Origin of the sequence: Amycolatopsis roodepoortensis, from assembly GCF_014873915.1 — a bacterium.
GTDB lineage: Bacteria > Actinomycetota > Actinomycetes > Mycobacteriales > Pseudonocardiaceae > Amycolatopsis > Amycolatopsis roodepoortensis.
This window is the reverse complement of the sequence record NZ_JADBEJ010000001.1, coordinates 789,562-1,250,934: the sequence shown is the minus strand read 5'-3', so window position 1 is coordinate 1,250,934 and position 461,373 is coordinate 789,562. Positions and strand designations below refer to the sequence as shown.

403 protein-coding genes, 3 rRNA genes, 2 pseudogenes and 1 riboswitch (2 of these 409 cut by a window edge) are annotated in these 461,373 nt (G+C 68.6%); of the genes and pseudogenes, 174 read left to right on the top strand and 234 right to left on the bottom strand.

Annotation, left to right across the window (positions count from 1 at the left end):
* On the bottom strand, positions 1-1,804 hold the 5' portion of the coding sequence (locus H4W30_RS05850; protein WP_192741837.1) for a type I polyketide synthase. Its footprint begins 4,484 nt before the window's first position; only the first 1,804 of its 6,288 coding nucleotides appear in the window; its start codon is at positions 1,802-1,804; the stop codon falls past the left edge of the window.
* A gap of 302 nt (positions 1,805-2,106) precedes the next feature.
* On the opposite strand from H4W30_RS05850, the gene H4W30_RS05845 reads away from it, so the two are divergent.
* Entirely contained in the window at positions 2,107-2,907 is an 801-nt protein-coding gene (locus H4W30_RS05845) for an SDR family oxidoreductase (protein ID WP_192741836.1), read from the top strand.
* Positions 2,908-2,909: 2 nt separating this feature from the next.
* Positions 2,910-3,875 carry an aldo/keto reductase gene (locus tag H4W30_RS05840; protein WP_192741835.1) on the top strand — a complete coding sequence of 322 codons (966 nt, stop codon included), beginning with the start codon at positions 2,910-2,912 and terminating at the stop codon, positions 3,873-3,875.
* Between the two features lie 307 nt (positions 3,876-4,182).
* On the opposite strand, the gene H4W30_RS05835 is transcribed toward H4W30_RS05840, so the two are convergent.
* Positions 4,183-6,759, bottom strand: a complete 2,577-nt coding sequence (locus tag H4W30_RS05835; RefSeq protein WP_192742447.1) for a glycoside hydrolase family 3 protein — start codon at positions 6,757-6,759, stop codon at positions 4,183-4,185.
* A 167-nt stretch (positions 6,760-6,926) separates the two neighbouring features.
* A complete protein-coding gene (locus H4W30_RS05830) occupies positions 6,927-7,142 on the bottom strand; it encodes a hypothetical protein (protein ID WP_192741834.1) in 216 nt (71 codons plus the stop codon).
* Positions 7,143-7,283: 141 nt separating this feature from the next.
* Here H4W30_RS05830 and H4W30_RS05825 point away from each other — a divergent pair, with 141 nt between their 5' ends.
* The gene (locus tag H4W30_RS05825) at positions 7,284-8,090 is read left to right on the top strand and encodes an NmrA family NAD(P)-binding protein (protein WP_192741833.1); all 807 of its coding nucleotides are present in this window, start codon (positions 7,284-7,286) and stop codon (positions 8,088-8,090) included.
* Here H4W30_RS05825 and H4W30_RS05820 read toward each other — a convergent pair.
* Positions 8,080-9,030, bottom strand: coding sequence for an Lrp/AsnC family transcriptional regulator (locus tag H4W30_RS05820; RefSeq protein WP_192741832.1), 951 nt, complete (start codon positions 9,028-9,030; stop codon positions 8,080-8,082). The two genes, H4W30_RS05825 and H4W30_RS05820, sit on opposite strands and share 11 nt — an antisense overlap.
* Positions 9,031-9,097: 67 nt before the next feature.
* On the opposite strand from H4W30_RS05820, the gene H4W30_RS05815 reads away from it, so the two are divergent.
* Positions 9,098-10,393, top strand: coding sequence for an MFS transporter (locus tag H4W30_RS05815; RefSeq protein ID WP_192741831.1), 1,296 nt, complete (start codon positions 9,098-9,100; stop codon positions 10,391-10,393).
* Here H4W30_RS05815 and H4W30_RS05810 read toward each other — a convergent pair.
* Positions 10,374-10,850 (bottom strand): RrF2 family transcriptional regulator, encoded by a 477-nt coding sequence (locus tag H4W30_RS05810; protein ID WP_192742446.1) that lies wholly within the window; start codon positions 10,848-10,850, stop codon positions 10,374-10,376. The two genes, H4W30_RS05815 and H4W30_RS05810, sit on opposite strands and share 20 nt — an antisense overlap.
* Before the next feature lie 114 nt (positions 10,851-10,964).
* On the opposite strand from H4W30_RS05810, the gene H4W30_RS05805 reads away from it, so the two are divergent.
* On the top strand, positions 10,965-11,696 hold the full coding sequence (locus H4W30_RS05805; protein ID WP_192741830.1) for an SDR family oxidoreductase: 732 nt from the start codon (positions 10,965-10,967) through the stop codon (positions 11,694-11,696).
* 70 nt (positions 11,697-11,766) lie between these two features.
* On the opposite strand, the gene glpD is transcribed toward H4W30_RS05805, so the two are convergent.
* Genes glpD through H4W30_RS05790 form a run of 3 tightly spaced genes read right to left on the bottom strand, consistent with a single transcriptional unit; the run spans position 11,767 to position 15,835 of the window.
* Positions 11,767-13,479, bottom strand: a complete 1,713-nt coding sequence (glpD, locus tag H4W30_RS05800; RefSeq protein WP_192741829.1) for a glycerol-3-phosphate dehydrogenase — start codon at positions 13,477-13,479, stop codon at positions 11,767-11,769.
* 5 nt (positions 13,480-13,484) lie between these two features.
* On the bottom strand, positions 13,485-15,002 hold the full coding sequence (gene glpK / locus H4W30_RS05795; protein WP_192741828.1) for a glycerol kinase GlpK: 1,518 nt from the start codon (positions 15,000-15,002) through the stop codon (positions 13,485-13,487).
* 11 nt (positions 15,003-15,013) lie between these two features.
* On the bottom strand, positions 15,014-15,835 hold the full coding sequence (locus H4W30_RS05790; RefSeq protein WP_063274356.1) for an MIP/aquaporin family protein: 822 nt from the start codon (positions 15,833-15,835) through the stop codon (positions 15,014-15,016).
* A 151-nt stretch (positions 15,836-15,986) separates the two neighbouring features.
* Here H4W30_RS05790 and H4W30_RS05785 point away from each other — a divergent pair, with 151 nt between their 5' ends.
* From H4W30_RS05785 to H4W30_RS05770, 4 genes are all read left to right on the top strand, one after another.
* Positions 15,987-16,754, top strand: a complete 768-nt coding sequence (locus H4W30_RS05785) for an IclR family transcriptional regulator (protein WP_007033228.1) — start codon at positions 15,987-15,989, stop codon at positions 16,752-16,754.
* 13 nt (positions 16,755-16,767) lie between these two features.
* A complete protein-coding gene (gene glpK, locus H4W30_RS05780; RefSeq protein WP_192741827.1) occupies positions 16,768-18,720 on the top strand; it encodes a glycerol kinase GlpK in 1,953 nt (650 codons plus the stop codon).
* Between the two features lie 159 nt (positions 18,721-18,879).
* Positions 18,880-19,149, top strand: coding sequence for a hypothetical protein (locus H4W30_RS05775; protein ID WP_192741826.1), 270 nt, complete (start codon positions 18,880-18,882; stop codon positions 19,147-19,149).
* A gap of 325 nt (positions 19,150-19,474) precedes the next feature.
* Positions 19,475-20,278, top strand: coding sequence for a serine hydrolase (locus tag H4W30_RS05770; protein WP_192741825.1), 804 nt, complete (start codon positions 19,475-19,477; stop codon positions 20,276-20,278).
* Here the strand turns inward: H4W30_RS05770 and H4W30_RS05765 are convergent.
* Positions 20,235-20,870: a helix-turn-helix domain-containing protein gene (locus H4W30_RS05765; protein ID WP_192741824.1), complete on the bottom strand. Its 636-nt coding sequence runs from the start codon at positions 20,868-20,870 to the stop codon at positions 20,235-20,237. The genes H4W30_RS05770 and H4W30_RS05765 overlap by 44 nt on opposite strands.
* Before the next feature lie 342 nt (positions 20,871-21,212).
* Here H4W30_RS05765 and H4W30_RS05760 point away from each other — a divergent pair, with 342 nt between their 5' ends.
* The 4 genes from H4W30_RS05760 to H4W30_RS05745 all read left to right on the top strand — a co-directional run bounded on the left by H4W30_RS05760 (position 21,213) and on the right by H4W30_RS05745 (position 24,383).
* The gene (locus H4W30_RS05760; protein ID WP_192741823.1) at positions 21,213-22,076 is read left to right on the top strand and encodes an alkaline phosphatase family protein; all 864 of its coding nucleotides are present in this window, start codon (positions 21,213-21,215) and stop codon (positions 22,074-22,076) included.
* Between the two features lie 245 nt (positions 22,077-22,321).
* Positions 22,322-23,311 carry a TolB family protein gene (locus tag H4W30_RS05755; protein ID WP_192741822.1) on the top strand — a complete coding sequence of 330 codons (990 nt, stop codon included), beginning with the start codon at positions 22,322-22,324 and terminating at the stop codon, positions 23,309-23,311.
* 10 nt (positions 23,312-23,321) lie between these two features.
* Positions 23,322-23,870: a cysteine hydrolase family protein gene (locus tag H4W30_RS05750; RefSeq protein WP_192741821.1), complete on the top strand. Its 549-nt coding sequence runs from the start codon at positions 23,322-23,324 to the stop codon at positions 23,868-23,870.
* A 12-nt stretch (positions 23,871-23,882) separates the two neighbouring features.
* Positions 23,883-24,383: a VanZ family protein gene (locus tag H4W30_RS05745; protein WP_192741820.1), complete on the top strand. Its 501-nt coding sequence runs from the start codon at positions 23,883-23,885 to the stop codon at positions 24,381-24,383.
* Here H4W30_RS05745 and H4W30_RS05740 read toward each other — a convergent pair.
* The 4 genes from H4W30_RS05740 to H4W30_RS05725 form a co-directional block, all read right to left on the bottom strand.
* Positions 24,347-26,038: a flavin monoamine oxidase family protein gene (locus tag H4W30_RS05740; protein WP_192741819.1), complete on the bottom strand. Its 1,692-nt coding sequence runs from the start codon at positions 26,036-26,038 to the stop codon at positions 24,347-24,349. The two genes, H4W30_RS05745 and H4W30_RS05740, sit on opposite strands and share 37 nt — an antisense overlap.
* The gene (locus H4W30_RS05735; RefSeq protein WP_192741818.1) at positions 26,035-26,790 is read right to left on the bottom strand and encodes a carbon-nitrogen hydrolase family protein; all 756 of its coding nucleotides are present in this window, start codon (positions 26,788-26,790) and stop codon (positions 26,035-26,037) included. Before H4W30_RS05735 ends, H4W30_RS05740 begins: the two co-directional genes overlap by 4 nt.
* A gap of 118 nt (positions 26,791-26,908) precedes the next feature.
* Positions 26,909-28,945 (bottom strand): acyltransferase family protein, encoded by a 2,037-nt coding sequence (locus H4W30_RS05730; protein ID WP_192741817.1) that lies wholly within the window; start codon positions 28,943-28,945, stop codon positions 26,909-26,911.
* 263 nt (positions 28,946-29,208) lie between these two features.
* Positions 29,209-29,772, bottom strand: a complete 564-nt coding sequence (locus tag H4W30_RS05725) for a DinB family protein (RefSeq protein ID WP_192741816.1) — start codon at positions 29,770-29,772, stop codon at positions 29,209-29,211.
* A 92-nt stretch (positions 29,773-29,864) separates the two neighbouring features.
* Here H4W30_RS05725 and H4W30_RS05720 point away from each other — a divergent pair, with 92 nt between their 5' ends.
* Positions 29,865-30,812 carry a helix-turn-helix transcriptional regulator gene (locus H4W30_RS05720; RefSeq protein WP_192741815.1) on the top strand — a complete coding sequence of 316 codons (948 nt, stop codon included), beginning with the start codon at positions 29,865-29,867 and terminating at the stop codon, positions 30,810-30,812.
* A gap of 129 nt (positions 30,813-30,941) precedes the next feature.
* Here H4W30_RS05720 and H4W30_RS05715 read toward each other — a convergent pair whose 3' ends face one another.
* Positions 30,942-32,759 carry a flavin-containing monooxygenase gene (locus H4W30_RS05715; protein ID WP_192741814.1) on the bottom strand — a complete coding sequence of 606 codons (1,818 nt, stop codon included), beginning with the start codon at positions 32,757-32,759 and terminating at the stop codon, positions 30,942-30,944.
* 158 nt (positions 32,760-32,917) lie between these two features.
* On the opposite strand from H4W30_RS05715, the gene H4W30_RS05710 reads away from it, so the two are divergent.
* Positions 32,918-34,120 (top strand): sigma-54-dependent transcriptional regulator family protein, encoded by a 1,203-nt coding sequence (locus H4W30_RS05710; RefSeq protein WP_192741813.1) that lies wholly within the window; start codon positions 32,918-32,920, stop codon positions 34,118-34,120.
* A gap of 44 nt (positions 34,121-34,164) precedes the next feature.
* Positions 34,165-35,412, top strand: coding sequence for a cation:proton antiporter (locus H4W30_RS05705; RefSeq protein ID WP_225948783.1), 1,248 nt, complete (start codon positions 34,165-34,167; stop codon positions 35,410-35,412).
* 192 nt (positions 35,413-35,604) lie between these two features.
* Here H4W30_RS05705 and H4W30_RS05700 read toward each other — a convergent pair whose 3' ends face one another.
* Together H4W30_RS05700 and H4W30_RS05695 are read right to left on the bottom strand one after the other, a co-directional pair.
* Complete coding sequence (locus H4W30_RS05700; protein ID WP_192741811.1) at positions 35,605-36,114, bottom strand: SRPBCC family protein; 510 nt, start codon at positions 36,112-36,114, stop codon at positions 35,605-35,607.
* A 96-nt stretch (positions 36,115-36,210) separates the two neighbouring features.
* Positions 36,211-36,846, bottom strand: coding sequence for a DUF4230 domain-containing protein (locus H4W30_RS05695; protein ID WP_192742445.1), 636 nt, complete (start codon positions 36,844-36,846; stop codon positions 36,211-36,213).
* A gap of 111 nt (positions 36,847-36,957) precedes the next feature.
* On the opposite strand from H4W30_RS05695, the gene mptB reads away from it, so the two are divergent.
* A complete protein-coding gene (gene mptB, locus H4W30_RS05690) occupies positions 36,958-38,397 on the top strand; it encodes a polyprenol phosphomannose-dependent alpha 1,6 mannosyltransferase MptB (protein ID WP_192741810.1) in 1,440 nt (479 codons plus the stop codon).
* Here the strand turns inward: mptB and H4W30_RS05685 are convergent.
* Positions 38,301-38,846: an SRPBCC family protein gene (locus H4W30_RS05685; RefSeq protein ID WP_225948782.1), complete on the bottom strand. Its 546-nt coding sequence runs from the start codon at positions 38,844-38,846 to the stop codon at positions 38,301-38,303. The two genes, mptB and H4W30_RS05685, sit on opposite strands and share 97 nt — an antisense overlap.
* A 59-nt stretch (positions 38,847-38,905) precedes the next feature.
* On the opposite strand from H4W30_RS05685, the gene H4W30_RS05680 reads away from it, so the two are divergent.
* Complete coding sequence (locus H4W30_RS05680; protein ID WP_192741809.1) at positions 38,906-39,487, top strand: TetR/AcrR family transcriptional regulator; 582 nt, start codon at positions 38,906-38,908, stop codon at positions 39,485-39,487.
* A gap of 2 nt (positions 39,488-39,489) precedes the next feature.
* On the opposite strand, the gene H4W30_RS05675 is transcribed toward H4W30_RS05680, so the two are convergent.
* The gene (locus H4W30_RS05675; RefSeq protein WP_192741808.1) at positions 39,490-40,392 is read right to left on the bottom strand and encodes a LysR family transcriptional regulator; all 903 of its coding nucleotides are present in this window, start codon (positions 40,390-40,392) and stop codon (positions 39,490-39,492) included.
* An 82-nt stretch (positions 40,393-40,474) separates the two neighbouring features.
* Between H4W30_RS05675 and H4W30_RS05670 the strand changes: the two genes are divergently transcribed.
* Entirely contained in the window at positions 40,475-41,686 is a 1,212-nt protein-coding gene (locus H4W30_RS05670) for an MFS transporter (protein ID WP_192741807.1), read from the top strand.
* A 79-nt stretch (positions 41,687-41,765) separates the two neighbouring features.
* A riboswitch (guanidine-III (ykkC-III) riboswitch) is annotated at positions 41,766-41,834 on the top strand.
* Between the two features lie 11 nt (positions 41,835-41,845).
* Complete coding sequence (locus H4W30_RS05665) at positions 41,846-42,160, top strand: DMT family transporter (protein ID WP_225948781.1); 315 nt, start codon at positions 41,846-41,848, stop codon at positions 42,158-42,160.
* 215 nt (positions 42,161-42,375) lie between these two features.
* On the opposite strand, the gene H4W30_RS05660 is transcribed toward H4W30_RS05665, so the two are convergent.
* Positions 42,376-43,701: an alpha-lytic protease prodomain-containing protein gene (locus H4W30_RS05660; RefSeq protein ID WP_192741805.1), complete on the bottom strand. Its 1,326-nt coding sequence runs from the start codon at positions 43,699-43,701 to the stop codon at positions 42,376-42,378.
* A 133-nt stretch (positions 43,702-43,834) separates the two neighbouring features.
* On the bottom strand, positions 43,835-44,818 hold the full coding sequence (locus H4W30_RS05655) for a LysR family transcriptional regulator (protein ID WP_034316722.1): 984 nt from the start codon (positions 44,816-44,818) through the stop codon (positions 43,835-43,837).
* 161 nt (positions 44,819-44,979) lie between these two features.
* Here H4W30_RS05655 and H4W30_RS43590 point away from each other — a divergent pair, with 161 nt between their 5' ends.
* Both H4W30_RS43590 and H4W30_RS05645 read left to right on the top strand, forming a co-directional pair.
* Positions 44,980-46,290, top strand: coding sequence for a hypothetical protein (locus H4W30_RS43590; protein ID WP_225948780.1), 1,311 nt, complete (start codon positions 44,980-44,982; stop codon positions 46,288-46,290).
* An 83-nt stretch (positions 46,291-46,373) separates the two neighbouring features.
* On the top strand, positions 46,374-46,688 hold the full coding sequence (locus tag H4W30_RS05645; protein ID WP_192741804.1) for a hypothetical protein: 315 nt from the start codon (positions 46,374-46,376) through the stop codon (positions 46,686-46,688).
* A 112-nt stretch (positions 46,689-46,800) separates the two neighbouring features.
* Here the strand turns inward: H4W30_RS05645 and H4W30_RS05640 are convergent, their stop codons facing one another.
* From H4W30_RS05640 to H4W30_RS05625, 4 genes are all read right to left on the bottom strand, one after another.
* Complete coding sequence (locus H4W30_RS05640) at positions 46,801-47,988, bottom strand: cation:proton antiporter (RefSeq protein ID WP_192741803.1); 1,188 nt, start codon at positions 47,986-47,988, stop codon at positions 46,801-46,803.
* A gap of 91 nt (positions 47,989-48,079) precedes the next feature.
* Complete coding sequence (gene secD / locus H4W30_RS05635; protein ID WP_192741802.1) at positions 48,080-50,350, bottom strand: protein translocase subunit SecD; 2,271 nt, start codon at positions 50,348-50,350, stop codon at positions 48,080-48,082.
* A gap of 55 nt (positions 50,351-50,405) precedes the next feature.
* Entirely contained in the window at positions 50,406-50,792 is a 387-nt protein-coding gene (locus H4W30_RS05630; RefSeq protein WP_225948779.1) for a hypothetical protein, read from the bottom strand.
* Between the two features lie 31 nt (positions 50,793-50,823).
* A complete protein-coding gene (locus H4W30_RS05625) occupies positions 50,824-51,399 on the bottom strand; it encodes a TetR/AcrR family transcriptional regulator (RefSeq protein WP_192742443.1) in 576 nt (191 codons plus the stop codon).
* Positions 51,400-51,480: 81 nt separating this feature from the next.
* On the opposite strand from H4W30_RS05625, the gene H4W30_RS05620 reads away from it, so the two are divergent.
* Positions 51,481-51,810, top strand: coding sequence for a rhodanese-like domain-containing protein (locus H4W30_RS05620; RefSeq protein WP_125682618.1), 330 nt, complete (start codon positions 51,481-51,483; stop codon positions 51,808-51,810).
* On the opposite strand, the gene H4W30_RS05615 is transcribed toward H4W30_RS05620, so the two are convergent.
* Positions 51,801-52,451 (bottom strand): maleylpyruvate isomerase family mycothiol-dependent enzyme, encoded by a 651-nt coding sequence (locus H4W30_RS05615; protein WP_192741801.1) that lies wholly within the window; start codon positions 52,449-52,451, stop codon positions 51,801-51,803. The two genes, H4W30_RS05620 and H4W30_RS05615, sit on opposite strands and share 10 nt — an antisense overlap.
* Positions 52,452-52,557: 106 nt before the next feature.
* Between H4W30_RS05615 and H4W30_RS05610 the strand changes: the two genes are divergently transcribed.
* Complete coding sequence (locus H4W30_RS05610; RefSeq protein ID WP_192741800.1) at positions 52,558-52,971, top strand: RidA family protein; 414 nt, start codon at positions 52,558-52,560, stop codon at positions 52,969-52,971.
* A gap of 113 nt (positions 52,972-53,084) precedes the next feature.
* Here the strand turns inward: H4W30_RS05610 and H4W30_RS05605 are convergent, their stop codons facing one another.
* Entirely contained in the window at positions 53,085-59,465 is a 6,381-nt protein-coding gene (locus H4W30_RS05605; RefSeq protein WP_192741799.1) for a DUF7927 domain-containing protein, read from the bottom strand.
* 238 nt (positions 59,466-59,703) lie between these two features.
* On the opposite strand from H4W30_RS05605, the gene H4W30_RS05600 reads away from it, so the two are divergent.
* Positions 59,704-60,630, top strand: coding sequence for a hypothetical protein (locus tag H4W30_RS05600; protein WP_192741798.1), 927 nt, complete (start codon positions 59,704-59,706; stop codon positions 60,628-60,630).
* On the opposite strand, the gene H4W30_RS05595 is transcribed toward H4W30_RS05600, so the two are convergent.
* The 7 genes from H4W30_RS05595 to H4W30_RS44105 all read right to left on the bottom strand — a co-directional run bounded on the left by H4W30_RS05595 (position 60,605) and on the right by H4W30_RS44105 (position 72,766).
* Positions 60,605-61,471 carry an alpha/beta fold hydrolase gene (locus tag H4W30_RS05595; protein ID WP_192741797.1) on the bottom strand — a complete coding sequence of 289 codons (867 nt, stop codon included), beginning with the start codon at positions 61,469-61,471 and terminating at the stop codon, positions 60,605-60,607. The genes H4W30_RS05600 and H4W30_RS05595 overlap by 26 nt on opposite strands.
* Positions 61,468-63,183 carry an ABC transporter ATP-binding protein gene (locus H4W30_RS05590; RefSeq protein WP_192741796.1) on the bottom strand — a complete coding sequence of 572 codons (1,716 nt, stop codon included), beginning with the start codon at positions 63,181-63,183 and terminating at the stop codon, positions 61,468-61,470. Before H4W30_RS05590 ends, H4W30_RS05595 begins: the two co-directional genes overlap by 4 nt.
* Positions 63,180-65,702 carry an ABC transporter ATP-binding protein/permease gene (locus H4W30_RS05585; RefSeq protein ID WP_192741795.1) on the bottom strand — a complete coding sequence of 841 codons (2,523 nt, stop codon included), beginning with the start codon at positions 65,700-65,702 and terminating at the stop codon, positions 63,180-63,182. The genes H4W30_RS05590 and H4W30_RS05585 overlap by 4 nt, the downstream gene beginning before the upstream one ends.
* A complete protein-coding gene (locus tag H4W30_RS05580; protein ID WP_192741794.1) occupies positions 65,702-66,400 on the bottom strand; it encodes a TetR/AcrR family transcriptional regulator in 699 nt (232 codons plus the stop codon). The genes H4W30_RS05585 and H4W30_RS05580 overlap by 1 nt, the downstream gene beginning before the upstream one ends.
* A 364-nt stretch (positions 66,401-66,764) precedes the next feature.
* Positions 66,765-68,303 (bottom strand): S8 family serine peptidase, encoded by a 1,539-nt coding sequence (locus H4W30_RS05575; RefSeq protein WP_192741793.1) that lies wholly within the window; start codon positions 68,301-68,303, stop codon positions 66,765-66,767.
* A gap of 27 nt (positions 68,304-68,330) precedes the next feature.
* Positions 68,331-69,788 carry a trypsin-like serine protease gene (locus H4W30_RS05570; protein ID WP_192741792.1) on the bottom strand — a complete coding sequence of 486 codons (1,458 nt, stop codon included), beginning with the start codon at positions 69,786-69,788 and terminating at the stop codon, positions 68,331-68,333.
* Positions 69,789-69,949: 161 nt separating this feature from the next.
* The gene (locus H4W30_RS44105) at positions 69,950-72,766 is read right to left on the bottom strand and encodes an ATP-binding protein (RefSeq protein ID WP_264082805.1); all 2,817 of its coding nucleotides are present in this window, start codon (positions 72,764-72,766) and stop codon (positions 69,950-69,952) included.
* A 386-nt stretch (positions 72,767-73,152) separates the two neighbouring features.
* Between H4W30_RS44105 and H4W30_RS05560 the strand changes: the two genes are divergently transcribed.
* Both H4W30_RS05560 and H4W30_RS05555 read left to right on the top strand, forming a co-directional pair.
* On the top strand, positions 73,153-73,743 hold the full coding sequence (locus H4W30_RS05560) for a papain-like cysteine protease family protein (protein WP_126734369.1): 591 nt from the start codon (positions 73,153-73,155) through the stop codon (positions 73,741-73,743).
* A gap of 4 nt (positions 73,744-73,747) precedes the next feature.
* Positions 73,748-74,500, top strand: coding sequence for a hypothetical protein (locus H4W30_RS05555; RefSeq protein WP_192741791.1), 753 nt, complete (start codon positions 73,748-73,750; stop codon positions 74,498-74,500).
* 38 nt (positions 74,501-74,538) lie between these two features.
* On the opposite strand, the gene H4W30_RS05550 is transcribed toward H4W30_RS05555, so the two are convergent.
* Genes H4W30_RS05550 through H4W30_RS05540 form a run of 3 tightly spaced genes read right to left on the bottom strand, consistent with a single transcriptional unit; the run spans position 74,539 to position 77,797 of the window.
* Positions 74,539-76,020, bottom strand: coding sequence for a flavin-containing monooxygenase (locus H4W30_RS05550; protein WP_192741790.1), 1,482 nt, complete (start codon positions 76,018-76,020; stop codon positions 74,539-74,541).
* Positions 76,017-76,865 carry an SDR family oxidoreductase gene (locus H4W30_RS05545; RefSeq protein ID WP_192741789.1) on the bottom strand — a complete coding sequence of 283 codons (849 nt, stop codon included), beginning with the start codon at positions 76,863-76,865 and terminating at the stop codon, positions 76,017-76,019. Before H4W30_RS05545 ends, H4W30_RS05550 begins: the two co-directional genes overlap by 4 nt.
* Positions 76,862-77,797, bottom strand: a complete 936-nt coding sequence (locus H4W30_RS05540) for a patatin-like phospholipase family protein (protein ID WP_225948778.1) — start codon at positions 77,795-77,797, stop codon at positions 76,862-76,864. Before H4W30_RS05540 ends, H4W30_RS05545 begins: the two co-directional genes overlap by 4 nt.
* Before the next feature lie 48 nt (positions 77,798-77,845).
* Here H4W30_RS05540 and H4W30_RS05535 point away from each other — a divergent pair, with 48 nt between their 5' ends.
* Positions 77,846-78,478 (top strand): TetR/AcrR family transcriptional regulator, encoded by a 633-nt coding sequence (locus H4W30_RS05535; RefSeq protein ID WP_192741788.1) that lies wholly within the window; start codon positions 77,846-77,848, stop codon positions 78,476-78,478.
* On the opposite strand, the gene H4W30_RS05530 is transcribed toward H4W30_RS05535, so the two are convergent.
* Genes H4W30_RS05530 through H4W30_RS05515 form a run of 4 tightly spaced genes read right to left on the bottom strand, consistent with a single transcriptional unit; the run spans position 78,472 to position 82,362 of the window.
* Positions 78,472-79,275, bottom strand: a complete 804-nt coding sequence (locus H4W30_RS05530; RefSeq protein ID WP_192741787.1) for an HpcH/HpaI aldolase/citrate lyase family protein — start codon at positions 79,273-79,275, stop codon at positions 78,472-78,474. The genes H4W30_RS05535 and H4W30_RS05530 overlap by 7 nt on opposite strands.
* Positions 79,272-80,045: a mesaconyl-C4 CoA hydratase gene (locus tag H4W30_RS05525; protein WP_192741786.1), complete on the bottom strand. Its 774-nt coding sequence runs from the start codon at positions 80,043-80,045 to the stop codon at positions 79,272-79,274. The genes H4W30_RS05530 and H4W30_RS05525 overlap by 4 nt, the downstream gene beginning before the upstream one ends.
* Positions 80,042-81,196 (bottom strand): CaiB/BaiF CoA transferase family protein, encoded by a 1,155-nt coding sequence (locus tag H4W30_RS05520; RefSeq protein WP_192741785.1) that lies wholly within the window; start codon positions 81,194-81,196, stop codon positions 80,042-80,044. The genes H4W30_RS05525 and H4W30_RS05520 overlap by 4 nt, the downstream gene beginning before the upstream one ends.
* 17 nt (positions 81,197-81,213) lie before the next feature.
* Positions 81,214-82,362 carry an acyl-CoA dehydrogenase family protein gene (locus H4W30_RS05515; protein WP_192741784.1) on the bottom strand — a complete coding sequence of 383 codons (1,149 nt, stop codon included), beginning with the start codon at positions 82,360-82,362 and terminating at the stop codon, positions 81,214-81,216.
* A gap of 86 nt (positions 82,363-82,448) precedes the next feature.
* Here H4W30_RS05515 and H4W30_RS05510 point away from each other — a divergent pair, with 86 nt between their 5' ends.
* From H4W30_RS05510 to H4W30_RS05500, 3 genes are all read left to right on the top strand, one after another.
* On the top strand, positions 82,449-83,396 hold the full coding sequence (locus H4W30_RS05510) for a LysR family transcriptional regulator (RefSeq protein WP_192741783.1): 948 nt from the start codon (positions 82,449-82,451) through the stop codon (positions 83,394-83,396).
* Complete coding sequence (locus tag H4W30_RS05505) at positions 83,393-84,169, top strand: alpha/beta fold hydrolase (protein WP_192741782.1); 777 nt, start codon at positions 83,393-83,395, stop codon at positions 84,167-84,169. The genes H4W30_RS05510 and H4W30_RS05505 overlap by 4 nt, the downstream gene beginning before the upstream one ends.
* A gap of 64 nt (positions 84,170-84,233) precedes the next feature.
* On the top strand, positions 84,234-85,577 hold the full coding sequence (locus tag H4W30_RS05500) for an MFS transporter (RefSeq protein ID WP_192741781.1): 1,344 nt from the start codon (positions 84,234-84,236) through the stop codon (positions 85,575-85,577).
* Between the two features lie 1,370 nt (positions 85,578-86,947).
* Here H4W30_RS05500 and H4W30_RS05495 read toward each other — a convergent pair.
* On the bottom strand, positions 86,948-88,180 hold the full coding sequence (locus H4W30_RS05495; RefSeq protein ID WP_318780532.1) for an HNH endonuclease signature motif containing protein: 1,233 nt from the start codon (positions 88,178-88,180) through the stop codon (positions 86,948-86,950).
* A 56-nt stretch (positions 88,181-88,236) separates the two neighbouring features.
* Positions 88,237-89,289, bottom strand: coding sequence for an FAD-dependent oxidoreductase (locus tag H4W30_RS05490; protein WP_192741780.1), 1,053 nt, complete (start codon positions 89,287-89,289; stop codon positions 88,237-88,239).
* Between the two features lie 81 nt (positions 89,290-89,370).
* On the opposite strand from H4W30_RS05490, the gene H4W30_RS05485 reads away from it, so the two are divergent.
* On the top strand, positions 89,371-89,934 hold the full coding sequence (locus H4W30_RS05485; RefSeq protein ID WP_192741779.1) for a TetR/AcrR family transcriptional regulator: 564 nt from the start codon (positions 89,371-89,373) through the stop codon (positions 89,932-89,934).
* On the opposite strand, the gene H4W30_RS05480 is transcribed toward H4W30_RS05485, so the two are convergent.
* The 6 genes from H4W30_RS05480 to H4W30_RS05455 all read right to left on the bottom strand — a co-directional run bounded on the left by H4W30_RS05480 (position 89,931) and on the right by H4W30_RS05455 (position 95,585).
* Complete coding sequence (locus tag H4W30_RS05480; protein ID WP_192741778.1) at positions 89,931-90,932, bottom strand: TerC/Alx family metal homeostasis membrane protein; 1,002 nt, start codon at positions 90,930-90,932, stop codon at positions 89,931-89,933. The genes H4W30_RS05485 and H4W30_RS05480 overlap by 4 nt on opposite strands.
* Before the next feature lie 39 nt (positions 90,933-90,971).
* Positions 90,972-91,886 (bottom strand): LysR family transcriptional regulator, encoded by a 915-nt coding sequence (locus H4W30_RS05475; RefSeq protein ID WP_192741777.1) that lies wholly within the window; start codon positions 91,884-91,886, stop codon positions 90,972-90,974.
* Entirely contained in the window at positions 91,883-93,064 is a 1,182-nt protein-coding gene (locus tag H4W30_RS05470) for a glycine C-acetyltransferase (RefSeq protein ID WP_126737633.1), read from the bottom strand. Before H4W30_RS05470 ends, H4W30_RS05475 begins: the two co-directional genes overlap by 4 nt.
* Positions 93,064-94,095 carry an L-threonine 3-dehydrogenase gene (gene tdh / locus H4W30_RS05465; protein ID WP_192741776.1) on the bottom strand — a complete coding sequence of 344 codons (1,032 nt, stop codon included), beginning with the start codon at positions 94,093-94,095 and terminating at the stop codon, positions 93,064-93,066. Before tdh ends, H4W30_RS05470 begins: the two co-directional genes overlap by 1 nt.
* Positions 94,096-94,165: 70 nt before the next feature.
* Positions 94,166-94,846, bottom strand: a complete 681-nt coding sequence (locus H4W30_RS05460; protein WP_192741775.1) for a GNAT family N-acetyltransferase — start codon at positions 94,844-94,846, stop codon at positions 94,166-94,168.
* A 55-nt stretch (positions 94,847-94,901) separates the two neighbouring features.
* Entirely contained in the window at positions 94,902-95,585 is a 684-nt protein-coding gene (locus H4W30_RS05455; protein ID WP_192741774.1) for a TetR/AcrR family transcriptional regulator, read from the bottom strand.
* Between the two features lie 66 nt (positions 95,586-95,651).
* On the opposite strand from H4W30_RS05455, the gene H4W30_RS05450 reads away from it, so the two are divergent.
* Entirely contained in the window at positions 95,652-96,410 is a 759-nt protein-coding gene (locus H4W30_RS05450; protein ID WP_192741773.1) for a sigma-70 family RNA polymerase sigma factor, read from the top strand.
* A 4-nt stretch (positions 96,411-96,414) separates the two neighbouring features.
* On the opposite strand, the gene H4W30_RS05445 is transcribed toward H4W30_RS05450, so the two are convergent.
* Positions 96,415-98,151 (bottom strand): ABC transporter ATP-binding protein, encoded by a 1,737-nt coding sequence (locus tag H4W30_RS05445; RefSeq protein ID WP_225948777.1) that lies wholly within the window; start codon positions 98,149-98,151, stop codon positions 96,415-96,417.
* A gap of 74 nt (positions 98,152-98,225) precedes the next feature.
* Here H4W30_RS05445 and H4W30_RS05440 point away from each other — a divergent pair, with 74 nt between their 5' ends.
* Together H4W30_RS05440 and H4W30_RS05435 are read left to right on the top strand one after the other, a co-directional pair.
* A complete protein-coding gene (locus H4W30_RS05440; protein ID WP_192741772.1) occupies positions 98,226-98,795 on the top strand; it encodes a TetR/AcrR family transcriptional regulator in 570 nt (189 codons plus the stop codon).
* Between the two features lie 52 nt (positions 98,796-98,847).
* Positions 98,848-99,717: a CPBP family intramembrane glutamic endopeptidase gene (locus tag H4W30_RS05435; protein ID WP_192741771.1), complete on the top strand. Its 870-nt coding sequence runs from the start codon at positions 98,848-98,850 to the stop codon at positions 99,715-99,717.
* A 109-nt stretch (positions 99,718-99,826) separates the two neighbouring features.
* On the opposite strand, the gene H4W30_RS05430 is transcribed toward H4W30_RS05435, so the two are convergent.
* The gene (locus H4W30_RS05430; RefSeq protein WP_192741770.1) at positions 99,827-100,876 is read right to left on the bottom strand and encodes an NAD(P)-dependent alcohol dehydrogenase; all 1,050 of its coding nucleotides are present in this window, start codon (positions 100,874-100,876) and stop codon (positions 99,827-99,829) included.
* A gap of 88 nt (positions 100,877-100,964) precedes the next feature.
* On the opposite strand from H4W30_RS05430, the gene H4W30_RS05425 reads away from it, so the two are divergent.
* Positions 100,965-101,567: a TetR/AcrR family transcriptional regulator gene (locus H4W30_RS05425; RefSeq protein WP_192741769.1), complete on the top strand. Its 603-nt coding sequence runs from the start codon at positions 100,965-100,967 to the stop codon at positions 101,565-101,567.
* 89 nt (positions 101,568-101,656) lie between these two features.
* Positions 101,657-103,012, top strand: coding sequence for an MFS transporter (locus tag H4W30_RS05420; RefSeq protein WP_192741768.1), 1,356 nt, complete (start codon positions 101,657-101,659; stop codon positions 103,010-103,012).
* Positions 103,013-103,018: 6 nt separating this feature from the next.
* On the opposite strand, the gene H4W30_RS05415 is transcribed toward H4W30_RS05420, so the two are convergent.
* From H4W30_RS05415 to H4W30_RS05380, 8 genes are all read right to left on the bottom strand, one after another.
* Positions 103,019-103,480: an ATP-binding protein gene (locus H4W30_RS05415; protein WP_192741767.1), complete on the bottom strand. Its 462-nt coding sequence runs from the start codon at positions 103,478-103,480 to the stop codon at positions 103,019-103,021.
* 90 nt (positions 103,481-103,570) lie between these two features.
* A complete protein-coding gene (locus tag H4W30_RS05410; protein WP_192741766.1) occupies positions 103,571-104,182 on the bottom strand; it encodes a TetR/AcrR family transcriptional regulator in 612 nt (203 codons plus the stop codon).
* Positions 104,182-105,015, bottom strand: coding sequence for a class I SAM-dependent methyltransferase (locus H4W30_RS05405; protein ID WP_192741765.1), 834 nt, complete (start codon positions 105,013-105,015; stop codon positions 104,182-104,184). Before H4W30_RS05405 ends, H4W30_RS05410 begins: the two co-directional genes overlap by 1 nt.
* A 72-nt stretch (positions 105,016-105,087) precedes the next feature.
* Positions 105,088-107,340, bottom strand: a complete 2,253-nt coding sequence (locus tag H4W30_RS05400; protein ID WP_192741764.1) for a heavy metal translocating P-type ATPase — start codon at positions 107,338-107,340, stop codon at positions 105,088-105,090.
* Positions 107,340-108,248, bottom strand: coding sequence for a hypothetical protein (locus tag H4W30_RS05395; RefSeq protein WP_192741763.1), 909 nt, complete (start codon positions 108,246-108,248; stop codon positions 107,340-107,342). The genes H4W30_RS05400 and H4W30_RS05395 overlap by 1 nt, the downstream gene beginning before the upstream one ends.
* 44 nt (positions 108,249-108,292) lie before the next feature.
* On the bottom strand, positions 108,293-108,499 hold the full coding sequence (locus H4W30_RS05390) for a heavy-metal-associated domain-containing protein (RefSeq protein WP_192741762.1): 207 nt from the start codon (positions 108,497-108,499) through the stop codon (positions 108,293-108,295).
* Positions 108,500-108,750: 251 nt separating this feature from the next.
* Complete coding sequence (locus H4W30_RS05385) at positions 108,751-110,811, bottom strand: YhgE/Pip domain-containing protein (protein ID WP_192741761.1); 2,061 nt, start codon at positions 110,809-110,811, stop codon at positions 108,751-108,753.
* Positions 110,811-113,504 (bottom strand): MMPL family transporter, encoded by a 2,694-nt coding sequence (locus H4W30_RS05380; protein ID WP_192741760.1) that lies wholly within the window; start codon positions 113,502-113,504, stop codon positions 110,811-110,813. Before H4W30_RS05380 ends, H4W30_RS05385 begins: the two co-directional genes overlap by 1 nt.
* A gap of 116 nt (positions 113,505-113,620) precedes the next feature.
* Between H4W30_RS05380 and H4W30_RS05375 the strand changes: the two genes are divergently transcribed.
* Entirely contained in the window at positions 113,621-114,274 is a 654-nt protein-coding gene (locus H4W30_RS05375; protein ID WP_192741759.1) for a TetR/AcrR family transcriptional regulator, read from the top strand.
* Positions 114,275-114,361: 87 nt separating this feature from the next.
* Positions 114,362-114,802 (top strand): hypothetical protein, encoded by a 441-nt coding sequence (locus tag H4W30_RS05370; RefSeq protein WP_192741758.1) that lies wholly within the window; start codon positions 114,362-114,364, stop codon positions 114,800-114,802.
* On the opposite strand, the gene H4W30_RS05365 is transcribed toward H4W30_RS05370, so the two are convergent.
* From H4W30_RS05365 to H4W30_RS05350, 4 genes are all read right to left on the bottom strand, one after another.
* Complete coding sequence (locus tag H4W30_RS05365; RefSeq protein ID WP_192741757.1) at positions 114,774-117,677, bottom strand: AfsR/SARP family transcriptional regulator; 2,904 nt, start codon at positions 117,675-117,677, stop codon at positions 114,774-114,776. The two genes, H4W30_RS05370 and H4W30_RS05365, sit on opposite strands and share 29 nt — an antisense overlap.
* On the bottom strand, positions 117,677-118,339 hold the full coding sequence (locus H4W30_RS05360; protein WP_192741756.1) for a response regulator: 663 nt from the start codon (positions 118,337-118,339) through the stop codon (positions 117,677-117,679). The genes H4W30_RS05365 and H4W30_RS05360 overlap by 1 nt, the downstream gene beginning before the upstream one ends.
* The gene (locus H4W30_RS05355) at positions 118,336-119,502 is read right to left on the bottom strand and encodes a sensor histidine kinase (RefSeq protein WP_192741755.1); all 1,167 of its coding nucleotides are present in this window, start codon (positions 119,500-119,502) and stop codon (positions 118,336-118,338) included. Before H4W30_RS05355 ends, H4W30_RS05360 begins: the two co-directional genes overlap by 4 nt.
* A 120-nt stretch (positions 119,503-119,622) precedes the next feature.
* The gene (locus tag H4W30_RS05350; protein WP_192741754.1) at positions 119,623-119,994 is read right to left on the bottom strand and encodes an MmcQ/YjbR family DNA-binding protein; all 372 of its coding nucleotides are present in this window, start codon (positions 119,992-119,994) and stop codon (positions 119,623-119,625) included.
* A gap of 113 nt (positions 119,995-120,107) precedes the next feature.
* On the opposite strand from H4W30_RS05350, the gene H4W30_RS05345 reads away from it, so the two are divergent.
* Genes H4W30_RS05345 through H4W30_RS05335 form a run of 3 tightly spaced genes read left to right on the top strand, consistent with a single transcriptional unit; the run spans position 120,108 to position 124,026 of the window.
* A complete protein-coding gene (locus H4W30_RS05345; RefSeq protein WP_192741753.1) occupies positions 120,108-121,316 on the top strand; it encodes an SGNH/GDSL hydrolase family protein in 1,209 nt (402 codons plus the stop codon).
* Between the two features lie 38 nt (positions 121,317-121,354).
* Positions 121,355-122,737: an FAD-binding oxidoreductase gene (locus H4W30_RS05340; protein WP_192741752.1), complete on the top strand. Its 1,383-nt coding sequence runs from the start codon at positions 121,355-121,357 to the stop codon at positions 122,735-122,737.
* A gap of 26 nt (positions 122,738-122,763) precedes the next feature.
* Positions 122,764-124,026: a class I SAM-dependent methyltransferase gene (locus H4W30_RS05335; protein ID WP_192741751.1), complete on the top strand. Its 1,263-nt coding sequence runs from the start codon at positions 122,764-122,766 to the stop codon at positions 124,024-124,026.
* 5 nt (positions 124,027-124,031) lie between these two features.
* Here the strand turns inward: H4W30_RS05335 and H4W30_RS05330 are convergent, their stop codons facing one another.
* A complete protein-coding gene (locus H4W30_RS05330; protein WP_192741750.1) occupies positions 124,032-125,639 on the bottom strand; it encodes a thiamine pyrophosphate-binding protein in 1,608 nt (535 codons plus the stop codon).
* The gene (locus H4W30_RS05325; RefSeq protein ID WP_192741749.1) at positions 125,636-126,412 is read right to left on the bottom strand and encodes a cyclase family protein; all 777 of its coding nucleotides are present in this window, start codon (positions 126,410-126,412) and stop codon (positions 125,636-125,638) included. Before H4W30_RS05325 ends, H4W30_RS05330 begins: the two co-directional genes overlap by 4 nt.
* Before the next feature lie 98 nt (positions 126,413-126,510).
* Here H4W30_RS05325 and H4W30_RS05320 point away from each other — a divergent pair, with 98 nt between their 5' ends.
* From H4W30_RS05320 to H4W30_RS05310, 3 genes are all read left to right on the top strand, one after another.
* Positions 126,511-126,987 (top strand): GNAT family N-acetyltransferase, encoded by a 477-nt coding sequence (locus tag H4W30_RS05320; protein ID WP_192741748.1) that lies wholly within the window; start codon positions 126,511-126,513, stop codon positions 126,985-126,987.
* A 430-nt stretch (positions 126,988-127,417) separates the two neighbouring features.
* The gene (locus H4W30_RS05315) at positions 127,418-127,735 is read left to right on the top strand and encodes a hypothetical protein (protein WP_225948775.1); all 318 of its coding nucleotides are present in this window, start codon (positions 127,418-127,420) and stop codon (positions 127,733-127,735) included.
* 139 nt (positions 127,736-127,874) lie between these two features.
* Positions 127,875-129,119, top strand: a complete 1,245-nt coding sequence (locus tag H4W30_RS05310; RefSeq protein WP_192741747.1) for an HNH endonuclease signature motif containing protein — start codon at positions 127,875-127,877, stop codon at positions 129,117-129,119.
* 52 nt (positions 129,120-129,171) lie between these two features.
* Here the strand turns inward: H4W30_RS05310 and H4W30_RS05305 are convergent, their stop codons facing one another.
* From H4W30_RS05305 to H4W30_RS05295, 3 genes are all read right to left on the bottom strand, one after another.
* A complete protein-coding gene (locus tag H4W30_RS05305; protein ID WP_192741746.1) occupies positions 129,172-129,342 on the bottom strand; it encodes a hypothetical protein in 171 nt (56 codons plus the stop codon).
* Positions 129,343-129,463: 121 nt separating this feature from the next.
* The gene (locus tag H4W30_RS05300) at positions 129,464-130,327 is read right to left on the bottom strand and encodes a sigma-70 family RNA polymerase sigma factor (RefSeq protein WP_192741745.1); all 864 of its coding nucleotides are present in this window, start codon (positions 130,325-130,327) and stop codon (positions 129,464-129,466) included.
* 9 nt (positions 130,328-130,336) lie between these two features.
* Positions 130,337-131,251: a glycoside hydrolase family 16 protein gene (locus tag H4W30_RS05295; protein ID WP_192741744.1), complete on the bottom strand. Its 915-nt coding sequence runs from the start codon at positions 131,249-131,251 to the stop codon at positions 130,337-130,339.
* A gap of 122 nt (positions 131,252-131,373) precedes the next feature.
* On the opposite strand from H4W30_RS05295, the gene H4W30_RS05290 reads away from it, so the two are divergent.
* Genes H4W30_RS05290 through H4W30_RS05280 form a run of 3 tightly spaced genes read left to right on the top strand, consistent with a single transcriptional unit; the run spans position 131,374 to position 135,819 of the window.
* Positions 131,374-132,084 carry a GntR family transcriptional regulator gene (locus H4W30_RS05290; RefSeq protein WP_192741743.1) on the top strand — a complete coding sequence of 237 codons (711 nt, stop codon included), beginning with the start codon at positions 131,374-131,376 and terminating at the stop codon, positions 132,082-132,084.
* A 52-nt stretch (positions 132,085-132,136) separates the two neighbouring features.
* Entirely contained in the window at positions 132,137-135,532 is a 3,396-nt protein-coding gene (locus H4W30_RS05285; protein WP_192741742.1) for a TM0106 family RecB-like putative nuclease, read from the top strand.
* The gene (locus tag H4W30_RS05280; protein WP_125684924.1) at positions 135,529-135,819 is read left to right on the top strand and encodes a hypothetical protein; all 291 of its coding nucleotides are present in this window, start codon (positions 135,529-135,531) and stop codon (positions 135,817-135,819) included. The genes H4W30_RS05285 and H4W30_RS05280 overlap by 4 nt, the downstream gene beginning before the upstream one ends.
* A gap of 1 nt (position 135,820) precedes the next feature.
* On the opposite strand, the gene H4W30_RS05275 is transcribed toward H4W30_RS05280, so the two are convergent.
* Positions 135,821-138,904 carry a BTAD domain-containing putative transcriptional regulator gene (locus H4W30_RS05275; protein WP_192741741.1) on the bottom strand — a complete coding sequence of 1,028 codons (3,084 nt, stop codon included), beginning with the start codon at positions 138,902-138,904 and terminating at the stop codon, positions 135,821-135,823.
* 118 nt (positions 138,905-139,022) lie between these two features.
* Between H4W30_RS05275 and H4W30_RS05270 the strand changes: the two genes are divergently transcribed.
* The 5 genes from H4W30_RS05270 (at position 139,023) to H4W30_RS05250 (ending at position 142,864) form a co-directional block, all read left to right on the top strand.
* Complete coding sequence (locus H4W30_RS05270; protein WP_192741740.1) at positions 139,023-139,892, top strand: alpha/beta fold hydrolase; 870 nt, start codon at positions 139,023-139,025, stop codon at positions 139,890-139,892.
* A gap of 48 nt (positions 139,893-139,940) precedes the next feature.
* Positions 139,941-140,561 carry a hypothetical protein gene (locus tag H4W30_RS05265; RefSeq protein WP_192741739.1) on the top strand — a complete coding sequence of 207 codons (621 nt, stop codon included), beginning with the start codon at positions 139,941-139,943 and terminating at the stop codon, positions 140,559-140,561.
* 98 nt (positions 140,562-140,659) lie between these two features.
* Positions 140,660-141,163, top strand: coding sequence for a hypothetical protein (locus H4W30_RS05260; RefSeq protein WP_126736798.1), 504 nt, complete (start codon positions 140,660-140,662; stop codon positions 141,161-141,163).
* Between the two features lie 136 nt (positions 141,164-141,299).
* Positions 141,300-141,989 carry a sigma-70 family RNA polymerase sigma factor gene (locus H4W30_RS05255; RefSeq protein WP_192741738.1) on the top strand — a complete coding sequence of 230 codons (690 nt, stop codon included), beginning with the start codon at positions 141,300-141,302 and terminating at the stop codon, positions 141,987-141,989.
* Between the two features lie 95 nt (positions 141,990-142,084).
* The gene (locus H4W30_RS05250; protein WP_192741737.1) at positions 142,085-142,864 is read left to right on the top strand and encodes an SH3 domain-containing protein; all 780 of its coding nucleotides are present in this window, start codon (positions 142,085-142,087) and stop codon (positions 142,862-142,864) included.
* On the opposite strand, the gene H4W30_RS05245 is transcribed toward H4W30_RS05250, so the two are convergent.
* On the bottom strand, positions 142,854-143,375 hold the full coding sequence (locus H4W30_RS05245; RefSeq protein ID WP_192741736.1) for a hypothetical protein: 522 nt from the start codon (positions 143,373-143,375) through the stop codon (positions 142,854-142,856). The two genes, H4W30_RS05250 and H4W30_RS05245, sit on opposite strands and share 11 nt — an antisense overlap.
* A 37-nt stretch (positions 143,376-143,412) precedes the next feature.
* On the opposite strand from H4W30_RS05245, the gene H4W30_RS05240 reads away from it, so the two are divergent.
* Positions 143,413-143,850 carry a MarR family winged helix-turn-helix transcriptional regulator gene (locus H4W30_RS05240; RefSeq protein WP_192741735.1) on the top strand — a complete coding sequence of 146 codons (438 nt, stop codon included), beginning with the start codon at positions 143,413-143,415 and terminating at the stop codon, positions 143,848-143,850.
* A gap of 60 nt (positions 143,851-143,910) precedes the next feature.
* Positions 143,911-145,083: a PucR family transcriptional regulator gene (locus H4W30_RS05235; RefSeq protein WP_192741734.1), complete on the top strand. Its 1,173-nt coding sequence runs from the start codon at positions 143,911-143,913 to the stop codon at positions 145,081-145,083.
* On the opposite strand, the gene H4W30_RS05230 is transcribed toward H4W30_RS05235, so the two are convergent.
* Positions 145,080-145,463 (bottom strand): hypothetical protein, encoded by a 384-nt coding sequence (locus tag H4W30_RS05230; protein ID WP_192741733.1) that lies wholly within the window; start codon positions 145,461-145,463, stop codon positions 145,080-145,082. The two genes, H4W30_RS05235 and H4W30_RS05230, sit on opposite strands and share 4 nt — an antisense overlap.
* A 224-nt stretch (positions 145,464-145,687) precedes the next feature.
* Here H4W30_RS05230 and H4W30_RS05225 point away from each other — a divergent pair, with 224 nt between their 5' ends.
* Positions 145,688-146,722 carry a DUF3068 domain-containing protein gene (locus H4W30_RS05225; RefSeq protein WP_192741732.1) on the top strand — a complete coding sequence of 345 codons (1,035 nt, stop codon included), beginning with the start codon at positions 145,688-145,690 and terminating at the stop codon, positions 146,720-146,722.
* Here H4W30_RS05225 and H4W30_RS05220 read toward each other — a convergent pair.
* Positions 146,716-147,414, bottom strand: coding sequence for a class I SAM-dependent methyltransferase (locus H4W30_RS05220; protein WP_192741731.1), 699 nt, complete (start codon positions 147,412-147,414; stop codon positions 146,716-146,718). The genes H4W30_RS05225 and H4W30_RS05220 overlap by 7 nt on opposite strands.
* A 163-nt stretch (positions 147,415-147,577) precedes the next feature.
* Here H4W30_RS05220 and H4W30_RS05215 point away from each other — a divergent pair, with 163 nt between their 5' ends.
* Complete coding sequence (locus H4W30_RS05215; RefSeq protein ID WP_192742438.1) at positions 147,578-148,810, top strand: glycosyltransferase family 4 protein; 1,233 nt, start codon at positions 147,578-147,580, stop codon at positions 148,808-148,810.
* 925 nt (positions 148,811-149,735) lie between these two features.
* On the opposite strand, the gene H4W30_RS05205 is transcribed toward H4W30_RS05215, so the two are convergent.
* Positions 149,736-149,915 (bottom strand): DUF2613 domain-containing protein, encoded by a 180-nt coding sequence (locus H4W30_RS05205; RefSeq protein ID WP_126736791.1) that lies wholly within the window; start codon positions 149,913-149,915, stop codon positions 149,736-149,738.
* Positions 149,916-149,918: 3 nt separating this feature from the next.
* Entirely contained in the window at positions 149,919-151,610 is a 1,692-nt protein-coding gene (locus tag H4W30_RS05200) for a hypothetical protein (RefSeq protein ID WP_192741730.1), read from the bottom strand.
* 69 nt (positions 151,611-151,679) lie between these two features.
* Between H4W30_RS05200 and H4W30_RS05195 the strand changes: the two genes are divergently transcribed.
* Complete coding sequence (locus tag H4W30_RS05195) at positions 151,680-152,879, top strand: lipopolysaccharide biosynthesis protein (protein ID WP_192741729.1); 1,200 nt, start codon at positions 151,680-151,682, stop codon at positions 152,877-152,879.
* A 7-nt stretch (positions 152,880-152,886) separates the two neighbouring features.
* On the opposite strand, the gene H4W30_RS05190 is transcribed toward H4W30_RS05195, so the two are convergent.
* Together H4W30_RS05190 and H4W30_RS05185 are read right to left on the bottom strand one after the other, a co-directional pair.
* Positions 152,887-153,792 (bottom strand): hypothetical protein, encoded by a 906-nt coding sequence (locus tag H4W30_RS05190; RefSeq protein ID WP_192741728.1) that lies wholly within the window; start codon positions 153,790-153,792, stop codon positions 152,887-152,889.
* 149 nt (positions 153,793-153,941) lie between these two features.
* Positions 153,942-157,871, bottom strand: coding sequence for an alpha-(1->3)-arabinofuranosyltransferase (locus H4W30_RS05185; RefSeq protein WP_192741727.1), 3,930 nt, complete (start codon positions 157,869-157,871; stop codon positions 153,942-153,944).
* 40 nt (positions 157,872-157,911) lie between these two features.
* Here H4W30_RS05185 and H4W30_RS05180 point away from each other — a divergent pair, with 40 nt between their 5' ends.
* Positions 157,912-158,616 carry a class I SAM-dependent methyltransferase gene (locus tag H4W30_RS05180; protein ID WP_192741726.1) on the top strand — a complete coding sequence of 235 codons (705 nt, stop codon included), beginning with the start codon at positions 157,912-157,914 and terminating at the stop codon, positions 158,614-158,616.
* Here the strand turns inward: H4W30_RS05180 and H4W30_RS05175 are convergent.
* The 4 genes from H4W30_RS05175 to H4W30_RS05160 all read right to left on the bottom strand — a co-directional run bounded on the left by H4W30_RS05175 (position 158,610) and on the right by H4W30_RS05160 (position 165,146).
* Complete coding sequence (locus H4W30_RS05175; protein WP_192741725.1) at positions 158,610-160,355, bottom strand: hypothetical protein; 1,746 nt, start codon at positions 160,353-160,355, stop codon at positions 158,610-158,612. The genes H4W30_RS05180 and H4W30_RS05175 overlap by 7 nt on opposite strands.
* Before the next feature lie 8 nt (positions 160,356-160,363).
* A complete protein-coding gene (locus H4W30_RS05170) occupies positions 160,364-161,941 on the bottom strand; it encodes a substrate-binding and VWA domain-containing protein (protein WP_225948771.1) in 1,578 nt (525 codons plus the stop codon).
* A 211-nt stretch (positions 161,942-162,152) separates the two neighbouring features.
* Positions 162,153-164,267: an EAL domain-containing protein gene (locus H4W30_RS05165; protein WP_192741724.1), complete on the bottom strand. Its 2,115-nt coding sequence runs from the start codon at positions 164,265-164,267 to the stop codon at positions 162,153-162,155.
* Positions 164,268-164,657: 390 nt separating this feature from the next.
* Positions 164,658-165,146, bottom strand: a complete 489-nt coding sequence (locus tag H4W30_RS05160) for a DUF4440 domain-containing protein (protein WP_192741723.1) — start codon at positions 165,144-165,146, stop codon at positions 164,658-164,660.
* A gap of 123 nt (positions 165,147-165,269) precedes the next feature.
* Here H4W30_RS05160 and H4W30_RS05155 point away from each other — a divergent pair, with 123 nt between their 5' ends.
* Positions 165,270-167,975 (top strand): AfsR/SARP family transcriptional regulator, encoded by a 2,706-nt coding sequence (locus H4W30_RS05155; protein ID WP_192741722.1) that lies wholly within the window; start codon positions 165,270-165,272, stop codon positions 167,973-167,975.
* Here H4W30_RS05155 and H4W30_RS05150 read toward each other — a convergent pair.
* The 8 genes from H4W30_RS05150 to H4W30_RS05115 all read right to left on the bottom strand — a co-directional run bounded on the left by H4W30_RS05150 (position 167,968) and on the right by H4W30_RS05115 (position 179,117).
* Positions 167,968-168,765: an alpha/beta fold hydrolase gene (locus H4W30_RS05150; protein ID WP_192741721.1), complete on the bottom strand. Its 798-nt coding sequence runs from the start codon at positions 168,763-168,765 to the stop codon at positions 167,968-167,970. The two genes, H4W30_RS05155 and H4W30_RS05150, sit on opposite strands and share 8 nt — an antisense overlap.
* Positions 168,766-168,835: 70 nt before the next feature.
* Positions 168,836-169,984, bottom strand: a complete 1,149-nt coding sequence (locus tag H4W30_RS05145) for an epoxide hydrolase family protein (protein ID WP_192741720.1) — start codon at positions 169,982-169,984, stop codon at positions 168,836-168,838.
* A gap of 300 nt (positions 169,985-170,284) precedes the next feature.
* The gene (locus H4W30_RS05140) at positions 170,285-172,627 is read right to left on the bottom strand and encodes a polysaccharide lyase family 8 super-sandwich domain-containing protein (RefSeq protein WP_192741719.1); all 2,343 of its coding nucleotides are present in this window, start codon (positions 172,625-172,627) and stop codon (positions 170,285-170,287) included.
* A 105-nt stretch (positions 172,628-172,732) separates the two neighbouring features.
* Positions 172,733-174,193 carry an aldehyde dehydrogenase (NADP(+)) gene (locus H4W30_RS05135; protein ID WP_192741718.1) on the bottom strand — a complete coding sequence of 487 codons (1,461 nt, stop codon included), beginning with the start codon at positions 174,191-174,193 and terminating at the stop codon, positions 172,733-172,735.
* A 12-nt stretch (positions 174,194-174,205) separates the two neighbouring features.
* Complete coding sequence (locus H4W30_RS05130) at positions 174,206-175,351, bottom strand: hypothetical protein (protein WP_192741717.1); 1,146 nt, start codon at positions 175,349-175,351, stop codon at positions 174,206-174,208.
* A 4-nt stretch (positions 175,352-175,355) separates the two neighbouring features.
* The gene (locus H4W30_RS05125; RefSeq protein ID WP_192741716.1) at positions 175,356-176,612 is read right to left on the bottom strand and encodes a glucarate dehydratase family protein; all 1,257 of its coding nucleotides are present in this window, start codon (positions 176,610-176,612) and stop codon (positions 175,356-175,358) included.
* Positions 176,613-176,614: 2 nt separating this feature from the next.
* Entirely contained in the window at positions 176,615-177,559 is a 945-nt protein-coding gene (locus H4W30_RS05120; RefSeq protein ID WP_192741715.1) for a 5-dehydro-4-deoxyglucarate dehydratase, read from the bottom strand.
* 46 nt (positions 177,560-177,605) lie between these two features.
* Positions 177,606-179,117, bottom strand: coding sequence for a sodium:solute symporter family protein (locus H4W30_RS05115; protein WP_192741714.1), 1,512 nt, complete (start codon positions 179,115-179,117; stop codon positions 177,606-177,608).
* A 154-nt stretch (positions 179,118-179,271) separates the two neighbouring features.
* Between H4W30_RS05115 and H4W30_RS05110 the strand changes: the two genes are divergently transcribed.
* Both H4W30_RS05110 and H4W30_RS05105 read left to right on the top strand, forming a co-directional pair.
* Positions 179,272-180,084: an IclR family transcriptional regulator gene (locus tag H4W30_RS05110; RefSeq protein WP_192741713.1), complete on the top strand. Its 813-nt coding sequence runs from the start codon at positions 179,272-179,274 to the stop codon at positions 180,082-180,084.
* Between the two features lie 35 nt (positions 180,085-180,119).
* Positions 180,120-180,944, top strand: a complete 825-nt coding sequence (locus tag H4W30_RS05105; protein ID WP_192741712.1) for an NAD-dependent epimerase/dehydratase family protein — start codon at positions 180,120-180,122, stop codon at positions 180,942-180,944.
* Positions 180,945-181,023: 79 nt separating this feature from the next.
* Here the strand turns inward: H4W30_RS05105 and H4W30_RS05100 are convergent, their stop codons facing one another.
* Positions 181,024-181,512, bottom strand: coding sequence for an HIT family protein (locus H4W30_RS05100; protein ID WP_192741711.1), 489 nt, complete (start codon positions 181,510-181,512; stop codon positions 181,024-181,026).
* A gap of 127 nt (positions 181,513-181,639) precedes the next feature.
* On the opposite strand from H4W30_RS05100, the gene H4W30_RS05095 reads away from it, so the two are divergent.
* The 4 genes from H4W30_RS05095 (at position 181,640) to H4W30_RS05080 (ending at position 184,839) form a co-directional block, all read left to right on the top strand.
* Positions 181,640-182,101: a hypothetical protein gene (locus H4W30_RS05095; RefSeq protein ID WP_192741710.1), complete on the top strand. Its 462-nt coding sequence runs from the start codon at positions 181,640-181,642 to the stop codon at positions 182,099-182,101.
* A gap of 9 nt (positions 182,102-182,110) precedes the next feature.
* The gene (locus tag H4W30_RS05090) at positions 182,111-182,731 is read left to right on the top strand and encodes an AAA family ATPase (protein WP_192741709.1); all 621 of its coding nucleotides are present in this window, start codon (positions 182,111-182,113) and stop codon (positions 182,729-182,731) included.
* A gap of 106 nt (positions 182,732-182,837) precedes the next feature.
* The gene (locus H4W30_RS05085; RefSeq protein ID WP_192741708.1) at positions 182,838-184,286 is read left to right on the top strand and encodes an amidase; all 1,449 of its coding nucleotides are present in this window, start codon (positions 182,838-182,840) and stop codon (positions 184,284-184,286) included.
* A gap of 10 nt (positions 184,287-184,296) precedes the next feature.
* Positions 184,297-184,839 (top strand): GNAT family N-acetyltransferase, encoded by a 543-nt coding sequence (locus H4W30_RS05080; protein WP_192741707.1) that lies wholly within the window; start codon positions 184,297-184,299, stop codon positions 184,837-184,839.
* 252 nt (positions 184,840-185,091) lie between these two features.
* Here H4W30_RS05080 and H4W30_RS05075 read toward each other — a convergent pair whose 3' ends face one another.
* The 10 genes from H4W30_RS05075 to H4W30_RS05030 form a co-directional block, all read right to left on the bottom strand.
* A complete protein-coding gene (locus H4W30_RS05075) occupies positions 185,092-186,075 on the bottom strand; it encodes a peptidylprolyl isomerase (RefSeq protein ID WP_192741706.1) in 984 nt (327 codons plus the stop codon).
* 60 nt (positions 186,076-186,135) lie between these two features.
* Positions 186,136-188,424, bottom strand: coding sequence for a glycosyl hydrolase family 95 catalytic domain-containing protein (locus tag H4W30_RS05070; RefSeq protein ID WP_192741705.1), 2,289 nt, complete (start codon positions 188,422-188,424; stop codon positions 186,136-186,138).
* A gap of 2 nt (positions 188,425-188,426) precedes the next feature.
* Positions 188,427-190,706: a glycosyl hydrolase family 95 catalytic domain-containing protein gene (locus tag H4W30_RS05065; protein ID WP_192741704.1), complete on the bottom strand. Its 2,280-nt coding sequence runs from the start codon at positions 190,704-190,706 to the stop codon at positions 188,427-188,429.
* Between the two features lie 128 nt (positions 190,707-190,834).
* Entirely contained in the window at positions 190,835-191,620 is a 786-nt protein-coding gene (locus H4W30_RS05060; RefSeq protein WP_192741703.1) for a tyrosine-type recombinase/integrase, read from the bottom strand.
* Between the two features lie 119 nt (positions 191,621-191,739).
* Positions 191,740-193,152 (bottom strand): M1 family metallopeptidase, encoded by a 1,413-nt coding sequence (locus H4W30_RS05055; RefSeq protein WP_192741702.1) that lies wholly within the window; start codon positions 193,150-193,152, stop codon positions 191,740-191,742.
* A 20-nt stretch (positions 193,153-193,172) separates the two neighbouring features.
* Positions 193,173-197,075 carry a Pls/PosA family non-ribosomal peptide synthetase gene (locus H4W30_RS05050; RefSeq protein ID WP_192741701.1) on the bottom strand — a complete coding sequence of 1,301 codons (3,903 nt, stop codon included), beginning with the start codon at positions 197,073-197,075 and terminating at the stop codon, positions 193,173-193,175.
* A 247-nt stretch (positions 197,076-197,322) separates the two neighbouring features.
* The gene (gene der / locus H4W30_RS05045) at positions 197,323-198,792 is read right to left on the bottom strand and encodes a ribosome biogenesis GTPase Der (RefSeq protein ID WP_037348153.1); all 1,470 of its coding nucleotides are present in this window, start codon (positions 198,790-198,792) and stop codon (positions 197,323-197,325) included.
* Positions 198,793-198,796: 4 nt separating this feature from the next.
* The gene (locus tag H4W30_RS05040; protein ID WP_192741700.1) at positions 198,797-199,465 is read right to left on the bottom strand and encodes a lysophospholipid acyltransferase family protein; all 669 of its coding nucleotides are present in this window, start codon (positions 199,463-199,465) and stop codon (positions 198,797-198,799) included.
* Entirely contained in the window at positions 199,462-200,166 is a 705-nt protein-coding gene (cmk, locus tag H4W30_RS05035) for a (d)CMP kinase (RefSeq protein ID WP_192742436.1), read from the bottom strand. Before cmk ends, H4W30_RS05040 begins: the two co-directional genes overlap by 4 nt.
* A 92-nt stretch (positions 200,167-200,258) precedes the next feature.
* Positions 200,259-200,837 (bottom strand): TetR/AcrR family transcriptional regulator, encoded by a 579-nt coding sequence (locus H4W30_RS05030; RefSeq protein WP_192741699.1) that lies wholly within the window; start codon positions 200,835-200,837, stop codon positions 200,259-200,261.
* Positions 200,838-200,928: 91 nt separating this feature from the next.
* Between H4W30_RS05030 and H4W30_RS05025 the strand changes: the two genes are divergently transcribed.
* Genes H4W30_RS05025 through H4W30_RS05015 form a run of 3 tightly spaced genes read left to right on the top strand, consistent with a single transcriptional unit; the run spans position 200,929 to position 203,022 of the window.
* On the top strand, positions 200,929-201,321 hold the full coding sequence (locus H4W30_RS05025) for a DUF4267 domain-containing protein (RefSeq protein ID WP_192741698.1): 393 nt from the start codon (positions 200,929-200,931) through the stop codon (positions 201,319-201,321).
* Positions 201,322-201,336: 15 nt separating this feature from the next.
* Complete coding sequence (locus tag H4W30_RS05020; RefSeq protein ID WP_192741697.1) at positions 201,337-201,819, top strand: cation:proton antiporter regulatory subunit; 483 nt, start codon at positions 201,337-201,339, stop codon at positions 201,817-201,819.
* Positions 201,820-201,825: 6 nt separating this feature from the next.
* Complete coding sequence (locus H4W30_RS05015; RefSeq protein ID WP_192741696.1) at positions 201,826-203,022, top strand: cation:proton antiporter; 1,197 nt, start codon at positions 201,826-201,828, stop codon at positions 203,020-203,022.
* Positions 203,023-203,077: 55 nt separating this feature from the next.
* Here H4W30_RS05015 and H4W30_RS05010 read toward each other — a convergent pair whose 3' ends face one another.
* From H4W30_RS05010 to xerD, 7 genes are all read right to left on the bottom strand, one after another.
* Positions 203,078-204,952 carry a Xaa-Pro dipeptidyl-peptidase gene (locus H4W30_RS05010; protein ID WP_192742435.1) on the bottom strand — a complete coding sequence of 625 codons (1,875 nt, stop codon included), beginning with the start codon at positions 204,950-204,952 and terminating at the stop codon, positions 203,078-203,080.
* Between the two features lie 97 nt (positions 204,953-205,049).
* Positions 205,050-205,802, bottom strand: coding sequence for a pseudouridine synthase (locus H4W30_RS05005; RefSeq protein WP_007035528.1), 753 nt, complete (start codon positions 205,800-205,802; stop codon positions 205,050-205,052).
* A complete protein-coding gene (gene scpB / locus H4W30_RS05000) occupies positions 205,792-206,496 on the bottom strand; it encodes an SMC-Scp complex subunit ScpB (RefSeq protein WP_192741695.1) in 705 nt (234 codons plus the stop codon). Before scpB ends, H4W30_RS05005 begins: the two co-directional genes overlap by 11 nt.
* Positions 206,493-207,428, bottom strand: coding sequence for a segregation and condensation protein A (locus H4W30_RS04995; protein ID WP_192741694.1), 936 nt, complete (start codon positions 207,426-207,428; stop codon positions 206,493-206,495). Before H4W30_RS04995 ends, scpB begins: the two co-directional genes overlap by 4 nt.
* Positions 207,428-207,841, bottom strand: a complete 414-nt coding sequence (locus H4W30_RS04990; RefSeq protein WP_192741693.1) for a cobyrinic acid a,c-diamide synthase — start codon at positions 207,839-207,841, stop codon at positions 207,428-207,430. Before H4W30_RS04990 ends, H4W30_RS04995 begins: the two co-directional genes overlap by 1 nt.
* Complete coding sequence (locus tag H4W30_RS04985) at positions 207,838-208,854, bottom strand: ParA family protein (protein WP_126736754.1); 1,017 nt, start codon at positions 208,852-208,854, stop codon at positions 207,838-207,840. Before H4W30_RS04985 ends, H4W30_RS04990 begins: the two co-directional genes overlap by 4 nt.
* 92 nt (positions 208,855-208,946) lie before the next feature.
* Positions 208,947-209,849 carry a site-specific tyrosine recombinase XerD gene (xerD, locus tag H4W30_RS04980; RefSeq protein WP_192742434.1) on the bottom strand — a complete coding sequence of 301 codons (903 nt, stop codon included), beginning with the start codon at positions 209,847-209,849 and terminating at the stop codon, positions 208,947-208,949.
* 117 nt (positions 209,850-209,966) lie between these two features.
* Here xerD and H4W30_RS04975 point away from each other — a divergent pair, with 117 nt between their 5' ends.
* Positions 209,967-210,452, top strand: a complete 486-nt coding sequence (locus H4W30_RS04975) for a DUF1707 domain-containing protein (protein ID WP_192741692.1) — start codon at positions 209,967-209,969, stop codon at positions 210,450-210,452.
* A gap of 305 nt (positions 210,453-210,757) precedes the next feature.
* On the opposite strand, the gene H4W30_RS04970 is transcribed toward H4W30_RS04975, so the two are convergent.
* A complete protein-coding gene (locus H4W30_RS04970; protein WP_192741691.1) occupies positions 210,758-211,384 on the bottom strand; it encodes an NUDIX domain-containing protein in 627 nt (208 codons plus the stop codon).
* Positions 211,381-213,081, bottom strand: a complete 1,701-nt coding sequence (locus H4W30_RS04965; protein WP_126736751.1) for a CTP synthase — start codon at positions 213,079-213,081, stop codon at positions 211,381-211,383. The genes H4W30_RS04970 and H4W30_RS04965 overlap by 4 nt, the downstream gene beginning before the upstream one ends.
* An 88-nt stretch (positions 213,082-213,169) precedes the next feature.
* On the opposite strand from H4W30_RS04965, the gene aroA reads away from it, so the two are divergent.
* Positions 213,170-214,459, top strand: coding sequence for a 3-phosphoshikimate 1-carboxyvinyltransferase (gene aroA, locus H4W30_RS04960; protein ID WP_192741690.1), 1,290 nt, complete (start codon positions 213,170-213,172; stop codon positions 214,457-214,459).
* 25 nt (positions 214,460-214,484) lie between these two features.
* Here aroA and H4W30_RS04955 read toward each other — a convergent pair whose 3' ends face one another.
* Complete coding sequence (locus H4W30_RS04955) at positions 214,485-215,444, bottom strand: phosphotransferase (RefSeq protein WP_192741689.1); 960 nt, start codon at positions 215,442-215,444, stop codon at positions 214,485-214,487.
* Between the two features lie 23 nt (positions 215,445-215,467).
* Positions 215,468-216,145 (bottom strand): GntR family transcriptional regulator, encoded by a 678-nt coding sequence (locus H4W30_RS04950; protein ID WP_192741688.1) that lies wholly within the window; start codon positions 216,143-216,145, stop codon positions 215,468-215,470.
* 148 nt (positions 216,146-216,293) lie between these two features.
* Between H4W30_RS04950 and H4W30_RS04945 the strand changes: the two genes are divergently transcribed.
* Both H4W30_RS04945 and H4W30_RS04940 read left to right on the top strand, forming a co-directional pair.
* A complete protein-coding gene (locus tag H4W30_RS04945) occupies positions 216,294-217,736 on the top strand; it encodes an NCS1 family nucleobase:cation symporter-1 (protein ID WP_192741687.1) in 1,443 nt (480 codons plus the stop codon).
* A complete protein-coding gene (locus tag H4W30_RS04940) occupies positions 217,736-218,446 on the top strand; it encodes an aspartate/glutamate racemase family protein (RefSeq protein ID WP_192741686.1) in 711 nt (236 codons plus the stop codon). The genes H4W30_RS04945 and H4W30_RS04940 overlap by 1 nt, the downstream gene beginning before the upstream one ends.
* A 63-nt stretch (positions 218,447-218,509) precedes the next feature.
* Here the strand turns inward: H4W30_RS04940 and H4W30_RS04935 are convergent, their stop codons facing one another.
* From H4W30_RS04935 to H4W30_RS04875, 13 genes are all read right to left on the bottom strand, one after another.
* A complete protein-coding gene (locus H4W30_RS04935; protein WP_192741685.1) occupies positions 218,510-219,457 on the bottom strand; it encodes a copper transporter in 948 nt (315 codons plus the stop codon).
* Positions 219,454-220,638, bottom strand: a complete 1,185-nt coding sequence (steA, locus tag H4W30_RS04930) for a putative cytokinetic ring protein SteA (protein WP_126736744.1) — start codon at positions 220,636-220,638, stop codon at positions 219,454-219,456. The genes H4W30_RS04935 and steA overlap by 4 nt, the downstream gene beginning before the upstream one ends.
* Before the next feature lie 193 nt (positions 220,639-220,831).
* The gene (gene recN / locus H4W30_RS04925) at positions 220,832-222,628 is read right to left on the bottom strand and encodes a DNA repair protein RecN (protein WP_192741684.1); all 1,797 of its coding nucleotides are present in this window, start codon (positions 222,626-222,628) and stop codon (positions 220,832-220,834) included.
* A 104-nt stretch (positions 222,629-222,732) separates the two neighbouring features.
* Positions 222,733-223,644, bottom strand: coding sequence for an NAD kinase (locus H4W30_RS04920; protein ID WP_072026471.1), 912 nt, complete (start codon positions 223,642-223,644; stop codon positions 222,733-222,735).
* Complete coding sequence (locus tag H4W30_RS04915; RefSeq protein ID WP_192741683.1) at positions 223,641-224,456, bottom strand: TlyA family RNA methyltransferase; 816 nt, start codon at positions 224,454-224,456, stop codon at positions 223,641-223,643. Before H4W30_RS04915 ends, H4W30_RS04920 begins: the two co-directional genes overlap by 4 nt.
* A 4-nt stretch (positions 224,457-224,460) precedes the next feature.
* Entirely contained in the window at positions 224,461-224,703 is a 243-nt protein-coding gene (locus H4W30_RS04910) for a hypothetical protein (RefSeq protein ID WP_225949220.1), read from the bottom strand.
* A 22-nt stretch (positions 224,704-224,725) separates the two neighbouring features.
* Positions 224,726-225,715, bottom strand: coding sequence for an HAD-IIA family hydrolase (locus H4W30_RS04905; protein WP_192741682.1), 990 nt, complete (start codon positions 225,713-225,715; stop codon positions 224,726-224,728).
* Positions 225,708-227,642 carry a hypothetical protein gene (locus tag H4W30_RS04900; protein ID WP_192741681.1) on the bottom strand — a complete coding sequence of 645 codons (1,935 nt, stop codon included), beginning with the start codon at positions 227,640-227,642 and terminating at the stop codon, positions 225,708-225,710. Before H4W30_RS04900 ends, H4W30_RS04905 begins: the two co-directional genes overlap by 8 nt.
* 163 nt (positions 227,643-227,805) lie before the next feature.
* A 5S ribosomal RNA gene (gene rrf / locus H4W30_RS04895) occupies positions 227,806-227,922 on the bottom strand.
* Positions 227,923-228,003: 81 nt separating this feature from the next.
* Positions 228,004-231,139: ribosomal RNA gene (locus H4W30_RS04890) — 23S ribosomal RNA — on the bottom strand.
* 323 nt (positions 231,140-231,462) lie between these two features.
* A 16S ribosomal RNA gene (locus tag H4W30_RS04885) occupies positions 231,463-232,979 on the bottom strand.
* The 16S, 23S and 5S rRNA genes sit together here, the layout of an rRNA operon.
* A gap of 351 nt (positions 232,980-233,330) precedes the next feature.
* Entirely contained in the window at positions 233,331-234,605 is a 1,275-nt protein-coding gene (gene tyrS / locus H4W30_RS04880; protein WP_192741680.1) for a tyrosine--tRNA ligase, read from the bottom strand.
* Between the two features lie 32 nt (positions 234,606-234,637).
* On the bottom strand, positions 234,638-235,273 hold the full coding sequence (locus H4W30_RS04875) for a DNA-3-methyladenine glycosylase (RefSeq protein ID WP_192742432.1): 636 nt from the start codon (positions 235,271-235,273) through the stop codon (positions 234,638-234,640).
* Between the two features lie 121 nt (positions 235,274-235,394).
* Between H4W30_RS04875 and H4W30_RS04870 the strand changes: the two genes are divergently transcribed.
* Genes H4W30_RS04870 through H4W30_RS04860 form a run of 3 tightly spaced genes read left to right on the top strand, consistent with a single transcriptional unit; the run spans position 235,395 to position 237,276 of the window.
* Positions 235,395-235,970, top strand: coding sequence for an SRPBCC family protein (locus tag H4W30_RS04870; protein WP_192741679.1), 576 nt, complete (start codon positions 235,395-235,397; stop codon positions 235,968-235,970).
* A complete protein-coding gene (locus tag H4W30_RS04865; RefSeq protein ID WP_192741678.1) occupies positions 235,967-236,638 on the top strand; it encodes a DUF4166 domain-containing protein in 672 nt (223 codons plus the stop codon). Before H4W30_RS04870 ends, H4W30_RS04865 begins: the two co-directional genes overlap by 4 nt.
* Positions 236,638-237,276: a TetR/AcrR family transcriptional regulator gene (locus H4W30_RS04860; RefSeq protein WP_192741677.1), complete on the top strand. Its 639-nt coding sequence runs from the start codon at positions 236,638-236,640 to the stop codon at positions 237,274-237,276. The genes H4W30_RS04865 and H4W30_RS04860 overlap by 1 nt, the downstream gene beginning before the upstream one ends.
* A gap of 60 nt (positions 237,277-237,336) precedes the next feature.
* Here the strand turns inward: H4W30_RS04860 and argH are convergent, their stop codons facing one another.
* From argH to argC, 8 genes are read right to left on the bottom strand one after another with little or no spacing between them, the layout of a single operon-like run.
* Positions 237,337-238,752, bottom strand: coding sequence for an argininosuccinate lyase (argH, locus tag H4W30_RS04855; protein ID WP_192741676.1), 1,416 nt, complete (start codon positions 238,750-238,752; stop codon positions 237,337-237,339).
* Positions 238,753-238,779: 27 nt separating this feature from the next.
* On the bottom strand, positions 238,780-239,133 hold the full coding sequence (locus H4W30_RS04850) for an adenine nucleotide alpha hydrolase family protein (protein ID WP_192741675.1): 354 nt from the start codon (positions 239,131-239,133) through the stop codon (positions 238,780-238,782).
* Positions 239,123-239,644, bottom strand: coding sequence for an arginine repressor (locus tag H4W30_RS04845; RefSeq protein ID WP_034321647.1), 522 nt, complete (start codon positions 239,642-239,644; stop codon positions 239,123-239,125). The genes H4W30_RS04850 and H4W30_RS04845 overlap by 11 nt, the downstream gene beginning before the upstream one ends.
* The gene (argF, locus tag H4W30_RS04840; RefSeq protein ID WP_192741674.1) at positions 239,641-240,570 is read right to left on the bottom strand and encodes an ornithine carbamoyltransferase; all 930 of its coding nucleotides are present in this window, start codon (positions 240,568-240,570) and stop codon (positions 239,641-239,643) included. Before argF ends, H4W30_RS04845 begins: the two co-directional genes overlap by 4 nt.
* 16 nt (positions 240,571-240,586) lie before the next feature.
* Positions 240,587-241,780: an acetylornithine transaminase gene (locus H4W30_RS04835; RefSeq protein ID WP_192741673.1), complete on the bottom strand. Its 1,194-nt coding sequence runs from the start codon at positions 241,778-241,780 to the stop codon at positions 240,587-240,589.
* Positions 241,777-242,697 carry an acetylglutamate kinase gene (argB, locus tag H4W30_RS04830; protein WP_034321637.1) on the bottom strand — a complete coding sequence of 307 codons (921 nt, stop codon included), beginning with the start codon at positions 242,695-242,697 and terminating at the stop codon, positions 241,777-241,779. The genes H4W30_RS04835 and argB overlap by 4 nt, the downstream gene beginning before the upstream one ends.
* Positions 242,694-243,854, bottom strand: coding sequence for a bifunctional glutamate N-acetyltransferase/amino-acid acetyltransferase ArgJ (gene argJ / locus H4W30_RS04825; protein WP_192741672.1), 1,161 nt, complete (start codon positions 243,852-243,854; stop codon positions 242,694-242,696). Before argJ ends, argB begins: the two co-directional genes overlap by 4 nt.
* On the bottom strand, positions 243,851-244,879 hold the full coding sequence (argC, locus tag H4W30_RS04820) for an N-acetyl-gamma-glutamyl-phosphate reductase (RefSeq protein WP_192741671.1): 1,029 nt from the start codon (positions 244,877-244,879) through the stop codon (positions 243,851-243,853). Before argC ends, argJ begins: the two co-directional genes overlap by 4 nt.
* Before the next feature lie 90 nt (positions 244,880-244,969).
* On the opposite strand from argC, the gene H4W30_RS04815 reads away from it, so the two are divergent.
* Entirely contained in the window at positions 244,970-245,935 is a 966-nt protein-coding gene (locus H4W30_RS04815) for a helix-turn-helix transcriptional regulator (RefSeq protein WP_192741670.1), read from the top strand.
* 43 nt (positions 245,936-245,978) lie between these two features.
* Here H4W30_RS04815 and H4W30_RS04810 read toward each other — a convergent pair whose 3' ends face one another.
* Positions 245,979-246,473, bottom strand: a complete 495-nt coding sequence (locus tag H4W30_RS04810; RefSeq protein ID WP_126734045.1) for a helix-turn-helix domain containing protein — start codon at positions 246,471-246,473, stop codon at positions 245,979-245,981.
* A 215-nt stretch (positions 246,474-246,688) separates the two neighbouring features.
* On the opposite strand from H4W30_RS04810, the gene H4W30_RS04805 reads away from it, so the two are divergent.
* The gene (locus H4W30_RS04805; protein WP_192741669.1) at positions 246,689-247,138 is read left to right on the top strand and encodes a DUF6294 family protein; all 450 of its coding nucleotides are present in this window, start codon (positions 246,689-246,691) and stop codon (positions 247,136-247,138) included.
* Positions 247,139-247,222: 84 nt separating this feature from the next.
* Positions 247,223-248,380: an IS30 family transposase gene (locus H4W30_RS04800; protein ID WP_404799861.1), complete on the top strand. Its 1,158-nt coding sequence runs from the start codon at positions 247,223-247,225 to the stop codon at positions 248,378-248,380.
* A gap of 322 nt (positions 248,381-248,702) precedes the next feature.
* Here H4W30_RS04800 and H4W30_RS04795 read toward each other — a convergent pair whose 3' ends face one another.
* The gene (locus H4W30_RS04795) at positions 248,703-250,289 is read right to left on the bottom strand and encodes an alpha/beta hydrolase (protein WP_192741667.1); all 1,587 of its coding nucleotides are present in this window, start codon (positions 250,287-250,289) and stop codon (positions 248,703-248,705) included.
* 185 nt (positions 250,290-250,474) lie between these two features.
* Between H4W30_RS04795 and H4W30_RS04790 the strand changes: the two genes are divergently transcribed.
* Positions 250,475-251,167 (top strand): DNA alkylation repair protein, encoded by a 693-nt coding sequence (locus tag H4W30_RS04790; RefSeq protein WP_192741666.1) that lies wholly within the window; start codon positions 250,475-250,477, stop codon positions 251,165-251,167.
* On the opposite strand, the gene H4W30_RS04785 is transcribed toward H4W30_RS04790, so the two are convergent.
* The 7 genes from H4W30_RS04785 to infC all read right to left on the bottom strand — a co-directional run bounded on the left by H4W30_RS04785 (position 251,148) and on the right by infC (position 260,602).
* On the bottom strand, positions 251,148-254,534 hold the full coding sequence (locus H4W30_RS04785) for a tetratricopeptide repeat protein (protein WP_192741665.1): 3,387 nt from the start codon (positions 254,532-254,534) through the stop codon (positions 251,148-251,150). The two genes, H4W30_RS04790 and H4W30_RS04785, sit on opposite strands and share 20 nt — an antisense overlap.
* A gap of 87 nt (positions 254,535-254,621) precedes the next feature.
* Positions 254,622-257,189, bottom strand: coding sequence for a phenylalanine--tRNA ligase subunit beta (gene pheT, locus H4W30_RS04780; protein ID WP_192741664.1), 2,568 nt, complete (start codon positions 257,187-257,189; stop codon positions 254,622-254,624).
* Positions 257,190-258,254: a phenylalanine--tRNA ligase subunit alpha gene (gene pheS / locus H4W30_RS04775; protein ID WP_126734051.1), complete on the bottom strand. Its 1,065-nt coding sequence runs from the start codon at positions 258,252-258,254 to the stop codon at positions 257,190-257,192.
* Between the two features lie 236 nt (positions 258,255-258,490).
* The gene (locus tag H4W30_RS04770; protein ID WP_264082822.1) at positions 258,491-259,324 is read right to left on the bottom strand and encodes a TrmH family RNA methyltransferase; all 834 of its coding nucleotides are present in this window, start codon (positions 259,322-259,324) and stop codon (positions 258,491-258,493) included.
* On the bottom strand, positions 259,321-259,698 hold the full coding sequence (gene rplT / locus H4W30_RS04765) for a 50S ribosomal protein L20 (RefSeq protein WP_005163284.1): 378 nt from the start codon (positions 259,696-259,698) through the stop codon (positions 259,321-259,323). Before rplT ends, H4W30_RS04770 begins: the two co-directional genes overlap by 4 nt.
* A 63-nt stretch (positions 259,699-259,761) precedes the next feature.
* Complete coding sequence (gene rpmI / locus H4W30_RS04760) at positions 259,762-259,956, bottom strand: 50S ribosomal protein L35 (protein ID WP_007028043.1); 195 nt, start codon at positions 259,954-259,956, stop codon at positions 259,762-259,764.
* A 70-nt stretch (positions 259,957-260,026) separates the two neighbouring features.
* Entirely contained in the window at positions 260,027-260,602 is a 576-nt protein-coding gene (gene infC, locus H4W30_RS04755) for a translation initiation factor IF-3 (protein WP_063273553.1), read from the bottom strand.
* A 268-nt stretch (positions 260,603-260,870) separates the two neighbouring features.
* On the opposite strand from infC, the gene H4W30_RS04750 reads away from it, so the two are divergent.
* The 3 genes from H4W30_RS04750 to H4W30_RS04740 all read left to right on the top strand — a co-directional run bounded on the left by H4W30_RS04750 (position 260,871) and on the right by H4W30_RS04740 (position 262,964).
* The gene (locus H4W30_RS04750; protein ID WP_005163289.1) at positions 260,871-261,230 is read left to right on the top strand and encodes a DUF1844 domain-containing protein; all 360 of its coding nucleotides are present in this window, start codon (positions 260,871-260,873) and stop codon (positions 261,228-261,230) included.
* Positions 261,231-261,324: 94 nt separating this feature from the next.
* Positions 261,325-261,972, top strand: coding sequence for a GntR family transcriptional regulator (locus H4W30_RS04745; RefSeq protein WP_192741663.1), 648 nt, complete (start codon positions 261,325-261,327; stop codon positions 261,970-261,972).
* Positions 261,969-262,964, top strand: a complete 996-nt coding sequence (locus H4W30_RS04740; RefSeq protein ID WP_192741662.1) for a 1-aminocyclopropane-1-carboxylate deaminase — start codon at positions 261,969-261,971, stop codon at positions 262,962-262,964. Before H4W30_RS04745 ends, H4W30_RS04740 begins: the two co-directional genes overlap by 4 nt.
* 56 nt (positions 262,965-263,020) lie before the next feature.
* Here H4W30_RS04740 and H4W30_RS04735 read toward each other — a convergent pair whose 3' ends face one another.
* The 3 genes from H4W30_RS04735 to H4W30_RS04725 are packed head-to-tail and all read right to left on the bottom strand — an operon-like array spanning position 263,021 to position 265,103.
* Positions 263,021-263,404 carry a RidA family protein gene (locus H4W30_RS04735; RefSeq protein ID WP_063271836.1) on the bottom strand — a complete coding sequence of 128 codons (384 nt, stop codon included), beginning with the start codon at positions 263,402-263,404 and terminating at the stop codon, positions 263,021-263,023.
* Entirely contained in the window at positions 263,401-264,165 is a 765-nt protein-coding gene (locus H4W30_RS04730; RefSeq protein WP_192741661.1) for an IclR family transcriptional regulator, read from the bottom strand. Before H4W30_RS04730 ends, H4W30_RS04735 begins: the two co-directional genes overlap by 4 nt.
* Entirely contained in the window at positions 264,162-265,103 is a 942-nt protein-coding gene (locus H4W30_RS04725) for a sugar kinase (RefSeq protein WP_378233859.1), read from the bottom strand. The genes H4W30_RS04730 and H4W30_RS04725 overlap by 4 nt, the downstream gene beginning before the upstream one ends.
* Before the next feature lie 150 nt (positions 265,104-265,253).
* Between H4W30_RS04725 and H4W30_RS04720 the strand changes: the two genes are divergently transcribed.
* The 9 genes from H4W30_RS04720 (at position 265,254) to H4W30_RS04680 (ending at position 276,058) form a co-directional block, all read left to right on the top strand.
* Complete coding sequence (locus H4W30_RS04720) at positions 265,254-266,558, top strand: amino acid deaminase (protein ID WP_192741659.1); 1,305 nt, start codon at positions 265,254-265,256, stop codon at positions 266,556-266,558.
* 33 nt (positions 266,559-266,591) lie between these two features.
* Positions 266,592-268,187 carry an N-acyl-D-amino-acid deacylase family protein gene (locus tag H4W30_RS04715; RefSeq protein ID WP_192741658.1) on the top strand — a complete coding sequence of 532 codons (1,596 nt, stop codon included), beginning with the start codon at positions 266,592-266,594 and terminating at the stop codon, positions 268,185-268,187.
* On the top strand, positions 268,184-269,572 hold the full coding sequence (locus H4W30_RS04710; protein WP_192741657.1) for a GntP family permease: 1,389 nt from the start codon (positions 268,184-268,186) through the stop codon (positions 269,570-269,572). The genes H4W30_RS04715 and H4W30_RS04710 overlap by 4 nt, the downstream gene beginning before the upstream one ends.
* Positions 269,573-269,599: 27 nt before the next feature.
* The gene (locus H4W30_RS04705; protein WP_192741656.1) at positions 269,600-270,730 is read left to right on the top strand and encodes a lactonase family protein; all 1,131 of its coding nucleotides are present in this window, start codon (positions 269,600-269,602) and stop codon (positions 270,728-270,730) included.
* A gap of 11 nt (positions 270,731-270,741) precedes the next feature.
* Positions 270,742-272,025 carry an extracellular solute-binding protein gene (locus tag H4W30_RS04700; RefSeq protein WP_192741655.1) on the top strand — a complete coding sequence of 428 codons (1,284 nt, stop codon included), beginning with the start codon at positions 270,742-270,744 and terminating at the stop codon, positions 272,023-272,025.
* The gene (locus tag H4W30_RS04695; protein WP_034321570.1) at positions 272,026-272,985 is read left to right on the top strand and encodes a carbohydrate ABC transporter permease; all 960 of its coding nucleotides are present in this window, start codon (positions 272,026-272,028) and stop codon (positions 272,983-272,985) included.
* Entirely contained in the window at positions 272,976-273,842 is an 867-nt protein-coding gene (locus H4W30_RS04690; protein ID WP_126734061.1) for a carbohydrate ABC transporter permease, read from the top strand. The genes H4W30_RS04695 and H4W30_RS04690 overlap by 10 nt, the downstream gene beginning before the upstream one ends.
* Before the next feature lies 1 nt (position 273,843).
* Positions 273,844-275,256, top strand: coding sequence for a beta-N-acetylhexosaminidase (locus H4W30_RS04685; protein ID WP_192741654.1), 1,413 nt, complete (start codon positions 273,844-273,846; stop codon positions 275,254-275,256).
* 229 nt (positions 275,257-275,485) lie between these two features.
* A complete protein-coding gene (locus H4W30_RS04680) occupies positions 275,486-276,058 on the top strand; it encodes a hypothetical protein (RefSeq protein WP_192741653.1) in 573 nt (190 codons plus the stop codon).
* Here the strand turns inward: H4W30_RS04680 and H4W30_RS04675 are convergent, their stop codons facing one another.
* Complete coding sequence (locus H4W30_RS04675; RefSeq protein ID WP_192741652.1) at positions 276,059-276,601, bottom strand: hypothetical protein; 543 nt, start codon at positions 276,599-276,601, stop codon at positions 276,059-276,061. It lies immediately after the preceding gene.
* Positions 276,598-277,674, bottom strand: a complete 1,077-nt coding sequence (locus H4W30_RS04670) for a DUF5005 domain-containing protein (protein WP_192741651.1) — start codon at positions 277,672-277,674, stop codon at positions 276,598-276,600. The genes H4W30_RS04675 and H4W30_RS04670 overlap by 4 nt, the downstream gene beginning before the upstream one ends.
* A 67-nt stretch (positions 277,675-277,741) precedes the next feature.
* On the opposite strand from H4W30_RS04670, the gene H4W30_RS04665 reads away from it, so the two are divergent.
* Complete coding sequence (locus H4W30_RS04665; RefSeq protein WP_192741650.1) at positions 277,742-278,992, top strand: choice-of-anchor Q domain-containing protein; 1,251 nt, start codon at positions 277,742-277,744, stop codon at positions 278,990-278,992.
* Positions 278,993-279,207: 215 nt separating this feature from the next.
* Here the strand turns inward: H4W30_RS04665 and H4W30_RS04660 are convergent, their stop codons facing one another.
* The 5 genes from H4W30_RS04660 to H4W30_RS04640 all read right to left on the bottom strand — a co-directional run bounded on the left by H4W30_RS04660 (position 279,208) and on the right by H4W30_RS04640 (position 283,550).
* Positions 279,208-279,756 (bottom strand): snapalysin family zinc-dependent metalloprotease, encoded by a 549-nt coding sequence (locus H4W30_RS04660; RefSeq protein ID WP_126734066.1) that lies wholly within the window; start codon positions 279,754-279,756, stop codon positions 279,208-279,210.
* A gap of 153 nt (positions 279,757-279,909) precedes the next feature.
* On the bottom strand, positions 279,910-280,860 hold the full coding sequence (locus tag H4W30_RS04655; protein ID WP_192741649.1) for an NADPH:quinone oxidoreductase family protein: 951 nt from the start codon (positions 280,858-280,860) through the stop codon (positions 279,910-279,912).
* Between the two features lie 18 nt (positions 280,861-280,878).
* Positions 280,879-281,244, bottom strand: a complete 366-nt coding sequence (locus H4W30_RS04650) for a MerR family transcriptional regulator (protein ID WP_192741648.1) — start codon at positions 281,242-281,244, stop codon at positions 280,879-280,881.
* A 36-nt stretch (positions 281,245-281,280) separates the two neighbouring features.
* A complete protein-coding gene (locus H4W30_RS04645; RefSeq protein ID WP_192741647.1) occupies positions 281,281-281,949 on the bottom strand; it encodes a response regulator in 669 nt (222 codons plus the stop codon).
* Positions 281,946-283,550: an ATP-binding protein gene (locus H4W30_RS04640; protein ID WP_192741646.1), complete on the bottom strand. Its 1,605-nt coding sequence runs from the start codon at positions 283,548-283,550 to the stop codon at positions 281,946-281,948. Before H4W30_RS04640 ends, H4W30_RS04645 begins: the two co-directional genes overlap by 4 nt.
* Positions 283,551-283,755: 205 nt before the next feature.
* Here H4W30_RS04640 and H4W30_RS04635 point away from each other — a divergent pair, with 205 nt between their 5' ends.
* Both H4W30_RS04635 and H4W30_RS04630 read left to right on the top strand, forming a co-directional pair.
* On the top strand, positions 283,756-285,075 hold the full coding sequence (locus H4W30_RS04635) for a cation:dicarboxylate symporter family transporter (protein WP_192742430.1): 1,320 nt from the start codon (positions 283,756-283,758) through the stop codon (positions 285,073-285,075).
* 83 nt (positions 285,076-285,158) lie between these two features.
* The gene (locus H4W30_RS04630; protein ID WP_192741645.1) at positions 285,159-285,740 is read left to right on the top strand and encodes a DUF6000 family protein; all 582 of its coding nucleotides are present in this window, start codon (positions 285,159-285,161) and stop codon (positions 285,738-285,740) included.
* On the opposite strand, the gene H4W30_RS04625 is transcribed toward H4W30_RS04630, so the two are convergent.
* A complete protein-coding gene (locus H4W30_RS04625) occupies positions 285,730-286,131 on the bottom strand; it encodes a winged helix-turn-helix transcriptional regulator (RefSeq protein WP_126734071.1) in 402 nt (133 codons plus the stop codon). The genes H4W30_RS04630 and H4W30_RS04625 overlap by 11 nt on opposite strands.
* A gap of 99 nt (positions 286,132-286,230) precedes the next feature.
* Between H4W30_RS04625 and H4W30_RS04620 the strand changes: the two genes are divergently transcribed.
* The gene (locus H4W30_RS04620) at positions 286,231-287,634 is read left to right on the top strand and encodes an MFS transporter (protein WP_192741644.1); all 1,404 of its coding nucleotides are present in this window, start codon (positions 286,231-286,233) and stop codon (positions 287,632-287,634) included.
* Here the strand turns inward: H4W30_RS04620 and H4W30_RS04615 are convergent.
* The 4 genes from H4W30_RS04615 to H4W30_RS04600 are packed head-to-tail and all read right to left on the bottom strand — an operon-like array spanning position 287,613 to position 290,055.
* Complete coding sequence (locus H4W30_RS04615; protein WP_225948768.1) at positions 287,613-288,317, bottom strand: carbon-nitrogen hydrolase family protein; 705 nt, start codon at positions 288,315-288,317, stop codon at positions 287,613-287,615. The two genes, H4W30_RS04620 and H4W30_RS04615, sit on opposite strands and share 22 nt — an antisense overlap.
* A 9-nt stretch (positions 288,318-288,326) precedes the next feature.
* The gene (locus tag H4W30_RS04610) at positions 288,327-288,800 is read right to left on the bottom strand and encodes an SRPBCC family protein (RefSeq protein WP_192741643.1); all 474 of its coding nucleotides are present in this window, start codon (positions 288,798-288,800) and stop codon (positions 288,327-288,329) included.
* Positions 288,797-289,507 carry an anti-sigma factor family protein gene (locus tag H4W30_RS04605; protein ID WP_192741642.1) on the bottom strand — a complete coding sequence of 237 codons (711 nt, stop codon included), beginning with the start codon at positions 289,505-289,507 and terminating at the stop codon, positions 288,797-288,799. The genes H4W30_RS04610 and H4W30_RS04605 overlap by 4 nt, the downstream gene beginning before the upstream one ends.
* Positions 289,504-290,055, bottom strand: a complete 552-nt coding sequence (locus H4W30_RS04600) for a sigma-70 family RNA polymerase sigma factor (protein WP_167373663.1) — start codon at positions 290,053-290,055, stop codon at positions 289,504-289,506. Before H4W30_RS04600 ends, H4W30_RS04605 begins: the two co-directional genes overlap by 4 nt.
* Before the next feature lie 260 nt (positions 290,056-290,315).
* Here H4W30_RS04600 and H4W30_RS04595 point away from each other — a divergent pair, with 260 nt between their 5' ends.
* Entirely contained in the window at positions 290,316-290,954 is a 639-nt protein-coding gene (locus H4W30_RS04595) for a fibronectin type III domain-containing protein (RefSeq protein WP_192741641.1), read from the top strand.
* 25 nt (positions 290,955-290,979) lie between these two features.
* Here H4W30_RS04595 and uvrA read toward each other — a convergent pair whose 3' ends face one another.
* A complete protein-coding gene (uvrA, locus tag H4W30_RS04590; protein WP_192741640.1) occupies positions 290,980-293,835 on the bottom strand; it encodes an excinuclease ABC subunit UvrA in 2,856 nt (951 codons plus the stop codon).
* A 77-nt stretch (positions 293,836-293,912) separates the two neighbouring features.
* Entirely contained in the window at positions 293,913-295,136 is a 1,224-nt protein-coding gene (locus H4W30_RS04585) for an acyltransferase family protein (protein ID WP_192741639.1), read from the bottom strand.
* A gap of 107 nt (positions 295,137-295,243) precedes the next feature.
* Between H4W30_RS04585 and H4W30_RS04580 the strand changes: the two genes are divergently transcribed.
* From H4W30_RS04580 to H4W30_RS04560, 5 genes are all read left to right on the top strand, one after another.
* Positions 295,244-295,921 carry an MBL fold metallo-hydrolase gene (locus tag H4W30_RS04580; protein ID WP_192741638.1) on the top strand — a complete coding sequence of 226 codons (678 nt, stop codon included), beginning with the start codon at positions 295,244-295,246 and terminating at the stop codon, positions 295,919-295,921.
* 99 nt (positions 295,922-296,020) lie between these two features.
* Positions 296,021-296,449, top strand: a complete 429-nt coding sequence (locus H4W30_RS04575; protein ID WP_192741637.1) for a hypothetical protein — start codon at positions 296,021-296,023, stop codon at positions 296,447-296,449.
* Positions 296,446-297,090 (top strand): helix-turn-helix domain-containing protein, encoded by a 645-nt coding sequence (locus H4W30_RS04570; protein WP_192741636.1) that lies wholly within the window; start codon positions 296,446-296,448, stop codon positions 297,088-297,090. Before H4W30_RS04575 ends, H4W30_RS04570 begins: the two co-directional genes overlap by 4 nt.
* Positions 297,087-297,872, top strand: a complete 786-nt coding sequence (locus H4W30_RS04565) for a DUF2637 domain-containing protein (protein ID WP_192741635.1) — start codon at positions 297,087-297,089, stop codon at positions 297,870-297,872. Before H4W30_RS04570 ends, H4W30_RS04565 begins: the two co-directional genes overlap by 4 nt.
* Positions 297,869-300,010, top strand: a complete 2,142-nt coding sequence (locus tag H4W30_RS04560) for a cell division protein FtsK (RefSeq protein WP_192741634.1) — start codon at positions 297,869-297,871, stop codon at positions 300,008-300,010. The genes H4W30_RS04565 and H4W30_RS04560 overlap by 4 nt, the downstream gene beginning before the upstream one ends.
* Before the next feature lie 725 nt (positions 300,011-300,735).
* On the opposite strand, the gene H4W30_RS04555 is transcribed toward H4W30_RS04560, so the two are convergent.
* On the bottom strand, positions 300,736-301,656 hold the full coding sequence (locus tag H4W30_RS04555) for a DUF4365 domain-containing protein (protein ID WP_192741633.1): 921 nt from the start codon (positions 301,654-301,656) through the stop codon (positions 300,736-300,738).
* A 427-nt stretch (positions 301,657-302,083) separates the two neighbouring features.
* Here H4W30_RS04555 and H4W30_RS04550 point away from each other — a divergent pair, with 427 nt between their 5' ends.
* Positions 302,084-302,917, top strand: coding sequence for an abortive infection family protein (locus H4W30_RS04550; RefSeq protein WP_318780531.1), 834 nt, complete (start codon positions 302,084-302,086; stop codon positions 302,915-302,917).
* A 55-nt stretch (positions 302,918-302,972) separates the two neighbouring features.
* Here H4W30_RS04550 and fxlM read toward each other — a convergent pair whose 3' ends face one another.
* The 8 genes from fxlM to H4W30_RS04510 all read right to left on the bottom strand — a co-directional run bounded on the left by fxlM (position 302,973) and on the right by H4W30_RS04510 (position 310,525).
* Entirely contained in the window at positions 302,973-304,202 is a 1,230-nt protein-coding gene (gene fxlM, locus H4W30_RS04545) for a methyltransferase, FxLD system (RefSeq protein ID WP_192741632.1), read from the bottom strand.
* 70 nt (positions 304,203-304,272) lie between these two features.
* Entirely contained in the window at positions 304,273-305,460 is a 1,188-nt protein-coding gene (locus H4W30_RS04540) for a lanthionine synthetase C family protein (RefSeq protein ID WP_192741631.1), read from the bottom strand.
* Entirely contained in the window at positions 305,457-308,528 is a 3,072-nt protein-coding gene (locus H4W30_RS04535; protein WP_192741630.1) for a lantibiotic dehydratase, read from the bottom strand. The genes H4W30_RS04540 and H4W30_RS04535 overlap by 4 nt, the downstream gene beginning before the upstream one ends.
* 73 nt (positions 308,529-308,601) lie before the next feature.
* Entirely contained in the window at positions 308,602-308,757 is a 156-nt protein-coding gene (locus H4W30_RS04530) for an FxLD family lanthipeptide (RefSeq protein ID WP_192741629.1), read from the bottom strand.
* 189 nt (positions 308,758-308,946) lie between these two features.
* Positions 308,947-309,219, bottom strand: a complete 273-nt coding sequence (locus H4W30_RS04525) for a hypothetical protein (RefSeq protein WP_192741628.1) — start codon at positions 309,217-309,219, stop codon at positions 308,947-308,949.
* 11 nt (positions 309,220-309,230) lie between these two features.
* Complete coding sequence (locus tag H4W30_RS04520) at positions 309,231-309,536, bottom strand: hypothetical protein (RefSeq protein WP_192741627.1); 306 nt, start codon at positions 309,534-309,536, stop codon at positions 309,231-309,233.
* A 3-nt stretch (positions 309,537-309,539) separates the two neighbouring features.
* Complete coding sequence (locus H4W30_RS04515) at positions 309,540-310,088, bottom strand: DUF4254 domain-containing protein (protein ID WP_192741626.1); 549 nt, start codon at positions 310,086-310,088, stop codon at positions 309,540-309,542.
* Positions 310,085-310,525: an ACP S-malonyltransferase gene (locus H4W30_RS04510; RefSeq protein WP_192741625.1), complete on the bottom strand. Its 441-nt coding sequence runs from the start codon at positions 310,523-310,525 to the stop codon at positions 310,085-310,087. The genes H4W30_RS04515 and H4W30_RS04510 overlap by 4 nt, the downstream gene beginning before the upstream one ends.
* Positions 310,526-310,863: 338 nt before the next feature.
* On the opposite strand from H4W30_RS04510, the gene H4W30_RS04505 reads away from it, so the two are divergent.
* From H4W30_RS04505 to H4W30_RS04490, 4 genes are all read left to right on the top strand, one after another.
* Positions 310,864-311,679, top strand: a complete 816-nt coding sequence (locus H4W30_RS04505; RefSeq protein ID WP_192741624.1) for a helix-turn-helix domain-containing protein — start codon at positions 310,864-310,866, stop codon at positions 311,677-311,679.
* A gap of 5 nt (positions 311,680-311,684) precedes the next feature.
* Positions 311,685-311,906: a DUF397 domain-containing protein gene (locus H4W30_RS04500; RefSeq protein ID WP_192741623.1), complete on the top strand. Its 222-nt coding sequence runs from the start codon at positions 311,685-311,687 to the stop codon at positions 311,904-311,906.
* A gap of 741 nt (positions 311,907-312,647) precedes the next feature.
* Positions 312,648-315,830 carry a DEAD/DEAH box helicase gene (locus tag H4W30_RS04495; RefSeq protein ID WP_192741622.1) on the top strand — a complete coding sequence of 1,061 codons (3,183 nt, stop codon included), beginning with the start codon at positions 312,648-312,650 and terminating at the stop codon, positions 315,828-315,830.
* Positions 315,831-316,275: 445 nt separating this feature from the next.
* Positions 316,276-319,437, top strand: a complete 3,162-nt coding sequence (locus H4W30_RS04490) for an NACHT domain-containing protein (protein ID WP_192741621.1) — start codon at positions 316,276-316,278, stop codon at positions 319,435-319,437.
* A 152-nt stretch (positions 319,438-319,589) separates the two neighbouring features.
* Here the strand turns inward: H4W30_RS04490 and H4W30_RS04485 are convergent, their stop codons facing one another.
* The 6 genes from H4W30_RS04485 to H4W30_RS04460 form a co-directional block, all read right to left on the bottom strand.
* A complete protein-coding gene (locus H4W30_RS04485; protein WP_192741620.1) occupies positions 319,590-321,134 on the bottom strand; it encodes a relaxase/mobilization nuclease domain-containing protein in 1,545 nt (514 codons plus the stop codon).
* Positions 321,131-321,535, bottom strand: coding sequence for a MobC family plasmid mobilization relaxosome protein (locus tag H4W30_RS04480; RefSeq protein ID WP_192741619.1), 405 nt, complete (start codon positions 321,533-321,535; stop codon positions 321,131-321,133). The genes H4W30_RS04485 and H4W30_RS04480 overlap by 4 nt, the downstream gene beginning before the upstream one ends.
* Positions 321,536-321,781: 246 nt before the next feature.
* Positions 321,782-323,014, bottom strand: a complete 1,233-nt coding sequence (locus H4W30_RS04475; protein ID WP_192741618.1) for an AAA family ATPase — start codon at positions 323,012-323,014, stop codon at positions 321,782-321,784.
* 220 nt (positions 323,015-323,234) lie between these two features.
* Positions 323,235-323,495, bottom strand: coding sequence for a helix-turn-helix domain-containing protein (locus H4W30_RS44695; RefSeq protein WP_192741617.1), 261 nt, complete (start codon positions 323,493-323,495; stop codon positions 323,235-323,237).
* Positions 323,471-324,208 (bottom strand): hypothetical protein, encoded by a 738-nt coding sequence (locus tag H4W30_RS04465; protein WP_192741616.1) that lies wholly within the window; start codon positions 324,206-324,208, stop codon positions 323,471-323,473. Before H4W30_RS04465 ends, H4W30_RS44695 begins: the two co-directional genes overlap by 25 nt.
* A 58-nt stretch (positions 324,209-324,266) precedes the next feature.
* Positions 324,267-325,742, bottom strand: a complete 1,476-nt coding sequence (locus H4W30_RS04460) for a recombinase family protein (protein ID WP_192741615.1) — start codon at positions 325,740-325,742, stop codon at positions 324,267-324,269.
* Positions 325,743-325,777: 35 nt separating this feature from the next.
* On the opposite strand from H4W30_RS04460, the pseudogene H4W30_RS43570 reads away from it, so the two are divergent.
* Positions 325,778-325,969, top strand: a pseudogene (locus tag H4W30_RS43570) (MBL fold metallo-hydrolase); the annotation flags it as partial.
* A gap of 557 nt (positions 325,970-326,526) precedes the next feature.
* On the opposite strand, the gene H4W30_RS04455 reads toward H4W30_RS43570, so the two are convergent.
* Positions 326,527-329,067: a tetratricopeptide repeat protein gene (locus tag H4W30_RS04455; protein WP_192741614.1), complete on the bottom strand. Its 2,541-nt coding sequence runs from the start codon at positions 329,065-329,067 to the stop codon at positions 326,527-326,529.
* A 169-nt stretch (positions 329,068-329,236) separates the two neighbouring features.
* Here H4W30_RS04455 and H4W30_RS04450 point away from each other — a divergent pair.
* Positions 329,237-329,428 (top strand): annotated as a pseudogene (locus tag H4W30_RS04450) (MBL fold metallo-hydrolase); the annotation flags it as partial.
* 207 nt (positions 329,429-329,635) lie between these two features.
* Here the strand turns inward: H4W30_RS04450 and H4W30_RS04445 are convergent.
* From H4W30_RS04445 to H4W30_RS04430, 4 genes are read right to left on the bottom strand one after another with little or no spacing between them, the layout of a single operon-like run.
* Complete coding sequence (locus H4W30_RS04445; protein ID WP_192742427.1) at positions 329,636-330,016, bottom strand: type II toxin-antitoxin system VapC family toxin; 381 nt, start codon at positions 330,014-330,016, stop codon at positions 329,636-329,638.
* A gap of 16 nt (positions 330,017-330,032) precedes the next feature.
* Complete coding sequence (locus H4W30_RS04440) at positions 330,033-330,311, bottom strand: type II toxin-antitoxin system Phd/YefM family antitoxin (protein ID WP_125682333.1); 279 nt, start codon at positions 330,309-330,311, stop codon at positions 330,033-330,035.
* Positions 330,312-330,339: 28 nt separating this feature from the next.
* Entirely contained in the window at positions 330,340-330,690 is a 351-nt protein-coding gene (locus tag H4W30_RS04435; RefSeq protein WP_192741613.1) for a hypothetical protein, read from the bottom strand.
* 12 nt (positions 330,691-330,702) lie between these two features.
* Positions 330,703-331,248, bottom strand: a complete 546-nt coding sequence (locus tag H4W30_RS04430) for a hypothetical protein (RefSeq protein ID WP_225948764.1) — start codon at positions 331,246-331,248, stop codon at positions 330,703-330,705.
* A 125-nt stretch (positions 331,249-331,373) separates the two neighbouring features.
* Between H4W30_RS04430 and H4W30_RS04425 the strand changes: the two genes are divergently transcribed.
* The 7 genes from H4W30_RS04425 to H4W30_RS04395 all read left to right on the top strand — a co-directional run bounded on the left by H4W30_RS04425 (position 331,374) and on the right by H4W30_RS04395 (position 339,510).
* Positions 331,374-332,393, top strand: coding sequence for a DUF6734 family protein (locus H4W30_RS04425; protein WP_192741612.1), 1,020 nt, complete (start codon positions 331,374-331,376; stop codon positions 332,391-332,393).
* 76 nt (positions 332,394-332,469) lie between these two features.
* Positions 332,470-332,955, top strand: a complete 486-nt coding sequence (locus H4W30_RS04420) for an AMIN-like domain-containing (lipo)protein (RefSeq protein WP_192741611.1) — start codon at positions 332,470-332,472, stop codon at positions 332,953-332,955.
* Positions 332,956-333,145: 190 nt separating this feature from the next.
* Positions 333,146-333,871: a HEAT repeat domain-containing protein gene (locus tag H4W30_RS04415; protein ID WP_192741610.1), complete on the top strand. Its 726-nt coding sequence runs from the start codon at positions 333,146-333,148 to the stop codon at positions 333,869-333,871.
* Between the two features lie 36 nt (positions 333,872-333,907).
* Positions 333,908-334,594, top strand: a complete 687-nt coding sequence (locus H4W30_RS04410; RefSeq protein ID WP_126734084.1) for a hypothetical protein — start codon at positions 333,908-333,910, stop codon at positions 334,592-334,594.
* A 167-nt stretch (positions 334,595-334,761) separates the two neighbouring features.
* Positions 334,762-337,668: a discoidin domain-containing protein gene (locus tag H4W30_RS04405; protein WP_192741609.1), complete on the top strand. Its 2,907-nt coding sequence runs from the start codon at positions 334,762-334,764 to the stop codon at positions 337,666-337,668.
* 46 nt (positions 337,669-337,714) lie between these two features.
* Positions 337,715-338,518, top strand: coding sequence for a MerR family transcriptional regulator (locus tag H4W30_RS04400; RefSeq protein WP_192741608.1), 804 nt, complete (start codon positions 337,715-337,717; stop codon positions 338,516-338,518).
* Positions 338,515-339,510, top strand: a complete 996-nt coding sequence (locus H4W30_RS04395; RefSeq protein ID WP_192741607.1) for a BtrH N-terminal domain-containing protein — start codon at positions 338,515-338,517, stop codon at positions 339,508-339,510. The genes H4W30_RS04400 and H4W30_RS04395 overlap by 4 nt, the downstream gene beginning before the upstream one ends.
* On the opposite strand, the gene H4W30_RS04390 is transcribed toward H4W30_RS04395, so the two are convergent.
* Together H4W30_RS04390 and H4W30_RS04385 are read right to left on the bottom strand one after the other, a co-directional pair.
* Complete coding sequence (locus H4W30_RS04390) at positions 339,492-340,289, bottom strand: DUF1684 domain-containing protein (RefSeq protein WP_192741606.1); 798 nt, start codon at positions 340,287-340,289, stop codon at positions 339,492-339,494. The genes H4W30_RS04395 and H4W30_RS04390 overlap by 19 nt on opposite strands.
* Positions 340,290-340,370: 81 nt before the next feature.
* A complete protein-coding gene (locus tag H4W30_RS04385) occupies positions 340,371-340,682 on the bottom strand; it encodes an antibiotic biosynthesis monooxygenase family protein (protein WP_192741605.1) in 312 nt (103 codons plus the stop codon).
* Positions 340,683-340,909: 227 nt separating this feature from the next.
* On the opposite strand from H4W30_RS04385, the gene H4W30_RS04380 reads away from it, so the two are divergent.
* The 11 genes from H4W30_RS04380 to H4W30_RS04330 all read left to right on the top strand — a co-directional run bounded on the left by H4W30_RS04380 (position 340,910) and on the right by H4W30_RS04330 (position 353,088).
* The gene (locus tag H4W30_RS04380; protein ID WP_192741604.1) at positions 340,910-342,163 is read left to right on the top strand and encodes an HNH endonuclease signature motif containing protein; all 1,254 of its coding nucleotides are present in this window, start codon (positions 340,910-340,912) and stop codon (positions 342,161-342,163) included.
* A 184-nt stretch (positions 342,164-342,347) separates the two neighbouring features.
* Positions 342,348-342,977: a hypothetical protein gene (locus tag H4W30_RS04375; protein ID WP_225948763.1), complete on the top strand. Its 630-nt coding sequence runs from the start codon at positions 342,348-342,350 to the stop codon at positions 342,975-342,977.
* Positions 342,978-343,101: 124 nt separating this feature from the next.
* On the top strand, positions 343,102-345,276 hold the full coding sequence (locus H4W30_RS04370; RefSeq protein WP_318780529.1) for a UvrD-helicase domain-containing protein: 2,175 nt from the start codon (positions 343,102-343,104) through the stop codon (positions 345,274-345,276).
* A gap of 15 nt (positions 345,277-345,291) precedes the next feature.
* Entirely contained in the window at positions 345,292-345,495 is a 204-nt protein-coding gene (locus H4W30_RS04365; RefSeq protein ID WP_192741603.1) for a helix-hairpin-helix domain-containing protein, read from the top strand.
* A 76-nt stretch (positions 345,496-345,571) separates the two neighbouring features.
* Positions 345,572-345,949, top strand: a complete 378-nt coding sequence (locus tag H4W30_RS04360; RefSeq protein WP_192741602.1) for a DUF1801 domain-containing protein — start codon at positions 345,572-345,574, stop codon at positions 345,947-345,949.
* Between the two features lie 19 nt (positions 345,950-345,968).
* Positions 345,969-346,355: a YchJ family protein gene (locus H4W30_RS04355; RefSeq protein WP_192742424.1), complete on the top strand. Its 387-nt coding sequence runs from the start codon at positions 345,969-345,971 to the stop codon at positions 346,353-346,355.
* A 124-nt stretch (positions 346,356-346,479) separates the two neighbouring features.
* Positions 346,480-349,551 (top strand): glycosyl hydrolase 2 galactose-binding domain-containing protein, encoded by a 3,072-nt coding sequence (locus H4W30_RS04350; protein WP_192741601.1) that lies wholly within the window; start codon positions 346,480-346,482, stop codon positions 349,549-349,551.
* Positions 349,552-349,668: 117 nt separating this feature from the next.
* Positions 349,669-350,073 (top strand): helix-turn-helix transcriptional regulator, encoded by a 405-nt coding sequence (locus H4W30_RS04345; protein WP_198941864.1) that lies wholly within the window; start codon positions 349,669-349,671, stop codon positions 350,071-350,073.
* A 5-nt stretch (positions 350,074-350,078) separates the two neighbouring features.
* On the top strand, positions 350,079-350,474 hold the full coding sequence (locus tag H4W30_RS04340; protein WP_192741599.1) for a VOC family protein: 396 nt from the start codon (positions 350,079-350,081) through the stop codon (positions 350,472-350,474).
* Positions 350,475-350,514: 40 nt separating this feature from the next.
* Positions 350,515-352,383 carry a Na+/H+ antiporter gene (locus H4W30_RS04335; protein WP_225949031.1) on the top strand — a complete coding sequence of 623 codons (1,869 nt, stop codon included), beginning with the start codon at positions 350,515-350,517 and terminating at the stop codon, positions 352,381-352,383.
* An 18-nt stretch (positions 352,384-352,401) separates the two neighbouring features.
* Complete coding sequence (locus H4W30_RS04330; protein WP_192741597.1) at positions 352,402-353,088, top strand: histidine phosphatase family protein; 687 nt, start codon at positions 352,402-352,404, stop codon at positions 353,086-353,088.
* On the opposite strand, the gene H4W30_RS04325 is transcribed toward H4W30_RS04330, so the two are convergent.
* The 3 genes from H4W30_RS04325 to H4W30_RS04315 form a co-directional block, all read right to left on the bottom strand.
* On the bottom strand, positions 353,051-353,818 hold the full coding sequence (locus tag H4W30_RS04325) for an ABC transporter permease (protein WP_192741596.1): 768 nt from the start codon (positions 353,816-353,818) through the stop codon (positions 353,051-353,053). The genes H4W30_RS04330 and H4W30_RS04325 overlap by 38 nt on opposite strands.
* Positions 353,819-353,839: 21 nt before the next feature.
* Complete coding sequence (locus tag H4W30_RS04320) at positions 353,840-354,334, bottom strand: MmpS family transport accessory protein (RefSeq protein ID WP_192741595.1); 495 nt, start codon at positions 354,332-354,334, stop codon at positions 353,840-353,842.
* Positions 354,335-354,533: 199 nt separating this feature from the next.
* Entirely contained in the window at positions 354,534-354,938 is a 405-nt protein-coding gene (locus H4W30_RS04315) for an NUDIX hydrolase (protein ID WP_192741594.1), read from the bottom strand.
* 30 nt (positions 354,939-354,968) lie between these two features.
* On the opposite strand from H4W30_RS04315, the gene H4W30_RS04310 reads away from it, so the two are divergent.
* A complete protein-coding gene (locus tag H4W30_RS04310) occupies positions 354,969-355,655 on the top strand; it encodes a helix-turn-helix domain-containing protein (protein ID WP_225948762.1) in 687 nt (228 codons plus the stop codon).
* On the opposite strand, the gene H4W30_RS04305 is transcribed toward H4W30_RS04310, so the two are convergent.
* On the bottom strand, positions 355,586-357,109 hold the full coding sequence (locus H4W30_RS04305; protein WP_192741593.1) for an FGGY-family carbohydrate kinase: 1,524 nt from the start codon (positions 357,107-357,109) through the stop codon (positions 355,586-355,588). The genes H4W30_RS04310 and H4W30_RS04305 overlap by 70 nt on opposite strands.
* A gap of 114 nt (positions 357,110-357,223) precedes the next feature.
* Between H4W30_RS04305 and H4W30_RS04300 the strand changes: the two genes are divergently transcribed.
* The 4 genes from H4W30_RS04300 (at position 357,224) to H4W30_RS04285 (ending at position 361,086) form a co-directional block, all read left to right on the top strand.
* Positions 357,224-358,204, top strand: coding sequence for a LacI family DNA-binding transcriptional regulator (locus H4W30_RS04300; RefSeq protein ID WP_126734099.1), 981 nt, complete (start codon positions 357,224-357,226; stop codon positions 358,202-358,204).
* 337 nt (positions 358,205-358,541) lie between these two features.
* On the top strand, positions 358,542-359,123 hold the full coding sequence (locus H4W30_RS04295) for a DNA-binding protein (protein WP_192741592.1): 582 nt from the start codon (positions 358,542-358,544) through the stop codon (positions 359,121-359,123).
* A gap of 96 nt (positions 359,124-359,219) precedes the next feature.
* Entirely contained in the window at positions 359,220-359,876 is a 657-nt protein-coding gene (locus H4W30_RS04290) for an RES family NAD+ phosphorylase (protein ID WP_007028108.1), read from the top strand.
* Between the two features lie 181 nt (positions 359,877-360,057).
* Positions 360,058-361,086, top strand: coding sequence for an IS30 family transposase (locus H4W30_RS04285; RefSeq protein WP_225949027.1), 1,029 nt, complete (start codon positions 360,058-360,060; stop codon positions 361,084-361,086).
* A 391-nt stretch (positions 361,087-361,477) separates the two neighbouring features.
* Here the strand turns inward: H4W30_RS04285 and H4W30_RS04280 are convergent, their stop codons facing one another.
* Both H4W30_RS04280 and H4W30_RS04275 read right to left on the bottom strand, forming a co-directional pair.
* Positions 361,478-363,439, bottom strand: coding sequence for a S9 family peptidase (locus H4W30_RS04280; RefSeq protein ID WP_192741590.1), 1,962 nt, complete (start codon positions 363,437-363,439; stop codon positions 361,478-361,480).
* A 30-nt stretch (positions 363,440-363,469) separates the two neighbouring features.
* Complete coding sequence (locus H4W30_RS04275; RefSeq protein ID WP_192741589.1) at positions 363,470-364,444, bottom strand: TerC family protein; 975 nt, start codon at positions 364,442-364,444, stop codon at positions 363,470-363,472.
* Positions 364,445-364,762: 318 nt separating this feature from the next.
* Here H4W30_RS04275 and H4W30_RS04270 point away from each other — a divergent pair, with 318 nt between their 5' ends.
* From H4W30_RS04270 to H4W30_RS04250, 5 genes are all read left to right on the top strand, one after another.
* The gene (locus tag H4W30_RS04270; RefSeq protein ID WP_192741588.1) at positions 364,763-367,672 is read left to right on the top strand and encodes an alpha/beta fold hydrolase; all 2,910 of its coding nucleotides are present in this window, start codon (positions 364,763-364,765) and stop codon (positions 367,670-367,672) included.
* Positions 367,665-368,624 (top strand): ABC transporter permease, encoded by a 960-nt coding sequence (locus H4W30_RS04265; RefSeq protein ID WP_192741587.1) that lies wholly within the window; start codon positions 367,665-367,667, stop codon positions 368,622-368,624. The genes H4W30_RS04270 and H4W30_RS04265 overlap by 8 nt, the downstream gene beginning before the upstream one ends.
* Before the next feature lie 257 nt (positions 368,625-368,881).
* Positions 368,882-369,304 carry a hypothetical protein gene (locus H4W30_RS04260; RefSeq protein ID WP_192741586.1) on the top strand — a complete coding sequence of 141 codons (423 nt, stop codon included), beginning with the start codon at positions 368,882-368,884 and terminating at the stop codon, positions 369,302-369,304.
* Between the two features lie 42 nt (positions 369,305-369,346).
* Positions 369,347-370,123, top strand: a complete 777-nt coding sequence (locus tag H4W30_RS04255) for an enoyl-CoA hydratase/isomerase family protein (protein WP_192741585.1) — start codon at positions 369,347-369,349, stop codon at positions 370,121-370,123.
* Between the two features lie 69 nt (positions 370,124-370,192).
* Positions 370,193-371,602 (top strand): S28 family serine protease, encoded by a 1,410-nt coding sequence (locus H4W30_RS04250; RefSeq protein ID WP_192741584.1) that lies wholly within the window; start codon positions 370,193-370,195, stop codon positions 371,600-371,602.
* 271 nt (positions 371,603-371,873) lie between these two features.
* On the opposite strand, the gene uvrB is transcribed toward H4W30_RS04250, so the two are convergent.
* Positions 371,874-374,030 carry an excinuclease ABC subunit UvrB gene (uvrB, locus tag H4W30_RS04245; RefSeq protein ID WP_318780527.1) on the bottom strand — a complete coding sequence of 719 codons (2,157 nt, stop codon included), beginning with the start codon at positions 374,028-374,030 and terminating at the stop codon, positions 371,874-371,876.
* A 51-nt stretch (positions 374,031-374,081) separates the two neighbouring features.
* Positions 374,082-375,344 (bottom strand): DUF5685 family protein, encoded by a 1,263-nt coding sequence (locus H4W30_RS04240; protein WP_192741583.1) that lies wholly within the window; start codon positions 375,342-375,344, stop codon positions 374,082-374,084.
* Between the two features lie 142 nt (positions 375,345-375,486).
* On the opposite strand from H4W30_RS04240, the gene H4W30_RS04235 reads away from it, so the two are divergent.
* The 5 genes from H4W30_RS04235 to H4W30_RS04215 all read left to right on the top strand — a co-directional run bounded on the left by H4W30_RS04235 (position 375,487) and on the right by H4W30_RS04215 (position 381,162).
* Entirely contained in the window at positions 375,487-376,002 is a 516-nt protein-coding gene (locus H4W30_RS04235) for a DUF402 domain-containing protein (protein ID WP_192741582.1), read from the top strand.
* 144 nt (positions 376,003-376,146) lie between these two features.
* Entirely contained in the window at positions 376,147-377,673 is a 1,527-nt protein-coding gene (locus H4W30_RS04230) for an ArnT family glycosyltransferase (protein WP_225948760.1), read from the top strand.
* 89 nt (positions 377,674-377,762) lie between these two features.
* Positions 377,763-379,283 (top strand): ArnT family glycosyltransferase, encoded by a 1,521-nt coding sequence (locus tag H4W30_RS04225; RefSeq protein ID WP_192741580.1) that lies wholly within the window; start codon positions 377,763-377,765, stop codon positions 379,281-379,283.
* Positions 379,280-380,539, top strand: coding sequence for a sensor histidine kinase (locus H4W30_RS04220; RefSeq protein ID WP_192741579.1), 1,260 nt, complete (start codon positions 379,280-379,282; stop codon positions 380,537-380,539). The genes H4W30_RS04225 and H4W30_RS04220 overlap by 4 nt, the downstream gene beginning before the upstream one ends.
* Complete coding sequence (locus H4W30_RS04215) at positions 380,536-381,162, top strand: response regulator (protein WP_192741578.1); 627 nt, start codon at positions 380,536-380,538, stop codon at positions 381,160-381,162. Before H4W30_RS04220 ends, H4W30_RS04215 begins: the two co-directional genes overlap by 4 nt.
* Positions 381,163-381,165: 3 nt before the next feature.
* On the opposite strand, the gene coaE is transcribed toward H4W30_RS04215, so the two are convergent.
* Positions 381,166-382,350 carry a dephospho-CoA kinase gene (gene coaE, locus H4W30_RS04210; protein WP_192741577.1) on the bottom strand — a complete coding sequence of 395 codons (1,185 nt, stop codon included), beginning with the start codon at positions 382,348-382,350 and terminating at the stop codon, positions 381,166-381,168.
* 197 nt (positions 382,351-382,547) lie between these two features.
* Here coaE and H4W30_RS04205 point away from each other — a divergent pair, with 197 nt between their 5' ends.
* Positions 382,548-382,781: a hypothetical protein gene (locus H4W30_RS04205; protein ID WP_192741576.1), complete on the top strand. Its 234-nt coding sequence runs from the start codon at positions 382,548-382,550 to the stop codon at positions 382,779-382,781.
* A gap of 275 nt (positions 382,782-383,056) precedes the next feature.
* On the opposite strand, the gene rpsA is transcribed toward H4W30_RS04205, so the two are convergent.
* On the bottom strand, positions 383,057-384,556 hold the full coding sequence (rpsA, locus tag H4W30_RS04200; protein WP_192741575.1) for a 30S ribosomal protein S1: 1,500 nt from the start codon (positions 384,554-384,556) through the stop codon (positions 383,057-383,059).
* A gap of 302 nt (positions 384,557-384,858) precedes the next feature.
* Here rpsA and H4W30_RS04195 point away from each other — a divergent pair, with 302 nt between their 5' ends.
* From H4W30_RS04195 to H4W30_RS04170, 6 genes are all read left to right on the top strand, one after another.
* A complete protein-coding gene (locus tag H4W30_RS04195) occupies positions 384,859-385,710 on the top strand; it encodes a class I SAM-dependent methyltransferase (RefSeq protein ID WP_192741574.1) in 852 nt (283 codons plus the stop codon).
* Positions 385,707-386,609, top strand: coding sequence for a GNAT family N-acetyltransferase (locus H4W30_RS04190; RefSeq protein ID WP_192741573.1), 903 nt, complete (start codon positions 385,707-385,709; stop codon positions 386,607-386,609). The genes H4W30_RS04195 and H4W30_RS04190 overlap by 4 nt, the downstream gene beginning before the upstream one ends.
* Positions 386,610-386,629: 20 nt before the next feature.
* Positions 386,630-387,559, top strand: coding sequence for a GNAT family N-acetyltransferase (locus H4W30_RS04185; protein ID WP_192741572.1), 930 nt, complete (start codon positions 386,630-386,632; stop codon positions 387,557-387,559).
* A 137-nt stretch (positions 387,560-387,696) separates the two neighbouring features.
* Positions 387,697-388,386 (top strand): ATP-binding cassette domain-containing protein, encoded by a 690-nt coding sequence (locus H4W30_RS04180; RefSeq protein WP_192741571.1) that lies wholly within the window; start codon positions 387,697-387,699, stop codon positions 388,384-388,386.
* A complete protein-coding gene (locus H4W30_RS04175; RefSeq protein WP_192741570.1) occupies positions 388,383-390,278 on the top strand; it encodes a YhgE/Pip domain-containing protein in 1,896 nt (631 codons plus the stop codon). The genes H4W30_RS04180 and H4W30_RS04175 overlap by 4 nt, the downstream gene beginning before the upstream one ends.
* Positions 390,275-390,853 (top strand): TetR/AcrR family transcriptional regulator, encoded by a 579-nt coding sequence (locus H4W30_RS04170; protein WP_034315955.1) that lies wholly within the window; start codon positions 390,275-390,277, stop codon positions 390,851-390,853. Before H4W30_RS04175 ends, H4W30_RS04170 begins: the two co-directional genes overlap by 4 nt.
* A 49-nt stretch (positions 390,854-390,902) precedes the next feature.
* Here H4W30_RS04170 and H4W30_RS04165 read toward each other — a convergent pair whose 3' ends face one another.
* The 7 genes from H4W30_RS04165 to polA all read right to left on the bottom strand — a co-directional run bounded on the left by H4W30_RS04165 (position 390,903) and on the right by polA (position 401,683).
* Positions 390,903-391,229 (bottom strand): CU044_2847 family protein, encoded by a 327-nt coding sequence (locus tag H4W30_RS04165; RefSeq protein ID WP_192741569.1) that lies wholly within the window; start codon positions 391,227-391,229, stop codon positions 390,903-390,905.
* Between the two features lie 9 nt (positions 391,230-391,238).
* Positions 391,239-392,528, bottom strand: a complete 1,290-nt coding sequence (locus tag H4W30_RS04160) for an ABC transporter substrate-binding protein (RefSeq protein ID WP_192741568.1) — start codon at positions 392,526-392,528, stop codon at positions 391,239-391,241.
* Positions 392,525-393,613, bottom strand: coding sequence for a hypothetical protein (locus tag H4W30_RS04155; protein ID WP_192741567.1), 1,089 nt, complete (start codon positions 393,611-393,613; stop codon positions 392,525-392,527). The genes H4W30_RS04160 and H4W30_RS04155 overlap by 4 nt, the downstream gene beginning before the upstream one ends.
* Complete coding sequence (locus H4W30_RS04150) at positions 393,610-395,022, bottom strand: VWA domain-containing protein (protein ID WP_192741566.1); 1,413 nt, start codon at positions 395,020-395,022, stop codon at positions 393,610-393,612. Before H4W30_RS04150 ends, H4W30_RS04155 begins: the two co-directional genes overlap by 4 nt.
* Positions 395,023-395,032: 10 nt before the next feature.
* Positions 395,033-397,276, bottom strand: coding sequence for a serine/threonine-protein kinase (locus H4W30_RS04145; RefSeq protein ID WP_192741565.1), 2,244 nt, complete (start codon positions 397,274-397,276; stop codon positions 395,033-395,035).
* Entirely contained in the window at positions 397,273-398,877 is a 1,605-nt protein-coding gene (locus H4W30_RS04140; protein WP_318780526.1) for a S1 family peptidase, read from the bottom strand. The genes H4W30_RS04145 and H4W30_RS04140 overlap by 4 nt, the downstream gene beginning before the upstream one ends.
* Positions 398,878-398,941: 64 nt before the next feature.
* On the bottom strand, positions 398,942-401,683 hold the full coding sequence (gene polA / locus H4W30_RS04135) for a DNA polymerase I (protein ID WP_192741564.1): 2,742 nt from the start codon (positions 401,681-401,683) through the stop codon (positions 398,942-398,944).
* 62 nt (positions 401,684-401,745) lie between these two features.
* On the opposite strand from polA, the gene H4W30_RS04130 reads away from it, so the two are divergent.
* The gene (locus H4W30_RS04130; protein ID WP_093933444.1) at positions 401,746-402,174 is read left to right on the top strand and encodes a PaaI family thioesterase; all 429 of its coding nucleotides are present in this window, start codon (positions 401,746-401,748) and stop codon (positions 402,172-402,174) included.
* 75 nt (positions 402,175-402,249) lie between these two features.
* On the top strand, positions 402,250-403,218 hold the full coding sequence (locus H4W30_RS04125) for a LysR family transcriptional regulator (protein ID WP_192741563.1): 969 nt from the start codon (positions 402,250-402,252) through the stop codon (positions 403,216-403,218).
* On the opposite strand, the gene H4W30_RS04120 is transcribed toward H4W30_RS04125, so the two are convergent.
* The gene (locus H4W30_RS04120) at positions 403,184-403,996 is read right to left on the bottom strand and encodes an alpha/beta hydrolase family protein (protein ID WP_192741562.1); all 813 of its coding nucleotides are present in this window, start codon (positions 403,994-403,996) and stop codon (positions 403,184-403,186) included. The genes H4W30_RS04125 and H4W30_RS04120 overlap by 35 nt on opposite strands.
* Before the next feature lie 437 nt (positions 403,997-404,433).
* Between H4W30_RS04120 and H4W30_RS04115 the strand changes: the two genes are divergently transcribed.
* The 5 genes from H4W30_RS04115 (at position 404,434) to H4W30_RS04095 (ending at position 409,283) form a co-directional block, all read left to right on the top strand.
* Positions 404,434-405,588: a branched-chain amino acid ABC transporter substrate-binding protein gene (locus H4W30_RS04115; protein ID WP_192741561.1), complete on the top strand. Its 1,155-nt coding sequence runs from the start codon at positions 404,434-404,436 to the stop codon at positions 405,586-405,588.
* A 114-nt stretch (positions 405,589-405,702) separates the two neighbouring features.
* Entirely contained in the window at positions 405,703-406,674 is a 972-nt protein-coding gene (locus tag H4W30_RS04110; protein ID WP_192741560.1) for a branched-chain amino acid ABC transporter permease, read from the top strand.
* Positions 406,671-407,810: a branched-chain amino acid ABC transporter permease gene (locus H4W30_RS04105; RefSeq protein WP_192741559.1), complete on the top strand. Its 1,140-nt coding sequence runs from the start codon at positions 406,671-406,673 to the stop codon at positions 407,808-407,810. Before H4W30_RS04110 ends, H4W30_RS04105 begins: the two co-directional genes overlap by 4 nt.
* Positions 407,807-408,580 (top strand): ABC transporter ATP-binding protein, encoded by a 774-nt coding sequence (locus tag H4W30_RS04100; RefSeq protein WP_192741558.1) that lies wholly within the window; start codon positions 407,807-407,809, stop codon positions 408,578-408,580. Before H4W30_RS04105 ends, H4W30_RS04100 begins: the two co-directional genes overlap by 4 nt.
* Positions 408,570-409,283: an ABC transporter ATP-binding protein gene (locus H4W30_RS04095; protein ID WP_192741557.1), complete on the top strand. Its 714-nt coding sequence runs from the start codon at positions 408,570-408,572 to the stop codon at positions 409,281-409,283. Before H4W30_RS04100 ends, H4W30_RS04095 begins: the two co-directional genes overlap by 11 nt.
* A gap of 136 nt (positions 409,284-409,419) precedes the next feature.
* Here the strand turns inward: H4W30_RS04095 and H4W30_RS04090 are convergent, their stop codons facing one another.
* Positions 409,420-409,956, bottom strand: a complete 537-nt coding sequence (locus H4W30_RS04090) for a hypothetical protein (protein WP_318780525.1) — start codon at positions 409,954-409,956, stop codon at positions 409,420-409,422.
* A 67-nt stretch (positions 409,957-410,023) separates the two neighbouring features.
* On the opposite strand from H4W30_RS04090, the gene H4W30_RS04085 reads away from it, so the two are divergent.
* Complete coding sequence (locus H4W30_RS04085; protein ID WP_192741556.1) at positions 410,024-410,560, top strand: hypothetical protein; 537 nt, start codon at positions 410,024-410,026, stop codon at positions 410,558-410,560.
* Here the strand turns inward: H4W30_RS04085 and H4W30_RS04080 are convergent, their stop codons facing one another.
* The gene (locus tag H4W30_RS04080) at positions 410,561-411,043 is read right to left on the bottom strand and encodes a MarR family winged helix-turn-helix transcriptional regulator (protein WP_192741555.1); all 483 of its coding nucleotides are present in this window, start codon (positions 411,041-411,043) and stop codon (positions 410,561-410,563) included. It abuts the gene before it with no gap.
* A gap of 82 nt (positions 411,044-411,125) precedes the next feature.
* On the opposite strand from H4W30_RS04080, the gene H4W30_RS04075 reads away from it, so the two are divergent.
* The gene (locus tag H4W30_RS04075; RefSeq protein ID WP_192741554.1) at positions 411,126-411,767 is read left to right on the top strand and encodes an FMN-dependent NADH-azoreductase; all 642 of its coding nucleotides are present in this window, start codon (positions 411,126-411,128) and stop codon (positions 411,765-411,767) included.
* A gap of 49 nt (positions 411,768-411,816) precedes the next feature.
* On the opposite strand, the gene H4W30_RS43565 is transcribed toward H4W30_RS04075, so the two are convergent.
* The 11 genes from H4W30_RS43565 to H4W30_RS04025 form a co-directional block, all read right to left on the bottom strand.
* The gene (locus H4W30_RS43565; RefSeq protein ID WP_225948759.1) at positions 411,817-412,755 is read right to left on the bottom strand and encodes an NEW3 domain-containing protein; all 939 of its coding nucleotides are present in this window, start codon (positions 412,753-412,755) and stop codon (positions 411,817-411,819) included.
* Complete coding sequence (locus tag H4W30_RS04070) at positions 412,752-414,950, bottom strand: glycoside hydrolase family 31 protein (RefSeq protein ID WP_225948758.1); 2,199 nt, start codon at positions 414,948-414,950, stop codon at positions 412,752-412,754. Before H4W30_RS04070 ends, H4W30_RS43565 begins: the two co-directional genes overlap by 4 nt.
* Before the next feature lie 526 nt (positions 414,951-415,476).
* Positions 415,477-416,262 carry a DeoR/GlpR family DNA-binding transcription regulator gene (locus tag H4W30_RS04065; RefSeq protein WP_034316006.1) on the bottom strand — a complete coding sequence of 262 codons (786 nt, stop codon included), beginning with the start codon at positions 416,260-416,262 and terminating at the stop codon, positions 415,477-415,479.
* 126 nt (positions 416,263-416,388) lie between these two features.
* Positions 416,389-418,245, bottom strand: a complete 1,857-nt coding sequence (locus tag H4W30_RS04060) for a DUF5107 domain-containing protein (protein WP_192741553.1) — start codon at positions 418,243-418,245, stop codon at positions 416,389-416,391.
* Positions 418,242-419,309 (bottom strand): ABC transporter ATP-binding protein, encoded by a 1,068-nt coding sequence (locus H4W30_RS04055; protein ID WP_192741552.1) that lies wholly within the window; start codon positions 419,307-419,309, stop codon positions 418,242-418,244. The genes H4W30_RS04060 and H4W30_RS04055 overlap by 4 nt, the downstream gene beginning before the upstream one ends.
* A gap of 6 nt (positions 419,310-419,315) precedes the next feature.
* Positions 419,316-420,245 carry a carbohydrate ABC transporter permease gene (locus H4W30_RS04050; protein ID WP_192741551.1) on the bottom strand — a complete coding sequence of 310 codons (930 nt, stop codon included), beginning with the start codon at positions 420,243-420,245 and terminating at the stop codon, positions 419,316-419,318.
* Between the two features lie 10 nt (positions 420,246-420,255).
* A complete protein-coding gene (locus H4W30_RS04045) occupies positions 420,256-421,203 on the bottom strand; it encodes a carbohydrate ABC transporter permease (protein ID WP_192741550.1) in 948 nt (315 codons plus the stop codon).
* Positions 421,203-422,603: an ABC transporter substrate-binding protein gene (locus tag H4W30_RS04040; protein WP_192741549.1), complete on the bottom strand. Its 1,401-nt coding sequence runs from the start codon at positions 422,601-422,603 to the stop codon at positions 421,203-421,205. The genes H4W30_RS04045 and H4W30_RS04040 overlap by 1 nt, the downstream gene beginning before the upstream one ends.
* Before the next feature lie 81 nt (positions 422,604-422,684).
* Positions 422,685-423,566 (bottom strand): class II fructose-bisphosphate aldolase, encoded by an 882-nt coding sequence (locus H4W30_RS04035; protein WP_192741548.1) that lies wholly within the window; start codon positions 423,564-423,566, stop codon positions 422,685-422,687.
* A 10-nt stretch (positions 423,567-423,576) separates the two neighbouring features.
* Positions 423,577-424,467: a 1-phosphofructokinase family hexose kinase gene (locus H4W30_RS04030; RefSeq protein ID WP_192741547.1), complete on the bottom strand. Its 891-nt coding sequence runs from the start codon at positions 424,465-424,467 to the stop codon at positions 423,577-423,579.
* Between the two features lie 7 nt (positions 424,468-424,474).
* On the bottom strand, positions 424,475-425,356 hold the full coding sequence (locus H4W30_RS04025) for an SIS domain-containing protein (RefSeq protein WP_192741546.1): 882 nt from the start codon (positions 425,354-425,356) through the stop codon (positions 424,475-424,477).
* 93 nt (positions 425,357-425,449) lie between these two features.
* On the opposite strand from H4W30_RS04025, the gene H4W30_RS04020 reads away from it, so the two are divergent.
* The 4 genes from H4W30_RS04020 (at position 425,450) to H4W30_RS04005 (ending at position 428,959) form a co-directional block, all read left to right on the top strand.
* A complete protein-coding gene (locus tag H4W30_RS04020) occupies positions 425,450-426,346 on the top strand; it encodes a cobalamin-binding protein (protein ID WP_225948757.1) in 897 nt (298 codons plus the stop codon).
* Positions 426,347-426,424: 78 nt separating this feature from the next.
* The gene (locus tag H4W30_RS04015) at positions 426,425-426,898 is read left to right on the top strand and encodes a carboxymuconolactone decarboxylase family protein (protein WP_126734146.1); all 474 of its coding nucleotides are present in this window, start codon (positions 426,425-426,427) and stop codon (positions 426,896-426,898) included.
* A gap of 100 nt (positions 426,899-426,998) precedes the next feature.
* The gene (locus tag H4W30_RS04010) at positions 426,999-427,451 is read left to right on the top strand and encodes a MoaF C-terminal domain-containing protein (protein ID WP_192741545.1); all 453 of its coding nucleotides are present in this window, start codon (positions 426,999-427,001) and stop codon (positions 427,449-427,451) included.
* A gap of 224 nt (positions 427,452-427,675) precedes the next feature.
* Positions 427,676-428,959, top strand: coding sequence for an APC family permease (locus tag H4W30_RS04005; RefSeq protein WP_192741544.1), 1,284 nt, complete (start codon positions 427,676-427,678; stop codon positions 428,957-428,959).
* On the opposite strand, the gene H4W30_RS04000 is transcribed toward H4W30_RS04005, so the two are convergent.
* The 4 genes from H4W30_RS04000 to H4W30_RS03985 form a co-directional block, all read right to left on the bottom strand.
* Complete coding sequence (locus H4W30_RS04000) at positions 428,923-429,729, bottom strand: tryptophan synthase subunit alpha (RefSeq protein WP_192741543.1); 807 nt, start codon at positions 429,727-429,729, stop codon at positions 428,923-428,925. The genes H4W30_RS04005 and H4W30_RS04000 overlap by 37 nt on opposite strands.
* Positions 429,726-430,559: a prenyltransferase/squalene oxidase repeat-containing protein gene (locus H4W30_RS03995; protein ID WP_192741542.1), complete on the bottom strand. Its 834-nt coding sequence runs from the start codon at positions 430,557-430,559 to the stop codon at positions 429,726-429,728. Before H4W30_RS03995 ends, H4W30_RS04000 begins: the two co-directional genes overlap by 4 nt.
* 20 nt (positions 430,560-430,579) lie before the next feature.
* Positions 430,580-431,746, bottom strand: coding sequence for a hypothetical protein (locus H4W30_RS03990; protein ID WP_192741541.1), 1,167 nt, complete (start codon positions 431,744-431,746; stop codon positions 430,580-430,582).
* A gap of 167 nt (positions 431,747-431,913) precedes the next feature.
* On the bottom strand, positions 431,914-432,870 hold the full coding sequence (locus tag H4W30_RS03985; RefSeq protein WP_192741540.1) for an AraC family transcriptional regulator: 957 nt from the start codon (positions 432,868-432,870) through the stop codon (positions 431,914-431,916).
* 307 nt (positions 432,871-433,177) lie between these two features.
* Here H4W30_RS03985 and H4W30_RS03980 point away from each other — a divergent pair, with 307 nt between their 5' ends.
* Positions 433,178-434,623 carry an APC family permease gene (locus tag H4W30_RS03980; RefSeq protein WP_192741539.1) on the top strand — a complete coding sequence of 482 codons (1,446 nt, stop codon included), beginning with the start codon at positions 433,178-433,180 and terminating at the stop codon, positions 434,621-434,623.
* Here H4W30_RS03980 and H4W30_RS03975 read toward each other — a convergent pair.
* The gene (locus H4W30_RS03975; RefSeq protein ID WP_192741538.1) at positions 434,603-435,352 is read right to left on the bottom strand and encodes a GntR family transcriptional regulator; all 750 of its coding nucleotides are present in this window, start codon (positions 435,350-435,352) and stop codon (positions 434,603-434,605) included. The genes H4W30_RS03980 and H4W30_RS03975 overlap by 21 nt on opposite strands.
* Before the next feature lie 109 nt (positions 435,353-435,461).
* Between H4W30_RS03975 and H4W30_RS03970 the strand changes: the two genes are divergently transcribed.
* Entirely contained in the window at positions 435,462-436,331 is an 870-nt protein-coding gene (locus H4W30_RS03970) for a Cgl0159 family (beta/alpha)8-fold protein (protein ID WP_192741537.1), read from the top strand.
* A gap of 20 nt (positions 436,332-436,351) precedes the next feature.
* Positions 436,352-437,836 carry a CoA-acylating methylmalonate-semialdehyde dehydrogenase gene (locus tag H4W30_RS03965; RefSeq protein WP_192741536.1) on the top strand — a complete coding sequence of 495 codons (1,485 nt, stop codon included), beginning with the start codon at positions 436,352-436,354 and terminating at the stop codon, positions 437,834-437,836.
* 57 nt (positions 437,837-437,893) lie between these two features.
* On the opposite strand, the gene H4W30_RS03960 is transcribed toward H4W30_RS03965, so the two are convergent.
* The gene (locus H4W30_RS03960) at positions 437,894-439,282 is read right to left on the bottom strand and encodes an amino acid permease (RefSeq protein ID WP_126734155.1); all 1,389 of its coding nucleotides are present in this window, start codon (positions 439,280-439,282) and stop codon (positions 437,894-437,896) included.
* A 170-nt stretch (positions 439,283-439,452) separates the two neighbouring features.
* Between H4W30_RS03960 and H4W30_RS03955 the strand changes: the two genes are divergently transcribed.
* The 4 genes from H4W30_RS03955 to H4W30_RS03940 are packed head-to-tail and all read left to right on the top strand — an operon-like array spanning position 439,453 to position 441,407.
* The gene (locus H4W30_RS03955) at positions 439,453-440,358 is read left to right on the top strand and encodes a glutaminase (RefSeq protein WP_192741535.1); all 906 of its coding nucleotides are present in this window, start codon (positions 439,453-439,455) and stop codon (positions 440,356-440,358) included.
* Positions 440,359-440,395: 37 nt separating this feature from the next.
* On the top strand, positions 440,396-440,878 hold the full coding sequence (locus tag H4W30_RS03950; protein ID WP_192741534.1) for an MSMEG_6728 family protein: 483 nt from the start codon (positions 440,396-440,398) through the stop codon (positions 440,876-440,878).
* Positions 440,875-441,084 (top strand): hypervirulence associated TUDOR domain-containing protein, encoded by a 210-nt coding sequence (locus H4W30_RS03945; RefSeq protein ID WP_192741533.1) that lies wholly within the window; start codon positions 440,875-440,877, stop codon positions 441,082-441,084. The genes H4W30_RS03950 and H4W30_RS03945 overlap by 4 nt, the downstream gene beginning before the upstream one ends.
* Positions 441,081-441,407: a DUF3140 domain-containing protein gene (locus tag H4W30_RS03940; RefSeq protein WP_192741532.1), complete on the top strand. Its 327-nt coding sequence runs from the start codon at positions 441,081-441,083 to the stop codon at positions 441,405-441,407. The genes H4W30_RS03945 and H4W30_RS03940 overlap by 4 nt, the downstream gene beginning before the upstream one ends.
* Before the next feature lies 1 nt (position 441,408).
* On the opposite strand, the gene H4W30_RS03935 is transcribed toward H4W30_RS03940, so the two are convergent.
* The 4 genes from H4W30_RS03935 to H4W30_RS03920 form a co-directional block, all read right to left on the bottom strand.
* On the bottom strand, positions 441,409-441,825 hold the full coding sequence (locus H4W30_RS03935) for a hypothetical protein (protein ID WP_192741531.1): 417 nt from the start codon (positions 441,823-441,825) through the stop codon (positions 441,409-441,411).
* Positions 441,826-441,853: 28 nt separating this feature from the next.
* Positions 441,854-442,282 carry a winged helix-turn-helix transcriptional regulator gene (locus H4W30_RS03930; protein WP_225948756.1) on the bottom strand — a complete coding sequence of 143 codons (429 nt, stop codon included), beginning with the start codon at positions 442,280-442,282 and terminating at the stop codon, positions 441,854-441,856.
* Between the two features lie 9 nt (positions 442,283-442,291).
* The gene (locus H4W30_RS03925; protein WP_192741530.1) at positions 442,292-443,185 is read right to left on the bottom strand and encodes an MBL fold metallo-hydrolase; all 894 of its coding nucleotides are present in this window, start codon (positions 443,183-443,185) and stop codon (positions 442,292-442,294) included.
* Positions 443,186-443,276: 91 nt separating this feature from the next.
* Entirely contained in the window at positions 443,277-444,137 is an 861-nt protein-coding gene (locus H4W30_RS03920; RefSeq protein WP_192741529.1) for a LysR family transcriptional regulator, read from the bottom strand.
* Positions 444,138-444,219: 82 nt separating this feature from the next.
* On the opposite strand from H4W30_RS03920, the gene H4W30_RS03915 reads away from it, so the two are divergent.
* Positions 444,220-445,113: an MBL fold metallo-hydrolase gene (locus tag H4W30_RS03915; RefSeq protein ID WP_192741528.1), complete on the top strand. Its 894-nt coding sequence runs from the start codon at positions 444,220-444,222 to the stop codon at positions 445,111-445,113.
* A 134-nt stretch (positions 445,114-445,247) separates the two neighbouring features.
* Here the strand turns inward: H4W30_RS03915 and H4W30_RS03910 are convergent, their stop codons facing one another.
* Genes H4W30_RS03910 through H4W30_RS03900 form a run of 3 tightly spaced genes read right to left on the bottom strand, consistent with a single transcriptional unit; the run spans position 445,248 to position 448,760 of the window.
* Positions 445,248-446,021: a hypothetical protein gene (locus tag H4W30_RS03910; protein ID WP_192741527.1), complete on the bottom strand. Its 774-nt coding sequence runs from the start codon at positions 446,019-446,021 to the stop codon at positions 445,248-445,250.
* The gene (locus tag H4W30_RS03905; protein WP_192741526.1) at positions 446,008-447,543 is read right to left on the bottom strand and encodes a vWA domain-containing protein; all 1,536 of its coding nucleotides are present in this window, start codon (positions 447,541-447,543) and stop codon (positions 446,008-446,010) included. The genes H4W30_RS03910 and H4W30_RS03905 overlap by 14 nt, the downstream gene beginning before the upstream one ends.
* Positions 447,540-448,760, bottom strand: a complete 1,221-nt coding sequence (locus H4W30_RS03900) for a hypothetical protein (RefSeq protein WP_192741525.1) — start codon at positions 448,758-448,760, stop codon at positions 447,540-447,542. Before H4W30_RS03900 ends, H4W30_RS03905 begins: the two co-directional genes overlap by 4 nt.
* Before the next feature lie 171 nt (positions 448,761-448,931).
* Between H4W30_RS03900 and H4W30_RS03895 the strand changes: the two genes are divergently transcribed.
* A complete protein-coding gene (locus tag H4W30_RS03895) occupies positions 448,932-450,587 on the top strand; it encodes a glutamate--tRNA ligase (protein ID WP_192741524.1) in 1,656 nt (551 codons plus the stop codon).
* Between the two features lie 103 nt (positions 450,588-450,690).
* On the opposite strand, the gene H4W30_RS03890 is transcribed toward H4W30_RS03895, so the two are convergent.
* Both H4W30_RS03890 and H4W30_RS03885 read right to left on the bottom strand, forming a co-directional pair.
* Positions 450,691-451,404 carry a hypothetical protein gene (locus tag H4W30_RS03890; protein ID WP_192741523.1) on the bottom strand — a complete coding sequence of 238 codons (714 nt, stop codon included), beginning with the start codon at positions 451,402-451,404 and terminating at the stop codon, positions 450,691-450,693.
* A 15-nt stretch (positions 451,405-451,419) separates the two neighbouring features.
* Complete coding sequence (locus H4W30_RS03885; protein ID WP_192741522.1) at positions 451,420-452,241, bottom strand: hypothetical protein; 822 nt, start codon at positions 452,239-452,241, stop codon at positions 451,420-451,422.
* Between the two features lie 245 nt (positions 452,242-452,486).
* On the opposite strand from H4W30_RS03885, the gene H4W30_RS03880 reads away from it, so the two are divergent.
* Positions 452,487-452,711, top strand: a complete 225-nt coding sequence (locus H4W30_RS03880) for a hypothetical protein (RefSeq protein WP_192741521.1) — start codon at positions 452,487-452,489, stop codon at positions 452,709-452,711.
* A 4-nt stretch (positions 452,712-452,715) separates the two neighbouring features.
* On the opposite strand, the gene H4W30_RS03875 is transcribed toward H4W30_RS03880, so the two are convergent.
* From H4W30_RS03875 to H4W30_RS03860, 4 genes are all read right to left on the bottom strand, one after another.
* A complete protein-coding gene (locus H4W30_RS03875) occupies positions 452,716-452,949 on the bottom strand; it encodes a hypothetical protein (RefSeq protein WP_192741520.1) in 234 nt (77 codons plus the stop codon).
* A 146-nt stretch (positions 452,950-453,095) separates the two neighbouring features.
* The gene (locus H4W30_RS03870) at positions 453,096-453,392 is read right to left on the bottom strand and encodes a hypothetical protein (protein WP_192741519.1); all 297 of its coding nucleotides are present in this window, start codon (positions 453,390-453,392) and stop codon (positions 453,096-453,098) included.
* Positions 453,393-453,506: 114 nt separating this feature from the next.
* The gene (locus H4W30_RS03865) at positions 453,507-454,085 is read right to left on the bottom strand and encodes a hypothetical protein (protein ID WP_192742417.1); all 579 of its coding nucleotides are present in this window, start codon (positions 454,083-454,085) and stop codon (positions 453,507-453,509) included.
* 78 nt (positions 454,086-454,163) lie between these two features.
* On the bottom strand, positions 454,164-454,826 hold the full coding sequence (locus H4W30_RS03860) for a TetR/AcrR family transcriptional regulator (RefSeq protein WP_225948754.1): 663 nt from the start codon (positions 454,824-454,826) through the stop codon (positions 454,164-454,166).
* A gap of 72 nt (positions 454,827-454,898) precedes the next feature.
* Here H4W30_RS03860 and H4W30_RS03855 point away from each other — a divergent pair, with 72 nt between their 5' ends.
* Together H4W30_RS03855 and H4W30_RS03850 are read left to right on the top strand one after the other, a co-directional pair.
* Positions 454,899-455,465 carry an SRPBCC family protein gene (locus H4W30_RS03855; protein WP_192741518.1) on the top strand — a complete coding sequence of 189 codons (567 nt, stop codon included), beginning with the start codon at positions 454,899-454,901 and terminating at the stop codon, positions 455,463-455,465.
* A 26-nt stretch (positions 455,466-455,491) separates the two neighbouring features.
* Complete coding sequence (locus H4W30_RS03850) at positions 455,492-455,848, top strand: hypothetical protein (protein ID WP_192741517.1); 357 nt, start codon at positions 455,492-455,494, stop codon at positions 455,846-455,848.
* Here the strand turns inward: H4W30_RS03850 and H4W30_RS03845 are convergent.
* The 6 genes in view from H4W30_RS03845 to H4W30_RS03820 are tightly spaced (at most 14 nt apart) and all read right to left on the bottom strand, a layout consistent with a single transcriptional unit that may run on beyond the window.
* Entirely contained in the window at positions 455,781-456,650 is an 870-nt protein-coding gene (locus H4W30_RS03845) for an ECF transporter S component (protein WP_192742415.1), read from the bottom strand. The genes H4W30_RS03850 and H4W30_RS03845 overlap by 68 nt on opposite strands.
* 5 nt (positions 456,651-456,655) lie before the next feature.
* Positions 456,656-458,251, bottom strand: coding sequence for an ABC transporter ATP-binding protein (locus H4W30_RS03840; RefSeq protein ID WP_192741516.1), 1,596 nt, complete (start codon positions 458,249-458,251; stop codon positions 456,656-456,658).
* A complete protein-coding gene (locus H4W30_RS03835) occupies positions 458,248-459,360 on the bottom strand; it encodes an energy-coupling factor transporter transmembrane component T (protein ID WP_192741515.1) in 1,113 nt (370 codons plus the stop codon). The genes H4W30_RS03840 and H4W30_RS03835 overlap by 4 nt, the downstream gene beginning before the upstream one ends.
* On the bottom strand, positions 459,360-460,262 hold the full coding sequence (locus H4W30_RS03830; protein WP_318780524.1) for an ABC transporter substrate-binding protein: 903 nt from the start codon (positions 460,260-460,262) through the stop codon (positions 459,360-459,362). Before H4W30_RS03830 ends, H4W30_RS03835 begins: the two co-directional genes overlap by 1 nt.
* A 14-nt stretch (positions 460,263-460,276) precedes the next feature.
* Positions 460,277-460,855, bottom strand: coding sequence for a flagellar hook-length control protein FliK (locus tag H4W30_RS03825; protein WP_192741513.1), 579 nt, complete (start codon positions 460,853-460,855; stop codon positions 460,277-460,279).
* Positions 460,852-461,373, bottom strand: the end of a protein-coding gene (locus H4W30_RS03820) for a hypothetical protein (protein WP_192741512.1). It continues 1,923 nt past the right edge of the window; only the last 522 of its 2,445 coding nucleotides appear in the window; its start codon lies off the right edge, out of view — the gene reads right to left on this strand; its stop codon occupies positions 460,852-460,854. The genes H4W30_RS03825 and H4W30_RS03820 overlap by 4 nt, the downstream gene beginning before the upstream one ends.

Genomic DNA, 461,373 nt, shown 5'->3' with positions numbered 1-461,373 from the left:
CGCGCAGGACGTTGGACCAGAAGGCCGGGAGGTCGGGTGCCCCCGGGAACACACAGGCCATCCCGACGATCGCGATGTCACCGTCCACAACGGACTCTTCGACGGGACCGCGGGCGGCGAGCAGTTCCGCCGCGCTTTCGGTGACTTCCCGGTGCAGGGTCGCGATATCGGTGCGGTCCTCGCGCAGGACCGTCACCTGACCCGCCATGTACATCCCCTCGGCGAGCTGGCCGAGGGTGTCGACCTCGACGAGCGCGTCGCCATCTCGCCGGATGCCCTTGCTCGCGATCCGCAGCCGTCCGGTGTTCAGCTCCTCCAGCCGCTGCCAGGCCTCCTGCGGCGGGACGCCGTCCGCGCGGAGCCCGGCCTTCAGCGCGGCGAACTCGTCGGTATAGGGGCTGGGCAGGCAGCGGGTCAGGTGGCCGGGCGCGGTCTCCAGGGTGACCGTGGATCCGGCGTCGAGCACGCGGTCCTGGAAGGTCCCGGTGATGGCTCCGTGGGTCACGGCCTCTTCGGTGAACAGGTACGCGGTGCCCATCAGGACGCCGATGCCCGTGAGCGGCTCCGCCATCGCCGAGACCATCGCGGCGGACCGGGCGTCGTGGATTCCGCCCGCGAACAGGATCTCGACGTCATCGGCGCCGCGTTCGCGCAGGACGTCCAGCTGCTGCTCCCACAGCACGAAGCTCGACCGCGGGCCGATGTGCCCACCGCATTCGGCACCCTCGAAGACGAACCGGCGGATCCCGGCGTCGAGGAACTGCCGCAGCAGGATCGGCGACGGCACGTGGAGGAAGGTCGCGATGCCGTCGGCCTCCAGCGCCTTGGCCTGCGCCGGTTTCCCGCCCGCGATCAGCACGCAGCGCGGGCGGGCCGCCCGGATCGCCGCGAGCTGTTCGACGCGCAAGTCCTCCGGGACGAACCCGAGGATGCCCGCTCCCCAAGGTCGGTCGCCGAGGGCTTCGGCGGTGCGGCCGAGCAGCTCGGCGGTCTTGGCGCCGTTCGCGGTGGCGACCGCGACGAACGGGAAGCCGTCGTTCGCGGCCACGGCGGCGGCGAACCCGGGCTGGTCGCTCACCCGCGTCATCGGGCCCTGCACGACCGGCAGCCGGGTCCCCAACGTGCGGCACAGCCGTTCGCCTTGGTCCGCGGGGATCGCCGCCGGCACCGCGAGCGACCGCACGACCGAGCGGACAGCGCTTTCCGCGTCCTCGAAGCGATTCTCGAGCATCGCGCTGAGTCCGTCGTCGGCCCTGGCCAGCTCGACGCGGTCCGCGTCGGGCACGTCGGCCTCCGGGAACAGGCCGAGCCCGTCGAGCACCACACCCGCCGCGCCGCCGGCGATCGCGGCCACCGCCGTCCTCGGCCCGATGCCCCCGTACGCCCACACCGGGACGCCCTCACCGAACCGCTCCAGCAACCGCTGCAGCAGGACGAACGTGGTGAGATCCGAACCGCCCGCTTCGGCTCCCTTCGCCACCAGACCGGAGGCGCCGGCGTCGAGCATCCGGACGGCCTGCTCGACGCCGGTCACCTCGGCCAGCACGGGGAGGCAGGCCCTGCCCCGCCAGACCGCCCCCTCGGCCAGCAGCACGAGCCCCGCGCCGCTTTCCCGCACCTCTTCGTCCCGCACGTGGCGGCCCGCGGGGATCCGGACGCCGAACGGGAACCCTCCGTCCACTATGGACCCGATCGGCACGATCCCGAGACCGCCGCCCCTGGCGACGGCCGCCGCCAGCCCCGGATCGGGCCGTCCGAGCGGATTGACGCCGAGTACCCGCGTGCGCGCCGTCGCATGACTCACCGGCGGACCTCCTGTTCGGCTGGGCTGGTCGAACCTCGCCGGGTTCGGCGATCTTTCAGCGGGATTCCCAAGAAATAACCTACTTGCCGCAGAGAGCGCAATAGTCTCGCGCGAAAACTCGGAAAACAAGGGAACGCGTGCTAAAGTCCGGCGCCGGAAACAAATATGTCGACACCTGTGGAACATGGCTCCGACCTGCACTTTTATCATCCGCGTCGCATATTTCGACAAGGCGTTGCTCACCGGCGTAACAAAACAGAAGAATTGTCACCGAAAGCAGAATCGATAACCATGGAGCGCATGTGGAAGTAACAGGACGAGTCGTCGTGCTGACCGGCGCGGCACACGGTATCGGCGCGGCCATGGCCAGGCGGTTCGCCGCCGAGGGCGCCGCCGGGGTGGTCGTCTCCGATCTCGACCTCGAGGGCGCGGAGAAGGTGGTCGCCGAGATCACCGCCGCGGGCGGCGCCGCGATCGCGCGCCACGCCGACGCGTCGTCCAAAGAGGACTTGAAGACGCTGGTGACCGACGCCCGCTCGACGTTCGGCGTGGTGGACCTCTTCTGTTCCAACGCCGGTGCCGCGTTCGGGACCGGCGTGCACGCCGCGGACGAGCAGTGGACGCGGTCGTGGGCGATCAACGTCATGCAGCACGTGCACGCCGCGCAGGTCGCTCTCCCCGCGATGCTGAGCCGGGGCCACGGATATCTGCTGATCACGGCGTCGGGCGCGGGTCTGCTGGGCACCCCGGGTGACGCGCCGTATTCGGTGACCAAACACGCGGCCGTCGGGCTCGCCGAATGGCTGGCCATCACCTACCGTCCGCGCGGGGTGCGGGTCAGCGCGCTGTGCCCGCTCGGTGTGCGGACGGCGCTGCTGGAGCCCGGTATCGCGGCCGGTCATCCCGCCGCGCTCGCGATCGCCGCCGCCGCGCCCCTGCTGGAACCCGAGGACGTCGCGGAGTCCGTCGTGCACGGGCTGGCGTCGGAGGAGTTCCTGATCCTGCCGCACGAATCGGTACGGGAGACCTACGCCCGCAAGGCGGCCGGTCTCGACGAATGGATCGACCGCACCATCCTCGAAACCGGCACTCGGAAGAGGTGACCATGGAGTACCGCAGGCTCGGCGCGAGCGGCTTGTCCGTCAGTGAGATCTCCTACGGCAACTGGCTCACCCACCAGGACGGCGCGGAATGCGTGCAGGCCGCGCTCGACGCGGGCATCACGACCTTCCACACCGCCGCGGCCTGGGACGGCGGCGCCGCCGAAGAGAACCTCGCCGCGGCGCTGAGCCACGCCCGCCGCGACGATCTCGTCCTGTGCACGGGCGCCTTTTGGCCGGAAGGCCCGGGTGTCAACGACGCCGGCCTCAGCCGCAAACACCTGGTCACGTCGCTGCACGGCTCGCTCCGGCGGCTCCGCACCGACTACATCGACGTCTACCAGCTGCTGCGGTTCGACTACCGCACTCCGCTGGAGGAGACGTTCCTCGCGCTTTCGGATCTGGTGCGGCAGGGGAAGATCCTCTACGCGGGCACCGCGGAATGGACGGCGGAGCAACTGCTGGAGGCGCGGCCGATCGCCGAGCGGCACGGCGTCCCGCTCATCGCGAACCAGCCGCACTACTCGATGCTGTGGCGGGTCGCCGAGGCCCAGGTGATGCCGGTGTGCGAACGCTCGGGGATCGGGCAGTTCGCGTCCGTCCCCCTCGCACAGGGCGTGCTGACCGGCAAGTACCGGCCGGGCGAGATCCCGCCGGGCTCACGGGGCGCCAAGGCGATCGAAACGCGGCCGCTGCTCCTGCCGGACCTCCTCGAACGCGTCGGCATGCTGCGCGGCGTCGCCGACGAGGCCGGGCTGACCATGGCTCAGCTGGCGCTCGCGTGGACGTTGCAGCACAACACCGTCGCCTCCGTGGTGACCGGCGCGAGCACCGCCGCCCAGGTGACCGAGAACGCGAAGGCGGCGGGCGTGGTGCTGGACCTCGACGCGCTGACGCGGATCGATCACCTGCTGGGCAGTTTCGTGCAGACGGATCCGCGGCTGACCTGGTCGCCGCCCGCGACCACCTGACGCGGGCGGTGCGAACTCGCGTGATCAGACGGACGACACGCGTGATTGGCTGGACGACACGCGTGATCGGACGGACGACACGGTGCGCGGCCGAGCCCACGCGCGTGTCGTCCGTCTGGACACGCGTGTCGTCCGTCGGATCACGTGTGTCGTCCGTCCAGTCACGCCGAACCGCCGCTCGATGTCCCCGTGGGCACACACCCCGGCCGACCGCTCCCCGAAGACGCGAAAGCCACTTTCGCAACCTTGAAGGTCGCGAAAGTGGCTCTCGCGTCATGCCGGGCCAGCGACGACCCCGGCGTCGAGGTCAGCTCAGACTCGAGCAAGGCCTCGCATCAGGGTCCTGTGCTCCCTTGGGCACCCACCGCACGTTCGCGAACGACGCGGAGAACTTCGCGTCCGTGTAGACCAGGAACGGCGTGTTGACGTTCTCCAGGTCGAGCCCGTTGGCGAAGCACGACACCGGGATCTTCACCGTCGACTTCGGCGCTCCCGCCAGATCGGTGAACAGCTTGGTCGCGTTCACCTCGGAGAAGCACGGGTAGACGCAGTGCATGCTGATCACCGTCCGGCCGGCGGGCGCCTCGTGCACGATCATGTCGAACTCCAGCGCCGCGTCGGCGTTGAGGTAGCCCCGCAGATCGTTGGTACCGGCCGGGTTCTGGAAGTAGAGCTGCGCCGGCCCGGTGCCGGTCCAGGTCGACTTGAGCCCGTCCTGCTGCACGTTGACGTCCGACTGAACGACGCTGATCTCGGCGTGCGAGGCGGCGCCGTCGGGACCGATCTCGGTACCGCCCCAGTTCTCGGCCGAGCCGATGAAACCCTTGTACGGCGCGACATCGGTGCGGTTGAACACTTCGAGATCCTCGGTCGCCGTGCCGCCGCCACCGGTCGAGCCGCACGTCACGGGCCCGGCCGTCTCGTCCAGCTGGCCGATGGTGACGCGCTGGCCGGTCTTGAGGCCGTAGCCGAGTTTGAACAGCGGGTCGTAGTCTGCCGAACCCGCGTTCAGCGGCGTCTGACACGCGCTCTTCGGCCACGAGTACGGCAGCGTGCCCTTGAAGCCACCCTTGAGCAGGACGTCGGCGACACCGCCGCCTTCGGTACCGGGCAGCCACGCCGCGACGAACGCGTCGGAGCGGTTGAGCTCCTTGTTCATGTACAGCGGGCGGCCGCCGACGTAGACGGTGACGACGGGAGCGCCCTTGCCGCGGACCTTGTCCAGGACGGCCAGATCCTCGGGGTAGAGCTTCGAAGCCTCCAGCGTCTTGCGGGTCAGGTCGCCGACGCCTTCCGCGTACGGGGTCTCACCGATGACGGCGATGACGGCGTCGTAGCCCTTCGGATCCGTGTCGCCCTTCTCGTCGAAGGTGACGTTGACGTCACCGAGCTGCTGCTTGAGCCCGGCGAGGATCGAGGTCGCATTGGGGAAATCGGCGTTGGTGTTGCCGGTCCCCTGCCAGCTCAGCGTCCAGCCACCGGTCTGGTTCTGGATGCTGTCCGCGCTCTTGCCGACCACGAGGACCTTCGACTTCGGCTTCAGCGGCAGCACGTTGCCGTTGTTCTTCAGCAAAGTCTGCGACGAACGGACGGCGTCGCGCGCCAGCCAGGTCTCCTTCAGCGCCTCGTCGGAGTTGGCGTAGGACCGGTCCGACGGCTTCTGCGCCTCGTACAGTCCCGAACGCAGCTTGACGCGCAGGATCCGGGTCACCGCGTCGTCGATCCGCGAAAGCGGGATCCGGCCGTCCTCGACCTGGGCCACGGTGTTGGCGATGAACGCCTTCCAGTCGTTCGGCACCATCACGATGTCGATGCCGGCGTTGATCGCCTGCGGGCAGGAAGCGTTGGTGCAGCCGGGAACCTGGCCGATACCGTTCCAGTCGGACACGACGAGGCCGTCGAAGCCCATCTTGCCCTTGAGGATCTGGTTCAGCGCCTTGTCGCTGCCGTGCAGCTTGCCCTCGTCGATACCGAGTTCGGCGTTGGTCCAGCTGTTGAACGACACCATCACGGTCTGGGAACCCGCCGCGAGCGCGCCGTAGTAGCCCTGCCCGTGGACGTTGATCATCTCGGCTTCGGACGCCGGGTTGACGCCCTGGTCCTGGCCCTTGAGGGTGCCGCCGTCCCCGATGAAGTGCTTGGCGGTGCCGATCACGCCGTTGTAGCCGATGCGTTTGGTCGAGCCGTCCTGGAGACCGTTGATCGCCTCGTAACCGTAGGCCCGGGTGATCCGCGGGTCCTCGGAGAACCCTTCGTAGGTGCGGCCCCAGCGGTCGTCCTTCACGACGGCCAGCGTCGGCGCGAAGGCCCAGTCCTGGCCGGTGGCGCGGATCTGCCGGGCCGTCGCCGCGGAGACGTCGCGCACCAGGCACGGATCGTGCGCCGCGCCGAGACCGATGTTGTGCGGGAAGACGGTGGCGCCGTACACGTTGTTGTTGCCGTGCACGGCGTCGATACCCCAGATCACCGGGATCTTCGTCCGGCTGCCCTTCGCGGCGTCCCAGTAGGCGTCCGCGAGCTTCAGCCAGTCCTGCTGGGAGGCGTGCTTGTCCTTGTTCGGCCACGAACCGCCGCCGTTGAGGACCGAGCCGATCGAGTACTGCCGGACCTCGTCGGGGGTGATCGCCGCGATCTCGGGCTGCGTCATCTGCCCGACCTTCTCCTCCAGGGTCATCCCTTCGAGGATCCGGGCGATCCGCTTCTCGTCCCCGCCCTTGCCCTTGAACCGGCTTTCGACCTTCGGCCAGTCGGCGAGCGTCGGCAGGCTCTTCTCGATCCGGGCACAGCCGTCCCGGTCGAACGCGGGCTTCCCGATCACCGGTTGTTCGGCGGCGACGGCGGCGGGCGTGGCGACCACGGCCCCGCCGAGCAGCGTGAGACTCATCAAGGCGATCAGCGGACTTCGGCGCGCACGGGCACGTCTTGCCATGGTCTGGTCCATTCTGCGGAAGGCGGGGACCGGCCGATCCTCACCGGACCCGGCGGCCGCGTCAAGGGTTTCCGGCCGGTACGGCGAGTGTTAATTTTTGCCATGAACTAAGACTCGGCGAGTCACCCGGCCACGCGCCGCCGGTTCCGCCGCTTGGCGGTATACGGCAGCGCGAACAGGTAGAGACCGCTGAACATCAGCAGGAAGAGCGGCGGCAGTGGGGTGTAGAGCACCCATTCGGCCGGGTCGCCCGACGCGACGACCACGAAGCACACGACGACGGTGGCGACGAAGACGAGCGACGTCCACCGGTGGAACGTCCGGATCCGCTTGCTCACGGGAACCTCCTGGAGTCGTTTTGCCTGTGGCGAAGACGCTAGGGATCCCGTGCACCTCGACGCTTCTCGATTCCTGATCGGTCCGCTTGACCTCCACATTACTTGAGCTTTTAACGTCACGGGAAACGAAGGGAATCACTCATGACCGTCTTGGTAACCGGCGCCACCGGGAACACCGGCCGCCACGTCGTCACCGAACTCGTCCGCCGCGGGGAACGCGTCCGGGCACTCAGCAGGAACCCCGCCGCGGCGCGGCTTCCGGCAGGCGTCGAACTCGTGGAAGGCACGCACACCGCGCCGGAAACGCTGAACGACGCCCTCGACGGCGTCACCCGGCTGCACATCACCGTGACGGCGGGGCTCGCCGACGTCGGCGCCGACCTGGTCAAACGTGCCGTGGACGCGGGTGTCCGGCGCATGACCGTCGTCTGGGGCGGCTACGTCGGGCCGACGGAACAGGCCATGGCCGAATCCGGCGTCGAGTGGACGCGGCTGGAGCCGCAGGAGTTCATGTCCAACGCCCTGACCTGGGTCGACTCCGTCCGCACCGACGGCGTGGTCCGTGAGCCGTTCGACCTCCCGAGCGCGGTCGTGCACGAGGGCGACATCGGCGCCGTCGCCGCCACCGCGCTCGTGGAGGACGGGCATTCGGGCAAGGTCTACAACCTCACCGGCCCGGAAGCGCTGACCACGAGCGAACGGATCGCGATCCTCGGCTCCGGCGTCGGCCGTGACATCGCGCTGGAGCGGATCACGCGGCAGCAGGCGATCGACCGGCTGCTGGCCGAAGGCGTCTCGGTCGCGGACGCCGAGTACGTCGTCGGCTGGCACAGCGATCCGCCGGTGGAGGCGCGCACCGTCGTCGACACGATCGAGAAGGTGACCGGACGCCCTGCCCGCACCTTCGCGCAGTGGGTCGCCGAGCACGCCGACCGGTTCAAGGCGTGAGCGGTCCGACCGCCTTCACGATCTCCAGCACCGGCGCGGTGTGCACCGTGTGGATCGCACGCAGCGCGCCGAGCCGGTGCGTGAGGTAGTGGTGTAGCGCGGCGGGATCCGGGCATAGCGCCTGCGCGGCCAGGTTGGTGGGCCCGGTGGTGGCGACGACGACGGCGAGCTCCTCGTGAGTGGCCAGCGTCGTCGCCACCTCGTCGAGATCGGCCGGCGCGACGGCCATCCACAGGAACGCCTGCGTGGTCACGCCGTACAGGGCCGCGCTGATCTCGACGTCGAAGAAGAGCGCGCCCCGGGCGCGGAGATCCGCCAGACGGCGAGCCGCGGTCGCCGGGGCCGGCCCCGCCGCCGCGGCGAGATCCGCGATGCTCGCCCGCCCGTCGTGCCGGAGTGCGGCGATCAGCGCGTGGTCCGCCGCCGTCAGAGGGCTGTCGCCGGCGACGGATTCCGCCGGCCGCAACGCCTCCTGCTGATCCTCCGTCAGCGCGGCGACCCGTCCGCGCCACGCCGTCGGGCCGCCGAGGTAGGTGTGCAGGATGAAATGCGCGGACACCGCCGTGACGCTCGCGGTGCGCGGGATGTCGTGCAGCAGCATGGCGCTCTGCTCGTGTCGCGGTGTGTGCGCGATCGTCACGATCTCCGTGCCACCCGAGGTGAGCTTGACCCAGGACGTGTCCGGCCGCTTCGCCAGCGAACGGGCGAGCGTCCGCGCGGTGGCCGGCTGCGCGCTGAGCCGCACCAGCCACTGCGTCAGACCCGTCCGGTCGGGATCGGGCAGGCCGACGACACGCAATCCGGATTCGGCGCGGAGCCGCTGGTAGCGCCGGGCGACGGTCTGGGTCGAGACACCGAGCACCGCCCCGATCCGGCTGAACGGCGCACGCGCGTCGATCTGCAGGGCGTGGATCAAAGCGCGGTCGATGTCGTCGAGCATGGAATATTTCGTCCATCCGATCCGGGATTCATGGAACAGACGTCATCTTCACCGCACGATCTCGATCATGCAACTGACGAAGACCCGATCGGTTCCGCTCGCCACGCTGCTCGCGGCGGAGGCGATGAACGTGCTGGACGCCACGATCACCCAGGTCGCCGGTCCGGCGATCCACGCGGATCTCGGCGGCCCCGCCTCCGCCATCCAATGGTTCGGCGCCGCGTACACCCTCCCTTTCGCGGTACTCCTGATCACCGGCGGAAGGCTCGGCGACCTGCTGGGCCGCCGACGCGTGTTCCTGTCCGGCGTCGCCGTGTTCGCCCTGGCCTCGTTGTGCTGCGCGCTCGCACCGGGCACCGGCGCGCTGACCGGCGCGCGAGCCGTGCAGGGCATGGCGGCGGCACTGGTGATCCCGCAGACCTTCGGCTTGATCAAGGTCCTGTTCTCCGGCCCGGCACTGTCGGCCGCGCTGGGCTGGAACGGGCCGGTGGTCGGCCTGTCCGCCGTGAGCGGGCCGCTGCTGGGCGCCCTGCTGACGGACCTGGTCTCGTGGCGGGCGGCGTTCCTGGTGAACGTGCCGATCTCGATCGTGGTGCTCGTGGCCGGAAGGCTGCTGCCGGAAGACCGCGCCGGACATCCGGTCCGGCTGGACGTGCCCGGCACCTTGCTCGCCTCGCTCGGCATCGGGCTTCTGGTGTACCCGCTGATCGACCGGTGGAGCTGGAGTCTCTTCGCCACCGGCGCCGCCGTGCTGGTCCTGTTCGGATTCCACCAGCGGAACCGGCGTCATCCCCTGGTAGAGCCGAGCTTGTTCGCACACCGCGGTTTCCCCGCGGCGCTGGCGGCGTCGACGCTGTTCTTCGCCGTGATGAACGGGATGATGCTCGTGGTGGTCCTGCACCAGCAGCTCGACAAGGGTCTCGGCGTGCTCGCGTCCGGGCTGACGCTGCTGCCGTGGTCGGGCGGGCTGGCGGTTTCTTCTTGGGTGGCGGGCAAATGGCTCGTGCCCCGGTACGGATCGCGTGTCGCCTTCGCCGGCCTGGCACTGTTGCTCGCGGGAATTCTGCTGGCCATGACCGGTCCGCTGCCGCTCGCGCTCGGGATCGGCGGACTCGGCCTGGGACTGTTCACGGTGCCGTTCTTCACCGCGGCGCTGTCCGTCGTCCGTCCACATGAGACCGGATCGGCGGCGGGGCTGCTGAACGCGGTGCAGCAGGTGGGCGCGACGCTGGGCATCGCGGTGCTCGGCACCGTCTTCCTGCACGGTCATTCCGTGGTGCGGGCGTTCTCGCTCGCGGCGGCAGTGGTGGTGGCGACCATGGTCGCGACCGCGCTGATGCCCGCTACCCCTCGGCGGCCTTGAACCACGCGCCGATCCCGGCGAGCGCGCCCGGACCGTAGTCGCCCCGGACGTCGTCGGCCAGATCCGCGATGGAGACCGCGCGCAACGCCGCCCGCCACTGGACTTCGGCGTTCGCCATCGCGCGGCTGATGGCGCACGGCGCGGTGCACGCCTCGGACGGCGTCGCCATCGGGCCGCGCTGCCGGATCTCGGTGCAGACGAAGGCTGGGCCAGGGCCGTCGATGGCCTCGACGACGTCGAGCACGGTGATCTCCGAAGGCGGCCGGGTGAGGGCGTATCCCCCGGCCTTCCCCTGCACCGACCGGATGAGGCCGGCCCGGGAAAGCGCCTGGAGCTGCTTCGCGAGGTAACTCGGCGAGACGTCGTGCAGCTGCGCCAGGCGCGCGGCGGGCGCGGGTTCGTCGACCGAGGTCAGCACGACACAGCAGTGCAGTGCCCACTCGACCCCACCGGACATCTTCACCCGGATGACTCTAACCCGCCTCTTGACTCGGACACAATGTATCCGAGTATTATCTCGGACATGAGTTGTCCGGGTTAACCGGACGACACCGGCGAAGGGCACTGGGTCATGAAATTCGCGATCATCGGCGGGACCGGGCTGATCGGTTCGCAGGTCGTGCGCAATCTGAATGAGGCAGGGCACGAGGCCGTGCCGCATTCGCCGTCCACCGGGGTCGACCTGCTCACCGGCCAGGGGCTGGACTCCGCACTCGACGGCGCCGACGTGGTCGTCAACCTCACGAACTCGCCGACCTTCGACGACGCCTCCCCCGCGTTCTTCCGGACGTCGATGGACAACCTCGTGGCGGCCGCGAAGAAAGCGGGCACCGGGCACTTCGTGATCCTGTCGATCGTCGGCGTCGACCAGGTGCCCGATCTCGACTACTACCGGGCGAAGACGCTGCAGGAGGACATCCTCAAGGAGAGCGGCGTCCCCTACTCGATCGTCCGCGCCACCCAGTTCATGGAATTCGTCGGCGCGGTCCTGTCCTGGACCTCCGACGAGACCGCGGTCCGCCTGCCCACCACCCCGATCCAGCCGATCGCCGCGGCGGACGTCGCCGCCGCCGTTTCCGAGGTGTCGGCGGGGAAGCCGCTGAACGGAACCCTCGACGTCGGCGGCCCGGACGTCTACCCGCTGGACGAGCTGGGCAGGATCACGTTGTCCGCCAAGGGAGACACGCGTCCGGTGACCGTCGACGAGACGGCGGGCATGTTCGCCGCCGTCAAGGGCGACGTCCTCACCACGAAGGACGGCGCCCGCATCGCCGGGACCAGCTACCTCGACTGGCTCAAGTAACGGCACAGCGCGTGAAGGCCCCCTTCCCTCGGCTCAGTCGAGGGGAAGGGGGCCTTCACGCGCTTCGGAATCAGCTCGGCAACAGCGCCGGAGCAGCGAGACGGCTGGCGTTCGCCGCTTCGTCGTCCGGCTGGGCCTGCGCGGAACGCTCCGCCTCGACCCGCGCGAGGTAATTGGCGACCTCGCGCTCCTGCTTGTGCGAGTCCCAGCCCAGCAGCGGCGCCATCAGCTCCGCCACCACCGGCGCCGCCGTCACCCCGCGATCCCGCTCCTCGATGGAGATCCGGGTGCGCCGCGTCAGGACGTCCTCGAGGTGCAGTGCGCCTTCGTGCGAGACCGCGTAGACGACCTCCGCCTTCAGGTACTCCGCCGTCCCCGGGATCGCTTCGCCCAGTTCAGGACGTTCCGAGATCGACTCCAGGATGTCCTCGATCGCGGTGCCGTAGCGCTGGAGCAGGTGCTCGATGCGCGCGATGGGCAACCCCGTGCGCTGCACGAGCGAATGCCGCGCACCCCACATCTCGTGGTAACCCGTCGCACCGACGATCGGCAGCCGCTCGGTCCACGAAGACGGCGCAGGACGGCCGAGGTCCTCCACCGCGACGTCGACGGCGTCGGCGGCCATCACCCGGTACGTCGTGTACTTGCCGCCGGCCACGATCACCAGGCCCGGCACCGGATGCGCCACGGCGTGCTCCCGCGAGAGCTTCGTCGTCGACGTCGCCTTCGCGGCCAGCAGCGGCCGAAGCCCCGCGTACACGCCTTCGATGTCGTCGGCGGTGATCGGCGTGCGCAGGACCGCGTTGAGGTGATCGAGCACGTAGTCGACATCCGCCTGGCTGGCCGCCGGGTGCTCGCGGTCGAGGTCCCATTCGGTGTCGGTGGTGCCGACGATCCAGTGCCGCCCCCACGGGATGACGAACAGGACGCTCTTCTCGGTCCGCAGGATCAGCCCGGTGTCCAGGTCGATCTTCTCGCGCGGCACCACCAGGTGGATGCCCTTCGAGGCGCGCACGGTGAACGGCGCGGGGATGCCCGCCGCCTCGGCCATGTCGTCGCTCCAGACGCCGGTGGCCGCGACGACCGTCTTCGCCCGGACCTCGATCTCCGCACCGCTCTCGCGGTCGACGACCTTGGCTCCGACGACGCGTTCGCCGTCGCGGATCAACGACGTCACGCGGGCACGGGTGAGGACGGAGGCGCCCTGTTCGGCCGCGGTCCGCGCGATGGTCATCGTGTGGCGTGCGTCGTCGACCTGCGCGTCGTAGTACTGGATGGCGCCGATCAGGGCGTCGTCCGCGAGGCCGGGAGCGACCTTGCCCGCGCCGCGCTTGGACAGGTGCCGGTGCCGCGGCAGGGCCCGCGCGCCGCCGAGGGTGTCGTAGAGCGTGACACCCGCGCCGATGTAGCCGCGTTCCCAGACCCGGTGCTTGAGCGGCACGAGGAACTTCACCGGCCGCACCAGATGCGGCGCCAGCGTCTGCAGCAGCAGGCTCCGCTCCTTCAGCGCCTCACGGACCAGCTTGAAGTCCAGGTTCTCCAGGTAACGCAGGCCGCCGTGGATCAGTTTGGACGATCGGCTGGACGTACCCGCGGCGAAGTCACGGGCCTCGACGAGCGCGACGGAGAGCCCGCGCGACGCCGCGTCGAGCGCGACGCCGGCACCGGTCACTCCCCCGCCGACGACCAGCACGTCGATCTCCTCGCGAGCGAGCTTGCGCAGCGTCTCGGCACGGTAGACCGGGGAAAGCGGTACGGGTGTCACTCTGTTCCTCCTGTTCATCGGGCTCACTCGACCTCGACCCAGTCGAGCGTGCGGCCGACGGCCTTCTGCCAGCCCGCGTAGCCCTCGGCGCGCTGTTCGTCCGTCCACGACGGCTCCCAGCGCTTGTCCTCGTTCCAGTTCTGTTCCAGCTCGTCGGTGCTCTTCCAGAACCCGACGGCGAGCCCGGCCGCGTAGGCGGCGCCGAGGGCGGTGGTCTCCGCGACGACCGGCTTCGACACCGGCACGCCGAGGATGTCCGCCTGGAGCTGCATGCAGAGTTCGTTCGCCGTCACGCCACCGTCCACACGCAACACGTCGAGCGTGACGCCCGAGTCGTTCTGCATGGCCTCGACGACGTCGCGGGTCTGGTAGCAGATCGCTTCGAGCGTCGCCCGCGCCAGATGCGCGTTGGTGGTGGCGCGGGTGAGGCCGACGATCGCCCCACGCGCGTCGGATCGCCAGTACGGCGCGAAAAGCCCGGAGAACGCGGGGACGAAGTAGACGCCGCCGTTGTCCTCGACCTGGCGCGCGAGGCTCTCGCTCTGGGACGCGCCGCTGATGATGCCCAGCTGATCGCGCAGCCACTGGACGGCGGAACCCGTGACGGCGATCGAACCTTCCAGCGCGTACACCGGCTTCTCGTCGCCGAACTGGTAGGCCAGCGTCGTGAGCAGGCCGTGCTTCGAGCGCACGACCTCGTGCCCGGTGTTGAGCAGCAGGAAGTTGCCGGTGCCGTAGGTGTTCTTGGCCTCGCCGGGACGGAAACACACCTGCCCGACGGTCGCCGCCTGCTGGTCGCCGAGCACGCCGGTGATGGCGACCTCGCCGCCGAGCGGGCCGTCCGCACGGGTGACACCGAAGCGGCCGTTGTTCGAAGACGGCGCGATCGACGGCAGCATCTGCTTGGGGACGCCGAAGAACGACAGCAGTTCGTCGTCCCACTCCAGCGTTTCCAGGTCCATGAGCATGGTGCGCGACGCGTTGGTCGGGTCCGTCACGTGGACGCCGCCGTCGGGGCCGCCGGTGAGGTTCCAGATGAGCCAGGTGTCTGTGGTGCCGAAGAGCGCGTCACCCGTTTCGGCGTCTTCGCGGACGCCGTCGACGTTCTCCAGGATCCACTGCAGCTTGCCGCCGGAGAAGTAGGTGGCGGGCGGCAGCCCGGCCTTCCGCCGGATGACGTCGCCCTTGCCCTCGCGCTCCAGCGCCGACGCGATCCGGTCGGTGCGGGTGTCCTGCCACACGATGGCGTTGCAGTAGGGCCGCCCGGTGCGACGGTTCCACACGACGGTGGTCTCACGCTGGTTGGTGATGCCGAGCGACGCGAGGTCGGCGGCGGTCAGCTTCGCCTTGTTGAGCGCGGTGGCGATGACCGAACGGGTCCGCTCCCAGATCTCGGTGGCGTCGTGTTCGACCCAGCCCGGCTTGGGAAGGATCTGCTCGTGTTCGAGCTGGTGGCGGGCGATCTCGTTGCCGCCGTGGTCGAAGATCATGAAGCGCGTGCTGGTGGTGCCCTGGTCGACGGCGCCGATGTAGTCAGACATGGTTTCGCTCCTTAGGAAACGCGCTCGATGTCCTTGGCGGGCAAGGCTTCCGGCGCCGGTTCGGCGGGCAGGTAACGCTCGATGAAGAACTTGTAGATCGCCCCGCCGATCACCGCGCCGATGACCGGCGCCACGATCGGGATCCACCAGTACGGATAGCCGTATTGGTCGGTGAACGCGGTGTCGTAACCGGTGAGCCAGGACATCAGCCGCGGGCCGAAGTCGCGGGCGGGGTTGATCGCGTAGCCGGCGTTGGTGCCCCAGGCCATGCCGATCGCGACCACCAGGAAGCCGACGACGACCGGGGCGAGGTTCGCGGCGGGCGCGGTGTTGCGGAGGTCGGTGATGGCGAAGATCACCAGCGCGAGGATCGCGGTACCGATGATCTGGTCACGGAAGGCGCCCCAGTCACCCACCGGCAGGGTTCCGTTACCCGGAAGGGTGGAGAACACGCCCTGGGTCTTGATCGTCAGGCCGGGGTCGGCGGCGTTGAGCACCTCGGTGTAGTTCCAGCGCACCAGCAGCGCACCCAGGAACGCGCCGGCGGTCTGCGCCAGGGCGTACGGGGCGACCTTGCGCCATGAGAAGCCCTTGAACACCGCGAGCGCCACGGTGACGGCGGGGTTCAGGTGGGCGCCGCTGATCCGTGAAGCCACGTAGATACCGAGCGTGACACCGATGCCCCAGGCCCACGCGATGCTGTCGTGGTCCCCGATGCCCGCGGCGACGACTTGAGCCACTACCCCGCAGCCGAACAGGATGAGGATCATCGTCCCGACGAACTCCGCCGCCAGTTCGCCCGCCAGTCCGCGAGCCTTGAGGTTTCGCACCATTGCTTCCTCCACAAAGGACACCGTTGCCCTGTTGAGGCCGAAGTTAAGTTCGCGGAAACGCGGGGTCAACGGACGCCGGTCGGCATTGTCGAACGGTCGAAGACGATGTTCGACATTGTCGAATCAGGGCCGGTCGGGCTACGGTTGAGCCGTGCCCGGTCCGATCCAGTCCATCGAGCGCGCCGCCGCGATCCTGCGGTTGCTGGCGCGCGGTTCGGGGCGTCTGGGGGTCGGCGAGATCGCCGATTCCCTCGAACTCGCCAAAGGAACTGCGCACGGGATCCTGCGCACCCTGCAAGGGGTCGGCTTTGTCGAACAAGACCGCGACACCGGGAAATACCAACTGGGCGCGGCGCTGCTGCACCTCGGCACGAGCTATCTCGACGTCAACGAGCTCCGGTCACGCGCTATCAACTGGGCCGACGCGCTGGCCGCTCGCAGCGGTGAAGCCGTCCGGATCGGCGCGCCGCTGGAAGGCCGGGTCCTGGTGGTGCACCACGTTTTCCGCCCCGACGACAGCCTGCAGACCCTCGACGTCGGGACGCTTCTGCCGTTGCACGCGACCGCCCTCGGGAAAGTGCTTCTGGCCTACGACACCGGTCTCGTGGCATCGTTGCGCACCGGCGAGCCGGAGGCCTACACCCGCCGGACCCTGGTCACCCAGACCGCGATCAAACGCGCCTGCGGCAAGGTGCGCGAGGCGGGCTGGGCGAGCGAGAACGGCGAGATGATCACCGGTGAGGCCGGGATAGCGGCGCCGATCCGCGGCCACGGCGGCATCGTGGTCGGCGCGATCGGGGTGTCCGGCGCGACGGAACGGATCTGTGAAGCCGACGGCAGCCCGATCCCGCGGCTGCTCGGCCACGTGCGCGACGCGGCACGGGCGGTCTCCCGCGATCTCGGCGCGTCCCGATGGTGATGGAGGTGCTCGCGTGGTCCAGCGCTACGTGATGTCGATCGACCAGGGCACCACCTCGACGCGGTGCATCCTGTTCGACGCGCGCGGCAGGCTGGTGTCGGTCGCGCAGCGCGAACACCAGCAGCACTTCCCGCGGCCGGGGTGGGTCGAGCACGACGCGACTGAGATCTGGCGCAACGTCGGCCGGATCGTGCCGCAGGCGCTGGCCGACGCCGGCGTCGAAGCCGCTCAAGTGGTCGGGCTCGGCATCGCGAACCAGCGCGAGACGACGGTGCTGTGGGACCGGCACACCGGCAACCCGGTCGGGCGCGCGATCGTCTGGCAGGACACCCGCACCGACGCGATGCTCGAACAACTCGCCCGCGAGCCGGGCGCGGACCGCGTGCGGCGGCTGTGCGGGCTGCCGCTGGCGACGTACTTCTCCGCTCCCCGGATCCGCTGGATGCTGGAAAGGACTCCTGGCCTGCGGGAACGCGCCGAGCGCGGTGACGTGCTGTTCGGGACGGTCGAGAGCTGGCTGATCTGGAACCTGACCGGCGGACCCGAGGGCGGCGTCCACATCACCGACGTCACCAATGCCTCGCGCACCATGCTGATGAACCTGCGGACGCTGTCTTGGGACGACGAACTGCTGGAGTTCTTCGACGTCCCGCGCGCGATGCTGCCGGAGATCCGCCCGTCGACCGAGGTGTACGGGACGACGTCGCGTGTGGTGCCGGGGATCCGGATCGCGGCTGCGCTCGGTGACCAGCAGGCGGCGCTGTTCGGCCAGACCTGCTTCGCGCCCGGCGAGGCGAAGTGCACGTATGGCACGGGCAGCTTCCTGCTGCTCAACACCGGCCCGACCCCCGTGCTCTCGACCCACGGCATGCTGACCACCGTGGGGTTCAAGATCGGCGACGAGCCCGCCGTCTACGCCCTCGAAGGGTCGATCGCCGTCACCGGGTCGCTGGTGCAGTGGTTCCGCGACGGGCTCGAACTGATCGGCAGCGCGCCCGAGATCGAGACGCTGGCGCGGACGGTCGAGGACAACGGCGGCTGCTACATCGTGCCCGCCTTCTCGGGCCTGTTCGCGCCGCACTGGCACAGCGAGGCACGCGGTGTCATCGCCGGGCTGACGTCGTACATCACCAAGGGGCACCTCGCCCGCGCGGTGCTGGAGGCGACCGGCTGGCAGACGCGCGAGGTCGTCGACGCGATGAACGCCGACTCGGGGCTCGCGCTCTCGACGCTCAAGGTGGACGGCGGGATGACCGCCGACAACCTGCTGATGCAGTTCGTCGCCGACGTCCTCGACGTGCCAGTGGTGCGGCCGATGGTCGCCGAGACGGTTTCGCTGGGCGCGGCGTACGCGGCCGGGTTGTCGGTCGGATACTGGCCGGATCTGGAGGGTCTGCGCCGGAACTGGCACCGTGCCGGGCAGTGGCTGCCGACGATGGACCCCGCCCGCCGCGACAGTGAGTACTCGCACTGGCGCCAAGCCGTGGAGCTGACGTTCGGCTGGATGCGTCCGGGCCCGACCGCCGCTCCCCCGGGCTCCGACCTGGTCGAGGTCGTCCTCGCCGACCACCGCCGGATCGAACAGCTGTTCCGGGACCTCCGCAACGACGAGGCCGACCGTCCGGCGCTGATCGCGGAGCTCTCGGCGGCACTGGTCGCCCACGCCACCGCGACCGAACGGATCGTCCGTCCCGAGGCGAGCGACCGCGGGCTCGCGGACGAACTCCTGGCCGTGCTGGAATCCGCCGATCCCGAGAAAGCGTTGGCGGTACTGGAGAATTCGGTGGACGCGCATATCCGCGCGGAGGAACGCGGGTTGCTCAACGAACTGCGGCGCACGCTGTCCACTTCGGACCGGACGGGCCTCGGCCGGGCGTTCGTGGCCGAGCGGCAGCGGCAGCTGGACCTCGACTGCGGCTCCGCCGCGCACGTCCGCGAGCAGGGTTCCCGGCTACGCCTCTCGTGACGTGCTAGCCTGTCGCCGTGCGCCGCTTTTCCCGACTCGTAGTCGAGCGCGCCGGCTGAACCAGGTCGCCGGCGCGCAGTCCGGCGACCCCTCGATACGGGGCATCTCCCGGGACCTGGCCCTCCATGGCCTGTACGTTTCCCGCCCTTGGAGTCCACGATGTCCGCTGTTTCGTTCCAGATCCCCGCACCCCGCTCGTCCATGCTGGTCCGCCGCCGGATCGCGACGTACTTCGTCGGTGGCGTCGAGCAGATCCCCGGCCTGGTCGAGTCGCTCGGCTGCCTGGTCCACGACCTCTCCGTCGACGTCCGCGACGGCGTCCGCGAAAGCACCATGACCTGCGCCGTCCTGATCGACACCGATGAGGTCGAGCCGCTGCTGGAGAGGCTGCGGGGACTGTCGTCGGTCGTCTCCTCGGAACTGGTCTGACCCGAAACTCGCAACTCGCGTGATCAGAGGCGTAACTCGCGTGATTGAAGGCGTATCTCACGAGTTACGCCTCTGATCACGCGAGTTACGCCTCCAAGCACGCGAGTTCCGCGGCTACACCGTGGTCGATCGGATCGTGCGGCGTTCCTGTTCGGGCACATCCACCGGACGAATGGTCCGCATCGGTCGATCGGCCGATGCGGACGCCCGTTTTCCCGGCCGATCCGCCGAAGCGAGAAAGCGCTTTCGATGTATGGGCTCGCCGTTACAGAGTCATGACATGAACGAGACGGAGCCACGATGATCGGCTCTGAACATCGGCGGCATGCTCGACCAACGCACCACACCCATCGCGATGCCGCGCACGCGGCGCCCACGCCTTCGCGCGACGATCCTGATCGCTTTCCTGGTGATCGCCGCGGTCCTCGGCTACGTGCTGTTCCGCGTCGGCACCGGAGATGCTCCGGCAGCGGAAAGACGCGACGCCACCGTGGTCTTCGACCGCACCTCGGGCGAGCAGGTGATCGGCGTCGGGGGCGCGGAACGATTCCGCACCGCGTCGGTCGTGAAACTGTTCATCGCGCTGGACGCCGTGACCCGCAAGGCGAGCAGGACCGACGAATCCCAGATCCATCGGATGCTGGCGAAAAGCGACGACGCCGTCGCCAACACGCTCTGGACCAGGAACGGCGGGCCTGCGATAGTCACCAGGACGGCGGCCGTTGTGGGACTGAAGAACACCACCCCGCCCGCCGATCCGGGTCGCTGGGGCGACACACTGTCCACAGCGGACGACGTCGCCGCGGTGTACCGGCATGTCCTCGGCCTGCCGAAGGCCAAACGAAACGTGGTGCTCGAACCGCTCCGGAGGGCGACACGCACCGCCACGGACGGGTTCGACCAGCATTTCGGCATTCCGTCGGCCTTCCCCGGCCGGCCGTGGGCCGTGAAACAGGGCTGGGCGGCCGGACGAGGCTCGGTGGACGCGCACACGACCGGGCTCGTCGGTGATGGCGACCGCTACATCGTCGTCATGCTGTCCGCTTTCGCCGACGGCACGAGCCTCGACGTGGCGACGGCGGCGGTCACCTCGTCGGCCGTGGCACTGGCTCCCCGTCTGCGAAACTGACTTCGGCCGCGTTCTCCACGGTCGTTCTGAAAGCGCTTACCAGAAGCTCGGCGAAACAGGCCATCGGAGCTTCCGACACACCGCCGACCTGGGCTTTGAGCGCGGCCAGCTGTTCGCCCGCCAGCGGCGCGACCCGGTCCATGAACTGTCCGAGGAACCGCAGGGCCGCGGCGGGCGGCACCCCGGCTCCGGCGAGCTCCGCCACCGCGCGCGAGACCGACGGACGCACGACCGCCGGCGCCCCCGCGTCGTCCCGCCCGAGCACGCCGTGCCGCTCCAGGCAGCGGACGACGGCGGGCTGGTCACGGGCGATGTCGGCCATCGCCGCGTCCAGCCCGTCGGCGCGGTCCACTGTGGCCGTTCCGAGCATCGCGGCGATGGACACCAGGTTGAAGCCCTGTTTCTGCAGCATCGTGATCCGCCGGAGGCGCCGCAGGTGGGTCGGCCCGTAGTAGGCGGTCCTGCCGTGCCGCACCGGCGGGGCGAGCAGGCCCCTGGTCTGATGGGCCCGGATATTGCGCGCCGACATGCCGACGATCGTGGAGAGTTCTTCGATCGTGTATCCGGCCGGTCTCGGCGAAAAGGGCTTCACGCCGACCAGCTTAACAATGGTCGGATGAGTGCACCATGAAGTGGCGGCAATGGCGCCACCACTGTCAACCGGCTGAATCAGCGAGTTGGCATAAGTTGATCGGTTCGCGCGTCAGGACACAAGACGCGCGCCGGTTTACATGGTTTCGTGCCAAGTAATGCCGGTTTTGGGGCGTTCCACACCCGCCGACTGCTCCAGTCAGGCGATCTTGATGGGCCGCGGACTGCCCTGCCGTTTAAATGCACCTGAGACATCTGATGTCTCGACTCTGTCGACGCCTGCGGAGCGCCGCTGAACCCGACGGCCGGTCGTCAAAGTTTCAACTTGTTTCAGGAGGTTTCAATGTTCTGGAAACGGATCGCGGTCGCGGCCGTTGCCGCGACCGGGCTGGCCACGGCGCTGGTGGTGTCCCATCAGGACACTCCCGCCGTCGCGGTGGAGCCCGCCGCGGCGGCGGTGCCCAAGTTCGACCACATCGTTCTGGTGATGTTCGAAAACAAGGACTACAAGGAGATCAGCGGCAGTTCGAAGGCGCCCTACTTCAACCAGCTCGCCGCGCAGGGGGCCAAGTTCACCAAGGCGTACGGGACGACGCACCCGAGCCAGCCGAACTACATCGCCCAGTTCGCGGGCTCGACGCACGGGGTCGACAGCAACAAATGCCAGGATCTCGGGAACAAGGAGAATCTCGCTTCCCAGCTGGCGGGAATCGGCAAGAAGTTCGTCGGCTATGCCGAAAGCATGCCTTCCGACGGCTACACCGGCTGCACGAAGGGAAAATACGCGCGCAAGCACAACAGCTGGGTCAGCTTCAGCAATGTGCCGTCGTCGGCGAACAAACGGTTCTCGGCGTTCCCGAGCGACTTCACCAAGCTGCCGGACGTCGCTTTCGTGACCCCGGACCTGTGCAGCGACATGCACGACTGCCCGGTCGACACCGGTGACAAATGGCTGAAGAAGAACCTCGACGCCTACGCCCAGTGGGCCAAGACGCACAACAGCCTGCTGATCGTCAATTTCGACGAAGACAGCGGGACGTCGGTGAACCAGATCTTCACCACGTTCGTCGGTGCCAACGTGAAGCCGGGCAGCTACAGCGAATCGATCAACCACTACTCGATCCTCCGCACGATCGAGGCGGCGTTCGGCCTGCCGGGCATCGGCAACGCGGCGAACAAGCCTCCGATCACGAACGTCTGGCGGTGACCGGGTGAGCCCCGTGGGCGTGTCCACTGTGGACACGCCCACGGGGGCCTTGTGGGGCGCGGAAAGCTCCCGCCCCGAGACCCGGCGACGGTGTCGCGAAAGCCACTTTCGGGACGTCTGATGTCCCGAAAGTGGCTTTCGCGACACGCCTCGACCATGGGGCACGTCGCGAACTCGTCAGCGTCGTACCCGGACTCGCCTCACCCCACATCAGTTCTTCGGCTCCCTCGCAGGAAGGCACGACCGTGAACACCCGCACCCGCGTCCTGATCGCCGTGTCCGGAACCCTCGCGCTGGCCGCGGCCGCCGTGCTCTACGTCGGGGCGGCGGGCGCGCGCAACCAAGGCGCCGCCTCGGCGGGTACCAGCGACGCAGTCACCCTCGACGGCGGGCGGTTACTCTTCCGCAGCACCGCCGACGCCGATCGCGGGCACGTCTCCAGTGTCAGCGCGGCCGACCCAGGCGGGGCACGGGCGGTGTCGACGGTGTCCTGCAGCCGGGTCCACGCGGCGGGCGGCACCGCGATCTGCCTGCGGCCGGAGACCGGGCTGACCACCTACCAGCTGGCCGTGCTCGACCGCCGTCTCGCGGTGACGCAGGAGATACCGCTGGTCGGGGTGCCCAACCGGGCGCGGGTCTCGGCCGACGGGCAACGGCTGGCGTGGACGGTCTTCGTCACCGGCGACTCCTACAACGGCGGCCGGTTCTCCACCCGCGCCGGCACCCTCGACCTCACCACCGGCGACGTCGAGGGCACACTGGAGGACTTCGCCGTGACCGTGGACGGCAAGCCGTACCAGGCGGCCGACGTCAACTTCTGGGGCGTCACCTTCACCCGGCAGCCGGGCCGGTTCTACGCCACCATGTCCACCGGCTCCCACCGGTATCTCGTCGAAGGCGACTCGAAGGCCCGCACCGTGCGGACGGTGCGGGACAACGTCGAATGCCCGTCCCTCTCCCCCGACGAGACCCGCATCGCCTACAAGTCCGCCATCGACGGCGACCCCGCGAAGGGCTGGCGGGTCTCGGTGCTCGACCTCGCGGGCGGCACGGTGACCCCGCTGGCCGAGACCCGGAGCGTCGACGACCAGTCGGCCTGGCTCGACGACCGCACCGTCGCCTACGCCCTTCCCCGCACGCAAGGACACTCCGACGTCTGGGCCGTCCCCGCCGATGGGACCGGCACGCCCCGGCTGCTCATCCCGGAGGCGGAGTCGCCCGCCGCGCTGCCCTAGGCTGCGGCGTATGAGGGCCGCGCTGCTGATCGTCGACATGCAGGAAATGCTCGTCCCCCTGGTCTGGCGCGGCGAGGAGCTGGCGGCCCGGATCGCCGGTCTCGCCCGGCGGGCCCGTGAGAACGGCGTCCCGGTGATCGCGCTGCGGCAGATCGGCGCTCCCGGCACCGACTTCGATCCCGCGTCGCCGGGCACCCGGGTCAGCGCGCTGCTCGGTCTCGAACCGATCGACCTGGTGGTCGACAAGACGGCGACCGACTCCTTCTACCGCACCGGGCTGGCCGGGCTCCTGGCCGACCGGGGCGTCGACACGGTGGTGCTGACCGGGCTGGCCACCGACTACTGCGTCGACGCGACCGCCCGGTCCGCGCAGAGCCACGGGCTGGACGTCGTGCTGGTCGCCGACGGCCACGCGCCGTCCGCCGACGGCGACCCCACCACGGGCCTGACGGCCGAACAGGTCATCGCCCGGCACAACCTGCTCCTGAGCACAGCGATCCATCCCGGCGGACGGGTGCGCGTGGTGCCGTCGGCGAAGGTCGGGTTCAGCGGCTCGTAGGATCGGCTCGCCATGATCACGAACTTCCTGCTCGACCACTCCGCCCTCGTGCCGGTGGCGATCCTGCTGGTCGCGCTCGTCTGCGCCGCCTTGGGCTATCTGTTCGCGGACAGGCGCCGGATCCTGTGGACCCTCACCGGCGTATCCCTGGTGCCGGTCTTCGCGCTGACCCTGGTGCCGACCGTGCACACGATCGACGAGGTCGTCTGCACGGCGCAGTTCTTCCTGCCCACGCTCGGCTCGGTGGAACTCCTGGCCAACATCGCGCTGTTCCTGCCCCCGGTGTACTTCGCCGCGCTCGCGTCCCGGCGGCCGTTGACGATGCTCGCGGCGGGTTCGGCGCTGTCCGCCGTGATCGAGGCGTTGCAGGCGTTCGTCCCCGCCATCGGCCGCGCCTGCGACACCGGCGACTGGCTGATGAACACCATCGGTGCTCTCCTCGCGACAGGCATGGCGTGGCTGGTGGGCCGCCGCGCTCAGTCGGGCAGTTCGACGGGCGCGATCTCGTCGTAGACGTCACCCGGTCCCGGGTTCGCCGGGTCGGTCTCGCCGCCGAAGTGATGCAGGACGCCCCACACCGCGTTGAGCGCCGTCTGGACCGCGCCTTCGGCCCAGCCCGCCGTCCACGAGACGTCGTCGCCCGCCAGGAACAGACCGCGGTGGCGCTCCTGAAGCCGGTCCTGTTTGAAGTGGGTGAACAGCCGGTGCTGGTAGCGGTAGTGGCCGGGCAGGTTGGCCTTGAACGCGCCCATGAAATGCGGTTCGGCCTCCCACGACACGGTCACCGGGTCGCCGATGATGTGCCGCCGGACGTCGACGCCCGGATAGATCTCCTTCAGTGACTGCAGCATCACCTCGACCCGCTCGGAGACCGAGAGCGGCAGCCACTTCAGCGAATCGTCGGCCCAGGTGTAGGACAGGCAGATCACCGCGGGCGCGTCCGGATCGTCGCCGAGCAGGTACGTGCCGCGCGGCATCCGGTCGGTGAGCGTCATGCTCATCGTGTCGCGGCCGGTCGCCGGGTCCTTGTCCAGCCAGAAGGGCCGGTCGACCGGGACGAAGACCTTCGAGGACTCCATGTAGTGCGTGCGCTCGATCGCCGTCCAGTGGTCGATCGGGAACAGCGCCTCGTCGCAGGCGATCTTCGACAGCAGCATCCAGCTCTGTGCGGTGAACACCGCCGCCGGATAGGTGCGGATGCGGCCTTCGGTGTCGGTCACGGTGATGTTGTTCGGCGCGGTGCGGTGCAGCCTGGCGACACCCGGGTTCGGGCTTCCGCCGTGGAGCGAGCTCAAACTCGTTCCGGCGGGCCAGAACGCGATGTCCTCGGGCGCGTGTTCCCACAGCCGCAACGGAAGCTGCCTGCTGCCGCCGACGATGCTGCGGTGCTCGTCGTCGGCGCCGGTGTAGACCACCCGCAGGATCTCCAGGATCGAGTTCGGGAAGTCGGTGTCCCAGCCGCCGGTGCCGAAGCCGACCTGCCCGAAGATCTCGCGGTCGCGGAACGAGGCGAACGCGGGCGAGTCGCAGAGGAAACCGTAGAAGGTCTGGTTGTCCAGCTTCGGCACGAGTTCGTTCCACAGCCGCTTGATCGTCTTCACGTCGCGGTCGCGGATCGCCTTCTGCATCTCGGTGAACGCGGCCTGCTCGGACAGCGTGCTGTCCCAGGCGGCCGCGACCTTGCCGAAGACGGCGGGGAGTTCGTCCGCGGTGCGCGCGTAGTGGCTCTCCCCCTTGAGGTCGACGACGGTGCTCGGCGTCCCCTCCGCCAGCGGGTTCGGGAACGGCGTGGTCTCCAGGCCGACCTTGTCGATGTAGTGGAAGAGCGCGGTCGACGACGGCGGGAAGCGCATCGCGCCCATCTCCGCGACGACGTCGTCCGGGCAGCCGGGGAAGTTCACCGTGCGCAGGCGGCCGCCGATCTCGGCGATCTCGTACACGACCGGGCGCAGGCCGAGTTTCATCAGCTCGTACGCGGTGACGATGCCGGAGAGGCCACCGCCGATCACCGCCACCTCGGTGCCGTGGCGTTCCGCGGGGAGCGAGCCGAGCCCGGCCGGGTGGGCGAGGAAATCGTCGTAAGCGAAGGGGAAATCGGGGCCGAACATGGTGATCGGGCGGCCCGCCGGTTCGTCGTGGTGGATCGCGGTCGGGAGGGCGGAGGTCATGCGGGAAGTCCTCGGTACAGCTCGGGCCGTCGGTCGGCGAGGTGGGTGTTCTCCAGACGCGACGCGACGAGCGCGTCACGGGTGACTTCGGCGCTGATCAGCTCCGGGCCGTCGCCCGCGCGGGCGAGCACTTCGCCGGTCGAGGCGGCGACGCAGGATCGGCCGCAGTAGGTCAGCTCCTGTTCGGTGTCGCACCGGTTCGCGTAGGCGACGAACAGCTGGCTCTCGTAGGCGCGGGCGGGTACCAGCGTGTCGGCGACCAGTTCGTACGGGCTCATCAGCGCGGTCGGCACCACGAGCAGTTCGGTCCCCGCCAGCGCGTGCGCGCGCACCAGCTCGGGGAACTCGACGTCGTAGCAGATCAGGAGGCCGACGCGGAGACCGCCGAGCTCGGCCTGCACGATCGCCTCGGTGCCCGGCTCGAACCGGTCACGGTCGATGTCGCCGAACAGATGCGTCTTGCGGTAGTTCGCCAGCCGCTGCCCGGCGGGGCCGATCAGCTGGACGCTGTTGTACACCTTGCCGTCGTCCGACTCGGGGTACCCATAGGCCAGCGCGACGCCGGTTTCTCTTGCCAGTACCGACATCCGCGCCGCTGTCGGACCGTCGGCCGGTTCGGCGAGCTCGTGGGAACGGGCGCCGATGTGGTAGCCGGTGGTGATCATCTCGGCGGCGATCACGAGATCGGCGCCCGACGCCGCGACGGCGGACGGCAGCTCGGCGTACGAGCCCTGATGGACGGCGACCTTCATGGTGACGACGATATCCGCCGCTCCAATGCGCCGATAAGGGCTGATCGTTGCGTTGAATATTGGCAAACCATCGAATCAGTGCAGTATTCCGCAATTCAGCGGCGATCTGTTGTCTGGATCACCCTCCCGGCGGTGGTTCCTCCGCGTGATCGTCCGCCCAGCCGAGGGCCTCGGTGATCGCCTTCTCCGCGATCGCCGACATCGTCGCCATGTAGGTACCGCTGACGTGGTTGTCGTCGAGGTAGACGAGCACGTTGCCGATCACCGGCGGGCAGACCTCGGCCGTGCAGAAGTAGTCGCTGAAGTCGAGGAAGCGCACGTTCGACGGCAGATCCGGCAATGCCTCGTACGGCGGCTCCGCCGCATAAAGGTCGTAGCGCGGGGTCGCGCATTCGGGCGCCTCCGCGCCACGGCTCTCGACACACGCCGACGGCGACTGACCGAAGCGCGGGTTGTCCCGCACCGCCACCACGGGGATGCCCGCTTCGTCGACCTTGCGCCACTGGGCGATGTAGCCGGCGGGAACCCGTTCCTCGACGCCGACCTTCACGTCCCTGGTGCCGATCGTCATCACCGCGTCGGGCCGGGTCGTGACGATCTCGTCCACGACGGCGGAGTTCCAGTCGATGCAGGCCTGGTCGCCCGGCACGGCGTCGGAGTCGGTGGAGAACGGGCAGCCGCCGCGGAGGATCGCCGTGACCTCCCAGTTCTTCTTCTCGGCGATCGGGAGCAGGGCGCCGAGGAACTGCCCGGCGTGGGAGTCGCCGGCGACCACGATCCGGCGGGCGGGATGCCCGGAGGTCTGCGACGTGCAGACCTCGAGGTCGGCGTTGCGCGGGGAGGGACCGCAGCGCCCCGGGTCGATCCCTGCCCAGTCTTCGGACACCGCGACGAACGACGGGACGAGTGCGGCGTCGTCGGCACCCCAGTAAGTGAATCCTTCGGTGTGCGCGAGCGCGCCGGGATGGTCGGGATCGTCCACCGCGATCGCATAACTCTCCGCCTGGCTCACACTCACCCACTGCCAAGCGCCCGTCGCGGCGAGCACGGCCGCTAACGTCGCGACACCGAAACGGTAGGCGCCCCAACGGTTCCGCGTTCCGATCGCGGAAACGCGGACCGGTTTTTCGACCAGGTGATGGGTGAGAACGGCGAGAACGAACGACAGCGCGATGATCACCGCGCCGCCGCGCAGGCCCACTTCCTCGCGGTCACGGGCGACGAGGTAGAACACCAGGACCGGCCAGTGCCAGAGGTAGAGCGCGTAGCTCAGGTCGCCCAGGTACTTCAGCGGGCGGCTGCTGAGGAACCGGTCGGCGCCGCCCTTGAACGCGGTGTCGCCCGCGAGGATCACCAGCGCGGCGGAAAGTGTCGGCCAGAGCGCGAGGTACCCGGGGAAGACCGTGCCGACCTGGAGCACCAGACCGCAGGAGACGAGCCCGGCGACCCCGGCCCAGCCGAACACGACGCGCGCCGGGCGGGGCACCGGAACCCGGTCGAGCACCAGCGCGAGCAGACCCCCGAGCGCGAATTCCCAAACCCGCGTCAGCGAATCGAAGTACGCCAGCGGCTGGTCGACCGCGGTCAGCCACACCGAATACGCCAGCGAAGCCGCGAACACCGTGCCGAGTACGCCGAGAAGCATCGGCCGGACGTTGCGACGTGTCCGCCTGGCGACCAGCAGCACTAGGCCGACCAGCAGCGGCCAGACCACGTAGAACTGCCCTTGGATCGACAACGACCAGAAGTGCTGTACGACGCTCGCCGAATCGTGCTGCGCGAAGTAGTCGGCGGAATCCGCCGCCAGCCGCCAGTTCTCCACGTAGAGCGCGGAGGCGACGACCTCCTTGATCGTCTGGAACCAGCGGTTCTGCGGCAGCAGCAGCATGCTCACCGCGACGACGAGCAGCAGCACGGTGAGCGCGGCCGGGAACAGCCGCTTGATCATCCGGCCCCACATCGGCCGGTACTCGATCCTCCCGCGCGCCGCCGCGCGGTAGAGCTGGCCGGTGACGAGGAAGCCGGAGATCAGGAAGAACGCGTCGACGCCGCCGGAGATCCGGCCGAGCCAGACGTGGTAGACGACCACGAGAACGCAAGCGAGGGCCCGCAGTCCCTGGATTTCCGGGCGGAACCGCCGCTCCGTCTCCCGCACACGACCACCACCAAGATCACCCGCCACCGACGGGCGGGGACCCTACGGCAGGAAGCTGTGAGGGAGCTATGCCCCCTCGTGAGTGGCTTGCTTCATGCACTGGGGGTGAGGGGTGTGTGGAAATAGAGACGTTGAACGTCCCTATTTCCACACACCCCGTCGTGACCGGCCCAGTCACGCGGGACTGTGTGGATTTCTGGTCATCCAACGCCCCGAAATCCACACAGTCGCGCCGTTCTCCGGCGGAGAGCGCGCACGAACGGTCAGGTCGACTTCTGGCCGTCGATGCTCTCCCGCAGGATGTCGGCGTGGCCGGCGTGCTGAGCGGTCTCGGCGATGACGTGCGTCAGCACGCGGCGCACGCTGCGCACCGCGCCCGGCGGGTTCCAGGGCGCGTCCGGCAGCGGGTGCGTCGCGGAGAGGTCCGGAATCGACGAGACGATCTCCTTCGTCCGCGCGGCCACCTGCTCGTAGCGCGCGAGGATCCCCGCGAGCGTGTCGCCGGGCAGCATCCTGAAGTTGTTCTGGTGGTCGATCGCCCACTGCGGGAACTCGCGCGCGGTCCCGGCGCCGAGGTCCGCCCAGGTGACGCCTTCCGGCAGGTCGTAGGTCATCGCGGACGGGCCGTCGACCGCGAACCGCAGCCACATCTCCTCGATCGAGGCGACGTGTTTGATCAGGCCGCCGAGGCTCAGTTCGCTGACCGTCGGATGCCCGTCGAGCTGCTCGTCGGTGAGCCCCTGGACGGTGGTGGTCAGCGCGGCGCGGACGGTGTCGAGGGCTTCGAGCAGGTCGGCGCGCTCGGCGTCGAGGATGGTGGCGGTCATCGGGCCCTCCGGGTTGTCGTTTTCTGGCACAAGACGACTCTCGCAGGGGTAGAGGACAGGTTGTGGCCTCTACTGGAGGCATCATGGAAAACATGCCGAAGACCTCCGCGCGCCTGCTGTCGATGCTCTCGTTGCTGCAGGCCCGCCGCGACTGGCCGGGGGCGCTGCTGGCCGAGCGGCTGGACATCAGCCCGCGCACCGTCCGGCGCGACGTCGACAGGCTGCGCGAACTCGGCTACCCCATCGCGACCATCAAGGGCCCCGACGGCGGATACCGGCTCGACGCCGGGTCCGAACTGCCGCCGCTGCTGTTCGACGACGATCAGGCGGTCGCGCTGGCCGTCGCGCTCCAGATCGCCACCACCAGCGGCGCGGGGATCGAGGAAGCGGCGATGCGGGCGCTGCACACCGTCCGGCAGGTGATGCCCTCCCGGCTGCGGCGCCGGATCGACACCCTGCGGGTCACCGCCGTCGAATCTCCCGCGAGCCGGTCGGAACCCCGGGTCGACGGCGACGTCCTGCTCGCGCTCGGCGCGGCCGTGCACGCCCGCGAGGTCCTGCGGTTCGACTACGCGGACGCGCCGCGGCGGGCGGAACCGCATCACCTGGTCACCTGGCACGGCCGCTGGTATCTCGTCGCCTGGGATCTCGATCGCGCGGACTGGCGCACCTTCCGGGCCGACCGGATCTCGCCGCGTACCCCTACCGGCCCACGGTTCACGCCGCGTGACCTGCCGGCTCCCGACGTCGCCACGTTCGTCGCGAGCCGCTTCCGTGGTTCGTCCGAGACCGGCGAATGGCCGTGCCGCGGCGAAGTCGTTCTCGACCTCCCCGCGGCGACCGTGTCCCACTACGTCCGCGATGGTGTCGTGGAAGAACTCGGCCCCGATCGGTGTCGGCTGGTGCTGGGCTCGTGGTCGTGGGCCGGACTCGCGGCGAGTATCGGCCGGTTCGACGCCGACATCGAGGTCGTCGGGCCTCCCGAACTCAAGGAAGCCTTCGCGCTGCTGGCCCGCCGTTACGCGAAGGCCGCCCGCTGAACACGGGTACGACGCCGGGAACCGCCCAGGGTCTGGAGGCGGTGCCCGACGCCGTCGACCGCCCGTGGTCCGGGGGCGGCGCCCTCCGGTGCCGGCCCGCCCGGGGTCCGGCACCGAAGCCTTAGGTCATCACGACTTGTGGTGCACCTCCTGGAGCCCGTACACCGGCGTCGGGATGCCCTCGTAGCGCGCTTTCAGTTGCAGCGCCAGGTAAAGCGAGTAGTGCCGCGACTGGTGCAGGTTCCCGCCGTGGAACCAAAGGCCTTCCTGCCGCGTGGGTTTCCACATGTTGCGCTGCTCCCCCTCCCACGGGCCCGGGTCCTTCGTCGTCCCGGAGCCGAGGCCCCAGCATTTGCCGACGAGGTCCGCCGTCTCCTGCCCGACCAGGTCGGCGACCCAGCCGTTCATCGAGCCATAGCCGGTCGCGTAGACGACGAGGTCCGCCTTGAGTTCCGTGCCGTCGGACAGCACGACCGCGTCCCGCGTCAGATGATCGACCTGCCCGTGGGCGAGCTTGATCTTCCCGTCGGCGACCAGTTCCGACGCGCCGACGTCGATGTAGTAGCCGGAGCCGCGGCGCAGATACTTCAGGAACAGACCGGATCCGTCGTCGCCCCAGTCGTGCTGGAACCCGGCCGCTTCCAGCCGCGCGTAGAAGTCCTTGTCCCGCTCGCGGATCGCGTCGTACACCGGGATCTGGAACTGCGGCATGATCCGGTACGGGATCGACGCGAAGATCATGTCCGCCTTGTCGGTGGTGATCCCCGACCGCACCGCGCGTTCCGAGTACAGGTCGCCCAATCCCAGCTCCATCAGCGAATCCGACTTCACCACGTGGGTGGAGGACCGCTGCACCATGGTGACGTCCGCACCGTGCTCCCAGAGTGCCGCGCAGATGTCGTGCGCGGAGTTGTTGGAGCCGACCACGACAGCCTTCTTGCCCGCGTAGGAATCCGGGCCGGGGTGCTGGGACGAATGGTGCTGATCGCCTTCGAAAACGTCCATTCCGGGGAACGACGGGAGATTCGGCTTGCCCGACATCCCGGTCGCGAACACGACGTGCCGTGGCGTGAGCACGAGCTCCTCGCCCTCCCGGACCACGGTCACCAGCCACTGCTGCTGTTCTTCGTCCCAGGACGCCGAGGTGACCTCGGTGCTGGTCCAGTACGGCACCTCCATGAGCCGCGTGTACATCTCGAGCCAGTCGGCGATCTTGTCCTTGGGCGCGAACACCGGCCAGTTCTCCGGGAACGGCAGGTAAGGCAGGTGGTCGTACCAGACCGGGTCGTGCAGGCAGAGGTTCTTGTACCGCTTGCGCCACGAATCACCCGGCCGCTCGTTGCGTTCCAGGACCAGCGTGGGTACGTCGAGCTGCCGCAGCCTGGCACCGAGCGCGATCCCGCCCTGCCCGCCGCCGATGACGACGACGTACGGCTGCTGCTCGTAGCCGAGCCGGGTCTGTTCCTCCTCGCGCTTCTCGGCCCACGACTTCCGGCCGCGCACGACGCCGTGCTCGACGCCCTTCGGCCGCTGCTCGTTGCGACGTTCCTCGAAACCTTTGAGCTCGCGCAGACTGGTCAGCAACGTCCAGGCGCCTTCGTCCTTCAGCCTCAAGTGGCCCTTCGCGCGCCCGGTCGCGGTTTCGAACTCGAGCCACGCCTCGGTCACGCCGTCGGCCTCGGTCGGCGTCTCGGTCGTACGGAACCCGGACGGATCGATCCGGTCGAGACACGCGCCGAGCATGCCGGCCACCTCGTCGCGGCCTTCGACCGTCTTGATCGTCCAGGTGAAGGCGACCAGGTCACGCCAGTAACTGTCGACGGCGAAAAGCGCCGCGGCGGCGTCGGCATCGCGGGCGGCGAGTGCCGATTCGAACCGGCTCAACCAGGCGTCCACCCGGGCCTGCGGCGAGCCCGTCGCCTCGATCCGGTCCACCGTCTGTGTCATGGCCACTCCTGAACTTCGGCGTTCGGCTGTTACCCCGATCACACGCCCCGGGCGGGTACCGGGGCAAAGGTTGCAGCGTGTTGCACCTCCGGCTCCTTGGCGCGCCTCGGCGGGCGGTCCTATGCTGGTCAGTCGACGCGATGGTGCGGAGGTGGCCTGTGAGCGTGCACAGCTCGGTCCCGCCCGGCGCCGACCTGCCGATGCACGCCAGGGACCTGATCCGCATGCACGAAGCCGTGATCGGCGGCGGCCGTCCGCGGGTCCGGCCGCGGCCGCTGGTGTCGCGGTCGTGGTCACGAATGCTGAGCCTCGGGCTCGCCGCCGACGGGGTGAACACGCGGGATTCGGTGCCGTTCGACGAGGTCGCCCGCCGTCGCCGCGCCTCCCCGCTGCGGCTGGTTGTCGAGGACCTCGGACAGGTGGTCGGCGCGACGGCCGACACCGCGAACATGCTGCTGGTGGTGACCGACGCGGAGGGGATCATCCTCTGGCGGGTGGGCTCGTCCGCCGTGCGGCGCCGGGCCGACACCTTGGGCTTCACCGAAGGCGCCGTCTGGACCGAGACCAGGGTCGGCACCAACGCGATCGGCACCGCGCTCGCCGAGGCCGCGCCCGTGGAACTGCTCGCGGGCGAACATTTCGAACAGGGTCAGCATCCCTGGTACTGCACCGCCTCGCCGGTGCACGATCCGCGCACCGGTGAACTGCTCGGCGTGATCGACGTCAGCGGTCCCGCGCTGACCCTGCACCCGGCGATCGGCGCGCTGGTGGAGACCGGGCGGCGCCTGGTCGAATCCGAACTCTGGCGGCACCATCAGCAGGGTCTCGACCGGCTGCGCCGCACCGCGGAACCGGTGGTCACCGGCGTGGGCGGCCCGGTACTGCTGGTGGATGACGACGGCTGGGTGGCCCACTCCGCCGGGGTCGCTTCCGGCGCGCGGATCGCGGCGCCCGCGGAAGGACAGATCCTCGCCGTGCCGGGACTCGGCGCCTGCCTGCCCGAACGGCTGACCGAAGGCTGGCTCGTCCGCCCCGCCGACACCACGCGCCGCGTCCGGCTGGATCTCGAACTCGGCCACGCGCCGATGCTGCGGATGGCGTCGGGCGACGTCGGCTGGGTCCGCACGGTGACCCCGCGGCACGCGGAGATCCTGGTGCACCTCAACACGGCCGGCTCGTCCGGCCTTTCGGCCGAGGCGCTCAGCCGGGCGCTCTACGGCGACGCCGAACACCTCGTCACCGTCCGCGCCGAGGTCTCCCGGCTGCGTCGGCTGCTCGGGGCCATTGTGGACACGCGGCCGTACCGGCTGGCCGCGGGTGTCGCCCTGACGGTCCACAAAGGACTTGAAGTGGGCGGCTGAGCCCCGCCCGGTTGGCGGAGGAGCAGCCCGGGTACTCCGGGCGAATGGAGATCTTGCTCGCCGGGGCAGGCGTTCTGGCGTTGTGTGCCGCCGTGCTGCCGAACCTGCTGCACGAACGCGCGCTTTCGATGCCGTTGGTCCTGCTGGTGGGCGGGCTCGTCTTCGGGCTGCTCCCGTTCGGACACCCCTACGGCCAGGGCGTACTCGACCCGCGGTCGCATGTGGGCGCCGTCGAAGTGATCACCGAACTCGGCGTGCTGGTGTCGCTGGTCGGCGCGGGACTGAAATCCGACCGGTTGTTCGGCTGGCGGTCGTGGAACTCGACCTGGCGGCTGCTGGCGATCACCCTGCCGCTGTCGGTCTGCGCGGTCGCCCTGCTCGGCTGGTGGGCGCTCGCCCTGTCCCCCGCCGCCGCGCTGCTGCTGGGGGCCGTGCTGTCGCCGACCGACCCGGTGCTGGCGAGCGACGTCCAGGTTCCCGCGCCGCATACCGACGACGGCCGGGGCTCGGACAACGAGATCCGGTTCACGCTGACCTCGGAAGCCGGGCTCAACGACGGCCTGGCGATGCCGTTCGTGCTGCTGGCCCTCGTCTGGGCCGGGACCGCGAGCACGTCGCCGGTCCCCTGGCTGCTGACGGAGGTCGTCGTCCCGCTCGCGGTCGCCGTACTGGTCGGCCTCGTCTGTGGCCGGTTGCTGTCGTGGCTGATGTTCCGGGTGCGGCACGAAAGACTGCGTCTTGGCGAATACTCCGACGGGCTGGTGGTGCTGGCCATCGCGTTCCTGCCCTTCGCGCTCTGCGAATGGCTGGGCGGCATCGGCTTCGTCGCGGTGTTCACCGCGGCCGCGACCATCCGCGCCAGCGAGCGATCGCACGAGTACCACGGGGTGCTGCACGAATTCGGCGATCAGCTGGAACGGCTCTTCGTCGCGCTGGCCTTGCTCGGCCTCGGCGTCGCGATGGGCGACGGGTTACTGGACGGGCTGAAACTCGCCGAAGTCCTGGTGGCGGTCGCCGCGGTGGGCATCGTCCGCCCGTTGTTCGGCGGTCTGGCCCTGCTCGGCGGTACCACCACCCGCCCGGCGGCGACGGCGATCGCGTTCTTCGGTATCCGCGGGATCGGCAGTCTCTACTACCTCTCCTACGCGCTGGGGCACGGCGATTTCCCCATGGCCGACTCACTGTGGCGGATCACGGCGCTGACGATCGCGGTCTCGGTGCTCGTGCACGGCCTGCTCTCCGGCCCGGTGATGCGCAAACTGGAGAACCGGGGGATGCAGAACTTCGAGTGAGCGGCCCCACCGGTACCGACTGGCTCCTGGCCACGCCCGACGTCGCGAAAGTGGCTTTCGCAACCTGCGACCGAGAGCGGGCCGGGTCTCGTGACCGATCGGACGGCACGCGTGATCCGACGGACGACACGCGTGACTGGACGGACGGCACGCGTGATCCGACGGACGACACGACCACGGCCGGGAGAGCCGCTAGCGGTGCCACTCCCGGCCTTCGAGCCGGGCCTTCACCCGCTCCAACGTGGCGGCGATGTTCGCCCGGTTGGTCCCGGCCCGGTCCGGCTCGCCGGTGATGAGGATCGCGATCGGGACGAACCAACGCGGCACGAGCAACCAGTTCGCCACGGCGAGGCGGGTGCCGTCGCCCTCGGGGGTGATTTCGTACTCCCATCGGGAAATCGGCACGAAGAACGGCGTGCGGACCCGGTAGGCAAACCGGCGGCCGGGTTCGGCCTCGACGATCTCGGCGTGGGTCACCCAGCGCCGCCACCCGTTGCGGTTGCTCCCGGAGAACCAGTTCCCGACGCGTGCCTCGGTCGCGCCGCGGATCCAGCGTGCCTCGCAGAGTTCTTCGGTGCATTCCGCCATTGAGACCGGATCGCTGACGAGCCGGTACACGTGCTCCGGGGACGTGTCGATCACGACCTCCCCGGTGGCGATCGGTTCGCTGTAGGTCAGGCTGTCCCTCGGCTTCGTCACCATCGCGCCTCCCAGTCGACTTCGCCAGCCCACCAGCACGAGCCCGCCTGGTCAAGACCGGCGGGGTGAGCACCGCACGGACGCGGAATCCGGGCGCGGTCAGGTGGCCGGTTCCCCCGGGAAGGTGACCTGGAAGCCCAGCCCCCGCAGCAGCTGGGTGAGCATCGCCCTGGTGTTGGCCTTGGCGCGTTCGAGCAGGCCGGAGTGCTGCGCGGCCTCACCGATGCGTTTCTCCGCGGCGAGATAGAACGGCCGCTGGTCCTGCACGGACACCAATGCGCCGAGCCGGTCGATCAGGCCTCGCTCCTGACCGAAGACGTAGCTGCGTTCGTTGTCCAAGTTGGGTTTCGCCAGCTTCGGTTCGGGCAGGCGCACCTCGACCGTTCGCCGGTCTTCGGACACGGTCAGCGAATTCTCCACCAGCGGGCCGAAATCGACGTACGCGTCGACAGAGCCCGCCGCGACGAACAAGGTGCGCTCCCCTGCGATGCTCGCGGGCACCCACTGGACGTCCTTCTCGATGTCGACGACGACCTGGTAGTCACCGACCGCCGCGTGGTACTGGCTCAGATCCCGGACCGCCTGGAGCACCGCGGGCTGCGAACGGTCCACAGTGGACGTTCCGAACGGGTCGAGCTTCGGCAGCAGCCCGGTGATCTGCAGTGCCGCCGCGACGATCAGGAGCCCGACCAGTGCGAACGCCCCGAGCCGCACCCAGCGCTTCTTCACGCGCACCACCGCCTTTCCACGGCGTGGAGTACCCGGCGGACGCGGCCCCGAAGCGTCCGGGCCGGTTTACCGTGCGATCGGCCGAACCGGATTTCGCACTTGGAGTAGTTTGGCCGCATGCAGAACGTCTTGCCCGCGCCGGAGAAGACCGGGCTGAACATCTCGGCGTTGCACTGGGCGGGTTTCCTCGGAATCGCCGTACTGGTGCTGGTCACGTCCGGGATCGGCCTCCCTTCGGTGCTGGTGGTGGCGCTGGGTGTCGCCGGGATGGCCACCCTCGTGCTCTCCTGGCTCGGTATCGGGCGGCTCGCCGCCGGGCTGCCGGAGCGGCGGCTGTACTGGATCGCGGTGTCGTGGTGCGCGCCGCTGCTGGTCGCGCGCCCGCTGTTCAGCGGTGACATCAACAGCTATCTGGCACAGGGCCTGATCGCGGCCAAGGGGTTCGACACCTACGTCGTGGGGCCCGCCGAGGCGCTCGGCGCCGATTCGCCGGTGACGATGGCGGTCAGTCACTACTGGCGGGACACGCCCGCGCCCTATGGTCCCGCCTTCGTCGCGCTGGCCCGCACGATCGCCCAGGTCGCGGGAGACGCCTTCGTGCCGACGGTGCTGCTGCACCGGTTGCTCGGCCTGATCGGGATCGTGCTCATGGCGTGGGCACTCCCCCGGCTCGCCCGCCGCGTCGGGGTATCGCCATCGATCGCGCTGTGGCTGGCCCTGCTCAACCCGCTCGTGCTGTGGCACGTCGTGGCGGGCGTGCACAACGACGGCCTCATGGTCGGGCTGATGGTCGCCGGGCTGGAACTCGTCCTCATGGGCGCGGCGAAGACCGGCGCGGCCCGGCCCGCACTGATCGCGGCCGGCGTGATCGCGGTGAGCGCGGCCGCGAACATCAAGATCGTGGCCGTCGCCGGTCTGCTGTTCGTCGGCGTCGGCCTGTTCCGCCGCGCGACGCCCGCCGGCCGGGTGGCGGTCGCGCTCGGGCTGCCCGCCGGTTTCGCCGCCGTCACCGCGGCGATCTCGCTCGGCAGCGGACTCGGCTTCGGCTGGGTGCGCGTGCTGTCCGGCGTTTCCGGCCAGGTCCACAGCTGGATGGCCCCCACCAACGAACTCGGTTTCCTCGTCGGCGGGATCGGCAAGATCTTCGGGGCCGACCTGACCGACAGCGCGATCGAGGTGTTCTCGCTGATCGGCGCGATCCTCGGTCTCGCCGTGGGCGCCAGGCTGTTGTGGCTCACGTATCGCGAGAAGCTACACCCCCTCTACGGCGCGGGCTTGACCTTCGCCGCGATGCTGGTCCTCGGGCCGGTCGTCCAGCCCTGGTATCTCTTGTGGACGGTCGCCCTGCTGGCCGTGAGCCTGACGACCGACCGCGGGCGCTGGATCCTCGCCGTCGTCAGCGCCGTGTTCGGGGTGCTGCTCCCGCCCGCGAACGGCGGCGCCGTGTCGTTGGCGCTGGGCTACCTGATCGCCGTCGTGCTCATCGGCGGCACCTTGTTCCTGCTCAAGCGAAAGGGCCTCCTGCCGGAGATCAGGCTCCGCAAGAGCCGGACATAAGGGCTCCATCGCGCGGGCTTCCCGACCGTGCCGGTGAGCTCACGCTCGGCACGGTCGAGGCAGTCTTCCAGCAGCGCGTCGTGCATCGGCCGCCACAGCAGCGGGTAGGTGAACCATGCCGGGTGCCGAAGCCGCAGCACCATGAGGTGCGCGAGTTCGGTCTCCCCGGTTTCCGTCGTGCGCAGGGTGAATTCGTGGAACCCGTCGAAGCCGCGGGGCGCGGTGAACCTGAACCGCACGGACCTTCCCGGCTCGTAGGACTCCACGTGATACCGCACCGGCCCGTGCCCACCGTCGGCGCCGACCCCGAGCGGCCGGTCGAACCGCAACGCCGGCCATTCCTCGACGGGCCAGAGCCGGTCTCCGTCCGTGGACAGAGTATCGATCAGCCCGCCGGCACGCTCCGGTGCCACGTCGATGATCCGATGATGCCTGTTCCACACGCGCATCGCGCCTCCCAGTTCTAGAGACCTTCCCCTAAAACCATAGTAGAGGATAGTCTCTGAAAATGGGACGGCCACCGCGGCACACCGCCGACGACTTCCTCGACGCCGCCGTGCGGATCTTCGCCACCGAAGGGGCCGCCGGGGTGACCATGTCGGCCGTCGCCCGCGAGGTCGGCGCGCCGAGCGGGTCGATCTACCACCGTTTCCCCGGTCGCCCGGCGCTGCTCGCCGCCGTCTGGCTCCGCACGGTGACCCGCTTCCAGCAGGGATACCTCGAAGCACTCGAACAGGAACCCGTCACCGAAGCCGCCGTCGAGGCGGCCGCGCAGGTCGTCCGCTGGTGCCGCGCCAATCCCGCCGAAGGGAAGCTGCTCTACGGCGGCGCCAGCGCGCTCGGCGTCGACGACTGGAGCGCCGAAGACCGCGCCCGCGTGGACGCCGCCAACCAGCGCCTCGACGCGGCGATCACCAAGGTCCTACGGCGGCTTCGCCCGCTGACCGGCCGGAACACTGATGAGCTGATGCTGGCCCTCGTCGACCTCCCGTACGCGGCGGTGCGGCGGCATCTCGACCGCGGCGAGGCACCCCCGCCGCGCACCGTCGACCTGGTGGCCAGGACCACGCGCACGCTGCTGACGGGCTGACCTCAGGCTCGGCTGGGCATCACGAGGGAGAACTCCCCGCCGTCGACCAGGTCCAGCAGCAGCCGGGCGGCCCGGCTCGGCGGCCGCTCTCCCCGGGTGGCGATGGTCAGCGGCCAGGTGAGGGCAGGCTCGTCGAGCGGTATCGTCCGGACCCCCGCGAGCAGCTTGAGATCGGGCACGACGGCGACGCCGAGCCCCGTCGCGACGTAGGACGGCACGGCACGCAGGTCGGCGACCTCGACGATGACCCGCCGCGGCGCTCCGAGCGCCTCGAAAGCACGGTCCAGGGCCACCCGGTTGCCGAAGCCGCGGGGATTGTCCACGAACGACTCGCCCGCGAGATCCGCCAAGGTCAACGCCCTCCGTCCGCTCAGCCGATGGCCGTCAGGCAGCAGGGCGACGAACGGCGCCGAACCGAGCAGTTTGGTGTCGAGCCCGGCGAGATCGGATTCGGGCAGGCCGAGGAGGGCGACGTCGAGCCTGCCCTGACGCAGGTCCTCGGCCAGCCCGGTCGACCCGGTGATCGACACCGAAACATGCAGGTCGACCAGCGGATAGCGGCGGTGGAACGCGCCGAGCAGATCGGGCAGGTCGAGATCGCCGACGCTGGTCAGGGTGCCGATGCGAAGGCTGCCCCGCAGGCCGGCGGAGGCATCGGTGACCACCTCGCGCGCCCTGTCGAAGGCTTCCAACGCGGCCTTGGCCTCGGGCAGGAACACCTTCCCCGCCGGGGAGAGTTCGACCCTTCGCGTGGACCGATCGAACAGCTTGACCCCCAGTTCGCCTTCGAGGGCCTGGATCGTCGCCGAGACGGTGGACTGCACCGCGTACAACCGCTGGGCGGCGCGAGTGAAGCTGAGCTCCTCGGCGACGGCGACGAAGCATTCGAGCTGTCGGGTTTCCACAGCTCCGATTATCGCATTCGTCGATAACTGTGACCAGGATTGTTCGTTGGACGTGGATGATCCGGAGATTCACAGTGGAGACATGCTGAACAGCGTCGCCCTTCCCCGTCCCGCGTTCCGGCGGATCAGCCACGGTCGCGGTTTCTGGGTCATCGCGGCGGCCTACGCCGCCTCACTCGCCTTTTCCACCGTCCCCACCCCGCTCTACGTCCTCTACCAGCAGCGCGATGGCTTCCCGACCTACGTCGTGACCATCGTCTTCGCGGCGTATGCCGTCGGCGTGATGGGCAGCCTGTATCTCGCCGGCCACGTCAGCGACTGGCTGGGACGGCGGCGGGTGATCCTCGCCGCGACCTTGACCCAGGCGCTTTCCGCGACGCTTTTCCTGGCGTGGCCGGATGTTCCCGGCCTGATCCTGGCCAGACTCGTCGGCGGCGCGGGCATCGGCGCACTGACCGCGACCGCCACCGCGCACTTGTCCGAACTCCGCGCCGTCGCCCGGCCCCGGGAGGACCATGGCCGCGCGGGACTGATCGCGACCGTCGTCAACATGGGCGGCCTGGCGCTCGGACCGCTGTTCGGTGGCGTGTTCGCGAGCTATTCCGCCGAGCCGCTCACCACCCCGTTCGTGTTCTTCCTGGTCCTGCTGCTCGCCGCGGCCATCGCCGTCGCGCTCGTGCCGGAAACCGTGGAGCGCGCCGAAGAACGGCCCGCCTATCGGCCGCAGCGCGTCTCATTGCCGTCGAGCGCGCGGCCCGCCTTCTTCGGCGCGGCGATCGGCGCCTTCGCGGCGTTCGCGATCACGGGCCTGTTCATGGCGCTGACGCCGACACTGCTGGCGCAAGGCATGCATGAGAGCTCACGGATGCTGGCCGGTCTCGCGTCGTTCTCCGTGTTCCTCGCGGCGGCCGGGGCACAGGTGCTTTTCGCCGGTCTGGCCAGGAAAACCCAGCTGCGGCTGGGCCTCGGCCTGATGGTGAGCGGGCTGGTGGCGCTGCCGATCGCGGTGACGACGTCGCAACTGTGGCTCTTCGTAGCGGGCGGGATCGTGGCGGGTGCCGGCGTCGGGCTGGGCTTCCGCGCCTCGGTGGCCACCGTCGCCGCCCTCGCCGAACCGCCGGTGCGCGGCGAGGTCCTCGCCGCCCTGTTCCTGGCGGCTTACGCCGGGCTGGTCCTGCCGATCCTGCTCGTCGGGATCGCACTGATCTGGTTGCCGAGTGCGTGGGCGCTGATCGGATTCTCGGTGCTGGAACTGGGTTTGCTGGCGTGGTCGGCCCCCAAGGTGCTGACCTGACCGTCCACAATGGCGCGCCCGGGTGGTGACCCTCGTCAAACCGGCGGGCGATCCACGCGGGCGATGTGCCATCCTGGTGACGGAACCTCCTCAACGAGGTCCCCGGACGAGTGGGTGCCGTACCCGGCCAGCGACAAGACGGCGCTCTGGGAGCGCGTCATGTCGTGGCTTGTCCTGATCGTTTCGGGTGTACTGGAAGCCGTGTGGGCCACCGCCCTCGGCAAATCCGAAGGCCTGTCCCGGCCGATACCGTCGGTGATCTTCGGCGTGACGCTGGTCGCCAGCATGGTGGGTCTCGCGTACGCGATGAAGGATCTCCCTGTCGGCACCGCCTACGCGGTCTGGGTCGGCATCGGGGCTTCGCTCACCGTCGCGTACGGCATGTGGTCGGGTGCGGAAACCGTTTCGGTGGCCCGGATCCTGCTGATCGTGGGGATCGTGGCCTGCGTCGTGGGCCTGAAAGTCCTGCACTGACGCGTAACTCGCGTGATCAGACGCGTAACTCACGTGTTTGAAGGCGTAACTCACGTGTGCGGCGTCTGATCACGCGAGTTACGCCTTCAATCACGCGAGTTGCGCGTCCCGTCACGCGAGTTGCGCCGTGAAGAGGGACCGCCCCCGACGCACGGACGACGTCGGGGGCGGTCGGTCCGGGCGCACCCCTGCGTGTGGCCCGGACGGCTAGGCGGTCAGGCGCGCGCCCAAAGCGCTGGGACGTTCGGCGGCTCCCAACCTGCCTGTGCTGTGTGGCCCTGCAGGGCCCGATACGTGGCACCGCCGTAGGTCACCGTCGCGCTGACGGCGTAGGTGGTGCCCGCCGCCCAGGTTCCGCCGGGCGGGTTGTTCGACGTCGTGGTGGTCGGCGTCGTGCTGGAGGGCGGGTTCGAACCCGAGGTCACCAGGCGCAGGTTGTAGACGCTCAGGATCTCCGAGAGCGGCTGGAAGTAGAACGTGCCGCCCGAGCTGCAGTTGCCGGAGCCACCGGAGGTGACGCCCTGTGCCTGGTCGCCCGCGAGCCACGAACCACCGGAGTCGCCCGGCTCGGCGCAGGCGCTGGTCCGGGTGAGACCGGAAACGGTGCCCTGCGGGTAATTCACCGACGCGTTCTTCTGCTGGATGGTGCCGCAGCGCCAGCCCGTCGTGGAACCGGAACGGCAGACCGACGCACCGACCGCGGCCTCCTGCGAACCCGCCACCGGCACGGTGCCCGGGTAGCGGTTCACCAGCGGACGCGGCGTGTTGCCCGCGTCCACGCGGACCCACCCGTAGTCGTTGCCGGGGAAGCTGGAGCCCGCGACGCTCCCGCTCGGGTTCGACGTCCGCGTCCCCGTGGTGCCGCAGTGTCCCGCGGTCACGAAGCCGCCCTCGACCGAGAAACCGATCGAGCACCGGCCCGAACCGAAGGTGTAGGCGTTGCCGCCGATGACGTCGATCAGCGGGACCGGGCTTTCGGCGCTGGTCTCGACCCGCACCGCGTCGGCGCTCACGCCCGCCGCGGTCGCCCACGACTTCGCAGCCGCCTCGCCACCGGCGTTGGCGAGCACCACGACGGAGTTCGTGGTGGCGTCGACGTACCAGCCGGGCACGGTCTTCGGCGCACTGGTTCCCTTGGTGTCCAACGACAACTTCGCCGCGTCGAGCTGCGCGGCGCTCCGCGCGACCGTCTTCGGGGTCGCGCCGGCCGCACGGACGACACCCTCCAGCGCCGCGTCGGTGACCGCGACGGTCAACGTGCTCCCGGCCGCGTCGAGCCAGGATCCGGCGTAGGACGAGCCGAGCCGGGACTTGAGGTCGCTGTCGGCGCTAGCGGCCTTCTGCTCGACGGCGAGGCGCGTCCTTGCCTGATCCGGGCTGATCTTCAGGTCACGCGCCAAGGCGGCGACGATCTCCGACTGGACCTGGTCGGCGGCCGACACGTGCTGGCCCGCGCTGGCGCTCGGCGTCAGCGCGATGGCCGTGACCAGGCCCGCGCCGGTCAGGGCCGCCGCGGCGGCCGCTACGATCTTTCGGTTCATTTCAGGCGTTTCCTCACCGCGTTCCGGAAGAAGATCTCGTTCCAGACCGTACGAGGCACCTGTCATGAATGGTACATACCATTTAGGTCATATCCACCCAGTGGACTGGACCTTTCGACCACTTCCGCGCAGGTCAGCGCATTCCCGCGTCCGTGTAGTCCACGCCGTACCCCGGGTTCAACTCCAGGTACTTCGAGTAGGTCGGCCGCCGGTCGATCAGCTCGCCGTAGACGGCGCGGGACAGGGCGATCATCTCCGCGGCGAAGGGCCCCATCTCCCCTCGCTCCGACCAGCCGACGAGATTCCGCCAGCTCAGCGGATTCCCCGCGATCGGGACCGCGACGATACCGGGGATCTCGTGGAACAACGGCTGGCACAGCACAACCGCGTGTCCCGATTCGACCATCTCGATGCAGGTCAGCACGTCGGTTTCGTACAACGAACGCGGCGTGAACCCCGATCTCGCGCAGGCGGAGGCGAAACAGTCGCCGAAACAGCCGTCACCCGGCGTCGCGCACCACCGTTCGTTCGCGAGCGCGCCGAGTTCGACCTCGGGCCGCTGCGCGCGCTCGTCCCGCGCCGACATCAGCACGAACACCGGATGATGCGCGAGCGTCCGCCAGCGGAGGCCGGGCTCCGGCGGTGGCGCGGCGTCACCGCAGACGCCGACGAAGGCGAAGTCCAGCGCGCCCTCGGCGGTCATGTCCGCGAGTTTGTTGGCCGACCACGACGTATGCGTGGCGACATGGATGTCGGGATGGGTGGTGCCGAGACGCTGCAGGAGCGCCCCGAGCATCGGCCCCGTCGCCGAACCGAGCCGCAGGGTCACCGGCTCGCCGGTACCGGCGTGCTGGGCGAGCCGTGCCGCCTCGTCGTGCAGCGACGACACGGCGGGGAGCACCATCTTCGCCCGGTCGAGGACGAGGAGGCCGAGCGCGGTCGGCCGGGTGCCCGTGTGGTCGCGCAGGAACAGCTTCCCGCCGAGGGTCCGTTCGATGCGCTTCAGTTGTGCTGTCAGTGCAGGCTGCGCCATTCCGAGCGTGTTCGCCGCCTTGGTGATACTCCCGAGTTCGGCGATCGCGCACATGATGCGCAGGTGGCGCAGTTCCAGCTCCATCCCTCTACGTTAGTAGACATAACTGGACTGGACCAGACAAACGATTGAGCCAAATGGCTTCGTATCGCTTGGTTCGACGATGCCATCGATGTCAGGAATCCCGGACACGCCAGCGCTCCGGCCGATACTGTCACCACGGAACCGGCGGCGAGGGGAGTTCAGTGGCGGGCGAGCGTGGACGGATCAGGCGGGCACTGGCGCGCGTGATCACCGACGACAACCTGGATCTGTACGTACTGGGCACCGTCGCACTGGCGTTCACCGTCCTCGGCGCGACCGGGATCTCGGACGTCAAAACGCTTTCGTCCGTGGTGACGGCGCTGCTGGCCCTGCTCGCCTTCTCCCAGATCCGCTCGCGGCGGCTGACCGAGCAGGTCCGGGACGCCAACCGGGGCGGCGCGGCGTCGTTCTTCGAACCGGAATTCCCCGCGGATCTCATCTCCCGGCGTGCGGCGGCTTTCGACATCCTGCTCATCGGCCATTCGATGACCAGGACCGTGCAGGGTATGCGCGGTGACATCCGGTCGATCCTCGAGTCGGGCGGACGGATCCGGGTGCTGGTGCTGGATCCGACCGACGAAGAGCTCGTCGCCATCGCCGATCGCCGGATCTCCCAGAGCCTCGGACAGGGTCGGCTTCGGCAGCGGATCCTGGCGACGCTGGACGAGTTGACCTCCTTGAAGAGCAGGGCCGGCGGCAGACTGGAGATCCGGGTGTCGTCGCGGATCTCGTCCGCGGGCTTCAACTGTCTCGACGTATCGGGCAAACGGGGGCTGATCTGCGTCCAGCATTACGAATACCGGCCGACCGGTGAAGCCGCGCCGGTGTTCACGGTGGAACCGAAGGACGCTCCCTGGTACCGGCACTTCGCCGACGAGGCGGAGCGGCTGTGGGAGGACGGCACGCCCTGGCCGCTGTCCCCCGCGGACCGGATCGCGCGGGCGCGCCGTCCTGTGTTCAGCGAGGACTTCGGCCCCGCGTTCGCCGAGGCGATCGACGGCACGAACGAACTCCTGGTCACCGGGATGGCCCGCAACACCCTGGTGAACAACAGTTACGGCAGGCTCGAAGAGCGGTTGCGCGCCGGCGCCAAGATGCGGTTCGTGCTGATCGACCCGCATTCCCCCGCGATCGACACGGCCGCCTCCCGCTACTACGCCGTGCGGTCCCCGGAAAGCGCGCGGGAGCGCGTCCTCCACACGCTGCGGGTGCTGGCCGAACTGAAACGCTCGACCGGCGGCGACCTCGCGGTCCGGCTCGTCGCGCATCCCATCGCCACCGGGGTCGTCGTCACCGGTTCGGCACTGTTCGCCGAGTACTACACCTACCAGGCCGCGGGTGAGCCGAAGTTCGTGCTGCAGCCAGCGGACGGCGCGGCGTACCGGACCTTCGCCGACGAGGCGGAGGCGTTGTGGAACAGCGCGGCACCGCACGATCTGACCGTCGGCGACGTGGAGACCGCGGGCAACTGAACCGGTAACGGTTCGGGAACGGCCACCGCCCCGGCCGATTCCACTCTCGTAGAGTGCCTTCTTCCGCGCCCAGGGGAGGGTTCGTGTACATCCACGCCAGACGCCGTTCCATCAGCTTCAGCGGCCGGACGGTCACCATCAAGGCCGCCGTCAAAGGGCTCAACAACAAGAAGCACACGTTCACCGTCGAGAAGATCAGCGGGATCACGAACATCCCGCCGACGGCGTTCAAGCCGGGAAGACTCGTCTTCGACGTGAAAGGCGCTTCCAAGGCCGTCGTCGAGGACGTCCCGCTGTACGCCGACAAGGTCGACATGAACACCTTCACTTACGGCGGCATGGATTCCAAGCACGTGAAGGAGCTCGAGGCGGCGATCAGGAAGGCGATGAGCGGCTGACCGGGGTCACCCCCGCCACCACAAGCCGAGGCGTGTCGCGAAAGCCACTTTCGCGACGTCAGATGTCCCGAAAGTGGCTTTCGCGACACCCGAGGCCGGCTGACCAGCGAGGTCAGTGCCTCTTCGACTTGCGGTTCAGGAACGCCGAGGCCCCGACACCGTGCGCGGCGACGCTCAGCAGCACGGTCACCGCCATCACGCTCAACGCGACGTCCGCCGCGTCCCCTTCGAGCGAGTTGAAGGCGAGCAGGCCGAACACGATCGACGCCGCGCCGCGTGGGGCCAGCAGGCCGATGGTCATCCGGTCCTTCCACCGGAAGTCCGTCCGCAGCAAGGTGAGCAGCACCGGGATCAGCCGCGCGACGGTCAGCGCGACGACGCTGACTAGCACGATCCCCCAGGTGAGGCCGAAGGACAGCACCAGCACCGCGGTACTGCCGAACACGAACCACATCAACAGCCCGCACAGCGAACTGACGTCCCCGGCGAGCCCGAGTTCGTCTTCGCTCGGATGCCGGGCGGTCTTGTAGGCGATCCCGCAGATGAACGCGGCGACGAAGCCGTTGCCGCCGATCGCGACGGCCGCGGTGTAGGTCAGCAGCGGCAGGGCGACGGCCGCGACCCGCGCGGAATGCCGGGTCGACCAGCCGTGCCTGGCCGTCACGTTCATCGCCACCGCGGCCAGCGCGCCGATGACGGAGCCCACCAGCACGGCCAGCAACGCCGCCGGGATCGCGGTCTGGAGCGCCTCCCCCGGCGTGTCCGCCTGGTGGTGACTCCCCGCGAGCGTGAGCGCGAAGATGAAAACCGGGGCGACGACGCCGTCGTTGTAGCCGCTCTCGACGTTCAGCAGGTGCCGCACGCGTTCGGGCACCCGGACGTCGTGCACCACCGACGTCGCCGGCGCGAAATCCGTCGGGGCGATGATGCAGGCGATCAGCAGGACCGCCGCCCAGCCGAGACCCGGCAGCGCCAGCAGGCCGACGCCCATGACGATCAGGATCGTCAGCGGCAGCGCGATCAGCAGCAGCCGCACCGCGGTCTTGGCGTCGTGCCCGAGATAGCCGCCCTTGACCGCGGTGGCGTCCACGAACAGCAGCAACGCGAGGATCAGTTCCGCCGCGTTGAGCGCGATCTCGGTGTTGAGCCCGTTTCCGAGATCGTTACGGGTGGTGAACCCGATCGCCAGCCCGGCCGCGACCATCGCCATCGGCGCGGTGATCTGCCACCGCTCCAGCCTGGCCGCCGTCATCGTCCAGACCAGCACGACGACCGCGCCGACGAGCACGCTCTGGATCATCTTCCCGCCCCTCGTTCCCGGTGGACTCCCCTGCCACCGGGAACGAGTTTAGAGGCCGGACCGGGTGCGACGGTCCACAAAGGAACGTCGATCACACCACCGCGCCGTTGTCGTCACGCTGTCGCGCGGGCGACGCCTTCCTGGCCGGACGTCCCGCCCCGGGCCACCGCTTGTCGAGCAGGATCGCGACCGGGCCGGCAGTGGCCACTGTGGACACTGTGCCCGCGACGAGACCGAGCAGGAGCGCGAGGGCGAAGTCGGCGAGCGATCCGTCCCCGAGGAACAGCAGCGCCCCGAGGACGAACAGCACCCCGATCCCGGTGTTTATCGTCCGCGGCAACGTCTGCAGCACCGCCGTGCCGACGACCCGCGAGAACGGCTCCTTGCGGCGTTGCCCCCGTACCTCCCGCACCCGGTCGAAGACCACCACCGAATCGTTGACCGAATAGCCGATCACCGTCAGCAGCGCGGCGAGGAAGACACCGTCCATGGATTTGCCCAGCCAGGCGAAGATCCCGAGGATGATCAGGACGTCCTGCGCGAGCGCGGCCACGGTGGCCACGCCGAGCCGCCAGTCGAACCGCACCGCCAGGTAGATCAGCTGCGCCAGCACCGCGAGGCCGAGCGCGATCATCGCTTTGGTGCGCAGCTCGGCACCGAGGCTCGGGCCGATCTGCTCGTCGCGGATCTCGGTGGCGTCGCCCGCGACCCCGGCGACGGCGGTCCGGATCCGTTCGGTGGCGTCCTCGTCGATCGGTTCGGTGCGGACGGAGATGTCCTTCTCCCCGGACGTCTGCACGACGGCGCGGGGGAATCCGGCGTCGGAGACCGCGTCCCGGACCCGTTCGACGTCGGCGGGCACCGAGGTGCTGTATTCGACGACCCGGCCACCGGTGAATTCCACGCCGAGATTCGGCCCCGCCACGAACAATCCCGCGATCGCGGCGACGACGACCGCACCGGCCACCATCAGCCAGCGTTTCGGTTTCCCGAGGAAGCCTGGATCACGGCGGTTCACCCATCGCCGGACGCGGCCTTCGTGGGTGAGCCCGGACAGCCGCGGTTTCCGCGCGACCACGCCCCGCATCGTGAGGTGCAGCAGCAGACGCGTGAACACGAGCGAGATGAACAACGCCACGACGACACCGATGGACAGCGTCACTCCGAATCCGCGCACCGGGCCGGACGCCAGCCAGAACAGCAGGCCCGCCGCGAGCAGGGTGGTCACGTTCGAATCGACGATCGCCGACAACGCCCCGCTGAACCCGCGGCCCACCGACCGCGGCAGTGAACCTCCCCGTTTGACGGAGTGTTCCTCTCTCGCCCGTTCGAAGACGAGCACGGTCGCGTCGACGGCCATGCCGATCGCCAGGACGAACCCGGCGAGCCCCGGCAAGGTCAGGGTCGCGCCGACGGCGAGCAGCGCGGCGTAGGACACGGCGGCGTACGCCACCAGCGCGCCCACGGCGATCAACCCGGCCAGGCGATACACCGCGAGCAGGAACAGCGCGGTCAGCGCCAGGCCGATCACGGCGGCGCGAGCGCTGGCGTCGATGGCGGCGGCACCGAGCGTGGGCCCGACGGTGCGCTGCTCGATGATCTCGACCGGCGTCGGCAGCGCGCCGGCGTTGATCAGCAGCGCCAGATCCTTGGCTTCGGCGGGCGAGAACCGCCCGGTGATCTGCGTGCTCCCGCCGACGATCCCGACCCCGCAGGCGACCTGCGGGCTCACCTGCGGCGACGAGATCACCTTGTCGTCGAGCGCGATCGCCACCCGGCGGGTGGGATCACCCGGCGGTGAGCAGGCCGCCTGCCCGGTCAGCCGCTCCCAGGCACGGCCGGCGTCGCCTTTGAAGTCGACGGAGACCAGCCAGCCGCCACCTTGGGAATCGACCGACGAGAGTGCCTCGTCGACGCCTTCGCCGGTCAGCGCGGCGGGCCCCAGGGTGATCGGCTGCCCGCTTTCGTCGTTGAGGACACGGGAATCCGCGGTGCCGGGGGCGAGCACGGGATGGAAGGACAGTTGCGCGGTGCGGCCGATCACCTCGACGGCCTCGCGTGGATCCCGGACGCCTGGCAGTTCGACGATGATCCGGTTGTCGCCGGAGCGGGCCAGCATCGGCTCGGCGACGCCCAGCGCGTCGACCCGACGTCGCAGCACTTCGAGTGTCCGGTCGGTGGTCTCGGCGTCGGCGGTGACGGTGGGCGAATCCTTGGTCTCCAGCACGATCTGCGTGCCACCACGCAGATCGAGCCCCAGTCTCGGGGCGGTGGTCAGCAACAGGTACACGGTCGCGGCGAGGACGACCAGCGAGACGACGGCTCGCCCGGTCATGCCTCGCCGCGCGGTTTCGCGCGGCACGAAGTTCTCCTTGGTGGTTTCCCGGTTCGGGCACGCGGCTACGCGCCCGTCAGCTTCAGAGGGCTGCCGGGAAAGGAGGAGCGCGATCCCCCAGCGCGAGGCGGTTCGCCGTGCGCGAGGGAGGGGTGACGTCTTCGTGGAGTTCGCTGAGGCGGAGCAGCGTCGTGGACGCCGGACCGTGCGGGACGGTGCCGAAGAGAGGAAGGTCACCGTGACCGTGCACACCCAGGAGGGCGGGTTCGGCGGCGAGCCTGCCCGCGGCGCGCACCGGCGCGACGGCCTTGGAGACCGAGGAGTCGATCGTCGCGTTCGCCCCGCGCGGTTCGTCCGCCGAAGCGGAACCACCCGAGTGGAGCGCGAAGAGCAGGCCGAGCGCGGTCAGCACGGCGGCGAGCAGCACCGGCACGGCCTGCCCGGCCGTCCTCCGGCTCTCCACCATCATCGACACACTCCCGGGGTCCTCGCCCGCCACCCTACTGGGATCCGGCCGACCGCCACAGGCGCGCGATCCCGGCGCGGACGCGGTCCTCCCCCAGCTCCGGCAGCAACGCGGTCAGATGCTCGGCGGCGAGCGGGGCCAGCAGCGCGTGCGCGGCGTGCTCGGGGTCGGGCGTGCCGTCGAGCAGGATCGCGACGTGCCGGTGCCAGAACCGGTAGGCCCCGATGCGATAACGCGCCCCTGGCGCGGCGGTCTCCGACATCCGTACCAGCGGAAGGTGTTCGAGCACGTAGTCGACGTACGCGTCGGCGAAGGCCGCGAGCCGTTCGACCGGCGGAGCGCCGGGCCCCAGCGGGGGCGGGCCGTGCAGGATCCCTTCCTGGAGCAGGCGTTCCCGCGCGTCCAGCAAGGCGACGGCCAATCCTGCCTTGTCACCGAAGCGGCGGAAAAGCGTGCCCTTGCCCACTCCCGCGGCGGCCGCCACCTGATCCATCGACACCGCTTCGACGCCGTGCTCGGCGAACAACGCCGCCGCCGCGTCCAGGATCGCGGCCCGGTTGCGCGCCGCGTCGGCGCGCTCCTTGGGCGGCGGCGTGCGCAGAAGTTCCAGCGAGGTTGCAGAAGCGGACTGCGGTCCGTTATGGTCGTGAGGCACATCCGGACTATAGTCCGATTAACTGGAGGTAGCGACATGACCGCACTCATCACCCGTGACGAACTCAAGGCCGCGATCGACGCCAAAACCGTGACGGTGGTCGACGCACTGGGTGGCGAGTACTACGCCAAGCAGCATCTGCCCGGCGCCGTTCCCCTGGTTCTCGCCGATGTCGACGCGCACGCCGCGACCGTGCTGCCCGATCGTGGCGCCGCCATCGTCACCTACTGCTCGAACCCCGCCTGCCCGAACAGCGGCCAGGTCGCCGACCGGCTCACCGCCCTCGGCTACACCGACGTCCGCAAGTACCGGGAGGGCATCGAGGACTGGGCGGGCGCGGGCCTGCCCCTCGAGTCTCAGTCCTGAGAAAGGACGCGCTTCCGCAGGGCCGGGACCCCGTCGCCGTCGAGTTCGTCGAGGTAGGCCGCCCGTCCGGTCATGGCCATGATCAGCGCCAAGGTCGTGCCCGAGACGAGCGGCCCGGTCCCGGTGTCGAAGGGGCCATCGGTGGCTCGCAGCCGGAGCCCGCCGATGCGTCCCTTCGCCACCACCACCATGTCCGAGCCCCGGTAGTACCCGGCCAGCGCGGTGAGGACGTCGATCGGGTGATCGCGGCGGATCCCGAGCGGACGGCGGATGTCCTCGCCGTGCACGATCGTCTCGCCGAGCATCGCCATCTTCGGCAGGGGCGGTTTCGTCGTGCTGGTGATGACGCCGCGGAACCGCTCCAGTGTCTCGGCGCCGTCGTCCCCCAGCTGCTCGGCCAGGCGCATGGCGACCTGCTTGTCGAAATCCCACCGGCAGCGGATCACGCCCGCCATCCACCGCAGCGGGGTGAGACTCGCGGCCGAGGTCAGATGCGCGAGCACCTCGCGTACCGTCAGCCCTTCGCAGAGCGACGGCGTCCCCCACCGCTCCTCGGTGAGCTCCGCCAGGTCGTCCGCCAGTGCCGCCCGCTCGGCGTGGATCAGCGGCCAGACCTCGGTCTTCGTTCCTGAATCCGGCATCCGGAGTCCTTCCAGTAGTCGTCGTCGAAGGTGAGACTCCCGGCGCGGGGCGGAATCATCGGTACCTTGGAGACGATTTTCCTCAGCGGACGAGAGAAGGGGACCGATGATCCAGCGCTGGAATCCGGAGACCGTGGCGGCGCCGATCGGCCCGTACAGCCATCTGGTCCGCGTTCCCGCCGATCACGAACTGGTCGTCGTGTCCGGTCAGATCGGCGTCGGACCGGACGGCGAGCTCGCCGGACCCGACGCCGAATCCCAGACCCGGGCGTTGCTCGCCAACCTCGAGCGGCTCCTCGAAGCCGCGGGCGCCGGACCGGAACACCTGGTCAAGGTGTTCAGCATGCTTTCCGGCACCGAGCACCTCGCCGGGTTCCGCACCGCGATGCGCGAGACCTTCACCCGCTGGTACCCGGACGCGGACTGGCCCGCCCAGTCCCTCGTCGTGGTGGCGGCGCTGGCGAAGCCCGAGCTGGTCGTCGAGGTCGAAGCGCTGATCGCGGTGCCGAAAACCGCGTGATCAAAGGCGTAACTCGCGTGTTGGAAGGCGTAACACCGAGTGCTGCCTCCAATCACGCGAGTTACGCGCCTGATCACGCGAGTTACGCCTTTACGCACGCCGCGCCCGCGCCCCTAGGACTCCCGGCGCCTCCGTCCGGCGAGGAGCAGCAACGCGCCGATGGCCAGCATGCCCAGCGCCAGCACCGTCATCGTCTTCACGGGTGAGCCGGTCACGGCCAGCCCGGGCGGACGCGGGGTGGTCGGCGGCTGCGGGTTCGGCTTCTCCGGCGGCTGCGGCGTCGGAGGCTCGGGCGGCACCCGGGTGTCGGTCCCGCAGTCCGGATTGTCCGAACCCGGCGGGCAGTTGCCGCCGGGAGTGTCCGACGTGACGACGTTGCGGAGGCGGTGGTCACCGGTCGCCGGCTTCCGCACGGTGACGGCGTAGGTCACGGTGGCCTTCTCCCCCGGCTTGAGCTCGCCCTTCCACGTGAGCTTCGGCGCGGAATAGGTGACCACTCCAGTACTGGCCTTCGCCGTGCCGTCGAAGGTGGCGTCGTCGAGCACCTGGGTGAGGTCATCGGTGAACGTCGCGTCGTCCACTGTGGCCTGCCCGGTGTTCTCCACCGTGACGGTGTACGTGACGACCTCGCCCGGTTTCGCCTCCGTCTTGTCGACGGTCTTCTTGATCTTCAGGCTGGACAGCGGCGTCGTCGTCCCGCACTTCGGGTCCTTGCTGCCCGGCGGGCAGTTGCCGCCCGGAGTGTCCGAGGTGATGACGTTGGCCAGCTTGCCGTCGCCGCCGGTCTTGGTCACCTTGACGCTGTACGTGACGGTCGCCGTCTGCCCGATCTCCAGGTCGCCGGTCCAGGTCAGCTTCGGTTCCTCGTAGGTCACCGAACCGATCGTCGCCGCACCGTCCTTCTGGAACACCGCGTCGTCGAGCACCTCGGTGAGGTCGTCGGTGAACGTCGCACCGGTCAGCTTCGTCTTGCCGGTGTTGCGCACGGTCACCGTGTACTTCACGACGTCGCCCGGGTTCGCCGTGGCCTTGTCCGCCTTCTTCTCCAGTGCGATGCCGGGCACCGGGGTGACGGTCGAGCACGCCGGGTCGTCGGACTGCGGCGGGCAGGTGCCCGGGGTGTTGGTGCTGACGGTGTTCCGCAGTTCGTGATCGCCCGTCACCGGGTTCTTCACCTTCACCGAATACTTCAGCGTGGTCGACGCGCCCACCGGGAGATCGCCGGCCCACACCAGGTTCGGCGCGGTGAAGGCGAACTTCCCGGCGACCGGGGCCGCCACGGCGTCGTCGGAGTAGTCGGCGTCGTCGAGTACCTCGGACAGGTCGTCCGTCACCCGGGCGGCGTCCTCGCCGACCAGATCGACCTTGCCGGTGTTGGTGACCGTGACGGTGTAGGTGACGACGTCACCGGGGTTCGCGGTCTGCTTGTCCGACGTCTTCTTGACCGTCAGCTCGCGGGACGGCACGTCCGCGACGCAGTTCGGGTCGGTCGAATCCGGCGGGCAGTTGTTGCCCGGGGTGTCCGAAGTGACCACATTGGACAGCTTCTTGTCGCCGGGGTTCGGGTTCTTGATCTTGACCGTGTAGGTGACGGTCGAGGTCTGCCCGATCTCCAGCGTGCCGGTCCACGTCAGCTTGGGCGCCGCGTAGGTGACGCCGCCGATCGTCGCCGCGCCGTCGTTCTGGTAGTCGGCGTCGTCCAGGACTTCGGTCATGTCGTCGGTGAAGGTGGCGTTGTCCTGCTTCGTCTGCCCGGTGTTGGTGACGGTGATCGTGTACTTCACCGTGTCACCGGGGTCGACCGACTTCTTGTCGGCGGTCTTCTTGATGAGCAACCCGGAGACCGGGGTGGTCGTGCCGCAGTCCGGATCGGTCGAACCCGGCGGGCAGTTCCCGCCCGGGGTCTCCGAAGTGACCACATTGGACAGTTTCTTGTCGCCGTCGCCCGGGGTCTTCACCTGGACCGAGTAGGTCACCGTGGAGGTGGCGCCGATTTCGAGGTCGCCGGTCCACGTCAGCTTCGGTGCCGTGTAGGTGACGCCGCCGATCGTCGCGGCACCGTCGTTCCGGTAAACGGCATCGTCGAGCACCTGGGTCAGATCGTCGGTGAAGGTGGCGCCGGTCAGCTTCGTCTGACCAGTGTTCCGCACGGTCACCGCGTACTTCACGACGTCACCGGGATTAGCCGACTGCTTGTCGACCGTCTTCTTGATCTCCATGCCGGAAACCGGGGTTTCCGTGCCACAGTCCGGATCCGTGGAACCCGGCGGGCAGTTCCCACCCGGCGTTTCCGACGTGACCAGGTTCTTGAGCCGGTTGTCACCGGTGTTCGGGTTCTTGACCTTCACCGAGTACGTGATCGTCGACGTGGCATCGACTTCCAGATCGCCGGTCCAGGTCAGCTTCGGTGCCGCGTACGTGACACCGCCGATCGTCGCCGCACCATCATTCTGATAGTCCGCGTCATCGAGAACCTGCGTCAGATCGTCCGTGAACGTCGCACCGGTCAGCTTCGTCTGACCAGTGTTCTTGACCGTGACCGTGTACTTCACGACGTCACCGGGATTAGCCGACTGCTTGTCCACGGTCTTCTCGATCAGCAGCCCGGAAACCGGCGTCGTCGTGCCGCACTTCGGATCAGTGGAGCCCGGCGGGCAGTTGCCACCCGGCGTCTCCGACGTGACGGTGTTGATGAGTTTCTTGTCGCCGGGAGCCGGATTCTTGACCTTCACCGTGTAGGTCACCACCGACGTGGCACCGATTTCGAGGTCTCCGGTCCAGGTCAGCTTCGGCGCCGCGTACGTGACGCCACCGATCGTCGCCGCGCCATCGTTCTGGTAATCAGCATCGTCGAGAACCTGCGTGAGATCGTCCGTGAACGTCGCACCGGTCAGCTTCGTCTGCCCCGTGTTCCGCACCGTGACGGTGTACTTCACGACGTCACCAGGATTCGCCGACTGCTTGTCCACGGTCTTCTCGATCAGCAAACCGGAAACCGGCGTCGTCGTCCCGCACTTCGGATCCGTCGAACCCGGCGGGCAATTCCCGCCCGGGGTCTCCGACGACACGACGTTCTTGAGCACGTTGTCGCCGTTGTTCGGGTTCTTGACCTTCACGCTGTACCTGACCGTGGAGGTAGCACCGACCTCCAGATCACCGGTCCACGTCAGCTTCGGCGCCGCATACAGTACCCCGCCGATTGTCGCCGCACCGTCGTTTTGGTAGGCGGCATCGTCAAGAACCTGCGTCAGATCGTCGGTGAACGTCGCACCGGTCAGCTTCGTCTGCCCCGTGTTCTTCACGGTCACGGTGTACTTCACGACATCGCCGGGATTAGCCGACTGCTTGTCCACGGTCTTCTCGATCGTCAGACCCGACACCGGCGTCGTCGTGCCGCACTTCGGATCCGTCGAACCCGGCGGACAGTTCCCACCTGGTGTCTCCGAAGTGACCACATTGGACAGCTTCTTGTCACCGGGGTTGGGATTCTTGACTTTCACCGAATACGTGACGGTCGACGTGGCACCGACTTCCAGATCACCGGTCCAGGTCAGCTTCGGCGCCGCGTACGTGACACCACCGATCGTCGCCGCACCATCATTCTGATAGTCCGCGTCATCGAGAACCTGCGTCAGATCATCGGTGAACGTCGCTCCCGTCAGCTTCGTCTGACCCGTGTTCCGCACGGTCACCGTGTACTTCACGACGTCACCAGGGTTCGCCGACTGCTTGTCCACAGTCTTCTCGATCAACAGGCCCGAAACCGGCGTCGTGGTCCCACACTTCGGATCCGCCGAACCAGGCGGACAGTTCCCGCCCGGAGTCTCCGACGACACCACGTTCCTGAGCACGTTGTCGCCGTTGTTCGGGTTCTTGACCTTCACCGAATACGTCACCGTCGACGTGGCACCGACCTCCAGATCACCGGTCCACGTCAACTTCGGCGCCGCATACAGCACCCCGCCGATCGTCGCCGCACCATCATTCTGGTAGTCCGCATCGTCCAGAACCCGAGTCAGATCATCGGTGAACGTCGCTCCCGTCAGCTTCGTCTGACCAGTGTTCTTCACTGTCACCGTGTACTTCACGACATCGCCGGGATTAGCCGACTGCTTGTCCACGGTCTTCTCGATCAACAGGCCCGAAACCGGCGTCGTCGTCCCACACTTCGGATCCGTCGAACCAGGCGGGCAATTCCCGCCCGGGGTCTCGGTCGTCACCACGTTCTTCAGCCGGTTGTCACCCGTGTTCGGGCTCTTGACCTTGACCGTATAGGTGAACTCCGCGCCGGCCCCCGCCGCGAGCGTTCCCGTCCAGGTCAGCTTCGGTTCCGCGTAGGTCACCGAACCGGGCGACGCGGTGGCGTCGTTCTGGTAGACCGCGTCGTCCAGCACCCCGGTCAGATCGTCGACGACCTTGAGACCCGCCGCGGTCACCTTCCCGGTGTTGGCGACGGTGACCTTGTAGCGCACCACGTCACCGGGGTTGGCGGATTCCTTGTCCGCGGTCTTCGTCACCGTGTACGACGGCGGCGGCACCTTGGTCTTCGCGCACGCGGCGGCGGGATCGTCCGGGCAGCGGTTGTCCGGCGGGACGACCGGCGGCGGCCCGACCGGGACGTTCGCGCGGTTCACCAGCTCCTTGCCGATGGCGGCCTCTTCGACCTTCACACGCACCGTCAACGTGGCCGTCTCCCCGACGGCGAGGCCGTTCACGGCCCAGTCGATCGGCCCGGAACCGGACGCGGTGCCCTTCGACGGCGTGGAGGACACGTAGGTCGTCCCCGGCGGCAAGGTGTCGCGCACCGTCAGCGCGGGCACCGGGATCACCCCGGTGTTCCGCAGGGTCACCTGGTAGGTCAGGGTGTCGCCCGGGATCGCCTCGGCGAGGTCGACCGTCTTCGTCAGCTGGTATCCGGGCGAGGTGACCGTGTTCCGCACCGTGTTCGACGTGCGTTCCTGCGGACGCCCGGTGTCCTCGCCGCGGAAGGTCAGCTTGGCGGTGTTGTCGAGTTTGGTGCCGTCCGGCACCGAGGCACCGACCTTGACCTTGAAGTCGACCTTCTGCGCTTGCCCCGGCCTCAGGTTCCGCAGGTTGCAGGTGACCAGCTGGCCGACGGCCGAACAGTTCGGGTTGGACCCGGCCACGAACGTGACGCCGTCGGGCAGGGTGTCGGTGAGCACCACGTTCGTCGCGGTGTCGAGATCGGTGACACTGCCGTCGGCGTGCCGGTTGGCGACGTCGAAGCTGTAGGTGACCTCGCCGCCCTTGGTGACGTAGCCCGGCGGGTTGTCGTCGGTGTTACCGACCGGATCGTTGGCCTTGGTGATCTGCAGGTCGGGTTCGAGCGCGTCGGTGACGAGCCAGATCGTCTGCGGGTACAGCGCGTCGCCGACGGTGCCGATCTTCACCTGGAGCGCGGTGGTCCCCGCGGGGACCTTGCCGGTGATGTCGATGCTGCGGGAGTCGTAGCCGACGTTGTTCACCGGGTTGGGCACGCGCGAAGTCACGTTGGTGCCAGAACCGGTGGCCGTGACCCGGTCGATTCGGCTGCTGAACGCGTTGTTGGTCGCCACGCCACCCGGCGCGGGCATGGCGATGGTCTGGAGACTGGACGCGTCCGGTCCGACCTGGAGGTAGTCGCCGGTGATGGGCGCGTCGCCGTCACCCGCGACGATGCCGAGTTCGACGTTGGGCTGACGCGAGGTCGGCGCCTTGATACCGCTCAGCGCGATGGTCGCCGAGCTCGGCGTGGTCCCGCCGGCGACCCGCTGCAGACCGTCCCACACCTGCAGGTAGCGCAGCGGCTCGCTGGGCAGTTCGTAGGCGACCACCAGCGACCAGCCGCCCCAGCAGCCGAGGTTCGTCCCGCTGATCGACTGGCCCTGGCAGGCCTGGATGTCGGCCACCGTGTACTGCCCGGTGCCGGCGCTCTCCACGAGAGACGTCACGTCGGCGGCGCCACCGTAGGCGTACAGGGTCGGGGACCCGCCCGTGGTGGTCGCGGGGAACCAGTCGTAGGTCTCGGCGGTGATCCGCTGGTAGGTCGCGGAACCCGGGGTCTTCACGGAGACCTGGTTGCCCCGGCTCCCGTCGCCGGAGGTCCCATTGCTGGCGACCGGGTTGAACTGCCAGTACAGCCGGGCGTTGAGGACCTTCGCGCCGGCCGGGACGTTCAAGCTCGCCGCGGAGGCGGTGTTCCCCGGTGCCGCCGGGTCGGTCTTGATCCACGACACCGGGCTCGCGTTGCTCGTGGACTCGTTGCAGACCACGCCGACACCGCACTGCACGACGGAGTTGGCGGCCATCGTGATCCCGCCGTGCGCCAGCCCGGAGTACACCGGTTCCGGCCCGATCGGCCGTTCGGTACCCGCTCCGCGCGGCTGGATCTGGGCGTTCGCGGGCAGCGGCGCACCCATCAGCAAAGCCACGAGCGCCACCGTGAGCACCGCGATGCCCCGGCGCCACCGATTACGCCCCCGACGTTCCGCCATGCCGCCTCCGCCTCACCCCTCGCTCCCGTCGGCCCAGGTCAGGACAGCGGGGACAGCGAGCCCAAGTCGTGGTCATCCTGGGTCGGCTTGATCGTCGAGCACAACCGGGACCGGCGGTGTCGCCTGGATAAAACCCGTTGAGTGGCCCCGAAACCCCCGGACGGGTGATGAATTCACTGTCCACAACGGACGCGATCGGGAGTGGCGTTTTCGCTCGAAAACCGCCATGATCGAACACGTGATCGATCTTCCTTATCGCGGCTCCGGCCCCTATTGCTACGCCCATTCCCTCGCGATGATGCTCGGCTCCGAGGCGCCGGGGACCGACGTGCTCGAAACCGTGACCGGCAGCCCCTTCGGCATGCAATTGATCGGCGGTTCGCTGCCGTTCTTCGACGCTTTCGGCTGGGATCCCGATCTCGGTATCGGCGAGGCCCTCGACGTCCTCGGCTGGCGGGCGGAGACGGCGAGCGAACCGGATCCGGACGCCGCCTTCGCCCGGCTCGTCGAAAGCCTCGCCGACGGCCCGGTGCTGCTCGGTCCGGTCGAAATGGGGCATTTGCGCCACCAGCCGGGGATGACCGGCCCGATCGGGGCCGACCATTTCCTGGTCGCGCTCGCCGCGGACGACGAGTCCGTCACCGCCCACGACCCGCAGGGCTACCCGTACGCGCGGATCCCCCGAGCGGATTTCGCCGCCGCCTGGCGCGCCGAAACGGTCGCGTACGGCAAACCGCACACGATGCGGACGAAGTTCGTGCAGCACACCGCCGTCGAAGACGAGGCCGCGATCGCGGCATCACTTCCCAGGGCGATCAGGCGGCTCAGCGGGCAGGACGACACCGGCCTCCCGCCCGGCACGCTCGGCAACGGCGACGCGGCGCTCGCGCTCGCCGCGCGGATCGGCGACGGCTGTGACCCGGAACTGCGCGGGCTGCTCGTCCATTTCGTGGTCCGCCTCGGTGCCCGGCGGACGGCCGACGCGGCGACGTGCCTGCGCCGGATCGGACGCGACGAAGCCGCCGCCGTGCTCACCACGCAGGCCCGGCTGATCGGCTCGCTGCAGTACGACCTCGTCGTGGAGGACGACTCGCGCGCCGCCGCGACCCTCCGGACGCTGGCCCCGACCTACGAAGAGCTCAGGCGGGCGCTCGCGTCATCCTGACGATTTCGCGGGCGATCACCTCGGGCTCGGTCAGCGGGACGTAGTGGCCGGATCGCTCCGCGATGACGTGCCTGCCGCCGGGCGAGAGGGCCACCCGATGGGCGTGTGAGGCGTTCGCCCGAGCCCTCATGGCGGCGGAGAATCCGCCCCCGCCGAGGCCGCCGGACACCACGGTGACCGGGATGTCCCCGAGCGCTGGCGGATCCTGCCGCCAGACGGCCAGTTCGTCGAGGAAGGTGCGGGCCTGTTCCCGCTGGGTCCGCACCGTCCCGACGGTGAACGCCTCCCGTTCGAGGTCGCGGCGGACGTCGTCCGGGATCCCCTTCAGCAGGCCGCGGAAGAGGACCTTGAGCAGGCCCAGCCGCGCGAGCACGGCGCCAAGCCGGAGCGTCACGCGTTCACCGGTGCGGAAGGCGCGGCCGAAGAGGACGTCCGCGGCTTCGTCGGTCGGATCGACCAGCACCAGCCCGGCGATCCGCTCCGGGCGGCGGGCGGCGGCCTGCCGCACGATCGGTCCACCGGCGCTGTGCCCGGCGAGGACGTACGCCCCCTGGCCGAAATGGTCGAGGACGTCGTTGAGGTCGTCGGCCATCCGGCGCAGTGTGCGGCCGCCGGGGTCGGGGGCGCTGAGGCCGAGCCCGGACCGGTCGTAGACGATCGCGCGGGCGTGCCGGGCGACCTCCGGCTGGACCGCCGCCCAGGACGAGCGGGTGGCGGCGGCTCCCGCTTCGAACACGACCGTCGGCCCGGCGAAACCCTCGGGCCCGGGGTGCACCATCGCGTGGAGCCGTCTGCCGTCGCGGGTCACGACCCATTCCGGCTCGCCTTGGGTGTGGGTCATCTCGCGGTGATCCTCCAGCCGGTGGCGTCGATCTGCCGCCGCCAGAATTCGGCGAAACGTCCTTGCGCCGCAAGGAGTTCTTCGACGGTGCCGTCCTCGACGATCCGCCCGTCCTCCAGGAACAGCACCCGGTCCGCGTGCCGGATCCCGGCGATCCGGTGGGTGACGATCACTCGCGTCCTCGACACGGGGTCGGCGCTGAGCGAGCGGACCACGGCGTCCTCGTTCTCGGTGTCCAGCGCGCTGGTGGCCTCGTCGACCAGCAGCACCGGCGCCGGTTTGAGCAACGCGCGGGCGATGGACACCCGCTGCCGCTCGCCGCCGGAGAGCGCGCCGCCCGCCTCGCCGACGGCCGTGTGCTCCAGCAGTTCGTCCACCCTCGCGAGCCCGGCGACCTCGGCGACCCTCTCGTCGCTCGCGGCGGGGTCGCCGGCGAGCACGTTGTCGCGCACCGAACCGTCGAAGAGGTACGGCTGCTGAAAGACGACGGTGACGAGATCCCGGCGGCCGTCCGCGGACATATCGGCGAGGTCGGTGCCGCCGGCGAGCACCCGCCCGCCGGTGGGCTGGTGCAGACCGGCGAGCAGCGCGAGGACGGTGCTCTTGCCCGAGCCGGACGGCCCGACGATCGCCGTCGTCGTCCCCGGTTCGAGGGTGAGGTCGAAGTCCTCCAGTACGTTCTCGGCGCCCGGCGAATAGCGGAAAGCGACGTTCTCGAACCGGATCAGCGGCGCCTCGGCCGGTGCCGCGGCCTCCCCCACCGGGGCGACCGGCGCGGTGAGCACGGTGCGGATGCGGCCGAGCGTGGTGGTGGCGGTCTCGATACCGGGTGCGAGATCGCCGAGCGCGGTGAACGGTTCCAGGTACCGGGCGATCACGACGATCAGCGCGACGGCCTCGGGCACGCTCAACCTGCCTTGGGTGGCAAGGAGAACGGTCGTCCCGGCGAGCAGGACCAGCGCAAGCTGACCGGCGACGCCGAACAGCACCTGCCCCGGGATCTGCAGGCGCAGCAGCCGGACGGTCGCGCCGTGGTGGGCGGTGAGCGCGGCACCGGCGTGGCTGCGCGCGGGTTCCACGCGGCGGGCGGCGCGCAACGTCTGCTGGGTGCGGGCGAACTCTACGATCCGCTCGGTCAGCGTGGTGTTCGCCTCCGCCGCGGCCCGGTCGGCGCGCCGCGTGATCCGCCCGGTCGCCCACAGCGCGCCCAGCAGGACCGGGACCCCGGCCAGCGCGGCGACACCGAGCGGCCAGGCGATCGGCAGCAGGGCCAGCGCGATCGCGATCGGCAGGAGGACCGCGCCGATCAGCGGGGTGAGCAGATAGCCGACCAGGCCGACGAGGTCGGGTCCGGTGGCGGCGATCGCCTGCCGGGCGGTCTGGGTGTGCTCACTGTCCAACCAGGACAGCCGGACGTTCGTCAGCTGCTCGGCGACGTCGTGCTGGGCGTGGTCCAGCACGCCGAACCCGAGCTCGAATCCGAGCCGCCCCACGACGGCGTCGACGGCCCAGCCCGCCGCGGTGGCCGCCGCGAGCGCGCCCAGCCAGGGCAGCGCGTGCGAGGGTTCCGTGCCGAACAAGGCACCCACCAACGGCACCAGCAGCACGACACCGGCGGCGCGCAGGAGCACCGACAGGACGGCGAGCACGACGTAACGCCGGAACGCGGCGCGTTTCGTGTCCGGGATCAGGCCCAGCAGGGTGCGGATCACGCGGTCACCCCCGCACCGGCACCGGCCTGCCACAAGCGGGTATACCGCCCTTCCTTGGCGAGGAGTTCTTCGTGGGTCCCGCTTTCGGTGATCTTGCCGCCGTCGAGGACCACGATCCGGTCGGCGCCGCTGACGGTGTGCAGCCGATGGGCGATGACCAGCACGGTCCGGCCCGCGGTGAGCCGGTCGAGTGCTTGTTGCACGAGGTACTCCGACTCGGGATCGGCGAAGGCGGTCGCCTCGTCGAGGACGAGGACGGGGGCGTCGGTGAGGATCGCGCGGGCGATGGCGACGCGCTGGCGTTCACCGCCCGACAGCTGGGAACCGGCACCGAGGACGGTGTCGTAACCCTGGGGCAGCCGCAGGATCCGCTCGTGGATCCGCGCGGCGCGGGCCGCGGCGACGACCTGGTCTTCGGTCGCGCCGGGAACGGCGAGGGCGACGTTCTCCCGCACGGTCCCCCGGACCAGTTGCGGATCCTGGAGCACGAATCCCACCCGGCCATAGAGTTCGTCGGCGGCGAAGGCGCGGACGTCCCGGCCGCCGACCCGGATCGCACCGTCGGTGACGTCGTGGAACCGCGCGACCAACGCGGCGAGGGTCGACTTCCCCGCTCCCGACGGGCCGACCAGCGCGGTCACCGTGCCGGGGCGCAGCGTCAGGGAGACGTTCTCCAGCACGGGAACGCCGGCGCGGTAGGCGAAACCCACGCGGTCCAGTTCCACCGTGCCGGGCTCGACGCCGTCCCGGTCCTTCAGTTCCACTGTGGACAGTTCGGGTTCGTCGAGCACGACCTGGACGCGGCGGGCGGCCAGCATCCCTTCACGGACACCGCCGAGGCCGTACCCGATGCCCAGCAGCCGCGCGCCGAACGTGGTGCCCAGCAAGAGGAACGGGATCAAGGTCACCGGCTCCGTGCCACCGCCCGCCACCATCAGCGTGCCCACACCGGTGATCAGGAGCAGGAAGGTCGCGGGCCTGGTGGCGAAGTCCAGCATGGTCTTCTTGCCGGTGAAGGGACGCTGCCAGTCACCGAGGAAACCGAGGTACTCGTCGAGCCGCCGCCGGAACGACGACGCCGCGGCACCGCCGAACACGCGGATCACCGGCTGCCCCTCCAGGTACGCGCCCGCCTCACCCGCCATCCGTTCCGCCCAGCGCATCGCCTGTCCGGTCTTGGGTCCCGATTGGACGACCATGACCGACGTCGTGACGAGGTAGACGAGGATCGGGACGAGCAGGACCAGCGCGAGCCGCCAGTCCACGGCGAAGAGGTACGCCAGCACCGCGACCGGGGCGACGACGGCCGCCGCCGCGTCGGGAACGGCGTGCGTGACCAGGTAGTGCAGCGAAAGCGTGTCGCCCTGCACGAGTTTCGCGACCGCGCCCGAGCCGCGCGCGGTGAACCAGCCCAGCGGCAGCCGCGCGAGCTTGCCAAGCAACCGGTGCCGCAGCTCGCGGGCGAACCGGGCGTCGGCCGCGTGCAGCCAGAGCACGACCGCGGATTCGAGCAGTGTTCCCACGCCGAGCAGCACCAGCGCCGCGATGCCGAGCGCCCACAGGGATTCGCCGCCCGCGAGCAGCCGCCGGACCAGTTCCACGAGCAGCACGAAGGGTGCGAGACCGATCAGTGTCACGACGGCTTGCAGGATCCCGGCGAGGATCAGCGTCCGCCGCACCGGCGCCAGCAGACGGCCGGCCGCCTGTGCCCGCCAAGCTCCCTTGGGTGCCTCCTTGACGGGCTCCGGGACCTCAGCGGCCGGTTCCTCCTTCTCCCCGCGGAAAGCGCCCATGGCCCGGCCGTAGTACCAGTACGCCCGGCCGTGGACCTCGGATTTGGGGAAGCCGAAAGTCTCGCGCAAACGCGTCTTCAGATGTTTGAACGAACCGGCCTCCGTCGCGATCCAGGCCTGCCAGTCCGACCAGTCGCGTGTCTCGATCGCCGCCGCCAGCGAGGTCGCGTCGAGGCGCGGCACCCAGTGCACGGTCAGCCTCGCGTGCTCGCCCAAGGGGATCAGGCGGTCGGTCTCCTCGTGCTCTTCGAGGTACAGCTCGATCGGGATTTCGGCCGGGACCACGTCGAGGATCGCGTTGATCGCGGGGATCGACGCGGAGTCGCCGATCAGCAGGTAGCCGGCCGGAGGTTCGGCGGAAACCGAGAAGGACGACGAACCCAGCGACATCACCGGGACCTTCGCTCCGGGCCGCGCTTCACGCAGCCACCGCGAGGCGGGTCCGGCGGGCTCGTGCAGGACGACGTCGATGGCGAACGTGCCGTCTGCCGGATCGGCTTCGGTGAGCGTGTACGCGCGCTGGAACTCCGTCGTGCCGCCTTCCGGATCCGGGAACCAGAACCGGAGCCAGGCCGTCGGCTCCACGACGACGTCTTCGAACAACGTCGGTGAGACGAACCGGACCCGCACGAAGCGCGGCGTGATCTCTTCTGTTTCGACGACGGTCGCTTCGTGGTCTCTGGCCCCGAAACCCCGCATCACCGCGCCCTGGAAGCCGCGCGCCATCACAGATCCTCTCCCGTGGCCGCCAGATCGGCCACCATCTCGGCGACGGGCCTGCCCGGCGGGCAGGACTCGATCAACCCGCGAATGGACGCGGTCAGCAGCAGCCGCACGTACTCGGGCCGCGGCACCTCCGGCAACGCGGCGGACGGCCCGGCGAGCCGGTCGTCACGGGACAACCGGTCTCGGACGGCCTGGCGTTCCCGGTCCAGCCCGTCGCCGTCGGCCTCCTCCGCGGCCGTGCTGTTCTCCTCGGACGCGGTCATCGCGATAGTCAGCGACGCGACGGCGCCGCTGAGCACGATCGCCGCGGCGGGCTCGTAACCCCGGCGGACGAGGGCTTCGACTTCGGTGTTGAGCAGGCGCTGCCCGCCGTCGCCGCGCGGGAACAGCAACTGCAGGTAGGTGACGAGACCGGGATGCTCCAGCGCGAATTCCCGCATCTGCAAGGCGAAGGACAGCAGATGCCGCTCGAGGTCGTGCCGGGGATCGTCCCGGAGCCGCAGCTCGGCCAGGATGCTCTCGCCGACCAGCCGCTCGAGCCCCCACCGGCCGTCGACGTGCCGGTACAGGGCGGTCGCGGTCACCCCCAGCCGGACCGCGACCGCCTTGACACTGAGCCGGCGCATCCCCAGCTCACGACCGGCACGCAGGATGTCGTCCCGCGCGATGGTCGCCGGACGGCCACCGAGGTTCGGCATTGCGCCCCCTTTTGGAAAGTTACAGGGGGAAACTAAGGGTAGGCTTAGTTGGTGTCAAGGCGCAGTCGGCCGGTGGCCGGAAGCTGCCAAACGGTTGCCGGACCAGGGCCGGGTCGTGTCGCGAAAGCCACTTTCGCAACGTTGGAGGTTGCGAAAGTGGCTTTCGCAACGCCTCGGGGTGGGCAGCCGGCCCACGGCGAGCGTCGCCTGCGCGAGGTGTCGCGAAAGCCACTTTCGCGACCTCTGATGTCCCGAAAGTGGCTTTCGCGGCACGCCGCGCCGCCGGTGAACGAACACCGGCGGGACCGCCGAAGCGGCCCCGCCAGTGCTTCCCTCCCCGCCCTGCCGGCGAGCTTCAGTGGGTTCAGAACGTGATGGCGAACCCGTCGATCGAGCCGGTGTCGAACCGGTAGACGTCCTGCGCGCTCAGCTTCCAGGTGCCGTTGGCCGCCTCACCGGAGGCATCGACCGTGTAGGTCTGGTGCACACCGTCGGCCGATCCGACGCCGCCGGAGTCCTTGAGCCGGTAGGCCTTGCCGCTCGGCCCGATCAGGTCGAGCACGAGGTCCGCGGTGTAGGTGTGCGAGACGTCCACCTTCACCGGCAGCGACGCGGAAGCCCTGCCGTCACAACCCTCCTGGGTCACGGAGCTGGTCACCGCCGCCCCGGCGTCCGGAATGGACACCGGCGTGGTGTTCGACTTGACCCCGCATTGCGGGCCGGGGCCACCGCTGCCGATCGACGAGACGTTCAGCAGCTTGTTCGGCGAGCCGCTGCCCGCGTTCTTGATGACGCCCGCGGTCGCGCCGTTCACCAGCGCGTCCCGCACCTGCTGCGGAGTCGCGCCGGGGTTGGCCGACAGATACAGCGCGGCCGCGCCGACGACGTGCGGCGTCGCCATGGACGTCCCGCTCATCCCCGCGGTTCCGCCGTTGCTCGGGCTCAGCGAGGTGATGTTCGTGCCGGGCGCGAAGATGTCGGTGCAGCTTCCGTAGTTGGAGAACGAGGACCGGTTGTCCGAGGAGTCCGAGGCGTTGACCGTGATCGCCTCGGGCACCCGGGCCGGGCTGGTGTTGCAGGCGTCCGTGGAGGCGTTGCCCGCCGCCACGCCGTAGACGACGCCCGACGCGATCGACCGCTTCACCGCGTCGTCCCCGACCCCGGGGGCGTCCATCGTCAGGCTCATGTTCGCCACGGCGGGCTTCTGCGCGTTGGCCGTCACCCAGTCGACGGCGTCGATGATGCCCGAGTCCGGTCCGGAGTTGTTGCAGCCCAGCACTTTCAGCCCGACGATCTTGACCTTCTTCGCGACGCCGTAGGTCTTGCTGCCGATCGTGCCCGCCGTGTGACTGCCGTGCCCGTGACAGTCCTTGCCGTCGCCGCCCATGAAATCCTTGCCGAGGCTGGCGCGGCCTTCGTACTCCGGGTTCGACGGGTTGATGCCGCTGTCGAGGTCGTACGCGGTGACGCCCGCGCCCTCGTTGGGGTAGGTGTAGGACTTGTCGAGCGGAAGGTTCTTCTGGTCGACCCGGTCCAGGCCCCACGTCGGGTTCGGCTGGGTGCCGGTGCCGCGCGCGGTGCCGTCCTCGTACACCGCCTTGACCGACGGGTCGGCGGCCAGTTTCCGGGCTTCGGCCGCGGTCATGCTCTTGGCCGAGAAGCCGCGGACGGCAGCCGTCCAGACCGAACGCACCTCGCCGCCGTACCGCTTCGCCAGCTCGGCCGACGCCGACTGTCCCGCGGCGGCGACGTCATGGAGGACGACGATGTACTGGTCGCCGTAGTGCTCCTTGGCGGGGATCACCACGCCTTCGGCCTCGGCGGCGACGGCCGTCCCGGCGCCGAGCGCGAGCAGCGGGCTCAGCAGGCCGAGCGCCAGCAGGGTTTTCGTCTTGTCACGCATGGGAGATCACCTCTGTTTCGACGAAGATCACTGGACGGTGAGGGTGTACGTGGTGGTCGCGGTCTTGCCGCCGCCGTCCTTGGCGGTCACCGTGATCGGGTACGTGCCCGGCTGGAACGGCGCGAAGACCTGCATGGTCGAACTGCCACCGCTCGAAACGCTCTGCGGCGAGAAGAACGGGTTGACCGGCAGCCCGGATCCACTGACGGACAAGGTGATCGAGCCGGTTCCGCCGGTCGCGGTGACGGTCGCGCTCACCAGCGAACCCGCGCGTCCGGATCCCGAAGACGGGTTCACGGTCACCTTCAGGTCGCCGACGGGAGGTTCACCGGCGCCGACGGTGAGTGACAGCCCCGCGGTGGCCGTCTCGGTGGTTCCCTTTCCGGAAATCGTGACCTGGTAAGCTTTTTCCGGGGTTCCGGCGGCGGTTTCGATCGTCAGCTTCGCCACCTCGCCCGCCTTGATCGTGGCGGGCTGGAACGTGGCTTTGGCCCCCTCGGGCAGACCCGACGCCGACAGCGTGATGTTTTCGGCGCCGTTCTTGCCCGGCTTGCTCGTGACACTCGCCGACACGTACTTGCCCGGCAGTACCTTCACGGACGAAGGCGAAGCCGCGAGGGTGAAGACGTCGCCCGGCTGTTCGCCGCCGATCTGCTGGGCGACCCAGTCCCCCATCTCGTTGTTGAGCCTGCTGTAGACGCTGTACCAGCGGAAATCGCTGCGGCTCCACGAAGCGACGCCGACGACCTTCCCGTCGACGACGAACGGGCCGCCGCTGTCACCGGGGAGGATGGTCTTGCGGCCGTCGGAGTAGCCGGCGCAGATCATCGTCTTCGGGTCGACACCGTTCTCCACGCCGGTGCACTGGCTCGCGTTCACGATCGGCAGGGTCAGCTTGTGCAGCGTGACGTCCTGGGTAGAGTCGTTGATGTCCTTCTTGCCGTAGCCGAGGCTGAACCCGTCCTTGCCCGGTGCCTCCAAGCCGGTGTCGGCGGAGGTGGCGACCTTCGCGTAACCGCCGGGCGGGACCGGGATGTCGCCGTCGACGGTGATCACCGCGACGTCGTAGCCGTACCAGGGCTGGGTGAACTTGGGATGGATCTTGTAGTCGACGGCCTTCAGCTGGGTGCCGCCCGCGCTCTTCAGGTCGTCCAGTCCATAAAGGACACTCTTCTCGCCGGCCAGTTCCTTGCAGTGGGCGGCGACCAGCACCTTCCGGGGCGCGATGACGGAGCCGGAGCAGCTCTGCCCCTTCGGCCGGGAGCCGCCTTCCCGCAGGGCGGCGATGGCGTACGGGTAGTCCTTCACCGACGCGGGCGAGCCGCCGATACTCTGGCCGTGGACGCCACCGGTCGGCAAGGGCGCGGCGTCGGTCGGGGTGATGGCGCGAAGAGGGTCCGCCGGCGCCGCACCGGCGAGACTCGCCGCCGGCGCCAGCGCGGCCAAGGTCAGGGCGACCACGCCCAAGATCCGTTTTCTGCTCACGGTGATTTCCTTTCGAGGAAAGCGCGACTGCCCGACAACTGTCGATCGGCGGCGAAAACGGAACAATAGTGGAATACGGCGATCGCCCCACTATTTAAAGAAACCACTCCTGACCAGCGGTTTCTCAAAGCCTTACCCAGCGAACCGACGAATACGTGCCCTTAGGGAATGTCGCCGAGCAGATCGGCGGTCAGGACGGTGCGCGAAGGCAGCCCCAATTTCCGGAGCGCCCGTCCGACGTGGATTTCGACCGTCCTCGGCGACAGGAACAGCCGCTCGCCGATCTCCCGGTTCGTGAGGTTCTGGGCCGCGAGCCTGGCGACTTCGAGTTCCCTCGGCGACAACGCTTCGCCGTAGCCCTTGCGGCCACGCCGGGGCATCTCCGGATCGCATCGCCGCAGCGACCGGCGGCAGCGGAGCGCGTCCACAGCGGCGCCGAGACCCGCGTACGTCGTCTCCGCGGTGGTGAAGGAGGCCACGGCGCGCTCCTGTGCTCCGGCTTCGGAGAAGCAACCGGCCGCGAGTTCGCCGGCGTAGGCGGCGAAATACGGGAGCGGTAGCGCGCTGTAGGCCTGTGCGGCTCCGAGCAGCAACTCCGCGGCGGGAAGCGTCTCACCACGCGCCTGGGTGAGCATGCCCCGGCACAGCAGTGCCGACGCGTTCGCGACCGGGGCGTCCTTGCCGTCGATGCCCTGCCGGTACTCGGCGAGCAGCTCCCGCGCCTCGACGTGCTGCCCGAGGCCGAGCATCGTGCGCACGGCGAACGGCATCAGCTCGGCTGCCCAGACCCAGTTGTTCTTGCGGCGCACGGTCTCCAGGCCGAACTCGGCCAGGCGCCGGGCCGCTTGCAGATCCTTGCCCGCCTGATGGACCGCGACGCGGCCCGCGTACGCCGAAGCCTGCACCGGGACACTGCCCGCGGAAAGCGCGAACGCCGCGTCGAAACTACGCAGTGCCGCCGTCGGCCGGTGCTGCCCGTACTCGTACCAGCCGAGCACGAGTAACGGCTCGGCCGCCAGCGAACCATCCTTGTCGACCCGCGTCAGCATCGCGCGCGCCTTCTCCGCGACACTCGCCCACTCCCCCATCGCGAGATCCAGGCGCAGTTCCGTGCCGTCGGCGAGCGCGTCGAGGTAGGGCTGATGGTCGTCGCGGATCAGCCGCCGCGCCGTCGTGAGGTAGGCCCGCGCGACCGGGTAGTGCCCGTTCCACGCCACCGCGTCGGCCAGGTTGATGTAGGTGCGGGCCACCTGGCGGCAGACCTCCGCCGACTCCGGTGCCCTCGGCAGATCCGCGATCTCCTGCCAGGCCGCCGGATCGGCGATCTGCATACGCGCCGAAAGCCGGTTCGCGGTGATGGCAGCTAGTAACCCGGCGTCGTGTTCCCCCTTGCTCACCTGTTCGGCCTCGTCGAGCCAGCGGAAGTTCTCCTCCACCGGGACGGTGCCGATATGCGGCAGCGCCAGGGTGACCAGTCCTCTGGCGAGCAGCGCCTGCCGCCTGCCGAGATCGGCCGCGCCCAGTTCGATCTCGAGCCTGCCCGCTTCGACCTTGCCGACCTGGTTGATCAGCACCTGCCCGAGATGGACGCGGATCTCGCCCCGCGCGGCCTTGCTCAGCGGCCATTCGCGCAGGATCTCGCGCAGCAGCCGGACCGTGCCGGCGTGCGCGATACTGCGCGGCAGTTCCCTGCCGAGCCGGACGGCGAACGATTCGCGCGCGGTCCGCGGGAGATCCGTGTCCCGCAAGGCCGCTTCGAGCAGGCGGCTCGCCTCCTCGGTGCGGCCGTCTTCGATGGCGTTGTCGACCGCGACGCCGGTCCACTGTGTCCACGCGGCGATGTCGCCGGCCAGCCGCGCGTGACGGGCGATGAGGGACGCGAACGGTTCGACGCTCGCGATGAGCCGGGCGGCGGCACGTCCGTGCATCGCGCACCGCTGAGGTCCGGCGAGCAACGCGTAGACCGCTTCGGCGATCAGCGGACTCCCCGAGACGTAGCGGCCGCGGCCGAGATCCCGCAGCAGCCCCGCCGCCACCGCTTCGGTGATCGCACCGGCGACCTCCGCGGACGCGCCGGCGACCGCGCCCAGATCCTGTTCCCCCGCGGGCGATCCCAGTACCGCGGCGGCGCGGACGACGTCCTGTGCGGCCGGGCCGGTCGCCGCCATCAGCTCGGAAACCCGGCTCCGCACGGTAGGCGGCACCGTCGCCGAGGCCAGCTTGTCCGCCGAAAGGGATTCGGCCGTGTCACCGACGCTCTGGATCAACGCCGTCAGGTCGACGGCGATCCCGGACGTCCGCCGGTGCGCCGCTTCGGCGACATCCGGCGCGCAGCGGCCGAAGGACGCGTCCAGCAGCGTCCGCACCTGGGCGGCGGTGAACGCCGAAAGCGAGACTTGCGCGGCGGTCTCGCGCGGCGCCGGGAATCGCCGCGGCCCGGACGCCGCCGTGCTCACCACCGCGCTCAGCCCCGCGGCCGGGGACGCCGCGAGCCCGCGCAGGAACTCCCTCGTGTCGTCGTCCGCGCAATGGACGTCGTCGAGCACCAGTACCGCCGGGCCGCAGCCGGTCAGCACTTCGCGCACGGCTCGGAACTCCTGCTGCCGGACGGTCTCGGCGTCCGCGTTCTCCGGGAACGGCGGCAGCCACGGGGACCATTCGGGGACCAGCCGCCGGAGGACCCCCGTCACCGGGGAGAAGCTTGCCGCGTGGGCGGCGGCGATCGCGCTCTTGGCGAGCAGCGCGTCGACCAACGGCGCCAGCCGGCACGGCCGCGCGAACGAACCGCACCGGGCGGACCAGACCACGCGCGACGCGATCCCGGGATGGGCGGCCAGCTCTTCGAGCAACCGGCTCCGGCCCACCCCCGGCTCGCCCTCGACGACGGCGACCGACGGCGGGCGCGTGGCGACGCGCACCAGTTCGGCCAATTCGGCGTCGCGGGCCACGAACACCGGTGCCGTACCGATCGTCGGCATGCCCGGGACCATACCGAGAGGACACCCGCCGAAAGGCGGGAACACGAACAGTGACCAAGCACCGCGCGCTTTCCGCTGGTCCACACCACCGGAGTCACGACCTCCGCGCACCGTTAACTCGATCGGGCGACGACGACCTGCGGTGACACCGACCCTCGCATCGGCAATACGGACCCTTAGGTATTGCCGCGAACCTTGCCACGAGACCACCGGAGGGTGAATCTCAGACTGTTCGCAGTGCCCCTCTGTCACCTCCCCACAGCGCAGACCCCCTGCTCGCGCCGGTCGGCCACTCGTTCGGGTAGCCGGAGTCCCCACTTGATCCCTTACGGGTAGCCGCCCGCGCCTGCTTCGCGTTCGATCATCCAGTTAGGAGTGTTCCGACGGTGAAGACCTCGTTCAGGCGCGGGCTGGCCACGGCCTGCGCCGGTGTCGCCGCGCTGGTCGCCCTGCAGGCGCCCGCCACCGCGGCACCCGCCATCACGGCGGCCACCACGATCCCGATCAGGATGCAGGCACAGGAGAAGAGCAACTGGTGCTGGGACGCCAGTGGCAACACGATCGCCGCGTGGTGGGGACATTCCCTCACCCAGACGAAGTTCTGCCAGATCGCGCACAACGAGTCCGGAACGGACTGCGCGAACAACCAGGGCTACCTGAGCGATCAGCAGCGGGTGTTCCGCTGGCTGGGGTTCAGCAACGTCGGCACCTACAGCTCGTCCGGCCAGACGCTGAGCTTCGCCTCCATCAAGGGCCAGGTCGACGCGCGGCAGCCGATCGGCACCCGGATCGGCTGGCGTAACGGTGGCGGCCACATGCACGTGCTCTACGGCTACGACAACACCAACGGCGCGACGACGGTGTACTACGGCGACCCGTGGGGTTCGAGCCCCCGCTACAACCAGATGAGCTACAACGCCTACCGGTCCAACAACTCGTTCACCTGGACCCACACCGTCTACGGGATCAAGGACTGAAACCATGAAGCGAACCTTCCTCGGCGCCACGATCCTGGCTCTCGGACTGTCACTGGCGCTCGGCGGCCAGGCCTCCGCCGCCGACGCCCCCAGCGGCGCGCCGACCGCCGCCGACCTCGCCGCGGTGTCCACTGTGGTCACCAGTGACGCGACCACCCAGCGGCTCGCCAAGGCGCAGTTCCCGGGCGCCGCCAAGGCGGACACGGCGATCGCGGCCAGAACCGCCAAGGCCGATCCGCGGACACCGGTGGCGGTGTATCAGCCGACCGCCGCCTTCATCGCCGGTACCTCCTCGGTCCCGGCCGAGCTCGCCTACGTCGCCACGCCCGCCACCCTGGGCAACGGCGACGCCGCCACCGTGTGGTCGCAGCGCGAGGGCACGGGCTGGTCGGTCTACAACGTCGCCTCGGGTGACGTCGAAAAGCGCCTCGCGGCGCGGATCGGCAAGGGCTATCTCCTGAGCGAACCTCAGGCGGGTGCCTGGTACGCCGTCGACGGGGACACCGTGACGGTCCTCGACGGCTCGTCGGTCGCGAAGACCGGCGAGACGATGACGCTCGCCGCGTACCGCGAAGCCCTGCAGAGCCGCTACGGCGACAAGCTGCCCGGCTCGACCTACGACCGCACCGGTGCCGCCGGCGGTTACGGTTCCGCCCCGGTGGGCGACACCGAGGTGCCGTGGTGGCCGTACGCGCTCGGCGCGGTCTTCCTCGCCGCCGCGGGCACGGCCGTCACGCTGCGGCTTCGCAAGCAGTAGGCGCCAAGGGTGCCGGGACCGCGCGGGGTCCCGGCACCCTACGCGAACGTGTAGTCCTCGATGGGGAAGCTCTGCGCCTCCTTGATCGCGTTCAGCGTGGAGGACGGCCGCAGCAGCGTCGCCTCCCCGTGCGGGTTGAAGTAGTAGCTGTTCGCCGGGGCACAGTTCCCGAGGGTGAAGATGGAGTCGCCGAGGCGTTCGGTCATCCGGTCGAGGAACGCGTCGTTGGCCTCCTGCGTCACCTCGAACTCCGTCGCGCCACGCCGCCGCATCGCGCCGAAGAGCCGGTCCATATGCCGCATCTGGGTCTCGATGGTGGTGAAATAGGACAGTCCCGAGTAGGAATACGGGCTGTTGAGCGAGATGAAGTTCGGGAACTTCGGGATCGCGACGCCTTCGTAGGCCTGGAAACGGTTCTCCCGCCACCATTTCCCGAGGTTCCGGCCGTCGCGACCGATGATCTCGATCGCCGGGAAGTTCGCCTCCCACAGATCGAATCCGGTCGCCAGCACCAGGACGTCGATGTCGCGCCGCCCGCCGTCGGCGGTCTCGATCCCGGTTTCGTCGATCTTCGCGATCGAGGTCGTCTCCAGGTGCACGTGGTCCTTGGTGAAGGCCGGGTAGTACTCGTTGGAGAACGTCGGGCGCTTGCATCCGAACGAATACCGCGGCGTCAGTTCGGCGCGCAGCCGCGGATCCCGCACCTGACGGCGGAGATGCGCCTGGCACCACAGCTTGCCGAGCCGGTTCGCCATCGGCAGCTGCTTGTAGTGCAGGACACCGGAGACCATCATCAGTTCCAGCAGCGCGGTCCCGGTCAGCCGGGCGGCCCGCTGGGTGAACGGCACCGCGGCGAACGCGCGCCGGACCGCCTTGGGCACGGGGAAGTCCAGTTTGGGGCTCACCCAGATCGGCGTCCGCTGGTACACGGTGAGCTCTCGCGCGACCTTCGCGATCTCGGGGATCAGCTGGACCGCGGTCGCGCCGGTGCCGATCACCGCGACCCGCTCGCCCGCGAGGTCGTGGTCGTCGTCCCAGGCGGCGGTGTGGATGACCTTGCCACGGAACGTGTCGATCCCGGCGATGTCGGGTTTCTTCGGCTGGGAAAGGAATCCCGTCGCGGTGAGGAGGTACTTGGCGGTGACCGGGGCACCCTCGGCGAGCGAGACCGTCCAGTGCGCGTTCGCCTCGTCCCAGACCGCGCCGGTGACCACCGAGCCGAACCGCATGTAGCGCCTCAGCCGGTACTTGTCCGCGACGTGTTCGGCGTACCGCTTGAGTTCCGCGCCCGGCGCGAAGAGCCGCGACCAGTGCGGATTCGGTTCGAACGAGTACGAATAGGTGGCCGACGGGATGTCGACGGCCAGCCCGGGATAGCGGTTCACATGCCAGGTGCCCCCGAGGTCGGATTCGCGTTCGAGGATGAGCAGGTTGTCGTAGCCGAGCCGGTTGAGCTGGATCGCCGCGCCCATCCCGCCGAAACCGGCCCCCACGACGACGGCGTCGTACTGCGTGGTCATGCGTTTTCCTCCCGGTGGTTGTCCTGGTCGAGACGGGCGCGATAGCCGTCCCGCTCGGGTGAGTCGGGCCGTAAAGCGCGGTCGTCCCGCACCAGACGGCGGAACGCGTTGAGCGCCGGTTCGGGGGTCACGGCCGCGAGCGTCGCGAGCGCGCCGACGTAGCCGGGCACGGCGATCTCGGCGGCGCGGGTGCGGACGGAGGCGACGACGGCGTCGGCGATCCGGCCCGGTTTCACCTTCGGGATCGGCCGCATGTCGAGCCCCGAGGCCAGCGCGGTGTCGACCGCCGACGGCAGCACAGCGGAGACGCTCACGCCGTGCGGCGCGTACTCCAGCCGGGTCGCCGCGGTCAGCCCGACGACGGCGAACTTGCTGGCGTTGTAGATCGCCAGCCCCTTGACCGGGAACTTCCCGGCCAGCGACGCGACGTTGACGATGTGGCCGCGTCCGCGTTCCAGCATGCCCGGCAGCGCGAGCCGCATACCGTGGACGACGCCGAAGACGTTGACCTCCATGGTCGCCCGGTTCAACGCGTCGGAGAGCTCGAGGAAGCCGCCGTTCGGCATGATCCCGGCGTTGTTGACGAGCACCGCGAGCGGCCCGTTCGCCTGTTCGGCCTCGCCGAGGAACGCGGCGAACGACGCCGGATCGGCGACGTCCAGGTGATGCGCGGTGCCGCCGATGTCCGCGGCGGTCCGTTTCGCGGCTTCGAGGTCGAGGTCGCCGATGGAGACGCGCGCGCCGAGGGCGGCCATGCGTTCCGCGGTCGCTCGGCCGATGCCCTGCCCCGCGCCGGTGATCGCGACGTGCGCGCCGTCGAGATCGAGGTCCGGGTACTTGGTCATGCGCGTACTCCTTCTCGTTCGAAGGCGTCGGCGACCAGGCCCGGCGCCGTCCTCATCGCCGTCGCGAGCACGCGCTCGCGTCGCCGTCCGTCCATGAAGTTGGCGCCCATGGCGGCGAGATCCGCCGGCCCCGGTTCGATCCGGACCACCCGGACACCTGCCGCGCGCAGCCGCCGCGCCTCGTCGTCGACCCGCCTGGTCATCGCCGTCCGCAGCAGCCGTTCCAGCCGGGCCGCACCGCGGGCGGGCGCTCCGCCCTCGCTGCTCATCGGCGCGATGAGCACGACCTCGCCGATGTCGTGGCCGAGCAGGAAATCCGCCGAAGTCGGGGAAACCGTGCCGCCGTCGACCAGCGGGTGTCCGTCCACAACGGACGGGGGGAACCAGCCAGGGATCGCCCAGGAGGCGGCGATGGCCTCGCCGAGGCGCGCGGGCGGCGCTCCCGGGGAGCCGAGCGCGATGCGCTTCCCCGCCGGATCCGCGGCCATCAGCCAGGTCGCGGGATGCGGGACCCAGCCATCGGGCGCCAGCGCGTCGCCGAGTTCGCGCAGCCAGCTCGCGTCTCCCCGGCCCCGGGGCAGAAGGCCCGCGAGGCCGGCGAGCGTGTCGACGTCCCGCCGCAGCGCGGCCCGGACGAGCCCGGCCGCGGGCCAGCGCGGAAACGGCACCGGTGGGAGCCTGCCCGGCATCCGCCGGACGTGCGCGGCGACGACCGCGTCACCGCCGGGCGCGCCCACGACCGCGTCGAGGATCGCCTTCGCCGGGATGCCCGCACCGAGCATCGCCACCGCCTCGGCTCCCGCCGAGGTCCCGACCAGGACGTCCGCCTCGCGGGGATCCCAGCCGAGCGCGTCGAGGACCGCGGCGGTCCAGGCGAACCCGAGGGTCCCGCCGCAGCCGAGCACCAGCGCCCTTGCGGAATGACGTGTCATTTCCGGAACGGTATGTCATTTGAACGCGCGAGGCAATAAGCTGGCGGAATGACGACGGAGATCCCGGTCAGCAGGGCCGCACGGAAGAAGCAGGAACTACGGCGCGAGATCGTGGAGACCGCGTTCGACTGCTTCGCCGAGCGGGGCTACCACGCGACCGGCATCGCCGACATCGCCGCCCGGCTGGGCATCGGGCACGGCACCTTCTACCGGTACTTCCAGAACAAACGGGACATCGTCGACCACGTCATCACGGACCTGGTCGAGAAGGTGGTCGGCGCACTGGCCGCGGACAACGCGCCGGACGCGGTCAACAGCCTGGCCGAGTACCGCAAGCAGAGCGCGCGGATCGGCGACGCGCTCGCCCGGATCTTCGGCGACGACCCGCGGATGGCCCGGTTCCTCCTGCTCGAAGCGGCGGGCATCGACGCCGAGATGCGGGAACGGGTGCTGGACTTCTACGAGACCGCCGCCGAACTGACCGCCGGCTACCTGCATCACGGCGTCCGCCTCGGTTACCTGCACGAAGATCTGGACGTCGACTCCACCGCCCGCGCGATCAACGGCATGATTCTCGCGTCGATCCTGTCCGAACTGCGCGACCCGTCACCGGAACGGCAGGCCGCGATGAGCCGGGCGGTCCGCCGGGTCATGTACGACGGGATCGCGGCCCGTCAGTGACCGGCGCGCTTCAGGATCGCCCTGGCCCGCGCTTCGACCGGCTTGTCGACCATCTGGCCGCCGGCGACGGCCACCGAGCCGTCCCCGGCGCGCGCGATCACTTCCCGCGCCCACTCGACCTCACCGTCCGACGGGGCCAGCCCACGGCTCGCCGCGGCGACCTGGCGCGGATGCACGCACAGCTTCCCGGTGAACCCGAGGGTCTTGGCATGATCCACGTCCGCGGCGAGCGCGGCCTCGTCGTCGAGTGCCGTGGTGACGCCGTCGATCGGGGCGGCCCTCCCCGTGGCCGCCGCGGCGACGACGAGCGCGGACCGCGCGTACCGCAACGCCTCGTGTGACCGGTGGTCGACCCCGAGCTGCACGGCCAGGTCGACGCTGCCGAAGGCGGGCCGCACCACCGCGTCCGCGCCGCAGACCTCCACCGCGCCCGCGATCCCGGCCGCCGTCTCCACCAGCGGGAGGATCGGGACACCCGGCAACCGCCCGGCGAGGGAATCGATCTCCGCACGGGTCTCGGCTTTCGGCAGCATCACCGCGAGCGCGCGCCCGGCACTCGCGACATCCTCGTGGTACCAAGGGGTTCCGGCGGCGTTGATCCGGACGACCGCCTGATGGCCTTCCGCCAGCCACGTCCGGACGTGCTCGCGGGCGGCCTCCTTCCGATCGGGCGCGACGGCGTCCTCCAGGTCGAGGATGACGACGTCGGCACCACTGGCCGCGGCCTTGGCGAAGCGATCCGGCCGGTGTCCCGGCACGAACAGGAAGGTTTTCGCGACGGTCAGGAGTTCGTTCATCGGCCGAGGCTCCGCATCGTTCCGGTCGCCGTCCGCCGTCCGTGGCGATCACGCACGGCGGTGCCGGTCTCGTCCGCTCGCACGATCATGCCCTGATGGTCGAACAAGGGCGCGACGAGCCGGTAGTCGAAGGCCAGCCTCCCGCCGCTCCCCCGCCGCCGCGCGGCTTCGGCCATCGCGAGCGCCTGCAACGGGCCGTGGGTGAGCAGCCCCGGATAGCCTTCGACGTCGCGGGCGTAGTCGCGGTCGTAATGGATGCGGTGGGCGTTGTAGGTCAATGCCGAGAAGCGGAACAACAGCGTCGGCGAGACGTCGATCGCCCATTCGTCCTCGGCCGCCAGCACCTCCGGCTCCTCGACGGGGTTGTCCGCCCGCCCGGCGGCGGCGTCGCGGTAGACGATGTCCTGCTCCTCCTCGACCACGACCTCGCCACCCTGGACTATCCGGTGTCCGGTCACGACGAAGGTCAGCCGTCCGGTGCGGCCCTGTTTCTCCTGTGTGGAAAGCACTTCCGTATGCCGCTCGGCGGGCAGCCCGCATCGCAGCGGGCCGAGTGTCCGTACCCGTCCGCCCGCCCACATCCGGCGGCGCCCGGGTTCCGTGCCACGGGCCGGATGCCCGTCCGGCCCCAGATCGGCCTGGGCGGGCCGGTCCAGCAGGTAGAACCAGTGCCACAGCAAGGGCAGGCCGTCGCGGTCCAGATCCGGCGGCTCGACGTCGAGCAGCGAAGCCAGCGCCTCCGCGGGACCGGGCTGCAGGATTTCCTTCACGTTCGCACCTCCTGGCGGGCATCGAACTCGGCCCGGATCGACTCGTTGTGCGCCCCCAGCGCGGGCACCGGCCCCATGACCGGCTCCCGGCCCGCGACCTCGACCGGCGGGAGCAACGCCTCCAGGGTCCCGGCGGGGGTTTCCACCTCGCGCCACCGATTCCTCGCGGCCAGCTGCGGATGGCGGGTGAACTGCTCCGGCGTCCGCAGCCGGGCATTGGCGATCCCGGCGCGCTCCAACAGGTCCCCGACCTCGTCCGCGGTCGAGCCGCTGAAGGCCTCCTCCAGGATCGCGGTGAGTTCGCCGTCGTTGGCGACACGGTCGTCGTTGGTCCGGAAGCGCGGATCTTCGACGAGCGTCTCCTGTCCCAGCACGTCCCGGCACAGCACGACCCACTCCCGTTCACTTTGGACACTCAGGAAGACCCGGTCGTCACCGGTGCGGTACGGGCCGTACGGCGAGATCGACGGATGCGCCGCCGCCGTGCGCCGCGGCGGTTCCTTGCCGTAACGGGAGAAGTAGGCGGGCTGGCTCATCCATTCGCCGAGTGAATCGATCATCGCGACGTGCAGGCTCGCCCCGCCGCCGGTGCGCTCGCGCTCGTACAGCGCGGTGAGCACGCCGCTGTAGGCGTACATCCCGGTGGCGATGTCGGCGATCGAGATCCCCGCCTTGGCCGGGGTCTCCGGGGTGCCGGTGGACATCACCAGCCCGGTTTCGCACTGCACCAGCAGATCGTAGGCCTTCTTCGTCCGATATGGACCTTCCGGGCCGTAGCCCGAGATCGAACAATGGATCAGTTCCGGGCGTTCCGCGCGCAGGGTCCCGGCGTCGAGACCGAGCCGTTCCACCGCGCCGGGCGCGAGGTTCTGCAGGAACACGTCCGCCTTGCCGATCATCGCGCCGAGCAGCGCCCGGTCCGCCGGGTCCTTGATGTCGAGTTCGACGCTTTCCTTGCCCCGGTTGAGCCAGACGAAGTAGCTCGATTGCCCGTGCACCGTGCGGTCGTAGTCGCGGGCGAAGTCGCCGGCTCCACGGCGTTCGATCTTGATGACGCGGGCACCGAGGTCGGCGAGCTGACGCGAGGCGAACGGAGCGGCGACGGCCTGTTCCAGCGCGACGACGGTGATTCCCTCGAGTGGTGGGCGCATGCTGCCTTCCTCGGTGTTCAGGACGGGATGCGGTGCCGTTCGATCAGCTGGCGCGCGATCACGCCGCGCTGGATCTCGTTGGTGCCCTCGCCGACGATCATCAGTGGCGCGTCACGGAAGTACCGCTCGACGTCGAACTCCGTCGAGTAGCCGTAGCCGCCGTGGATGCGGACGGCGTCGAGCGCGATCTCCATCGCGGCCTCGGAGGCGAACAGTTTCGCCATCCCCGCCTCCATGTCCGCGCGTTCGCCCGAGTCGTAGCGTCGCGCCGCGTGGTGCACCAGCTGGCGGGCGGCCTCGAGTTTGGTCGCCATGTCCGCGAGATGGTTGCCGATCGACTGGTGCTGCCAGATCGGCTTGCCGAAGCTCTCGCGTTCCTGGGCGTAGCGCAGGGAATCCTCCAGCGCCGCCCGTCCGACACCGAGGGCCCGGCAGGCGACCTGGATCCGGCCGATCTCCAGGCCCCGCATCATCTGGGCGAATCCGCGGCCCTCGACCCCGCCGAGCAGTGCCGTGACCGGCGCGCGGAAGCCGTCGAAGGAGAGCTCGCAGCTCTCGACACCCTTGTAACCGAGCTTGGGCAGGTCCCGCGAAACCTCGAAACCCGGCCCTTTCTCCACCAGCAGGATGGAGATCCCCTTGTGCGCGGGTTCGGCGGCGGGGTCGGTCTTGCACAGCAACGCGACCAGCTGGGACCGGCGCGCGTTGGTGATCCAGGTCTTGCTGCCGTCGACCACGTACTCGTCACCCTCGCGCCGCGCCGTGGTGCGGAGTGCCTGCAGATCCGAGCCGCCACCGGGTTCGGTGAGCGCCATCGTCGCGCGGATCTCGCCCGTCGCCAGCTTCGGCAGATAGGTGTCCTTTTGCTCCCGCGTGCCATATGCGGCAAGGAGTTTCGCGACGACGGTATGGCCGCCCATCGCGCCGGCGAGACTCATCCAGCCACGCGCGAGCTCCTCCGTCACCAACGCGTAGCACTGGGCGGAGACCTGGGTCTCGCCCCAGGGCTCGGGCACGGCCAGCCCGAAGACGCCCATCGCCTTCATCTGGTCGACGAGCTTCTCGGGATAGGTGTCCGCGTGGTCGAGCTCCCGCGCGACGGGCCGGACCTCACGATCCACGAACCCGGCCACGAGCGCGACGATCTCGGTCTCTTCCTCGGTCATGTGGTTATCATGAGCGATGATGAGACGGTATGTGAAATACCGAATCATGATGCCCGCATACCGGACCGCGATGAGCAGGGGCGAGGGTGGACTTCAAGCAGCTCAAGGCGTTGGTGACGGTCGCCGAGGTCGGCAGCGTGACCCGCGCGGCCGAGCTGCTGCACCTGGTCCAGCCCGCCGTCACCCGGCAGATCCGCACCCTGGAGCAGGAACTCGGGGTGCCGTTGTTCGAACGGACCCGCCACGGGATGCGCCCCACCGAGGCGGGCGCGACGCTCGTCGAGCGGGCCCGGCGGGCGCTCACCGAACTCGACCGCGCCCGCGCCGAGCTGGCCCCGAAACCCGGTGTGGTCACCGGGATCGTCACGGTCGGCCTGCTGGAGAGCGCCGCCGAACGGCTGGCCGCGCCACTGACGACGGAGGTGCTGCGCGAGCATCCGGGGATCGAACTGCGGCTGCTCACCGCGTACTCGGGACATCTCCAGCGGTGGATCGACGACGGCGACGTCGACCTGAGCCTGCTCTACAACCTGACCAGCACGCCGTCGCTCAACGTCCGTCCTCTGGTCCGTGAACGACTATGGGCGGTCGCTCCCCCTTCGGCCGGGCTCGATCCCGCACGACCCGTCCCGTTCGCCGAAGTGGCCTCGCATCCGCTGGTCATGCCCTCCGAGGGGCACGCGCTACGCACCCTCATCGACGGCGCGGCCCGCGAGGCCGGCGCCGAGGCGGAGGTCGCCGTGCAGACCAACGCGATGACCCTGCAGAAACGCCTCGTGCTCGGCGGGCACGGCTGGACGATCCTCCCTGGCATCGGCATCGCCGCGGACGTCGCCGACGGCACGCTGAGCGCGGCTCCGGTATGCGAACCGGAGGTCTGGCGCACCGTCGTCCTCGGCACGCCCAGGACGGGGCGCGTCACGCCCGCCGTCGACACCGTCGCGCGGGCACTGGTCCGGCAGATCCACCGGACCGTGCGGGAGGGCGAATGGCCCTCGGCACGGCTCTGGGAAGACCGAACAGGAGAAGAATGAGCACGCTCACCGGCAACGCCGTCGCCGCAGACGGTGCCCGGCTGGCCTACCAGTGGCACGGCACGGGCAGGCCCCTCGTGCTGCTGGCCGGGCAGGCGAACGACCACACGTGGTGGGACCGCACGCGCGGGGACTTCCCGAGCACGATCACCATGGACTACCGCGGTACTGGTGCGAGTGACGCGCCCGATTCCGCTTACTCCACACCGGGTTTCGCGGACGACGTGATCGCGGTCCTCGACGAACTCGGGGTCGGCGAGGCCGATGTCTACGGCACCTCGATGGGTGGCCGCGTCGCGCAGTGGGTCGCCGCGCGGTATCCCGATCGGGTGCGGCGGCTCGTGCTCGGCTGTACCTCGCCGGGTGGGACGCACGGTGTCGAGCGGTCGAACGACGTGCGGCTGGCCCTGGCGCGACGGTCGTCCGCGGAAGCACGGGAGACGCTGGAGGACCTGATGTACACGCCCGCCTGGCGAGCTGCCAATCCCGGCCCGTACCGGGTGCTGGGCGCGCACGGCATGCCGCCGCACGCGGTGCGCGGACATCTGGTCGCGAGCAACACCCACGACGCGTGGGACGTGCTTCCGGAGATCACCGCGCCCACGCTGGTCCTGCACGGTGACGACGATCTGCTCGCGCCTGTGGCGAACGCGCCGCTGCTGACGGAGCGGATCCCCGACGCGCGAATGCATCTCTTCGCCGGGGCGCGCCATGCCTACTTCGACGAATGCCGTCCCGAATCGAGCGAGCTGGTGAGCGACTTCCTCGGGTAGACCATGCCGGCCGGGTATGTGCCCATCGCGGATTTCTATTTCTCAACCGCAGGGATCACAGCTCATGATGGTCGGCGTTCCCGGAGCGAAGGAGCTTCCCTTGCCGCACAAGAAACCCGGCGTCGTCGCGAACGTGGTCCGCGGCTGCCTCGGCAACCTGGTCGAGTGGTACGACTGGTTCGTCTACGCCTCGTTCAGCATCTATTTCGCGGCCAGCTTCTTCCCCGAGGGAAACCTGACGGCGCAATTGCTTTCGACCGCTGTCGTGTTCGCCGTCGGCTTCCTGATGCGCCCGCTCGGTGGCTGGCTCCTCGGCCTTTACGCGGACAAGTTCGGCCGCCGGTCCGCGCTGACCCTGTCCGTGACGCTGATGAGCTTCGGCTCGCTGGCCATCGCCCTCACGCCGGGTTACGCGTCGATCGGCCTGCTCGCGCCCGTGATCCTCGTGATCGCCAGGCTCGCGCAAGGTCTCTCGGTGGGCGGCGAGTTCGGTTCGAGCGCGACCTACCTGTCCGAGATCGCCACCCCGCGACAGCGCGGCTTCTACTCGAGTTTCCAGTACGTCTCGATCACCGTCGGGCAGCTTTCGGCCCTGTTGGTGATGATCGTGATGCAGTCGCTGCTCACCGAAGCGCAGATGTACGCGTGGGGCTGGCGGGTGCCGTTCGTGCTCGGCGCCGTCGCCGGACTCGTGGTGATGTACCTCCGCCGCAGCATGGTGGAATCGGAGCACTTCGAGCGCTCTGCCGGCTCGCCTTCGCGCGGTGGCCTGCGGGTCCTGCTGCGTGAGCACCGCCGCCAGGTTCTCGCCGTTCTCGGGCTCGCCATCGGCGGCACGGTGGCGTTCTACACCTTCACCAGCTACCTGCAGAAGTACATGGTGAACACGGCGGGGATCCCGAAGCCGACCGCTTCGCTCATCGGTTTCGCCGCCCTGTTCCTGTTCATCTTCATGCAGCCCGTCGCCGGCGCCCTTTCCGACCGCTGGGGGCGCCGGCCGGTCATGTTCGGCTTCTCCGTCGGCGGCATGCTGCTGACGGTGCCGGTCATGACGCTCGTGGGCAGGACGGGGAATCCGTGGGTGGCGTTCCTGCTCATGATCACCGCCATGATCTTCCTCAGTGGCTACACCGCTTTGTCGGCCATCATCAAGGCGGAGATGTTCCCCACCAACGTCCGTGCTCTCGGCGTCGGCTTACCGCACGCCCTGGCGACCGCGGTGTTCGGCGGGCTCTCGGAACCGATCGCGCTGGCTTTGAAGCAGGCGGGGCACGAGAGCGTGTTCTTCTGGTGGGTCACCGGTTGTATCGCGCTGACCTTCGTGGCGACTTTGGTGGTGCGGGAGCCTTCGCGTGACTCCGCGCTGGAGATCGATGAGGTGCCTGTGCGGGATTCTGTTGTGCGGTAGGGGGTGGTTCCTCGCCGAGCTTGCGGTCTAGTTGTGGGCGGCTGCCGCGCTTTCTCGGCTGGGTCGGCGGATGGTTGCGGTGGGATCCGGGCTCGGCGGTGTGGGCGTTGCCGAATCTTGGCGACAGTCGCGGGTGCATGGTGAGGATCGTCGTCTGGCCACGGGCTCAGCTATCGCCGGATTTCGGTAATGGGGCCATGTGGTGGCGAGACTCGCGTGGTGCACGGTCTCCGTGGCCGTTCCTGTCGACGGTGGGGACAGGCGTCCGGGTGTAGGCACGAAATGCGTGACAACACCGTATGGAGCACCGCTCCTGATTCCTGTCTTGGCAACGAACCCAAGTCTGGGCAGGGTGGTCGATTTCGGCGACGGTCCGAGACCGGCCTCGATTGTGCGACTCGGGGTGGCGGACGCTAGCCGAACCGTAGCCATGAGGCGCGACCGCGCTGGCCGAATTCCGGCAACGGTCCCAGGGCTGGGTGGCGTGGTATTTCCAGCGACGGGCCAAGACCGGCCTCGATTGCGCAACCCGGAGTGGCGGACGCTTGCCGGAACGTAGCCACGAGGCACCATCACGTGGTGCGCGGTCTCTGGTTCTGTGACCGGATTCGGCGACGAACTCAGCCCCGGGCGTCGTGGCCGTTTTCGGTGACAGGCGCGACTAGAGGTGGGGACGCTTGTGTGACAGGCGCAGCCACAAGCCGCGAGGCGCCATCACAGGGTGCGCCGTGCTTGGTTCCGTGGCCTAAATTCGCCAACGAAACCAAGCCTGGGCACCGTGGCCGTTTTCCGGCGACGGTCCGAGACCGGTGTCGATTGCGCAACTCGGGGCGGCAGACATTAGCCGGATCGCAGCCGCGAGGCACCAACGCGCGGCACACCGTCCCTGGCTACGTAGCCAAATTCCGGCAACGGTCCCAGGACTGGGCACCGGGGCCGTTTTCCGGCGACAGGCGCGGTTAGGGAGTTGCATGACAAGCGCAGCCACAAGTCGTGAGAGGCGATCACAGGGTGCACCGCGCTTTGGTTCCGTGACCAAATTCCAGCAACGAAACCAAACCTCGGCACCGGCGTCGTTTCGACGACGGGCCGAGACCGGTGTCGATTGCGCAACTCGGGGTGGCGGACATTAGCCGGATCGCGGCCGCGAGGCACCAACGCGCGGCACACCGTCCCTGGCTACGTGGCCAAATTCCGGCAACGGTCCCAGGACTGGGCACGCGGCTAGGGGGCGGCGGACGCTAGCTGTACGACGGGCGCAGCCACAAGTCGCGAGACATTCTCACAGGGTGCACCGTCCTTGGCTCTGTCGCCGAATTCCGGCAACGAAAACCAGCGCCGGGCAACTGTGGCCGTTTCCCGGCGACGGTTCAGAACGGTGGTTCCTCGGCGCGAGGTTCGTGCAGTGGCGGTGGCGCACTGTCGTAGCTCTGCCCGGTGGGTGTGGTGATGCTGAGAGTGCCATCAGAGGTAAGCCGGTAGACCCAGCCAGGTTCATCCTTCAACCGGTGGTCCCGGCGGCAGAGATCGATCAGGTCGGTATCAGCGGTGTGGCCGCCGTGCTGCCACGGCACCGCATGGTCGAGATCGCAAGCCTGGGCGACCCGATGGCAGCCAGGTCTTCGGCATTCCCGATCCCGCACCCGCACGAACTCACCCAACCCCGCAGTAGGCCGATACCGGTCACGCCCCAAATCCAACACCTGCCCGGAGAGCGGATCGGTGACGATCCGCCGCAACACCGTGTCCGCCCCAGACGCGATATGCCGAGCCAGGGCGGCCGGAACATGGCCATGGCCGGCGAGTTCGGCAGGGTCATCATTCAGCCCCAGATAGGTGTTCAAGTCCATGTACAAGAACACCTCAGACCGTTCACTCCCACCCTGCCCGCCCAGCAACAAATCAAGCGCGACATCGGCACGCAGCTGATCCAGAGTGCGGGTCTCCCCGCCGGTCTTGAGAGCGCGTGCTTCACGATCGATCCGGGTGTAGGCGGCGGCGACCTTCTCCACCGGCCCGTCCTCCACCTCGATCGACGCCACCCCGGCCTCACCGTGGCGGATCGACAACCGCCGCCCGGCACGATGCCGCTCCGCACGCCGAGCGGCACCCTCGCGGTCGACCATCATCGCCGCATGATTCGCCGCCTTCCGAACCTGCTCCGAGTTCCGCCCCGGCAACCGATCCTCCGAAACCGCGTCCACCGCACGCGCATCGTCATCGGACAACCACGCGGTCGCGGCGGCGACCTTCATCGCCCCATAGCCACCCACCTTGCCCCGATCCAGCAACCCCAACGTGCACGGCAGCCGCGTGGTCAACGCCTCCGCCGTCGACACCAACCCAACGGCATGACCGTCCACAACAGACAACCCCAGCGCGACCTCCTGCACCACACTGCCAGCACCGCCACGGTGACGGCTCAGTTGCGCCAACGCCCGGAACCGCACCGCCTCCAACCGCGCGATCCCCTCCGACGCAGCAACCGCCACAGCAACAGCATTACCGTCCTCCAACGAATCCAGCAAAACATTGACCTCCTTCAAAACATCAGAAGAGGTGATTTCCTCGAGTACCGCCACAACGGCGTTGCGTGTATCCACACACCGAAGCTACAACCGACCACCGACAAAACGGCCAATTCCCTTACACAGCAACACTAATCGACATCGAGTAACCCCTCGGCACCATTCTTCAGCCGCCGCGCGATCTCCTCCGAGCGTGGCAGCATGGTCTTCTCATAAAGCGCAACAGCATCGCCGACCGAAGCAGAGCCGGCCAACGCGAGGGCGAGTTCACAAGCGTCGACCATGGCCAGGTTGACGCCGACGCCGAGCGGCGGCATCAGGTGGGCGGCATCGCCGAGCAAGGTCACCCAAGGCTTCTGCTCCCACGTGTGCGGGACGGGCAGGACGTACAACGGACGGTCGACGTACGGCCCGTCGTTGTCGGTGATCATCCGCAACATCGACGGCGACCAGCCGGAAAACGCGTCCAGCAGCCGGCCGCGGACATCCGTACCCGACTTGGCCCAGTCCGCGGGCAGCCGCTGGATGATGTAGACCCGGATGTGGTCGCCGCTGTTGCGCTGGGCGAAAAGACACCGCTCGCCGTCGGCCGCCATCGCGCTGCCCTGGCCGACGAGTTCGGCGAGTTCGGGGTGCGCGTTCTCGACGTCGTCGAACCACGCTTCCAGGAAGGTGATCCCCGCGTATTCGGGCACGGCCGCCGAAACCGTCGGGCGAACCCGTGACCACGCCCCGTCGGCGCCGATGACCAGATCCGTCTCGACCGTCGCTCCGTCCGTGAACAGCAAGCGCCCGGGAGCTTCGACCCGGTCCAGGGTCCGTCCCCAGTGGACAGTGCCCGGCTCCAGCGAGTCGAGCAGAAGCTCGCGGAGCTGGCCGCGATCGATCTCCGGTTTGAACATCTCCCCCTCAGCAGGGACGTGGTGCTCCAAGAGACGCCCGAGAGGATCCAGTTTGCGCATCTCCTGCCCTTCCGGCCGGGCGAGGGCGAAGAACTCGTCGAGAAGGCCTGCCTCGCGCAGGGCCAGCTGCCCGTCGTCCGCGTGGAGGTCGAGGGTGCCGCCCTGGTTCCGCGCCCGGGGATGCGGGTCGCGGTCGTAGACCGTCACGGGGACACCGTGTTTCTGCAGGATGCGGGCACAGGTCAGGCCGCCGGGCCCCGCTCCGATGATGCTGATCGTCATGCCCCCAGAAAAGCAGAACGAGTTAAAAAGTGCAACGAGTCAACTTAGTGACTGTGACAACCCATGCGGTAGGGTGCGCTCATGGAGACACCCGGACGGCGTGAACGCAAGAAGGCGGCCACCCGCAAGGCACTGGCGGACGCCGCGCTGAAGTTGTTCCTGGCGCGGGGCTACGACCAGGTGAGCATCCGGGACATCGCCGAGGCGGCCGACGTCTCGACGACGACGCTGTTCAAGCACTTCCCCGGTAAGGAGGCGCTGGTCTTCGACGAGTCCCAGGACCGCGAAGAACGCCTGGTCGCCGCGGTCCGGGAGCGCGAAAAGGGCCAGAGCATCGTCGAGGCGCTGCGCGAGTACGTGCTCGCGACGTGGCTTCCGATCACGACGCACCCTCAGTACGCCGAGTTCACCGCGCTGGTGACCGGCACCCCGGCCCTGCAGGAGTACGGCGAGCGCATGTGGACCCGGCACGCCGCGACCCTCGGCGCCGCGATCGCCGAAGACACCGGCGCGGACGAAGACGACATCGCCTGCCACGCGCTCGCGCGCTTCGTGCTGGACATTCCGGCCCTCACCCGGGGCCGCCCGGACCCGCGGGAGGACGTCGAGCGGATCTTCGACCTCCTCGAACGAGGCTGGCGTTAATCCTCTTCGGAAGCGTGACGGGATCCGCGCAGCGAGCCCGGATGCGCCTTGGCGGAGGGATCCTTGCGGGTCTTGAGCAGGCTCGCCACCGTCACCACGACGAGGATGCCGATGATCACCGAGAGACTGACCGGCGTCGAGATCTCCGGAACACTTTCGTCGATGTCCACGTGTGCCCAGTGCAGGATCAGCTTGACCCCGATGAACCCGAGGATCACCGCGAGCCCGGCCGACAGGTACACCAGGCGATCGAGCAGGCCCTTCACCAGGAAGTACAGCGCTCGCAGGCCCAGCAGGGCGAACGCGTTTGCCGCGAAGACCAGGTACGGCTCGTCGGTGACGCCGAAGACCGCGGGGATCGAGTCCAGCGCGAACAGCAGGTCGATCCCGCCGATCGCGAGCAGCACCACGACCAGCGGCGTACCCACCTTCTTCCCGTCGACACGGGTGATGAGCTTGCCGCCGTCGTATTCGGTAGACAGCGGCAGCAGCCTCCGCGCGGACCGCACCACCACGTTGTTCTCGACGTCCGGATCCTCGTCTCGATGCCGGAACAGCTGGATGCCGGTGTAGATCAGCAGCAACCCGAACAACAGGAACATGAAGGAGAACAAGGAAAGCAGCGTGGCGCCGAGCGCGATGAAGATCGCGCGCATGATCAGCGCGACGACGATGCCGAACGTGAGCACCTTGTGCTGATGTTCTTCGGGTACCGCGAAGGTGCTCATGATGATCACGAAGACGAAGAGGTTGTCGACGGACAGGCTCTTCTCGACGATGTAACCCGCGAAGTACTGCTGCCCGAAGTCGCCACCGTGCGCGAGCGTCAGCCAGACACCGAACGCCACCGCGACCAGGATGTAGCCGACCGACCAGGCCACCGCCTCGGCGAAGCCGACCTTGTGCGGCCGCACCGCCGCGAGGATGAGATCGAGTGCCAGGAGCCCGAGCACCAGCCCGATCGTGACGATCCAGGTGAGGGCATCGATCTGGAGCATCCGCACCCTGTCTTTCCTTCGACGGCAGGTGCCAAGATCTTATGTGCGACTCCCGCGGTCCGCATTCGCATGACCCGGCGCCGCGTCCAGCAGCGCGGCGAGCACGGTCTTGAGCAGCGGGTGGTCCGCGCTCCCCCGCCGGACGGCGGCGAACACGCGGCGCAGCGGCGGCTCGCCGCGCAACGGGACGGCGACAGCTCCGTGGACGGCGGCGAAAGCGTTGCGCGGCACCAGCGCCACGCCCTCGCCGGCTGCGACCAGGGTGGTGATCGCGTGGAAATCGTCGGAGACGTGCCGGATCGCCGGGTTGGCGCAGACGATCATCAGCACGTCGCGGCACGGATTCCCGGGCTTCGGCGCGATCCATTCGTCGTCGGCGAGAGCGTCGATGTCCACTTCGGACGCTTCCGCGAGCCGGTGCGCGGTGGGCAGCACGACGTCGAAGGGCTCCACGTACAGGGGGAACCGGGTGAGCCTGCTTTCATCCGTTCGTGGCGAGAGCCGGTACTCCTCGGTGATCGCGACATCGATCTCGCCGTCGAGCAGCAACGGGATGCTCGCGTGCCCCTCGACGTCCTGCACCTGCATGGAGACCCCGGGCGATCCGGCCCGCAGGGAGGCGATCGCCGGCGCGACCACCATCGTGATCGCGGAGGCGAAACTCGCCAGCCGCACCATGCCCTGTACGCCGGAATCGAGCGCGGCCAGCGTGGCCCGCGCCCGTTCCAGTTCGGCCGCGACGGCGTTGGCGTGCACCACCATCAGTTCACCCGCGGGGGTCAGCGAAACCCGCCTGCCCCGGCGGCGGAGCAACTGCTGGCCGCACTCGGCTTCGAGGGCGGCCAGCTGCTGGGAGACCGCGGACGGCGTCAGGTGCAGCGCCTGGCCCGCCGCCGTCACGGTTCCGTGGTCGGCGAGGGCACGCAGCACGCGCAGCCGTCGCGGATCGATCATTCGTCCATCATGGACCTTGCCGTCACGAACGCGTCGACGGCCCGGTTGACGTCGTCGGTCGAGTGCGCGGCCGACATCTGCGTCCGGATCCGGGCCTTACCGTGCGGCACCACCGGGTACGAGAAACCGATCACATAGATGCCCTGGTCGAGCAGCAGATCCGCCATCTTGCCCGCCTTGGCGGCGTCGCCGATCATCACCGGGATGATGGGGTGCTCGCCCGGCAACAGGTCGAAACCGGCTTCGGTCATCCGGCGCCGGAACAGCTCGGTGTTGGCGCGCAGCTTGTCCAGCAGCTCACCCGAGGACTCCAGCAGCTCCAGCGTGGCGAGCGCGGCCGCGGTGATCGACGGCGCCAGCGAGTTCGAGAACAGGTACGGCCGCGAACGCTGCCGCAGCATCTCGACGATCTCCGCGCGGCCTGAGGTGTAGCCGCCGCTCGCGCCGCCCAGCGCCTTGCCGAGGGTGCCGGTCAGCACGTCGACCTTGTCCTGGACGCCGAACAGCTCGGGCGTACCGCGGCCGGTCGGGCCGGTGAAGCCGACGGCGTGCGAGTCGTCGACCATCACCAGCGCGTCGTAGCGCTCGGCCAGCTCGCAGATCTCGTCGAGCGGCGCGAGGTACCCGTCCATCGAGAACACGCCGTCGGTGGCGATCATCCGGTAGCGCGCGCCGGACGCCTCCTTCAGGCGGGCTTCCAGATCCGCGACGTCCCGGTTCCGGTAGCGCATCCGCTTCGCCTTGCACAGCCGGACGCCGTCGATGATCGACGCGTGGTTGAGCTCGTCGGAGATGATGACGTCCTGGTCCGTCAGCAGGGTCTCGAAAAGCCCGGCGTTGGCGTCGAAACAGGAGCTGTAGAGGATCGTGTCCTCGGTGCCGAGGAACTCCGACAGCTTCGCCTCGAGCTCCTTGTGCGGCTGCTGGGTCCCGCAGATGAACCGCACCGACGCCATGCCGAAGCCCCAGCGGTCCAGCGCCTCTTGGGCGGCCTTGATCAGCTTGGGGTGGTCGGCGAGGCCGAGGTAGTTGTTGGCGCAGAAGTTGAGGACGTCGCCGTCGCCGACACTGACCGAAGCCCGTTGCGGCCCCTGGATCACCCGCTCGCCCTTGTACAGCCCGGCTTCCCGGATCTCGGCGAGCCCGGCCTTGAGGTCGTCGCGCATCGCGCCGTACATCAGTTCTCCGTCCAGTCCAGAATGACCTTGCCGCAGCGGCCTTCCCTTGCCGTCGCGAACGCCTTCTCGTATTCGGTGTAGCCGAATCGGTGGGTGACCACCGGCGAGATGTCCAGCCCGGCCTGCAGCAGCACGGACATCGAGTACCACGTCTCGAACATCTCGCGTCCGTAGATCCCCTTGATCTGGATCATCTTCAGCACCACGGACGCGATGTCGACCGACACGTCGGAAGCGGGGAGGCCGAGGAGCGCCACGCGGCCGCCGTGCGACATGTTCGCGATCATGTCGCGCAGCGCCTCGGGCCGCCCGCTCATCTCCATGCCGACGTCGAAGCCTTCGGCCATGCCGAGCCGCTCCTGCGCGTCGGCGATGGTCGAGGAGGAGACGTCCAGCGCGAGGTCGACGCCGACCTTGCGGGCCAGTTCCAGCCGGTGCTCGCTGACGTCGGTGACGACGACGTTGCGCGCGCCCGCGTGGCGCGCGATGGCGGCGGCCATGATGCCGATCGGGCCGGCGCCGGTGACCAGCACGTCCTCGCCGATGACGGGGAAGGACAGCGCGGTGTGCACTGCGTTGCCGAGCGGGTCGAAGATCGCGGCGATGTCGAGGTCGACCTTGGTGCGGTGCACCCAGGCGTTCATCTCGGGCAGGACGGCGTACTGCGCGAAGGCGCCGTCGGTGTGCACGCCGAGGCCCTTGGTCCTGGCGCACAGGTGACGCCGCCCGGCCTTGCAGTTGCGGCAGCTCCCGCAGACCAGATGGCCCTCACCGCTGACCAGGTCGCCCACCTTGACCGTGGTCACCGACCGGCCGATCTCGACCACCTCACCGACGAACTCGTGCCCGATGACCAGCGGCGCGGCGATGGTGCGCGACGCCCAGTCGTCCCAGGAGTCGATGTGCAGATCGGTGCCGCAGATCCCGGCGCGCAGCACGCGGACGGCGACGTCGCCGGGGCCGACGGCGGGATCCGGCACGTCGGTGAGTTCCAGCCCGGGTGCTCGGTCGGCTTTGACCAATGCCTTCATGGCGCGAAGTCTGGCCCGCCCGTGCTGTTCAGTCCATCGCGAGTTTCTGAAATCCCTCGTTAGAGCAACTTCACAAGGAGCCGGGGACCCGGACCATCACGAAGTCCGGCCGTGGCTCCACCTCGAACCCGATCGATCGGTAAAGCCGGATCGCCGACGTGTTCGTCGCCGCCGCGTGCATCATCGGACGTTCGCCGCGGGCCCGGATCCCCGCCGCCACCGCGCGGATGAGCCGGGTCGCCAGCCCTTGGCCGCGATACGCCGGGTCGGTGCAGACGGCGCTGATCTCCGTCCAGCCGGGTGGGTGCATCCGCTCCCCCGCCATCGCGACCAGCTCGCCGTCGCGCCGGATTCCCAGATAGGTCCCCAATTCGATGGTCCGCTTCCGGAACGGGCCGGGTTTCGTCCGCTCGACGAGATCCAGCATCTCCGGGACGTCGTCCGGCCCCAGCACGACCGCTTCGGGATCTTCGGCGGCTTCGAGCGCGACGTCCACCAGCCGGACCCCGGCGATCCTGCCGAGGACTTCCCAGTCCGCCGGGACGGGGAGGGAGTTGTGGACGGTGACGGTCTGGCCGGGACCCGCCAGCGCGGCGACGTCGACCCATACGCCGTGGTCCGGCTCGGGCGGCAGGGCGAAGAAGGGCGCGACGTCGACCTGGTAGCGCAGGACCTGGCCGGAGCGTTCCGCGAAGTGGGCGTGCGGGCCGGTCAGCGAAGCCCAGGCGGGGTCGTCGAAGGGGGTGACCATGATCGCTCCGACACCGGCGGGCCAGCTTTCATTCCAGCTCCCACATCCTGAGCGCTCAGCCGCCCGGAACCAGCAGCGGCGAATGCGGATCGAGTTCGATCCCGCGTTCGCGGAGTGTGTCGTCGATGACCCGCCAGATCCACCGCACCAGCTGGCTCGCGAGCTCCGGGAGTTCGATACCGCACGGATTCTCCAGCCAGCGCGCGGCGCTCGTGTCGACGAGGCCGACCAGCCCGAAGGCGAGCGGTTCGGCGATCCGGCCGTCCAGTTCGAAGGTGTCGAGGTAGTGCTTGAACAGGATGGACAGCTGCCGGGCGATGGCCGTTCTGACGTCGGTGATGGCATCGCCGCCGCGCCGTCCGGCCTGGGAGTGCCGCGCGAGGTAGCGGTAGAGGTTCCCGTGTTCGGCGAGCCAGCCGGTATGGGCGCCGACCGCCATGGTGATCAGCTGCATCGGCGTCCCGCTCGGATCCCACAGCGGGGCCAGCTCGGCGGTGATGAGCCGGACGGCGCGGTCGGCGATGGCGCGCTGCAGGTCGGCGGCGTCGTCGAAATGCTTGTACACCCGTGTTCTCGCCACCCCCGCCTCGTCGGCGATCTGTTCGGTGGAGACCTCCGGACCGTGCGCGGCGATCGCGCGCAGCGCCGCGTCGACGAACTCCCGTCGGCGGCGCTCGCGCTGTCCCGCCCAGCGCGCCGCGCGGCCGTCCGGCCGAGGCACGTCGGCTTCAGGCGTCATCCCCCAGAGTTTATCGGTGGCCGGTTAACGGGTACACTGCCGTACCCGTTACTTCGGGAGACCGCGATGAGGAATGACGTCGACGACACCACAGCGGACGCCACGCTGCTCGACGCCTTCCGCGCCGGTGACATCGCCGCCGGCGAGGCGCTTTTCCGGCGGCACGCCGAGCCGCTGCGCCGGATCGCCGCGGGCTGGGTCTCCGACCCCGCCGAGCGGGACGACCTCGTGGCCGAAGCCTTCGTGCGGGTCCTGAGCGTCATCCGCGACGGCGGCGGCCCGCGGGAGAACCTCCGGCCCTATCTCGCGGTCACCATCCGGAATCTCGCGGCCAAATGGAGCCACCACCACAAGCGGGTCGAGTTGTACGGCACCACCCCGGCGGTCGAAGAGGCCGCCGGGGCGATCGGCACCGAGGAACTCCTCATCCTCCGCTCGAACGCCCGGCTGGCGTGGGCCGCCTATTGCGCGCTCCCCGGCCGCTGGCGGACGGTGCTGTGGCGGACCGAAGCCGAAGGCGACTCGCCGAAGGTGGTCGCTCCGCTGTTGGGAGTCTCGCCCAACGGCGCCTCCGTTCTGGCACTGCGCGCCCGCGAAGGTCTCCGCCAGGCGTTCCTGCAGGCGCAGGTCCCCGAAACGGGAACGCCGTGCTGCCAGGAAGCCCGGCGCCGGATGGGCGCATGGCTCCGCGGCGGCGTGCCAGGCCGCCGGGCGGACCTGATCGCCGCGCATCTGGCGGACTGCGAGCCCTGCCGCACCGTCGCCACCCGGCTCGACGAGGTCAACCGCGAGATGCCGCCGGGTGTCCGCGCCGTCTCGGCCTAGGGAATCAGCCGGGAACGGGGGCGCTCTCCCCCGCGATCCGCAGCGCCTCCACCAGTTCCCGGTACAGCGTGTCGGTGGCGAGCAGATGCTCGTGGCTGCCGCTCGCCCGGACGCGGCCTTCCTCCATCACCACGATGGTGTCCGCGTCGATCACCGTGGACAGCCGGTGCGCCACGGTGACCACGGCGCCCTCGCGGGCCAGCCGCCGGATGCAGTCGTGGATCGCGCTCTCGGTCCGGCCGTCGACCTGTGCGGTCGCCTCGTCGAGCAGCACCACGTCCGGCGTGCGCAGGATCGCCCTGGCCAGCGCGATCCGCTGCCGCTCCCCGCCGGACACCGACGTCGACGAAAGCGGCGTGTCCAGCCCGTCGTCGAGCGCGGCGATCTTGTCGCTCAGCCGGACTTCGCCGAGAGCCCGCCGCACCTCTTCCTCGGTCGCGTCCGGATGGGTGAAGAGCAGGTTCTCCCGGATCGTCCCCGGCACGATCGGCGTCTCCTGCTCGACGTAGGCCAGCCGGCTCCGCACGTCCGCGTACGGCAGGTCCGCGTACTCGCGTCCGTCCAGCAGCAGCGCGCCCGACTCCGGCCGCACGAACCGCATGATCAGCGACAGCATCGTGGTCTTGCCGGCGCCGGACGGCCCGACGATCGCGGTGTGCCCGCGTCGCGGGATCTTCAGCGAGACGTCCCGTAGTGCCGGATCGCCGCCGTAACCCGCGGTCACCCCGCGCAGTTCCAGCACGGGGCCGTCCTTCCCAGCCGGCGCCGTGCCGGTGGGCGCGCGGTCCTCCTCCACCTCGAGCGCGTCCATCTCCCGGATCCGGCCTGCCGCGGCGATCCCCGCCTGCAACGCGGTCATGTTCTGGCTCAGTTCGGTGATCGGCTCCATCAGCGCGAACGCGTACAGCAGGAAGGCGATGAGGCTCGACACTTCGAGCAGGCCCGCGTCGACCCGCCAGGCGCCGAGGCCGAGGATCACCAGGGTCGCGGCCTGGATACCGGTCCAGGCCACCACCCAGGCGACGGCCTCGCGTCGCACCGCGCGGACGCCGTGCGTGGCGGCGGCTTCCGCGTCGACCAGGATTCGGTCGGACTGCCGGGCTTCGGCCCGGCTGGCCTTCACCGTGCGGATCGCCCGCAGCGCGCCTTCGAGGACGCCGCCGAGACGGCCGACGCGCTCCTGCGCCTTCTCCTGTTCCTTCGCGATGGCCGGCATCAGCCAGGTGAACAGCGCGATCACTACGAGCACGGCCGCCACCGTCGTCCCGAGCAGCACCGGGTCGAGCACGCTCATCAGCACCAGGGTGCCGACGAGCATCACCACGCCGTTGATCAGGCCGATCACGCTGGAGGACGCCGCCTCGCGCAGCAGCACCGTGTCCGAGGTGACGCGGGTGACCAGCTCCCCCGTCGGCCGTTTGGTGATCGCCGGGATCGTCGCGCGGAAGAACCGCCGCACCATCGATTCCCGCGCCTTCAGCACCACCCGCTCGCCGACGGTGCCGAGCAGGATCCACTGCCCCAGCCAGATCACCGCGCCGACCACCATCAGGCCGGCCAACGCGAGCACCGGGCCCGCCAGCGACGCCGACGAACCGAGCGAGTCGAGCACCCACTTCGTGACCATGGGTGTGGCGAGGCCGGCCGCCGAACCGAGCAGGGCGAGCAGCAAGCCGATCGCGAGTGCCCCCTTGTGTGGTCTCGCGAACGACCACAGCACCTTCAATCGTGGAGTGTTCATGGTTCTCAATGGAACACGAGTGTTCTAAAATCGTCAAACGAGTTCCATATCGGAAGCGAGGTACGGTACCGGCCATGAGTGAGGGTGTGGTCACCGAGACGGGTGTCCGGGCGAGGACCCGGCGCGCCATCCTGGACGCGGCCATCGAGACGTTGACCAAGCAACCGGGCGCCTCGCTGGCCGACATCGCGGCGGCGGCGAACGTCGGGCGCACCACGGTGCACCGGTACTTCGCCGAGCGTTCGGACCTGATCGACGCGATCAGTCACGACGCCCTCGACAAGATCTCCCTGAGCACCGAGCGGGCCAGGCTCGACGACGGCCCGGTCCCCGCCGTGCTGGCGCGACTGTGCCAGGAGTACTTCGAGCACGCCGACATCTTCCAGCTGCTGTTCACCATGCCGGACCTGGTGACCCGGCCCGAATGGGCGGAAGAGAGCGACGACGACCGCCGCCTGCTCCGGCTCATCGAACGCGGGCACGCCGAGGGCTCGATCGATCCGGCGATGACGAAGGAGTGGTTGCTGCAGCTGCTCTGGAGCATGCTCTACACGGCGTGGGAACTGGTGCGCGAAAAGACACCGAAGCACGAGGCCCTCACGTTGTGCCTGCGCAGCCTGGAAAAGGTCATCGCGGTCGGCTGAAGTCCTCCGAAGTGATGACGCGGACTCGCGCGTCTTCGAAGATCCTTTCCCGATGACAGAAAAACCGGTACCCGCCTGGGGAATCCTCTTCGGCGGGCTCGCGGTGTTCGTGGCCGCGCCCGCGCTGCTGCTGGCGACCGGGCACGACACGATCAAGCCGTCCGCGGATTCGGACAAGGCGCTTTCCCTTGCCGGAGCACTGATCCCGGCGCTGGCCGGGATTCTGCTCGTCCATGGGATCCCGCTCCATGCGCCGAACCTGCTCCCCGGCGTGCCCTACCGGCGCAGGCTCCGGAAGCAGGCGACGGCCCTGGCGCTCATCGCCTTTCTGTGGCCGCTGGCGTTGTTCCTGGTTTCGGCGGTGGGACAGCAGGCGCTGGTCCGCGACATCTGGGCGCTCGCCAAGCCGCTCGTGTTCCTGGTCCTGCCGTTGATCCTCCTGCGCACGCGAGGGGAACCCGATCCGTTCCGGCTCACGTGGTGGCCGCGGGAGACCTGGCGATGGCTCGCGCCGATCCCGGCGGTGCTCGTGTTCGGCTGGCTCTACGTCCTCGGCCCGCTCGCGCCGCCGCTCCCCACCTCGGAGGATTACCCCGACCCGGTATACCTGGCGGTCGGCGCCACCCTGACGTTCTTCACCGCGAACGTCCTCGAAGAGGTCTTCTTCCGCGGCATGCTGCAGACCCGGCTCGAGGCGCTTTTCGGGCGGTGGCCGGGAATCCTGCTGGCGGCGTTGCTGTTCGCGTGGCTGCATCTGCCGACGCACGGACAGGGGTCGCTCCCACTCACCCTGGGCGCGATCGTGGCGTTCCAAGGGTTCTTCGGGCTGTTCACCGGCTACCTGTGGTCGCGCTACCGCAACCTGTGGGCGCCGATCGCCGCGCACACCGCGATGAACACCGTGCCCCTGCTGCTGATGTGAACCCTGGGCTCCGGAGGCGGTGTCGCGAAAGCCACTTTCGGGACACCAGACGTCTCGAAAGTGGCTTTCGCGACATGGCCGCCAGGGCAGTGCCGGGCGGGCCGGGCGGTCACGCGCCGATGGTCGCCGCGTCGATGACGAACCGGTACCGCACGTCGCTGTTCTCGACCCGGTCGTAGGCCACGTTCACCTGGTCGGCCGAGATCGTCTCGATCTCCGCGCCGATCCCGTGCTCGGCGCAGAAGTCGAGCATCTCCTGCGTCTCGGCGATCCCGCCGATCATCGAACCGGCGAGCACCCTGTTCCCGCCGAGCAGCGAGAAGGCGTTGTAGGACAACGGTTCGCCGGGCGCGCCGACGTTCACCATCGCCCCGCCGACGCGCAGCATGCCGAGGTAGGAGTCGACGGGCAGCGTCGCGGAAACGGTGTTGAGGATCAGGTCGAAGCGGCCGCGCAGCTGCTTGAACGTCGACGCGTCGCCGGTCGCGAAGTAGTCCTTCGCACCCAGCTTCAGGCCGTCCTCCTGCTTCTTCAGGCTCTGGCTGAGCACGGTGACCTCGGCGCCCATGGCGACCGCGATCTTGACCGCCATGTGGCCGAGCCCGCCGAGACCGACGACGGCGACCTTCTTGCCCGGCCCAGCGCCCCAGCGGTTCAACGGCGAGTAGGTGGTGATGCCCGCGCACAGCAGCGGGGCGGCGACGTCGAGGCCGATGCCTTCCGGGATGCGGCAGACGAAGGAGTCCTTTACGACGATCTGGCGGCTGTAGCCGCCGTAGGTGTTCTCGCCGTCGAAGCCGACGCCGTTGTAGGTCTGGATGTTGCCCTTGACGCAGAACTGCTCGGTGCCCGCGAGGCAGTATTCGCACTCACCACAGGAATCGACCATGCAACCGACCCCGACGCGGTCACCGACCTGGTACTTCGTCACGTCCGAACCGACCGCGGCGACGACGCCGGCGATCTCGTGGCCGGGCACCATCGGGAAGATCGCGCTGCCCCAGTCCTCCTTCACCTGGTGGATGTCGCTGTGGCAGATCCCCGCGTACGCGATGTCGATCAGCACGTCGTCCGGACGCAGGTCGCGACGCTCGATCGTCGTCGGCGACAGTGCGGCGCCCGGGGACGGCGCGGCGATGGCGTGCGTGGTCGTCGTCATGAAACCCTCCGAGAAACAGTGAGACCATGTAAGAGGTCACTTACAACTAGCGTAAGAGGGCTCTTACATATTCCGCGACCGGGACGGTGTGATCCACGACATGGGCGGCAAGTACCATCACGGCGATCTTCGCGCCGAACTCGTGCGGGTCTCGCTGGACCTGATCGCCGAACAGGGGCTCGGCGCGTTCTCGGTCGCCGAGGTCGCCAGGCGCGCGAAGGTCAGCCCGGGCGCGCCCTATCGGCACTTCCCGGACAAGGAGAGCCTGCTCGCCGCGCTCGCGGCCACCGTCGCCTGCCAATTGGCCGACAGGGTGCAGAAAGCCATCGAGGCCGAGAGCGAACCCGTCGCCGCACTCGCCGCGGCCGCGGGCGCGTACACGGAGTACCTCATCGAACGCCGCGCCGGGATGAACATCATCTACTCGGACGGCTTGCAGGGTCCCGAGCACGCCGCACTGCACGAGCAGACCCGCCGCCTGACCGACCAGTTCGTCATGCTCTGCCTGACCGTCGCGGACCGGCCGCAGGACGGGCTCGAATTGATGGAGCAGCTGTTCACCCAGGCACACGGCTACGGCACGTTCTACCTCGACGGCGTCTTCAAGAAACAGGGCTACTCCACGGAAGTCGTCGTCCGGAAGTCGGTCGAGGCCGCCCGCGCCGCCATCGAAGGCCGTACGAAAATGTGACGTGATTCACGTCCGATTTGCCCGATTACCGGGGCTTCCCGCGCCGACAGGATGCGAAGCGCAATCCTTTCGACGACAAGGAGAACCGCGTGAGCATCGGGCAAGAAGTCGGATCGTGGCGGGAATTGGGCCGCCATACGAGCACGTCGGCGGTACTGGCGGGCGGCGTGCTCGTCGGCGCGATCACCATCTACGTGGCGGCGAGCCTCCTGCCGACCGCCGTCGGGGACATCGGCGGGCGGCCGCTGTACGCCTGGACCATGACGGCGTTCCTGGTCGCCCAGGTCGTCGCGACCATGCTGGTGGGCCAGGCCCTCACCCGCTTCGGCGGCAAGGCTTCCTATCTGATCGGTTTCGGTGTCTTCGCCGCCGGCTCGGTCTTGTGCGCGGCGAGCCCGTCGATGCCGATCCTCCTCATCGGGCGCGGGACACAGGGGCTCGGCGCCGGCCTGCTGACCGGGCTCGGCTTCGCCCTGATCCATTCGGCGTTGCCGCCTCGGCTGTGGAGCCGGGGCAGCGCCCTGATCTCCGCGATGTTCGGAGTGGGGAACTTCGCGGGCCCCGCACTCGGCGGTTTCTCGGCACAGTTCGGTTCGTGGCGGGCGGCGTTCGCGATCCTCGCGGTGGCCGCGGGTGTGCTGGCGATTTTCGTGCCCCGCGCGCTTCCCGCCGTCGAACGCCCGGCGCGGTCGCGGCCGGTCCCGGTCGTTTCGCTGGCCCTGATCGTCGGCGCCGCCGGGGCGGTGAGCGTGGCCGGGATCCTGTCCGACGCCCTCACGATGGCGGCCTTCATCACGCTGGGTCTCGTGCTCGTCGGCGCGTTCCTGGTGGCGGAAAACCGTGCGGCGGCGAGTGTTCTCCCCGCTTCGGTCTACCGGCGGGGTTCACGGCTGCGGTGGATCTACCTGACCATCATGGTCCTGGCGTCCGGCGTCGCGGTGGAGACGTTCTTGCCGTTGTTCGGCCAGCGGCTGGGCGGGCTTCCGCCCGCGGCGGCGGGATTCTTCGCCGCCGCGCTGTCCTTGGGCTGGTCGGTGAGCCAGCTCGTCAGCGCTTCGGCGCGTAAGACACGACGCCTGGTGCTGGCCGGGCCCGTCTGCCTCGCGGCGGGATTCGCGCTGCTGGGGCTGGTGCAGACCGAGCAGCCGTCGCTGCCCGTCGTACTCGCCTGGCTGCCGGTGCTCTTCCTCGGTGGCACCGGAATCGGCATCGCGATGCCTCATCTGTCCGTCGCGGCGATGACCTCCGCGCCCGACGGCGAGGGTGGGCAGGCGGCCGCCGCGATCGCGACGATCCTGACGATGTCGACCGCGTTCGGCGCGGCCGTCGCCGGTCTGCTGGTCAACTTCGGCGGCTCTTCGGTGGTCATGTCGGCGAGGTGGCTGTTTTTCGGTTTCGCGGCCGTCTCCGCCCTCGGCCTGCTCACCGCGCGCCGCGCGGTCTGAGCCCGGTCAGTTCCGGGAGCGCCTGGTGCGCACGCGCGGGAGCGCTTCCGGACACCGGCCGTCGCACCGGATGTGCGCCCAGACGATCTTCCCGCCCCGCACCGGCTCACGCCGGACTCCCCATTGCACCGCCACCCCGTCGACGACGAGCAGCCCGCGGCCGCGGGGATCCTCGAACTGCGAACTCCGCGCGCGGGGTTGCTCGACACTGACGTCCGCGACCTCGATACGCACCGCGCAGGGTGCGACGCCACGCCACAACTGGATGTGGCGTGCGCCACCTCCGTGCACGTAGGCGTTGGCGACGAGTTCCGTCGCGGCGAGCAGGACGTCGTCGCGGTGCCCCTCGCCGAGATCGGGAAGGCATCTGACCACCCAGGCACGCATGTCCGGCAACGCCCGCGGCGTCGTGGCTCGCAGGTCAAGCACCCAGGTTCCCGGCACCGGATGCTCCGCGATACTGATCATGGAGCCACCCTTCCCGTCGCGCGCGGCCTCCCTGCTGAAGTCGCACATCCGGGTTACCCAGAACGCCCGCCGATCAACCCGTGCCGGAGTTCATCGGGCCGCGATACCCTCCAGCACCGTCCTGACCACGGCTTCCACCGCCGGCGAAGTGGTCACCGCCGGGCCGTGCGGAAGCAGACCGGAGAGCACCGTCTCATGGCAGACGCCGACCAGCATGGCCGCCGCCGCCCCGACATCGCCGTCGAGCCTGCCGAGTTCCTTTTCCGCCCGCAGGTATCCGACGAGGCGATCGCGCCAGGTCTCGCGGTCGCCCGCCCGTTCCCCGAACCGCGCGAGCACGACGGGGCGGGCCAGCAGCCCGGCGAACGCGGGCAGGATCTCCTTGTGCAGAGCCAACCCGTACGCCAGCTGGGCGCGGAGATTGGCCTCGACCGTAGCCGAACCGGGCTCGGGAAGCTCGCCGAGTCCGGCTTCCACTCTCCGTACGTGCTCTGCCAATGCGTCGGCCAGCAACTCCTCCTTGTCGGCGAAATGGTTGTACAGCACGCCATCGGCGACTCCCGCCGCGCGCGCGATCGCCCGCACCGTGAGTTCCGCGGTGCCGTGCGCGGAGATCAGGTCCGCGGCGGTATCGATCAAGTGCTCGCGCAGGCTCCGCCCGTCTTCCGTATGCCGCAGGGCGGCCGCTTTTCTCGGTGACATCAGGATTTCGCCCTGACCAGCCAGGCGGCGCCGCGCAACCGGACACCGCCGGGAGTCGCAAAAGGCTCTAGCGCGGCGGATAGCGCTTCTCGCGCATTGTTCGCGGCTTCGGTGCTCACCTGGCCGAGGTGGTACTTGACCGGACCCCAATCGGCGATGAACGCGGCCGCGTCGGGAACGTCGCTCCCCCAGACCTGGTCCGCCTCGACACGGTCGCAGGCGACATCGCGGAATCCGGCACCGGTCAGCACCGAGCGAACCCGCGCCGGATCGGCGAAGGCCGTCGGCCCCGTGCCGTCCTCACCGGTCGGGGTGGGCAGAAACGGCGCCAGCGCGCCGAAAACGGTACCGAGGTCGGTTCCGGCGAGCGCGGTCATGCACAGAAAGGCGAGCCTGCCGCCCGGTTTCAGCGCCCGGCGGACGTTCGCGAACGCGGCGACCGGATCGGCGAAGAACGTCACCGCGAACCGGCTGAGCGCGACGTCGAAAACCGCGTCCTCGAACGGGAAGACCTGGACGTCACCCTGCTCGAACGCCACGTTCGCGACGCCTTCGGCCTCCGCGCGCGCCCGCGCCGTCGCGAGCATCGGCGCGGACAGGTCGATCCCGGTCGCTCCCCCGAGCGGAGCACGGACGGCGGCGAGCCGGGTGACCTGCCCGTTGCCGCAGCCGATGTCGAGCACCCGGTCCCGCTCGCCGATTCCGGCGGCCTCGAACAGGAACTCGTTGAACCCGCTGTTCACCGCGTCGTAGCGCGCGTCGTGCTCGGCCCAATGCCGTCCCTCGTAGCCGTTCCACGCCTCCGACTGCGCGGTGTTGACGATGCCGGACATACCAGAACCTCCTCCGTTATGAACGTGCGTTCATGAACGCTTGTTCATACTGGAGGAGGTCTGGTCCGCCCGTCAAGCGGTGATACTCCGGAACCCGCGCAGGCGCAGGCTGTTGAACACCACGAAGACCGAGCTGAAAGCCATCGCGGCGCCGGCGATCATCGGGTTGAGCAGGCCCGCCGCGGCCAGCGGCAAGGCGCCGACGTTGTAGGCGAAGGCCCAGAACAGATTGCCCTTGATGGTGCGCAGCGTCCGCCGGGAAAGCCGGATCGCGTCCACCGCGGCCCGCAGGTCGCCGCGGACCAGGGTCAGGTCACCGGCCTCGATGGCGACGTCGGTCCCGGTGCCCATCGCCAGGCCGAGGTCGGCCTGTGCCAGCGCGGCCGCGTCGTTGACGCCGTCGCCCACCATCGCCACGACCTTGCCCTCGCCCTGGAGCCGCTTGACGACGTCGACCTTGTCCTTCGGCAGCACCTCGGCGATCACCGTGTCGATCCCGACCTCGGCGGCCACCGCCTTCGCGACGGCCTCGTTGTCGCCGGTCAGCAGCACCGGGGTGAGCCCCAGTTCGCGCAACCGGGAGATCGCCTCGGCGGACGACGGCTTCACGGTGTCCGCGACGACCAGGACCGCCCTGGCTTCGCCGTCCCAGCCGACCACGACCGCCGTGCGGCCGAGTTTCTCCTCCGCCGCCTTGGCCTCCGCCAGCTCGGGCGTCAGGTGGTGACTCCACTGCTCCAGCAACGCGCTCCGCCCGACCAGGACCGCCGAACCGCCGACGATCCCTTGCACACCAAGGCCTTCGACACTGGCGAACTCTTCGACGGCCGGGAGTTCCCCGGTGCGTTCCCGGGCGGCGCGGGCGATGGCCTGCGCGATCGGGTGTTCCGACGCGTTCTCCAGCGCCCCCGCCAGCCGCAGCGTCTTCTCCTCATCGGCACCGTCGGCGACGTGGACCGCCACCAGCGACATCTGCCCGGTGGTCACGGTGCCCGTCTTGTCGAGGACGACCGTGTCGACCGCGCGGGTCGATTCCAGTACTTCCGGGCCCTTGATGAGGATTCCGAGCTGCGCGCCGCGCCCGGTGCCGACGAGCAGCGCGGTCGGGGTCGCCAGGCCCAGCGCGCACGGGCAGGCGATGATCAGCACGGCGACCGCCGCGGTGAACGCCGCCGCCACCGAACCGCCGGTACCGAGCCAGAACATCAGCGTGCCGACGGCGAGCGCGATCACGATCGGCACGAAGACCGCCGAAACCCGGTCCGCCAGCCGCTGAACCTGCGCCTTCCCGGTCTGCGCCGCCTCGACGAGTTTCGCCATCTGCGCCAGCTGCGTGTCGGCGCCGACCCGGGTCGCCCGGACGACGAGCCTGCCGCCCGCGTTGACCGTCGCGCCCGCCGCCGTGTCACCGGGGACGACCTCCACCGGCACGCTCTCACCGGTCAGCATGCTCGCGTCGACCGCCGACGCGCCTTCGGTGATCACGCCGTCGGTCGCGATCTTCTCCCCCGGCCTGACCACGAATTCCTCGCCCACCGCGAGTTCGCCGATCGGGACGCGCACTTCCTTGCCGTCGCGAAGCACCGCGACGTCCTTCGCGCCGAGTTCGAGCAGGGCCCGCAACGCGGCACCGGCCCGCCGCTTGGACCGCGCTTCGAAATAGCGCCCGGCGAGGATGAACGTCGTGACACCGGCGGCGACCTCGAGATAGATGTTGCCGTCGCCCGCCATCCGCTGGACGGTGAGCTCGAAGGGATGCGTCATCCCCGGCGTTCCGGCGGTGCCGAACAGCAAGGCGTACAACGACCACAGGAACGCGGCGAGCGTGCCCATCGAGATCAGGGTGTCCATCGTGGCCGCGCCGTGGCGCAGATTCGCCCACGCCGCCTTGTGGAACGGCCACGCCGCCCACACCAGCACCGGCGCGGCCAGCGTCAGCGAGATCCACTGCCAGTAGGTGAACTGGAACGCGGGCACCATCGCGAGCACGATCACCGGCACCGACAGCACGGCGGATCCGATGAGCCGTTGCCGCAATGGCGTGATGGGGTCGACCGCGGTGTCTTGTCCGGCGGCTTCTTCCTTTTCCACCGCGGGCAAAGCGGCCGAATACCCGGCCGCCTCGACCTGTTCGACCAGCTGCCGCGGCTCGATGCCCGCCGGGTAGCTGACCTTCGCCTTCTCCGTGGCGTAGTTGACCGTGGCCGTGACGCCGTCGAGCTTGTTCAGCTTCCGCTCGATGCGCATGGCGCACGAGGCGCAGGTCATCCCGGTGATCGCGAGTTCGACCTCCGACGTGGCCACCGCGGTGGTGTCCGTGCTCATCAGTGGCTCCCTTCCCCTGTCGTGACGGTGAATTCCGCGGTGCGGACCTTGCCCTCGTGCTGGAAGTCCAGGAACAGCCGGTAGGTGCCCGCCGTCGGGACCTCGGCGAAGAAGGTGACCGCCGGACCCGGCTTGGTCCGGCCGTCACCGGGCTCGCCGTCCGGATGGACGTGCAGGTACGCGAGGTCGCCGCCGCGCAGCGCGACCAAATGCCCGTAAGCACCCAGGTACGGCTGGAGATCGGTGACCTCGCGGCCGTTCTTGGTGACGGTGAGGGTCACCTTCGACGACATTCCCGGCTTGAGGTCGCCATCGAGGTGGACCTGGTAGCCGTCGATCTCCGCGACGTGCGCGCTCCGGTACTCGGCCGGGCGGAAGTCCCCGCCCGCGAAGAGGTCCGCCCCCAGGGTGATCGCCTCGCCGCCGCTGGGCTTGAAGTCGGCGAAGACGCGGTAGACCCCCGCGTCCCCGACGGCCAATGGCACGGACCAGGTCCCGTCCGCACCGAGTTCGGGGTGGACGTGCTGGAAACCGGCGGTATCGCGGCGGACGACGATGAGGTGCATCCGCTTCTCGTGTTCGACGTCGTAGGCGGTCACCGGCGCGCCGTCGGCGCCGAGGATCCGGAAGGTGAAGGGAGCGGTCTGCCCGGGGGTGAGCGTCGTGGTGGTGGGCGTGAGGGTGTAGCCGCCCTTGGCCGACGCGAGCCCGGCGGGCTCGTGCTCCTGCTTGCCGTGCGCCGCTTCCGCGACGGTGCCGCCGTGGTTGTCCGAGTGCCCGGCGTCCTCGCCACCGGGCACGCCGGCCGCGCCGGCGAACGGACCGACAGCCGTGCCCGTCACCCAGCCGCCGCCGGCGACCAGGGCGAGTACCGCACCGTAGGCGGAAAGCTTCGCTGCTGTGTTCATCGTGGAGTCCTTAGTGCGGGTGCCACCCGCGATCGTGGAGCCGCTCAGGCGGTCAGGTGATATCCGGCTTCTTCGACGGCGGCGCGGACGTCGGCCACCGCGGGTTCACGGGAACCGGTGACGGTCACGGCGCCGGTCGGCAGGTCGACCCGGACGTCGGTGACGCCGTCGATCTTGGAGACCTCTTCGGTGACCGAGGTCGCGCAGTGGCCGCAGGTCATCCCGGTGACGGTGTAGGTCGTCTCGCTCATCGTGACTCTCCTCGTGATCCAGGCGGCTCGTGCGCCGCTCATGGACTCAACGTACATACCCCAGGGGGGTACGGCAAGAGTCTGAAGGTACCCCGGCAGGGTATAGATGAGCGACCTGCGTCACATACGGGGTGGGGGTAAGACGGCACACCTGCGCCGCAGCTGTCGCGAAAGCCACTTTCGGGACGTCAGATGTCCCGAAAGTGGCTTTCGCGACGCGCTCGCCGGGCCGTCAGGCCACCACGCCCGGCCTACGCCAGCCGAAGCTCCCTGCCGGGCAAGGAGCGCCGCCGGTCCGTCACCAGGATCATCGCCAGCGTCCCGATTCCCAGCCACACCACCAGTTGCACGATCCCCGACGTCAGGCCGTCCGACCCCGTCAGCAGCGAGCGCAGCGCGACCAGCGCGCCGTTGGTCGGCAGGATCCCCAGCGCGGTCCCGAAGAAACCGGGCACGGTCGAAACCAGCGAAGCGCCGACAGTGAGCACGAGGATCGCGAGGGCGGCGAAGCGGCCTGGGCGTTTGAAGATCGCGACCAGCGCTTGGTTCACCACGGTGAACGTCCCCGCCGCGAGGACGAGCACCACCAGCAGAGTCAGCGCCTTTCCGAAACTCAGGCCGAGGAACGCCCAGAACACCCCGGTCAGGATCAGGGCGGTCAGCACCGCCAGCGTCGCACCGGGGACGGCCGCGGCGAGGATGATCCGCCAGCTCGGTTCGCGGGTGGTGAGCACGCTCGGCGGCACCGCCCGGATCACCTGGTACGTCGCCAGCGCGCACACCCACAGCGCCAGCACGAGGATCAGCGCCACCGCGCCTTCGCCGAAGGTTCCCGAGCCCGCCGTGTCGGCGATCGCGGGTGTGGCGGCGACCTGTTTGAGATGCTCGCGTTCGGCCTGGGTGTAGTCGGGCACCCTGCCCCGGCCCTCTTCGAGGCCCTTGGCCAGCTCCGAAGCGCCGGATTCGGCACGTTCGGCGCCATCGGCGGCGGTGCGGGCGCCGGTGGCGAGTTCCCCCGCGCCGGTCGACAGGGTGGTCGCGCCACCGGCGAGCTGACCGGAGCCGTCGGCGAGCTGCCGCGCACCGGAGTCGGCGGCCCGGACACCGGCGTCGAGTTTGCGCGCGCCATCGGCCGCCGTGCCGATACCGCCCGCGAGGTCCTTCGACTTGTCCGCGAGCTCCTTGTTCCCGTCAGCGACCTTCTGGGAGCCCGCCGAAAGGTCCTGCACCGCCTTCTTCGTCTGCACGACGGCGTCGCGGATCTCGGCCCGTTTGCCGTCGAGGATCGCGGCATCGGCCGTGAGCTTTTCCGAAGCGGCCTTCAGATCGGCGCAGAACTTCGTGTCCTGATCGCATTTCTGCGCCAGTTCGGCGAACCTCCGCGCCGAATCGCCCGCCGTGGGCAGCGCGTCGATGATCCGGAGTACTTTGTCCGCCAGCGGCGAGATCTTGTCCGCCAGCTGCTTGTTGCCGTTCGCCACCTGCTGCGCCCCGTCGGCCAGTTCCCTGGTCAGCCGGGGCAGCTGCGCGGTGTCCTTCTCGGCCTGGGTCAGCCCCGACGACAACCGGCCCGAACCGGTGGCGAGCTGCCCGGTGCCGTTCGCGAGTTTGCGCGCGCCGTCCGCCAGCTGTCCGGCGGCCCCGCTGAGCTTTCCCGCCCCACCGGCGAGTTCGCCCGCGCCCGTGGCGAGTTTCCCGGTCCCGTCGGACAATTGCCTCAGCCCGACGACGAGCTGGTCGCTGCCGTCGGCAGCCTTCACCAACTGCTGGTGGATCGAGGAGAACCCGACGTACAGATTGTCCACATAGGTCTCGACGATCTGCCGGTTCAGCGCGGTGAGCGTCGCGTTCGCGACCTCCCGGCTCGCCACCGGGTCGACGAGGCCGGTGCGCTGCGACGTCTCGACACGCATGATCGCCTGTTTCGCGTCGAGCGGCTTCCCGGTCGTCGACGTGGCCCGCGCGGAGAACTCCGGCGGGATCGTGACGACCGCCGAATACGTCCCGTCGGAGATGCCCTCCTTCGCGTCCTCGGCGTCGGTGAGCACCCAGGTGTACGCGGAATCCTCGCCGTGCACGAGGTTTCCGGCCAGTTCCCGGCCGAGCGGGAGCAGCTGGCCGTTCACCGTCACCGGTTCGTCGTTGTTGACCACCGCGGCCTTGGCCGCGCCGTGATTGTCGCCGGGCGACCAGAACGCCCACGCCAGGCCGAGCGCGACGATCACCGGCACGAGCACGATCCCGAGCCAGGACTTCCAGGTCAGCGGACCGAAAGCGGTCGCGCGAGCGGAACCGGCGAAGAAGCGGAACATCAGTGGACCTCGGCGGGGGCAGGGGCGGGCGTCATGGCGAGGCCCGCGACAGCGGTGGTGGGCAGCAGATCCCGCACGATCGCGAGGCTCTGGCAGGACACGGCGAACGTGGCGGCCCGGCTCGCGAACGCCGCTCGCAACCCGGCGCGCTGCGCGGTGGCGACGACGGTGTCCAGATCGTCGAGGAAGACGAGCCCGACGCCGTCGTCGAGCGCGCGGCGGACCTCCCCGGCCGGGTCGTCGGTCTCCTTGCAGGCGATGAAGGCGACGTTCCGCCGGACCGCGTGCGCGTGCTGCGGCAGCACCCGGCCGAGGACCTTCAAGTCGCCACGAACGTTCGGGACACGGCCGGCGAGCGCGTAGAGCAGGGCGCTCTTGCCCGCCGGGCCGGAACCGTGCACGGCGAGGATCTCCCCCGGCCCGAGATGCAGCTCGACGTCGCGGAAGATCGTGCGGCCCCGGTCGTCGTCGACCCGGAGACCGGCGGCGCTGATCACTTCCGCCGAGCCGGGTGCGGGCCAGTCGGCGAGCCGGAGTTCGTGGACGAGACCGTCGCCCTCGGCGTCGAACACCGGGAGCTTACGGTCCAGCCATGGCGGCAGGCCCCAGGCGCGCGGACCCAGCAGTGCGAGGATCGCCGGGACGAGCGTCATCCGCACCAGGAAGGCGTCCACGAACACGCCGACGGCGAGACTGAACGCGATCGGTTTGATCGTGGCACTGCCGTCGGGCACGAACGCGGCGAACACGCCCAGCATGATCACCGCCGCCGCGGTCACGACCCTCGACGCGGACACGAAACCCGTCTCGATCGCCTTGTGCGCGTCGCCGTGGTGGACGTAGTCCTCCCGGATCCGGGACACCAGGAACACTTCGTAGTCCATGGCGAGTCCGAAAAGGACACCCATCAGGATGATCGGCAGGAAGCTGATCACACTGCCGGTGCGGGTCACCCCAAGCGCCTCGGCCAGATGTCCTTGCCCGAACACGAACGACGTCGCGCCGAACGCGGCACCGATCGACAGCAGATACCCGAACGTGGCTTTCAGCGGGACGAGGATCGAACGGAACACCATCGCCAGCAGCACCAGCGAGAGCCCGACGACCAGGATGCCGAAGGGCAGCAGCGCGTCGCCGAGCTGCGAGGACACGTCGATGCCGACGGCGGTGAACCCGCTGACCGCGGTCTGCACGCCGTACCGGTCCTGGAACTGCCCTTCCATGGACCGCAGCCGTTCGACGAGGTCGTCGGTCGCCTCGTCGAAGGCGCCGGTCGCCGGCACGACCTGGATGATCGCGGTGTCGCCCTTGGGGTTCGGCGTGGCGAGCGGGACGACGGCGACGCCGGGCACCTTCCGGATGTCGTCGGCGATGCCGTTGGTGATCCCGATCGGGTCGGTGGTCGAGAGGATGTCCGCGGTGACGATCAGCGGGCCGTTGAAACCGGGTCCGAAATGCTCGGCGACGGCGTCGTAGGCGACGCGGGCCGGCGTGCCGTCCTCGTCGGTTCCGTTGTCCGGCAAGGCCAGGCGGAGATCCAGCGCGGGCAACGACGCCACCGTGAGCACTCCGACGATCAGCGCGATCGTCACCCACGGAGACTTCGTCGCGAGCCGCACCCAGCGGAGGCTGAAGCGCGGCTTCTTCTTGCGCTTGCTCTTCTTCGGCTTCTTGGGCCGCAGCCGCTCGCCGGCGAACGCGAGCAGCGCGGGGATGAGCGTGATGGCCACGATCACCGCGACGGCGACACCGCCCGCCGCCGCGATACCCATCGTCGTCAGGAACGGGATCCCGGCGACGAACAGGCCCAGCAGGGCGATCACCACGGTGAGCCCGGCGAAGATGACCGCGGATCCCGCGGTGGCCGTCGCCCTCGCGATGGACTCCTCGACTTCGAGCCCCTCGGCGAGCTGATCCCGGTGCCGGGAAAGCAGGAAGAGCGCGTAGTCGATGCCGACGGCGAGCCCGAGCATGACCGCGAGCATCGGCGCCGTCGAGGACACGGTCGCCACCGAGGTCGCCGCGTAGACCAGCGCCACCGAGACCCCGACGCCGAGAATCGCCGTCAGCAAAGGCATTCCGGCCGCGATGAACGAACCGAACACCATCAGCAGCACCACGAGCGCGATGACGAGACCGATCCCCTCGGTGGGGCTGAGCTTCGGCACCTTGTCCGAGAACGCGTCGCCGCCGGTGAGCACCTCGGTGCCGTGGCCGATCCGGTTCTCCAGGTCCTGCGCGATCCCGGCGAGCGCGGTCCTCGTCGACGGCTGGATGTCGGCGAGGCCGACGTCGAGCTGCACGGTGACCAACGCGGCGCGGCCGTCCTTGGACACCGCGTCGTGCACGGCCGGGTCGAAGGGATTCACCACGGTCGAGACCTGCGGGGCCCCGGTCAGCTCCGGGACCACGGCGGCAACGGAGTCGCGCACGAGAGCGGCGTCGGCCCGCTGCCCTTCGGGGACGAGCACCACCAACTGCGCCGAAGTCCCGCTCACCTGGGGGAAGACCCGGCCGAGGTGATCGAGCGCCTCCTGCGACTCCGAACCGGGGATCGCGAACGTGTCGTCGGTGCCCTGGCCCAGCAGCAGCGCCGCGCCACCCGCGACACACAGCATGACCAGCCACAACGCGGTGACCAGCACGCGTCCGCGAGCGGCCAGCCTGCCGAGGCGGTAGAGGAATGACGACACGATCGGCTCCCGGCGCTCGTTGGATACATTGCGTATCGTAATACACGCTGTATCCGATTCACGATGTATCCTGTCCCACAGCCGGGTGAACCGGGCCGATGCGAAAGAATGGCGAGATGACCGAGGAGCGGGGCGCCACCATGACCAGGCGCCGGGCGGACACCCGCCGACGGCTGATCGACGCGGCGTACGAGGCCTTCTCGGAACGCGGCATCCGGGACACCCCGGTCGAGCTGATCTGCGAACGCGCCGGCTTCACCCGCGGCGCCTTCTACTCGAACTTCAGCTCGAAGGAAGACCTCTTCCTCGCCCTGTTCCAGGAGGAGAACACCCTCCGGCTCGAACGGTTCCGCGAGGCGACCGAGAGCGTGCTCGGCGAGGCCACCGTCGGCGCGCACGAAGACCTCTCCCCCACACTGGGGCGGATCGCCGAACTGTTCATGGTCGCGCTCAACGCGGACAAGGACTGGTACCTGCTGTGCGCGGAATTCCGCACGCAGGGTCTGCGGCAACCCGAGATCCGCGACCGGATCGGCGCCGCGTTCCGGCATTTCCACACCGAACTGGGCGCGATCCTGGTCGGCGCGCTCGACCGGATCGGCAGGCGGCTGACGATCTCCGCGGACGACGCGGTGCTCGTCCTGGTCGCCCTTTACGAGCAGGGGCTGCAGAACTATCTGCTGGACGGCAGCGAACTCCCCGCCGACGGCCGGTTCGTCAGCGAGCTGATCCCGAAGGTGATGGCCTCGCTCATCGTCCCGGCGGGCTGACCACGTTTCATCGGGATTTCATGGCTCCGCTTTACGGTTCCGGCACCGATCCGCGGCCGCGGGCCGGAGGTCCACGAGGAGACGTGCATGAGCCCGGCGAGCCGGACCCCGTACAACATGGTGGTGCCAAGGGACGACGCGCCGAGTCCCGGGGAACGGGACGGGCTCGTCGGACCGGGCTGGAGCTGGGCCGCGTTCGCCACGCCGTGGGCCGACGGCCGCCCGTCGCCGAAATACCGCTGGACGTTGTTCGAGACCGCCGCCCACGCCGTCGAAGACCTCCGTCGCTGCCTCGAGAACAGTGCTGTCGGCAGGCGTGGAGCTCTCTGCGCGTCCGTGCTCCGCAAGCGCGGGGCACCGCGGGAACTGGTGCTGTGCGACGGCGCGGAGTGGGCATGCGTCGTCCACGAAGTCCGCGCCGGGGTGCACCTGGCGGACGCGGCCGACGCCTACTTCGCGCGCTGGCGGACCAGCATGGCAGGGCACCGCTTCACGATCGTCAACGCCGGCGTGCCGACTGTCTGGTGAGGTCCAGACCTTCCAGGGCGAGGGTGCGCTGCTGGGGGTCACCGTCGGGGCCGATGGTGGTGAGCACCCACTCGAAGTGTTCCCTGGCGGCCACCGGATCGCCCGCGGCGAGATGGGTGCGGCCGAGCCGGTTGCGGATCTCGGACTCCATCCCGACGATGGTCTCGTCGGTGACCGCCGTCAGCGCCCGACGCTGGAGTTCGAAAGCCGCGTCGAGGTTCCCCAGCTCCAGTTCCGCGGCGCCCAGCCTGGCGAGACTGGTGGCGGTCAGCAGGCCGTCCGTGGTCTCCTCGGCGAGCTCGACGGACCGTCGGAGATCCAGTGCGGCTTCGGCGAAGCTGCCGCTTTCGAGGCGGACGGTGCCGCTGTGGCACAGCACCCTGGCCAGCATCCCCGGACTGCCGATCTCCTCGCTCAGCTCGCGAGCGCGGCCGAGGTGGCCGAGCGCCTCCTCGTGCTCACCCCGCATATACGCGAGAAATCCCAGAGCGGACAACGACCGTTCGGCTAGCCAGCGGTCACCCACCTCCTCGGCGAGGACCATCACCCGCCGCATCCCGGGGATGGCGAGATCGTGCCGCCCGGCGATGAGATCCACCATGGTGAGCCCGCCGAGCGCCCGCGCCTCCACTCCGCGGTCGCCCGACGACTGCCCCGCCCGCAGCGCGTCGTCGAACCAGCCGCGCGCCCGGTCGAGCTGACCTTGCATGGCATAGGCGTAGCCGAGGCAGAACCGCAGCGACGAGACCAGGCGTTCGTCTTCGGCCTGTTCGGCGAGCGGCAGCGCGACCTGCAACGCCGTCCGGCATTCGTGGTATCGCTGCTGGCGCGCGAGATAGTCGACCAGGCCTTCGGCGACCGAGCAGGCGAGATCGTCCAGCCCGGCTTCGGCCGCTTGCGACACCACCTCCGGCAGGTCGCCTGCCGCGTCGAGCCAGGCGGAAGCGTCACGCTGCCCGGTGAACGGCCCCCCGGTTTCCAACGGGAATCGCGCCACACCCCATTCGCTCGCCCGGCGAGCGGCGCTGAGGTACAGCCCGTACACCCGCTTTCGGGCCGCTTCGGCGGCCTCCTCCGGCATCTCCCCGGCGAGCCGCCGGGCGTAGACCGCCACCAGATCGTGCAGCCGGTAGCGGCCGCTCGCGGGCTCCTGGACGAGGCTGGCGTCGACCAGGCTGTCCAGCTGTCGCTCGGCTTCGGCGGGCGAGCAGTCCAGCAGGGCGGCGACCGTCAGCCGGTCGAACTCCGTCGTCGGCGACAGGCCGAGCACGCTGAACGCGGTCTGCTCGGCGGGCCTCAGCTGTTCGTACGACAACCGCAGTGCCACCTCGACACTGCGATCCTCGGCCGTCAGTTCGCCGAGCCTGCGCTCGTCGTCCGACATCCGGTCGACCAGGTCCTTGAACGTCCACATCGGACGGTTCTGCAACCGGGCGCCCGCGATCCGCAGCGCGAGCGGCAGCCGCCCGCACAGCCCGGCGAGCGCGCGCACGGCGAACCGCTCCCCCTCCGCCCTCGGTGCCCCGACGATGCGGCCGAGCAGCCGTTCGGCCGCTTCGAGGCCCAGCGCGCCGAGGGAAACCCGGCGGTCGGCGTCCAACCCGGAGAGACGGCGACGGCTGGTCACCAGCACGCGGCTGCCCGGCCCGGACGGCAGCAGCGGCCGTACCTGACCGGCCGACTCGGCGTTGTCGAGCACCAGCAGCAACCGCAGCTGAGCGGTCGCCGCCCGCCACGAGGCCGCCAGTTCGTCGAGATCGTCCGGCATCGCCCCGTCCTCGACCCCGACCGCGCGGAGCAACCGCCGCAGCGCGCGCTCCGGCATCACCGGCTCGCGGCCTTCGGTGTAGCCGTGGAGATCCACGAACAACGCACCGTCCGGATAGGACTCACGGAGCTTGTGTGCCGCGCGCACCGCGAGCGTGGTCTTCCCGGCGCCGGGGACACCGTCGACGGCGTCGACCGAGACGGACGCCGGATCGCCGTCTTCGACGAGCAGCGCGAGTTCCCGGTCCCTGCCGACGAGTTCGCCGTTGACGGCGGGCAGTTCGTTGCGGATCCGGCGGGACGGCTCCCGGCGCGGCGCCACACCGAGCAGCGTCTCGTCGCCGCGCAGCACCGCTTCCTGCACCTGCCGCAGTTCCTCACCAGGCTCGACGCCGAGCTGCTCGATCAGCCGCTCGCGGACGTCGGTGAACACCTCCAGCGCCTCCGCCTGCCGCCCGCCGCCGTAGAGCGCCCGCATCAGCAACGCGGCCAGCGGCTCGCTCGGCGGATCGGCGGACACCAGCGCCGACAGCTCACCGATCACCTCGTCGAACCGCCCGAGCTTCAGCTGGGCCCGCAGTTTCCGGCGCAGCAACAGAAGCCTGCGTTCCTCCAGCCGTCGCCGCTCGCCCTGGACGAACGCGCCGGGCAGTCCGGTCAGTGGCTCGCCGTGGAACAGCCGCAGCGCGTCGGCGAAGGTGTCGACCGCGGAGACGAGGTCACCCGACTCCTCGGCGGCGGCCGCGACGGCGGCGACCTCCTCCAGCCGGACCACGTCCAGCCGGACCCCGCCGCTGGCGAACCGGTAGCCGCCGCGATCGGACACGATCACCGAGTCCCGCGGCTTTTGGCCCGAGGTGTCCAGGCATTGCCGCAACCGCCGGACGTACACCGGCAGCACGTTCGACTCCGGCGGCTTCTCCCAGAGCCCGTCGGTGAGTTCGTAGTGGCTGACCGTCACGTCCGGGCGCAGCAGCAGCGCGGCCAGCACGGCCTGCTGCCGGACCGGCCCCAGATCCAGCCGGGTCTCCCCGTGCCAGGCCCGCAACGGGCCGAGCAGTTCAAAGCGTAGTCGCGAGTCCGGCATGATCCCCCCATCGTTGCGCATCAGCCCGGCACCACGATCCCGTGGTCGAACGCGTACACGATCGCCGCCGCCCGGTCCCGCAACTGGAGTTTGGTGAAGATCCGGCCGATATGGCTTTTCACGGTCACCTCCGAGATGACGAGGGCCGCGGCGATCTCCGCGTTGGTCAGCCCGCGGCCGATCGCCCTGAGCACGTCCTGCTCCCTCGGGGTCAGCAGTTCCGGTGAGCGTCCGCCGCTGCCGTTCCCGGCGGCCTGTCGGTACGCGGCGAGCACGCGCCCGGTGACGCCCGGGTCGAGCCACGCGTCGCCCGCGGCGACCGCCCGCACGGCGCGGATCAGGTCTTCGGCCGGTGAATCCTTGAGGACGTACCCGGCCGCGCCCGCCCGCAGCGCGTCGGCCAGGAGGTTGTCGTCGTCGAAGGTGGTCAGCGCGAGCACCGGCGGATGCCCGCCGGACCGCCGCAGCCGCCGGGTCGCCTCGACCCCGCCGACGTTCTTCATCCGCAGGTCCATCACGATGACGTCGACCTCGTGCGCGGCCACCGCCGAAGGCACTTCGGAACCGTCGCCGCATTCCCCCGCGATGACGAACCCGTCGCGACGGCGCAGGATGCGCCGCAGCCCGGACCGGACCAGCTCCTGGTCGTCGACCAGCAGCACCTGGATCTCGGCGGCGGTCACGGCTTGACCCCCGGCACGGTGACCTGCACGATCCACTGCCTGCCGCTGGGCCCGGCGCTGAGATCGGCGCCGAGCTGGGCGGCGCGGACGGCCATCCCCGCCAGTCCCGAACCGTCCTCCGCCGCACGCCGGACGGTGGCGGGGAGGGTGTTGCTGACGACGAGTTTCAACCCCGAGCGGCCGGCGTTCAGCCGGACCTCCGCGGTCGCGCCGGGGGCGTGCTTGACGACGTTGACAAGTGATTCCTGCACGATCCGGTAGAGGCCCAATCCTTCCGAGGCGCCTACCCGGCCGAGGTCGCCTTCCTGTGTATAGCGCACCGCCAGCCCGGCGCTGCGAGTGCGTTCCACCAGCGTGGCGATGTCCTCCACCCCCGGCAGGGGGGCGCTGCCCGACGGGGAGTCGGCCAGCAGCCCGACCGTGCGGCGGATGTCGGCCATCGCCGCCCGTCCCACCTGCTCGGCTTCGGTGAGCGCTTCGATCGCCTCGTCGACGTCGCGGTCCTGCTGCAGCGCGTGCCGGGCGCCGGTCAGGTGCAGCAGCGTGATGCTGAGCGAATGGCCGACGACGTCGTGCACCTCACGCGCGATCCGCTGCCGTTCGGCGAGCAGTGCCTTGTCGCGCGAGGCGTCCCGGTTGCCGCGTTCGGCGTCCAGCACCCTGGTGTACCAGCGGACCATGAGCCCGCCGCTGAGGCCGAGCAGGATCGCGACCATGTACACCGGCCCGCCGATCAGCCCGCCCCAGATCCCCGCCACGACCAGCACCGCCTCGCCCGCGACCGTGACGAGGGCGATCCCCCATGTCGTCCGCAGGACACTGCCCGCCTCGGTGGCCGCGACCAGCAGCAGCAACGGCGCGAAATCCGGCAGCACGGGCTCGACGAGCAGCACCGAGGCCGCGATGATCAGCGCCGTCATCCGCACCCACGGCATGATCCAGTCGGTGGCCGCCCAGATCAGCGACGGCGCGATCACGATCAGGCCGGCCAGCGCGATCGGCTCGGGCGGCAGGAGGGCGTCCCGTTGCACCAACGCGACCGCCGTGAACACGAAGCTCACCGCGCTCGCGCACAACGCCCCCCACCACGGCAGGGTCAGCCCGGCCCGGGTGAGACTCGCCTGCACCCGTGCCCGGAACCGGTCCCGCAAGATCTCCAGCACGGCATCAGCCTAGGAAGTCCCGGTGAGCGAGTCATCGTGCGGCGGGCGGCACCCGTCTCCGCCCACGGTAGGAGGCCGGGCGAGCACGGCGGGATGAAATCCGGATGAAACCCGGAACGGTCATTCCTGGCTGAGCGCCACCCAGTTCAGTTTCTCCTGTTCTCGTTTCGGCAGGCCCGCGACGACGAGGTCGTAGGAGTCCTCGATCATCTCCCGCACGAAGTCGTCGGTCAGCGAGCCGTCCAGCTCGACGGTGTTCCAATGTCGTTTGTTCAGGTGGTACCCCGGGATGATCGCCGGATGCTCGGCGCGCAGCCGGACCGCCAGATCGGGCTCGCATTTGAGACTGATCCGCAGCGGCTTCGCCTTCAGCGGACCGAGCGCGAAGACCTTGCCCGCGACCTTGAACACGTTGATGTCCTCGCCGAACGGGAACTCCTCCCGGGCGCCGGGGAGGCCTAGGCAGAGCTTCGCGAGCGCGGCAGGTTTCATGGCGTTCAGGCTAACCGCGCCCACCGACAGAAACCTGTCCTGTCCGGGTCGTTGACCGGCCGTCGGTGATTCATTGACGATGAGTGGAGCCGACTGGGTGGAGGCGAACCGACATGCGCGTGAAGTATCTCGCCATCGCGGGAATCCTGGCGCTGGGCCTGGTGCCGGGCGCCGCGACGGCCCAGGTGGAGGGCACGGCCACCAGCGGCTGGGTGGGCACCTGGGCGGCGGCGCCCGCGGCCGGGGTGGCCGGCACCGACAACGGGTATCCGAACTTCTCGATCCGCAACATCGTGCACACCAGCGCCGGCGGGCGCGAGGTCCGCGTGCGCCTGTCCAACGCCTTCGGCCGGACACCGGTGCTGTTCGGGCGGGTGACCGTCGCGGTCGCCGCGGGCCCGGACACCCCGCAGGCCGTGCCCGGCACGATGCGCACGCTGACCTTCGGCGGGGATCGCGAGGTCACCGTGCCGCCCGGTGCCGACGTCGTCAGCGACGGCGCGGCGCTGACCGTGCCGAGGGACGGCGACCTCCTGGTGACCACGTACACCCCGGAGCCGTCGGGTCCGGTCACCTACCACCCGCTGGCGATGCAGAACTCGTACTTCACCCGGAACGGCGACAAGGCGGCCGACGAGTCGGCGGCCGCGTTCCCGGAGAAGACCGCGGTCTGGCACTACGTGTCCGGAGTGGACGTCCGCGGCGCCGGGTTGCGGGGCAGTGTCGTGGCGATCGGCGATTCGATCACCGACGGGGCGTATTCGACCTGGGGCGCGAACCTGCGCTGGCCCGATCAGCTCGCCGACAAGATCAGCGCGCGGCTCGGCGTGCTCAACGCCGGGATCAGCGGGAACCGGCTGTTGCTCGACGGTGGCAACTACGGGGTCAACGCGCTCGCCAGGCTCGACCGGGACGTCCTGAACCAGTCCGGCGTGCGGACCGCGATCGTGTTCGAAGGCATCAACGACATCCAGCAGACCCCGCACCAAGCCGATCCGAACAAGATCATCTCGGCGCTGAAACAGATCGCCACCAGGGCGCACGACCGCGGGCTGCGGGTGCTGGGCGCGACGATCACGCCGTGGAAGGGCTGGGGTTCGTACACGCCGCAACTCGAAGAGACCAGGCAGGCGGTGAACCGGTTCATCCGGACCAGCAGGATCTTCGACGGCCACATCGACTTCGACGCGGCGATCCGCGATCCCGCCGACCCGCAGCGGATGAAACCCGAGTACGACTCCGGCGATCACCTCCATCCCGGTGACAAGGGCTTCACCGCCATGGCGGACGCCGTCCCGCTGCACCGCCTCCGGCACGAATAAGGGCTGCGCCAGGCGGTTCCGTGGGGCACGATGAACCGATGGCGAGCGACAGCGGTATCCGGGAGACGGCGCGGCTGGTCCGGTTCGCCGAACACGAAGCGCGCGCCGAAACGCTCCGCGCCCAGCTCGCGGATCTCCACGGAACGATCCGGCTGGCGAAACGGACGTCGAACCTGTTCCGGGCGCGGACGGCGACCACCACACCGGGGCTGGACGTCTCGGGATTCACGCATGTCCTCGACGTCGATCCGCTGGCACGCACGGCCGACGTCGAAGGCATGGTCACCTACGAGCAACTCGTGGACGCGACCCTCCCCCACGGGCTGATGCCGCTGGTCGTGCCCCAGCTCAAGACGATCACGCTCGGCGGCGCGGTCACCGGTCTCGGCATCGAGTCGTCGTCGTTCCGCAACGGGCTCGTGCACGAGTCGGTGCTGGAGATGGAGCTGCTCACCGGCGACGGCAGGATCGTCGTCGCGCGGCCCGACAACGAGCACAGCGACCTGTTCCACGGCTTCCCGAACTCGTACGGGACGCTCGGCTACGCGCTGCGGCTGAAGATCGAACTGGAGCCGGTCAAACCGTATGTGCGGCTCCACCACGTCCGGTACGAGAACACCGAGGAGTACTTCGCAGCGCTCGGCGAGGCATGCCGTGACGGATCGGCCGACTTCGTGGACGGCACGGTCTTCGGGCCGGGCGAGCAGTACCTGACCCTGGGCACGTTCACCACCTCGGCGCCCGCGACCAGCGATTACACCTGGCTCGACATCTACTACAAGTCGATCCGCTCCCGCGAGACCGACCATCTGAGCGTCCGTGACTACCTGTGGCGCTGGGACACGGACTGGTTCTGGTGCTCGCGGGCATTCGGCGTGCAGCACCGGCTCCCCCGGCTGTTGCTGGGCAGGCGGCTGCTGCGGTCGTCGGTCTATTGGAAGGTCGTGGCGCTCGACCGCCGGTTCGGGATCGCCGCGAAACTGCTCAAACTGCGCGGGCTTCCCCCGGAAGAGACCATCGTCCAGGACATCGAAGTGCCGCTGTCGCGGGCCGCGGAGTTCCTGGACTTCTTCCGCCGCGAGATCCCGATCAGCCCGGTGTGGATCTGCCCGCTGAAGCAGCGGCCGGGCGGCGTGAACTCCCCGCTGTACGAACTGGACCCGGAAACGCTGTACGTCAACTTCGGGTTCTGGTCCGCGGTCCCGCTGGACCCCGGCGAGGCTCCGGATACGCACAATCGGCTGATCGAGGCCGAAGTGACCCGGCTCGGCGGGCGGAAGTCGCTGTATTCCGACAGTTTCTATACCGAAGACGAGTTCTGGCGGCTGTACAACGGCGACGCCTACCGGAAACTGAAGACGGCCTACGACCCCGACGGCCGCCTGCTCGACCTGTACGCGAAATGCGTGCGGCGGCGGTGACCCGGGCCGGAAGAAGAGAGACGACCATGGCTGAGACGACGACCGTCGGCGAGATCTTCGAGCGGTTGCTCGGCCCGAGCACCGAAGTGTCCATCACCGCCTACGACGGCAGCACGAGCGGGCCCGCCGGCACACCCGTGTCGATCCAAGTGCGGTCGCCGCTGGCGTTGACGTACCTGATGTCGTCGCCAGGCGACCTCGGGCTCGCGCGTGCCTACGTCGCCGGCGCCATCGATGTCGACGGCGACCTCTACACGGCGTTGCGCGCGCTCGTTTCCCAGGTCGACCAGCTCAGCGCCGCCGACCGGTTGTGGCTGCTGCGCAAACTCGGCCCCACGCATCTGCGCCGCGTCGCCCCGCCCGCCGAAGAACTGCCGAGCCGCCTCAAGCGCACCGTCGACGGGCTGCGGCACTCGAAAGCGCGGGACAGCAGCGCGATCTCCAACCACTACGACGTCTCGAACCGGTTCTACGAACTGGTGCTCGGGCCGTCGATGGCCTACACCTGCGCCGCGTATCCGTCTGCCGACGCCTCGCTGGAAGAGGCGCAGGCGCACAAATTCGACCTGGTGTGCCGGAAACTCGGCCTCCGGCCGGGGATGCGGCTACTGGACGTCGGCTGCGGCTGGGGCGGGATGGTCGAGCACGCCGTCGCGAACTACGGCGTCGAGGCGCTGGGCGTCACCCTTTCGCGCGAGCAGGCGCAATGGGCGCAGAAGGACATCGTGACCAAGGGGCTCGCGGACAAGGCCGAAGTACGGCATCTCGACTATCGCGACGTCACCGAAACGGGTTTCGACGCGGTGTCGTCGATCGGGCTCACCGAGCATATCGGCGCCCGCAATCTCCCGTCGTACTTCCGTTTCCTCGCCGGGAAACTGAAGCCGCACGGGCGGTTGCTGAACCACTGCATCACCAACCCGGACACCTCCGTCGCGCACCGGTCGCGCGGGTTCATCGACCGGTACGTCTTCCCCGACGGCGAACTGGAGGCGGTCGGGGAGATCACCACCGCGATGCACGACAGCGGGCTCGAGGTGCGGCATTCGGAGAACCTCCGCGAGCACTACGCCACCACCCTCGGCGCGTGGTGTGCCAACCTCGACGCGAACTGGGACGCGGCCGTCGCCGAAGCGGGCGCCGGGCGGAGCCGCGTCTGGGCGCTGTACATGGCCGCTTGCCGCCTCGCCTTCGAGCGGCGGGAAATCGAACTGCACCAGGTGCTCGGGGTGAAGGTCGGTCCGGACGGCGACTCGGGCATGCCGCTGCGGCCGGACTGGGGCGTTTAGCGGACTCAATGCCGGAAGGCCTCGGCGAGCCACCACGAGCCGCCGTCGTCGGCGATCTTGGCGTCGACGACGAGCGGTGCGTCCTTTGGTCCGTTGAGCCATTCCTTGACCGCTGCCAGGTCTTCGACCGACCGCACGGTGATCCCGGCGCAGCCGAAACCGCGGCCGATCGCCGCGATATCGGTGTCGGGGAACCGGACCGTGGTCATGTCCGCGTCGCCGAAATGGTGGATCTCGGCGCCGTACGCCGCGTCGTTGTACACGATGACGACGAGCGGGATTTGGAGCCGCACGGCGGTTTCCAGCTCGGAGACGGCCATGTGGAAGCCGCCGTCACCGACTCCGAGCACCGGCAGCCTGTCCGGGCGGGCCAGCGCCGCGCCGATCGCCGTTCCGAGACCGAGCCCGATACTTTGGAACGCCTGGGTGAAGCAGAAGCCGTTCTCGTCGGGGACGGACAGGTACGCGCTCGGGTAGCCCATGAAGTTGCCGGAGTCGACCGAGACGACGCGTTCGGCGGGCAGGATCTCGTCGAGACGGCGGCTGAGCGTGCGCGGATCGATCCTCCCGTCGCCGGATAGGTCGTTATACGGCACGTCGTTCCATCGCGTGCCGGTTGGTTGTCTCCGGGCGCGGTGGCCGCCTTTTGCGAGTTCGGCGTGCACGTCCACGGCCGTGCTGGTGACGTCGCCGACGACGCCGAGGTCGATCGGCCGGTGTGCGCCGAGCGCCGCCTGTTCGACGTCGACCTGGACCAGCCGCGCGTCCGGGCCGAGCAACGTGCCGTGCCGGGTGGTCCACATGTTCAGCGCGCAGCCCCAGCCGATCACGAGGTCGGCGTCCTTGATGAGATCCGCCGCCCGCGGCGACGAAAAACCGCCCGCGATCCCGATCGAGAAGGGATCGCCGTGGAAGAGGCCGTGCGCCACCGCCGAAGTCGCCAGCAGCGCGCCGGACACTTCCGCGAGCGCCTTGAGGGGTGTGGCACTCGCCCGTGCACCGCGACCGGCGATGAACACCGGCCGCCGCGCTTCGACGAGGAGGCCGGCCAGCTTCGCCACCGCCTCGGCGTCGGGCCGGATCGGTGCCGGACCGGGGACCTTCGGGATTCCGACCGCCTCGGGCGCTTCCTGGGCTTGGACGTCGAGTGGCAGATTGAGCAGGACGGTCCGCCGCTGCTGCACCGCCGTCCGATAGGCGCGGACGGAGTCGGCGACCGCGGTGCGCGCGCTGTGTACACGCTCCGGCACGGCGCCGACGGCGGCCGCGAGCGCGTCCTGGTCCACCCGGAAGTTCGACAGCACGGACGACGCCGAGGTGTCGCCGGCCAGGACGATCATCGGGGTCCGGCTCTTGGCGGCCTCGGTGACCCCGGTGAGCGCGTTGGTCAGCCCGCAACCCTGATGGACACTCAGCACCGACACGCGGCCGCTCATCCGCGCGAACGCGTCGGCCATACTCGCCGCGCCGCCCTCGTGCCGCGCCGCGACGAACCGCACCCCACCGGAGCGTAATCCGTTGGTGGCCTCGAAATTGCCGCTGCCCACCACCCCGAACGCCGCGCCCACCCCGAGTTCCGCCAGCGTGCGGCCGACCAGCTCCGCGACGTTCATGCCCGTTCGACCAGCGCGTACACCCTGGCGGGGCTGCCGGAACCGCCGACGATCGGAAGCGGGCTGACCACCAGCAGCGATCCGGTGGGCGGCAGGCTCGCGAGGTTCCGCAACTGGGTCAGGCCGTGCTTTCCCGCGCCCAGAAGGAGTTCGTGGCAGGGGAAGGCCGGTTCGAGTGCCAGCGCCTGCCCCGCGTCGGTGCCCACGGTCTCCACCCCGAACCCGGTGATCGGCGCCTCCTCCGCGAGCCAGCGGGCGCACTCCGCCGAGACGCCCGGCGAATGCGGACCGTTCTCGTCGTTGTTGAGGAAGGCCTTCTGGTCGTGTGAACGGGCGTCCCAGCCAGTGCGGTAGAGCAGCCAGCCACCGTCGGGCAGCGGCCCGTTCACGCGCTCCCATTCACGGATGTCTTCTATGGAAAGCAGGAAGTCCGGGTCTTCGGCCGCGCGGGCTGTCGCGTCGAGCACCACAGCCGGGGCGACCAGCGTGCGCAGCGGCACCTCGGAGACGTCGTGGCCGTCCTTTCCCGACACCCAGTGCACAGGAACGTCGAGGTGGGTGCCGGTGTGCTCGCCGGTGTGGATGTTGTTCCAGTACCAGCGCGGCCCGCGTTCGTCGTAACGGCTGATCTCCTCCAGGCCGAACGGGATCGTGTTCGCGAACGGCTCCGGCAACTGGAGGATCGGGGTGCTCGCGCTCAGCGGGGCGGTGAGGTCGACGACCTCGATCGTGCCCGCGGTGATCGCGGTGTTCAGCTGGGCCAACAACGACATGCGTGCCTCCCGGGGTGACTGCGGCGTCCTGGGTCACCTTAGGCGGGTTTCGGGTTTGATGGTCGTCGGAGACGTCGCTCACGCTGAGGAGGAGATCGATGGTCGAGGTGGCACTGCGGCCGGTCGAGGATCGTGACCTCGACCGGTTGTTCGAGCTGATGCGTGACCCCGAGTCGGTCCGGATGGCCGCGTTCATCGCCAGGGACCCCGACGATCGCGATGCGTTCGACCTGCACATGGCGCGGCTGAGGACTTCTCCGGATCTCATCGTGCGTGCGGTGACGGGCGACGGCCGGTTCCTCGGCACCATCGGCAGGTTCTTCGTGGAGGGCGACGCTGAGATCACCTACTGGATCGACCGTTCGGTTTGGGGCCGGGGAATCGCCAGCCGAGCCCTCGCGCTCTTTTTGGACATGGTCGAGGTCCGGCCTTTGTACGCGCGCACCGCTAGCGACAATCTCGGGTCGCTTCGGGTCCTGCAGAAGGCGGGCTTCAGTGTCATCGGCACCGAGACGGCCTACGCGTCCGCGAGGGGTGCAGAGATCGAAGAAACCGTGCTGCGCCTTGACCCTTGAGGGCAGGCCAATTCGATTCGCCGTTTCTTTCAATAAACTTCTGCCACTCCTGAGCCAGCTGATCCCGCCATTGCCTGTGACAACAGGTGCCAGACGACATCGGGTTCGTGTTGCGACCTGGCGATCGTTTCGATCGACAGATGATGGTTGGTACAAAACAGGCGGTAGTTGACACCAAGCTCCGAGGTACCGCGCTCCGTTGAACGATGACTGATGACTGTGACCGTGAGCGCCAGGTGGCCGGGTGAACGTCCTCTATGGCCGCTGGGGCCATATCTCGCTATGTATGTTGCTGCCTGTTGGCGGGTTGCAGCCTCGTCGCCGGCCTCGACGCTCGGTGCTTGACACGGGCCATGATACGTCGGTGCACAGTGAAGAGTTGGTGTCAGTGGAGTTGGCAGGCGACGAGCGCGAGGTGCTGCGTTAGGGAATGGCTGTGTGGGGTGGCCCCGCGAGCTGCACTGAAGCGCTCGCGGTGGCGATGGGCTTCAAGAGCGTGGCGGATCTTTTGAAGGACGGGCGTCGGCTTCGGGCAGCACTAGCCGCCAGCGAGCCGTTGAGCCCCCAGGACTGGCGACGAGTGATGGCAGCTACGGAAGTGGTGTTCGCCAGCGAGGTGTTCGGCTCTGGCCTTGATTGGTCGATCACGACAGGCTTCTCGGACGAGCAGACGATCAAGATCCTGCGGCGGTTGCAACGAACGATCGGCCGCACGCTCCACAGCGCACTCCATCGTCTCGATGGTTGAACGCCTTAGTGGTAGTAACTGTGCCAACTACCTTCTGGCGATGCCAACTGTCACGTGCCATCCATGTCCAGAACGAGAAATCAATTCTCAAACAATCTTCATATTCGCACGCATGTTCGATTACTGGTATTCTTGCGGGGTGTCCAGCCAACGCATCCTCGAACCGCCACAGGAGCTGTGGCGTGCCGGTGCGCGCGAGCTCGCGCACGGCGTGGTCGAGCGATTGTCGGTGGCACGACAGGCGTTGGCGGAGGTCGGACAGTACCTGGTCGAGATCGAATCGCGCGGCCCGATGGAACTCTTCGGACACGGATCGACAGCGGGCTGGTTCGCCGAAACCGCCCGCATCACCCCGAAAGAAGCCAGCGACACCGTGACCCGCGCGCTGGCGGTGAACGAGAGCCGCAACCTCGACGGCACCCCCGCACCCGCCTTCGCACCCCTCGCCGGAGCCGCCGCCGCGGAAGGCGACCTCGGGCACCAGCAACTCGACCCCATCCTCACCGTGCTGAAGAAAATCCCCGCCGACGTCTCCGCCGAGGACCGGACCGGCGCGGAACAGATCCTGGTGAACCTGGCCCGCCACGCCGGCCCCCAGGAGATCACCAACGTCGGCGCCGACCTCCTGGCACACCTGGACCCCGATGGGAACGAGCCGAAGGACGAGGACCTCAAACCACCCTCACGCGAGGTCCATCTCCGGAAACGCGACGACGGCTGGTGGCGGCTCAACGGCCTGCTGGACCCCGAATTCGGAGCCCGGGTCAACGCGTTGTTCGACACCTGGGGACAACGAAGACCCATCGATGAGGACGGCAACCGCGACCCGCGCACCCCCGGCGAACGTCACGGTGACGCGCTCTTCGACGCCATCCACTACGCCATGACCAACGACAAGGCGCCCACCCTGTCCGGAGACCGCACCACCGTCGTCGTCACCATCCCTCTGGCAACCCTGACCTCCGGGCTCGGAGCGGCCTGCGTGGACGAGGTTTCGCAGATCACCGCACGACACGCGCGGATGCTGGCCTGCGACGCGAAAATCATCCCCGCGGTCCTCGATTCCGAGAGCGAACCCCTCGACATCGGCCGCGCCACCCGCAGCGTCACCCCCGCCCAACGACGAGCGCTGAACCTCCGCGACCACGGCTGCGCCTTCCCCGGCTGCCACCGCAAACCCAAACACTGCGAGGCCCACCATGTTCTCCCGTGGGGCCAACTCGGCGACACCGACCTGAACAACCTCTGCCTACTCTGCCGCTACCACCACATGGTCATCCACGGCCAATCCGGCTGGAAAGTCCAAATCACCAACGGACGACCCGAATTCATCCCACCCCAATACCTCGACCCGCTACAAACACCCCGCCACAACCACCGCTGAAACCGAAGAGCCCGCCGCACCACCGGCGACGGGCCCTTCGGCATGCCCACGTTCAGTCGAACGTCCTCCGACAGGCCCGCCAGCCGCTTCCCGAGGTCGACAGGCCGTCATGTGCGTTGTCGCGATAGATGGCCAGAAGCTGGATAGGAACATTCGTACTGAGCGAGCCAATGATCCTCTTCCGGCCTTCCTGCTGTATCGCCGGCGGCGGCCTGTCGATCACGTCGGATCCTTGGTACTCCGTCAGCGACGGTGTCGGTGCTTGGCAATGCGCTGGACCGCATTCGCGGATCTCAGCCCACCGACGCGTCCGCTCGAAGTCATCACGCTCACCGCGCCCCGGCTCAGTCCACCATCACCAGATCCAGCCCCACCAACCGTTCCCGATCCGCGATGACGTCGATCTCGCTGATCTTCCCGTCCACGAAGGCGAACGCGAGCACCACCGAAGGCCGTCCCTCGTCGGCCATCACGAGGCCGATGCCGCCGTTCACCAGCGCGAGCTGAGTGACCGCCGCCCGCACCGACGCAGCCGCCGCACCACGAGCCACCACATTGGCGCCCCGCAGGAAGATCGGCTCGCGCGAGGGGCCTGCCGCCTTGTCGGCGCGGAGGACGACGTCGGGGTGCAGGAGTTCGAGGAGCGCCGCGAAGTCGCCGCCGCGGGCGGCGGTCAGGTAGGCGTCGACGACTTGGCGCCGTCGCGCGACGTCCGGTTCCGTCGCGACGGAACGGCCCTGGACGCGGCGCCGGGCGCGGCTCGCGAGTTGCCGGGCGGCGGCCGGGGTGCGGTCGATCAGCGGGGCGATCTCGTCGAATGGCACCGCGAACATGTCGTGCAGGACGAACGCGAGCCGTTCGGCCGGCGCGAGTGTGTCCAGGACGACCAGCATCGCCAGCCCGACCGAGTCGGCGAGCACCGCGTCGGCGGCGGGATCTGCCGAGACGTCGATCGATTCGGCGAGCCGGTCGTCGAGCGGTTCTTCCCGCCGGTGATCGCGCGAGCGCAGCACGTTCAGGCACACCCGCGCCACCACCGTGGTCAGCCAGCCGCCGAGGTTCTCGATCTCCGCCGCGTCGGTGCGGTCGAGCCGCAGCCACGTCTCCTGCACGGCGTCTTCGGCCTCGCTGACCGAACCCAGCATCCGGTACGCCACCGCCCGCAGCCTGGTCCGGTGTTCCTCGAAACGTTCAGTCAGCCGATCCACGGCTCATATCTAACAGCCACCGAGGTCGTCGGCGAACCGCACACCCGAGGACCGGTACGACGCGGCCCGTTCCGCGGCTGCCTGCGGTGTCAGGACCTCGTTCTTCGCGTAGTAGACCCAGTCGACCTGTTCGAGGTAGGTGCTCGTGCCACCGCTGTGCTGTGTGAGGTCGATGAACCACTGGTTGAAGTTCAGGGACATGTTCTGTCGCGGGTACACGTCGAACGGTCCGCTCCGGTCGTGGTCGGCCACCAGCGCGCCGTCGATGTAGTACCGCACATGGCCGTCGGACACGGTCGCGACGACGGAATGCCAGCCGTCGATGCTGCGGCGCTGGCTGTCGCTCTTGTTCTCGGCGTACCACGGATCCGGCGTGTAGGTGTGCCAGCTGGTCTGGAAGTTCACCGGGCCCGCCTCGCCCCAGCCGCCGTTGGGCAGGTACTCCGAGAAGTCCAGCTCGCTGTAGATCGGGTCGTTGTCGTAGCGGAGCGGGCTGATGGTGAAGAACGTCTGGTTGATCCGGTCGCCGTCCGGGCCCGACACCGGCGCGTCGGAGAAGCGGATCCGCGCCGCGTAGGTCCCCTCGAAGAACCGCCGGTCGGGTTGCATGATCTCGGTCTGTGTCGTGCCCGCGGGCGTGCCGTCAGTCGTCGACGCGAGTTGCAGCACCTTGTCCCCGTCGGACGTGGGGAAGGTGATGCCCTCCGGAGCCCAGCGCGCACCGCCGACGCCGGGGCCGCCGGCGCCGGAGCGCACCTGCCAGCCGTGCTGGGCGAGGAGCCCGTCGGTGTGAGAGCCGTAGTGGAAGTCGTCGAACAGCGCCCCGCAACCGGCCGTTCCCGAAGCGGCGCCCGGCGCCAGAGCCAGTGCGGTGACCGACAAGGCCGCGACCGCGGCGGCGCGGAACTTCCCTGTGTTCGACATCGTCGTCTCCTTTACCACTGGTCAGTTTCTTTCCACCGTCACCCGGTGAAGTGGTAAAGTCAATAGGTCTAGACAACTTGTCCACCAGCCAATTCACGCCGCCCACTGGGTAGGCTGTGGTCATGCGGCGAACAGAGGTCAAGGACCGGCTACGCCAGCTCATCGAGCGGCGTCAGCCGGGCGAGGTCCTGCCGTCGGAGCGTGCGCTGAGCAGTGAGATCGGCGTCTCGCGTCCCACCCTGCGGGCCGCGATCGACGAGCTGGAGCGCGACGGTCTCGTGGTGCGCGAGCACGGCCGCGGCACCTTCACCGCTCCGCGCAAGATCTCCCAGGACCTCGTTCCCGCCACCGGTGGCGAGCAGTTCGCTCCGCCTGCCGAGGGCCACTGGACCAGCAGGGTGATCGAGTTCGCCACCACTCCGGCAGGCGCCCGGCTCGGCAAGCGGCTCGAGGTCTCGCCCGGTCACACACTGGTCGCCGTCACCCGCGTCCGCGTCGTCGAAGAGGCGCCGATGGCGATCGAACGGATCCTGGTCCCCCGGGACATCGTGCCGGACATCACGGCCGCGGGCTTCGAGTCCGGCTCGTTTTACGAGCTGCTCCGTTCACGGTACGAGGTCGTTCCCGCGACGGCCGTGCAGATCATCGAGCCGACGGTCACCGACGCCGACGAATCCGGGCTGCTCGGCGTGCCGCTGCACTCCCCCGCGCTGCTGTTCGAGCGCACCACGCGCGACGCGGGCGGCCGCGTGATCGAGTACACCCGCTCCATTTACCGGGGCGACCGCTACCGGATCACCTCGCATCTGAAGTTCGACCACACCTCCGGCTGACTCCGGCGCGCCGGGACCGTCCATCCGGGAGTCCGTGCGAGACTCCCGGGCGATGTACACCCCGTCCGATCTCGCCGACCTGCTCGAATGCGAGCACCGCAGCCTCCTGAACCAGGCGCTGGCCGCCGGCCTCCCGGGAGCGCCGCGGCCGGGCTCCGAGCCGGATCAGCTGGCGGTCACGCACGGGCGCGCGCACGAGGCCGCGACGCTGGACAAGCTGCGCGGCGAGCGGAGCGCCGTCGTCGAGATCGACGAACGCGACCCGGTCGTCGCCGCGAAGGCCACCGAAGAGGCGCTACGGGCGGGTGCGCCGGTGATCTACCAGGCGGTCTTCCACGATGGTGAGTTCTCCGGCCGCGCCGACTTCCTGATGCGGGACGACGAAGGCCGCTACGAGGTCTACGACACGAAGCTGGCCAGGCACGCTAAGCCCGCCGCGGTCGTCCAGCTGACCGCGTACGCCGACGCGCTGCGCCGGGCAGGCTGGCCCGCCGGCCCGCGGATGCATCTGCTGCTGGGCGATCACAGCACGCGTTCGTTCCGCGTCGACGACTTCCTTCCGCTGGTGGACCGGCTCCGCGCCCGGCTCGAGAACCGGCCGCCGACCCTGCCCGTGCAGCTGTGGGCCGACGAACGGCCCGCGTGCGGCGGCTGCCCGTACGCCGCGCACTGCGCGAGCGCCCGCGAAGCCGACCGCGACCTTTCGCTGGTCGCGGGGATGCGCGGTGACCAGCGGCGCAAACTCGTCGCCGCGGGCCTCGGCACCATCGACGCGCTCGCGGCCGCCACACCCGAAGACCGGCCGCGCGACATCTCGGCGACGTCGTTCACCACGCTGCGCGCCCAGGCCGCGATCCAGGTCCGGCAGGACGACACCGGGCAGATCGCCTACGAGGTCATCGATCCGGACGCGCTGGCCGAGCTCCCGCCGCCCGCCCCCGGCGACGTCTTCTTCGACATGGAAGGCGACCCGTACGCCTTGGCGGGCGAAGGGCTCGAATACCTCTTCGGCGCGGTGACCGCCGAAGAGGGCACGAAGTTCACGCCGTTCTGGGCGCACAACCGGTCGCAGGAGAAGCGGGCCTTCGAGGAGTTCGTCGACTTCGCCACCGCGAGGCTCGCCGAGCATCCCGGCTCGCACGTCTACCACTACGCCCCGTACGAGGTGACAGCGATCAAGCGGCTCGCCGCCGTGCACGGGACCCGCGAGGACGCCGTCGACCACCTGCTGCGCAGCGGCGGCCTGGTGGACCTGTATTCCGTGGTGCGCAAGGCACTCCGGGTCTCGCAGCGGTCGTATTCGATCAAGTACCTCGAACCGCTCTACATGCCCGAAGCCCGCGACGGCGACGTCAAGACGGCGGTTTCGAGCATCGAGGCCTACGAGGAGTACCTGACGCTCACGGCCTCCGGCGAGACCGAGCACGCGGACGAGGTGCTGCGCGGGATCAGCGACTACAACGAATACGACTGCGTCTCCACGCTGCGGCTTTTCGAATTCCTCCATAAAGTCCGTGTGGAGGAAGGGATCGCGCTCGCCGAGCCGCCCGAAGAGTCCGATGTGGACACTCTGCTCCGCCAGACCGAAGAGGACGTCGCCGCCCAGAAACGTGCCGAACGCGCCGCACAGCTGGCCGCGCTGGTCGACCCGCTGCTGGACGGGGTGCCCGACGACCCCGCAGAGTTCACCGGCGAGGATCGTGCCCGCGCGCTGCTGGCCGCGTCCGTCGGCTACCACCGTCGCGAGACGAACCCCGCGTGGTGGGAGTACTTCCGCCAGCTCGCCGCCCCGCTCGGCGATCTGGAGACCGACAACGCCTGCACCGTCCCGATCTCGCTGGAAGCCGGGGAATGGGTGCCGCCTTCGGGCCGGGTCCGGAAGGCGAAGCGCTCGCTCGTGCTCCGCTGCGACCCGGACCGGCCGCATCCCTTCGCCCCCGGCGACGACGTCCGCCTGCGGTACGGGGCGGCCGCGCGGGACGCGAAGGTCGTCTCGGCCACCGCCGTCGAGCTGACGCTGGAAGAGAGCTGCCCGCCCGACGAGACCACCGCCGACCGGCCGGTCGCGGTGCTGCCCGGGAGCCCGGTCCGGCCCTCCCCGAAGGACGACGCGGTCGCGGATCTCGCCCGTCTCGTCGTCGACACGCTGCCGGTGCTGCCCGCGCATCCCGGCGTCGACCTGCTCCGGCGCTCGACGCCGCGGCTGCGCGACGACCGCAACCTGCCCGAGCCCGGCTCGGACCTGGTGAGCACGGTGATCGAGGCCGTCGAGGCGCTCGACGGCTCCACGCTCGCCGTGCAGGGCCCGCCCGGCGCGGGCAAGACCTACCTGGCGGGCAGGCTGATCGCGAAACTCGTGCGCGCGGGCAAGACGATCGCCGTCACCTCGACCAGCCACAAGGCCGTGGAGAACGTGCTGTCCGCCGCGCTCAAGAACGCGCCCGACCTGCCGTGCGCCAAACGCGCCAAGCGCACCCCGGATCCGGCGGCGCCGTGGGAGCAGCCGAAGACCAACCCGGCACTGGTGAAATGGCGCGAAGAGCACGGCACCGGCCATCTGGTCGGCGGAACGGCCTGGACGTTCGCGAACGCCGCGATCCGGGAAGAGCCCTTCGACCTGCTGATCATCGACGAGGCGGGCCAGTTCGCCCTCGCCGACGCGCTCGCGGTGTCGATGTGCGCCAAGAATCTCCTGCTGCTGGGCGATCCGCAGCAGTTGCCGCAGGTCGTCCAGGGGACGCATCCCGCGGGCGCCGAAGCTTCCGCGCTCGGGCACCTGATCGGCGAGGCCGACATCATCCCGGGTGAGCTCGGGTACTTCCTCGACGAGACCCGCCGGATGCATCCGGCCGTCTGCAAGCCCGTGTCGCGGCTGTCCTACGCGGGCCGCCTGCACTCGCATCCCTCGGCCGCCGAGCGGGCGATCGACGGCGTCGAGGCGGGCCTGTACCTCGCCGAGGTCGACCACCACGGCAACACGACACGATCGGTCGAGGAGGCCGAGGCCGTCACCGCCCTCGTCGCCGAACTCCACGACCGCGCCTGGACCGATCACGGCGAGCCCCGGCCGCTCGGCGACGAGGACATCCTGGTCGTGGCGCCGTACAACCTGCAGGCCAGGGTCGTGGCCCGCGCGCTGGACCAGGCCGGTCACCCCGGCGTCCGGGTGGGCACCGTGGACCGGTTCCAGGGGCAGGAGGCGCCGGTGGTGATCACCACGATGACCTCGTCCTCGGCGGTCGATCTGCCGCGTGGCCTGGACTTCCTGCTCTCCCGCAACCGGCTCAACGTGGCGCTCTCGCGGGCGCAGGCGCTCGCGATCGTGGTCTGCTCGCCGCGGCTGGTCGAAGCCGACATCCGTACGGTCGACCAGATGCGGCTGGTTTCGGGCATGCTCGGGTTGATGACCGAAGCCGTGCCGTGGCACGCAGGACGGAGTGGACGATGACCGAGAACAAACCGGACAAGGAAATCCTCGACGCCGAGATCGTCGAAGAGACCCCGACCGCGCCCGTCGAGGTCCCGGAGCCGGATTACAGCGAGGGCGGCGTGCCCTCGTTCGACCACGTGCGGGACCGCATCGAGCAGCGCTACACGACGTCGCTGGGCTCGACCGAGCTCGCCGGCCTCGGCGGCAAGGAAGACGTCGCGTCGCTGGACAAGAAGATCGCCGACCGGGACAAGGCCGCCAAGGACAAGCTGGCCGAAATCCGCCGCGCGATGCGGGAGCAGTGAGCTAACCCCAATGCGGTGAACCGGCCTTCACCGCGATGGCCCGCGCCTTCCGGTGGTGCTCGGCGGCCGCTTCCCGCCGGTCGAGGGCGGTGGCCAGCTCGCCTAGGTAGTACGCGACCGGACGGAGGGTGAGCATCCCGCTCCCGGCACCGGCGATCTCTCCTTCGGCGGGCAGGAGCTCGGCGTAGAGGCTTTCCATCGTGGCCCGGTCGCCGAGTTCGATCGCGACGACGGCGTGCAGACAGGTGCGGGCCTCGAACAGCAGGTCCCGTGGCGAATCCGGGATCGGGAGCACCGGGCGGCACCAGCTTTCGTAAGCGCCGTAGTCGTCCTCCAGTGCCTCCGGCGGCAAACCACGCTGGATCCGGTCGCAGTACAGGGCGAGCGCGAGGATCCCGTTGTCCACACCGGACATGGCGGTTCCCGCGAGCCCCGCCGCCGCGGCGCGATAGGCGGCTTCCCCGCCGGGGCCGGTAATCGCGGTCCGCATCGCGCGATACCACCGGGTGAACACGCCGACGAGCGGCAGGCCGTAGCGCTCCCCGAGCTCGTCCGCCGACGCGGCATGCCGGTCCGCGGCGGCGAAATCCGCGAGCGCGCTCTTCGCCTGCAGGAGCACGAGATGCCCGAGCACCTCGAACGTCACGAGCCCGTGCCGCGCGGCGAGGTCGACCAGTTCGGCCCCGATCGCGGCCCGCTCCGGGGCGAGACCGGCGCGGTCGAAGGACTGCAGGAACCGGGCGTTGAGCGCGAACGCCAGCAGAGCCGGATCTTCCAGCGTCCGCGCGATCGTCTCGGCTTCCCGGGCCGCCTCGCGCGCCCGCTGGCCGCCCGCGTTCCGCGTTTCGACAGCGAGGGTGGCCAGCAGGCGGCACCGCTCGGCCACGCGTTCGCCGGGCAAGGCGGCGAGGGTGCGCTCGACGGTTTCCGCAATCCGGGACGCCAATTCCCAGTCGTCGCTTTCGGTCCAGCTGGCGGGGACGTCGAAGGCACCGATCACCCGTGCGGTCAGCAGGGGATCGTCCAGCTTTTCCGCCAGTTCCAACGCTTCGGCCCGATGCCGCCGCGACTGGCCGAGCCCGCCGGCGACGGCCGAAGCGCGGGCCTTGCCCATGATCAGCTCCAGCCGCTTCGCCGTGTTCGAGGCGCCGGAGCGGTCGTACGCAGTGAGTGCGGCGTCCCACAGTCGCGCCGCTTCCATTGGTGCGAAACGACTTTCGGCGCGTTCGGCGGCGGCCTGCGCGTAACGCGCGGCACGGTCGTCGTGCTCCTCCGACAGGAGGAAATGGTGCGCCAGGGTGTCGACGTCGTCCGGGCGGAGCTCTTCCAGCGTCTCGGCGATCTCGCCGTGTTCGCGGGCGCGCCGCGAACGGGAGAGATCGTGGTAGAGCGTGTCCCGCACGAGCGCGTGCGCGAACCGGAACCGGCGCGGCGCCCGCTCGGTCAGGAATCCGCGCCGGACCGCGATCTCGGCGGCGTCGAGCGCGGTCTTCCCCACCAGGGCTTCGAGCACGTCCAGATCGACGTCCGTCCCGATCACCGCCGCGCGCCGGACCACGCCGCCGACGTCATCCGGCAGTGCGTCCACCCGGTGCCGGACGACGTCACGAACGCCAGGCGGCACCGCGTCCAAGGCGGCCGAACCCTCGGTGGCCAGCAGGCGGGCGAGTTCGCGGACGAAGAACGCGTTTCCGCCGGTGCGCCGATGGAGTACCGCGGCGGTTTCCGGGGCGATCTCTTCCCCGGTCGTGGCGCGGACCAGGCCGGCGACTTCGCTCTCGGGCAGGCCGCCGAGATAGATCCGCGCCGGCTCGTGGCGGGCGGCCTTGGCAAGGAAGTCCGTCAGCCGGGCGGGCGGGTCGATGCCGCGATAGGTCGCGATGATCGACACCGGCTCGGCCAGCACGGAGGTCAGCAGTGCCAAGGTCTCTTCGCCCGCCCAGTGCAGGTCGTCGAGGACGAGCAGGAGCGGCGCCGCGCCGGACAGATGAGACGCGACGGCGCGATGCCACCGCCAGCGGGCGGCCAGTGGGTCTTCGGTCCCCGGCTCCACCGTCGGCGCCGGCCCGTACCCGGCTTCGGCGAGTGTGGCCAGGATCCGCGTCCAGGCGTAGGCCGGTGGCGCGCCCTCGTCGTCGGGATCGCTCCCCCAGGCCGTGGTCCAGCCCCGCGCGGCGAGACGGGCGGAGAACGCCTCGGCGAGCGCGGTCTTCCCCACCCCGGCGTCGCCGGAGACGAGGACCAGCCGCGACCGCGTCACGGCTTCTTCGAGCTCGGCGAGCTCCGCGTCGCGTCCGACCAGCGGCCGCTCGGCGATCTCGGGCGCGGACGGCTCCAGGCGGGGCGCTTGCGCCAGGATGTCGGCCTCCAGGTCCCGCAGGCCCGCGCTCGGATCGATGCCGAGTTCGTCGGCGAGGTGTTCGCGCGTCGTGCGCAACACCGCCAGCGCGTCACCCTGCCTCCCGGAGCGATACAGCGCGAGCGCCAGTAGCCGGGAACCGTTCTCCCGCAACGGATGTTCGCGGACCAGCGGTTCCAGCGCCGGGACCGCCTCGGCGGCGCGCCCGAGCGCGAGGAGCGCCTCGGCACGGAGTTCCCCCGCCAGCGAACGGAGTTCGGTCAACCGGGAGAGTTCGCCGACCGCCCAGCCTTCCTCGGCGAACTCGGCGTACGCGGGACCACGCCAAAGCGCGAGCGCACTGTCCACTCGCGACAGTGCCGCGTCCGGCCGCCGGGCGTCGAGCAGTTCACGGGCCGCGGCGACCGCGTCCTCGAAGTCCCAAGCGTCGACGGAATCGGCACGCAAGGCATATCCGCGGGCGACCGTGACGAGCAGCCGCGCTGGCTCACGGGGCGCGCGATGCGGCTCCAGCGCCCGGCGCAAGGCCCCGACGAACGTCTGCACGGCGCCGACCGCGCCCTCGGGCGGGCGCTCCCAGAGGTCGTCGACCAGGCGTTCCACCGGCACGACCCGGCCGCGGGCGATCAGCAACCTGGCCAGCACCGCGCGGTGCCGAGGCCCCTTGAGCCCGACCTCACCGCCGTCGTCCTCGGCCACGAGGGGGCCGAGCACCCCGAACCGCATCGTCACCTCCTCGCCTCGACGGTGATCATCGTGCCCCGGCCGCTCGGTCGCCGCTGACCGGGTGCTGATCCGGGCCGGGGACGCTGACGATCGTCACTGAACGACCAGGAAGGTACCCATGCGCATCACCGGATTCGACTACCAGCGTGTGCCCGTCGCGGACGGTGTGGCGGTCAACGTCGCCGTCGCCGGGACCGGCAGTCCGATCGTGCTGCTGCACGGTTTCCCCGAGACCCACCTCATGTGGCGGCACGTCGCGGCGGATCTCGCGGCCGACCACACCGTCCTCTGCCCTGACCTGCGAGGATACGGCGAAAGCGACAAGCCCGCCGACACCGGCGAGACCTACTCGAAGCGTTCGATGGCGGCCGACGTCGTCGCCGTCGCGAAGGCCTTCGGTCACGACCGGTTCGCCCTCGCCGGGCACGACCGGGGCGCGCTGGTGGCGCTGCGGGCGGGCCTCGACCACCCGGACAAGGTGAGCCATCTCGCGATCCTCGACGTGCTGCCGACGCTGGACATGTGGGACGTCATGCACGGCACCTCGGCCGCGGTGGGCTTCCACCTCTACCTGATGGCCCAGCCGCCCGGCCTGCCCGAGCAGCTGATCGGCGCCGCGCCCGACGCGTTCTTCGGTCACTTCCTCGACGCGTGGACCCAGCGCGGCGACGCGATCCCCGCCGACGTCCGGGTCGCGTACCTGGAGGCGTCACGGAACGCGGTGCCCTCGATCGTCGCCGACTACCGCGCGTCGGCGGGCATCGACGTCGAGCACGACCAGGCGGATCGCGCCGCGGGCAACCGGCTCACGATGCCGCTCACCGTGCTGCAGCAGGACTGGGGTGCCGCACTGGGTTACGACGCCGTCGCGCTCTGGCAGGCGTGGGCGACGGATCTGGACCACCGGACGGTGACGTCGGGGCACTTCATGGCCGAGGAATCACCGGCGGAGGTGGTGAAGGCGCTGCGGGACCTGCTCACGCGCTAGGCAGAAAGGCCGTGGCTCCGACAGGGCCACGGCCCCTATCGTCAGCGCATGCCCAAGCTCTTTCCGGTGGTGGAATCCTTGCCACACGACTATTCGTCGTTCGACCTGTGGCCGTTTCGCGGCTACGACGGCGAGTGGATCCCCCTGCACCGCGAAGTGCCCTCCGACGACGTGGGCGCGGTCGTGCTCTCCCTGCTCGGGCACAGCACGAGCGGCGAGCTCGCCCGGCCCGACCTCGTGACCGCGTTCGACGAGCTGGTGCGGCTCGAGCGCACCTTCCTCCCCGGCGGCCTTCAGCTCGAGGCCGACGGCATCGCCGTGACTCCAGGTTGCTGCGCCGACCTGACCGACTGGCCGGACTGGTACGGGCTGCCGGACGGGGAGGCACCCGACCTCGGGCATGGGCCGGGGTCGGTGTTCGAGTTCGACGGCGAGATCATCCGGTTCTGGCCGGACGCGGACGACGAGGACTGGGGATCCCCCGAAGGACGGCGGCTGGAGGTCCGGCGTCAGGACATCCCCGGCCTCCTCCAGAGCGTGGATCAAGACCTCGCCGGGTTCATCGACGCGCTCCGGGCATGGGTGCGGAACCTCGAGCCGTCCCGCGCGGATCCGGTGGTCGCCGCCGTGAGTGGCTACTTGCGCGTCGGAAAGTGTCCATCGACGTGAGCCGAACGGCGCAATCCGGACCGCTGCCCGCGTCAATCCGGGTTTAACGCTCGTTACGACGGGTATCGGGAGTCGGCACGACGAACGAGGGGCCCGACATGACACCCACTGCCAAACGCGCGCACACCGTCGCCCGTGATCTCCTTTCGCTCACCAGATCGGGTGAAGCCGACCAGCTCGCCACCGCACTGGTCTCCATCGCTTCCTCCACCCGGCGCGCGCCGGCGTTCGGCGACGTCGTCGGACGGCTGGTCGACACGTTCTCCTTGGCGGCCAAGGACCGACGCCGGTCGCTGCGGATCGGTGAACCGTTCACCCTACGCCTGCGCGATCACGCGGGTATGACGGTGCGGCCGGACCGGCTCGACCCGGGCGTGGCCGCGATCGTCCGCGCGATCGCCGCTAGCGTCCGCGACGACCGGGACACCTGCGCCGACCAGATCGGCGAGGCCTGCGAGAACGCCGATCTCGACCAGCGGATCCGGGTTCTCGCGCACTGCCTGGTCTGGACCTCGGATCTCCTCAGCACCGACACCACCGCCTATCCCCCGGTGCTGTCCTGTTTCAAGGTCGCGCCCGCCGGTGTCCACAGTAGACATTGAGCGGTTCGGATGACTTCCGGCCCGTCGTGTGGACATCCCTCGCGGGGAACGGCAAGCTGGACAACCGCGCACGAAGTCCCGGCCCCCGATGACGGGCGCACCTTGGCGGCAGTTCCCCTGAACCAGGAGTGCAGACGTGGACGAGGTAGCGCCATCGACGGTCCCCGCGGATTCCCGTGCCGCGGCAACGGCGGGACGACTGCCCAACCCGGACAGCCGGGTGGTCCGGGCGGCCGTGGCCGGTGATCCGGACGCGATCCGCGAGTTGAGCCGTTTCCTTTGCCCGCACGTGTTCCGCTACTGCGCGAGCAGGCTCGGAAGCGGCGGAACGGGCGCTTGCGACGCACAGGACTGCGCGCAGGAGGTGTTGCAGGCGGTCCTGATCGCCTTGCCCCGCTACCGGTACCGCCCGGACCGGTTCCTCGCGTTCGTCTTCGGGATCGCCGGGCACAAGGTGGCCGATCTGCACCGCCGCCGCTCCCGCGAACCGGTCGCCTCCGTCCCGGAGATCGGGGACGGGCTGCCGTTCTGGGCCCGCCGCGACCCGGACGAGATCGAACGCCTGGAACACCGGCTGCAGGCCGGTGTCCTGCTGGCGAAAGTGCCGATGCCGCACCGGCAGGTGCTCGCGCTCCGGTTCGTGTTCGGGCTTTCGGCCGAGGAGACCGCCGAACGGCTCGGCCTGCCGAGCGCGGGGGCGGTCCGCGCGGCCCAGTTCCGTGCGCTCGCGCGGCTTCGTGTCCTGCTCACCGAGCGGAACGTCCGGAACGCGACCGCTGTCCCGATCATCGGACCAGCCCCCGAACCGGAGCTCGTCCCGGTATAGAACCGTCCACTTCGGACGATCGACTTCTTGTACGTACCTTGTACGGCGATCGACCATCCTGTCCCCCTATTCGGGGAAACCACTGGAGGACAGAGATGAAGATCCGATCGAGGATCGCCAGAGGCATGACGGGCGCGGTGGGCACGATCGCCCTCGCCGGGGCGATCATGCTCGGCGGTGCGGGTGAGGCGCTCGCGGCGACGGGCACGGTGAACACCGACTCCGGGGCGGCGGTGACCGTGCGGTCGAGCCCGAGCACCAGCGCGAGTTCGGTCGGCACCGTCGCGAGCGGCACCGCCGTCACGATCGACTGCCAGACGAACGGCTCGACCGTGACCGGGAAGTACGGCACGACCGACATCTGGGACTACGTGCCGTCGAAGGGCGGCTACATCAGCGACGCCTACGTCTACACCGGTTCGGACGGCCGGGTCGCCCCGGACTGCGCCGGCAGCACCCTCTCCTGTTCCACCGCCGGCACCGGAAACCCGCGGACCTGCGCCGAAGCCATCGCGTGGGCGAAGGCACACGTGCACACCCACAACGACCCCGACTACTACCGCTGGTGCGACCGGATCAACGCCTGGGCCTACGGCTGGAACGCGAGCGGCTCGGAGACGGCCTACGTCCACTGGACCCAGATCCCCGGTTCGTTCAAGCACCCCGGTGACACCCAGGTCCCCGCGGGCGGGCTCGCCTTCTTCAGCAACGGCGGCACCGGGCACGCGATGTTCTCCATCGGCGGTGGCAAGTTCCTGTCGAACGACATCCACGGCCCCGGCAGCTTCACCGAGACCACGATCGCGGAGATCAAGAACGCGTGGGGCTACACCTATCTCGGCTGGTCGCAGCCGTGGTTCAAGATCAACCACTGATCGCGCGAGTGGCCTCGAAACGCTGCCGGACGAAGGGGTCCTCGTCCGGCAGCGTTTCCTCCGCCCGCCAGGAGAAACTCGTGGCGGTCAGCTCGGAGAAGATCCACCGGCGCCGGACGCCGTCGGTGTCGGCTTCGATCTCGAAGCCGTCCTCCGTCGGCTTGCCGAGGAACGGGATCACCCAGCCGTTCCCGGGGCCGAGCCAGGTCGACCGGAACGCGTCGATCTTCTCGTCGTAAAAGCGCAGGCTCATCCCCCACTCCCCGTCCACCCCGTCACCCCGGCTCGCCCTGGCGGGACTGATCCACACGTCGGCCAGCGCGCGGCCGTCGAGCGCCCAGCCGAAATGCCATTCCCCGTCGACGGTCCGGACGGTGCCGTCCTCGGCGTAGTTGTGCACCACGAGGTCCCAGCTGCCGATCAGCGGCTCGAACACGGCCAGCCGTCCGGCGAGTTCGGGACGCGGCCCCGGGGCGGTGAAGACGGCGGCGATCCGTTCCATGACGTCCATCGGGCCAGGATGGCTATTTGACAGTATGCTGTCAAATATGACCGATCTCGTCCGCGACTACCGGCTGCTGATCGCCGACGTCTACGAACTGGCGGGACTGAGCCGCCGGATCAGCGAGCGGGAGGCCGCCGGACAGGGCACGACGGTCGCCCGCTGGCACGTGCTCAGCACGGTGTCCGAAGAACCGCTCGCCGTACCCGCCATCGCGCGACGGCTCGGCCAGGTCCGCCAAGCCGTGCAACGCGTCGCTGACGACCTCACCGCGGCCGGCCAGCTCCGCGCGGAACCGAATCCGGCACATCGCCGGTCGCCCCTGTACGCCATCACGCCGGAGGGCACGCGGCTGCTGGAGCGGCTGTGGGACGCGAGCGGATCCCGGCGGCGCGACCTGCTCGCCGACAGCGGTGTCACCCCCGCTGAGCTGCGGCAAGCCCGCGACACCCTGCGCAGGTTGTCAACCGCGCTCAGCTCGTGAAACCGCCCTTTCGTCGCATCGTGATAAAAAGCGGCCACGTATGCGGGTTAGAGTTGACGAATGGGCACCGAAGCTCTCGCTACTCCCGCACCCCGGGAGCAGCGTGTGCTCATGCAGGCGATGCTCACCCGGCTGCCCGAGTTCAGTGACCGCCTCGCCCAGCTCCTCAGCGACGAGGACGAGTTCTATCACCAGGTCGACAGCACCGCGCCGGACGAGCTGCGCAAGGTCTGCCGGGCCAATCTCGAACGGGCGCTGACCGCGCTCGTCGAGGGGCGCGGGCTTCCGCTCGACGCGGCCCGCAAGACCGGGCTGGCGCAGGCCAGGCAGGGTATCCCGCTGCCGTCCGTGCTCCGCGCGTTCCGGATCGGCGGGATCTTCGTCTACGAGCGCCTGCTGGAACTGGCGGGCCCCGGCTTCATCAACCCCGCCCGCACGGTGGAGATCAACTCCAACGTGTGGAAGACCATCGACCTCTACTCCGACGCGCTGACCACCGCGTACAGCGAGGTCGCCGCCGAACTCTCCCAGGAGAAGCTCGCCCTGCTGGACGGCCTGCTGCACGGCCGCTTCGCCACCCAGACCGATCTCGAGAACGCCGCGAAGGAACTCGACCTCCCGGCGGCGGGCACGTTCGTCGCCGTCGTGACCGAGTCCGTCGACCCGGACGAACGGCCCGGTGTCGAGGCCTTGCTGCGAGCACGGCGCTGGAAGTCGGCCTGGCGGCCCGGCGCCGAGGTCGGCCTGGTCGTGATCGACCGCGTCGAGGACGTCCGGCGGCTGCGCGACGTACTGGGCACCCTGCCGCTGGCGGTGGGGATGAGCAGGCCGTTCAACGGATTCCTCGAGGTGCCGGACGCGGTCCACCGGGCCCGGATCGCCCGCCGCTCGCTGACCACCGGCGCCGCCGGTGTCGCCGTCTTCGGCGACTCCCCGGTCACCACGCTGGTCGCGAGCGCGCCGGAGATGTCGCGGGACGTCCTGCGCTCGGTGCTCACCGGGGTTCTGGTGCTGCCCAAGGCGGAGCGGCAGGTCCTGCTCGACACGCTGGTCGCGTGGTTCGCCGGGCACGGCTCGGCCAAGGAGGCCGCGGACCGGCTGATCGTCCATCCGAACACGGTCCGATACCGGCTGCGCCGCGTGCAGGAACTGACCAGACGCGACCTGTCCGACCCGGTCGACGTCGGCGAGCTCTATGTCGCGCTGGAGGCGGTCCGGCTGGCGGACGCTTAGGCTCTTCTGTCCGGCGCCATGTCGGCGTCGATGATTCTCGCGAGGTCCAGCAGCGTGTGCCCGAGCCCGGGCCGCGCGGTGAGCCGCACCGCGAGGGTGCGGCCGCGCGCGGTCGTGGCGACCGGCAGGGTCACCTCGGGATTCGCCGACCTCGTCCACTGTGGACGTCGGCCTGCCGCGGACAGGACGATGTCGGGATGCGGGGACCGCCGCCCGGGCCGCCACCGTGATCTCCTGGCGTCGAGATCACGGATCACGTTGCCGTGCAACGAAAGCAGCGCCGCGACGTCGGCGACGGCGTCGCGGAGCTCGACGTCGGTGATCGAATCCGAGTAGGCGCCGATGTCCAGCGCGCGGGGATCGTTCGGGTCCTGCGGCACAGAGTTCCTTTCCACGCACCGGAAGTCGTCCGATGGTGGTCCCGCTCACGTTGTTCCCGGGAACAAACATGTTTGGCTGCCTGGGCCGAATGGCGGCGCACGTACCGCCTTCCGGTCGCACGGCGTGCCTGTGACCCTCGGTCACACCTTTGACGCTGACCGGCGGGCGGGCCAGTATCTGGCGACTGATTACCGATGGGTAATGTGTCTCACCAGGAGGACCGTTGCGTCGAGCGTTGAGCCTGATCTTCTTGGCACTAGGGGTGTTCGCCATCGCCGGCGCGGTGCTGCTGCCGACCTACGTCAAACCCGAACTCGCCAAGGTGCCGCTGAACCAGGAATCGACGTCGGTCCTCGAAGGCACCGCGTCCAAGGTGCTCGCGGTGAAGACCGTGGACGGCAAGACCGTCACGGAGATCCGCGACGACGCCAAGCTGAAGGCGACCGCCCGCGTGGTGGCGAACTTCGCGCCACCGGAGATGCGGGAGGGCACGGACGTCGCCGTATGGCTGATGGCCGTCTCAGTCGTCGACACCAGCGACCAGACCGTGGTCAGCGCGAGCAAACGCCAGGTCTGCTTCGACCGCCGCACCGCGGAAGGCTACGTCCCGCCGGGCGGCGACCAGGAGGCGAAGTGCTCGGCCAACAGCAGCTTCGTCACCAAACTCAAGGAGCAGCCCGAAAAAGAGGGCGAGAAGCCCGAGGAGGTCCAGGAGTACAAGCCGCAGCCGGGCCTGAACTTCAAGTTCCCCTTCGGCACCGAACAGAAGGATTACCAGGTCTACGACGACAACACCGGCCGCGCCGTCCAGGCCCGGTTCAAGGGTGTCGAGGAGATCAAGGGCGTCGAGGTCTACAAGTTCGTCCAGGAGATCCCCGCCACGAAGATCTCGACGAAGAAGGTGCCGGGCTCGCTCATCGGCGCCACCGGTGACTCCGTCGAGGCAGGCCAGTTCTACCAGGGCACCATCACGAGCTGGATCGAGCCGGTGACGGGCATCCAGGTCAAGCAGGAGCAGCAGTCGCACCAGGAACTGCGGTCGGCCGCGAATCCCACGCCCACGGTGGTCTTCGACGGCAAGCTCGCCTTCACCGACGCGACCGTCGAAGCGATGGTCAAGCAGGTGGACGAGAACAAGGGCAAGCTGGACTTCATCGGCAGCACCGGGCCGATCGTGCTCGGGGTCGGCGGCGTCGCCTTCCTCGCGCTCGGCGTCTTCCTGCTGGTGAAGCGGCGCCCCGCCCCCTCCCGTCACTGACGCTTGCGCAACACCATCACGAGGTTCCACGACGCGACTTCCCGGACACCGGGGACATACGCGATCCACTGGGCCCAGGAGGGGTGGTAGCGCGGGTAGACCTCCTGCAGATCGGCGTACGGCGCGGCCTTCCCCCACCGGATGGCCGCGCCGGCCGAAAAGGCGAAAAGGCTCTCCCCGAATTTGTTCTTCGGCTCCTTGCCGTTCTTTTCGAGATAACGCCGCCGGGCGTAGTGGCCGCCGAGGAAATGCCACGGCGCCGTCTCGTGGCCGCCCCACGGCGAATACCAGGGTGTGAACGAGGCGAAAATCGTGCCGCCGGGTTTCGTCACCCGGCACATCTCGGCCAGCATGACCTCGGGTTCGGAAACGTGTTCGAGGACGTTCGACGAATAGCAGACGTCCACCGACGCGGTGCGCACCGGCAGCTTCGTCCCGCTCCCGCGGACCATGTTCTCCCCGGCCTCTCCGCGCGCCGTCAGCTCTCCGACGTCGGGATCTATGCCCAGATACGTGGCGCCGGCGGCGCGGAACGCGTCGGAGAAATAGCCCGGACCGCCACCGACGTCGACGATGGTCCGTCCGTTCAACGGAGTGTGCTGCGCCAATTGGCGGACCGAGTCGTCCGCGAGCACCGAGTAGAAACCGTCCGGATCCGTCTGTTCGGTGAGAAAAGCCCGGAACAACGTCACCGATCTGCGCAAAGTGGCGCGATGAGGCATCGTTGCTGGAGTCACCGACCGATTACCGACCATCGAACCATCGCTTTCCGAGAATGATTCATCTACCGTGTACGCACCGGTAACCTAGCATTGTCGCTAACAGGTTGGGAGAACCACGATGGAAAGGCCACGTGTGCTGCTCGTCAACTGGCGCGACACCGGGCATCCGGAGGGCGGCGGCTCCGAGCGGTACGTCGAGCGGATGGCCGAAGGGCTCGCCAAGGCCGGATACCGGGTCGAGATCCAGTGCGCGGCGTACCCGGGCGCGAACGCGGGAGAATGGCGTGACGGCGTCCGTTATCGCCGCCGTGGCAACAAGTTCGGCGTCTACCTCCACGCACTCCGGGCGATCCGGAAGGCGCACGCCGACCTCGTCGTCGACGTCCAGAACGGGATGCCGTTCTTCGCCAGGCTCGTCGCGGGCTGCCCGGTTCTGGTGCTGGTGCACCACGTCCACAAGGAACAGTGGATCAGCGCGCTCGGTGAGACACTGGGCCGTATCGGCTGGTGGATCGAGTCGAGGCTGGCGCCGTGGCTGTTCCGGCACTGCCGCTACGCCACGGTTTCCGAGATCACCAAGGGCGAACTGGCGGGGCTCGGCGTCGAGGGCTCGCGGATCACCGTGGTACCCAACGGCTTGGACGCTCCCCCGCGCGGCAAGGCCGTCCGCGAAACCGAGCCGACGCTGGTCGCGGTCAGCAGGCTGGTGCCGCACAAGCGGATCGAGCACGCCATCGACGTCGTCGCGGAGCTGAGCCGGCGCTGGCCAACGCTGAAGCTGGAGATCGTGGGACAGGGACCGTGGGAGGAGGTCCTGCGCAAGCACGCCCGCGACCGTGGTGTCGAAGACCGCGTTCGGCTGCACGGCTGGGTGGACGAACGCGAGAAGCACGAGATCTTGGAACGGTCCTGGCTGCACCTGTGCCCGTCGGTCAAGGAAGGCTGGGGAATCGTCATCATGGAGGCCGCCGCACACGGCGTGCCCTCGGTGGCCTACCGGGCGGCGGGCGGGGTGGCGGAGTCCATTGTGGAGGGCAAGACCGGGCTGCTGGCCGACGACTTCGCCGATTTCACCGCGCAGGTCGAGGGGCTGCTCGCCGACCGCGCACGGCGGGACGAGATGGGCAAGGCGGGCATCACCTGGGCGGGCCTGTTCGACTGGGAACACAGCGTGGACCGCTTCGAATCACTCGTGCGCGACGTGGCCGGGGTGGCCATCCCCCATCCCAGGGTGCTGACGCCGCAGCGCTTCCACGAGCCCGTCGGCCAGGTCGGCCGTGGCGGCGTCGTCGAAGTCCTTGCGGCGTGCGCGCACGGTGACGGTGCTCGTCTCGCCGACGGTCACCGCGCCGAACGCCACGCCTGAGCGGCCGCTGGCGGCGGGATAGAACGCGATCGAGGTGACCGCGTCCGCCGCCGAAACGACGCCGAGATTGGAAACCAGGTAGGTCGAACCGAGCCTGCTCGCCAGCAGCCGGGTGCCCAGCCGGGCGATCCTGCTGCTGCGGGCGGGGAAATCGGGTTCCGGCGGCTGGGCGGCCAGCAACGCGCCCACTTCGGCGACGGTGGGCTTCCCACCGAGCCGCAACCGGAAGAACGCGCTGTCGTGCAAGGGTTCCGGCGAGGCTCCACTTCGCCATGAGGCACCGACCGCCGCGACCACCCTGACGGCTTCCTCGCCGTGCCGGGCGTTCCACGTCTCGGTCAGGTTGGCGGCCGCCGCCGCGAAGGCCGCGGAACCGAACCGCGAGCGAGGGAGAATCCTCGCGCTGAACACGTCTCCTGGGCCACTTTCGGCACGTTCCGGGGTGATTCTCGCCGGAGGCGCGAAAAGCGCCTCAGCGAGGCGCTGGAAGGCGGACACGAGAAACGATCGATCGGTCGTGCGGGCGCCGATTCCCTTGGCGGCGGACGAGATCGGGATGTCGAGGGCCAGCCCGAGGACCGCGAGCAGGCCGAGGCCGTCGAGGGCGCCATGATGCGCGGCGATCAGCACGACGGGCTCGTCGACGCCGACCGCGACCCGGAGCAACGGCGCGCCGCGCTCGTAGGAGGTCTCGGCGAAACGGTCGCGGATCGCCGGAAGTTCTTTACCGGACACGGCCACGACGTCGGGAGCGGCGCCGAGCCACGGCCGTTCCTCGACCGCGACCGCCAGCCGCATCCGCGCCTTTTCCGGCGTCAGCGACGAAGACAGTCTCGCTTCCAGGAGGATGCTCCAGGAAACGGTGGGGTCGCCGTAGAGCCCGACGACCCGGCCGGCGTGGTCGGAAGCGAGCTCGGACACCGGCTCAGCGGTTGCCGTAAATGACGTGCTCGGGGCTCGAGTTCGGGTTGAACTGCTCCTTGATCTTCGCCTGCACCTGGGGTGCGGCGTCCGGATCCGCGGTGGTCGTCAGCGCGTAGCTCCCGCCCGCGGCCGTCGCGAGCCCGATGATGACGGCGGCTGCCGCGCCGATGAGGGTGCCCAAGACCTACTCCTTCCGAGACAGGGAATTCCTGCGTCGGCTCAATGTACGCACCGGTAACTTGAGGCACAACAGGGCGACCGCGATCGAAATCAGCGCTACTCCGTTTGCCAGCGCCACGAGGATCGGTGATCGCGTCCCGGTCACCGCGGGCTCACCGGGAGTGCGGTAAAGCGTGAGCCAGTCACCGGACCACACCGGTTGCGCGCCGGTCAGCAACCGCGGGTCGATCCGCCCCGGCGTCCCGTGTTCGACCAGGATCCAGCCGATTCCCGCCGCCGACAGGTCTTCCGGCGACTTCGCGGCGCGGACACGGTCCATTCTGGAATCCTCGCCGGAGATCTCCTCGCCTCCGACGCGCAATGTGTCGTCGGCGAGGACGGTCTCCGGTAGCGCTCGCGGCGCCGGGTCCAGCTGTGTCCGGTGGTCGTTCCAGGCGAAACTCCGGAACGTGGACAGCGGCAGCGCGACGACGTCGCCGGGCCGGTCGTCTTCCGCCAGTACGCGGTGCACTTCGCTCCAGTCCGCCGGGTAGCGAACGGCTTCGAGCCTTCCCCAGCCACCCCAGGCGAGATCGGGCATGGTGAGCAAGGGAAAGAGCGCGGCGGCCGCGACGAGCGCCCTGCGTGCCGCCCCGGTCCGCAGGCGCGCGGCGGCGGCTTCGACCGCCAGCGCGAACCCGAGCGCGACCGGAAGCGCCCACCAGGCCACCCATTTCTGCGCGTCCCGCAGCAGTCCCGCGCCGGGAACGTGCCCCATCGCCCAGGACAGCACGGGTTCGCCGAACGGCAGTGTCGCCAGCGCGGCGAGCACGACACCGAGAACTCCCAGCAGCAGCAACGCTCTCACCGGCGGTGTCCCCCACCTTCGCGCGAGGGAGCGGAGCCCGGCCAGCGCCACGGCGACCGCGACGATGATCAGCACCGGCGCCATCGGGGTGCCCCGGCTGCCGGGAACGACGTCACCGTTCCAGATCCCGCCGAGGCCGAGCACGCTCAGGATCGCCGGACCCCAGCTTTCCGCGCGGGCGCTGAAGGCGGCCACGCCGGCGGGGTCGGACAACGTGCCACCGTCGTGCAGGAACGTCGGGACGAGCCATGGCAGGTTGAGCACGACGGCGAGACCGAGGGTGTGGCCGAATTTCCGCGGTCCGGCCAGCGCGATCGCGGCGAGCGCGGCCAGCGCACCACCGGGCGGCGTGAGCACCGCGGGGGCGCAGGCGAGCACCAGTCCCGCGAGCGCCCTCGGTTCGTTCCGGCGCAGGGAAAGGGCGGCGCGCACGATCCACGGGAGGCAGGCGTAGGTGAGCAGGAGCGGCCAATGCCCGATGAACAACCGCTCCGCGAAATAGGCCGTCCACGCGTATCCGGTGGCCGCGACGATCCGCGTACCGAGTTGCTCCGTCGGAACCAGCCGTCCTGCGCCGTATGCCGCAAGGAACAGCGAGAGCAGCAAGACGATTTTCTGGACGATGTCACCGGGAACCACCGCTGTCGCGAGCGCGATCACGGCGTCGGCGGGTACCGATCGCGGCAGGGCGGAACCGAGCCCGAGCGCGTCCGGGATCAGCGACTGACGCTGGGCGAACACCATGTCGTAACTCAGGACGAAGCCGCGTCCGAGCACGGGCAGGAAGACCAGCGTCGCCAGCGCGGCCGACACCGCGGCCAGTACGAGACGTTCACGCCGTGCGTCCAACTGCTCTTCCCTTTCCGCCGCGATCACGGTTATGGTCGCGGAGATTACTCGCCGGTAATGGGAGCTCTGTTGAGCGTAGACGTCGAGGTCGAAACGACCAGGACCGACAAGCGTGTCGCGGCGATCCTCGTTTCCCTCGTGCTGGCGGCCAACAACGCCGGCGCCTACGTGCTGAGCATCGTCGCCGCCCGGCTGCTCGCGCCGAGCGCGTTCGGTGAGCTGAGCTCGCTGCTGGCGGTGCTGGTGATCGGCGTCGTCCCCGCGATGGGCCTGCAAACCGTGGTCGCGCTGCGGGTGGCCCGCAAACCGCAGGACAGCGGGACCCTCCTCGCGCTCGGCCTCACCACGAGCGCCATCGTCGCGACCATCGGGCTGCTCCTGGCGCCGGTGCTGGTCTTCGTGCTGCACCTGGATTCCGTGGTGCCCGCGCTCCTGCTCGCCGTCACGCTCGGCCCGCTGACGCTGCTCGGCCTCTTCCACGGCCTGCTCCAGGGCAGCGGCCGCTTCTCCCGGCTGGCCGGGCTCATGGCGCTCGAAGGCGTGGGCAAGGTCGGTGGCTCGCTGATCGGCCTGCTGATCGGTGGCGACGCCACCGGCGCGCTGGCCGGGACCGCGATCGGCTCGTACCTGGTGATCTTCTGCGGCTGGCTCCTCTGTGGACGGCAGCGCCCGCGGAAGGCGGGCTGGCACGCGGGCGAAGTCCTGCACGCGGCGCAGGCGATGCTGGCGCTGGTCCTGCTGGTGAACCTGGACCTGGTGCTGGCGCGCCACACCCTCCCCGCGACCGAAGCCGGCGAATACGCGCTCGGCGCGATCGTCACGAAGATCGCCTACTGGCTCCCCCAAGCCGTCGGCGTACTGGTGCTCCCCCGCTTCGCGAACGGCGACGACCGGCGCCGCATCCTGCCCGTCGCCTTGGCCGTCTGCGCCGCACTGGACGCCTTCGTCCTTTTCGTGTCCCTCGTTTTCGGGTCGCGCTTGCTTTCGTTCATCGGTGGCTCCGGTTACGCCGCCAGCACCATGCCGGTCTGGCCGTTCGCCCTCGCCGGGTCGATGCTCGCGCTGGTGCAGATCCTGCTGTTCTCGCGCCTCGCCGCCGGTGACCGGCGGGTGACCTTGCTGATGTGGACGACCGTGGTGGTGGAGACGGTGTTGGTGACGGCATGGCTGCACTCGTCGGCTGTTCAGGTGGTGACCGTCGCCGCTTGCTGTGCCGGGGGTTTGGCTCTGTCCGGTGCTGTGTTGGAATGGCGGTCGCGGCGGGGGTGACCGGCACTCATCCGAGGCGCACGTCAGGCCGCGGACGCTGCTGCGCACTCCCAAACGCCGCCTTGAGTTCTTCCAGGACCGCGTCCGGCTCGGTACGCAGCCGGGACGGCAAGGTTTGGAGAACGACGATCCCGGCAGCGGCATAACGCGCGTTTCGCGCGAGCGTGGCGCGAAAGCGGTCGCCGTCGGCGTGATAGCGAAGGGAATCGATTTCCCAGGCGAACCCGATCTCGTCGCACCAACCGTCCGGCTTCGCGACGAACCGGCCCGCCGCGTCGAAGACCTTCACATTCCATCGGAACTCCGGCAGGCCCGAACGTCTCCACAGATGCCACGCGTCGGCCTCGGCGACCGAATGCGCACCGCCCAGGATCGGCACCAGTGCCCGTAGCAGTCTTCCGTCGAACCGGGACCGCTCGTCGATTTCGACGGCGAGTGCCCGCGACAGACAATGCCGTTCTTGCACCGCTTCGGCCATCATCGCCACGATCGAGTCCGAATCGGGTGTTCGGCGTGCCGCGTCGATCACCGCTCGCGGTACGGGAGCGGTGGGCACACCGGCTCTGTTCAGTGGCGTGGGCAGGCGCCGCGTCCGTTCGACATGGACGAACCCGGTGCTCGAGATCGCTCGTTCGGCGGGTACCAGCACGTGCACCTCCTTGGTGTCTGGCAGTCTTCGCATGCCGTAGCGCCTGAGCGCGGGCACTCCGGTGAGCACCGCGCCTTCACGAGCGAAAACCAGGCTTGCCTCGATCCGCTGTTCGTCGGTCGGCTCGCCGTTTCCGAGCAGCACGACTCCGGGCAGCAGCATCCGCCAAACACCACCGGGCTCACATCGGCGCCAGACGGTCCTCCTGGGCACACCGAGCGCTTCGAGCCGCTTGACCGCGGCCACGGCCGGGCCGCTCATCATCAGTGGGTGCTTTGCCCACTCCCCTTTTCGCACTTGATCAGCTTGAGCCAGGCCACCGACAGAAACCGCGGGCTCACGTCGTGACCGGTCCGCTGAAGCGGGGGTGTGTGGAAATAGGGACGTTCAATGTCCCTATTTCCACACACCTCTCACGCTCTGTCACCCTCTGACTCGCGACCGGCGAACCAAGGCACACAAGTCGCCACCATCGCGGCCGCCGCCAGCAGCAGCGAAGCCTGCGTCACCGGACCGTAAGCCCATTCCTGCCCGTGCCCCAGCAGCCGCCCCACCACCGCGACGAGCGTTCCCACGACCATGCCGCCGAAAGCGAGGTACCGCGGCGCGCGTTCGCTGAACTGGCGGGCCAGCAGGACGGCGATCAGCAGCACGATCGGCAGCATTCCGCCCAGGACGGCCAGGAGTCCGATGAGCACCACCGGCACCACCCGCCCGGAGCCCGCCTCCACCGAAACACGTCGCCGTCGGACCGGCCACAGGGCGCCGATCAGCACCAGCAGGATCGCGACCGCTCCGATCAGCAGACCCGACCGGTACTTCCAGTTCGGGGTGAACTCCAACTGCACGACACCGCCGGATCCGGCCGGCAGGACCCACGCCTGCTGCCAGCCGTCGACGCGCGTCTTCACCAGCGGAGTCCCGTTCAGCGAAGCGGTCCAGCCCGCGTTCGCGTTCTCCGGAACGGCCAGAATGGACTCGTCACCGCCCGCCACGGTGACCGAGCGGGACGTCGCGTCCCAGGAGTCCACGGTGACGGCACGGTGTCCGGCGACCCCGGAAGCCTGCCCGACAGGTTTCAGCCACAGGTCTTGGACCACAAAGGACTCGGACCGGTCGGTCCGCAGTTCGTGTCCGCCCGCCGCCAGGTCGACGCCGCCCGCCGAATCGGGGCACGCGGAGAGCGTCAGCGGCCGGTGCGCGACGAAGTCGGCGAGGGTGCCGCGCACGGAAGTGTCGTAGTCGAAGCCGTCCAGGCGGACGTTCGGACCCGATCCGCAGGGCAGCGTGAATTCCGCGGCCGGGGCGGGAAGTTCGGCCCCGGTCAGGGACAGGCTCCCGATGCCCAGCGAATGCCGCGTCCGCTGGTCGTCGTCGAGACCGGCGAACGCGATCTTCAGCTGTGAAGTCTCCAAGGGCGGGAACGTCGCCGCGCCGGAGGAGTCGAGTTCGACGGAGCGGCTAGACGTCGGGGTGGTCAGTTCCAGCCGCGCGGGCGCGCCCGTGTCGGCGGCGACGCGGATCCCCGAGATCGTCTGGGGTTTCGCCCAGTCCAGGGTCAGCGTCGGTCGCAGATCGGTGACGTCGGGCAGCCACGTGGTCGCTGGATTCCCGTCCACCGCGGCGAATCCGCTCGCCGAGGGATCCCCGCCCAGTTGCGAAGTCGCCGAAACCTGCACGCCGGGCAAGGTCACCGGGAACCGGCCGCCGCCGGCGGGCAGCACGGTGCCACCGAACTCGTAGGCACTCTTGGACGTCGTCGAGAATAGCCTCCGGATCCCGTCCGGCTCTTCGCCGTCGCGGCCAACGTTGGCATCGCAGCGGACGCGCCCTCCATCGGGCACGCACGCATAACGCGGTTGCGGGCCCCGCGTGAACGCGAAGCCCGGCGCCGCACCAGGGCCGAGGTCGGCGGGGACTTCGAGCGCGCGTTGCGGGTCGACATCGGGGATCTTCAGCTCCGAGATCCCGACGTTCCCGTCCTGCCTGCCGACCACCAGCGACAGCAACGTGATCCGCACCTTGCGCGTCACCCCCGCGGGCGCCGGGTAGGTGTGCGCCCCCGCGCCCCGGACGACCTGGTGATCGACGGAACCGTTGTCCGTGGTGATCCGGATCCGGGTCGCCGGCCAGCCGACCCGGATGTCGTCGACCATCGCGAGATCGACCGAGTTCACCAGCCTCGGCGTATCCAGTTCGACTTCGAGCCATTCGCCGATCGGACCGGTGAAACTCGACGAATGCCAGGCAGTGCGCGGATCGCCGTCCAGTGCGGCGAACGGCTGGTGGCTCGGGTCCGAACCGCCGAACGCGTCGGCGAACGAAGCCGCCGTCGACGCGTCGACCGAACGGATTCCCCGGTAGGCGGCCACGGTCTGGTGCTGCTCGCCGGGAAACGGCAACACGTCAAGCGCGGCTCGTTGCTGCCGCGCGGACTCCCCGGCGGTCAGCGTCTGGCTCAGGTTGTCCCGCACGCCGCCGACGTTGCGCTCGGCACGGCGTAGCCCGTCGGTGACCAGCCTCGGCCCGGACGGCGAACCGCCGTCCCCGGTCAGTACCGTCGGCGTGCCGGGGTCGAGCTGCCCGGAGTTCATCAGCGGCAGCAGGTTCTCCGGACCGCCGCTGACCGTCGGGACGTCCTTCGCGGACGTCGCGGTGACGAGCGGCACCGGCCGTTTCACCTCGAAGACCTCCAGCGGCCCGAACTGGGCCGATTTCTCGATCCCCGGAGACCCGGCCAGCCCGGCGCGCAGCGTCGTGAAATCGGGCGCGCCGACCTTGGCGCGGTCGATGTCGCCGCGCAGCACCAGGAACCGGTAACCCGATCGCGCGAGCAGCGCCGCGAGCCCGGGATCCCCTCGGCCGTCGGCCAACGCCGCGTCGATGGAGTCCATCAGGCGGGTGTTGCCCTCCGAACCCAACGGGACCTGGTTGCGCACCGCCCACGGACTGTCCGCGATGGCCTGCGCCGGTTCGTCCACCGTGCGGCCCCAGTCGTACTCGCCGAACCCCGTCGCCGGCAGCAACAGCGTGCGCGCCGTCGCGTCGACCTTGGCGACGTGACCCATCGCGTCGTACCAATATCCCGGCACTTCGTCCCAGCCCGGTCCGGGCCGCAACGTCAGCAGCCACACCGGCGCGGCCATCGCCACCACCAGCACGGCGCCCAGCGCGGGACGCAGATTTCGCCGCAGCGCGGGCGCGGCGCTCGTGATGCCGTGCACGAACGCCAGCATCAACGGCAGTCGCAGCACCGGTTCGAATTTGTGGACGTTCCTCAGCGGCGCGAGCGGTCCGTCGAGCAGATGCCGCACCGATTCCGCCAGCGGGCTGTCGAGCGTGCCGACATAGCCGACGGTCAGCAGCGTCAGCCCGGTCAGGACGCCGAGCACCAGGAAACGCCGTTCCGGCAGGCCACGCCGCGCGAGGCCGAGCAGCCCCACCGCGGCCACCAGCCCGGTGGCCGCCATCAGCACGGGATGGTCGATCAGCGCCCAGCCCGACGGCCACCAAGGCGTGCCCTGCACGACGTAGGCGACCCACTGGTTCGTGCCGCGCAGCACCTCGAACAACGACATCGGCGCCGTGGTGTTGGTCGCGGATTCGATGTAGTCGAGGAACGGCAGGCTGTACTGGCCGAGCAGCACCAGCGGCAGGAACCACCACAGCACCACGCCGACGACGAAGACGAACCACCAGATGACCAGCGCGACGTGCGTGCTCCGCCATTTCCGGGTCAGCAGCCACAATCCCGGGAGCACCAGCGCCATCACGACCATCGCGCCGTTGATCCCGCCCATGCACAGCACGGCGAGCGCGGACAACCCGGCGGCGCGGCGCGGCGAGCCGATGCGATCGGCGAGGATCAGCGGCAGTAGCACCCACGGCAACAGGACGGCGGGCAGCATTTCCGAGGACAGCGAACCGATTTCGGTGACCATCCTCGGCGCCAGGGCGTAACCGACTGCTCCGATCAGCCGAGTACGTTCGTTCCCTATTTTCAGCGCGCGGGCCACCAGGAGGGCGCCACCGAAGGCGACCGAGAGCAGGATCGCGCACCACAACCGCTGCGCGATCCACACCGGGATCCCGGCCGCCTGGCACAGCGCGAAGAACGGTCCCATCGGGAACAGGTAGCCGTACGCCTGGTTCTGCAGCTCCCCCGCCGTCGCCTGGGGATTCCACAGGTGCAGCGCCCGGCCGAGGAAGGCGAGCGGATCCACGGCCAGATCGAGCTTCGTGTCGAACGTCGTCCTGCCGGGACGCTGCACAAAGGACAGCACGGTGAGCGCCAGCACGATCCACGTGCTCGGCCGTTTCGCAAGCGCCCCGGGGGTTACCATCCGGTAGATACTAGGCGGAAACGTGGCTACTATGCGCCCTATGACAGACGGTTTCGAAGATGCGTGGTCGCTCGCCGAACCCGTCAAGGGCTGGATGACGCGGGAGCAGGGCCTGTCCTTGTGGAACGCGGCGTGCCGCCTGGACAAGGGCGACCTCATCGTCGAAATCGGCAGCCACCAGGGGCGTTCGACGATCGTGCTCGCCAGTGCTGCCCGCACGGTCGGCGCGCGGGTGGTCGCCGTCGACCCGTTCGTCGACGGCCGCCTGTTCGGCGGATCGCCGACACGCCAACGGTTCGAGACGAACTTGCGGAAGGCCGGCGTCGAGGACGTCGTGGAACTGGTGGCGGAGTACAGCACGAAGCTCCGCCCGAGCTGGGATCGCCCGATCCAGCTGCTCTACATCGACGGAAAACACGACTACTGGACCTACACGGACGACCTGCGCTGGTCTTCCAACCTGACCGACGGCCGGGAAATCCTGGTCCACGACTGTTTTTCGTCGATCGGCGTCACCCTCGGCACGATCGCGAAAGTCCTCTTCGGACGGCGCTACACCTATCTCGACCGCGCGACGTCGCTGGCGCGGTTCCGGCTCTCCCCACCGTCGTTGAAGGACAGACTGCGCGTGCTCGCCCAGATGCCGTGGTTCCTGCGCAACGTCGGGATCAAGATCCTGCTGCGGCTCCGGCTGGCGCCCGTCGCGAGGATCTTCGGCCACGACAGCCCGTACGACCCTTACTGAGTGAGCGGCTTGCCGACGTCGACCTTCGCGAGACAGACCGGAGCCCCCTTGGCGGACAACTGGAAGCCGATCTTGTCGAAAAGTCCCTCGATAGGCAGGTACATCGTGTGCAGCCCGGGCTGGAACCACACCGGCACACGGGCGCCGTCGCGGTCCACGAACCCTTCGCCGCCGTCCGAGGTGAAGTAGTCGATCCGCAGCAGATAGCGGCCGAGAACGGGCGTGTCCAACGGAACGCGGACCAGTTGCTCGCCGACGGTGTACCCGCAGCCCGCCACCGGGCCGGGCACGCCGCGGGAAACCGGCTCCACCCCGGTGATCGTCCGTGCGGTACCCGAATCGTCCAAAAGGGACATCCGGCTCGTCGGCTGGTCGAACTGGAAACCCGGGATCAGGCCCACCACCCGTGACGTGCGGGCGTTTTCGCCGAACCAGCCGTGCAGGACGTCGTTCGGCACCGCGGTGTCGAACAGCACGAGATCGGGATCCCGTTCGATCGAGGCCCGCGCGTTGGCGAGGAACTCCCGGGAGTGGTCGAACCGCAGCCCGGGCGCCAGCCGGGAGAACCCCACGGCGGAACTCGCGAGCAGGGCGAGGCACAACGCCAGGGCGACCGGGCGTTTCGCCGTGGACGGCACGGTATCCGAAGGCCGGTCGAGAAGTTTGGGCTCGAGAAAGGCGAAAGCGAGACACAGCGCGACGACGAGCGCCAGGTCCGCGACGTAACGGGGATCGCTGCCCAGTTCCGGGCCGACCTCGGTGAGCCGGGTGGCCGCCGAAAGCCCGATGTCCGCCACGAATACCAAGCCCAGCAGCAGCCACGCCTTCCTGGCCCGGAGCCCGCCCACGCGGATCCCGGCGACCAGCACCACGACGGCCAGGAGCAGCAGCGGAATCCGCACCGCCACGGGTGAAGCGGCGAACGTCGCACCGGGGCCCGGACCCGACCAAGGCCCGCCCACTAGTCCGGGGATGAGGGTGTCACCGAGCATCCGGGCGGTCATGTCCGCGACCGTGCCGACCGTGACCGCGCCGCCGCCTTGCCCGACCTGACTCGTGGTCAAGGCCAGGAAAACGACGGCGTAGCCCGCGAGGACGGCGGCGAGGACACCCATGAGCACGAGGTGCCGGCGCAAGGAAATCCCGAGCAGCACGGTGATCCCGGCGATAAGCACCGGGATGAACACGGCCTTTTCGTAGAAGGCCAGCCCGAACACGGTCCAGGCCACGGTGGCGATCGCCCAGCGCCCGCCGTCGGCGAGATACCGCACGTGCGCGTGGAGGGCGGCGGTGGCGGCCAGGAGAACCGGCGCGATCTGGATGGCGTACGCCCACCACAACGTCGGGACGAGCAGCAAGGTCGACGTCGTGAACATCGTGAACGGGACGAGAATCCCCCACCGGCGGCCGAAACAGCGCACCAGCACCGCCCACAGCAGCACGGAGGACGCCGCCTGCATCAGCAGGACCGGCGCCATCAGCACGGCGAAGTTCAGCGGTGCCCACGCGGTCAGCACGTCGGCGAGCAGGAACCCGCCCGGCGCGAGATGGCCGTGGTAGTCCTGGAAGAAGTAGCCGAAGTCGAACGGGCCCGACTTCGCGGCGTGGTAGGTGATGACGAAATCGTCCTGCGCGAGGCTGCCACGCAGCGCGGCCCACGCGTGCAGGACGAACGGGATCACGCCGGCGGCCGACGCGGCGAGCACGACCGGCGAAGGTCTTTTCCCCCGGAGGAGCACGGATCGCCTCAATTCTTGCAGGTCGGCGGCTGGCACATGATCTTGCTCAGCGCCTGGTAGAAGACGTCCGAGATCTTCCTCGGATCGGGGGTGGTGAACGAATCCCCGCCGGTGGCGGTGGAAACCTGCCGCAGTTCGGACGCGTCGATATCCGGCCCGATGCCGATCCCGATGACGGGCAACGGTTTCCTCGGGTCCTGGAGCTTACCCAGTTCCTCCAGCAGCCGCGGCAGCCCGATCGTCTCGCTGTCCTCGTTGCGGCCGTCGGTGAGGACGACGACCAGGTTGATCCGGCCGGGTTTCCAGTTCTGCCTGGCGTTCTGATACGCGGCGAGGATCGAATCGTAGAGCCCAGTCGCGCCGCCGGCCTTCGGCCGCACGGCCTGAAGCCGCTCGACCCCGCCCGACGACTTCTGCTCGGCGATCGTCTTCATCGGCAACAGGACCCGATGGTCCTTGTCACCGTCCAATTTGGTCGAGAACAGCCACAAGCCCAGCTCGGTGGAGGGTTTGAAGAGTCCGAGCCCCTGTGTCGCGGCCTGCAACGTGAGCTCCATCCGGCTCTTCCCTGTCCCCGACACGGCGGCGGCCATCGAACCGGAGACGTCGAGCAGCACCTGGACCCGGGCGCTCAGGTTCGTCCCCGCCCAAGCCTGGAGCGCGGCATACAGGTCCGCCACCGGCGGCGGCCCCGGCGGTTGGGGCGCCGGGTCGGTCCGGCTGTCCTGCGCCCGCGGCACGGCGAACTGGCCGCTGGGCGCCCGGAATCCCTCGTCGGCGAAGATGCTGCCGGCGAGCGGATCGAGCAGCAGCCGCAGAAAACGTTCCGCCGCGGTCCTCGACGCTTCGGATGCCTTGGGCAGCACGACATACGGGTAATCGAACCCCTGCACCGGGACACCGGGATACACGGCCACCAGATTCCGTGCGAGTACCGACTGTTCGGTCGCCGGGGCCTGCCCCGACGCGGGGTTCAGTTTTCGCATGGCGGCGGTGAAGGCCGCGGCCGGATCGGGCTCCTTCTCGGTCAGCTTCCGCAGGGCGAGCAGCGTGGCGACGCCGAGCGGATCACGCGCCGGGTCCGGGATCCCGACCGGGGAGCCGTCGAGGATCTCCTGCCAAGCGGGAGCTTTTCCCGGCCAGCCGAACCGTCGCGCCGTTTCGTCGGAAAGTCCCAGCACCACCGGGGAATTCGCCACCGACTGACCGGATTCCGGCAGGTTCCACGCGCCGGCGTCCCTCGCCTGCGACAACATCGTGCTCGACTCGGGAACCCAGACGTCGGGCCCGCCGGAGGCGGTGGTCCCGAGCAGATCGGCGACCTCGGCCGACTCCTTCGCGGTCACGTTGACGCTGAAGCATTCTTCCTGCGGCACGGTCTTCGCGAGCCGCGTGAGCACCGGTGCCACGTCGGGTGCCGCGGTGATCTCGACCGGCGTCAGCGCGTCGCAACCGTTGCCCGCCAACCGTGCCCGCAGATAGTCCACGCCCCACCAGGCGCCGAGTGCGATCACCAGCAACAGGCTCAAGACGACGACGGGCGCGTTGAAACGCCCGCCACGCCTCGGGCCTACCTGCATGTGCATGCCTCCGAGGTGCGGGGTGAGGACCTGGGATGTTGCCCAATCCGCCCGCGAACGTCAACCCTCGGGTAACTTAGCGCGCTCCGCTACGGCAAACGGCCTAACCGAACGCGTGACTCGCGTGATTGAAGGCGTAACTCGCGTGATCAGAGGCGTAACTCGCGTGATCAGAGGCGTAACTCGTGAGTTACGCCTCTGATCACGCGAGTTCTGCCTAACCGAAATACCTTCCGGCACCGATGTGGGCACCGGCGTTCTGCCACCATCCGGCGTCACCGGTCGAGTCGATCCCGTCCGCGATCACCGTCGCGCCCGCCATCGTCGCGGTGTCGATGAGGTTCCGCAGCGAACGTTCCGCCAGTGGTTCCGTCCGCCGCTCCGCCAGCCGGGGCGCGATCCGGACCGTCCGCACGGGCACGTCGACGAGGCAGACGACGTCACCGGCCGCGCCGAAGTCCTGCAGTTCCGCGTCCACGCCGATCTCGGCGAGGAGATGCAGGTTGTCCACCGTTTCGCCGAGTTCGGCGAGCAAGGCGCCGGCCGGGAAGCCCAGCCGCAGCCGTGACGGCCCGAGTCCGGTCGTGGTCAGGATGGTCCGCACCGATCCGACGAGATCGGGGTCCGCGGCCTGGTGCGGGGTCAGTCCCACGACCATCGGGAGCCGGTCGTCCGCCTCCTCGCAGGCGGTGCGGATGAGCCATTCGCCCAGCGGCACGATGAGACCGGTCTCGTCGGCGAAGCGGACGCAGGTGTCGTGACCGATCCGGCCGTGGCGCGGGTGGTTCCACGCGAGTCTCGCCTCGATCCCCGCCGGCCTGCTGTCCGCCAGCCACGTCAACGGCCGGAAGCCGACCTCGAGCTGACCGGTCTCCCAGGCGCCCGCCATGGAGACGGCCAGGCCGAACTCGTGCCGTTCCCTGGTGTCGAGGACGGAGTCGGACAGCGCCCACTGGCGGTAGCCGTTGGCCTGCGCCCGGCGCAGCGTCATCCCGGAGACGCGCAGCAGCTCGTTCGGCGCGATGTCCCTCGGTGGCCGGTGCACGACCCCGATACAGGCCGAAACCGCCACCCCGCTCCCGCTGTCGAGGTAGACCGGTTCGGCGAGCTCGTGGTTGATCATGCCGATGACGGTGGCGACGTCCGGGCTGGCCGCGGTGTTCTGGATGAGGATGCCGAATTCGTCGCCGCCGATCCTGGCGACGAGCGCGTCCTCGCCGCCGACGACGGCCCGCAGTTTCGCGGCGACGTTCTTCAACAGGTCGTCGCTCTGTTTCTGGCCGAGCCCGCCCGCGATCAGGGAGAAACCGTCCAGGTCGAGGTGGTAGACCGTGACGCCGAAGGACGGGTCGGCGTGCCGGAGCGCCCGTTCCAGGCGGGTGCCGAAGCACTGCCGGTTCGGCAGGCCGGTCAGCGGGTCGTGCAGGGCCTGACGGCTCAGCTGCCGCTGCAGCAGGGAGACGTCCGTGTCGCCGGCGACCAGGGTGATCAACTGCTGGGCTTCGCCCGCCGGGTCGCGGATGACGGCGCCGGTGAAACCGGCCCACGTCGGTTCCTCGTCCTCGGCCACGAGTCTTCGCGACAGCTCAAGCCGCTGGCTCTTGCCGTCGAGCAGCTTGCGGTAGCCCTCGCGCAGGCCGTCGGCGTCGTCCGGGTGCACGAGGTCGTAGAGGTTCACCCCGGTCAGGTCGGCGACGGGCCGGTTCACCATTTCGGCGAACGCGGGGTTCACCCGCTGGACGCGGCCGTCGACCCTGGTGACGGCCACGCCGGTGGCCGAACCGGTGAAGAGCTGCTCGAAGCGCGCCTGGGTCAGCACCAGCTCACGCCGGGTCTCCCGTTCGAGCGTGACCATGGTGCGGCTCAGATCCTCTTGCTGGGTCTGGATGCTCTCGCGCAACGCCTCGCCGTAGCCCGCCGCGAGCGCGCCGAGCACCTGGAGGACCCGTTCGGGGAGCGATTTCACGCTCTGCAACTCCGGCTCGTGCAAGAGCCCCTTGCCGAGCACCTCCATCGTCCGGCGGAGGCTGTCCGGGCCGACGCATCTGAGCGCGACGAGCCGCGCGCCGGCTTCGGTGGCCTGCGCGGGCTCGGGGTCTTCACTTTGCACCGCCGCGAATACCTGGTCCAGGAGAGCGGCGAAATGCTCTTCGATCTGGGCGTGGGTATACGGAAGATACGCCGTACCGGTGACCAGGTAGGCCCATTTGCGGGCCAGCGTGGCGCGGCTCGGCGCGGTGTTCTTCCGCTTCGGGGATGCGGAGGATGAAGTTCTCTTCGGGGCGTCCGGCGATACGGGGAACTCATCGCCGTCCGGAAGTGGGGCAGTCACGTCCGCCGGTCCTGGGGTCGCTTTCGTATTCCGTGGTGGAGAAACATCTTCCACGATTCTCTAACCGTACTCACGGTTCACCGATCATCCAATCGGGTGGTCACCCTACGGTACTGCGACTCCCGTCTTGTCCCTCGGCCATACGCGTTGCGTTGTAAGACCGGCGAATGTCCGGCACCGGACAGAACGTAAGCGGAAAGCCGCGCCTCGGTGCTTTCCGTCGCGTGGAACTGTCCGTGTATCGAGCGGCATTCTCACAGAACCCTCTCCGGAATCGGGACGCTCGGAAGGACCATGAACTCTACACGTGGTGATCGAACGTTCACCGTCAGCCCGCCGCACCCCCGTGAGTGGTGATGACGAAGGGCGTCATCACCACTCACGACCCCCTCAGGGCAGCACGTCGGTCACCGTGTCCTTGATGACCTGCCACTTGCCGTGCTCACGCACCAGCGTCAGGCTGATCGTGTAGTGCCGGTCGATGTTCTGCGACGGAGCCTTGTAGTAGGCGTCGAGGATCGCGAAGCCCATCTTGCAGTCCTCGACGACGGTGTGCGTCACCGTCCACGGCATGCTCCACTCGTACGGCAGCTTGAACTGCACGTCGATCACCGGGTCGACATTGGCGTCGTAGCCGATGATCGTCTGGCCCTTGCGGCCGATGGTCACCATGTTCTTGTGGATGATCGCCCGGTAGCGGGCCGCGTCACGTTTGTTGAAGCTGTCCATGTCCTCCCAGACCGCGCGGTCGAACGCGCGCTGGCAGGCCTGCCGCTCCGTCTCCGCCCGCTGGTCACTGGCCGCCGCCGCGGCGGGCACGGCGATTCCAGCCGCCGCCACGACCACCCCGGCCAACGCCGCGTAATACCGCTTGCGCATGGGATTCTCCTCATCACGTCCCGTATTCCGTCCCCCGCAGGTTCGCCGGACGGCGCATCACAGCTGCATCACTTCCGCACCGGCGCGGGCGGACCGCCGGTTAACCTCGCGGGAGGGGGTGCGATGGAGTTTCGGATTCTGGGTCCGGTGCAGTGCCGCAGCGGCGCGCGGGCGCTGAAGCTGGCGGGCTCACGGCAGGAGCGGATCCTGGCCGCGCTGCTGCTCGGCGCCGATCGCGTCGTCTCGGTCTCGCGGCTGGTGGACGTCGTCTGGGACGAGGACCCGCCCGCCACCGCCACCCGGCAGATCCGCAATCTCACCACCGCGCTGAAACGCGCACTCGTCGCCGAGGGCGCCGCCGATGACGTCCTGACCGCCGAGGGGCCGGGTTTCGTCCTGCGTCCGCGCGCCTTCGACCTGCGCACGTTCGAGGAGCACGTCTCGCGAGGCGAGTTCCGCGAAGCACTCGCGTGCTGGCGCGGCCCCGCTCTGTCCGGTGTGGACAGTATGGTGCTGCGTGGCGAGGCCGAAGAGCTCGACGAGCGCCGTCTGTCCATTGTAGAGCGCTGCCTCGACGAGGAGATCTCCGCCGGGGAGGACACCGTCGCGGAGCTGACGGCGCTGGTCGCCGAACATCCGCTCCGGGAACCGTTCGCCGGGTTGCTCATGCGCGCACTGCATCAGCAGGGCAGGCAGGCCGACGCGCTGAACGTCTACCGGCAGGCACGGACGCGGCTGGTGGAGGAACTCGGGATCGAACCCGGGCCGAAGCTCCGCGAGCTCTACGAGCGGATCCTCCGCGACGAGCCGGAATACGGCAAGACCCGCTGCTTCCTCCCTTACGACGTCCCGGATTTCACCGGCAGGGAAGCCGAGATCGGCCAACTGCTCGACGCCCTCCGCCTCGGCCGCCCGGTGGCCGTCGACGGGATGGCCGGTGTCGGCAAGACCGCGCTCGCCGTCCATGTCGCGCACCGGCTCGCCGCCGACTTCCCCGACGGGCAGCTGTTCGTGGATCTGCACGGGCATTCCCCCGCCCGCGAACCGCTTTCACCCGAGGCCGCGCTCGAAGCGCTGCTCGGCCAGCTGGACGTTCCGGCGAGCAGGCTCCCCGGCGGTGTGGACCGCCGGGCCGAGCTCTGGCGCGCCAGAACGGCGGGGCGGTCACTGCTCGTGGTGCTCGACAACGCCGCGAGCGCCGAACAGCTGAGGCCGTTGCTGCCGGGTTCCGCCACGGTCGCGCTCGTGGTCACCGGCAGGCGCCGCCTCGCCGCCGTGGACGGCGCCGCGTCGATCAGTCTCGAGGTCCTGCCCGACGAACAGGCGGGTGCTCTGTTCGCGGCCGCGTCCGGACGACCCGATGCGGGTGTGGCCGCGTTGTGCGGGAATCTGCCGCTGGCGATCCGGATCGCCGCGGCACGGCTCCAGAATCGTCCACAGTGGACCGTGTCGACCCTGGCCGAACGGCTGGGTTCCGAACACGACAGGCTGGCCGAGCTGAAGGTCGCGGGACGCGACGTGGCCGCGGCCTTCGCACTGTCCTATCGGGAGCTCGACTCCGCACAGCAGCGGATGTTCCGTTTGCTGGGGCGGAATCCCGGCACCGACATCGGGGTGCCCGCGGCGGCCGCGCTGGCCGGTGTCGGCGAACCCGAGGCCGAAGGCCTGCTGGAGGACCTGCTCGACGCGCATCTGCTCAGGCAGCCCGCGCTGGGCCGCTACGCGTTCCACGACCTGATCGCGGAGCACGCCCGCAGCGTCGCGCGCGACGAGGAATCGGGTCCGGCGATGACCAGGCTGCTCGATCACTACCGCGACGGCGGCGGCCCCGGCTGGTACCGCGGGGAACGGGCGAACCTGGTCGCGGTGACGCGCCACGCGTTCGACGCCGGCCTCGACGAGTACGCCTGGCGGATCGCCGAGGACACCACCGAACACCTCCGGGAGAACGGGTATCTCGACGAGTTGCTCGCCGTGGCGCGGACCGGGGTCGCCGCCGCCCGCCGGATCGGGGATCCGCACGCGATCCAGCTGAGCCTGGCGGGTCTCACCCTGGCGTTCTGGGAGAACGGGCGGCTCACCGAGGGAATGGACTGCGCCATGGAGCGGCTCGACGTCGTCCGGAGATCCGGCGATCGGGCGGCCGAAGCGATCGCGCTGTCCCGGGCGGGCGCCCTGCACAGCATGCTCGGCCGTTACGCCGAAGCGATCCGGTTCTATCGGGACGGCCTGGCCGTCGCGGACGGCGGTACCGACGCCGCCGCGACGCTGTGGACCAACCTCAGCAACACGCAGGAGGTCCTCGGCGACCTCGACGACGCGCTCGAATCGGCCCGGCGGTCGGTGGCGCTGCGCGAAGACGACCGCGGCATGATTCTGAGTTCGGCCCAGCTCGGTCTCGTCCTCGCCCGGCTCGGCCACTTCGAGGAAGCCTTCGAGACCATCGAGCGTTCGATCGCCGCTTCGTGCGAACTCGGCTACCTGTTCGGCGAGGCATGGAGCCGGATCGACCTCGCCGAAGCCCTGCTGCTCGCCCACCGGCCGGGCGACGCGCGCGCTCAAGCCGAGCGCGCGTGCGCGATCCTCACCCGGCTCAACCATCCGCTGCTGCTGTCCATGGCGGCGAACAGCCTGGGCACCGCCTGTCTCGCCCTCGGCGAGACGACGACGGGCCTCGGACGGCACCGGCTCGCGCTGGAAACGGCGAGGCGGATCGGTTACCGGCTGCAGGAGGCCCGGGCGCTGGCCGGGCTGGGACAGACCCGCGCCGCACGCGACCACTACGCGGCGATGGGCCTGTCCCCCGAACCGCTGAAGGTCGTCACCTGAGGAACCCGGTGAGCAGATCGCGCAAGGTGTCCGGCTGGCGGAGGACGCCGTGGTCCTGCCCCTCGACGGTGGCGTAGCGGGCGCCGGGGACCGTGTCGGCGACCGCGCGGGTGCCCGCCCGCATCCAGGCGTCGCTCTCCCCGCCGTCGAGGACGAGCGTGGGGACCACGATCTTGGCCAGCCGGTCCGCGGGCAGCACGTTGCCGGGACCGCAGAGCGCGAGGTCGTACGGCAGGGTGTGGGCGAGGCCGGTGAACCACGCCCAGATCGCGTCGTCCCGCATCCCCTTCACGACCTCGGCCGGGGTGGCTGTCCCCTCGACCAGGAACAGTTCGGCCGCGCCGTCGCGGTCGCCGTCGGCGATCAACGCCCGGACGCGGTCGAAAAGGTCGGCCGCGGGCCGCGTACGGCTGTCGTCGACGACATACGGCGGCTCATACACGGCGAGGCTGGTCATGGCGACGCCTCTCGCGGCGGCCTCCAGGCCCAGCACCGCGCCTGACGAGTGCCCGAACACCGCCGCCGAACCACCCACGTGCTCGACCAGCGCGGCGAGATCCTCGACCTCGCGCTCCACCGAATAGACCGCGCCCGCGCCGCTGTCACCGCGTCCGCGCCGGTCGTAGGCGATCACGCTGAAGTGCGGGGCCAGCGTCGCGGCCAGGCCGGCGACGGTCGTCCGGTCGTTGAACGCGCCGCCGACCAGGATCACCGGCGCGCCCTGCCCGGTGCGATCGAAGGCGATCGAGGTGCCGTCGGCCGAGGTGACGGTCTCGAACGAGGTGGTCATCAGGTCCTCCAAGGGGTCTTTCGCACTTTAGCTTCGTCCCTGGGTCGGAGCCGACGACCACCGCTCGACATCACTTCCGGAGATTTCCGAAGAATTCCCGGAGCTCGGCCACCACGTCGTCCGGGACGGCCATCGCGACCATATGGCTGGGGCTTTCGTGATCCGCCCAGCGCACGATGTCGTTCTTGCGGGTGGCGATCGTGCACAGCGCGGACGGCCCGCCGTGCGACACGCCGGTCGGCACCGCGGTCTGGTCGATCGGCATCGCCGCCGCTCCCTCGTAGTACGGCCACAGCGAGGTGCCACCGGTCCCGGTCAGCCAGTACAAGGTCGCGTTGGTGAGCAGGAGGTCGCGGTCGATCGGCTCGGCAGGCGCCGAGCCCTCGGGCCAGCCGTCGAACTCCTTGAACCGTTCGACCAGGTACGCCAGCTGCGCGACCGGCGAATCGAGGAAGCCGAAACTGAGCGTCTGCGGCCGGTTCGTCAGGTACGGCGCGTATCCGCTGCCGCCCGCGAAACGCTCCAGCAGCCCCGCGAGCTCCGCTTGATCCCGTTCGGTGAGCCCCTCGAACTCGGCGGGATCGCCGGTCGGCACGCCGAGCCCGGACGTGATGTGCGAGCCGATGACGTGGTCGGGCGCGTGCACCGCGAGACAGGGTGTCACCAGCGCTCCGGCGTCGTTTCCGTGCGCGCCATAGCGTTCGTAGCCGAGACGGCTCATCAGCTCCGCCCAGATCCGCGCCACTCGCGCGATGTCCCACGGGCGCTGGTCGGCCGGCTCCGGGAACTGCGAGAAGCCGAAACCCGGCAAGGACGGCGCGACGACATGGAAGGCGCGCGACGGATCGAGGCCGTGGGCTCGCGGATCGGTGAGCGGCCCCAGGACGTTCAGGAACTCGGCGATCGAATTCGGCCAGCTGTGCGTCATGATCAGCGGGATCGCGTCCGGTTCCGGCGACCGGACGTGGAGGAAGTGGATCCGCTGTCCGTCGATCTCGGTGGTGAACTGCGGAAAGTCGTTGAGCCGCTTCTCGTACGCGCGCCAGTCGTAGCCGTCTCGCCAGTATTCGGCCAGCTCCTTGAGGTACGCGACGGGAACGCCCCTGCTCCACTCGGCACCGGGCAGCGCCGACGGCCAGCGGGTGCGGGCCAATCGGTCGTTCAGGTCGTCCAGATCGGACTGCGGGATGTCGATGCGGAACTGCTCGATGTCGGTCATGAGGCGACCGTAGGGGCCATTCAGGCCAGATTCTGGCCTGAATGGCCCGGCAGTCAGTCGACTAAACGCGGCGCGGTCGTCCGTGACCCTTCACGGTGAGGCCACCGCCGCTCATGGCGTGCTCATGGCCGAGCGTGTCGCGAAAGCCACTTTCGCGACGTCTGATGTCCCGAAAGTGGCTTTCGCGACACGGCCCGCTGGCAGCAAGCATGGAGGGGCGAAGGGAGCTTCACCGCATCCGATGCGTGAAAGTTCCCTTTACGACAATGTCCTGACCTGAATGGCCCCGCAGTCAGTCGACTAAACGCGGACGATCTGTGTGGCGCCGAAGGTGTCCTTCACCGGTACTTCGACGGTCTTGCGCCGCACGGTCACGCGCAGGACTTCCTGCCGCTGCGTCGGGTCCGAAACGGCCAGCTTCCAGCCGTCGCGGGTCCGGCCGAGCGCCATCGACGCCGGACCGGATGCCGACACCTCGTCGACCGAGCCGGCGGCGAAGAAGTTCGCCAGCAGCGTCGCGTCCCACAGCCGGACGGCCTGCACGGTCGCGGTGTTGGACCGCACGCGCCACGACCAGACCGAGGCGATCGTCTCCAGCACCGACGCGGTGGGCAGGACGGCGTACGCGTAGCTCGCGTTCGAGGGATTGGCGCCGTGTTCGATGACCAGCTTCTGATAACGCCGGGTGTAGGGCACGGTCGTACCCTTCGTGTTGGCGCCTTTGTCGATGTCGCGCCAGGTGCCCGTCCGGTCCTCGCGCAGCGCGGTGACCTCGGCGTTGTCGAGCAGGACGTACCCGCCGACCTTCTCCAGGTGCAGCCATCGCTTGCGCCGCAACGACTCCGAGCCGCCGACGAGATGACCGTCGGCGAGCAGGACACCGGAGCCGTTCTCGCCGAGGTTACGGTTCTCGATGGTGGTGCGGACGCGCTCGCCGGAGGAGTCGGTGATCCCGGCACCGAGGCACAGCACGCCCGAGGGTGTGAAGAACCACGACTTCTTCGCGGTCAGCGTGCCGTCCTGGGAAATGAAGTCCAGGGCGTGCGCGCCATGCCGCGCGTCCCAGCGGACCCCACCGCAGTGATCCTTGCTCGTCAGCGGGACCGACTCCAGTTTCGGCGTCGGGCCGGTCTTGGTGGTCGTGCCCGGCAGCAAGAGCGGGTCGACCGTCGGCCAGTAGGCGTCGGTGAAATGTCCCTTCGCCTTGGGCAGAAACAGATACAGCGACCCGTCACCGACGTACCAGCCGTGCAGGTTCATCGAGTTGATCGACTCGTACCGCGAGATCCGGGTCGAGGCGACGCCGAGCGAGGCCGACCAGCCTTCGGTCACGTGCACCATCCGGTCCTGCTGGCCGAACACGCGATGCGTCGCGACCGTCCGCGCCGGCCGGATCCCGGTCGCCAGCAACTCCTGCGCGAACTCGATACCGGGGATGCCGACGAGGTCCGGCCCCGGCGCGAACCGTTCGGGATCGGGGATCTTCAGGTACGGCGCGAACGTGTCTTCGGTGATCCACTTCGCGGCGAGACCGCCCAGTTCGTCCTTGCGCCGGCCACTCGCCGACCGCGCCAGCAGAACCACCGCGCCGGTGAGCTGATGCCCGATGTCGTGCGCGGATTCCCCTTGCCGCGAAAGGAACCGGCCGCGGACCGACTCCATCATCGCGCCCGCGTGGACGAACGGCGCGAACGTGTCGGCGACCAACGCGTACGCGGCATCGCGCACGTCGGCGGGCAGTGCGAACTCCGTGCCCTGGGTGACGTGGATCGCGGACGCGACGGCGGTGAGCAGGATGATCCCGTAATGCCCGGGATACGGCACCGAGTCGTGCTGCAGAAACGAGCCATCGGTGTGGAAACCGTCACCCGCCGCGCGGTGGAGTTTGGCGATGACGCTCGCCGCTCCCCCGCCTTCGACGTCGGTGAACGCGCCGACACCGCGACGGATCCGGTCGGCGTCGCCGAGCATCGCACCGGAGACGATCGAGATCATCGACTTGTCCGCGCGGTTGGCACCGGTCTCGACGACGTTGGGGTTGTTGGTGCGACGGTTCGGATCGCCGGAGAATTTCAGCACCGGCTTGAGGTACTTGGCGAGTTCGTCCTTGGCGAGTTTGTCGGCGACCGTCGCGAGGATGTGCAGCAGGTAGAGCGGGATACCGATCTCGTAGGTGTACCAGTTGCCGATCTCGGCGGTCTTCTCGCTGTACTGATCGCTGGTGTACAGCAGTTCCAGCGCGCCCTTGATCCGGGCTAGCACGGCGGGATCGCCCGCCAGCGCGCCACCGGGGGTGCCCCAGTTGACCGCGATCGCGCGAAGCCGGGCGTACATCGACGTCGTGAACTCGCTACCTGGGCCGAGCGGGAGGTCCTTCCACAGTGGACCGCCGTCGACCGTCATGCTGTCGTGGTAGGCCTTCGCGACCCGGTCGAGATTCGCCAGCGCGGCGGAGCGTTCGGCCGACGGCCGGTCGATCCCGGTCTGCAGCTCGCGATAGCCGGACACGATGGACGACGTGCCCGAGGCCGCAGGCTGCGCTGACGAAGGGCTCGCGAGCGCGGTCGTGAGCGCTACCGAAGCGGCCGCGGCCGCGCCTCCCCGCAAAGCCGTTCTCCTGTCGAAGTATCCGAAACCGGGCATGACAGTGCCTCCCAAAGGTCGAAATACGGCAACAAGGGCGGCGGCGGGTGCTGGGGCTCGTGAGTGGTAAGGACGGTTAGAACCGTCCTTACCACTCACGAGGTGTTACTGGCGCTTCCCGTCGGTCCTGCGGGGCAGGTCCCACGGGTTGTTCTCCTGCAACGGTTCCGGCAGGAGCTCGTCGGGGAAGCCCTGCCAGGCGATCGGTCGCAGGAACCGCTCGATCGCGGCGGTGCCGACCGAGGTACTGGTCGGCGCGGTGGTCGCCGGGTAGGGACCACCGTGTTCCTGTGCCCAGGTGACCGTGACGCCGGTCGGCCAGTCGTTCCACAGGAGACGGCCGGCGACGCGGGTGAGCGACGGGAGCACCGGGCGGATCCAGTCCACATCGGACTCTTCACCCTGGATCGTCGCGGTGAGCCCGGGTTCCATCACGCCGAGCAGGCTGATCAGCTCGTCCTGATCGGCGTAGGTGACGATGAGCGAAGCGGGGCCGAAGCATTCCTCGCGGACGGTGTCGGCGTCGGCCAGGAAGGCCTTGGCGGTGGTGGCGAGCAGGGTCGCACCGTGCGAGATCCCTTCCGTACCACCGGATTCCGACAGCACCTCGACACCGGCGACCTCGCTCAGCTTCGCCAGCCCGTCGGCGAATCCGGCCGCGATCCGCTCGTTGAGCATCGGCTGCGCCGGGACCGCCGCGACGGCCTCGCGCAGCGTGTCTTCGAGGCCGTGGCCCTCGGGCAGGAACAGCAGCCCCGGTTTGGTGCAGAACTGCCCGGCACCAAGGGTGAACGAGCCCGCGTAGCCCTTGGCGATCGCTTCACCACGCGCGTCGATCGCTGCCCGCGTGACGACGACCGGGTTGACGCTGCCGAGTTCGCCGTAGAACGGGATCGGCGACGGCCGCGAGGTCGCGATGTCGAACAGCGCGCGCCCGCCCGGCACGGAACCGGTGAACGACGCCGCCTGGATCCTCGGGTCCTTCAGCGCCGTGACACCGTTCTGCTGACCGTGGACGACCGCGAAGATCCCCTCCGGCGCACCGGCCTTGACCAGCGCGTCACGCAGGATCTCACCGGTGCGGGCGGACAGCTCCGGGTGCCCCGAGTGCGCTTTGAGCACGACCGGGCAGCCCGCGGCCAGCGCCGACGCGGTGTCGCCGCCCGCGACACTGAACGCGAACGGGAAGTTGCTGGCGGCGAACACCAGCACCGGCCCGATCGGGGTGAGCAGCCGACGGATGTCCGGCCGCGGTCCCATCGGCCACGCGGCGTCCGCGTGGTCGACCGTGGCGCCGAGGAACTCGCCGTCGGCCAGCACCTCGCCGAACAGGCGCAGCTGGAACGTCGTGCGCTTCAGCTCGCCCTGCAGCCGCGGGGAGGCCGGGAGATGAGTCTCCCGGTTTGCCAGCGCGATCAGCTCGTCGGCGGCCGCGTCGAGGGCGTCCGCCGCCGCGTTCAGCCATCCGGCGCGCTGGGCTGGGGTCGCGGCCGCCGTCGTGCCTGCCGCATCGGCGGCGGCCGCGAGGATCTGTTCGAGCGTGGCGGGATCCGTTGCCTGGCTCATTTTTTGCGTCTCCTAGAGTTCTTGCGCGGCGCTGACGGCGGCGATGAGATCCGCCCAGCGCCCCGGGCCGGCGAGGCCGAGGTGGTACAGGTGCAGCTCGGCGGCGCCCGCCTTGCCGAGTTCGATGGTGTAGGCCTCGATGTCGGGCACCGGGCTGGCGGCCACCGCGGTGATGTAGCTACCGACGGCGACCTTCTCCGGCAGTTTCGCCCGTGCCGCCGCGACGGCGCCGACGCTGGGACGGCCGGGTGCCCAGTTCTGCAGCACCACCGCGTCGACGTCGTCCGGGGCCGACGGCGTCAGCCCCGGCAGCGCGCCGGTGACCCACGGGTCCATCGCGCCGTGCAGCACGATCCGTGGCCCATCCGGGATCTTCTCGAGCACCGCGCGCCGAAGAGCGTCGGTCGCGTTCTGGCGCGTGTCGAGCAGGACCTGCCGCAGGGTGGGCAGGATCTTGTCCTCGGTCGCCCGGAGGTCGCCGCTGTCGATCAGCCGCCGGACCTCGGCCCGCAGCTTGCCCAGCGCCTTCGCCGGGTCCTGCCCCGCCGCGGCCCAAGCATCGAGACACTCGTCGCAGCAGCAGATCGAGAGCAGCCGGGCCACCGCGGGCGACCAGACGCCGTCGGTCTTCTCGTGCTGGTGCTGGTGCACGGCGCCGAGCGGACCGCAGGCCTCGAGGATGACCGTGGCGAAGTCGAGCCCGGCGAGGCTCTCCGCCGTCACGTTCGCCGCGTACTCCCGGACCGCGGGCTGGCCGGGACACAGCGCCCACGGATACCGCTCGCCGAAACAGTTGCGCACGGTGAAATCCGGGAACTCCGTGCCCAGCTGCGAATTATGGGTCAGCACAATCCACGCCGCGGCCGGGATCCCCGCGCCGTTCAGCGTCCGGACGGCGTCGCCGGCGCTGTCGCGGCTTTCGACCCAGTCCGGCTCGGCGGGCTTCAGCTCACCCCACGCCTCCTCACACACCGGGCGGTACAGCGCCGCGTGACGCGCGACGACCGAAGTGCGCTCCGGCGACCAGGGCGTCGCCGCCCGGGCGCTGTGGTACGACACGGCGACGGCGACCTCGTCGACGCCGAGTTCCCGTACGCGCTCGACGAAGCCGGGATCGTCGACGACGTCCCAGGGGTAGGCGTATCCGGTGACCTTCACCTCGTCACCACCGTGCCGTGTTCGGTTCGAAGCTTCCGACGAACTTCCGCATATAGGTCACGTCATCCCGTTTGGTCTGTCCACTTCGGACATAGTCTTCATGGGCCCGCGCCAGCGCGTCGGGGTCGAGTTCGACCCCGAGCCCGGGCTTGTCGGGCACCGCGACCGCACCGTCGGCGAACTCCAGCGCACCCGGGGCGATGACGTCGGCCGTCTTCCACGGCCAGTGGGTGTCGCAGGCGTAGGTCAGGTGCGGCGTCGCCGCGGCCACGTGCACCATAGCGGCCAGACTGATCCCGAGATGACTGTTCGAATGCATGGACAGCCCCACGTCGAAGCATTCCGCCGTGGTCGAGAGGGCTTGGGTGTCCCGCAGGCCACCCCAGTAATGATGGTCCGAAAGTATTACGCCGACCGCCCGCTGCCGGAACGCCGGCTCGATGTCCGCGAAGCGCACGACACACATGTTCGTGGCCAGCGGCATGTTCGCCTTCTCCGCGACCCGCGCCATGCCCTCGATGCCCGGCGTCGGGTCTTCGAGGTACTCCAGGACGCCGTCGAGTTCTTCGGCGACCCGGATCCCGGTCTCGACGGTCCACGCCGCGTTCGGGTCGATGCGGAGCGGGTGGTCCGGGAAAGCGTCCGCGAGCGCGCGGATCCCGTCCATCTCCTGGTCGGGGTCGAAGGCGCCGCCCTTCAGCTTGATGGAACCGAAGCCGTACTCCTCGACCATGCGGCGTGCCTCGCCGACGAGCGCCTCCGGCGTGGTCACCTCGCCCCACGAGTCCTCCTCGGCACCGATGTGGGCGCCGAACTTGTAGAACAGGTAGGCGGAGAAGTCGACCTTGTCGCGTGCCTTGCCGCCGAGCAGGTCCACCACCGGCCTGCCGAGGTAGTGGCCCTGCGCGTCGAGCGCGGCCACCTCGAACAGCGAGTACACGCTGGCGACGGTCTTGCTGACGGAAAAGCCGCCGGTGAGGCCGTGCGCGTCGGCGAAGACGACCTCGCCGAGGGTGGTGGCGACCTTCCGGCGGAGGCCGGGCAGGTCGAACACGTCGTGCCCCTTGAGTTCCGGGAGCACCTTCCTGACCTGCTCGAGGAACGCGAGGTCACCGTAGGACTCGCCGAGGCCCACCACGCCGTCTTCGCAGATCAGCTGGACGACACCGCGCAACGCGAAGGGCTCGTGCACGCCCATCGCGTTGAGCAGCGGAGGGTCGGCGAAGGCGACCGGGGTCAGGACGACGTCGAGAACCTTCATCTTCAGGCACCGGCCTCGACGGACTTGAGGACGGCGAACCCGTCGTCGATGATCTTCTCCAGGCGGGCGATCTGGTCCGCGGTGGGCTCGACCAGCGGCGGCCGGACCGTGCCGACCTTGTCACCCCGCAGGCGCGCGGCGGCCTTGACCAGCGACACGGCGAAGCCCTTCCCTTCGTCCCGCAGCGCCACGAGCGGCAGGTAGAAGCCGGCGAGCAGCGCCTCCATGACGGCGTCGTCGTTCTCCGCGAGCGCGCGGTGGAAGCGGGCCGCGATCTCGGGAGCGAAGCAGTGCACGGCCGAGGAGTACCGCGCGACGCCTACCGCGGCGTAGGCGCGCGCGGAGACCTCCGCCGTCGGGAGACCGTTGAAGAACAGGAAATCCTTGGCCCGGTCGGTGCCGGCGGAGCGGATCGTGGTGATGATCCGGCTCATGAGCTCGACGTCGCCGAAGCCGTCCTTGATGCCGACCACCGACGGGATGCCGAGCAGGTCGACGGCCGAGTCCGGGGTGAAAACGCCGGTGGAACGGTGGTAGACGATCACCGGGATCGAGGAGTCCCCGACGGCGTACCGCACGTGGTCGACCAGGCCGGACGGCGGACCGGTGACCAGGTACGGCGGCAGGAGGAGGACGCCGTCCGCGCCGCCCGCCTCCGCCGCCGCGATCCCGGCGCGGGCCGACGCCGCTCCTCCGCCCGCGCCGACCCACACGGGCACCCGCCCGGCGACGACCTCACGAGCCTTGCGCAGGATCGCTGCGTGCTCGTCCGGGGACAGCGAGCTGAATTCGCCCGTGCCGCAGGCGACGAACAGCGCGCCGGCTCCGGCGGCCACGTGGCTCTCGACGGTTTCCGCGAACGCGTCGAGGTTCAGTTCCAGCCCCTCGGTGAAGGGGGTCAGGGGGAACGCCAGTAGGCCGTCGAGTTCGATCTTGCGCTCTGCCATGGATTTCTCTTTCGTTCTTTGTGGATGGTCCCGGGTACGGGCCCGGTCAGGCGGGCACGGTGGTGCCGTCCTGCGACTTGGTGGGGGTGACGTCGTCGTCGCGGTCGATCGTGTCGATGATCTCGTCGGTGGCGGCCGTGCGCTCGGGCATGAGGAAGCCGAGCCCGATGAACAGCCCCAGCGAGACCAGGATCGGGGTGGACACGGTGACCGCGAGGGTGGCCTTGAAGCCGTAGTAGGCGATCGCGTAGGCGATGAGACCGCCCGCCCACGAGACCAGCGCCGCGCGGGAGCCGGATCGGCGGAACCACGGGAGCATGCCGAGCAGCAGCGGTACCGAGATCGGGCCCATCAGAGCCGCGACCCAGAGCACCACGATCCCGAGCACACCGCCGAGTTTGGGCGCCTGCGTGGCGACCGCCATGGTCAGCACGATGAAGATCGCGGTCGTGATGCGGGCGGCCAGCAGGCCCTGCGCCTCGGTCCACCGGCGGGTCTTCTTGATCAGCACCGGCAGCATGTCACGCGTGATGACCGCGGAGATCGCGTTCGCGTCGGACGACACCATCGCCATCGTGTGGGAGAAGATGCCCGCCAGCACCAGCCCGATCAGGCCCGGCGGCAGGAACGTCGTCGTCATGATCGCGTAGGCGTTGTCCGGGTTCTCGATGTTCGGGATCAGCAATGGGGCCGCGAACATCGGGAACATCATGAACAGCGGCCACACCAGGTACAGGATCGAGGAGAGCCGCGCGCCCCGGCGTGCCGCGTGCGTGTCCGGCGCGGCCATGTAGCGCTGCGCCAGGTTCCACATACCGCCGTTGTACTCCAGGGTTTTCACCAGCACGTAGACGAGCAACACGATGGTGGTGAACTTCGACGTGGTCGGGTTGAGGTGGCTCGGCGGGAGGTCGCCCCACATCGTCCACAGACCGGAGACGCCGCCGAGTTTGCCCAGCACCACCCAGAGCATGGCGATGGCCGCGATCGCCTGGATCACGAACTGGCCGAAGTCGGTGAGCGCGTCGGCCCAAAGACCGCCGACGGTGCAGTAGACCAGCGTGACCGAGCCGGTGATGATGATGCCCCAGGTGTAGTCCACCCCGGCGAAGACGTTGAGGATCGTGGCGATCGCGAACCACTTCGCCGCGATGTCGAAGATCTTCAGCAGGCTGCCGCTCCACGCGAGCGCCTGCTGCGTCGGGACGTTGAACCGCCGCGCTAGGTACTCGAGCGGGGAGGCCACCCCCAGCTTCGACCGGAGCCTGTTCCACCGGGCGGCGAACAGCCAGCTGCCGATACCGACGCCGATGCCGATACTGGCCATGCCCCAGAAGTAGACGGTGATCCCGCTCGTGTAGGCCACGCCCGCGTAGGCGACGAACAGCACCGCGCTGTAGCCGGACATATGGTGCGAGATCCCGGTCAGCCACCAGGGCATTCGCCCCCCGGCGGTGAAGAAGTCCTTCACATCGTGGATCCGCTTGTGCGACCACCAGCCGATCACGACCATCAACGCGAAATACGCGCAGACCATCGCCCAGTCGAGTACGTGCACCGTTGACTCCTTTCCGCGTTCACGAAGGCCCAGCCCGACCTGTTCACATCCATGAACGGAGTCTGTTATAGTGATTATGTTCATCCATAAGAACGCTGTTCGGGACGCTAATATGGCCGGAGTCACAAGTCAACGGCCGGATGGAGGAGCGCGGATGCCACAGCAGGAAGCCGCTGTCACCGTGGCGAACGGCGCGCCCGCCGCCGAACCCGCCGGGGTCAAATCGGCCCGGCGGGCGATCGACCTCATCGAGACCTTCGCCGCGAACGACGTGTGGCTTTCCCTGTCGGATCTCCACGCGCGCACCGGTTTCCCCCGGTCGAGCCTGCACGGGCTGCTCCGCACCCTGCTCGAAGCAGGCTGGCTGGAGGTGGACCCGAACACCGCCCGCTACCGCCTCGGCGTCCGCGCGCTGATCTGCGGCACGGCGTATCTGGACCGCGACCCGATCGTCCCGTACGCGACCGAGGCGCTGGAGCGGATCCGGGAGAAGACCGGCTACACCGCGCATTTCGCGCGCCGCGAAGGCACCGACGTCGTCTACCTGGAGACGCGCGAGTCCCGGCACTCGACGCATCTCGTCTCCCGCGTCGGCCGCACGCTGCCCACCCACGCGACCGCGCTGGGGAAGGCGTTACTGGCCGAACTGACGCACGACGAGATCGACGGGCTCTTGACCGGAGAGCTGTCGGCGCTCACCCCGAACACCATCACCACCGTCGAGGCGCTGCACGCCGAATGCGCGACGACCCGCGAACGCGGCTATGCCTCGGAAGTCGAGGAAGGCAGCCTCGGCGTGCGCTGCGTCGCGGCCGTGATCCCGTATCGCATCCCCGGCACCGACGCGATCAGCTGCTCCATGCCGGTCACCGAAGTCACCGACGCCGACGCCCGGCGCGTCGGCGAGCTCCTCGCCGAAATCACCGCGGAACTCGGCCAGCAACTGCGCCGCGCCGGCATCCGCTGATCATCCCGCACTTCCTTCACTGACAAGGGGTTCACATGGCAGAGCAGCGCGTCCTGATCACCGGCTCGGCGGGTATCGTCGGCACCCTGATGCGCCCGCGGCTGCGCCGTCCCGGCCGGGTGCTGCGACTGCTCGACCTGGCCGCGCAGCCCGAAGCCGCGGGCGGCGAGGACGTCGAGCTGATCACCGCTTCCGTGACCGACCCGGAGGCGATGGCGGAGGCCTGCGCCGGCGTCGACGCGCTGATCCACCTCGGCGGGCACAGCCGCGAGAACTCGTGGGAAGCCACCCTCGACGTCAACATCAACGGCACGCACACCGTCCTCGAAGCCGCACGGGCCGCCGGTGTGCCGCGCGTGATCCTGGCTTCCAGCAACCATTCCGTCGGCTTCCGCCGCAACGACGAAGCGGGCGAGAACGGCCTCCCCGCCGACTCCACGCCCCGGCCCGACACCTACTACGGCGTCAGCAAGGCGGCCATCGAAGCACTCGGGAGCCTGTACCACTCGCGGTTCGGCATGGACGTGATCGTCATCCGGATCGGCTCCTGCTTCGAAAGCCCGCTCGTCCTCGGCCCGCGCGGCCTGACGACCTGGCTCTCCCCCGACGACGGCGCGCGCCTGTTCGAGGCCTGCCTGAGCTACCCCTCCCCCGGCTACCGGCTGGTCTGGGGCGTCTCGGACAACACGCGACGGGTCTACTCACTCGCCGAAGCCGAGGCCCTGGGCTACAAGTCGCTCGACAACGCGGAGACCTACGCCGACCAGCTGGCGGACATGCCCGCGCCGACCGGGATCGCGGCGGAGTACGTCGGCGGGCCGTTCTGCACCGCGCCGCTGGGGGCGCACAACCCGCTCTGAGGTCTCGGCTCACGTTGGGTGACGGGTGTGTGGAAATAGGGACGTTGAATGTCCCTGTTTCCACACACCCCTCTCCCGATCAACCGGTCAGAAGCTCCCCGAGACGGCGCGCGAGGTCTGCCAGGTCGTCTTCGGGGATGTCCAGGTAACCGCGCGCCGGGTCGAACAGCGCGGTCTGCTGCTGGTCGTAGGGGACGCCGGGCGGCAGAGGTGCGAGATGCCAGTGAACGTGCCTGTTGGCTTGTTGACTGCCCAACGACAGCACGTACAGCCGTTCGATCGAGAGCAGAGCGCTCAAGGCGCTGCCCGCACGGTGCACGACCCGCTGGATGGCCGAGTACTCATCGACGGTGAAGTCGCTGACGACGTGCTCGCGATGCTCGACCGGGGCCACGAGGAAGTGCCCGAAGACGACGGGAAAACGGCTGGCGAAGACGACGGCGTCGGCGTCCCGGTACGCGACGTGATGAGGGTATTCGGGGTTGCCGGCGAGGAGTTCGCAGACGAAGCAGGCCCGGCGGGCGAGGTCGAGGTAGGCGTCGGCCTGCCACGGAACACGATCGGTCATGCCGCCCAGGTGTACCCCACCTTCGTCCTTCCCTGAACCCACCACGTGGAGCATTGCCACCGCATAGGATCACCCCGGCGCGGTCCGGACGTCACGACCTCCGGCGGAAGAGCTGTGGAAGGCAGGCATGTCAACCTTTACGTTCGCGAGCATCGACGTCATCCCGCGGGTATTGCAGCTCGTGGTGGGCCTGCTCGGCTTGATCCTTTCGATCAAAGCCCGCTCCCGCGGAGTCTCCGGCCTGATGGTGGGAGCCTTCGTGCTCATGCTCGTCGCGACGGCGGCGGGCATCATCTGGCGGTTCGTGTCGGTCAACGTGCCGTCCTGGGCCTCGTCCGGCGGCCTTTCCGTCGACGAGATCCAGTGGATCTTCATGGGTGTCGGCATCCCGCTCGACGCTGTCGCGCTGCTCTCCTGGCTCCTGGTCGCCATCGCGGTCGCCAAGAGCGGAAATCCGTCTCGGCAGCAGCCCGGCTTCGCACCCAACCCGGGGCCGGTCAACTACCCGATGACGCCACAGCCCGGGTTCCAGCCGCCGCAGCCCGGCTACCCGCAGTCCAACCCGCCGACTCAGCAGCCGCCGAGCTGAGAGCGCGGCATGGCGCGCCTGATCCACCTCAACGGCCTCTCGCGCGTGGGAAAGTCGACTCTCGCCCGCCGCTACGCCAACGAGCACCCCGGAACTCTCGCGCTGGATCTGGACGTACTCGCGGGGTTGATCGGCGGATGGCAGGAGAACTTCTTCGCGGCCTTGGAGCTGGCCCGTGGCCACGGGCGGGAGTTGGCCACGCGGCACCTGCGCCAGGGTTACGACGTGATCCTCCCGCAACTGGTGACCGTTCATGACCGCGATCCGGATCCGGCCTTCGAGGCGGCGGCGCGCGCAGCTGGAGCCACCTATATCGAAGTGGCCCTCCTCGTCGACGACCGCGAGCATCTACGGCGCGTGCGCGACAAGCGTCCGATCAACGCTGTCGAGGCGCGGCTCCAAGCGATGCTGGAAGATCCCGATTCCGACCTGATCGACAGGATCCGCGGTCACCTCGACGAGTATCTGGCCAAGCGCCCGCACGCGATCCGGCTCGACACGACCAACATCGGGGAAGACGAGTCATACGCGCGACTCCTGAAAGCACTGCGCATTGAGACGTCCATCCCGTTGCACAAGGCGGCATTTCATGGCCCGCACGGGCGAAGTCACCCACTTTCGGCGCCGTGACCTGCGCCAATCCAGCTACAGCCGCAGAACACGTCCACGAAGCACCCTTTCTGTTGCATGGCACAGAATTTCGTGCCCCCATGAGCGCCCCGATAGCTTCGAATTCATGGAATGGAGCTTTCAGCCGGCCGAAGAAATCATTACCGCGTTGCGCGCCGGCGCGGTGACATCGGCGGAATTGACCGACGAGGCGATCGCCCGGATCGAGCGCGACGACAAGGTGATCAACGCGATCTGCGTGTCGGACTTCGACCGCGCGCGGGCCGCCGCGCACCGTGCCGACCAGGCACGCGCGCGTGGTGAGGACAAGCCGCTGCTCGGCGTCCCCGTGACGGTCAAGGAGTCGTACGACATGGCCGGGCTGCCCACGACGTGGGGCATGCCGCCGCACCGCGACCACCTTCCCGCCGAGGACGCGGTTCAGGTGTCGCGGCTCAAGGCCGCGGGCGCGGTGGTGCTCGGCAAGACCAATGTCCCGTTGGGACTGCAGGACATCCAGACCTTCAACGAGATCTACGGCACCACCGTCAATCCGTGGGATCACAGCCGTACGCCGGGCGGGTCCTCCGGTGGATCGGCGGCGGCACTGGCGTCCGGGTTCGGGGCGCTGTCCATCGGCTCGGACCTCGCCGGCTCCCTGCGCACGCCCGCGCATTTCTGCGGCGTCTACGCGCACAAGCCGACGCTCGGACTGGCGGCCGTCCGCGGCATGGTCCCGCCGTCCGAGCCCGCCTTCCCGTCCGACCCCGACCTCGCCGTCGTCGGCCCGATGGCGCGTACCGCGCGCGACCTCGCGCTCCTGCTCGACGTGATGGCCGGACCGGACCCGCTGACGTACGGCGTGGCGCATCAAACGGCAATGCCGCCCGCCCGCCACGAGCGGCTCCGCGATTTCCGGGTCCTGGTCGTCGACGACCATCCGCTCATTCCGACCGGGGCCGCCGTGCGGGCGGGCGTACGCCGGGTGGCCGACGCGCTCGGCGGCGGCGGCGCCCACGTCGCGTGGCACAGTCCGCTGCTGCCCGATCTGGCCGAGGCCGCGAAGCTCTACATGGAGTTGCTGATTTCGGGCTCTGTAGCGCGTTTCCCCATCGAATCACTCGAGCAGCTGCGGGCCGACGCGGACGACAAGAGCCTTGACGCCGTCCGGCTGGACGCCATGATGTTCAGCCACAGCGACTGGATGGAGGCGGACAAGCGCCGGGAGGTCCACCGCCACGGCTGGCGGCGGCTGTTCGCCGAGTTCGACGCCGTGGTGTGCCCGATCACGCCGACTCCCGCGTTCCCGCACGACCACCATCCCAATCCGATGGAACGGCACATCGACATCGACGGCGTCGAGTACCCGTACTTCGATCAGCTCGTCTGGGCGGGTCTTGCCACCATGCCCGGCCTGCCGGCCACCGCCATACCGGCGGGCCGGTCTCCTGAGGGCCTGCCAGTCGGCGTGCAGCTCATCGGTCCGATATTCGAAGACCGCACCCCGTTGCGACTGGCCGAACTGCTCGAACGGGAGATCGGCGGCTTCCAAGCACCAGGCGGCGGCGTGCGATAGGTTGCCGGCCATGACCCATCTCGGTCACGTCGTCTGGCCACCCGCCCCGATCAAGACCGAGCGGCTCGTCCTCCGCGGGTCCGAAGCCCGTGACCGCTCGGCGTTCATCGAGCTCTTCGCCTCGCCAGAGGTGGGCACGTACATCGGCGGCGCTCGACCGCGTGAGGAGCTCGAGCGGACGAGCCCCGCGATTCCGGGCCGGCGACCGGGACTGTTCGTCATCGAGCTCGACGGGTCGCTGATCGGCATGATCACGCTCGATCAGCGTGACGCGGAGCGCCCCGGGCATATCCGTCCGGATGCCGGGGAGACCGAACTCGGGTACCTGCTTTTGCCGCGGGCATGGGGACGCGGGTACGCCGCCGAGGCCTGCGCGGCGGCACTCGACTGGTTCGCTGACGCGCTTCCCGACGAACCGGTGGTGCTCTGCACGCAGACCGCCAACGAAGGCTCGATGCGCCTCGCGGCGAAGCTCGGGTTCACTGAAGTGGACCGGTTCGAGGAGTACGGCGCGGAGCAATGGTTCGGTGTCCGGTACCCGCCTTCCCACTGAGCGCACGGACCTCGTGAGTGGTGAGGACGCTTCTGCTGGCTCCAGGCCCGGGGGTGTCGCGAAAGCCACTTTCGGGACATCAGACGTCACGAAAGTGGCTTTCGCGACATGCTCGCCACGGCGATACCGTGCCTGGCCATGGCCGACGTTGCGAAAGCCACTTTCGCAACCCCCGGCAGTACAGGTGAGCTCCGAAAACGCGACCGCCGTTGGCTAGAACCGTCCTCACCACTCACGAGGCGGAAATCGTGTTCAGCCCACCGCGATCGACTGGAACGTCACGGGGAGCCGCGGCGGTCCGGTCCCGTCGCCCGGCCCCTTCGAATCGTCCACGCCACCGCGCGCGACCTTGTCCAGCGTCTGAAGACCGGCGTCCGAGATGCTCCCGAACACGGTGTACTCCGGCGGCAGCTCGGCTTCTCCGTAGACCATGAAGAATTGGCTGCCGCCCGAGTTCGGCTCCTGCCTCTTCGCCATGGCGAGAATGCCCCGCCCGTACCTCAGCCCCGAGAAGACCTCGTCCGGAATGGTGTATCCCGGACCGCCCATTCCGGAACCTTCAGGGTCGCCGCACTGGAGCATCTGCAGGCTAGAGGTACCGAGCCGGTGACACGAGGTTCCGTCAAAGTAACCCTGCTGTGCCAGCGAGAGGAAGTTCGCCACGGTGCACGGCGCGAGCCCGCGGTCCAGCGTCAGCCCGATGTCACCGGCGGTCGTCTTGACCGTGACCTCCGACGTGCCGGACGCCGGGGTCGGGCCCGCCGCGGGCGGGTTCGCCTTCTTCGGCACCGAACCGGTGGAATCCGCCGGGTACGCGCAGTCCGTCGGATCCGCCAGCGGCGTGCTCCGCTTCGGCATCGGAACCCTGTTCGAAGGGATGTTCACCGGGCTCTGCGTCGTCGTGTCCTCGGAGCTGGACGTCGGAGCCGGCGAGGACGAAGACGACACGGCCGCGCTCGTGTCCTTCGAGTCCGGCAGGAAGTACCCCGACACCACGAAGCCGATGCTCGCCACGACGGCGACGATCACGACGAGTCCCAGCGCACCCAGGCCCACCCAGAGCACCGTCTTGTTCGACGACGGCGGCGGCTGTTGCGGCGCGCCGTACCAGCCTTGCTGCTGGTACGGCTGCTGCGGATAGGGCTGCTGGTACTGCGGCTGGGGTTGCTGCCCCTGCGGAGCCCCGGGGTCGGGCGCCTCGCCTTCGGGCTCGCCCGGCTGCGGTGGCTGGGACATCTGTGCTCCTGTCGTCCGGAAGAAGTACAGGAACACTCTCGCGTATCGCCGCTCACGCCGTCACGGCATCCCCCATGGTGCGCTGGTCCCGTTCGACGGGACGGGCCGGATCTCGAGGTCCGGCCGGTCGCCCGCGCGGTACACGACCGCCTCCTCCCCACGCCGCAGGTCGACGTGGACGTCGCCGTTCGGCGACCGCCGCCAGCGTTTCGGCCGCCCCCACCGGTCGCGGACGGTCAGCTCCCCGTCCATGTCCGTCCGCAGCACGCACGGCGCCCCCGCCTCGCTGGTGACCTTGACCCAGCGGGTCTTCCCCGCCTGCCTCGAAGCGCTGAGCAGGAACGCTCCCTCCGTGCGGAAGTCGCGCAACGCGGCGTCGGCCCAGGCGGCGGGCACGGCCGGAAACAGCCGGATCACCCCGCCCCAGCTCTGCACGAGCATGTCGTGCAGCGACTGCGCGGCCGAGAGCGGCGTCTCGATCACCGGGCCGGATTCCTTGTACATCGTGTTCGGCTGGATGTAGCGCCGCTGCAGTTCGCCGAGGTAGAACGCCGCCTTGTCGCCGCGCAGCATCTGCGCCGACATCGACGCGGCGCCGGTGAACGTGTAGCCCTGCAACGCGCCTTCGAAGCCCACCCAGTGGTCGAGCGAGGTCTCGATGATCCGCCGATGCTCCGTGCGCTCCCAGGTGATCTCGTACAGCGGGTAGATCTGCAGCAGATGCGAATAGTGCCGGTGCGATTTCGCGAACGGCACCCCCGCGCCGATCATGTAACCGTTGGCGTCGGCCGGATACGGGACCAGCGTGGCCAGCACCTCCCGCCACCGCCCGGCGAGCGTGTCGTCGAGGCGCAGTTCCGCCGCCGACTCCAGCAGGGTCTTGCAACCCCAGCGGATCAACGCGAGGTCGTAGTTGCAGTCCGGCGCGTTCACGCCGTACTCCGGGGAGAACGTCGCCGGCAGATGCAGTTTCCCGTCCGGCCCAGGCGCCAGGAAGTGGAGGTAAAAGTTGATCGCCTTGCGCAGCAACGGGAACAGGGTGTCCCGCAGGAGGCGCCGGTCCATCGTGTGCCGATAGGACAGCCAGACATTGTGCAGTGCCCAGGTGAGATTGCCGACCTCCGGAGTCGGCGTCTCCTTGCCCGGGATACCCACCGGGAACCCCGCGTTCGTCCCGACCGCGCCGTTGAGCAGGGTCATGTCGGTCGTGCGCGGGATACCCGCCGAATCGTGCTGGTAGGGCTCGGCGACCTGGCTCGTCAGGTTCGCCCGGAACTTGCCGAGCGCGTGGCTCACCGCGTCCAGTTCGAGGTGATTGGACCCGTGGATGAGCCAGTACTCCAGCTGGACGTTGAGGTTCCACCAGGTCGCGGGCCACGGCGTCGGCTCCAGCCACGGTCCGCAGGTCGCCATCACCGGCGCTTCCCGGCGCGCGGCGGAGGCGATCTTGTACAGCTGGATCCAGTAGAAGCTCTGGAGCCGGGTGTCCGGAACGGACAGGAAACCGTGCCGATAGTAGTCGTGCCACCAGCGACGATGTCCGGCAGTCAGCGCGGAGAACGGCTCGGCCCGGCGGACCGTCTTCAACGCCTCTCGCGCGGCCGTCCGCTTCGGGAACGACCACGCCACCGACGTGTACAGCGTCCGCTTCGATCCGCGGTCGACCTCGCGCCACGCCGTGACGTGCTCCCCGCCGGACAACAACGTCTGCACGGAAAGCCTGGCGTCGCCGCTGCTTTCCAGAGTCGCGGGCGGGTTGGCCACATACCCGGCGGGCGGCTTCCCGAACTTCGGATCGGTTCTCGGGCTCACCGCCTCGGCCGGATGGAAGACCCACTCGAAGCCGCGCTCCCCCTCGGACGGCTCGATCTCGACGGCCAGCAGTGACTGTCCGGTGTGGACGATCGCGCGCAGCGAGAGACTGCCCGCGGCCGTGGTGATCGTGCCCCTGAGTTCGGCGTTCCAGAGGTCCATCCGCCAGTCGATCCTGGTGATGGCGCCGACAGGTTCGAGGGTGAAGTACCCGATCGGCAGTCGCGCGAGCCCGAACAGGGAGCCGAACTCCGGCCGGTGATCCTGCACCTCGCTGTGCTGGACGTTGAACCGGACGGCGTTCCGGCCCGGTTCGGCGTAGATGCCCGAGCCGAGGAAACCGTTGCCAAGGAAGGGGCCTTCGTACCAGGTCTTCGGCATGCGGTGCCAGATCAGGTCGGCCGCGCCGAGGAAGCCGGGCCAGTCGATTCCGCCGAGCGCGAAGTCATTCTCCACGGCCGAAGCCGGCGGCGCGAACCCGGCCGCCGCCACGCCCGCCAAGGCCCCGCCGAGCACTGTCCTGCGAGTGATGTCCATCTTCAGACCCCCCATGCCGGAGTTCCGCGATCCCCAGGAACGTCCCGTGGCGCCAGCACCGGACGTGTGCCGCGCCGGGTGACGACGGCCGTCCCGCCGCGGCCGAGCGGGATCGAGATCGTGCCGGGGCTCGCGTGCCGCCAAGGAAGCCGCCGTCCGCGCCCGTCGCGCACCTCGATGTCACCGGGGATCCCGTGCCGCAGCGTGAGCGGCTCCCCCGCCTCGCTGTGGACGCGGATCCATTCGGTCGCGCCGTTCGCGCGGGATGCGTCCACGAGGAAGGCGCCCTCCGCTCGCAAGCTCTCGAAGGAGGCATCCGGCCAAGTCGACGAGACCGACGGGAAGACCTTGAGCACTCCGTGATCGCCCTGCAGCAGCATGTCCACTATGGACTGAGCGGCGGTGATGGGACTTTCGATCGCGAAGTTCGCGCCCTCGCGGTACATCGTGTTCGGCGTCAGCTGTGTGTTGGCCACGACGGTCCCGTCGAGGAAGATCTTCAGATACCGCAGGGCTTCCTCCGGCGCGTCCATCACGGAGCTCATCGACGACGCCGCCGCGAAACTGTAGCCGTGCCATTTGGCCTGCGCGCCGGACCAGTGCGCGAAAGTGCGGCGCATGATGTCCCGGTCGCCGGGACGGTCCCAGAGTTTCTCCCGCAACGGATAGAGCCAGAGCAGATGAGAGAAGTGCCGGTGTGAGTCGGCCAGCGGGACACCGTCGCCGATCAGCACGCCCTGCGCGGGATCCTGGTGGTACGGCACCAGTTTCTCGCCGATCTCCCGCCACGCCGGTACCCGCGGGTCGTCGATCCTCAGCTTGGCCGCCGATTCGACGAGGGTGCGCGCGGCCCAGCGGATCAACGAGAGGTCGTAGGTGCAGTCGGCCGCGTCGGCGTACTCGGGTGACCTCGTCATCGGCAGGTGCAAGGCGCCGTCCGGGCCGGTGGCGAGGAAGTGGCGGTAGTAGTTGAGCGCCTTGGCGAGCGTCGGATACAGCACGTTGCGCAGGACGCGGACGTCCATACTGTGCCGGTACGCCAGCCAGACGTTGTGCAGGCCCCAGATCAGGTTGCCGGTCTGGTCGTTCTTGGTGGCGGGACCGGGGATCCCGACCGCGCGGGTGCCGCCGGGCCGCAGCCGCCAGTCCCCCGGGTGCGAAAGGGCGTACGTGTCACCGTCCCGGTAAGCGGGAGGGACCGAGAGTTCGAGGTTGGCGTGGTCGCGGCGGAACGTCGCGGTGACGGCGTCGAGTTCGGGATGGTTGCTGCTGTTGACGATCGGGTACGTGACCTGGACGTTGAGGTTCCACCACACCGCCGTCCAGCTGTTGCCGGCCTCCGGGAACCACGGCCCCCATTCGGCGACGACCGGTCCGTTCGCGCGGGTGGCGCAGGCGGTCTTGTACAGCTGGATCCAGTAGAACCGCTGGATCCGTTTGTCCGGAACGGATACGAAGCTGCGGCGGTAGAAGGCGTTCCACCAGCGCCGATGGCCGGCGACGAGCCCGTCCGGGTGCACCGCCGACGCCCGGTGGACCCTCCTGATCGCCTCGGCGGTGTGGGTCGGCTCGGGGAACGCGTACGCGACCGTCGCTACCAGGAGTCGTCTCGTGCCGATCCTCCGCTCACGCCACGCCGTCGTGTACCCGCCGCCCGCGTGGAGCGGCTGCTCGCAGTACCGGACCTCGCCCGCACTGGCGAGCGTCGGATCGGGATTGGCCGTGTACTCGGGCGGTTTGCGGATCGTCCTGGTCGTCGCCGATACGAGCGGCGTGAACCCCCATTCCGCGGACGCCTCCCCGGTGAGCGAGACGAGGAGGAGGTCCTGGTCGTTGTGGACCAGCGCGGAGAACCGCACCGAACCCCGGGTGGTGGTGATCGTGCCGCCCATTTCGGCGTTGTACAGGTCCAGGTGCCAGTCCACCGCGGTGATCGCGCCCTCGAAGGTGAGGGTGAGGTAGCCGATCGGGAGCCGCGAGTACCCGATGGCCGCTTCCCATTGCCCTCGCTGATCCTGGACCTGGGAATGGCCGAGCATCACCTTGAGGACGTTCGGCCGCGCGTCCGCGTAGAACTGCACGCCGAGGAAGCCGTTGGCGAGGAACGGGCCCTCCTGCCAGTTCTTCGGCATCCGCTTCCAGACCATGCGCGCGTCGTCGACGATCCGGCGGTGGACGTCCTGTCCGGCGAGCGCCGGCGGAACCCCCTGAGCCCACAGCCCACCGAGCGCGGCCGCCCCCGCCGTGACCCTCAGCATCGATCGTCTGGACAGCTCGGCCATGGGTCGCCTCCAGATTCATACTACGTTTACCGCAGCTCAAGTTTCTGGCGACCGGCATGTTTCCAGAAATAGTCGAGCTTTGGCCAGGGCACTCACCCGGAAAGCCGTAGATACATCCGATCTTTTGGTCAGGAAGCGAGGTAGGCGCGAGTGGCTTCAGGCGACGCGTGCCCGAGCATCGCGGCGACGTCGTCGAGATCGACCCCGGCCCGGAGGAGGTTGACGGCAAAGGTCTTGCGCAGCGTTCGCGCCGACAACCCCGGCAGGCCGATCAGGAATCCGAAGATGACCACGAGGCTGTTGACGGTGGCAGGCGGCACAGGACGACCGCAGGTGTCGCTGAGGAAGAAGGTCGGCCCTTCGTCGACACGCTCCCGAAGGTAGGCATCCAGCAGCGGCCGGAGCTCGGGTGGAATCGGGACCGTACGCTGCCGCGGTCCACGGACGATCACCGCGTCGGCCGACACGTCCCGCAGAGCCAGCGCGGACAGCTCGGTGGCTCGAAGACCCGCGTAGTACAGAAGATGCAGGATCGCCGCGTACCTGAGCGGCAGCAGGTGCACCGCCGCCGACAGCAGCTCGCCCAGTTCGTCGTCGCTCAACGGCGACAAGGTTTCCGCCTCGAAGACCCTTCGCTCGTCCGTCATGGCGAGCTTCCCCTGGACGAGTGCCCCGAGCGTGACCCCGGCCGACTTCTGCCACCGCTGCGGCCGGGTCTTGAGCAAGCTCTCGATGTCCGCGGGGCCCCGCGCGCCGTTGAGCACCTGCTGCTCACGATGCCGGTTCGCCCGGTTCACCCGCCGCTTGTGGCGCGGGATGTTCTTGCGTGAGGACTTGTCGTTCTCGCCGTAGCGGTTGCGGCGATCCTTGGCGTAGCTCAGCCGCTTCTTCTCCTGCGGACTCTTCCTTCCCATCGCCCCTCCCCAGGCTTCGACAGGGAGACGGTAGCGAGGCGTCCTGGTCGCGGCCCACCGATTTACCGGCAGGTGGGCCATCGCGGAGCAGAACCACTGCCGCTCCCAGGGCACGCGAGTCAGACGGACGGCAGAGGGGGCAGCGCCGGAGCGTCCAGCCAAGCATCGAAGAAAGACCCCAGCGAGCGACCAGCGAAGCGTTCCGCGAGCGCGACGAAAGCCGCGGTGGTCACCAGACCGTGCCGGTTCTCCACCGCCCACGCCTTCACCATCGGGAAGAACACCGCGTCGCCGACGGTACGACGCAAGGCGTGCAACAGAAGGCCGCCGCGTTTGTACACGCGCTCGTCGAACATCCGCGCCACGCCGGGGTCGGAGAGCCGCAGGTCCGCGGGTTTCGCCTTCGTCCGCGCGTGCCAGATCTTCGCCCACTCGTCCGCGCTCTGTTCGCCGGATTCCTCGGACCAGAGCCATTCCGCGTAGGTCGCGAAGCCTTCGTTGAGCCAGATGTGCCGCCAGTCGGCGACGGTCAGGCTGTTGCCGAACCACTGGTGTGCCAGTTCGTGCACGACGAGCCGTTCGTGGGTGCGCCGCCCGTCGACGTGGTTGGCGCCGAAGATCGACATGCCCTGCGCTTCGATTGGGTCGTCGAGGTCGTCGTCGGTGACGACGACGACGTACTCGCCGAAGGGGTACGGCCCGTACAGCCGTTGCAGTGAATCCATGATCCGGCCCTGCCGCCCGAAATCACGCGCGAACGCCCGGCGCAGGCGCGGCGGCACGGCGGCCCGTTGCGGGACGGAGGTGACCACGGAGCCGCCGTCGAGGTTGATCCGGAACGCCTCGACGGATGGTTGCGAGAACCAGCCGGGCTGGGGGCCGGAGACGAGCTCGACGTCGTCATACCGTCCTATTTGGACACTCATCAGGTACGTCGGCGTCGGCTCGGGCCGTTCGAAGACCCATTTCGTGGTGCTTGCGCGTTCGTGTCGCGCCACCAGGTTCCCGGTGACGGCGACGAGATACGGCGACGACGTCGTCAGCGCGACCCGATAGGTCGCCTTGTCCGACGGGTGGTCGTTGCACGGGAACCACGACGGCGCCCCGACCGGCTGGCTCGCGACGAGCGAACCGTCGGTCAGTTCGTCCCAGCCGATGTCGCCCCACAGCCCGGGCAGGGGCCGCGGATTGCCGACGTAGTGGACCTCCACCAGGAACTCGCTGCCGAGCGCCAACGACTTCGCCGGCTTCACCTGCAGTTTGTGCGCGCGCCGCAGGTACTTGGCCGGTTTCCCGTTGACCAGCACCCGGTTGATCCGGAACTCGCCGAAGTCGAGCGTGAACCGCGACAGCGCCTGCGTCGCCTCCGCGGTGATGGCCGCGGAGGCCGACAGCCGGTTGGGACCGATCTTGTAGTCCAGCTCCAGATCGTAGTGCCGGACCCGGTAACCGCCGTTACCGTGACGGGGCAGATAGGAGTCGCCGGAGGTGTCCGCGCCGGGCGAGGGCTGCGCGGAGGCCTTCGAAATCACCCGCGAAAGACCCCCAGTCCCTACTTCGTCCAGGCCGAGATGGGATTCCCCAGCCAGCGCGAGTCGGCGGGAACCGCGTCGCCCCGGGTCACCAGGGAGCCCGGTCCGACGGTCGTCCGCGCGCCGATGCTCGCGCCAGGCAGCACGATACCGTGCGGCCCGAGCGTCGCTCCCTCGTCCAGGGTCACCGGCGACATCGTCATGATCCGGTCGTGGAACAGGTGCGTCTGCACGACACAGCCGCGGTTGATCGTCGCGCCGTCGCCGAGGCGCACCAGGTCCGACTCGGGCAGCCAGTACGTCTCCAGCCACACGCCGCGGCCGATCTCGACGCCCATGGTCCGCAGCCACGCGGGCAGCAGCGGCGTGCCGCCGAGCGAGCCGATCAGCCACGGGACAGCGAGCGCCTCGACGAAGGTGTCGGCGAGTTCGTTGCGCCAGACGAAGGAGCTCCACAGCGGGTGGTCGACCGCGCGGAACCGGCCGACCAGCAGCCACTTCATCGCGGTGGCGGTCAGCGCGGCGACGGCACCGGCGGCGAGCAGCAGCGGCCCGCCGAGCAGCACCGCGACCAAGAACCCGAAGGACGACGCCAGCGCGAAGATCCCGGCGGCCACCAGCACGGTCAGCGCGACACCGCACATCACCGGCACGATGCGGCACAGTTCGACGAGCGCACGCGCCGCCTTCAGCCGCAGCGGAGGGGTGTACGTGCGGCTCGTGTCGGCCTCGCCGACCGACCGGCGGACCGGCAGCGGCGGCATCCCGAGGTACGACGAGCCCTTCTTCGCCTTGAGCGGGGCCGACGACAGCACGCCGACCAGACCGCGTTTCGGCACCGAACGTCCCGGCGCGGCCATCCCCGAGTTGCCGAGGAACGCCTGCTTGCCGATCCGCGCCGGCGCGACGTGCAGCCAGCCGTGGCCGAGTTCGTAGGTGGCGACCATGGTGTCGTCCGCGAGGAACGCGCCACTGTCCACCTGGGTCATCTTCGGCAGCGCGAGGACGGTGGACGCCTCGACGTTGCGGCCGACCTTCGCCCCGAGCATCCGGAGCCACACCGGGGTGAACAGGCTGGCGTACAAAGGGAACAGCCCCTCACGCGCCATGCCCATCAGCCGCTCGGTCGCCCAGACCTGCCACGCGACCCGCCCGTGCACGGGGTGGTAGCCCTCGACCATGCCGATGCTCAGCGAACGGACGCCGACGAGCACGAGCAGGGCGTAGGACAGGAAGTACGCGACGGTCGCGAGCGGCGTGAACAGCAGCGCCTGCCCGAGCGCGGCGCCTAGCGAAGCCGTCCCCGCGATCGCGTAGCCGAGCACCGCGACGGCGGGCAGGGCGGCGACGGCGGGCAAAAGACCGAGGGCGACCGAGGTCGCGCCGTAGACCGAAGCCCAGAACCGCGAGCGCGGCGGGCGGCTCGACGGCCACTTCAGCGCGTCCTTGCTGGCACGGGCCGCGGGGGCACCGGCCCAGCGCTGTCCGGCGGGCACACTGCCGCGGACGGTCGAGCCGGCCGCGATCTCCGCGCCCTTGCCGATCCGGGCGCCGGGGAACAGCGTGCTGCGCGCGCCGATCCGCGCGTCGGCGCCGATCCGGATCTTGCCGATGTGCACGAGATCGCCGTCCACCCAGTGCCCGGTCAGGTCGACCTCGGGTTCGATGGCGGCACCACGGCCGAGCTTCAGCATGCCGGTGACCGGCGGCGGGGAATGCAGATCGACGTCCTTCGCGATCCGTGCGCCGAGAGCCTTGGCGTACGTCGTCATCCAGGAAGCGCCCGCGACACTGTCCGCACCGCTGAACTCGGCGAGCTTCTCCGCCGTCCACAGTCGCAAGTGGACACTCCCGCCACGCGGGTAACTGCCGGGGCGGACCCCGCGCAGCAGCAGCCGCGAACCGGTCGCGGAGATCGCGATCCGGCCCGCCGGGCTGAACAGCACGATCCAGGCGGCGGCGATCCACGCCCAGTGCAGCGTCGGAGCCCAGGCGAAACCGGCCAGCGACAGCACGTTCGACAGCGTCGCGGCGATGGTCGTCCAGCGCAGGCCGACCAGGCCCATCAGCGGGACCATCAGCAGCGACTGGATGATCCCGGCCTTGCGCGGGGTGGGCGCGATGTCGCGCCGTTCGGTCTTCTCGCCGCTCAGCGCGTCCAGCATCGACGCGAGCGCGCCGAGCTTCGGGTTGGCGTAGATGTCGCTCACCGACACCTGCGGGTGACGGGTGCGGATCCGCGCGATCAGCTGCGCGGCGGTCAGGCTTCCGCCGCCGTTGGTGAAGAAGTCGGCCTTCGGGTTGTCGACCGAGACGCCGAGGATCTCCGCCCAGCCTTCGGCGAGCCAGCTCTCCGTCGGGGACAGGCCGGATTTCGCGGCGTCCACAGTGGACAGCGGCCAGGGCAGCGCGTTGCGGTCGACCTTGCCGGAGGTGCGCGTCGGCAGGTCGTCGATCAGCGCCAGCAACGGGACGAGCGCGGCCGGCAGCTGCTCGCGCAGCCGGGTCGCGGCCTCGTCGTGGTCGAACTCGACACCTTCGGCGGGCACGACGTACCCGACGAGCACCTGGTTTCCCGCCTTGGTGCGGCGGACCGCGGCGGCGGCGCCCTGAACCCCGGGCAGCGCCTGGAGCGCGGCGTCGACCTCGCCGAGTTCGATCCGGCGGCCGCCGAGCTTGACCTGCTCGTCGAGACGGCCGAGGAACAGCAGGCCCTCGGCTTCGGCGCGGACCATGTCACCGCTGCGGTACGCGCGGCGCCAGCCCAGCGAGGGCAGCGGCGCGAACTTCTCGGCGTCCTTCTCGGGGTCCAGGTAGCGGGCCAGGCCGACGCCGCCGATGACCAGCTCGCCGGTCTCCCCCATCGCGACCGGTTCACCCGCCTCGTTGACGACGGCAAGCTGCCAGCCCACCAGCGGCAGGCCGATGCGGACCGGGCCTTCCCCGGTCATCTGCGCGGCGCAGGCGACGACGGTGGCCTCGGTCGGGCCGTAGGTGTTCCAGACTTCGCGGCCTTCGACGGCGACGCGTTCGGCCAGCTCCGGCGGGCACGCTTCGCCGCCGAAGATCAGCAGGCGGACGTCTTCCAGCGCGTCGGCGGGCCACAGCGCGGCCAGCGTCGGCACGGTCGAGACCACGGTGATGCCCTGCGCGACCAGCCACGGGCCGAGGTCGACGCCGGTGCGCACGAGCGAACGCGGCGCCGGGACCAGGCAGGCGCCGTGCCGCCAGGCGAGCCACATCTCTTCGCACGACGCGTCGAACGCGACGGACAACCCGGCGAGCACGCGGTCCCCGGGGCCGATCGGCTCCTCGGTGAGGAACAGCTGTGCTTCGGCGTCGACGAACGCGGCGGCCGAGGCGTGTGAGACCGCGACGCCCTTCGGCTTACCGGTCGAACCGGAGGTGAAGATGATCCAGGCGTCGTCGTTCGGCGCGGGCGAGCCTTCGACACCGCTCGGCGAGCCGAGGACGGTGATCGCGCCGCCATCGGTGACGACCGCGGCGACGTCGGCCTCGCCGAAGACCAGCTCGGCGCGCTCGTCCGGGTCGTCCGCGTCGACCGGCACATAGGCGGCGCCGACGGACAGGATGGCGAGGATCGCGACGTAGAGTTCCGCGGTGCCGGAGGAGATCCGGACGCCGACCCGGTCGCCGACGCCGACGCCGTTGGCGGTCAGCTTGCGGCCGTAGGCGTCGATCTCCTCGACGAGCTTGCGGTAGGACAGCGTGGTCTCGCCGTCGTCGATCGCACCCGCGTTGGGGTGGCGGGCGGCGGTCTCGGCGAGGATGTCGAGCAGGGTGCGCTCACCGGCGCCGAGTCCGGACCAGAACAGGGCACGGTCGGCGACGGGGGCGGCAGAGGGAGCGACGGTGACGTCCGCGACGCAGGCGATCGGTCGCGAGTCGGCGGTCAAGGTCATCGGGAGATCACCACGGGCACGGCAGAACCATGGGCGCGCAAGCCCATCACACACCTTTCGCGAAGTGCGTCATTCGGGCTCGCTCTCCGAATGAGGCGCCCGCTAGCAGACCAATGACTTTACCGCAGGTGAACGACATATCTCGGCAGGGTCTCGGCAGAGTGTCGAACCTCACCGGCGGACACGCCGAAACCCGAGGTCATCGGCGTGTCCACCCAGTGAAATATTCACCTACATCGTGAGAAAATCAGCGGGTCTTCGGTTTCCCCGCCGCTTTACCACCGGCCTTGGGCTTTTGCTTCTTTTCCCGCACCCGGACATTCACCCGGACGGGGCTGCCTTCGAAACCGAACCGCTCGCGGAACTTCCGTTCGATGAACCGCCGGTAGCCCGCCTCGAGGAAGCCGGTGGTGAAAAGGACCAGCGTCGGCGGCCGGATACCTGCCTGGGTCGCGAAAAGCACCTTCGGCTGCTTGCCACCGCGCACCGGCGGCGGGGTCGCGGCGATGAGGTCCGCGAGCCAGCCGTTCAGCTGGCCGGTGGGGACACGCTGGTCCCACGACTTCAGCGCGGTCCGCAGCGCGGGCGCGAGCTTGCGCACCGAACGGCCGGTGAGCGCCGAGATGTTGACCTTGTCCGCCCACGGCACCCGCACCAGGCCGCGATCCAGTTCGCGGACCATGGCGTGACGGCGGTCCTCGTCGACGAGGTCCCACTTGTTGAAGGCGAGCACGCAGGCGCGGCCCGCCTCGACGACCATGGTCAGCACCCGCAGGTCCTGCTCGGAAAGGGGTTCGGCGGCGTCCAGCAGCACGATCGCGACCTCGGCCGCGTCGATCGCGGTCTTGGTCCGCAGCGACGCGTAGTACTCTGCGCCGTTCGCCGAGTTGACCCGCTTGCGCAGGCCCGCCGTGTCGACGAACCGCCAGGTCTCGCCGTCCAGCTCGACCAGCGAGTCGACCGGGTCGACGGTGGTGCCGGCGACCGAGTCCACGACCGACCGTTCCTCGCCGGAGAGCTTGTTCAGCAGGCTGGACTTGCCCACGTTCGGCTTGCCGACCAGCGCGACGCGGCGCGGGCCGGTGGTGGCGCGGTCGCCGTCACGCGGCATCGACGGCAGCGCCTTGACGATGGCGTCGAGCAGGTCGCCCGAGCTGCGCCCGTGCAGCGCGCTGACCGGGTACGGCTCGCCGAGGCCGAGCGACCACAGCGACGCGGTGTCGGCGAGCAGGCGGTCGTCGTCGACCTTGTTGGCGGCGAGCAGCACCGGCTTCTTCGACCGGCGCAAAACCTTGGAAACGGCCTCGTCGGTGGCCGTCGCGCCGACACTGGCGTCGATGACCAGCAGCACCGCGTCGGCGGTGGCCATCGCCATCTCGGCCTGAGCGGCGACGGAGGCCTGCAGCCCGGTCGCGTCCGGCTCCCAGCCGCCCGTGTCCACCAGCGTGAACCGGCGGCCCGCCCAGAAGGCGTCGTAGGCGACGCGGTCCCTGGTCACGCCGGGGACGTCCTGCACGACCGCCTCACGGCGGCCGAGGATGCGGTTGACCAGGGTCGACTTGCCGACGTTCGGCCTGCCGACGACGGCGAGGACCGGCTGCGCGAGCTGCGCCTCCTCCTCGGCCTCGCCCGCGGCGATCTGCGCGTCGAGCGCGGTGAATTCGGATTCGTCGGACCAGGAGCCGTCGATCTCGCCGACTCCGTCTAGCTCTGTCATGTACTCAATCCTGTCGCGTGTCTCGGAGCCCGTGCTCCAAGCGCCATTCGTCCAGTGCCTTCACGAGGTCCGCGAGCGCGATGCGAAGCCGCTCGGTTCCCTCCTCCAGCCCTGTCCTTCCCTTCCCGATCGCGGGAGTGAAAGGTTCGCCGACCATGATGTCGACGCGTGGCCGCCAACGCCTCTTGGCGCCGGCGGGTTTGTACGTCCCCCGAGTGGCGACCGGAACCACGGTCGCGTTCCCGGCGCGGACCAGGAAGGCCGCGCCGCGCTCGAAGTTTTCGGCGTCACCGAGGCCGCGGGTGCCTTCAGGGAAGATCCCGACCGCACCGCCGTCCTCGAGCACCTTGACCGCCGCCATCAGCGGCTTGCGGTCCACCGCCCCCCGTTTCACCGGGATCTGGCCCAGTTTCGGGAAGAACCAGCCGACGAACCCCCGGAAGAGTTCCTCCTTGACCAGGAACGCCGTGCGCCTCGGCAACATTCCGAAGAGCAGCTGCGGTTCCACCATCGAGCTGTGGTTGGCGATGAACACCACCGGACCCGACGCCGGAACCCGCTCGGCACCGTGCACCCGCACCCGGAAGGCGGGCCGCACGATGAACTTCGCGATTCCCCGGCCGAACGTGTGGATCGGGCCGCTCGCGCCCTCGGGAAGGCCTTTCGCGCTCACCTCGTCGCCTCGGCCGGGCAACCCTCGAGAAGACCGCGGTGCAGGGCGAGTTCGGCCAGCGCGACGATCACCTGGTCGATGCTGAGCGCCGAAGTGTCCACCTCGACGGCGTCTTCGGCCTCCCGCAGGGGTGACGCCGCCCGGGTGGAGTCCAGGTGGTCGCGCCGCTCCACGGCCGCCTTCGCGACGTCCACGCTGGATTCGCGACCGGCCGCGGAGTCCTGCGCGCTGCGGCGCGCGGCGCGGACCTCGGCCGACGCGGTGAGGAAGATCTTGAGCGGGGCGTCCGGCGAGACCACGGTGCCGATGTCGCGGCCTTCGACCACGATGCCGCCGACACGGTCGAGCACCTCGGCGATGATCTCGCGCTGCCGGGCGACCAGCAGTTCGCGGACGGCGGGGACGGCCGAAACCGGTGAGACCGCGGTGGTGACGTCCGCGCCGCGGATCTCGGCGGCGACGTCTTCACCCGCCAGCGTCACGGTCGCTTCGTCCGGGCTGGTCCCGATGCCGATTTCGGCCTTCCGGGCGACGTCGGCGATCGCGTCCGCGTCGGTCAGGTCGGTTCCGGCGCGCAGGACGGCGAGGGTGACCATGCGGTACATCGCGCCGGTGTCGAGGTAACCGGCGCCGAGCTTCGTCGCGAGCTTCCGCGAAACCGTGGATTTCCCGGTTCCGGACGGGCCGTCCATCGCGACCACACCACGCAGGGCTCCCGTCACCGAAACTCTCCTCAGCTCATTCGTCGCTCACCTGATCGACGACCATTCTGCCTGGTGGCGCCCGACACGCCTCAGCCGCCCACGGCGAACCGGTCGACGAGCATGCCGATCCGTTCCGCGCGCGCGGGCGCCGGGAGCCGCCTGCTGCGTTCGAGAGTGACCAGGCCGTGCAAAGCCGCCCAGAAGGTCTCGGTGTAGAGGGCGGGGTCGTATTCGCCGGCGACCGGGCCCACGACTTCGAACAGCGCGCCGAACGCGTCCTTCAACGGCGCCGGACTGTCCGGGCTGGCGAAGCTCAGTTCACTGGCGAGGGTGAAGATCGCGTCGTAGAGCGCGGGTTTGCGGTCCGCGAAGTCGAAGTAGTTCTCGGCCAGCCGCAGCAGCGCGTCCCGCGAGCTCGCCGCCGTCCCGGCCCCTCTCCGCATGTCGGCGGCCATTTCGGTGCACCCCTCGAGCGCCGCGGCCGCCATGATCGCCCCCTTGCCGGAGAAATGGCTGTAGAGCACGGGCTGGCTGTACTCGATCTTCGCCGCCAGCCGCCGGGTGGTGACCGCGTCCCAGCCTTCTTCCTCGGCGATCTCGCGGGCGGTGGTGACGATCAGCTGTTCGCGTTGCGAGCGGTCCCGCTCGCGCCGAGGGTTGGTGACCATACGATTATGCTAGCACCGCTAGACAAGCTAGCAGTGCTAGCGATAGTGTCCGTCTCGTTCCTAGCACTGCTAGCTTTTGGAGTCGGAGACCATGACCCGCATCAAGATCGCCTACATCCTGTCCGCCGCCCTCGTGCTCTTCGTCCTCTACTTCGGGAGCGGTTACGTCTTCTTCCCGGCGACCCAGACGGGCGGCTTCGGACTGCCGGTGATGCCGTCCGAGGGCGACCCGATCCTCGCCGTCAAGGGAGTCCGGGACATCGGCACGGCGCTCGTGGTGCTCGCGCTGATCCTGTTCCGCAACGCCCGCGCGCTGGGCTGGGCGATGCTCGCGATGGCGTTCATCCCGTTCGGCGACATGCTGATCGTGTTGACCCACAACGGATCCGTGGGCGCCGCGCTCGGCATCCACGGCGCGACGTGTGCCCTGATGCTCGGGATCTCGGCGCTGTTCCTGATCCGCCCGAAGCGAAACGAACGGTGAGTTACTGTTGACGTCGTGAACGTCGAAGTGACCCCGCTCCCCGGAATAGGCGTCCGCAAGGACTTCGCCACTCGCAACGGCCGCCGCGTGGGCGTGGTGACCCATCGCGACGGACACGTCGAGCTGATCGTGTCCAAAACGGACGATCCCGATGCCTGCCTGGCCTCACTTCCGCTCACCACCGACGAAGCGGGTGCACTGGCGAACCTGCTCGGCGCGCCGCAGCTGGTCGCCCAGCTCACCGAGGAGCACCGCGATCTGCCCGGGATCAACACCAAGCAGCTGCCGCTCAAGGCGTCCTCGCCGTTCGACGGCCGGACGCTCGGCGACACGGCCATGCGGTCACGAACGAGTGTCTCGGTCGTCGCCGTGATGCGGGCCGGGCAGGTCCACCCCTCCCCCACGCCGGACTTCAACCTCACCGCGGGCGACGTCCTCGTCGCGGTCGGCACCTCCGAAGGTCTCGAGGCCGCCGTCAAGATCTTGAAGTACGGCTGATCGCCGATGGATCACACCGCACTGTCCTTGATCGAACTCGGGGCGGTCTTCTTCGGGCTGGGCGCGTTGGGTCGCCTCGCCGGGAAGATCGGGATGTCCCCGATCCCGCTGTACCTGATCGGCGGCCTGTGCTTCGGGCAGGGCGGGATCATCCCGCTCGGCGACATCGGCGACTTCACCCACCTCGCCAGCGAGATCGGCGTCGTCCTCCTGCTGCTCCTGCTGGGCCTGGAGTACTCGGCGGCCGAGCTGTTCACCGGGCTGAAACGCTCGTGGGTGGCGGGCCTCGTGGACATCGTGCTCAACGCCGCTCCGGGCGCGATCGTCGCGCTCATCCTCGGCTGGGGGCCGATCGGCGCGATCGTGATGGCGGGCGTCACCTACATCTCGTCGTCCGGGATCATCGCCAAGGTCCTCGGCGACCTTGGCAGGCTCGGTAACCGGGAAACCCCGGTGGTGCTGTCGATCCTGGTGTTCGAGGACCTGGTGATGGCGCTGTACCTGCCGATCCTCACCGCGGTGCTCGGCGGGGTCAGCTTCCTCGGCGGCCTCAAGGCGGTCGGGATCTCGCTGATGGTCATCACCGTCGTCCTGGTGATCGCGCTGAAGTTCGGCCGGTACGTCTCCGCGGCGGTGGACAGCCCGGACCGCGAGGTGTTCCTCCTCAAGGTCCTCGGCGCGGCCCTGCTGGTCGCCGGCCTGGCTTCGGCGATGCAGGTTTCGGCCGCGGTCGGCGCGTTCCTGCTCGGCATCGCGATCTCCGGTTCGACGGCGGAGAACGCGACGCACATGCTCGAACCGCTGCGGGACCTCTTCGCCGCCGTGTTCTTCGTCGTGTTCGGGCTCAACACGAATCCCGCGTCGATCCCGCCCGTGCTCGGCTGGGCGGTCGTCCTGGCGGTCGCGACCACGCTCACGAAGGTCGGCACCGGCTGGTGGGCAGCGCGCAGACAGGGCATCGGGAAGATGGGCCGGGCCCGCGCCGGGGCCGCGTTGGTCGCGCGAGGCGAGTTCTCGATCGTCATCGCCGGGCTGGCGGTGGCGGCGGGCGCCGTGACCGGCGAACTCGCCGCACTCGCGACGGCGTACGTGCTCCTGATGGCGATCCTCGGCCCGACGGCCGCGCGGATCGTCGAACCGGTGGCCCGCGCGCTGCAGCGCAAGCCCTTCGGTTCGAAGACCGCCGCTTCCCAGACCGGCTAGCCGGCTCGTGAGTGGTAAGGACGGTTCTAACCGTCCTTACCACTCACGAGTTCGCTTAGCCGCGTTCGAGCCCCGAAACGGTGGCAGGAGCGATCTGCGCCGGAGCCGCCGGAAGCGGAGCCGGAACCGCCGACGGTCCCGCACCGGAGACAGGAAGAGCCAGCGAAGTCTTGCCCAGATCCACCGTGATCTTCGGGTACTGCGCCGGTCCCGAGATGAACGAGCCGTCCGTCCCGCCGATGATCAGCGCGAGCTGGTGTCCCGCCGGGACGACGTGGTCCGTACTCGCCAGCCGGAAGGTCATCGTGTACGGCTGCCCCGGCGTCAGCGGCGATTCCTGGCTCAGCGAACGGTGATTGGCCAGATCCGCCCACCCGCGGCTGATGATGTTCAGCCCCACCGAGACCGCGTCGGTGCTCGTGTCCAGATAGCAGGCGTCGTTACCGGGCGCGCTCGCGCCCCAGCACGACTGGGTCAGCTCGTTCTTGATGCCTTCCTTCGGTCCGGTGTAGTTCCGGATCGTCGCCGGGCCGTAGTCGACCAGGACCGCCGAGAGCCGCGCGGTGGGCGTCGACGGCGTGGCGGTCACGGTCACCTTCGCCGTCCCGGAGACGTGCAGGTCCTTCGCGAGCGCGCCGGTGCTGAACAGCACGCGTCCGCTCGCGGTCTCCGTCGGCCTCGCGGCCCAGCCGTTCGAAGACTGGCCCGACGAGTCCGTGAACGAGACCGTGCCCGTCCCCACGGACGTGCCCAGCGTGCCGACACCCGGCGTGCTCCCGGCCGCGGGGCGCAGGGTGACGGCGCTGCCCGCGGGCCACGCCGGCTGGTCCACCCAGACGTCGGGCTCTCGTTCCACACTCGCGCCTGGGGTCTTCTCGATACCGTTGTCCACGCCGAGCAGGTAGTGGTCGAACCACTTGTGCAGGGTGTCGACCCACGCCGACCGCCGGTAGTCGAACGGATCGACGTGGCCTGCCTGGGTCAGCCAGATCTTGCGCTCGACGTTCAGCGCTTCCCACCACTGCCCGAAGTTGATCGTTTTGACGTTGAGGTCACCGAGGCCGTGCGAAGCGAGCACGCTGGCTTTCACCTTCGAAGCGCTCTGCACGTGGTCCCGGTCGAGCCAGAACGCGTTGTAGTCGCCGTTCGAGGTCGCGCCCTCGGTGAGCTTCCGGTTCGCCGCGCTGCAGTCCTGCCCACCGTTGCGTCGCGAGACGGTCTGCGCGAGACCCGCCGGGCTCCCCTGGCGCAGGTTCGCGCCGTCGGACCGGTAGTAGTCGTACCAGGAGCTGATGGCACCGATCGGCACGATGGTCTTGAGCCCGTCGACACCGGTCGCGGCGACGCCGTTGGCCACCGTGCCGTCGTAGGACTTCCCGATCATGCCGACCGCGCCGGACGACCAGGTCGCGTTCTTCCTGGCCGGACCGGTCGCCGTCGTGTAGCCGTTCGCGCGGCCGTTCAGCCAGTCGACGACCTTGCGCGCCGAATTGACGTCCGAGGGACCGCCGACGTCCGTGCAGCCGCGGGACTTGTTGGTACCGGCCAGATCCACCAGGACCACGGCGTACCCGCGCGGGACGAAGAAGTTGTCGTAGAAGAGCGGGAAACCGACCGGCCTGCCCGCCGAGTCGTAGGTCTTGAGCTCGCTCTCGTTGCCCCGCCCGCAGCACGAGTAGTACGGGCTCGCGTCCATGATGACCGGGACCTTCTTGCCCTGCGCCGCCGGTTCCGTCGGCCGGATGATGTCCGCGGCGACGCGGTCCGAACGGCCGTCGCCGTCCCCGTCGAGCCCGATGTCCACCCAGGCCGTCTCGCGGACGGCCTTGGCGAAGTCGTAGACCGGTTCACTCGCCCGCGGTTTCGCCGCGGCCTGCGGCGCCGCGACAGCACCGCAGGCCGCGGCGACCGCCAAGATCCCTGCCAGCACAACTGTTCTCACGGTTGAGCCCTTCCCCGTCGGCTGAAAGCCCGTCAGGAAGAGCTAAACGCGATGATCACCCGCGCAGTAGAGCGGAAAGTCTTGGCTACAGATCGACGGCGCGGTACAGCGAACCGACCTCGCCGCGGTTCAGCCGCCGGATCGAGCCCGAACGCTGGGCGCCGAGCTGGACGTCGCCGAGCGCGGTCCGGACCAGTTTGCGCACCGGGTGCCCGGTGGCCGCCATCAGCCGCCGCACGATGTGCTTGCGGCCCTCGTGGATGACCAGTTCGATCTGTGTGCGCCCGGCCAGCATGTCCTTGACGCGGAACTGGTCGACCTTGACGATGCCGTCCGGCAGCTCGAAACCCGCCCGCAGTTCCTTGCCGAGCCCGCGCGGGACGATGCCCTCGACCTCGGCGAAGTAGGTCTTGAGCACGCGGAACGACGGGTGCATCAGCCGGTGGCCGAGGTCGCCGTCGTTGGTGAGCAGCAGGAGGCCTTCGGTGTTCTCGTCGAGCCTGCCGACGTGCACGATGCCGGGCGTCTCCTCGTACCGGCCGCGCAGGTAGTCGCCGACGCACGGGCGGCCGCGGTCGTCGTTCATCGTGCTGTGCACGCCCTTGGGCTTGTTCAGCAGGAGGTAGACGAGGTCCTCGCGGACCTGGACGCGGGTGCCGTCCACATGGATCACGGAGTTGTCCGGATCGACCCGGCGGCCGAGTTCGGTGACCACCTTGCCGTCCACGCTCACGCGACCGCGCACGATCAGGTCCTCGGCCGCGCGCCGCGAGGCGACGCCCGCCTGCGAAAGGACCTTCTGCAGCCGAATGCCGTCGGGATGCGGGTCAGATGTCATCGATGGTGTCCACTTCGGGTAGCAACGGAGCGATGGGCGGAAGGTCGGCCAGGGACGAGAGGCCCAGTCGCTCCAGGAACAGCTCGGTCGTCACGTACAGCGTGCCTGTGGTTTCGGGGTCGGTCCCCATCTCCTCGATCAGGCCGCGCGCCAGCAGCGTCCTGATCACCCCGTCCACGTTCACCCCTCGGACGGCGGCGACCCTGGCCCTGGTCACCGGCTGCCGATAGGCGATCACGGCGAGGCTCTCCAGTGCGGCTCGCGTCAGCTTGGAACGCTGGCCGTCGAGCAGAAGCTTCTCCACGAACGGGGCATAGACGTCCCTAGTGTAGAACCGCCACCCTTCGCCGACTCGGCGCAGGTCGATTCCGCTGGTCCGCTCGGTGAACTTCTGCGCCATCGTGCGCAGCGCCACGGTCACCCGCGACACGGGCTGGCCGACCGTGTCGGCGAGGGATTCCTCGTTGATCGGCGAGTCGACGACCAGGAGCAACGCCTCCAGGGCCGCTTCGAGAGCCTCGTCGGAGGTGACGTCGGGATAGTCGCCGTCACCCGCCGCGACGAGCCCCTCGTCGGCAGGCGGCTCCGTCTCGGCCTCCGGCTCGACGGCAGGGGCCTCGGCCGCCTCCGGGGTCGCTTCGGTCTCCGGCGTCTCCACGCTCTTATCGGTCTCTTCGGTGTTCTCCGGGCTCACCCGTACTCCTCGTCCTCGGCGGCGGCGCGATCGTGTTCGGCCGCCACCGATGCCTCCTCCACAGACCCGCCGGTCCAGCGCACGTGCAGTTCGGCGAGCGCCTCCAGCTGCTCGAACTGGACCGTGGCCTCCCGGTACAGCTCCAGCAGCGCGAGGAACCGCGCCACGATCTCGACGGTGTGCTCGCAGTCGTCGACCAACTCGCCGAAGGTCGCTTCGCCGCGTTCCGCCAGCTTGAGCCGCAGCAGCGCGGCGTGCTCGCGCACCGAGACCCGGCCCATGTGGATATGCGCGATCGACACCTGCGGCGGCGGTTTCGGCCGGAAGACGGCCACGGCGATCTCGGCGAACTTCGCCGGATCGACGCCCAGCATCACCTCGGGCAGCAGCCCCATGAACCGCTCTTCGAGCGCGACCGACCGTGGGTAGCGCCGCAGCGCACCGGCCTCCAGCTCACCGAACAGCGCCGCGACCTGCTTGTACGCCCGGTACTGCAGCACGCGCGCGAACAGCAGGTCCCTGGCTTCGAGCAGGGCGAGATCGTCTTCGCTCTCCACCTCGGCGGCGGGCAGCAGCCGCGCCGCCTTGAGGTCGAGCAGGGTCGCCGCGATGACCAGGAACTCGGTCGTCTCGTCGAGGTTCCACTCCGAGCCGAGCGCACGGGTGTAGGCGATGAAATCGTCCGTGACCTGGTGCAACGCGACTTCGGTGACGTCGAGCTGGTGCTGCGAGATCAGCTGGAGCAGCAGATCGAAGGGGCCCTGGAAGTTCGACAGGTTCACCTTGAACTTGGACGTGCTCAGCTCTTCGCCGGCCAGTCCTTCGGGGACCATCCCGCCGTGCACGGTCTCGTGCACGACGGGGGTCTCGTCTGCCTCTGTCCGCTCGACCGGCTCTGAGCCGCTGGGAGCAGCCGCGGCCGGGTCGTCCATCAGCTCTCGGTCTCTTTCCCGTCCTCGCTGCCCGCCCGCAGGCGCTGGACGAGGACCGAGTCCTCGCCCGCCGCGTCGAAGTCGGCCAGCAGTACGGCCACCGCCTCGCGGACCAGCCTGCCGCGATCGAGGACGAGACCGTGCTTCGCCCGGAGGTTCAGCCTGGCCTGCTCCATCGCCAGCAGTTCGTCGCCGGAGACGTAGACGGTGATCTTCGCGTCGTGCTTGGTCCGCCCGGACCCGCTGCGCGCGGCACGGGTCAGCCGTTCCTTGTGCTCGTTCCCGGAACCGTTCCCGTTGCCGTTCCCCTTCGCGGGGGCGGGCTGTTCGGGCGCGGGCGGGAGATCGAGCGCGGGGCTGGAGGTGATCCTGAAGAGTTCGGACGCTCCTGGCAGGGAAGCTCGCCTGCTCACCGAGCGATCACCTCGCGTGCCAGCGCGCGATAGGCAGCCGCGCCGGCTGATTTGGGAGCCCAGGTCGTGATCGGCTCGCCCGCGACCGTCGTCTCGGGGAACCGCACGGTGCGGTTGATCACCGTGTCGAACACGGTGTCGCCGAATGCCTCCACCACTCTCGCCATGACCTCCTTCGAGTGCAGGGTTCTCGGGTCGTACATGGTGGCGAGAATCCCGGTGATGTCCAGTTTGGGGTTGAGGCGTTCCTGCACCTTCTCGATGGTGTCGATCAGGAGCGCTACGCCTCGCAGACTGAAGAACTCGCACTCCAGCGGGATGATCACACCGTCCGCGGCGGTCAGTGCGTTCACCGTCAGCAGGCCTAGCGAGGGCTGGCAGTCGACAAGAACATAGTCGTAGTCGTTCATGACCGGACGAAGGACCCGTAACAAAGTGTGTTCGCGCCCTACCTCTGCGACCAACTGGACCTCGGCCGCGGACAGGTCGATGTTGCTCGGCAGCAGGTCTACGCCGTCCACCCGGGTCTTCCGGATGACGTCGGTGATGGCGACCGAGCGCTCCATGATGACGTTGTAGACCGTCTGGTCCAGCTCGTGCGGCTGAATGCCGAGGCCGACCGAGAGCGCGCCCTGTGGATCGAAGTCGACCAGCAGCACCCGGCGGCCGCATTCGGCCAGCGCGGCGCCGAGGTTGATGGTCGAGGTGGTCTTGCCGACCCCGCCCTTCTGGTTGCACATGGCCATCACCAGTGCGGGACCGTGCCGGTCCAGCGGCGGCGGATCGGGGATCTCGCGGTACGGACGGCCCGTGGGGCCGATCCCGTCCCTCTCGAGTTCTTGCTGCTTGGTTTCTTTGGCGCGCTTGGCCTTGCGGCCGCGGGAAGAGATCGTGTCCTCCGACGGTTCGTCGCCGTCGTGTTCGGCGGGGGTTGCGATGGTCACCTGGCTGAGGCTCGCGGCAGCCGAACCGGCGGACGCGGACGGCTTCGCCGGCTCGTTCGGTGTCGACATAACGCGAAAGCTCCTCTTCGGCAGGATCCTCGGCAGCCTATGCGCGATCCGGGAGTCGAGCCAACGAGGCACGCCGGGACCGACCGGGTCGATTAGCCCAGCGCGCGGGGATGTGCTGTGGCGTAAACCTCGCGGAGCGTGTTGACCGTGACCAGCGTGTACACCTGGGTGGTGGTCACCGAAGCGTGACCGAGGAGTTCCTGCACGACGCGGACGTCGGCGCCGCCTTCGAGAAGGTGCGTGGCGAAGGAATGGCGCAGCGTGTGCGGGGAGACGCCCGCCGTGATCCCCGCGGATTCCGCGGTGTCCTTGAGAACCTGCCACGCACTCTGGCGGGAAAGCCTGGAGCCGCGGGCGTTCAGGAACATCGCCGGCGTTCCCCGGCCGTGGGTGGCGAGCGCCGGCCGCGCGCGGACGAGGTACGCGTGCACCGCTTCCAGCGCGGGACGGCCGATCGGCACGATGCGCTGTTTGCCACCCTTGCCGTCGAGCAGCACGGTGCGTTCGGCGTCGTCGATGTCGTCGACGTCGAGCCCGACGGCCTCGGAGATCCGCGCGCCGGTGGAGTACAGCAGTTCCAGCAGCGCCCGGTCCCGCAGCGGGCGTTCGCCCTCGGGCGGTGGGGTTTCCAGCAGTTTCAGCACGTCACCCACCGGCAGCGCCTTGGGCAGTCGTTTGGCCGCGGCGGGCGGACGGACCTCGCGGGCCGGGTCGTTCTCGGTGATGCCGTCGGCGTGCGCGAACTTGTGCAGCCCCCGCACCGCGACCAGCGCGCGGGCGGCCGACGACGCGGCGAGCGGCCGATGCTCTTCGTCGCCTTCGCGCAGCGCCGCGCCGAACGAGGTGATGTGCGCCGAGGTGACGTCGCTGAAACGCTCGACGTCGGCGGCGCCGAGGTACGCGGTGTACCGGCGCAGGTCGCGGGAGTAGCTGTCGAGGGTGTTCCTCGCGGTTCCGCGCTCGACCACCAGATGGTCGAGGTATGCGGCGACCACCTGGGCGACTCCGGTACCGCCGGCCCGTGACACACGGACACTCTAGGACGATCGCGACCCGTTCGGGGGATCGCCGCGCGTACACGTCGCGGGTGTGAAACGGGCTACCTTGGGAGCATGTCCCAGCAACCGGACCCGGACGAAATGCGTGTCGGCACCGCCGAGCGCGAGGAGGCGGCACGGCTGCTCGCCGATCACTACAGCCAGGGAAGGATCACGCCGGACGAGTACGAGGGCCGCGTCCTCGCCGCGTACGAGGCCGTGACGCTCGGCGAACTCCGGCCGCTGTTCCAGGACCTGCCCGCGCCGCACCCGAAGGCACTGGCGCCGCGGTTCGACCCGCCGCCGTTCGTGCCCGTGTACCAGCAGCCCGCCGCGGTCGCGCCGTACTCACCGAAGTCGAAGATCGCCGCCGGGGTGCTGCAGATCGTGCTGCCGTTCGGGATCGGGCGCTTCTACACCGGCCATGTCGGTCTCGCCATCGGCCAGCTGGCGGTCGTGCTGGTCACCTGCGGCGTCGGGGCGGTCTGGCCGATCGTCGACGGGATCGTGCTGCTGGCGAACGGCGGCACCGACGCGCAGGGCCGCCGCCTCCGCGACTAGAGCCTCGTGAGTGGTGAGGACGGTTCCAACCGTCGCGTTTCCGCATGTCGTCCTGTGCTGCCGGACGTTGCGAAAGCCACTTTCGCAACGTTGAAGGTTGCGAAAGTGGCTTTCGCAACGTCGGCCACGGCCAGGCACGGTACCGCCCTGGCGAGCATGTCGCGAAAGCCACTTTCGCGACGTCTGATGTCCCGAAAGTGGCTTTCGCGACACGCCGCCGCTCCACCCCACCCGACCCGAATGCTAGGAACGGTCCTTGCCTTGCGAATTTCGCAAGGCAAGGACCGTTCCTAGCGCGAAGGACGTCAGAGACCGCGCGAAGCGAACTTCGTCGGCCTGTCCTCCCAAGGAGCGTCCGCCGGCCGCGACGAAGCAGCGCCCGAAAGCACCGCGTGCGCGGCGAGCACGCCACCGACGGTCGACCCGTTCACCAGCTCACCCGCCAGCGCCATCCGCACCGCCTCGGCGAGCGGGAACCTCCGCATGACGAGATCCGCCTCCTCGTCGCCGAGGACCTCCCTGTCCACTTCGGACAGCTCGCGGGCGAGGTAGACGCGGACGACCTCGTCGGTGAAGCCGGGTGACGCCGCGACGTCGACCAGGGTCTCCCAGCGTTCGGCGCTGAGCCCGACCTCCTCGACCAGCTCGCGTTTGGCCGCCTCGACGGGGTCCTCCCCCGCCTTGTCGATCAGCCCCGCGGGCAGTTCCCACAGCCGCCGCCCGATCGGGTGGCGGTACTGGTGGATCAGCGTCACCATGCCGTCCGAGTCGAGCGCGACGACGGCGACCGCGCCGAGGTGCTCGACGACCTCGCGGCGGGCGGTGCCGCCACCGGGCATCACGACCTCGTCGACCCGCAGCCCCACCACACGTCCGATGTGGACGTCCTTTGTGGACGCGACGGTGAACTCGTGCTTACCGGGTTCGGTCACCGGGCCACCGTCTGCGGGGCCTCGGGCAGCTCGACCGGCAGCCGCTCGGCGACCTTGCGGTCGACGACGGCCTTCACGAACGCGCTGAACAGCGGGTGCGGGCGGGTCGGGCGGCTCTTGAGCTCCGGGTGCGCCTGGGTGCCGACGAAGAACGGGTGCTTGTCGGCGGGCAGCTCCACGAACTCGACGAGGTGGTCGTCGGGCGAGGTGCCCGAGAACACCAGGCCGGCGTCGGAAAGGCGCTTGCGGTAAGCGTTGTTGACCTCGTAGCGGTGACGGTGCCGCTCGGAGACCTCGGTGCTGCCGTACGCCTTCGCGACCTGCGAGCCCGGCTTGAGCTTGGCGACGTAGGCGCCGAGCCGCATCGTGCCGCCCATGTCGCGCTCGCCGGCGACGACGTCGCGCTGGTCGGCCATCGTGGAGATGACCGGGTTCGGGCCGTCCTCGAACTCGGCCGAGTTCGCGTCCTTGATCCCCGCCAGGTTCCGCGCCGCGTCGATCACCATGCACTGCAGGCCGAGGCACAGGCCCAGCAGCGGCAGGCCGTGGGTGCGGGCGTAGGCGATGGCGCCGACCTTGCCCTCGATACCGCGGACGCCGAAGCCGCCCGGCACCAGCACACCGTCCACATCGGACAGCGCCGCGGCCGCACCGGCCGGGGTCTCGCAGGAGTCCGAGGGGACCCAGGAGATCTGGACCTTGGCGCGGTGGGCGAACCCGCCCGCGCGCAGCGCCTCGGTGACCGACAGGTACGCGTCCGGCAGGTCGATGTACTTGCCGACGAGCGCGACCCGCACCGTCTCCGACGGGTTGTGCACGCGGTCGAGCAGGTCGCCCCACACGGTCCAGTCGACGTCGCGGAACGGCAGCCCGAGACGGCGCACCACGTAGGCGTCGAGCGCCTCACGGTGCAGCACCTTCGGGATGTCGTAGATCGACGGCGCGTCGGGGCAGGCGATGACGGCTTCGGTGTCGACGTCGCACATCAAGCCGATCTTGCGCTTGAGGTCCTCCGGCAGCTCGCGGTCGGCGCGGCACACGAGCGCGTCGGGCTGGATACCGATGTTGCGCAGCGCGGCGACCGAGTGCTGGGTCGGCTTGGTCTTCAGTTCACCCGACGGGGCGAGGTACGGGACCAGCGAGACGTGGAGGAAGAAGCACTGGTCGCGGCCGACGTCGTGGCGGACCTGACGGCAGGCCTCCAGGAACGGCAGCGACTCGATGTCGCCGACGGTGCCGCCGACCTCGGTGATCACGACGTCCGGGCTGTTCCCGTCCTCGTCGGCGCCCGCCGCGGCGGTGATCCTCGCCTTGATCTCGTCGGTGATGTGCGGGATGACCTGCACGGTGTCGCCGAGGTACTCACCGCGGCGCTCCTTGGCGATGACCTCGGAGTACACCTGCCCGGTGGTGACGTTCGCCTTGCCGTCGAGAGCCCGGTCGAGAAAACGCTCGTAGTGCCCGATGTCCAGATCGGTCTCGGCGCCGTCGTCGGTGACGAACACCTCACCGTGCTGGAACGGGTTCATCGTGCCCGGATCGACGTTGAGGTACGGATCCAGCTTCTGCATCGTGACCCGGAGCCCACGTGCGGTAAGGAGCTGACCCAGGCTGGAAGCCGTGAGTCCCTTACCCAGAGAGGAGGCAACGCCTCCGGTGACAAAGACATACTTGGTAGCCCGCGACTGAAGTCCCACGGGCTTCCACCTTATCGCACGCCCGCCGGGGCGCTCACCGGCCACGCCGCAAGCGTCCGATGGAGTGGAAAACCGCTACCCTCGCGACGTGACAGACGCGCACGACACCTGGACCGCACCGGTCGCGGAAGGCCCGCTCGACGCGGACATCCGTGTCCCCGGTTCGAAGTCGATCACCAACCGGGCCTACGTCCTCGCCGCGCTCGCCAGCGCGCCGACGCGGGTGCGGACCCCGCTCGACTCCCGGGACGCGCGCCTGATGCTCGGCGCCATCTACGCCCTCGGCGCCCACTCGCAGGGCAGCATCGGCGGCTACCTCGTGCACCCGCTCGGCCCCGGTCGCGTCCATCCCGACGAGACAGTCCGGGTGGAACTCGGCAACGCGGGCACGGTCGCCCGGTTCACCCCCGCGCTCGCCGCGCTGGGCACGGGCCCGGCACTGTTCGACGGCGACGAGGCCATCCGCCGCCGTCCGATCGGGCCGCTGCTGAAGGCGCTGCGCGACCTCGGCGCCCGCATCGACGACGACCGCCGCGACGCGCCGCCGTTCACCGTCCACGGCGAAGGCGGCCTGCGGGGCGGCAGGGTCGACCTGGACGCCTCGGCGTCGAGCCAGTTCCTGTCCGCGCTGCTGCTCGCCGGGCCGTCGTTCCAGCAGGGTGTCACGGTGCGCCTCGTGGGCGGCCAGGTGCCGAGCGAGCCGCATATCGCGATGACCGTCGAGATGCTCCGCCGGTTCGGGGCCACTGTGGACCGCGAGGGCGCCGAGTTCCACGTCGCACCGACACGGCTTTCCTGCCCCGAGTACGTCGTCGAGCCGGATCTCTCGACGGCGGCGCCGTTCGTCGCCGCCGCGATCGCGACCGGCGGCACGGTGCGCGTCGCGGGCTGGCCGCAGCGGACGACGCAGCCCGGGGACTGGCTGCGCAGCCTGGCGCCCGTACTGGGTGCCACCGCCGAACTCGACGCGGCGGGCCTGACGGTCACCGGCAGCGGCACGATCCCCGGCGTCGAGCTGGACCTGCACGACGTCGGTGAGCTGACGCCGGTGATCGCGGCACTGCTGTGCTTCGCCGAGGGACCGTCGGTCATCTCCGGGGTGGCGCACCTTCGCGGCCACGAGACCGACCGGTTGACCGCGCTCGCGACCGAACTGTCGTCGCTCGGCGCCGACGTCCGCGAGACCGAGGACGGGCTGCGGATCACGCCGGCGCCGCTGCATGGCGGGAAGTTCCGCACCTACGACGACCACCGGCTGGTGATGGCGGCCGCGGTGCTCGGCCTGAAGGTCGAGGGGGTCGAGGTGGAGAACCCGGGGACGGTCGGGAAGACCTTCCCCGGATTCGCCGAGGCCTGGACCTCGATGCTCGTCGCCTAGCCCGGACCCCGCCCCACCACCACCCTCAACGGGCAGGCTTCGCCTGGCTGCCGACACCCGCGCCGGCGAACGGGGTCTCCCGCCACTGTTCGATCATCGGCTTCAACCCTTCCAGCAGCATCGGCAGCTCCGGCGCCATCGCCAAGCAGGCCACCCCTTGAAGCATGGCCAGCGCGCCCAGTGCCTTCAGTACTCGTTCGTCCGCCTCGCGCAGCCCGAGCTGCTCGGCGGCGGCGTTGTAGGCCGCGACGCCCTCGGCTCCCATGGCCGGGAGATCCAGTTCGACCGGGGCACGGTTGACGAGTTCGAAGTCCGAGCAGAGTTCGCCGTCCGGCGTGGCGATCAGGTTGTACCCGGGGGCGTCACCGTGCACCGGCTGGACCGTCGCGCCGGGGAAGGCCCGGGTGAACGCCGCTTCCGACTCGAACAACGGCCGGAGGACGTCCCATTCGCGCCGGGCCCGGTCCAGGTCGGCCGGTTCCAGCAGATCCGGGCGGTCCGCGAGCTGGTCGAGGCCGTCGGGGACGAACGGGATCAGACCGCCCATGAAGGCCAGGTCGCCGTCGTACTCCCGGAGGGCGGCGTGCAACCGGGCGACGATCTCAGCGCCGCGTTCAGGGCTGATCTCGGCTTCCTTGTCGTGCTCGACGAACTGCCAGAACGTCATCGAGAAACCGTCGCGCTGCACGGGTTCCGCGGGTACTAGCGGGCTTGGCGGGACGACCGGGTGGCCACGCCTCGCGAGCCAGCCGGTGACGGCCAGCTCACGCCGCTGGTCGATCAGCTGCGTCTCGAGCGTGGTCGTGCGCGGCAGCACGGTCGGCACGCGCACCACCACCGGCAGGGGTGACAAGCGCACGATGACCGAGAAGACGTCGTACAAGACTTCCGGCTCGTCGAAGGACAGTCCGAGGTCGCGGCCCGCGGAGACCGCGGCGGCCACCGCCCGCGCGGTGCGGGCGGCCCGTTGTTCGTCGGTGATCATGTCGCGAGTCTGACATGTCCGGTTCACCCGGCGGAGCGTTCTCCGTCGTCTTCGGGGAACAGCGCCTTCAGCGTGACCTCCCGGTTGACCCGCACATGCTCGACGGCGTGGGCCCGCGCTCGGTCGGCGTCACCCGACGCGATCGCGTCGTAGAGGCGGCGGTGCTCATCGAGCAGTTCGCCCCAATGCTCGTTCTGACTGGTCAGCCAGCGCAGCCTGCCTTCGAGCGGGCGGAGGATCTCGTGCAGCAGCCCGTTGCCGGCGAGCGCGACGATCTGGTCGTGGAAGCGGGTGTTGAGCAGGGTGATCCGGGCCGGATCGCCGCTTTCGGTCGCGCGGGCGGCGTCGGTGAGCAGCCGTTCGAGCGCACGGAGTTCCGCCTTGCCCGCCCGTTCGGCGGCCAGGCCGGCGGCGAGCCCTTCGAGTGCCTCGCGGACGTCGAACAGCTCCTCGACGTCGGCTTTGGCCAGCTGGCGCACGACGATGCGACGCGGCGACTGGACGGCGAGGAAACCTTCGGCCTCCAGGCTGCGGATGGCCTCGCGCACCGGGACCCGCGAGACCCCGAGGTCTTCGGCGAGCTCGCGTTCGACCAGCCTGTCCCCCGGCTTCAGCCGTCCGGCGAGGATACGTTCGCGCAGCTCGTCGCGGACCCGCTGCCGGGTCGCGGCGAGCGGCTGACGCGGTCCTTCCTCGGCCACCTGAGCCCCCTTCACCACCGCTGTAACAGCTTGTAACACCGAGTTTATCGGCAGAAACCTTGACGACGGGCCACCGCGGGGTGATATTTGGGATGCCAAATTTTGGGATACCAAATCGACCGGACGTCCCCGTCGATCGGAGGCCCGCATGACCGCCGCTCCAGCAACCCGGTCCGAAGCGCCTACCACCGAGAACGCCGATCCCCGGCTCTGGAACGAAGACCTCGCCCCGGCGAAGGAACGCCGCTGGAAGGTTTATGACATCTTCGCGCTGTGGATGTCGGACGTGCACAACCTCGGCAACTACACCTTCGCGGCGGGCCTGTTCGTCCTCGGGCTGTCGGCCTGGCAGGTGTTCACCGCGCTGCTGACCGGTTTCGTGCTCATCTACTTCGGCATGAACCTGATGGGCCGGATCGGCCAGAAGACAGGCGTCCCCTTTCCCGTGGTCGCCCGCATCAGCTTCGGCACCTTCGGCGCGAACCTGCCCGCGCTGATCCGCGCGATCATCGCGATCTTCTGGTACGGCATCCAGACCTACCTCGCCTCCGTCGCCATCACGCTGCTCGTGCTCGCGATCGATCCGGGCCTGAAACCGTTGACCGAGGTGGGTTTCCTCGGGCTGCACGCGCTCGGCTGGATCTGTTTCATCGCGCTGTGGCTCGCCCAGGCGCTCGTGCTCACCCGCGGAATGGAGGCCGTGCGTAAGTTCCAGGACTGGTGCGGTCCCGGTATCTGGGTCGTGATGATCGCGCTCGCCGTGTGGATCCTCGCCGCCGCGGACTGGAACATCTCCTTGACCAGCAACCCGAAGGCACTGTCCACAGGGGAGCTAGTACGACAGTGGTTCGGCGCGGTCGGCCTGATCCTGTCCATCTACGGCACCCTGATGCTCAACTTCTGCGACTTCTCCCGGTTCGCCCCCAACCAGAAAACGGTACGGCGCGGCAACTTCTGGGGGCTGCCGATCAACTCGACGGCGTTCGCGCTGCTGTCGGTGCTGGTGACCGCGGGCAGCCTCCAGGTGTTCGGCGAAGCCATCACCGACCCCGCCGAACTGCTGGCCCGCATCGACAACACCCCCGTGCTGATCATCGGAGCGCTGACCTTCGCGATCGCCACCATGGGCGTGAACATCGTCGCGAACTTCGTCTCCCCCGCCTACGACCTGGCCAACATCTGGCCGAAACGGATCACCTTCACCATCGGCGGGATGATCAGCGCGGTCGCGGCGCTGTGCGTGCTGCCGTGGAAGCTGTACTCCTCCCCCGCGGTGGTCAACTACTTCCTCGGTGGCCTCGGCGCCTTCCTCGGCCCGCTGTTCGGCATCATGATCGTCGACTACTACCTGGTGAAACGCGGCCGGATCGACGTGGACAAGCTGTTCGTGGCCGGGCCCGATTCGCCGTACCACTACAAACGCGGGTTCAACCCGCGCGCGATGGTCACCTTCCTGCCCACGGCGGCGCTGTCCGCGATCATCGCCCTGGTGCCGTTCTTCGCCCCCGCCGCGCCGTACTCCTGGTTCATCGGCACCGCGTCCGCCGCGGCCCTCTATTTCGTGGTGACGCGCAAGCAGCGGGTCGCGTGATGCGGATCCTGGTGACCAACTGCAACACCACCGAGGCGATGACGAAGGAGATCGAGGCGGGCGCCCGCGCCGCCGCGAGCCCCGGTACCGAAATCCTGGCCAGAACCCCGTTGTGGGGCCCGGAATCCGCCGAGGGCTGGCTGGACAGCTTCCTCAGCGCCGCGGCGGTCCTCGACCTCCTCAACGGGCTGGACGAGCCTTTCGACGCGCTCGTGATGGCCGGTTTCGGTGAGCACGGACGGGAAGGCTCACGGGAACTGCTCGACGTCCCCGTCGTCGACATCACCGAGGCCGCCGCGCATCTGGCCTGTCTGCTGGGAAGACGCTACGGCGTCGTGACCACATTGGACCGGACGTGCGGGCTCATCGAAGACAGCCTGCACGCCGCGGGCGTCGGGCAGAACTGCGTCGGCGTCCTCGGTGCCGGCCTCGGCGTCCTCGAACTGACCGACGAACGCCGGACGGAATCGGCCCTGCTGACCGCCGGACGCCGCGCCCGCGACGCGGGTGCGGAAGTCCTCGTCCTCGGCTGTGCTGGGATGACCGGCCTCGATCGCCGCATTTCGGCGATGCTGGACATCCCGGTGATCGACGGCGTCGCCGCCGCCGTCCGCCTTGCCGAATCCCTTGTCGCTCTCGGCCTCAAGACCAGCCGGGCCGGCTCCTACGCCCGCCCGCTCCCGAAAACCCGCCTCTGGCCCCGCATTTAGTCCTCTGAATGCGGTAGTTCCACACGCAAGTACCGCATCCAGAGGACGAAATGCGTAAGGGGGCTAGTTGCCGTCGGCGGCGATACCGGGGGCCGGAGCCTGGGCGTTGCCCGCGATGCCGTAGCGTCCCGCGCCGCCTTCGAGCTGCTCGCGCAGCGCCAAGATCGTGGTGACCCGGCCCGCCGCGGTCTCCGCGTTGTCCACAGTGGACAGGATCGAGGTCGACGAGGTGTCGGCGCGGACGACGCCGATCGCGCCGGTGCCGTCGGCGGATCCCGCGCCCCCGGCCAGCACGGTGCCCGCGCCGGAGCGGTCCAGCTGCGCCGCGAACCGCGCGATGGTCGAGGCACGATCGCCGGCACCATCCCCGGTGTACTTGGACCCGGTGAGCACGATCGCGAGCTGCGCGGGCTTCACCTCACCGCCGGTCTTCAGGAAACCGCCGTCGGTGAGCCCGCCGAGCGCGGCCGCCAGCTCCACCGGCGTGGACTGCGGCTGCGCGTTGTCCTTGTTCAGCAACGCGACCGAGCCGATCAGCGCGCCCGCGAGGGTGCCGGGGTCACCCGCGGTCGGGAACTGGACACCGGCGGGCTGCAGACGCGACACGACGTCACGCAGCTGATCGGAGCGCATCGGGTCAGAGAACGCCTCGGTCAGCTGGATCTCCCCGGTGACGGCGGCACCCGACTGACCGACGAGCTGCTTGAGCGCGTCCCGGTCCGCCGGCTTCGCGTCCTCTGTGGTCATCAGCACCACCGAACGCTTGTCCAGCTGCCCGGCGACGACCTTCGGCCCCATCGCGCCGGCGAACGCGTCCGCGTCACCGAGCCTGGCGTTGAGCGTGTTGCGCTGCGCTTCCAGATCCGCGACCTGGGAACCCAGATCCTCCTTCTGGCCGGCGAGGCCGGAAAGCAGGGCACCGTTCAGCGCCGTGGACCCGAGCACCACCCCGATGGCGAGCGCCAGGAAGCAGGCGGCGATGGAAACGATGTGGTACCGCAGTGAAATCACGTGAAGAGTCCCTTGCCCCAGGCGATGAACGAGTTCCAGGTGTCGCGGATCCAGTCGAGATAGACCGAACCCACGTCGGACACCAGCAGCGCGGCCCCGACGGCCACCAGGGTCGCGACGACCAGCAGGACGATCGCGCCGATGGACACCCGGCTGCGGTGCAGGGTCGCGACCGCCTTGCCGTCGACCAGTTTCGTGCCGAGCTTGAGCCTGGTGAGGAACGTCGACGGATTCGAACCGGACCGGCCGTGGTCGAGGAACTCCCGCAGGGTCGCCTGGAAACCGACGGTGACCACCAGGCTCGCCTCGTGCGCGTCGGCCAGCAGCAGCGCCAGATCCTCGGCGTTGCCCGTCGCGGGGAAGGTGACCGCGCCGATCCCGAGGTCCTGGATGCGCTCGACACCCGGCGCGTGCCCGTCCGGCTGCGCCGGCACCACGACCTCGCCGCCGCTGCGCAGCGTCTCCGCGCCGATTCCGTGCGGGTCGCCGACGATGACGTCCGGCTGATAACCCTGCGCGCGCAGGGTGTCCGCCCCGGCATCGACACCGATCAGCACCGGCCGGTGCTCGCCGATGTACTTCTTCAGCTTCTTGAGGTCTTCGGCGTGCCCGTTGCCGCCCGCGACCACGAGGGCGTGCCGGTCCTTGAGCGGGACGCGGATCTCCGGGACACCGACACCGTCGAGGATGAGGCTGCGTTCCCGGCGGAGGAATTCGATCGTGTTCGCGGAGAACGCCTCGAGCTGGGTGGACATCCCGGCCTTGGCCTCGATCATCTGGTCCGCGACGCTTTCCCGCGTCTGCTGGACACCCGAGCCGAGCTGCCGCTCTCCGATGTAGACGACGCCTTCGTGCAGGCGGAGTTTCGTGCCGTCCTTGACCTTGCGCAGCAGTTCGCCGCCGACCGAATCGACCAGCGGGATCCCCGCCTCGAGCAGGATCTCCGGGCCCAGGTTGGGGAAACGGCCGGAGATCGACGGCGAGGCGTTCACCACCGCCGCGACTTCGGCCTCCACCAAGGCATCGGCAGTCGACCGGTCGAGGTCGAGCTGGTCGAGGACCACGATGTCGCCAGGGCTCAACCGGCGGAGCAGCTCGCGCGTACGCCTGTCGACCCTGGCGACGCCGGTGATCCCGGGGAGGGTCTCTTGGTTACGCGAGAGCAAGCCGGTGAGCTTCATGCGACCGATAGTGACAAATCCGCGCGGCCTTCCGTGTCCGCCACGCCGATGGAAACACGCCGATTAACCCACACCGGTTCGGCCGCGGCTTCCCGCCACGAAGGTTGCGAAAGCCACTTTCGCAACGTTGAAGGTTGCGAAAGTGGCTTTCGCAACGCGTCCAGGGAGGTCGTGCCAGGCCGTGCGCAGAGGCTTACTTCGCCTTTTTCCGCTTCCCCCCGCGACGGGCCTTGGGCTTGTCCGGCGCGCTCTTGTCGGCCTCGGCGACGGCGAGCAATTCCTCCGCGTGTGCCCGGCCGGTCTCGGTGCTCTCCATTCCGGCGAGCATGCGGGCGAGCTCGACGACCCGCTCCGACTGTTCGAGCACGCGCACCCCACTGCGGGTTACCCCGCCGCTGGTGCCCTTGTCCACCACCAGATGCTGATCGGCGAACGCGGCCACCTGCGGCAGATGCGTGACCACCAGGACCTGGTGACTGCGCGCCAGCCGCGCGAGCCGCCTGCCGATCTCGACCGCCGCCCGGCCGCCGACCCCGGCGTCGACCTCGTCGAACACCAGTGTCTGCACGGTGTCCGCGTGCGCGAGGACGACCTCGATCGCCAGCATCACGCGGGAAAGCTCACCGCCGGAAGCGGCCTTGTGCACCGGAAGCGGCGGTGCGCCGTTGTGCGCCTTCAGCAGCAGCTCGACGTCGTCGACGCCGTCGGGCCCGGCGTGCACGAGCCTGCCGCCGACCTTCACCGCGTGCGCGTCGCTCTCGTCCACGGTGCGCCGCTCGACGGTGATCTCGATCTCCGCCTGCCCCATGGCGAGCCCGGCCATCTCGGCGGTGATCGCCTCGGCGAGCTCGGCGGCGGCCTCGACCCGCGCCTCCGACAGCGTGAGCGCGTGTTCCGCCAGCGTGACGGCGAGTTCGTCGCGGCGCTTGGCCAGTTCGGCCAGCGCCTCCTCGGAGGTGTCCATCGTGGACATCCGGCGGCGGGCATCGTCGGCCCAAGCCAGCACGCCGTCCACGTCCGCCGCGTATTTGCGCGTGAGCCGCTTCAGGTCCGCCTGGCGTGCGAGCACCTTCTCCAGGAGCGCCGGGTCGGCGTCGAGGGTTTCGAGGTAGCTGCCCAGCTCGGCGCCCACTTCGGACAGCAGCACCGAAGCCTCGTCCAGTCGGGGCCCGAGTTCGCGCAGCACGGCGTCTTCGGAACCGGTCAGGTGGCGGCTCGCCTCCCCGATCAGCCCGACCGCGCCGGGCGCGTCCGGGTCGCCGTCGGGCGAACCCGAGACAGCGGCCTGCGCGGCACTCGCGGCGGACCGCAGTTCGTCGACCGCGGCGAGGCGTTTGATCTGTTCGGTGAGCTCGGTGTCCTCGCCCGGTTCCGGCGCGACGGCGTCGATCTCGGCGAGCCCGTGGCGCAACAGGTCGGCCTGCTGCGCCATCTCCCGCGAGCGGGTGGAGCGCTCGGTCAGCTCGGCGACGACGGCGAGCCACTCGTCCCGGACCGCGCGGTAGCGCTCGAGCGATTCGGTGACGGCCTCACCGGCGAACCGGTCGATCACCGCGCGCTGCTCGGCGGGCCGCAGCAGGCGCAGCTGATCGTTCTGCCCGTGGACGGCGATCAGCTGCTCGGACAGGTCTGCCAGCACCCCGACCGGCACCGAACGGCCACCGAGGTGGGCACGGGACCGGCCGTCGACCGAGACCGCGCGCAGCGCGATGACGCTGCCGTCCTCGTCGACCTCCGCCCCGGCGTCGGTGACGATCCGGGTGGCGCCTTCGGCACCGCCCAGCTCGAAGCGGCCTTCCACGAAGGCCTTCAGCATTCCGGTCCGCACCTTGGACACTTCGGCTCGGCCGCCGGAGAGCAGGTGCAACCCGCTGACGACCATGGTCTTGCCCGCACCCGTCTCACCGGTGACGACGGTGAAGCCCGCGTGCAGTTCCAGCAGGGCGTCCTCGATGACTCCGAGGCCCTGGATGCGCATCTCGGCCAGCACGACGCCCACCGTAGCGGCCCACCCCGACCATTCCCGCACCCGGCACGTCATGAAAGGGGCCTTGACGACGAAAGTTGTCCTCGACGGCCCTTTCACGACATCCGTCAGCGGGCGTGTCGCTCCCGCCAGCCCTTGATCGGCAACGAGAACTTGTGCACCAGCCGGTCGGTGAACGGGCCTTCCCACAACCGGACCAGGCGCACCGGCACCCGGCCGCAGGTGACCCGCACGGCCGCGCCGGCGGGAAGATCGAAGGTCCGCGATCCGTCACAGGTCAAGACGGCGGGCGAACCGTCCGGATCGATGGCGACGGTGATCTCCGAGTCTCGCGAGACGACCAGCGGCCGGGAGAACATCGCGTGCGCGTTGCTCGGGACCACCAGCAGGGCCTGCACGTCCGGCCAGATGATCGGCCCGCCCGCGGAGAACGCGTACGCCGTCGAGCCGGTCGGAGTGGCGCACAGGACGCCGTCGCAGCCGAAGGACGACACGGGCCTTCCGTCGACCTCGATGAGCGCGTCCAGCACGCGCTCACGCGAGCTCTTCTCGACGCTGGCCTCGTTGAGGGCCCAGGTGTTGACGGTCTCTTCGCCGTCGACGGTCACGACGACGTCGACGGTCATCCGCTCTTCGACCTGGTAGTCGCCGTCGACGGCGCGCTGGACGGTGTCGGCGAGCTTGTCCGAATCGGCCTCCGCCAGGAAGCCGACGCGGCCGAGGTTCACACCGAGGACCGGAACGCCGTTCGGCCTGGCCAGCTCCGCGGCCCGCAGCAACGTGCCGTCGCCGCCGAGCACGAACACCAGCTCGGTGCCGGCGGCCGGGTCCTGCTCCGGCGCCATGACCGTGCAGGGGGCGCCGATCCCGCCGTCGGCTTCCAGCATCTCCCGGACGTCCTCGTCGAGTACTCGCAGCCGCACCCCCGCCTTGGCGAAACGGGCCGAAACCTCGCGTGCCGCGTCCCGGGTCGCGTCCCGGTCCGGGTGCACGACGAGCAGCACCTCGCGATCGCTCATTGGGGTCCCTCCAGGACTGCGGTCCGGACGAGCCGCTCGGCGTCGGTGCCGTCGGTCTCCCCCGCCCCGCGAGTAAGCCACACGAAGTATTCGACGTTCCCCGACGGCCCGGGAAGCGGGCTCGCCACGACGCCGCGCAGGCTCAGGTCCAGCTTTTCGGCCTCGGCGAGCACACCGAGCACCGCTTCGGCGCGCAGTTCCGGGTCGCGGACGACACCGCCGCTGCCCAGCCGATCCTTGCCGACCTCGAACTGCGGTTTCACCATCGGCACCAGATCCGCGCCGTCCCGCGCGCAGGCGGCCAGCGCGGGCAGCACGAGTTTGAGCGAGATGAACGAGAGGTCCCCGACCACGAGGTCGACCTGCCCGCCGAGGTCTTCCGGGGTCAGGTTGCGGACGTTCGTCTTGTCGAGGACGACCACGCGGTCGTCGGTGCGCAGGCGCCAGTCCAGCAGGCCGCGGCCGACGTCGGCGGCGATCACCGTGGCGGCGCCGTTGCGCAGCAGGACGTCGGTGAAGCCACCGGTCGAGGCGCCCGCGTCGAGACAGCGTTTTCCCTCGGTGGAAAGACCTTGCGGGGTGAAGGCTTCGAGCGCGCCGAGCAGTTTGTGCGCGCCGCGGGAGGCCCAGCCGGGATCGTCGTTGTCGCGCACCACGATCGGCGCGCCGGACTCGACCCCGGTCGCGGGTTTGGTGGCCACCATGCCGCGCACGGTGACCTTGCCTTCGGCGATCAGCGCCGACGCCTGCTCCCGGGAACGGGCGAGTCCCCGCCGGACGAGCTCCGCGTCCAGGCGGGCGCGTTTGGGCACGCGGTCAGACCTTGTCGATGGTGGACAGCGCCACCGTCAGCTCGGTGTGCACGGCCTCGAACCGGTCGACGTGCTCCGAGAGCGGAAGCGCGGTGAGGTCGTCGAGACCCGCCACGGCTTCGTCGATCCCGGCTCGGGGATCCGTGTCCTGCTGCGCGAACTGTTCGGCCTGGACCGCCGGAGGCCCGGGCACCGGCGGCGGGCCCGGAACCGGCGGTCGCGGCACGGGGTGGAAGTGGTCTTGCACCCCACCAAGTTAGCAGCGCTGGTCAGCCGAGGCGCAGCTCGGCGAGCGCGGCGCGGGCGGTGTCGCCCACACCACGGACCTCGGTGATCCCCGAGTCCCAGGCCGCCGCGCACAACGTACGCAAGAGGTCGAGAGAGTCGCCTTCACCATCGGCTTCGAGGACGTCACCCTGTGCGGTGACGTGCCAGCCGTCCTTGGGCCCGATTTCGAGAAGGTCCGCCCGGCTGCTCAACCCGGACAGGTCTCGAGCGAGGTAGCGCGGCCGCTCCTCTGGCCTCGCCGAGATCAGCGATGCCGCGTCGGCGACGCCGGTCAGGACGCAGAGCGCGTCGATCCCGGCCGCGACCGCGCCCTCGATGTCGGTGTCCAGCCGGTCGCCCACGACGAGGGCCCGCTCGGCCCCCGCGTCCCGCGCCGCCGTCGTGAACAGTCCCGGCGCCGGCTTGCCCGCCACCAGTGGTTCGACGCCGGTGGCGTGGCGCAGCGCGGCCACCATCGACCCGTTGCCCGGCAGCAGACCGCGTTCGCTGGGCAGCGTCGCGTCGACGTTGGTCGCCACCCAGAGCGCGCCCGCGCGGATGACGAGGCACGCCTCCGCGAGAGCGGCCCAGGTGTTCTGCGGCGAGTGTCCTTGCACCACCGCGGCCACGTCCGGACCGGCTTCCCGGACCGTCTTCAGCCCGACGGACTCGATCTCGGCGGCCAGTGAATCCGTGCCCACGACGAGGACCACCGCGCCCTGAGGCAGCCGCTCACCCAGCAGGGCGGCGGCGGCCTGAGAGCTCGTGTGGACCTCTTCGGGGGTGGCGGGCAGTCCGAGTGCCTCCAGGTGCGCGGAGACCTCCGCGGGCGCCTTGGAGGCGTTGTTGGTCACCCACCGGACCGCCGTGCCGTGGTCCCGAAGCGCCCGAAGCGCTTCCGGTGCGCCCGGGACCACTTCGGTGCCGTGATAGACCGTGCCGTCGAGGTCGAACAGGACCGCGTCGTACCCGGCCGACAGGGCGTCAGCCATTCGTGAGCTCCGCGGCGCGCTCGGCGGCGTCGGTCTCGTCCTCCTCGTCGGCCTCTGCCGCGTTGAGGAACCAGCGGATCGCCTCGTCCTTGCGGTCGGCGGCGGCGAGGTTGTCGGCGTAGGCGTAGAACAGCCGGGCGCTCCACGGATCGCGCTTCTCCGCCTTGAGGTCGTCACCCTGGAGGGAGACGACGGCGGCGTCCAGCTGGCCGAGGTCGCGCCGGGCGCCGGCCGCGACGATCGCGAGCTCGATCTGGGTCGCCTTCGACAGACGCTCCTTGTCGACCTCCTTCGCGAGATCGAGCGCCCGCTCCGGACGGCCGATGGCGCGCTCGGCGTCGGCGATGATCGCGATGTGGTCGTCGGTCCTGGTCATCCGGCGGACGGCCCGCAGCTCGGACAGCGCCTCGGACCAGTTGCCCGCGTGGTAGGCGACCAGGCCGAGCGCCTCACGGACGATCGGGACCCGCGACGCCTTGGCCTTCGCGTACTTGGCGTGCTCCATGGCGGCTTCGGGGTCTTCGTCGACGAGGCCACCGGCCGCGACCAGGTGCTTGCCGACGGTTTCCGCGAGTGCCTTGGGCAGGGTGCGGAGCTCCCGGCGGACCTCCTCGTCGAGGTCGGAGAACTCGATGCCCTCGGGCAGCTCCGGAGCCTCGAGCAGCTCACGCGCCAAGGTCTCGTCGTCGACCGGCCTGTCCTCGGTGCGAGGAGAGGAGCGGAAGTCCTTGCGACCCTCGGAACGGTCGCGCTGGGGACGGTCGTCGCGCTTGCGGTCGAACCCGCCGCGCTTGTCGTCGTAGCGCTTCTCGGGCCGGTCGGACGAGCGACGGTCGGGACGGTCGCCGGACGGCCGGTACGAACCGCGCTTGTCGTCGCCACGGCTGTCGCGGTCACCGAAGCTCTTGCGCTCGTAGCCACCGCTGGGACGACGGTCGCCGCCGGAACGGGAGCCGCCGCGGTCGTCGCGATAGGACGGACGCCGGTCGTCGCCGCCACCCCGGTTGTCACGGCTGTCGCGGTCGCCGTAGGACTTGCCCTGGGGGCGTCCCTCATAACGGTTACCGGACGGGCGGTCGTCGGAACGGCCGCGGTTGTCCGAGCCATAGCCGGAACGGGCCGGGCGGCTGTCGGAGCGCTTTTCGTACCGGCCCTCGGAACGGTTGTCGGAGCGGTCGTCGTAGCGACGCTCGGGACGGCTGTCCGACGAGCGGTAGCCGCCGCGGTCGCCACCACGGTTCTCAGACCGGAAGCCACCGCGGTCGCCGCGGTTGTCACTGCCGCGGTTGTCACTGCCGCGGTACCCGCCGCGATCGCCGCCACGGCTGTCCCGGTTGTCGGACCGGTAGCCGCCACGGTTGTCGCTTCCCCGGTTGTCCGAGCGATAGCCGCCGCGGCTGTCGCCGCCCCGGTTGTCCGAGCGGTAACCGCCCCGGCTGTCTCCACCACGGTTGTCGCGGTTGTCGCCGCCGCGGTATCCACCGCGATCGCCGCCACGGCTGTCCGAGCGGTAACCGCCGCGGTCACCGCCCTTGTAGTCGCGGCTGTCACGCCGGTCGTCGGAGCGGAAGCCGCCACGACGGTCGTTGTCGCGACCACCGGACCGGTCGTCGTTGTTGTAGCGCGGGCGGTTGTCGTCACGCCCCTGGCCTGCGAACCGGCTGCCACCGGGGCGCTGGTCACGAGGACCGTCGCCGCTGCGGGACGGCTTGCCGGAGTAGCTACCGGAACCGCGGGCACCGCGGTCGTCCCTGCGCGGGCGACCCTGGTAACCGCCATCGCGGCCGCCCCGGTCCTGCCTGCCGCCGGCGGAACCGCGCCGGTCACCTCGCTGCGCGTCAGACCGGCCTCCGCGGGGACTGTCGTCCCGGCGACCCGACCGGCCGGACGCGCCATCATCTGAGTCACGTCGACCGAACTCGGACACCTGGCCTCCTGCCACTATTGAAAAGTTTCGACACTGGGGCCCACCCGTCAGGCGGGCCAACGGACCATTCTAGTCGGTCCATGGACATGAAAAGAGACAGGGCCCTGACCGGGGAGAACCTGTTGGGGTTCTCGACCCTGGTCAGGACCCTGTCCTGAAGTTAGTCCGGCGGTGTCCTACTCTCCCACAACCCTTCGGTTGCAGTACCATCGGCGCTGTCAGGCTTAGCTTCCGGGTTCGGAATGGGACCGGGCGTTTCCCTGACGCTATAACCACCGAAACACTACGAAACAACACACACTGTCTGTTTCCACAAACGGTGTGGTGTTTCAGAGCTGTAGAGTGGATGCGTAACATCTTTGTGGGCAAGTCCTCGGCCTATTAGTACCAGTCAACTCGACAACACATTACTGTGCTTCCATTTCTGGCCTATCAACCCAATGGTCTGTTGGGGGCCTTAACCCACAAGGGGTGGGATACCTCATCTTGGAACAGGCTTCCCGCTTAGATGCCTTCAGCGGTTATCCCTTCCGAACGTGGCCAACCAGCCATGCCACTGGCGTGACAACTGGCATACCAGAGGTTCGTCCGTCCCGGTCCTCTCGTACTAGGGACAGCCTTCCTCAAGTATCCTACGCGCGCGGCGGATAGGGACCGAACTGTCTCACGACGTTCTAAACCCAGCTCGCGTGCCGCTTTAATGGGCGAACAGCCCAACCCTTGGGACCTACTCCGGCCCCAGGATGCGACGAGCCGACATCGAGGTGCCAAACCATGCCGTCGATATGGACTCTTGGGCAAGATCAGCCTGTTATCCCCGGGGTACCTTTTATCCGTTGAGCGACACCCCTTCCACCAGGTGGTGCCGGATCACTAGTCCCGACTTTCGTCCCTGCTCGACATGTCTGTCTCACAGTCAAGCTCCCTTGTGCACTTGCACTCAACACCTGATTGCCAACCAGGCTGAGGGAACCTTTGGGCGCCTCCGTTACTCTTTAGGAGGCAACCGCCCCAGTTAAACTACCCATCAGGCACTGTCCCTGAACCAGATCATGGTCCGAGGTTCAGATTCCCAATCCGACCAGAGTGGTATTTCAACAACGACTCCACCAACACTAGCGTGCCAGCTTCACAGTCTCCCACCTATCCTACACAAGCCGAACCGAAAACCAATACCAAACTATAGTAAAGGTCCCGGGGTCTTTCCGTCCTGCCGCGCGTAACGAGCATCTTTACTCGTAGTGCAATTTCGCCGGGCCTGTGGTTGAGACAGCCGGAAAGTCGTTACGCCATTCGTGCAGGTCGGAACTTACCCGACAAGGAATTTCGCTACCTTAGGATGGTTATAGTTACCACCGCCGTTTACTGGCGCTTAAATTCTCAGCTTCACCCCGAAGGGTTAACCGGTCCTCTTAACGTTCCAGCACCGGGCAGGCGTCAGTCCATATACATCGTCTTGCGACTTCGCATGGACCTGTGTTTTTAGTAAACAGTCGCTTTCCGCTGGTCTCTGCGGCCACCCACCCCTAGTCCGCAAGGGACTTCAGAGTGTTTGGCCCCCCTTCTCCCGAAGTTACGGGGGCATTTTGCCGAGTTCCTTAACCACAGTTCACCCGATCGCCTTAGTATTCTCTACCTGACCACCTGTGTTGGTTTGGGGTACGGGCCGTGCACGCACTCGCTAGAGGCTTTTCTCGGCAGCATAGGATCACTCTACTTCGCCTCAATCGGCTACGCATCACGTCTCAACCTATATGGAATGCGGATTTGCCTACACTCCGGTCTACACGCTTACACCAGTACTACCACTCACTGGCGGAGCTACCTTCCTGCGTCACCCCATCACTCGACTACTACGGAATCAGATCCCACGCTCCACACTCGCGTATCCACCCGAAGGCTTCAACACGAGGCTTTGGGTGGTTAGTATCAACCGCCTCATCCTGGGCGCACGTGCTCGGGTACGGGAATATCAACCCGTTATCCATCGACTACGCCTGTCGGCCTCGCCTTAGGTCCCGACTTACCCTGGGCGGATTAGCCTGGCCCAGGAACCCTTGGTCATCCGGCGGCAGAGTTTCTCACTCTGCATTCGCTACTCATGCCTGCATTCTCACTCCCACACCCTCCACGACTGGCTTCCGCCGCCGCTTCCCTGGATGCAGGACGCTCCCCTACCCATCAACACGACTAGACACTTCCTCAAGGAAAGTGCCGATCTATATGTGTCAATGACACAGCTTCGGCGGTGTGCTTAAGCCCCGCTACATTGTCGGCGCAGGACCACTTGACCAGTGAGCTATTACGCACTCTTTCAAGGGTGGCTGCTTCTAAGCCAACCTCCTGGTTGTCTGGGCAATCCCACATCCTTTCCCACTGAGCACACACTTAGGGGCCTTAGCTGGTGTTCTGGGCTGTTTCCCTCTCGACGACGAAGCTTATCCCCCGCCGTCTCACTGCCACACTCTCACACCACGGTATTCGGAGTTTGGTTGATTTCGGTAACCCGGTAAGGCCCCTAGACCATCCAGTAGCTCTACCCCCGTGGAGAAACATGTGACGCTGCACCTAAATGCATTTCGGGGAGAACCAGCTATCACGGAGTTTGATTGGCCTTTCACCCCTACCCACAGCTCATCCCCTCAGTTTTCAACCTAAGTGGGTTCGGCCCTCCACGTCGTCTTACCGACGCTTCAGCCTGGCCATGGGTAGATCACTCCGCTTCGGGTCTAGACCACGCGACTCAATCGCCCTATTCAGACTCGCTTTCGCTACGGCTACCCCACACGGGTTAACCTCGCCACGCAGCACTAACTCGCAGGCTCATTCTTCAAAAGGCACGCCATCACCTCAACATCACAAGGATGTGCTCGGGCTCTGACGGCTTGTAGGCACACGGTTTCAGGTACTCTTTCACTCCCCTCCCGGGGTACTTTTCATCTTTCCCTCACGGTACTAGTCCGCTATCGGTCTTCAGGAAGTATTTAGGCTTACCGGGTGGTCCCGGCAGATTCACAGCAAATTCCACGAGCTCGCTGCTACTCGGGAACACCAAACAAACGATCCACAACATGTTTTCGCGTACGGGACTCTCACCCACTCCGGTCGCCCATCCCAAGGCGTTCCACTAACACGCGTAACCGTTCCGAGGACTGTCAGATCCTCGACGCTGGGTCCCACAACACCACACACACAACGCCTGACAGCTTGACATGTGCATGGTTTAGCCTCTTCCGCTTTCGCTCGCCACTACTCACGGAATCACGGTTGTTTTCTCTTCCTACGGGTACTGAGATGTTTCACTTCCCCGCGTTCCCTCCACACACCCTATATATTCAGATGCGGGTAACACCACATAACTGGTGCTGGGTTTCCCCATTCGGAAATCCTCGGATCACAGCTCGGTTGACAGCTCCCCGAGGCATATCGCAGCCTCCCACGTCCTTCATCGGCTCCTGAAGCCAAGACATCCACCATGTGCCCTTAACAACTTGACCACAAAGATGCTCGCATCCACTCTACAGTTCTCAAACACCACACCAGAAACAAACAACCCTGGAGCTCGTGTAAGCCCCTCGGCGTGTTGCCTCAGGACCCAACAGCATGCCAGCGAACAATCCCTCCGACTCCCCAGAAGCACCCGTTCCACGCACCCAGAGGTGCAGTACTAGAGCGTCCCAGCAGAAGCCGGCGACACCATAACCAGTAGTTCCACAATTCCTTGAGCAACCAGAACAAGCACACATTCGGCACTTGAGTCCTGGCCACTCCACCACCGTTGGTCCGGGTATCCCGGCGGGGTGGATGTGTTGCTCCTTAGAAAGGAGGTGATCCAGCCGCACCTTCCGGTACGGCTACCTTGTTACGACTTCGTCCCAATCGCCAGTCCCACCTTCGACCACTCCCCCCCTTACGGGTTGGGCCATGGGCTTCGGGTGTTACCGACTTTCATGACGTGACGGGCGGTGTGTACAAGGCCCGGGAACGTATTCACCGCAGCGTTGCTGATCTGCGATTACTAGCGACTCCGACTTCACGCAGTCGAGTTGCAGACTGCGATCCGAACTGAGACCGGCTTTAAGGGATTCGCTCCACCTCGCGGTATCGCAGCCCTCTGTACCAGCCATTGTAGCATGTGTGAAGCCCTGGACATAAGGGGCATGATGACTTGACGTCATCCCCACCTTCCTCCGAGTTGACCCCGGCAGTCTCCCACGAGTCCCCGCCATGACGCGCTGGCAACGTAGGATAAGGGTTGCGCTCGTTGCGGGACTTAACCCAACATCTCACGACACGAGCTGACGACAGCCATGCACCACCTGTACACCAACCACAAGGGAAGCCCTATCTCTAGGGATGTCTGGCGCATGTCAAGCCCAGGTAAGGTTCTTCGCGTTGCATCGAATTAATCCACATGCTCCGCCGCTTGTGCGGGCCCCCGTCAATTCCTTTGAGTTTTAGCCTTGCGGCCGTACTCCCCAGGCGGGGCGCTTAATGCGTTAGCTACGGCACGGACAACGTGGATGTCGCCCACACCTAGCGCCCAACGTTTACAGCGTGGACTACCAGGGTATCTAATCCTGTTCGCTCCCCACGCTTTCGCTCCTCAGCGTCAGTATCGGCCCAGAGACCCGCCTTCGCCACCGGTGTTCCTCCTGATATCTGCGCATTTCACCGCTACACCAGGAATTCCAGTCTCCCCTACCGAACTCAAGTCTGCCCGTATCGCCCGCACGCTCCACGTTAAGCGTGGAGTTTTCACGAACGACGCGACAAACCGCCTACGAGCTCTTTACGCCCAATAATTCCGGACAACGCTCGCACCCTACGTATTACCGCGGCTGCTGGCACGTAGTTAGCCGGTGCTTCTTATCCAGGTACCGTCACTTGCGCTTCGTCCCTGGCGAAAGAGGTTTACAACCCGAAGGCCGTCATCCCTCACGCGGCGTCGCTGCATCAGGCTTGCGCCCATTGTGCAATATTCCCCACTGCTGCCTCCCGTAGGAGTCTGGGCCGTGTCTCAGTCCCAGTGTGGCCGGTCACCCTCTCAGGCCGGCTACCCGTCGTCGCCTTGGTAGGCCATTACCCCACCAACAAGCTGATAGGCCGCGGGCTCATCCTGTACCGCCGGAGCTTTCCACCACCAACCATGCGATCAGCAGTCATATCCGGTATTAGACCCAGTTTCCCAGGCTTATCCCAAAGTACAGGGCAGATTGCCCACGTGTTACTCACCCGTTCGCCACTAATCCACCCCGAAAGGCTTCATCGTTCGACTTGCATGTGTTAAGCACGCCGCCAGCGTTCGTCCTGAGCCAGGATCAAACTCTCCAACAATGTCTTCGAATTCAATCGAGGCAAATTTTTGCTCTCAAAGGAACCTCACACGAGGTTCAAATACATAAGCTCTACTGGCTTAGTTCACTAGCACACTGTTGAGTTCTCAAGCAACACACCCCAGATCGCACCGCCATCACAGCGGCCTTATCCGAAGCAGTCATTCCTAGCAGTTTTTGGTGAGACACCCACTCAATCGCACTGAGCGAGAGCTTGGTTCGTGTCCCGGTCGGCCGCCCGGTTTCCCTGGCGACTTGGAGAACTTTACACGCCCCGGAAGGGCCCGAAACAGGGGGGTACCTTAACTGCGTTTCCGCAGGTCAGAGCCCCTGTTTCAGGCCCGGACCGCGATCAGCCCCCGACGCGCACGCCGGCGACGTTGCGCTTGCCCTTGCGGACCACGAGCCAGCGGCCGTGCAGAGCGTCGTCCGCGGACGGCTTCCACTCCTCGTCGGCGATCTTCGTGTTGTTGACGTACGCGCCGCCTTCCTTGACGGTGCGGCGCGCGGCGCCCTTGCTGTCGACGAGGCCGGCGGCGATCAGCAGGTCGACGATCGTCGACTCGCCGTTCGGGTCGACCTTGCCGTTGGGCACCTCGGCCATGGCGGCGTCGAGGGTCGGCGAGTCGAGCTCACGCAGCTCTCCCCTGCCGAACAACGCCTGGCTCGCGGCGATGACCTGCCTAGTCGCCGCCTCGCCGTGCACCAGCGTTGTGAAGTCCTCCGCCAGTTTCCGCTGCGCGGACCGCAGGTGGGGGCGCTGTTCGGTGTCCTCGGCCAGCGTCGCGATCTCCTCCTGCCCGAGGAAGGAGAACATCCGCAGGTAGCGGATGACGTCGGCGTCGGCGACGTTCAGGAAGTACTGGAACCACGCGTACGGGGAGGTCATCTCCGGGTCGAGCCAGACGCTGCCGCCGCCGGTGGACTTTCCGAACTTGCGTCCCTCGGTGTCGGTGACCAGCGGCGCGGTCAGCGCGTGCGTGTGCCCGCCGTCGGTGCGGCGGATCAGGTCGACCCCGCCGACGAGGTTGCCCCACTGGTCGGAGCCGCCGATCTGCAGCTTGCAGCCGTACTCGCGGTGCAGGTGCAGGTAGTCCTGCGACTGCAGCAGCAGGTAGCTGAACTCGGTGTACGACATGCCGTCGGCCTCGAGACGCCGCTTCACCGTCTCCCGGTTCAGCATCATGTTGACCGGGAAGTGCTTGCCGACGTCGCGCAGGAACTCGACCACGGTCTGCTTGCCGGTCCAGTTCAGGTTGTTCTCGATGATCGCGCCGGTCGGCGAGTCGTCGAAGTCGACGAAGCGCTCCAGCTGCCCACGGATCCGGTCGGCCCATTCGGCGACGGTGTCCAGCGTGTTGAGGGTGCGCTCACCGGTGTCGCGCGGATCGCCGATCATCCCGGTCGCGACACCCGCCAGCACGATCGGCCGGTGACCGGCGCGCTGGAAGCGGGAGAGCATCAGCAGCGGGACCAGGTTGCCGGCGTGCAGGCTGGGCGCGGTCGGGTCGAATCCGCAATAGAGCGTGAGAGGTCCTTGGTCGAGGTCTCGCCGGAGTGCTTCGAGGTCGGTGGATTGCGCGATCAGGCCGCGCCAGGTCAACTCGTCAAGGATGTGCTCGCTCACGCCTGTAGATCCTCCCGCACCAGGTCAACCGACTATCGGCCGGGGGCGGCCGCCCGTCGCTTGCCGCCCCGTCGGTAGGTGGAGACCGCGGGTGATCCGTCGATCCAGAACCGCCATGGCGTGTCCATCGCCATCGCGACGCCGACGCGCGGCCCGGTGCGGATGGCCGCTTCGGGCACGCGTTCGCCGGTGAACAGCCGGACGGGTGACGCCGGGTCGGTCAGGTCGACGCCGTTCTCGGCCCGGTCGATGCCGAGCACCGAGGTGAGGATCGCCGGCCCTTTGGCGAGCTCGCCGTTGCCGCGTGCCGACGGCCTGCGCGCCCTGGCGATGTCCGCACCGGAAATCACCTCCCCGGCACGCAGCAGCACGGCGCCCGGCTGCCCGTCTTCGGTGCCGACGACGTTCGCGCAGAAGTGCATGCCGTAGACGAAGTACACGTACAGGTGCCCCGCGGGCCCCCACATGACCGCGTTGCGCGGCGTCTTGCCGCGGTAGCAGTGCGACGCGGGGTCGTCGAGCCCTCGATAGGCCTCGACCTCGACCAGGCGGACGGCGACCGTGCCGTCGGGGCCGGTCGCCTCGATCACCGCGCCGAGCAGGAGCGTGGAGAGCTCCACCGGATCCAGCGCCAGCTCGCGCCGGGTGAACTGCCTGCCGGTCTCCACGTTCCGCACTCCCCTTTACCTCGCGTTCTCCCAGGCCGACCTTAACCGGCCAGGTATTGAGCGATCGCTCAAACATGCTCTACAGTGCTTTTGAGCGGACGCTCAAAACTGGAGGGGCGCCATGAGCCGAAGAGCGCTGTACGTCGAAACGGTGATCCGCACCGACCTCGACACGCTGTGGCGGTACACGCAGGACCCGCGTTTGCACGCACGGTGGGATCTCCGCTTCTCGCAGATCGAGCCGGTCGTGGGTTCGCCGGGGCGATTCCGGTACACGACCGAGTTCCTGGGGCTCGTCGTCAGCGGGACCGGAACACACGCCGGTGAGAGCACGCGGCCGGACGGCGGCCGGACGTCCGTGCTGCGATTCGCCTCCGCGGATCCGCTGTCGCTCATCAAGACCGGATCGGGGTACTGGCGCTACACACCGGTCGACGACGGCGTCCGGTTCGTCACCGGCTTCGACTACACCACTCGATGGGGTGTAGTCGGCAGGTTCGCCGACCTGCTGTTCCGGCCGTTCTTCGGCTGGATGACGGCCTGGTCGTTCGACAGGCTCCGCTTGTGGCTCGAGACCGGCGCACCGCCGGAAGAACTCCCGCTGCTCTCCCCCTCGGCGAGGCGATGCCGCCGGAGCCCACGGCCGGGAAAGGACGGCGTCGCGCCCCGCATCCTCGACACCCTGGAGCAGGCATGATCTTCCGAGAGGCGCTGGGCGCCGACTTCGCGTCTTTGCACCCGCGGATGCGCGAACGGCTGTCTCTGAGCACGGAGAACGGCGTCGGGATGATCGGCATCGGCGTGATGGACGAGATCTGGCGCGGCGCCGCGTTCACGGCGCCGTTCCTGCGGCTCGGCGCGTCGAGGCACATCCTGTTCCCCGAACGGGGTCGCAACGTCCCCTTCACCATCGAGAATTATCCGTACGTCGACTCGCTCGGCAGGGAGACGGTGTCGTTCGTCCGCACCTTCGAACTGCCGGAACGGCGGCGCCGGTTCGACGCGCAGATGATCTACAGCCGCGATCGCGGGAAGATCGTCGACTACCTGGGCACACATCAGCACCTCGCCGTCGATCTCGACATGACGGTGCGGCCCGACGGCGGCTTCCACATCCGGTCGGAGGAGTTCCGTATCCGCGAAGGCCCGATTCGGTGTGTGGTGCCGCGACCCCTCGTCGGTGTGGCCGAGGTCGACGAGTGGTTCGACGAGGAGAGCGGGCTCTTCCGCATCGAGATCCGGGTGACGAACCGGCGGTTCGGGCCGTTGTTCGGCTACCGGGGCGCTTTCGAGGCACGGTTCGTCGACCTGCGGCCGGGGGTGAGCGGCGCGGTGAAGCCACTGCGTGAGAAGGTCCTGGACTGATGAACGGGCCCAGCACCAAACAGCGGTTGATCGACGGCGCGCTGGAGACGATCCGCACCAGCGGGATCACCGCCGTTTCGGCCAGGACCGTCGCCGCGGCGGCGGGCACCAATCAGGCGCTGATCTTCTACCACTTCGGCAGTGTCGAGGAGTTGATCGCGCAGGCTTGCGTGACGGCGACCGAGAGCCGCGTCGCCCACTTCCGTGACCGGTTTGCCGAAGTGACCACACTCGGCGAGCTTCTGGACCTCGGCCGGGTCATCCACTCGGAGGAGCGCGCCGAGGGGAACATGACTGTCCTCGCCCAGGCACTCGCCGGCGCCCAAGGCGGCGGACGGCTGGCCGAGGCGACGCGGCAGGCGCTGGACAACTGGGTGCGCGAGGTCCGGGTCACCCTCGACCGGGTGCTGGCCGATTCGCCGGTGCTGGAGTTCGCGGAGACCGAGGGGCTCGCCCACGCGGTCTCCGCCGGTTTCCTCGGCCTGACGTTGTTCGAGTCGGTCAATCCCGAGGGCAGCGAACAGGCGTTGGCGGCGCTGGAGCAGCTTGCCGTCCTGGCCGACGTCTTCGAAGGGCTCGGCCCGGTCGCCACCCGCGCGGTGCGTGCGAAGCTCCGGAAGACCGCGAAGCGATCCTGAAGCGCGTGAAGGCCCCCTTCCCTCGGCTGAGCCGAGGGAAGGGGGCCTTCACGCGAGAGGTCAGCTCAGCCAGGCGCGGTGTTCGGCGACCCGCGCGACCAGCCGGTCCCGCTGCTCGGCGACCCGCTCCGGAGCGGTACCGCCACGAGCGTTGCGCGAGCTCACCGAGCCTTCGACGGTCAGCACCTCGCGCACGGCGGGTGTCAGGGCCGGGTTGATCTTCTCGAACTCTTCGTCGGTCAGTTCGTCCAGGCCGACACCGCGGGCCTCGGCGACGCGGACGCTCTCGCCCGCCGCTTCGTGCGCGACACGGAACGGAACGCCCTGGCGCACCAGCCATTCGGCGATGTCCGTGGCGAGGGTGAACCCGGCGGGGGCCAGTTCGGCGAGCCGGTCGGTGTGGAAGGTCAGCGTCTCGAGCATGCCCGCGATCGCCGGGAACAGCAGCTCCAGCTGCTCGACGGAGTCGAAGACCGGCTCCTTGTCCTCTTGCAGATCACGGTTGTACGCGAGCGGCTGCGCCTTGAGCGTCGCGAGCAGACCGGTCAGGTTGCCGATGAGCCGTCCGGCCTTGCCGCGGGTCAATTCCGCGACGTCGGGGTTCTTCTTCTGCGGCATGATCGAACTGCCGGTCGCCCAGGCGTCGTCGAGGGTGACGTAGCCGAACTCGGCGGTGTTCCAGATGATCACCTCTTCGGCGATCCTGGACAGGTTGACCGCGAGCATCGCGACGTCGAAGGCGAACTCGGCGACGAAGTCCCGCGAGGCGGTGCCGTCGATGGAGTTCTCGACGCTGGTGTCGAAGCCCAGCTCCGCGGCGACGGCCTCCGGGTCGAGACCGAGCGACGAACCCGCGAGCGCGCCGGAACCATAGGGCGATTCGGCGGTGCGAGCGTCCCAGTCACGCAGCCGGGTGACGTCGCGCAGCAGCGACTGGCCGTGCGCGAGCAGATGGTGCGCCAGCAGGACAGGCTGGGCGTGCTGCAGGTGGGTGCGGCCGGGGAGGATCGCGTCCGGGTGCCGCTTCGCCTGCGAAACCAAGGCGTCCACGACACCGAGGGTGCCCGCGACCACCCGCCGGGCGGCGTCCCGCAGCCACATCCGGAACAGCGTCGCGACCTGGTCATTGCGCGAACGGCCCGCGCGCAGCTTGCCGCCGAGTTCGGTGCCCGCCCGCTCCAGCAGACCGCGTTCGAGCGCGGTGTGGACGTCCTCGTCGGCGACGGTCGGGGTGAACGCGCCCGACTCGACGTCCTGCGCGAGGGTGTCCAGCGCGGCGAGCATGCCGGTCAGCTCGTCTTCGGTGAGCAGCCCCGCCTTCCGCAGCACTCGCGCGTGGGCCCGCGACCCGGCGATGTCGTACGGCGCCAGCCGCCAGTCGAAATGGGTCGACGCGCTCAGCGCCGCCATCGCCTCGGCCGGTCCGCTGGCGAACCGGCCGCCCCACAGCTGCACCGGCTGCTCATTCCCGCTCACAACACTCCTCGAATCCCTTGGTTCTCTTCAGGCGACTGACCGGTCGAAGGTAGCGCCTGTGGTGAAGTCGTACAGCGCGCGCTCGTCGCGTGCGGAGTTCACGACCGCGTTGCCGCGGTGCAGGACCAGCCGCACCTCGCCGGACACCCGCCCGGTACTGACCTTTTGCAGTTCCTCGTGCGCGGTGACCAGCGCGATCGCGGCCGGCCCCTCGTAGATCTCTCGTCCTCTGAGCCCGAAGGCGCCGACACGCAGGTTCAGCTGTTGGAAGGCTTCCAGCAGCGTCACGGTCTCCCCGTCGATGGCCACCGGCACACCTTCGTCGAAGGTGATGACCAGCTTCTCCGGGTCATCCGGGAAGGCGAACCCGTCAGGCGTCACCTTCGGTCTCCTCACCGCCGTCCACTGTGGACGACCGTCGGGCCAGCGCCATGAAGCGCTCGGCCAGGTCTTTGCCGGACAACGGTTCCCTCGCGATCACCGCGACCGTGTCGTCGCCGGCGATGGAACCGACGACCTCCTCCAACGCCGCCCTGTCGATGGCGCTGGCGAGGAACTGCGCCGCGCCCGGCGGGGTGCGCAGCACCGTCAGGTTGCCCGACGAGTCCGCCGAAACGAGCAGTTCGGCGAGCAACCGCGAAAGCCGGGACGTGCCACCCTGCACCCCGCGTACCGGGCTGCCGTCCTCGGGGATGACATACACCGGCGCGCCGGAATCGGCACCCCGGAGCTTCACCGCGCCCAGTTCGTCGAGGTCCCGCGAAAGCGTCGCCTGCGTGACGTCGATACCTTCCGCCGCCAGGAGCTTCGCGAGCTCTGTCTGGCTGCGGATGGCCATCGTGGACACGAGTTCGGTGATCCGTGCCTGCCGGGTGACCCTGCTGCCGGTCATCGTCGCCGCTTCTCGTCCATGAGCCACACCAGCAGCGCCTTTTGCGCGTGCAGCCGGTTCTCGGCCTCGTCCCAGACCGCGCTGGCCGGTCCGTCGATGACCTCGTCGGTGATCTCCCAGCCGCGGTGCGCGGGCAGGCAGTGCAGCACGATCGCCTCGTCCGCGGCGCGGCGCATCAGCGCGGAGTTGACCTGCAGCTCGCGGAACGGGCCGACCCGGTCGAGACCGTCGTTCTCCTGACCCATGGAGGTCCAGGTGTCGGTGACGACGACGTCCGCGCCTTCGACGGCCGCGTACGGATCGGTGAAGACCGTGGTGCTGCCGCCGGTCTCCGTCGACCGGTGCTTCGCGTCGAGCATGACCTGCTGATCCGGCTGGAAGCCCTCCGGCGAGACGACGCGGACGTGCATCCCGGCCGTTGTCCCGCCCAGCAGCAGCGAATGCGCCATGTTGTTGGCGCCGTCGCCGAGGTACACCAGGGTCAGCCCGGCGAGCTTGCCCTTGCGCTCGCGGATGGTCATCAGGTCGGTGAGCACCTGGCACGGGTGGAACTCGTCGGTGAGCGCGTTGATCACCGGGATGCTCGCCGCCGAGGCCATCGCGTCGATGCGCTTCTGGGCGAACGTCCGCCAGACGATCGCGTCCAGATACCGCGAAAGCACCCGCGAGGTGTCCTCGATGGTCTCTTCGCGGCCGAGCTGCATGGAGCGGCCGTCGACGATGACCGGGTTGCCGCCGAGCTGGGCGATGCCCACCTCGAACGAGAACCGGGTCCGCGTGGAGTTCTTCTCGAAGATCGCCGCGACGGATTTGCCCTCCAGCGCGCGGGAGCTCAGCGGCTCGGCCTTCAGCTGGTCGGCGAGGTCGAGGATCTCGGCCTGTTCGGCGGGGCTGAGATCGTCGTCACGGAGGAAGTTGCGGAGCATGCGTTTCGTCTCTGTCCTAGGTGGTGGTGGAATCGAGCGCCCCGGGAAGGGCTTCGAGGAATCCCGTGGCCTCTTCGGCGCTCAGGATCAGTGGCGGTGCCAGCCGGATGGTGTCGGGTGCGATCGGGTTGACCAGGTATCCCGCGTCCTGCGCGGCCTTGGCGACCGTCGCCGAGACCGGTTCGCGCAACGTGATGCCGAGCAGCAGACCCGCACCGCGGACCCCGGACACCAGCGGGTGGCCGAGCTCCTCCAACCGGGAGGCGATGTCCTTGCCCAGCGCGGAAACGTGGTCGTTCAGATTGTCCTTGGCGATGGTCTTGAGCACGGCGAGCCCGGCGGCGCAGCAGACCGGGTTGCCGCCGAAGGTGGTGCCGTGCTGCCCCGGCTTCATCAGATCCCCCGCCTCGCCGACGCCGATGACCGCGCCGATCGGGAGGCCGCCGCCGAGGCCCTTCGCCAGCGTGATGACGTCCGGGACGATGCCGGTGTGCTGGAAGGCGAACCACGCGCCGGTGCGGCCGATGCCGGTCTGCACCTCGTCGAGGACCAGCAAGGTCCCGGTCGCCTTGGTGATCTCCCGCGCGGCCTGGAGATAGCCGTCCGGCGCCGGGACAACACCCGCCTCCCCGAGGATCGGTTCGAGGAACACCGCCGCGGTTTCGTCGTCCACAGCGGCGCGAAGCGCATCGACGTCACCGTACGGAACGTGCGTGACGCCCGGGACCAGAGGCGCGAAGGCGTCCCTCTTCGACGGCTGGCCGGTCAGCGAGAGCGCGCCCATGGTGCGGCCGTGGAAGGCGCCCTCGCAGGCGACGATCTTGGTCCGGCCGGTGAGCCTGCTGATCTTCAGCGCGGCTTCGTTGGCCTCCGCGCCGGAGTTGACGAACAGCACCTTCGCGTTGCCGGACAGGCCCGCGACGTCCAGGAGGGTTTCCGCCAGTTCGACGGCGACCGGGTTCACGTAGAGGTTCGAGGTGTGCCCGAGTTTCGCGACCTGCTCGGTGACCGCGGCGACCACGGCGGGGTGCGCGTGGCCGAGCGCGTTCACCGCGATGCCGCCGAGCAGGTCGACGTACGGCTTGCCATCGGCGTCCCAGACCTTCGCGCCTTCACCGCGGACCAGGGTCAGCGCCGGGGTGCCGTAGTTGTCCATGAGGGACGACTTCCAGTGCTCCTGGCCGTCTACATTGGACTTGTACGTGGTCACGGGAGCTCCGTTTCGGGGAAGACCATGGTACCGATACCGCGGGAGGTGAAGACCTCCAGCAATACCGAATGGGCGATGCGGCCGTCGATCACGTGCGCCCGGCGGACGCCGCCGCGGATGGCGCGCACGCAGGCCTCCATCTTCGGGATCATGCCGCTGGCGAGGCCTGGTAGCAGGGTTTCGAGGCGGTCCACGCGGATCCGGTCGACCAGCGATCCGCGGTCCGGCCAGTTGGCGTAGAGACCCTCGACGTCGGTGAGCACGACGAGTTTCTCGGCGCCGAGCGCCGCGGCCAGCGCGCCGGCGGCGGTGTCGGCGTTGATGTTGTGCACGACGCCGTCGACGTCCGGGGCCACGGTGGACACCACCGGGATCCGGCCCGCGTTGACGATGTCGAGCACCGCGTCCGGGTTGACCTCGGAGACCTCGCCGACGAGCCCGATGTCGACCGGAACACCGTCCACAGTGGCCTGTTTGCGCTCGGCGGTGAACAGCCTCGCGTCCTCGCCGGAGATGCCGACCGCGTACGGGCCGTGCGCGTTGATCAGGCCGACCAGTTCCCGGCTGACCTGCCCGGTCAGCACCATGCGGACGATGTCCATCGTCTCGGGCGTGGTGACGCGCAGGCCGCCCTTGAACTCGCCTTCGACGCCAAGCCGGTTGAGCATCGCGGTGATCTGCGGGCCGCCGCCGTGCACCACCACCGGCCGCAGCCCGGCCATGCGCAGGAAGACCATGTCCTCGGCGAAGGCCTGTTTGAGGCTCTCGTCGATCATGGCGTTGCCGCCGTACTTGACCACGACGGTGGCGCCGTGGAAACGCTGCAGCCAGGGCAGGGCCTCGATGAGGATCGACGCCTTCTCGGCGGCGGTCGCGAGCCGCTCGTCCGCGGGGACGGTGGATTCGGAAGGGCTCATGAGGAGTACGCGCTGTTCTCTTCGACGTACGCGTGCGAGAGGTCGGTCGTGTAGATCGTCGCCCCGCCTTCACCGAGGCCGAGGTCGACGACGATCTGGATGTCCCGGCCCGACAGGTCAGCTTCCGAGCGGTCCGCCGCGGTGGTGCCCTTGGCGAACAGGGTTACGCCGTTGATCGCGATGGCGACCTTCTCCGGGTCGATCTTCGCGGGCACCCGGCCCAGCGCCATGGCGATACGGCCCCAGTTCGGGTCCGAACCGAACAGCGCGGTCTTGACCAGGTTGTCCTCGGCGATCGTCCGCCCGACGGCGATGGCGTCCGCCTCGCTCGCCGCGCCGGTGACCGTGACGTCGACGTACTTGGTCGCGCCTTCGGAGTCCGCGCGCAGTTGCAGCACGAGATCGAGACTGACGGCGGTGAGGAGTTCGGTCAGTTCGGCCTCGCTCGGTTCGACACCGCTGGCGCCGGACGCGAGGACGAGCACCGTGTCGTTGGTTGAGGTCCCGCCGTCGACGTCGAGCCGGTCGAAGGTCACGCCGGTGGCGGCGCGCAGGGCCTTGTCCAGGACTTCCGGCGTGACGACCGCGTCGGTGGTGAGGACCGACAGCATCGTCGCGAGGTTCGGGGCGAGCATTCCCGCACCCTTGGCGAACCCGCCGACGCTCCAGCCGCTGTCGTGCTTCGCGACCGCCTGCTTCGGCTTGGTGTCGGTGGTCATGACCGCGGTGGCCGCGGCGAGATCGGCCTCGGCACCGGTGCCGAGGCCGGCGAAGGCGGTGTCCACGCCGGAAAGCAGCGCGTCCATCGGCAGCCGTTCGCCGATCAGGCCGGTCGAGCAGACCGCGACCTCGATCGCGCCTGCCTGGAGGAGTTCGGCGACCTTCTCCGCGGTCTTGTGGGTGTCCTGGAAACCGCCCGGGCCGGTGGCGGCGTTCGCGCCGCCGGAGTTGAGGACGACGGCCTTGAGCCGCTGCTGCTTGAGCACCTCCTGCGACCACAGCACGGGCGCGGCCTTGATCACGTTGCGCGTGAACACGCCGGCCGCGACCTGGAGCGGCCCGTCGTTGACGACGAGCGCGAGATCGAGTTTGCCCTCGGCCTTGATCCCGGCGGCGACGCCCGCGGCACGGAATCCCTTCGGCTGGGTGACGGTCACGGAGCGACTCCTACGGTCGGTAGTCCGGTGGTTTCAGGGAGGCCCAGCGCGATGTTCATCGACTGGACGGCACCTCCGGCGGTGCCCTTGGTCAGGTTGTCGATGGCCGCGACCACGATCAGGCGCCGGGTGTCAGCGTCGACGGTGACCTGCAGCTGGACGTTGTTCGAGCCGACGACCGAAGCCGAGGACGGCCACTGGGCCGCGGGCAACAGCTGGACGAACGGCTCGGTGGCATACGCCTTTTCGTAGACCTCGCGGGCGCCGTCGGCGTCCAGGTCGGTCTTCAGCGGGGCGCTCGCGGTGGTGAGGATCCCGCGCGGCATCGGGGCGAGCACGGGGGTGAACGAGACCTTGACCCGCTCACCCGACACCGCGGAAAGGTTCTGCGCGAACTCGGGGGTGTGGCGATGGGCACCGCCGACGCCGTACGCGGTGGCCGAACCCATCACCTCGGAACCGAGAAGGTTCGGCTTCAGGCTCTTGCCCGCGCCCGAGGTCCCGGTGACGGCCACGACGTTGACCTCGGGCTCGACCAGGCCCGCGGCGAGCGCCGGGGCGAGGGCGATCGAACCGCCGGTCGGGAAGCAGCCGGGGACCGCGATGCGTTTGGTCCCGGCGAGACGCTCGCGGGCGCCGGGAAGCTCGGGGAGCCCGTACGGCCATTGCCCCGCGTGGTCGCCGCCGTACCAGCGCTGCCAGTCGGCCGCGTCCGAGAGGCGGTGGTCCGCGCCGAGGTCGATCACCAGGACGTCCGGGCCCAGCTGCGCGGCGATCGCGCCGGAGTGGCCGTGCGGCAGGGCGAGGAAGACGACGTCGTGCCCGGCCAGGGTCTCCGGGGTCGTCTCCAGCAGGACACGGTCGGCCAGTGGCGCGAGGTGCGGTTGATGCTGGACGAGCGGCGTCCCCGCGGAACTGGCCGCGGTGAGCGCGCCGATCTGGACTTCGGGATGGGTCAGCAGCAGGCGCAGGAGTTCGCCGCCCGCGTACCCGCTGGCTCCGGCCACCGCGATCTTCACCGTCATACGCATGATTATGCACTCCCATGCAAGTTCAATCAAACAAAGTCGTGTGGCTCACCCGATACGGGACTCGGTACCGGCATCCTTGATCGCATGACCGACACGCCCGCCCGGCTGCTGAGCCTGCTGTCACTCCTGCAAACCCCTCGCGAGTGGCCTGGTAGCGAGCTCGCCGAGCGGCTGGAGGTCAGTCCGCGGACCATCCGGCGCGACATCGACCGCTTGCGTGAGCTCGGTTACCCCGTCGAGGCGTCGCGAGGTTCCGAAGGCGGCTACCGGCTGGGTGCCGGCACGGCGATGCCGCCGCTGCTGCTCGACGACGAGGAGGCCGTCGCGATCGCGGTCGGTCTCCGGAGCGCCGCCGGCCAGGCGATCTCGGGAATCGAGGAGTCTTCGGTGCGGGCGCTGGCCAAACTCGAGCAGGTGCTGCCGTCGCGGCTGCGGTACCGCGTCGGCGCGCTGGGCGCCGCGACCGTGCCCATCCCGGGCACCGGAGCCGTGGTGGACCCGGAACACCTCACGGTCTTCGCGGGCGCGATCGCCAACACCGAACGGACCCGGTTCGCCTATCGCACCGGCGACGGGACCGAATCCCGGCGGCACGTGGAACCGCACCGGCTCGTCTCCGCCGGACGCCGGTGGTACCTGCTCGGCTACGACCTCGACCGGGACGGCTGGCGGATCTTCCGCGCGGACCGGATCTCGGAACCGCGGGCGACCGGTGGCCGGGCGACACCGAGACAGCCACCCGCGAAGGACGTGGCGGCCTACGTCACCGACAAGATGTACAGCCTCCTTCCCACCTACAGCGCACGCGTGACCCTGCACGCGCCGATCGGCCAGGTCTCCCCCGCGATCGGCGAGGGATCAGGCGAGCTGGAACCGATCGACGACGAGAGCTGCGTTCTCCACGCGGGCACGGACACCCTCGACTGGCTCGCGTTCCGGATCCTCGGGCTCGGCTGCGAATTCACCGTGCACGAACCGCCGGAACTGATCACTCATCTCAGGGAGATGGCGGCCAGGGCCCAGCGCGGAACTCAGTCCACAGTGGACTGACGGCGGCCGCGAGGACGCACCCCGCCCTCGCGACCGCCCTGGTTCAACCGAGTTCACCTACCTCTCGTCTGCTCGGCGGGATCGGGAGGTACGCGCCCCGGCGCTCCGGGTCACAGCCGACCCTGGGCAGCCGGGCACGGATCCCGCCCGGTGTCCGCTCGAACCGCCGTGCGATCTCCTCGACGCTTTCCCCGGCCAGCCAACGGCTTTCCAGTTCCGCGTCCAGCTCGTCGGACCACGGCGAGCCCTGATGGGCCGGGCGGTCCGCCGATCTTCGTCGGCCGTTCCTTCCGTTGCCCCGCCCGGCGAACGCCAGGAGGGTGTCGGAAAGGACGGTCGCCAAGGCCGGTACGGCTTCGGCGTCGATGTCGAGCCTGCCTTCGGCGACAGGCTCCTCCTGCGGTCCGGCTCCGCCGACCATGACGGTCACCCAGCGGTCTTCCCCGGCCGCGCCGCCACCCTCACGGGCGGCGACCTCGATGCGATAAACGGTGTCCTGCACGCGGATCTCGGTCCGGTGCTCTTCGACGATGGTCATGCCGGGGACGTTAACGGGCGGCGCCGACAGTTTTCCGGCGCGGCGAGAGGATTCGGTGCGTGAGCGGAACTTTCATCGCGTTCGGGGGCGAGAGGGTGCCGGTCACGCACTATCGGCCACCCCTGTTGCCGCACCTAAGTGATCGTGACCGCGATCAGCCGCGAGTTAGCTTTGCGCACAGACCGGTACGGATCGACGATTTTCGGGGAGGAAACATGAAAACAACAGCACGTCGGATGTCGCTTTTCGTGACGATGCTCGTGCTCACGATCGGGACCGCCTTCGTCACGCCCGCCTCGGCAGGGACGACGGGTTCCACCACCGCGCAGGCCACCTGCACCGGAGCGGATTCCTGCTGGTTCACCTGGGGTCGTATCCAGGCGGGTGACTGCACGATGGACAACGCGAAGTGGACGCTCAGACGCAACGGCAGCGCTTCGTTCGAAGCGACGATCGTCAGCAGCGACAGCAGCGACGCGTGGCTGATGTGGGTGAACACCCTCGACAGCAACGGAATCGTCCTCGGGCCCGTCCATCACGGCGGTGACACCAAGTTCGTCAAGGGCACCGTCAAGAACGTGTGGCACTGGTGGTTCGCCGAAGGGTCGTTCGACGCCGGGTTCTTCGACCGCATCCACAGCATGCGGATCACGAGCCACTGCTGAAAGGCGAGTGAACCTCGACGGCCATGTCGCGAAAGCCAGGCGGATTCATGGGGTCGTTGCAACATCCTTCGTGAGCTGGGAGTTGTGGTGGCTGGTGGGTTGGTGTTGCCGCGTGTGGTGCGGGTGCGGTTCTGGGATGCGGTGCGGGCGGGGTGTCTGCCTAAGCCTGCCGCCCGTTTGGTGGATGTGTCGCACGAGACCGGGCGGCGGTGGTTCGCGCAGGCTGGCGGGGTGATCGGGAACGCACCTGGCTCGTTGGGTGAGCGCTATCTGAGTGTGGCTGAGCGGGAGGAGATTTCTCGTGGTCTGTCCGGGGGTCTGTCGTATCGGGAGATCGCTCGGCAGCTGGGCAGGGCCCCGTCGACGATCAGCCGGGAGGTGACGAACAATGGTGGCCGGGGCGGGTATCGAGCGCATCGGGCGGAGTCGGCGGCGCGGGATCGGGCCCGGCGGCCGAAGACCGCGAAGCTGGCCGAGGCCGGTAATCGCGAGTTGCGGGATCATGTGCAGGCGCGGTTGCTGCAGGAGTGGTCTCCGGGGCAGATCACAGCCAGGCTGGCGATGGAGTTCCCCGACCGGCCGGAGATGCGAGTGTCACACGAGACGATCTACCAGTCCTTGTATGTGCAGAGCCGGGGAGCGCTGCGCCGCGAGCTCACCGCGTGTTTGCGGACAGGACGGGCACTGCGCCGCCCGCGCAAGCAAGCACAGGCACGACGGTCGCGGATCCCTGATCTCGTCGAGATCAGCGAACGGCCGGCCGAAGCCGAGGACCGGGCAGTCCCGGGGCATTGGGAAGGCGACCTGATCACCGGTGCCGGTAACAAGTCCGCGATCGGCACCCTCGTGGAACGCTCCACTCGGTTCGTCATACTGCTGCACCTGCCCCACGGCCACGACGCGATCCAGGTCCGGGACGCGATGATCGACGCGATCCAGACCCTCCCGCACCAGTTGCGGCGGTCACTGACCTGGGACCGGGGCAACGAGATGGCCCGTCACGCCGACATCACCCTCGCCACCGACCTGGCCATCTACTTCTGCGACCCGCACTCCCCATGGCAACGCGGGACGAACGAGAACACCAACGGCCTGCTTCGCCAGTACTTCCCCAAAGGGACCAACCTGCACCAGCACACCGCAGAACACCTCACCGCAGTCGCCGCACGACTCAACAGCCGCCCCCGCAAAACACTGGACTGGCACACCCCACTCGAAAAACTCACCACGCTACTGTCCTAAACAGAGCACGTTGCGACCACCGCATGAATCCGCCCCACTTTCGGGACATCTGAGGTCGCGAAAGTGGCTTTCGCGACACGCCCTCGGCAGGTTGGGCGAACCATCCACGACCACCACCGCCGCACGTTGCGAAAGCCACTTTCGGGACATCTGAGGTCGCGAAAGTGGCTTTCGCGACACGCCCTCGGCAGGTTGGGCGAACCATCCACGACCACCACCGCCGCACGTTGCGAAAGCCACTTTCGCAACAACGCCGATGAGCATCAGAACAAAAACGCCCCGATCCGGGAAATCCGGACCGGGGCGTTCTCTGGCGAGAAACTCAGAAAGGCAGCGCCTGAGCCAGCGCCTCCTTCTTCACTTCGGTGACCGCGGAAGGCACGTCGGACTTGGCCGCCGCGGAAGCACCGGCGGGAACCGGCGCCGGGACCGGGGAGCACTGCACGTCCGAACCGCTGCCCGGCTTGCGCACCGGCAGCTTCCCGGTCAGCAGGTAGTCCGCGATCCTGTCGTCCACACAGGACACACCGGACAGCGAACCCGAGTGCGTCGTGCCGCCCGGAGCGCTGATCAGGCTGGAGTTCGGGTAGCGCTTGCGGACCTCGAGGCTGCCGGGGTACGGCGTCGCGGCGTCGTTCTCCTCGCTGATCAGCAGGATGCCGGGAACCTTGCTCCCGTCGATCTCCACCGGCTTGCCCGGCTTCGCGGGCCAGTCGAGGCACGGCGCGTTGAACCAGGCGTTGCCCCAGGTTTCGAACGGCGCCCGGAAGTGCGTGACCCAGTTGTCGAACTTCCAGCGGGGCCAGCTCTGCGGCCACGCCACGTCGGTGCACTGCACGGCCGCGTACACCGCGTAGCCGTTGTCCTGGCCCGGCGGGTTGGAGCTGTCGTACAGGCCCTTCAGGGTCTGCCAGTCACCCTTGTGCACCCAGCCGGCGAACGCGTTGGCGATGTCTTCCCAGCCGAACACGTAGTAGCCGGCCTGCAGGAAGATGTCCGTCCACTCGGACCCGCCGATGACACCGCCCGCGGGCTTGTCGTACAGCTTCTTCTGCTCGGCGTACCACAGCTTCTCGACCGCGGCCGCGGTCTTGCCGAGGTGGTAGACGTCGTCGTACTTCGCGATCCAGCCGAAGTAGGTCTTGATGTTCTTGTCGAAGGCGATGTCCTGGTTCAGGTTCGCCTTGTACCAGACGTCGCGGGGGTCGACGGTGCCGTCGAACACCATCCGCCGCACGTTCTGCGGGAACAGCGTGCTGTAGACCTGCCCGAGGTAGGTGCCGTAGGAGAAGCCGTAGTAGTTGATCTGCTTCTCGCCCAGCGCCTTGCGCAGGCTGTCGACGTCCTTCGCCACATCGATGGTCTTGATGTGGTCGAGGATCGCGCCGTTCTTGGCGCACGCCTTCGCGTAGCCCTTCGCCTTCTCACGCCACGCCGTCTCGATGGCGCGCGTGGTCGGCACGTACTGCGGGCGGTTGTAGGAGGCGTAGTTGCCGTCGCAGGTCAGCGACGGCTTGCTCTCCCCCACACCGCGCGGGTCGAAGCCGATCCAGTCGTACTCCTCCCCCGCCTTCTTGGGGACGGCCCTGCCGAGGGTCGAGAGGCCGAGGCCGGATCCGCCGGGTCCGCCCGGATTGACCAGCATGACACCCTGCGACTTGGCGGCCTTGTGCTTCACGCGCGACACGGCGATCGAGATCTTCTCGCCGCCGGGTTTCGCGTAGTCCAACGGGACCTCGAGGAAACCGCATTCCGCGCCTGCTTTGACCAGGCTCGGGCGCGTACAGGCTCCCCAGGAGATGGGCTTCGGATCGAAGTCCGACGCCGAGGCGGCCGTGGCGGAGGGAGCGAGCGCCATGGTGCCGACGCCGATCCCCGCGACCGCCAGGGCGGCAACGAATTTCTTCACTGTGTTCCTTTTCGTCCGCGTTCGACCCGGTCGGGCCGAAGCTACCGAGAATCGGCTTCAATCTCGCTGACCGACACGTCGGCCGCCATCCCTCTTTAGTCGGTATCCGCGCCTCGATCCGGGCATATCCGTCTTGTCGGTCCCCTGCCGTACGCTCGCGGCGCCCGCTGGGGAAAGGAGAACGCGTGGACGAGGTGAAAAGCCTGGTTTCGGCGGTTCGCAACGGTTTGGCCTGCCTGGCCGATCCGGAGAAGGCTCCGGCGATGCGGGCGTACATGAAGTCGGAGATGCCGTTCCTCGGGGTGGCGTCCCCGCCTCGGACGGCCTTGCTGAAGCGGGTTTACGCCGAGCATCCGCTACCCGATCGAGTGAGTTTTTCGACGGCCGTTCTCACCTTGTGGCGCGAAGCGGAATTCCGCGAAGAGCGCTATGCGGCGATCGCCCTGTCCGGCCATCGTGCCTACGCCCGCTGGCAGGACGGCGATCTGCTCGGCCTCTACGAGGAGATGATCGTGACGGGCGCCTGGTGGGACTACGTGGACGAGGTCGCGATCCGCCGGATCGGGCCGATCCTGCGGGCGGAGCCGGAGACGATGACGACGCTGATGCTGACCTGGGCCTACGACGAGGACCGATGGCGTCGCCGCGCTTCGGTCATCTGCCAGATCGGCGCCAAGGGCGGAACGGATACCAACCTGCTCACCCGTGCCGTCGAAGCCAACATCGACGACAAGGACTTCTTCCTGCGCAAAGCGATCGGCTGGGCCCTGCGCGAGTACGCGAAGACCGAGCCGGACTGGGTACGCGCCTTCGTCACCGCGCATCCGGCACTGTCCACTTTGTCCAGAAGGGAGGCGCTCAAGCATCTGGGAGGTTGAGCACCGGCCTGGGGATGAGGGCGATGAGTTCCTCGATCACCCCGCCGAGTTCGGGCATCAGCACTCGTAGCTCCGTGAGATCGTGAAGCAGCTCCAAGCGCGTTTCCTGTGGCGCGCCCTTCTCGAGAAGGGCCTTGAGGTCACGGGTCATTTCGTCCTCGCGCCCGAGCACGAGGAGGTAGAACAGCGGCTGGAGCTGGACGTCCCAGTCGAAGGCGCCGGTCGCGATCCGGGCGTTGGCCTTGTCGAGGCCTTCGTTCAGTGCGCGGCGGGCTTCCTCCGTTCGCCCGGTCTTCAGCCAGACGAGCGTGAGGAGGTTGTGCGCCCAGCCGAATTCCGGTGCGAGCGGGGCCAGAAGCGCCTCCGCCTCGTCGGTCTCCCCCGCGAATAGCAGGGCTTCCCCGAGGTTTTCGCGGTATTCGGCGTCCTCCGGATCCGAGGCGATCAGTTCGCGCAGCTCCCGGATGGCCTCCCCGTACTCACCGGCCCGGCGGCGGATCTCCGCGCGGAGGGCGCGGGCGCTCTCGTCATGCCCTGCTTCCAGCGCGCTTTCCGCGTCGGACAACGCGCCTTCCTGATCACCGAAAAGAAGGCGGTGCCGGGCGCGCCGGTACAAGGCGTACCCGCCGTCCTGTCCCAGCCGCACTCCTTCGTCCAGTGCCGCCCGGGCTTCGTCATGCCGGTCGAGGTCGCCGAGGATGTCACCGCGGGTGGTGTGGAAGAAGGCCATCTCCGGATTCGCCGAGACGGCGACGTCGATGTCGGCGAGGGCCGCCGGCGAATCACCGGAGCGCTGATGGGCCAGCGCACGCCAGGTGTGTGCCCACTCGTTGCCGGGGTCGAGTTCGATGGCGCGGCTCAAGGAGTTCACCGCGGCGCTGTTGTCCTTGAGCCTGCTGAGCATCACCCCCCGCTGAAGGTGGTTCTCGGCGTCGTCGGGGGCCAGCTCGATGGCCCGTTCGAAGTCGGCGAGTGCCGTGCGGTGCTCGTCCAGACCGTGGTGCGCCTGGCCGCGCATGTAATACGCCCACTCGTAGTCCGGGTCGATCCGCAGCGCGGCGGTGAAACCGTCGACAGCGAGCCGGTACCGCTCGCCACGGTGGTGGAACGCGGCCCGGAGCGCGTGTGCCCTGGCGCTGCCGGGGTCCGCCGCGACGATCGCGTCGAAGGCCGCCGCCGCGGCGTCCCCGTCTTCCGTCCGCTCCAGGAACAACGCCAGCTCGGTCAGGTAGTAGACGTCTTTGGGGCGGAGGGCGGCGGCCGCGCGGTGACCGGCGAGCGCTTCGGCGTCGTCTCCCAGCTCGGCGAAGAGCGTGGCCCGGTAGTGGACGGCCCAGGCGTAGTCGGGGTCGAGCCGGATCGCGATGTCGATCTCGTCGATCGCCTTTCGGATGTCGCCGCGTTTGAAGTGCACCTCGCTCCGGATGGAGTAGGCCCACCTGTGGTCGGGCTGGAGCCGGACGGCCTCGTCGAGATCCGCCATGGCGCCGTCGAGGTCGCCGAGTTCGGCACGGGCGGAACCACGCCCGCGCCACGAATAGGCGTAACCGGGGTCGAGCTCGATCGCCCGGTTCAGATCCGACAACGCCCGTTCCCAGTCGCCCTCGTTGCGGAACAGGTTGCCCCGATCGCTCCACGGGTAAGGATCGGCGGGGTTCAGATCGAGAGCCCGGTCGAGATCCCGTGTCGCCGCGGCGATGTCGTCTTGTGCTTCATGAGCCCAGGCGCGCCGCCGGATCACCGTCGATAGCCGCGCGGCGTCGAGTTCGCCCGCGCCGGCGAGCAGGTCGAGCACCGGGATCTCCCGCGGGCCGTCGCCGTCACCGATCGCGGCGGTCAGCCGCTGGCCCCAGCCCAGCACCGCGGGCGCGTCCGCGTCGGCACCCGCCTGTTCCATCATGCGCGCCCAAGCGCGTGCGGGGGCGGTGCCGCTGGTGATCATCTCGGCCGCGCCGAGCAGCGCGTCCGGCAGGGCGTCGGCCGGAGCACCACAAAGCCGGTGGTAGGTCTGCTCGAGCTTCCTCTTCTGCCAGCGCTCGTCGCTCCAGGCGTCGCGGTAGTGGCTCTGGCCGAGTTCGGCGCACCGGCCTTCGTAGTACTCGCTGAGCTTGAGGTGCCGTTCGGCGAACTCGGCGGGCGATCGGCCGCGTTCCATGCGCACCATCGGGCCGCGGACCACCGGGTGATAGCGCACCGGGAGCTCACGGCGCCCGACGAACGGCAGTTCCCGCAGCCAGCGGAAGATCTCGCCCGCGCTCTCCTTGCCGGTCAGCACGCCGATGACGTCTTCGTCCAGGAAACGCGGCAGGGACGCCGTGGCCGCGATGTCCTTCCTGGCCTTTTCAGGAACCCAGTGCAGGAACCGCTTGACCGCGTCGTCGCTCGGGTCGCCGACGGCGTCGGCCTCGGCGGGGTTTCCGCGAGCCAGCATGGCGACCAGGACGGGCAGGCCGTCCGTCAGCCTCAGCACGATCTCGACGACCTTCTCGTCGGTGATCCCGTGTTCGGCGAGCAGGCGGCGCGCCTCCGGCTCGGTGAACGGCCGGAGCTCGATCTCGCGCACCAGCGGCGCGTGCCGATTCCATTTCGCCTCGTCCAGCGGGAGCTGGCCCGCGACGGTCAACACCAGGTTCTGCGGGAGATCGCCGTACAGCCCGCCGAACAGATCGAGCAGCCACGTCTCCAGCACCGGCGCGGTGCGCTCGAAGGTGTCGAAGAACAGCGCGATCTGCCGGTTCTCCGGAATACGCCACAGATCCTCGACGAACGGTTTGGTCAGCTCCTCCGCCGGTTCCAGGAGAAGCTGGACATCGGCCTTCCGCTTGAACTTCGCGGCGAGGTAGACCTGGAGTTGCTCCAGCTGTTTGGCCGTCGCGTCCGCGTCGATGGCGTCGGCGGCGATACTCCCGCCCGGAAGGGTCTTCGCGACCCCGAGCCCGGCCTTGACCACGGTCTTCGTCACCAGTTCGCGCCCGGCGGCCGGCGCCTGCGGATCGCGGTGCAGCCGTTCCCTCGCCTTGAGATAGGACTCGTAGCGTTTCTCGAAGCGGCGCATCTCGTACCCGCCGCGAGCGAGGTCCTTCGCCAGTTTGACCAAGGTCGCGGGCAGGTCCTGCTGCCGGTCGTCGGCGAACCCGACGGCGGCACGGGATTCCTCGGCGATACCGCGAAGCTGATCGAGAAGGAAGGACTTGCCGACCCCCGCGAGACCGTGCACCGAGAACAGGTACCGGCGGCGCCGGTCGTCCCCCGGCAGCCCCAGATTGACCCGGAAGTCCTCGCGTTCCCCGACCCTGCCGACGAAACCGTCGCTCAGCCGGGCGCGGGCGATGTCTTGGATACTGGACCGACCGTCTGGACGTGACACAAGTCCTCACTTTGCCACACCCGAAGCGCGTGAAGGCCCCCTTCCCTCGACTCAGCCGAGGGAAGGGGGCCTTCACGGGACTACAGGTCAGGCGCGCAGGCTCGCACCGAAGCGTTCACCCGCGACCGCGACGGCGGCGTCGCGGGCCTTGGTGGCCTCGTCGACGGTCAGCGTGCGATCCGCGGCGCGGAACCGCAGCTTGTACGCCACCGAGCGCTTGCCCTCGCCCAGCTGCTCACCCTGGTACGAGTCGAACAGCGTGATGTCTTCGAGCAGTTCGCCCGCGCCTTCGCGCAGCGCCTCGGCCAGGTCGGCCGACGGAACGCTCGCCTCGGCGACGAGGGCGACGTCGAGCAGCACCGGCGGGTACGCCGAGATCCGCGGCGCCGGACGGCCGTCCGGGATCGGGATCGCGTCCAGGTCGAGCTCCATCGCGACGGTGCGCGGCGGCAACCCGAGCGCCTCGACGACCTTCGGGTGCAGCTCACCGGCGTAACCGATGGGCCACTGCCCCACCCTCAGCTGCGCGCAACGGCCGGGGTGCCACGGCGGCTGGTCGGCGGCGGCCGTGGTCAGCTCGACACCGGCGGCCTGCGCCACCAGCCGCGCGGCCTGCACCGCGTCGGCCCAGTTCGCCTGCTCGCCCGCACCCCACCAGCCGGCCCGGGCACGCTGGCCCGCGAGCACGACGGCGACGTGCTGCGGCTGCGGCGGGACCGCCGCCTCCAGCACCGCGAGTTCCTCGTCGGTCGGGCGCCGGTCCACCCCGAGCGAAGGCATCGGGATCGGGTTCGGCCCGGGCAGCACGACCTGTCCGATGTGGAACAGCGAGACATCCTTGAAACCACGGGAAATGTTGCGCTGCAACGTTTCCAGCAGCCCGGGCAGCAGGGTGCTCGCCATCCGGTCCTTGTCCGCCTCCAGCGGGTTGCGGACCTTCACGGTGCTGCGGCGGACGTCGTCCTCGGGCAGCCCGAACGCGTCCCAGACCGAGTCCGAGATGAACGGGAAGGGCAGCACCTCGACGTAGCCGTTCTCCGCCAGCGCACGCGCGACCGAACGACGGCGACGCTGCTTGTCGGTGAGACCGCGGCCGGCCGGGGCTTCGGGCAGCACCGACGGGATGCTGTCGTAGCCCTCCAGCCGGAGCACCTCCTCGACCAGGTCGGCGGGCTGCACCAGGTCACCGCGCCAGCTCGGCGGGACGGCGGTCACCAGCGCGGTGCCGTCCTCGGCCGTGCCCACGTTGACCTTGCACCCGATCTGCGAGAGCCGCTTGACCGTGACACCGCGCTCGTAACGCACCCCGGCCACCTGGTCGGGCAGGCTGATCGGCATGGTGACCGGCGGATTCGGCTCGACGCCGCCCTCGTCGGTGCGGCCGGGCAGGATCGAACCCTCGCCGTACTGACGCAGCAGGCGCGCGGCGAGCTCGACGGCCACCGCGCACAGCTGCGGGTCGGTGTAGCGCTCGAACCGTTTGGCCGCCTCGGAGAACAGCTTGTGACGGCGGGCCGTCCGGCTGATCGACGACGGATCCCAGTGCGCCGCTTCGAGCAGCACGTCGGTGCTCTCCGGCGTGATCTCGGTCGACGCGCCACCCATCGTGCCCGCCAGCGAGATGACGCCGCTGTCGTCGGCGATCACCACGTCGTCCGCGTCGAGCGTGCGCTCGACATCGTCCAAAGTGGTCAGCTTCTCGCCCGGCTTCGCCTTGCGCACCACCAGATCGCCCTTGACCGAACCGGTCGCGAAGGCGTGCAGCGGATGCCCGAGCTCGAGCATGACGTAGTTGGTCACGTCGACCGCGAGCGAGATCGAGCGGATACCCGCCAGCATCAGGCGGCGGCGCATCCACCACGGCGTCGGCGCGGTGGCGTCGAGGTTCTTGACCCGGCGCAGCACGAACCGCTTGCAACCCTCGGTGTCTTCGAGGTGCACCGGCCAGACGTCGCTCTCGGCCTCGGGGACCTCGATGGACGCCGGGTCACCGAACGGGACGTCGAGCGCGTTGGACAGCTCGCGGGCCAGGCCGCGGACCGACAGGGTGTACCCGCGGTCCGGGGTCGGCGTCACCTCGAGGACGGTGTCTTCGAGGCCGAGCAGCTTGGTCGCGTCCTCGCCCGGGCTGGCCGTGCTCGGCGGCAGCACCAGGATGCCGGAGTGGTCGTCCCCGATGCCGAGTTCGCTCGCGGAGCAGATCATACCGTCGCTGAGGCGGCCGTAGGTCTTGCGCGAACCGATCTCGAAACCGCCGGGCAGCACGGTGCCGGGCAGCGCGACGACGACCAGGTCGCCCTCGGCGAAGTTCGAGGCACCGCAGATGATCCCGCGGGTCTTGATGCCCGTGGGGCCGTCGTCCTCGAAAGGACCTTCGTCGTCGTCCTCGTCTTCGTCGAGGTTCTCGTCGGGCTTGTCGGTGTCGTCGTCCGATTCGCCGACGTCGACCCGGCAGAACCGGACCGGCTTCTTGAACTCGGTGAGCTCCTCGATCTCGGCGACGCGGCCGACCACGAGCGGGCCGGTGACCGGTTCGAGTTTCCGGACGTCGTCGACCTCGATGCCGATGCGCACGAAGGCGTCGGCCAGATCCTGGGCCGTGACCTCCTCGTCGACGTCGAGGTGTTCGGTCAGCCAGCTGGCTGGGACCTTCACTCAGGCCTCCGTTCCGAAGGGCAGGGTGAACCTGATGTCGCCCTCCACCATGTCGCGCATGTCCGGGATTCCGTTGCGGAACTGCAGGGTGCGCTCGATACCCATGCCGAAGGCGAAGCCCGAGTAGACCTCGGGGTCGACGCCGCAGGCACGCAGGACGTTGGGGTTGACCATGCCGCAGCCGCCCCACTCGACCCAGCCGGGGCCGCCCTTCTTCTCCTCGAACCAGACGTCGACCTCGGCCGACGGCTCGGTGAACGGGAAGAAGTGCGGACGGAGCCGGGTTTTCGAGTTACCGCCGAACATCGCGCGGGCGAAGGCGTCGAGGGTGCCCTTGAGGTGCGCCATCGTCAGGCCCTTGTCCACCGCGAGGCCTTCGACCTGGGAGAACACCGGGGTGTGCGTGGCGTCGAGCTCGTCGGTCCGGTACGTGCGGCCGGGGCAGACGACGTACACGGGAAGGTCGCGGTGCAGCAGCGTGCGGGCCTGCACCGGCGACGTGTGCGTCCGCAGCACCAGGCCGGAGTCCTCCTCGCCGAGGTAGAACGTGTCCTGCAGCTGGCGCGCGGGGTGGTCCTTGCCGAAGTTCAGCGCGTCGAAGTTGAACCACTCGGCTTCGAGCTCCGGGCCGTCGGCGACCTCGTAGCCCATCGCGACGAACGCGTCGGCGATCCGGTCCGACAAGGTCGCGATCGGGTGCCGGGCGCCACGGGGCACGCGATCCCACGGGAGCGTGACATCGACGGCCTCCTCGCGGAGCACCTTCTCGTCACGTTCGGCCTGGAGCACGGCCCGGCGCGCGTCGAAGGCGGCCTGGATGCCCTGGCGCGCTTCGTTGACCCGCTTGCCGGCCTCGGCCTTCTCCTGCTTCGGCAGGGCGCCGATCTCGCGGCGGGCGAGCAGCAGCGGAGACTGGTCCCCGAGGTGGGCGGGCTTGACCGCGGCCAGCGCGTCGAGATCCGCCGCGGCGGCGAAATCGGTCTCGGCCTGTTTGACGGCGGCCGTCAACGTTTCCGGCGCGAGCGTTCCCGCCTGGGGGTCCTGCTTGTCGTTGGCTTCGGACATAACTCCTCGGCGTCCGCTGGGACTGGTCCGGTGCACGCGAGCGCACACATGGGTTTAGCAGCTGCTGAATTCTATGGGACAGCGAACGGCGGCCCCCGATCACCCTCGGGCTGGGCACACCGTCACTCGGAAGTGCGAAAAACGCGCTCTACGCCGTAAACAAGGTGCTGGAACGAACACTGCGTTCCATGAGAGCTCCCTTGGTGTCGTGCTGCGACGGCGTGATGCGCACGACTCTACGTGGTGGCGGCCCGCGAAGCCATCGCATTCGTGTACACGCAGATCGCGGCGGCCGTCGCGAGGTTCAGGCTCTCGGCGCGGCCGTACATCGGGATCTTGACCGCGCGATCGACCGTCTCCAGGACCGCCTGCGGCAGTCCGTGCGCCTCGTTGCCGAAGACCCACGCGGTGGGCTCGTCGAAGGTCACCTGATCGAGCTCGGTGTCGGCGTAGCCGTGCGCGCCGAAGGTGCGGAGTCCGGCGGCGGAGCAGGCCTTCAAGGCCGCGTCGACGTCCCGGATCCGGGTGATGGCGGGGTGGAAGAGGCTGCCGGCGGCCGCGCGGACGCATTTGCCGTTGTGCGGGTCGACGCTGTCGCCGGCGAGGACGACCGCGTCGGCGCCGGCGGCGTCCGCGACCCGGATCACGGTGCCCGCGTTACCGGGGTCCGCCACGTCGACGAGGACGACGACGAGCTTCGCGCCCGGCTTCAGGATGGTCTCTTGTGGACGGTCGACGAGCGCGCAGACCGCGACGATGCCTTGCGGCGTCACGGTCTCGGACAGCCCGTCGGCGGCGCGATCGGTGATCGGCGAGACGGGGACGCCCGCCTCGCGCGCGACGGCGAGCAGACGCTCGTGCTGCGCGGCGGCGCGTTCGGTCACGAACAGCTCGTAGACCTTGCCGCCGTGTTCGAGCGCGGCTTCGACCGCGTTCGCGCCCTCGGCCAGGAACCGGCCGGTCTTCTCGCGCTCGGCCCGGCGGGTGAGCTTGCGCGCAGCGACGACCCGGGGTGTCCGTTCGGTGAACGGAGCCGCCCCGGGTCGTGGGAGAGCGCTGTCGCCGGTCAGGCCGACTTCTTCTCTTCGGTGTTCACGTTCGCCTTGGCCAGCTCGGCCAGCGCGGTGAAGGCGGCGGCGTCGTTGACGGCGAGGTCCGCGAGGATCTTGCGGTCGACCTCGACACCCGCGGCCTTGAGGCCCTGGATGAACCGGTTGTAGGTCACGCCGTTGGCGCGGGCCGCCGCGTTGATGCGGGTGATCCACAGCTGGCGGAAGTCACCCTTGCGGGCACGACGGTCCCGGTAGGCGTAGTTCAGCGAGTGAAGCGTCTGCTCCTTCGCCTTGCGGTACAGCCGCGAACGCTGGCCGCGGTAGCCGCTGGCGAGCTCGAGAGTCGCGCGACGCTTCTTCTGGGCGTTGACAGCCCTCTTGACGCGTGCCACTGGGGTCCATCCTGTCGATCTGGGGGCGCGCTGGCGCGCCCGGCGTTTACAAAGTGCGGGGTGTCAGCGGCCGAGAAGGCGCTTGACGCGGCCGACGTCGTTCTTGGCGATCTCGGTCGTGCCTTCGAGGCGACGGGTGAGCCTGTTGGACTTCTTCTCCATCAGGTGGCGGCGGCCGGCCTTCTGGCGGCGCAGCTTGCCCGAACCCGTGACGCGGACACGCTTGGACGTCCCGCTGTGCGTCTTCATCTTCGGCATTACGTTGTCCTCTTCCGTGCGGCGGCACACCGGTTTCGCCCGGTGTGCCGCTGACATGTGCTGGTCGGCGCTACGCGTCGGCGGGCGGCTCGGACGTTTCGTCCTTGGCTGCCTTCGCGGCCTTCTGCGGCTTCACGTTCTTGTGCGGGGCCAACACCATGATCATGTTGCGACCGTCCTGCTTCGGCGACGACTCCACGAAGCCGAGCTCGGTCACCTCGTCGGCGAGCTTCTGCAGCAGGCGGAACCCGAGTTCCGGCCGGGACTGCTCGCGACCGCGGAACATGATCGTGACCTTGACCTTGTTGCCTGCCGCAAGGAAGCGCGACACGTGACCCTTCTTGGTCTCGTAGTCGTGCTGGTCGATCTTCGGCCGCAGCTTCTGCTCTTTGATGACGGTGAGCTGCTGGTTGCGGCGGGACTCGCGGGCCTTCTGCGCGCTCTCGTACTTGAACTTGCCGAAGTCCATGAGCTTGCATACGGGCGGGCGTGCCTGCGGGGCGACCTCGACGAGATCGAGATCGTTCTCCTGTGCCAGCCGCAGCGCATCTTCGATCCGGACGATGCCGACCTGTTCACCGGCCGGCCCGACGAGGCGGACCTCCGGAACCCGGATTCGGTCGTTGATGCGTGTCTCGGAGCTGATGGGGCCTCCCTGGTTCGAGGTAAATTCTTCTACCGTTTCGACCTGGTGCCCACATACCTAAGGCCCCGGTACCGTGCGGTACGCGGGGCCCACTCTTTCCGATCGTGTTCGATCTCCAGAACCGAACACACCGCCTCGACGCCCGAAATCGTCTTGGCGAGACCGGACCCGGACACCTGGTGTTGCGGCGGTGACACGGGTGGGAGCGGGGCTCCACTTGCCGCCCCCGATCGCTCGGGGGCTGGTCGCTCGTGGAAGGGTACCAGACGTGTCAGATGAACCCGTTCAGCAGCCCCCGTATTCCCCGGACGTCCGCGACCTGGAGGACATCCCGAGCGTCGAGGTGATCAGCAGGGCGGCCGTCATGCTGCTCTCCGCCGGCGCCGAACGCCTCGGCCTCGCGGACGAGGACCCGGCCAGCTCACCGCACCGCGACCTCGACGAGGCCCGCCGCCTGATCACCGCCCTCGCCGGGCTGGTCACCGCGTCGGCAGAGTACCTCGGCCTGCACGCGGGCCCGTTGCGCGACGGTCTCCAGTCGCTGCAGAAGGCGTTCCGCGAGGCTTCGGCCGTACCGGACGCGCCTGGTCAGGGGCCGGGCGAGAAGTACACGGGGCCGGTCTACTAGCCCTCCGAAGTACATGAAGGCCCCCTTCCTTGCGCCTAGGTACAGGAAGGGGCCTTCATGTACTTCCGTCTCTCCGTCAACTAACATTTCAGATGTGAGTGGGTTAGCGAAGGTATCGAGGTCCCTCCTGAGGGACGAGGCGTACGAGAGCATCCGGCGGGCGATCATCGACGGGACACTGCCGCCGGGGACGAACCTGCGCGACGGCGAACTCGCCGATCAGCTGGGACTTTCCCGGGCGCCGGTGCGCCAGGCACTGCTGAGGCTCATCGAGGACGGCCTCGTCGAGTCGAAGCCGCAGAGCTACACGCGCGTCGCGGGGTTCGTTCCCGACGACGTCCGTGACGCGCTGGAGCTCGTCCGCGCGCTGCACGAGTTCGCCGTCCGGGCGGGTGCCCCGCGGATGGGTCCGGCCGAGGTCGCCGCGATGCGCGCGGCCAACGCCCGGTTCGCCGACGCGATCGCCGCCGGGGACATCGCGGCCGCGATCGCCGCCGACGACGAACTCCACGACGTCCCGGTGGCCGCCGCGCGCAACCGGGCGATCGCCGCGACGCTGGCCCGCTACACGCCCCTGCTGCGACGTCTCGAATACGCCCGCTTCGGCTCCCTGCCCGCCCACCGGTCCGTCCAGCGCCACACGGAACTGGCCGACGCCATCGAAGCGGGCGACGTCGACGCGGCCTGCGCGATCACCGCCACGATCTGGACCGAGCTCGAAGACCTCCTGGAGACGCCATGACCCTCGCGGATTTCCCCCGCTACCCGCTGCTTTTCGGTCCCTCCCCCGTCCATCCGCTGGAGCGGCTCACCGCCCATCTCGGCGGCGCGAAGGTCTGGGCGAAACGCGAGGACGTCAACTCCGGGATCGCGTTCGGCGGCAACAAGACCCGCAAGCTCGAATACCTGGTCGCCGACGCGCTGGCACAGGGCGCGGACACGCTGATCTCGATCGGCGGCGTGCAGTCGAACCACACCCGCCAGGTCGCCGCGGCCGCCGCGCGGGCCGGGCTCAAGGCCGTGCTGGTGCAGGAGAGCTGGGTCGACTGGAACGACCCGATGTACGACAAGGTCGGCAACATCCAGCTTTCGCGCATCCTCGGCGCGGACATCCAGATGGTCGAGGCCGGGTTCGGCGTCGGCTTCAAGGAGAGCTGGGAGAACGCGGTCAAGGAGATCGAAGCCGGCGGCGGGAAGCCGTACGCGATCCCGGCGGGCGGCTCGGACCACCGTCTCGGCGGGCTCGGTTTCGCGAACTGGATGGTCGAGCTCGAAGCGCAGGAGGCGGAACTCGGCGTCTTCTTCGACACGGTGGTCGTCTGCTCGGTGACCGGCAGCACGCAGGCCGGGATGGTCGCCGGGGCCGCGCTTTCCGGTAAGCCGCGCCGGATCCTCGGCATCGACGGCTCGGCGAAACCGGCCGAGACCCGCGATCAGGTCACCCGCATCGCCCGGGCGACCGCCGCACTGATCGGTGCCGGCGAGATCGGCGAGGTCGAACTGGACGAGCGCTACCACGCCGGGATCTACGGCATCCCGGAGGAGTCCACTTTGGACGCGATCCGGACGCTGGCGCGGCTGGAGGGAGTGCTCACCGATCCGGTGTACGAGGGCAAGTCCATGGCGGGGCTGATCGACCTCGTCGCGCGCGGTGAGATCTCGCGGGACTCGAACGTGCTCTTCGCGCACCTGGGCGGGCAACCCGCGCTGAACGGGTACACGAGCGTCCTGTGACCTCGTGAGTGGTAAGGACGGTTCTAACCGTCCTTACCACTCACGAGGCGTGAGGGTCAGTCCGTGACGGCCAGGACGTCGATCTCCACCAGCAGCCCGGCGGGCAGGCCGACGTACACGGTGGTGCGGGCCGGGTGCGGCGCCTCGCCGATCAGCTTGTTGTAGGCCTCGTTGAACGCGCCGAAGTGGTCGACGTCGGTCAGGTACACGCGCACCATCATCGCGTCGGCCAGGCTCGAACCGGCGGCCTCGAGCACCGCCTCGATGTTCTTGAAGGTCTGCTCGGTCTGCTCGGCGACGGTCTCGCCGACGATGGCGCCGGTGGCCGGGTCGAAGGCGACCTGGCCGGCCACCTGCAGGATGTTGCCCTTGCGGACCGCCTGCGAGAACGCGGCCACCGGCTTCGGCGCGTTCTCCGTGCTGATCGCGGTCTTGCTCATTCCAACTTCCCCTTTCGGTTCCCCGTCCATCCACTGTGGACGGAAGCTTCCTCGGCGGCGGCCAGCAGCTCGGGCACGAGCCCCATCAGGCCGTCGTAGTCCAGCAGCACCTTCGGCACCGACACCGACGCGGCGGCGAGCACCACGCCGCCCGGGCCGCGGACGGGCGCGGCGACGCAGTGGATGAAGTCCTCGTGCTCGGCGTTGTCCACCGCGTAGCCGCGGTCGGCGACGAGCGCGAGTTCCTTCTCGTACGCCTCGGGCGTGGTGATCGTGTTCGGGGTGCGGACGAAGAAGTCGATCCGCGAGACCACGTCCGCCTGCTTCTCCGGCGTCATCGCCGCGACGAGCACCTTGCCGACGGCGGTGCAGTGCAGCGGTGCGCGTTTGCCGATGCGGGAGTACATCCGCACCGAATGCCTGCCCTCGAACTTGTCGATGTAGACCACCTCTCCGTCCTCATAGGACGCGAGGTGCACGGTGTGCCCGGTGCGCGCGTTGAGCCCGGCGAGCGCGGACTGCGCGGTGCGGCGGACGTCGCGATCCTCCAGCGCCTGCTGTGCGAGATCGAAGAGCGCGCTGCCCAGGCGGTAGTACCGCTGCCCTTCCCGGCGCACGAAGTGGTGTGCCTCCAGGGTGCGCAGCAGTCGCAGCACGGTCGATTTGTGCACGCCGATCTCCTCGGCGAGCTGGTCCAGCGTCTTCGGCTCGCGGGCCAGCCCGCTCAACAGCGTGAGCGCCCTGTCCAGGCTCTGGCTCATCCGCCCACCAATCCCTTGTCCGTCAGCTTCGCCGCCGCCCATGCTGCCTCATCCGCCCCGAGGAGTGTTTCGACGACGGCCGCGGGCAGCGGCTGCCCCACGTCGTCGTGGGTCAGCAGGGTGGCCGCGGCCTGCAGATGACCGCGTCGCAGCCGCGTCGCGGGGTCGTCGCCGCGCAGGGTCGCGGCGAGGAAACCGGCCGCGAACGCGTCACCGGCGCCGACCGGCTCCACGACGTCGACCTGCAGCGCGGGCGAGAAAAGCGGTGCTTCGTCGCCTTCGATCAACGTGACCCCGCGTGCCCCGTGCTTGACGACCAGCGTCTTCGGTCCGGGCACGGTGGCCCGCAACCGCGCCGGGTCACCGGTCCCCCACACGCGCTCGGCCTCGTCCTCGCCCGCCAGCACGATGTCGGCGCGAGCGGCCAGCCCCGCCAGCACCGACGGGTCGCGTCCGGCCCACAGTGCGGGCCGGAAGTTCACGTCGAACGACACCAGCGTGTCGCCCCGCGGCCGTTCCATCAGCGCCTGCACCAGGTCGAGACAGCCGTCCGACAGCGCGGGCGTGATCCCGGACAGATGGATGACGCGCACGCCGTCGAGGTCGAGTTTCCCCAGGAGCCCGGCGTCCATTCCGGACGCGGCGGAGCCCTTGCGGTAGTAGCGCACGGGGCTGCCGTCCGCTCCGCTCTCCTTGATGTAGAGCCCGGTCGGGCGCGTCGGATCGACCACGACCCCGCTGACGTCCACCCCCGCCGCGCCGATCTCGCGCACCAGCGCGCGGCCGAACGGATCGTCGCCGACGGCGCTCACCCAGGCGCTGGTGAAACCCAGCGCGGGGAGATGGCAGGCGACGTTCGATTCGGCCCCGCCGATGCTCCGCACCCACTTGCGTACCTCGTCGGGCGGCCCGGATTCGGCCGGCACGAACAAGGCCATCGACTCCCCGATGCACAGAACGTGGGGCGCGCTTGTCACCTTCGCGTCTCCTAGTCGTCACGCCGTTGACCTCCAGCGGACCGGATGCTACACCTATCCCACGCAATATGCGCAACGTCCGTTGCAACATACGCAACCGAGGTGAACCTCATGTTCGAAGCCGGCACCATCGATTCCGCCGCGGTCGCGGCCGTCCGGGAGGAGCGCGTCGACTGGCGCTTCCGCTCGGTCGCGCCCTCGCTGTCCGGTCTCACGATCGGCGAGGCCGCCGCCCGGGGCGCCAAGCTGTTCGACGACGGCTTCCTCGGCCCGTTCGTCGTTCTCGACGACGAGGCCGTCGAACACAACCTCCGCACGATGGCGGCCTGGTGCGCCGAACGCGGGGTCGCGCTGGCCCCGCACGGTAAGACGACGATGGCGCCGCAGTTGTTCGAGCGGCAGCTGAAGCACGGCTCGTGGGGCATCACCTGCGCGAACGCCGGCCACCTGCGGATCTACCGCGCGTTCGGGGTCTCCCGGATCCTGCTGGCGAACCAGCTGCTCGACCCGTCGGGCTTGAAGTGGCTCGCCGCCGAGCTGGACGCCGACGACGACTTCGAATTCGTCTGCTGGGTCGACTCGGTCCGCGGTGTCGAGCTGATGACCGAAGCCCTGCGCGGCGCCCGCCGCAAGGTCGACGTGCTCGTCGAACTCGGCGCCGAGGGCGGCCGCACCGGTGTCCGCGACACGGAGACCGCGCTCGCCGTCGCCGAGGCCGCGCACGCGAGCCCCGCTCTGCGGCTGCGCGGATCCGGCGGCTATGAAGGCGCGCTTTCCCACCACACCGACGAAAAGTCGCTCCAGCTGATCAGTTCCTATGTGGACGGTCTACGGGAACTCGTCTTCGCCTTCCACGCCAAGGGCCTGCTCGACGACGCCGGCCAGATCATCGTCACCGGCGGCGGCAGCGCGTACTTCGACCGCGTCGCCGACGAACTCACCAAGGACTGGGGCGACCTGGACGTCCTGCCGATCCTGCGCAGTGGCGCCTACGTGACCCACGACGACGGCTTCTACCGCGTGATCTCCCCGCTCGGCGAGCAGCCGCGTATCGACGGGGTCGCCTCGTTCCGGTCCGCGCTGCGCGCCTGGGCTCAGGTGACGTCGAAGCCGACGGACGAGCTCGCGCTGCTCACCATCGGCAAACGGGACGCCTCGTTCGACGAGGGCATGCCCGAGCCGCGTCTTATCCGCAAGGGTGACGGACCACCGTCCGCGCTCGAAGGTCATTCCATCCAGAAGATGAACGACCAGCACGCCTTTCTCACGCTGCCCGCTTCGTCGCCGGTCGAGGTCGGGGACTGGATCGCCCTCGGGCTTTCCCACCCCTGCACCGTTTTCGACAAGTGGCCCCTGATCCCGGTCGTCGGCCCCGACGGCGAGACCGTGCTCGATTTCGTCCGCACCCATTTCTGATCCGTCCTCCACCGCCGCAGAGGAAGAATCGCCATGGACATCGTTGTCCGCTCCGCACTGGTCGCCGACGGCACCGGGGATCCGCTCACCAGGCACGACGTGGGCATCACCGACGGCCGCGTCGCCAGTGTCGCCGAACCCGGCTCGCTCGCGGGCCGCCGCACCATCGACGCCGAAGGACTCGTGCTCGCGCCCGGGTTCATCGACATGCATTCGCATTCCGATCTTCAGCTGCTCGCGAATCCGGATCACCTCGCGAAGCTCTCCCAGGGCGTCACGACCGAGGTGCTCGGGCAGGACGGGCTCTCCTACGCGCCTGTGAACGACGAGGTCCTCGCGGCGCTGCGCCAGCAGCTCGCCGGGTGGAACGACGATCCGGCGGGCTTCGACTGGAACTGGCGCTCGGTCGGCGAGTATCTCGACCGGCTGGACGCGGGGGTCGCGGTCAACGCGGCCTATCTGGTGCCGCAGGGCACCGTCCGCATGCTCACCGTCGGCTGGGAAGACCGGCCCGCGACCGAAGCCGAGATGAACGCGATGAAGGAACTCATCGCGACCGGGCTGGCCGAGGGCGCGATGGGCATGTCGTCCGGGCTCACCTACACGCCGGGCATGTACGCGACCACCGAAGAACTCGTCGAGCTGTGCCGGGTCGTCGGCGAGCGCGGTGGCTTCTACAGCCCGCACCACCGCAGCTACGGCAAGGGCGCGCTGGAGGCGTTCGGCGAGATGGTCGACGTCTCCCGTCGCTCGGGCTGTCCGCTGCACCTCGCGCACGCCACGATGAACTTCTCGGTGAACAAGGGCAAGGCGCCGGATCTGCTGGAGCTGCTCGATCAGGCGCTCGACGACGGCTGCGACATCACGCTCGACACCTATCCCTACCTTCCCGGCGCCACCTACCTTTCCGCGCTGCTGCCGAGCTGGGCCACCGAAGGCGGCCTCGACGCCACGCTCGCCCGCTTGTCCGATGTGGACACCCGCGAGCGGATCCGCGCCGAGATCGAGGAGACCGGCTCCGACGGCGCCCACGGGGTGCCGATCGACTGGGACGCCATCGAGATCAACGGTGTCCGCCGGGACGAGAACGCCCACCTCGTCGGGCATTCGGTCGCCGCTTCGGCGCAGCGTGCCGGGAAACCGGCCGCAGAGCTGTACTTCGACGTCCTGCTCTCGGAAAAACTCGGCACGTCCTGCCTGATGCACGTCGGGCACGAGGAGAACGTCCAGGCGATCATGCGGCACCGCACGCACACCGGCGGCAGCGACGGGCTGCTCGTCGGCGCGCGGCCGCATCCCCGCGCCTGGGGCACGTTCCCGCGTTACCTCGCACGCTACGTCCGCGAACTCGGCGTCCTCGACCTCGCCGAATGCGTCGCCCACCTCACCGGCCGCGCGGCACAGCGCCTGCGGCTGACCGACCGGGGTCTCGTCCGCGCCGGATACGCGGCGGACCTCGTGCTGTTCGACCCGGAAACCGTCGCCGACACCGCCACGTTCGACGAGCCGCGGCAGCAGGCCGCCGGTATCCCCTATGTCTTCGTCAACGGTGTCGCCGCCATCGACGATGGTCAACCGACCGGCGCCCTCGCCGGCCATTCACTGCGGAACCCCGGGAGTGCCCGATGATCGACTGGCTCCAACACACGACGGGAGGTCTCCTGACCCTCGCCGCCGTCTCGATCGCGGTGTTGTTGTTCCTCATCATCAAGGTCAAACTCGAGCCCTTCATCGCGCTGATCGTGGTCGGCCTGCTGACCGCGCTGGCCGCGGGCCTGCCGGTGGTCCAGATCGTCGGCTCCGCGCAGAAGGCGTCGGATTCCCTGCTGGAAAAGGGTTTCGGCGGAATCCTCGGCCATATCGCCGCGATCATCGGGCTCGGCACCATCCTCGGGTCCATTTTGGAGCGTTCGGGCGGGGCGAAGGTGCTCACCGGCGCGCTGCTGCGGGCCATCGGTGAGAAGCGGGCTCCGCTGGCGATGGGTCTCGCGGGCTTCGTCTTCGGCATCCCGGTCTTCTTCGACATCGGCATCTTCGTGCTCGCGCCGCTGGTCTACGTCGCCGCCAAACAGGGTGGCCGTTCCCTCGTGCTGTACGCGCTGCCGTTGCTCGCCGGGCTTTCGATCACGCACGCCTTCCTCCCGCCGCACCCCGGCCCGGTGGCCGCGGCCGGTCTGCTGCACGTGGAACTCGGCTGGATCATCCTGATGGGGCTGGTGTGCGGTATCCCCGCGTTCCTCGTCGGCGGTGTGCTCTATTCGACGTGGATCGGCAAGCGCGTCGACGTGGAGGTCCCCGCGGAATTCCTGGTCGCCGAGGAGGAAGGCGAAAAGGAGACGAACCCGCCGTCGCTGGGTCTGGTGCTGGCGATCATCGCCGTCCCGCTGGTGCTGATCCTCGCCGGGACGTTCGGCAGTATCTGGCTTCCCAAGGAATCCGCGCTCTCCGGTGTCGCCGCGTTCATCGGCACCCCGGCGGTCGCGCTGACGATCTCGGTGCTGCTGGCGTCGTGGCTGCTGGGCCTGCGCCGGGGCTTGACGGGCAAGGATCTGAGCGAGCTTTCGGCGAAGTCCCTGCGCCCGGTCGCGATGATCCTGCTGGTGGTCGGCGCGGGCGCGTTCTTCGGCGCCGTGCTGGCCGCGACGGGGATCGGCAAGGCCGTCGCCGGCTCGCTCGACAACGCCGGCCTCCCGGTCATCCTGGCGGCGTACGTGATCAGTTGCGGTATGCGCATCGCGCAGGGTTCGGCGACGGTCGCGATCGTGACCACGAGCGGTATCGTCGCGCCGACGGTGGCGACGCTGGGCTATTCGCAGATGCAGCTCGCGCTGCTGGTCGTCGCGATCTCGGCGGGTTCGATCATCGCCTCGCACGTCAACGACGGCGGTTTCTGGATCATCTCGCGGTACTTCAACATGACCGTGCCGCAGACCCTGAAAACCTGGACCGTCTTGGAAACCGTCCTTTCCGTTTCCGGTTTCGGCGTGGCAGCATTGCTCATGGCAGTGGTTTAAACCACCTGACGACTGGGAGAGATCACGATGACCGGACTGGATCGACGCACCTTCCTCGGCGCCGTCGGAGCGGCTGGACTCACCACCGTTCTCGGTTCCCACCTCGCGAACGCTTCCGAACAACACTGCGGACCGAAGGGGACCGGAGCCATTTACGTCAGCAGCTACACCAGTTCCGGGCACGGGCTCGATGTCGCTCACCGGGACACGGCCACGAACGCCGTGGTCGTCGACCGGACGATTCCTGGAGTGAGCAACGCTTCCTGGTTCGACATCAGCGCCGACCGCAAGACGCTCTACGTGACCAACGAGGACGAGAACGGCCAGATCTCGTCGTTCAGCCTGGCCGACCCGGCCAAACCCAAGCTGCTCAACAAGAAATCCGCCAAGGGACAGCACCCGACCCATCTGAGTGTCCACTCGAGCCAGAAGTACGTACTGGCCGCGAACTACAGCAGCGGCAGCGTCGTCGTCCTCCCGATCCTCGCGGGCGGAAAACTCGGCGACGTCGTCGATCTGGCCCAGCACAAGGGTGCCGAGCGGCAGGCGCACGCGCACCAGGTCGTCAACGACCCGACCGGCAAGTGGGTGCTCGCGGTCGACCTCGGCGCGGATTCGGTCTACGTCTACAAACTCGACACCACGACCGGAAAGCTCAAGCTGAACCAGCAGCTGAAGCTCCCGTCGGGCGCCGGGCCGCGGCATCTGACGTTCCACCCGAACGGCAAGTACGCGTACATCCTCGGCGAGCTGCGAGCCGAGGTCACCGTCGCGGCGTGGAACCCGGCAACCGGGAAACTCACCGCCGGACAGGTCGTCCCGGCCGTTCCCGCGGGCACCCCCGGCGAGCAGTACCCGGGCGAGATCACCACGTCCAAGGACGGGAAGTTCGTGTACGCCTCCGTGCGCGGCTCCGACACGATCGCGTCGTTCGGCGTCAGCGAGGACGGAAAGTCCTTGAAGCTGCTGAACAACGCGCCCGTCGGCGGGGTGTACCCGCGCCACTTCACCCTCGACCCGACCGAACGCTGGTTCTACGTCTCGAGCGACAAGTCCGGCACGCTCAGCTGGCTGCCGCGCGATCCCGGCACCGGTCTTCCGGGGGCCGTCGCCGGGAAACTGGCGCTCCCCCAAGTCAATTCCGTCTTTTTCGCCTAAGGAGAAAACCCATGAGAACTCGCGTCCTCATCGCGGGCCTCGCGGCCGTCGGCCTCGTGGCGGGCTGCGCGCCCGCCCAGAACACGCCGGCCGCGAGCGGCGGTGACGAGAAGACCGGCACGATCCGCGTCTGGCTGTTCGACGAGGCCAACCGCGCGCCCAAGGAGGCGGCGGTCAAGGAGGCGATCACCGAGTTCAAGGCGGCGCACTCCGGCGTCGAGGTCGACGTCCAGTGGATCCCGGTGGAAGGTCGCGCCGACAAGTTCTCCGGCGCCTTCAACGATCCGGCCAGCGCGCCGGACGTCGCCGAGTTCGGCAACACCGACGTGTCCAGCTACGCCGCCACGGGCGCGCTGGCCGACCTGACCGGCGATCTCTCGTCGTGGAAGGAAGGTGCCGACATCCTGCCAGCGGTACTGGAAACCGCGAAGTCCGGCGGCAAGACATACGGCCTTCCGTGGTTCACCGGTATCCGCGCGTTGTACTACCGCACCGACCTCTTCGCCGAACTCGGCCTCAAGCCGCCCACGACGCTGGCTGAGCTGACCGAGACCGCGAAGACGATCCGCGCCAAGAAGCCGGAGCTGTACGGCATCTCCGTCGGTGGCAAGTACACCTACGCGATGCTGCCGTTCCTGTGGGCGCACGGCGGCGAGATCGCCAAGGAGGACAGCGGCAAGTGGAAGTCCACTGTGGACTCCGAGCAGGCCAAGGCAGGCGTGACCGCGTACGCGAACCTGCTGAAGGCGGACATCTGCCCGCCCGAGCAGTGCGCCAACCTCACCGGCACGCAGAGCATCACGGCGTTCGCCGGCGGCAAGGCCGGGATGTCCATCGGCGGTGACTTCAACCGCAAGGCTGTCGAGGCGGGTCAGGTGAAGGGCAAGTACGCGATCATCCCGATCCCGGGCACCGAGGCGGGCAAGATCGCCCCGGCGTTCGCGGGCGGCAACCTCCTCGGCGTGTTCAACGCGACCAAGCGCAAGAGCCTCGCGGTCGAGTTCACCCAGCTCCTCGGTGGCGCGAAGTACCAGGAGAAGATGTACGTCGCCATGGGCAACCTGCCCACCCTCGGCAGCGTCCAGCAGAAGCTCGCCGCGAGCGACCCGTCGGTCAAGCCGTTCGTCGACACGCTCACCGCGGGCACGAAGTTCGTCCCCGCCACCGCGGCGTGGTCGAAGATCGACGCGCAGAACGTCCTGCCCACCGCGATCCAGCAGATCGCGACCGGCGGCAAGGATCCCGCGACCGCGCTGACCGCCGCGGCCGCCGAGATGAACAAGGCGTTCGGCTAAGTGGTCACCAAGGAGATCCCCCGCACCACGGCTCCGGCCGTCCCGGCACGGCGGTCGCCCCGCCGTCGCCGGGACGGGCGGGCCGCCCTGCTCTACCTGGCGCCCGGCGGCATCCTGCTGCTGGCGATGCTGGTGTACCCGATCTACCAGCTCGTCCTGATCTCGTTCTACGACTACGGCCAGCCGCAAGCGGTCGGCAACGCTCCGCTGGTGTTCCTCGGCTTCGGCAACTACGTCGAACTGCTGGAGAACCTGCAGTTCTGGGAGGTGCTGGCCAAGACCCTCGGCTTCACCGCGGTCTGCGTCGTCGGCAGCCTGGCGCTCGGGACGGGGCTCGCCGTGCTGGCGACCCGGGTCCGCGCGTGGGCGCGGGTCCCGCTGTTCCTGGCGGCGCTCGCCGCGTGGGCGACGCCGGCGATGGCGGGTTCGTACGTCTGGCTGTTCCTGTTCGACGCGGACTTCGGCCTGGTGAACGAGGTGCTCTCGGGCATCGGCTTCACCGGGATGGCGAACCACTCTTGGACGTTCGACACCTACAGCACGTTCGGCCTGGTGGCCGCCGAGGTCATCTGGTGCTCGTTCCCATTCGTCATGGTGACGATGTACGCGGGGCTCAAGGGCGTACCGGAGGAGGTCGTCGAGGCCGCGTACCTCGACGGCGCGTCGACCTGGCGCACCACGTGGTCGATCACGCTGCCGATGGTGCGGCCGCTGCTGACCATCGCCACCATCCAGTCGATCATCTGGGACTTCAAGATCTTCACCCAGATCTACGTGATGACCAACGGCGGCGGCGTGGCCGGGCGCAACCTCGTGCTCAACGTCTTCGCCTATCAACAGGCCTTCGCCGGACAGGAATACGGTCTCGGCGCGGCGCTCGGAGTCGTGATGACCTTGCTGCTGTTGTCCATCACCGGGCTGTACGTCCGGTCGCAACGCCGGAGCGCGGGATGGGTGTGACCGCGGGCCGCCGGGTCCACAAACCCGGGAGGCTGATCGCCGAGATCATCTGCGTGGTGATCGCGGGGATGGTCGCCTTCCCGGTGTACTGGATGGTGCTGTCGGCCTTCAAACCCACCGGGCAGATCCAGGCGGAGAACCCCCGGCCCTGGACGCTCACACCGACACTCGAACACTTCGAACGGGTGCTGAGCGGCGAAGGTTTCGCGATGTTCTTCCTGAACAGCGTGATCGTGGCCGTCGTGGTGGTGGCGTTGTCGCTGCTGCTCTCGTTCCTTTCCGCGGTCGCGCTGACGCGGTTCAACTTCAAGGGCCGGACCGTGCTGCTGGTGATGGTGCTGGTGGCGCAGATGGTGCCGGTCGAGGCGCTGACCATCCCGCTGTTCTTCCTGATGCGGTCGGTCGGCGACGTCGCGCCGGCGTTCGGCACCAACCACCTCGGCTCGCTGATCCTGGTGCACCTGGCGTTCAGCCTGCCGTTCGCGATCTGGATGCTGCGCGGTTTCGTCGCCGCGGTGCCGCAGGAGCTGGAAGAGGCGTCGAAGATCGACGGGGCGAGCCGGATGCGGTTCACCTGGCAGATCCTCTTCCCGCTGGTGGCGCCCGGCCTGGTGGCGATCAGCGTGCTGGCGTTCATCCACGCGTGGAACGACTTCCTGTTCGCGAAGACGTTCATCATCTCCAACACCGAGAACCAGACGCTCCCGCTGGCGATCCTGGTGTTCTTCAAACCGGAGGACACCGACTGGGGCGCGGTGATGGCGGGTTCGACGCTGATGACCATCCCGGTGCTGGTGTTCTTCATTCTCGTGCAACGACGACTCGTGTCCGTCATGGGCGGCGCGGTGAAGGGTTGACATGCCTGGCTTCGAAACGTTGCTCCCCCGTCCCGTCTCGGTGGAACCCTTGCCGGGACAGTGCCCAGTACCGTCCGAAGTGGACGTGCGCCGCGACGATCTCCTGCCCGCCGAGGGTTACCGGCTGGAGATCGACCCGTCCGGCGTGACCCTGCACGCGGCCGACGCGGCGGGCGAGTTCTACGGCCGCCAGACGCTCCGGCAGCTGATCGGGCCGGACGCGTTCCGGGCCGCGCCGATCCACAGTGGACAGCAGACCATCCCGTGCGGTGTCGTCACCGATCACCCCCGGTTCGGCTGGCGCGGCTGTTTACTGGACGTGGCAAGGCACTTCCGGACCAAGGCCGAAGTGCTGCGGTTCATCGACCTGATCGCCGCGCACAAGCTCAACGTGCTCAACCTGCACCTGACCGACGACCAGGGCTGGCGGATCGAGATCCCCGAGTTCCCCAGGCTGACCGAGGTCGGCGGCTGGCGGAAGTCGTCCATGGTCGGACGGCACGACGGTCCGGAACGGGACGGACGGCCGCACGGCGGGTTCTACACGGCCGACGATCTCCGCGAGATCGTCGCGTACGCCGCCGCGCGCTCGGTCACGGTGGTCCCGGAGGTCGACATCCCCGGGCACGCACGGGCCGCGATCACCGCGTACCCCGAGCTCGGCCCGGAAACCGGCGAGCCGTGGGAGGTGTGGACGAGCTGGGGTATCAGCACGTCGTTGCTGAACACGGAACAGTCCACTCATGCCTTCTTCAAACGCGTCTTCGACCATGTACTGGAGATCTTCCCGTCCGAGGTCATCGCGCTCGGCGGTGACGAGGTTCCCGGCGCGACCGAGGAACACGGCCGGTTCGTCCGTGAGATCGCGCGGCACCTGGTCGATCGGGGGCGTCGTCCGCTCGGCTGGGACGAAGTGCTCGAAGCGGACGACCTGCCGCCGATGGTCATCGGCTCGTGGCAGAGCGAAGCGGCCGGCGCCCGCGCGGCGGCCGCCGGGCACGACGTCGTCATGTGCCCCGAGGAGCACGTGTACCTGGACCACCGGCAGTCCGACCACCCGGACGAACCGATCCCCGTCGGGTACCTGAGCACGCTGGAGAGCTTCTACGGCTATGAGCCGGTGCCCGCCGATTTCCCCGAGGGGAAGTCGATTCTCGGCGCGCAGGCGCAGGTGTGGTCGGAGCATCTCGACACCGTGCGGCGGGTGGACTACGTCGCGTTCCCGCGTCTGTGCGCCTTCGCCGAGGTCGCGTGGAGCGAGCCGGACGGGCGGGACTACGCGGAGTTCCTGCCGCGTCTGCGGGACCACCACCTGCCCCGGCTGGACGCGCTGGGCGTCGAGTACCGGCCGCTCGACGGGCCGCATCCCTGGCAGACGCGGCCGGGCGTGCCCGGTCGACCTCGGCAGCGGTGAGTACGTGAAGGCCCCCTTCATTGCGCCTAGCGCAGTGAAGGGGGCCTTCACGTACTTGGGGAAGATGTGAAGGTCGAGTTTCCTCGGCTGAGCCGAGGGAAGGGGTCCTTCACGCGCAGCCGTTGTGACTCCTGATGCGTATGTGACACATGTGGCGATCACCAAGTCCGTGAAGATCAACCGCGGCCTGCCTTGCACCACGCGCGGGGGATCAGGCCATCATGGGGTGATGAGTGATCAGTGGGTCGACGCCTCCCAGCTTCCTGAAGAACTCGTAGCGCTCATCGACACCCTCCGCCCTGGCGAGAACGTGCTCATCACCCGGAACGGCGAGACCATCGGGACGATTTCCGCCGCTGCCCGCGAAGAACCGGCGCGTTCGGCGGACTCCGACGACATCACGGTGGTGGCCACCGCCATGAAGCTGTCCGCGACGGCCCGGGATGCGCTGTCCGAGCGGCTCGGCCCCGGCTATCTCGTGCTGGACCTGCGTTCGGCTCCCCCGACCGTCGACGTCCTGCTGGTCCCGCCGGGCAGCCCGCAGTTGATCGGCAACTTCCGCGCGCTGTATCCGAAGGCCCGGATCGTGATCACGGAGATCGAGGACGCCGAGCTCGGCGTCAAGTACGAGGGTCCGGTGCGCCGTCTGCTCGACGCCGGCGCGGAGGCGTACCTGCCGTCGAGCACCATCCCGCGGCTGGCGGAGCAGCTGGACCGGACCATGACTCAGCTGAACCAGCTCACCGGTGACTCATCGGTCCCCCTGACCATCGAAGCGCCGGGAGGTCGCACGCTCGAGTGATCAGCGAGCGCCGAAGTCACCGAGATTCAGCGAGCCCACGTGGTCGTTCCAGCTGTCCCAGAAGACCTTCTTCTCGGAAGCCCGGTAGTGATGCCGGTACCCCATCAGCTCGCCGCAATCGAAGCTCTCCTCGACGAGATCGGGTGTGCCGAACACGTCGAGGAAGTCGTCACGGGAACGCAGGTACCCGAAATGGGCGAGAAGACCGCGTTCGCCGCCGTACATCGCGAAGCCGACGACCGTCCCGCCGACGATCCGGTAGCTGAACTTGCCGGGAAAGTGAACGACTCCCTCGGTTTCGACGGCGTTCTCGACCACCTTTTCCCGGGAGAGGGGCTCACCGTCCGCGCCGTAGTACTCCGTTTCCCTGCCGCTTCCGGCGATCGCGCGGTGGACGATCGGAGAGAGCGTGACCTCGATGACGCTGCCCCGGGCGACGGTATCGGCGGCCTTCGACCCGAGGCGGGCACCGGCGAGGCTCAGGCCGCGCGGGTCGAGATCCGGCCGGGTGAGGACGTCGAGGTCGTCGAGTATCTCGATCACTCGATGAAGCGTAGGGCAGGCGGCCAGGCGACCTCGACGAACCGCGGCCGATAGATCCGCGCGTCCGCGATGTTGTCGGCGTGATCCAGGCTGTTCACGTTGTACGACACCGTGAGCCTCCCGGGACGGCTCAACTGCGGATGCGCCGTCGCGTCGTAGACGATGCGCCGGTCACTGGCTTCGGGTGCCCGGTGGAGCACGACAGGATCCCGGAACGGGCCGGTCGGCGAACTCGCGGTGTAGGCGAGCATCACCGGACTGAAGCCGGGGCTGGTGTCCATGGTGATCAGCACGTATTCGCCGCCGACGCGGTTCACCGAAAACGCCGTCCCGACCCCGGACAGCATCCGGGCCGAGTCCTCCTCACGGGACGACCAACCGGCGCCGGTCCAGAACCGCCAAGGTCCGCGAAGGCCCCCAGTGGGCACCCTGGCGAGCCTCAGATGGCCTTGTTCGGCACCGTAGATGTAGGTGTATCCGCCGTCTTCGAGCAGCTCCGATCCCCACGCGACCTTCTCGCTCACCGGGATCACCAGCAGCTCGGACGGCGTCAGGGCGGGCAGCCGGAACGTGGCCAGCGACGTCCCGGTGCTCCGGAAGTCGAGGCCGCCCGGACCGGTCGTCCGGTATCGGTTGTAGAGCACCCGCAGGACGTCGCCTTGGACGACTCCGTCGCCGACCCAGTAGTGCTCACCGGAACCCGCGAGCCCGATCAGCGCCTCCGGCTCGTCCGGGGTGCCGCCGTGCAGCGTCTCCCCCAGCGTGCCGTCGGGCCGCTGGACGACCAGGGTGTTACGGGCGATCGGGCTGTCACGGGGGCGGCTGTGGTCGGGATTCACCGTGCCGAGGAACGTGTCCGAGAACAGCCATGCGGTGCGGCCGTCGGGCAGCGGGACCGATACCGTGCGATCCCCGCCGGTCCAGTGGCCGCCCTGATCGCCGTAGTCGTTCCAGAGCTCGTTCAGCCCGGCGACGGGAGCGACCGGCGGCGGTGCGGACGCGATCCCGCTGCTCGCCACCACGGCGCTGAACAGCAGCGCGGCCGGTACGAGAATCCTCGACGCCCGGCGCATCGGATCATGCTAAAGGCGACGGGGATTTTGTACGACCCTTGTGCGCCAGGTGATTACCGTCCGCGGGATGTCCTGGAAACTGCTTTCCGTTGCCGTGCTCGCCGCCGTCGCGTGCACCGGGTTCACGACGGCCGAAGCCGCCTCGAAGACCTACTACGTCGACCAGGTCTCCGGTAGCGACAGCGCGAGCGGCACTTCGCAGCAGACTCCGTGGAAGTCCCTGGCGAAGGTCTCCGCGACCACGTTCGCCGCGGGCGACACCGTCCTGTTGCGTCGCGGCGGCGTCTGGTCCGGTGGTCTCACCGTCAAGGGCTCGGGTGTCACGGTCGGCGCGTACGGCACCGGCGCGCGGCCTGTCGTCAAAGGCAACGCCGAGGCGTGTGTCGACCTCCCTGGAAACGACAGCGTGGTGAAGGACCTGCAGATCGGCGTCGCGGCCGACGCGGGACGCTGCTCGTGGGCCGGGGTGAAGGTGTCCGGCGATCGCAACAAGGTGCTGTCGAACCTGATCACCGGTGCCGGCGCCGGCGTGTACATCGCGCCGTCGGCCGACCGCACCGAGGTCACGCAGAACGACCTCGTCGACAACAACCACATGACCGTGGTGACGCCGGGCGGCAACGACGACTCCGGCGCGTTCGCCGTGCTGGTCCAGGGCAACGACTCCGACATCGGCTGGAACCGGATCAGCGGTTCGATCGCGAAGGCCGACGACTTCGGCGGTCTCGACGGCGCCGCGGTCGAGATCTTCTACGGCTCCCGGAACGTCATCCACCACAACATCTCCGAGGACAACGAGACCTTCACCGAGCTCGGCACGGACGCACAGGATCCGGACGGCGTCTCGACCGGCAACGTCTTCGAGTACAACGCGATCTTCGGCGCCAAGACGCGCGGCGGGATCATCACGCGCGGCGCGGAGGACGGCAACGGGCCGGTGCTCGGTACGGTGTTCCGCAACAACTCGCTCCGGCTCCCGAACGCCGAGGCGGAGGGTTTCGTCTGCTACGGCGGCTGCACGAACCGGATGCTGACGATGACGCAGAACGTCGTCCATGCGGCGTACAAGGTCGGCTACGCGGACGCGACGTTCACCGCGACCGACCACAACGTGTACTTCGGCGGGCTCCGGCAGTTCACGCCGGGCGCGACGGACAAGGTCGCGGATCCGAAGTTCACCTCGGCCACGAACCTGATCCTGCAGGCGGGAAGCCCGGCGATCGACCTCGGCACCACGAAGTACGACGACCGCGACGTCGACGGCAATCCCGTGTACTCCGGCGCGGCGGTGGACGCGGGCGCCTACGAATTCTCGTGAGTGGTGAGGACCTGGGGGGTGCTGGAGGCGGTGTCGCGAAAGCCACTTTCGGGACACCAGACGTCTCGAAAGTGGCTTTCGCGACATGCTCAGCCGAGCCCTGCACCCTTCATGCACCCGGGCGGACGAGGAACACCGGCACCGAATGGGTCGAGTCTCGTGAGTGGTGAGGACGGTTCTAACCGTCCTTACCACTCACGAGGGACCCGAAAGCGTCAGTTGTAGATGCGCTGCATGACACCCGCCGCGACGAGCCCGTTGGCCCACAGCGAGTTCACCCGCGAGACCTCCTGGGCGTTCGGCTTCGCGTTGGTGCAGGACGGGCCGGGGCCGCCGCCGGACATCAGTTCGGAGCACGGGCCCTGGTAGTTGTCCGGCAAGCCGAGCGCATGGCCGGTCTCGTGCGCGGCGATCCGCGTCTGGTCGTACTCCCGCGCCTGCGTGTAGTCGATGAAGATCGTGCCGCGGCCGTGGCCGTCGGTCTCGGCGTACGAACCCGAGGGGTCGTTGCCCTCGGTGTAGCGCAGGGTGGCGCCCGACGAGCTCTCCTGCAGCTTCACGTTGGACACCGAGTTGTTCCAGTTCGCCACGCCCGCCTGGATGGCGGCGCGGAAGCTGGGCGCTCCCGAGGCGTCGTAGTAGACCGTGGTCGCCGCCGCGGTCTGCTGAGCAGGCTGGACCGCCGCCGTGGCCTGGCCCGCGGTGACCGGGACGGCCAGCAGCGCCAAGCTCACGGACGCGGAGACGAAGAACTTCCTTGCCATGGACCCACTCCTTGTCAGGACAACGGAATGGTTCGTGAATTTAGAAGTCCCGGCCAGGGCACGGCACCAACTTTCGTCGCTTCCGACAGCTGGTGATTTACCAACACTTCTGCCCTATTGACATGCACGTGTTCGCATATGATCATGCCGGGCTCAAGGCCGGAGCACCAGCTTTCCCGACGTCGCCCGCGCCTCGAGTTCCGCGAGCGCCTTCGGCCCGTCCGCCAGGTCGTACACCGTCGGCGTCCCCGGCACGCAGACCCCGGCCGCGATCAGGGCACGCAGTTCGTCCATCAGCTCCGCGAAGATCGCGGGCGCGTGCTCGATCAGGACGCCGAGATGCAGCCCGATCACGTGGATCTGATGCCGGAAGTTCAAGTCCCGGTTGGTGATCGCGACCTCTCCCCCGGCGACGCCGTAGACCACGACGCGTCCGGTGACCCGCTTGGCCGCGGCCAGACCGGCGGAGAAAGCCGCGCCGCCCACCGATTCGAGCACGAGGTCCACCTCCCCCGTCTCTTCGCCGTAAGCGATCACGCGGTCGGCGCCCTGCGCCCGCACCGAGTCGTGCTTGCCCGGCGACGCGGCGCCGATGACGGTCGCCCCGTAGTGCTTGGCCAGCCGGACCACGGCCTGGCCGACCCCGCCCGCCGCCGCCTGCACCAGCACGGTTTCGCCGGCGGCCAGCCTGCCCAGCGGTTTGAGCGCGGCGAGCGCCGTGACCCAGTTCAGGATCAGCCCGATCGCCTGCTCGTCCGACCAGCCGCCGGGCACCGGGACCGCGCCGGACGCGGACATGACCATGTACTCGGCGAAAGCCCCGCCGCCGGTTCCGACAACGTGGTCGCCGACCGCGGGCGTGGTCACCCCTTCCCCCAGAGCCACGACCTCGCCTGCCGCCTCGAACCCGGCGACGTACGGGGCTTCGGGGCCGCCCTCGTACGTGCCCCGCGTCTGCATGACGTCGGCGAAGTTGACCCCGGCGGCGGTGACCTTCAGTAGGATTTCACCTGGTCCCGGCGCCGGAACGGATGCGTCGGTGATCAGGTGGAGATCTTCGGGACCGTTCGTGGAGTTCTGTCGCAGCGCGCGCATCGAAGTCATGTCCGCACGCTAAAACCCTCACATTTGCGTGAGGGTCAAGTCGCGGAGGTACGCGTCGAGGGCGTCGCGATTACGGGTCATGAGCGCGATCCTTCGATCGAGCACTTCCCGCTGCCGCGCGACCTCGCCGATCATGTACTCGCACGGCTCCTTCGGCCGGACCTCCTCCGGTCCGTCGAGGTACGGCAGGACTTCGCGGATCAGCCGCACCGGCAGTCCGGCGTCGAGCATCCCGCGGATCTGCAGGACGGCCTCGACCGAGCCTTCGCAGAAGTCGCGATAGCCGTTGCCTTCGCGTCCCGGGCTGATCAGGCCCTCTTCCTCGTAATAGCGCAGCGCGCGGACGCTGACCCCGGTCTTCCGCGCGAGTTCGCCGATCTTCACGATCCCAAGGTAGCCCGCGGGCCGCGGTATAGGTCGTTATACGGTTTTCGGTTTGTACCAGACCTCGGGGCGGCCGACCTGGCCGTAGCGGGGTTCGCGCTGGGCGAGACCGTTGTCGGCGAGGTATTCGAGGTAGCGGCGCGCGGTGACGCGGGAGGCGCCGATCGCGGTCGCGGCCGCCCCGGCGGAGAGGCCGTCCGCGGCCGAGGCGAGGACCTCGGTGATCGACTCCAGGGTCTGCGCGCTCATCCCCTTCGGCAGGGCCTGCCGCTCGGTGGTGCGCAGGGTGCCGAGCGCGCGGTCGATCTCGGCCTGTCCGGTGACTTCGCCGGAAGCGCCGTGGAACTCGGCGTAGCGCTCCAGTTTCTCCCGCAGGGAGGCGAAAGTGAACGGTTTCAGCAGGTACTGCACCACGCCGACCGACACGGCGGCCTTCACCAGCGCCAGATCCCGCGCCGAGGTCACCGCGATGACGTCGATCGGGAGCCCGGCCGCGCGCAGCGACCGGCAGACGGCGAGCCCGTGCGTGTCCGGGAGATAGAAGTCCAGCAGCACCAGGTCGACCGGTTCGCGTTCGCAGAACCGCAGGGCGTCGCCGCCGGAGTGGACGACACCGGCGACGGTGAAGCCTGGCATCCGCTCGACGTACACCCGATGCGCGTCGGCGGCCACCGGCTCGTCCTCGACGACCAGCACCTTGATCATCGCGCGGACTCCTTCGGCGGCAGGCGGACGGTGAACACCGCGCCCTCGTCGCGGCCGACGTCGATCGTCCCACTGTGCCGCCGCACCGCCTGACCCACCAGTGCCAAGCCGAGCCCGTGCCCGTCCTCGGGTTTGGTGGACCAGCCGCGCCGGAACACGTCCTCGACGTCGTCCACGCCGGGGCCGGTGTCGGCGACCCGCAGCAGCAGGCCCTCGGGGTCGGACCGCACGGTGACCTCGACGCCGGGCCGTCCGCCGTCGCCGGCGTTCCCCGCCGCCGCGTCGATGCCGTTGTCGATCAGGTTGCCGAGGATGGTCACCAGATCCCGCGGCGGGACACCGGTGTCCGCGTCCTCCATGACGGTGTCGGGTGTGATCGTGAACTCGACGCCGCGCTCGCTCGCCTCCGCGGCCTTGCCGAGCAGCAGCGCCGCGAGCACCGGTTCGGCGACCGCGCCGACCACGCGGTCGGTGAGTTCCTGCGCCAGCGCGAGTTCCGCGGTCGCGAACTCGACGGCCTGTTCGGGGCGGCCGATCTCGACCAGCGAAACGACGGTGTGCAGCCGGTTCGCCGCCTCGTGCGCCTGCGACCGCAGTGCCTCGGCCAGTCCGCGCACGGTGGTCAGTTCCCCGGTCAGCGCCTGGAGTTCCGTGTGGTCGCGGAGGATCACCACGGTGCCCATCGCCTTCCCGCCCGAGCGCACCGGCGACGTGCTGACGACGAGCACCCTGGCCTCGGTGAGATGGAGTTCGTCGGTGCGTTCCTCTCCCGAGGTGAACGCTTCGACGAGGTCGTCGGGAATGTCCAATGCGGACAGTTCGCGACCGACCGGATCATCGGTGACCTCGAGCAGCGCACGGGCCCCGTCGTTGCACAGCACCACCCGCCCGTCGCCGCCGACGAGCAGCAGCCCCTCGCGCACGGAATGCAGGACGGCCTCGTGGTACTCGAACAGGTTGCTCAGTTCCTCGGGCGCGATCCCCCTGGTCTGCCGCCGGAGCCGGGCACTCACCAGGTAGCTGCCGATCCCGCCGACCACCAGCACCGCCACCGCGACCCCGATCAGCGGCCACAGGCGTTCCCGAAGCTCGGCGTCGATCGCTTCCACGGTAATGCCGACCGACACCAGAGCGACGACCTGCCCGGCGGCGCCGTGCACCGGGACCACGACGCGTTCGGACGGCCCGAGCGAGCCGGCGTAGGTCTCGAGCACCCTGCCGCCGCGTTGCGCCTCGCCGATGTTGCCGATGAACGGCTGCCCGATCAGCTCCGGATTCGGATGTGTGTAGCGGATCCCGTTCTTGTCCATGATGGTCACGAAATCCACCCGCGTGTCCGCCCGGACACTCTGCGCGAACGGCTGCAACGTCGCGGTGGGCTCCGATGTGGACAGTGCGGCCAGCACGCCCGGCGCGTCCGCCACCGACTCGGCGACCGCGATCACCTTGTCTTCTGCCCGGTCTTCGGTGGCCCGCACGGAATCGAGATAGGCGAAGGTCAGCCCCGCCGCGACGAGCACGAACAGCACCACGAGCTGGAGAACCAGCAGCTGGCGGGCGAGACTGCCGCGCCTGGTCCGGATCCGCGTCGTCGAGGGCACCCGCTCATACCAGCACACCGCCCACAGGGCCGCTCGGCGCGCCCGGCCGGAATTCTCCGGAAACCACTCGCGCGAACTCAATGAACACAACCGTGACCCAGCTCACCTGGCCGGGTGATAGTGACCGGCAATCCCACGGACACCCCCTGAGCTGGAGGCAAAGGTGCCTACAACGCCGGAAGCGGCGCCACGACGTCGCGACAAGATGCACTACCTGTACCTGGCCGTGATCGCGGCGGTGGTCCTCGGCGTCATCGTCGGGTTCGCCGCGCCGGATCTGGCCAAGGAACTCAAGCCGCTCGGCACGGGTTTCGTCAACCTGATCAAGATGATGATCTCCCCCATCATCTTCTGCACCATCGTCCTCGGTATCGGATCGGTGGCGAAGGCCGCGAAGGTCGGGAAGGTCGGGCTGCTGTCGCTCGGCTACTTCCTGATGATGTCGACGTTCGCGCTCGCGATCGGCCTCGTCGTCGGCAACCTCCTGCACCCGGGCGAGGGCCTGCACCTCGACCCCGCCGCCGCCGCGAAGGCGCACAAGCAGGCCGAGGGCGGCGAAGGCACCGTCGACTTCCTGATGGGCATCATCCCCACCAGCTTCGGTTCCGCGTTCACCGAAGGCCAGGTGCTGCAGACGCTGCTGGTCGCGCTGCTCGCCGGATTCGCCGTGCAGAAGCTGGGCACCAAGGGCGAGCCGATCCGCCGCGGCATCGAGCACATCCAGCGGCTGGTGTTCCGGATCCTCGCCATGATCATGTGGGTGGCCCCGGTGGGCGCGTTCGGCGCGATCGCCGCGGTGGTCGGCGAAACCGGCTGGGGCGCGCTGCGCAGCCTCGCCGTCATCATGATCGGCTTCTATCTGACCTGCCTGGTGTTCGTGTTCGGCGTGCTCGGCGCGGTCCTGTGGCTCGGCGCGCGGGTCAACATCTTCACCCTGCTGCGTTACCTGGGCCGCGAGTTCCTGCTGATCCTGTCGACCTCGTCGTCCGAATCGGCACTGCCCCGCCTGATCGCGAAGATGGAGCACCTCGGGGTCTCCAAGCCGGTCGTCGGCATCACCGTGCCCACCGGCTATTCGTTCAACCTCGACGGCACGGCCATCTACCTGACGATGGCGACGCTGTTCATCGCCAGCGCGCAGGACCAGCCACTGGGCGTCGGCGAACAGATCTCGTTGCTGCTGTTCATGATCATCGCGTCGAAGGGGGCGGCGGGCGTCAGCGGCGCCGGGATCGCCACCCTCGCCGGCGGTCTCCAGTCGCACCGGCCGGAACTGGTCGACGGCGTCGGCTTCATCCTCGGTATCGACCGGTTCATGTCCGAGGCCCGCGCGCTGACCAACTTCGCGGGCAACGCCGTCGCGACCGTCCTGGTCGGCACGTGGACCAAGGAATTCGACCGCGACCAGGCCAACCGGGTCTTCAGCGGCCAGGCGCCGTTCGACGAAGCCACCCTGATCGACGACCATCCCGACACATCGCAGGATCCTGAAAGCGACAGGGAAAAGACCGTGGCGCACGCGTAGCGCCCGGCGGCGAACCGGAACCGCGGTGCGAGGGGCCCCCGTCCTCGCACCGCGGTTCCTTCTTTTCTGGGAAACTCACCGGCATGCCGGACGCCATCGACCGTTACGTGGTCCCGCGGTACTCGAAGCTGCTGCACGGCAACTTCGCCGGGATGATGAGCGACCCCGAGCGCGAGGCCTTCCTGCGCGACCTCGTCGAGGACGCGCGGAGCATCACCGACGACGAGCTCGAAGAGCTGCTCGCTGCGGACTGGCGGCCACGGATCACCGCGGCCTGGCTGATCGGCGTCGACCGGCGCACCGCGTGGCGAGGCCGCATCCGGGAACTGTTCCTGGAAAGCGGCCTGGTCTTCGCCGGGCAGGGTTACTGTTTCGCGCTCGCCCGGTTCGGCACGATCGCCGACGCCGAGATCCTCGTGTCCTATCTGGACCACTACCTCGCGCGGCCGGACTTGCGCTACGACCAGGAATGGGCGCTCGCGGCCCTGCACCACATCGACGCTGACCTCACGACCGCGTACACGTCTCGCTATCTGCGGCCGGACGGGCCGTGGGAAAGCTGGTCCGCGAAGAACAGCACGGACCTGCCGTTCCACAAGATGTACTTCGCCCTGCTGTGCTCGCACGTCCAGCGCGCCGTGCACGCGGCGGACATCAGGCGCTGACCTTCTCGTCGTAGACGACGCGGGACGCCGCGATCGAGTCCCGGTGGCGCTCGGCCCAGCTCAGCAAGCCGCTCAGCGACGCATAGAGTTCCTTCGCCATCGGCGTGGCCTCGTACTCCACCTTCGGCGGCACCGTCGGGTACACGGTGCGCACGAGCAAGCCGTCGCGTTCGAGGTTCCGCAACGTCAGCGTGAGCATCCGCCTGCTGATCCCCTCCACCGAACGCTCCAGTTCCGTGAACCGCACCGGACCGCGCGTGGCCTCCAGCAGGATGCCGATCGCCCACTTGCCGCTGATCCGGTTGATCACCTCGAGGACGGTGCACACCTCGAGTTTCTCCGGATCGACCAGCCTGGCCTGCGCGGTCACATCGGTGTTCCCCTGGGACATGAAAGTGCCTCCTTCCGGCGAGGAACAGAGTCACACAAGATGGGCGCTGTTACAAGTGATGCACCAAGGCATCACCTGGGGAAATCTCGAAGGATCATCATGCGCGCTCTCACCCTTGCCGTCCTTTGCGCCGTCTCGCTGATGGTCGTCCTCGACGGCTCGATCGTCGCCGTCGCGCTGCCCGCGATCCAGAACGACCTCGGCTTCACGCCGTCCACCCTCGCCTGGGTGGTCAACGCCTACCTGATCGCGTTCGCCGGGCTGCTCCTGCTGTCCGGCAGGCTGGGCGACCTGATCGGCCGGAAACGGGTCTTCCTGGCCGGGCTCGGCCTGTTCACGCTCGCCTCACTGCTGTGCGGAATCGCGCAGGACCAGGCACAGCTCATCGTGTTCCGCTTCCTGCAGGGCGCGGGCGGCGCGCTGGCGTCGGCCGTCGTGCTCGGCATGATCACCACGCTCTACCCGGAACCGCGGGCACGGGCGAAGGCCATCGGCGTCTACAGCTTCACCCAAGCCGCGGGCTCGTCGATCGGGCTCATCGCGGGCGGCACGCTCACGCAGCTGCTCGACTGGCACTGGACGTTCTTCGTCAACCTGCCGATCGGCGCGATCGCGCTGGTGCTGGCCGTCCGGCTGCTCGCCGACGACCGCGGCCCCGGGCTGCGCGGCGGCACCGACGTCACCGGCGCCGGGCTGGTCACCGGCGGGCTGATGCTCCTGGTCTACACGATCGTCAAGGCCGAGGAGTACACCTGGGCCGACGCCCGCACGCTCGGGCTGCTCGCGGTGTCGCTGCTTCTTCTCGCCGGATTCGTGCTCCGGCAGGCGAAGGCCCGTCAGCCGCTGCTGCCGCTGCGGATCTTCCGGCTTCGCGCGGTGTCCGGGGCGAACGTCGTGATGGTGCTGATGGTCGCCGGGCTGTTCGGCTTCCAGTTCATCACCGCGCTCTATCTGCAGCGAGTGCTCGAACTCGACGCGTTGAGCACCGGGTTCGCCTTCCTGCCGGCCCCGCTGTCGATCGCGGTGATGTCCCTGGTCTTCGCCGAGCGGCTGAACCACCGCTTCGGGGCACGAACGGTGCTCGTCACCGGGCTTTCCCTGGTCACGCTGGCGCTCGGCTTCCTCGCCACCGTCGAGGCGGACGGGAACTACACGACGGACGTCCTGCCCGCGCTCGTCCTGATGGGCATCGGGTTCGGCGCGGCGATGCCGGCGCTGATGGGGCAGGCGATGTCCGGCGTCGCCCCCGCCGACACCGGCGTCGCTTCGGGACTGATCAACACCACGCAGCAGATCGGCGCGGCCATCGGGACCGCCGTGCTCGCGACCGCCGCCGCGTCCCGCACCGGCTCACTTCTGGCCGAGGGCACCGCGATTCCCGAAGCCCTCACCAGCGGCTACCGGACGGCGTACGCGTTGAGCGCCGGACTGCTCGCTCTCGCCGTCTTCTCCGCGACGGTGTTCCTTCGCACCCGGAAGGTTCAGGAAGCGATCGTCGCGTAGGCCCACTCGGAGACCTCGCCGCCGAGGCGGACCTCGGCGGCGCCTCCGGGTCTCCAGACCCCGCTGCCGCCGAACGCGGCCATCCCGCCGGTCTTGCCGGAATACTGGGAAAGCACCACCCACATCCCGTATCCGGCCGCGACGCCGACCTGGTCGAGCAGCCGCTGTTCCTGGCCATCGCTGAAGAGCGCGCTGAGGACGTAGACCTCCGCACCCGCCTCGGCGAGCTCCCGCGCATGGTCCGGATTCGCCGCGTCGAGGCAGATCGCGAGGCCGAGACGCCTGCCACGGACCTCGACGATCACCTGCCGCGTGCCCGGTTCGAACAGCTCTTCCTCGCTGTTGTGCAGGTTCCGTTTCGCATAGGTGGCAACGGTTTCCCCGGCCGACCCGAGGACGAGCGAACCGATGAGCCGTCGTCCGTCCTCCACGAGCGGAAGGCCGATGACGGCATGGACACCGCTGGCCCGGCACGCCTCCCGGAGCGGTTCGAGGCGAGGGTCGTCCTCGGTCAGCCACAGCCCGGGATCGGCGGCGAGCGCCTCGAACTCCAAGCCGGTCAGGGAAAGTTCAGGGAAGACGCAAAGATCTGCCTCCGCGATCCGGATGAGCCTCGCGTGTTCGGCGATGTTCGCGGAAAGATCGGCGGGGACGGTGAACGGCTGCACGGTGGCGACACGCATGGCGGGAGCCTAGCCCGCGGAAGCCCCCAGGTATCCCCGTAATCCGTTGTGTCCCCGCCGCATCATGAGCGCGTGGTTGATCCGGAAGATCGGCCTCGCGACGCGATCGAGCTTGCGCAGCAACGGTTTCCGCGCCTCGACCTCCTGTGTGATCTCCAGCCTGGTGCCAGTCCCCACCGCCATCAGCGCGCCGGCCAGCATCCCTTCGAGATCGCCGCTGAGCCGGACCCGCACCCGGCCCTCGCGCTCGTCCTGCCGGTCCCGGTGCATCCGGACGGTCAGCGCGTACGGCAGCCTGGACCGGCAGACGAGTTCGGCGGTGTCCTCGTCCACCTGGCTGACCGATCGGACGTCGCGCCACCACAGCGGATACGCGGCCAGGTCGACGACGGCGTCGAAGACCGCCTTGGGCGAGGCCGGGAGCACCCACGTGTCGCGGAAGCGGTACCAACCGCCTCCGCGACCCGCGAGCGAATCCGTCATACCCGCGCCGACACCAGGTTCCGGCCGTCCATGGTCACGACGTCGACCGAAGCCACGTCGCCGGGGGCGACCAGGGCGGAACCGTCGACACCGGTCCCCTCGCGCTGCCCCTTCTCCGAAACGAGCCAGCTGCCGGCGTTGACCCGCTCCCCACTCTTGGTCACCACGATGAGCGAGCACTTCTCGCCCTCACGGACGCCGGTCGCCTTGGCGTGCAGCCGTACCCACCCCGCGGCCGGGACCACTCGGACCGCCACTTGCACGCCCGTGTCCCGGTTGGTCGCCGCGAGGTCGCGCGTGCCGGGCACCGGGGTGGCCGACGCCGGCACCGGCAACGCCACCGTCGACGGTTCGGGCGACGTCTGCCGCCCGACCAGCACGCCCGCGCCGAGCGCCACGACGACCAGAACGGCCGCGCCGGCCACGGTGAGGAGCCGCCGCGGCTTGCGCTCCTGAGTGCCTTCTTCTTCGCGAACCTGACGCAGCGTGCGCTGCAACAGCAGGTCTCCGCCGTCCGGAGGCCCTTCGAGGAACGCCTCCGGCGGTACCTCGTCGAGGTGGTACCGCAGTTCTGACAGCTCACGCACCTCACGACGGCACGTGGGGCAGTTCGCCAGATGTGTCTCGAACGTGGCCGCTTCCGCCGCGGTGAGCCCGCCGAGGACGTAGGCGGCGAGCTGGCCCTGGTCGTGTCCCACCGCACTCATCGCGCTACCTCCCTTCCCGGTCCCGCCATCACGGCTCTGAGCGCCCGTAACGCGTAATAAGATCTCGACTTAACGGTACCCGGGGCCACGCCGAGGGACTGTGCCGCTTCGGCCACCGTCCGGCCCCGGTAGTAGATCTCCACCAGCACCTCACGATGTTCCGTGGAAAGGCCGTCCATCGCCCCGAGCACGGCCATCGAGTCCACGACGCTCTGCGCGTGATCCCGCTCGACCGCCGGGGTGGGCACCCCCTCCTCCGGCTCCGCCACTTCCGGTGGCCGCGCCGCCCTGGCCCGCGCGCGGTCGGTGATGATGTTGCGGGCCACCGTGAGCAGCCAGCCCCGCACCGATCCCTTCGCGTCGTTCTCCAGGTCTTCGGCGTGCTTCCAGGCCCGGACCAGGGTCTCCTGCACGACGTCCTCCGCGGCCGCGCGGTCCCCGGTCAGCCTCGTCGCGTACGCCAGCAGGCTCCGCCCGTGTTCGGCGTACAAGTGCCGGACCAAGTCCTCGCCTTTGGCCTTTTTGGGCCGCCAGCCTCCGATCGCCACTCGCGTCCTCCCGACGGTCTTCTGGGTCGGCGAGGACAGTACTGCAACCCGCAGGGGCAGAGTGGATCGTTCGGCGCGCGCCGCGATCGAACCGTTCATCGGCACCGGCCTCTCCTCGGTTCTCCATGGCCGCCTCCTCTTGCCTCCCACACGGACGGCACGGGCGCACGGTTCAACCGGGGCCTTGTCGATCACCGGACGCGCTCGTATGCTGGCGCCTCCGGATTCCGCCGCCGCCTGATTCCCGGGAGGGTCTCGGCGTGCCAAGGAAACTCGCGGCCGTTCTGCTGGCGGTCGCTTTCGTGTCGGGCTGCGGCGAGGAGCCCCGCTTCACCGCGACGCTGACGGATCCGGTGAACGTCGACCTGAGCTGGCCCGACGACGATCCGGCCGCCGCGGGGCGGATCGTCGAGTACACGACCGATCCGCACGGCGAATACACGATCCTGCGGTTCGTGCCGCCGCGGCAGACGACCTTCCGGCATCCGGACCTGATGCCGGAAACGCAGTTCTACTACCGGATCCGGCCGTTCTACGGCGCCGTTTCGGAGGCCGTGACGGTTTCCGGGCCGGCCACCCCTGCCGCTGACGGACCTCTTGTGCCCCTACGGTCGGGTGATCGCAAGGCTGCTCCGGCGTCGTTCCGGGCGGAGCCCGCGCCGGAGGAGATGGTGCGGTTCAGCTGGACGGATCGTTCCACCGACGAAGACGGTTTCCTCGTGGAGATCAAGAAACCCGGCACCGCCGAGTTCGTGCCGATCGAGGTCTCCGATCCGGGGACCACGTCGGCCGGGCTCGCCACCATGCCGGGCGAAGAGGGCGCCTCGTACCGGCTGCGCGCCTTCTACTACGGGCCCGCTTCGCCGGTGCTGGACCTCGTGAGTGGTAAGGACGGTTAGAACCGTCCTTACCACTCACGAGCACCTATGCGAGAACGGTCTTCAAGAACTGCCCGGTGTAACTCTCCTCCACCGAAGCGACGTGCTCCGGCGTGCCCTCCGCGATCACGGTGCCACCGCCGGAACCGCCCTCGGGACCCATGTCGATGATCCAGTCCGAGGTCTTGATGACGTCGAGGTTGTGCTCGATGACGATCACCGTGTTGCCCTTGTCCACCAGCCCGTTGATCACGCCGATCAGCTTGCTGATGTCCTCGAAGTGCAGACCCGTGGTCGGCTCGTCGAGGATGTAGACCGTCTTGCCGGTGGACCGCTTCTGCAGTTCGCTGGCGAGCTTGACGCGCTGCGCCTCACCACCCGACAGCGTCGGCGCGGGCTGCCCGAGCCGGACGTAGCCGAGGCCGACGTCGACGAGGGTCGCCAGGTGCCGGTGGATCGCCTTGATCGGCTCGAAGAACTCGGCCGCCTCCTCGATCGGCATGTTCAGCACGTCGGAGACGGTCTTGCCCTTGTAGTGCACCTCGAGGGTCTCGCGGTTGTACCGGTCGCCCTTGCAGACCTCACACGGGACGTAGACGTCCGGCAGGAAGTTCATCTCGATCTTGATCGTGCCGTCACCGGCGCAGGCCTCGCACCGGCCGCCCTTGACGTTGAACGAGAACCGGCCCTGCTGGTAGCCCCGCACCTTCGCCTCGGTGGTCGCGGCGAACAGCTTGCGCACGTGGTCCCACACGCCGGTGTACGTCGCCGGGTTGGACCGCGGGGTGCGGCCGATCGGCGACTGGTCGACACGGACCAGCTTGTCCACGTTGGCCAGCCCGTTCACGCGGGTGTGCCGGCCGGGGACCTGGCGGGCACCGTTGAGCTTGTTCGCCAGCACGGTCGCGAGGATGTCGTTGACCAGCGTGGACTTCCCGGAACCCGAGACACCGGTGACCGATACGAGGCAGCCGAGCGGGAACGACACGTCGAGACCGCGCAGGTTGTGCTCGCGCGCGCCGACGACGGTCAGCTGCCGCTTCTTGTCGATCGGGCGCCGGATCGCCGGAACCTCGATCTTGGTGCGGCCCGAGAGGTACGCGCCGGTGATCGATTCCTTGTTCCGCAGGATCTTCTTGTACGGTCCACTGTGGACGATGTGGCCACCGTGCTCACCGGCGCCGGGGCCGATGTCGACCACCCAGTCGCTGGAGCGGATGGTGTCCTCGTCGTGCTCGACGACGATCAGCGTGTTGCCGAGATCCCGCAGGCGGACCAGCGTTTCGATCAAGCGGTGGTTGTCGCGCTGGTGCAGCCCGATCGACGGCTCGTCCAGCACGTACAGCACGCCGACCAGACCGGAGCCGATCTGCGTGGCGAGCCGGATGCGCTGCGCCTCGCCGCCGGACAGCGTCCCGGAGGCGCGGTCGAGCGAGAGGTAGTTGAGGCCGACGTCGAGCAGGAAGCGCAGCCGCGCCTGGATCTCCTTGAGCACCGCGCCGGCGATCACCTGCTCGCGCTTGCCGAGCTCCAGCTCGTCGAGGAACTTCGACGCCTCCGCGATCGACAGGGCGCAGACCTCGGCGATGGACCGGTCGCCCTGCGTCTTGTGCTCCAGGGTGACGGCGAGAATCTCCGGCTTGAGCCGCGTGCCCTGACAGGCCGGGCACGGCACCTCGCGCATGTAGCCCTCGTACCGCTCGCGCATGTACTCGGACTCGGTCTGCTCCTGGCGCCGCTCGAGGAACGGGATGACGCCCTCGAAGCTCGCGTAGTACGAACGCTGGCGGCCGTAGCGGTTCTTGTAGCGGACGTGGACCTGCTCGTCGACACCGTGCAGGACGGCCTTCTGCACCTTCGCCGGCAGCTTGCGCCACGGCGTGTCCATGCGGAAGCCGATGGTCTCGGACAGCGACTCGAGCAGGCGGATGAAGTAGTCCGCGCTCTGGCCGCCCGCCCACGGCGCGATGGCCCCCTCGCCGAGGGACATCTCGTCGTCGGGGACCACGAGCTCCGGGTCGACCTCCTTGCGGACGCCGATACCGGTGCAGTCGGGGCAGGCACCGTAAGGCGCGTTGAAGGAGAACGACCGCGGCTCGAGGTCTTCGATCGCGAGCGGGTGGCCGTTCGGGCAGGCCAGGTTCTCGGAGAACCCGCGTACGCGATGCGGGTCGTTCTCCGGGAGGTCGACGAACTCCAGCTCGATCAGGCCGTCGGCCAGCCGGAGCGCCGTCTCGACGGAGTCGGTGAGCCGCTGCCGTGAGCTGGTCTTCACCGAGAGCCTGTCGATGATGACGGCGATCTGGTGCTTTTCCTGCTTCTTCAGCTTCGGCGGGTCGGTGAGCGGGTGGACCGTCCCGTCGACCACGACGCGCGCGTAACCCTGCTGCTGCAGGTTCTCGAAGAGGTCGAGGTACTCGCCCTTGCGTCCGCGGACGACCGGGGCGAGCACCTGGAAGCGGGTGCCCTCCTCCATCGCGAGCACCTGGTCGACGATCTGCTGCGGGGTCTGCTTGCTGATCGCCTCGCCGCACTGCGGGCAGTGCGCCTTGCCGGCGCGGGCGTAGAGCAGGCGCAGGTAGTCGTAGACCTCGGTGATGGTGCCGACGGTCGAACGCGGGTTGCGCGAGGTGGACTTCTGGTCGATCGACACCGCGGGCGAAAGGCCCTCGATGAAGTCGACGTCCGGCTTGTCCATCTGGCCGAGGAACTGGCGCGCGTACGCCGACAGCGACTCGACGTAGCGCCGCTGCCCTTCGGCGAAGATGGTGTCGAAGGCGAGGCTCGACTTCCCGGACCCGGACAGACCGGTGAACACGATCAGGCTGTCGCGGGGCAGGTCGAGATCCACACCGCGGAGGTTGTGCTCGCGGGCGCCGCGAACAACGAGGCGATCAGCCACGCCAGGGTCCCTTCAGGTTTCATTCTCAGCTGCGGTCGCCGTCCCGGTCGATAGCTGCACGGGCGGCCGCATCCATGCTACGAGGCACCACCGACAGAAACTGGTTCCGACTCTTTGACCTGCGGTTTTCCCGGCTTTTCGCGTCGATCCCGGCGAGCGGTGAGCCACCGGTGGACCGGTCGTTCAACGCCGGCGGTGATCGCCCAGCCCCCGAACACGGCGGCGGCCAGCACGATGGGGAGCCGCAGCCAACCGGGGACGCCGGCGTTCAGCAGGGCACGGGCCAGGATGTAACCGAGTTCCTGGTGCACCAGATAAAGACCATACGAGATGCCCGCGAGCCAGGTGACAGCCGGGGCGACCCTGGACATGCCGGGCAACCGCCAGTCCGGTCCGCGCGCGGCCAGGCACACCAGAAGAAGCATGACCGCGAACCCGATGGCCGAGGGCCAGCGCTCGGGGTCGTTCGGCAGGGCCTGGTGGAACGGGAAGACCTGCAGGTCCTGCGCGGCGCAGGCGGCGAGCACGAACAACGCCGCGTGCCAGTGCGCGAGACGTCGTTTCGACCACAGCCAGATCGCGATGCCGATGGCGAAGACGTGCACGCGGTGCAGGCCGAGGCCGTAGTAGAAGGTCTCCACGAGTTTCGGCGTGGACACCGGGTCGAACACGACGAACCGGAGGAAAAGCGGGACCAGGATCAGCGCCCAGAGCAGCCCGACGGTGAGCCGGTGGGTGCGCCACCGGCGCGGCCACAGCAGGGCCGCGGCGGTGAAAGCGGCGAGCTGGACCGGCAGCGTCCAGTAGGCGCCGTCGAGATAGTAGAAGAGCTCGTACCGCCAGCCCCATTCCTGGACCATGCCCAGGTTGGCGAGCAGATCGGCGCCGGTGGGGACGTACCACGGCGACGGATCGGACGGCGGGCCCTGCGGCACGCCGAACAGGAATCCGGACAGTCCCGGCGGGAACGGCAAGCCACTGAACCGGATCGTCGCGTACCGGGCGACGACGTAGGTCACGGCCACCGCCACCAGGTACGCGGGCACCAACCGCGCGACCCGGTTCCACAGCCACCGACCGGGGCGCCCCTTGCGCAGGCTCGCGCACACGAAGAAGGCGGAAATCACCAGAAGGATGGCCGCGCCGAACTGAGCGGTCACCTGAAAGGGGTACCCCACCAGTTCGGGATGCAGAAGCGCCCCCTGATGGGTGACGTGCCCGAGCATGACCGCGAAGACGGCTACAACGCGAAGGACGTCCCAGCTGATCTTGCGCGAGGCGCGCGGCGAAGCGTCGGGCACGAGCGTCCTGTGGTTCGGCTGGCGGGGCGACGCGAGCCTACGTCCTGCACCTGTGCGCCGCCTGTGCGGGTGGAACCGATTGCAGGCGAACGACTACCGTATGCGGTGTGAACATCGTCGAGACCTACACCGGGCATGTCGACCCCGGCGGCGACGCCGCCCGTCGCACCCTGGACGCGCTCACCATCACGAAGCTGTCGGTCGGCCCGATGGACAACAACGCGTATCTGCTCGTCTGCCGCGCCGAGAACGAAGCGCTGCTGATCGACGCCGCGAACGACCCCGAGCGGATCTCCGACCTCATCGGCCACGGCCCCGACCGGCCCGCGCTGAAGACCGTCGTGACCACCCACCAGCATCAGGACCACTGGCAGGCCCTCGGCGCCGTCGCCGGCGCGAACGGCGCGAACACCGCCGCCCACCCGCTGGACGCCGAGCCGCTGCCGATCCCGCCGGACTTCCTCGTCGAACACGGCGACACGGTGAAGGTCGGGCAGATCACCCTCGAGGTGATCCACCTGCGCGGTCACACCCCCGGCTCCATCGCGCTGCTGTACCGCGACCCGAACGGCCACCCGCACCTGTTCACCGGCGACTCGCTGTTCCCCGGCGGTCCTGGGCGGACAACAAGTCCGGAGGAGTTCGCCAGCCTGTTGGACGACCTGGAAGCACGCATCTTCGGCGAACTGCCGGACGAGACGTGGTTCTATCCGGGACACGGCGACGATTCCACGCTTGGCGAGGAGCGTCCCAAGATTCCGGAGTGGCGCGAACGCGGCTGGTGAGCTGACGACGTTCCCGAACGGGGCTGCCCTACCTAGTAGGCGGCCCCGTTTGCTGTTGGAGCAGCGAAAACGGGGCCTGGACGGACGCTGGAGGTCCGCATGGCAACGAATCCTGCCAGTCCCGGGGGCGCCGAGGAACGCGCCCCCGACGACTTCACCCGTATTCCGCACCAGTCGCTTGGCGCGTTGGTAGAGCGCTGGTCCGCCGCCCGCACGCGGACGTTCCTGGCCAAGGACGGCGAAGCCGATCCCAAGGACCTGGTCACCGAACTCGCCTACGGTACCCGGATCGCACACCAGATCACTGCGGGCCGATGGTGCGTGGTCGCTGAGTTGCTGCGAACAGGCGCGGTCGACTCCTGGGCGCAGATCGGCACCATGATCGAGGTGACTGAAACCGAAGCTCGGGACGAGTTCCACGGTTGGGTTGCTGCTCAGGTCGCTCTTCGACGTCGGACCGGCACGATCGGTCTCACCGAAGCCGACGCGGCAGAGCTGTTCTCGTTGTCCTCGGCGGTGTCCTGGTGAGCATTGAGGTAATTCACTGGGCGCTCAACACCGCCCCGATTCCCCGCGATCGCCGCGACGCGTCGAGCCTGGCTGTGGTTCTGGTCGGGTTGGCGAACCACGCCGATCCGGATGGCCGCAACGCGTTCCCCTCACTGGCGAGGCTGGCTCGGTACACACGGCTGTCCGAGCGATCGGTTCGCTACGCCTTGCGGGGGTTAGAGGATCTCGACCTGATCCGCCCCTCGGATCCGGGCATCGTGGCCGCGTACGTGAAGCGTGCGGACCGGCGGCCCAACGGGTACGACCTCGCAATCGACCGGGCCGAAGTGCTTGTGGACAACTCTGTCGACGGGAGGCAGAGTCTGCCGCCCGCTGAGCGGCACGAGGGGCAAACTCGGTCGGCACGAGGGGCAAACAGCGACACAACGGGGGGCAGTGCTTGCCCCCGAACCGTCCTTAACCGTCCTGGGAACCGTCCGGTGCGCGAGCGCGCGCCCGAGGCACGCTCGCCCATTCCGCCGCCGTGTGGGCAGTGCGACGCCCGGCCCAGTGATCCGGTCTCGGCTCGTGTGGTGTGGCTGGATGCCGATCACGCTCGCTCGGTCCGTTGCCCGCGCTGCCACCCGGCTGCCGATGGCTCGGCGGGAGGTGCCCGATGACGGTGACCAACGGAAACCTGGTGGCCCAAATCCGCCATGCGCTCGACACGGCGCGCAAGACCGGCCAGCCGTCGCCAGGGCGGCCGACGCTGGTGAAGTTGACAGGGGCGACAGATCACGCGGTCCGCAAGGTGCTGGCGGAGCTGGCGACCGAGAACGCCAACCTCGATAAGCCTGGCGGGCAGCCGCCGAACGAGGACGTCGGGTGGCCTGTCTCCGATCATGGCGCCGCTGCCGACCGGCAAAGCGACTCTGGCCGGTCGCCCATGATCACCAGCCCTGGCGATGGGATGGCGCCAACCGCTGACCGGCCCGTCAGCGCTGGCGACGACGTGTCGACTCCGGCCGCGGCGGGCGGTCGGCTCGTCGCATGGGCGGGGTTCGTGTTCGGCTCGGTGATGTCGATCGCGGCGAACGTGCTGCACGTCTGGCTGCCCGCTCCGCATGAGCCGCCCGGTTGGGTGCCGGGGATCGCGCCGCAGGTCGGGGCGGCAGTGTGGCCGGTGGGGCTGATGCTGGCAGTGGAGGCGCTGTCCCGTATCCCGTGGCCCAACGGGGTGTTGTGGGGCCTGGCCCGCTACGGCGGAGCCGGTGCCGTCGCGGTCGGCTCCGCGGTCATCTCCTATGGACACCTGCGAGGTCTCCTGCTGGCCTGGCAGTACGACCCTGTGGCGGCCGCCGTCGGCCCGCTGGTGCTCGACGGCTTGATGGTGGTGTGCGGCTTCGCCCTGCTGGCGATGAGCCGCACCAGCACTGGCGAGAACGACGGTGATCGCCGATGACCGTCGAACAGACAGGAGTCGTGGCGCAGGTCGCTGGCGACGAGGAAACGCCAACGGTCGCCAGCGCTGGTGACATGGTGAAGGCCGCTCCCCTCCTGGAGGGCGAGTTGCTCACAGATGAGGAGTACCGCCGGGCGCGGTCGCTGACAGCGTTGGCCATGTCGCGGCTACCCGCTCGATGGCACGACCGCAGCCACGTCAGTCAGCTGCGCACGGAGCTCGTCCGTCATGTCGTCCTAGCTCCGGCCCGGTATCCAGCCGCAGTAACACGTGGCGTGCCGATCGCCTTGCGCACTTGGTGGTCGTGGGTGTCGGTGAAGGACTTCTACGACGCGGCGAAGCAAGCTCAGCAGCTGGCGAACCGGTACGAGGAGATCCACCGCTTCCGAGTACGACGCCGCTGGTGGACGCTCGCCACCACGGCGGGCGGTGGTGGCGGTCTCACGATCGCGAGCCTGGTAGAGGGACCAGTCGTCTGGTGGATCGCTGGCGCCGTCGTGTCCGCCGGACTGGCGGTCACCGGACGCCGTAAAGACAAGTCCGGACGATCGGCGGTGATCCGGCCGCGCAGCATCGCGTGGGCAATGGACGGCAACAACCTCGTCACCGCCTTCCGCGAGGCCAAGCTCATCGGTAAGGACGAAGGGCTCGCCTTCGTTCAGCTGCCGAAGCGCGACAGCGCCGGCTGGGCCGTCGTCGTGGACCTGCCCGCCAGCCGCAAGGCCAGCACCGCGATCGCGAAGCGCGAAGACCTCGCCTCCGCACTGGCCGTCGACGAAGTCCAGCTCATCGCCGAACGTGTCCGAGGTAAGGGCGGGCACGCAGGTCGGCTCTCGCTGTGGATCGCTGATGACGACCCGTACGCGGCGAAGCCGGTCGACTCTCCCCTGGGCGATGTCGAGAACTGGGACTTCTGGCAGCCCACCCCCTTCGGCACGACCGCCCGCGGCCAGGTCGTACACCTGCCCCTGGTGTGGACTTCGCTGCTGGTCGGCGCGATCCCGCGGATGGGCAAGACCTACGCAGCTCGGATCCCGGTCACGTCGGCCGCCTTGGACCCACACGTTCGGCTGATCGTGGCCGACGGCAAGGGCGGCAAAGACTGGAAGGCGTTCGAGCTGGTGGCCCACCGGTTCATCCCCAATGCCCGTGCCGAGTCGATCGTGCGGCTCATCGCAGTGCTCGAAGAGGTCGCGGCCGACGTCGAGAACAGGTTCGGACAGCTCGCCGAGATGGACGACGAACTCTGCCCGGAGTCGAAGGTCACCCCCGAAATCACCCGCAACCCGGTCTACAACATGCCGCTGACGGTGATCGCCGTCGACGAGATCCAGAACTACTTGGAGGACGAAACCCCTCTCGACCCGGACCAGCCCAAGGGCAAGAAGCGCGGCCAGCGGGTCCTGGAGCTGCTGACGTTCATCGCCAAGACTGGTCCCGCTGCCGGGTTTGTGCTGATCCTGGCCACGCAGAAGCCGGACTCACAGGTCATCCCCGACAAGCTGCGTGGCCAGCTCGGTACCCGCTTCGCGCTCAAGGTCATGACCTACCAGGCCAGCGAGACGATCCTCGGCGCCGGAACCTACAAGGCTGGAATGGACGCCTCCAAGCTGCTCAAGTCCCACCGAGGGGTCGGGCTCCTGCTTGGCGCGGACGGCGAAACCGATCTCGACGCCGGCGAGGCGCTCACCGTGCGAACCCACCTGCTGCACATCAAGGCTATCCGGGCGGCCTGCCATCGTGGCCGTGCGTTGCGTGAGCTGGCCGGGACGTTGACCGGTGACGCGGTCGGCGAGCGGCAGATCCGGGAGCTCCCGGATGAGGTAGCGCAGCGCATCCAGCAGTCTGCGGCCGTCAACGAACCGTCCGTTTTGCCGGAGGACTCGGAGGGTCCTGAGCTTCCTGAGGTGCTGGGGCTCCTGGTCAACGCCATCGATGACGCTGAGACCGGTCTGGTGGCGACAGCGGATCTCGCGGCTCGTATCGGCTGGGACGCCAAGCCACTCGGCGAAGCACTGCGCAGGCACGGTGTGCCACCACCAACGCCGTCTCGTCAGCGGATCAACGGGTCGCTCCATCCCGTATCGGTCGTCGACTTGAGCACCATTCGCGCTGTGGTCGGCAACACCGCCCGATGAGGGTCGGTTGGGTCCGCACAGCAGTGTGCGGACCCAACCGACCCGTTCGTGCGGACCGGAAACACCGCCTTCGCGCGTTCAACCAGGCTCGATAGTCGGTTGTACTGGCAGAGCCGACCTAGGCTCCCAGGCTCTAACGTCCGCACAGGTCTGCACAAACTCGTCCAGATTGCTGTGTAAGCGAAGATCTCCGCCAAGCAGACGACGTGGGCCTGTTCACTGAACGAAACGGGTCAGTTTTCTGGGAGTTCCTCTGGAGACCAGGGCGAGCCGCCTTCGTAGTTCTGTTCGTTAGATACGACCGCGTTTCTCCGTGACAACCGGCCACATTCGATTCGGAGGAAAACTTACACTCGGGAAGTTCGACCGCGCCCCGGTCAACGGCTCACGTGGTTGACGCCCGCCACCTTTCCACGACGCCTGCCATACTTGCCTGTTGCATAAGACTCAGGCTCAGGTGATCTCCTTGACCCACCGAGAGAAAACTGCCCCAGATCAACCGCGGACCGATTATGGCGACGACAAAACTGAACGTTCGGACGTGCCGAACGTGTCCCGCCAATAAAGCGTGTGGCAGTGCCTACCCCTGCACGGGCCGGGGACCCTACGTCATTCTTCGTGAATCTAGTCGATCCCTGAGGCCCCAGTCAGCGCATGTTGCACCTGCCGTAAACCGTTCTCAGGTCACCACAAACACCCGACGCGCATAACCTAACGGGCGCCTACTAAGAGACGAATCTGTCGCCGCCAGGGCCGTAGTAGACCAGACGCCCCTCATTGTCAATCTCGTCAAGCGCAAAAGGGGGTATAGAACTGTAAACCAGGCGCGTGAATTCGACATCGCGAACCGAACCTATATACTTCGCAATATCGCTTTCCGGGCAAGCAGATTGAACACTTTCGCTAATCGCGAGAATATGAAGGCGCGTTTCTCCCATGTTCGCGGCTTGCTCATTGTATTCACGCCACTCAATGCGTCGCTCTACCGCCCTGGCATCCAACGACTCCAGAGGACCGTAGATAAAGTCCACAAACATAACATCCTGGCCGATTGTGGTCATATAACTCAAGCCATGGAAGTCGTGTGGCGTCTCAAGAATGGGATGTATATAGATTTCCCGACTGTAGCGTTCCTGCAAGTATCTCGGAATAAGTAGCTCTATGATATCAGCGTGTTGCGGCGAGTCGGCAATCCGGGTGAGTTCACCTATTGCCCGTTCGTCCAGAATCTGGGCACTCGGAACTTTGACAGTCCAGCCATTTGCACCGCGAACAACATTGGATTCGGTAATCTGAACCCAGAACACTTCGTCAGTTTGCGGATTGCAGAGGCATACAATTACAGGAAGAGAGTGGCTAAGCCAATAGGAGAGGTGTTTCTCCTGGCCGCGGTAGAGCCACCCTCCTTCAATCTCTTCGTCAAACCATGAGAGGCCACATTTGATCTGAAGCGCAAGTAACCTGCCGGTCCCCTTTCCGGCCTGGACGATCTCGACCTGAGCATCGATGCCGAGGTCAGCACGGAACTGCTCTCGGAAGATCCATCCCAGCTTGTCGCCAATCGAAGCATCAACCATACGCACGCCCTTGTCAGACGTCTTGGCCTGTGCCGTATAGCGCGGTCGGAATGTCGGCTCGCCTGTCATGCATCCATTGTCGCAGTACTGCGAGCTCGCTCATCGAGCGACTGCTCGGACGGCGCCCCTAAGAGGAGCCGAGAGCAAGGGCTGAGAACGCTACGAGCGTCTGTACCGCAGCCCCAGTGTCTGTGCTTCTCACCGAGGTGACACCAAAGCCTTGACGGCGACTTAGCGCAAGGTGCACTCCCTGTCGTTTGCCGCCAGCCTGGAGCAAGGACGATCGTCCTTCCCAACGTGGACGGGGCGCCACGAGAAGCACCCTCAAGCCGCGTAGCTACCGTTCACTTGCCCAGCGTGCATAGATCGCCATCGCGACAATCTGTTCCACTCCGCGCTCTTGTCGGCAGCGCACAGTCATCAAAGCGGTAGTCCACTAACAGACACGCGACAAAGGTAGAGTCCCCGACGCGGGGCTACGAAAGGCGGTCGGCGAGTGAAAGAGTTGATCAGTACGAGCACTCGTGGCCTGTTCCGTGACCTGATGACTGATAGCACCGTCGGTGCCATCACCTCAGCGTTCCAGGACGAAGGTTTCGCTCCAAACCCGGACTGCCGCTACGACGACACCAGTGTCCGACGCACTGCTGCCCAGGAACGCCTCGATTCCGTCGACTGGACTAACTCTGGCCATGTCGCCCGCGCCTGCCGAGTCTTCGAGCGATTGCTGATCGACTGGGGAGACGGCCCATATCTCGACCGCTTCTACAACTCCTTGCGCAGGGACGGCTGCTCAGTCGACTATCCCGGCACAGGCCTGATCACTCCGCCCACCGTCTCCGGCCACCTACGTCCGATTCGGTCACTGGCTACCCTCACCGACCCTTCCGCGATCCAGGAACAGCTCGACCGCATCCAGCGAGCGATCATCGACGATCCTGCCCTGGCCATCGGCAGCGCCAAAGAACTGGTCGAAAGTACCGCCAAGGTCGTACTCATCGAACGTGGTCGGCCAGTCAACGACAAGGATGATCTCCCCGCACTGGCCCGAGCAGCCCAGGAAGCACTCAGCCTGCACCCCTCGTCAAGTGCGCCCGGCCCCGATGGCAGCGACGCGGTCAAGAAGATCCTTGGCGCAGTCACCACCATCACCGCTGGGCTAGGCGAACTCCGCAACCGCGGCTACGGCACCGGACACGGCCCAGCCGCCACCCGAATCGGGCTTCGCCCGCGGCACGCACATCTCGCTGTCAACGCTGCGGTCACGTGGTGCCAGCTGCTGCTCGACACCCTCGCTGACCCCGACGCGCCCTGGCGCAAGACATCCTGACTGCGTAGAGACAGGATCGGCGACGGCCAGAAATACGGCTCACGACTTCCTAGCGCTACGACGCCCCCTGCACCACAGGAAGAGACACCACGAGGCGACTGTGTCGTTTGTCGACGATGTGCGCGGAGCCAATCTGCTCATCAGGAGTGTCGGCCGGATACGCGGTGATGACCGGGTCGGCCGTCCGCGCGGAACCCCAGGCCCGGATCTGGTCGGACAGTCGCTCAGCCAGCTCGTCCCCAGTAGGACCGTGGCCGATCGCGCCCAGCTCCGACCTCTGCTTACCGCCATCGTCTAAGCGGCGAAAGGTGAAGTAGGCCAGGGAGTCCTTTTCGACGAGGGCAGGGCTGCGGGAGGGGATGGCGGGAGTAGCGAGGCCGGCCTCGACAGCGGCCGGATCGGCTGCGATGCGGCAGGTTCCCGGCTCAGTGCCGGTCATCCGCAGCCAGACGCCGTCGAACGGCTCACTGTTGCCAACAGTCACTCCCGACCAGGCCGCGGTCTTCGGGGTGGCGAGGATCCTGTCGAGCCGATCAAGGCTGATGTCCTGGTCGCCGTCCCAATAGAGAGTGACCAGGCCGTCTGAGTCCAGGTGGCCGGACAGCTCACTGTCCTGGCCGATCATCGGAACGAAGCCACACAGCTGGACTGAGTCCGACCGGAGTCGGTCGCCTTCCCGGACGAACGCGACGCTGCGCGTCTGCCCCCGCCAGCGCAGCGGCACCACCAGACGTCCACCGGGCGCAAGCTGGCTCCACCACGCCGGCGGAAGGTCGAATGCGCCGACGGTCAGGATGATGCGGTCGTAGGGGGCGTGCTCCTGTGCGCCGAGCGAGCCGTCGCGTGCGATGACCCGGACATCAGGGAAACCGTTGCCGTCCAAAGCTTCCCGCGCACCGAAGGTCACCTCGTCGTCGATATCAACGGTAGTGACCTCTCCCCCTGGCCCGGTCAAACGTGCCAGCAGGGCGGCGTTGTAGCCGGTTCCGGCGCCGATCTCCAGGACCCGGTTGCCTGGTTGGACGTCGAGTTGGTCGAGCTGCATCGCGACCACGGTGGGCACGGACGCGCAGCTGAGCGCGGAGCCGTCCTCGGCGCGTTTGGTGATGACCGCCTTGTTGGCGTAGGCGTCTTCGGCGGTGGCGGCGGGCACAAAACGATGGCGCGGAATCTCGCTCAAAGCTTCTTCGACGGCCTGATTGCGGGCGTGACCAGCCTGTTTGACATGGGCGACCATGGACGCGCGCAGCGCCTCGGGCGAGGTGCCGGTGGTGGTGTTGTTCATCGTGTCCTTCCATGCGGGCGGTGCGGATGCTATCCGGTGCGGTCAGAGACTTTCGGGAGTTCGACGGGTGTCAGGCCTCCAAGAGCAGGCAGGCATCCCATCGAGTGATAGGCGCGGCGTTCGTGGCCAGTTGCACCAGCTGTATCCCGGTCCCGCCTTCAAGCAGCCCGTTACCGGCGGGTGGTCCGTACTGGTGCAGGTGGTCGATCAGGCGAGCTTCGAGACCAGGCAGTAACTGAGCGAGGCTTCCGCCCGGCGGAGCGTCCGCGGCGACCCGCCTGGTGGCGTGGATCAATCCGGCCCAGCCGTGGCAGACCGACGCGTCCTTTAGCAAGGCGAGCTGGTGCTCGTCGCGAAGGCATCCGGTGAGAGCGTCTTCGGCAGTCTGCTGGCGTCGGGTGTCGGCGAAGGCCAGCGCGGCGAGTTGCTGGGCGCGGACGAGGCCCGGAGTGCCGTAACACCATGACGGCCGCTGCGGGCTGAATTGGCGAACTATCGCGGTGCGCCATTCCGCACGGGAGATGACGCCCGGCCACCACACACGACCATCGCTGCTTTGACACCACTCGTCCAGCCACGCGGTGATCCGCTCGATGGCCTCGACCTGCCCCGGAACGGTGATGCCACGTCTCAACGCCGTCGCGAGCAGTGCCAGCGGTCCGCTAATGCCGTGGGCGATCCCCAGATTGGCGTGCCCTCCCCGCCACGCGTTCGTGGTCTGGCCTCGGGGCCCGGTAGGGCACCACCATCCAGGAAGCAGGTCGCCGTCGTGGCGCACCGGCTCGGTCAACCGCACAAGGTAGCCGAGGACCTGTCCCAGCAGCGTGCTGTGACCGTGACGGCGCAGCAGCCCGGCACCGATGCCGGTCAACCCACTGATCAGATCGAACTCGCGGAGCACAGGTAGTTCGGCCCGATCTATCCGGTCATGGGCATTGGCCAACCGCGTCTGGGCGAGTACGGCGATGTGCTCGTCGAAGTTGCGTAGCGCAGCGCCATAGCCAGGATGATCAGCCGCATGCAACGCGAATCCGACGGCCGGAACTCCCCGGTAGAGACCGGCCACGTCGGGGCGCGCGGTCACGGGACCGCTGGTCATCGCAGCGAACCATTGGCGGGCGAGTCCTTCAGATCCGGTACCGGTGCGGGCGTTTTCCCAGTGCAGCAGCGCGATGCCGGGCGCTCCGTCTGCCAGCGACTGGCTCCATCCTGGTGCGGGCTCCACTGCCGGCGGGATCGTCGCCTCGAAGGCGGTCATCGGCGGTTGTCCTGATGATGAGCATGCCAGGCCAGTGCAGCGTGGCGAGCCAGACGGCGGCAGCCGTTCTCACTGTCGCGGTCGATGCCGATCGCCCGGTTGTGATGCATGTGGAGCAGGGCTTCCAGCACCGCGTCGGTGTCGGCAGCGGGATCAAGTCGCGCACGATAGGTCGCCAGGGCGGCGGCGCGGGCTCGCCAATGCCCGGCGACGTGGTCAGCCCAGCCTGGCACGCCGTCCAGCCCGTCGGTCCGGGCGAGCCCGATCACTTCGTTAAGAACGGCCCGGTCGACGGCGGCAGATTCCGGTGCGGGGTGGTTGCGTAACCAGTTCATTGCCGCGGCACGAGTGCCGAGGAACTCTGCGGCGGTGTCCACCATGCCCAGTGCGACGAGCCCTGCCGCCCCGGCGGACAGGTGACGGAGCTGAGCCGCCACGACGGCGGAGTCTGCGACGAACACTGCCTCGGCCGCGTCCATCGCCGTGCCGTGGCCGTACCGGCCGGTTTCCGGTAGGTACGTACCGATGGTCAGTTGCCGGATCGCGCCGTCGCGGCGCAGCCCAGTCGCCCAGTCGCCGAGCGCGGCCAAGGTTCGCGCGTAGGACGCGGTGTCCGGGGTTCGCAGCCGGAGGCGGAGGTGATCCGTCTCGTGTGGGCTGCGGTAGCGCACGAACCAGAACTCCGGTGACGGGTCGAGTTCGCCGAGCAATTGGGGAAGCTGATCGGTGATGATCTCGTCGACCCGTTCGGGGTGGGTGAAAACGCTGGCATGCAGCCACTTGGTGCCGTCGGTACCCGGCAGCTGCCCGTGGTCGCTGTTAGTTACTAGCGGGCTCCCGGCGACACGCGGCGATGGTGACGGCGGTCGAGTGGTGAACAGCGGTACGGCGATCTCATGGACATGACCGTCGGCCCAGCCGAGCGCGGCCTCGTCGGGTGTCTCGCCAAGGACGGCGTGACCGTGACGGGTCAGGTGAGCGTGCAGGATCGCCCGATGCGCGGGCTCGGCTACGTCGAGTGGCAGAGACCGGTCGACGTCGCGCAGTTCGACTGCGGACGGACACTGCCATCGGTCCGCCCAAGCCGACAGCGCCGCGATCCATGCGCGGTCGTCGGATCCTGCGGCCGGGAGATCGGTGGTATCGAGGCGCCAGCGCGCCGGGGACAGGATCGTGCGGCGGTAGCGCACGCGCGGCAGGAACGGCAGCCGCTGCGCGGCAGGACCCCAGTCGAACTGATGCCAAGTAGCGTCCAAGGCACGGGAAAGGTGGGCGAGAAACCGGGCCAGCGGTGGTGGCTGCTTCTCCAACGCGAGCGCGTGCACTACCTGCGGTTCAAGCACCTGCGCTCGGGAGAGACTGACCAGGTGCAGTCCGCTGCGGGTCGCGGTGACCGCCAAATCGTTCAGCTCGACGACAGTACCTTCGGTGCCAGGCTGTCCGGCTCTGAGCATTGAGTCGCGGTATTCGCCGAGGGGCAGCAGGTCCGACAGGTACCGCGGGACGCGGCAGACGTTCTCGCCGTTCGGGTAGACCGGTGGGAACGACAGCTGCACCGGCACTCCCCCTTCGACCGTCGTGGGTAGGTCCGCGAACACCCGTTCCAGCCCGGCGTCGGGAGCGAGCGTGGTGAAGCGGGAGGTGAACGTGCCTGCCGAACGTCCCGGCGCCACAGTGACCGTGAAGTCACCGCGGTTCAGCCGTTCGACGCTGTCACACTGGATGCGGCCGGCGAGTTCCACGTGTGGCGGGAGGTTTCGCTCGATGGCCGGGTCACCGACGGTCAGCGAGCTGATCATGTCCTCGGTCAGGACGATCTCGCCGCTGCGATCGGCCAGAGCTGTGAACGCCAGCGCGAGCAAGAGCTCGTCCCGCTCCGAAACACCCGCGTGAGGAGCAGGCAGGACACTGCCGGGATAGCCGTTGGGCAGGCCCACCCCGCTGTCGGGGTCGACCACGTCGGCTAAGGGCACCAGGGCGCCTGTTCCGTAGCGTTCGCAGAACGCCACGTAGAAGTCCCGCCAGTGGGCGTGCCCGGTCGGCTGCCGAGTCAGGCGTATCAGCGCCGTCGCAGCCCACTCCATTTCCCGGACCACCGTCTCGGGCAGCGCCACGTCGACGTCCAGCCGTAGATCCAGTGCCACAGGAGTTCGCCCGGCTGACGACAGCGTCCGCATCCGCCTGGTCAGCTCGTCCCGCAGACGACGTTGTTCGGCGCGGCCGATGCCAGCCCGGTTGTGGTGACGCAAGGCCGCCGCGATGGCCTCAAGCTCTGCGAGCGTCGTCGCGGCCGCTGTCACGGTGTCCACAGCAGCGGCGTGCAACCGGGCGATCAGATACTCCAGTAGATCGGTGACGGTACAAGGAGCTCGCAGGCTCGTAACTAGAAACCCTTGCTTGACAAGGGAGGTGAGCATGGCGCCTATGGTCCCTGACGCCACGCTCGGGAAACTCTCGGCGAGTGTGGCGGCCAAGTCAGCGAAGCGGATCGGCGAAGTAGCGGCGGCCCGGACCGCACGCACCGCACTGGTGTGCCGGACGCTCACGCGATTCGGGCCTTGCGGTACTTCCAGACGCTGGCCACGGACGGTGGCCAAGTTGGAGAACACCACCTGGAGCCGCTTCAGCAACTCCGGGTCCGATTCCAAGCGGTCTACAACATCGGCAACCCACTGTGTATCGGCGCGGGCGGAAGGTTGATGCTCACTGCCCCACCGTGACTTCGCGGCCGATCCGATCGACGCTGGGGCGACCCCGGCGAACAGCCCGAACGGGGTGTGACGGCCGGAGGCGCGCACGAGGTATCGCATAGTCGCGACGGTCGCTCGGCGTACTTGCTTCGTCGGCATCGCGGCGTCGCCAAGCACGGTCTCGATGCGCCGGGCGAGACCAGAGCTGGCGATGCTGATGGCATCGGCGATCTCGGGTCGTGCCCACGCCGTAGCCAGCCAGGCGCGAGACGCCTCGATGTCGTCGAGGTCAGGCCAAGTCTCGGGGCTTGAGCTCACGGGAGCGGCCGCCGCGCGGAGCAACGCGGCGCCACGATGGCGGTAGAGCGGGGTAGGCATTAGTCCTCCAGCACAGCCGTCGGAGTGGGGCCGGGCAACAAACCGCTGCCCGGCCCCGCTGTCACCGGTCAGGTCATGCGTTGCTGGCGCACGACGACGCACAGGTGGGGTCACACCCGTCATCGGTGCCACAAGGTGCGGCCACGCCGGGGTCGACGTCGGTGAGGATGGTGAAATCCAGGTCGAACTCCGCGTCGATAGCGGCGGCCGGGACTGCTGTGGCTGTCATGAATTACTCCTAAGTGGACAGTTGTTACAAGGGATTTGATGCACAAGACGGTTGAGCTGGTCAGGCTGATCTATGCACGACACGGCGGGGATCGGCCTCGTGTATCGCTACCATCCGTACCAACGCGTGCGCGCAACGTCTCCTCCTTTTCCCGCAGGTGAACGGTCATCGGCACGGGCTCGGCGAGTTCTAGGAACCGGTGAGCAGATGGCGGTGCGCGATATTCCATACCGAGCAGGGATGCCGCCGGGAGCGCAGCCAACCCGAGCACTGTTTGCAGCGGCCTCGCTCGTCGGATGAGTGCTCAGCCAGCAGCGCGCGGAACGCATAGGTCAGCCGGACGATCTCCGTGTCCGCGAGCGCAGCCTTGCTGTGCTGGTCGCTCTCACCAGCGAGCCGGTCGAGGTAGTCGAGCCGATCGAACACGGCATCTCGCAGTGCGGCGGTCAGCACTTCGTCCATGATTACGTTCCTCACTCGAAAGCCGGACCGGACGGCCAAACAGGCGAGACCGGCTGCGCGGACGACGGCCAGAGGCGGGGATGCAGGTCCAGGGGAACGACGTCGCCGAGCTGCAGCCGGGCGGTGTGCACGCGGGAGGCCGCGTCGTCGAAGACCGCGCACGGCCAGGACCTGCCCGCACACGTCGGGCAGAAGTCCGGCTCACCGGGATCGGGTAGGTGCCTGGTCAGATCATTGATGGCCTCGGCGGCTCGTCCCGTCGGGCTGCCCGCAGCGACAAGGATGACCTCCATCGGCCGGATAACTGCCTCCGCCACTGGTTACACCGTCCCGTCCGGGCCCGTGGGCGTCTGCAACGCGGGAAGCCAGCGACGCCCGAGCCGCAGATCCGTGACCAGGTCGTCGTAGGCGGCGCCTAACTCACCGAGCTGCGCTGAGGCGAGCCGAACTCGTGGATCGCTCGCGCCGACGCGGGAGTCGGCAAGTGCCTGACCACGCATCCAGACCGTCACCATCCGCTCGATCAATTGCCCGAGGGATTCGGTGTGCAGAACCCCTGCCCGGCCTTCCGCGAACTCGATTGCAGCCCACCGATCGATGCGGTCGATCAGGACCGCGCAGGCAGCGTCCCGTGCGCATGCGGTCCGGGCCGCGGCCGCCACCACGGGATCATCGGCCCGAGGATCGCCGACGATGGCGTCGACGCCGACGCGCAGCCGGTGCTCGATGGCCAGCGCCGCCGCCACGACCAGCACAGGATGGAGGTCATCGTCAGGAGAGGCGGTGAACGCGCGGACCACCTCGGCGGCGCGCGGCAGTTGCGGGCCGATCGCCGACGCGGTTATCGGGCCAGCGGTCAGGATATTCACGAGGCCAACCCATTCGGCCGGTCAAGAACAGGGACGGGACGTCCGGACATCTCCCACCAAGTGAAGTGGATAACGATGCGGTCCCACAGGCCCGAAGCGCCGACTTCCGCACAGTGCATCCGGATGCGGTGGCTGCGGTCGTCCCAGCAGGCCAAGATTCGCACGCCAGTCCGGGCTGGAACGTCGAGGAAGAGATGCTCGTCGATGCGGCGATGCAGAGTGCAGCGCTGGTACTCCACAATTGGAAGACCAGCCTGCACGATCGCGGCGGCGGCCTGATGCTCGATGCCTGGCACGACCACGGCTGGCACTAGCCGGGTTGTCTGAAGCTCGGCGATCAAGTCGGCACGTCGCTCTTCGCGGCTGCCTACTCGCACTGACGCATCGACGAGGTCGGACGAGGTCGTCTTCAAAGAGACCGAGGTCGTGGCAATCAAGCGGACGCTCCTTCGCAAGTGGGCAGCGGATACCTGACCTGGCGGGGAAGCAACGCCAGGACCAGCCGCGAACAGGAGAACCCGCAGCAGTTCGACAGCCGGCAACGCCGAAACACCACTTCACGGAGAAAGCGCACGCCCCCGGTACCGTGTTCAGAATCGGAGTGACGCGGGTCATGATGACGACAGTACATCTGACGATCGTCAAAATGGATACTCCGATCGTGTGCGCTCGCGCATGCGAAACTTCGACGAGCGCGAGGGCGCTACCGGCAAGAGAGGAGCAGCTCGTGGCCACGAGTAGCCCGACTGCGCTGAGGTGGTGGTTCGCCGTCGCGATGCGGCGCCTGCGCGAAGCAGCCAGCATCAGCCGCGAGGCCGCCGCCCGAGAAATCCAGGGCAGCGTCTCGGCGATCGCGCACATCGAGAACGGTCGATCGCTGCCGAAACCCCTGGAGATGAAGAGCCTGCTGGCGCTCTACGGCGTCGCCGAGCAGAACGAGAAGTTCCAGAGCCTGCGAGAGCGCGCCCGGAAGGGCAAGGACTGGTTCATCGGCTTCGACCAGAACGAGGTTCCCGCTGACTTCGGCCTGTTCCTCGGCATGGAATCCTCCGCCAGCCAGCTCGAAAGCTGGGACGCCCAGGTCATCCCGGGCCTGCTGCAAACCCGCGCCTACGCCGAAGCGATCATCCGCGGCAGCGACGCCGAACTACCTGACGACGAGGTCGCCAGCCGCGTGGAGCTGCGCATGGCACGCCAACGCATGGTCTTCGAAGAAGGCGAACGCCCACTCGTCTGGCGGGTGATCGCCAGACCGGCGCTGGACTGGCTCGTCGGCGGAGTCGAGGTCATGCGCGAGCAACTGGAACACCTGGCCGTTCTCGCCGCACGACCCGGGATCAAATTGCAGGTACTCCCCACGTCGGTCGGCGCGCACACTGGTGTCGAAGGAACCTTCACTATCCTGTCCGCGCCGCCGGAACTCGAGGACTACCACGGTTGCGTGTACGTGGAGACACTGGTCGAGCCCTACTACTACGAGGAGTTGAGGAAGATCAGGGCCTACCGCAATGCCTTGGCCGAACTCCGGGTCAAGGCCAGCAAGCCGGAGACGACACCGGCGCTGTTCCGCCAGCTAGCAAAGGAACTGTGAGCACGATGAACAACGAGGACGCCGTTGCCGCCCTCGCCGCCGCGACCAACTGGCGCAAGGCCTCCTACAGCAAGGAGAACGGCGGCTGTGTCGAGGTCGGGTCCATCCCCGGAGCAATCGGGGTCCGTGACACCAAACTCGGTGCCGCAAGCCCGATCCTGGCGTTCGACCCCGCCGAGTGGGAGGCGTTCATCCGGGGCGTCAAGGACGGCGAGTTCGACATCTGACCAGCACCAACTGACGGCGTGAGACTGTCCTGGTCGTCTGACACGACCGGGGCAATCTCCGTTTGACGGGGTTCCCGCGCTGACGCCAACTCGGCGAGCAGGCAGTTCATCCGCTCGGTTCCGGGTCACAGCTGAGCCAACCATCGCCCCTTCAAGGGCGAGTGCCTCTTAAGCACATTCGTTGGGGATCCTTACCACGATTGTTGCTTTGTTTCGACTTCACCGCACCCTCCCTCACGGCTGGGCGCGGGCACGGCTGGCCACAACACCGGATCGATTCGCCATCGGTTCACTGCGAATGCGCTACCTGGGCCTGTTCGCCGTCTTCTGCAGCAAGCGCGAGGATGTACGAGCTCGATTGAGCCGCAGCTGAAGCAGTGCTTGGTTCCACCCAGTCTCGGTCCGGGGCCTAATGACGCGCCGCAACACACTGGGCGATCAACGCGTTGGTGGATATCGGACATCGCCTGTAAGCCGCAACGTCGTCTCCCCCAGCGGTGTGGTCAGCTCGACTGGGCAACAGGGACCCTGCCACCTACAACTCTGGCTGATGTGTCGTGCTCGCAGTGCTGCTCGTACGTCGATGGCTGTTCCTGTTGATTTAGCAGTTCGGCGGGCACCTACGCCGGTGGCACCCCAGAAGATGGTCCATGTGGTGTAACGATCGCCCAAGACGGAAGACTATTAGGAGTAACTAACCTCTAGGCCGTTGGCCTGCAAGCGAGGCAGACAGGAGGCGACATGGCCATCGCGACGTCGAGGGTATGGGCCAGGCCTCTGGTAATTGAAGGCAACGCTGTTCGCCAGCTGCTCGTCGAGAAGGACCTGCTGGAAGTCGTCGAAGAGGCCGGCGACCTGCGGGTCATGGGCAAGTTCGGCGTGCGTCCCGCAACGCGTCTTGGCCAGAGTGCAGACGATGGGCCGCTCACCGCTGTGGTACCTGCGGTGCATGGCACCCACAGCAGGGTGCAGTGGAACGGTTCCAATGCTCTCGCAGCGCCTGCTGAAGTCCTTCGGTCATGCGTGGGCGCGATCGGCTTCCGGGAACCAGGGGAACAGGGGAGCTTGCGGCGGCCGCAGGTTGGTGCACTGCACTCCGTGATCGGATACTGGTCATCCGGGTTGACCGAACCCGGGATCGTGGTGATGCCGACCGGGACGGGCAAGACCGAGACGATGCTGGCCTTGTTCGTGGCGACCCGCCCGGACCGCCTGCTGGTCATCGTTCCCACCAGCGCGCTTCGGGACCAAATCGCCGACAAATTCATCACGCTCGGGATCCTGCAGAGGGAGGAGATTGTCGCGCCCACGGCGCTGCGACCGTGCGTTGCAAAGCTCGAACACGGGATCGAAGACCCAGCCGCCGCGGCCCAGCTAGCCGCTGCCACTAACGTGGTCGTGGCGACCCCCCAGGTACTTGGAAAGTTCTCCATCGACGCACGAGAGGCCTTCCTGGCCGCATTCTCAGACCTGATCGTCGACGAGGCGCACCACGCTCCAGCGCCGAGTTGGACATCGATCATCGACGCGTTTGCTGGACAACGGGTGCTGCTGTTCACCGCTACCCCGTTCCGAGAGGACGGCAAATCACTGCCCGGCAAAATGATCTATCGGTTCCCTCTCCGGGAAGCACAAAAGGACGGCTACTTCACACCTATCGACTACAAAACCGTTGTCAGCCTGGAGGATACCGACGCGGTACTGGCAGAGGTCGCGATCACGCGGTTGCGCGCTGATCTAGAGCGAGGTTATGACCACGTCATCATGGCCCGTGCCGCCAGCGTCACCCGAGCTAAGTCGATTCTCAAGATCTATCAGGCGAAGGCACCCGATCTGGCACCTGCGCTAATCTACGACAAGTTGGCCAAGTCAAAGCGCGACGCTGTGATCACGGCACTGAAGACCAGCGAGTGCCGGGTGGTGGTGTGCGTCGACATGCTGGGTGAAGGATTCGATCTGCCCACTCTCAAGATCGCAGCTTTGCATGATGCCAAGAAGAGTCTAAGTCCGATGATCCAGTTTATCGGGCGGTTTACCCGCGCAGCCTCGGCCACGAATGCGCGCATCGGCACCGCAGCCGCGTTCGTGCGCAACGACCCGGGCACCGCGCTGTCGCCACTGCGAGACCTGCTACGCGAGGACGCCGACTGGAATCTTCTCCTTCGCGACATCACCGAGCGTGCCACCGCAGCCGCCGAGGAGATCACCGCCTTCGACACCTCGTTCAGTGGCGGCCCGGACGACGTCAGCACTCCGTCGCTGGAGCCGAAGATGAGTGCCATCGCGCATCGCGCGCCCATCTCGGCGTGGGATCCTGAGAGGGCCTTGGACTTCTACGGGCCAGACCAGGTACTCGACGGCAGGATCGCGATTGGGGTGGATGGCACGCTGGCCTGGTTCGTCGTCGAGCACCGCGGTGAAGTGCCATGGGGAGACATCCAAACCCTCGATGAATGCACCTACGAACTCATCGTTATGTACTTCGCTCAGCGCAAGCGGCTGCTCTACATTCACAGTTCAGACAACAATGGCGACTACGCCGACCTGGCCGAGGCCGTCCTCGGCGAAGGTGCCACCGCGATCACCGGGCCCGTGGTCTTCCGCGTGCTGGCCAATCTCGACCGTCTCACACCCTCGAACATCGGTCTGCTCGACGCGCGAGACCACTTCAACCGTTACACCATGTATGTCGGCAGCGATGTCCTCGAAGCGCTCGCAGAGCACGACAAGCAGGGCAAGACTCAGACTCATATCGCGACCTCCGGCTTCAACCGGGGAGAGAAGGTCACCATCAGTGCCGCGCTGTCCGGACGGTTTTGGTCCATGACCACCGCACCCAACCTCCGCGCGTGGAAACAATGGTGCGACACCCAGGGTGAAAAGCTGCTCAACGACGACATAGACCTCGTGAAGCTCTTCAACGGCTTGATCGTCCCGAAAGAGGTACAGGAACGACCCGAACACGTGTTGTTGGCGGCCGAGTGGGCGTGGGAATTCTTTGCCGGGAACGGCACGACCCTAACCATTGCCGTCGGCGAAAAGGCCTATCTCGTCACGGACGTCGAGTTCGTCGTTGACGATCACGGCACTACAGGACCGTTCGAGCTGACCTTGACCACCCCTGCTTGGAAGATCTCTTACCAAGCCAAATTCACCAGCCATGGGCTGCACTACGCTCCGTTGGGCGATGACGCCCTCGTCTCAAATAGGCGCACCACCGTGCCTTTGCAATCATGGATCAACAGGAACAAGCCCAACCTCTTCCTGGCCGGCGATCGCCTACTGCTACCCGACGACCGCCTACTCGAACCACAACTCGACCTCGCGCCGTTCCCCACTGACCGTATGGTCACACCTGACTGGAAGGACGTTGACCTCAAGGTCGAGTCACAAGGGAAGGACCGCCGCGTCGACTCCATCCAGGCCTACATGTCGAAACTGCTGCGCACCTCGACCACCTTCGACGTCATGGTTGACGACGATCGCGCGAACGAAGCCGCCGACCTCGTCGGGCTGCGCATCGCCGGGGACGAGCTTCACGTGGTCCTCGTACACTGCAAGTTCTCCAGCGAGAGCGAGGTGGGCGCACGACTCAAAGATCTGTACGAGGTCTGCGGGCAGGCAGTCCGCGGAGCTAAGTGGCGTCAGCAAGGCGCGCTCCCACTGCTACGACACCTGGAACGTCGCGCGAAGGCGTATCACTCCCGTACAGGAGTATCTCCGTTCGAGACTGGTGACATGACGCAGCTACACAAGATCATGGGACTCGGGCCCCAACTCCGCCCCCGCTTCCAGACCATCATCGCCCAGCCAGGCTTCTCCCGACGACAAGCCACCGCCGAGCACCTGCGCGTCATCGCCGGTGCAGAGAGCTACGTCCGCGCCGTCACCGGCGGATCCTTCGACTTCTACTGCCAGGAGTAACCCAGTGTCGGTCCAGAAATCCAGCTGTGAGTAGCACCAGGCACCTCCGAGAACATCCCGAATCCGTACCATCCGCAGTGCGCTAGCGGCATCACCGCCAACCTGGTCGGGGCTTGAAACGGCGTTGTGGTCAGGCATCCTCTTGGACCGGAAGCGTAGGCTCTGCCTGATCTTCTCACACGCGAACCGGAGCTCGTCGGCTATCTGCACCGAGGGTCACCTCCCACACCAGTGCGTCTCCAGATGCGTCCTGCGCGACAACGCCAGCCGCGGATACCGACCCCCTACTCGCCAACTACAAGCTCCGCCGACGCCCAGCTGCTCAATGAGGTAGAGCCTGATCTCGTTAGAAGCGGACGTACCCATAAGCGTGTGCGATCAGTACGCTTAGGCACATGGGACGTCATTGCGCCTGGGGAGGTGCGGCATCGTTACCGAAGGTGCATTGCTGAAGGTCGGTCAGGCCGTGGCGAAGCAGGTCGCTATGAAGTGGCTAGCGGAAAAGAGGGCGAACAGTCGACGTGGCCGCGATCTGACCAAACTTATCCGTGCAAGGTTTCCGATTCGCCGCGACGAACGTGCAGTCCTCGATGAGTTGGTGAAGATCGAGGACGAGGTCGCGAAACAGCTTGCTCCCGGACTGTCCGATGCTTCTCATGGCGTGCCGGCCAATGAACGAGAAGCTGCGTTCAATGCCGTCTCCGATGCGTTGGACGAAGTCGATCTATCGGACACAGCACTGTTCACCATCGATCTTTCCCCGGAAGCGCTAGCTGCCATCGTGCGAAAGCAGCAACCGGTTGAGCGGGTCGCCCTGTCAGAGAGAGCTACCGGCCTGTATGACGTTGCTCTCGATCGCGCGTGCATCGTTTTAACCCACTTGATCAAGGAACTGCCGGAATTCACCGCAGCTGCAGCGGTCGAGAACTTGACACGGTTACGGACCCTGATCGAAGGAACGGCCGAGATTCTCGCGCGAGTTCCCGTGCGCCGACTCTCTGCGCCGTACGGCATGGACTTCGACGAGCAGTTCCGTCGCCGATACCTAGACCGAGTCGTCAGATCCTACAATCGACTCGAAGTCATCGGTCTAACCACGCACACGTACGAACCGAGAACGACACTGAGCGTCGCTTACATTAGCCTGACAGTGACAGAGGATTCAGAAATCTCCCAAGAGGTTCTGCGCCATTCCACCACCGATTGGCTGAACCATAACCCAAGTAAACCACAGACGACCGAGAATGTAAGAGTTGAGCTGGCCCTAGGCGGAAGCCAGCTAACCGTTATCCGGGGCGAGGCGGGCGCAGGTAAGTCAACTTTGCTGCGCTGGCTAGCTGTGAACTCCGCCCAGGGTACATTCACAGATAAACTCGACGGGTGGAACGAGTGCGTACCTTTCTTGGTGAAGCTGCGAGACTTTCCGAATGGCCCACTGCCGCGGGGCGACGAGCTACTCACCCAGCCAAGCTCTCCGCAATGTGGCCCTATTCCATCCGAATGGGTTCACCGTCAACTCGAATCCGGCCATGCATTACTTCTCGTTGATGGGGTAGACGAACTTGTCGCGCAACGACGCAACGCGGTACGCCAGTGGCTACGAGAGCTACTAAACGGTTACCCAAAGCTTCGCGTAGTAGTCACGTCGCGACCAACAGCAGTGGGTTCGAGATGGCTGGCGCACGAGGGCTTTCGATCTGTTGTGCTTGAGCCTATGACCTCTGCCGATGTCCAGGTGTTCCTTCGCCGATGGCATTCGGCATTGTTGGACTCCGTTGTCGAGCCCGAATTGCTCCCCTGCCGACCTGAAGAGGTGCCAGGGCACCTACGATCACTGCTAGCACAGTTGCAAGCGCGCACACATCTACGTGCACTTGCACGCAGCCCGTTGCTATGCGCAATGTTATGCGCTCTCAACTTGGACCGTCGGGCCAGACTACCTCGCGACCGCCTAGCGCTATACTCAGCTGCGCTCGAGATGCTATTGGAGCGCCGAGACGCCGACCGAAGCGTGCTGACGGGATACCAAACCGAGGCCTCAGCGAACGAGAAACTCGTCCTTCTTCGTGTTCTGGCATGGTGGCTTAATGAAAACGGACGCACGGAGATGAGCCGCGAACAGGCGCTCACACGGATGACTGATCGCTTAAGGGGTATGCCTAATATTCGCGAAGACGCAGAAAATTTGCTCGACCACTTAATCGAGCGCAGCGGCGTCATCCGCCAGCCGGTTCAAGGCAGGGTTGACTTCATACACCGGACGTTCCAGGAATTCCTCGCAGCGCGGGAGGCCATCGACCGCGACAGCATCGATCTGCTCGTCACTCGCGCCCGATCCGATCTGTGGCGGGAAACCGTACTAATGGCGTGCGCACAAGGTAGCGAGGAGCAGCGAGGCCGTCTACTCAGCGGCATTCTCGACCAGGCGACCAGGGCGGCACCAAAAGCGGCCCGTCAGTTGAACCTACTGGCTGCGGCGTGCAAGGAAACGGCAATCCTCGCTCCACCCGATGTGCTCGACCGCGTGGACAACTGCATCCGAAGCCTCGTTCCTCCGCGCAGTGTTCGCGAAAGCCGATCACTCGCCACCGTCGGCGAATCAGTCCTGGACTACCTGCCGACAGAATTCCTGAATCTGTCGACTGCGCAAGCAGCCGCCTGCGTGCGTACTGCCTCGTTAGTGAACGGCCCTCGGGCACTGGAAAAACTGAGTCGTTATACATTTGATTCGCGCGTGAAGGTACAAGAGGAACTAATTCGTGCGTGGAAGTATTTCGATCCGGAATCGTATGCGCGAAGCGTGCTTGCAAAGGCGCCGCTTGTGGACCATGGATGGACGGGAGTGGAGGTTGATTTCGCTGCCGCAGTCCCGTTCCTTTATTTGCTTCAAAACCTTCGTCACTGCCGAGTTAATTTATGGCAAAATGGCCCTATCGCCCAAGAGATACACGAACTTGGGAAACTTAATAGACTGACCAACCTAGTAGTACTCGGTGACATGGCACCAGAAACTTTGCCAGAATTAGGAAATCTACAAGGACTCGAACGACTCTTTATCAATTTCACCAGCGGATGGCCCATTACTGTCGAATTTATATCCAGACTCAACAAGCTGCGCGATCTATCCCTTGTAAACGCGCAGAATGTCGTAGACTTCTCACCGCTTCGTCGTTTGCCAAATCTGGAGAGCGTAAATTTTCTACATAGCCCTGTTGCTGCGTGGATAAATGAGATTGCCCACCCCGAGAAAATCCGAGTCATGACTTGCTTTAAGGTAGAGGACAACGAAATTCTGACCCGAGTTGTTGAAAAGTTTCCGAACGTGCAAAGCGTCTCTCTGGATGACTGCTTGAACCTGAGAGACCTGCGTCCACTAAGTCAGCTTCCAATCAAATGGCTTTCCATCAATAATTGCGCAGCAGTCAACATTGAAGGAATAGCTAATCATGCAACACTTCGCCGCATTCGAATTGCAAGAACTAGTCAAAATATCGACCTCACACCATTAGCCGACCAAACCATCAAGATCTACCTGGGAGCGGACGTCACGGCTTCAGGGATCGAAGAACTTGGTCCAGGAGTCATACTCACCCGAGAGGGCCGTTGAACACACCTTCGCGCCCAAGACCTTTGCCTGACTGGCACGCCCGGCGGCAGCCATCGGCAACCTCACCCTGACACAAATGGGCAACTTGTTGTTTCATCACACCTGACGGGTTGATTGCCGCAGCCTCGCCGTGCCCCGTGTGAACGGCCCGACTATCTAGATCGAAGTCGGGGTACCGCAGCCGGGGCAGGATTGTGAGCAACTGCCCGGCGTAGGCGTTCGGTGTCCCTCGTTGCTGGGTTGGTTGTTGAGCAAACATCTACCACTGTGTTGTAGACCGTTCGTCCGGCCCTGGTTTCGACCGCGGGGTGGGTGCGTAGTTCGTTCCATGCGTCGGCGATCTGCCTCCGAGCCACTGTCCGAACGTGATGCTGCTCGGCGAAATGGTCCAACGCCTCGAGGATTCCGTAGAGCAGCAGTACGACGGCGGCCAGCATCAGCAGGGCGGGGGTGTTGCACTTGGCCGCCACCCGAGTAGCTTCGAGGAGCATCGGTGCAACGACACTCGGCTGCCGATGGCCGCGTGGACGTTGGGCGGCGCGGGCGAGTTGGCCGTGTACGCGGTGCAGTTGTGCCGGCGGGCTTTCGAAACGGGTCAGCACAGCGGTGAGGTCAGCGGTGTGTTCGACGGCCTGGTGCCAGCGAGCAGGTTCGGTGGAGTCGGCGAGATCCTGGCGTAGCTCAGTTTCCGCGTCGGCGAGATGTCTGCGAAGGTATCGCCAGTTGTTGTGACGAGCGTTGTCGACGAACCTGGTCGTGGGTATCTCGCCGGTCCACACAGGTACTGCGAATTGGTCCCAGGCCCCGGGCGGGGTTTCCCATCGAGCGCGTAGCCGCGGCAGGGACAGATCACGGCGCAGGCTGGAACCGGCCAGCCAGAGCGGCTCGGAGCCGTCTCCTCGGTCGAGGGCGACTTTGTACCCGGCGACCTGGCCGCCGGAGATGTGCGGCGCGTACAACACTTTCGCATCGTCGACTCTCGCCTGGTCTAGCAGGGCGACGAACTGAGCTTCGTTGATCGCTTCGGCCATGACGTCGCTGACTGCTTGGGTGAGCAGCTCCCGGTCGGTCGCGCCTGCTGTCGTCGCGCGTTTGAGTTCGGGGCGGGAGGCGGCTTTGCGGCCTTCGCCGGCGGGCGCGGTGCGGGTGATGTCGAGGCGTTCCTCCACGGCATTGCACCAGGTGCGCCATCGTGGCCAGTCGCGGTAGGTGTTGGCGATCCGGCCGTCGCCGCGGACGAGGTTGATGACCAGATGTACGTGATCGTTGCCTTCGGCCGAGAGTCCGTGGTGGACCGCGACCCAGCGGCATCCGCCCATCCCGTCCGAATTTGGGCCGAAGCCCATGTGAGCGACCGCTTCCTCAGCCAGCTCGCGCCAGAGTGCGTCGCCGAAGAACCCGTCCGCTGCATTGCTGTCGGCGGGCGGAACGGACAGTGCGACGTGGTACACGTGACCGCCGTCTACTTCGACTTCATGTCCGGTCATCGCCGCGTCGATGTCCCGGCCGAGTTTGGCCAACCCGTCGCGCCGGCTGATCAGCTCGGCGAACACACCATCGGCCAGCCATTCCGGATCCCACGACGCCACCCGATGCGGATGGGTGTGTTCGTTCGCCTTGCCGGGGCCGAACAGGTAGCGCAGCAACCCTCCCGTGTTCGTCCCGCGCTTGCCCTTCGCCGGGGCTTTGGCGATCACGCCCGCGGCCGATGCTCGGGATCGGACGGATCGATCGCGTCCAAGATCTCTTCGTACCGCTGCACCGCCGCGCGGAGGTAGCTAAGCGCGCCGGCCAGGCCGGGGTCCAGTTCGCCGGTGGAGTTGGCCACAGTGGCGATCTGATTGAGGTTGACCCCGATCCGGATCAGCCGTGTCTCCACCACATCGAGTCGTTCGGCCCACCATCGTTGTTGCCGCAGGCTCCACTGCCCGGCCTCATCTCGCAGCCCCGACTCAATCAGGTACCGCGGCAGGCTCAACCCGGCGGCTTCGGCGCGCTTCTCCAGCCGCTGATAGGTGTGCTCGGTGGTTCGGCAGTTGATCCGCTTCTGCGATCCGCCTGGCACTCGCCGCTGCCGTCGCTGAGCATGCTCCGTCATGACGCATTCCCCCTGAAGCGTCAGCGTGGGCCGCCCCCACGGCTCACTCGTGATCGCGACTCTACGTGACGGAAGTCGGTGACGCTACGTGGTGTGCGGCCGGAGGCTGCACACCACGTAGCGTCTGGTCAGGACATCGTCAGGTGTCCTGTTCTCTAACTTGCTGCGCGTGTCGAGGGGGTGCCAGCAGGTACACGTTCGTGCCTGGACGCGACTCCTACGACTGCCCGCGAGCATCTCAAGGATCTACGCAGTGTCATCGGCGCTGTCGAAGGGAGCGCCAAGGGAGTGAAGGGAGCGAGAGGCATCTGTGCCGCTCTCTTCACGCCCTTCGGTGCTCCCTTCGGGCTCGCTGGAGGCTTGATACCAGAACCAGCCACTGGTGTAGTCGGGCTTATTTGAACGGACGTTTGCCTTGACCTTGGCCCGCTTGAGAGCGTCCGTACTGAATCCAGCCATCGCGCCATCGATCAGAACCTCGGGCTGGCGAACCATGCCGTCATGGTCAGCGAGGTATCCCACTAACCACTCGGCGGCCGTCTGCGGACGTTTCTTCCCGCCTTTCGGAGTGCGTTGCAGTATCTCACGCACCGACGTCGAGGTCTCGCCGAGCCAAGTGAGGCAGCCGACCTGGGCAGTGCTCCCATCGTCAGCATCGACCAGGGCTTCCTCCGTACGGAACGCTAGAGACGGGGTATCAGCGACCGAGCGGACGTTGGACTTGATCAACGACAAGACCACCGTGCCGGCTTCCTCGTCTCCAGCGCAGGCCAGAGCCTGGCGAACGACCTGGCCGTAGGCTCCGGCCCCACCGATCGCGTCCACCGGATCGATACCGACGGTCGACTTCTTGAAGTGCCCGACCCCAAGAACAGCGGTCGAGGTCTCGTGCGCCAACGACTTGAGCCGTTCCAACTGCGGACGGACAGAGGAGTTGTCGTTGACCTGTCCGACCAGGGATGAGTTCAGAGCGTCCAGAACAAGCAACGCAGGATCCCACACCTCGATCTCTGCCCGCACCGCATCCAGATCGACGTTGACCAACAGCGGCGAGCCGCTCTCGACCACTCCGTGGACGACGTCGACAAGGTGCAGGTAGCCGACGTCTCCGCCAGCCGCGATGAAGCGGGCCTTGAACGTCGACTCCGAGTCCTCGGTGACCGAGTAAAGGATATGACGGGGTTTGCCCTTGCAGTCCCCGTCAAGCTGCCCGACCGTGAGTTGTGCCGCCACTGTGGCAGCGAGCGTGCTCTTGCCGAGTCCAGGCTTGCCCACCAGCAACGCGACCTCACCGAACGGCAGGTAGTCAGCCCACAAGTAGCGAGTGGGCAGGATTTTGATGTCGCTCAGCGACCGAGTTCGCAAGCGACGGACCAATGGCGCAGTCACAACCTCCGGCTGAGGCCGGTCATTGGTCGCGACTGGTTCGTCCAGCGCGTGTCCCGGTGTGGCGCTGTCGCCTTCGTAGGCTCGAGTCACCGCGTTCCCCTTCCGCTCTGCGAGATCTGACGGCATCCACTGAAGCTGTCCACGACAATCGCCGAGATCCGCGACCTTTGTAGTTCAGTGAAGCCTGGGGCTCCCCGCGCGATCTGCTCGGCATACTCGTCAAGAGTGGTTTCGAGCGGCAAGACCCTGGATGTGCACGTTGACGTCCGGCGTGGCGAGTTCGAGCTTTTGCGTGGTTGCTTGCGTCCCATCAAGCACCCCGCGTGGTTCGACGCGCAGCAGCGAACGTTTCAAGGTCGGACGCCGAGATCCGCACGAGCCGTCCTATCCGGACGCACGGAAGCTGGCCGGCCTTAATGGCTCTCCGGATGGTGACCTCGGAGACCGATAGGTGTGCGGCCGCCTCCCGTACAGCGACGTAGGCGGGTGTAGATGTCTTATCTGCCACGATGTGGCCCTTCCAGTACAGGAAGAGCCGCGAACGAGCTATGCGAGTAGAGCGCTCCCCCATGGCGCGCGCAGCCCGACGCGGCCCTCGCTGCGGTTGGTGGCGAGGGACGCGTGGCGTCCGGGTGCGCGTGTAACCCGCGGTTGGGCGAGAACCAAACGACCTGGCGGCCGTGTCACGCGCACTGGTGCAGGAGCAGACAGAAGGCGAGCTGCTGCGCTCCCCGTGGTCAGACGGAGGGCTACCAGCAGGAACAACATGAGCGACGACAGCGACGTCGGGAACTTTCTCTGCGCAGTGAGAGCCAGGATCGCGAGGAACCTCACCAGCAGCAAGACGGTCTCGGTGTCGTCGCTTATTGCCCGTTCCTCGGCGCTGCTCATGTGGGGGCCTGCCGCAAGCAATCCTGGCAGGTCCTTCATCGTCGCCCGGCGCAGGCGCTCGGGCGACGTCCCCAGCAGGTCCTCGTGCGAGGTGAACGGAAGCGCTTCGACAGCCTCCAGCAGCTTTCGACGCCGGCCATGGTTGCCTGCCAGTCTGTCGACTGCGTTGTCCGCGAACCTGATGACGGCTTCGAATCCTCCGAGCAAGCCGCGGGGCAACCGCTCTTTGAACTCGTCCTGTTCACGTTCTGTCAGCGGTTCGAGAGCAGCGTTGATCGCTCGCGTCGACTGCCGTATCTCCTGGACGCTGTAACCGCTGCTCTGACTGGCCGGAACTATCAGGTCGTCCGGCGACAGCTTCCCCTCGTACTGACTAGAAATTCGTGCCCCCATATGACCACTGTAGACAGCTCAGGGATAGCCGTCGAGCAGCGTGACCTGGCTGGCGCGCTCAAGGGCCAGCCACGCTGTTGTCACGGAAAGTTATCCTCACTGATTCAGGCTTGAAGCCGGGGCCGCCTCGGGCGCCGTAGACCAGCTCCAGTTCAAAGCCCATCGCCGCGAGCAGCGCCCGCCGCTGAGCTGGTTCGAGAGCGTGCCACCGCTCCTCGATGTCAGATCCGACCAGCTCCGCAACAAGCGTCGCCGGGACACCGATCATCATCTTCTGAGCGTCCTTCTCCAGCTCCACAAGCCGCGCACGGTGCCGCGCAGTCGACCTATGGAACTGCTCTCGCGTGATCAAGTCGGCGTCATGGTCGTCAGCGAGCTGGAGCAGCTTGCCCTCGATGACTCTGATCTCTTCGCGCGCCTGCGCTGCGCCAGAGTCGTCTCGACGAAACAGATCGCGTGCGTCCGGTCGCGACAGCCGCTTGATCACCACCCGCTCGACCAGGTCGTCCACCCAAGCCTGGCGCCGCCCGGTGCACCCGTTGTCCTGGCACACGTAGGTCGGGTGGCCCCGCTTCCGAACGACCCGAAGTTTCCCCTTGCATTTGCCGCACCGGGCGATGTCCGGCGCAAACGTCAGGTAGTGCTGGCGCGCTCCACTCCTGCTTGTCCTGCGGGAGGGGTCACCCAGAAAGGTCCGCAGTTCGATCTGCTGTTCCTCGGACACGATCGCCGGCCACTCTGCCGGAAGCAGCTGCTCGTCCTCACGATCCCGGTGGTGCACCCTCCTGCCGCAGTTCGCCCACCGCATCGCGATCGAGCGCACCGACGAGGTACTCCACGTGTCAGGCCGTCCAGGTCGCGATTCCAGTCCAGCCGCGAGTCGCGGCGGAGCAACCTTCCGGTCGTTCAAGTCGGCTGCGATCCTCGACAAGCTCTCCTTCGCCAAAGCGCGCTCGACGATCTCCTTCACGATTTCGGCATGCGCGGCGTGCAACACGTCCTTGAAGCCGATCCGCTTGCCGCCACGTCCGAACTCGTTGATCCGCTCCCACCCGTAGAGCACGTGTCCAGAGGCTTGACCAGCCTGCGCACGCTCGAGAGCCGCTGACGCCACCCGCTCGCTCTTCAGCTCCGACTCAAGCGTGTCGGCTTCACCGAGCTGCGCGGCGAACGAGCGGCCCATCGGCGTCGTCAAGTCGAGGTCGGTTCCCTTGATCAACGTGATGGACACTCGCCGATGCGACAGCAGCTCGATCGCCTCCGCGCGCTCGCGGCGGTTCCGCCATAGTCTCGCCAGCTGGTAGGCGACGATCCGATCGATCTTGTCCAGCTCAGCAGCTTCGAGCATCGCCTGGTACTTGGGTCGATACGCACCGTGCAGCGCCGAGATGTCGTTATCGGCGTACTCCGCCACAACGGTCCAGCCACGCGCCTTGACCAGCTCGTTCGCCTCGCGGAGCTGCCGCTCGACACCCTTCTCAAGGCCGAGGACGTCTTCAGAGATCCTCGCGTAAATCGCAACTCGTTCCCCCATGACACCCGAGACTACGACATGTTCACCTCTAATGCGATACGCTGTTCCCCGGTGGCGTCGGGAAGACGAACTCGCCGGAGGACTTCAAGTCGCTGCTGGACGATGTTTCTTCCCGCATCTTCGACGAGCTGCCGGATGAGACTTGGTTCTACCCTGGGCATGGGGACGACTCGACGCTTGGTGAGCAGCGTGCGCACCTGGCGGAGTGGCGCGAACGCGGCTGGTGAGCTTCACCCGGTCGAGGCTGCCTGTGACTTATCAGGCAGCCTCGACCGCTGTTAGTGGCACTGATCCGGGGACCTTGACGGACCGGAGTTCCACCATGACACCACATTCTCGCAAGGTAGCGACTTCACAGCAGCACCGCACCTATGCGGGACCCACACGGTTGGACGTCCCGTCACACTGCGTGCAAGCCCGTGAGACAGCCGAGAGACTCCACGACGCGACCAACTCCGCCGAGATCCTCGTCTCTGGCGATCGTCCTACTCGCGCTGGTCATCCCCGCTGGCAGTAAGAAGATCGGGGACCGTCAGCACGCCCAAATGGCATCATGGGCCCGCCCCTGAGCACTTACAGGGAACCATTTGCGGTGACGCCGAACACAGAGCGACTGAGAGGGCCACAGCTCAAATCGAGGACGGTTCTGTGCGAATGCAGCACGAACAGCATCCGTGGAAACTTGACGTATCGAAGGGTGGACACTTGATCCGCCATCGCCGACAGCGAACACGGTTCTATCGAGTCAATGCAAACAGACCTGCAGGTGACATCAGCAAGCGTGTCAATCAACATTGCTGTCCGACAAAAGCAAATGCCAAATAATATTTCCTTGCGTAGCCAAGAAATGCGGATGGTCAGAGTTGAGCGCTTGTTCCTGGTCGGCAATTAGTTCGCTGAGCGCCGCAACGGCGCCCGCAGCGTCACCAGCCATGCGCCGCCATAAGGCGAGATTGTTCAGCGTCGATACGATGTCGGGGTGTTTAGGGGCAAGCACTCGACGTTGGTCGGCAAGCAGTAGTTCGAATTCGACCGCAGCAGCCGCTGTATCGCCGAACTCGCCACGCCACGAGGCCAGCTTGCTCCGAGTATCAAAGGTATCTGGGTGATCCGGGCCCAGCACCCGCAGTCGATCAACAAGAACCCCTTCGAACGCAGCGACAGCACCTGCGGCATCACCGGCCGCGCCAAGCCACGAAGCAAGATTGTTTCTGGTAAACAAGGTGTCAGGGTGATCGGGACCGAGGATTCGCTGCCGATCAACAAGCAGCTGTTCGAATTCCGCGACAGCACCTGCGACATCGCCGGCTTCGCCACGCCACGCAGCAAGGTGGTCGCGGGTGAGCAAGGTGTCACGGTGGTCAGGGCCGAGCACCCGCTGCTGATCGTCTAATAGCTGCTGAAACACCACGCCGTCGCTAGGTTTGCCACAGCACAGAGCGAGGTTGCCCCGAGTCGTCATGATGTGCGGGTGATCGGGACCAAGCACCCGTCGCTGGTCTGCGAGCAGTGCTTCGAACTCGGCGAAAGACCCCGCAGTGTCGCCTGCCTTGCAGCGCCAGGAAGCGAGATTGTTCCGGGTAGCCAAAGTATCCGGATGTTCCGGGCCGAGCACCCGCTGTCGATCGGCGAGCAACTCCTCAAACGCCACCACAGCGCCCGCAGCGTCGCCAATTTCACCAAGCAGTGAAACGACATTATTACGGGTAGCCAAAGTATCCGGATGTTCCGGGCCGAGCACCCGCTGTCGATCGGCGAGCAACTCCTCAAACGCCGCCATGGCACCTGCTGTGTCGCCGGTGTTGCCGCGCGAGAAAGCGAGATTGCTCCGAGCGGCCAGGCTGTCCGGATGTTCAGGGCCAAGGTAGCAATTCGTCATGTCTACTAGCGAGCGATAATGATCAACGGCTTCGACAACCAAACCGGCCTCGTCTAGACTCTCCCCGACCCGAAATAGCACCCAATAGCCGTCCCACTGCCATAGGTGCGACCCACTAGTGTCGGCCAAGGCGACGGCGTTGGCACGGAGTACCTGTCCGAGCGTCGTGTCTCGTTCGACCCTTGGCCACATCTCCAGAAGCGCATAGCTGAGAGCACAAGAGAGCAAATCCATCCGATCAGGAGGGATATTGTCGCGGGTGGCGCGCTGCACGAACGCGTGGACACGCACAGCCTGGTTAGGCGAGCCGGAGTCCCAGGTGATGAGGCTTAGCCGGTTCAGGCATCCCAGTCCGTCACGCGCCTGTTCTGGATTGATTTCACGTCCGACGATGTTGGTCAAATACACCGTAAACACTTCGGTGGTGAACAATTCGGCGGGAATACCATTGGCGTCCAGCAGGCTCGCCATCTCAAGCAATGGGCCAGCCAGACCAGCGGGGTCAAGGAGGTTGGCCTGTTCGATCGATAATGACCAGGTTGTTGTGACCGAGGCGCGATGCTCGTCGGGAAGCACACCGGGCTCGGCCATTAAGGTGGCCAGTTGCCTGCGGCGATCATTCCATCGGGCGAGGTATGCGGTGCACGTCAACTGCCGATCGAGCATATACGCGGTGGCTTGGGCCAGCGCCAGCGGGAGGTGTCCCAGGCTGCGTGCGAGCGCAGGAAGGTCGTCGCTCAGGTGTGGGTGGGCGGCAAAAGTGACTCGGAGGTAGTTGTGCGCTTCCTCAGCAGTAAAAACGTCGACACCGATTTGATGGCGACCAGGCCCGCGCAGGGCGGCGTCGCGGCGACGGGTAGTCACCACGACACGCCCGGTAGGGGTAGCCGGCGGCCACAGCTGAGCTAGATCCTGGGGATGCTGTAGGTCGTCAAGCACAATCAGCCATCGGCTGGTTGCGGTGGTGAGCCATTCGAGAAGACGCCTCGCCCCATTCTCGGAGTCAGGATCAGCGAACCCAGTCAAGCCGGCGATCAACCTGTGGTAACTGGAGACGATCGCTTCTCGCGACGAAGCGCTCACCCAAACCAGGAGATCCAAGCGCCCATTTGCCCAGGCACGTTCCGCGTAGTCGAGGGCCACCTGTGTCTTACCGACACCACCCAGCCCAGTCACCACACCGGTGCCAACCAGCGCACCCGAGGTCAGGACTGCTGTCTCCCCGTACGCCAGTACACGCTCAAGTTCATCGATTACGACGCGAGGCTGGAAACCCGCGGCACGCTGCGGCATCGACGCAGTTCTGTATGGCAACGTTAAGGCTGTAAGTGCGGACTGACCGATGTAAACATTCCCGCGGACGGCGCCGAGCTGGACCAAACTCCCCGCTACCTCGCTGGATGCGACATTGGTTGCCCGCGCAGGATCGGTGTCATCTGAACCCATGCAGCTGATTATCCCGCATGGCACCCACAGGTCTGGATAGGTTCCAGTGAACCACGTCAACCGGTTCCACACAGGATCGCGTCATCACTGCCGACTCGGCCTTCCCTATCGATGGGCAAGGCAGCAACCGCACACTGAGCAGCCTATGCGCGGCGTGAACCGCTGATGTGATCCACCCTTCCCCGGCGGTGTCGGCAAGACCGGGTCGCCTTCGGATTTCAAGTCGCTGGTGGACGACGGCGAGTCGCGGATCTTCGGCGAGCTGCCGGATGAGACGTGGTTCTACCCGGGACACGGGGACGACTCGACTCTCGGTGAGCAGCGGGCGCACCTGGCGGAGTGGCGCGAACGCGGCTGGTGAGCTGAAAGCTGTTGCGGAACGGGGCTGCCTACCCAGTAGGTGGCCCCGTTCGGCATCCCGCTCCGGGGAAGTGCGGACTGCACCACGGCGAACAATCTGGATAACCTGCCGCTGGAAGTAATTCCAGCAACTTCTCACACCGAATTCCCGAAGTCGTGGAACTCGGCGCATTTCCGAGGGCTTCCATGAAGAAGCCCTTGGCGCTGCTCAGATAGCGACGACCTCGACCATGCTGTCCAACCCTTTGAAATCGTCTTCGTTGCGGGTGTAGAGCGGCAACTCTCGCGAAGACGCGATGGCGGCGATCATCAGGTCCATCCGCCGAGGGCGCGGGTCGCGGTTCGCGGCAAGAACCAGTGCCACCAGTGTCCCGTATCGGGCTGCCGCATCGCCGTCGAACGGCAAAGGGGCGAAGTCCACGATCGCGGCGCCGAGTTTCTCGGTGCGTGCCGCGCGTACGGCCGGATCTTTGGCCATCGCCACACCTTGATGCAATTCAGCCATCGTGATCGCGGTGATCTCCGGCAAGCGCGGCAACGCCGAGGGGTCGAGGAGACCGAGGTCGATGTACGCGCAGGTGTCCAACACGCCCGTCTCGGGTCGCTCAGCCACGGCGCCGCTCCCATACATCGTCGGTGTCCACCCGGTCCTCAGAGCCGAAGAACTCGTCGGCTTCCTGCCGCATCTGGGCCGCCTCGACCCGAGGCAGCCCTCGGTGCCGCTGAACCAGTTCCTCCGCACTCAGACGGCGTCTACGAGAAAGAGGCCGGAGTTCTGCCACCTCAACGCCGTTGCGGGTGACGTGATACGTCTCCCCCGCCTCGACCGCATCCATGACGGCGGCGGAGTTGTTGCGAAACTCGCGCTGGGTGATCACCTTCATGACTGAGAGTGTAGCGACACGTAGCACCTCAAGCTACATCTGGCCCGAGAGCGGAACCGGCGGCCGGATCGTGGATCCAGCAAAGCTCCCCCGTCGCCACCTCCTCCCCCAGCGCCTTGACCTCGCACGCCAGCCGCGACAGAACGGCGGCCTTCGACCCCGGCCAAGCCACGAAGTCGCGATCCGCGCCCACCAGGTCGCCGGGCACCGCGCCCCGGTCCATCAAGTCGCCCACCACCGAGAGCAGCACCGCGGTCTTCTCCGCGAACGTCGCACCTTCGCCCGCCTTCGCTCCCGCCACGGCGACCACGACCGAGAGCCCGACCCGGTCCTCTCGCGCGTAGTCGAGCAGCGACTCCAAGCCCACGTCACCGGCCATGTCCACTCCCCCTCAGCGAAAAGCGATGCCGTACTGCTCCCGTGGGCGGCAAGGCCCCGCGAACGTGTGCTCGACGACGCCGCGCCGGATCTCGAGCAGGCGCCGATCGCCGGCAGGTGGCCGGACCACGCGCTCGCACTCGGTCTGCTCCGCGTACCACCAGCAGGCATCGGGAACGCGGTCGTCGAACGTGATGCTGACGTTCAGCCCTCCGACCACCTTGCCCTCATCGTCGACGACCCCAGGCGCGATCCCGTGATGGTCGACGTCGACATTGATCCACTGCCTCTCGCCGTCCAGATCGTCGTCGCAGACGAGGGAGACGAACTCATGCCGTTCTCCTTTGCTCAACGACTTCGGGAAGCGCAGCACCGAAGTCTCGGCGCGGCAGCCGATGATCGCTTTGACGGGGACCGAGTCCCGGTAGCCGTCGACGCCGTGTTCGCAGGCGATGACGGTTCGCACCGCCAGACGGCGATGGACCTGCCCTCGCCGCATTTCCACGTCCAGCAGCAGGCGTTCCAGGAACACGGGCTGCGCCCCCACTCGTGACGACAAGAAACTCCTCCTGACCGTGAAAGATCAGAACCGGCGAAGGCTTTCACCGGTCGTCGCGCCCAAGGTGTACTAGTACACCATAAACGAGCGTAACGTTCGACCTCCCCGGCCCGAACCACAGCGCGATGCCGTACTACGGATACGACCCCGGCACCGCGGTCGCCATCGGCGGCCGGTTGCTCGCGCCCGGAATCCCCCGCCACAGCGGATACGGCGAGATCAGCGAGCCCGGCTGGCGTCCCCCACCGGTCCGCGTGCTCCGTCCAGGTGAGAGGGCCGCGCGGCCGATCCGCCGGGCGGTCTGGTCGTTCTGGAGCGTCCCGTACCGGCGCCGGCACGGAAGACATTGGCCGAGTGACTTCTTCCACGCGTTGTCCTGGATCCTGTCGTTCCGGCTCGCGTCCCGTCTCTTCCCGACGACGGCGTTGGTGACCGACGACTGGGGACAAGAGCTGCTCGTCGAACGGCTGCGACTGCCCTTCGACGACATTTCCCTGACGCTCAACGGACTCACCGGGCAGGACCCGTCTTGGTGGGCGCTCGGGAAGTTGCACGCGTACCGCGAGCAGAGCGAGCCGTTCCTGCACATCGACAACGACGTGTTCCTCTGGCCCGGATTCCCGGCGCAAGGGCTCGACGGCGAGGTCGTCGCCCAGAATCCCGAGCACGCACCGGCTTCCGATGCGGGCTACTACCGCCCGGCGGCCGCCACCGCGGCGATCCGGAGCACGGGCGGCTTCCTGCCGAAGGAGTTCAGCGACTACACCGGGGAAGCCGCGTTGTGCACCGGAATCGTCGGCGGCACAGCCGTTCCACTTCTCCGCCGCTACGCCGATCTCGCCATCCGCATGGTGGAGTCGCCAGAAAATCGGACGGCTTGGCAACGGCTCGCACCGCTCGAAGACTACAACCTAGTCGTCGAGCAGTACCTCCTTGGCGCGCTCTGCTGGGGCGGCGGCACCACGGACGTCCAATGCGTCTTCGCCTCACAGGACGACAGCTATCGCGAAGACGATCGGGGATTCACCCATCTCATCGCTTCCGCGAAAAGCGATCTCCGCTACATGCGCTGGCTAGCGAAGCGAGTGAGAAACCATTTCCCCGCCGACTTCGAGATCGTTAGACGCGAATTCGGCGATCAGTAACGATCGCGCGAAGAATACAACCTCCCAGCCCCAGAGGCGTCTCTCCGGAAACAACTCTCCGGCAGGAGGTCATCCCATGACCATCACCCTACGACGCGCGCTCGCCGCCACCGTCCTGATGCTGACCGGCACCGTCGCCGCGGTCGTCCCGGCGTCCGCCGCGACACCACAGATCCCCGCCATGACCGGGATCCGCACCGGCCAGAACCCCGGCTTCGACCGGGTCGTGCTCGACCTGACCGCCGGTCCGGCTCCCGCCGTCCGGTACGACCTCGTCGACGAGTTGATCGCCGACGGTTCCGGTGAGATGGTCTGGCTGACCGGGGAATTCTTCGTCGCGGTCACCGCGTCGCCCGCCGCGGCACACGACGACGCCGGGAATCCGACCTATCCCGGACCGCAGAAGTTCCGGACCCGGAATCTGCGCAACGTCATGGCGGTCGCGGTCACCGGCGACTTCGAGGGCACCCTGTCCATCGGTCTCGGTGTCCGATCGAGGACCTCGATCAGCGTCTTCACCCTGACCTCGCCGAACCGTGTCGTCATCGACGTTCGTCATTGATCACGAGCGGGAATCCGTGAAGGCTTTTCGGCGATCGTCCGATTTTCGGTGAGCAAAATCCTTTTCGGATTCCCGCGGTGAAAATCACGTTCTGCCCCAACGGGCGAATTTTCGGAAAATCAGGTATCTGCCGCCCGGGTTCACGTTCCTTCCTTCCGTCAGCATCACCGCCGCTGCGAAGGAGAACCTCATGCCGACCCCACGCAATCCCGACACCCCGTCCTTGGGCCCGGGTGGCGACAATCTCGAAGCGGGCCCGGACAGTTCGGGCCTCGGAAGCTTTTCGGACAGTGAAATCGGCGAACTGGTCACCCAGGCGACCGAAACCATGGCCGCGTCCGGCGAGGACGCCGAGCGCAATTACCAGCGGAGCCTCGACCGGCTTCGCGAGCGCGCGGACGACGTCGTCCCGGCGCTCGGAGCGCAGTACGACGCCTTGTCCGAGGAGCAGTACCTGGAGCGTTGGGGCCTGGTCCAGCTGCTCACCGATCTGAGGCACCCGGCAACCGCTTCGGTACTGGAAAACGTGCTGCGCCAGCCGATCCCGCCGGAGCGTTCCGACGACCCCGCCCACGGGATCAGCACCGTCGGCGAAGAGGTGATCATCCGCACCACCGCCGTGGAAGCGTTGGCGCGCTTGGCATCCGCCGGGGACAGCGCGGCCAAGGAGCTGCTGTTGCGCCAGGTCCGGCACGAGGTGTTCACGATACGGCGCGCGGCTGTCCAGGCCATCGCCGAAATCGGGGACACCGAGCTCACCGGCCAGGTGCGCGAGGAGCTCAGCGGCACCGAGGACGAGCGCCTGCTGAACATCCGGCGGGTCGACGTCCGCGGTGTCCCCCAGGCCGTCGGCGGCCGGCACGTGAAGGACTCACGGGCCGACGACGTGCCGCCGCCGGAACCCCCGCGCTCCTGAACCGAACCCATTCCTTCTACAGACAGGTGATCTCCGATGGCCACTTGCAGCTACACCGTGCCCGACAAGAACGTGACCGGGGACAATTTCTACGGCGCCTCGATCTGCAATCAGACCTACATCGACTATTTCTGGAACACCTACGGTTTCGCGGGCAACAAGGACTACTGGGACGACGGCTTCGGCTGGGAAGACGCGTGCAACACCGACAAGCCGCTCGCCCGGACGTTCAACGCGTGCTACCTGCTGACCTATTCGGCGCAGGACTACCAGAACGACGCCTATTCCGGGGCGATGCTGAACTGGGCCCGCCGGTACGTCCGCGACAACTGCGACGACCTCCGCTCGCTTTGCGGCGACGGCAGCGCCATCGCGCGTTCGTTCAGCGGTGCGTTCGTCGACGACCGGATCGAGTTGTACCTCGGTTTCTGGTACTCCAAGGACGTTCCCGGACGCGCCGAGACGCTGATCCACGAATCCCGGCACCAGGGCGGGAAACCGCACAACGCGAACTTCCCGGCGGGTTCGGTTTTCGGCGCGGGCAAGAGCGGCGCCGACTCCACCTGGGGCTACGAGGGCGCCTGGATGTACGGCGCGCTCTACCTTTGGTGGTTCTACGCCCAGGGCGCCCGTACGACGTCGGCGTTGCGTGAACGAGCCCGCCAGCGCGGGAACCTCGTGATCGACAACGCGTTCGCGACCCACCCGGGCTTCAACATCTGAGCACGACCGACAGCGCCCTCTCGTACTGCAGACGAGAGGGCCCTGACTTCACTATCGCGCAATACCTCTGATGACTTGAGCCGTGTCCCGCTCATCGGGGCTTGACCACCGACATTCCTGCCGCAATCATCGGATCTCTCGGGAACCCACGCCTTGGATGAGAGCGGATGGTCATGAGAGTTCGAGCGCATCGCACCGCCTGGCTCGCCCTAGTGCTCGCCCTGCTTGCAAGCCTGCTCACCACGACGGCCGCGAGCGCGGAGGTGCACCATCCCCGGCAAAAGTGGTTGCGCGAAGCCACCGCCGGCCTCTTCCTCCATTGGGGCATGTTCACCGCGCCACGTCATACCGATTGCGCGGCTTGGGAACGCGCCGTCACCGACGGCGGCTGGAGCGCGGACTACTGGGTGGACGAAGCCCGCAAGCTGGGCGCCTCCTACATCGTGCTCGCCACCTTCCACAGCAGGCTGGGCTACGCGCGTCCGTGGCCGTCGGCGATCCCGGGCAGCTGCTCCACGCGCCGCGACCTCCTCGGCGAACTCGTCGAAGCGGGCAAGGCCAAGGGCGTCCGGACGATCCTCTACATGACCGACGATCCCCAGTGGCACAAGGAGACCGGTGTCGAGTCACTGGATTCCGCCGCGTACTCCGCCTACAAGGGCAAGCAGGTCGACCTGACGACCCGCCAGGGCTTCGGTGAATACAGCTACGACCTCTTCCACGAGGTCATGGACCGCTACGCCGGCCTCTCCGGGTTCTGGATCGACAACGACAACGACTACTGGGAGAAGAACCGGCTCTACGAACAGATCCGCGAGAAACGGCCGTCCTGGTTGCTGAGCAACAACAACGAGGACACCCCGATCATGGACACCGTCAGCAACGAACAGAAGACCGGCATCACACCACCGTACGACTATCCTCAGGCCGCCTTCACCCCGATGCCGAGGCTCACCGAGGCCGACTACAAGCTGCCGACCAACGGTGCCTGGTGGTACGACGGCACCGATCAGGCCGTCGACTTCCGGCTGTCCACCGGGCGCTACATCGCCAACGCGGGTTCGTCGATGAAATCGCTGATGGCCGAGACCCCGATGGTGAACGGGAAGTTCCCGCCGCGGCAGGAGGCGTACAACAACTTCATGGCGAGCTGGGTGCCCCCGATCAAGTCCTCCCTACAAGGCAAAGAGGGCGGCGGGTACATGTACGGCGGGATGCAGCCCGGGTTCTGGAACGACGGCGCGCACGGCGTCATCACCGTCGAGCCCGGCGCGGCAACGCAGTACCTGCACGTGGTCACGCGGCCGCGCACCGACCTGCTCCGCTTACGCGACAACGGATACAAGGTGACCGCGGTATCCGACCTGCGCACGGGCAAGCCGCTGCGCTTCAGTCAATCCGGCGGCCACCTGACCATTGTGGACATCAAGGACTGGGACCCCTACGACACGGTGTTCAAGGTGGAAACGGCCGGGCAACGGCACTTCCTCGACTCCCGCACCATCAAGGCGACCGCTTCGTCATCGCGCGCCGGGCATCCGGCGTCGAACCTGGTCGACGGGAACTTCGAGAACTACTGGGACGCCGACGGCAAGCAGCCGGTGTCGCTGACCCTGGACCTCGGCAGGCGACGGACCGCCACCTACTTAGCGGTGAACCAACGTGAGATGTCGCCGACGCACGCGCGCGAGTCGTTCGGCAGGCCGGAGGACTCGGCGCGGATCAAGGACTACCGCGTCTACGTCAGCGACGACGGGCGGAACTGGGGCAAACCGGTCCGCACCGGCGCGATGCCGAGCGCCCGCGGTGTGCAGTTCATCGATTTCGGCGAGCGGCAGACCCGATTCGTCAAACTCGAAGTGTTGAACACCTGGTCCGGGCCGCAGGCGAAACACTTCTACAAGCAGTTGGCGATCGACGAGATCAAGGTGGCGTACGGCTACCCGAGTTCTGCGGTGGGCGCTCAGGTTCCGCTGGAGGCGGAGTCCTTCCGCAACGACCACGACGGCCGCGCCAGGCTCGGCCATTGCTCGTCCTGCTCCGGATCGTTCCAAATCACCGGGCTCGGTGGCGGCCCGCGCCACTCGGTCACCTACCCGAATGTGACGGCCACCGAAGCCGGAAGCCACCGGCTTCAGCTCGACACCATGGGCGGTCCCGCGACGTCGGTAGCGGTGAGTGTCAACGGCGGCACACCTGTCGAGACCGCGATCGACGCGGGAACGCCCGGAGTCGTGGCTTCGACGGCGATTCCCGTCGACCTGAACGCCGGCGCCAACACGGTCAAGGTGTTCAGTAACGCCACTTCGGGGCCGGGCCTCGACCGGATCGCGACCGCTCCCCTGCCACCGCCGTCCTACACGCCGAAAACGACCCTGACCGTCGAACCGGGCGGCCTCCAATGGCTCGCGCCAGGGCGACAGTCCCTTCGGGTGACCGCGAAGCTGCGGCTCGACGCCGACGACACGATCAAGCAGGTCAGCCTGACGCCCGTGGCCCCGGCGGGCTGGACGTTGCAGGGAGCTCCGGCCACGACGGCGTCGATGCGGGTCGGGAACGAGCTCGAAGCCTCGTGGACGCTGGTCTCGCCCGAAGGTGTCACCGCGGCCGATGTCGCGGTCACCGCGTCGTTCGACCTGCTCGGCCGGACTCAATCGGTGAGCAAACCCGTCCGGGTGAGCCCACGTCCCGCGGACCGGGTCTTCATGCGGGAGGCCGAAGACTCGGCGAACGACGTCGGCGACGCGGGCGTCACGAACTGCGGCGTGTGCTCGGGTGGGCAGAAGGTCCGCAACATCGGCGGCGACCCGGGCTCGTTCGTGCGGTTCGACGACGTCACCGTGCCCGAGACCAGGCGCTACACCCTCCATATCGATTTCACCGTCAACGGGCCGCGCTCGTACTTCGTCACGGTCAACGGCGGTACGCCGATCGAGGTGAAGGTCGACGGCGCCGGCAACAACACCCAGCTCACGACCTCTTTGCCGGTCGATCTGAAGGCGGGGGCGAACACGATCGAGCTGCACAACGACCACGCGTCCGCCCCGGATCTCGATCGGCTGTCACTGGGGTGAGGTACCGGCTTGACCCTCTCCCCGGGAGAGGGTTCAGGCTGGTCCCATGACGACCTTGATGCCGATCGGCGTGTTCGCGCACGCCACGAGGCTGTCGGTCCGCGCGTTGCGGAACTACGACCGGATCGGGCTGCTGGTGCCCGCCAGGATCGACCCCGGCACCGGGTACCGCCGGTATTCGCTCGAACAGTTCGCCCGCGCGGGCCTGATCCGGCGGCTGCGGGAGCTGGAGGTGCCGCTGGCGGAGATCGCCGGGATCCTGGACGCGGGCGACCCCGACGAGGTCAAGGCCGCGATCAAACGACATCACGACCGGGTGGCGGCCCGGGCCGCGGAACTCGCGGCGATCACCGACGGGCTCGACTCCGTGCTCGCCGAACCGACGCGGTGGCTGCACGTCTACGAGCGTGTGCGCGCGCCGCAACCGATCGCGCGCCTGTCGATCCGGACCCCGCTGAGCGGCCTGGCGGAGCGGATCGGTCCCGCGTACGCCCGGCTGTTCGCGGCGCTCGGCGCGCAGGGGGTGGCACCGTCCGGGCCGCCCGGGACCCGATACCTCACCGACGATCCCGAAGAGCTGACCGTCGAACTGTTCGTCCCCGTCGACGGGCCGGTGCGGGAAGACGGGGAGATCGGCCCCGCCGAGCTTCCCGGTGGCCTGCTCGTGGCGACGATCCACGAGGGTGACTACGAAGACGTCGAGACCGCCTATCGATCACTCGGCCGCTGGATCGCCGAACGCGACCGCGTCCCCGCCGGGCCCGCTGAGGAGCTCTACCTGGTGGCACCGGGACCGGGCGTCGCGCCCGAGGCCTACCGCACCGAAATCGCCTGGCCGGTGACCTCGTGATCATCGAGGGAATCGCGGCCGTGGGCGGGGAGCACTGCGAGACCAGCACGCTCGACGTCCTCCTGCGGCACGCCGGGGTCGAGCTGTCCGAGCCGATGCTGTTCGGGCTCGGCGGAGGTCTGGGCTTCGTGTACTGGGACGGGAAGAACCTGCCGTTCCCGTTCCTCGGCGGGCGGAGCAAACCTGTCGAGATCACACGGAAGCTGACCGACCGGCTCGGACTGTCCTTGCGGGTCAAGGAAACGACGTCGGCGCGCACGGCGTGGCGGAACGTGGCCGAGGAGATCGACGCCGGTGTGCCCGTCGGTCTGCAACTCGACTCGTACCACCTGGAGTACTTCACGTCGAAAGTCCACTTCGGCGGACACTTCGTCGCCTTGTACGGCTATGACGACGAGCGCGCTTTCCTCGTTGACACGGCGCAGCAGGGTGGCTCGGTATCGACATCCTTGGAGAGTCTGGAACGCGCCCGCGGGGAGAAGGGCCCGATGACGGCGAAGAACCGCTCGTTCACCATTGGTGTCGACGCGCCTCTCGTTCCGCTCGCCGACGCCATCCGCGCGGCCGTCCTGGCCAACGCGGCCGAGTTCCTCGACCCGCCCATCGCGAACCTTGGCTATCGCGGGATCGGCAAGGCCGCCGTTCAGGTGCGGAAATGGCTGGAGCGCAGCGGTGATCCGGCGCGCGACCTTCCGCAGGCCGCCATGCTGATGGAACGGGCAGGGACCGGCGGCGCGCTCTTCCGCCGGATCTACCGTGACTTCCTCGGAGAATGCACAGCCCTCGTCGACGACGCCGGTCTCCGCACCGCGTATGAGAAATACCGCGAAATCGCTCCACTATGGACAGAGGTCGCGGGATTGCTCACGCGGGCTGGGGAAACCGGCGAGGTCGGGCAACTGAACGACGCGTCCGCCCTCCTGTCCGAGCTGGCCCGGCTCGAACAGGAGGCGATGACGGCGCTCGCGACTGTTCAGCCCAGCCGTTCGTAGGGCAGCTTCTCCCCCGCTTCCACCGCGAACGGCAGATCGTTGCCCGCCGGCGGCAATGGGCACGTGGCGAAATCGGTGAAGGCGCACGGCAGATTCGTCGCGCGGGTGAAATCGAGGACGACCGACCCGTCCTCCGCGGGAGGCGGCACCGCGAGCGACCGGTTCGCCGCGTAGGTGGTGACGCCGCTCGTGGCGTCGGTGAACAGGATCAGCAGGCCGTCCTTCTTGCCGTTGAACGCGGTGAGCGTGTGCTCCGCTCCGTCGTGCTCGAAACGCACGATGCCCGGCGAGACGTAGACATGGCTGAGCCCTTCGACGACCGCTCCGACCGTGGTCGGCCGCGGCTCGTCGAAGGGCTCGAAAGTCCCGGACAGCACCCAGGCCGCGTCGGGCTCGTACGCCGGGACACCGCGGAAAGCGTTCAGCACCGGCGCCTTCGGGTCGTGCGTCCGGATCAGGTACCCGCCGCGGCGCGCCACCTCGATCTCGATCTCACCGGCGACGACCCTGGTGGTCGCGCCACTGTTGACCAGCTCGAAGCGACGGACACCGGTGATCCGCTCACCGTCGTGCGAGAGATCGGCGTCCTGAGGGTCGAGGTACGCCGCTTCGGCGTCCTGCCACCACAGGCCGGGCAGCCCGTCGTACGCGCGCGGCTTGTCCTCGAGCCAGTCAAGGGAAACCAAGGCGAGCCAGCCGAGCGGATCGGCGAGATCGCGCTCGCGCTGGGTCTTCCAGTCCTGCCAGTCGTGCGTGAACGTGTCCAGGCTTGTGCTCATCGCCGATCCCTTCCCGTGGCCTCGCTCTTCCCCCAGGTCAACGGGCGGGCGGTGATGATATTTCCTGTCCCGGTATGTGGGCTACGCCCGGAAATCCCCGGTGCTGCCCTCCTCAGCGGAGATCAACTCGGTGATGGGAGCGAAGAACGCCTTGATCCCCGGCAGGTTCGCCCCCTTCTCCCGGGACGCGGCGAAGTCCTCCGAGGAGCGCCACCACACGACGTCGAGCCAGGTCTCGTCGTCGACCCGGATCAGCTGGGCGTCCAGGAACCCTTCCCGGTCGGCCCGGAAGTCGGCGAGCATCGCGGGCCGGGCCTGGAGCAGTTCGTCCGCCTGGTCGGCCGGGACCTTGAAGCGGGTCAGTTCCACTGTCGTCTTGGTGCCTGTCGTCATGGTGCCGATGCTAGGCGACGACCCTTCGCGTTCGGTCGACCACTTGCTTCGTACGCATTTAGCCGACTACTTGCTTCACACCTGCCAGCATTTAGCCGACTAAATGCGTCACGCTTTCTTTGCGTGATCTCCCTGCGCGGCGACATCACCCTTCGGTGTTGTTCGCGCGTTTCGCTTGTCGCTTAAATTACGAACACCTGTTCGATGAATCGCGGTATTATGGAGGCGTGTCCGAGACCTTCCTTCCCGAGTTGCCGCAGGAGTTGTGGCGTGCCGGCAAGCTGGAGCTTGCCCATGGCGTGCAGCAGTCCCTGCAGGTGATCCGGATGGCCACCGCTGGTTTGGGACGGTTTCTGGCGGAGGTCGAGTCTCGGGGCGCCAAGGATTTGTTCGGGCATGGCAGTACGGCGAGCTGGCTCGCGGAGATGGCGGGGTTGTCGCGCGGTGAAGCGGGCGCGGTGGTGAAGCGGGCGATCGCTTTGAACCCGACGCGGAACCTGGATGGCACCGAAGCCCCGGCCGTGGCACCCGAGACCGCCGCCGTCGCCGCCGAAGGGCTGGTCGGGGACGAACGGATCGACCAGATCCTGGAGATCTTGAAGAGGCTCCCCGCCGACACCTCGGCCGAGGATCGAGCGGTCGCGGAGAAGATCCTCGCCAACCTCGCCCCGAACGCCGGTCCCCATCAGTTGGTGGACGCTGAAGCGAAACTGCTGGGCTGGCTCGACCCCGACGGCAACGAACCCAAGGAGCCTGAGCCCAAGGAACCACGCCGCGAACTCACCCTGGAACGCCGCAGAGACGGCTTCTGGAAACTGACCGGGCTGCTGGACGACGAGACCGGTGCCCGCACCGCCGCCGCACTCGAGGCCTACGCCCAGCCGCGACCGGTCGACGAATTCGGCCAAGCGGACCTGCGGATGAAATGCGAACGCCTGGGAGACGCCTGGGCCGAACTCCTCGACCTCGCGATCGCCTGCCCCGACCAACCCGGAACCAGCGGCTACCGCACCCTCGTCCACGTCACCATCGGACTCGACGAACTCAAATCCGGCCTCGGCACCGCCTGCCTCGACTTCGTCGGAACGATGACCGCCCGCGAAGCCCGACTCGCCGCCTGCGACTGCCTCATGCTCCCGGTCGTGCTGAGCGCCGCCGGTGAACCCCTCGACGTAGGACGACTCAGACGATTCGTCACCCCAGGTCAGAGACGGGCGCTCAACATCCGCGATGGTGGCTGCGCGTTCCCCGGATGCCATCGGAAACCCAAGAATTGCCACGCCCACCACATCATCCACTGGGCAGACGGCGGGCCGACAGATCTCCGGAATCTCGTGCTGCTGTGCGGTTTCCACCACCGGCTGATCCACCACGGCGACTGGGAAGTCCGGATGGCCGCCGACGGATTACCGGAGTTCATCCCACCCCAGTATCGAGATCCGCTCCGCCAACCCCGACGCAACACCCTCCACCACCGCTGAACCCCGAGGAGCCCGCCAGCCACACCGGCGACGGGCCCCTCGTCATGCCTAAAACTGTTCAGTACCGGCGGAAACCCCGATATCGATTGCGCCGTTCGGGCGTATTGGCGCAGGAGTCCTCGATTATTCCGCAAAAGCCGGAGCAAGATCGCCGTTCCGGACTTGGGAGGGGACGGAGCGCATCATGGTGAATCAACCTCGCGGCCCGGACGGCCGTTGGGTCAAATACAAGTACGGCGCGGGCGCGATGGCCACGGCAGGAGTGGTCGTCGCCGCCACCAACGGCATAGGTGGAGGCACCGCAGCCTCCCTGGATTCCGCCGCGAGCCAAGCCCTCAAAGGCAAAAGCTCCAGCAAGAAATCCGCCCAGAAGGGCCGCCATTCCGAATCCTGGCAACGCTTGGGCTGGCGTCAGCTGAAGAAGACCGCCAAACGGGAGCTCGAATGCGGACCGCATTCCTTCGGCGAAGTCCAGCGCTTCTTCCTGCGCCATCCTTGCGTCGATCTCGACCGCATGCTGGTCATCGTCGACGATGGCGCCGGCAACACCATCACCGTCTCCGTCGCCTGGGTGAAGATGCCGAAGGCAAGCGATGCGAGCGATCTGAAACGGCTCGTCGACAAGGACGGCACCGGCAACGTCGTGCTCTTCGGCGAGGCGCCGCCGGGAAGCCGTTTCACCGGCAAGAACTACGACTCCCGGCAGGCCAAGAAGCTGGTCGTGATCGCCGAATCCGCGCCCGCCTCCGGACGGCCGAGCGAAGCGGCGCTTGAGACGGCCGTCGATGTCGCCGTCGAGTTCCCCGCACCTTGAACCACCACCACCGACGAACGGAAAGCATGTGAGCAGGAGCGACCATTCCAGAAGGCGACTCGAAGCCCAGGCTCGAGAAATTCTCGCGAGAACCTTCACCGGTCTGGACTCACTACAACGCAACGTGCTCACCGCCTTGCTCAGCCGGACCGGTACGGGCTGGCGGCTCATGGTCAAGGCGGCGCTGCCGTCGGGCGACAGCCGGAGCGCGGACGCCTTCCTGATCGGGCAGACCGGCGTTTTCGCTCTCCTGATCTCGGACAAGGGGCCCGATTTCGAGACCGCGAACCAGATCCTGCGCCATGCGAAAGAGCGCTTTGCCGGAATCCCCGGACCACAGGGCCGTTCCCTGGCCGAAAGCGCTATCCACCTCGCGGTGATCGGCCAGGGTGCGGGCGATCCCCGTCAGGACGGCGTCCACTGGTCACTGACCGAGTCGAGCCTCGGCCGGATTTTCCGGCGGGACGCGCTCCATCTCGACAAACGGTCGGTCGCCACCATCGCGGAGCAGGCGGAACGACGGCTGCGCGGCTACCTGCCCCTGGCCGTCCAGCAGCCGGACCGTGAGCCGAGCACGGGAGGGCTGCTGGACGTCACCGAACTGATCGAAGACCAAGTCGGAGCAGCCCAGCGACGTCCGTTCGATTCGTGGCTCACCTTCCTGCATCCTCAGCAGAACGCGATCGTCAAGCGGGACTACTCGGGGCCGGCGCGGATCAGTGGCCCGGCGGGGACCGGCAAGACGGTCGTCGCTCTCCACCGGCTCAGGCATCTGGCCCGGGTCAGTACCGGGCCGCTGCTGTTCACCACCTACGTCCACACGCTGCCTTCCGTGATCAAGACGGCCTTCGACCGGCTCGCACCCGAGCTGGACGGTCGCGTCGAGTTCACGAACCTGCACGCCTGGGTCCGCCGGTTCCTCGCCGAGCGCGACGTGCCCGTGCAGGTGGATCGGCGCAAGATCGACACGGCGTTCAGCTTCGCGTGGATGGCCCACCGTGAGAAGTTGCAGGTCATCGAACCGAGCGTCGACTACTGGCGCACGGAACTGGACCGGGTGATCAAGGGCAGGGGCATCACGACGCTTGCCGGCTACGTCGCGGTCCAGCGGCGTGGCCGGATCCTCCGGCTCGACGCGAGCCAGAAAGCGCGCGTCTGGAACCTTTATGAGCACTACCAGCGAGGACTGGCCGAAAGGGGCGTGCACGACTACAACGACCTGATCGAGCTCGGCCGCACCGAACTCGCGAGGCGGCCGCTCGAAACGCCGTATGCGGGAGTCGTCGTCGACGAGGTGCAGGACATCCCGCTGTGCGGACTGCGGCTGCTGCGTGAGCTGGCCGGTGACGGCCCGAACCGGCTTCTGCTGGTCGGAGACGGTCAGCAGCAGGTCTACCCCGGCGGCTGGCGACTGTCCGACGCCGGTATCCCCGTCCAGGGCCGCGGCGAGATCCTGAAGGTGAACTACCGCAACCGTGCCGAGGTTCTGGGCTTCGCTCGACGTTTCGACGCGACGAACCGGGTCGACGATCTCGACGGCGCGGACGGGATCGCTCTCCGCGCGGCCGAGTCCGCCAGTGAGGGCGGAACGACCGAGACCTGGCGGGGCACGTCCGGAGAACTGCCCGGCGCGCTGGTCGAAGCGGTCCGGAAACTGACGGCGCGCCTTGATCATTCGGCGCTGATCGTCTTCCACCACAAGGATCTCGGCCGATGCGTCGAGATCCTGCGTGCGGCCGGGATCCCCACGCTGGCACTGGAGAACTACACCGGTGCGGCCGACGGCAAGCTCAAGGTCGGCACTGTGCACCGGGCGAAGGGCTTGGACTTCGAGGCCGTGCTGGTACTGCAGAACACCCACGAGAGCGTGACCGGCAGCCAGGCCGAGGAGGAACGCCGCGAGTTGCGCGGCAGGCAGCATCTCGTCGCGGCGACGCGGGCCCGCGACTTCCTCTGGTGGGGCGTGCTCGACGACACCGCGCCCGAGCAGGCCGATGAGCCGGCGAAAGCCGTGGAAGCCGAAGAGGACTGCGTCCACGACATGCCGATCTCTTGGTGCTCACTGTGCCGTAAGCCGCCACCGAACGTCCTCTCCCACGGCTTCCGGACCTCCGGGGGAAACGCGTATCACAACGACCCGGACTGCACTTGGCTGCGCAAGGGCCAGGGGCGCGCGCATCGGCAGGGCATGAACGTCCACGACGTCACGCGCCTCGCCTGGGGTTCCGTCGCCCCCGGTGAGCTCGAACCGTGCGAGTTCTGTTGCAGTCCACAATGGATGCGACGGCACGGCCACTGACCGAAGAGGACACCCATGAACGAACAGACCGACCTGCCGCCCGGCATCGGCAACCCGGCGACACGCGCCTTCACCGCCGCTGGTTACACCCGGCTGGAGCACTTCACCCGCGCCACCGAAGCCGAGCTGGCGAGCCTGCACGGCGTCGGCCCCAAAGCGCTCCGCATCATCCGCGAGGCGTTGGAAACACGAGGTCGGACATTCAAACCCGCCGACTAAATTTTTTGTCTTGACAACTTCAACCTTCGGACGGTTAGCTGAACGCAGCAGCACACCGACCGAAGGAGAACGAGTCATGGCCAAGTTCGCGAACGTCGACGACTACATCGCCGCCCTGCCCGAGAACCTGCGCGAAGTCGCCACCGCGTTGCGCCCGATCGTCAACGCCGCCCTGCCCGGTTCCATCGAGGCGATGTACCACGCCTCCCCGACCTGGAGCGTTGGCGAAGCCGTCGGGAAGAACCTCGTCTGCCTGCTGAAGGCCTACTCGTCGTACGTCACCTTCGCCCTGTGGAAAGGGCAGCTCGTCGACGACGAGTCCGGCAGGCTGGAGGCGAGCGCGCGGGAGATGGCGCACGTCAAGCTGCGCTCCGTCGAGGACATCGACGCCGATCTGTTCACCGGCTGGCTCAAGCAGGCGCGAGACCTCGAAACCACCGCGGCGGCGCGATGACACAATCGTCGGCGTGCCCGTGATCACCGACGAGTCCCGTTGCCCCTGCGGCCTTGGCGAGCCCTATGGCGCGTGCTGCGGCCGCTTCCACCGGGGAGCCGCGACCGCGCCCACCGCCGAACTGCTGATGCGGTCGCGGTTCAGCGCGTTCGCCGTCGGCGACACCGCGTATCTCACGAAGACCTGGCATCCGAAGACCAGGCCCGCCGAGCTCGAGCTCGATCCCGGACAGCGTTGGACGTTCCTGGAGATCCTCGGCAAGACCGGCGGCGGACTGCTGGAAAAGGAGGGCACCGTGGAGTTCCGGGCCCACTACCGCCAGGATCGCCAACCCGGCAGCATGCACGAGAACAGCCACTTCGTCCGCGTCGACGGGCAGTGGATCTACGTGGCGCCCGTCGGCTGACGAACCCGGCGCGAGGGTCTGTTCTCCGCGTGCGGTGGCGGCTACTATCTCCCCAACATTGTTAGGGAACTTTCTTAACGATTTCACCAAAGGTCCGCCGCCGTGTGCCCGAGGAGGCGCGCTCGTGAGTTTTCGGCAGAAGAGAACCCGGATCCCTTTACTGGCCTTGACCGTCACCGCGCTGGCCGCCGCGGTCTGCGGGGTGACCACCGCCCCCGTCGCCACCGGCGCGGAGGTGGCCGTCGCGGGCAACGCCACCCCGGTCCCCGGCTACGTGATCCAGTCGTCGGCGCAGGTCAGCGACGACTCGGCGGTGTCGAAGCCGGGCTTCCCCACCGCCGGCTGGTACCCGGTGTCGTCGCGGTCCACGGTCTACGCCGGATTGCTGCAGAACGGCAAGTACGCCGACCCGTTCTACTCGACGAACATGAAGAACGTCCCGACCGCGCAGTTCTCGGTGCCGTGGTGGTACCGGACGGACCTGAACGTCGACGACACCTCGAAGCGGACGTACCTCGACTTCAGCGGCGTGCTCTCCAAGGCCGACGTCTGGGTCAACGGCACAAGGATCGCGACGAAGGACCAAATCAACGGCGCCTACACCCGCCACGACCTGGACATCACCTCGCACGTGCGCCCGGGCGTCAACAGCGTCGCGTTCAAGGTCTACCCCAACGACCCCAACAACGACCTCTCGATGGGCTGGATCGACTGGGCGCAGACCCCGCCGGACCAGAACATGGGCATCGTGCGCGACGTCCTCGTCCGCCGCAGCGGCCCGGTCGCGCTGCGCAGCGCCCACGTGGTCCAGAAGCTGAACTCCTCGCTCGACCACGCCGACCTGACCGTGAAGGCCGACGTCCGCAACGACACGGCGAACGCGGTGCAGGCCACCGTCGCCGGCACGGTCGCGGGCAAGCCGGTCACCCAGACGGTCTCGCTGGCCGCCAAGGAACGCAAGACCGTGACGTTCCCGGTGGTCGGCCTCGACAAGCCGAATCTCTGGTGGCCCGCCGGAATGGGCGGCCAGCACCGGTACGAACTCGACCTGACCGCGAGTGTCGGCGGCACGCCGTCCGACACCTCGAAGTCGAAGTTCGGTGTCCGCGACGTCAAGGCGCCGCTGAACTCCAGCGGTGGACGGCAGTACAGCGTCAACGGCAAACCGCTGCTGATCCGCGGCGGTGGCTACACGCCGGACCTGTTCCTGCGCTGGAACGAGACCGCGGCGGCCGACAAGCTCAAATACGTGCTGAACCTCGGGCTCAACACGGTCCGCCTGGAAGGCCACATCGAGCCGGACGAGTTCTTCGACCTCGCCGACGACCTCGGTGTGCTGACCATGCCCGGCTGGGAATGCTGCGACAAATGGGAAGGACACGTCAACGGCGAGGAGAAGGGCGAGCCGTGGGTCGAGTCGGACTACCCGATCGCCAAGGCGTCGATGTTCTCCGAGGCCGAGCGCCTGCGTGACCACCCGAGCGTCATCTCCTTCCACATCGGCAGCGACTTCGCGCCGGACCGGCGGATCGAGCAGGGCTACCTCGACGCGATGAAGGCCGCCGACTTCACCCTTCCGGTGATCCCGTCGGCGTCGAAGAGGCCGTCCCCGATCACGGGCGCCTCCGGCATGAAGATGAACGGCCCGTACGACTACGTCCCGCCCGTCTACTGGTACGACAAGTCGCAGAAGGACCGCGGTGGCGCCTGGAGCTTCAACTCCGAGACCAGCGCGGGTGTCGACATCCCGACGATGGACACGTTGAAGCGGATGATGTCGGACAGTGAGCTGGAAACGATGTGGAAGGACCCGTCGGCACCCCAGTACCACCGTTCTTCGTCGACGACGTTCGCGAACCTGAAGCTGTTCGCCAACGCGCTCACCAAGCGCTACGGCGCGCCGGCCGACCTGAACGACTTCGTACGGAAGGCGCAGCTCGCGCAGTACGAGAACGTCCGCGCGGAGTTCGAGTCGCACTCGCGCAACTACACCGACTCGACCAATCCGTCGACCGGGTTGATCTACTGGATGCTCAACAGCCCGTGGACCTCGCTGCACTGGCAGCTGTTCGACGCCTACATGGACCAGAACGGCGCCTACTACGGGGCGAAGAAGGCCAACGAGCCGCTGCACATCCAGTACTCGCACGACAACCGGTCGGTCGTGGTGATCAACCAGACGTCGAACGCGGTGAGCGGGCTGACGGCGACCACGAAGCTGTACAACCTCGACGGCACCGAGAAGTACAGCAACACCAAGACCGGACTGTCGGTCGGCGCGCTGGGCGCCAAGGCCACCGCGGTCACCGTCCCGGCGGTGAGCGGGCTGTCGACGACTTACCTGGCGAAGCTGGTGCTCACCGACTCGTCGGGCAAGGAGGTCAGCCGGAACGTGTACTGGCTCTCCACCAAGGCCGACACGCTGAACTGGGCCGGCAGCGACTGGTACTACACACCCCAGTCGGGTTACGCCGACCTGACCGGGCTGAAGAACCTCGGCCAGTCCGCGGTCAGCGCGACGGCGAAGTCGGTCGCCGGTGGCGACGGCACCACCACGACCACCGTGACGCTGAAGAACACCTCGGGCGGCAAGCTCCCGGCGTTCTACGTGGACTCGAAGGTCGTGGACGCCGCGGGCAAACCGGTGCTGCCGGTGGAGTGGAACGACAACGCGGTGAGCCTCTGGCCGGGTGAGACGACCACGCTGACCGCGAAGTACCGCACCGCCGACCTCAAGGGCTCCAAGCCGTCGGTGCGGGTCTCGGGCTGGAACACCGGCACGCAGACCGTTCCGGCCGACGGCTCCGGCCCCGGCAACCCGGTCGATTACCAGGCGGAGGACGCCACGATCGTCCAGGGCGCGGTCGAGTCGAACCACGCCGGGTTCACCGGCACCGGATTCGTCAACTACGACAACGTCGCGGGCAGCTCGGTCGAGTGGGCGGTGAACGTGCCGTCCGCGGGCACTTACGACGTCGTCGTCCGGTATGCCAACGGGACGACGGCGAACCGGCCGCTGGACTTCTCCGTCAACGGCTCGATCAGCGCATCCGGTGTCGGCTTCGGCGGCACCGGGGCCTGGCCGAACTGGACGACCAGAACCGTCAAGGTCCCGCTGGCGGCGGGAGTGAACAAGATCAAGGCGGTCGCCACCACAGCGAACGGCGGCCCCAACATCGACAAGATCACCCTTTAGCGCGGGAGTCGCCCGAGGCCCCCCTTGCCACCCTGCGAAGGGGGCCTCTCCCGTGCGGGCGTGGGTTACGCTTCCCGGGTGACCGGCAAACCCGACCCGCGCCTGCGGGACCTGGCGATGCTGCGCCGTGTCCGCGACCGGATCGACCGCGACTACGCGCAACCTTTGGACGTCGAAGCGCTGGCGCGCGGCGTGCACGTCTCCGCCGGGCATCTCAGCCGCGAGTTTCGCGCCGCGTACGGCGAATCGCCGTACAGCTACCTGATGACCCGCCGGATCGAGCGGGCCATGATGCTGCTGCGGCGCGGGGACATGTCGGTCACCGAAGTCTGCTTCGACGTCGGTTTCTCGTCGCTGGGCACGTTCAGCACACGCTTCTCCGAGCTGGTCGGCATCTCGCCGAGCGCGTACCGCAAACAGGCGGCGGAGGACGGCCGTGGCATGCCTGGCTGCGTCGTCAAACAGGTCATGCGACCGATCAGGAATCGAGAAGCGACCCCACCGCGCGCCGACCTACCTTGAGTCGTATGACCCTCACGATTCACGCGTCCTACCTTCCCGCGGACGATCTCGAGGCTTCACTTTCCTTCTATCGCGACATCCTGGGCTTCGAAGTGCGCGACCAGGGCCCGCTCCAGGCCACGGTCGGCCCGCCGGGGCAGCCGGAGACGTCGCTCGTGCTCCATCCGCCCGCCGCCGATCCGGAGATCACCGACGAGGAACGCTCGACGATCGCCGAGCTGATGGCCAAGGGCGTTCACGGCATCATCGTGCTGTCCACGCCGGATCTGGTCGGCACCTTCGACCGGATCCAGGCGGCGGGCGCGGACGTCGTCCAAGAGCCGATGAGGCAGTCCTGGGGCGCTTTCGACTGCTCTTTCCGCGACCCGGCGGGCAATCTGGTGCGGTTCGAGGAGCGGTAGCCCGGCCTCGGTGCGCGCGCACTGACGCTCCCGGGTGATGATGAGCGGCGTGGAGATCGCGGTAGAACTAGTGGCACTGGTGGTGGCCGTCCTCCTGGTCACCGCCGCGGCGCGGAAACTCGACTGGTCGGCGCCCCTGTGCCTGATCGCGGTCGGGGTCGCCGCGTCGTACGTGCCGGGCGTCCCGGAGTACGAACTGGACCCGGAGGTCGTGCTCCTGGGGCTGCTGCCCCCGCTGCTGTACGCCACCGCGATCCGCACGTCGCTCATCGACTTCCGCCGCAACCGCGGGCCGATCCTGCTGTTGTCGGTGGGGCTCGTCATCTTCACCACGGCCGCGGTCGGGGTCGTGGCGTGGCTGGTGATCCCCGGACTGCCGCTGGCCGCCGGGCTCGCCATCGGTGCGGTGGTCGCGCCGCCCGACGCGGTCGCGGCCACCGCCGTCGCCCGCAAGGTCGGGATGCCGCGCAAGCTGACCAGGCTGCTGGAGGGCGAAAGCCTGTTCAACGACGCGGCCGCACTGGTCGCGTTGCGGACCGCCATCGCGGCCATCGCGGGCTCGGTGAGCCTGGTGCAGGTCGGCGGGGATTTCCTGCTGGCCGCGGGCGGCGGGCTGGTGATCGGGTTCGCCGTCGGCGCGCTGGCCGCGCTGATCCGCACCCGCCTGGAAGACCCGGTGACCGACACCGCGCTTTCGCTGGTGGTCCCGTTCGTCGCCTATCTGGCCGCCGAGGCGATCCACGGTTCCGGCGTGATCGCCGTGGTCGTCGCGGGGCTGATCCTCGGGCACAAGGCGCCGAGCATGCTTTCGGGCCGCTCGCGGCTGGCCAGCAGGCTGAACTGGCAGACCATCCAGTTCCTGCTGGAGAACATCGTCTTCCTGCTGATCGGCCTGCAGGTCCGCCGGATCATGACCGAGGTCGGTGACAGCGGCCTGACCGCGATGGAACTGGTCCTGATCTGTGCCGCCACGCTGGCCGCGACCATCGTCACGCGGATCGTCTGGATGGCCGGCATCGGCCTGGCACGCCGCGTGTTCCGCCGTCACGCCTGGCCGTGGCGGTATTCGGCCGTGATCGCGTGGGCGGGGATGCGCGGCGTCGTCACGCTCGCGGCGGCGTTCGTGCTGCCCGCGGACACTCCGCAGCGGGCCGTGCTGGTACTGGTCGCGTTCGTCGTCGTGGCGGGAACGCTGCTGCTGCACGGGACGACGTTGCCGGTGCTGGTCCGCCGCCTGAAACTGCCGCCGCCCGATCCGGCCGAGGACGCGCTGCAGGAGGCGGCCGTGCTCCACGACATGACCAGGGCCGCGCTCGAAGAGCTGGACAAGATCCGGACCCCCGAGGACCCGGACGACATCGTCGAACGCCTGCGCAGCCGGCTCCAGCACCGTTCGGACTCGGCCTGGGAGGAACTTGGCAGGCAGAGTGCGCTGTCCGAGACACCGAGCGACGCGTATCGGCGGCTGAGGCTGCGGCTTCTCGAAGTCGAACGGGAGAAGTTCCTGGAGGCGCGTGACTCCGGGATGGCCGATGATGATGTCCTGCGCCGGATCCTCGAACGCCTCGACATCGAGGAATCCATGCTGGACAGGGAGGAGGAGACCGTGCCGGACTCCGATCGGGAACTGCGCACCCCCGCCGCGACGGCGGGATCCTGCAAGCATCTCACCAAGGAGTGGCCCGCGGTCGAACCCAGCTCCCCTGATGTCTGCGCCGTGTGCGTGGAGAACGGGATGACCTGGGTGCATCTGCGCGAATGCGTCAAATGCGGGAATGTCGCCTGCTGCGACTCCTCACCGGGCAAGCACGCGACCGAGCACTTCCACGACACCCTGCACCCGGTGATGCGCAGCCACGAACCCGGCGAGACCTGGCGCTGGTGTTTCGTGGACAAACAGCTTGGTTAGCTCGGTAGGGTCCGGGGTATGAGCACCCCTGAGCAGGAAGTCGAATACCGCCAGCACCGGTTCTCACCTCCCCCGGGCGCGACCGAGATCTTCCTTGTCCGCCACGGTGAATCCGCTCCGGCGAAGGGCGACAACCCGTTCGAACTCGTCGACGGGCAGGCCGATCCGGATCTCGCGCCGGAGGGCAGGGATCACGCCGAGCGGGTGGGCCGCCGCCTGGCGGACGAGCGGATCTCGGCGCTGTACGTGACGACACTGCGCCGGACACCGCAGACCGCGGCACCGCTGGCCGCGAAGCTCGGGCTCACGCCGGAGGTCGAGCCGGACCTGCGCGAGATCCACCTCGGCGAGTGGGAGAACGGGCTTTTCCGGCGATATACCTACGAAGGCCACCCGATCGTCGAACAGCTGTGGCGCGAACAGCGCTGGGACGTCATCCCCGGCGCGGAGACGATGGAATCGTTCGGCGGGCGGATCAGGGCGGCCATCGGCAGGCTCGCGGCGGCCAACCCGGACCGGAGGATCGCCGTGTTCACCCACGGCGGTGTCATCGGCGAGGTCTTCGCGCAGGCCAGCGCCGCGAAGAACCGGTTCGCGTTCCTGGGCGCGGACAACGGCTCGATCTCACATCTGGTGGTGTCGGGCGAGAACTGGATGGTGCGGCGGTTCAACGACACGTCGCATCTTCAGTCGCCTTTCGGCTGATCCGGCCCGCCGCGACCAGGTGCACGACGACCAGGACCGCGACCGCCTCGGCGGCCAGCAGTCCGATGAGCACGAGCACCTGGGTCACCCCGGCCTGCACCGGCCCGGCGCCACCGAGGAGGACACCGACGTAGGCGCCGGGCAAGGTGACCAGGCCGACCGTGCGGGTCTGGTCGAGAGCGGGGATCAGCGCATGTCCTGCCGAGGGGCGGCAGATCTCCAGCGCGGCCGGGCGGCGCAGGAATCCCAGCGCCAGCGCGGCTTCGTATTCGCCGTGACGGGAAACGAGTTCGTCCAGCGCCCGCCGCGCCGCCTGCGAGGTCGCGGACATCGCGCCGCCGATGACGATCCCGGCGATCGGCACGATCGCGATCGGCCGCCACGGGACCACCCCGGTCGCGAGCACGAGCGTCAGCACCGGCACCACACCGGACGCGATGGCGAGCGCGACCCACGCCAGATCCTTCGCCACCCCGATCCGGCGCGCCGAGGTGACCGCCGCGATCGTGAACATCAGCAGCACGAAACCGCCGGTCAGCCAGCCTGATTTCAGGATCCCGACGATGACCAGCGACACGGCGGCGAGCTGGACGACGGCGCGCCCGGCCGCGAACAGCACCGCCTTGCCCTGCCCCAGCCGCCCGAACTGCACCACCGCCGCGCCGAAGATCGCCAGCACGGCCAGGACCACGGCGAGCACCGGGCCGAACTCGATCGCACCATCCGTCACCCGGATGATCCTGCCGCAGGATCAGGCGGTGCAGGTCACCGGCGCGCCCGCGGCGGGAGCGGTGCGCTCGCTGACGACCTCGCCGTCGACGAGGATCCGGCATCGCAGCGCGCCGCTACCCGAACCCTGCGCGGACAGGCTGTAGAACTCGTCGCGGCCTTCTTCGCTCCTGCGCTCGAAGGTGGTGCTCCACGGCGTCGTCACGTCGGTCTTCTGCATGAGTTCCGAGCCCTGCGCGACGTAGGTGACGTTCTGGGCGCCTTTCGCGCCGGAAAGCTCGTAGACGACGGTGTGCAGCACGGTGCGCACGGCGGCCGCGGCTTGTTCGACCTGTTCGGCCTGCGGCGCGGGCGGATTCTGCACGGGCCTGGAGGCCTTCGGCAGCACGTAACTGGTCAGGGTGACGGCGACGGCCATCACACCCAGCACGACCACGACCGTCCCCAGCGGCTTCAGCCTGCCGGGGGCACCCTGCCCCGGCGCCGATGCCGGAGGGGTCGCGGTAGGAACACCCATGGAGAGGTCTTCTCTCGTCCGAGCGCACTTCCGTCGAGTGCGTCGACTACTTCTCGCACGGAGGTGACTCCGCGTTAGCCGTTATCGGGAAGAAACCCGATATTCACCCTTTTGGGTGTCCCAGTGAGTGGGGAACCCCTGGTCATGGGGCGATCGGCGTAAGCACAGTGAGCCGAACAGCTCACTTTGAGTGACCCGGCTAGTCAATGAGACCCGCGTCGGCGAGCAGCCCGAGGACCCGCTGTCCCGCCGGCGGGCAGAGGTGCGCGTCGGCCGACGACAGCCAGGCGGACTCCGCGATCTCCCGGCCGGGTGTGGGCTCCCCGCGATGGTCGGCGGTGTAACAGGTCAGGTGGACGCGGCGGCCGTCCGCGTAACCGTCGGCCTGCTCGTTCAGCACCGCGAAGAAGCGGAAACTCGGCGGGTCGAGCTCGACGCCGAGTTCCTCCCTGATCTCCCGGCACAGCCCGGCGACGTCGCCCTCGCCGGGTTCGCGCTTGCCACCAGGCAGGTAGAACTTGGCCTTTCCCTCGGTCCGCACCGACAGCAGGCGGCGGTCGCGGACGTGGATCCAGGCCAGTGAATCGATCTCTGCTTCGGACACGGCCCGATTCTGTCGTAGGACGGGGGCATCATGGCAACCGTGTATCGGGAGACGACGGCACCCGGCGGGCCGTCCGGCGTGGTGTGCTGCCTGTGGGAGGACACGGGCACGGCGCCGAAGCGGATCGTGCCCGACGGCTGTGTCGACCTGGTGGAGAGCGGCGGTGAGGTTTTCGTCGCCGGGCCGGACACCGCGGCCTGGACCTGGGAGACCAGCGCACGGGCAAAGGGTGTGCGATTCGCCCCCGGCAGAGCGGGTGACGTCCTGGGCCTGGGCGCCGACGAGCTGCGTGATCAGCGTGTCCCCCTGCGCGACCTGTGGGGCAGGGAAGGCGAACTGCTGGCCGAACGCGTGCTCTCCGGCGAGGCTTCGCTGCTCGACGTCGTCGAGCGGCGCGGAGCCGGCCGGGCCGACCGGGAGGTCTCGGCGTTGATCGCCAGGCTGGACGGCGGCGTTCCCCGGGTTTCGGCCGCACTGGACAGCTTCACCACCGGCGAACGGCAGTTGCGGCGGCGGTTCACCCTCGCGGTCGGCTACGGACCGGCCACGTATCTGCGGGTCACCCGGTTCCAGCGCGCCATCGGTCTCGCGGGAACGGCGCCGGATCTCGCCTCGCTGGCGTTCTCGGCGGGTTATGCCGATCAGGCTCACCTGAGCCGGGATTGCCGGGAGCTCTCCGGGCTGAAAGCGAGCGAGTTCTTCCGCGCCAGGAAATGAGCGATGTCCACAGTGGACCGGTAGAGATCTCGGTAGTGCGGATAGAACTCGTCGTAGACGTCGGCGTCCGCGCCGGGGCGGACGATCTCGGCGACGGGGTTCCAGGCTTCGAGATCCGGTTCCCTGCCCAGCGCGACCGAGGCGAGGACGGCGTCACCGAACGCGGCACCGATGGTTTCCGCGGGGATCTCCTGCTCGATCCGCGCGACGTCGCTGACGATCCGCGTCCACACCCCGCCCTGTGTCCCGCCGCCGACGGCGACGAACCGGCCGGTGCCACCACCGGCCTCGCGCATGGCTTCGAGGTTGTGCCGCACCCCGTACGCCGTGCCTTCCAGCGCCGCGCGGTACAGATCCGCACGATCGTGGGACGTGGTCAGCCCGGCGATGATCCCTCTCGCGTCCGGGTCGGGCACGGGCGTCCGTTCTCCGGCGAAATACGGCAACATCAGCAGACCGCGGCTGCCCGCCGGGACCTCGGCCGCCGCCGCGGCCAGCTCCCCGAACTCGCCGCCGACGAGATCCCGCAGCCAATCGGTGATCGCGCCGGAGGTCGCCATGCCGGCGGCGAGCGAATAGCTGCCGGGGAAGGCACCGCGGGTCGTCCACAGCCCCTGCCCGGGGCGGGGATCGGCGAGCATCTGGATCAGGAACATGGTGGTGCCGTACATGAGCATGGTGTCCCCGGGCGCGGTGACCCCGACACTGGTCGCCTCGGCCCAGGCGTCCACCGTTCCCGCCGTCACCGGGATCCCTTGCGGCAAGCCGGTTTCCGCGGCCGCCCCGGCGGTGATCGAACCGGCGACCTCGGTCGGCCACGCGAGCCTCGGCAGCTCGACGCCGGGGACGATCGCCGCGGCCCGGTCCGGCGCCCAGCGCGCCTCGCGCAGGTCGTACATCGGATCGCATTGACTCGCCGAATGATGGTCGAGGACGTATTCACCGGTCAAGCGCAGCACGAGGAACGAACTCGCCATCAGGAAGAGCTTCGCCCACTCGAACACGTCCGGCTCGTTCTTGGCCAGCCAGCGCCATTTCGGCCCGACGGCCTGTGAGCCGAGCGCGCTCCCGCCGCGTTCCACAATGGATTCTTCGCCGAATTCCCGGTTCAATTCCCGGATTTCGTCGGATGCTCGGGTGTCGACGCCGTAAAGGATCGCGGGGCGCAAAGGTTTGCCGGAAGCGTCGGCGGGCAACAGCACCGGCCCGATCCCGCTGACCGACACTCCGATGATGGGATGATCCCCGGCGGCCGCCGAAAGTTCCCGCGCCAGCGCCACGAAGTCTTGCCACCACACGGTTTCCGCGTCGTGCTCGAACCAGCCGGGACGCGGCCGGGAGGTTTCGTGCGGCTGGGACGCCCGTGCCACTATGGTGCCCTGGGAATCGACGAGGACGCCTTTGGAACTCGAAGTGCCGATGTCGACGCCGAGCACCAGGCCCGGTTCCCGCACGACGCCTCCGAACTCCTCCGCGCGAGTAGCGCGATCAGCGGATGGTAACGATTGTCGGCCAAGCTATTCTTCCCGTGCGAGGGTGTCAACACACCTGTGGAAGGGGAGGTCACGGTGGCCACCATCAACGACGTGGCGGCGAAGGCCGGGGTTTCGACGGCGACCGTGTCGAGAACGCTCAACGGGAAGTCCACTGTGGACCCGGTGCTCGCGGCAAGGGTGCAGGCCGCCGCGGCCGAATTGGGATACCACCCGAACGGGCTCGCGAGGAATCTGCGCCGTCAGGAGACCGCGGTACTCGCACTCATCATCTCCGACGTGGAGAACCCCTTCTTCACCGCGATCGCCCGCGGCGTCGAGGACATCGCGCAGACGGCGGGCTATTCGGTGGTGCTGTGCAACGCCGACGACAACGAGGAGAAGGAGCGGCGCTACATAGACGTCGCGCTCCAGGAACGGGTCGCCGGCGTGGTGCTCTCCCCCACCGGCCGCGCCACCAACGTCGACCGGCTGACCGAACGCGGCACTCCCGTGGTCGCCGTCGACCGGCCGCTGCTGGAGAACACCGGCGACCAGGTCCTGGTCGACACCCGGCTCGCCGCCCGCGACGCGACCCGGCACCTGCTCGACGGCGGGTACCGGCGGGTCGCCTGCGTCAGCGGGCCGCCCGGGGTGCGCACGGCCGAAGACCGGCTGGCCGGTTACACCGACGCGGTCGGCGAGGAGAACGCGCTCACCCGGCGTGCCGAGTTCCGCGCCGAGGGCGGCAGGCTCGCCGCGCTCAGCCTGCTGGACGAGCCCGAACCGCCGGACGCGCTGCTGGTCGGCAACAGCACGATGACGATCGGTGTCCTGGAGGCCTTGGCCGCCAGAGGCCTGCGCTCGGGACAGGACGTCGGGATCGTGTCGTTCGACGACGCGCCGTGGACGACGCTGATCGACCCGCCGCTGACAGTGGTCGCCCAGCCCGCGAACGAGGTGGGCAGGGTCGCCGCCGAACTACTGCTCGCCCGGATCGGCGACAGCACGCGCAAGGCCACGACGACCACGCTTCAGGCGAAACTGATCGTGCGCCGGAGTTCACGGCGCGACTGACCCCCGGGAGAACTTCAGGTGCACGACGTGCCTGGGCGACCGGTTCGCACCGGCCGCCCAGGAACGCCCCACCCCCTTGTTCCCCCAAGCCGGCCCCACACCAGCCGGGTTCTCCGAAGCGGTGGGAAGAAATCGTTTACCTTTCGGAAGGTAAGTTCCCGTTTACCACCTGTCAAGCCGGACTCCTGGACAAGCTCGCGCGATCCGGGCAGACTATGGCGACATTGCCTACTGCGCGTGTTTAATTCCGTGCACTCTGTGTTCATCTCTGGTGAATTCCCCCACGAAATCGAGATGAGACCGCACGAACCCGCACAGACGCGTTACCCTAGGCGCTATGTCGATAGCGCTCGAGAACGTTCTCGCCAAGGCGGGCCTGAAGGTCGACGCCAACGAGTTCCTGAACCTCGTCGAGGACGCGGCGCGGAGACTGACCCCACCGAACCCCGATCCGTCGCATTATTTCTCGGCGGACCAGCGGGCCGCGCTCACCGACGTCGGCCTCGACCTCTCCCCCCGGGGCGAGGACGAGCCGGACTTCCGTGCCCGCACGGTCGCCGCGCACGCCGTACTCGCCGATTCCGCGCTGAGCGTGCTGGAAGCGGCGAAGGCACTGGGCGTGGACGACAGCCGGATCCGGCACCGGCTGAAGGAGGGCAGGCTCACCGGCTGGAAGGACCAGGGCTGGCGGCTGCCCGCCTGGCAGTTCGCCGGTTCCGGGGTTCTGCCCGGCCTGGAGGTCGTGCTGCGCGCCGTCCCCGAGGACCAGCCCGCGCTCGTCGTCGCCGCGTTCATGAGCACCCCGCAGGCCGATCTGGTGATCAACGACCACCCGGCCACCCCGCGCCAGTGGCTCCTCTCCGGCGGCGACCCCGAGCACGTCGCGAGACTGGTGGCCACGCTGGGTTCGCCGTTCTGAGATCCTTGCCCGACGACGGGAATTTCAGTCGGGGGTAGGCCGTAGGCTGACCCCATCGAGCAAGATCACCCGACAAGGACGGACGACTCCCGAGGTATGGCCCGGCTTCCCCTGCCGCCCGCACGCTCTGTCCTGGTCAAGGAGCTGCACCGCACCAACGACGTGGTGACGGTGCACCCCGGCACCAGGCTGGTCAGGATCTTCACCGCGCACGGCAACCACCCCCAGCAGTGGAATTCGTTCCGCTACAGCGGCCCGCTCCCGCACGGCCGGTTCGACCCGCAGACCCCCGGTCGCGGCGGTCGCCCGGTCACCGACCCCGGGAACGGTGTCCTGTACTTCGGCCTCACCGTGCGCACCAGCATCGCGGAGGTCTTCCAGACCACGTCGACGGTCGACCGCAAGTCCCGCGGCCCGCGCCTGGTCGTCGTCCGGCCGACCCGCACGCTGCGGCTGCTCGACCTGGCCGGCCTGTGGCCCACCCGGGTCGGCGCCTCGCAGGAGATCTCCAGCGGCCCGAAGAAGATCACCCAGGCCTGGGCCCGGGCCATCCGCGCCGCGTTCGGCGACCTCGACGGCGTCTGGTACCGGTCGTCCATGGATTCCGGCGGCCCCGCGCTCGCGCTGTGGGACCCGCCCGCCGGGAACTCGCTGCCGGTCGCGCCGGACGTGCTGCTCCCGCTGGACCATCCGGGGCTCGACGTCCCGCTGGGCCGGGTGTGCGAAGAGCTGAACTACACGCTGCTCAGCTGAGCCCCTGCCCTCGTGAGTGGTGAGGACGGTTAGAACCGTGGGTGTCGTCGCCCGGCCCCATGAAGGCCTGAGAAATCTGGAGCCGGTGTCGCGAAAGCCACTTTCGGGACATCAGACGTCTCGAAAGTGGGGCGGTTTCAATCGGTTGTTGCAAGTGGTGGTGGCTGATAGGGAGTTCGGCATGCCAGGAGCCCGGTTGACGCGTGAGGAGCGGGAGAAGATCCAGAATGGTTTGGATCAAGGTCTGAGTCAGGACGCGGTGGCGAAGGTGCTGGGTAGGTCACCCTCGACGATTTCCCGAGAAGTGCGCCGCGGTGGTGGACCGCGGTGCTCGCGGCCCGGCACCAAGGTCGATGGCCGGCCCCGCCGTTACCGGGCCGGCCGAGCCCAGCGCCTGGCCGTGGAACGCGGCCGGCGCCCGAAAGCCCACCTGCTGGCCGGCACGCTGGCGGCGGTGGTGACCGGTCTGCTGCAAGCGGACTGGTCACCCCGGCTGATCTCCCTGATGTTGCCGAGGTTGTTCCCCGACGATCAGGCTATGCGGGTGAGTCACGAGACGATCTACCTGTCACTGTTCATCCAGACTCGCGGTGAACTACGCAACGAACTCACCGAGCATCTGCGGTCGGGCCGGGATCAGCGCCGGTCACGCACCAGCACCTCCCACCGCCGCAAAGGCCGGATCGCCGGGATGACCCCGATCAGTGAACGCCCCGCCGAGGCCGCAGACCGGGCCGTTCCCGGGCACTGGGAAGGCGATCTGATCCTCGGCGCGGTCGGCCAGGGCGCGGTCATCACCCTGGTCGAACGCCACTCCCGATTCGTGCTGCTCGCTCCCCTGCCCGACACCCACAAGGCCGTCGAAGTCCGGGAACTACTCACCAGCATGATCGCCACCCTGCCCACCGAACTGAAACGGTCGCTGACCTGGGACCAAGGCAACGAAATGGCCCAGCACGCCCAATTCACCCTCGACACCGGACTACAGGTCTACTTCTGCAACCCCCACGGCCCCTGGGAACGCGGCAGCAACGAAAACACCAACGGCCTGCTACGCCACTACTGGCCCAAAGGCTCAGACCTACGCCACCTCACCCAAACCCACTGCGACGCCATCGCCCTACGCCTCAACACCCGACCACGCCCTACACTCGGCCTCCTCACACCAGCACAAGCACTCGACAAAGCACTACTTGCAACAACCAGTTGAAACCGCCTGGCTTTCGCGACATGATCACCAGGGCTGTGCCGGGCCTGGCCACGGCCGAGGTTGCGAAAGTGGCTTTCGCAACCCCCGGCTGAGCCCCTGCCCTCGTGAGTGGTGAGGACGGTTAGAACCGTGGGTGTCGTCGCCCGGCCCCATGAAGGCCTGAGAAATCTGGAGCCGGTGTCGCGAAAGCCACTTTCGGGACATCAGACGTCTCGAAAGTGGCTTTCGCGACATGATCACCAGGGCTGTGCCAGGCCCGGCCACGGACAACGTTGCGAAAGCCACTTTCGCAACCTTCAACGTTGCGAAAGTGGCTTTCGCAACCCCCGGCCGAGCCCCTGCCCTCGTGAGTGGTGAGGACGGTTAGAACCGTCCTCACCACTCACGAGGTTCAGAGGTGGCGGCCCCACCACTCCAGCACGGCGTCGAACCGCTGCACCCGGTGCCGCGGCAGCCCGGACCGCGTGAGTTCGTGTCCCTCACCGGGGAACAGCAGGAATTCGGCCGCGACGCCGTTCTGCCGCAAGGCCACGTACATCCGCTGCGCCTGCTCCAGCGGGCATCGCCAGTCCTGCTCGGAGTGCACGACCATGAACGGGATGTCGATCTTCCCCGCGTACGTCAGCGGGCTGCGCTTGCGCTGCTCTTCGATGTCGTCGCCGGCGTAGCCCCCGGCGAAGAACCAGCCGATGTCGGAACTGCCGACGAACGAGTCCCACGCGTTGACCGCGCGCTCGCTCCACGCGGCGCGGAACCGGCCGCCGTGGTGCGCGGCGAGCCAGCTCGTCATGAACCCGCCGTACGAGCCGCCCATCACCCCGACGCGGTCGCCGTCCAGGTTCGGCAGCTTGAGCGCTTCGTCCAGTAGCGCCAGCAGATCGTCCGCGTCCACGGTGCCGAGTCCGTGGACGATGCTCCGGCCGTGGCTTTCGCCGTAGCCGGCGGAACCGCGCGGGTTGCCGAGAACGACGGCGTAGCCCGCGTCGGCGAGCACCTGCGCCTCGTCGAACACCTTCCATTCGTACGCCGCGAACGGTCCACCGTGGACCATCAGGACCACGGGATGCGGCCCGTCCCCTTCGGGCCGGACGACCCAGCCGTGGACCGGATAGCCGTCCGGGGCGGTCGCGTCCAGTTCCTCCAGCGGCAGGATCCCGGTGTCCCGCAACGCCTTCGAGTAGTCGGTGAGCACACGCTGTTCGCCGCCGGAAAGCAGCACCACGTCACCGGAACTCTCGGGCGTCCCGATCACCGCGGCGATCCGTTCGCCGTCGACGGCGAACGACTTCACCGCGGTGCGTTCACCGGCGAGGCGGCGCAGGGAATTCAGCTCGGCGAGTTCGGCGTCCAAGGGAACGGCACGCAACTCCGCGGCACCGCGATTGCTGACCACGACGAGGACCTCGCCGCCGACGACGACCGGAGGGCTGGCCGCGTGGTCGCAGTCCACCGTTTCGACGCCGGTCAGCCGGCGCGGGGAAGAAATTTCGTCACCGGAGGGCCACGGCGCCTGCCAGAGCCCGGTGTTGCGGGCGACGTCTTCCATACCGGGGAATTCGTTGCCGTAGAACAGGATCGAACCGTCCGGGGCGACGACCGGCCGGGCCGCGGTGCCCAGAGTCCGGACCAGCAGCCGGGGCTCGCCACCGTCCGCGGGTACGGCGTAGACATCCGAACGGATGGTGTCCTCGGCGGCCCAGTCACGCGGGGCGGTGAACAGGATCTGCTCGCCGTCGGCCGTCCACGACGGATGGTCGACGTCGGCGCGGTCGTCGGTCAGCGGCGTGAGCTCAGCAGGCGATTCCTCGTCCAGCGCGGCGACGGCGTCCACGACGAACAGACGCTGTGGACGGTCGTTGAGGAAACCCACGTCGTCGACGCGGTAGAAGAGGTTCTTGATGTGCCGCGGCGCTTCTTCGCCCGGCTCCGGGGTTTCGCCGTCCGCGTTCTCGGTGCCGTACCGGCCGGGTTCGGGCACGCGGGCGACGAAGGCGATCCGGCGGGAATCGGGTGCCCAGACCGGGGAGCCCGCGCCGAGGGGCAAGCCGGTGATCCGCTTCGCGTCGCCGCCGGCCGCGGGCATCACGTGCACCTGCGGCTTGGCCGCGCGTCCGGAGCCCTCTCCGGCCCGGAGGAACGCGACCCACCGGCCGTCCGGCGAGATGGCGGGGGCGGAGTCCTTGGCCCCGTGGGTCCAGGCGCTCTCTCCGCCGCCACCCAGGTCGACCCTGCGCAGGGCTCCGCGGTAGCCGTTCGTCTTCAGATCAGGCCTGCTCACCGCGGTGAGCAGCAGGTCGCCGCGCAGCGCGAGGATGCCGGGGACCGTCAGGGCTTCGATGTCAACGGGACGCACGGCCCCGACGGTACCCGATCCTTAGCAGTTCTAACTACTGATCGAAGATTCCCGCTCAGCGGCTTCCAGCTTCTTCGCCTTCGCGAGGCTGGCCACCGTCGTCACGGTCAGGACCACGACGATGACGCCCAGGGAGACCCAGTTGTTGATGTCCAGCCAGTCCGGGACGACGTGGTACTCGTGCAGCGCGTGCAGGAACAGCTTGGCGCCGATGAAGGCGAGGATCACCGCTAGGCCGTAGGACAGGTACACCAGCTTGGTGACCAGGCCACCGAGCAGGAAGTACAGCTGGCGCAGACCCATCAGCGCGAACGCGTTGGCGGTGAAGACCAGGAAGGCCTCCTGCGTGATACCGAAGATCGCGGGGATCGAGTCGACCGCGAACAGCAGGTCCGCGCTGCCGATCGCGACGATCACCAGGAACATCGGGGTGATCCAGCGCTTGCCGTCCTTCTTCACGAAGGACTTGTGCCCGTGCCACTCTTCGGTGACCGGGAAGAGCTTGCGCACCCAGCGGGTGAGCGCGTTCTCCTCGTATTCCTCTTCTTCATCCTTGTTGCGGACCATGCTGACCGCGGTCCAGACGAGGACGGCGCCGAAGAGGAAGAAGACCCAGACGAACTGCGCGATCAGCGCGGCGCCCACGGCGATGAACACGCTCCGCATGGCGAGCGCGAGCAGGATGCCGATCAGCAGCACCCGGTGCTGGTGGATCGCGGGCACCTTGAACGACGTCATGATGATCATGAAGATGAACAGGTTGTCGACGCTCAGCGAGTACTCGGTGATGTACCCGGTGAAGAACTGGACACCGAAGTCGTGCCCGGCGAAGACCCAGACACCGACGCCGAACGCGACGGCCACGGCGATGTAGAAGATGACCCACCGGGCGGCTTCGCCGGTGGTGACCTCGTGTGGCTTGCGATCGACGATGACCAGGTCCAGCGCGATGAGCGCGAGCAGGCCACCGACCGTGGCGATCCACAGCCACAGGGGAACAGACATGTAACCAACCCTCCGGAAAGTGCACAGCAGCAACTAACCGGAGGTCTCTTCCGCCGGTGCGAAACCGGCCGACGGTGCCGGGGGCCTGCGAAGGCCACCGTGCTGACGACACCGCCGCGAAGGAATACTCCCCTCACAGCTGGTCCAGTTTGACCTGTCTGTACGCATGACGCCAGTTAAGGTTGCCCTTGTCACCAAGAAGATGGCGTAACTCCCGTCACACCCGCATCTTCTCCCTCTTCGGGTACCCGTTCCGGTGGCGGCCTAACGTCACGCTTGTGTGGTCCGTGTGTGCCGGGGAAGCGGTTCTCAGCTTCGGTGAAATACGGTCGTTCCGTGCCCCGAATCCCGCTCCCTCGCACGCGAGGCGCGAAGCTCACCGCGCTCGCCGCGGTCGTGGTGGTCCTGGCCGCCGCGGCCGTCGTGTGGACGAACAGCGAACCCGCGCCGTCCGCGGTCGAAACCCAGGACGCGACCCTCGACCTGCCCGAAACCCCGGGCTCGTCCGAGGTCGTGAAGATCGACACGACCACGTACCTGCCCGAACAGACCCCGGCTCCGGCCGTCCTGCTCGCCCACGGTTTCGGCGGTGACAAGAACAGTGTCGCCGCCGAGGCCCGCGAACTCGCCGACAAGGGTTTCGTCGTGCTGACCTGGTCCGCGCGCGGTTTCGGCCGCAGCACCGGGAAGATCGCGCTGAACGACCCCGACCGCGAGGTCGCCGACGCCAAGAAGCTGATCGACACCCTGGCCGCGCGGCCCGAGGTCCTCAGCGAGAACGGCGACCCGAAGGTCGCCGTGTCCGGCGCTTCGTACGGTGGCGCGCTTTCCCTGCTGCTCGCCGGGACCGACAAACGGGTCGACGCGATCGCGCCGGTGATCACCTACAACGATCTCGCGCAAGGCCTCTTCCCGAACGCCGCCGCCCCGGCCGCGCCGCACGCCACGACCCCCGCCGCCGGCGCGTTCACCGCCGACGGCGTCTTCAAGAAGTCGTGGGCGGGCATCTTCTTCTCCGCCGGTTCCGGCGCGGCGCAGAGCGGCTCCCCCGCCAACGACGCGCCCGAAGCGGGTGACGAGACGAGCGAATCCGGTGCTGCACAGGGCACGGGCGGAGCGGGGGCCGCGGCGCAGTCACTGCCGCTCGGCGGCCAGAACGGGCAGCGGCCACCGGCGGGCCCGGCCGACCCTTGTGGACGGTTCACCGCCGATGTCTGCCAGGCCTACACCGAGCTCGCCACCACGGGGAAGGCGAGCCAGAAGACCGTCGAACTGCTCCGCCGGGTCTCCCCCGCGTCGGTGACGGACAAGATCACCGTGCCGACCCTGCTGGTGCAGGGCGAAAGCGACACGCTGTTCGGGTTGGACCAGTCCGACGCGACCGCGCGGCAGATCACCGCGGCGGGCGGCAAGGTCCACACGATCTGGTACACCGGCGGCCACGACGGCGGGAAGCCCGGGCAGAAGCTGCGCGCGCAGATCGCCGACTTCCTCAAGTTCTCCCTCACCGGGCAGGGCACCGATCCCGGCACCGGGTTCAGTTACGACATCCAGGGCACGCTGCGGGCGAACGGCGCCCCCTCGGTCCGGACCGTCACCGCACCGGCGTACCCGGGAGCGACCGGCGACGCCACGGAACGACGCCAGTTCACCCTGGCGGGCCCGGCCCAGCCGGTCGTGCGCCCCGCCGGCGGCAACCCCGCCGCGGTGAGCGGGATCCCCGGCCTGAACGGAGCGGTGGCGGGTTCGTCCCGCCTTTCCGGACTGTTCAGCCTGGACCCGCCGGGGCAGGCCGCGCAGTTCGCGACGCCGCCGCTCGACGCGCAGACGATCGTGGCCGGTTCGTCGACGGTCCGGCTCCAGGTCTCGGCCGATCCGTCCGCCGCGGCTCCGCAAAAAGAAGCCGTCCTGTTCGCGAAGCTCTACGACGTCAACTCGGAAGGTGTCCGCACGCTTCCGGCCAACGCCGTCGCCCCCTTCCGCGTCTCGGGCCTGCCCGCCGACGGCAGCCCGGTCGAGGTGACCGTGACACTGCCGGGCATTGTGCGGCCGCTGGAAGCAGGGCACACGCTGCGGCTGGTCGTCGCCACGACGGACCAGGCGTTCGCGACGCCGGTCGAGCCCGCCGTGTTCCGCATCGGGCTGGCGGACGGCGGACGGCTCGGCGTGCCGGTCGTCCCCGGCAACTCGGTCGGCGCGGGCGCGCCCACCGCGCAGCTGCTCGGGATCGCCGGAACGCTGCTCGCGGGTATCGCGATCACCGTGATCGCCGCCTTCCGCCGCCGCCGCGCCCACGACGTCGACGAGAGCCTGGCGAAGACGCCGCTGGTGATCGAAGGTCTGCGCAAGGCCTACGCGGGCGGGTTCGTCGCGGTGAAGGATCTGTCGTTCCGCGTCGAACCCGGTCAGGTGCTCGGCCTGCTCGGGCCGAACGGCGCGGGCAAGACGACCACCCTGCGCATGCTGATGGGGCTCATCACGCCGACCGCGGGCACCATCCGCGTGTTCGGCCACCTGATCGCGCCCGGCGCGCCGGTGCTGTCCCGGATCGGGTCCTTTGTGGAGGGTTCGGGCTTCCTGCCGCACCTGTCCGGCAAGGAGAACCTGGAGCTGTACTGGGCGAGCACGGGCCGCCCGAGGGACAAGGCGCATTTCGCCGAGGCGCTGGAGATCGCCGGGCTCGGCGACGCGGTGAACCGGCGGGTCCGCACCTACAGCCAGGGCATGCGGCAACGGCTCGCGATCGCACAGGCGATGCTCGGCCTGCCGGAGCTCATGGTGCTCGACGAACCGACCAACGGGCTCGACCCGCCACAGATCCACCAGATGCGCGAGGTGCTCCAGCGCTACGCGGCGACCGGGCGCACCGTGGTGGTCTCGAGCCACCTGCTGGCCGAGGTCGAGCAGACCTGTACGCACGTGGTCGTGATGCACCGCGGCATGCTGGTCGCCTCGGGTGAGGTCGGCGAACTGGCCGCGTCCAGCGGCGAGGCGACGTTCCGCGTCGACAAGCCCGCCGAAGCGGCCGAAGCGCTGCGGAAGGTCGGCGGTGTTTCCGGCGTCGACGTCGACGGCGAACTCGTCCACGCGGATCTCGACGGTCTCGCGCGCGCCGAGGCGGTCGCCGCCCTGGTGCGGGCCGGGGTCGCGGTCGAGCAGGCCGGGCCGCGGCGCCGTCTGGAAGACGCGTTCCTGCAGCTGGTCGGAGAGGACTCGAAGGGTGAGTAAGACCAATGGTTCCGGCCCGGCGACCCGGGCGGATCACGGCGTGCACACCGATCCGGCGGCCCTGCTGGAGCTGACCGAGGTCGCGTCGCACGAACCGACCGAGGTCGGCCCCGACGGCGCGGTGGCGGGTTACCGCGCCGACCGGACGCTGCGGCTCGGCGTCGAACTTAAGCGGCAGCTCAAACGGCGGCGAACCCAGCTGATGCTGGGCTTCGTCGCGCTGCTGCCGTTCATCCTGGTGATCGCGTTCGAGATCGGGCAGGCCAACCCGAACCGTCGCAGCGGCGGCTTCGTCGACCTCGCCACCGCGAGCGCGCCGAACTTCGTGGTGCTCGCGCTGTTCGTGTCCGGGACGTTCCTGCTCCCGATGATCGTGGCGTTGTTCTACGGCGACACGATCGCGAGCGAGGCGTCGTGGTCGAGCCTGAAGTACCTGCTCGCGATGCCGATCCCCCGGCATCGGGTGCTGCGGCAGAAGGCGATCGTCTCCGGCATCCTCTCCGCGGTCGCGCTGATCCTGTTGCCGCTGGTCTCACTGGTGGTCGGCGTCATCTGGTACGGCGCGGGCGACGCGATCAGCCCGACCGGTGACGCGGTGTCGTTCGGCGACAGCCTCATCGCCATGGGGCTCGCGACGGTGTACATCATCCTGCAGCTGGCATGGGTGGCCGGTCTGGCGATGCTGCTCTCGGTCGCCACCGACGCCCCGCTGGGCGCCGTCGGCGGGGCGGTGATCGTCGCGATCGTTTCGCAGATCCTCGACCAGATCACAGCACTGGAGGGGTTGCGGGACTACCTTCCGACGCATTTCGCGTTCTCGTGGATGGATCTGATCTCGACCGACATCGACTGGACGAACATGGCCAACGGCATGCTGTCCGCGGCGTTGTACGGCACGGTGTTCTTCCTTCTGGCGGGCCGCCGGTTCGCGACGAAGGACATCACCAGCTGAGAGCGATTCCGTACCGGAAAATCACCGGGGTCCACCGGGAAGACGAAATCCTCTTCCCTGGTGGGCCCCGGTTTTCACTGGCCGTGGCGACCTTCACCCATTAGCGCCGGTAACCGGTGTTTCATGCGCATGAGAACATCGATTTTCCGATCATCGACTCATTGGGTGAAAACCTCGAATTCATCTTCGGACCCCTCCGGGAAATCCTTATCTTCAGTGGAAAGGTGCCGACGCGAGCGGAAAGCGGGGATGTCACCATGACCCAGTCAGTCGAGACCCCGGTCCAGGAATTCTCTCTTGATTGGACCATGAGCACCGGCAAGGGCGGCCGGGTCGGATTCGCCGTCTCGGGCCAGGTGACGCTTCTCGACAACAATCGGTTCTACAAGATCGACGGGGTCCTCTACATCTCCGAGGGCAGCGCCTACTGCCGTGAGATCGGCAATCCACATCTCTTCGTCCGGCGCAACGGCGTCGAGGAGAGCGGCAGGCAGTGGGGCTGGGAGACGATCTGCAACCGCAAGTCCTGCGCCAGGCTGTGTTCGATGGACGCCTACTTCGTGCGTACCGGCTATTGGGCGCCCGCCGACCGCGCCATTCAGCTCAGCATCGGCGCCGAGACCGGCTGGAACCGCAAGCGGTCCTTCAGCCCGACGGTCACCGTGCAGCTGAGGGACTAGCGGTCCACTGTAGATCCGCGCGGGCTCGGGTACGGTCGGGCCATGGCCACCTCTTCGATCCGCGTGGACGACGAAGGCGGGATCGCCGTCGTCACCCTCCAGCACGGTAAGGCGAACACCCTCGACACCGAATTCTGCCAGGAATTGACCCTCCGGCTCGAAGACGTGCAGCTGAGCGATTGTCGCGGGATCGTGCTGACCGGCACCGGCGGCATCTTCTCGGCGGGTGTCGACCTGCGGCGAGTGCACGACGGCGGCGCGGACTACCTCGAGGACTTCCTGCCCGCGCTGTCGGACGCGTTCCTCTCGGTCTTCGGCTTCCCTGGCCCGGTGGTCGCGGCCGTCAACGGGCACGCGATCGCCGGCGGGGCGGTGCTCGCCGCCGCCTGCGACCGCCGTGTCCTCGCCGACGGCCCCGGCCGGATCGGGATCACCGAGCTGCTCGTCGGCGTGCCGTTCCCGTTGGCGGCGCTGGAGATCCTGCGGTCCGGGTTCGGGGCCGACGTCCTCGCCGAACTCGCCTTCCTCGGCGAGACCCACCTGCCCGCGGACGCGCTCCGGCTCGGCCTGGTGAACGAGGTGACCGCGCCCGAGAACGTCGTCGGGCGGGCGGTGGAAGTGGCCAGGAAGCTCGCCGAGATCCCGGCGGCCGCGTACGCGCACACGAAGGCGCAGCTGCACCGGCCGTTCCACGAGCGGATCGCCGAACACCGCACCGGTGACGACGCGCACGTCCTCGAACTGTGGAGTTCGCCCGAAGCCACCGCGGCGATCAAGGCCTACGTCGACCGGGTGCTGCGCGGCGGCTCGACCGGATAGGCGATTGCCCACCGGCGGTGACTCTGTGAGTATCCGACAGCTCAACAGGTCCCGATGGGGAGGGCATGGATGCGGAAGCTCACGGCCGCGTGGCCGGTTCTGGCGATCACCGTTCTCGCCTTGGCCGGGCTCGCCCCGGCCGCGCAGGCGGCACCAGGCGACATCGAGGAAGCACTCGGGCGGGTCCCCGGGCTGACCGTCGTCTCGGAGAACCCGGCGCCGACCGGATACCGGTTCTTCAAACTCGCCTACACCCAGCCCGTCGACCACCGCAGGCCGGACCGCGGCACTTTCCAGCAGCGGTTCACGTTGCTGCACAAGGAATTCCGGTCGCCGACCGTGGTGTACACGAGCGGGTACAACGTCTCGCAATCGCCCAACCGCTCGGAGCCGACACAGATCGTCGACGGCAACCAGCTGTCCATGGAGTACCGGTTCTTCACGCCCTCGCGGCCGGACCACCCGGACTGGGGCAAGCAGCTGACGATCTGGCAGGCCGCCGCCGACCAGCACCGCGCCGTCGAGGCGTTCAAGCGGATCTATCCGGGCAAGTGGCTCGCGACCGGCGGCAGCAAGGGCGGTATGACGGCGACCTACTTCCGTAGGTTTTTCCCGGACGACGTCGACGCGACGATCCCGTACGTCGCGCCCAACGACGTCATCAATTCGCATGACCGCTACAACCGGTTCCTGGCGAACGTCGGCGACGATCCGGCCTGCCGTTCGGCGCTGAAGGCGATCCAGCGTGACGTGCTGACCCGGCGTCCGGAGTTCGCGGCGCTCGCCGCCGCCGACGCGGCGAAGAACGGCTACACGTTCAAGACCGTCGGCTCGGCGGACGTGTCGCTGGAGATCTCCGTGATCGACTCGTACTTCGCCTTCTGGCAGTACCAGCGGCAGTCGGACTGCGCGACGATCCCGAAGGCGGGTGCCCCCGCGGCGGAGATCTATGCCTGGTTCGAACGCGTCGAGAGCCTCAACACCTACTCCGACCAGAACCTCGAGGTCTACGTCCCGTACTACTTCCAGGCGGCTTACCAGCTCGGCGCCCCCGAGTCCTACGAAGGCTATCTGCGGGATCTGCTGCGCTACCCGGGCTCCAACGTGTCACGGACGTTCGTGCCGGATTCGGTCGAGATCCCGCGGTTCGACCATCTGGCGATGCCGGACATCGACTTCTGGGTGAAGTCCCAGGGGAAGCGGCTGATGTTCGTCAACGGCGAGAACGATCCGTGGAGCGCGGAGCCGTTCAAGCTCGGCTTCGGCACGAAGGACTCCTACAGCTACACGGTGCCGGGCGGGAACCACGGCGCCCGGATCTCGCAGCTTCCGGCGCCCCAGGCCGCCGAAGCGACGAACACCGTGCGGCGGTGGGCGGGTCTGCCTCCGGTCTCGCCGGGAGTCAGCACGCGTTCGGCGCCCGCCGGATTCCCGGACTTCGACGCCGACCTGACCATGCTGGAGCGGCGTCGCCTCTGACCCGCCGTCGTGATCCGGTGGACGACACGCGTGATTGAACGGACGACACGCGTGATCAGACGGACGACACGTGGCCGAACCCGGCCGCGGTCGCGCCGTCCATCCAGTCACGCGTGTCGTCCGCCGGATCACGCGTGTCGTCCGCCGGATCACGCGTGTCGTCCGCCGGATCACGCGTGTCGTCCGGTCAGTCACGAGACATCGCCGGAGCTGGGCCTCGTGAGCGGCAAGGACGGTTAGAGCCGCCCTTACCGCCCGCGAGGCCGTGCGGCTACTTGATGCCGGCGGCGTCCATGCCCCGGAGCTCCTTCTTGAGGTCCGCGACCTCGTCCCGCAGCCGGGCGGCCAGCTCGAACTGCAGGTCGCGCGCGGCCTGCATCATCTGGTCGGTCATCTGCTGGATGAGATCCGCCAGCTCGGCGCGCGGCATCCCGGCGACGTCCTTGTCCGCGAGCATCCCGGAGCTGCGCACGCGGTCACCCTGCTCGGGCTTCTTGCCGCGCGACGAGTTCCGGCCCGAACCGCCGACGGCGACGGACTCCGTGTCCTCGGCCTCGCTGTAGACGCGGTCCAGGATGTCGGCGATCTTCTTCCGCAGGGGCTGCGGGTCGACGCCGCGCTCCTTGTTGTACGCGACCTGCTTGGCACGGCGGCGATCGGTCTCGTCGATGGCGTGCTGCATCGAGTCGGTGATCTTGTCCGCGTACATGTGCACCTCGCCCGACACGTTTCGGGCGGCGCGGCCGATCGTCTGGATCAGCGACGTGCCACTGCGGAGGAAGCCCTCCTTGTCCGCGTCGAGGATCGCGACCAGCGAGACCTCGGGCAGGTCGAGACCCTCACGGAGCAGGTTGATGCCGACCAGCACGTCGTAATCGCCCGCGCGCAGCTGCCGCAGCAGCTCGACCCGGCGCAGCGTGTCCACCTCGGAGTGCAGGTACCGCACCCGGATGCCCAGCTCCAGCAGGTAGTCGGTGAGGTCCTCGGCCATCTTCTTGGTGAGCGTGGTGACGAGGACGCGCTCGTCCTTCTCGGCCCGCTCGCGGATCTCGTGCACCAGGTCGTCGATCTGGCCCTCGGTGGGCTTCACGACCACCTTCGGGTCGACCAGGCCGGTCGGCCGGATGACCTGCTCGACGAACTCGCCGCCCGCCTGTCCCATCTCGTACGGCCCCGGAGTCGCCGACAGGTAGACCGTCTGTCCGATCCGGTCGGTGAACTCCTCCCAGGTCAGCGGCCGGTTGTCGACCGCGCTGGGCAGCCGGAACCCGAAGTCGACCAGGTTCCGCTTCCGCGACATGTCGCCTTCGAACATGCCGCCGATCTGCGGGACCGTCTGGTGCGACTCGTCGATGACCAGCAGGAAGTCTTCCGGGAAGTAGTCGATGAGGGTCGCGGGCGCGGAGCCGGCGCCCCGGCCGTCGATATGCCGCGAGTAGTTCTCGATGCCGGAGCAGAACCCGACCTGGCGCATCATCTCGATGTCGTAGGCGGTGCGCATCCGCAGCCGCTGGGCCTCGAGCAGCTTGCCCTGCTTCTCCAGCTCGGCCAGCCGCTCCTCGAGCTCGGCCTCGATACCGCGGATGGCCTTCTCCATCCGCTCCGGACCCGCCACGTAGTGGGTGGCCGGGAAGATGCGGACCTCGTCGACCTCCTTGACGATGTCGCCGGTGAGCGGGTGCAGGTAGTAGAGCTTTTCGATCTCGTCGCCGAAGAACTCGACGCGGATGGCCAGCTCCTCGTACGCCGGGATGATCTCGACCGTGTCTCCGCGGGCGCGGAAGGTGCCGCGCGCGAAGGCGATGTCGTTACGGGTGTACTGCACGTCCACCAGCGCGCGGAGGAAGACGTCCCGGTCGAGTTGCTCGCCGACCTTCAGCTTCGTCGACCGGTCGAGATACGACTGCGGGGTGCCCAGACCGTAGATGCACGAGACACTCGCGACCACGATGACGTCGCGCCGGGACAGCAGGTTCATCGTCGCCGAGTGCCGCAGCCGCTCGACGTCGTCGTTGATCGACGAGTCCTTCTCGATGTAGGTGTCCGTCTGCGCGATGTACGCCTCGGGCTGGTAGTAGTCGTAGTAGCTGACGAAGTATTCGACCGCGTTGTGCGGGAACAGCTCCCTCAGCTCGTTCGCCAGCTGCGCGGCGAGCGTCTTGTTCGGGGCCATCACCAGCGTCGGACGCTGGACGCGCTCGATCAGCCAGGCCGTCGTCGCCGACTTGCCGGTACCCGTGGCGCCGAGCAGCACGACGTCCTTCTCGCCCGCCTTGATCCGGCGTTCGAGCTCGTCGATGGCCGCCGGCTGGTCACCGGCGGGTTTGTAGTCGCTGACCACCTCGAACCGGCCGCCGGTCCGGGGGATGGCCGTGACGGGGCGGAAGTCCGACTGGGCGAGCACGGGGTGTTCGGTTGCGAAAGCCACGAGAACCAGAGTAGGCGCTGGGTCCGACAGTTTCCGTTTCGCCTGGTCGGATCAGCAGGAACAGTCACAGCAGGAACAGCAGTCACAGTCGCAGTCACAGCTGCCGTTGGGTTGGCCGCTCCACGGGCCGGGGAAGGGATCGCGGCAGCAGAACTGGCACGAACAGCACATGTAGGTCGCCACGGCGCAGCCGAAGAAGAAGTTCCTCGGTTTCGGCGGGACCCGGAACTTCGGGACCCAGCAGCCGCCGCCCTGGCCGTCGATCGGTGCGCCGCCGCTGTGCTTGCCCCTCTTCTTCGGCGGCTTCTGCGGCGGCCCTCCGCCACCGGGAGCGCCCGCCGGCGGAGGCGGAGGCTGATAGCCGCCCTGCGGGTACTGGTGGGGCGGGTGAGGCTGGTGGGGATGCTGTTGCGGCTGAGGCCCGGGCCCGATCCAGCCCGGCGGCGGCTGCTGCGGGCCGTGGCCATGCCCGAAGGCGCGCCGCACCGCCTGCCGCAGTTCGTGGACCAGCAGCACGTGCACCAGCTTGGGCTGATCGAACTTCACCTCGCGCAGGGCGAGTTCGACACCGAGCACGGCGTCGTCGCACAACCGCCGGGCCTCGGCGAGCCCGGTCCCGGTGGCCGTCAGCGGGTTCCACGCGCCGGCGGCCTCGTCCTCCGCGAGGTCCTCGACGGCGTCGAGCAGATGCGCGGCCCGGCCGAACAGGCGTCCGGCCTCGGCCAGCGGCGCCGCGTTCTCCGGGCGGCCCGCCAGTACGGCGGTGTGCGCGAACGCGGCCGCCGTCGCCAGTTCGGCGGGTTCGGTGGCGAGGACGGCCGAATCCCCGAGGCGGACGGCGGTTTCGATCTCGGCCTGCCGGTCGACCGCCTCGGTCAGGACGGCCGTGTCGAAGCCGACCCGGATTCCCGTGGCACTTCCCTGGTCCGCCCAGCGCGTCGCGACCCGCCTGGCGGCCAGCGCGACGGAACGCCGCGCGAAGGCGCCGTCGCGGTCCTCGACGTGGTCACTGATCTTGGCCGACGCCAGCACGAGGGAGACCGCCGCCGCGAGCTGGGCACCGCCGCCCTTCGCGACCGACGTCCCCTTCATCGCCCGAAGCGGGCAAGGGCCCGCGTCACGGCGGCCTTCCGCGCGCGGCGACTGGGCTTCGACGAGCGCCGAGATGATTAGTCCGTCATAGTTCGTCACCATTCGGGCGAGATGTCCGTGTTCGTCCCGCAATGCCAGGCAAAGTCCGCAGAGATGGGCGAGCCAGTCCGCGTGCAGACCCGCGGAAAGCCGGTGGCGGCACGGCCTGATGATCCCGAACATGCGTCGACTCCCACTCACCCCTCTGGCGGAACCAGCGCACCTTATCCGGCCGGGCGGCGCTACTCCCCCGGAACCGGCAAACCGTGATCGTCCACCCGGTTGGGCGGTGGTCGCGGGCGGCGCCGCCTTCCAAGATGGGCGGATGACCGCGCTGCATCCGCCCAAGGTCGAGTACTTCGACCCTGCCGCGAAGACCAACACGGACCCCAAGGGCATCGTGAGGGACGTCGAGGAATACCGCGAGGAGCCTTTCGGCCTCTACATGGCGCGGCCGACCCCGGGGCGGGCGCAGTTCCACTACATCGAATCCTGGTTGCTGCCGGATCTCGGCCTGCGGATCACCGATTTCTGGTTCACGCCAGGCCACGAACGCGATCAGGACTTCTACCTCGACGTCGTCGACATCCGCCGCGAGGACGGTGTCTGGGTGGCCACCGACCTCTATCTCGACCTCGTCCTGCGGGACAAGAAATCCGTACAGGTGATCGACGCCGACGAACTCCTCGCCGCGGTCACCGCCGGGCTGCTCTCCCCCGCCGACGGCGAACGCGCGCTCGGCATCAGCCACACGACCGTCGACGGGCTGGCGACGCACGGCCACGACCTGCGCGGCTGGCTGTCCACAAAGGACATCACGCTCGGCTGGCGACGGCACTGATCCCCCGCATCCATCGATCGGTTGATCCTGGCTCATCCCTTGGATGAGCCGATCCTGACCGGCCGATGGATCCCCGGAAGGGCGGCGCCGCGGGACTCTCGATCAAGGGCGTAACCGATCGAGAGGGGGCGGATACCCGTGGTCATGGAGGCCGAGGGACTGCGGGAACGGTCCGATGGACGAGAACGCGGGGAGGTCGCGTCGTTCGCCAGGACACCGGTGCTGGTGATCGCCGGGGCGATGGCGGCGGTCCTCGCGGCGACGGCCGATCGCTACGGCTACTTCGGTGACGAGTTGTACTTCCTGGCGGCCGGACGGCATCTGGACTGGGGGTATGCCGACCAGCCGCCGTTGCTGCCGTTGCTCGCCCGCCTGATGGACGGGTTCGGCGCGGATTCACCGTTCGTCCTGCGGATCCCGGCGATGCTCGCGATGGTGGCGGGCGTCGTGCTGACGGCGCTCATCGCCAGGGAACTGGGCGGCGGCCGCAGAGCGCAGACGATCGCGGCGGCGACGTTCGCGGTGTCCATCCAGATGCTCGGCGGCGGGCACTATCTGGCGACCAGCACGATCGACCCGTTCCTGTGGGCGCTGCTGATCTGGCTGCTCGTCCGCTGGGTCCGGACCCGTGCGGACAAGCTCCTGGTCTGGGCCGGCGTGGTGACCGGCTTCGCCCTGAACACGAAGTTCCTCGTCGGGGGCTTCTGGGTCGTCGTGCTGGCCGCGGCGCTGGCGTTCGGGCCCCGTGACCTCATCCGCCGCCCGGCGCTGTGGCTCGGCGCGCTGATCGCCGTCGCGATGATCGCGCCCACCCTCGTCTGGCAGGCGGCGAACGGCTGGCCGCAACTGACCATGGGCGCCGCGATCTCCCAGGAGGTCTCGGCGGGCTGGGGCGGACGGGTCACCTTCGTCCCGACGCTGGTGCTGAGCGCCGGAGTACCGGTGGGCGCGATCCTGGTCTGCTATGGACTGTGGCGCCTGCTGCGATCCGAACGCCTGCGGCCGTACCGGTTCCTCGGCTGGACCGCGCTCGGCGTCCTCGCCCTGTTCCTGCTGGCGAACGGGCGCTACTACTACGCGGCCGGGATGTTCGCCCCGCTGTTCGCCGCGGCGGCGGTGGAGATCGAGGCGGGCCAGGCGTCGAAGTACTGGCGCTGGATCGCCACCTGGCCGGTGTTCCTCCTGGCCGCGGTGATCGCGATCCCGCAGGCACTTCCGATCCTCCCGCGTGCGCAGCTGGCGAGCGCTCCGCTGTGGGTTCGGCCGATCTTCGCGACCGAAGAGATCGGCTGGCGGGAGATCACGGAGTCGGTGGCACAGGCGTACCGGGCGGTTCCCGATCCAGCCCGTACGGGCATCATCGCGGCGAAGTACTGGCAGGCGAGTGCCATCGACCACTATGGACCGGAGCTCGGGCTCCCGTCGCCGTCGAGCCCCAACCGCGGCTACGTGACGCTGCCGAGGCCGCCGGAATCGGCACGGGACATCCTGTTCGTCGGGAACGATCCTTCGGGGCTTGTGCCGTACTTCACGCAGGTGCGTGAGGTCGGCGCCCTCGACAACCGCGCCGGGATCCAGAACGTGAGTCAGGGCATGAAGATCTGGCTGGCCACCGGCCGGAACGGGAGCTGGGACACGGTGTGGCCGAAACTCACGGACTGGGGCTTCTGAGCCTCACCGGTCCTCTCACGCCCGACGAGCCACGCCGGTGGCACGTAAGGTGCGAGAGGACCGGCACCCGAGGGATCTGCGAGGAATGGATGGAAGCCGCCCCCGCGGCCGAAACACCGACCGTGTCCAGTGCGGCGTTCGCCCGGCTCCCGGTGGGGCTCCTCGCCGCCGCGGCCGCGGCGGTCCTGATGGCGACGGCGTGGCGGTACGGCTACTTCGGCGACGAACTGTACTTCCTCTCCGCGGGCAAGCGGCTGGCCTGGGGGTACGCCGACCAGCCGCCGGTGCTCCCGGCACTGGCGCTGGCCATGGACACGCTCGCGCCGGGAAACGTCTTCGTCTTCCGCCTGCCCGCCGTCCTCGCGACGGCCGCCGGTGTGGTGTTCACCGGGCTCGTCGCCTACGAGATGGGCGGGGACCGCCGGGCGCAGACCCGCGCCGCCGCGGCGTACGCGATCTGCGGGCAGTTCCTCGGCAGCGGGCACTACCTGGCCACCTCGACGATCGACCCGGCGCTGTGGACGCTCATGGCGTGGCTGCTCGTGCGGTGGATGCGGACCCGCGACGACAACCTGCTGCTGTGGCTGGGCGTGGCGACCGCCGTCGCGCTGAACGTCAAGCTCCTGATCGCGACGTTCTGGATCGCCGCCGGGGTCGCGATCCTGGTCTTCGGGCCCCGGGATCTCTTGCGCAGGCCCAAACTCTGGCTCGGCGCCGGGATCGCCGCCCTCTCGATGGTGCCGACGCTCTGGTGGCAGGCCGCGAACGGCTGGCCGCAACTGGAGATGGGCGACGTCATCGCGCACGAGACCACCGGCGGCTGGAGCGGCCGCGCCGGGTTCCTGCCCGCCCTGCTGACCGGCGCCGGGCTCGGCATCGGCGTCGTCGGTGTCCTTTATGGACTCTGGGTCCTGCTGTTCTCGGCCAGGCTGCGCGAGTACCGGTTCCTCGGCTGGACCGCGGTCGGGGTGATCGCGCTGTTCATCCTGTCGAACGGCCGGTACTACTACGCGGCGGGCATGTTCGGTGTCCTGTGGGCGGGCGCCGCCGTCCACTTCGGACAGTTGAGGCCATCCCGCTGGTTCCGGTGGATCCCCACCTGGCCGGTGTTCCTGCTTTCCGCGCTGTACACGCTCCCGTACGCGCTTCCGGTGTGGCCGTCCGCCTGGCTTGCGGAAGGCCGGGACGTCCCGCGCCCGGCGTACGCGCTGGAGGAGATCGGCTGGCCCGACCTCGCGCGTTCCGTCGCGGACGCCTATCACCGCCTCCCGCCGGAGCAGCGGGCGCGCACCACGCTCGTCACGGCCGGGTACTGGCAGGCCGGAGCGCTGGACCGGTACGGCGCCGACTACGGGCTCCCCGCCGTGTACAGCCCCAGCCGGGGCTTCTGGTACTTCGGGCATCCGCCCGAGACCGCGGACAGTGTCCTGTTCGTCGGGCCGGATCCGGCGCGCCTGCTCCGTTCGTTCACCGACGCCCGGATCGTCTCCCGCGTGGACAACGCCGCCGGCGTCCGCAACGTGAGCCGGGGAATGCCGATCTGGCTGGTCACCGGCCATACCGAAACCTGGGCCACGGCGTGGCCGGGCCTGCGAGAATTCCGGGTATGACCAGCTGGATCCGGTGGCAGGACTCGCTGTGGCCGTCTGCTGACGACGGCGGGTCACTGTGGCGCCCGTGGGGCGGCCGGATCGAAAGGTATCTGCCGTACGCGCTGCTGGCGCTCAGCACGGTGCTCAGTCTCGTGCTCTCCGGCCACGACCCGCTGCCCACCCTGGGGCTGGCCGGGATCGCGGCAGGTTGGCTCCTGCTCGGTTCCACGCTGATACCGAAACGCTGGGAAGATCATCCGGCCGTGGTCGCCGTGTCCTTCGCCGGACTGGTCACGATCGCCGCCGTGCTCGAAGCGCACGACACGATCTTCCTCATCTTCATGATCACCGGGTTCTTCGACGCGATGCGCCTGCGGCCCGCCCCGCTCGCGCTGGCCGGGATCTTCGTGGTCTCCGCGCTGATCAACACGATCCCCAACGGCGGCCCGCTGCGGGCGTTCGCCGATCAGCCCGCGCTGTGGATCGTGGTCACGCTGGTGCAGACGGCCGCCGTCGGCGGAGGCGGGCTCGTCTCGACCGCGATGGCGCGGCAGCACGCGGAGCGCAAGCGCGTGCTGGACGAACTAGCCGCCGCCCAGGAAGAGAACGCGGTGCTGCAACGGCAACTGCTGAGCCAGGCGCACGAAACCGGCGTCCTCGACGAGCGTCAGCGGTTGAGCCAGGAAATCCACGACACGCTCGCCCAGGGCTTCACCGGGATCATCACCCAGCTGGAGGCGGCCGCCGAGGCGAAGGGCGATGCCGCGGAATGGCAGCGGCACGTCGGGTCCGCGATGGCCCTGGCGCGGGAGAACCTGACCGCCGCCCGGCGTTCGGTGCGGGCGCTCGGCCCGCAGCCACTGGCCGCCGCGACCCTGCCGGACGCGCTCGGCGAGGTCTCCCGGCGATGGAGCGGCCGGACCGGTGTCGAGGTCCGGTTCACCACCACCGGGACCACGCGGGCGCTGCATCCCGAGATCGAGGCGACACTGCTGCGGATCACGCAGGAGGCGCTGGCCAACGTCGAGAAGCACGCCGCCGCCACGATCGTGGGGCTCACGTTGTCCTACATGGGCGATCAGGTGACCGTCGACGTCCGGGACGACGGGAAGGGCTTCGAACCGGATACGGCGGGCGAAGGTGGTTTCGGCATTCCCGGGATGCGGGCCCGCGTCGCCAGGCTGGCGGGGACACTGCACGTCGAATCCGAGCCGGGCGCCGGGACGGCCGTGTCGGCCGATCTGCCCGCGATCGCGCTGGAGGCCAGGGTATGACGATCACGCTGCTGATCGCCGACGACCATCCCATCGTCCGTGACGGGTTGCGCGGCATCTTCACCGCGGATCAAGGATTCGAGGTGCTCGGAGAGGCGTCGTCCGGTGACGAGGCCGTCGCGCTGACGGAGAAACTCCGCCCGGACGTCGTGCTGATGGATCTGCGGATGCCGGGTTCCGGCGGGGTCGCCGCGATCGCGACGCTGGCGAAGCTCGGCAATCCCGCGCGGATCCTCGTGCTGACGACCTACGACACCGACACCGACGTCATCCCGGCGATCGAAGCGGGCGCGACCGGCTATCTGCTCAAGGACGCTCCGCGCGAGGAGCTCTTCCGCGCGGTCCGGGCGACGGCGCGCGGCGAGGCGGTGCTCTCCCCCGCCGTCGCCGACCTGATCCTCGGCAGGATGCGCGCACCCACGCCGGAGCCATTGAGCAAGCGGGAGCTCGAAGTCCTCACCCTGATCTCGCGCGGGTCGACCAACAAGGAGGCCGCGAAGCTGCTGTTCATCAGCGAGGCCACGGTGAAGACGCACCTCGTGCACGCGTACGCCAAGCTCGGGGTGAAGGATCGCGCGGCCGCCGTCGCGACCGCCTTCGCGCGGGGACTGCTCGGCGGCTGAGGCCTACGGGGTCCAGCCGGTCGAGTCCGCCCACGCGTCGGCACGGGTGAAAGCCGCGTCGACCCAGATCTGTTTTTCGTCGGTGTACTGCTCGACCGTTCCATCGCCGGCGTGCTTCGCGGCCATGGCGTTCTTGACCGCCGCGTAGGCGTCGCGCTCGTCCGGGTTCCGCCGCAGCCATTCCGGGAACAGCAGCGCGAGCCGCCAGGCCGGCGTCTCCTGGGAGCGGACGTGCAGGTTGACCGGACGGCGGGGGTCGCCGCCGAAGTGGAACCGCTTGGGCCAGGTGCCCTCCTCACCGTGCGCGTCGTCGTACCACTCCCCCTCCGCCCGCGGGAACCCCGCGTCGGAGAGGGCGTCGGCCAGCTCGTCGGCCTTGTCCAAAGTGGACACGGTCAGCTGGAGGTCGAGGATGTCCTTGGCCGGCAGGCCAGGCACGGACGTCGAACCGATGTGATCGACCCGCACGGCGGCGTCACCCACCACCACGCGAATGCGGGCGAGCGCCCGCTCGGCCTGCACGGGCCAGGTCTCGTCGTACGGCGCGATCTTCGGCGACATCGGCGCGCGCGGCTTGCGGAGCCGCACGTTCGCCTCGAACGGGGTCAGCCTGTCCGCCCACAGCGCGTCGACCTCGGCGAGCACGATGTCGGGCGCCCCGCTGTTGTCGAACCAGACGTCGGCCACCGCCCGGCGCTGATCGGTCGTGGCCTGTGCCTTGATCCTGGCGCGCGCGTCGTCCTCGGCCATCCCCCGCGCCTCGACCAGGCGGCGGACCCGAACCTCCTCCGGCGCGTCGACCATGACGACGAGGTGGTACATCGGCGCGAGACCGCCTTCGACCAGCAGCGGGATGTCGTGGACGATGATCGCGTCCGGCGGGGCGGCCGCCATCAGCTCGGCCGTCCTGGCGCCGACCCTCGGATGGACGATCGAGTTCAGCCGCTTGCGGGACTCTTCGCCGGCGAACGCCTTGGCGGCGAGCGCCGCCCGGTCCAGCGCGCCGTCGGCGGCGAGGATGTCCTCCCCGAACGCCTCGACGAGTTCCGCGAGCCCTGGTGTCCCCGGCTCGACGACCTCCCTGGCGATCTTGTCGGAGTCGATGAGGATGGCGCCGTGCTCGGAAAGCCGGTTCGCCACCGTCGATTTTCCGGCGCCGATCCCGCCGGTCAGGCCCACACGCAGCATGCCGAGCAGCCTAGTGCCGCGAGCCGGGCCGACCGCGCAGGGTCACGGGACGCGCACTTCCGGCACAGACAGCTGCAAAAGGCAAGTTCATCGTGACGCGAGACTCAACCTTTATGGGTGACACGCCGGGCGGTTACCGGTCTTCGAAGGCTTGATTGCGTACCGTGCGCGGCGAAGGTAGCCCACACGGAGGAAAGATGGCAGACGGTAAGCACGTCGGAAGGCACCGGCTCGGAACGCCGGGCCTGGTGCACTGTGTCCTCCATCGTCCCGTGGCCGAAGCCCTCGCCGAATACCGGCGCACGTGGCTGAGCGCGCTCCTCGTTCCGGCCAAGCACAGCTTCGCCGGACTCCGCCGCAAGGCACGCGCCGCGGCGCTCGAACGCATTTGGGTGCCCTCGGTCCCGTCCGTCCGGACCGCCACCTCCTGACGCTCTTCCCTCCCCCGCATTTAGTCCTCTGAATGCGGGGGATACGTGCGTCGCGAAAGCCACTTTCAGGACACCAGATGTCTCGAAAGTGGCTTTCGCGACGCCGAGGCCGACCCGAAGAGGGCGAGTTCAGCGGGAGCTGGCGACCTGGGCGATGCGGCACCGCCACGCCTGCCCTCCACCGCGTTTAGTCCTCTGGATGCGGACAAAGACAGCGGCCCCGGTCCGAAGTGGACCGGGGCCGCTGTCTTTCAGCTACTGGCTGAGCGCCTGGATCACGCGCCGCCCGACAGCTTCTCGCGGAGAGCCGCGAGCTGCTCGTCGCTGGCGAGCGTGCCACCGCTCTTGGCCTCGGCCGGAGCGGAGGTGTAGCTCTGCTCGCCCGAGTCGCTCGAGGTGACACCGGTCGCGGCGTCCGCGGCGGCCTCGGCGTCGGCCTCGGCGGCCTTCTGGACCTGCTTCATGTGAGCCTCGTAGCGGGTGTGAGCCTCGGCGTACTGACGCTCCCACTCCTCACGCTGCTTGTCGAAGCCTTCCTGCCACTCCTGGGTGTCCGGGTCGAAGCCTTCGGGGTAGATGTAGTTGCCCTCGGCGTCGTACTCGGCGGCCATGCCGTACTGGGTGGGGTCGAACTCGGTCTCCGGCGTGACGCCCTCGTTCGCCTGCTTCAGCGACAGCGAGATGCGACGACGCTCGAGGTCGATGTCGATGACCTTGACCATCACGTCGCCGTTGACCTGGACGACCTGCTCCGGGATCTCCACGTGGCGCTCGGCCAGCTCGGAGATGTGCACCAGGCCCTCGATGCCCTCCTCGACGCGCACGAACGCACCGAACGGGACGAGCTTGGTGACCTTGCCCGGCACGATCTGGCCGATCGCGTGGGTGCGGGCGAACTGACGCCACGGGTCTTCCTGGGTCGCCTTCAGCGACAGCGAGACGCGCTCGCGGTCCATGTCGACGTCCAGAACCTCGACCGTGACCTCCTGGCCGACCTCGACGACCTCGGACGGGTGGTCGATGTGCTTCCAGGACAGCTCGGAGACGTGCACCAGGCCGTCGACGCCACCCAGGTCCACGAAGGCACCGAAGTTGACGATGGACGACACGACACCCTTGCGGACCTGGCCCTTGGCGAGCGCGTTGAGGAACTCGCTGCGCACCTCGGACTGGGTCTGCTCCAGGTAGGCGCGGCGGGACAGGACCACGTTGTTGCGGTTCTTGTCCAGCTCGATGATCTTCGCCTCGAGCTCGCGGCCGACGTACGGCTGCAGGTCGCGCACGCGGCGCATCTCGACCAGCGACGCGGGCAGGAAGCCGCGGAGGCCGATGTCCAGGATGAGGCCGCCCTTGACGACCTCGATGACGGTGCCCTTGACGGGCTCGTCCTTCTCCTTGAGCTCCTCGATCGTGCCCCAGGCGCGCTCGTACTGCGCACGCTTCTTGGACAGGATCAGACGGCCTTCCTTGTCCTCCTTCTGGAGGACCAGGGCTTCGACCTCATCGCCGACGGTGACAACCTCAGCCGGGTCGACATCGTGCTTGATGGAGAGCTCGCGCGAGGGGATGACACCCTCGGTCTTGTAGCCGATGTCGAGCAGGACCTCGTCACGGTCGACCTTGACGATGGTTCCTTCGACGATGTCGCCATCGTTGAAGTACTTGATCGTCTTGTCGATCGCAGCGAGGAAGTCTTCCTCCGACCCGATGTCGTTGATAGCGACTTGCTGGGGCCCGGCGGGGGCGGTCGGGGCGGTGGCGGTGTCGGTCGTCATTAGGCGGGTTGCTCCGGTGGATGGGAAGTAGTGGGTTTGCAGTTAGGGCGCCATGGGCTTCCGACATGAGGCGACCGCATAAGCAAACGTCCACAGGGAACGACCGCGAGCATCACCGCATCCGGTACGCGACCCCCTGACCCGGACGCTGAGCGAACCGGGGGAAAGAGTAGCGCGAACCCACTGCGCTAACAGATATCCTACGCGGCCCCCTGTACACGGCACAATCAGGGTCGCCCCCACGATCACGGCGGGCGGATAAACTGTCCCGCGAAGCCCTGACCTGGGGAAAGGATATCGGTTTGAGCCAGCAGTCCGTCACCGAGCCCGAACGGCACGCAGAGGCCGAGGAGCGGCTCGGCACCGCGGGGGTCGCCTATCGGGCGGTCTCGGCGCCGGAGGCCACCGCCGCCAACCTGGCGTGGTGGGACGCCGACGCCGACGACTACCAGGCGACCCACGGCGGCTTCCTCGGCGATGCGGACTTCGTCTGGTGCCCGGAGGGCGTCCGAGAGGCCGACGTCGCGCTTCTGGGTGAAGTCGGCGGCAAGCGGATCCTCGAGGTCGGCTGCGGACAGGCGGCCTGCTCGCGCTGGCTCGCCGCGCAGGGCGCCGACGCGGTGGCGACCGATCTGTCGGGCGGCATGCTCCGGCACGCGAAGGAAGGCAACGAGCGGACCGGCACTCCCGTCCCGCTCGTGCAGGCGACGGCGGAGTCGCTCCCGTTCGCCGGCGCGAGTTTCGACGCGGCGTGCTCGGCCTTCGGCGCGGTCCCGTTCGTGGCGTCGGTGGACGCCGTGTTCGCCGAAGTGCACCGGGTCCTCCGGCCGGGTGGCCGCTGGGTGTTCTCGGTAACCCATCCGATGCGCTGGATCTTCCCCGACGACCCCGGCCCGCAGGGGCTCACCGTCACCCAGCCGTATTTCGACCGGACGCCGTACGTCGAGGTCGACGAAGAAGGCGTCGCGACCTACGTCGAGTACCACCGCACCCTCGGCGACTACGTCCGCGCGCTCGCCGACTCCGGGTTCGCGCTGACCGACCTCATCGAGCCCGCCTGGCCGGAGGGCCACTCCCGCACGTGGGGCCAGTGGAGCCCGTTGCGCGGCAAGCTCTTCCCCGGCACGGCGATCTTCTGCACCCAGCGGGGATGACCCCGGCGGCGGAGCGGCAGCGGGCGCGGTTCGCCGCACTCGACCCGATGCTTCCGCCGCCTCCCCCGCTCCCGGCCGGTGAACCCGTCGAGGCGGGCGGCGCCTTCGGGACGATCACGCACGTGCGGTTCGCGGCCGGTTCCTGGCAACGGCTCTGGAGCCCTGCCCATCTGCAGATGCTCTCCGCGATCCTCCCAATCGACGCCGGCGCGGGGATGAGCGCGCTGCTCTCCGCCTGGCGCGAGCGGATCGCGCTCGCCGACGCCGAACCCGATTCGTCGTGCACGGTCACCTGGCCCAGCCGTGACGTCGCGGTGTCACGGGCGCTGCTCGACCACGGGCTCGCGCCGCAACTGGCGCTGGCCGTCCGCGCGCCCGCCGCCGGCGAGGAGTACTCCGTACCCGGCGTGACGATCCGCGCGTCGGCACACGGCGACCTCGAAGAGATCGTCAGCCTGCGCTTGGAAGAACTCCGTTACACCTCGCTGGTCGGCCACGGTGTCGTCCGGCCGGGGGCCGAGGCACTGCTCGCGGAAGAGGTCCGGCGTGGCCTGCAGTTCGGCGGCCGCGTCTGGATCGCCGAAGAGGAAGGCGTCACGGTGGGGATCGTGACCACGGGGAAGCGCTCCCCGATCCCCGGTGACGCGCTCGCCGGGCGGCTGCCGCCGGGCGAGTGGGGCTATGTCGGCACGCTCGCGGTGACCGCGGCCGCGCGGGGCCGCGGGATCGGGCGCGCGCTGACCGCCGTCGCGCACGACGAACTGTTCTCGCCGTCGCTGCGCGGCACCTTCGTCTCGTACAATCCGGCCAATCCGCTTTCCCCGGCGTTCTGGCACCGGCAGGGTTATCGTCCACTGTGGACGACGTGGGCCGCCAGTCCCGCCGCGGCCCTGCGGTAGCGGTCGATCCGGGGGACGGGATGGAAATCGAGAAGACGTTGCTCGACGCGCACCGCGCCCGGTTCGCGGCGATCGACCGGCTCCTGCCCGAAGCCGCGCCGCCCCCGGTCGGCGGCGAGCGCGTGGACGCCGCCACGGCGGCCGGCGTCCAGGTCACCGGCGTGGTGCAACGTCAGCTGCACGGCCCGGACGACGTCACCCTGCTCTGGTCGGCCGCCGACGCCCGGCAGCTGTTCCCCTTCGTCGGCGACACCGGCACCGAGGGCATGGACGTGCTGCTGCGCGCGTGGCGGACGCGGGTGGACGCCGAAACCCCCGGCGAGGACTCGGCCTGCGTGATCAACTGGCCGAGCCGGGACGCCGAGGCGATCCGCGCCTTCCTCGACCACGGGCTGGTGCCGATGTCCGCGCTCGCCGTGCGCACCGGGCGCCGTCGCGGCGATCCGGGCGCCGACGGCGTGACCGTCCGCCGGGCCCGGCACGAAGACTTCGACACCCTGCTCGCGCTGGCCGTGTCGACGCACGACTACATCGGCCAGGTCGCCACCCGGTACCGCCCGAACGCCGCCGAACTGCTCGCCCCGGCACTGGAACTCGCCCTCGACAAGGACCGGCCGCTGCTGTGGCTGGCCGAACTGGACGCCCGCGTCGCCGCGTTCGCGCACGGCGCCTGGATCACCTCGTCGCCGGGTTCGGCCGAGGCCGAGCTCCTCCCCCACGGCCGCTGGGGTTACGTCAACAACGTCGTCACCGTGCCCGCCCTGCGCGGGAGCGGCCTCGGCCGCACACTGATGGCGGCGGTGCACGAGGAGTTCGCCGCGGGCGGCGCGGACGGCACGTACCTCTACTACAACCCGACCAACCCGCTTTCTTCGGTGTTCTGGCACCGCCAGGGTTATCGTCCACTGTGGACGTCCTGGGAGGTCCATCCGGCTTCGGCCCTGCGTTAGCCGTCCGGTTTGCGGTGGTTTCGTCACTCTTGCGTGTGACATGAGCCCCCCACGGTTGTATCCCTCCCAGGTCAGGGCTAACTTTTGAACTGACCAGTCAGTTCAAGTTTCGCGAGTCACCGACCTGGGAGTTCTTCGTGCGGGTTCAAGCCGACAGGGTGTCCGTGACCGGACCCCACGGCACGTTGCTGTCGCCTACCTCGCTCACCGTTTCGGGCGGTGAGCTGGCGATCGTGCACGGCGAGCCAGGGGTCGGCGTCACCGCCTTCGGGCTGGCGCTGGCGGGCAGGCTGAAGCCCGCCACCGGGACGGTGACCGTCGAGGGCGGCGACCCGCGCCAGGTCGTCGCGATCGTCGACGCCCCCGGCGTGAGCGAGCCGGACGGCGCGTTGTCGCTACAGGTCGTCGTCGGTGAGGAACTCGAACTGGCGAAGCGCCCGGCGAACAAGGCCGCCGTCGCGAGCTGGCTGGCCGAACACGACGCCGCCGCATACGCCACCACCCGCTTCGAGAACCTCGAACCGGTGACGCGCACGCGGCTGCTCACCGCGCTGGCCGCGGCCCGCAAGGGGGTCGGCGTCCTCGTGCTCGACACCCCCGACCGGCACACCAGTGACGTCGACAGCTGGGCGAAACTCGCCCGCGAACACGCCGAACGCGGCCTCGCCGTCATCGTGCTGACCGCCACCACCCCGGTTTCGGCCCTGCCGGAGAAACCCGCCCTCTGCGGCGCCCTCGACCAGCCCGACCCCGTGCGCTGCGCGCCCGTCGAGCCCGGGCCCGCCGAAACCGCGGAGCTCGAAAAGACTTCAGGAGACCAGGAATGAACCCCGTCCGGATCGCCGCCAACGAGCTGCGCCGGCTGAGCAGCGGCACCCTGCCGAAGCTCGCCATGGCCGCGCTCGTCCTGGTGCCGCTGCTCTACGCGTCCTTCTACCTCTACGCGAACTACGACCCGTACTCGCGTCTGGACAAGCTGCCCGCCGCCGTCTTCACCGCCGACACCGGCGCGAAGGACTCGGCAGGCGCGGAGCGCAACGTCGGCCGCGAGGTCACCGACGAACTGGTCAAGTCCGGCACCTTCCAGTGGCACGAGGTGTCGCCGGAGGAGGCGGCGAAGGGCGTCCGCGACGACAAGTACTCGTTCGCGATCGGCATCCCGCGCGACTTCTCCACCGCGCTGCTGTCCTCGGGCAACTTCCAGCCCCAGCAGGCGACGATCACGCTGACCACCAACGACGCGAACAACTATCTGTCCGGGACCATCGCGAAACAGGTGGCCGAACAGGTCCGCAAGACGATCGCGGAGAAGGTCGGCAGCGAGGCCGCGGACAAGTTCCTGGTCGGTTTCTCCACGATCTACGGCAAGATCCAGGAGGCGTCGACCGGCGCTTCACAGCTCGCCGACGGCGCGGGCAAGCTCAAGTCGGGACAGCAGCAACTGGCGGACGGCGCCTCCCAGCTCGCCTCCGGCAGCTCCCAGCTGGCGACCGGGCTCGGCACCCTGAAATCCAGTACCGCCCAGCTCCCCGCGCAGACGCAGAAGCTCGCCGACGGCGCCGGCCAGGTCGCCGACGGGAACCAGAAGGTCGCCGACGCCGCCTCGCTCGCGGCGACGGCGTCCGGGGACATCCAGGCCAAACTCGACGGTTACCGCACCCAGCTCGCACAGGACCTGCGCGCCGCCGAAGTCCCCGAAGCGAAGGTGCAGGAGATCCTGAGCCGCCTCGACACCCTCCGGTCGCCGGTCGACCAGGCGAACACGAAGATCCAGGGCGCGAACAGCCAGCTCGCCCAGCTCGCCTCCGGCGCGCGGCAGGTGTCCGACGGCGCGCACCAGCTGGCCTCGGCCACGCCGCAGCTCACCAGCGGCATCGCGCAGGCCGCCGACGCGTCGAACCAGATCCGCGACGGTGCCGCGAAGCTCAACGACGGCGAGAAGTCCGCGGTCACCGGCACGAACCAGCTCGCCGACGGTTCGGTGCAGCTGCGCGACGGGCTCGCCGCCGGGCTCAAGGAGATCCCGAACCCGGACGACCCGACCCGCGCGGCGACCGCCAACACCATCGCCGACCCGGTGGCGGTCAACTCCTCCGGCGTCGCCTCGGCCGGGACCTACGGCGCCGGTCTCGCCCCGTTCTTCATCTCGCTCGCGACCTGGATCGGCGCGTTCGTGCTGTTCCTGTTGCTGCGCCCGCTCTCGACCCGCGCGCTGACCGCCGGCGCGTCGCCGTTCAAGGTCGCGCTCGGCGGCTGGCTGTCCTCGGCGCTGCTCGGGATCGCACAGGTGATCGTGCTGTTCGGCGCGGTGACCTGGCTGGTCGGCATCGACGTCGCGCATCCGCTCGGCGCGATCGGGTTCGCGGTGCTGGTGTCGCTGACTTTCACGTCCGTGGTGCACGCGCTCAACGCGTTCTTCGGCGCGGTCGGGAAGTTCCTCGGCCTGGTGCTGCTGGTGCTTCAGCTGGTGAGCGCGGGCGGCACGTTCCCGTGGCAGACCATCCCGGACGCGTTGTACCCGCTGCACATCGTGCTGCCGATGGGTTACGCGATCGACGGGTTCCGGCATCTGCTCTACAGTGGCGCCTCGATGGAGATCCTCGGGGACATCGGCGTCCTGGTCGCGTATCTCGTCGGCGGGATCCTGGTCTCGACGCTGGCGGCGCGGAAACGGCGCACGTGGACGGTTTCGGCACTGAAACCCGAGCTCGCGTTGTGAGTCCCCGGGGTGAGGCGACGAAGCAGAAGCTGTTCGAGGCGACGCTGCGGCTGTCCGCCAGCCGCGGCCTCGTCGGCCTGACGGTGGACGACATCGCGGCCGAGGCGAAGGTCGCGAAGGGCACCGTCTACTACAACTTCGGCAGCAAGGACGGTCTTGTCGACGCACTGCTCCGCTACGGCGTCGGCGTGCTCGCGGACCGCCTGCGCGCCGCCACCGGCGACGGCGACCCGATGGACGTCATCGAGTCGCAAGTGGACGGTGCGCTGGAGTTCATCGCCGAATACCCCGGTTTCTCGCAGATCCTGGTGAGCGAGATGTGGCGCACGCCCGGCACCTGGCACGAGACGCTCACCCTGCTGCGCGAGGAGATCATCTCGATCGTGCGCGAACAGCTCCACCGGCTGGACGCCGCCGGGCGGCTGCCCGACGGCGTCCAGATCCCGACGGCGGCGGCCGGGTTGTTCGGCACGATGCTGGTGGTCGCCCTCGACTGGCAGGTGTTCCAGCCGAAGCGGACCCGGGCCGATGTGCGGGAATCGGTGATGGTGCTGATCCGGGGCCTCGGCCGCTAGGCGTAACTCGCGTGATCGGACGCGTAACTCGCGTGATCGGGGGCGTAACTCACGCGTCTTCGGTGTTTCGGGCCCACTTCAGCTTGACCTCGAAGTTCCCCTCCAGGCCCGTTTTCGCGATGACCGCGCCCGCCTGCGCGGTCAGCTTGACGCCGAACTTGAGCTCGACCTCGTCCGGTCCCCTGGTCATCGACCGGAAGGTGTCCAGTGCCGCCACCGCCGCGTCCTTGACGTTCGCGAGCGCCGCTTCGAAGGACCCCTTGGCGTCGTCGACCAGGTCGTCACGCCGGGAGACCCGGGAGGTGCCGGGGACCGGGTCGATCTCGACGACCACCGAACCGCCGCCTTCGAGGGGGAACCGCGCCAGGTCGTTCACCGATGCTCCTCACTGTCCACAATGGATTTTCAACCATTCGCCGGGCTGGATGCTCTCCCGGACGTCGTCGAGTTGTTTCAGCAGGATGTCCAGGCGGTCCCGGTTGCTCAGGTACTCCAGGACGGCACGATGGAACGCGCCGGTCATCGTCGCGGGCATCAGGTCGGAGGCGTCGAAGCACAGCGCGGACGCCGACGTGATCGTGTCCGCGACCCTCCGGCTCACCTGATCCGGGTAGACGTCGAGGCCGGCCTTCCGGTTGGCGGAGAAGGCGTTCGCGCGTGGTATCGACGGCCAGATCCGCTGCGCCTTCTCCGAAGCGAGGAACGCGATCAGCTTCCGCGCCCCGGGCGTGTCCTGGAACATCCCGGCGAGGTCGGCGGCGACCTCGGAGACGTCCCTCCCCGGGAAGGGGAGGAAGTCGAAATCGGTACCCGGCTTGGGAAACGTCCCGTCGGGTCGCTCGAAGTTCTGGTAGCGGCTCATGATGAACGACGCCTGGTGTTCGAGCGCGCAGCCGGGCGGGTCGGTGAACATCGGCTTGCCCGCGTCGCCGAAGTCGGTCAGCAGGGCGGCCGCGGTGCCGCCGCGGATCGCGGCGGGTTCGAGCACGGAACCCCAGTCCAGCCAGGCCTGCCTGACCTCCGGCGACGTCCATTCCAGACCGCCGGCCGCCCATTGCCGGTACTTCTCGGGGCCCGCCGAGTGCAGCAGGATGTCCTCGATCCAGTCGGTTCCCGGCCAGCCCGAGGCGGGCGGGGCGCCCATCCCGACGCACCAGGGCGTGCCCCCGGCGGCCGTGAGCCCCGCCGCGTACTCGCGGAGCCCGGCGAACGTCGTGGGCCGAGCTCCGGTCATCCGCGCCGGGTCGTACCAGATCAGGCTCTTGAGGTCGGCCTTCACGGCGACCGCGTACAACCGCTCGGTGCCGATCTGCTGCAGCGTGACCCATTGCTGGCTGAACGACCGGGTCACGGCGCCGGAGAGATCTTCGTCGAGCGGCAGCAGGTCGCCCGACTTCTGGTACTTCGCCAGCACGCCGGCGTTGGGCAGGACGGCCACGTCCGGCGGCGTGCCGCGCTGGACATCCGAAGCGAGCACCTGGTCGACCGCCCGGGTGCCCTCGTACAGGTAGTCGATCCCGGTGTCGGCCTTGAACGCGTCCAGCACCTGGCGGAACGCCTTCTCCTCCTCCCCGGTCCAGGACGCGAGGACGACGACGGGTTCGTCTTCCGCCGACGCCGAACAGCCGCCCGCGACCAGCGACAGCGCCATCACCGAGGCCAGCAGGCGTTTCACGGGCGGTACCGGTATTCGTCGATCCTGGCGTGCAGGCCGAGCAGGACGAGCCCGCCCGCGAGCAGGGTGCCCGCCGGGATCAGGAACTCCCGCCCGCCTGATTCGGCCGCGGCGGAGGCGTCGGCCGCCACCGCCCGCGCCCCCGCCGTGGCCACCCGCGTGTTGTCGGTCGCCGGCGTGCCCGCCTGCCGTGCCAGCTCCCGGAACCCGTCGACGGTCACACCGCATCCCTGCTCCTCGTCGCAGTATCCGGTCAGCAGCTCGGCGAGCCGTCGCTGGCCGTCTTCGTCGGCCGCCTTGATCTGCGCGGCCCGGGCGGCGGCGACGCCGTCGAGCCGCTCCCCGACCGAGTCGAGCCGGTCACGGCTGACCAGGGTGAACACCAGGGCGACCCCGATGGCGGCGATCAGCACGGTCGCCGCGAGCAGCGGGACGTTCGCCACGCGGCGGAACCGTTTCCTCAGGTACAGCTGCGTGAAGACCAGCAGCACCAGGAGCGCGAGCACCGGCAGAAGCCACAGCGGGAGCATCGCGAGGCTCATCCCGGTGGACGTCAGCTGCCGGTTCAGTGCCTCCCGCTGCCTGCCCTGCAACAGGTCCAGCTCCTCCAGGACACCGCCCGGAGCGTGCAGCAACCGTGAGGCGTGCCAGAGGTCGACGGCGCCCAGCACGGCGGCGTCCGGCTGACGGAAGTGCACGTCGGCCTGACCGATGGAGCCCGAATAGGCCGCGACCTGGCTTTCGATCACCTGGAGCGCGTTACCGCCTTCTTCACCCGCCTGGTTGAACTCCGCGACCCTCGCGAGACTCTGGCTCGCCAGCGCCAGCTGATTCGAGTACTCCTGCCCCGGTCCGGCGAGTTTCGCCTCGCCGGAGGCGAAACTCGCGATCGCCGCGGCGTCGGCGGCCACCAGCGCGGCCCGCGCGGCGGTCACTTCGAGTACCGCGTGCGCGGTGCGGTCGCGGACGGTCTCCGCCGTGTTCTGGACGTTCTGGAACGCCCACAGCGACACCACCAGTACCGCGAGGGTTAGGGCCAGCAGGGCGGTCCGGAGCCGGACCAGCCGTACCCGGGTGGCCGTCACGAAACCGCCTCGCCGAACGGTCTCGAGCAGCCGACGCAGAAGTTCGCCCCGGCGGGCGAAAGCGCGGGGCAGACGGGACAGGTGAGTGGTGCTCCTCCGGGCATCGGCCGATCTTCCTGCGGAAGCGCGATTTCCGAAACCCTCGACGGGATGACGACGTGCAACGCGTGGCTGCGCGTCGCGTCCGGCCGCAGGCGCACGACCCCGTTCTCCGCGTCGACGATCTCCACCACCCCCGAGAGACGGCCGAGCGTGTCTTCGTCACCCGCTGCGGTGGCCAGGGCGACCGCCCAGCCCCAGGCCCGCTCGGCCCCGGCCTGATCACCCGCCGCGTAGGCGTCGCCGCCGGAGGTGAGCGCCTCGCCGAGATCGGCCTGGGCGGCGTATTTCGAGACCATCGGGTGAATCAGCGTCGGCGGGATCGGGTCGTGGGTCCACCGCCCCGCGATGGCCAGCGCCTCCTCCTCGACCGTGGCTCCCGGCACCGGGACGAGTTCCGTCCACGCCAGCTGACGGTCCTGCCCGTGGCTGGGTTCGAGATCCGGATCCAGATCCAGGATCAGCTGGTAATCCCGCGTCTCGTCGCCCGCGAACGAACCGAGCGACAGCTCCTGCTCGCGGACGGCGACCTCCCGGCACCGGTCGGTGAGGTCGTATTCGTCCGGGAACACCTGCTTGACCGACCGCAGCCTGCTGAACGGCATGGTGCCGACGCGCAGGCGGACCTCGGGCAGCACCTTCGTCATCGCGCCCTCGACCAGCTGCCGGAAATCCTCGGCGAGCTTGTCGTCCTCGACGACCGAGTCGACGTTCCCGCGCAGCACCCGGCCGATCAGGGTGAGTTCGGCGGGCTCCCAGCCGTCGCCGATCCCCCTGGCGTCGCAGACGAACCGGCCCTCGCAGCTGTTCAGCACGCTCATCAGGTCGGCCCTGGTCTGCGAGTCGTTGCGGCCGTCGGTGAGCAGGATCGCATGGCGGACGGCGTCGGGCACGAGGTCGAAGAGGTCGCGTGCCTTGGCGAGCCAGGCGCCCATCGCGGTGCCGCCGACGGCCGCCAGGTGCTCGACGGCGGCGCGTGCCTCCGCCCGGGTCGCCGCCGAGGCGGTCACCAAGCCGTCTTCGGCCGGGTAGATCATCTTCGCGCGATCGGTGCCCTGGATGACGGCGAACCGCACGCCGTCGGGCAGGACGTCGATGGCCGCCGCTGCCGCCCGCCGGGCCTCGCCGATCTTGGTGCTGGGGAAGCGCATCGAACTGGAGCAGTCGATCATCAGTACTTCGGCGGCCGTCCTGGCGACGGCCGCCTCACCGCCGCGAGAGACGACCCGGACGATCGCGGTCATCGTCCGGTCCCCCTCGGCCAGGAACTTGTTCTGGTGCACTTCGAGGCCCAGACTCGGTTCCCTCATCTCTCCCCCTTCACACCAACGTCACCGGCCTCACGGAATTGGCCAGGTCTATCAGCACGTCGTGCGCTTCCGGCGTCGGCGCGTGGTGGGCGAGCCGCCGGTACGACTTGTCCAGCACCGTGCGGGCGCCCGTCTCGCCCGCGCGCAGGATCCCGCCTTCGGTGATCCCGTCCTGTCCGAGGAGCACGGCGGCCAGCCCCGTCTCGCGCACGGCCGTCACCAGCCTGTCGAGGGAATCGCCGTCGAGATCCAAAGCGGTCAGCCGGACCACGGCGTCGTCGAGTTCGGCCGACGCCGGGAGATCCCCCGTCCCCGGCATCGGCGCGGACAGCACCCGCACCCCGGCGATCCGCGCCGCCTCGTCGTAGCGCGAGAATTCCGGGACCTGGTCGAGGATTTCGACGGCTGCCGCGCGGTTGCCACGCAGCAGCCGGACCCGGGCGAGCCCGAACGCCGCGCTGACCTGGGACCGGTCGCGCACCCACAGCGCGTCGTAGTACCGCTCGGCGGCGGCCGCGCCGTTGAGGTGCTCCTCGCAGAGCCCGAGCGCGAGTTTCGGCGGCTCCTCGCCGGGGATGTCGCGGTACACGGCGGTGAACTTCTCCTTGGCCGCCGCGAAATCACCGGCGCCGAGCGCGAGGAGGCCCCGGTGCCACGCCACTCGCCAGTCGTGGGCGGCGCGCTCGCCGAGCAGCCTTTCGGCCTCCGCCACCGCCAGGGCGCCTTCGACGGTCGCCCCGAGCTCCAGATGTGCCCGGCAGCGGCGGAACTCGACCTCGACCGAACCCGGAACCTTGTCGAGTTTCTTCAGCAACCGCGCGGCATCGGGCGCCCGGACGGCGCGCAGGAAGTTCGCCCGCGGGTCGTCCGGATCCTCGCGCGGCACCGGCAGCCCGACGGCGATCTCCCCGGCGGCCGGGCGCGCGCCGAGCGAGACGGGTGTCCCCCGCGTCCAGTGTTCCAGCGGCGGTGCCTGGCCGAGCCCCGCGTCGAGCAGGACCGCCCCTTCGGCGAACAACGTCGAGCCGGCGGGCCTGGATTGCTTGTCCCGCAAGGAAAGGATTTCGCCGAGCACGCCGTCGAGCTGGACCAGCATCTCGCGCGCGGTCGCGAACCGTTGCTCGAACGGGGCGGTCGCCCGGTCGAGGACCCGGAGGAACGATTCGATGCCGAACCGGACCCCCCGCGCGTCGGTGGTGACCGACCAGCCGTCGCTGGCCTGGAAGAGCTCCCGCAGCGTCACGCCGACGGTGTGGATGTCGGACCGGACGGTGAGCCCGTGTTTCACCCGTTCCGCCGGGGTCACCTGATAGTGCTCGGTACCGACGATCGGGCTCTCGTCGTCGGTGATCTTGCGGATGGCGCCGAAATCGATGAGCTTGATCCGCTTCTCGCCGTGGATCACGTTGTCCGGCTTCATGTCGCAGTACAGCAGGCCTTCGCCGTGCAGGTAGTCGAGCGCGGTCAGGATCTCGCGCCCGTACGCCACGACGTGCTCGACGAGCAGCTGTCCTTCACTGGAGTCCAGCCCGGCCCGGCCGCGGTTCTTGACCTCCCGCAGCGAAAGCCCGTCGACGAACTCCATGACGATGTAGCGGAGGCCCTCGTGTTCGACCACGTCGAGGATCCGGACGACGTTCGGATGGTCCAGCGCGGTGAGCACCTGGCTTTCGGTCTCCGCGATCCGGACGGCGGCGGTGTTGTTCGTGTTGATGAGGCCCTTGAGCGCGACATACCGGTCGCCGAGCCCGGAATCCGTCGCCAGGTAGACGAAGCCGAGTCCACCGCGCGCGACGCAGCCGAGCACGTGGTACCGGCCGTCGACCACGTCACCGGCCGCGAGCTTGGGCGCGAAGGAGAACGGCGTCCGGCAGACCGGGCAGAACCCTTCGGCGGGCGCGGGTCCGCCGCCGATCGAGCGGCCGACCGGGGTGGCCGTGCATCCGTGCTTGCCGCAGAACCGTTCCTCCTCCGGGACATGCGGCTCGGTGAGCAGACGGCCCGCGACGTCCGGGAGTTCGACGACCGGCAGGGGCACCCGGTCGTCCGCGCTCGCGTGGCCGGCGATCTGCTGGGAACGGGTGACCACCGTGCTGGTGATCCTGGTCGGCGCCTCGCCGGGGCCGGGGATCACCAGAGTCGGTTTCTCCCGCGGCGCGGGCTCTTCCGGTGCACCTGGAGGCAATCCGCAGATCTTGCAGAAGCCGGTCTTGCCGAGCACACCCGGGCAACCGTCCCGTCCGCAGGCCGTCATCCGTCGATCCGTTTCCGTACGGTGTCCGCGTATCGCTCGACGGCCGCCGCCGCGCTCGCGAGGTCACAAGGTCCTTCGAAGAGCATCCGCCAGGCTGGTGCGTAGGCGGCATCCAGTTCGACGTCTTCGACGATGCCACTGTTACGCGCCATTTCCCCGTACGCGTCGAGCCGGGCGCGCAGTTCCGCGCGCCGCGCGAGGTTCTCGTCGAGAAGTCGGCGGAGGTCGCGGGCGCGCTCGACGGTCTTGGCCACAGCTCGCTCGCAGACCGGAAGCTGCCGTTCCACCCAATCGGTGTCGCCGTCCTGCTCCGCCGAACGCAGTTGTGTCAACGCGCCTCTCAGCCGTCGTGCCTTGGGATGGACGTGCGGTGCGTCCGAGAAACGGGGCGCGTCGCTCAGGTTGTCCTTCTCCAGACTGTCGAGTTCACCCAACCGGGTTTCCAGCAGGGCGAGGCGGCCCTCGGTGTCGTCCTCGGCGGCGGGCAAGACATCCGTGCTCGACCGGACCACGCTCACCCCCGGCGAGCTCTCCTCGCGGAAGGCCAGCGCGAGCCGCAGCCCGAGTTCGTGGGCGCGCTGGGCGAGCGGCACGAGCACCTCACCGACGAGCGCGTCGGGCTCGGCCGCTTCGTCGATCCCGTAGACGACGACGGTGCGGGCGGCCCCGTGGTGGCCGGCGGGCGAATCCGCGGCGACGTCGAGCCGGTCGGAGATCCGGCGGCGGACCTCTTCGGCGGTCTTGCCGACCGCGTCGACGGCGAGCACGACACTGCCCAGCGGCGGGACCGTCGGCCCGGTCACGCTCCGGCCCGCTCCGCGTTCGCGGTCGGCGAGGACGACGGCGCGCCGCAACGAGGCGGCGACGGCGGAATCGTCCGCGCCCATGATGATCACCCGGACGTCCGCCCGGCCGTGCCCACCGAGCCAGCGGGCGAATTCGCGGGCGAACCGCGGATCGATCGCGGGCGGTTCCGGGTACCGCACGAAGCTGGGGTCGATCGCGGGGGTACCTTCGGCCCAGCGGCGCAGGGCGGGCAGATACCCGAGCATGGTCTCGACCGGGATCATCCACGAGACGCGGGCGGCCTCGGTCGCGTACCGGGTCGCGACCATGCCGACCACATGGCCGGTCTTGTCGGCGATCACCGCGGAACCGCTGAAGCCGTGGGTGATCGGCTCGGCGTCCGGAGTGCGGTGCAGCTGGACGCGTTCGAGCCCGTGCCCGCCGTCGCCGACGACGGTCGCCAACGACCACATGCCCTCCGAATCACGCGGGAAGCCGTACGCGCGGACCCGCTGGCCGTCTTCGAGGGCCGTCCGGTGGAGCGGGGCGCCGGAGATCTGTTCCTCGGGGTCGCGCAACCGGAGCAATGCGATGTCCCCGCCGTCGTCGCCGATGGGCGCGGCCTGCGCGAGGATCGTGGCGATTCCGGACTCCGCACCGGGAAGCGCCACGAAATCCACGGCGACGTCGTCGTGGCCTTCGATCACGTGAGCGCAGGTGAGGAGGTGTTCGCCGTCGAGCATGGTCCCGGCGCCCAGGATCCGCCCACGATGATCGCGCAGCCGCACCCGCCAGCGTCTGCGCTCGGAAGTCACCCGAACGACCCTACCGATCGTGAGTGGTAATGACGGTTCTAACCGTCATTACCACTCACGAGGCCTAATGCGCGGCGTCGTTCCAAGACCGGCCGTATCCGACCGACACCTCCAGCGGGACGGCCAGTTCGTAGGCGGAGCCCATTCCCTGGCGCACCAACGTTTCCAGCTGCTCCCGCTCGCCGTCGGCGACCTCGAGGACGAGCTCGTCGTGGACCTGCAGGAGCACGCGGCTCTTCAGCTTCGCCTCGGTCAGCGCCTTGTGCACGTTGAGCATGGCGACCTTGATGATGTCGGCGGCGCTGCCCTGGATGGGGGCGTTGAGCGCCATCCGCTCGGCCATCTCGCGGCGCTGCCGGTTGTCGCTGTTGAGATCCGGCAGATAACGGCGGCGGCCGAAGATCGTCTCGGTGTAACCGACCTTCGCCGCGTCGCCCACGACCGAATGGAGGTAATCGCGCACGCCGCCGAAACGGGAGAAGTACGCCTCCATCTGTTCCTTGGCCTCTTCGGTCGAGATCCGCAGCTGCTGCGAAAGCCCGTACGCCGAAAGCCCGTACGCCAGGCCGTACGACATTGCCTTCACCCGGAAGCGCAGTTCCGGCGTGATCTCCTCCGGCGGCAGCGAGAACGCGCGCGACGCCACGAAAGTGTGCAGATCCTCGCCGCTGTTGAAGGCTTGGATCAGCCCCTCGTCCTGCGAGAGGTGCGCCATGATCCGCATTTCGATCTGGCTGTAGTCCGCCGTCATCAGCTCGGCGTATCCGTCGCCGACGACGAAGGCGTCACGGATGCGGCGGCCTTCCTCGGTGCGGATCGGGATGTTCTGGAGGTTCGGGTCGACCGAGGAGAGCCGTCCGGTGGCGGCGATCGTCTGCAGCAGCGTGGTGTGGATACGGCCGTCGTCGGCGACCGACTTGATCAGGCCCTCGACCGTGGTGCGCAGCCTGGTCGCGTCCCGGTGCTCCAGCAGATGCTGCAGGAACGGGTGCTCGGTCTTCTCGAACAGGCTCTGCAGGGCCTCGGCGTCGGTGGTGTAGCCGGTCTTCGTGCGCTTGGTCTTCGGCATGCCGAGCTCGTCGAACAGGATGACCTGCAGCTGCTTCGGCGAACCGAGGTTGACCTGCTTGCCGATGACCGCGTACGCCTCCTCCGCGGCCTGCGTCACGCGGCCGAGGTAGTGCGCCTCCAGGTTGGTCAGGTGCTCGATGTCGACCGCGATGCCCGCCGCCTCGAGACCGGTGATCACCTGCAGGAGCGGCAGTTCGAGCTCGGCGAGCAGCTGCGCGCCGCCCAGCTCTTCGAGCTCCTTGGTCAGCGCTCCCGCGAGCTCGGCGACCGCGCGGGCCTTGACCAGCTCGGCCTGGATCTCCTTCTGTTCCAGGTCCTCGGCGCCACCGTCGAGCAATGAAAGCTGCCCGTCCCCGGTGTCGGCCTCGGACCGCAGCTCACGGTGCAGGTACCGCAGGGCGAGGTCGTCGAGCTCGAAGGTGCGCTGGCCGGGGCGGACGAGGTACGCGGCGAGCGCGGTGTCCATGACCAGCCCGGCGAACGTCCAGCCGCGTGCCTTGACGGCGTGCAGCGGGATTTTGAGCTCGTGGCCGATCTTCTGGATCTTCTCGTCGGCGAGCCAGGCCGTGAGCGCCTTGTCGTCCTCGGCGTCCATCGCGGTGACGTCGACATACGCGCCCTCGCCGTCCGCGGCCGCGAAGGTGATGGCCTTCAGGTCGGAGCGGACCGACGCCCCGGTGGTGCGGAACGCCACGCCGACCGGCTTGTCCGTGCCGGTGTGCGCGGACAGCCATGCCGTGAGCGCACCCGGCGCGAGCTTCGAACCGCTGACCTCGAAACCCTCCTCGGCCTCGGGCTCGGCGCTCTGCAGGGTGGCGAAGAGCCGGTCCCTCAGGACGCGGAACTCCAGCTCGTCGAACAGCGCGTGGACGGCCTCGCGGTCCCACGGACGCAGCTCGAGCATGGTCGGGCCGAGCTCCAGCTCGACGTCGCGGATCAGCTCGGTGAGCTGGCGGTTCAGCATGACCGCGCCGAGGTGCTCGCGCAGCGCGTCGCCGACCTTGCCCTTGACCTCGTCGACCCGGTCGACCAGCTCGTTGAAGGAGCCGAACTGCCTGATCCACTTCGCGGCCGTCTTCTCGCCGACGCCCGGGATGCTGGGCAGGTTGTCCGAGGGGTCGCCACGCAGCGCGGCGAAGTCCGGGTACTGCGCCGGCGTGAGGCCGTACTTCTCCTCGACCGCCTCCGGGGTGAACCTGGTCATCTCCGACACGCCGCGCTTCGGGTACAGCACGGTGACCTGGTCGGTCACCAGCTGGAGCGCGTCACGGTCACCCGTACAGATGAGGACGTCGAAACCTTCCGCGGTCGCCTGTGTCGTGAGCGTGGCGATGATGTCGTCGGCTTCGTAGTTCTCCTTGGTCAGCGCCGGGATGCCGAGGACCTTCAGCACGTCCTCGACCAGCCCGACCTGGCCCTTGAACTCGTCCGGGGTGGTGCTGCGGTTGGCCTTGTACTCCGCGTACGTCTCCGACCGGAACGTCTTGCGGGAGAGGTCGAACGCCACCGCGAGGTGGGTCGGCGCCTCGTCGCGCAGCAGGTTGATGAGCATCGAGGTGAACCCGAACACCGCGTTCGTCGTCTGCCCGGTCTTCGTCTTGAAGTTCTCCGCGGGCAGCGCGAAGAACGCGCGATACGCCATCGAATGGCCGTCGATCAGCAGCAGCTTGGGCCGCTCGGCCTGTGCGGTGGCGGGTGTGGCGTTGGCAACGGTCGTGTTCTCACTCGGGCTCACGGGAGCGAGTCTAGGGTGAGGGTCTGACAGTCCTACCTGTCGTGTCGTTTAAGGAGCTCTGCGTGACCGAACAAGCCCTCGAATCCTTCGCCGGGATCGACCCGGCCTACGCCGGACAGCAGCTCAACGACAAGCTCGGGCTCGAGATCAGCGAATTCGGTCCCGAACGCGTCGTGGGCAGCATCCCGGTGGAGGGCAACCTCCAGCCCTACGGTCTCCTCCACGGCGGCGCGAACGCCGTGGTCGCCGAGGCGCTCGGTTCGATGGTCTGCGCGCTCAACGCCGGCACGGACAAGGCGACGATGGGGCTCGAACTCTCGTGCACGCACCACCGGGCGGTCCGCTCCGGGCGGGTGACCGGTGTCGCGACCCCGGTGCACGTCGGACGCGGGACCGTGACCGCCGAGATCGTCCTGACCGACGACCAGGGGCGCCGGTCGTGTACGGCGCGGCTGACCTGCGTGGTGCGGGAGCGACCGCCGGGCGCCTGAGCACCCTGAAGTACGTGAAGGCCCCCTTCCTTGCGCCTAAGTACATGAAGGGGGCCTTCACGTACCTTCAGGGACGTGGATCTCGACACGGCCCAGGTGCGCGCGTTCGTCGCCACCGCCGACCACGGCCATTTCGGTCGCGCGGCAGAATCCCTGTTCCTCACCCAGCAGGCGCTGTCGAAGCGCGTCCGGAAGCTCGAAGACGCCCTGTCGGTCCAGCTCTTCCGGCGCACCAACAGGTCCGTCGAACTGACCGCCGAGGGCGACCGGTTCCTCCCGCACGCGCGCGAGCTGATCCGCGCGGCCGACGCCGCCGTCGCCGCGATGGGCCTCCAGGACCGCCCGCCCCGCCTCGACGTCATCGATCCGCGCCTGTCGCCCATGTACATGCTGCGCCGCATCGCCCAGCGCGACCCCGCGCTGGCCGTCGAGCGCGTCGCCGGGCGCGGGCTGGCCAACGCCCTCGATCCACTGGTCCGCGGCGAGATCGACCTCGCGTTCGGCCGCGTCGCGGACCTCGGCCGCGAAGTGCCCGCGGAACTCGAACACCGCCTTGTCCGGCTAGAGCCACTGGTCGCCCTTCTCGCACCGGAACACCCGCTCGCGAGCAACGATGTCCTGAAATTGTCCGATCTCCGGCAAGAGGGCATCTGGATTCCGCAATTGGGCGGCCCGGTCGAATGGCTTTCTTATTTGCAACGCCTATGCAAAGAATTCGACGTCCCGATCGACGACTCCGGCGTCAGTTACGACCTCAGGCACACATTGGAACAGACGCGCTACGGAAAGCAGCGGGTCACGCTCGCCGGCGCAGACATGGACCTCGCCGCCGACCTCAATCTGCGGGTCCTGCCGTTCGATCCGTCGCCGTTGTTCCCGTGGTCGGTGGTCTGGCGGCGCGGCGAAGGCCCGGCCCTGCGGCGCCTGCTGGCGCTCGCCGGCCGGACCAGCCACGAAGAAGGTTGGTGCACCTACGATCCCGCGCGATCCTGGTTGCCGGACGACGACCTCAGACGGCTAGGACCCGGGCGAACCAGCGCGTGAGCTCGGCGTCGACCAGCTTCGCGTGCGCCGTCTGCGGAGCGGGTTCGAGGCCGGGCGCCTCGGCGAATTCGTGCGCCATCCCCGGGATCGTGACGAGCTCGGATCGCCCCTCCCCCAACGCCTTGTGCAGGGCCTCGGCCGGCTCGGTGATCGAAACGTCGTCCTCCTCGCCGATGACGAGCAGCACCGGCGCGGTCAGTTCGTCCGCCCGCCGCACGTAGTCGTACTCGTCCGCGACCGCGCGGGACCGGTCCGACCAGTGGTAGGTGACGTCGTAGACCCGCTCGTTCGCCGCGATCACCGGCGCCAGCTGGGTCACCGGGTTCACCAGCGCGGCCGCCGCCACGTCGATCTCCGGGTGGGTCAGCATCTGCAACGCGACCGCGCCACCCTGCGAACCGCCGACCAGGCCGACCGGTCCGTCCTCAATGGACAGGCGGGAGCGCAGTTCCGCCACCGCGGCCGGGAACTCGGCCTCGACCTGCTTGGTCAGCGGTTCGACTACGTTGAGTACGTTGTCCTCGCTCGCGAGCCGGAAGAAGCCCTCGAAACCGCCCTCGGGAAACCTTTTCCCGGTCAGCGGCAACCCGAGGTGCACCCGCCACGCGTGCAGTCCTCGCATCGGCAGCGCCGCCGCCATGGCCGCCTCGCTGAACGGCGCGCCCAGCAGATGCCAGGTCAGCACCAGCGGCGCCGGACGTTTCCCGTCCGACGGCGGCAACGCCACGAACGGAACTCCTGCTGCCACGCCTTCGATCGCTTCGGTACTCATCGTCATGGGAACAGCTAATCGCGAGGTCAGGGCCGAGATCCAACAGCCGTTCGGATCCCGGCGACAACCATCGGTTGTCATGGCGCCAGGGAAGCGGGGGCACCGTTGACGCCCTTTGGGGCAGCATTGCTACGACGAACGGCCGCCCACGAAGGGGCTGAAAAAGCACAAGATACGCGGCCGAAACATGATCATTACCCACGAGCATGATCGGCGTGGTAGCGGTGAATCCCCAGCGTGACCAGCGAAGACCCGCCAACCGGCAACATTCGCCTTTTCGTGCAATTCGTTCTGGTTTCGACCGTCACGATGTGGACACAGAGTGATGGGCGTCTGGGCAGATCATGGCGTAGGGGGATATCTTCCTGCCCTAACCTAGCCCCTGTGTCGGGGGCAACGCCTACCGGCGGCTGGTTGGTCATGGGAGGTAGTCGGTGTCAGGAGTGCGTTTTGGACGGGTTTTCGCCGTCGCGGCGGCTGCGTCGCTGGCGCTGGCGGGCTGTGCAGGCGGCAGCAGCTCGTCCGGCAGCGGTGACAGCAGCACGCTGAAGATCGGGTTCATGGGTGACCTCACCGGTGAGAACTCCGGGATCGTGATCCCGCCCCGCAACGGCGCCAAGCTCGCTATCGACGAGTACAACAAGACGAACCCGGCGATCAAGCTGGAGCTCAAGGAATACGACAGCCAGGGCAAGCCCGAGCAGGCGACGTCGCTGATCGCGACCGCCGTCGGCCAGGACAAGATCACCGCGCTGATCGGCCCGGCCTTCTCCGGTGAGTCGAAGGCCATCGGCGGTCAGCTGGAGCAGAACAAGATCCCGAGCGTCTCGCCGTCGGCGACCAACGCGGGTCTGTCCTCGAACGGATGGAAGTACTGGCACCGCGTCGTCGCGAGCGACGCCAGCCAGGGACCGGCGATCGCCAACTTCCTCGTCACGGCGAAGTCGCCCAAGAAGGCCTACATCATCTCGGACGACCAGGAATACAGCGTCGGCCTGGCCGACAACTTCGAGAAGACCCTGAAGGAGAAGAACGTCCCGACCGAGCGCGACAAGTTCGCCAAGGACGCGTCGGACTACTCCTCGACCGTCCAGAAGGTCAAGGCCGCGAACCCGGACATCATCCTCTTCGGTGGCTACTACGCCCAGGGTGGCCGTCTGCTCAAGCAGCTGCGTGACAGCCAGGTGACCGCCACCTTCGCGACCGGTGACGGTTCGCTCGACGCCCAGCTGATCAGCGGTGCCGGTGCCGCGGCCGCCGAGAAGGCCGTCGTCGGCTGCCCGTGCAACATCCCGGACGCCGGCTCCACCGACGAGTTCAGCACCAAGTACAAGGCCGCGTTCAACGTGGACCCGGCGATCTACTCGAGCGAGGGTTACGACGCCGCGACCGCCATCATCAACGCGGTCAAGTCCGGCGCCAACACCTCGGAGAAGATCAACGAGGCCCTCAAGACGATCGACTTCAAGGGTGCCTCGAAGCAGATCAAGTTCAAGGAGAACGGCGAGCCGTCGACGGAAGCGATCAACATCTACCAGGTCACCGGTGGTGTCCTGAAGAACCTCGGCGTCTCGACCGAAGCCAAGCTCAACGGCTGACGGAGCAGATAGGAACACCTAACGGAAGCGGGGGCGCTGTGCGATCACAGCACCCCCGCTTCCCGCAAATGTGGCGAAAGAAATCCTCGCCCCGTCCCGTAAGGCATCCACGTCATGCTTCAAGATCTGCAAGCCCAGTTCCTCGGTAGCACCATCGGCGGACTGGTCGCCGGAAGCATCTACGCCCTCATCGCCCTCGGCTACACAATGGTCTACGGCGTGCTCCGGCTCATCAACTTCGCGCATTCCGAAATCTTCATGATCGGGACGGTCACGTCCCTGTTCGTCCTGATCACCATCGCGGGCGGTACCGCCCCGATCACGCTCGGCGTGTTCGGGATGATCGCCGTACTGCTGTTGATCATCATCGCTTCGGCCGCCGTGTCCGGCGGCGCGGCGGTGCTGCTGGAGCAAGTGGCGTACCGGCCGCTCCGCAAGAAGGGCGCCACCCGGCTGGCCGCCCTGATCTCCGCCATCGGCGCCTCGCTGTTCCTGCAGGAACTGTTCGGCCTCGAGGTCATCGAATGGATCACGGACAAGTCCGGCCGTGTGCAACAGAACGCGCCGCGGTTCATCCCGCACGAACCGCTGTTCCACATCGGCAACGGCGTCGTGCGCACGGACCACGTGTTCGTCGTCGTCGGTGCCGTGATCATGATGGTCGTCCTCGACCAGCTGGTCAGCCGCACCCGCATCGGCCGAGGTATCCGGGCCACGGCGCAGGATCCCGAAGCCGCCGTGCTGATGGGCGTCAGCATCGACAAGATCGTGCGCCTCACCTTCCTGCTCGGTGGCGCGATGGCCGGTGTCGCCGCCGCGCTGTACGTGATGGAGTACGAGAACACCGATTACCGCATCGGGTTCCTCCTCGGTATCAAGGCGTTCACCGCGGCCGTGCTGGGAGGTATCGGCAACCTGCGCGGCGCTCTACTCGGTGGCATCGTGCTCGGTTTGGTGGAGAACTGGAGTTCCATCTTCTTCGGTTCGGCTTGGAAGGACGTCACCGCCTTCGTGGTACTGGTGCTGGTCCTGATGTTCCGTCCCACCGGCATCCTCGGTGAATCGCTGCAGCGGGCACGCGCATGAAGGGCAACGAAGAAGTGGCTGAGAAGTCCCCAGAGAACGGAAAGCCGACGCGCGCCGGCTTTCACCCCGTGGACGGCATGCGGGATTGGTGGGCACGCGCCCCGCATTGGCAACGTTATGGCGTGTACCTGGCCCTGATCATCGGCGCGCTGATCCTGCCCGCGCCCGCGATCGGTTCGTTCATGTCGCCGGAATCGGACTGGACGACCGTCCTGATCTTCCCGGTCGGGGTGTACATCCTGCTGGCGATCGGCCTGAACATCGTGGTCGGCCACGCGGGCATGCTGGACCTCGGGTTCGTCGCGTTCTTCGCGATCGGCGCGTACACGCTCGCCGTGATGGGCACCCTGCACGGCTGGGGATTCTGGGGCACGCTCGTGCTCGGTATCTTCCTGGCGGCGATGTCAGGGGTGATCCTCGGTGCTCCGACGCTCCGGTTGCGCGGTGACTATCTGGCCATCGTGACCCTCGGCTTCGGTGAGATCGTCCGGATCACCGCGACGAACACCGACGCCATCGGCGGCGCCCGCGGTATCACCAACATCCCGCACCCGGAGCCCATGTTCGGGACCGAGTTCCTGCTCGACCCGGCGCCGTACTACTACCTGATCCTCGCGGCGATCGTGATCGCGATCATCTTCTCGGTGCGGCTGCACAAGAGCCGCGTCGGGCGGGCGTGGGCGGCCATCCGTGAGGACGAGGACGCCGCCGAGCTGATGGGTGTCCCGACGTTCAAGTTCAAGCTGCTGGCGTTCGCCATCGGCGCCATGCTCGGCGGTATGGCCGGTGTGGTCTACGCGAGCAAGGCCGTCTTCATCGAGCCGAACAACTTCCCGTTCATCCTGTCCGCGACCATCCTCGCGGCCGTGGTGCTCGGTGGAGCGGGCAACCTGCCCGGCGTCATGCTCGGCGCTTTTCTGGTCGCCTGGCTTCCGGAACGGTTCCGCTTCCTGTCCGAGTACCGCATCCTGATCTTCGGTGGTGTGCTGGTGCTGATGATGGCGCTGCGGCCGGAGGGTCTGCTGCCGTCGCGGCAGCGCAAGGCGGAACTACGAGAAGGAACGGGCGGGATGGGTGCCATGGGCGCCGAAGTCGCGGGTCCGGATTCCGAGGCTTCGACGGAGGTGACGAAGTGAGCGCACTGCTCGAATTCGACAACGTGACGATGCGCTTCGGCGGTGTCACGGCCTTGAAGGAAGTCGACCTCACCATCAACCAGGGTGAGATCTTCGCCCTGATCGGCCCGAACGGCGCGGGTAAGACCACGGTCTTCAACGTGATCACCGGCGTCTACCGGCCGACCGAAGGCCAGGTGCGCTTCGGCGACACCCGGGTCGACGGGATGAAGCGGTTCAAGATCAACCAGGCCGGGATCGCCCGCACGTTCCAGAACATCCGGCTGTTCCACAACATGTCGGCGCTCGAGAACGTGATGGTCGGTGCGGACTCGCACCACAAGACCGGCGCGATCTCGGCGACGCTGGGCCTGCCCGTGCACCGCAAGGAAGAGAAGCGGGGCCGCGAGCTGGCTCGGGACCTACTGGACTTCGTCGGCATCGGCCGGGTCGAGCACAACACCGCGAAGAACCTCTCCTACGGCGACCAGCGCCGTCTGGAGATCGCGCGTGCGCTCGCGACCGACCCGAAGCTGCTGCTGCTCGACGAGCCCGCCGCCGGGATGAACCCGGCGGAGAAGAACTCGCTGCAGCAACTGATCCGCAAGATCCGTGACGACGGCCGCACCGTGCTGCTCATCGAGCACGACATGGGCTTGGTCATGCAGATCGCCGACCGGCTGGCCGTGCTCGACTTCGGCCAGAAGATCGCAGAAGGGCTCCCCCACGAGGTGCAGAACAACCAAAAGGTGATCGAGGCTTACCTGGGGGTGGCGGAAGATGCTTCTTGAGGTTCAGGACATCAACGTCCACTACGGGAAGATCGCCGCGCTCAAGGGTATGACCATCGAGGTCGGCGAGGGCGAGATCGTTTCGCTCATCGGGGCCAACGGGGCGGGCAAGACCACGACGCTGAAGACGATCTCGGGCCTGCGTCCGCTGACCAGCGGCCGGATCCTCTTCGACGGCAAGGACATCTCGAAGACGCCCGGGCACAAACGGGTCGAGCTCGGGATCGGCCAGTCACCCGAAGGCCGGGGCGTGTTCCCCGGTATGACGGTGCAGGAGAACCTCCTGATGGGTGCCTACACCCGTAAGGACGACCTGAAGGCCGACCTCGACGAGGTCTACGAGCTGTTCCCGCGGCTGAACGAGCGCAAGACCCAGTTCGGCGGCACGATGTCCGGTGGCGAGCAGCAGATGATCGCGATCGGCCGCGCGCTGATGACCAAGCCCAAGGTGCTGCTGCTCGACGAGCCGTCCATGGGCCTGGCGCCGATGCTGATCGCGCAGATCTTCGACATCATCCGCGAGATCAACAAACGCGGGACCACGGTCCTGCTGGTGGAGCAGAACGCGCAGCAGGCGCTGAAGCTCTCCGACCGCGCGTACGTGCTGGAGACCGGTCGAGTGGTCAAGAGCGCCCGCGGTGCCGAGCTGCTGGACGACCCGCAGGTGCGGGCCGCCTATCTCGGTGGCGACCTGGGCGTCTGACGCCTTTCGGGAAGGGCCTCGTCGCGTTTTCGCGGCGGGGCCCTTTCTTTTGGGTGCAGGGTCCGATGCCGTGTCGCGAAAGCCACTTTCGAGACGTTGGATGTCCCGAAAGTGGCTTTCGCGACATGCCCCGGGCTCAGGTCAGCTTGATGTCCGTGCCGGTGAGGTTCTTCATGTCGGTCAGCGTCGGACCACCGAAAGCCCGCAGCACCACGGGTTTCGCCTCCTTGGGGAGATCGAAGTAGAGGTCGAACTCGACCCGCACGCCGCGCCCCAGCTCGAACTTGTCCGGCTGCCGTTTGATCGTCATGGCCTGGTTGTCGACCGCGATCACCGCACCGGAATCGGTGACGAGTTGCTGGCGCCGGGTGTCGAAGAGGATTCCGGACAAGCCCTTTCCCGTCACCACCAGCCGGAGCCGGACGAACTGTCCCTTCGCCTCGAATTCGGCGTGGCTGCCGGTGAGGCTGGGCAGCCCGGCGGCCAGCCCGATGAGGGAGAACTCGGTCTCCCCGTTGAGCGCCGGTGGCAGGTGCAGGGCGGTCTCGTCCGGCCGGACCTCTCGGGCGGGGAGGTCGTAGACGGGTTTGGCGGGCGGCTGTCCCTGCTCGGTCGAGCAGCCGGCGAGCAGGACGGCGGCAGCCGCGATAAGCCGAAGGAATCCGATACGCACACGCCGATTCTGCCCGGTCCGTGGCTATTTCTTCACTGAGCCGGCAAATCGGGGTACAACCGAACGCGTGGCCCCGACTCCCCGCGCCGACCTGTCCCCCGCCGGCTGGATCTCGTCGAGCGGCCTGCCATGGCGCCGGCTGGTCACCTTCGGGCCGGCGGGTTTCGACGGTTACGCGCGGCTGCGCTTCGTCCCCGACCCGGCGTTCGACGGTCAGTGCGAGAGTGACGCAGTGGCGGCCGTTCCGGAAGATGACCTGCTGCGAGTCCTCTTCGAAGTCCTGGCAACGCGCACCAGCACCCCGGACGACTGCTTTTTCTGTCTGTGGGACGGCTACGGCGACGCGGCCGGAAGCCCGAAGGTCGTCGTCCCCCATCGGGAGTACTTCCTCTTCAGCGGCACGACGGCGGACGCCGGCTTCTGGGGGACGCCGGGGCTTGCCTTTGTGTGGCCGTCCGACCGCGCCTGGTGCGTGGCCAAGGATGTCGATCCGCACTGGGCGGGAATCGGTGCCGACGCGGCGACGCTGGCCCTGCTCCTCGCCGACCCACGGCTGGACATCGTCGCCGCGAACCCCGATCGGGAGCAGCCGGCGTACCGCTGATCAGCAGTCTTCGACGGCGTGCGCGGCGTCGACGCAGCCGGCGGGTTCGGCGTGCCCCGCCGCCTGGTACAGCAGGGTGTACAGCGTCTCGCGCTGATCCTTGTCGAGCGCGCCGAGCACCTCGTCTTCGACCGCGGCGAGGGCGAACTCGGCCTTGACGAGCTGCTTCAGGCCGACGTCGGTGAGTTCGACGATGTGGCGGCGCCGGTCCGCCGGTGACCGGCGGCGTTCGATCAGGTTCGCGGACTCGAGGTCGTTCAGCAGCCCGACGACGTTCGTGCTGTCCATCTCCAGCGTCTTCGCGAGGTCCTGCTGCGAGCAGCCGCCGAGGTCACGCAGCACGGTCAGCGCGACGAGATGCCGGGGCCGAAGGCCGAGCGGGGTCAGGACGGACTCGCTGCGCAGCCGGATCCGGCGGGTGACGTGGTCGAGCAGCGCGCCGCAGCGGTGCGGGGGCTGGTTCACGACCGGGAGTTCGGGCACCCGTCAAGTGTACGTTCCCCATGATGGTCGCCACAGCATCAATGGTTTGCGTTACACAAACTATCTGTGCAAGATAGTAGGCATGACGAACCTGCTGCACATCGACTCGAGCATCACGGGCGAGCACTCGATCAGCCGCCGCCTCACCGCGCGTGCCGCCGCGGCCTGGCGCGCCGCGCATCCGGAAGGCACGGTCACCTACCGCGACCTTGGCACCGATCCGCTGCCGCATCTGGACGCGGCGGCCCACGCGGCCAAGGCGACCCCGCCGGAGCAGCACACCCCGGAACAGGCCGCGGCCTGGCGGCTCATCAAGGAGCTCGTCGACGAGGTGAAGGCGGCCGACACGATCCTGCTGGGCCTGCCGCTGTACAACTTCGGCCCGCCGAGCACGGTCAAGGCCTGGGTCGACCACCTGATCGCGCCGGGGCTGTCGCTCGACGCCGAGACCAGGGAAGGCCTGCTCGGCGGCCGTGACTTCATCGTCGTGACCGCGCGCGGCGGCGGCTACGGCGAAGGCACCCCGCGCGAGGGCTGGGACCACGCGCAGGCGTGGATCCCGCACGGTATCTCGTTGACCGGCCTCGAACCGCGGTTCGTCACCGCCGAGCTGACCATGGCGATGGTCAATCCGGCGATGGCGGAGCTGATCCCACTGGCCGAGGCCAGCCAGGCCGAGGCCGAACGCGCCATTGACGCGCTGTGGACGCCCGTCGCGGCTTGACTCGTGAGTGGTAAGGACGGTTCTAACCGTCCTTACCACTCGCGAGGACTCAGCCGATGCCGGCGGCGAAGACGTGCATCGCGGTGTTCGACGGAAGCGTCACCGCGACAACCTCCTTCCCGGCGGTCAGCGGGACGGAGTTCGCGAACACCCGGTAGGGCGTGGTCGGGTAAGCCGCCCCCGCGCGGGTGTTCTTGCCCATCACGGTCGCGACCGTGGTCGCGCCGTACTGGGCCGGATCGGCACAGCACCAGTTGGGGAACCCGAGTTCGGCCTGGCTCGTGCTGCCGTCGGCGTACCGCACGACGACGGTGCCCTTCGCCGTGCCCGTCCCGGTTCCGGTCAGCACCAGTTTGGTGCCCGAACCGCGCACCTCGATGGTCTGACCGGACGCGAGGACGTTGTCCTTCTGCCCGGCACCGGTCACCGGCCAGGTCAGCCGAGCACCGAGCGCGGAGAAGCCCGCACCGGGCTTGAGACCGGCTTCGGCGAGGCCTTCCGCCCGGAAACTGCTGCCGCCGCCGTCGATGTCCCCCACCGCGACGTGCGCCGCGTCGGTGACGCCGACGTTTCCGTAGGCCGCGGACAGCGAGGCATGCGGCACGGTGACCGTCACCGAGTCGGTGACCCGGTGCTCCCCGAGCCGCGCTTTGTATGACGCCGACGCGGTGAGCTGGTAGTCGTCCGGTTTGACGCCCGTCTCCGGTATCACCTTCACCGGGACCTGGACGGTCTTGCCGGGCATCACCAGCCGCGGCCCGGCGGGCACCTCGACGCGGAAGCCGTTGGCGGGCAACGAGAACGAGACGTCGCGGACCGGCAGCGGCGTGCCGTTGGTGAAGCTCAGCGTGCCCGTCACGGCCTGCCCGGGCCCGGCGACCGCCGGAACGGAGAGGGTGACCGAACCGTTGCGGTCTTCGGGGAAGATCCCGCCGACCGCGCTCGTGCCGAACAGCCGGACGTCCTGGCGGTCACCGGCGCCGATCATGCCGGTCTTGACCCGCGCGACCCCACCGGCGGCCGGATCGAACCACCAGCCCGACGGTGCCGCGTCCAGTCGGCCCTGCTTCCGTATTGCCGCAGGATCGAGGTCCCGGCCAGCACCGTCGCGGGCTTGCTTCCCGTGTGGACGGTCAGCTGGTAGTTCCGTGAAGCGGGCTTCCCTGCGTAGGAACCGGAACTGGCACCGATCCCGACCGTCACCGTGCCAAGGCCGGACGTCGGCGCGTCCACGGTGAAGGTCTGCTTCGCCTGGTCGCCGTTCTTGTAGGCCCGCGTGACGCCGTCGTCCTCGGTGAGCGTGAACGAACCCTTGCCCTGCGGGTACACGTCGAGATCGAGCACGCCCTTGTCCCTGGTCTGCCACGACTTCGTGCCCTCGGCCCACATCGGCACCACGGCCCCGGCGCGGACGAACAGCGGCAGCGTGTCGAGCGGCGCGTCGTAACCGTCCACAGTGGTCGGGCCGGTGTAGGTCTTGCCGCTCCAGTAGTCGACCCAGGTGCCCTTCGGCAGGTAGATGCCGTTGCGCACGGTCGAGTTCTCGTACACCGGCGCGACCAGGAAGTCCTTGCCGGAGAGGAACTCGTACTTCGCCTTCTCGCCCCAGACGTTCGGGTCGTCCGGGTACTCGAGCGCCAGCGGGCGGACCTGCCCGACGCCGGTCTTGTGCGCCTCCACCGAATGGCTGTAGGTGTAGGGCAGCAGCCGCTCCTTGAGCAGCAGGTACTTGCGGTTGATCGAGGTGTACGGCTCGCCGTATCGCCACGGCTGCTTGTCCGACGCGGCCCAGCCGTCCATCGTCATCGAGACCGGCAGGAAGGCCTTCCACTGCAGATCGCGGACGTAGGTCTGCGGGCTGCCGCCGAAGATGCCGTCGATGTCGCCGGTGTTGTACGCCATGCCGGACGTCGTGGCGCCGGCGTAGGTCGGGATCTGCCATTTGATGTAGTCGTACGAACCGGCCTGGTCGCCGCTCCACAGCACGCCGCAGCGTTGCGCGCCCGCCCAGCTGACCGGTGTCCAGACGAAACCGCGCGCGTCGCTGTTGTCCTCGATGCCCTTGTACGCGGTGTCGCAGGCGTCCAGCGCGAACTCGTACCCCGGGCCGACCCACGCCACGTCGAGTTTGCGGACCCGGACCCCGGCCTTGACCTCCTCGACCTGGTTCGGCACGCCGTTCTCGGTCCACAGCCCGAGTTGCATGTTGTTCTTGCGGAGGCCTTCGCCGGTCTGCTGGAGGTTTTCGTACCCGCAGCCGTAGCCGTCGTTGACGAGCATCCAGCCGTTGGGCATGCCGTGCTCGGTGTAGCCCTCCGCGACCTTCACCGCGTCCAGCGTGTGGCGCTCACCGCGGTTGGCGTTGTGCAGGTAACAGTCGGCGTCACCGTGTTCGAGACCGTAGAGCGGTGGCAGGAAAGGCTTCCCGACCAGATCGGTGTAGCCGGTGATGACGTCCTTGAGCCCGTCGCCGACGACGTACGTCGCGTCGAAGCGGCGCTCGTCGTGCGTGGTGCGCACCGGCTCGGTGAAGGCGTAGGTGCCCTGCGCGAAAGTGTTGCGCAGCACGCCGTATCCGGCTGTGGAGGCATAGAACGGCTGCGAGTTCGGGGCACCGCCGTCGTTCCAGTTGTAGTCCGCGAAGATCCGGATCGTCTGGTCGCGGTGGCTGAAGCGGCCGTTCTGCTCGCCGCCACCCACGAACTGCTCGGTCGCCGTCCGGGCGAGGGTCTGCGTGGTCTGCTTGTCGGTCCAGGACAGCGGCGCCGACTCCTCCCAGAGCCGCTTGCGGTCCGCGCCGTCGTACAACGCGAGCCGCAACGGGTGCTTGTACGCCCGCAGCGTCGCCTTGCCGGTGGAAACCGCCCAGTAGTCCCCCTTGTCCGTCCTCTTCGGCGTCACCGGGTCGCTGGTGCGCGGCAGCACGATCTTGCTCCCGGCCGGATCGGTGAACGTGCCGTCCGGCGCCAGCCAGACCCGGACGGCGCCTTCGACCGGGAAGCTCACGCGTACCGCGGCGCTTCCCGAATTCAAGGTGACCGTGGGGCCTTCGCCGGAGATCCCGGTCAGATCGCCCAGCTTGCCGGACGACGCGGCGGCCGGATCCGCGTGGGCGGCGACCGGGGAAAGCCCGAGTAAGGCCACTGCGGCCAAACAACTCAGGGATTGCGCAACTCTGCTCATTCGAGACACCTTTCGCGCATGAATACGCAAGATGGTCTCTGTATAGCGCACGGTTCGCGCAAAGTCATCCGCCGAAGCGGTGCTGCCGACTTTCGTCGGGTCGCCCGAAGATCCTTATGTCACAAGGAGTGCGCAAAAGACGTGAAGGCCCCCTTTCCAACCCCCAGGATCAGGGCCCCGGCAAAGTCGCAGAGCTGCCGGTCTGCACCCCTGCCGACGGGGCTCGCAGGAGCGGGCTCAGTCAAGAGATCTGGATCCCGACTGTCCATAAGGGACTCGAATCTAGGCCGCGGTGCCCGATTCGGGCGATTTGCTCGGCTTCGCGAGGGGGTCGTGAGTGTTTTGGGTCTTTCTAACCGTCTTTGCCACTCACGACCCCCGCGCAGAACCGGACATACGTGCCTCAATGGACATTCAGTCGGCAAGAAGTATCCCTTGTGGACACTCGTTGTAGTTGCCCGCTCTGTCAGCGTTCAGAACCAGATCTGCGCTATCAAGGCAGGAAAGGGGGCCTTCACGGACTTGGTCAGACGGCTTGGACCTCGACGCCCGCGGCCTCGAACGCCCGCAGCACCTTCGGGTCGGCGTTGGAGTCGGTGACCAGGGCGTGCACCTGAGGAGTCGCGCAGATCCGCGCGAACGCGCGGCGGCCCAGCTTCGAGCCGTCGGCGACCGCGACCACGCGCTCGGCACGCTCGACCATCAGCCGGTTGATACTCGCTTCGCCCTCGTGGTGCGCGAAGGCGCCCGCGTCGGCGTCGAACGCGTCGACACCGAGGAACAGCAGGTCGATCGTCAGTTCGCTGAGCACGCGCGTCGCCAGCGGTCCGCTGAGCTCGAACGACTGCGGACGCGCGACCCCGCCGGTGACCACGATCTTCACATGCGGCCGGACCGCGAGTTCGTGCGCGATGTTCAGCGCGTTGGTGACCACCGTCAGCCCGGGCGAATCGCGGAGACCCGCGAGATCGGACCGCGTGGCCAGTGACCGCGCGACGCCGGCCGTCGTCGTCCCGCCGTTGAGGCCGACCACCATGCCCTGCGCGACGAGCGCCGCCGCCGCGACGCTGATCCGCTGCTTTTCGGGCACGTGCCGCGCGGTCTTGTACCGGAGCGGCAGGTCGTAGGCGAGATCGTTGGCCACCGCGCCGCCTCGGGTGCGGGTGAGCAGCTGCTGCTCCGCCAGGTGATCGAGGTCGCGCCGGATCGTGGCGGCGGAGACGTTCAGCTCCTCGGCCACGTCCTCGACGTCGATCTTTTCCCGCTGCCCCAGCAGGTCCAGCAGGGTGCTCAGCCGTTCGTGCCGGGCCATCGGCGCCACTCCTAGCTCGCTGCGGCCTATCGCGCATACCGGTGCGCTGTTGGCCACTGTTTCGAGCAGTATGCTGCATCGCGGTTGTCCACCGCGGGCGGCACGCCGGTCGAGTGGCCCGGCCGGTCACTTCATCCGGAAGTCGTGCTGTTCCGGCAGCGGTTCCTCGGAAACCGCCGCCCAGGTGTCGGACAAAGACGTCTCCCCTTCCCTGATGTTCGCGACCTCGAAACCGGCGTCGTATACGCCCTTGGCCCCGGCGACGTCGCCGAGGGCGAGCCGGGTGCGGGCGGTCAGCAGGGCGATCCGCCCCTCCACGGGCAGCCCGGCCAGCAGTTCGCCCGCCTCGTCCGCGAGTCCCGCGGCGAGCTGGGCCGCGATGGCCTCGATGAGCAGAGGACGCAGCGACGGCGCCAGCGCGACCGCCCGCCGGTACAGCCAGGCCGCCTCGTGCCCGGTGGTGGCGACCGCGAGATTCCGCAGTGCCCAAGGGTTCTCGGCCGCCGACACGGACTCGCGCCAGGCGCCGACCGCGTCCGAATGCCGTCCGGCGGCCCAGTGCGCGACACCGCGGTGGTACCAGGTCAACCAGTTCTTCGGGGCGTACTCCATGAGATCCGCCCAGTACCGGTTCACCAGCGTCGGTGGTGGCACCGCGAGCGGATCCCCGTCCGGCGGTGTCCCGTCGAGCAACGCGAGCCACGGTTCCTGATCCGGCCCGAGCGACTCGTCCGGGAAGGGTGTGCCGGGCAGGCACATCGGCGCGCGCCGGTTCTCCAGCGCGCCCCAGCCGGAACCGGTGGCCAGGAAGGATTCCGGGGTGACGTCGGCGATCTTGCGCCATTCGCCGAGATACTCGTCCAGGGTTTCCGCCGACGGCAGGCCGGCGGCGACGGCTTCCCGGGCCGCCGTCCAGTCCTCGCCGTGCACAGCCGCGGGACCCGCGGTGACCGGACCATAGGCCTCCAGCCAGTCCCAGCTCTCCCCCGGCGGCAAGCGCAGGTGCTCCAGCTGGGTGCGGGCCAGCCCGGCCTGGATCTCCAGGTAGCCGCCCGCGCCGGGAGCCAGCCACTCCTGCCAGCGGCGTCCACCGGTGGATTCGCCCCACAGGAACAGCTTGCGGCCACGCAAACGGCCCGTGGACGACTGCGCCAGCCCCGTGCCGTCCTTCTCGACGGCCGCGACCCACGGCCGCCCGGTCACCTCGAAGAAATAGTCCGCCGCGGCTTCGGCGCGAGCGGGATACGTCAGCTCGCCGGGCACGTCGACCAGGTCGAGCCGTCCCGAGTAGCCGTAATGCCAAGCCTGCGTCGCGGGTGCGAGCACCCGCGTATCTTCGTTCTGCGGCACCGCGATGTTCGACCACCAGTACACCGGGACGTCGTAGGGATGCGGATTCCGCACCCGCACGGCCACGAACAAATGCTCCGATCCGTCGGGCAGCCAGAAGTCGATCTGGTACGGCAGGTCGCGGGTGCGTTCCCATTCCCACAACCGCAGCACCGGCGTGCCGTCCGGACCCTCGATCTCCGCGGCGAACATCGGTTCGCAGGTCAGCGTCGTATGCCCGGTGCTCCCGAGGTTCCACTCGACACCGCCGGCGAACCACGCGTCCCGCAGCGCGAGGTTCGCGGGCTGGAACACCGGATTGCGGTAGAGCAGCTCACGTCCGGACGGCTTGTGGACGAGCGAGTACAGCCGCCCGCCCAGCGACGGCAGCACCGTGGCGCGGAGCCTGTCGTTCTCCAGCACCAACGCCGGAAGCTCGCGTTCCGTACGCTCCCGGGTGTAGCCGTCCTGCAGGAGGCACGGCAGCGGCGTGTCCAGGCGGCCGTATCCGATGTTCTCCGCCAGGTCCGCCGGTAAATCGTCCACATTGGACACCGTGGCCACCGCTTCGGGCTTCCGGAGCGGTGGTAACGGGTTCTCCGACCCGAGGTCGGCGGCGGGCAGCAGCAACCCGGTGCGGTACAGGCGGGTCATGCGTCCGGGAGCCGATCCCCGGTGGCGGCGTCGAACAGGTGCACCGCGCCCGGTTGCGGCGTCAGGGTGATCGGTTCGCCGCGCTGCCACGGGGCCATGCCGGGGGTGCGGACGGTCAGCACGCGGTCGCCGTCGCGGCAGTAGAGGTACTGGTCGCTGCCCAGTTCCTCGACGACCTCCACGACGGCCTCGAAACCGCCGTCACCGATCGTCCAGCCTTCCGGCCGGACGCCGACGACGATGCCGGGCCCGGTCAGCGCCGAACGCTGGGCCGGGGTCAGCGGCAGCCGCGTGCCACCGGCGACGGCGCCATCACTGTCCACAGTGGTCTCCAGGAGGTTCATCGCGGGCGAGCCGATGAACCCGGCGACGAACACGTTGACCGGCTTGGCGAACAACCCGACAGGAGTGTCGCACTGCTGCAGGATCCCGTCCTTCAGCACGGCGACCCGGTCCCCCATGGTCATCGCTTCGACCTGGTCGTGCGTGACGTAGAGCGTCGTGATGCCCAGCCGCCGCTGCAGGGAGGCGATCTGGGTCCGGGTCTGCACCCGGAGTTTGGCGTCCAGATTGGACAGTGGCTCGTCCATCAGGAACACGCTGGGCTCGCGCACGATCGCCCGCCCCATCGCGACGCGCTGCCGTTGACCACCGGACAGCTTCGCGGGCTTGCGATCCAGGTACTCGGTCAGGTCGAGCACGGCCGCGGCCTCGCGCACCTTGCGCTCGCGTTCGGCCTTGGCCATCTTCGCCAGCTTCAGGTGGAATCCGATGTTCTCCCCCACCGTCATATGCGGGTAGAGCGCGTAGTTCTGGAACACCATCGCGATGTCCCGGTCCTTCGGCGGGAGTTCGGTGACGTCGCGGTCGCCGATGTGGATGGAGCCGTCGTCGACGCCTTCCAGCCCGGCGAGCATCCGCAGCGTGGTCGACTTCCCGCAGCCGGACGGGCCGACCAGCACCAGGAATTCGCCGTCGGCGACCTCGAGGTCGAGGCCGTCGACCGCGGGGCGTTCCACTCCGGCGTAGAACCGCGTGATGTCGGAGAAGGTCACGGTGGCCATCAGGTCCTACTTTCCGGCGCCGAGGGTCAGGCCGGTGATGATCCGGCGGGCGAGCACGAGGTAGAGCACCAGCATCGGGAGCACGACGATCGCCACCCCGGCGATCAGGCCGCCGTACTCCGACTGATAGCTCGCGGCCCCGTAGAAGGTGAACAGCGCGCGCGACAGCGTGAAATGCGCCTGGTCCTTGAGGAACACGATCGCCAGCAGCGTCTCGTTCCACAGGCCGATGGCGTTCAGCGTCAGCGCGGTGATCATGCCGCCGCGGGTCAGCGGCAGCATGACCGAGAAGAACGTGCGCGTCGGGGACGCACCGTCGAGCGCGGCCGCCTCCTCCAGTTCGTCCGGCAGCGACCGGAAGAACCCCGTCATGAGGAACACGGTGAACGGGATCGACAGCGCCACGTACAGCACGAACAGGCCGTACTCGTTGTCCAGGTGCACTTTGCTGAGCACCACGAACAGCGGGATGATCACGGTCTGGAAGGGCACGCCCATGCCGATCGCGACGACGTTCGTCATCGGTCCGGCACCGCGGACACCGAGCCTGGTCAGGGCGTACGCGCAGGGCGCCGAGACGGCGACCGTGACGACCGTCGCCAGCCCGACCAGTACCACCGTGGTCAGCACGGCTTCCCCGAAACCGGCGTTGTTCCAGGCGTAGATGAAGTTCCGGAACGGCTTGCCTGCCTTGAACCACTGGTACGGCAGGTCGAACGGTTTGGTGAAGATCTCCACCGGTGTCTTGAACGACGCCGTCAGCAGCCAGTACAGCACCAGGATGTTGCCGGCGGTGAACAGCCACACGATCGTGGAACCCAGTACCCGCAACGGGCTGAACCGTTTGGAGCCGGGCGCCGGACGCGGTTTGCGCGGCGGCTTGCGCACCGGTTTCGGCGACGGACGCGGAGGCGCCTCGACGTCGGTGACGGACATGTGATCTCCCTCAGAACTGGATCGCGTCACGGCGCATCAACCGGCGGAGCAGGACGACGAGCACGGACACCAGCGCGATCATCGCCACCGCGCAGGCGCACGCGGCGCCGAAGTCCGGGGTGCCGTTCGAGCCGAAGGTCCGGTCGAACACGTAGATCCCCAGCGTCCAGGCCTCGTTGGGCGGGGCGTAGGTGCCCGGCCCGGCCAGCACGAACACCAGCTCGAAGATCTTGAGCGCGTTGATCGTCCACAGCACCCCGGCGACCCCGACGACGTCCCAGGTCATCGGCAGCGTGATGTTCTTGAACTTCTGCCACGAAGACGCGCCGCCGAGCTCCGCGTCCTCGTAGAGGTACGGCGGGATGCGGTCGACCGCGGCCATCAGGATGGTGATGTAGAACCCCGAGCTGGCCCAGATCAGCGAAGCCGTCACCACACCGGTCACATTGGACGGTGCGAGGAACTTCGCCGCGTCCGCGCCGAGGCTTTCCAGCACGTAGTTCGCCAGCCCCTGTTTTCCCGGCTGGTACTTGAAGACGAAGCCGAGGAACATACCGAGCGCGACCGGCGCGACGATGTTCGGGAAGAACAGGATCGCGCGGACGATCTTGCCGCCCTTCATGTCCCGCAGCACCATCGTGAACAGGAACGCCAGCGCGAACGTGCCGATGCCGCCGAGGAACACGTAGATCAGCGTGTTGCGGAAGGCGTACTGGAACGAGTCGCTCGCCCACATCTGGGTGTAGTTGGTGACGCCGTTGGGTTCCGGCGTGTCCCCCGCCCCCGCCCAGCTGGTGAAGCTCAGCACGACGGTCGCGATCGTCGGCAGGACCAGGAAGGCCAGGTACAGCACCAGCGCCGGCGCGGCGAACGGCCAGAACAGCCGTTTCTTGCGACTCAGGTGCGCCCCGGCCTTCACGGGCCGCGTCGGCGTCCTCGGCGTCGTGACCGTCGCCATCAGCCCTGGTTCTTCCAGAACTCGGCGCCCTTGGTGGCGAGCTGGTCCACGAACTGCTGCGGGGTGATCTGGCCCTTCAGCAGCGCGATGTCGGCGGGGTCGAAGACGTCGGTCTGCCATTTGCCGCCGGCGATACCGTCGATCCCGTCGTACTGCAGGACGTGTTCCTTCTTCGGGTCGTCCAGCGCGGCCTTGACCTGCTTGAGGTCGTCCGGCACGGCGAGGTCGGCACGCGGCACGAGGTTGTCGGCCACGATCGGGATCCCGGCGAGCAGGTCCTTGTTGAGGAAGTAGGCGATGAACGCCTTGGCCGCCTCGGCGTGCTTGGCCTTCTTGGTCACCGAGAAGCCGATCGACATCTGCTCGACGGTGTCGTGCGTGGCGCCTTCGGGCATCGGGAACTGGAAGGAGCCGTAGTTGATCTTCGTCCCGGCCCCCTGCTTGTCCAGGTACTCGCGGGTCTCGCTCGGCGCCCAGCTGCCGACGTAGAGGAACCGGGAGTCGCCGTCGGCCCAGCGCTGCTGCACCTGCGGGAACTTCGCCGCGTCCCAGCCGTCGATGAAGTACTTGGGCAGCTTCGCGGTTTCGGTGGCCGCCTTGAGGAAACCGGGATCGGTCTTCCACGCCTGACCGGTCTTGTCGGTCGCCGCCTTGTACAGCCCGCCCGCGCCGACGTACCGCTCGGCGAGCTGGGTGTAGAAGTACATGTTGTAGAACGGGATGTCACCGTCGAGGCTGATGGCGGCCTTGCCGTCGGCCTTCGCCTTGTCGAACAGGCCGATCAGCTCGTCCATCGTCTTCGGCTGCTGGATGTCGCCGGCGGTGTCCTTGTTGAACCACCAAGCGCTCGACTGGATCGTGTACGGGACCATGAAGTTGTGGCCCTCGCGGTCCTTGTTCTGCGGGAAGTCGTACGAGCTGGGCGAAAGCACGTCCTTGACGGTCTTGTCGCCTTCGCCGACCTTCATCGCGAACACGTCGTCGACGCTCTGCGTGCCGCCCGGCGTCATGACCGCCGCGCCGACCTTGCTGACGTCCTGGTCGAACAGGTCCGGTACGGCGTCGGTGTTCAGCGCGGGCACCAGGTTCTGCGTGTAGGCCTTGCGGCCCAGCCACTGCACGTCGACCTTGACGCCGGTCTTCTCCTGGAAGCATTTGAAGGCCTTTTGGAGGACCTTGCCCTGCGGCTCGTCGGCCGTCCACATCGACCAGTACGTGAATTCCTTGTCCGTGGCGGGTTTCACCGCCGCCTCCGGACACGGCGCGTTGAGGAACTGGTCGACGCCCGGGAGCGCGTTCTCGCCGGTGCCACCGGCCGTGTCCCCGCCGCCGCATCCCGCGAGCAGGAGCGCCACCCCTGCCGTCGCTGATGTCACTGCCGTGAGCCTGCCTACCCGCATCCGCCACCACCTGGATCGAAGATCACACAAGTTCTGCTTGTTGTTGCGCAGTTTTGTGAGGTTTCAAGCACATGTCAACAGTCAATCGCGCAAAGTCTGCTCAATCGTCACCTTGACCGGTTCAACCCGATCAAGCTTGAGCACTCCCAGCAACCGCCGCACCTCGACGGCGACCGCGGCGCGCCCGGCACCGAGATACTTTCGCGGGTCGACGCGCTCCGGATGCGCGCGCCAGTCCTCCGCGGCGGCCGCGGTGAACACCTTGTTGAGCTGGGTGGCGATATTGATCTTCGTCATCCCGGCCCGGACCGCCTCGGCCAGCCTGTCGTCGGGCACGCCGGACGATCCGTGCAGCACCAACGGCACCGGCACCCGCTCCCGCAGGCGCGCGATCAGCTCGAAGTCCAGTGCGGCGTCACGGGTGAGCATGGCGTGCGAACTGCCCACCGCCACCGCGAGCGCGTCGACGCCGGTGGACGCGACAAACTCCGCCGCCTCGTCCGGATCGGTGCGCGCGCCGGGCGCGTGGACGCCGTCCTTGCCCCCGACCTCGCCGAGTTCGGCCTCGACCCAGACCCCGTGGTCGTGGCAGTACGCGGCGACTTCCCGGGTGGCGCGCACGTTGTCGGTGTAGTCCAGTTTGGACGCATCGAACATGACGGACCCGAAGCCGAGCGCGACCGCCTCGCGGACCAGGTCGGCCGATTCGGCGTGGTCGAGATGCACCGCGACCGGCGTGGCGGCGTTCCGTGCCGCGGCCAGCGCCGCCGCGCCGACCGGTGCCAGCGAGCCGTGGTACTTCACGGCGTTCTGGCTCAGCTGCACGATCACCGGTGCTTCCGCCGCGGCGGCGCCGTCGATGATCGCGGTGAGGTGTTCGAGCTGGATCGCGTTGAACGCGCCGCAGCCGTGCCGCGCGGCCGCGGCGGCTCCGACGATCTCCCCGGTTCCCACCAGAGGCATGGCAGTTCTCCTAGTCCGGGCGGGCGCGCACGGCGACCAGCCCCTGTTCGGCTTGGTAGTGCGCGAGGTCGACGTCGCCGGCGAGCGGACCGAGCACGGCCGCCCCGGACAGCGCGACGGCCCGGCGCAGGATGTCCGGCCACGATTCGGCGCGACTCAGCCCCAGCGCCAGCGCGGCGACGACGGCGTCACCCGCGCCGGTGGTGTTGCCGCGGAGCACAGTGGACGGTGCGGCGTGCCAAGTGCCGGAACCGGTCACCGCCAGGAGCCCCTCGGGCCCGAGCGAGACCACGACGGCGCCCGCCCCGACCCTGCGAAGCTCCTTCGCGGCGGCCACCGGGTCACTCAGGCCGGTGACCTCGCGCAGTTCGTCGGCGTTCGGTTTGACCACGGACGGTCTTCCGGCGAGCCCGGCGAGCAGCGCCTCACCGGAAGTGTCCAAGATGGACGGTGCGTCGCCGAGGAGCCCGGCGTATCCCCCGGCTCCCGGTGGCAGGCTGCCCGAGCAGACGAGCACGTCCGGCTTCCGGGCCCGGACGGCCGTCGCAAGCGCTTGCCATTCGTCATCGGTGAGCCGCGGCCCGGGCTCGTTGAGCAGCGTGACCGATCCGTCGTCCGCGAGCACGGTGGTGGTGCGCCGGGTTTCGCCGCCGATCGGCACGACACCCGCCGGGATGCCCGCCGCCGCGAGCTCACCCACGACGGCCGTTCCCGTCGGGCCGCCCGCGGTGAAGATCGCGCGGACGTCGGCGCCGATCGTGTGCAGCACGCGGGCGACGTTGACGCCCTTGCCGCCCGCCCGGTGCCGCACGGTCCGCGCGCGGTGCACGTCACCGGGCCGCAGACCGTCCACTGTGTACGTGACGTCCAGCGCGGTGTTCGGCGTGACGGTGACGATCACGGCGAGCTCAGGTCAGGACGACGGAACGGGTGAGGCTGCGGGGGTTGTCCGGGTCGAGTCCCTTGCGGGCGGCGATGGCCCCGGCGACGCGCTGCGCGCGGACCAGGTCCGCCAACGGGTCCAGGCCGCTCTCGACGAACAGGCCGCCCGCGCGGGCGACGTCGTCGGCCAGCCCTTCCGGCGCCTGCCCGAACATCCAGGTCACCCGGCCGGGTTCGCTGATGCTGATCGGGCCGTGCCGGTAGTCCCAGGCCGGGTACGACTCCGTCCACAGCAGGCAGGCCTCGCGGAACTTGAGCGCGGCCTCGTTCGCGATGCCCACGGACCAACCGGTGCCGAGGAAGCTGAACTGCTCCGCGGTGACCAGCTCGTCGGGCAACGGTTCGGCGAGCACGCGTTCGGCCTGGTCGGCGACCGCGGTCAGGTCCTCGCCGAGATGGGCGCGCAGCATCGCCAGCGCCGTCGTGGCGAACCGGGTCTGCACGACCGAACGTTCGTCCACCACGGAGAGGTCGACGATCTTGTCCGCGGCGGCCTCGATCTCGCGCGGCACACCGGTGATCGCGATGGTCGGCGTCCTGCCCCGCAGCTTCGCCAGCAGGGCGTGGACCTCGGTCGTCGTGCCCGACCTGGTCAGCGCCACGACGTGGTCGTAGCCACGGCCCTCCGGGAACTCGGACGCGGCGAAGGCGTCTGTCTCGCCGAGCCCGGCGGACTCGCGGAGGACGGCGTACGCCTGGCCGATGAACCACGACGTGCCACAGCCGACGATCGCGACCCGCGCGCCCGGCGGCGGCAGCAGATCACCGTTCGCCGAGGCCAGCGCCGCCGCTTCCCGCCAGCAGCCGGGCTGGCTCGCGATCTCCGCCGCCATGAAGGTCCCGCTCATGAACTCCCCATCCGTGCCAGTTGTGCGCAATAGCTGTCACGTTAGGTGCAGTTTTGTGCAACGTCAATGCTCTGTTAGCGCACTTTCACGCATTTGCTCCGCGCAGATGTGCAGGATGGCCCGGTCGCCTACCGTGGGCGGATACGGATCGTCTCGCTGCTCCCCGCCGCGACCGACTTCGTCGCAACCCTCGGGCTCCTGCCGTCGCTGGCCGGCCGGACCCACGAATGCGACTGGCCACCCGGCGCGCTGGACGACGTCCCGGTGGTCACGAGCAGCGCGATCGACCACGACGTGCTGTCGAGCCGGGAGATTTCGGCGGCCGTCGGCGGCGAGCATCGCGGCTCGGCCCTGTACTCCCTCGACGCCGCCATGCTCGCGGCGGCCGAACCCGACGTCGTGCTCACGCAGGATCTCTGCGACGTCTGCGCGGTCTCCTACCGGCAGGTCTCGGAGACCGTGCGCGCACTGGACGGTGACATCCGGGTGGTCAGTCTCGAACCGCGAACACTCGACGGCATCTTCACCTGCCTGGCCACGCTCGGCGAAGTGCTGGGCGTCCCCGAACGCGCGGCTCACGAGACTCGCCTTCTCCAGGAACGCCGGGAGGCGGTCCGGGTTCGCGTCGCGGGACGACCGCGGCCGAGGGTGGCCGCCATCGAATGGCTCGACCCGCTTTGGCCCGCCGGACACTGGGTCCCGGAGCAGATCGACGCCGCCGGCGGCGTCCCGCTGCTCGCCGCCGCTGGCGAGCACACCCGCCCGATCACGTGGGACGCCGTCGTCGAAGCACGCCCCGACGTGTTGCTGCTCATGCCCTGCGGCTTCCCGCCGGAGCGGACCGAGGCGGAACTGCGTCTGCTGACCGGCCTGCCGGGCTGGGACGACATCCCGGCCGTGCACGTCCTCGACGGCCCGGCCTATTTCAACCGGCCCGGCCCGCGCGTCGTCGACGGCGCGGAGATCCTCGCCGAGCTCTTCCATGGGTGACCGGCGTCACGTCGAACGCTGTCACAACCCCTCCGCCCCACTCGTCATGTGTGCAGAAACCGACGGAGAGGAAAGATCATGGAACCGCGAATCAACCTGTTCGAGAACGACGTCATCCTCAAGTACGTCAAGCGTCTCGGCGCCGCGAACCGGCCGATCGAGGAGTCCTCGCTGCCCCACGCGACCCAGGAACTGGTGAAGCTGCGCGCCAGCCAGATCAACGGCTGCGGTTTCTGCACCGACATGCACAGCAAGGACGCCGCGCACGCCGGCGAGACCTCGGTGCGGCTCAACCTGGTCGCCGCCTGGCGGGAGGCGAACGTGTTCACCGAGCCCGAGCGCGCGGCTCTCGCGCTCACCGAGGAGGGCACCCGGATCGCCGACGCGCACCACGGCGTCAGCGACGACACCTGGGCGCAGGTGCGCAAGCACTACGACGACGAGCAGATCGGCGCCCTGATCGCGTTGATCGCCGCGATCAACGCGTACAACCGGCTCAACGTCATCGCCCGGACGCCCGCCGGCGACTACCAGCCCGGCATGTTCGACTGATCCTCGCGTCCACCGACAAGAGGATCGCTTCGCCGGACAACGATCGAGATGCGACGGGCTGCTAAACCTGCGGATACCAGCGACCCGGAGGTTTCAGCCCGTGCAACTCGACGTCCGTTTCTTCCCCGTGACCGGGACCCATCCACTCAGCACCGACCTCGTCGGGCTCCGCGCGAATTTCCATTACGGCTCCGGGAACGTGCTGGAGCAGCACTACGCGGACCGGACCACGATGATCTGGACCGGTGTTTCCGGTGATTTCGCCGGTGTGCGGCAGAAGGAAGCGACACTGCGCGTCTTCGAAACCGGTCCGGCACAGTATTTCGTCACCTGGTACGAGACCGGGACCGTCGCGACGGCCGCGCACGGCGAGATCTTCGACGGCGGTTATCCCATCGCGGTGATGGCCGATTTCGGCCGCTCGATCGCGACGGCGGCCTATACGAATCCGCGTGAGGACGGCGGGCAGTACTTTTTGGTCGACCAGGCGACCATCGAGATTCTGGAGAAGCCGCACGCGTGGCCTTCCTTTCCCGCGCCGCGCGGGTCTTGAGCGTTCTGTGGAATACGGCGAACGTGGCGTAGGGGGTGTCTCGAAAGCCACTTTCGGGACATCAGGCGTCGCGAAAGTGGCTTTCGCGGCATGGGCGTCGGCGGTGAATGCTCCCTTCACCCAACCACTCCACGTTCGCCTTACGCTTCATTGACCGAACGTCGCTCTCCGCCCGATCCCGCCGGCGAAGTTAACCCCAGGCGCGTGCCGGGTATCTGACGGTCATGAGCCGATCGACAGTCGAGCACTCGTCCCGGTCGAACACCCGGCATTTGACCGTGCCGCAGGGCGTCGCGCTGTACGTCGGCGCCGTCCTCGGCACCGGTCTGCTGGTACTGCCCGCACTGGCGGCCAAGGCGGCGGGTCCGGCGTCGCTGATCGCCTTCCTGGTCCTGGTGCTGGTCTCCGCCCCGGTCGCGGCGACCTTCGGGGCGCTGGCGGGACGGTATCCGGACGCCGGCGGGCCGGCGACGTTCGCCCTGCGGGCGTTCGGGCCGAAGACCTCGGCCGTGACCGGATGGTGGTTCTATTTCGGCACCCTGGCGGGCATGCCCGCCGCCAGCGCGTTCGGCGCGGCCTACATCACCGAACTGGTCGGTGGCGGCCGGACGATGACGATGTCCCTGGCCGCCGTGCTGGTGCTCATCGCCATCGGGGTGAACCTTTTCGGCGTGCACCTGTCCGGACGTGTGCAGTTGGTGCTCACCGGTTTCCTGGCGCTTCTCCTGGTCGGCACGGTGGTGCTCGCGGCGCCGAAGGCGGACACGGCCAACCTTCAGCCGTTCGCGCCACACGGCTTCGCCGGTATCGCGACCGCGATCAGCCTGCTGGTGTGGGCCTTCATCGGCTGGGAGACCGTGACCCATCTGGCCCCCGATTTCCGGAATCCCCGGCGAGATCTGCCCTTGGCCACGGGAATCTCCATCGTCGTCATCGGGGTGCTCTATCTCGCCGTCGGCGGAATGACGATTCTCGTGCTCGGCCCGCGAGCCGGGGAAACCGAAGCGCCACTGGCCGCGTTGCTCGGCGAAGGGCTCGGTACCTCCGTTCGAGTGGTCGCCGCGGTGATCGCCGTCGTGGTCACCCTGGGGGTGCTCAACGTGTTCGTGGCGAGTATGGCGAAACTCGGCGCGGCGCTGGGCCGTGATGGCGCTCTGCCGCATTGGCTGGCCAAGGGCAGCCGATCGGGTGACGTTCCGAGGCGCAGCCTCCTCGTGGTGACCACCGGGACCGCGATCAGCTTCGTCGTCGCGATCCTCACCGGCTTCGAACTGGAACAGGCGTTGCTCGCGGAGAACGCCTGCCTGATCGCGATCTACCTGGTGGCGATGGCCGCCGGGGTCCGGCTTCTGCCGTCCGGCGGCAAACAACGGTGGTTCGCGGTGATCGCGACGGTCCTGGTGTTCGGCGTGCTCCTGCTGGCGGGCTGGTACCTGTTGTTCGCGGCGGCGCTCGCCGTGGGGGCACTGCTCTACCTGAAGTTCTCCAGAAGGTCCCCTGAAACCTGAGCGGACCGGGCCGCGATCATCCCGGCGAGCCAGCGCTCGAACGTCGGCACACCGTCACCGAGGACCGTGAGCGCGTGGCTGCCGACGATGAAACCGTCGGCTCCCTGCCGTGCGACCGCTGCGACGTCGTCGCCGTCCCGGATGCCGAAGGCCGTGTAGATCGGCAGGTCCGGGCGAAGACGCCGGATATCGCCGATCCGGCGGCCGAGCCCATCGTCGATGGTGCCCGCCCGTCCGGTCTCGGCGCTGAGCGCGAGATACACGAACCCGTCGCCGCTGCCGAGCACGTCGGCCTCCTCGTCGGTGATGCGCTCGGGCGTCACCCGCAGCGGCGGCACCAGGGCGAGTCCGCGGCGGCGTGCCCAGGCCGCGTACTCGGGAAACGGCCGGATGTCGTGCTCACAGAGCAGACCCGCGCAACCGGCCAGGATTTCGTCACCGGCACGCCAGTCGCCGGCGGCGGGCCAGGCCGATCGGTAGACGATCCCGACCCGCACCGGCGCCTCCGCCAGCCATTCGCGCAGCCGGGACGAGCGCGGGTCCAGGTTGTCCGGCCCCGCCTTCGCCAGCGCCTCCGCGACGACGCTCCCGGTGCTGGCGGAGAAGCCCGCGTCGAGCAGGATCGGGAACTCGACGAAGTCCACTCCCGCGGCCACCGCGGCACGGACGGCGGCGAGGCTGGTGTCCCAGTCGGGGAAACCCGGGATCAGATAGACGCCGAACCCCAGTCTTCCGCTGGTGGCGGCGCTCTCACGAAGCCCGGCACTCATACCGGTTGCTCCTGCCTGGAGGCGGCGATGTTCATGACCCGCAGCGCGCAATAGGTCTCCCACAACGTCGAACCAGGGTTCGTGCTGAACCCGCCGTCCGGTTGCGCGCACCGCTGGACCGCGGCGTGCAACTCGGCCCATGGCCAAGCCAGGTTCAGCAACTGAACGGTTCGCGCACCCCAGTAAGCGCTTGCGAGCGACCATTCCGCGCGCGACGGCCGCATCCGGATGTGCCCGAACCCGTCGTCGCACGAGACGACGAACGGAGCGCTCGCCCGCGCGTCGGTGTGATCGTCTTCGGTTCCGAGCCATTGCCGGATCGCGACCGAGCAATAAGTCCGTTCGATGTCGGACGGACCGTCGGGCAGGAGCGCACAGCCACGATCGTCCCCGGTACACGCGCGCAGGAACGCGCGGATCTCGGCGGCGCCGTCCGGTTCCGGCCGGGCGTCGAGGATGATCAGGGACCTGACCCCGTAGAAGAGGTCGTCCATGTCGACGACGACCCTGCCGCCGGCGACGAGCGCCTCGGCCACCCAACGGACCACCGCGCCGGAATCCGGCACGGGGACCCCGGCGAGCTGATACAGCCGCAAGGCGTAGTACGTCGCTCCCAAGGACGGTGCCCCGCCCCGGAACATCGCGTAGGCGCCACCGGTCCGGGCCGCCGAGGCGAGTTCCAGCTCCGGCCGCGTCAGGCCGATTCCCCGCATCGCGCGGATTTCGGCGCCGAACCGGGCGGCCTCGAGGCTGGGGGCGCTTTCATCGGTCTCGACGAGCAACCCGTCGCTGTCACGGCAGGATTCGACGAAGGTGAGGGCGTCGGTCATGGTGTGCTTTCCTTTCTTCCTCAGCCGGGCGCGGACCCGAAGATCTCGTTCTGTGGCGGGAAACTCTGGAAGTCGAGTGCTTCGAAGCCATAGTCGGCGGGCAGCTGCTGCGGCGCGGGGGTGTGGAACAGCAGTGAATCGGCGTGCATCCGGTTCCCCGAGGCGTTGGCGTACGCGTTGTACAGCTCCAGCGCCCGGCGTTGCGCTTGCGGGATGGATATCAGCGGACCGGCGGCGACGAAGTCGTCGACCTCCTTGAGCACGGCCATGCCGAGACAGAAGGTCAGCAGATCCTGCGGCTCGGCGGCCAGGCCGGACTCGGTCCGGACCACCCGGTACGGCTTGGGCATGGCTTCGAGCAGGTCTCCGGCGTAGATGACGAAGTCGGCGACGTCGGTGCCCGCGATGTCGAGTTCGAGGATGCTGGGGCTGAGGAGATAGTTGAGGTAGCCGAAGATCTTGGGGTTACGGCTGAAATAGAACAGGCAGGCGGCTTCTTCCTCGGCGCTTGTCCCGGCGTCGATCTGCCCGGCCAGCCGCGACATGACCGTGCCGTAACAACCGGAGTCGACCAGCGCGACACGTTCGGGCTCGAACCACTCCCCCTCCCGCAGTCCGAGCACGTCCGCGAGGGCGCCGTGGTCGGCGCGTGAGGCGTGGGCGAGACGGATGTCGAGCCCGGTGGACAGTTTCAGGTCGAGCCGCCGCGCCGTGAGGTACGTCGTCAGCATGTCGCGCGCGAGGAAGAGCACGTGCCGGCGGCGGCGGTGCACGCACCATCGGACGACCCAGTGCGCGAAGGAGACCCAGAGCGGCAGCCACGGCCGGACCCGCCAAAGGAACCGTTCGATCGCCGAGCCGGCGCCGTCCGCGAGGGTGTGGCCGCGACCGGGATCGATGGCGTGGCACACCTGCGCCAGCTGGACTTCGGAGAGATCGCCTTCCCCGCGCATGGTCTGGATGAAGTCGCGGATGGCGTCGTCCATCGCGGGGGCCGGGGTACCCGTGATGGCGCACCATCTCGCGATCCAGTGCTCGCCTATTCCGGCCCACGCGGCCGACGCGCTGGCCGCGTCGGGGCCGGGACATTCGGTGAGCAGGCCGGTCAGCCACGCCGGGACGTCGCCGGCCGGCACGCGAGGGGCCGCGGCCAGCACGGCCGCGGCGCCTCCTCTTCGGGACGACATTTCACGCTCTCGGGGCATGGCCCTGACCCTTCCGTCGGATGTACCGGAAGCGTCACGCCGCATACCTGGTGCAGCAGGGAAGAACGATGTACCGGTGGGTGACGCTCAAATCCACCGTATGGGGGCATGGGGGCCGTGGCGATCACTTCCGCGCACGGTCCTGTCCATCATCCGTACCCCGAGCGAAAAGGCCCGACGAGGCGGCGCAAGGTATGAGAAGGGGCTTCACCGAACCGGTCACGATAGGTGGCCGCGAACCGCCCGAAGTGGAAGAACCCGTGCCGTTGGGCGACCTGTGCCACGGTGACCGCGTCGGGCTCGCCCGCGGAAAGGTCGGCATGGGCGCGTTCCAACCGGACATCGCGAAGATAGGCGTTGGGAGTGGTCGCCAGATGCCGCTTGAAACCCTTCTCCAGCGCGCGCACGCTCACCCCGAGCTCGCGGGCGAGGCTCGTCACCGAATGATGCCGGTGCGGTTGCCCGTCGATCAGCCGGGTGGCCTCGCGAATGGTGCGTGAAGACACGAGTTTCGCTTCGCCGGTCACGACGTCCCAGTAATTGTGCTTCTGTGAGGCCAAAAACGTGGTCATCAAGCCTTGTTCCACGGAATCCGCGACGGCTTCGATCTCCAGCGCGCTGTCCGTGTCGTCCAACGACCCCACGTAGGCCGTCAGAGCGTCATACCATCCTTTGACGGGCTGACGCCCCGTGTTCAGCGTCTCCTCGAATCGCAACGGCTGAGGCAGGGCGCGCCCGAGCATCGCGCTCAGGCGCATTTCCAGCACTCCGCGGTCGATGATCACCATCAACTGTGCGAACTCCCGCGACCAGCGGGCCTCCAGCACGGAACCGGGATTGCACACTTCCCCCGTGGTGGCCGCTCTGCCGGTGGCCGGGACCGCGATCAGGAAGTGCTGGCGGGTACAGCCGATCCGCAGTTCGGCCGCGGCCGGACAGGCGACGTAGGCGACCGTGAAGTTCTTCGTCCGCCGGGCGTGCACACGGACCTTCGACGCCGAACGCGCGCGGAACCGGCATTCCCCGAAGAGGCCGTCGAGACATGTCCGTATCTCCTCCGGGTCTTCCGAAACCAGCAGCATGAACTTTCCCAGCGGTGTGTCCATTCGAGTCCCCCTTGAGGACACCGGAGGCGGATCGTTCCTGACGGCGCTCCTTCCCGTGTACCCGGTCGAGTGGGATGACGTGGACCGGACGGACAAATCCGACCGAACAGCCTAAGCGGCGAGATCGGTCGTCTCGGGCTAACCACTCCCGCGCGCGCTAAACGCGTCGATTCCGGTCAACCGGCCTCGGATGCGGACACCCGCTCGGAGTACTCAGCGCTGACGAACAAGCCGCGAGCACGCAAAAGCAAAGCCCACGCGCACCTTCGCTCCCATACTGGCCGTCCAGTCGAGACGAGGAGCCCGAATGAGCCGTGACGACACGTCGCTCGCCAAGAACGTCCTCGGCGTGCCGGGCATCGTCTTCCTCGTGCTCGCCGCGGTCGCGCCACTGACCGGGATGATCGTGATCGCGGCCATCGGCATCGCGGTCGGGAACGGCGGCGGCATGGTCGCGGCGTTCCTGCTGGCGACGGTCGTCCTGCTGCTGTTCGCCGTCGGCTACGCGCAGATGTCGCGGGTGCTCACCAGCGCGGGCGGCTTCTACGCCTTCGTGGTCAAGGGGCTGGGCAGGACACCGGGTCTCGTCGCCGGGTTCGTCGCGATGCTCGGCTACAACTGTTTCGTCGCGGGCGCGATCGGCACGAGCGGGTTCTTCACCTCCACGGCGATCGACGACGTCTTCGGCGTGAAACTCGATTGGCTGTTATGGAGCGCGCTTTCGGTCGCGCTGGTCCTCCTGCTCAGCCGCCGGGGAATCGCGGTCAGCGCGAAGGTCCTGGGTGTCTCGCTGATCCTCGAAGTGGCGATTCTGCTGATCATGGATTTCAGCGTGCTGTTCCGGCACGGCTTCTCGTTCGCCGCGTTCAGCCCGTCCGTCGTGTTCCAGGGGGCGGGCGGGCTCGCGTTGTTGTTCGCCGCCAACGCCTTCATCGGGTTCGAGGCGACGGCGCTGTTCGGCGAGGAGGCCAAGGATCCCAAGCGGACGATCCCGCGGGCGACCTACATCGCGATCGGGTTCATCGGCGTGTTCGCCGCGTTCACGACCTGGGCCGTGGTCAGCGCGATCGGCGCCGAGCAGGCACAGGACGTGGCCGCCGCGCATCTGTCGAGCGGCGATCTGGTGCTTTCGGTCGCGCAGGAGTATCTCGGGGGACCGTTGACCAAGGTGATGCTGCTGCTTCTGGTGGTCAGCCTCTTCGCGGCGCTGCTGGCACTGCACAATTCGGCCACCCGCTATCTGTACGCGCTGGGCCGGGTCGGCGTGCTGCCGCGCCTGCTGGGCAAGACCAGCCCGGGCAACGGCGCGCCGCGCTACGCCTCGATCGTCCAACTGGCCTTCGGTTCACTGGTGGCGCTGGCGTTCCGGCTCGCCGGTCTCGACCCGGTCGCGGACCTCACCGCGAGCATGACCGGCTTCGGCACGCTCGGGATCCTCACCCTGCAGTTGTTCGCGGCGGTGGCGATCCTGGTCTATTTCCGCCGCACGCGGGATCGCCGGGTCGTGAAGACGCTGATCGCCCCCGGACTGGGCGCGGTGGGACTCGGGCTGATCGTGACGCTGGCGATCCTCAACTTCCCGACGCTCGCCGGATCGAGCAACGGCGTCGTCCCGCATCTGCCGTGGCTGCTCCTGGTGGTCGCGTTGGCCGGGCTCGCGCTCGCCGGCTGGCTACGGCGGTTCCGTCCGTCGGTGTACGCGGCGTTGGAGACCGACCTGGAACGCGAACCGTCAAACGTTGTTGGTCAGTGAGAGGTTGAACGAATAACGCGAGGCACGGTAGACGTGCCACCCGTATTCCACGACCTTGCCGGACTCGTCGTAGGTGGTGCGGCGCATGGTCAGCAGTGCCGCGCCCGGCTTCTCGCCGAGCAGTTCGGCGTCCTCCTCGGTCGCCTGCCGGGCGCCGACGTTCTGCTGGGCGGCGTGCAGACGGACGCCCGCGGAGCGCAGTAGCTGGTAGAGCCCCTTGTCCCGCAGCTCGTCGTCGGCCGGGGCGATGAGGCCGTCGGGCAGGTAGTTGTTCATGATCGCCAACGGTTCGCCGCCCGTCGACCGCACCCGCTTCAGGCGCCGGACGTGGGTCAGGCCCGGCGTCTCGAGATACTCGATCGCGTCTTCGCCCGCCGGCTCGACCCGGTTGACGAGGACGACGGACTCCGGCTTGTCGCCGATTTCGCTGAGGTCGTCGAAGAGGCTGCTCAACCGCAGCGGCCGCGCGACCTTGGTGCGCACGACCTGCGTGCCGACACCGCGCTTGCGGACGAGGAGCCCCTGGTTGACCAGCGACTGGATCGCCTGGCGGATGGTCGGCCGCGAGAGGTGCAGCCGGGCGGCCAGATCGAGCTCGTTGTCCAGCCTGGCGCCGTTGGGCAGCCTGCCGTCCTCGATGGCGGCGCCGATCTGCCGGGCGACCTGGGAATACAGCGGCTCCGGACCGTTCGGATCCACCACGATCTCGCCGGGCACCCAGGGTTTCATGCGCGGAGCCTACCGCGACCGGCCACTATGACCTTATGTCCATATGTCTTGACAAAGTCTCTCGAGCCTTGCGATGGTCGCAGGATCACGCGAACCGGGAGGTACGAAGGTGTCGGACACAGTGCGCCGGATAGTCGCCGCGCGGGTGCGCGATCCGGGGGCCGTCGCGGTGGCCGCCGCCACCCGCGTCCGGGCGAAGGCCCCGTTCAACGACAAGGGCCGCACGATGATCATCGCCGCGGACCATCCGGCGCGCGGCGCGAACGGCGTCGGCTCCGACCCGCTCGCGATGGCCGACCGCGGCGAACTGCTCGACCGCCTCGGCCTGGCGCTGGAACGCCCCGGCGTCACCGGAGTGCTGGCGACGCCCGACATCATCGACGATCTACTGCTCCTCGGCGCCCTCGACGGCAAGACCGTCATCGGCTCGATGAACCGCACCGGGCTCGCGGGATCGACTTTCGAGATCGACGACCGGTTCGCCTGCTACGACGCCGAAACGATCGAGCGGATGCGCTTCGACGGCGGCAAGACGCTCACCAGGATCTGCCTGACCGACCCGGCGACGCCGAGCGTCCTCGAGAACACCGCGAAGGCGGTCAACGACCTCGCCGACCGGAAACTGATCGCGATGGTCGAGCCGTTCCTCGCGGACTGGGTCGACGGACGCCTCCGCACCGACCTCTCCCCCGACGCCGTGATCCGCTCGATCACCATCGCCTCCGCGCTCGGCCGCTCGTCGGCCTACACCTGGCTGAAACTCCCGGTGGTGCAGGACATGGAGCGCGTGCTGGCCGCCTCGACGTTGCCCGCCGTCCTGCTGGGCGGCGAGGTCAAGGATCCCGACGCCGCGTTCGCCGCCTGGCAGCGCGCGCTCGCGCTGCCGACCGTGCAGGGCCTCGTGGTCGGCCGGTCCCTGCTCTACCCGCACGACGGCGACGTCGCCAAGGCCGTCGACACGGCCGTCGGACTGCTGTGAACACCTGTGGAGGACAACGCGTGAAGACCATCGACCACTGGATCAACGGCGCCGGGACCACGGCGGGCTCCACCCGCACCACCCCGGTGTACGACCCGGCCGCGGGACGGGCGTGGGCGGAGGTGCTCCTCGCGGAACCGTCCGATGTGGACACCGCGGTCGCCGCCGCGGGCAAGGCGTTCGAAACGTGGGGCGACTCGTCGTTGTCTCAGCGGACGAAGGTGATGTTCGCCTTCCGCGAGCTGCTGGTGAAGCACGAGGACGAACTCGCCCGGATCATCTCCGCCGAGCACGGCAAGGTGATCGACGACGCGCGCGGCGAGATCGTCCGCGGCCGTGAGATCGTCGAGTACGCCTGCGGGATCGCCGACGCGCTGAAGGGCGGCTTCTCCGACCAGGTCTCGCGCGACGTGGACGTACACGACTTCCGGCAGCCGCTCGGGGTCGTCGCCGGGATCACCCCGTTCAACTTCCCGATCATGGTGCCGCTGTGGATGCACCCGATCGCCATCGCGGCGGGCAACACCTTCGTGCTCAAGCCCAGCGAGCGCGTCCCGTCGGCGTCCCGGCTGGTCGCCGAGCTGTACGCCGAGGCAGGGCTACCCGACGGGGTGTTCAACGTCGTCAACGGGGACAAGGTCGCGGTCGACGCGATCCTGGAGCATCCCGATATCGCCGCGGTGTCGTTCGTCGGGTCGACCCCGATCGCCAAGTACGTCCACGAACGCGCGACGGCGACCGGCAAACGCGTGCAGGCGCTCGGCGGGGCCAAGAACCACGCCGTCGTCCTGCCCGACGCCGATCTGGAGTACGCCGCGAACCATCTCACCGCCGCCGCGTTCGGTTCCGCCGGGCAGCGCTGCATGGCGATCTCCATCGGCGTCGCCGTTGGTTCGGCGGGCGACGGACTGGTCGAGATCCTCGAACGCAAGGCCGCCGAGATCAAGGTGGGCCCCGGGAACGAGGCGGGCAACGACATGGGTCCGGTGGTCACCGAGGCAGCGCGGCAGCGGGTGATCGACTCCGTCGCCCTCGGCGCGGAGCAGGGCGCGACCGTGGTCGTCGACGGCCGGGACCTCCGGGTCGCCGGGCACGAAGAGGGTTTCTTCGTCGGTCCGTCCCTTTTGGACCACGTGACCACCGGGATGGCCGCCTACCGCGACGAGATCTTCGGGCCGGTGCTCGGCATCGTGCGGGTGTCCACACTGGACGAAGCGATCGCGCTGATCAACGCGAACCCGTACGGCAACGGGACCGCGGTCTTCACCGGCAGCGGCGAGGCGGCGCGGCGGTTCCAGCGCGAGGTGAAGGTCGGGATGATCGGGGTGAACGTGCCGATCCCGGTGCCGATGTCGTACTACTCCTTCGGCGGCTGGAAGGACTCCCTCATCGGGGACAGCCCGATCCACGGCCCGGCGGGCGTCCGGTTCTACACGCGGGCGAAGGTCGTCACGACGCGGTGGCCACACTCCGCCGCCGGTTTCCACTTCCCCACCTCAAGCTGACGACCGCATTTCGTCCTCTGAATGCGTCGCGCATTCAGAGGACGAAACGCGGGGGTGTCAGCGCACCTCTTGGCGTTGGCGTTTCCCGACGATCCGCCAGCCGACCGCCAGCACCACGACCAGCACCGGAATCGAGTAGAACGCGATCTTCTCGGCGCCGTCGGAGAAGCCCATCAGGACGACCACCAGCGCGAGGAAGCCCAGCGTCGCCCAGCCGCTGTACGGCGCCCAAGGCATCCGGTAGGACGGCCTTTCGAGCTCTCCGCGCAGTGCCGCCTGACGCAGCCGCAGCTGACAGAAGATCAGCGTCGCCCAGGTGGTGATCACGCCGAGGGAGGCGATCGCGATCGCGATGTCGAAGGCGTCCTTCGGCACCAGGTAGTTGAGCACGACCCCCAGCACGTAGGCGCCGGACGTGAACAGGATGCCGCCGTAGGGCACGTGACGGCTGCTCATCCGGCCGACGAACTTCGGCGCCTCGCCCTTGTCCGCGAGCGCCCGCAGGATGCGGCCGGTCGAATAGAGCCCGGAGTTGCAGCTCGACAGCGCGGCGGTGAGCACGACGGCGTTCATCACGTCGCCGATGCCCGGGATCCCGAGCCGGCTGAACACGGTGACGAACGGGCTTTCGCCGCCGTTGTAGAACGGCCACGGCAGGAGCATCGCCAGCAGCAGCACCGATCCCACGTAGAACACGCCGATCCGCCAGACGACCCCGTTAATGGCCTTCGGCAGCACCTTGCGGGCGTCCTTGGTCTCGCCGGCGGCGATACCGACGACCTCGATCGCGGAATACGCGAAGATGACCGCCTGCAGCGTCATCAGCGCGATGCCGATCCCGGCCGGGAAGAATCCATTGTGGGCGGTCAGGTTGTGCACGCCCGCCGTGGTGCCGCCGATGTCGGCGCTGGTGAGCACCAGCCCGGCCGCGGTGACCAGGAAGACCACGATGGCCAGCACCTTGACCACCGAGAACCAGAATTCCAGCTCGCCGAACAGTTTCACCGAAAGCAGGTTCACCACGATCAGCACCCCGAGCGCGACCAGCGCGGTGATCCACTGCGGCACGTCGGGCAGCCATTTGTGCACGTAGATGGCCACCGCGGTGATCTCCGCGATCCCGGTCATCGCCCAGTTCACCCAGTACATCCAGCCGGAGACGAAACCCGCCCACGGTCCGATGAACTTGCGGGCGTAGGTGACGAAACTGCCGGAGGTCGGCTGGTGGAGCACCAGCTCACCGAGGGCGCGCATCACGAAGTACGCGGCGATACCGCAGAGCGCGTACGACAGGACCAGCGACGGCCCCACCTGGTGGAGCTTGCCTCCGGCACCGAGGAACAGCCCGACGCCGATCGCGCCGCCGATGGCGATCATCTGCACTTGGCGGTTGCCCAGTGCTTTTGAGTAGCTTTCACCTTTTTCGGTGAGCAGCGAGGAATCCATGGTTGCCAGACGCTAGAGCGTGTGCGGCAGGTCACCAACAGTGCTAAGGAAGACTTAAGGTGTGCGGGACGTCACTCTGGTGGTTTTACTGGAATTTCCCTTTTCGATTTGACAAGTTCACCGGCGAACCCCGATCTTCGCGCGCGAAGGAGCGCTTCTACGCTACGGCCGTGGACCTCGCAGCGCTGCTGGACCGGATCGCCGACGACGTCGCGCCGGAGATCGGCCGCGGCTCCGTCGCGGACTACATCCCCGCCCTGGCCAGGGTCGAACCCGGGCGGTTCGGCATGGCGGTGGCCGAAGTGGACGGTGGGCTGCACGGCGTCGGCGACTGGGAGACGCCGTTCTCCATCCAGAGCATGTCGAAGGTCTTCACCCTGGCGCTCGCGCTCTCCCACGGCGACGGCGTCTGGGAACGGGTGGGCCGCGAGCCGTCCGGCAACCCGTTCAACTCGCTGGTGCAACTGGAGAACGAGGACGGGATCCCGCGTAACCCCTTCATCAACGCGGGCGCGCTCGTGGTGACCGACGAGCTGGCGCATCACGGTGACGCGGCGGAGACGCTGCTCCGGTTCCTCCGCGAGGAAAGCGGCCAAGCCGGCATCGGCATCGACACCGAGGTCGCCGAGTCCGAGGCCGCCCACGCCGACCGCAACCGCGCGCTCGCGTATTTCATGGCGTCGTACCGGAACATGCGGCATCCGGTGCCCGCCGTCCTCGACCAGTACATGCGCCAGTGCTCCATCGCGATGAACTGCCGCGACGTCGCGCGCTCGGCGGTCTTCCTCGCCCGCCACGGCGTGCGCAACGACGGCACCAGGCTGCTCGCGCAGAGCGCGGCCAAGCGGGTCAACGCGGTGATGCTGACCTGCGGCACCTACGACGCGGCGGGTGAATTCGCCTATCGCGTCGGGCTTCCCGGCAAGAGCGGGGTCGGCGGCGGCATCGTCGCGATCGTCCCCGGCCGGTGCGCGATCTGCGTGTGGAGCCCGGGGCTGGACCCGCGCGGCAACTCCGTCGCGGGCGTGGCCGCGCTGGACCGGTTCACCACCCTGACCGGCTGGTCGATCTTCTGAAGCGGTTTGAACCCGCGACGACGGGGAAGCCGCCAGTGTGCAGACGTTTCTTCCCTGTCCTGACTTCCGGGCCTCCGCTGCCGTCCTCGACCAGCGGAGGCTGGGAAAGCAGCGCGTGGAGACCATTCAGGTACTGCGCGCGCTGACGGTGCCGGGGTACGGCTGGCGTCATCACCCGGCCGCGGCGATGTGGGCGGGCTACGAAGAGGCGCTCACCCGGTACGGCTTCGACATCTGCGAAGTCTGGTGCGCGACCGGCCGCCAGGACACCTGCCGGCAGACCCTGCGGCTCGACCTGCTCAGCGCCACCGGGATCCACGAGGTCCGCACTCAGGACAGCCTCGCGGAAGCGAAGGAACTGCCGCCCTGGCTCGGCGACCCGGATTTCCACCGCGGCCACCAGTCCGCGCTCGTCCGCAAAGAACCGGAGCACTACCGCCCGAAGTTCCCTGACGTCCCCGACGACCTGCCCTATGTCTGGCCGGCGTCGGACCGGCCACGGCGGGAAGGAGTGCGATGACCAAGCGATTCCGCAAAGGCGACAAGGTCCGCTGGAACAGTCACGGCGGGCAGGCCGAAGGTGAAGTCCTGAAGGAGATCACCGCCGACACCGAGGCGGGCGGCCGCACGGTGCGCGCGTCCGAAGAGGAGCCGCAGTACCTGGTGCGCAGCGACAAGAGCGGTGGCGAAGCGGTGCACAAGCCCGAGGCACTGGAGAAGCTGTGAGCGAGGACAAGGACGTCCGCGCCGAGTTCGGCGAAGCGGTCAACATGACCGCCGGCGAACTCGAAAAGTGGCTGAAGACCGACGAGTCCCGCCAGGCGGGGCAGCACAAGAACGGCGGCGAGTCCGTCGGCCACGAGTCGGGTCGCCGGATCGTGAGGATCCTGCGCACGAAGAAGGCGGAGTTGTCCGAACAGGACGAAGAGCACATGCGCAAGGTGATCGGCTACGTGCACCGGCATCTCGCGCAGCGCCCGTCCGGCGACATCGAGGACACGACCTGGCGGCACTCGCTGATGAACTGGGGCCACGACCCCTGCAAGTAGCTCAGCCGCTCGGCCGCCCCATCTCGTGTCCGGGCCGCCCCTCGGTCCGCCGGCTGCGCTTGATCCGCTCTTCGTGCAGGTGAAAGCGCCCTCCGGTGAGGTCTTCGGCGACGCCCCGCGTCATGTCGCGGTAGGCCGCGTAGTAGCCCTGGTCGTACTCCTCGATCACCTGGAAGGTCCACCGGTCCGGCAGCACGTTGAGCCCGATCAGCTCGGTCTCGATGCGCTCGGCCCAGTCCGCGTGGCCGGCCTTCCGGAGGCCTTCGACGGCCTCGCCGAGCGCGAAGTCGGCGGTTCCCGTGAGGTGGTGGAACGCGTATAGGTGGCCGCGCGCCTGTTCGACCGTTTCGAGCGCGAAGACCAGCTTGCCGACCGCGTCGACGGTCGCCTCGTCAGGTTCTGGAGATGAGTCCGGCATGCCGGTGAATGCCCCGGAGCCGGTGTTTCTACACCCCGGCGTCGTACCGTGCCCTGGCGTCGTTGATCTCGTTGATGTGGATTTCGGCCCAGTCCCGGATCACCGCCAGCGGCGCGGTGAGAGTGCGGCCGAGCTCGGTCAACGTGTACTCGACCTTCGGCGGCACGGTCGGGTACACGGTGCGCGTGACCATCCCGTCGCGTTCGAGGCCGCGCAGGGTCTGGGTGAGCATCTTCTCGCTCACCCCGTCGATCGCGGTGCGCAGTTCGCTGTAGCGCTTGGTCCCCGTGGAAAGGCAGCCGACGATGAGCGCGGTCCATTTGTCCGCGATGCGGTCCAGGACCTGTCGCGAAGGGCATGGCGCGCTGTACACGTCGGCCGGCCGCCCGTCCGGCAACCAGGCCAGCACCTGGCCTGGAGTGCCTGGACGGGGACGGCGGCGGGATGGCTCCGGCATGCCCCGACGTTATCCGGTGGCCTGGCCGGCGGCCCAGACCCGGCGCAGCGCGGGCGGCAGGACCCGGCCGAACACCTGCCCGGCGAAATGCCCGCCCGCGAGGATCGTCCGGTCGTCCTCGATCTCCTTCAGCAGGCGCTCACGGGTGGCGACCCCCTCCGCCGGATCGACGTCGAACGCGAACGTCCAGTGGCTTTCGGTGATCTGCACCTGGCAGTGCATGACGTCACCGAGCACGACGACGCGACGGGGGTCCTCCTCGGCCGGATCGGTGACCACGACGCTGCTGTGACCGGGCGTGTGTCCCGGCGTGGCCAGGATCCGCACGCCCGGCGCGACGCTGTCGCCGTCGGCGAAGAACCCGATCACGTCGGCCAGTGGCCGCTGGACGGCGAGCGGATCCGGGCCGACCGGGTCGTTCGTGCCGGACCAGTGCGCCCATTCGCGTTCGCTGACGAGATGCCGCGCCGCCGGGAAGGTCAGCCCGGTCACCGGACCGGCCGTGCCGTCCGGGGTGGGCGGGACGTTCGTCGTCCAGCCGACGTGGTCGTGGTGCAGATGCGTGTAGATCACCGTGTCGACGTCTTCGGGTGCCACGCCCTCCGCGGCCAGTGCGTCGAGCAGGCCGCCGCCGTGGAACTCGGCGGCATCGGGCAAGGCGAAGTCGGCGGCGCCCAGCCCCAGGTCCACCAGGACGGTCCGGTCCCCGGTGCGGATCAGGAAGGAGCCGATGCTGACCGGGAACCATCCGCGTTCGTCGAGGAACGCGTCGTGGGCCGCCCAGCCGGACGGGACGCTCGATGGCAGGAAAACGGCGGGGTTGAGCCAGGCGTGGCCGTCAGGCAGGTAGGTGACGGTGGTGCGGCCCACCCGGATCCGGGACCTGGCAGCGGGTCTCGACATGACGTGTTCTCCCTTGTGGACGGTGAGTGAAGCTGTGACTCACTTTCGGGGAGCCGCTCTCCAAAGGGAAGTACGCACTTGCAAGTGCGCTCTAGCGATGGCTTTCGACGGCGATCCGCGCGAACGAGCGGATCAACGGGTTCTCCCGCGCGGTCACCCACGCGACGACCAGCGGACTCGGTGGCATGTCGGCCAGCGGCACCCAGGTCAGCCCGTCGGGCAACGTGTGCCCGAGCGGTGCGATCCCGGCCGAGCCGTTCCAGAGGACAGCCTGAAGACATTCGCCGACCGTGCGCACCACCGGCCCGGCGGGACGTTCCCCGATGGGCGTCGCCCCGTTCCAGTACTCGCGCCACCGCGGATCCGTGCCCTCCGGCAGCTGGAACCAGGGCCGATCGGCGACGTCGGCCAGCCGGAGCGACGCACGACCGGCGAGCGGATCACCGGTGCGCAGCACCAGCCCCACCGGGTCGGAACGCAGGACGCGGACGCTGAGGCCGGTCTCGTCGAACGGCGACCGGGTCAGCGCGACATCCGCCAGCCCGGCGCGCAGCCCGGTGGTGGGATCGGTGAAATCCGTCTCGCGGAAGCGGATCGAGACCTCGGGATGCCGTCGCCGGAACGCCGCGGCGAGCCGGGTGCCCGACTCCCCCGCTCCGTCGGCCAAGGTGCCGACGGTGAGCGTCGCGGGCCCCGCCGCCTCCAGCACCCGGGCGCGGGCGCGATCGGCCTGGTCCAGCAGGGTGCGAGCCTCGGCGTACAAGGTGGTTCCGGCGGGGGTGGGCTCGACACCGGCGGCCGAGCGGAGCAGCAGGACGACGCCAAGGTCGTTCTCCAGCTGGCGGATGGCCCGGCTCAGCGGCGGCTGGGTCATGTGCAGCCGTGCGGCGGCCCGGCCGAAGTGCCGTTCCTCGGCGACGGCCACGAAGTAACGCAGCAGACGAAGCTCCATCACCAGCGATGATACCCATCAGGTATCGGGCGGTGGAGATCGGACTTGGACGGTGTGCCGGGAGCGGCCCGAAGGTGGGGTCATGCCCTTCGAACCCCTCACCCACGAACCCGCCGTCGAACCCGGCCAGGCCCGGGAAATCGCCAGGGAGCTCTTGGTGATCCCGAATCTCGGCGTCGACCTCGTCCCCAACATCGGGATCATCGGCGGCTCCCACTCGGTGCTCGTCGTCGACACGGGGCTCGGTCCTCGCAACGCGGAGAAGGTGCTCGCCTTCGCGTCCGAGCACGCCCGCGGCCGCCGGCTGTACCTGACCACCACGCATTTCCACCCCGAGCACGCGTTCGGCGCGCAGGTCTTCGCGGACGAGGCGACCTACCTCGTCAACAGCGCGCAGGCGGCGGACCTTGTCCACAAAGGACCGAGCTACCTGGAGATGTTCCGCGGCCTCGGCGCCCCGGTCGCGCGGGCGCTGGACGGCGTCACCCTGGCCACCCCCGACGTGGTCTACGACGACGCGTACGAACTCGATCTCGGCGGACGGGTGGTGCGCATGGAGGCCACCGGGCGCGCCCACAGCAAGGGCGACCAGGTGGTGACCGTGCCCGACGCGGGCGCGCTGTTCACCGGGGATCTGGTCGAGACCGGTCAGTTCGCGATCTTCCCGTGGTTCCCGCCGCACGACACCGACGTCTCGGGATCGCGGTGGATCGAGGTGCTGGGACGGCTGGCCGCCGCCGGGCCGGAAATCGTCGTCCCCGGCCACGGCGACGTCTCCGGACGCCGGATCCTGACCGACGTCCGCGAATACCTCGAACTGCTGCGCGACGAGACCTGGTCACGGCGCGACTCTTCCCTTCCCGAAGAGGCCATCGCCGCGGAGGTCGAAGCGCTGATGATCGAACGCCACCCCGAGTGGGAAGGCCGGGACTGGATCGCGAAGGGCGTCGGGTGTTTCTGCGCCGACGCCGGGTGAGTGAGCGGTCGGGCGAACGTGGCGTGATGGCGGGCATGTCGCGAAAGCCACTTTCGCGACGCCTGGTGTCCCGAAAGTGGCTTTCGCGACATGCCCGCCCGGCACAGGGCACGTTCACCCTTCGGCGCACCGAGTCATTTGAAGATCGCGATGGGGTGAACGACGAGCTCACCGGTTTCGGGGTCCCAGTCCTCGACCTTGCCCAGACACCGCGCCCGGAACGCGCCGGCGGGCGCGGTGTCGCGCAGGTCGCTGGTCACGCAGGTGAAGCGGACCCGCCTGCTCCGCCCCGGATCGTCCGGATTCCCGTACGGTGCCACGAAAACCGTCTCGGTTTCGGTCTGCGAACGTTTGCGGAACAGGCCCTTCACCGAGACGAACGCCTCGACACCCCGCAGCCGGGTCTTGAGCTGCCGGGTGCTCTCGGGGCCGTCGGCCCAGCCGAGTTCCTTCACCAGCGCCCGGTTGTGGACCAATTCCTGTTTCGCCAGGTCCACGTAGATGATGTCGTGGTGCTTCTCGAGCACCTTCGTCACGATGCCGATCACCGTGATCGGCTCGGCCTTGCGGATGTACCGCCGGAATTCCTCGTCGGTGTCGGTGCGCTCGGTTTCCCCTTGCAGCGGGCCGAATCCACCCGATCCCCAGAACCGCCAGCCCCGGCTCTTCCGCTTCTCGACCTCCTGTTCCAGCGCCTCGTTGTAGCGATGCAACTGGTAGAGCCCCATCACGGATTTCGTATGCAGGTAGAAGGCGATGCCCCGGATCATCCCCTGGTCCCCGTCGGATCGGGCGCGGCGCCAGTGCTTCACGAAAACGACGGCCGCGACGACGAAGGCGGCCACGGTCAGCACCCAGACCACGAGCCACAGTCCCCAGACGTCCCACCACAGATTATCGGCAGCCACGGATCTCCTTGAAGGCCTTGAGCAGGGATGTCGCGTTCGCGTCGACCATCCGGCCACCGGTGGCCACGGCCGCGCGTTCCAGTTCGGCGGGATCGGCCTCGCCGTACCGGATGGTGTACGTGCGCACGCCCGGATCCCTCGGCGCGCGCAGGAATTCTTCGATGCCCGGCCCGGTGTTGCTCTCGCCGTCGGTCATCAGCACGATCGAGACGCTCCGGTCCGGCTCGGCGCGGCGATGGGCGCCGGCCTTCGCGTAGGCCTCGCCAAGCGCCGACCAGACCGCTGTGGCGCCGTCGAAGTCGTCGGCGGCGATGAAGGCCCGCAGCGCGTCGAGATCCTGGGGTCCACCGACGGTGAACTCCCTGTCCCCCAACACCTTTCCGCCAAAACGGAGGACCGTGAGCCGCTCGCCGCGGTAGAAACGGTCGAATCCGCCGTCCGGCCCGCCGCTCAGCCCGGCGAAGGTCGCGCGAAGCGCGGCGATCCTCGGCCCCTTCATCGAACCGGAGAAGTCCAGCACGAAGATCACGCGCCCGGGAGCGCGGCCGGCGGTGGCCGCGTAATCGTCGAGGAGCTTGTCCACGACCGCCTGTTCGTCGGGGAAGTACAGCGAGTTCCCGGTCGAGGCGGGCAGCCTCGGATCCAGCCCCACGTCGCCGGTGACCGGCCGCCGGAGGGTCCGTTCCATCAGTTTCTTCTGCGTCGCCGGGCTCCTGAGCCAGGAGACGAGCTTGTCGTACACCTCCCGCTTGGCCGGGTCGAGCAGCAGGACCGGGTAGTCGGACTGGACGATGCCGTCGCGCGGATACACCAGTTCCAGCGGGGTCTTGAGCCTGCCGCTCGCGTTGAGCGAGAGCAGCGTGGACTCGTACCCGATGATCGCGTCCACGTCCTGGCGCTCCGCGAACCGCTCGGCCACCGCGGCGGAGGTGTCCGCCGTGAGCGTGTGCCCGGTGCGGAAGCCCTGGAGCTTGTCGCACGCGACGTCCTGGAGGCGCAGCGCGGCACCGGTGCCCGCGGCGGCCGTCGCCACCCCGACGAGCGAGGTGAGCCCGCTGGTCGACTTGGCCGGATCCGCCATCGCGAACCGGAAGCCGCCGCCCGCGGCCGCGTCCGCCAGATCCGCCCACGAGAGCTTCCCGTCCGGTTTGCCCCGGCGCAGCTCCGCCGCCTTCGCCGGGGTGATCCCGACGATGACCGGCGACACCATGGTCTTGGTCGCGAGCGGTCGTTCCCCCTTGTCGCCCGATTGCCGGAACTTGAGCTGGAAATACCGGTCGGTGGAAAGCCAGGCGAGATCGTGCGTCGCTTTCCCCGGCGTGAGGGAAGCGGTCGCGTCGACAGTTCCCCGGAAATCCATTTCCAGTTCGATTCCCGTTTCCCCGCGGAGGTCGTCGAGAATCGGCCCGAGGTCGGCCAGTTCGGAACTGGCGAGCACGCGCAGTTTTACCTTCTGACCGCCGCTCGTGCAGGCGGTGCCCACCAGGAGCAGGCAGCACAGGACCGCGAGCAGCCGCTTCACGGGCAGTCCCCGACCGTCTTGATCATCTCTTCCAGCACCAGGTTGTCCGGCAGCGGCGTGGTGCTGTCGTTGTCCGCGATCTCCGGGGTCGGCAATCCCTGTCCGCGGAGGAAGTCGTACAGCCGGGCGCTCTTCGTGCTGCCCGCCGGGGTCGCGACGCCGAACCCGAGCTCCATCGCGCGGCGCTGCAGCTCGGGATCGAACGTGATCAGCTCGCCCAGGCGCTCCGCTTCCGGCTTCAGCGCCAGGAACTGCGGTTTCGTCAGGATGTTGTCCTTCGGGTACAGCAGCACCCGGTCGTGGTCCGGCTGCCCGCTCTGCGCCTTGGCCCGCAACTGCATGGCGAGGTACTGGTGCTCGTAGATGACGACGATCGGCTTGTCACCTTCGGCGACGTTCGCGTAGGACTCCGAAAGGTCGGACGACGGGAAGCCCTGGGCCGCCACGAGGGGTTTGATCCGCTTGGCCAGCTCCTTGGCGTTCGTGAGGCTCGGCGGCCCGGCGGACTGGGGGTCGACGACCGGGACCTGACGGCCGTTCTCCAGGAACGCCAGCAAGATCAGGTACGTCGCACCCGAATTGGAGTCGCAGATGTTCGAGGTCTGCGCCAGCACCCGGTTGCCGTTGGCGGCGCCGTGGTCGCGGACGCCCAGCGAATCCCAGCTCTCCCCCCGCTTCATCACCTCCATGAACTTGTCGGTGTCCAGCGTGTAGTAGAGGTCCTGCCCCGGCGGTTTCGCCGCGATCCCCTTACCCGCAAGCGTTTCCGCGTAACGCCGGTACGTCGCGAGGACGATCGGGCTGGTGAACGGCTGCCGTGCGCTGCCCGTCCACTCGTTGGCCCTCGACCGCCGGACGAGACCCGCGGCGGGCTCGCCCGAGAGGAACACGAAGTCGTACTGGCTGAGGTCGTGCGTGGCGATGTCCCGTGATCCCGTCCTGGTCACGTGGACCCGGATGTGGTGACGCATCAGGATTTCCTGGACCTTCGCGTCCTCGAAGAGATCCGATTTCGAGCCCATCTTGCCGCGCAGGACCAGCGTCTGCTGGAACGGCACCACGACGGTCCCGCTCACGAGCAGCACGATGAGGCCGCTCACGGCCAGCACGAGAGCGGGCCCGAAAGTGCGGAGAAAACGACGGCGCAGAAAGAACGCCGAAGGCTTTGGTCGGATGGTGAGCTGGGGTTCTTCACGAAGCGAGCTATCGGTGGTCACCGATTTCCTCCCCGAATGTCCGGCAAGGCCTATTTTACCGGGGGGCACCGACGAAAAAGCACGTCTCGATCCGGCTTCGGGACCACCCTCACCAGGCCGGGAGGCCGGACGGTTAGGCTCTTCGGTGGCGAAAACCGCCATGCACCACGACGCCGGGAGATCTGAACCGCCATGCTGGACCGAGCAGTCATCGACGCCCTCTTCCCCGCCGACCTGCCCGAGCCCGAGCACTGGGAACAGCGTTACCCCGCCCGCGAGCTCCCCGAGGGCGCCCTGGTCACCCGGTTCGGCCCCTCGCCGACCGGGTTCGTCCACATCGGCGGCGTCTACGTCGCCACCATCGACCAGGACGTCGCCCGCCGCAGCGGCGGCCGCTACCTCGTCCGGGTCGAGGACACCGACCGGTCCCGCGAGGTCGAAGGCGCCATCGAGCAGTTCGAGCGCGGTTTCGCCTACTTCGATCTCGCCGCCGACGAGGACATCCACCGCGGCGGCGACTACGGCCCGTACCAGCAGTCCGAGCGCGAGCAGATCTACCTGACCTACGTCCGTCACCTGCTCCGCACCGGGCGCGCGTACCTCGACTTCGCCACCAAGGACGAACTGGCGGCGATCACCGCCCGCCAGCAGGCGACGAAGCTGCCGACCGGCTACTACGGCTCGTGGGCCATCTGGCGCGACGCCGACCCCGCCGACGTCCAGGCCAAGCTCGACGCCGGCGACCCGTACGTCGTGCGGTTCCGCGCGCCCGACGACACCGGCGCCCGCGCCCGGTTCACCGACGCCATCCGCGGCCCGCTGGAGGCCGAGGCCAACCGCAACGACGTCGTCATCCTCAAGAGCTCCGACCAGAGCCCCCGGCTGCCGACCTACCACTTCGCGCACGCCGTCGACGACCACCTCATGCGCGTCAACCTGGTCATCCGCGGCGACGAGTGGATCTCGTCGGTGCCGGTGCACCAGCAGCTGTTCGACGCGCTCGGTTTCGAGCCGATCACGTACGCGCATATCGCGCCGCTGATGAAGCAGGAGGGCGGCAGCAAGCGCAAGCTGTCGAAGCGCAAGGACCCGGAAGCGAGCGTCGACTTCTACATCGAGTCCGGCTACCCCACCAAGGCCGTCCTCTACTACCTGCGCGGCCTCGCCAACGGACGGCTCGCCGAGATGCCGCTCGACCAGGCGCTGGCCGAGCCGATCAAGCTCGAGGAATGCGGTGTCGCCGGCCCGCTGGTCGACCTGGTCAAACTCGACGACATCTCGGCCGACCACATCGCCACGCTGACCGGCGCCGAGATCCTCGAAGAGGTCCGCGGCTGGGCGGAGCGGTTCGACCCCGAGCTGCGGACCGTCCTCGACGCCGAGCCGGAGCTCGCCCTCCGCGCGCTCGCCGTCGAGCGTGACGGCGCCGAGAACCCGCGCAAGGACCTGAAGAAGTGGAGCGAGTTCCGCGCCGTCTACGGCTTCTTCTTCCCGCAGCTGCACGCTGCCGTCGCGAGCGCCGCCGACGAGCGGATCGCCGCCCTCGGTGTCGACGCCGAGGTCGTCCGGGCCGTGGCACGGGACTTCGTCGAGAACTACCAGCAGCTCGACGACGGCCAGGAATGGTTCCAGCAGATCCGCGAGGTCGCGGCGAAGCACGGCTTCGCGAAGAACGCCAAGGAGTTCAAGAAGAACCCCGAAGGCTTCCCAGGCTCCATTCGCGAGGCGTCGCAGATCATCCGGATCGCGATCACGGGCTCGACCCGGAGCCCGGACCTGCACGCGATCACCCAGGCGCTGGGGCGCGAGGAGACGCTGGGCCGGTTCTCCGGCCTCGTCGCCGAGTGACCCGGTACCGGGTGCGCCTTGCCCGCCTGTAGTACGTGAAGGCCCCCTTCATTGCGCCTGGCGCAATGAAGGGGGCCTTCACGTACTTGGGGCCCGGGGCCACTCACGAAGCGGGCAGGAACTGGTCGTAGAAGGCCGTCTTGACCGCGACGACCGCCTGCTCCGTCTCCCGGAACCGCTCCCGCGCCTCGCTCGAGTCGATCAGTTGCACGAGCCGTAAGCCGAGCTGATCGGAATGGGTGAGCGAAAGCGGGGACGCGGCGGCGAGCGGGCGGGACTTCGCGTCGTGCACGTGGTGCGGGTAGTAGAAGACGGACTTGCCGCCGAGCACCGGGCCGATCCGGCGCCACAGTTCGCCGTACTCGACCGAGACCAGCACCTCGCCCCAGAAGCGCAGGATGGTCAGCAGTTCGACGTCGGCGTACTTCGAGTCGCCCGCCGAGGCGATCAGCTCCATGGTGGTGTCGACGCAGGCCGTCGTGGCCAGTGACCTCCGCGACCGCACCAGCGCTTCCCGCGGGACGCCCAGCGCGAGGATGTCCGCCATCAGGTCCTCGCGGTGCGAAGGTGTGCTGCCGGGCGAAGTGTTGTCCGGGTACTCCTCGCGGATGATGACACGGGCGATCCGTTTGGACTGCTCGTCGGTGAGCAGGTCGATCGCCAGGTCGTAGGCCATGGTGAAGGCCAGCGACAGGAACCGCCGCTGCAGCAGGACGGCGTGCAGGTCCTCCGGCGAGAGCTCGGTGACGCCGCGCAGCGCCGGGTGCCGCCGGAACCGCTCGATCAAACCGTCTTCGTACTCGTCGAGTTCGCGCATCACTACACCTCTTGCTCAGAAACGGATCATGTCGATGCTTCGGTTCCAGTCGGCGAGGTCCACGTCGCGGCCGATGTCCCACAACGTGTCGAGCTCGCGCTGGATCTGTTCGCCGAGCACGGTGTCGTGCGTGCCCTCGATCTCGAACTGCGGCGAGTCGATCGCCAGCTGGCCGTGCAGGAACATGCTGACCAGGTAGCGCCCGTCGGCCCGGTACACCGAGACCGAGGCCTGCGAGTTGAACACCCGCACCTTCAGGTTGGCCTGACGTTTCGCCAGCCGCCGGTGCAGGCGGGCGAGGGTCTCCAGGCAGTCCACGATCCCCGTGCTCACGAAGGTCTTGCCCGCACCGTCGCTCCGGTCCAACGCCGCTTCGCGCAACCCCACCAGCATCGAGTTCGGGTGCAGCAGCATGATGCGCACCTGGGCGCGCCGGTCGACGATCGCGGCTTCCAGTTCCTTTTCCAGTCGTTGCAGATTGGGGATCCAGGTGTTCAGGATCGTCACCTGTTTCGCCTTCGCGATATGCGCCGCGAACTCGTCGTCCGGAAAGCGTTTGTGGACTTCGACCACGCCGCCGTAGTGCGAACGGCGTTGGCTCGCGGCGATGGTGTCGATGTCGAGGCCGGCGAGCCGGGCGCGGATGTCTTCCAGTGCGCGCAACGGGGTCAGCTCGATGAGCAGCACCACGACCACTCCGCTGACCATGATCAGCGTCAGCGTGGAGATGCCCTTCGGCGCCACTTTGTCCAGCAGGCCGAGCTGTTCCGCGATCCCGACCGCGAAGCCGACCACCGCCAACCCGCCGAGACTGAGCAATTCGAGCCAGCGACGCATTCTGCGGAGCATTCACCCTCCGGGATCCGGTGACCTTGGCTCTTATGTTCCCACGATGAGAGAGACCCCTGTGATCGGGGTCACCACCTTTCGTGTGACGCCTTTTGCTCCGCGGAATTCACGCGAAGAATCGAATCCGGCGCGGGAATCCGCAGCACGAAGGGCGCACGTCACAGGGACGGCGTGAAACGCGCGGACACCGACAGACGACTTACCCGGTACGCAAGTAGGGAAAGTTGTGGTCGATGAGCGCTGATCGCGTTGTCCAGCTGCGCTGGGAACCTCGCCGCGTGGCCGAGGACGGCGGCGCGGCGTTGTCCTACCCCGGAATCTCCGTCGTCCGGACCAGCCACGGTGAAGTCGTCGACCGCGTTTGGGTGCCGGTCGGGGAAGAACCGACCTACGCCGACGACGAGGCCTTGATCGCCGCCCTGCGCGCCGCCTGGTGCTGGACGAGGCCTGCCGCGTGACTCCCTATTCGTCACCCGCCCGGTATTTGCGCTGGTGCTCCTCGTCCTGCTCACGCGGCGACTTTTCCGTCCAGCGCCCGTGGACGAGGTCGTTCTCCGTGTAGTCGGCACGTCGCGAGGCCCAGCCCGGCAACATGAATTTGCGTGTCCCGCCCCGGCCTCGGTCGCGCAGGTCGGTGATGACGGCGACGCCGATCACCAACACGAGAATTCCGAGGGCTATCCAGATTCCGACCATGGTCCGCTCCCCCGCAGATCAGTCAGTTTCGACCAGACTAGCGGTGAACGACGGCCAGGTGGGTCTCATTTACACCAGCGAAAGGCGCGAACATGACGGTGCCCGGCGCCCGCGAGGTTTCGCGGACACCGGGCACCGAGGGCGGTTCAGCCCCGGGCGTTCGGGTCGATCACGTCGCCGGCCAGCCCGGTGGCGGCGTCACCGAGGGCACCGGTGGAGTCGACGACACCCTGACCGGCCGCGGTGGCCGAGTCGACGGCGTCCTGGCCCGCGGTGGTGGCGCTTTCGGCGAGCCCCTGGCCGGTCTCGGCCAATCCGCCGGCGGACTGGGTGACCTGGTCGGCGGCGCCGGAAAGGTCGACGCCGGTCAGTTCGCCGACCTTGTCGCCCGCGCCACCCAGCAACTCGGCGGCCTTTTCCTTCAGCGAGTCGAACAGGCTCATCTGGGGTACTCCTCAAATCGGTCGTGCGCAGGCGGCTGAACGTTCACCGTACAGGACAAAACGGGCACGGGGCGCGACCATCACCGCTCCGGACAGGTGAATACCGAGGAGTGTTCAGAGGCAGGGCGGCCGGTAGCGGTCGATCGAGAGGCCGCGGAAATCGAGCCGGTTCGGCGTTTTGCCGACGAAGACCAGGCCACGCGCCTCGGTCAGCGCCGAGGCGAAGGAGTACCCGGGCGTCCCCAGTTCGGGCAGTGTCGTCCAGGCCTCCGCCTTGAAGCTGAAGAACTTCTTCACGAGCTTCCCGCCAGTCGACGGCACCTTCGTGAGCCACTTGTCGCCGCCGCTCCATTTCGAGGCGGGACGCAGCTGGACGTAGAGGTCGTCGGTCGCGCTGTAGGTCATCCAGAAACCGGCGGATTTCGAAAGATCGGCCTGTGCTTCGAACCGATTCCCCAGCCAGACGACGACCACGTGCCATTCGGCGTTGAGGAAGTCCACCTTGGCCGCATACCCGCCGCGTTCGCGGACGAGCAGGCTGCCGGTCGGCGGCACCGTGGTGCCCTCACCGGAGGCGAGCCACTGCTGCAACCGGTCGATCGACGGGGTGGCGCATTCACAGCCGTGCCCGGCGGACGCGTTCGCCACGGCGCCGGGGCCGATCAGCGAGGCCAGGAGCATCGACGCGATCACCGCGAGCGTACGACCGAAAGGAACCCTGGATCCTTTGCGCATCCCCGGAAGTTAGCACAGCGGGCGCCGATGCCTCGCTCAGCGGGAATCGTCCTTTGTAGACAGACTGGTCAGCTCGGCGGCGAACAGCACGCCGGGGTCGAACCCCATCCCGGCGAAATGCCCGGCCAGCTCCAGCGACAGGACGCCGTGGATCCGGGTCCAGAACGTCACGGCGCGACGGAGGACCGCGGAGGACACCGGCAGTCCACCCGCCCAGTCGCGATGCTCCTCGACATGGCCGTCGAACGCCGTCGCCCGCCCGTCGTCCGGAGCCTCCGCGTGCACCCTGAGCAGTACGGCCATGATCTCGTTCGAGATCTCCGTGGTGTCGCCGGGCGCGCGATAGCCGGGAATCGGTGTCCCGTAGACGAACAGGTACCGCTGCGGATCCGCCAGCGCCCAATCCCTGATCGCGTAGGCGACTTCGGCCACGCCGCCGGACCCGGCCGCCGCCCGGACGACATCCGCGAGGCTTCGGTAGGCGTCCCGGACGAGGTCGGTGATCAGGTCGTCGCGACTGGGGAAGTACCGGTACAGCGCGGGGCCGCTCATGCCGACGTGTTTGGCGATCGCGTTGAGGGACAGCGCTGAGAGACCCGTTGTGCCCAGCTGTTCCCACGCGTACCGCTTGATCTCGGCGCACATCTGGGCCCGGTACCGCTCACGCGAAGTCTTCACGGCGACTCCCTCCAGGCTCATTCAGTTAGAGGGTATCACTTTTCCTATTGACACTCACGGTCGTGAGGTTATAGCTTCTAACTATCGCAATCAATGCTAACAAGGAGCTCGCATGACCTTCCGCCGTACCGCCGCCCTCGCGCTTCCCCCGCCCCGCTTTCGTGCCAGGGCAGGACCATCGACACGAAGGCCCCGATCCACTACCGGACCGAGGCACTGATCAACGCTCCCCTGAGCAAGATCTGGCGGCTTCAGACCGACGTCGAACGCTGGCCGTCCTGGCAGGAGCCGGTGCTGAGCAACGAACGCCTCGACCAGGGGCCGCTCCGCAAGAACTCGCGGTTCCGCTGGACCACGCCCGCGCCGCCGACGGCCACGACCCCCGCCACCACGCTGTCGATCACTTCGACCGTCCACCAGATCCGGCGCGGCGAATGCCTCCGCTGGAGAGGGCCCGCGGTCGGTGAAGGCCTCAGCATCGACAACGGCGTCCACGTCTGGACCTTCACCGAGGTCAAGGGCGGCGTGCTCGTCCGCACCGAGGAGAACTGGGCGGGCGCCCAGGTCGAGGCCGACGTGCCCACCGCGACGAAGTTCCTCGGCTGGGGCCTCGAAGCCTGGCTGAAGGATCTCAAGACCGCCGCCGAATCCCACTGCTGACCGCATTCCGAATCCTGGAGGAACCGATGTCCACCCAGACGCTCGACCGCGAAACCACCGTCCGCCGCTTCCCGCGTTCCGTCATCGTCTCGGCCTGGGCCGTGCCGGTCATGATCATCGGCCAGTTCGCGATGCTCGCCGTCGTCCCGGTCGCCCTGGTCCTGATCGGCACCCTGCGCGACACCCGGCTCAGGGCGCTCCGCTGGGGCGCGATCGCGCTCACGGCGGCTTACGCCACGCCCCTGGCGCTCTGGGCCATCGGCCCCGAACGCGCACAGAGCCTGTCCAAGGACATGCATCCCGTCTTCGCCGCGATCATCGTCGCCGTGGGAGTGGTGTTCGCCGTGGCCTGCCACGTCCTGCCCCGGAAGCGGGTTCGGTAAAGGAAGGAAGCACGCCGAAGGACGCCTTCCGCGAAGCCCGGCGCAACGTCGCGAGCACGGCGGGCCCCAGCACCAGGATCGCCACCGTGTTCGTGATCGCGCGGCCCGTGTCCCAGCCCGCCGTCGAGGTCAGCACGGTGAACACGGCGAACCGGTGCAGGTTCTCCAGCAGCGGGGCGCCGGGCACGTAGGAGATGTGCCCGTCGTGGTACGGCACCTCGGCGTCGGTGATGAACGGCCAGAACCACAGGTTCATCAGGAGCCCGAAGACGTACGCGACGAGGATCCCGTACCCCACCAGCATCGCGATCTCGGCTTTGCCGGTGACGCGGCGCGGCAGCAGTCCCGCGCCCATCCCGATCCACGCCGAGCACATCATCTGGAACGGCAGCCACGGTCCCACCCCGGCGGTCAGCAGCGCCGAAGCGAACATCGACGTGCAGCCCAGCACGAAACCGAAGCCGGGACCGAACACCCGTCCGGCCAGCACCAGCAGGAAGAACACGGTCTCGATGCCCGCGGTCCCGGCGCCGAGCGGCCGCAGGGCGGCGTTCACCGCGGAAAGCACGCCGAGCATCGCGAGGGCCTTGGAATCCATGCCCCCTTCGGACATCTCGGCCAGCACGATGACGATCAGGATCGGCAGGATCCCGATGAACACGAACGGCGCGTCCGGGCCGTGCTGCATCGACTGCGGCTCGACGCGGACCAGCAGCGGCCAGACGAACATCATCAGCCCCGCGAGCGACGCGAGGCCGAGCACGGTCGCCGAGCGCGGGCCGAGCCGGACCGCCGGGGCCATCGTGGTCACGGGACCTCCTGCGGAAGCGCCGTTCGGACCTCTTCGACGGTGAGCCAAGGTTCGCCGAGGATCTTCGCGATCTGCGTGGCGAAGGCCGGGGAACCGCCGAGGACCTCGCCGGTCGGGCCGTCGGAGACGACCTCTCCCTCCGCCATCACGAGCACCCGGTGCGCGATCGTCGCGACGAACTCGACGTCGTGGGTGGCCACGACGATCGCCTTGCCCTCGGCCGTCAGCGAAGCGATCATCCGCGCCAGCGCCGCCTTCGCGGTGTAGTCGAGGCCGCGCGTCGGTTCGTCCAGCAGCATGATCCGCGGGGCGGCCGACAGCTGCACGGCGAGCACCAGCGCGAGACGCTGTCCCTCGGACAGGTCACGCGGATGCGACGCGGGATCGATACCCGGAGCGAGCCTGTCGAGCAGGCTCCGGCAATGCCCCGGCTCCGCACCGGATTCCGCGTCGGCGGCTTCGCATTCGGCGGCGACCGTCTGGAGGTACAGCAGGTCGCTCGCGGTCTGCGGCACCATGCCGACGAGTGCCCGGGCCGCGGCGCTGCTCAGCGTCTTCGGGTCCTTGCCATCGACGGTGACCTTGCCGCCCTGGCGGGGCCCTGAACCCTGCACCGCCCACAGCAGCGACGACTTGCCGGAGCCGTTGCGCCCCATCATCGCCAGCACCTCGCCGGCGCGCAGCGACAGGTCGACCTCCCGCACCGCCACCTTCGGCCCGTACCGCACGACCACCCCGGAAGCCGTCATCAGCTCTTCGCCGACGGTGGTGCTACGCGCGGCGGGCGTCCCGAGGGTCAGCGACGAAGCGCGCCGCCGGGCGTCACGGACCGACATCGGCAGCGGATCCCAGCCCGCCAACCGTCCCAAGTGGACGATCGGCGGCGCGATGGGCATGTCCTTCAACACTTCCGGCGGTGTCCCGTCGATCACTCCCCCGGTGCCGGGAACGTGGATCATCCGGTCCGCGAAGGGGATCACGCGTTCCATCCGGTGCTCGGCCATCAGCACCGTCGTGCCGAGGTCCTCCACCAGCCTGGCCAGCGTCGCGAGCACCTCCTCGGCCGCGGTCGGGTCCAGCGCCGACGTCGGTTCGTCCAGCACCAGCACCTTGGGGTGTGTGGTCAGCACCGAACCGATGGCCACCCGCTGCTGCTGCCCGCCGGACAGCGTCCGCAGCGCGCGCCTGCGCAGTTCCGCGATGCCGAGGAGGTCGAGGGTCTCCTCCACCCGGCGCCGCATCACCTGCGGGCTCAGGCCGAGCTGCTCCATGCCGTACGCGAGCTCGTCTTCGACCGTGTCGGTGACGAAGCCCGCGAGCGGGTCCTGGCCGACAACGCCGACCAGATGCGCGAACTCGCGCGGCGGCCGGGACCGCGTCGTCACGCCGTCGACGGACACCGTGCCCTCGAGGTGACCGCCGGTGAAATGCGGGACGAGACCGTTGATCGTGCCGAGCAGCGTCGACTTGCCCGCTCCCGTCCGGCCCGCGAACAGCACGAGTTCGCCTTCACCGATGGACAGCGTCACGTCGGACAGCACCGGTTCGGTGCGGCCGTGGTAGGTGAAGGAAACGTGGTCGAGTTCGATCATGCGCGGGCTTCTTCTTCTAGTGCGGCGTAAGGAGGTTCTGGGGCCGGGGTGAGGAAGGCGGGCAGCACGCCGGCCAGCACTCCGAGCAACGGCGCCCACGACAGCGGCGGCCAGGACAGGTCGATCAGTGACGGGTTCATGTTCATCGGGTTCACGCTGGAGGTCACGAACAGGGTCACCGCGACCCCGATGCCGCTGACGGCGACGACGATTTCCGGCAGGTGCCAGCGATCGGGCCGGTACCGCGTGCGCCGGACCCGCTTGCCCGCCGACCAGAAGCCGGCCAGCCCGATCACGACTCCCACCGAAAGCACCGGCGCGGCGAGGTAGCGGGGCGTGGAACCGTCCAAAGTGGCGTATACGCCGACGCAGACACCGAGCAGGCCGACGATCATCAGCGTTCCCGTGATCAGCCTGGTCCGTGCCCCGGCCGGTCCCGCCCGGCCGTAGCCGCGCGAGTCCATCGACGCGGCCAGCTGCAACGATCGCGAAAGCGCGTCCTCCAGTACCGGGATGAGGACGGTGTGCAGAGCCTTCATCTTCTTCTTCCCCGAACCGCCGCGCAGTTTGCGGGCCCGCCGGACCCGCAGCACGCTTTCGGCCAGCTGGGGGAACACCGACAGCGCGACGATCACCGCCGTGCCCACCTCGTACAACGCCGGCGGCATCGCCTTGAGCAGGCGTTTCGGGTTCGCGAGCGCGTTGGCCGCGCCGAGGCAGATCACCATCGCCGCCAGCCGCATCCCGTCGTAGAGCCCGCCCAGCAACGATTCCGCGGAGACGTCGCCGAAGAGGCGGATACCCGCCGCCCATTCCGGCAGCGGGATCTCGGGAAGCCGCAGGATGATCGTGGAGCCCTCGGCGCCACCGAACACGACGCGGAAGAACACGCGGATCGCGACGATGAACGCGCCGAGGTACAGGTAGAGCCGGAACGCCAGCGCCCACGGCGCCTCACCGCGCCGGGCCACGACGACGTACCCCGCGACCGCCACGATGGTCAGCAGCAGCCACGGGTTCGTCGTGCGGGTCGCGGCGACGGCGAGACCCAGCGCCCACACCCACCACGCGGCCGGATGCAGGTCGCGCGGCAGGAAGTAGGACGTCATCAGGCTCCTTGCGCGCGTTTGCGTCTGCGTGCCATCAGGAATCCCGCCAGGCACAACGCCAGTACCGCGGCGCCCGCCGCCCACGGCGCCCAGTCGCTGGCCCCGGACTCGCGTTCGATCGCCGCGTTGACGTCCTCGGCGTGCTCACCTCCGGTGAACGCGACGTTCCACGACGGGTCCGGTGCCTTCGGCCGCGCCGAGGCGCTCGGACGCGGTTTGGGCGGCGGCAGCGCGCCGGAACTCGGGCCCGCGGCACCCGGTTCCGCACCGGCCGTCGGCTGTGAACCGTCGGCCTGCGGACCGCCCCCTGGCAGCGGCCGCTGCTGCCGCTCGCCGGGATCGCCGGTGGCAGGCTTGGCTTCTTCGCGCTGCACGCACGGCCGTCCCTCGGTCCCCGGCCGCACGGCGGAGACGCGCGGGACCGGGTTGCTCTGAGCGGTGGCGTTCAAGGAGAACGACCAGCCCTCGAACCCGCCGGGGGTGAAGTCGCGGTTCTTGAGCCCCCACTGGCTGTAGTCCCACGCGCAGTTGTTCGAGGCGTGCCAGTAGGACCAGTAGGCCTGCGCAGGAGGCGTGTCGACACACGGCTCCCGGTACTCCCCGCGGCCGCTGACCGGGATGTTCTCGGCCGCGGACGGGCGATTCTCGATCCGGCAGACGAACGACTCGCCCCAGCGCTGCACTCCGGCGATCTGGAAACCGGCGCCCTTGAGCGCGTCCAGGCCGGTGCCGCGCGTGGTCTGGGGGTTGCAGCGGACGATGGCCGTGCCGCCGAGTTGCTGAAAGTCCACCACCACGGTGACCCCGGTGTCGTCCTTGCAGAACCCGGGATATCCCTTGCCCTGGTCCACGGCGTGCGCGGAAGGTGCCGTGGCGGCGATCAGGAAGACCGCCGCCACCACGGGAAGGAGCCTCCTCACGGGATGGCCGGGTTCCTCGGCGTGACCCCGGGCGGCGGGTTGGTCGCCGCCGACTTGTTCAGCGAGAACGACCAGCCTTCGAAGCCGCCGGGGGTCACGTTCCGGTTGACCGCGCCGGAGGTGCTGTAGGTCCAGGTCGAGCCGGAACCGTCCGCGTGCCAGTAACCCCAGTACGCGCCGGTGGGCGGAGTGGTGACGCACGCCTCCTTGTAGTTCGGGTTGGTCGACAGCGGAAGGGTCTCCGTCGCGGACGGGCGGCCTTCCACGCGGCAGACGAAAGCGAGCCCCCAGCGTGCGGTGCCGGCGACCGCGATTCCCGCGTCCTGCAAGGCCTTGATACCCGTGCGGGCGGTGCCCGGCGCGGCGTTGGGCGAGCAGCGGGTGATCGTCGGCGCGGTGGTCCCGCCGTTACCGTCCAGCTCCTGGAAATCGACGACGACGGTGACGCCGGTGAGCGCGTCGGGGCCGGTGCAGATCCCGTTGTAGCCCTTGGTGGTGTCGACCGCGTTCGCGGGTGCGGCGGAAAGCCCGATCAGTCCGATGAGGACGGACGTGACGGCGAGCAGTCTCTTCATGGTGTTGCCCCCTTTTTCTTGGTGAAACGGCGAAGTACGAAAACCAGGGCGAGCGCGGTGAGCAGCAGCAGGACGGCCAGCCCAGCGAGCCCCCAGATCAGCCACGAGGGCGGGGAGTCGGACTGTTCCGCGGCCAGTACCGGAGCGGCGGCCGGATCCGACTCGGTCAGCGGCAGCCGGATCGCGGGCGAGAGCGGTGAATCCGCCGCGGTCAGCCAAGAGCGGCCCGCGACTCCTTGCGCGGCGGCCAGACTGGTCGCGAAATCGGTCTCCCCGGCGGATCCCTTGGCCAAACCGCCGTCGGCTCGGACCAGCTTGCCCAGTGACCGCGCGGTTCCGCTCGCGTCCAGGCCGGCGGTCTGCCGAGCGGCGGCGACGGCGGCGCTCAGCGCGACGTCCGGCTCTCCGCCCTCCCCGGTGACGATGCCCTCGCCGGTCGGCCGGACGCCGAGCGCGTCCACCGCGGTGACGAACGCCGACACGCGCCGCTCGCTCCAACCGTCCGGGCGCCTGGACGT

Coding starts and splice junctions, on each gene's coding strand:
- H4W30_RS05085 (WP_192741708.1), top strand. CDS start 182,838: ATGGAATGGAGCTTTCAGCCGGCCGAAGAAATCATTACCGCGTTGCGC.
- H4W30_RS04535 (WP_192741630.1), bottom strand. CDS start 308,528: ATGCCTACCCCGCTCTACCGCCATCGTGGCGCCGCGTTGCTCCGCGCG.
- H4W30_RS05430 (WP_192741770.1), bottom strand. CDS start 100,876: ATGACGACGACCACGCACGCCATCGCCGCGCCGTCCCCGGGCGCCGCA.
- H4W30_RS04425 (WP_192741612.1), top strand. CDS start 331,374: ATGCCGTACTACGGATACGACCCCGGCACCGCGGTCGCCATCGGCGGC.
- H4W30_RS04225 (WP_192741580.1), top strand. CDS start 377,763: ATGGAAGCCGCCCCCGCGGCCGAAACACCGACCGTGTCCAGTGCGGCG.
- H4W30_RS05190 (WP_192741728.1), bottom strand. CDS start 153,792: ATGATGAGCGGCCCGGCCGTGGCCGCGGTCAAGCGGCTCGAAGCGCTC.
- H4W30_RS05515 (WP_192741784.1), bottom strand. CDS start 82,362: ATGACCGAGGAAGAGACCGAGATCGTCGCGCTCGTGGCCGGGTTCGTG.
- H4W30_RS05400 (WP_192741764.1), bottom strand. CDS start 107,340: ATGAGCACGGACACCACCGCGGTGGCCACGTCGGAGGTCGAACTCGCG.
- H4W30_RS04260 (WP_192741586.1), top strand. CDS start 368,882: ATGACCCAGTCAGTCGAGACCCCGGTCCAGGAATTCTCTCTTGATTGG.
- H4W30_RS04095 (WP_192741557.1), top strand. CDS start 408,570: ATGCTTCTTGAGGTTCAGGACATCAACGTCCACTACGGGAAGATCGCC.
- H4W30_RS04530 (WP_192741629.1), bottom strand. CDS start 308,757: ATGACAGCCACAGCAGTCCCGGCCGCCGCTATCGACGCGGAGTTCGAC.
- H4W30_RS03985 (WP_192741540.1), bottom strand. CDS start 432,870: ATGGACACACCGCTGGGAAAGTTCATGCTGCTGGTTTCGGAAGACCCG.
- der (WP_037348153.1), bottom strand. CDS start 198,792: ATGACAGAGCTAGACGGAGTCGGCGAGATCGACGGCTCCTGGTCCGAC.
- H4W30_RS05060 (WP_192741703.1), bottom strand. CDS start 191,620: ATGGGAAGGAAGAGTCCGCAGGAGAAGAAGCGGCTGAGCTACGCCAAG.
- H4W30_RS04645 (WP_192741647.1), bottom strand. CDS start 281,949: ATGATCAAGGTGCTGGTCGTCGAGGACGAGCCGGTGGCCGCCGACGCG.
- H4W30_RS04710 (WP_192741657.1), top strand. CDS start 268,184: ATGATCGACTGGCTCCAACACACGACGGGAGGTCTCCTGACCCTCGCC.
- H4W30_RS04985 (WP_126736754.1), bottom strand. CDS start 208,854: ATGTCGACACCGAACGAGCCGGCGAAGCCGTCCGCGTCCGCCGGTTCG.
- H4W30_RS04665 (WP_192741650.1), top strand. CDS start 277,742: ATGTCCTGGAAACTGCTTTCCGTTGCCGTGCTCGCCGCCGTCGCGTGC.
- H4W30_RS05580 (WP_192741794.1), bottom strand. CDS start 66,400: ATGCCGAACCTCGGTGGCCGTCCGGCGACCATCGCGCGGGACGACATC.
- H4W30_RS04740 (WP_192741662.1), top strand. CDS start 261,969: ATGACCCTCGCGGATTTCCCCCGCTACCCGCTGCTTTTCGGTCCCTCC.
- H4W30_RS04660 (WP_126734066.1), bottom strand. CDS start 279,756: ATGGCAAGGAAGTTCTTCGTCTCCGCGTCCGTGAGCTTGGCGCTGCTG.
- H4W30_RS04700 (WP_192741655.1), top strand. CDS start 270,742: ATGAGAACTCGCGTCCTCATCGCGGGCCTCGCGGCCGTCGGCCTCGTG.
- H4W30_RS04235 (WP_192741582.1), top strand. CDS start 375,487: ATGACCGCGCTGCATCCGCCCAAGGTCGAGTACTTCGACCCTGCCGCG.
- H4W30_RS05170 (WP_225948771.1), bottom strand. CDS start 161,941: ATGCACATGCAGGTAGGCCCGAGGCGTGGCGGGCGTTTCAACGCGCCC.
- H4W30_RS03845 (WP_192742415.1), bottom strand. CDS start 456,650: ATGGCCCCGGCGGTCCGGCTCGGCCCGCGCTCGGCGACCGTGCTCGGC.
- H4W30_RS04060 (WP_192741553.1), bottom strand. CDS start 418,245: ATGACCCGCCTGTACCGCACCGGGTTGCTGCTGCCCGCCGCCGACCTC.
- H4W30_RS04955 (WP_192741689.1), bottom strand. CDS start 215,444: ATGATCACCGACGAACAACGGGCCGCCCGCACCGCGCGGGCGGTGGCC.
- H4W30_RS05555 (WP_192741791.1), top strand. CDS start 73,748: ATGAAGCGAACCTTCCTCGGCGCCACGATCCTGGCTCTCGGACTGTCA.
- H4W30_RS05275 (WP_192741741.1), bottom strand. CDS start 138,904: ATGCGGTTCGGGGTGCTCGGCCCCCTCGTGGCCGAGGACGACGGCGGT.
- H4W30_RS04560 (WP_192741634.1), top strand. CDS start 297,869: ATGACCGTCGAACAGACAGGAGTCGTGGCGCAGGTCGCTGGCGACGAG.
- H4W30_RS05660 (WP_192741805.1), bottom strand. CDS start 43,701: ATGAACCGAAAGATCGTAGCGGCCGCCGCGGCGGCCCTGACCGGCGCG.
- H4W30_RS05095 (WP_192741710.1), top strand. CDS start 181,640: ATGTCAACCTTTACGTTCGCGAGCATCGACGTCATCCCGCGGGTATTG.
- H4W30_RS43565 (WP_225948759.1), bottom strand. CDS start 412,755: ATGATCGGCGCCGGTGACCGCCAGGACGTCCGGCTGTTCGGCACGAGC.
- H4W30_RS04815 (WP_192741670.1), top strand. CDS start 244,970: ATGACCGACACGCCCGCCCGGCTGCTGAGCCTGCTGTCACTCCTGCAA.
- H4W30_RS04680 (WP_192741653.1), top strand. CDS start 275,486: ATGAGTGATCAGTGGGTCGACGCCTCCCAGCTTCCTGAAGAACTCGTA.
- H4W30_RS04345 (WP_198941864.1), top strand. CDS start 349,669: ATGCTGCGCCGTGTCCGCGACCGGATCGACCGCGACTACGCGCAACCT.
- H4W30_RS03995 (WP_192741542.1), bottom strand. CDS start 430,559: ATGACCGACGCCCTCACCTTCGTCGAATCCTGCCGTGACAGCGACGGG.
- H4W30_RS03895 (WP_192741524.1), top strand. CDS start 448,932: ATGCTGGACCGAGCAGTCATCGACGCCCTCTTCCCCGCCGACCTGCCC.
- H4W30_RS05265 (WP_192741739.1), top strand. CDS start 139,941: ATGCCCAAGCTCTTTCCGGTGGTGGAATCCTTGCCACACGACTATTCG.
- H4W30_RS04215 (WP_192741578.1), top strand. CDS start 380,536: ATGACGATCACGCTGCTGATCGCCGACGACCATCCCATCGTCCGTGAC.
- H4W30_RS04400 (WP_192741608.1), top strand. CDS start 337,715: ATGACGACCTTGATGCCGATCGGCGTGTTCGCGCACGCCACGAGGCTG.
- H4W30_RS05030 (WP_192741699.1), bottom strand. CDS start 200,837: ATGGTCACCAACCCTCGGCGCGAGCGGGACCGCTCGCAACGCGAACAG.
- H4W30_RS04250 (WP_192741584.1), top strand. CDS start 370,193: ATGCGGAAGCTCACGGCCGCGTGGCCGGTTCTGGCGATCACCGTTCTC.
- H4W30_RS04365 (WP_192741603.1), top strand. CDS start 345,292: ATGAACGAACAGACCGACCTGCCGCCCGGCATCGGCAACCCGGCGACA.
- H4W30_RS04150 (WP_192741566.1), bottom strand. CDS start 395,022: ATGAGGGAACCGAGTCTGGGCCTCGAAGTGCACCAGAACAAGTTCCTG.
- H4W30_RS04175 (WP_192741570.1), top strand. CDS start 388,383: ATGAACCCCGTCCGGATCGCCGCCAACGAGCTGCGCCGGCTGAGCAGC.
- H4W30_RS05835 (WP_192742447.1), bottom strand. CDS start 6,759: ATGAGTCTCACGCTGCTCGGCGGGGCCGTGGTCGCCACGCCCGCCGCC.
- H4W30_RS04065 (WP_034316006.1), bottom strand. CDS start 416,262: ATGGCCCGGCACGAACGGCTGAGCACCCTGCTGGACCTGCTGGGGCAG.
- H4W30_RS05145 (WP_192741720.1), bottom strand. CDS start 169,984: ATGACCGACATCGAGCAGTTCCGCATCGACATCCCGCAGTCCGATCTG.
- H4W30_RS05155 (WP_192741722.1), top strand. CDS start 165,270: ATGGAGTTTCGGATTCTGGGTCCGGTGCAGTGCCGCAGCGGCGCGCGG.
- H4W30_RS05025 (WP_192741698.1), top strand. CDS start 200,929: ATGACCCGCATCAAGATCGCCTACATCCTGTCCGCCGCCCTCGTGCTC.
- H4W30_RS04435 (WP_192741613.1), bottom strand. CDS start 330,690: ATGGCCGGTGACGTGGGCTTGGAGTCGCTGCTCGACTACGCGCGAGAG.
- H4W30_RS05375 (WP_192741759.1), top strand. CDS start 113,621: ATGACCGAGGAGCGGGGCGCCACCATGACCAGGCGCCGGGCGGACACC.
- H4W30_RS04555 (WP_192741633.1), bottom strand. CDS start 301,656: ATGACAGGCGAGCCGACATTCCGACCGCGCTATACGGCACAGGCCAAG.
- H4W30_RS05685 (WP_225948782.1), bottom strand. CDS start 38,846: ATGCGCGTGTGGAACAGGCATCATCGGATCATCGACGTGGCACCGGAG.
- H4W30_RS04495 (WP_192741622.1), top strand. CDS start 312,648: ATGGCCATCGCGACGTCGAGGGTATGGGCCAGGCCTCTGGTAATTGAA.
- H4W30_RS04615 (WP_225948768.1), bottom strand. CDS start 288,317: ATGCGTGTCGCCACCGTGCAGCCGTTCACCGTCCCCGCCGATCTTTCC.
- H4W30_RS04870 (WP_192741679.1), top strand. CDS start 235,395: ATGAGCCGAAGAGCGCTGTACGTCGAAACGGTGATCCGCACCGACCTC.
- argF (WP_192741674.1), bottom strand. CDS start 240,570: ATGCTCCGCAACTTCCTCCGTGACGACGATCTCAGCCCCGCCGAACAG.
- H4W30_RS04035 (WP_192741548.1), bottom strand. CDS start 423,566: ATGCCTCTGGTGGGAACCGGGGAGATCGTCGGAGCCGCCGCGGCCGCG.
- H4W30_RS05775 (WP_192741826.1), top strand. CDS start 18,880: ATGTCCGCTGTTTCGTTCCAGATCCCCGCACCCCGCTCGTCCATGCTG.
- H4W30_RS04105 (WP_192741559.1), top strand. CDS start 406,671: ATGAAGGGCAACGAAGAAGTGGCTGAGAAGTCCCCAGAGAACGGAAAG.
- H4W30_RS04275 (WP_192741589.1), bottom strand. CDS start 364,444: ATGTCTGTTCCCCTGTGGCTGTGGATCGCCACGGTCGGTGGCCTGCTC.
- H4W30_RS44695 (WP_192741617.1), bottom strand. CDS start 323,495: ATGGGGGAGCGCTCTACTCGCATAGCTCGTTCGCGGCTCTTCCTGTAC.
- fxlM (WP_192741632.1), bottom strand. CDS start 304,202: ATGAACAACACCACCACCGGCACCTCGCCCGAGGCGCTGCGCGCGTCC.
- H4W30_RS03840 (WP_192741516.1), bottom strand. CDS start 458,251: ATGATCGAACTCGACCACGTTTCCTTCACCTACCACGGCCGCACCGAA.
- H4W30_RS04050 (WP_192741551.1), bottom strand. CDS start 420,245: ATGTCCGTCACCGACGTCGAGGCGCCTCCGCGTCCGTCGCCGAAACCG.
- H4W30_RS05075 (WP_192741706.1), bottom strand. CDS start 186,075: ATGTCCCAGCCACCGCAGCCGGGCGAGCCCGAAGGCGAGGCGCCCGAC.
- H4W30_RS04845 (WP_034321647.1), bottom strand. CDS start 239,644: ATGACCGGCAGCAGGGTCACCCGGCAGGCACGGATCACCGAACTCGTG.
- H4W30_RS05390 (WP_192741762.1), bottom strand. CDS start 108,499: ATGAGCGAGACGACCTACACCGTCACCGGGATGACCTGCGGCCACTGC.
- tdh (WP_192741776.1), bottom strand. CDS start 94,095: ATGAAGGCATTGGTCAAAGCCGACCGAGCACCCGGGCTGGAACTCACC.
- H4W30_RS05745 (WP_192741820.1), top strand. CDS start 23,883: ATGATCACGAACTTCCTGCTCGACCACTCCGCCCTCGTGCCGGTGGCG.
- H4W30_RS04405 (WP_192741609.1), top strand. CDS start 334,762: ATGGTCATGAGAGTTCGAGCGCATCGCACCGCCTGGCTCGCCCTAGTG.
- H4W30_RS05585 (WP_192741795.1), bottom strand. CDS start 65,702: ATGGCGCGCGGCTTCCAGGGCGCGGTGATGCGGGGTTTCGGGGCCAGA.
- H4W30_RS04455 (WP_192741614.1), bottom strand. CDS start 329,067: ATGGGTTCAGATGACACCGATCCTGCGCGGGCAACCAATGTCGCATCC.
- H4W30_RS04185 (WP_192741572.1), top strand. CDS start 386,630: ATGGAAATCGAGAAGACGTTGCTCGACGCGCACCGCGCCCGGTTCGCG.
- H4W30_RS05110 (WP_192741713.1), top strand. CDS start 179,272: ATGCCACAGCAGGAAGCCGCTGTCACCGTGGCGAACGGCGCGCCCGCC.
- mptB (WP_192741810.1), top strand. CDS start 36,958: ATGCAGAACGTCTTGCCCGCGCCGGAGAAGACCGGGCTGAACATCTCG.
- H4W30_RS04940 (WP_192741686.1), top strand. CDS start 217,736: ATGCGGATCCTGGTGACCAACTGCAACACCACCGAGGCGATGACGAAG.
- H4W30_RS04540 (WP_192741631.1), bottom strand. CDS start 305,460: ATGACCGCCTTCGAGGCGACGATCCCGCCGGCAGTGGAGCCCGCACCA.
- H4W30_RS04995 (WP_192741694.1), bottom strand. CDS start 207,428: ATGGACGACCCGGCCGCGGCTGCTCCCAGCGGCTCAGAGCCGGTCGAG.
- argC (WP_192741671.1), bottom strand. CDS start 244,879: ATGACGGTGAAGATCGCGGTGGCCGGAGCCAGCGGGTACGCGGGCGGC.
- H4W30_RS04375 (WP_225948763.1), top strand. CDS start 342,348: ATGGTGAATCAACCTCGCGGCCCGGACGGCCGTTGGGTCAAATACAAG.
- H4W30_RS05350 (WP_192741754.1), bottom strand. CDS start 119,994: ATGAAACCTGCCGCGCTCGCGAAGCTCTGCCTAGGCCTCCCCGGCGCC.
- H4W30_RS05315 (WP_225948775.1), top strand. CDS start 127,418: ATGGCTGTGTGGGGTGGCCCCGCGAGCTGCACTGAAGCGCTCGCGGTG.
- H4W30_RS05805 (WP_192741830.1), top strand. CDS start 10,965: ATGAAATTCGCGATCATCGGCGGGACCGGGCTGATCGGTTCGCAGGTC.
- H4W30_RS04620 (WP_192741644.1), top strand. CDS start 286,231: ATGCGCGCTCTCACCCTTGCCGTCCTTTGCGCCGTCTCGCTGATGGTC.
- H4W30_RS04385 (WP_192741605.1), bottom strand. CDS start 340,682: ATGACGACAGGCACCAAGACGACAGTGGAACTGACCCGCTTCAAGGTC.
- H4W30_RS05345 (WP_192741753.1), top strand. CDS start 120,108: ATGCGCGTGAAGTATCTCGCCATCGCGGGAATCCTGGCGCTGGGCCTG.
- pheS (WP_126734051.1), bottom strand. CDS start 258,254: ATGTCCGAAGCCAACGACAAGCAGGACCCCCAGGCGGGAACGCTCGCG.
- H4W30_RS05335 (WP_192741751.1), top strand. CDS start 122,764: ATGGCTGAGACGACGACCGTCGGCGAGATCTTCGAGCGGTTGCTCGGC.
- H4W30_RS04605 (WP_192741642.1), bottom strand. CDS start 289,507: ATGAGTGCGGTGGGACACGACCAGGGCCAGCTCGCCGCCTACGTCCTC.
- H4W30_RS05180 (WP_192741726.1), top strand. CDS start 157,912: ATGACAGACGGTTTCGAAGATGCGTGGTCGCTCGCCGAACCCGTCAAG.
- H4W30_RS05810 (WP_192742446.1), bottom strand. CDS start 10,850: ATGTCCGGTGGGGTCGAGTGGGCACTGCACTGCTGTGTCGTGCTGACC.
- H4W30_RS03850 (WP_192741517.1), top strand. CDS start 455,492: ATGTCCACCCAGACGCTCGACCGCGAAACCACCGTCCGCCGCTTCCCG.
- H4W30_RS04110 (WP_192741560.1), top strand. CDS start 405,703: ATGCTTCAAGATCTGCAAGCCCAGTTCCTCGGTAGCACCATCGGCGGA.
- H4W30_RS04975 (WP_192741692.1), top strand. CDS start 209,967: ATGTCCCAGCAACCGGACCCGGACGAAATGCGTGTCGGCACCGCCGAG.
- argB (WP_034321637.1), bottom strand. CDS start 242,697: ATGAGCCCTTCCGAATCCACCGTCCCCGCGGACGAGCGGCTCGCGACC.
- H4W30_RS04410 (WP_126734084.1), top strand. CDS start 333,908: ATGGCCACTTGCAGCTACACCGTGCCCGACAAGAACGTGACCGGGGAC.
- H4W30_RS03835 (WP_192741515.1), bottom strand. CDS start 459,360: ATGACGTCCTACTTCCTGCCGCGCGACCTGCATCCGGCCGCGTGGTGG.
- H4W30_RS05545 (WP_192741789.1), bottom strand. CDS start 76,865: ATGACCAAGTACCCGGACCTCGATCTCGACGGCGCGCACGTCGCGATC.
- H4W30_RS05090 (WP_192741709.1), top strand. CDS start 182,111: ATGGCGCGCCTGATCCACCTCAACGGCCTCTCGCGCGTGGGAAAGTCG.
- H4W30_RS05520 (WP_192741785.1), bottom strand. CDS start 81,196: ATGCGCCCACCACTCGAGGGAATCACCGTCGTCGCGCTGGAACAGGCC.
- glpK (WP_192741828.1), bottom strand. CDS start 15,002: ATGTCTGACTACATCGGCGCCGTCGACCAGGGCACCACCAGCACGCGC.
- H4W30_RS04565 (WP_192741635.1), top strand. CDS start 297,087: ATGACGGTGACCAACGGAAACCTGGTGGCCCAAATCCGCCATGCGCTC.
- H4W30_RS04120 (WP_192741562.1), bottom strand. CDS start 403,996: ATGACGATGAGTACCGAAGCGATCGAAGGCGTGGCAGCAGGAGTTCCG.
- H4W30_RS05725 (WP_192741816.1), bottom strand. CDS start 29,772: ATGACCGCCACCATCCTCGACGCCGAGCGCGCCGACCTGCTCGAAGCC.
- H4W30_RS05290 (WP_192741743.1), top strand. CDS start 131,374: ATGCGGCGAACAGAGGTCAAGGACCGGCTACGCCAGCTCATCGAGCGG.
- H4W30_RS05825 (WP_192741833.1), top strand. CDS start 7,284: ATGACCGTCTTGGTAACCGGCGCCACCGGGAACACCGGCCGCCACGTC.
- H4W30_RS05415 (WP_192741767.1), bottom strand. CDS start 103,480: ATGATCAGTATCGCGGAGCATCCGGTGCCGGGAACCTGGGTGCTTGAC.
- H4W30_RS04075 (WP_192741554.1), top strand. CDS start 411,126: ATGACGAACCTGCTGCACATCGACTCGAGCATCACGGGCGAGCACTCG.
- H4W30_RS05705 (WP_225948783.1), top strand. CDS start 34,165: ATGGAGATCTTGCTCGCCGGGGCAGGCGTTCTGGCGTTGTGTGCCGCC.
- H4W30_RS05280 (WP_125684924.1), top strand. CDS start 135,529: ATGACCGAGAACAAACCGGACAAGGAAATCCTCGACGCCGAGATCGTC.
- H4W30_RS03885 (WP_192741522.1), bottom strand. CDS start 452,241: ATGCGTCGCTGGCTCGAATTGCTCAGTCTCGGCGGGTTGGCGGTGGTC.
- H4W30_RS05550 (WP_192741790.1), bottom strand. CDS start 76,020: ATGACCACGCAGTACGACGCCGTCGTCGTGGGGGCCGGTTTCGGCGGG.
- H4W30_RS04635 (WP_192742430.1), top strand. CDS start 283,756: ATGCACTACCTGTACCTGGCCGTGATCGCGGCGGTGGTCCTCGGCGTC.
- H4W30_RS05540 (WP_225948778.1), bottom strand. CDS start 77,797: ATGACACGTCATTCCGCAAGGGCGCTGGTGCTCGGCTGCGGCGGGACC.
- coaE (WP_192741577.1), bottom strand. CDS start 382,350: ATGCTGCGTGTGGGCCTGACCGGCGGGATCGGCGCCGGAAAATCGACG.
- H4W30_RS05770 (WP_192741825.1), top strand. CDS start 19,475: ATGCTCGACCAACGCACCACACCCATCGCGATGCCGCGCACGCGGCGC.
- H4W30_RS05410 (WP_192741766.1), bottom strand. CDS start 104,182: ATGTCACCGAGAAAAGCGGCCGCCCTGCGGCATACGGAAGACGGGCGG.
- H4W30_RS05080 (WP_192741707.1), top strand. CDS start 184,297: ATGACCCATCTCGGTCACGTCGTCTGGCCACCCGCCCCGATCAAGACC.
- H4W30_RS05365 (WP_192741757.1), bottom strand. CDS start 117,677: ATGCGCAACGATGGGGGGATCATGCCGGACTCGCGACTACGCTTTGAA.
- H4W30_RS04810 (WP_126734045.1), bottom strand. CDS start 246,473: ATGACCATCGTCGAAGAGCACCGGACCGAGATCCGCGTGCAGGACACC.
- H4W30_RS03890 (WP_192741523.1), bottom strand. CDS start 451,404: ATGCGCGAACTCGACGAGTACGAAGACGGTTTGATCGAGCGGTTCCGG.
- H4W30_RS05005 (WP_007035528.1), bottom strand. CDS start 205,802: ATGACATCTGACCCGCATCCCGACGGCATTCGGCTGCAGAAGGTCCTT.
- H4W30_RS04655 (WP_192741649.1), bottom strand. CDS start 280,860: ATGACTTCGATGCGCGCGCTGCGACAGAACTCCACGAACGGTCCCGAA.
- H4W30_RS04625 (WP_126734071.1), bottom strand. CDS start 286,131: ATGTCCCAGGGGAACACCGATGTGACCGCGCAGGCCAGGCTGGTCGAT.
- H4W30_RS05530 (WP_192741787.1), bottom strand. CDS start 79,275: ATGAACGAACTCCTGACCGTCGCGAAAACCTTCCTGTTCGTGCCGGGA.
- H4W30_RS05665 (WP_225948781.1), top strand. CDS start 41,846: ATGTCGTGGCTTGTCCTGATCGTTTCGGGTGTACTGGAAGCCGTGTGG.
- H4W30_RS04005 (WP_192741544.1), top strand. CDS start 427,676: ATGAGCCGATCGACAGTCGAGCACTCGTCCCGGTCGAACACCCGGCAT.
- H4W30_RS05235 (WP_192741734.1), top strand. CDS start 143,911: ATGGGCACCGAAGCTCTCGCTACTCCCGCACCCCGGGAGCAGCGTGTG.
- H4W30_RS05790 (WP_063274356.1), bottom strand. CDS start 15,835: ATGGTGCGAAACCTCAAGGCTCGCGGACTGGCGGGCGAACTGGCGGCG.
- H4W30_RS03980 (WP_192741539.1), top strand. CDS start 433,178: ATGAGCCGTGACGACACGTCGCTCGCCAAGAACGTCCTCGGCGTGCCG.
- H4W30_RS05620 (WP_125682618.1), top strand. CDS start 51,481: ATGACCGCACTCATCACCCGTGACGAACTCAAGGCCGCGATCGACGCC.
- H4W30_RS05270 (WP_192741740.1), top strand. CDS start 139,023: ATGCGCATCACCGGATTCGACTACCAGCGTGTGCCCGTCGCGGACGGT.
- H4W30_RS05285 (WP_192741742.1), top strand. CDS start 132,137: ATGTACACCCCGTCCGATCTCGCCGACCTGCTCGAATGCGAGCACCGC.
- H4W30_RS03935 (WP_192741531.1), bottom strand. CDS start 441,825: ATGCCGGACTCATCTCCAGAACCTGACGAGGCGACCGTCGACGCGGTC.
- H4W30_RS05840 (WP_192741835.1), top strand. CDS start 2,910: ATGGAGTACCGCAGGCTCGGCGCGAGCGGCTTGTCCGTCAGTGAGATC.
- H4W30_RS05500 (WP_192741781.1), top strand. CDS start 84,234: ATGATGGTCGGCGTTCCCGGAGCGAAGGAGCTTCCCTTGCCGCACAAG.
- H4W30_RS04715 (WP_192741658.1), top strand. CDS start 266,592: ATGGACATCGTTGTCCGCTCCGCACTGGTCGCCGACGGCACCGGGGAT.
- H4W30_RS05715 (WP_192741814.1), bottom strand. CDS start 32,759: ATGACACAGACGGTGGACCGGATCGAGGCGACGGGCTCGCCGCAGGCC.
- H4W30_RS04295 (WP_192741592.1), top strand. CDS start 358,542: ATGTCGATAGCGCTCGAGAACGTTCTCGCCAAGGCGGGCCTGAAGGTC.
- H4W30_RS05605 (WP_192741799.1), bottom strand. CDS start 59,465: ATGGCGGAACGTCGGGGGCGTAATCGGTGGCGCCGGGGCATCGCGGTG.
- H4W30_RS05470 (WP_126737633.1), bottom strand. CDS start 93,064: ATGTACGGCGCGATGCGCGACGACCTCAAGGCCGGGCTCGCCGAGATC.
- H4W30_RS03880 (WP_192741521.1), top strand. CDS start 452,487: ATGAGCGCTGATCGCGTTGTCCAGCTGCGCTGGGAACCTCGCCGCGTG.
- H4W30_RS04805 (WP_192741669.1), top strand. CDS start 246,689: ATGAAAACAACAGCACGTCGGATGTCGCTTTTCGTGACGATGCTCGTG.
- H4W30_RS04735 (WP_063271836.1), bottom strand. CDS start 263,404: ATGAGCAAGACCGCGATCAGCACGGAGAACGCGCCGAAGCCGGTGGCC.
- H4W30_RS05490 (WP_192741780.1), bottom strand. CDS start 89,289: ATGACGATCAGCATCATCGGAGCGGGGCCCGGCGGCCTGACCTGTGCC.
- H4W30_RS05120 (WP_192741715.1), bottom strand. CDS start 177,559: ATGGCAGAGCGCAAGATCGAACTCGACGGCCTACTGGCGTTCCCCCTG.
- H4W30_RS05720 (WP_192741815.1), top strand. CDS start 29,865: ATGCCGAAGACCTCCGCGCGCCTGCTGTCGATGCTCTCGTTGCTGCAG.
- H4W30_RS05245 (WP_192741736.1), bottom strand. CDS start 143,375: ATGGACGTCATGGAACGGATCGCCGCCGTCTTCACCGCCCCGGGGCCG.
- H4W30_RS05295 (WP_192741744.1), bottom strand. CDS start 131,251: ATGTCGAACACAGGGAAGTTCCGCGCCGCCGCGGTCGCGGCCTTGTCG.
- H4W30_RS05820 (WP_192741832.1), bottom strand. CDS start 9,030: ATGCTCGACGACATCGACCGCGCTTTGATCCACGCCCTGCAGATCGAC.
- H4W30_RS04575 (WP_192741637.1), top strand. CDS start 296,021: ATGGCAACGAATCCTGCCAGTCCCGGGGGCGCCGAGGAACGCGCCCCC.
- H4W30_RS05450 (WP_192741773.1), top strand. CDS start 95,652: ATGAGGAATGACGTCGACGACACCACAGCGGACGCCACGCTGCTCGAC.
- H4W30_RS04360 (WP_192741602.1), top strand. CDS start 345,572: ATGGCCAAGTTCGCGAACGTCGACGACTACATCGCCGCCCTGCCCGAG.
- H4W30_RS05640 (WP_192741803.1), bottom strand. CDS start 47,988: ATGATCCAGAGCGTGCTCGTCGGCGCGGTCGTCGTGCTGGTCTGGACG.
- H4W30_RS05700 (WP_192741811.1), bottom strand. CDS start 36,114: ATGGTGACGAAGCCGAGGGACAGCCTGACCTACAGCGAACCGATCGCC.
- H4W30_RS05435 (WP_192741771.1), top strand. CDS start 98,848: ATGACAGAAAAACCGGTACCCGCCTGGGGAATCCTCTTCGGCGGGCTC.
- H4W30_RS05250 (WP_192741737.1), top strand. CDS start 142,085: ATGAAGATCCGATCGAGGATCGCCAGAGGCATGACGGGCGCGGTGGGC.
- H4W30_RS04920 (WP_072026471.1), bottom strand. CDS start 223,644: ATGAGCGATCGCGAGGTGCTGCTCGTCGTGCACCCGGACCGGGACGCG.
- H4W30_RS03945 (WP_192741533.1), top strand. CDS start 440,875: ATGACCAAGCGATTCCGCAAAGGCGACAAGGTCCGCTGGAACAGTCAC.
- H4W30_RS04290 (WP_007028108.1), top strand. CDS start 359,220: ATGGCCCGGCTTCCCCTGCCGCCCGCACGCTCTGTCCTGGTCAAGGAG.
- H4W30_RS05370 (WP_192741758.1), top strand. CDS start 114,362: ATGAGCCCGGCGAGCCGGACCCCGTACAACATGGTGGTGCCAAGGGAC.
- rpsA (WP_192741575.1), bottom strand. CDS start 384,556: ATGACGACCGACACCGCCACCGCCCCGACCGCCCCCGCCGGGCCCCAG.
- H4W30_RS04015 (WP_126734146.1), top strand. CDS start 426,425: ATGGAACCGCGAATCAACCTGTTCGAGAACGACGTCATCCTCAAGTAC.
- H4W30_RS05240 (WP_192741735.1), top strand. CDS start 143,413: ATGACCGATCTCGTCCGCGACTACCGGCTGCTGATCGCCGACGTCTAC.
- H4W30_RS04440 (WP_125682333.1), bottom strand. CDS start 330,311: ATGAAGGTGATCACCCAGCGCGAGTTTCGCAACAACTCCGCCGCCGTC.
- H4W30_RS03915 (WP_192741528.1), top strand. CDS start 444,220: ATGCCCTTCGAACCCCTCACCCACGAACCCGCCGTCGAACCCGGCCAG.
- H4W30_RS03875 (WP_192741520.1), bottom strand. CDS start 452,949: ATGGTCGGAATCTGGATAGCCCTCGGAATTCTCGTGTTGGTGATCGGC.
- H4W30_RS05135 (WP_192741718.1), bottom strand. CDS start 174,193: ATGAGCCAGGCAACGGATCCCGCCACGCTCGAACAGATCCTCGCGGCC.
- H4W30_RS05455 (WP_192741774.1), bottom strand. CDS start 95,585: ATGACGCCTGAAGCCGACGTGCCTCGGCCGGACGGCCGCGCGGCGCGC.
- H4W30_RS04730 (WP_192741661.1), bottom strand. CDS start 264,165: ATGAGCCAGAGCCTGGACAGGGCGCTCACGCTGTTGAGCGGGCTGGCC.
- H4W30_RS04685 (WP_192741654.1), top strand. CDS start 273,844: ATGCCTGGCTTCGAAACGTTGCTCCCCCGTCCCGTCTCGGTGGAACCC.
- H4W30_RS04390 (WP_192741606.1), bottom strand. CDS start 340,289: ATGAGCACAAGCCTGGACACGTTCACGCACGACTGGCAGGACTGGAAG.
- H4W30_RS05815 (WP_192741831.1), top strand. CDS start 9,098: ATGCAACTGACGAAGACCCGATCGGTTCCGCTCGCCACGCTGCTCGCG.
- H4W30_RS04205 (WP_192741576.1), top strand. CDS start 382,548: ATGGCAGACGGTAAGCACGTCGGAAGGCACCGGCTCGGAACGCCGGGC.
- H4W30_RS04025 (WP_192741546.1), bottom strand. CDS start 425,356: ATGAGCGGGACCTTCATGGCGGCGGAGATCGCGAGCCAGCCCGGCTGC.
- H4W30_RS04945 (WP_192741687.1), top strand. CDS start 216,294: ATGACCGCCGCTCCAGCAACCCGGTCCGAAGCGCCTACCACCGAGAAC.
- H4W30_RS04255 (WP_192741585.1), top strand. CDS start 369,347: ATGGCCACCTCTTCGATCCGCGTGGACGACGAAGGCGGGATCGCCGTC.
- H4W30_RS05475 (WP_192741777.1), bottom strand. CDS start 91,886: ATGATCGATCCGCGACGGCTGCGCGTGCTGCGTGCCCTCGCCGACCAC.
- H4W30_RS04670 (WP_192741651.1), bottom strand. CDS start 277,674: ATGCGCCGGGCGTCGAGGATTCTCGTACCGGCCGCGCTGCTGTTCAGC.
- H4W30_RS05535 (WP_192741788.1), top strand. CDS start 77,846: ATGACGACGGAGATCCCGGTCAGCAGGGCCGCACGGAAGAAGCAGGAA.
- H4W30_RS03975 (WP_192741538.1), bottom strand. CDS start 435,352: ATGAAACCCTGGGTGCCCGGCGAGATCGTGGTGGATCCGAACGGTCCG.
- H4W30_RS04525 (WP_192741628.1), bottom strand. CDS start 309,219: ATGGACGAAGTGCTGACCGCCGCACTGCGAGATGCCGTGTTCGATCGG.
- H4W30_RS04705 (WP_192741656.1), top strand. CDS start 269,600: ATGACCGGACTGGATCGACGCACCTTCCTCGGCGCCGTCGGAGCGGCT.
- H4W30_RS04220 (WP_192741579.1), top strand. CDS start 379,280: ATGACCAGCTGGATCCGGTGGCAGGACTCGCTGTGGCCGTCTGCTGAC.
- H4W30_RS05405 (WP_192741765.1), bottom strand. CDS start 105,015: ATGTCCGGCATCGTCAACACCGCGCAGTCGGAGGCGTGGAACGGCTAC.
- H4W30_RS04865 (WP_192741678.1), top strand. CDS start 235,967: ATGATCTTCCGAGAGGCGCTGGGCGCCGACTTCGCGTCTTTGCACCCG.
- H4W30_RS04055 (WP_192741552.1), bottom strand. CDS start 419,309: ATGGCCACCGTGACCTTCTCCGACATCACGCGGTTCTACGCCGGAGTG.
- H4W30_RS04460 (WP_192741615.1), bottom strand. CDS start 325,742: ATGGGGGAACGAGTTGCGATTTACGCGAGGATCTCTGAAGACGTCCTC.
- H4W30_RS05260 (WP_126736798.1), top strand. CDS start 140,660: ATGACACCCACTGCCAAACGCGCGCACACCGTCGCCCGTGATCTCCTT.
- H4W30_RS05160 (WP_192741723.1), bottom strand. CDS start 165,146: ATGCGCAAGCGGTATTACGCGGCGTTGGCCGGGGTGGTCGTGGCGGCG.
- H4W30_RS03920 (WP_192741529.1), bottom strand. CDS start 444,137: ATGGAGCTTCGTCTGCTGCGTTACTTCGTGGCCGTCGCCGAGGAACGG.
- H4W30_RS05445 (WP_225948777.1), bottom strand. CDS start 98,151: ATGAACACTCCACGATTGAAGGTGCTGTGGTCGTTCGCGAGACCACAC.
- H4W30_RS04240 (WP_192741583.1), bottom strand. CDS start 375,344: ATGTTCGGGATCATCAGGCCGTGCCGCCACCGGCTTTCCGCGGGTCTG.
- H4W30_RS05325 (WP_192741749.1), bottom strand. CDS start 126,412: ATGTCGTTGTTGGCCCAGCTGAACACCGCGATCACCGCGGGCACGATC.
- H4W30_RS05485 (WP_192741779.1), top strand. CDS start 89,371: ATGGAGACACCCGGACGGCGTGAACGCAAGAAGGCGGCCACCCGCAAG.
- H4W30_RS05760 (WP_192741823.1), top strand. CDS start 21,213: ATGTTCTGGAAACGGATCGCGGTCGCGGCCGTTGCCGCGACCGGGCTG.
- H4W30_RS05480 (WP_192741778.1), bottom strand. CDS start 90,932: ATGCTCCAGATCGATGCCCTCACCTGGATCGTCACGATCGGGCTGGTG.
- H4W30_RS04720 (WP_192741659.1), top strand. CDS start 265,254: ATGTTCGAAGCCGGCACCATCGATTCCGCCGCGGTCGCGGCCGTCCGG.
- H4W30_RS03825 (WP_192741513.1), bottom strand. CDS start 460,855: ATGAAGAGACTGCTCGCCGTCACGTCCGTCCTCATCGGACTGATCGGG.
- H4W30_RS04505 (WP_192741624.1), top strand. CDS start 310,864: ATGCGGCGCCTGCGCGAAGCAGCCAGCATCAGCCGCGAGGCCGCCGCC.
- steA (WP_126736744.1), bottom strand. CDS start 220,638: ATGAAGCTCACCGGCTTGCTCTCGCGTAACCAAGAGACCCTCCCCGGG.
- H4W30_RS04070 (WP_225948758.1), bottom strand. CDS start 414,950: ATGAGCAGAGTTGCGCAATCCCTGAGTTGTTTGGCCGCAGTGGCCTTA.
- H4W30_RS05065 (WP_192741704.1), bottom strand. CDS start 190,706: ATGGCCGAGCTGTCCAGACGATCGATGCTGAGGGTCACGGCGGGGGCG.
- glpD (WP_192741829.1), bottom strand. CDS start 13,479: ATGAACAGGAGGAACAGAGTGACACCCGTACCGCTTTCCCCGGTCTAC.
- H4W30_RS04860 (WP_192741677.1), top strand. CDS start 236,638: ATGAACGGGCCCAGCACCAAACAGCGGTTGATCGACGGCGCGCTGGAG.
- H4W30_RS05750 (WP_192741821.1), top strand. CDS start 23,322: ATGAGGGCCGCGCTGCTGATCGTCGACATGCAGGAAATGCTCGTCCCC.
- H4W30_RS04190 (WP_192741573.1), top strand. CDS start 385,707: ATGACCCCGGCGGCGGAGCGGCAGCGGGCGCGGTTCGCCGCACTCGAC.
- H4W30_RS05460 (WP_192741775.1), bottom strand. CDS start 94,846: ATGGTCACCCCCTTCGACGACCCCGCCTGGGCTTCGCTGACCGGCCCG.
- H4W30_RS05610 (WP_192741800.1), top strand. CDS start 52,558: ATGATCCAGCGCTGGAATCCGGAGACCGTGGCGGCGCCGATCGGCCCG.
- H4W30_RS05050 (WP_192741701.1), bottom strand. CDS start 197,075: ATGACCTTGACCGCCGACTCGCGACCGATCGCCTGCGTCGCGGACGTC.
- H4W30_RS03960 (WP_126734155.1), bottom strand. CDS start 439,282: ATGGATTCCTCGCTGCTCACCGAAAAAGGTGAAAGCTACTCAAAAGCA.
- H4W30_RS05330 (WP_192741750.1), bottom strand. CDS start 125,639: ATGAACGTCGCGGAGCTGGTCGGCCGCACGCTGGCGGAACTCGGGGTG.
- H4W30_RS03930 (WP_225948756.1), bottom strand. CDS start 442,282: ATGCCGGAGCCATCCCGCCGCCGTCCCCGTCCAGGCACTCCAGGCCAG.
- H4W30_RS05595 (WP_192741797.1), bottom strand. CDS start 61,471: ATGACCCACACCCAAGGCGAGCCGGAATGGGTCGTGACCCGCGACGGC.
- H4W30_RS05150 (WP_192741721.1), bottom strand. CDS start 168,765: ATGACCACCTCGTTCGAGACCGTCACCTCGGCCGACGGCACCTCGATC.
- H4W30_RS05575 (WP_192741793.1), bottom strand. CDS start 68,303: ATGCGTGACAAGACGAAAACCCTGCTGGCGCTCGGCCTGCTGAGCCCG.
- H4W30_RS04330 (WP_192741597.1), top strand. CDS start 352,402: ATGAGCACCCCTGAGCAGGAAGTCGAATACCGCCAGCACCGGTTCTCA.
- H4W30_RS05395 (WP_192741763.1), bottom strand. CDS start 108,248: ATGAACACAGCAGCGAAGCTTTCCGCCTACGGTGCGGTACTCGCCCTG.
- H4W30_RS05015 (WP_192741696.1), top strand. CDS start 201,826: ATGGATCACACCGCACTGTCCTTGATCGAACTCGGGGCGGTCTTCTTC.
- H4W30_RS04690 (WP_126734061.1), top strand. CDS start 272,976: ATGGGTGTGACCGCGGGCCGCCGGGTCCACAAACCCGGGAGGCTGATC.
- H4W30_RS04905 (WP_192741682.1), bottom strand. CDS start 225,715: ATGGCTGACGCCCTGTCGGCCGGGTACGACGCGGTCCTGTTCGACCTC.
- rpmI (WP_007028043.1), bottom strand. CDS start 259,956: ATGCCGAAGATGAAGACGCACAGCGGGACGTCCAAGCGTGTCCGCGTC.
- H4W30_RS04480 (WP_192741619.1), bottom strand. CDS start 321,535: ATGACGGAGCATGCTCAGCGACGGCAGCGGCGAGTGCCAGGCGGATCG.
- H4W30_RS04340 (WP_192741599.1), top strand. CDS start 350,079: ATGACCCTCACGATTCACGCGTCCTACCTTCCCGCGGACGATCTCGAG.
- H4W30_RS05105 (WP_192741712.1), top strand. CDS start 180,120: ATGGCAGAGCAGCGCGTCCTGATCACCGGCTCGGCGGGTATCGTCGGC.
- H4W30_RS05680 (WP_192741809.1), top strand. CDS start 38,906: ATGGGACGGCCACCGCGGCACACCGCCGACGACTTCCTCGACGCCGCC.
- H4W30_RS04465 (WP_192741616.1), bottom strand. CDS start 324,208: ATGGGGGCACGAATTTCTAGTCAGTACGAGGGGAAGCTGTCGCCGGAC.
- H4W30_RS05740 (WP_192741819.1), bottom strand. CDS start 26,038: ATGACCTCCGCCCTCCCGACCGCGATCCACCACGACGAACCGGCGGGC.
- H4W30_RS03855 (WP_192741518.1), top strand. CDS start 454,899: ATGCTAACAAGGAGCTCGCATGACCTTCCGCCGTACCGCCGCCCTCGC.
- H4W30_RS05670 (WP_192741807.1), top strand. CDS start 40,475: ATGCTGAACAGCGTCGCCCTTCCCCGTCCCGCGTTCCGGCGGATCAGC.
- H4W30_RS04725 (WP_378233859.1), bottom strand. CDS start 265,103: ATGGCCTTGTTCGTGCCGGCCGAATCCGGGCCGCCCGACGAGGTACGC.
- H4W30_RS05070 (WP_192741705.1), bottom strand. CDS start 188,424: ATGGACATCACTCGCAGGACAGTGCTCGGCGGGGCCTTGGCGGGCGTG.
- H4W30_RS04285 (WP_225949027.1), top strand. CDS start 360,058: ATGCCAGGAGCCCGGTTGACGCGTGAGGAGCGGGAGAAGATCCAGAAT.
- H4W30_RS03860 (WP_225948754.1), bottom strand. CDS start 454,826: ATGAGCCTGGAGGGAGTCGCCGTGAAGACTTCGCGTGAGCGGTACCGG.
- H4W30_RS05140 (WP_192741719.1), bottom strand. CDS start 172,627: ATGCCCGGTTTCGGATACTTCGACAGGAGAACGGCTTTGCGGGGAGGC.
- H4W30_RS05320 (WP_192741748.1), top strand. CDS start 126,511: ATGGTCGAGGTGGCACTGCGGCCGGTCGAGGATCGTGACCTCGACCGG.
- H4W30_RS05385 (WP_192741761.1), bottom strand. CDS start 110,811: ATGTTCCGCTTCTTCGCCGGTTCCGCTCGCGCGACCGCTTTCGGTCCG.
- H4W30_RS04335 (WP_225949031.1), top strand. CDS start 350,515: ATGAGCGGCGTGGAGATCGCGGTAGAACTAGTGGCACTGGTGGTGGCC.
- H4W30_RS04230 (WP_225948760.1), top strand. CDS start 376,147: ATGGAGGCCGAGGGACTGCGGGAACGGTCCGATGGACGAGAACGCGGG.
- H4W30_RS04420 (WP_192741611.1), top strand. CDS start 332,470: ATGACCATCACCCTACGACGCGCGCTCGCCGCCACCGTCCTGATGCTG.
- H4W30_RS04310 (WP_225948762.1), top strand. CDS start 354,969: ATGGCAACCGTGTATCGGGAGACGACGGCACCCGGCGGGCCGTCCGGC.
- H4W30_RS05125 (WP_192741716.1), bottom strand. CDS start 176,612: ATGAAGGTTCTCGACGTCGTCCTGACCCCGGTCGCCTTCGCCGACCCT.
- H4W30_RS04630 (WP_192741645.1), top strand. CDS start 285,159: ATGCCGGACGCCATCGACCGTTACGTGGTCCCGCGGTACTCGAAGCTG.
- H4W30_RS05100 (WP_192741711.1), bottom strand. CDS start 181,512: ATGACCGATCGTGTTCCGTGGCAGGCCGACGCCTACCTCGACCTCGCC.
- H4W30_RS03990 (WP_192741541.1), bottom strand. CDS start 431,746: ATGTCGTCCCGAAGAGGAGGCGCCGCGGCCGTGCTGGCCGCGGCCCCT.
- H4W30_RS05440 (WP_192741772.1), top strand. CDS start 98,226: ATGAGTGAGGGTGTGGTCACCGAGACGGGTGTCCGGGCGAGGACCCGG.
- H4W30_RS04500 (WP_192741623.1), top strand. CDS start 311,685: ATGAACAACGAGGACGCCGTTGCCGCCCTCGCCGCCGCGACCAACTGG.
- H4W30_RS05630 (WP_225948779.1), bottom strand. CDS start 50,792: ATGATGGTGGAGAGCCGGAGGACGGCCGGGCAGGCCGTGCCGGTGCTG.
- H4W30_RS05185 (WP_192741727.1), bottom strand. CDS start 157,871: ATGGTAACCCCCGGGGCGCTTGCGAAACGGCCGAGCACGTGGATCGTG.
- H4W30_RS04145 (WP_192741565.1), bottom strand. CDS start 397,276: ATGACGGCCTGCGGACGGGACGGTTGCCCGGGTGTGCTCGGCAAGACC.
- H4W30_RS04045 (WP_192741550.1), bottom strand. CDS start 421,203: ATGGCGACGGTCACGACGCCGAGGACGCCGACGCGGCCCGTGAAGGCC.
- H4W30_RS04320 (WP_192741595.1), bottom strand. CDS start 354,334: ATGGGTGTTCCTACCGCGACCCCTCCGGCATCGGCGCCGGGGCAGGGT.
- H4W30_RS04000 (WP_192741543.1), bottom strand. CDS start 429,729: ATGAGTGCCGGGCTTCGTGAGAGCGCCGCCACCAGCGGAAGACTGGGG.
- H4W30_RS03925 (WP_192741530.1), bottom strand. CDS start 443,185: ATGTCGAGACCCGCTGCCAGGTCCCGGATCCGGGTGGGCCGCACCACC.
- H4W30_RS05505 (WP_192741782.1), top strand. CDS start 83,393: ATGAGCACGCTCACCGGCAACGCCGTCGCCGCAGACGGTGCCCGGCTG.
- H4W30_RS04610 (WP_192741643.1), bottom strand. CDS start 288,800: ATGACGGATTCGCTCGCGGGTCGCGGAGGCGGTTGGTACCGCTTCCGC.
- H4W30_RS04040 (WP_192741549.1), bottom strand. CDS start 422,603: ATGCGGGTAGGCAGGCTCACGGCAGTGACATCAGCGACGGCAGGGGTG.
- H4W30_RS44105 (WP_264082805.1), bottom strand. CDS start 72,766: ATGCCGACGATCGGTACGGCACCGGTGTTCGTGGCCCGCGACGCCGAA.
- H4W30_RS03870 (WP_192741519.1), bottom strand. CDS start 453,392: ATGAGCCTGTTCGACTCGCTGAAGGAAAAGGCCGCCGAGTTGCTGGGT.
- H4W30_RS05735 (WP_192741818.1), bottom strand. CDS start 26,790: ATGAAGGTCGCCGTCCATCAGGGCTCGTACGCCGAGCTGCCGTCCGCC.
- H4W30_RS04415 (WP_192741610.1), top strand. CDS start 333,146: ATGCCGACCCCACGCAATCCCGACACCCCGTCCTTGGGCCCGGGTGGC.
- H4W30_RS05655 (WP_034316722.1), bottom strand. CDS start 44,818: ATGGAGCTGGAACTGCGCCACCTGCGCATCATGTGCGCGATCGCCGAA.
- H4W30_RS05615 (WP_192741801.1), bottom strand. CDS start 52,451: ATGCCGGATTCAGGAACGAAGACCGAGGTCTGGCCGCTGATCCACGCC.
- H4W30_RS05340 (WP_192741752.1), top strand. CDS start 121,355: ATGGCGAGCGACAGCGGTATCCGGGAGACGGCGCGGCTGGTCCGGTTC.